The following is a 435,205-nucleotide window of genomic DNA, read 5'->3' on the forward strand; positions in this document are numbered from 1 at the left end:
CACGCCGCCAGCGTTCGTCCTGAGCCAGGATCAAACTCTCCAATAAAGTGTTTGATTAGCTCGTTTTTGCACCTATGGTGCTTGTTTAACTGATTACTCAGTTCAGATTAACGTTGACGTTTTTTGTTCGTTCAGTTTTCAAAGAGCAATTTTATTAATATCATTCGCTCAGAAGCGACTTTATTAATATATCATTTCCACTAACTTTCGTCAAGAAGTTTTTATAAATAAATAATATCTTTAAAACTCTTGATGTCACTAACTTGCTGACTTGAATTATTATAGCAGGGATAGCGGTTGAATTCAATAGTAAAAACAATATATTAAAATAAATATTTTTCAACTTCATATAAAAAGAAAATGCTACGAAAAAAGACTCCTACTATTCAAAGGATGAATGTTTAAGAGTCTTTTCTTATTACTAATAGAGAGTATAGCTCTTTGTTCTGAATAAATTAAAAAGTTTATGTCAAAATAACTTCTTTAATAAATAACTCTCTCTCATTTTTCAATTGAATAATTTCACCTGATGCTTCTAACTTAACCATTGGCCTTGTAGGGGATTGTTCTTCATTAAACAACACTTCAGCAAGGTCCCCATTAGAAAGTTTGACTTTACTGCCAACTGAAAAATTAATAAGTCCACTTTCTAAAGCCTTAATACTGGCAATATCGAATTTCCCAAAACTCTCTCTATGAAATAATTCAAGAACTTTGAAGGGAGATTCCTTTTGGCGATACAATCTTTCAGATGTCATCGCATGAAAAACATCTGCTGTTGAAATAATTCTAGCAAACTTTGAGATTTTCTCACTCTTATATCCTAATGGATATCCACTTCCATCAAGACGTTCATGATGCTGTAAAATCCCAATTTTCGTACTTTCTTTTAAAGAAGCAATGTTTCGAACCATTTCGTAGCTATAGGTAGGATGCTTCTTAACCTCCCTAAATTCTTCAGGGGTTAATGCAGTTTTCTTATTTAGTACCGATGGGCTTACCCTCGCCATACCTGAATCACTCAAACATCCTCCTAATGCAAGCTGCATAACTTCACCTTGATCAAGTTGTAGCTTCTTTGCAATAAATGCTGAAAACAGTCCAACTGCAACTGGATGGTGATACATATATTCATCGGTTGTTGATAGATGGTATAACGAAAAAAGTTCAGATGTCTGTTTTCTATCTAAATAATCCACTAAAGGAACAATGGTTTCTCGCACTTCTTTAATATCAATAGGTGCTCCTGATTGCCATGATTGAAATTGTTTTTTATACTTAGCTACACTTTGTAAAAATAATTGAAAAAAGAAGGTGGATCGATTTTCTTTTACGAATACAGTTTCATCTTCAATCTGTATCGATTCTTTCACATTGATTTTTTCAATATAGACTTCCTTGATTTTGAATTCCTTTAGAATGCTAATAATTTCAAGTGTAACAACTGTATTTTTATTAACGATAGGGTAATTCGTTAAACTATATACATCATCAATAATCATTGAACCTTCTTTAAGTTGCTCGACTAAGACCTTCACCATCTACACCACCAGATTCTTCTATAATTTTTCAGTATTCTTATTTTACCTTAATTTACTAAAGAAGAGGACTACTATTTTGTAGTCCTCCTCAATTTACTCATTCTATAGAGTCATCTTCAGTTGTTTCAAGCATTTCTTCTGTTGCCTCTTCTAAAGGCTTTGCTGTTTCTTCCTCTTTATCTTCATCTTTTTCAACTTTCGCAACCGTCGCAACTGCTTCTTCTGCTGCTTCGTCGATACGAATAAGTCGGACACCTTGTGTGTTTCTTCCCATAGTTGAAATATCATTAACAGCCATCCGGATCAGAACACCACCAGTTGTGATTAACATGATATCTTCTTCTCCTGTTACAGCTTTCATCGAAACTAGAGAACCATTTTTATCCGTAACGTTACATGTTTTAATTCCTTTACCGCCACGACCTTGGATACGATATTCTTCCGCTGGTGTACGCTTACCATAACCTTTTTTCGTTACAATTAGGATTTGTGTATCTTCTTCAAGCACTTCCATCCCAACCACATGGTCTTGTTCACTTAAAGTGATACCTTTCACACCAGTTGCTGTTCTTCCCATTGAACGCACATCTGTCTCAGGGAAGCGAATCAACATCCCGTTTTGTGTTCCAATGATGATTTCTTTTGTTCCATCTGTTAATCGAACAGATATCAGCTCATCATCTTCTTTTAAGTTCAATGCGATCAAGCCGTTGTTTCGAATATGTGCAAAGGAAGAAAGAGGAGAACGTTTTGAAACTCCTTGTTTCGTCGTAAAGAATAGGAACCAATCATCTACGAATGATTCTACTGGTATAATCGCATTAATCCACTCGTCCTTTTCAATTCCAAGCATATTAATGATCGGAATTCCTTTAGCAGTACGGCTAAACTCAGGAACTTCATACCCCTTCGCTCGGTATACTTTTCCTTTGTTCGAGAAGAAAAGAACTGTATCGTGAGTTGAAGTTGTTACTAAATGTTCAACGAAGTCATCTTCATTCGTTCCCATCCCTTGAATGCCTCGACCACCACGTTTTTGAGAACGATAAGTGGATACTGGCAATCGCTTAATATATCCTTTATGGGTAAGTGTGATGACAATGTTTTCTCTCGGAATAAGATCTTCATCCTCAATCATTTCTAGGCCAGCGGATACAATTTCAGTTCTACGCTTATCGTTAAAACGCTCTTTTAGTTCAGTTAATTCTTCACGAATAATATTTAGTAGTTTTTCTTCATTCGCTAAAATCTCTTTTAATTCTCCGATTAAAGCAAGAAGATTCGCATACTCTTCTTCAATTTTCTCTCTTTCCAAACCTGTTAAGCGCTGCAGTCGCATATCTAAAATAGCTTGTGCTTGTTTTTCTGATAATTGGAATTTAGTCATTAACCCTTCGCGAGCGATATCAGCAGTTTGTGAGCTACGAATAAGGGCAATTACCTCGTCTAAATGATCCAAGGCAATTCGTAATCCCTCTAAAATATGCGCTCTAGCCTCTGCTTTACGAAGTTCAAATTCTGTTCTTCTTCTAATTACTACTTTTTGATGATCAAGATAATATTGTAAGCATTGCTTTAAGTTCAACACTTTCGGTTGCCCATCAACAAGTGCTAATAAATTAACCCCAAAGCTTGTTTGTAGAGCTGTTTGCTTGTACAAATTATTCAGTAATACATTTGCATTCGCATCTTTTCGAACTTCCATAACAATACGCATTCCGTTACGGTCAGACTCATCGCGCAAATCTGTAATGCCATCAATTTTCTTATCACGTACAAGCTCAGCAATCTTTTCGATTAATCGTGCCTTATTTACTTGATAAGGAATTTCATGCACAATAATAACTTCCTTACCGCTTGCTTTTTGCTCAATTTCAACCTTTGCACGAAGCATGATCGATCCACGGCCAGTCTCGTACGCTTTACGAATCCCACTTCTACCAAGAATTAATCCAGCAGTAGGGAAGTCCGGACCAGGAATGATATCCATTAACTCTTGAATGGTCATTTCTGGATCATGGCTAATTGCAAGTACACCATCAATGACCTCACCTAGTTGATGTGGAGGAATATTTGTTGCCATACCAACTGCAATCCCTGATGTACCATTGACTAATAAGTTCGGGAAACGAGCTGGTAAAACCTTCGGCTCTTTCTCTTCTCCGTCATAGTTCGGTTGATAGTCAATTGTATCTTTGTTAATATCACGTAAAAGTTCCATTGAAATCTTAGACATTCTTGCTTCTGTATAACGCATCGCTGCTGCAGAGTCTCCATCAACCGAACCAAAATTCCCATGACCGTCTACAAGCATATAGCGGTAGTTAAAATCTTGCGCCATTCGAACCATTGTTTCATAAACTGCCGAGTCACCATGTGGGTGGTACTTACCAATTACATCCCCGACGATACGAGCAGACTTCTTATAAGGCTTATCTGAATGCATACCTAAATCATGCATCGCGTATAATATTCTTCGATGAACAGGTTTTAAACCATCACGTACGTCTGGCAAGGCACGCGATACAATAACACTCATAGCATAATCAAGAAATGATTCTCTCATTTCCTCACTAATATTTCTATCTTTAATTTGGGACTTTGGCGTTTCAGCCATTTTCATTACCTCCCTCGTTTAAGGAATCACTTCAGCACATGATCCTTAAATGGTTTCATCGACCTTTAAAGGTTCGACTCCTTATGTACCTTTTTATAAAATAACGCTAAACAGGTTCGGAATACACATATACGTTCAATCAATACAAAATACCCGAAGGCTCCCCAGTAAAACACAGGGGAGCAGGTATCGCTTTAAATATCTAAATTTTTCACATATTGAGCATTTTCTTCAATAAAGTTTCGACGTGGTTCAACTTTATCACCCATTAAAATTTCAAATGTTTCATCAGCTTCTATCGCATCTTCTAAACTTACTTGTAGCAGAGTTCGTGTTTCAGGATTCATCGTTGTTTCCCATAGCTGATCTGGATTCATCTCTCCAAGACCTTTGTAGCGCTGAACATTTGGCTTTGGTTGAGCTGAGAAATTCTCTAAAACCTCGTCCAATTGACGATCATTGTATGCATACTCAATCTTTTTCCCTTGTTTCACTGCATAAAGTGGTGGTTGAGCTATATAAATATAGCCAGCCTCTAGAATTTGTCTCATGTAACGGTAGAAGAATGTCAGAAGGAGCGTACGAATATGTGCCCCATCAACATCCGCATCGGTCATGATAACAATCTTATGATAACGAGCTTTTGAAATATCAAAATCATCTCCGATTCCGGTACCAGCTGCCGTGATCATCGCTCGTACTTCATTGTTGGAAAGAATACGATCGAGTCTTGCTTTTTCTACGTTTAATATCTTCCCACGTAAAGGCAAAATCGCTTGGAAATGACGGTCACGACCTTGCTTTGCTGAACCACCAGCAGAGTCACCCTCTACGATATATAGTTCCGAAATAGCTGCATCTCTTGAAGAACAATCGGCAAGTTTCCCTGGCAAACTTGATACTTCGAGTGCACTCTTTCTTCTTGTTAATTCACGAGCTTTCTTAGCAGCTAACCGCGCACGGGCAGCCATTAGCCCTTTATCAACAATTTTCCGAGCAACAGATGGATTTTCTAGCAGGAAGGTTTCGAGTGCTTCCGAAAAAATTGTATCCGTTGCTGTTCGAGCTTCCGAGTTACCTAGTTTTGTTTTCGTTTGCCCTTCAAATTGAGGATCCGGATGCTTTATTGAAATGATCGCTGTTAAACCTTCACGAACATCCTCACCTGAAAGATTGCTATCGTTATCTTTGAAAATTCCATTTTTACGTGCATAATCGTTAATTACTCGTGTGAGAGCCGTTTTAAACCCAGATTCATGGGTCCCACCTTCATACGTATTGATGTTATTCGCAAATGAATAAATGTTACTCATATAGCTATCATTGTATTGCATTGAAACTTCAACAGTAATTCCATCACGTTCACCTTCAATGTAAATTGGTTCCTCGTGTAGAACTTCTTTCGAACGATTCAAATGCTCAACATATGAACGAATTCCACCTTCATAAAGGTATTCATTCATTTTATTCTCAACTCGTTGATCTTCAATCGTGATTTTAAGTCCACGATTTAAAAATGCAAGTTCACGAATACGATTAGCTAATGTTTCAAAATCATATTCTAATGTTTCAGTGAAGATTTCCCCATCAGGTTTGAACTTTGTTGTCGTACCTGTACGTTCTGTATCTCCAATAATCTCCAAATCAGCTTGAGGCACGCCTCGTTGAAATTTCTGATAGTGGATTTTACCATCACGATGGACATAGACCTCTAGCTCAGTCGAAAGAGCATTAACAACGGATGCACCAACACCGTGTAGACCACCAGATACTTTGTAGCCCCCGCCACCGAACTTACCTCCGGCGTGAAGTACGGTCATGATAACCTCAACAGCTGGACGGCCCATTTTTTCATGGATTCCTACTGGAATACCACGTCCATTATCAATGACAGTTACGCTGTTGTCTTCTCCAATTTGAATGTTAATCTCTGTACAATAACCAGCTAAAGCCTCATCAATACTGTTGTCGACAATTTCCCATACAAGATGATGTAAACCCTTTGCACTCGTTGAACCAATGTACATACCTGGTCTTTTTCGAACAGCTTCAAGGCCTTCTAAAACTTGTATTTGATTCTCATCATAGGATTGTTGCATTGCCTCTTGCTCCATTGTCACATCGATCACCTACACTTTCCAATATCCATTTGGGTTACTCTATTATTTGATGAAAGTATTCACTAGTTAGAAATCATATACTTTCGTTTGTAAAGCTCGCTTCTTCAGTGTGCTAGACGAAAGGGGAGAATAGTATACAATTTTCGTTGTCACAACAACTGATTTATAGTTTCCTTTTGCTAAATCGACACTTGATTGTCCTTGTTCAGTCATAAAATCACCTGATGATGGGTTTGCAACACTTTCTTTATCAATTATGGCGACAATTTCTTTCGTTCTCACGAGGACATCTTCACCGACATGGATATACAAGCTCTCACCTCATTCAATCAGATTCATACTTCCGCTATCTACTCGAAATGTAGCTGCTTCTTTTAATGTTTGATGATCAATACCATCTACATTAGTCGTTGTCACAAAGGTTTGTACCTTCCCTTGGATCGTATTCAATAAATGAGATTGACGATAATCATCTAGTTCTGATAATACATCGTCCAATAACAGGATTGGGTATTCCCCAATTTCGGATTTTATTAACTCAATTTCAGCTAACTTCACTGAAAGAGCTGTCGTTCGTTGTTGCCCTTGTGAACCGTATGTTTGAACATCTCGATCATTGACATAAAAAATCAAGTCATCTCGATGCGGACCAAACAAGGACACACCACGTTCAATTTCCTTCTTTTGGACCTTCATTGCCTTTTCTTCGTATATCTCTATCATTTTTGTCAAATCATGGTCTTCTGATACGTCTACTGAAGGTTTATAGTGGATTTTTAATGTTTCTAGGCCTCTAGAAATGCCTTTATGGATTGGAATCGCCCATTGCTCTAGTAAATTCAAAAACTCAAATCGTTTTACAATGATTTTAATCGCGCTTTCAATATATTGCTCGGTCAAAATTTCAAGCATTGTATAGTCTGATTGCTTTTTTGTTTGTAAAAGCTTTAAATAATGATTCCGCTGTTGAAGGATTTTTTGATATTGAGCAATATCATGAAGATAAAGAGCAGAAACTTGGCCAATTTCCATATCAATAAAACGACGCCTAATTTGAGGGCTCCCTTTAACTAGATGGAGATCTTCAGGCGCAAACATGACAACGTTCATATTTCCAACATATTGGCTTAACTTTTGTTGCTCAATATGATTACATTTTGCTTTCTTTCCTTTTTTTGAAATAACAAGCTGCATTGGCAATGGACCGTATTTTTTTTGTACTCTACCATCTATTTTAGCATATTCCTCGTCCCAGCGAATGAGTTCTTTATCATTTGACGTTCTATGAGATTTAGCCATTGCTAGAACATAGATGGATTCCATCACATTTGTCTTTCCTTGTGCATTTTCACCTAAGATGACATTGACTTTATTTTCAAATCGAGTTTCAAGCTCTTCATAATTCCGATAATTTTTTAATTGAAGCTGCTCAATGTGCATAATGCTTACATCCTTAATGATTCTTTATTATAAATGAACCGTGCTCTTGTATTTCTACTTGATCGCCGTCTCGTAGTTTTCTTCCTCTGCGTTGGTCTTGTTCACCATTTACTAAAACTTCATATTCTCCTAGAAACCACTTAGCCATTCCTCCAGATTGGATGAGATCAGCTGCTTTTAAAAATTGTCCTAATGTAATATATTCCGTTTCAATTTGTATTTTCGTCATATTCTCACCCATTCCTATTTATTGGAATATCCATACTTTCTTCACGAGTCTATTTATACTATCTAATATTTTATTGTACTAAATATTTGAAAGTTACACAAAGGGTTTTCCATTCGATTTCATTTTTCAACAAAGAGATAAGGTGCATAGGGGAGGTATAGAGAGTTATCAACTGTGGATATTTTTTTCATACTCAGAAAAAGATTAAAAATGAAAAGCCAAGTAGAATCTTTCTACTTGGCTCTTAATATAGATTAATACGTTCGTACTGGAAGTATCAATTGTAAAATCGATTCATCATGAAGAGGTTTAATAATGAACGGTCGCATTGCTCCCGTGAATTGAATCATAATATCTGTTGCTTCAATCGTTTTTAATGCATCAATCATAAATTTTGCGCTAAATGAAATTTTTAATTCTTCGCCATCTATTGATTGACTTTGAACTTCTTCGACTACTTTCCCGATTTCAGGAGTGTTTGAACTAATTTCAACAATTCCACCGGTTATTGTTGAGAATTTGACAACATTATTTCTGCCTTCTCTTGCTAAAAGGGAGGCACGATCAATTGCATGTAAAAAGTCTTTCGTATTTACAACAACATCGGTTTTTGACTCATTTGGAATCAATCGAGATGTATCAGGATAATTTCCTTCTAATAAACGAGAGAAGAATAGCAGATTTTCAGCTTTGAACAATACTTGATTATCAGTTATGACAATTTCTACGTTGTCATTATGATCATCGAGAATTTTGCTTAATTCACTTAAGCTTTTCCCTGGAATGACAACATTGTATGTTTCTTCATCGTTCATTTCAATGGCTGCTTTACGTAAAGCAAGACGGTGACTATCTGTAGAAACACAAGTTAACATGCCATTTTCTACTTTCCAATTCACGCCTGTTAGAATTGGTCTAGTTTCAGACGTTGATACTGCAAATACAGTTTGTCGGATCATTGCTTTTAATAGATCTGTTGGTATTTTAACAGAATTATTCTCTTCAATTTGTGGCAAATGCGGATATTCTTCAGCATCTAATCCATTTAAATTAAACTCAGATTTTCCTGATGTGATAACTGTTTGTAAGTGATTTTCCACTCGAATTTCTACAGTATCTGTAGGGAGTTTCTTTACAATTTCACTGAAAAATTTTGCTTGTAAAACAATCGCTCCAGTTTGTTGTACTTCAGCAATTATTTTGTCTTCTTCAACACTTGGGATAAAGGATTCAATTGAAATATCTGAATCGCTACCTGTTAATGTTACACCTTCATCTGTTGCAACAATCTTTATTCCCGTTAAGATCGGAATCGTTGTTCGACTTGTTACAGCTTTCATAACATCTTGAACAGCTTGTACTAATCGATCTCGTTGGATGATAAATTTCATTTTTCAATCCTCCGCAAATTATGGCTTATAATATATATTTTTTTATTTAAAAAACAGTAGAAGTAATAATAGGGCCTGTGAATATGTGGATAACTTAAACAAAGAATGGAAACACAGCCTATCCACATGTGGACAGACTGTGTGTAGTTCAGATGAAGTTATTCACATTATCCCTTTAATATTTCATTTAGTTCATTCAATTGTTTTTGAAATTGAGTATCACTTGATTGCAATTTAGAGATTTTTTCATGTGCATGAATCACTGTTGTATGATCACGTCCACCAAATTCTTCACCGATTTTAGGAAGGGAGAAATCCGTTAATTCACGCGATAAATACATTGCAATTTGCCTCGGAAAGGCTACTGATTTTGTGCGTTTTTTTGCTGTAAAATCTTCTAATTTTACACTATAGTAGTCACCAACGACTCGTTGAATCTCATGAATCGTAATGACTTTAGGTTTTGAGCTTGGAATAATATCCTTCAAAGCTTCTGCTGCAAGATCAGCATTGATATCTTTATTAATGAGAGAAGAATAGGCAACAACACGAATAAGTGCTCCCTCAAGCTCTCGAATATTTGAATCAATTTGATTCGCTATATAAAGCATCACTTCATTTGGTATATCTAAACCTTCTGCTTTTGCCTTTTTTCGTAAAATTGCTATTCTTGTTTCTAAATCAGGAGGAGTAATATCTGTAATTAATCCCCATTCAAAGCGAGAACGTAAACGGTCTTCAAGTGTAGGAATTTCTTTTGGTGGTCGATCACTTGAAATGACAATTTGCTTACTTTCTTCATGCAATGTATTAAATGTATGGAAAAATTCTTCTTGTGTTGATTCTTTTCCAGCTAAAAATTGAATATCATCAATTAGTAGAACATCGACTTTTCGATATTTGTTTCGAAATTCAATGGTTTTATTGTCACGAATAGAATTAATAAATTCATTTGTAAATTTTTCTGATGATAAATACACGACTTTTGCCGACGGATTATGCTCTAACACATAGTGACCAATGGCATGCATTAAGTGGGTTTTCCCAAGACCTACTCCTCCGTAAATAAAGAGAGGGTTATAAGCTTTAGCAGGGGCTTCTGCAACAGCTAAAGACGCTGCATGTGCAAATCGATTTCCTGAACCAATAACGAATGTATCGAAAGTATTCTTTGTATTTAACATGTTTAAGGGCATGTCTACTTGTTCTTCTGCAGGAACTCCTTTTTTATCTGGGAGTGGCATGTCTTGAAACTCTTCGTGTTGGTTTTGGGGAATAATAAATTTCACATTTAATTTTTCACCAGTTAGTTCGTCTAATAAATTTGAAATAAGTTCAGAATATCTTTCTTCAAGCCAATCACGGGCGAATTCATTCGGAGCTTTAATGACTAATGTATCCCCTTGGAGTGTATGTGCTTTCGTTGATTTCAACCAAGTATCAAAACTAGGCTTGCTAATTTTTTTTTCAATTTTAGCCAAAGTTTGATTCCAAAGATCCTCGATATTCTCCAATGTGTTCCCTCCTTTTCAAATTTTTATGTGTGAACGGTAGCTATATAAATGCCTATCTGTGGAAAAGTATATAATAAGGAAGTTTAGTCTTATTTCGACAGTATCCACTACTTGTGGACAACCTTTTGCAGAGTGGTGGAATAACCTGTCCACAAGTTATCCACATTGTGTGGATAATCAAGATATTCACAGTAAGTTATTAAGTGTTAAAACACAAATATGATAACAGATAATACTAGAGCTTGCAATGGTTTTTGCATTGTTATCCACAAGTGAAAATTGATGTGAATGTTTTTTGTCCACAGGTAGTGATTGTGTGAAAAACTTGTCTATATGTTGTGTGGATAGAAGGTTTTTATGTCGAATTATATCCACAAACGTTTATACGTACTTCCGAGCACTTTATTTCTATATATAAATGACGGGTTTCTTTTATAGAGATCTGTTCTAGTTAACTTTTTAAAGCATGGGCATAATTGGATGAGACTCAACGAATAAATATAGAAATACAAAAAAAATTAGGAAGATAAAAATTACCTAATGACATTTGCATAAATAAAGTGTAAAATTTTGTAGTGTTACTTTGATCATTCCATTTGTCATGTTGACAATTGTTTAGGTACATCTTTATAATTAGAAAGACTGTCTTTAATAGTTATTCCTCAGGGAGGTGTCATATAATGAAAAGAACTTTTCAACCAAACAATCGTAAAAGAAGTAAAGTTCATGGATTCCGTAGCCGTATGAGCAGTGCAAACGGACGTAATGTTCTAGCACGTCGTCGTCGTAAAGGAAGAAAAGTATTATCTGCTTAGGCCACTGAAAAGTCAGTGGTCTTTTTTTCAGATATAAAACATTATTTTGCTTATATTTCGTTCCGAAAAAGGGGATGAATGTTTAAAGGGAAATGTGTATGTTAAATCTGAACTTTTAGATAGGCTTTTTAATAAGTACCGCGAAAAAGCGTACGCATTTCGCTTTTCTTTTAGTAAAGAGGTGTAAATGACGAGTGAAAAAAGAATTTAGAGTGAAAAAAAATAAAGATTTTCAAAAGGCCTTTGAAAAAGGAAAGTCATTTGCCAATCGTCAGTTTGTTGTTTATTTGTTAAAAAAAGAAGATCAAGAGCACTTTAGAATTGGATTATCAGTGAGTAAAAAGCTTGGAAATGCTGTAGTTCGTAACCAAATCAAACGATATATACGCCAAGCGTTTCATGAAATAGAGAAGCATGTTAAACATGAGTACGATTTTATTGTCATTGCAAGGAAACCTGTAGCAACGATGGATTTTCATGAGGTTCAAAAAAGCCTGATTCATGTTTTAAAAGTTTCCAGAGTGCTCGACCGTAACTTTTCAATAGAGAAGCTAGAAAAAAACAATAGCACTTTATGAAATTAGTAGGTATTTGATTAGTAAGATGTTAAAATACAATACATATGGATGAATAATCTCTATTAAAATGTTTGTTAGAGATTTGAGCTTATATGCATTTCATTTTAAGCATATATTGACTTTCTTGGCATTAAGGAGGAAAAAGTAGTTGAAAAAGAGAATACCATTAATAATCGGTTTGGTTTTCTTAACATTGCTTTTAACTGGATGTACTGAATTCGATCAACCGATTACGAATGAAAGTGAAGGTTTTTGGAACGAGTACATCGTGTATCCGCTTTCTTTATTAATTATTAAAATTGCAGAATGGACGGGTGATGATTTCGGTCTGTCCATCATTATTGTTACAATCTTAATTCGTTTGCTCATTTTACCTTTAATGATCAAACAAACGAGAAGCTCTAAGGCTATGCAGGCAATTCAGCCAGAAATGCAAAAGCTAAGAGAGCAATACAGCTCTAAAGATCAGAAAACACAACAAAAACTTCAGCAAGAAACGATGGCATTGTTACAAAAGCATGGGGTGAATCCACTTGCTGGATGTTTCCCATTAATCATTCAAATGCCAATTTTAATTGGATTTTTCCATGCAGTTTCGAGAACGAGAGAGATTGCCGAGCATAATTTCTTATGGTTCGACCTTGGTGATCCAGATCCATTATACTTATTGCCTGTGATTGCAGGGATTACAACATTTATTCAACAAAAAATGATGATGGCTGGAACAGATTCAAGCGCAAACCCAACAATGGCTGCGCAAATGAATATGATGCTTTGGCTAATGCCAATTATGATCGTGATCTTCGCGATTAATTTCCCAGCTGCATTATCTTTATACTGGGTAGTAGGGAATATCTTCATGATCATTCAAACATACTTCATTAAAGGTCCAGATTTAAAAAAAGTAAAAGAGACTGAAAAAGCGGGAGGAGCGAAGAAGTGAGACAAGTAACTGCTACAGGACAAACCGTCAAGGAAGCAGTGGAATCGGCTCTAGCTCAATTAAACACAACAGAAGACCGCACAGAAATTACGATCATTGATGAAGGGAAAAAAGGAATATTAGGTATCTTTGGTTCCCGACCAGCAGTAGTGAAAGTCACAATAAAAGCAGATCCGATCGAAGAGGCAAAACAATTTCTCAAGAATGTAGGCGAGAAAATGGGTGCGCCAATTGACATCGAAGTCACTCAAGACGGTAAAAATGTCCAATTTATTTTAACTGGTGAAAAAATTGCTTTATTGATTGGAAAAAGAGGACAAACCTTAAATTCATTACAATACTTAGCACAGCTAGTCATCAATCGGTCAGCAGATCAATTTTACAATTTAATTATTGATGCTGAAAACTATCGACAAAGACGAAATGATACACTTGTTCAATTAGCTGAAAAGTTAGCTGAAAAAGCGGTTCGAATTGGTAGAGGTGTAACGTTGGAACCAATGCCGTCCTATGAGAGAAAGGTGATTCATACAGCATTAGCGAATCATCACCAGGTAAAAACATTTTCAGACGGCAATGATCCATATCGTCATATTGTGATCTCCCCGGTCGTGAAAAGAAAATACGACCGAAAATCTCAAGGGCATACATCTAAATAGCAATCAATTTTAAAAATAGTCCAGGTTCCTGGGCTATTTTTTTTAACTACTGGATGTGGATAAGGTTTTGTAGTGAAATGTTTCGTTTTATTGTTATTCACATGTGGATAAGTTAAAATGATGTCTAGTAATCCTTATAAATGTGGATAAAAACAAAAAGAAAAGTCGATAACTTTAAATAAACCTTAAGATTATGCTATTCTAATGTTTTGGGAAATAATTTTTGATTTTATATAAAATCGATTTAATAGATAAAGTACAAAATAAGAGAGGTGAAGGTAAATGGAGATGGATACAATTGCTGCGATCTCAACCCCGATGGGAGAGGGAGCAATCGCAATCGTTCGTTTAAGCGGAGACGAAGCATTTACAATTGCAGATCGTATTTTTAAAGGAATAGGTGGCAAACGGATCAAAAACGTTAACAGTCATACGATTCATTATGGACATATTGTTGATCCAAAGACTGAGCAAATTGTAGAAGAAGTCATGGTATCTGTCATGAAAGGACCTAAGACGTTTACAAAAGAAGATGTAATTGAAATTAACTGCCATGGAGGACTAGTATCTGTAAACCGTGTTCTCCAGCTTTTATTAAATAATGGTGCTAGGCTTGCTGAGCCAGGAGAATTCACTAAGAGAGCATTTTTAAACGGTCGCATCGATTTATCACAAGCCGAGGCTGTCATGGACTTAATCCGTGCAAAAACAGACCGAGCAATGAATGTAGCACTTGGACAAATGGAAGGAAGACTGTCGAAGCTTATTCAGAAGCTCCGACAAGAAATATTAGAGACACTTGCACAAGTCGAAGTAAATATTGACTATCCAGAATATGATGATGTAGAGGAAATGACGCATGCGCTCATGCTTGAAAAATCCTCTTATGTGAGAAAAGAGATTGAAATGCTTCTACGTACGTCAGAACAAGGAAAAATTTTAAGAGAGGGTCTTTCAACAGTCATTGTTGGCCGACCAAATGTAGGGAAATCTTCTCTTTTAAATAGTTTAGTACAGGAAAATAAAGCGATTGTTACGGATATACCAGGTACGACAAGAGATGTCATTGAAGAATATGTTAATGTTCGAGGAGTTCCATTACGTCTAGTTGATACAGCTGGTATTCGTGAAACCGAAGATATCGTAGAACGAATCGGTGTTGAAAAATCACGACAAGTACTAAAAGAGGCGGATTTACTGCTCCTTGTTTTAAATTACTCAGAGTCGTTTTCAGAAGAAGATCAAAACTTGTTTAAAGCGGTTGAAGGAATGAATGTGATTGTCATCATCAATAAAACCGATCTACCACAAGTAATTGACCTTGATGAAGTGAAGCAAAAAGCAGCTGATCATCCAATCGTTACAACTTCACTATTAGAAGACCGTGGTGTAGATGAATTAGAAGAGGCAATTGCTTCATTATTCTTTTCAGGTACGATTGATTCAGGAGACATCACCTATGTGTCAAATACTAGGCATATTGCACTTCTTAATCAGTCATTACAAGCGATCAATGAGGCAATACAAGGAGTTGAAGCTGGAACCCCGATTGATATTGTCCAAATCGACTTAACGAGAACATGGGAATTGCTTGGAGAAATTATTGGAGAAAGTGTTCATGAAAGCTTAATCGATCAACTATTCTCCCAATTTTGCTTAGGGAAATAGGAGCGTTAGCATAGATTTTAAAGGAGGAAAAAATGATGACCTATGAAGCTGGTCAATATGATGTAATCGTCATTGGTGCTGGGCATGCTGGTGTAGAAGCTGGACTCGCGGCTGCTCGACTAGGTGCAAAAACATTGATGGTTACGATTAATTTAGATATGGTCGCATTCATGCCTTGTAACCCATCCGTTGGGGGACCTGCCAAAGGAATCGTTGTACGAGAAATTGATGCCTTAGGTGGGGAAATGGGCAAAAACATAGATAAAACACATATTCAAATGCGAATGCTTAATACAGGGAAAGGTCCTGCTGTTCGAGCATTAAGGGCGCAAGCGGATAAATTTGCGTACCAGCATGAAATGAAGAAAACATTAGAAAATGAAAGAAACTTGACGCTGATTCAAGGCATGGTTGAGAATCTAATCATTGAAGATAATGAGTGCAAAGGAGTTGTAACCCAAACGGGTGCAATATACCGCTCGAAAACCGTTGTTATAACAACAGGAACATTTTTACGTGGGGAAATTATTTTAGGCGAACTTAAATATTCAAGTGGTCCTAATAATCAGCAACCGTCAATTAAGCTCTCTGAGCATTTGCAGGAGTTAGGCTTTGATTTAGTACGGTTCAAAACAGGCACACCGCCTCGAGTGAATAGTCACTCGATTGATTACAGCAAGACGGAGATTCAACCTGGTGATGATACGCCACGAGCATTTTCATATGAAACGACTAAATTCATTACAGATCAATTGCCATGCTGGTTGACGTACACGAATGAACAAACACATCAAATCATAGATGATAATCTCCATCGCTCTCCGATGTATTCGGGAATGATTAAAGGTACGGGACCGCGTTATTGTCCATCTATTGAAGATAAAGTGGTGCGTTTCAATGATAAGCCAAGGCATCAAATTTTCTTAGAGCCAGAAGGACGAAATACACAGGAAGTCTATGTACAAGGCTTATCAACAAGCTTACCTGAGGATGTACAACATAAAATTCTCCAAACGATTCCTGGTCTAGAGAAGGTGCAGATGATGCGTGCTGGTTATGCGATTGAATATGATGCAGTCGTCCCAACGCAACTTTGGCCGACTCTTGAAACGAAAAGGATTAAGGGATTGTATACAGCGGGACAAATTAATGGAACATCTGGCTATGAAGAAGCTGCTGGTCAAGGGTTAATGGCTGGAATGAATGCAGGATTACATGCATTAGGTAAGGAACAAGTGATTCTTAGCCGCTCTGATGCGTATATTGGTGTTCTAATCGATGATTTAGTCACAAAAGGAACGAATGAACCATACCGATTGCTAACATCAAGAGCAGAGTATCGTCTATTGCTACGTCATGATAATGCAGACTTACGTTTAACTGATTTAGGCTATAAGGTTGGTCTTGTTAAAGAAGAACGCTATCATAACTTCTTAGCGAAGAAGGCAGCGGTTGAAACTGAAAAAGAGCGATTACGTAGCATTATTCTAAAACCATCAGAAAAAGTTCAAGAGTTGATTCAGTCTTTAGGTGGAAGCGAACTAAAAGATGGCATAAGAGCCGCTGATCTGTTAAAACGTCCTGAAATGAATTATCTCCATATTGAACAATTGGCTCCCGCTGAAGCTGACTTAGATGCGGATGTAAAGGAACAAGTTGAAATTCAAGTGAAGTATGAAGGGTATATCGAAAAGTCACTTCAGCAAGTTGAACGATTAAAGAAAATGGAAAACAAAAAAATTCCTGATAACATTGACTATGATGCAATCAATGGCCTGGCTTCAGAAGCGAGGCAGAAGCTTAAGGAAGTCCGTCCGCTATCTTTAGCTCAAGCGACACGCATCTCGGGAGTCAACCCTGCTGACATCTCAATTTTACTCGTGTATTTAGAGCAAGGCAGAATTGCAAAAATCTCGAATCCATAATTAGTGGAGGAAGGTAAAAAATAATGAACACAGCACAATTTAAAAAGCTACTAGAGGAAAAGGGGATTGCTCTTTCCTCTGAGCAGCTTTCCCAATATGAAACATATTATCATACATTGGTTGAGTGGAATGAAAAAATGAACTTAACCGCAATTACTGAAAAAGAGGAAGTGTATTTAAAGCACTTTTTTGACTCATTAACTGCATCCTTTTATTATGATTTCACAAAACCACTTCATCTTTGTGATGTTGGTGCGGGTGCGGGTTTTCCTAGTATTCCAATTAAAATTGCTTTTCCGAACTTGAAAGTGACCATTGTAGATTCATTAAACAAAAGAATTGGATTTTTAAATCATCTTGCTAAAACTCTTGGATTAGAAGATGTGCAATTCATACATGATCGTGCAGAAACTTTTGGTCAAAATAAAGAATACCGAGAAACTTATGACGTCGTAACGGCAAGAGCGGTAGCAAGATTGTCTGTATTAAGCGAACTTTGCTTACCACTTGTAAAAGTTGGCGGTACTTTTGTTGCCTTAAAAGGTTCTAGTGCACAAGAAGAATTGGATGCTGGGAAGAAAGCCGTAACGACTTTAGGCGGGAAACTAAAAGAGACGTATACCTTTACACTCCCAGAGGAAGAGAGCGAAAGAAATTTATTAATTATTGATAAATTAAAACCGACACCTAAGAAATATCCAAGAAAGCCAGGGACACCTAATAAAACACCAATCGAATAAGTGTTAGTTATGGTATGATAGATATGACACTCATGTTTTGAAACCTATAATACGGGCAGGAATTGTCGTTTATATAGAGAATAAGTAATAGGAGTTTCGTAAAGGTGGTGCAGGGTGATGAAGCATTCTTTTTCACGCCTTTTTGGCCTAGGAGAAAAGGGAGATCAGGAGCAAGCACAGGAACAAGAACAAGATTTACAATTGGAGGACATAACTGAAAACGAGGAGATTAGGAAGATTCCAATCGATTCTATTATTCCAAACCGTTTTCAACCTCGAACCGTTTTTGATGATGAGAAGATTGAGGAGCTATCAAGAACGATTCATATACACGGTGTGATTCAACCGATTGTTGTAAGAGATTTCGAGCATAATCAATATGAGATTATTGCTGGGGAACGTCGTTGGCGTGCCATGAGAAAGCTAGGATGGACAGAGGTACCTGCTATTGTCAAAAACATGACAGATACAGAAACCGCTTCTGTTGCACTAATAGAAAACCTTCAGCGTGAAGAACTTTCACCAATAGAAGAAGCAATGGCATATGGAAAACTTCTAGAATTACATAATTTGACGCAAGAGGCACTTGCCCAGCGCCTTGGAAAAGGCCAATCAACCGTTGCTAATAAACTGCGATTATTGAAGCTTCCACAGGAAGTACAGGATGCACTTTTAAATAAATTAATTACTGAAAGACATGCTCGGTCGTTAATTCCATTGAAAAACCCTGAATTACAAGTAAAATTGCTTGTAGAGGTAATTGAAAAGGGGTTAAATGTGAAGCAAACTGAGGAAAGAGTTGTTAGGCTTTTAGAGGACAAGCAAGAAAAGAAAAAGCCACAGCGTAAAGCTTTTAGCAAGGATATGCGTATTGCGGTTAACACGATTCGTCAATCGCTAACGATGGTTGAAGATAGTGGAATTAAACTAGACTCTCAAGAAGAAGAGTTCGATGAATTTTATCAAATTACGATAAAAATACCAAAGAAAAAGTAGAAAGTATATGAACTCATAGATTAAAAGAGGTTCGGGAGAAAATTCCGAGCCTTTTTCTAATAAAAAAATGATGATTCATTTCAATTCATGATAAAATAGATTACGTGATTTGAATTTTATGAGAATGAATAGAGAGTAAATAGATTCATGAAATGTTGCCGTTTTTTTGCTAGAGAATCGTTTTCGCATACATAAAAAGGGCTTCAAAATAAGATTCCATACATGAAAGTAGGTGACGTCTTTGGGTAAAATTCTTTCCATTGCTAACCAAAAAGGTGGAGTAGGAAAAACAACAACCAGCGTGAATTTAGGTGCTTGTTTAGCCCATATGGGAAATAAAGTGTTGCTAGTCGATGTTGATCCTCAAGGGAATTGCACAAGTGGATTAGGAATTGAAAAAGCAGATGTTGATCAGTGTATTTATGATGTTCTTGTTGAGGATGTAGAGGCTAAAAAAGTGATTCAACCAACGTCGGTTGAAAATCTTTATGCAATTCCAGCAACTATTCAATTGGCAGGTGCTGAAATCGAATTGGTTCCGACTATTTCTCGTGAAGTTCGCTTGAAAAGAGCGTTAGAAGAAATAAAGGATGATTATGACTATATTATTATTGACTGTCCTCCTTCTCTTGGCTTGTTAACGATTAATTCTCTTACGGCTTCAGATGCGGTCATTATCCCTGTTCAGTGTGAATACTACGCTCTTGAAGGGTTAAGTCAGCTTTTAAACACAGTTCGACTCGTTCAAAAACACTTAAACCAAGAGTTGCGTATTGAAGGAGTCCTGTTAACAATGCTTGATGCAAGGACAAACCTAGGTATACAAGTAATTGAAGAAGTAAAAAAATATTTTCAAGATAAAGTATATAAGACGATTATTCCAAGAAATGTTCGGTTAAGTGAAGCACCTAGTCATGGAGAACCGATTATTAATTATGATGCGAAATCACGTGGAGCTGAAGTGTACTTAGATTTAGCAAAGGAAGTGGTTTCACATGGCTAAAGGACTAGGTAAAGGATTGAATGCATTCTTTAGCAATATCGATCAAAAAGAAGAAGAAGTAGTAACAGAAATCAATATAAAAGAGATTCGTCCAAACCCGTATCAGCCTCGAAAAACGTTTGATGACGTTGCGATTGAAGAATTAAAGCAATCGATCGTTGAGCATGGGATTCTACAGCCAATCATAGTTCGTAAAAGTATTAAAGGCTATGAGATTGTTGTGGGAGAAAGACGTTTCCGTGCGGCAAAGGCAGCAAAACTCACAAGTATTCCAGCTGTAGTACGTACTTTGTCAGAGCAACAAATGATGGAGTTGGCAGTGCTCGAAAACCTCCAACGGGAAGACCTGACCCCAATAGAAGAGGGTGCGGCATATGAGCTTTTGCTAACAAAATTAAAGCTTACACAAGAGGAGCTTGCGAAAAGGTTAGGGAAGAGTCGTCCGCATATTGCAAACCATATTCGTCTCCTTTCTTTGCCAAGAGATATTCAGGAATTGATTGGTGACAAGAAGCTAACGATGGGACATGGCCGAGCGTTGTTAGGGCTTCGTAAAAAGGATCAGCTTCCTGCCGTAGTAAAAAAGACGATTAAAGAGGGGTTAAATGTTCGACAACTAGAGCAATTAATTCAGCAACTCAACGAAAATGTTTCACGTGAAACAAAGAAGAAAAAGCAGAAAAAAGATGTTTTTATTAAAAAATATGAATCATCTCTTCGTGAGCGATTTGGAACTACTGTAAATATAAAGCAAACAAAAAACAAAGGGAAAATTGAAATAGAATTTTTCTCTAAAGATGATCTCGACCGAATCATTGAGTTGATTTCAACAGAAGCAACTGAAGATTGACCATCATTTGATGGTTATTTTTTTGCTTAGATCAAAGAAAGTAGGTGATTAAATATGATCTTACTCGGTGCAATTGTAAATGGTGCTTTAATTATTTTAGGGACATTATTAGGAAGATTATTTCAAAATATACCTGAGAAAATGAAAAATACGGTGATGTATGGGATTGGGCTAGCAGTGATGGTTCTAGGCTTGCAAATGGGGTTGAAAAGTGACAACTTTCTAATCGTCATTCTAAGCTTAGTGTTTGGTGCCATGCTTGGTGAATGGTGGGATTTAGATGATAAATTAAACCGAGTTGGTAAATGGCTTGAGCGAAAATTTTCAAAAAAACAACAAAAAGGGAGTTTCTCTCAAGGGTTTGTAACCGCAACATTGATTTTTGTTATTGGTGCGATGGCAATCATCGGATCTTTAGATAGTGGTATTCGTGGTGACCATTCTGTTTTATATACAAAATCGATCATAGATGGATTTACTGCACTTATTTTGGCGACAACTTTAGGAATCGGAGTAGCATTTTCAGCGGTCCCAGTTGTTCTTTATGAAGGCTTCATTACTCTATTTGCAGCAAATATTGACCGTTTTATCCCGAGTTTATGGATGGATCAATTTATTGTTGAAATGACAGCAACTGGAGGTATTATGATTTTTGCAATCGGGTTAAATTTAATCGGTTTAACAAAGATTCGAGTAGCAAACTTATTACCAGGAATCCTTATAACCGCAACAATTGTGACGATTCTATACCTTTACCCACTTTAAAAAACAGCTGCTCTGTTAACTATTTAAGATTCTAACTTTGCTTTTAATGGTTGCAATTGAATAGAGGATGGAAGCTGATTATATGTATAATTTGCTTTGTAAATGCCGTCAGCAATGACCTTAGCTATATTTAATACAAGATTGAGTCGCGTGTTTTGTAATACAAAGAATTCCATAAATCCACTCACATTCACAATGCCGGTAATATGCATATGTCCAACCTCAGGAAGTTCTTTGTTTACTCCTGCACCTGGCTTAACTGGGCCATTTGAAGACTGAATTTGGCCAACACTTTTTATTCGACCAAGGCAAGCATCAATGCCGATAATAAATGGGTTTTTATACATTTGCTTAATTTCGTTAAGTTTCTCATTTAAATTCACTGCGTGAATTGGATCTTCGAGTGTTCCGTAAACATGAAAAGCAGAGATTTTTTTGTCTTTAAGAAAAGTGCCAACAAGTGGTCCTAATGCGTCCCCAGTGGATCGATCTGTACCAATACAAATGACAATAATTGGACGTCCTTCACTTTGTTCTGGAAGCCGCCTTTGCATGTCAATTGCTAAAAGCGTAGCTGCATCGTTTTCTTCATGAGAAACTTTAAATGATGCAACGTCTAATTGCTTCAAAAAACTTGGCTTTAAACCCATACTATCTCTCTCCTTTTACAATGCATAAGTGTATTTTGTGACGAATTTATATCATGTTAAACTATGCGGAAGATTTTTAAGAAGCCTTTAATCGGACATAATAGGCTTATCATGTTTGTAACAGTATACGGAAAATTTCAAAAATCTATACGTATCTTTTATAATGAAACAAGAGTTAAATTTAATTTCTCGGAATATCTAAGAAAAAGGAGGCTAAAATCATTGGAAAAAACATTTGATTTACATGATGTCGTGGAGATGAAGAAGGCTCACCCTTGTGGAACAAATCGCTGGCAAGTGATTCGTCTTGGCGCAGATATTCGGATTAAATGTGAAGGGTGTGGACATAGTGTCATGCTTCCACGCAAAGAATTTGTGAAAAAGATGAAAAAAGTGCTTCCGACAAGCGAGTAGGCCATTCGCTTGTTTTTATATTGAAAAGTGATTTCATTGAGGCATTATCGTTGTTGTTTAGGCAAAAAAGCATGCCTACAATGTACACGTGTTTGATGATGATACTCGGTCGTCTTGCGCTTTTCTTGTATACTCACTATAATTGTGAGAGGTTATGACGAAAAATAAGTGACTTATATATAGAGTAAGAGGAGTGGAAGAAGGATGGCTTTAACAGCTGGTATAGTTGGTTTACCAAACGTAGGTAAGTCAACATTGTTTAATGCAATTACACAAGCAGGTGCAGAATCTGCGAACTATCCGTTCTGTACGATTGACCCTAATGTAGGAATTGTTGAAGTTCCAGATGAACGTTTACAAAAATTAACGGAACTTGTTCAACCGAAAAAAACTGTTCCAACTGCATTTGAATTTACAGACATTGCTGGGATCGTAAAAGGAGCAAGCAAAGGAGAAGGACTTGGGAATAAATTTCTTTCTCACATCCGTGAAGTAGACGCTATTTGTCAGGTTGTTCGTTGCTTTGCTGATGATAATATTACGCATGTATCTGGAAAAGTAGATCCTATTGATGATATCGAAACCATTAATTTAGAGCTAATTTTGGCAGATCTAGAGTCTGTAGATAAGCGAATTGCTCGTGTAGGCAAGCTTGCAAAGCAAAAAGACAAAGATTCTGTTTTTGAATTAGAGATACTTGAAAAGTTAAAAGATGCGTTTGAATCGGACAAGCCAGCTCGTTCTGTTGAATTTACTGATGAACAAATGAAAGTTGTAAAAGGAATGCATTTGTTAACGGTAAAACCGATGTTGTATGTAGCAAATGTAAGTGAAGATGAGGTTGCAGACCCTTCAGACAATGAGTACGTGCAAAAAGTACGAGAATTTGCGAAAAATGAAGGCGCAGAAGTCATAGTTATTTGTGCGAAAATTGAATCAGAAATTGCTGAATTAGAAGGCGAAGAAAAAGAAATGTTTTTACAAGAATTAGGAATCGCAGAATCAGGATTAGACCAATTAATTAAGGCATCTTACAGCCTTTTAGGTTTAGCTACTTACTTCACAGCTGGAGTTCAAGAGGTTCGTGCTTGGACGTTTAGAAAAGGCATGAAGGCTCCACAATGTGCAGGTGTCATTCATAGTGATTTTGAAAAAGGATTTATCCGTGCTGAGACGGTTTCCTATGATGATTTAGTTGCTGCTGGCAATATGAACGTGGCGAAAGAAGCAGGCAAGGTCCGTTTAGAAGGAAAAGAGTACATCGTTCAAGATGGAGATGTTATGCACTTCCGCTTTAATGTATAAAAAATTGTGAGAAGCTATTACACTGCATGATAGCTTCAGATTGGAAAAGGTCTCGTGGATTGTTCTACGAGACCTTTTGTTCTCTAAAATAGCTTTGTTGTATAAGCGCTGTCACATAGTGTGACAGCATTTTTTAATACACAAGGAAATTTATTTTAAATATCTGAAATTAAATTGAAATTATTTGAAATATTTGTTATATTCAAACAAAATAAAAAGGAGGGGGTTTTTTCAATTGCTAATCTATTTTTGAAACAGTTGTTTTTTTATTTGTTCATTATTTTAAGTCTTTGTTTAATTGCATTTTATCCTAGAGGTACCTATGTTGGATATGGCTTCTCAATTGATGATTATAAATTCAATCTAGCATATTATTTAATAACTATATGGCAAGAGAAGAGTTTAGGTACTTCTTTATATACTGGTGTGCCTTATATAACAGAAATATCAAATGGAATCTCTGAAACCCTTACCGTATTATTGCCTGCTTTTTTCATTTGTGTTTTATTAGGTATTCTTAAGGGAGTGTTTGATTATCGAAATCGCTCGAATAAGAAAAACATCTTGGGCAATGGTACAACAGCATTTTTTCAATCTGTGCCAGATTTCTTTTTAGTCGTATGTGTTATTTGGGGAAGCACGCTTCTTTTCCCAGAACTACGATTATTAAGTCAAAATACGAGCTATCATTATGTTTTACCAATCATACTCGTGTCCCTATATCCTTTGCTATATACAGCAAGGATAACAAGTTCGGCGTTAGCGAATGAAGATGGACAATATTATATTTTGGTTGCTCGTGCCAAAGGATTTAATGAAAGAAAAGTTGTTTATCGACATATTTTAAGAAATGCACTCAATACGGTATTGACTCATATGCCCACTATCATGGTTCATTTATTAACAGGGCTATTCATTGTTGAATATTTATTGGCGAGGAATGGGCTAACTTATCGTATGTTTAGTTCCATTGGATTTACGAATCATCCTACACTTGGCCTTCAAATAGGGCATTCCGAGCCAATTATTATTATAGGAATTGGAATTATTTTCATCGGATTTGTTGTGTTTGCACAATTATTTGGACTATTGATTAAGAGAGTACTACGGATTGGACAAGGAGGTTAATGATGAAAAAAAATTATGCATTAATCCTCGGTTTGGTCATGTTTTTTGTACTGGTAATCACTTTAATTGCTGGTCCAACCCTGCCATTTGTAGATGAGGAATTGAATGGTGAGAGAATTTTATTTCTAGAAGGCGGTGGCTTTGATGTTGCGCCTTTTCCGCCTTCAAATGAATACCCGCTTGGCTCAGACCATGAAGGAAGGGATTTATTAAGCCTGATTATTCTTGGAACGAAGGATACGTTGAAGCTTGTATTTTTAATCGTTTTAATTCGCTATATTGTTGCAATTCCACTAGGAGTCTTGGCAGCAAGACAAAAAGGTTTCTTTTATTGGCTTGTATCATGGTGGAAGCAATTATTTGCAAGTTTTCCTGTTATACTCGCAGCTGCTCTTCTCTTATGCTTGCCTCCTATTTTAATGCATGAAAATCGACTATGGATTGCTATTATTACAATTGGGCTTATTGAGGTAGGACGAGTCTCCTTCGCTATTGCTGAACAAGCAAATGCAATTTCTAAACGCACATTTTTTGATGCAGGAATAACCATTGGTGTAAAACCCAAAACACTATTCACGAGCTATTATCTGCCAAATTTATTACCGGATTTAGTGGTTCAATTTTTTAGTGATGCTTCACGAGTGATCATATTAATTGGTCAACTATCGATTCTTTCAATCTTTGTTTCACATGTGTTTGTTGAATTAGAAGTGGGCTTTCGATTTGATGTGACGAGTAATGATTGGGGAACATTAATTAGTGGTGCGCGAAGAGATTTGGCCTTAGCAACTTGGATTCCATTTTTCCCAATGCTTGCAATCTTTTTTACTGCACTAATGTTTAATTATTTAGGGGAAGGCTTTAGGCGATTCTTCAACCGTCATATTCAAACATATTAAACCTACTTAGAGCATTGCAACATTGTAAGAATTATGGTATACTTTCAACTTGTGAGTAATGTTAATTGCTCCTTGCCCAAATGGGCCGTTTAGACCAAAAGGAGGTGAAAGTGATGAAAAAGTACGAAGTTATGTACATCATCCGTCCAAATATTGAAGATGAAGCAAAAAAAGCACTTATCGAGCGTTTTGATTCAATCCTAACTGACAATGGTGCAGAAGTGATCGAATCTAAAGAGTGGGGTAAGCGTCGTTTAGCTTATGAAATCAATGATTTCCGCGATGGCTACTACCAACTAATTCATATTAATGCTGAAGCAGCAGCAGTTGATGAGTTTACTCGTCTTGCTAAAATTAGCGAAGATATCATTCGTTTCATCGTTGTTAAAGACGAAAAATAATTTTTATATATACTAAATTGCTGAAAGGAGTTGATTCTGATGATGAACCGTGTCGTTCTTGTCGGACGTTTGACAAAGGATCCTGAGTTACGCTATACGCCTAATGGTGTGGCTGTCGCTACTTTTACACTTGCAGTGAATCGTACGTTTACGAATCAACAAGGAGACCGCGAAGCAGACTTTATTAATTGCGTGATCTGGAGAAAACCAGCTGAAAACGTTGCGAACTTCTTAAAAAAGGGAAGCTTAGCTGGCGTTGATGGTCGCATTCAGACTCGTAATTATGAAGGTCAGGATGGCAAGCGTGTCTATGTAACAGAAGTACAAGCTGAAAGTGTTCAATTTCTAGAGCCTAGAAATAGCAATGCTGGTGGTGGAAACCGCAATGACCAGTACGGATATGGTGGACAAGGTCAGGAATCTCCGTTTGGAAACAATCAGAATCAGCGTCAGCAAGAAAACCGTAACAACCAAGGATATACAAGGGTAGATAATGATCCATTCTCAAATGACGGTCAAATCGACATTTCAGATGACGATCTACCATTCTAAATTCTTTTAAGTTGTTATGATATAAATGTACATGAAGGAGGGAAATGACCATGGCTGGAGGACGTAGAGGCGGACGCGCGAAGCGCCGTAAAGTTTGCTATTTCACAGCAAACGGAATCACACACATCGATTATAAAGATGTAGATCTTCTAAAAAAATTCATCTCTGAACGCGGTAAGATTTTACCACGTCGTGTAACTGGTACAAACGCTAAATACCAACGTAAATTAACTGTTGCTATTAAGCGTTCACGTACAATGGCATTGCTGCCATTCGTTGCAGGAGAATAACTGTTTAGCTAGTTATCCTTTTATATAATGTTACATCATTGATATAAGAGGATTTAATAAGGATAGGTATGCAAGAATGAACTCCTGCTTCCTATCCTTTTTTGTGTACATTTCTAGAGAAAGGTCATTCTTTTAAAATGGGTCTTTTGTGGTGGAATAGTTTTTAAATCATAGTACTCAATTTTATCCTTATTCTTTTTGCATTCTTCCGACTCCCCATCCACGCTCCGATGGATTTAGTACCTATAATAATAAATAAGAGAAAAGATGATTCACACTGCGTCTTTTTCAACACTTTCTTCCACTCTCTTCTATCATGAAAAGAGGGTGATGGATATTTCTCTGGATGAGTGTGCCATTCTCCCACATAATTACAGGTACCATCACTTTCTTCCCAGATTTTATCCACGAGTTCCTGATGGGTTTCCAAATGCTTTTTAAAAAAGAATCTTTCACGCATGTCTTTTTTCGATGGCTCGGTAATTAAATCAATGATGATATCACCAGAGCCTTCTATGAATCTTCCAATTAAAACTCCGCCCGCTTCCTTATCATGGTTTTCAATTTGACGATAAGTACGAAATCTTTCCAAAACATCATCATTTATTTTTTATTTTGAGGTTGGTCCTAAGTAGAAAATCATGGCGTTTCACCCGCCTGACATATCACACAATTTTCATTCTTATATAGGTAACGGGTATCAAATAACACTTCGGAAGTAAATCCATACCGCTGACTTAACTGATATCCTTGACTGAGGAGTTCCGTGGAATCCCCTTTCCAAGACATAAGCGGATTTCCTTTTTCCTCACCTGTCAAGGCCCTTAAAGCCAACCTTGTTGCCATAACCGCTGTCTCAAGGGCGTCTATTGAACCATACGGAGTGAAAACGGATTGACATCCTGCTAAGGACTTTCGAAAGTTCTGACCAGGACCTGCAAATGACGCCTGATTAGCAATTAATCGACTTGGAGCATCCGATTGCGTAAACAAACACTGAAAGCAACCTGTTGCTTCTTTTTTCGTCAATAACGCATGTCCTCCTACTCCAAGAGGGTCAAGCCATATGAAAAGGATAGGTGGCGAACCAGCTATCTTGCGCATTATTTCATTTACGTATAACTCTTCAGTAGGGGAGCCGAGAGCTATGATGACTAGAGCAGATTCAAGCAGTAGTACTGGTTCTTCATGAATGATATCCAAAATATCAGAGGACTCATATTCAACCTGAATGAACGGAAACTTATTCTCCATTGCTCTTTTAATCGCCTCTGTCTTAGGAAAATGATAATATCTTTCAGGGCCTTAAAATAAACATCATTTATTCCCAATTCATGCCTATAAACGTTATCGATATCCAAGACATCCTTGTCAATCAAAGTAAATTTTTCAACACCCGCACGTGCTAATTCAAAGCATATCCTGCTTCCCAATGAACCAAGCCCAATAACAGTCACTTTCTTATCAGAGGTTTTAATGTACCCCTGAGTTCTGTTTAACAAATACTCCTTATCATGTCGTTTGATATACAGTGGAGTCATTTCAAATACAGCCTGGTTTTTCCTCAAAGGATGAAGAAAGGGAAAATGCTTTCCTTGTCCATGTTCTGTACGAAAATCAGAAAGCTTTAATCCTATAAGAGCTCTTTGACTCTTGGGGATGGAATTCTAAGAACAATAAACTCTTCATCCCCCTTTTGTATGAACTTCTTTTTTAAATATTGATTCAACTTTCTCTTTGTTGACGCCGTAACGTTGTTGTTAATAAGTTGACGATAATCCCTGATACCCCATGTCTCCCAAAAAGGAGGTGGTTTCAAGGTGGAAGATTTCCTCAGAGGAATATAGATACCATATCCCTTTTTAAACTCTTCTAACACGTTGCTGCTATATAAATGGTTCATATATTGAACGGTGCTTTCATTAATGCAGACCATTAAAATGGATTTTCCACGCTTATCATTTTGAAAAACCAATAATTTTTTAAACGTTCTTCGGGAGTGATGATAGCATCCATACGGTCAATCCCTTCCTGCCTTGACCACAGAGCTTCAAACTCCACCAAAAAGTCCTCTGAATTTAATTTGAAAATGTTCATGTCCCATCCATTGATAAAACACTTTTAAGTCATCTAAATAACCCTTTACTGTATTGGGAGACATGCCACGTTTTTCTAAAGTGCTTGTGAAATCCAAAACCTCAGGAATAATCCTCATATTTGAATCAACAAGTACAAATGAAGTTAATGTTTTTTCCACCTTCAAAGAGACTTCACCTCCAAAATATATTTTCAGAAAATTATAACACCTATTCTCTTTAATAATCTAGTATTACACAGCCAAAACACCAAACCTTATCTTAAAGATAATATGCGATATAGCAAGATCTTTACTATATTCTCTTAAGAACCTAATGCTGATGTGTAGTCCGTGTCACCATATCATTGATACTAATGTTAAAAAATATCCCCCTCAATATTTATTTGATATGAAAGAAAAACATGAAGGTTGGGTAGGCGAACAACTTTCCAAGAAAAATAAGGCGATCGTGGTGGTACATAAGAGAAAGAACCTCATGCCTGTCGATTCAATTATATTATCGAAGGAAACGAACTGTTTATTATTGGATGCAGTCTCTTTACAAGAGGAATTCACTGATTTCACAGAAGAAGGTTGGAGAGCTGCTAAGAAAGAAAATGAGGATTTCTTCCGAAAAGTAGTGAATTCAAAGAGGGAAAATGAAGGTTCTTATCTTTTTGTTTTTCCTTTGTCTCCAATCCCGTTATTAATTCATTTAGTAAATCTGATATCTGATACAACAGCTGCTGTCGTTCATCAATTTGATAGGGACACACAAAAGTGGTGTCATGAAAATGTAAACCCTAATACAAATGTCGTGATACCAGAAGTAAAGATTTCGAAAAAAGTTTATGATCAGTTGGTAGTCAGGGTACAGGTTAGCGGAACAATACATGAACGGGATATAACAGCTGCAGTAGAGGTCCGTTTCCAAAGCTTGGATATCATAATTGATGGTCCAAAATTAAATTCCATATTAAATGAGGATTATGTTAATGTTCTGAAAAGTGTGTTTCGCAAAGAAGTATATCGATTACAAAATGAAAATATATATTCAGAAATTCATTTGTTCTATTTCGGACCAGCAGGACTGGCTGTGGAACTTGGTCGTTGCATTAACCAAAACATGTTACCTCTAGTTCACCTATATGAATATAATAATAGGTCTACTAAGGCAAAATATCAAAGAGCCATTACTATTTGATAAGAATAAAAGTTCTTCTTGGAGCTATATCGGAAAAGAGAACCCGTTGCAATCGATTAGGATGTAACGGGAATTTTAATTTGAAAAACTGTAATAGAGGTACCATCTATTACAGTAAACCCATAAAGTTCGTACCAGATGTATGCAAACAATATGGTAATGAGAAAATTATCATGGATAAACTCAAATGTCTACTATTTATAATTTTCAAAAAATAATATAATTTGACAAGTAGATGTTCGATATATATATTTTATATACTAATAAAAAATCAAATAACCAAAGGATGATTTTTCTTGGACAATAAACGGGATCTTATTATTAATTCTGCTATGAAAGAATTTAGTAGGAATGGGATCGAACAAACTAAGATAGCTGATATCGCTAAAGATGCTGGTATCGGGCAAGGAACATTTTATATATACTTCCCATCAAAGTTATCTATAATGCCTGCAATTGCTGAGACTATGGTAAATAAGGTTTTTAATACATTAAGAAATGAAATTGATATTAATAAAGGAATTAGTGTACAAATCAAGCAGTTGATAGAAATAATTTTTAATAATATTAAAGAGAATAAAGAAATGAAAGCACTAATTTATGGAGGACTTACTAAAGCAGGTCACATTAATAAGTGGGAAAAAATTTATCAACCATATTATCTATGGCTAGAGAACTTATTAACACAAGCTAAAAATAATAATGAAATAAAAACCACGATGGACCTAAGCGTTGCTTCTAAATTAATAATAAATCTAGTAGAATCCTCTGCAGAACAGGTATACTTGTTCGATAATGCAAATGATGAAACTGTAAAATTGCAAAAGTCGGGAACGTTGTTATTTATTGAAAATGCAATTAATATTAATTGACAATAAAAGCGTAATTAGAGTAATATGATGATGTGTGAATGAAATTCATTCAAATTGATTGAAATTCATTCATGCTTTTTATATGTACTACTATGAATGAAATTCATTCATCTTTTAATACTCTTTTGAATGAAATTCATTCAATAGTAAGGATTTATTTTCCTTTTTTTATGGAGGAGGGATTGTAATTGAAAAGACTTGAAGAAAGAATACTAGTGTGTATTCAACCAAACCAAAATGTTAAGTATTTAATTAATCGGTCCAGCTACTTATCAAAAAAGTTAAAGGCAAAGTTTTATATTTTGTTTTTAAACCCAGATGATAATAAAAATAAAAGCTATAATCATCAATTGAATGATTTACAAATGAAATTGCTTTCAATAAAACACAATTCTACTGTTGTTGTGAAAAATAGTGGGATTAGTGATCTAAATAAGGTGCTAATTAAAACCGCAGAAGAATTACTAATCACACAAATTTATATGGAACATCCACAAGAAAGTTTATGGAGAAGATTATTTAAGGGCTCTATTATTAACGATTTAATAAGTAAAATCCCTCATATTGAGGTGCATCTAATACCCCCATTAAAAGCATTAGAAGAGTGGGACTACGAACCAGGAATCAAAGGGTATTTAATTAAGTCTAAGTATGTTAACCAATATGAGCTTACTTTTAAGTGCGAAAATTATCATCAATATAAAGGTTTCTTTTTTAAATCTATACACACTGATTTTAATAGTGGTGTCTTTATATGTATATCAAATGGAAGGATAAAAAAGTTTCATATCACTGATGGTTTTACTCACGAATAATTGAACAGGAGTTAATTTAAGGAGTATTATTGCAAATTGATTCAATATTTAACAAAGTATGTGGAGAGGATGGAGAGGATGAAAAAAGGTGTACAAGATGGAGTTGTAGTTGATGCAATAGTATGTGTTCGTTGTAAAACAATCAATTTATTAAAGTGTATTCCAATTCACAGATGCAGCAATTGTTTTAAACAGGAGAAAGAAATTGAACATTAAAAGAGAACGAATAATTCTTCTGAATAAGCTAGATGCAACCATTAAAAATAAGTGTATGAAATGTAATAATAAGGGGGTTTTATTTCCTAAAATGTACTGTGACCAGAACTGTTATGAGTACCATAGAAATTTATTTCATATAAGAAGGGGGTTGCTAAGATTAACACATATTCATAGGGCATTAAAAATGATAAAACATAAATGCGAAAATTAGTACTTTTTTAGAGCGGATGAATATTAAATATGCCAATATACAGGTCTTTACAAAGAAAAGATTTAATAAGAGTGAGGGAATTTAAAATGAGACTTCTATCAGACGATGAATTGAAAAAGCTCTATAAAAAGGCATTAATATATAACTTAAACTTAGAATTTATCAAACTTATTTTAGAGGAGCTTAAAAGAAGAAAAATTAATGTTTAGTACTTTTATTAAATAGGAGGTTGAATAATGTCGAGGTATTGGAGGGAACAACCACTCATACTTGAATTAGAAGAAGTACTTATTTGCGAAGAATGTAATATTTGGATGAGGTTAAATTTCGCAACAGAAGATCATAAATGCCCATTATGTAAGTCGGAAATGGAATATCGATCAAAAAATGTTCCTAAATTAGATTCAATTTGATCTGTATTATTATAATGAAGTTTGTCTATTTGAATCTAAATGAATGAACTTCATTCTAGTGTTTTTATAAAAATCATAAAATTTTGAGGTACTTAATATGAAGACTCATTCTGACACTCAAAAAAATGTACTTATTATTTTTTTTGATTTGCAACTTGATAGCGAACTTCTAGTGGAGAAGGGTATTGAAGTAGCTTCATCAAGTAATGGGGGAATGATTATAGTATTTGAAATTAAATTAGAAATAACTAATCAACACGAAGAATACTACAATCTCTTAAATAATTATTTTCCTGACATCTATATCATTAAAAAAGTAACTAGTCTAAGGGGATTAAAACGATGTCTTTCAGAGATTATGATTGAATATGAGATCACTGATGTTGTTTGTAATGATGATATATTTTTTTTAAGAGAAAGAGTTTCTAAATTAATAGACGGTACTTCGTTTCATTATAGTTTAAATATGATTAATAACTACCTAAAGTATTTATGGTACTCGATTCTTTTATTTATTAGTATTACTCTTGCAAAACCATATAAGAAAAATGTAGATGAAAGGATAATTTATACTAAAATAAACAAAAACTTATTTCATTATACGTACCAATTTGGAGACATAAAGAAACAATCCTATGTCGTAACATCTAATACCATGTAATTTAAACATACTCATGATTGACAGGGGCGCTTTGGATCAAGGTCTTGAGTTAATTACTCCTTTAAGAATGATATTGAAGTAAAGTAATATCTATTGTTGACAGCATTCCCTGATCAACCATTAATTGCTCTTGTTCTTATTATCGGCCCTTTAATTGAATTATCTGTATTAACAATAGCGGCTCAAGGATTATAGAAAATTAGACGACGTAAAAACAAGGAACAGTAAAAGGTTCCTTGTTTTTGCTATATTGTTCAATTAACCTGCCTTCTTAGTAAATAAGAAGATGTTGTCTCAATGACTGCTGGATCTTTTATATAAGCACCAAGTTGTTTAAATGTATTTGTTTACATCATTTAAAAACAGAATGTCTCCCATCAGAAAAATGGACAAACATTCTTTTCTTAGGAAGTTAGTAATGTTTTTATAAATCACTCCACGATTAAAAATCAGTATCTCAATATAGAGCCGCATTATTCCTAAAACTAATAAAACAACATTTTATCATATCCAATGCCTTGTAATAGTTTTTATCAGCCGAATTCTTATTCTTGCAATTTTGATAAAGGGAATATTCAATAAATTATTCGTATTCTCCTAGCACGGAATTAACAATATGAAGAGAATCCCATTCACCTGATGAAAAACGAATTATAGGATATTTTTTAGGGAAAAGAGCGTCATTAATTTGCTTTGGTGTCTTACCCTCATCATACATCTTAAAGATTTCCCCCTGCAGATTCAGAAGATACTCTAGCTTTCGCTTTAAAGCAGAACGGCCGTTTCCCAAGTAACCGGCATGGCAACAAAATACATCATTAAAATCATGAGTTAGTACTGTTTGCAATGATTCGATAATATCAGAAATACTTTCTTCCCGCAAGATTACCTTTGTTTTCTCTTGGCAATATAGATCACCAGTAAAAAGCTGACCGGTTTCATTGTTTAAAAATGATAAGTGATCCTGAGAGTGCCCTGGTGTTTTGATCACACTCCATAAAGCATTTGCAGAAGAAAACGAATCTCCGATTGGTTCTGCCCGAAATGGTCGGCGCCTTCCCCAAAACATTTTACGATACAATGGATAATCCGGCTTTTTTGTGCAATATTCAATCATTTCCTCATTCATCGAAATCGGTACTAGTTCTTTCTGAAAATAATCAGCACAACCGGTATGATCCTCATGATAATGCGTAATTACAACTTGCTGAGTTTTTAATTCTTTAAAGAATGAGATAAACTCTTTTTCCAATGACTTTGCCCCTGTATCAATCAATACACCGTCGATGTGAAAACAGTAAACATTTAATTTTACACCCTGAAATGAGATTGATCCGTTGCCCATTTGCACTCCGTTCACCGAATTTCGGGTAAATCCTTTTTTAAAAAGCATAAGTTCATCTCCTTAGAATCATTCTTATCATATGATTGTGAAAAAAACGAATAGTAATTCATTTTTCAATTATAACAAGGTACTATTTAATGTATTAAGCTCCATGTACAACTTGGGCATAACACATGTAGTGAAAAAACGTATAAATCGATTAAACCAATCTAGTCTATTCGATATATATTTAGTAAACGACATCTACAGCCAACTGAATGTACTTTAAGTTTTTGATGTAGATTTGAAATAGTTTCGTTTAAGGGCGGTATATTCGAACATCACTTGACAACGAAATTGGATATTTATGTTGGTATAACCAGAGATTGTGAAACGATGTACTTTAAAAGGGTATCGTTTGTATATCCTGAATAATTTATAACGGAAATTAGGCTGTTTAATGAAAATTAGAAAGGAAATTTTAAAACAATATGAGCCTCTTTAGGGCTCATATTGTAATAGTCGTATATTTACGCCATTAATTTTTCTAATAACTAATCTTTAGAATACATTAAGATTGGATTCTTTTTAGATTAACGTTCCCTTTTAGAACCATACAAGTACTTGTTGAATGGGCAACAATACTTTGTTTTTGGTCGTATACATAACATTCGAGTAAACCAATAGATGAACCTTTTTTTATTAACCTCCCCTCAGCTCGTAGCTTTGACTTAAAAATAGGTTTTAAGAAATTCAGTTTAATCTCAACTGTAGAAAAGAGCTCATCCTCAGCTAATGTAGTAGCAAAAGCGTACCCCATAGCAGCATCAGCAATATCACATAATACCCCCCCGTGGAGGGTCCCCATTGGATTGTGCAATCTTTCAGTAGCATCCAGTTCAATTACTACTCTTCCTTTTTCTACTTCAGTTACTATAAAACCTAAGACTTGTGCAGCAGGAGACCCTGGTATTTCACCTGTAGCCATCTTCTTTAATCCCTCTAAATGATTCATTAATTTCACCAACCTTAATAATTATTATTTCTAGAATGAACATTCTAAAAATATTAATCCAATACAGCTAAAGTTGAATCAATGATGTTCTTAAGTTTTTCTTTATCATCCGTTGTTTTAGATAAAACTCTTAAGCCTATTAATGAATTATGAATAAATTGAGATGTAATTTTTAAGTCAAGTTGGTCAGATAATTCCCTATTCATTTGTGCTTGTAATAGTATTTCGTATATAAACGATTCTGTCTTTTCAAAGTTTGTATTAATTCTGTTTGCAATTTCTTGATTATGCAATGTTAATTCCACTGCCGTATTGACTAATAAACATCCTGGGGGCATGCTTTCATTTGAGAAAACTATAATTTCAAATAGTCTTTTTAGCGCTATTTTAAATGAATTTATAGGTTTTAATTGTTCTTTAATATTTTTCTCAGTAATTTCTTCAAATAGTTTTAAAGATCTAAGGAATAATGTCTGCTTATCACCAAATGTATCATAAATACTTCTACGGTGTATGTTCATATTGTCAACTAAGTCTTGCATAGACGTTTTTTCATATCCATTCCTCCAGAAAAGCATCATTGCTTTTAGCAAGACTTGTCTTTCATCAAACTCCTTATGTCTAGCCATTTTCCACCTCCTTTGTAACATATTATCATTATTAGAACAATTGATAAAGAATTCATAACATTAAAACTTATATTTCGATTAAAAGAATTATCTTAAACAATGACCAAGTAATCCTACTAAAAAATGAACGTTATGAATGGGAATTGCCTAGTGCTAGGTTAGAGCAGTTTTAACGAAATATAAATGTTGTTGATAATGATAGCATCTAAAAATTATTAATAATTTTAAAATTTGGCAAACTATTATTTACATTATTTTTCATATATTGTTATATAATTATAAAAAAGGAGATGAGTTACATTGAAGGAAAAATTATTGATAGGGGTTTTAATTTTAGCATGTTCATTTTTAATTACTTCAAATGCTTTTGCGGAAACAGATGATTTGGGATATGAATATACAACAAAGAAAGCTAGTGAAATTGATTTTGAAGTAGATAAAAATATAACATTAATTTCTGGTGAACTTGGAGATCCAAATTCTATTTATGCTATTTATGAAGATGAAGAGATAGAGAGATATGAACAAGAATATGGAAAAGTAGAATTCGAAACAGAAATAAATTCAATTGTTCCAGGTAATTTGTTAGCATTTGCAACAATCGCTTCGGTTCCAACTACATTTTCTGATTTCTATTCTAGTGCTGTTTGGATAACTCGTAGTACGGGAATTAGTTTATCGATTTCACCTAAATTAGCTGCTTGGCGAACTTATCCGAATGCACTACAAAATGCAGCTGCAAATAAAAATTGAAAGCAGGAACAAATCCCTGCTTTCTATCCTTTTTTGTTTAACTGTTTAGAGAAGGTTCATTCCTTCTTGAAGGTTTTTTGTCGTCGAAATCGTATTCACAGCATAGTACACCCTTATTAGTATTCGCTTCGTAAATTATAGTGTTTGTTATGCTATTTAAGTTAATATTTAATTAGGAATTAATTAAACGATACATATTGTATCCTTTATAAAATAAAATATATAATTTTTATATATTTTATTTTATGAAAGAACTGTAAAGGGTGTTATTAATGGATAAGAATAAGGGAAATTCTGTGCGAACTTTAATGGAGGAAATGTTTAATATTCAAGTTAAATCCAACCGTTTTATGAAATTACTTACTCATGACGAAGATATCTCTGAGAATTTGGTGCTTTTGTTATTAAAACTAAAATTGTCTGGTTATCTTAAGGTAACGGAAATATCGGATCTATTCCTTTTAACACCTGGTGCTGCGACAAATATGTGTGATAAGCTTGAGCAACTGAATTTCATTGAAAGAATTAGGTTAAAAGAAGACCGTAGAGTCGTAAGAGTTATTTTAACGAAAAAAGGAGAAGAAAAGGTTGATGGAATATTTTTAAAGTTCTCCGTTGAACAGTTAGAAACGATAGCCACGTCCTTATCAGAGGTAAATCGCTTGTTTAATAAGATTGAAGAAAACATTTAAAACAGATCATATTTAGATCTGTTGAGATTTCGACTTTGTTTACATTTTTTTCGTAGTACTTTTTGATAATAAGAGAAACCCTCAGAATGTCCTGGAAATGATTGTCAGACTAGGCGTGCGGTCGAATGAAGACCCGAATAGAACACACGGTTCATGAGGGGACTTTGATGCCAAACAACGACGTATGCGAGCGTTTGTCAACAGTCTGAACAGATCATATTTAGATCTGTTTTTTTTTGTTGACGAAAGAATATATTTTATATATATTTTAATTATTAAATATTTTAGTTACTAAAATATATTTTTTAAAAAAGAAATGGGCTGTTCAAATGAAAAGAAAAATGTATTTATTAGGAGGGATTATTTTTATGACATTAATAGTTTTAGGTTTATTAAACAACTCCAAGAGCAACTTTGAATACCAATCCAACATAAAAAAAGTCAATGGAATCATCCTTCATTCGGATTATTCCAACATTAAGGTAGTTAGCAATCATCCAGATTTATATATTGATTTCCAAGGTCAAAAGACCATATTTGGAACGCCACACATTGATATTAATTATGCTAATGACAAAGCCATTATTCAGTTACTTACATTTGATAAAGGTTGGAAGAAAATATTACCTGGTAAAAGGAACAGAAGTGAAATACTTTTAAACATTCCGCCTGGGCTATTAGATGAAATTCACTTGGAAACAAATAATGGAAATATTGATATTGATCAAATTTCTGAAGTTAGTCGTCTATCTCTTATTTCTGATGTAGGTTTTGTCAAGATGAATCGCTTTCAAGGCGAATTTCTAAATGTCGAATCTGGAAATGGTTCTGTTAATTTAGGGGAAGTAGATGGACAAATCAATATTAAAATTAATGTAGGCAACTTAAAGGGTCTAGTCCTCAGAAATTTTATAGGAGAAAATAACATTAAAATTTCTAATGGCCATGTAAAAGTTCAGTTACCTAAAGAGACAAAACCTGATGATATAGGGTTACATCTCTCAACTAAGAACGGGAAGATTGTATCTAAAGAGCATAAGTTGAACATTAATAATAAAGGGCCAGGGAAAGAAGTACTTTTTAATACACCAAATAATGAGACAAGACTAAATATCTCTGTTTCAGTAGGAAACATAGAAATTAATTAAACCTTTAAAACATACTAGTTGTTGGATTGATTTATATAAATTCATATCATTTTATTAAAGATATCCTAAATGGCATAAGAACATTAAAGGTCTAGCTACCAAGTTTGGTAGCTTTTTTTGTTTTACAAATGAGGGTATAAAAAGCATCTTTAAACTATTTTTTAATCTCCAATATAAATAGAAGTTCTAGAAGGTGTGTAAGACTCAAGTACAAGTAAATACTCTTTTAAAATTATAATTTATAATCCTTCGTCTTAAGTTGCTGCTAAAAGACGAGTTCCTAGTGCTTGTCTTATAGAAAAATACTTGTAAATAGTAATCGTTCTGTTTTATAATGAGAAAGTCATAAATCAAAATGATTACGATTTATTTTGGAAGGAGGAGCAAAAATGCGTGTGAAGATTACGTTAGCTTGTACAGAGACAGGAGATAAAAATTACATTACTACGAAAAATAAACGAAATCAGCCAGACCGATTGGAGTTAATGAAATATAGCCCAAGATTAAAGAGGAAGACATTGCATAAAGAGACGAAGTAATAAAAATTGCACTTTAATAATCTTAATGATTATGTTTATCAATAAAGTAAGAGGGAGAGGGGAAAAAATTGAGAAAAGGTGTGCTTGTATTATTAATGACCATTGCTACGCTTTTAGCAGGGTGCCAACCAGCATCAGTAGAAGAGAAAGGCGACAATGATTCTTTATCGATTTATACGTCCATATACGCTTTAGCGGACTTTACAGAAAAAATTGGAGGGGAGTTTGTAGAAGTAGAAAGTATTTATCCACCGAACGCAGATGCCCATACTTATGAGCCAACTTTGGCAGATATACAGAAAATATCTGACGGAGATGTTTTTATTTTCTCCGGAGTTGGGCTAGAACCATTTGGAGATAAAGTTGATGACCTTTTTGCGAATCAAGATGTACATATTCTTCCAGCTGGTAAGGGTTTGACTTCAGGCCATTCTCATGAAGAGACAGATGATCATCATCATGAACAGAAAGATGGGTCTCATTCTAACCTGAAAATTGATGGTATAAAGGATCACTATCATACAGGGGATGAAATTGAATTAAATGCGTTAATTGATGAAGATGGTGGTAATGCCCATTGGCATTGGTATACGAAAGACCCTGGACAGGAAGAATGGGTCGTTGTTTCAGGGCAAGGTGGATCTCATTATCATGGAGAAGCTACTGTAGATGGCCAGGAGATAAAAGTAATTTTATATGATCATGATCATGAAGTGTATGCACAATCTGAATCAATTAAAATAGTCATTGATGATCACGGTCATGCTCATCATGAAGAAGGTCATGAACATGATGAACATGAGGGAGAACATGCACATGGAGAAGGTCATGAAGAAGAGGTTCAAGAATCAGTTGAAGTAGAAGGATTGGCTCATCATTATCATACAGGTGATGAGATCAATTTAACCGCTACAATTGATGAGGATGAAGGAAATAACCATTGGCATTGGTATATGCGTGAGTCAGATCACGATGATTGGGAAGTAATTGGAGAAAATCATAGTCCACAATTTAGTGGTATTGCTGAAATAGATGGATTGCAACTTAAAGTTGTTCTGTTTGGAGAAGACCATGAGCCACTTGCGCAGTCAACGCCATTAACCATCCACATTGATGATCATGATGGGCATAGTGGTGAAGATGATCCACATGTGTTTTTAGATCCTGTGATGAGCGTTGAAATTGCCCAGAATATTAAGAACATGCTTAGCGAAAAAATGCCGGAGCAGAAGTCTTATTTCGAAGAGAATTTTAAGAAGTTAAAAGCGAGTTTAGAAGAATTAGACCAAGAATTGCATCAGGTCATTTCAGAAGCAAACCATAAACAAATCATTGTTTCTCATGCTGCTTATGGTTATTGGGAAAGAAGGTATGGACTAGAACAGTTGAGTATTTTAGGATTGTCACCTACTCAAGAACCGTCACAAGCAAAGTTAGTAGAGTTGGTGAATGTGGCAAAAGAAAACAATCTAAAATTTGTTGTATTTGAAAACAATGTAAGTTCAAGAATTGCAGATGTAATTCAATCAGAAATTGGAGCGGAAAGTTTGGTTTTACGTAATATGGAATCTGTTTCCCAAGAGGATTTAGATAATGGGGAAGACTATTTTAGCATGATGAAAATGAATATAGATACGCTGAAAAAGGCATTGAATAATTAATAATCTATTTTTAAAAATGATTACGATAAATAAAATGGAGTGCAATTGATGGTGAAAAAAATCCCTGTAACAGTATTAAGTGGTTATTTAGGTGCTGGAAAAACAACTTTATTGAATTATATATTGTCTAATCGTGAAAATAAAAAAATTGCTGTGATCGTAAATGATATGAGTGAGGTAAATATAGATGCTTCCCTAGTAAAACAGGGTGGTTTTACACGAACTGATGAGAAGCTAGTAGAGTTACAGAATGGTTGTATTTGTTGTACTTTAAGAGAGGATCTAATGATTGAAGTAGAAAGACTTGTACAATCAGGAAACATTGATTACATTGTTATTGAATCATCTGGCATTTCTGAACCTATTCCAGTTGCACAAACTTTTACGTATATGGATGAACATTTAGGTATTCATTTAGGTGAAATGTGTAAGCTTGATACAATGGTGACGGTAGTTGATGCAAATCGATTTTGGCATGACTATGCTTCAGGTGAGAGCTTGTTGGAGCGCAAACAAGCAACTGATGAATACGATACTCGAGAAGTAGTCGATTTACTAATTGATCAGATTGAATTTGCTGATGTATTAGTATTAAATAAAGTCGATCTTGTCAACAAGGAGAGTGCGAAGGAACTAGAGTCGTTAATCTCTAAGTTAAATCCACAAGCAAGAGTCTTACAAACCTCTCAAGGAAAAGTGCCATTAGATATGATTTTAAATACTGGTTTGTTTGATTTTGATGAGGCTAGCCAGAGTGCTGGATGGATTAAAGAGTTAAATGAAGAGCATGTGCCAGAAACTGAGGAATATGGAATCTCTTCTTTTGTTTACAAGAGAAGAAGGCCTTTCCATCCCGAACGTCTATATCATTGGTTAGAGAATTGGCCAGTCGATGTTGTACGATCAAAAGGCTTCTTTTGGCTTGCTTCTCGCAATGAGATGATGGGCTTGTTGTCACAAGCTGGTCCATCGATTATCTTTCAAGGAGCTGGCAATTGGATTGATACTTATTCAGAAGCAGAAAAACAACTACTATTTAGTGAAGACCCAGACTTGTTAAAGAGATGGGACCCTACTTATGGAGATCGTTTAACTGAATTGGTGTTTATTGGTATAGAGATGAAAGACAATGAACTAATTGAATCGTTAGATCTTTGCTTATTAACAGATGACGAGATGATAATGAATTGGTCAGAATTCCTTGATCAATTCCCACCATTTTAAATGACAAAAGCGACCGCATTTTTAGCAGTCGCTTCAGACTGTTGACAAACGCTCGCATACGTCGTTGTTTGGCATCAAAGTCCCCCCATGAACCATGTGTTCTATTCGGCTTTCATTCGACCGCAAGCCTAGTCTGACAAGCGTTTTCAAGACACTCTGAGGGTTTCTCTTATTATCAAAAAGTACTACGAAAAAAATGTAGACAAAGTCGATTTTGACTTTGTCTACAATCTCAAGCGACTGCATTTTTAGCAGTCGCTTTTGAATTATGCTTTTAATAATTTTAATGCTTCACGATTAAAGGCAGGTAGATCATCTGGTGTACGACTTGTCACGATGTTGTGGTCAACGATGACTTCTGCATCTTCAAAAGTTGCTCCAGCATTCATTAAGTCTTTTTTTACTGATGTAAAGCTTGTCATTTTTACACCTTCAATTAAATCTGTATCAATTAAGAACTGCGGGCCATGACAGATGGCGAAAACAGGCTTTTCGCCTTTAATAAAGTGAGCGGCGAATTCTGCATTTTTAGGATTAATTCTTAAAAGATCTGGTGAGAATCCACCTGGGACTAATAGTGCTTCATAATCACTAGGCGAGACTTCATCTAGACCTTTTTCAACTTTGAACTTTCCACCATTTTTCCCTGTAATTTCGGCAGGACCATCAGCATTTAGCAAATCTACGGTGTATCCGGCTTCCTCATATTTCTCTACTGGATCAGTTAATTCAATTTCTTCAACCATATTTGTAACCAATACTGCAATTTTCTTTGCCATGTTTCAACATTCCTTTCTAATACAAGCTCAAATAGTGGGTAATACTTACATCATTTATTTACCCAATTTTTAGTTTGTTATGCATAAAGAAAAAAATGGAATGTTTCACGTGGAACATTTTGTATGTTCTAAAAAATACCCCATGCAATAAATAATGCTTGTAGAGCATCCTCTAGTTTGTCTTCTTCAATTCCTGCAAAACCAAGAATGATCTTAGGATATGGCTCATGCTTTTCTATAATCGAATAGTGAGATAGGGGATAGATTTTAATGCTACATGCATGAGCTTTTTGCACAAGTTCATCCTCAGAATGTCCAGTTTTTACAACGAGCATCAAGTGCAATCCAGAGCTTTCACCTATGACAGTCAATTGATTTTCAAATGGCTTCACATAATTTAACACTACTTCAACTTTTCTTCGATATATTTTTCTCATCCGGTTCAAATGCCTCTCAAACTCTCTTTCTTTCATAAATTCAGTTAGAGCAATTTGATCAATTCTTGAGACAGTGCAGTGGTACGCAGAAAAGTATTCATGATATTTATCCATTAAAGCCAGTGGTAATACCATGTAACTAATTCTAAGTGAAGGAATAAACGATTTGGAAAAGGAACCTAAGTAGATGACCTTTCCAGTACGATCCATGCTTTGAAGAGAGGGGATCGTTTTTCCATTGTAACGAAACTCACTATCGTAATCATCCTCAATAATATAGCGTTGCTGACTTTCAGCCGCCCAATTTAACAGCTTTTGCCTACGAGAGATAGGTAGGACTGTCCCGTATGGAAAGTGATGGGATGGTGTCGTATATAAAATATCGATAGGTGTTTGTAGGATAGCATCAATATCAACGCCTTGTTCGTCGACAACTAGAGGGTAAACGTTATTCGGATGACGCTTCAAAATTTTTAACATGAGGTGATAACCCGGATCTTCAACTCCGTATGTCGTGTTCTGCCCAAATAATAGAATGAGATGTTGAAGAAGAACCTCAACACCAGCACCAACGACAATTTGTTCCGGTTGACATTTAACCCCTCGCGAATGATACAAATAATGAGAGATCTCTTCCCGGAATCTGAATTCGCCTTGGTAGTTTCCAAGTAAGAGTAATTCTTTCTGAAGGACATCAATGGCTAGTTTCATTGACTTACGCCATTTATCAAAAGGGAAATGAGCCGTATCAATTTGACTTGGATGAAAGTCATATTGATAGGCCTTTTCTTGAGAACGAGCATGATTTCGGCTCGGTTCATTTAGATCAACATATTCTAGTTCATCGTAGGCAAGGACGAAGTATCCTTTCCGTGCCTTCACCTCAATATATCCTTCTGCATCTAATTGTTCGTACGCAGTCTGGATCGTGTTCTGACTAATCGTTAAGAAAGAAGCTAGTTTTCTCTTAGAAGGTAACTTTGTACCAGATGCAAGTCGACCAGCGATAATTTCTTCTTTGATAAACTGGTAGAGTTGTTCGTAAATAGGAACGGAACTTTCACGATTTAATTCACAAGAAAGCATGTTCATAGTCAATCTCCTTAAACTGAACCCTTTGTTTTTGTTAAAACTGATTCTTTTAATCATATCAGTTTCTTTCTATACTAATAAACAAATCAGAGCTTTTCAAGAGGAGGATGTACATATGAACAAAGTATTAGGAACGGAAACAGTAAAGCGTGGCATGGCACAAATGCAAAAGGGTGGCGTCATTATGGACGTTGTCAATGCAGAACAAGCACGTGTAGCAGAAGCAGCTGGAGCTGTAGCTGTAATGGCGTTAGAAAGGGTACCATCAGATATTCGTGCTGCAGGTGGAGTTGCGCGTATGGCAGACCCACGTATTGTTGAAGAAGTGATGGGTGCTGTATCGATTCCTGTTATGGCGAAGGCAAGAATAGGGCATATCGTTGAAGCACGCGTACTCGAAGCTATGGGTGTGGATTATATTGATGAAAGCGAAGTTTTAACTCCAGCTGATGAAGAATACCATATTTTAAAAAGTGACTTTACTGTCCCATTTGTATGCGGCTGCCGCGATTTAGGAGAGGCGACACGACGTATTGGTGAAGGTGCTTCCATGCTCCGTACGAAGGGAGAGCCTGGTACTGGAAATATTGTAGAAGCGGTTCGTCATATGCGTAAAGTGCAAGCACAAATTCGCAAGCTGACATTAATGAGCGAAGATGAAATTATGACAGAAGCAAAGAATATTGGTGCACCTTATGAATTATTACGTGAAATTAAGAAAAACGGCAAGCTGCCTGTTGTAAACTTCGCTGCAGGTGGAATTGCAACACCTGCTGATGCAGCGCTTATGATGGAGTTAGGAGCAGATGGCGTGTTCGTTGGTTCAGGTATTTTTAAATCAGAGAACCCGGAAAAGTTTGCTCAAGCGATCGTGCAAGCAACAACTCATTATAAAGACTATGACTTAATCGGCAAGCTTTCTCAAGAGCTAGGAGCAGCAATGAAAGGCATTGACATTTCGAAACTATCACTAGAGGAAAGAATGCAGGAGCGTGGGTGGTAATGAAAGTTGGTGTTTTATCCTTACAGGGAGCAGTAACAGAGCATCTAGCACAGATTGAAAGCTGTGGTGCAATGGGTGTTTCGATTAAAACACCAAAGCAATTAGATGATGTAGATGGTTTGGTTGTCCCCGGTGGTGAAAGCACAGCCATTCGCAAATTAATGGATACTCTAGGGTTTATTGAACCCATCCAACAATTTGCTAAGCAAGGAAAGCCGCTATTTGGCACATGTGCTGGGCTCGTATTAATGGCAAAACAATTAGAAGGAGATGCCAATCCGCATTTATCTTTGCTTGACATCACAGTTCGTCGTAACGCCTCTGGAAGGCAAAAAGAAAGCTTTGAAGCTGCACTAATAGTAGATGGGTTTGAACAGCCCTTTCCTGCGGTTTTTATCCGTGCTCCTTTCATTTCTGGAGTAGGAGCAGGGGTGGAAGTGTTAGCAACGGTTGAAGAACATATTGTTGCTGTAAAACAGGGATCATTACTGGCAACTTCTTTCCACCCTGAATTGACGAATAATCCAGCATTTATGCACTATTTTGTGAAAATGGTCAAGGAATGTAGAGTGAAAGCTATCGTGTAATAAAAAAGAGGATCGATTTATGATCCTTCAGAGAATGTAGACAAGGTCGATTTTTGACTTTGTCTACATGTTTTATAAAAGACTTCAATATTGATTAATTTCGGTGCAATTTCATGAGGGTGAGCGTCATTTGTTCAACGTCTCCGTCATTTTGTAGACGTTCAATCAAGTTTCCATCTTGAAGAAATAAGATTTCATTGCCCGTTTCAGCAGCAACGTCCATCATATGAGTCGAGAAGACAACAATCGTACCCTCAGATTTTAATTGTTCGATGATTTGTACAAATTGATTAATCCAATAAGGATCAAGACCATTCGTTGGTTCATCAAGAATGAGGACGGTTGGTTTTGAGAGAATTGCCTGTCCAAATATAAGTCTTTGTCTCATCCCTTTTGATAAGCTTTTAACGAGCTTTTTTCTTTTGTCCTCAAGACCGATTTGGATGAGCACTTCATCAATCCTTTGTTTCTCAACTTTTCGTAGTGCTCCATAAAACTGAAGAAATTCTTCTACTGTCATTAGAGCTTGTGCTTGAAAATCATCAGGCATAAAGCCAATTTCCCTTAGATAGCTCGTACGATCAAGATGCATTTCCCTCCCATTAATGGCCGTTGTGCCGGTTGTAGGCTGAAGAATGCCAGCTATGCACTGCAGCAATGTGCTTTTTCCCGCTCCATTCCCACCACAGAGAACGATGCATTCTCCTGATGACGCTTCAATTGAGCAAGGAAACAGGGCTGTATGTTGCTTATATGTTTTAGAAATTTGTGTCACTTGTAATGTCATCGGCGTTTCCTCCATTCTAAAAAGCTCATTGAAGCAATTAAAGTAAAGGTTAGGAACATAATGTTGTATAAAAACTGTACAAGAAACCCTGAAGCTGAATGCAATAAAGTCATTAAGGAATCATAGGACTGTCCAAACACAGACCCTGCATCCATGGAGACAACAAAAGAAACACGGACAAACTCCGCCGGGTTTATAAACGTTAAGACGGTTAAAGTAGGTGCAATTAAATTATATGGTAGAAATCCTAAAATGCTGATTAGTGCAATGGGCCAAATCATAATAAAGAAGAACCATACTATTACTGATATTGATAAAGCCTGCCATCTTGAAGCACATGCAGATCCAATGACAAACCCGATAATAAGGAAATAAAAAATAAGCGAAATCGAAAATAAATAAATCGCCCATAACCAACTACTTAAAAACTCCACGCCGAAAAGAAGCCCAATGGCAAGACTAACCCCAAAGCTAAAGGTGAAAACAATAATTTGAGCAACTAGTTGACCAGCTATTTTTCCTACTAAATAGGCTAAGGAGCTAATTGGATAAGTATTCAACAACTTCCATTGCCCACTTTCAATTTCATTTGCAATTGAAAAAGAACCAATGATGAGCATAAATAAGGGCAGAATATACAGAGCGATATTGGCAATCGTACCTGTCATATTTGTATAACCAGAAACAGACGGTGCATTATGCTGCAATAAAAACAGCAAGAGGAGGACGGTTACCCATAGGATAAGAAAAGAGTAATAGGAATTTTGTCGAATTGTCATCCGAATTTCGGATCGTAAAATATTCCACATCGTATTTCCTCCTTTCAATCAAAATTTAAAAAATCAAGGGCTACCCTTTAAGAGGAAAGCCCTTATTTACTACTTAATGTGTATCTCCATGATCATGGTGTTCTTCTTCGTGATGGTCACCGTGTTCTTCTCCATGATTTTCTCCATGATGATGATCATGATCATGGGAATGTTCCATATCAGGGTTTTGTGGCCAATCATGATTGTTTAACTCTTCATAGGACATGATTGTACCTTTTCCGTGATCCTCCACAAACCTTTTAGCTGAAGCGTCGTCTTTAAATGAGACCACATTGTAAGCCATTGGAGTTTTAATGTCTTCGTCATAAACATATGATGCATTCTCTACTAGAATCCATTCTTTGTCATTATAATCACGTACAAATGAGCCAGCAATTTCATCGTCGCTTGTGGCAAACCAATCATACATGCATCCTACATCATCAAAAACGAGTGAGCGGCCGTTATCAAGTACAACCTGAGTGGCAAATTCATTGTCTAACACTTGCATGTTGCATACTTCACACGTATCTGTTGCTTCATTAATAGCAACTGGCTGTACCTCTTCCTTTCCACATGCAGCTAAGAAGAGCATGGCAATCATGAATCCAACTATGGTTTTCATTTTTTTCGTCATTTTATCTTTTCCTCCCTAAATAATATATACTTCCACTGATAATCAACATTGTGATACTCATTGCCCATAGTATACCTTTTGAGGATGATTCTTTTTCAACGAGTAAAGATGTTTCCATTAAAGGCTCCGTGTCATGAAGAATCAGCTCCGGTGGACTAGTGAGCATATTTTGCAGTATGAGCATTCCTGGTGCTTGGAAAAAAAGTTGATATGGCGGGACTTTCTCAGTAATTGATAGGAAATAAGGATCTGTTGCATAAACAATATTGCTTATACCATCACCATCAATGTCAACTTTGTCTGCCATATCCCAATAGTTTTGCTGTAATTCGTTGTCTGCACTCTCAATTGCTTGTACATCATTTACATTCCCAGCAAAATTGTTACGCTTCACTTCGTTTTGACTTGATCGCATAAACTGCATCCCCATAAAGTTATTGATGATGGAGTTTGTATGTACGATGTTGTGATTGGCGTCTTCAATATAAATTCCGATACGATTGGAAAAGAACTCATTTTCGGTTATTTCATTACGTTCTGCAAGAAACAATAAGAGCCCCTGTGCATTAACATTACGAGCATTTGCTAAAAACTGATTTTGATGCACGATCGTTTGGTTTGATTGCATAATCATCGCACCTGTTACATTTGCTTCAGAAGTGTTTTGAATTAATTGGTTTTCATTTGAAAACATGAGATGCATCCCATATCGTGAACGTATCATTTGATTAGAAAGTAAGGTGTTCTGGTTGCTCTGTTCTAAATAAATCGCATCTGACACATTAGCAATGCGATTGGTTTTCATTTCGTTTTTACTAGATTTCCACAAATCTACGCCGTTTCCACGTCTTCTCCCGATCAAATCATTTTCAAGTAAGACGACTTCATGGGCATCATTCAAACGTATACCATATCTTCTGAATTCAAGTGAGAGATTGATAAGCTGATGCAAATTTCCAGTGACGTAAATAGCTGTTGATTCATCCACTTCGCTACAATGCTCAATCTTTAGATTTTCAATTGTAACAGAGCTACCAGAAATCGAAAGAACAGGCTTTTCAAGGCATGATCTAATGAGCACATCACCTTCACCACGAAGATGGATTGGTCGCTCAATTGAGAGGTTTTCCTCGTATTCTCCTTCATTTATCACTATGGTTGCTCCACTTTCGGCTTGATCAATTTTTTCTTGAATCGATTCAGCAAAAATAGAATGTGGTGAAAACATTATAAATGCAAGTAGAGTCATCCAAAATAACATCGCTTTCATACTCTTCACCCCTTCCACGTCCAAGTTTTACTATATAGGAAAAATGTGAAGGATGTTTGAAGACTTTTTATACATTTTTTGATGAGGTTAATGATAGAAAAGGCGGAGAATTAAGACTTTTAATAAAATGTAAAAAACACCTCACTTTTTACTTTTAATACCATAATTATAGTAAATTATTCCCTCGTGAGAAAAAAATAATCGTGATAAGTTAATACTATTAATTTTGAAAGGATAGGATTATTGAATGGTGTTTAAATCTATTAAAGGAAAGTTGATGTTGTTTTTTGCAACGTTGATTTTTATCATTCTTGTTGCAGTTAGTTATTTTGTCATTTTTCAAGTAAAACAACAAATAACAGAAGATGTTAAAGATGATTCGGCAAGTATTGTTTCTCAAATGAACCATACACTGCAATTGTATTTAGAAAAGTATGGGATGAGTATGAAGTTTTTTTCTAAAAGTAATGGAATAGTCGATTCTATTGCTGCCTCAAATGCTGGAGAGGAATTTGATCGTGACGCACTTAGTAGAGAGTTAGATACCTTTCTAGAAGTAAATGCTTCAGTAACATCTGTTTATTCTGTAGCAGCAATCAGTGAAGAGCTATTGATTAAACCAGAATTTGATACCTCGAACTTTGACCCAACTTCCAGGGAGTGGTACCAAGCAGCGATCGCTTCTCCTGGTGAATTTATTTTCAGTGAACCGTATGAAGATGCCTCTACGAATGAATTAGTCGTTACTGCTTCAATTACGATTGAAGATGAATCTGACGTCATTGGTGTAATGGGAATCGACTTCTTATTAACGGACTTAGCAAACATGATAAAAGATGTGAACATTTCTTATGAAGGTACTCCTCTAGTCATTTCAGCACAAGGACTACCAATTGTTGATGAGTTAGAAGGTGAACATAGCTATGAGAACATTCTATCTCAAGAGGAAGGAACAGTCATTGATGGTGACTTATCGATTATGTTTGAGACAGTTCCGACAGCAGGATGGAAAGTAGGCGCAATCTATCAAGAAGAAAATTTAATGGAAAGTGCAAACAAAACACGAAATATTATTATATTCACATCATTTATTGCTCTTATTGTTGCGATGGCTGCTACATATGTAATTTCATCAAGAATGACGAAGCCAATTAAGCAATTACAGGAAGGAGTGAACCTCGTTTCAAATGGAGATTTACGTGCAACCGTAAATGTACATACAAAGGATGAAATAGGCCAGCTGGCGGAAGGTTTTAATAAAATGGTGGCGAGTATGCGCTCAGCCTTGACCGTTGTTGACGGTTCTGTAAAAGATGTGAAAGAATCTGCGGAAAGTTTAAGTGCTGTTTCTGAAGAAACTAATGCTTCAAGTGAAGAGGTAGCAGCTGCAATCAGCCAGATTGCTAAAGGTGCGATGCAATCAGCTGAAGAGGCAGAGCTTGTGAATAAGCAATCGGGGCAATTAAGTGCTCAAATTAATGAAATCACTGAGAAGACAATTGAAATGACTGAGAAGACAAAGCAGGCAAGCGAAATGAATCATGCCGGCATGCTACAAGTAGGACAATTAAAAAGTTCATTCACCATATCACAAGAATACATGGATTCAACAGAAAAGGTGTTCTCTACGCTTGATCAAAACATCAATCAAATTGAAAATATCATGACAACGATTACTGAAATTAGTGCGCAAACGAATTTATTAGCATTAAATGCAAGCATTGAAGCTGCTCGGGCAGGAGAGCATGGAAAAGGTTTTGCCGTTGTTGCAGAGGAAGTGCGCAAACTTGCAGAACAATCTGTTGTGGCGACTGATGAGGTTAAAGGAACGATTTTAGATATCCAAAACAGTTCGAATCAAGCGATGGAGTCTATGGATAAAACAAAACATACATTCAAACAGCAGGAAGAAGCAGTTACACATACAGAAGTTACGTTTACTAAAATTGCTCAGTTTGTGGAAGAAATGCAAGCATCCATTAAACAAATTTCAACTGACATTTTGGTAGTCGCACATAGTAAAGATGACGTGATGAATACCATTCACAGTATGGCATCTATGGCTCAGGAGGCTGCAGCAGCAAGTGAAGAAGTCAGTGCATCAACAGATGAGCAATTGATTGCTATTCAAGCAGTGGCAAACTCGGCAGAACAATTAACGAACTTAAGTCAAGATTTACAAGAAATAGTTGATCAATTTAAGATAAATGATTAACAGAAAGAGCTCCTAGTTATAGGGGCTTTTTTTTGAAGAATGGATGTTGTGGTAAGGTAAATGGAGTGATTGTATGATCAAGCATCGTTTTAATCGATTGGATTGTAACGAAGAGACTCTTGCTCTAAAAAGAGACAACTGAAAGCGGTTATTTTTCCGTCTAGCTAGCCACTTGTGGCCATATGCTAAAGACAGATAGATAGTAGAATTCCCTGCGGTCTTGTTTTAGGTTTGAGGTCTACAGGACGTGGGTCATGCCAATATTGCCACACGATGCTTTTTCTTAATTCTATGTAAAAACGTATAAGGAAAGGTGATGAAGGTTGAATACGGCTGATGAACTAGCTACAATAGTATGTATTAAAAACTATGTATTAAAAACTGCTTTTTTTGAAAACCTCCTCTGAAGGGAAGACACATATGAATCAAACAAGAAAGATAACAGAGGGAGCCGTTACATTAGCCATATTTCTCGTCATGTTGATGATGACGCTATATGTACCACTTCTATCGATTGTTGTTCAATTCTTTTTAGCGATGCCATTTATGGTCTATACTGCTCGTCATTCGAGAAAGGATGGCGCTCTTTTTCTTGTAGCAGCATTGCTCTTATCGATGATGATTGGCTCATTTCTTGGATTAGTAATGGGGCTCTTATATGGAGTAGTTGGATTTATTACAGGTGAATTTATTCGTGCTAAAAAATCTAAGCTAGAAATTTATATGGCTAGTTCTATTGCTTTTCTGCTAATCCTCGTGTTAAGCTATGCAGCTATGTCCTTGTTATTCCAAATTAATTTTATTGACGATATGATGAATGTAATGAAGGAATCTCTTTCAACCTCCCGCAATATGTTAGAGTCAATGGGGCAGGATGTAACAGGTGCTGTTCAAATGTTTGAAGGCGGGATCGAAATGGTTGCAATCCTAATGCCTAGCTTGATGATTATGATATCGTTTGTCAATGTATTCCTAGTCCAACTTATTTCTTTCCCATTGATGAGACGTTTGCAAATCGATATACCGAAATGGCCACCATTTCACAGTGTAAGCTTACCTAAAAGCATTATATGGTATTATTTACTTGTCTTGCTTGGTCAATTGCTCTTACAGCCTGAGCAGGGGACGATGCTGTTTACAGCCATTTTCAACGCATCCTTTTTGCTGCAAATGATCTTAGTTGTGCAAGGGTTTGCATGTATCGCTTACATAAGTCATATAAAAGGAATGACGAAGGCTATACCGATTACACTCTTTGTGTTTTCGTTTTTATTCCCGTTTCTCCTTTATATTGTAAGTTTATTAGGTATAATTGATTTAGGTTTCGATTTAAGAAAAAGAATGAAAAAATAACACTGCTGATTAGGAGCTGAAAAAATGCCTTCTTATTTAGAAAAGCGATCCATTCGTTTTCCAATATACGGGCTATTGGCAATTACAATTGTGCTTCTGATTATTCTAGCCTTTTATCAATGGATCATCTCTCTAGTTGGCTTGCTATTGATTACGATTCCTTTTGTTTATTTCATTAAGCTTGATCGTGCATTTCGCATAGAAACTGAAGAGTATATCTCCACCTTATCGTATCGTGTGAAAAAGGTTGGAGAAGAAGCCTTAATGGAAATGCCAATTGGAATTATGCTTATTAATGATGATTATTATGTTGAATGGACGAATCCTTTTCTAGTGTCCTGTTTTAATGAGGACTCTATAGTAGGTCGTTCGTTGTATGATGTCGCAGATTCATTGATTCCAATTATTAAACAAGAAGTGGAGACAGAAGTCATAACGTTACATGATCGCAAGTTTCGCGTTATACATAAAACGGAAGAGCGATTGTTGTACTTTTTTGATGTCACTGAACAAACAGAGATTGAAAAATTATATGAAGAAGAGCGTACGGTAATCGCATTTATCTTTTTAGATAACTATGATGATATGACGCAAGGGATGGACGATCAACAACGAAGCAGCCTGAATAGCCTCGTGACATCACTGTTGAATAAATGGGCTGTTGAGAATGGTTTATTTTTCAAACGCGTTTCGTCCGACCGATTTATTGCAGTATTTAATGAGCAAATCTTGCTTCAGTTGGAAAAAGATAAATTTACAATTTTAGATGAAGTAAGGGAAAAAACATCAAAAGAAAACGTCCCCCTTACACTAAGTATTGGTGTAGGTACAGGTGTATCTGCATTGCCAGAACTAGGTACGCTTGCTCAATCAAGCCTTGATCTTGCATTAGGAAGAGGAGGAGATCAAGTCGCGATTAAGCAAACGAATGGAAAAGTTAAGTTTTACGGTGGTAAGACGAACCCAGTAGAAAAGCGAACCCGTGTCCGTGCTCGTGTCATTTCTCACGCATTGAGAGAACTTGTCATTGAAAGTGACAAAGTTATTATTATGGGTCATAAACGCCCGGATATGGATGCAGTAGGTGCCGCGATTGGTATTCAAAAAGTTGCACAAATGAATCATCGAGAAGGGTATATTGTCATGAACTTTGATGATTTAGATATAAGTGTCCAACGCTTAATGGAGGAAATCTCTAAGAATGAGAAACTCTATTCGAAATTCATTACACCAGAACAAGCTCTGGATATGGCATCTGAGGATACATTATTAGTCATTGTTGACACACACAAGCCTTCAATGGTGATCGAGGAAAGATTGTTAAATAAAATTCATAACGTAGTTGTCATTGACCATCATCGTCGTGGGGAAGACTTTATTAAAAACCCTCTCCTTGTCTATATGGAGCCATATGCTTCCTCGACTGCCGAGCTCGTGACGGAATTGTTGGAATATCAGCCGAAAACGAGTAAAATTGAAATGTTAGAAGCAACAGCGTTACTAGCAGGAATCATTGTTGACACGAAGAGCTTCTCCTTAAGGACAGGGGCAAGAACGTTTGATGCAGCTTCGTATTTACGAGGTCAAGGTGCGGATACGGTCCTTGTACAGAAGTTCTTAAAGGAAGATGTTGAAACCTATATTCAACGTTCAAAAATTATTGAAACGGTTGCGTTTTATCGCAATGGTGTTGCGATTGCAAAGGGAGATCCGAGTCAAGTGTATGATCAAGTCGTCATCGCACAAGCTGCAGATACATTGCTATCAATGGACGGTGTTGTTGCCTCCTTTGTTATCTCTTATCGTTCGGAAAATTTGATCGGTGTCAGCGCGCGTTCGCTTGGTGATATTAACGTACAAATCATTATGGAAAACCTTGAAGGTGGAGGGCATTTAACGAATGCAGCAACTCAGCTTGAAGACCTTTCCATTGAAGATGTTGAAATAAGACTAAAAGAAACACTTGATGATTACTTTGAAGGGAGAAAGAAAGAATGAAAGTCATTTTCTTAAAAGATGTTAAAGGAAAAGGAAAAAAAGGCGAAGTAAAAAATGTAGCAGATGGGTATGCACAAAACTTTCTCATTAAACAAGGTTTGGCGGTAGAAGCCAATCAAGCAAGTGTTAGCCAATTAAATGCACAAAAGAAAAAGCAAGAAAAGCTGGCTGAAGAAGAGCTAGAAGACGCAAAAAAACTAAAAGAAACGATGGAGAAGCTTACGGTTGAATTTGCAACAAAAGCGGGAGATGCAGGTCGCTTATTCGGCTCTATTACGAGCAAGCAAATTGCTGAAGAACTTCACAAAACACATAAAATTAAAATTGATAAACGTAAAATTGAAATGGACGATGCAATTCGTACATTAGGCTATACAAAAGTACCTGTTAAACTTCATACAGAAGTGACAGCGACAATTAATGTTCATGTAAAAGAAGCAAACTAATAAATAAAATGTGATCGGTTAGAAGCTGATCACATTTTTTCTACTAGCGGTCTAAGAATGTCCCTACTGAATGGGATGATTAAAGGGGGGATCGTCATGAGTGATTTATTTGCAGATCGCCTTCCTCCACAAAATCAGGAGGCAGAGCAGGCGGTAATAGGTGCAATTTTTCTTGAGCCTTCTGCATTAACATTAGCATCAGAAATTTTAATACCAGAGGACTTTTACCGAGGGGCACACCAAAAAATCTTTAATGTGATGCTAAAGCTAAATGACCAAGGGAAAGCGGTCGATTTAGTTACTGTCATGGAAGAACTCAACGCTGCAAAGCTACTTGAAGACACAGGCGGTGTGAGTTATTTAAGTGAGCTGGCTAGTTCTGTTCCGACAGCAGCAAATATTGAATATTATGCAAAAATTGTTGAAGAGAAATCTCTGCTTAGAAGATTGATTCGTACAGCAACAAACATTGCTCAGGATGGATATAGCCGCGAGGATGAAGTCGAGTCTCTTCTAGGTGAAGCCGAGAAAAGCATACTTGAAGTTTCGCAACGGAAAAATGCCGGTGCCTTCCACAATATTAAAGATGTACTCGTACGTACTTATGACAATATTGAAGTGATGCATAATCGCAAAGGCGACATTACAGGAATCGCAACAGGGTTCTCTGAGCTTGATAAGATGACAGCAGGCTTCCAGCGAAATGATTTGATCATCGTTGGAGCACGTCCATCTGTTGGTAAAACAGCATTTGCCTTAAATATTGCACAAAATGTCGCTGTGAAAACGGAGGAAAATGTGGCGATCTTCAGTCTTGAGATGGGTGCGGAGCAGCTTGTCATGCGGATGCTTTGTGCAGAAGGAAATATTGATGCACAGCGCCTTCGTACAGGTTCTTTAACAGACGATGATTGGGGAAAGCTTACAATGGCAATGGGGAGCCTTTCAAATGCTGGGATTTTTATTGATGATACACCTGGCGTTCGTATTACCGAAATTCGCTCTAAGTGCCGTCGTTTAAAGCAGGAGCACGGTCTAGGGATGATCTTAATTGATTATCTACAATTAATTTTAGGAAGTGGTCGTACTGGCGAAAACCGCCAGCAAGAGGTTTCGGAAATCTCTCGTTCCTTAAAAGCATTGGCACGTGAATTACAAGTGCCAGTCATTGCCTTAAGTCAGCTTTCCCGTGGAGTGGAGCAAAGGCAGGACAAGCGTCCAATGATGTCTGACATTCGTGAATCAGGGAGTATCGAGCAAGATGCTGACATCGTAGCCTTTCTATACAGGGATGATTATTACGACAAAGAATCAGAAGACAAAAATATTATCGAAATCATCATTGCTAAGCAAAGGAATGGGCCTGTTGGTACCGTTCAACTCGCATTCGTGAAAGAATACAATAAATTCGTCAACCTTGAGAAAAGGTTCGATGACTCATATGCCCCACCAGGAGCGTAATGAACAATGAACCCGCAGCAAAAATTTGCTGCGGGTTTTTTATTGATGGGATCTGTAAGGTAATAGTACAGGTTCGTAAATACACTGATTTTCTCTGAATAAATACACATACTAATACGAGTATAAGATTGTTCGTGTTTAATTGTGGCAAGAAACACTATCTATAAACCTATATTACGAACATCTAATTTATTTTTTTATAAAATCGTTCGTGTTTTATTGACTTTTATGCAATAAAACTGTTAGAATTAGGTTGTTTGAAAATGGTTTACGTAAAAACCTCGGAGGTGCTTTTATAAATGTCATCAGTAGTGGTTGTTGGAACACAGTGGGGAGACGAAGGAAAAGGGAAGATTACAGATTTTCTTTCGGAAAACGCAGAGGTAATTGCTCGCTATCAAGGCGGTAATAATGCAGGACATACAATAAAATTTAACGGTGAAACGTATAAACTACACTTAATTCCATCAGGAATATTTTATTCAGATAAAACATGTGTAATTGGCAATGGAATGGTTGTTGATCCAAAAGCACTTGTAAAAGAGCTAGCTTATTTACATGATAAGAACGTAACGACAGATAATCTACGCATTAGCAATCGTGCCCATGTTATTCTTCCGTATCATTTGAAATTGGATGAAGTCGAAGAAGAACGAAAAGGTGCGAACAAAATTGGTACTACGAAAAAGGGAATTGGCCCAGCTTACATGGATAAAGCAGCACGTTGTGGCATTCGGATTGCAGATTTATTAGACTTTGATGTTTTTAAAGAAAAGCTAGAGCGCAACTTAGAAGATAAAAACCGTGTGTTAGAGCGTATTTATGAAACCGATGGCTTTAGTCTAGGAGATATTTTAGAAGAATACTATGAATACGGACAGCAAATTAAAAAATACGTTTGTGATACTTCTGTTGTATTAAATGATTCATTAGATGAAGGTAAACGTGTTCTATTCGAAGGTGCTCAAGGGGTTATGCTTGATATTGATCAAGGTACATACCCATTTGTTACGTCTTCAAATCCAGTTGCTGGAGGAGTAGCGATAGGATCTGGAGTTGGCCCAACAAAAATTAAACATGTTGTAGGTGTTTCAAAAGCATATACGACACGAGTTGGAGATGGTCCATTTCCAACAGAACTAAATAATGAAATTGGAGACCAAATCCGTGAGGTTGGCCGAGAGTATGGAACGACTACTGGGCGTCCTCGCCGTGTAGGTTGGTTTGATAGTGTTGTTGTTCGTCATGCACGTCGTGTAAGTGGTATTACTGATCTTTCATTAAACTCAATCGATGTCCTAACAGGCATTGAGAAATTAAAGATTTGTACAGCTTACAAATACGAAGGGAAAGTAATTGAAGAATTCCCTGCAAGTTTGAACATTCTTTCAAAATGTGAGCCTGTTTATGAAGAACTACCTGGCTGGACAGAGGACATTACTGGTTGTCAGTCACTAGGTGAGTTACCAGCAAACGCGCGCCACTATTTAGAGAGAATCGCACAATTAACAGGAATTCCACTATCGATTTTCTCTGTTGGCCCGGATCGTAAGCAAACAAACATTGTAAGAAGTCCTTGGAGAAACTAACCTTCATTTAATCGCTCTTTTCGAAAGAAAAGAGCGATTTTCTTAAGTATATAGAGAGAATATGAAAACGGTTTAATTTTTTTCACGAAAAGTATTGTGCAATACTTTCTTCTGTGATATTATAAAAAACGTCGCTGAGATAAGAACTTAAAAACGAAGCGAATCATCCATTTTCTTTATAGATGGCCCCTTGGTCAAGCGGTTAAGACACCGCCCTTTCACGGCGGTAACACGGGTTCGAATCCCGTAGGGGTCACCATTTACATAGATAGAATAAAAAGTGGTCCGGTAGTTCAGTTGGTTAGAATGCCTGCCTGTCACGCAGGAGGTCGCGGGTTCGAGTCCCGTCCGGACCGCCATTTTTTATTTTCAGAGATTTTTTAATAGAAGCTCTTTTAAATAAATTAGATCTATTTAGGAAACACTTATAGTGATATATGGCTCAGTAGCTCAGTCGGTAGAGCACGATGAATTTGCATCAATGAAAAGGCATCCAGCACACCGGTTGACGAAAGCAACTTCGAAAAGCTTCAAGAGAGAGGCAATCGGGGTGAAGGTAATGGGCAAGCAAGAAGTTTAGGAAAACAATATTATATATGGCTCAGTAGCTCAGTCGGTAGAGCACGATGAATTTGCATCAATGAAAAGGCATCCAGCACACCGGTTGACGAAAGCAACTTCGAAAAGCTTCAAGAGAGAGGCAATCGGGGTGAAGGTAATGGGCAAGCAAGAAGTTTAGGAAAACAATATTATATATGGCTCAGTAGCTCAGTCGGTAGAGCACGATGAATTTGCATCAATGAAAAGGCATCCAGCACACCGGTTGACGAAAGCAACTTCGAAAAGCTTCAAGAGAGAGGCAATCGGGGTGAAGGTAATAGACAAGCATGAAGTTTAGGAAAACAATATCATATATGGCTCAGTAGCTCAGTCGGTAGAGCAAAGGACTGAAAATCCTTGTGTCGGCGGTTCGATTCCGTCCTGAGCCATCTTGAAAGCTGTCGATCGAATTTTCGATCGACAGCTTTTTTAATTACATTAAGAATGCCTAAAAATAGTGATGATCTATTATTCTTTTGAAAAATGAATTCTTAATATTACAAAAAATATAAAGTTTGTAATGAAGGATGTCGAAGAGGTTGTGATTATTTATTTGGATTTAAGGCTAAAAAAACTTGTCATGAAGCCATTTATAGTAGGTTTCATCGGTTGCTTTGATAGAATGTAAAGTCACTATTAAAGTAATATAATGTCAGTTATTATACAATTTTGTTACATTGTTGGGTCTAATTGTCCATTTTTTATTCCCGTATGATACATTAAAGAAGTGTGAAAAGAACCAATAGATAAATAGAATCAAAAAAATAGATTTGTATGTAAAGTAGTATAGGGGGCTTTAGAAATGAGAAGCGAGAGAAAGACACTAACTACTAATACAGGACAAACATCGATGATGCATCACCTAACAAAAGTCATTTTTACTGTATTAGCCGTTCTGGTACTAACTGTAACAAGCGGAGGATCTGCACTTGCAGCAGATGATAAATTTACAACAGTTTTTCATGTATACATGGATAAAGAATACATAGGCACGGTCTCTGATAAAGAAGTCATAGATGACTATGTCAAGAATGAAATAAAAGCACTAAACTCCTCATATGATGGAGTCAAATTAGCGTTAGGATCGAATCTAGCATACATACCTGAGCATGTATTTAACTTTCAGTCGTCAGTCATGAATGAAGCAGCTTTATCGAAAGTGAAGAATGAATTATCCATTAAAGCCGATGCAGCTACTTTGTTAGTGAATGGCGATCCTGTTGTGTTCTTGAAAGATACGGAAGCAGCAAATCAAGTGATGAAACATCTAAAGTTAAAATATGTTTCTGAGGAAGTTTATAATCAGGTACAACAGAGAAAAACGGACACTACGAGTCTATTACCCGAAATAGAAAAAAATGAAACTCGTATATTAGACGTTTTATTCGAGGAAGAAGTTTCTATTTCTTTTAAAAAAGTTCACCCAAATGAAATACTAGCAGTTGAAGATGCTATCACCTTATTAGAAAAAGGAACATTAGAAGAAAAAAAATATGAAGTTCAAGAAGGAGATGTACTTGGCAGCATCGCTGTTGATCATAACTTAAAAACGAAAGAGCTACTCCAGTTAAACCCATCTCTTAAAGAAGATTCATTGCTTAAAATCGGACAAGAACTAAATGTCACCTATTTAAACCCAGCTGTCCAAGTTGTGATTCATAAAGAAGCGAATGCAACAGAAGAAGTCGCATATGAAAATGAAGTGGTAGAAAACGCTTCAATGTTAAAAGGCGATACAAAAGTGAAGCAGCAAGGTCAAAACGGAGAACGTAATGTAACGTATCGAATTGTCGAAAAAAATGGCGTAGTAGCTAATAAAGAAGTTATTTCAGAATCGACTCTTAAAGAGCCTGTTGCGCATATCGTTGAAAAAGGTACGAAGGTTGTCCCATCACGTGGGGATGGAACGTTTGCTTGGCCAACAAATGGAGGTTATGTTTCTAGCCATGTAGGGTATAGATGGGGAAGCATGCATAAAGGAATTGACATTGCACGACCAAGCAACCGAACAATTAAGGCCGCAGATAATGGAAAAGTTGTTTCAGCTGGATGGGATGGTGGTTATGGCAATAAAATCATTATCGACCACCAAAATGGATTTAGAACAGTCTATGCACATTTAGCATCTATGTCTGTAAGCGTTGGACAAACCGTATCAAAAGGTTCGGCAATTGGTGTTATGGGATCAACAGGTCACTCAACAGGCGTCCACCTACATTTTGAAATGTACAAAAATGGACAATTGCAAAATCCATTAAACTATCTTCGATAAATGAAGCGTAATAAGTAGAGGAGTCTCTAGTAAACCTAGAGGCTTTTCTTATTTGAAAACCTAGTACTGTTTGATAATGGACCGGTTTCTTGCACATTTCATAGTTGAGAATCATTTCCTGTCTTCTGCAAAAAGATGATTTCTATTATACAAAATGGTAAAGTAAAGAAGATACCATTAAATGCAATGCAATTTTTACTATACATGTTAATAAAGTTGATTAAGAAAGAGGAGAGAGCCATGGATAAGAAAATACTAGTAGTAGACGATGAAAAACCAATTGCAGATATTCTGCAATTTAATTTATCAAAAGAAGGCTTTGACGTTCATTGTGTATACGATGGCAACTCTGCCATTGAAAAAGTAGAAGAAATCAAGCCTGACATGATTTTATTAGATATAATGCTTCCACAAAAGGATGGCATTGAAGTATGTCGCGAAGTTCGTAAAAAGTATGACATGCCAATTATTATGCTTACCGCAAAAGATTCAGAAATAGATAAGGTACTTGGATTAGAGCTTGGGGCAGATGACTATGTAACAAAACCTTTTAGCACGCGTGAATTGATTGCCCGTGTAAAAGCGAATTTGCGTAGACATCAGCAAATTGCCGAAAAAGCAGGAGAAGAACCTGAAACGAATGAAATTGAAATTGGCTCATTGGTCATCCACCCTGATGCATACATCGTTTCGAAGCGCGGTGAAACAATTGAATTGACCCATCGTGAATTTGAGCTGCTTCACTATTTAGCGAAGCATATCGGTCAAGTCATGACGAGAGAGCATTTATTGCAAACCGTATGGGGTTATGACTATTACGGAGATGTACGTACAGTAGACGTAACCGTAAGAAGATTAAGAGAAAAAATTGAAGACAACCCTAGTCATCCAACATGGATTGTAACAAGACGTGGGGTAGGTTATTATCTACGCAACCCTGAACAGGAGTAACGTTTTTCATGAATAAAAAGGTTGGTTTCTTTCGTTCCATTCATTTAAAGTTTGTGATCATCTATGTACTATTAATTTTAATCGCTGTACAAACCATTGGTGTGTACTTTATGAGGCAGCTAGAACATACACTAAAGGATAATTTTAGGACGACCATCGATGATCGAGTGTCTTTGCTTTCATTTTATATGGTAGAACAAATGACAAGAGAGAGATCTACAGAGCAAGATGGTGAATTGACATTAGAGCAAGAGGTCGATCGCTTATTGCAAGACTTTGGAACTGAGGACATCATCGAAGTTCGTGTAATTGAAGCAGAAAACTCAAGAATTCTAGGGACCTCAAGCGATGATAACGAGGGGTATGTAGGTCAACGGAACAATGAACTTCTAGTTCGACGTACATTGGCTACGCAACAAGAGGAAAGCGATGATTTTATTAATCCACAAACCGGTAATCGACTTTGGGTCTTATCTACACCGATTAAGGATAACAATGATGAGGTTATCGGTGCGATTTATGTAGAAGCGAATATCGAAAATGTGTATGAGCAAATGAAAGAAATTAACAATATTTTCATCTCTGGGACCGGCATCGCTTTACTTGGAACGGTCATTTTAGGAATCCTTTTATCACAAACGATTTCCCGACCGATTTCTGATATGAGAAAGCAGGCTCTTGCGATGGCGAAAGGGAATTTCTCAAGGAAGGTAAAGGTATACGGAGATGACGAAATTGGGCAGCTTGCCAATACGTTTAACAACTTAACGAAAAAACTCCAGGATGCACAAGCAACGACAGAAGGTGAACGGAGAAAGCTCTCATCTGTCCTCTCTTATATGACAGATGGTGTCATTGCAACGGATCGAAAGGGTCGTGTCATCCTTATTAACGAACCAGCGCTAAAGATGTTAAATGTTTCACGTGAAACAGTGCTTTCAACCTCGATTGTCACGCTTTTAGAGATAGAGAATGAATATACATTTGAAGAGCTTTTGGTTGAGCAAGATTCAATCATATTGGATATTGACCATCATACGAGCTCATCCTTGATCTTAAGGGCGAACTTTTCTGTCATACAAAAGGAAACAGGATTTGTGAACGGTTTGATCACTGTTCTTCATGATATTACTGAGCAGGAAAAGATCGATATGGAACGACGAGAGTTTGTTGCAAATGTTTCGCATGAGCTGCGTACACCACTAACAACGATGCGTAGCTATTTAGAAGCATTAGCAGAAGGAGCTTGGCAGGATAAGGAAATTGCTCCACGCTTTTTAAATGTAACACAGACAGAAACGGAAAGAATGATTCGCTTAGTCAATGACTTGCTGCAACTTTCAAAAATGGACAGCAAGGACTATCGCCTAACGAGAGAAATTGTGGACTTTATCTTTTTCTATAACCGCATCATCGACCGATTTGAATTTACAAAAGAGCAAAATGTAACATTTAATCGTCGTTTACCAAATAAGGCAATATTTGTTGAGATGGATACAGATAAGCTTACACAAGTGATTGATAACATTATTTCCAATGCGATGAAATATTCCCCTGAAGGTGGAACGATTACTTTTGAAGTGGAAGAAAAAGAGACAGAAATGATCATACGGGTTTCTGACGAAGGTGTCGGCATACCGAAGGAGAATATTGAACATATATTTGACCGTTTTTATCGAGTGGATAAAGCAAGAACAAGAAAGCTAGGTGGCACAGGTCTCGGTTTAGCCATTGCCAAGGAAATGGTAGAAGCGCATGGTGGCGAAATATGGGCGAGCAGTACTGAAGGAAAAGGGACAACAATCTCCTTTAGTCTTCCATTTGTGCCTACAGTAGAGGATGATTGGGAATGACATATGAAAATATTAAATCAATCATATTAGTCATTTTAGTAGGGTTTAGTGTTGTAATGACATGGACACTCTGGACGTATCAAGGAAACTTTGAAGCTGTTGATGAAAAGCCAGCTGTTCAGGTTGACCCAATTGCAAAGGTTGAGGAAAACCTAAAACGGATCATTCGTCCACAGCAAGTGATTTTCCATATAGAAAACGATCGCCATTTTGCGACGATGAATACAGGTGAAATTGAAAAACTAATCAAAGACATCTCATCATGGTCATTCGATGAATTTGAAAATGTAACCCATACAGTAGAGAATTTATACGCATTCATGGAACGTGAAGGGAATACGGCGATTATGTATCCAGACTCTGTTCCATTTGGTTATTTTAAGAACATTATACCTGTTGCGGATAAAAATCTAGATCAGTATATGTTCGATGCAATTGTGATCGACACAAATACAGTTCAACAACAAGATGGCATAGTATACTTTATATCTACTAATTCTGAGGAAGTTTATCAGACGAGAGTGCGGTCATCTCTTATCCAAGCATTTAGAAATAAATTTTATAACGCAGCCTCATTCAATGAAAATTTTACGGAGCAATATTCCTATGAATTAAATAATGGAAAAAAACTGTTTCTACCAACTGAAGAAGTACAAATGAGCTCTTATAAATATGTTTCCCAACAGCTTGATGGAGATCTTTATAAAGGTGCATTATTTGAGGATCCTAATGTTGTGCAAAAATCTCAAACTCTTTCGGAAGAAAGATTTACAGATGAGAAGAGTATATTAAACGTTTATAAAAACATTGGTAGAATCTCATTCGTGAACTTAGCAGCTACAAACGATGGACCAGTTGATCAAACAACTCTTTTAAGAAGAAGCATTGATTATATAAACAACCATGGTGGCTGGACCAACCAATATTCTTATGCAGGAATGGGACCGGATTATATTACATTTCGGATGAGTGATTCAAAGGGATTCCCAATCTTTGATAATCGTCAGTTATCAGAAATAGAAGTGCGATGGGGTATGAACACAATTGCTGGGTATGAACGTAGCAATTTTACAATGAACCGACTTTTAGAATCGTTTAAGAGTGATCCTTTGCCGAGCGGATATGAAATCATTGAATACCTAGAAAGCAAGGATGAACTTGACATGAATTTGGTTGAAGAGATCATTCCTGGTTATAAAATGATACGTAATCCGCGTTTAATTGATCTTGAGCCATCTTGGTATTACAAATACAATGGCCAATGGGAGAATCTTGATTTAGAGGAAGAGGAGGGTGTCCAAGATGGATTGGAGTAAAATAAAAACCATCTTTATTATCGCCTTTCTTCTTTTAGATGTGTATTTGCTTTATGAATTCACTCAACTTCGTGGGGAGAATCAAATGGAACCAGCTGTAGTCGCTTCCATTGAAAACCGACTCCGAAATGATGAAATTACGTATCCTGAAATGCCAAAAACACCAGAAATAAGCATTTCGTTAAGAGCGAAACCGAAGCAGTTTACAGAGGAAGATGTTGCAAATCCAAAGCTCTCCAATCAAGATGTCAATATATTGGACGGCAAAAGGATTACTTCTGAGCTGAAACAGCCTTATGAATTAAAGGATGGATCACAAGAAGAGCTGTTAAATTTCATCCTAAATTACACGTTGTTTGGCAATGAATATAAATTTCTACGACAAAATGACAATATTATTTATTTCTATCAGCATTATGAAAACCAACTTCTGTACAATAATGCAAATGCGGAGCTGACGCTCATTTTAAACGAAGAGCAGGATAGCATCATTTCATACCGCCAATCATATCTAGAGGATATCGAAGGCAGTGAAGATTCTGAAAAGCTTATTCAGCCATTGAACGCGATAGAGGCTCTTTATAATAATAAAGCGTTGGAACCAAAGAGTACGATTACAGATGTTGAATTGATCTACTATACGTACGTAACAGGAGAGACGGCCCAAGTATTATCGCAAGCTTGGAGATTCGTTTTAGACGATGAATCTGAATTGTTCGTACACGGAGTTGAAGGTGGCGTTCTGGACTTAAATAGCAGCAGTTCGACAAACAATGAATAGTGGAGTGAGAGAGAATGGCATTGAGATTAAGCGTTCTCGCTAGTGGAAGCACTGGGAATGCAATCTATATAGAGAATGGGGAACATTCATTTTTAGTGGATGCTGGTTTAAGTGGCAAACAAATGGAGGGCTTGTTTCAACAAATTGATCGAGACATTAACAAGCTCTCTGGCATTTTTGTTACGCATGAGCATAGTGATCATATTAAAGGTGTCGGTATTTTAGCACGTAAATATAAACTACCAGTATATGCGAATGAAAAGACATGGGGTGCAATGGATTCGCTCATTGGACAAGTTCCAGTCGAGCAGAAATTCACATTTGATATGGAATCGGTGAAAACATTCGGATCCGTCGATATTGAATCTTTTGGTGTGTCTCATGATGCTGCAGATCCGATGTTCTATGTGTTTCACCAAGATGGTAAAAAAATTGTCCTTATAACGGATACTGGCTATGTTAGCGATCGTATGAAGGGCTTGATTTCCAATGCCGATGCGTATGTATTTGAGAGCAATCATGATGTGCAAATGCTACGGATGGGCCGTTATCCATGGAACATTAAACGTCGTATTTTGAGCGATGTTGGTCACGTTTCAAATGAAGACGCTGCAGTCGCAATGAGTGAGGTTGCTGGTGATAATACGAAGCGTATATATCTTGCACACTTAAGTCAAGACAACAATATCAAGGACTTAGCAAGGATGTCTGTTACACAAACGTTAGAATCAAAAGGTGTCGTTGTTGGTGAGCAATTCGAGTTATACGACACCGATCCGCGTGTGCCAACATTCTTAACAGAGGTTTAATTGATAACAATTAGAAAAAAATGTAACAAGATTTTTATATATGAAACATGAAATTTGTGCCTTACTACTTTTTTGAGTAGTAGGGCTTTTTTCTTGTATGCGTATAAGGTTCTCTGAACGCCTTCATCGTTTTCTACTTTCTATTGAATCATTAGTTCTACTACTTACATCATGTTGTTTTTTTCATTTACGTTGACTGCTCCAAATGCCGTAGTTCCAAGGGTGGGAGTAAACTAGCAATCTAAATATTACAAATATTAACATTACATTATAAGTAAATTATTGGTATTTACTTGAAGGTCTTCCGCCCTTATGATAACAATGAAACTTTGAAAATTCTGAATTATTGAGAGGAGGAAGGGAAATTGGCAAAATGGAAAAGATGGGGAAAGAGTTTGCTTTTTGTTGGCTTGAGCGTAGGTCTATTCGGATTTGGTGGGCAAGTCGGTGCAGAGGATTATACGAGCAAGGATGAAACATTCCGAGTCATCATCAAGGGTGACCAAGACGTGTTAACAGAATCTAAAAGGTCGTATAAACTCAATCGAGATTTTGGTAAGGAAGGATACACAGCTGAAGTTACACAGGAGCAATATGAGAAGCTAGTAAAGAATCTTGAACTAGAGATTGAAAAGGTAGCAACTTTCTCAATTCAAAACACTGCAGTTATGTCATCAGCTGATGTGTCAGCATATCCTTCAACGAGAGTACCTTGGGGAATGAAAGCAATCTATAATGATCAAGCACTATCTAGCACATCTGGTGGGAACGGCATAAAAGTAGCTGTTCTGGACACAGGAACAACAAGAAATCATATCGACTTATCTACGAATATTGAACAATGCAAAGATTTTACGACAAGCTCTTCTTTTGTTAATAATTCTTGTACAGATCGCAATGGGCATGGAACACATGTATCTGGAACTGTAGCAGCCAATGGTGGCTCTGATGGTCAAGGAATTTATGGGGTCGCTCCTCAAGCAAAAATTTGGGCATATAAAGTTTTAGGTGATGGTGGAAATGGATATTCAGATGATATTGCGGCTGCAATCCGTCATGCAGCGGATCAAGGGGTTAGTACTGGATCAAAAGTCATCATTAACATGTCTTTAGGTTCGGCAGGCAAAGATTCATTGATCACAAGCGCTGTTGATTACGCAACAAGTAGAGGTGCATTAGTTATTGCAGCTGCTGGAAATACAGGCTCAGCTTCTAATACAATTAACTATCCGGCTGCACTAACGAATGCAGTAGCTGTTGCTGCATTAGAAAATGTACAGCAAAACAGCACGTATCGTGTAGCAAATTTCTCATCTAGAGGAAACCCTGCGACAGCTGGAGATTTTATTATTCAAGAGCGGGATATCGAAATTTCATCTCCTGGAGCAGCGGTCGAATCAACATGGATCAATAATAACTATAATACAATCAGTGGAACTTCAATGGCAACACCACATGTTGCCGGTCTTGCAGCAAAAATGTGGGCAACAAACACATCTTTATCAAATACTCAATTAAGAAGTCAGCTTCAAACGAAGGCAAGGCAATACGATATTCGTGGCGGAATTGGAGCAGGGGTTGGCGATGACTATGCTTCCGGTTTTGGATTTGCACGAGTGAGATAAATAATGAGATTGGCCCCTTACCTTTAAGGTAAGGGGTTTTTACATTCTTTACTCCAAAACATGCTATTTAGACTTCATTTCATTCTGGTTTATTACTAAACAAAAACGAAAGTATGACGGAATTCGTAAGATTGCTTTGGAGCAGTAGTTTTCACTCGTTTTTTCATTTTAGGTGAGTATAATTATGGGTATATAGAAACAATAGAAGATAGCATTCATCTGTATGGATACTGTCACAAGTTTTAGCAAAAAGAAAGGGTTTGATGAACATGGGTTATTATGATGAGCATTCGACAAGTCGTACTGACCGGAGTAAGGGTCGTAAAGGCGGGTATTTTCTATCAAGCTTTGCTGGTGTCATATTAGGTGCACTCCTAGTCATTCTAGCGATGCCAACTTTAGTCGAAAATAATTTACTACCAAATGTGGCAGATCAGCAATCAGCAACATACTCCAATAACAACAATCAAGCGGGTTTAACACAAATCTCAGCGGATGTTACCAACAATGTTACGGGTGCGGTTGATAAGGCTGCCGACGCTGTTGTTAGTATTTCAAATATTCAACAGGCGAGTGGCGGTTTTTGGGCACAGCCTGAAGGAAGGGCAGCAGGAACTGGTTCGGGTGTCATTTATAAAAAAGATGGGAATACAGCTTTTATTATGACAAATCATCATGTCATCGCAGGCGCGGATCAAATTGAGGTAACGTTAGCAAACGGAACGAAGCTTCCAGCAACACTAGTGGGAAGTGATGATTTAACAGATCTAGCGGTTCTTGAAGTGGAAGCTGATGAAATCGACACAATCATTGAACTCGGTGATTCCGATACATTAAAACTTGGTGAACCAGTAATAGCGATTGGGAATCCACTAGGGAACTTTGAAGGTTCGGTAACTCAAGGAATCATTTCAGGTTTAGAGCGAACGGTGCCGATTGATATTAACCAAGATGGCCAGGTCGATTGGCAAGCAGAGGTTCTACAAACCGATGCGGCAATCAATCCAGGAAATAGCGGTGGTGCACTTGTAAACATTAATGGTCAATTAATTGGCATTAACTCAATGAAGATTGCGGAGTCTGCTGTAGAAGGAATCGGTTTGGCAATCCCAGTGAATTCAGCACTACCAGTCATTCAGGATTTAGAGCAATTTGGCGAAGTAAAGCGTCCATACTTAGGCATACAACTTGGCAACGTTTCGGACGTACCAAGCTATCATCAACAGGAAACATTGAAGCTTCCAAATGATGTACGTCAAGGCGTAGCAGTATTCGGAGTAGAAACTGGTTCACCTGCGGCTGAAGCAGGGCTACAAGATTTTGACGTAATTGTTGAAATGGACGGAGAAGAAATCAACGATGTGCTCGAATTAAGAAAGCACTTATATACTCAAAAGCAAATTGGGGAAGACATGCATGTGAAGTTTTACCGTGAAGGGCAACTACAAGAAGCAACAGTAGAACTTTCTGGTCAAACGTTCTAAAGGGAAGGAATCCGCTCGAAGTGACTCGAGCGGATTTTTCATTGATTAAGAAATCAAAAACAATTTTATCGAAAATTCTAATAACAAAAGGGTTTGTTTAAAATAATATGATACAATGACCGATAAGGGATTGTTTTCCATTTAAAAGATAAGTTGAAATAAGGGTGAGATATTGGAATGACAAGAGCATTAGAATTGATGTTTATTATTCTCGGTCTAGTATGTTTTGTGTATCTTGGTCTTTTAGCTGGGCTATTTACATCTGTGCAAAATGATCCATTTGGTTATACACGTTTTATGGTCGATAAATTTGGTATAAGTTTTGATCATAAATTATTTGAACTCCATTTAGAAGATATTAATGAAGCTTCTGTTGGTGGCTGGCTGAGTGTATCATTAATCGCAACAATTATTGGGGTCGCAGCGATTGTATGTATGGTCATAAATAAGTGGGCAAAGGTTGCTGGCTCCGTATTAATCGCTCTTGCAATCATTGCGATTATTTTAACGAATGGTGATGGATTATATGGTGCAGTGTTCTATATGATTGCTGGGCTATTTGCACTGATAAGAAGACCTAAAAATTGTATACTCAAAAACGTTCATTGAGGCGTAAATGAATTGAAATTGGAGAGGGATACCTCTCAGAATGTTGACAAACGCTCGCATACGTCGTTGTTTGTCTCATTTTGTCATCTCATGAACTATTTGTTCTATTCGGGGTTTCTCTCGAATGCACGTCTTGTCTGACAAGCGTTTTCAAGACATTCTGAGGTTTCTTTTTCCAAGGAGGGAGATCCCTCTCTTTTTTATGTCTGAATTGGCATTTATGCTATGATGAGTTGTGGATAATACTAAGAATAGAATACATTATCCACAAAACATAATATGAAAATCGAATGTACGATAGAAAAGGAGCATATAATGAAAATCTATAGCTGTGAAGAACATATAGATCTAGCAATGGATGTACTAGTTGATGAGTGCGAAACGTTCCCTCATCTTTCAACCATTTCAGAGGAAGAAAAGTTATCAACAACCTGTGAATATTGTCAAATGCATGCAATATATCTTGTGGCGAACAAGTGATTCCATACAAGATGTGGATAGAAAATGTGGATATGTGGATAAATTCTGTGGATATTCTGTACATTGTCTGAGGATTGCTGTGAATATCTCTAAATAACTGAAGGTCACAACTCCTAGATGGGGAAAAATGATAGGCAATCAGAATCATTTTTAGATTTTTCTGACTATTATAGCGGTATATCCCGTTATAATGTAGGAAATAAAGAAAAGGGTGTGATCATATGAAAATTCGTCAATCAATGAGACGAAGGGGACTTTTCCTTTGTTTATCTGCTATTCTGTTTCTCCCATTTGTACTGAGTGGGAATGTTAGTGCGACAAACGAAGTGCATCACACATCCAATGAATCGACAGAAGCCATACATGTACAATCTACCTCATTAGAGGAGAAGTTAAACACAACCTTAGAAAATCCTGTCTTAGATGGAGCGATTACAGGAGTAAGTGTACGAAAAGCGAGCAATGGAGAGCTGCTTTATGAAAGCAATGGAGACATTCGCCTCCATCCAGCGTCGAATGAGAAGCTGTTAACGGGTGCTGCTGCACTCGAAATTCTCGGTTCGGATTATCGTTTTGGTACAGAGGTGTATACAGACGGACAAGTACGAGGTCCTGTTCTCCAAGGGAATTTATACATAAAAGGTAAAGGTGATCCAACCTTAATGAAGAAGGATTTGGATCAATTTGCAAAAGATTTAAAGGCAAAGGGGATCACAAAGTTCAATGGTGATTTAATCGGTGATGACATATGGTATGATGACGTTCGTCTTTCTACCGATTTAAACTGGGACGATGAATCCAACTATACCGCTGCGCAAGTCTCAGCGTTAACGCTATCACCAAATGAAGATTACGATATGGGGACGGTGATTGTCGAGGTCCTTCCAGGGAAAAAAGCTGGTGACAAGCCAAGTGTCACGGTGACACCACAAACGGATTATGTGAAGATTGTCAATGAAGCTAGTACTGGAGCAACAGGAACTGCACGCAACATCTCAATCGCGCGCAATCATGGAACGAACGATATTGTCATTAAAGGCAATATGCCTCTTAGTGGAACTGTTTCCCGTGCGTGGGTAGCGGTTTGGGAGCCAACGGGATATGTTCTTGATGTCTTTAAAAAATCTTTAAACGAACAAGGCATCACGCAAATTGGCAATGGCAAGGTGAAAACTGGAGAAACTCCAGCAAAAGCCACTTTGCTAACTTCAAGGGAGTCCATGCCGCTCAATGAGCTTTTCATCCCATTCATGAAGCTGAGCAACAACGGCCATGCGGAAATGATGGTAAAGGCAATGGGCAAGGAGGTTCATGATGAAGGAAGCTGGAGCAAAGGCTTGCAAGTCGTGAAAGACTATCTTGAGGACAAAGGATTGAACATGAATACAATCCTCGTCCGTGACGGGTCAGGAATGTCACATAAAAACTTAATTCCAGCTAACGAATTAACGAAGCTTCTATACGAGGTGCAGGCAGAGGAATGGTTTACGGACTTTGAATACTCACTGCCAGTTGCTGGTGAGCCTGATCGTTTCATCGGTGGAACGCTACGCAATCGCCTCGGTGGTGAAGATACAAAGGGCAATGTCCTTGCGAAAACCGGTTCATTAACAGGTGTAAACACACTATCTGGCTACGTTACATCTAAGGATGGCGAGAAACTCATCTTCGCGATCATGATGAACAATTACATCACTGGATCTGTAACCGCCATCCAAGATGAAATCGCGACAGCCCTTGCAAGGCATGAATTTTAAGTCGTAAGTAAAATAATCTCAAGAAATATGCGAGTAGGTAAACACACTAATTGTTTACTTACTCGTTTTTTATAAAAAGAAAGATTGATTTTCGCCTTGCGGACGCTTTCCGCGGGCGGACCTGGAGCCTCCTCCTTCGAGCGGGGTCTCCCTTGGCCACGCTTTTCCCGCAGGAGTCGCCGCAATCTGCTCAAATCGTAGAAGAACTGACGAGATCAATCAAATAAAATGACTTAAAAACCATTTTATGAATCGTATTTGAACTATATGAGTAATGCAGTGCTCTCGCTGAAACATTGCTAGGGCGTTTTTCTATTTTGTAGTGAGTTTGCTACAATAGAGGAAAAGCGAAAGACGCCTGCTTATCGGCGACAAGCATAAGCCAAAGACCATAAGAAATCCTGATTTCTGGAGGGCTTTGGCTATGGCCTCGAGCTGATGGCGTCTGGAGACTAGACAGTGTTCAATACATCTACTTTAATAAAAAAGTCCAAACTATTATAAAAAATGAGTTTAGCTCTATATTATTTATGAAAACGAACGAAAAGGAAGTCAGCATATGAAAATCACAATTATTTCTGTTGGAAAGCTAAAAGAAAAATACTTAAAGCAAGGCATTGACGAATACTTAAAACGGCTATCAGTGTACGCCAATGTCAATATCATCGAAGTCCCAGACGAAAAAGCACCAGAAAACATGAGCAAAGCTGAAGAAGAAGAAGTCAAACGAAAAGAAGGCCAAAAAATCCTAAACCACATCGCCCCCGACACCTACGTCATCACCCTAGAAATCGGCGGCAAAATGCTCACAAGCGAACAACTGGCTGAAAAACTAGACTCCCTCGCAACATATGGCAATAGCAAAATCGCCTTCATTATTGGTGGATCACTCGGTTTGAGTGACGAAGTAAGAGGAACGAGCAAATACGCCCTATCCTTCTCAAAAATGACCTTCCCACACCAACTCATGAGACTCGTCTTGGTTGAACAAGTGTACAGGAGCTTTAGGATTAATCGGGGTGAACCGTATCATAAGTAAATGAGGTTTTTACATTTTATAGTACCGAATAAAGAACCTACCATTCACGAGTTTTGTAAGAGATATTTTTAATCAAGAGATACTTATTTGATTTTACAATTTTCTCTAGAAGCAAAGCTACTTGGTAGGTTCTTTGCTATTTTAAATACAGTTCTTTTAAAAAAGCTCTAGCTAGCTACACCCTGTACATATATATTTCCAAAATTAGGAGGAATGACTAACCCTTGCGTAGAAATAGTTAAAAAGACTTATTTAATATATAGGGGTGAATGTCATTGTCATTAGTTGCCTATATCAGAATAGCGAAAAGCATTAAAGATGCACTTGATTGTTCAAATGAAGAAGCAGTGAGCAGCTCTTCAATTCCAGAAGAATATAAGCTGCAGGTTTTGACAGAGTTACAATCAGAGGATGTAATGGATGTTCGAGACGTACACATGGTTGAGGATAGGCAAAGAGATCATGTGGAATGGTTGTCTAGGGTTGATAGAGCAGAGTGGTATTACTGGCCGAGACTTAGAAATTATTTAATAGATCAAAAAAATTGGCCACTAGCTACTGTACGATCAATAGATAGATCTACTGATAGGATCTTGGGGGCCATGGAAAATCCAATAGAAAGAAACGAATTTAACACAAGGGCTTTAGGTGTAGGTTTTGTACAAAGTGGAAAAACAGCAAATTATTCGTCTCTAATAGCAAAAGCAGCTGATACTGGATATAGACTAATTATTGTTTTGGCAGGAATGCACAACTCTCTTCGATATCAAACACAAGTTAGACTTGATAAAGAACTAGTTGGATTAATCAACGGTCAAACGGTTGGTGTAGGTTATCCGAGACCAGATAAACTTTGGCATACTTTTACAAAAGCAGATCTACTAAATGGTGAATTCAACCCAGGAAATGCTAGCTATGCTGCATTAAATGGGAGTAACCCTGTCTTAGTAGTAATTAAAAAGAATGGACCTGTATTAAGAAGGTTAATTGAGTGGTTAGAAGGTTCTCAAGAGTCTACAAAACGTAATTTACCTTGTTTAATTATTGACGATGAAGCAGATCAAGCATCAGTTAATACAGGAGGTAATAGACCACATGACTGGGATCCTGAGGAACAAAATGATGTAGATGAGAACCCAAGTACAATAAACGAACTTATTCGACAACTGTTAAATTTATTCAGTAAAAAAGCATATATTGCATATACAGCAACTCCTTTTGCAAATGTACTAATTGATCACGAGGCTCAGGATGTGATAGCAGGTAGAGATTTATATCCTCATTCTTTTATAATGGCACTTCCTCGTCCACATGGGTATTATGGTGCTGAAGAGATTTTTGGCTCTTTAGAAAACAATACCGATGGAATAAATATTATTCGTAATGTACCTAGAAGGGATGTTTCTCAGCTAGTGCCTGCAAGCAGAAGAGAAGTCGAAACATTTCAACCTACTTTAGCAGAGACATTAAAACAAGCAATAATTGATTTTATTCTTACCGGTGCAGCTAGATTGAAAAGAGGCCAAGGGGATCAACCTACCTCAATGCTAATTCATACTAGTTATAGAACACAAATACAGGAAAGGTTAGCTGAATTAGTGCGGGCTTATCTTGATAATATGAGAGATGAATGGAGATATAACAGGGATGAAAATCCTTTCACCCAAGAATTATCTGGAAGATGGGATAGTGAATTCAGACCGCTTACAAGATCAATTAATATTGATTACGATTTTTCATTTGACGAAATATTTGATGAGATTTCTACATTCTTAGAACAAGTCACTGTAAAAGAACTTCACGGTAATTCTAATGATGAGGTTAATTACGAAGTCGAGCCTAGCCTTAAAGCAATTGTTATAGGAGGAAACCGCTTGTCGAGGGGGCTTACTTTAGAAGGGCTTCTAATAAGTTACTTTGTACGAAATAGCCAACAATACTCTTTCGATACATTAATGCAAATGGGTAGATGGTTCGGGTTTAGAGAAGGCTATTTTGATTTAACTAGAATTTATACTACTCGTCAATTAGCTAGGTGGTTCAGTGACTTATCAATTATAGAAGCTGACTTACACCGAGATATTTCCCGTTATGAAAATGAAGGTTTAACACCTTTACAAGTTGGGGTTAGAATACGTCAGCATCCAGCAATGTTAGTTACTAGTCGCTTGAAAAGTAGATCTTCACAAGTGGTTAATGCTTCTTTTAAAGATAAATTGGTTCAAACAATAACATTCCCGTTTTCTGATTCTGAATGGTTGTTCGAAAATATTGAAATTACAAGAGGGTTTTTATCTTCATTAGGAACGCCTCATATTATGGATAATTCTAATAAACCATTGTGGTCTAATGTTGATTCAAGCTCTATCATTGAATTCCTAGAAAATTATAAGACTGATCCTGATGCTACGATTGTCAGAGCAGAAATGTTAAAAGAATATATTATTAGACAAAATGAATGCGGAGAATTAACTAATTGGACAGTAGGGGTCCTTGGAAGAAACACTTTAGATCCAGAAATGGATAGAATTGATTTAAATATAAGTGGAATGGATGCCATTAATTTAATTAAAAGATCAAAGTTAATTGGTTTCGATTCTCTTGGTGCAATTGTCTCAAATCAAGACCATGAAATTGGATTGACACAAGATGAAATAGCACAAGCTGATATCATTAAAAGAGAATTGAATGTAACTAAGAATGAAGCACTTAGACACATTCGTTCTTACCAAGAAGGTGTGCTACTAATATATCCAATTAGCAAGTATTCATCAGTAGACGAACATGATGATCTGGAAGGGAGTAATCTAAATAGAGAGGCAATTTTCAGTAATCCGGAAGAAGGCGAACATATTATTGGTGTTGCATTAATTTTCCCTAACTCTAATACAGCAGCAACTGTAGAATATGTAGTGGGTACTGTGGGAGCTGAGATATAATGAGAGTAGATGTCACAGAGGGAAGTTGGAAAAGTATTGAAAATACAACCCCACAATTCGGTAGACTTAAAGCAAAAAGACTAAGTACTGAAATTGATGTATTAATTGGGATAGATCATAATATGTTGCGACATATACTAGTACCAATAACCAATCAAAACGAATCTTTTACTGACCAAAGAAGCCGAGGTATATCAGTACAAAATCGTCGCTTAATTGTTGAAGATTTTCCTGAATCTCTCTATCTAGATGTAACTTGCAATTATAAAGATGCAAACGAAACATTTAATTTAGTTATATCAGATATAATAGAGTTACTCCATACAGGATTGTCTCCTAACGAGTCAGTAGTTAGAACTCTTAATAAATGGAGACAATTCTGGTCTGGTGGACAAAGAAGAATACTCACTGAAGAACAAATTAAAGGTTTGTTTGGAGAGATGTGGTTTCTACTATTCTGGTTATTACCAAAAGGAACTAATATGATTGACCTATGGTCTGGACCTTCTGGATCAATACATGATTTTGAAAATGAATCTTATTCGGTTGAAGTTAAGACAACTTCTTCAATTAGAGGTCATATTCATAAAATAAATGGATTAGATCAGTTAGACCCACCAGAGAGTAATCAATTATTTTTTTACAGCCTTCGTCTAAGAAGGGAACAAACGGCCTCTAATTCATTACCTACTCTTGCAGAAAGAATAAATAACATTTTAAGGAATGATCCAGTGATGATTAACCAGTTTGAAAGTAAGTTAATCCAAGCAGGGTATTTCCATGAATTAAGAGAAGAATATGTCCAGTATCGATATAGGGTTGTTGATGAACGGATGTATAATGTAAATAAAAATTTTCCTAAGCTAACTTCGAGTATTTTTCAAGAGGGCGTCCTAAATGGTATAGAGAGAATTGAATATGACATTAATCTTGAGGTTTGTCCAGATTTAGTAGTGAGTACCTCTCCTCAAGGTTGGGCTCATAAATAATTTTAAATAAAAGGGGGATACTCAGTTTCTCCCTTTTATGGTCTTAAATAAACTACTTTTGCATCGTTTATTAGCTTCTGAGTTATAGACAGGTTCAAGGCTCTAACTCTACTATGCCACTTTCTGTATTTTAAAAACTGACTCCAATTTAATTCAATGATTTTATCCAACAAATAGTTTTCATTAAATATTACAATTATTACATACTCAAACTTTTGTGGTTCAGGCATAATTGAATTTGGTTCATTTAAGCCATAAAAAACACCAGTAGTCTTGCCAGTTGTTGACTTGATACTATACCTTTCCCCATTAATACTAATAGCGTCAATGTTTTGAGTACCAACAGGAGCAAATTGTAACTTAGGTAGTCCTACAGTCCTGCTGTAGTAATTAATAGCATAATATTCACCAAGATCACCTAAGAAGTTTTTACTTCTAATTATCTTTCTTTTTTTTAATTGGTTTATTACGAACCCATACGCCTCTATTAATTTTTCATCTGTTAGTTGTTCTATTTCCATCATAAGTAATTACCCCATCCCTAATTCCGTTTTGAAAATATTTTAGCCTGAAAAGGAATTTTTTTCTATTTTAAAATCAATTGAATAAATATTGGTGTTTTTTTTAAAAAGCATCTTAATTGTATAGGTGAACAACTTAAACTGGATTACCTTATAAAAAAATAATAAAATTTAAAAAAATATTGACATAAAACAGCTTTAATTAGTATAATCATAATTAACAGCTGTTTTAATTCTTTTTTTTTATGTGTTCAATGATGTGAGGAGGCGCTTTATATGGTATCTGTCAAAGAAAGCTTGCTACTAATAACTGAAGTTACTGATTTTTATAACATTTCAAAGAACCAACTATCCAAGGTTCTTGAGATTGACCTTGAAAAAGAAGAGGACCTTACTGATAGTCATTTGAAGTTGAAGGAAATTATGAATCCAAGCAAATTCATTGGACTCTTAGAAAAAAAGGGTCACCTTCTAACACCAAGTGCTAGAGAAAAGGTGTATCAAAATGTGAAGGATAAACATGAAAAGCTAAAAATGAAAGAGAGTGGGTTAGTTTTTGGAAAAGTACTACAATCTAATGAATTGGGTATTCGTCCCAATGGTGAAAGAGCAGGTTCTTTTGCATTAATAGCTCAACAAATTGCCAAAGATTTTTTCGGAGAATTAACCACATCTGAACTAAATCCGAAGAAGAAATTTACTGTTAAAGAAAGTAATAGCGGGGAGGTTCACAATTTTAATTATGATTACCATAACAGTAAAATTGTTGAATCAAAACCTAATGGCCGAAATGAATATCGCATGTATTCTGGCTACATCAAGGATTTAGATCCTGATGATATTATTCTAATGATTGAATCCCCTGATGCAAGTGAGGACTATATAGTTGGGTGTATTCATCCTGAAAGTCCAAATTATCATGAGATCATGGATTTGATCAAAAAATATAAAGTAGGAAGAAGCTTATCTGCTTTGATTCCATCATTAGAGCTTATTTCCAAAGGCGTAACATTCACTGAAATGTTTGAGGGGACTGAATTGCCAAGTTTAGAATCCAGTTCATTAGATGGTGGAGAGGAAATAGATGAAAGATTGGGTGTAGAGCTCCCAACAACATTGTCTCCGGAAGCATTAGCTGAACTATTAAAGCAAAGTTTGGAAACGGATGGTGTAGATCGCACTGTAACCATACTTAAGAAAATAAAAAGAGATCGCCGATTTCGTAAAGCAGTGTTGGAGGCCTACAATTTCAAGTGTGCTGTGACAGGGCATTCTATTGTTTATGGGGATACACTAAATGTTCAAGCTGCTCACATTAAAGGGAAAGAATATGGAGGATCAGATAATCCTACTAACGGACTCTCACTTTCCTTAGATCTTCATTGGGCGTTTGACCGTGGTTTTTTTGCAATAAATGATGATTTTACTATTCAGGTACATGAAAAGATGCAAGGGAATAAGGTTTTACAGGAAATTGATCGAAAAAAACTACTTTTGCCACAAGATAAGACTTTATGGCCCAATTTAGACATGATTAAATACCACAGAGATCATATTTATGGGAAATTTATAAAGTAAAGTAGTGGAAAAGACCATAGGTTGGTTTACAACTTGTGGTCTTTTTTATGCGCGATACAATTTAATACTCTTTATAGATATATATTATATGAATGATCTCATTTCCAACTATACCCCATTGTTATAGCTGGAATGGAAAGTTAGTATAAGAGAGGTGATAGCATGCAGAAATTCAATCAACAGCTTGAAGAATTGATAATAACAATGAGAACTTTGAGTAAAGAGTGGGAAAAGAATGAAGTTGAATTTTCGGATATACTTTCAAAGGACTACCCTTTTAATAAGGTTTTCAGGAAGTTTTTGTCGATCTGGTTGAGAGGAAGAAAAGTATTAATCAAGAAATTCTAAGTGGAAAAGATTAATACCTCAAATTACTGTCGAAAAATGTTATTATAGAGTTTTAGTAATTGCATATTCGAGAAAATATATTTAAAATAAAAGAGAATACATGTTCGTAATAACGAGAATGGAGGATAGATCTATGGGTGAAACACAATTAAATGTATTAGATCTATTTTGTGGCTGTGGAGGTCTATCACAAGGATTTTTAGATGCGGGTTATAATGTAATTCTTGGTGTTGATTTTGAAGAAGCAGCGTTAAAAACCTTTAAATATAATCATGAATCGTCAGATGTTTTATTGGCAGATCTCTCTAAAGATGAAGCTATACAAGAAATTGCTGACAAAGTTGGGGACCAAAAAGTGGACATAGTTATCGGAGGACCACCTTGTCAAGGATTTTCATTAACAGGATCACGAGATATAAATGATACACGAAATACCCTTTACTTAGCAGTCGTTAAAGCTGTAAGGAGATTTAAACCTAAAGCATTTTTGATTGAAAATGTCCCGGGGATCGCAACATTATATAATGGTACTGTTAAGCAACAAATAGTAAATACTTTTGAGGATATGGGGTATAATGTATCAGTTTCACCTAAACCTTTATTAGCAGCTGATTACGGCGTACCACAAATGAGAAAAAGAATGTTTTTTGTGGGAATAGAAAAGGGATATGGATCTTTTGAATTTCCAGAACCAACTCATACACCAGAAAGATATGTAACTTGTAGTGAAGCAATTAGTGATTTGCCGAGTAGAGAGGAAGACTTTGGACAAGAAGTTGATAACTATGAAAAGGAACCTCAATCGTTATATCAAGAATTCATGAGACAAAACAGTAAAAAGCTTCATAATCATGTTGCTACTAATCATACGGAGCATGTTAAATGGGTTATAAGTCAAGTTCCTGAAGGTGGTAATCATAAGGATTTACCTCCTGGAGTTGGTGATAGTAGAAAGTTCAATGAAGCTTGGACTCGATATCATAGTAAAAAGCCTTCTCGAACAATTGATACTGGTCACAGAAATCACTTTCACTACAAGTATAATAGAGTGCCAACAGTTAGAGAAAATGCAAGATTACAATCCTTTAGAGACGATTTTGTTTTTATAGGTACGAAAACTCAACAAAATAGACAGGTAGGAAATGCAGTACCACCTCTCTTATCCCTTAATTTGGCCAAAGCCATACTTCAACATTTTGATGATGTGAAAAGTGGGCGTAGAAAAGTAAAAGATTTAGAACAATTGAACTTGGAATTGAATCTATAAAGGTGATATTATGAGTAAACTAAATACGTTAGAGTTATTTGTTGGTTGTGGAGGACTCTTAGACGGCTTTGAAAAAACGAGGCAATACTACACAGTTGCTAGTGTTGAATGGCAAAAGTATGCATGTGATACGCTAATTAATAGATTAAAAAAGACATATAATTATAAGGATGCTGAAAAAAGAGTTCTTCATTTTGATATTCAACGAACAGGAGAATTAATAAAGGGTTGGAAAGATGATGAGGTTTATGGATCACATGTTGGTCTTGACTCTATAGTAAATAATAGGGACATAGATTTAATTGTTGGTGGCCCTCCTTGCCAAGCATATTCAGTAGCGGGTAGGATACAAGATAAAGATGGTATGAGAAATGATTACAGGAACTATCTTTTCGAAAGCTACTTAAAAGTTGTTAAAGTCTATAACCCTAAATTAATTGTATTTGAAAATGTTGAAGGTATGCTGTCGGCAGCTCCAGATGGGGAAAATATTGTTGATAAAATAAAACGAGGATTTAATGATTATGGCTTTGATATTATTGATGATATTAAAGGCCAAGCTTTACTTGATTTAACTCAATTTGGTGTTCCGCAAAAAAGGAAAAGGGTAATACTAATTGGTTTAAATAGAAGATATTTCGGTGAGAATAAGGCAGAAAACCAAAAAACTCTTCAGTTCTTTTACAACGACATTCTAACTAGGTATAAATCGGAAAAAATTTATACAGTTCGTGATGCAATAGGAAAGCTTCCTAAATTAGTACCTTCACCAGAAGATTACAAATTGGGACGCCGGAAATATTCGCATGTTCCACATGAAACAAATTATAATTGGCATTATCCAAGATACCATAATAGAAGAGATATAGATATATTCAGGATATTGGCAGAAGATATTAATAGTGGCTATAATCAATACCTGTCTACTGAAAATTTAAAGAGGCTTTATACTGAGAAAACAGGAAAAACTTCAAATATTCATAAATATTATGTTCTTAGATGGGATCAGCCAAGTAATACTATACCAGCTCACTTGAAAAAAGATGGACTTAGACATATTCACCCAGACCCTATTCAGTCTAGATCAATAACCGTTAGGGAAGCAGCAAGACTACAAACTTTTGATGACAACTTTGAATTCATAGGTAGTATGGTTCAAAATTACGAAATGATTGGGAATGCAGTTCCACCCGAGTTCAGTAAGAGATTAGCTAGTGCGATATACGATCTATTTAAAGAAAAAGGAATGATGTAATTTACATCATCCCTTTTTTACCACTATTCTATTTTCTTTGCAATGTTTAAGTTGCTACCATCATCGAATGGTTGCGAATATCGAACCTTTCCACATTTAACACATTCAACATCACACAAACGGGAGTATGAGAGCTTTTCGTTAGCCGGTAAATTAGGTGGGATTTCTTCAATCCGTTTCACTAAAAAAACACCCCCACAAGAACAAATCATAAAATTACAGCTCCTAAGATTTAATTTCTGTTTAGAAGATTGCATATCAATAGTTTAGTCGATAGTCTTAGTAGTCGTAGGCTATATAAAATAAATATACCACACTTAAACTGAAATATACTTGAAATTTAAAGATAGTTAAACCTGTATCTTTGAAGTAATATAAATATATATTATTTATTAGATTTTAAAAGAGGACGTTTCAAAGACAAAATTGTCTTGAAACGTCCTCTCTTTTATTTACAAAAGGAGAGGTGTTAAATGAAAACAACATCAGTAAAGCGAGTGAATATAGTTTCGGTAAAGTTAGTTAGAGAGAGAAGTATTCTTTATGATAGAAGAAATATTCGTTCTCCACAAGACGCATATGAACTATTGAAAGGTTTCTTAGAAGATAAAGATAGAGAGCACTTTATTGTTGTAACTCTAGATACAAAGAATCAACCAGTATCAATTAACATATGTCACATTGGTAGCCTGAATGCAAGTATCGTCAGTCCTCGTGAAGTAATGAAATCTGCAATTCTGTCTTCAGCTGCGAGTATTATGGTAGCTCATAACCACCCTTCAGGTGAAACCACTCCATCAAGAGAAGATGTTGATGTCACAAAACGTCTTGTTGAAGCAGGAAAGTTAATGGGAATTGAGCTTTTGGATCATCTAATAATTGGCGACGGAGAATTTACTTCTTTAAAAGAAAAAGGGTATATTTAAGGGAGGAAAGATATATGTGTTCTTATAACGCTGAACATTTTGCTATCTTTATGTCATCACAATTTGGCATTGAGGTTGATGAAGAACAAGTTGGAGAAGAGTCAGTTCTTTTGTATAAAGAGGAACTCGATGGAAGCTATGTGACAGAGGAATTGCTTAGTATTTCTCCTAAAATGGTATTAGTTCATTCTTGTGTTTACAATAAAGAGGAACAAGAGTGGTTGGTCTGTGTAGCATCTGATGCTGATATGAACCAACCACTCTTTTTAGTTTGTCTTAAAAACGAGGAGAAGGTTTACGAAGAAATACTATTGAGGGAAGAGAATCAAGGAAAATAGGTTCTAACATAATTTATGATATGAAATAATAATGAGCTTATCTATTTTTGAAATTTAAAGTTTCACTTCAATAGGTGATAAAATTGCGATAGATGGTGTTGTAATGCACCATTTATTTTTTTGGGGGATGGTGATTAATAAATGGAAAGAAAATATTCTACACATACTATTTATATCTGTTCATTGATAAGTACGTATAATGAGAACGCTAATGTAGAAAATATTCTTGAGAAGAAAATAATTCAAAGTTTGGATTTACTCTCAATCGTAATAAAAAAAGTTCAAGCAGATAGCAAGCTGTCGCCGAAGGCTCTTGAAAAACTTCAGGATTTTGATCGGATCAGTAATTATGAAAAAAATGGTTTACCTTCTATTCATGAGGAATACTGGACCATAGAAGAAGTAACAATTTTAATTATTATGATACGAACAAGTACACACAAGAGATATGATTCAATGAGAAAAACGATATTGGAATTTATTGAATCTGGGAAGGTCCCAACACAAAAGGTTTTACAATCAAACCTAGAATGGCTGCTAAAGGCGTATAAAAGTTTAGGAATGTTGAAGTATAAAAAATGGAGTTCAGAAGTTAAGGAAGATAATTTAAGAATTATCACACCAAATCCTATTGTAGAAGTATCGATAAATAATATGAAAAATGTGGAAAATAAAATTAATGAATTAAACTTACTAGAAGGTGAATTTGATTCTGTGATTGGTCAGATTCTTTCAAAATGTGCCTATCCTGAATTATTTAAAGTGGATAAGGAAGGTTATGATGTACAACTTGTGAGGGTTATAAGTGATATTATCTTTGAGTTAGAAAAAATTGATGGCTCCATCCCACAAATGATTGCAATCAATGAGTCTATAAAGAAACTAGAAAAGATTAATGAAGATATAAAATTCAGCTTTAACACGAGCAAGTATTATACTGATGAGTATTGGAGAAAAGTCATTAAAGAAATGCAGGAGGATAAGTTAATTATAGAAATTGAAAAAGTAATAAAAGAAAAATTCCAAGTTGAATTGGATACAATAAAGAAAAATACATTCTAAAAGTAAATGGGTGAATCAGATTTTTTAAATCCGATTCACCCATTTTTTGTGTCTACTAATAGTTATATATTATATACATCAAGAAAGGAGGGAAAAAAATCATACTAGCCCAGTAGTAACAAAGAAAATTGAGGGTTAACAAAAAGTGGAGCATTTTGAAAAGTTGGTTACATCATTTTTTTTGACACAGTATATGCCGGATTACGTTTAATTTGCAAATTAAATTTTTGTACTCGATTCAAAATGCTTTGGTGCTTATGAAAATGAAGAAATTAAAGCAATACTTGAAACTTTTAGTGGGGTGAGAACTAATGACTAAATTTGAACAAACTCAAAAATACTATTCCAGTACATTAACGTTAATTAGTGATGGAGAAAAAGAAGATCCAAAAGAAATTTTGAAAAAAGAAAAAAGATTAATGGATTTGGATTTAGAACTCTTTGAAGAAGATGTTCTAGAGGAAGGAAATAATAGAGTGATGCTAGATAATGTATGTACATTAAAAAATTTAACGGCATTTGCCGAGATAACTCGTTACAAAGAAACACTTCTTTCTGATATGACTAAAGAAGCAAGAGATGAAGTTACGCAAAAAATTATAAATAATCTTGATGAATTTGAAGTAAAGCCTATTGGCTATGAAATAAAGAAAAATTCTATTGTTTTAGCCTGGCACATCAATTCAGTAATAGGTACTTCCATATTTTCTTGCCAAGTTACTGGATTAGTTGATTAAAAAACAGATGGGATGGGATGGATATGTATACACATAACGATTGTTATATTGAAAAAGATTACTTTAGAAAGGACCATTATGATGGGGAAAATGCTTTATATAGGTTATCTGCAAAAATAGAAACAGTGCCAAAAGAAATGAAAATAAATCAGTTGATTACAAAGTTGAGTAATTTGTCTGTTGTTCCAAATGAAATAGTTGTTTTCCCAGAAAAAATTGAATTACATTGGTACCCTAAAGGGTACCAAATGATCCTAGGTTATGGACAATATTTAGCATTAATACAGGAATATATCGCCTTTATTGAAAGAATAAAGGAACTAAAAATATGCTTCCTTAAACGATGCCTACTGGAAGACCCGGACAGAACAGTTTTGGGTGTACCTAATGAATTGATTAATTTCGCACCTACTTTTAGTCCAGATTGCTTTGGACTAGTAGGCGCTGAATTTAACATTGTGTATATGCGAGAAAGATTGGAGTATATAGCCTGATGCCGATAAAAAAAGTAAAATTTTCTGATTCTAAGGGAAAATTGAAAAACATAAATACAACTGAACGTACTTGTAATAAAAATTATAAAGGGAAATCAGAAAAGATTTTTGACTTGGACTTATATCCATTTAAACTCAAAGAACAAGACTTGCTTGTATGGGATGACCAAAGGGAAAAATACATCCCAGTGTCTAAAGCAGTAAAAATTATTTCAATAACAAGATGTTTAGAAACAAGAGATATAGAGGTTGAACTTGTATTTTGGGCATTCGATCGTTGTGAAACTGTAGTAATTAGTAGAGGTGATTTATCTAAGCGTGAATTAAAGAAACTGGCTTCTAAAGGTTTGGATGTCTTGCAAGACAAGCAAGCTTCTGCAGTTGTCAACTTTTTAAATAAACAAGAAAAAACTATAAACCCAACAAATGTTCATAAAGGAATGGGATGGGATTTTCAGGAAGGTGAATTGGTATATAAACATTATGAATTGATAGCTCACACTTCTAATTCAACCAAATCAAATTATATTGGGGATTATGATATTGAACCAAGGGGAGATTATTATGATTATCTCAATCTTTTAGCTAGGGAAGTTATGGGAAAAACAACGCTTCAATTAATGCTGTGCCTAACGATGTCTTCTTTAATAATAGGCATGTTAAACCGTACAAATCTATTAAACTTAGATACCTTGCTAGTACATATTTACGGAGCATCGACTACTGGTAAGACAACTGCTGCAATGCTTGGAGTATCTGCAGCTGGAGCTCCAACAGCTAGAGGCCTGCTTCAGTCTTACAATGGCACAAGGAATGCAATAGCAAAGAAATTGGCAGGTAATTATGGTGTACCTATTGTACTTGATGAATCAACAATGAATCTTATGGATATGCAGAATTTTAGTTCATTTATATATGAAATTGCTCAAAACACCGAAAAAACTAGACTTACAAAGGAATCAGAATTAAAGGATAGTCAATCCTGGAGCACTACCATTATTTCTACTGGAGAGTCTTCTATCCTTGCAAAATCAAATAAAAATGAAGGTTTAAGAGTCAGATTATTTGAATTTTCACTGGATAAATGGACGAAAGACGGAAAAAATGCAGAAAACTTGAAGAAGGGTATTCTTAATAGTTATGGTCATATAGCTCCTAAAATTGCTAAGAAAATGTTAGAACTTGGACCACAGAAAGTTGCATTTATGTTGGAAGAAAACAAGATGCTTCTATTAAAAAGATTACCTGAGAGTAAATTTAAAGATAGAATTGCAACAAAGTTAGCGTTGGTTATTACTGCAGGAGAATTAATAGAATTAACATTAGACTTGGAGCTTGAAGGTGAAGAAATTATTGGAATGCTCATCGATCAAGAATTAAAAGCAATGTCTGAACGAGAAATGGCCCCTAAATTCTATCGTGAATTGAAGCAGCACATTATTAGATTTAAAAGAAACTTCAAAATAAATAAAGAAGCTGTAGCAAGTCATCAGGAAATATGGGGGAAAATTGAAACGAGTTCTAACCAGACTCAATGTTATATCTTGCCCGTTATTTTTGACCAAATAGCAAGAGACTACGGCTATTCAGATTCTAAAGTTCTAATTGATGCACTGAAAAAAGAAGGTCTGATTCTTCACGATAAAAATAAAAACCAAAAGAGAAAGTTTATTTTTTCAAAAGGTGAAATTGATCAACGTGAAGAGTTGCTTGGACAATCTGGTTATCCTCAAAAAGGAGACTACACATATTGCATTTGCTATGAAGGAAACATCTTAGAGGAGGGCTTTTAATAGCTAGTCTCCCTTATCCCCCTCATCTCTCTTATGGATTCATAATATTATGAATGCATGTAGGTGAAACACATTTAAATAGTTTTCTAAGGGAGAAAAGGGAGACTAGGGAGAGTGAAATCTTATCTAAATATATATTATTAATACGATGAGGAGAGCTTGCGATGAACGAAAAAGAAGGTTCTATCTACGAATATCAAAATCTTTTAGACATGTTAGCAGAAATGGTCACAGAATATCTTACAAAACACCCCAAAGGAGGAGGTTCCAATGATTAGTAAGGATGAAATTGCACAGCAGAACCAAGACAAGATAGTAATTTACACAAGAAATACATCGTGGACCCAACCTGAGGGGTACAGAATTCATCGAGACGTCCAGGTCTTAAAAGACAAGTGTGAGCGGGTTGGATATCTAGTCAGTAGAGTCTACCGGGAACCAAGCTCGGAATCTCATGAGGAAAGAAGAAAAGAATTGAAGCAAATGTTGAAGGATGCTGCTGAAGGCTTGTTTGGAGTAGTCGTTGTTTGGGATGTATTTACGCTTTCTCCTGATGGGGAGGAGCTTCTACGAATAGAAAGAGAGCTTGCAAGATATGGTGTGGAAATTTGCTCAATAATGGAACCTTTCGACACTTCTGTAGAAGAAGGATTGATAGTGTTTGAATCCATGTGCAAATTACTCAATACGAGACATTTAAGGCTAGCAGCCATGCAAGGGATTCCGATATCACTGGTAGCACGTTGGTTAATTGAAGATGAAAACAAGAAAGGGGGTGAACTTGATGCCGAACTATGCGAGACAGCTGGACGACCAGCTTGACCAATTCAGCCGAACTGGAACACAGAAAAGAGCAGCTATCTATGCTCGAGTCTCCACATTGGAACAGGCAGAAGAAGGCTACAGTATTGATGAACAGGTCCGAGTACTAAGGGAAATGTGCGAGCGAGAAGGTTACGTTGTCCATAAGGAATACGTGGACAGAGGTAAAAGCGGAAAAAATATTAAAGGTAGACCTGCTTTACAACAACTACTGCATAATGCAAAAAGTAAAGACTTTGAATTAGTGCTTGTTTGGAAGGTGAATCGCTTTTCTCGAAAGACGAAAGATTTGCTTAATATTGTTGAAGAACTTGAAGGGAAAAATATTGTTTTTCGCTCATATACTGAAAACTATGAAACAGCAACTCCTGCTGGAAAAATGCAGTTTCGTATGTTAGCAGTCATTGCTGAATTTGAACGAGATAATATCGCTCAAAACGTAAAAATGGGGATGTTGGCACGAGCAAAAGAAGGTTCCTGGAATGGTGGTCAGGTGCTTGGTTATGATGTCGTAAGCGTTCCAGGAGAGAATCGTAAAAGAAAGCTATCTACCCTTGTGATTAATCCAACAGAAGCTCAAACGGTTCGAAAGGTATTTGACCTTTATGTTGAGGGGAATGGCTACAAATCCATCGCAAACAAACTCAACAATGAAGGACACCGGACAAAAAAGAACAAAGACTTCTCCATCAATGGGGTAAAAACGATTCTAAGCAATCCCCTTTATGCAGGATTTATTCGCTACAATGTCCGGAGAGATTGGAACGAGAAGAGAAGAAACAATATTAATCCTCACCCTGTAATTGAAAAGGGGCAGCACGAAGCTATCATTTCAGAAGAAACATGGGAAAAAGCAAAAAATATCATGGCGAGTAGAAGCGGCAAGCCTAATCGAATACATGACGGCGAGTTCCCTCTCACTGGTATCATGAAGTGTCCTGCATGTGGGGCAGGAATGGTGATTGGAAGGACAACGAATACACTCAAAGACGGAACAAAAAAGGTTCTGGAGTATTATGTATGTGGAGCTTGGAAGAATAAAGGTTCAGCAGTTTGTCGGTCGAATGGAGTAAGGACGGATTATGCAGACCCTCATGTACTTGAAAAGCTATCAAACATAGCCACCAGTGATGTGCTTATAGAGCAAATTGTTGAACGTATTAATAACAAGAAAGAACGAGATTCATCTCCGCTTCAACACGAATATGAGACCTTGAAAAAGGCACTAGAATCCAATCAACAAAAGAAAGAGAAAGTCCTTGGTTTGTACGAAGATGATTTGATTCAAAAAGCAGACCTTGTGCAGCGGCTATCCACTTTGAATGAAGAAAAGGAAAGACTTGAAGAAAGACTATCTCCAATTGAATTGCAAATGGGGGAAGGTGGTACACAACTCATAAACTTTTCAATGGTCAAACAGGTCATGCAGAACTTCAAAAGTGCCTATCAAGAGTCATTGACCAGAGAGCAGAGGAAAAGGCTAATGCACCTTCTCATCCGTCAAATCACCATCAATGAGAACCGAAAGATTGATACGATACAAATACAACTCAATAAAGAAGTTGCAAAACACTTCACCTTTAAAGGGGGAGAGGATTCATCTATTACGGATGAGTTCTCTCCCCCTTTTTCTATTTTAATCAACCTATGAAAAGGAGCAAATTACTTATGAGCATTATTAATGTATTCAGGAATTACATGGAGGAGCATCACCCACATTTAGCTTGGAAGGACTGGAAAGCGGATGTTAGAACTCTTTCAGTAGATGACATAAAAAACGAAAAGGTTAAGGCTACTATTCCAGATGAAAACAAACCAGAACTAACATGCTGGGTATTCTTCTACGATGGTGGTACATCGAACGTTGTGTACTTATTACAGGATAAGCATGGTTTGAAGGATATCGGAATTGGTTTGCTGAGAGATGGTAAACTTGTTAAGCCTATAAGCTTCGTATGAAGAACTGGCAGTCGGAAAGGTAGAACAATCAATACGCTTACAAGTCAGAGAGGTTTGCTCTATAAGAGTTTTCGTCTCTTTTTTCGTGTTTGATTTTCCGGTAAAGGAGGTGAGTTCATGCCACCAATTGACCTATTCAAAGCAGGCGTGGCGTTTGGCGTATCTATTTACGTATATGTGAAGAAGAACACTAATCTGAAAAAATAAAGGGGGAATAATAATGCAATATTTTTTAATGGGAGCAGTCGTTGGAATCGTAGCTTGTTTAGTATCAGAGATTACACAGAGTCCTTCAAGGAGTTATCTGTAATGAAAATGATTTATTGCTTAAAGGACCTTAATAACCTTGCAGGAGATTTACCAAATGAAATGGTAAACTACTTACGCAGTGAGTTTTCCAGTCTATTCGAGTATCTAAGTAATGGAGAAGAGATTCAAGAATTTAAGTTACCATCGTATCAAGCCATGGTGGTTATTGAAAATGAAAAGGAGCTCGATATGTTATTTAAAAAAACATCAGAAATAGAGTTGGAGTTTATTGATAGAATACATTTAGAAAACATCTATATTAAGAGAATTGGAATACAGATTTTTCATGAAATCCAACTCCATTATGCATTGAATTTGTAAATTCAAGAGCCTTAGTTTAAAGAAGATTGTGATAAAATAGTAAATATGAATCACTAAACTACTTTGAACGAGGTTATTGTATGGAAACTAACTTTAAGGTTTTACAAGATATTTTCGTTAATTGTACTGGAAACTATTCAATTAATGGTTTGTCAGCATTTCTACTTTCAGATGAAGAGGAACCTTTTAAATTATATAAGCTGAATATGTCCACCCATGAAGATTTAAGAACAATAATTTGTAGGAATCTAGAAAATGCTATTGATGCTCAATTGTTCGAATATCACAATAATACATCACCAGATGGTAATGAAAGTGTCTCATGTTTGAAGAAAGTTGAAGTACCGAACTTTCTAGATATTGAGCAACTCATCATAGAGGATAACTCCACTGGACTTACTAAGAAGATTTTCGAAGAGTCTTCAAGCTCTATGAAGGGATACGTTATTGATGTGATTGTAACAAATAATAACACAGCAAAAGAATTCCATGTTCAAATATTCTCGACACTTTCAAAATCTAACTTCTATAAGCCGAAAAAAAGCTTATATAGTTTTGGCAATGAAGATGGTGACCTGCTTCAAAAAGTAGAAGTATCACACCTAGAGTTAAATGAAAAATGTTGTGCATTTAGTATTGATGATGAGATTTTTGTAACGCATGGCTTTTTCTTTGAACGCTTATTTAAGTACGAAGAACATATAAACATGCACTCCGAGGCTATCTTAGGAAGTATTAATGGGAGCGGCTTAATAGATAACTTTCTTGTTTTAGAGTCTCATTGTAACAGGAATAAGAACTTTAAGAAGAAGCTCTTTACGATAAGTTCTGCGAGTAAGTTTGAGAATGTTACTTTTGAGACTTTTAAGAAGGTCAAGGAAGCAATACATGAAGGTCTATTTTTTAGTTTGGATTCAGAAAAGGAAACAATTAGCATCGATGAAGAAAATAGTTATAAGTCAGTAGACCAAATAATAAGGATTATTAATGATGAGGCAGCAGAAACATTAGTAAGTGAGACAAGGATATTTGCTAACCAAAGAATAAACATAGGCTAACTTATGGGGAGAGAGGATAATATCATGGGGGATAAAGTAGAATTTATGATTAATAGAGTATTTAGGTATATGCTTTTCTTAAGTTCTTACTTGCCTCTATTTATTATCTTGTTCCTAATGAACATAAATAACCTTGTATTGTGTCTTTTTATTTGGTTGACTATGTCAATCACTCTTTTAACTTTAAAATTATATTTAGAGAAACCAATAAAGGCAAGTCCTAATTTTCCAATTAAATTAGTCATGATAAATAGTAAGGGCAGTGAAGCTTTAAATTATATAGTAACTTATATAATTCCTTTTATTTCATTTAACTCAAATATTACTAACAGCGACGGAGACTTTAATATCCCAACGATATTTGCATTTTTAGTGCTTTTTCTAGTAATAGGATATCTTTATATGCATAATAACCTTTACCATATCAATCCGATATTAAGTTTATTCTATGATATTAATATTGCAAAAGGTGAAAATGGTGAAAGTCTAATTGTAGTATCAGAAAAAGGAAAAGATGTCCCACTAAATTCCACCATATATACGAGAAATCTATCTCCTGGTGCTGTAATGTTTGTGGATGATTACAAAAGCCGGCTTTCATATAAAAAGGTTGTAATTTTTCTAGGAAGTTTCTTGGTATTCTTAGCTCTATGGAATGAGCAAATGAATGATTACTTATTTAAGGTTATAGAATTTATTAATACAAAGATAAAAAACCTCATATAGATACATCACGGAGAACCGTATCATAAGTAGGACGAAACATTGTTGTGGAATTTTGCTTAAGTAGGATCCAATCTTCTATAGTATGCTTTAAAATGTATTGAAAAAATTTAGAAAAATACATAAACTTATTATATAAGAAAAAAGTGGAATATACTATAACGCTTATTTTTTATAAAAAAATGTAAAGGGGGGTGAAAAATGCGTAAGTTTATATTTTTAATAGCTATAATATGTATTATCTTTTTCCTATCACCAGCAATTGAGAATAAGATTTTTGCAAATAGTATTGAAGATGATTTTATATATGTGGACATCAACCAAACGTTATACCGTATTATCCAGGTGGAGTAACTCTTATTGGGGATTCAAATCCTGTCCGGAAAGATTTGGTTATTCCGGATGTACTAGGTGGAAAGCCTGTCACTACAATAGGGGTAAACTCATTTATAAATAAACAACTGACCAGTATAGTAATGTCGAATAATATAAAAGTCGTGGGTTACGGGGCATTTCAGAATAATCCACATTTGTCATCTGTAATTCTTTCGAATCAGTTAGAATGGATCGGAAATTCTGCTTTCATTAATAATAATCTATCAAGCATAACGATACCAAGTAGTGTAAAGGTAATAGGAGAAAACGCTTTTAATGGTAATGATTTGAAAACAATAACGATTGTTGGTTCGGATACAGAACTAATGGAAAATTCTATCCCCAATAACACAAAGATATTAGGTGCTAACCCATCAAAGGCAAAAGAATACGCTGAAGCAAATGGGATTGTATTTGAAGAAACAGCATATAAAATCACATATGATGGGAATGGACAAACGAGTGGAGAAGTTTCAGAGGATTACACAGGAAAGGATTCTCATACATTTATTGTAAAAGACCAAGGATCATTAAAGAAAATAGGTTTTACATTTATGGGATGGAATACTGAGCAGGACGGTAGCGGTACGGAATATAGTGTAGATGAAGTAAAAACAATCTCTGGGGATTTAATTCTCTATGCCAACTGGAAAATAGAGCAGTATGAATTGGTGTATAACACTAATGGAGGAAGTACAATTCCATCTCAGACGGTAGACTACAATACAAAGGTAACAGAACCACCTGCTTCAATCAAACTGGGTTATACTTTTGAAGGCTGGTATAAAGAGGATACGCTGACGAACCAGTGGGATTTCACGAATGATGTAGTAAGTCAGCCAACAACATTGTATGCCAATTGGAAAATAGAGCAGTATGAACTGACGTATAGCACTAATGGAGGAAGTGCAATTCCATCACAGATGGTAGACTACAATACAAAGGCAACAGAACCACCTGTTCCAACCAAGCTGGGTTATACATTTCAAGGCTGGTATAAAGAAGATACGCTGACGAACCTGTGGGATTTTACATTCGAGGTAGTAAATGAGAATAAGACACTATACGCGAAGTGGGTTGTAAACAGTAGTGGTGGAGGCTCATTACCGCAAAATGTAATGGTGTATTTTGAAACGAATGGTGGGGTCTTTATTGAGAATCTACCGGTAGCATATAATACAAAGCTATCAGATTTGGAAATCCCTATAAAGAGTGGTTATGCTTTTGACGGGTGGTATAAAGAGGCGGAATTGATCAATGTGTGGGATATAGCAACAGACCGTGTGACAAAAGATACGATACTGTATGCGAAGTGGATTGAAGAACTGGAAACTGAACAGTCCTTTAATGACATTCTCAATCATTGGGCAAGAGAAATGATAGAGGAACTAACTAGCAAAGGCATTATAAAAGGGTATTCAGATGGTTCATTCCGTCCAAATGAATATATACAACGTCAGCATATGGCACTTTTATTCTATCGTGTTTTTGATTTCAAGCCTAAACGAAATGCAACTGATTTTTTAGATGTAGATCCCAACCATCAGTACTTTGAAGTCATTAAGACATTACAACAAGCAGGGATTGTCGATGGTTCAAATGGAAAGTTTAATCCAAATGCTTTTTTAACTCGTGCACAGATGGCTAAAATCGTGGCATTAACTCTTGAGTTAGAACCAGTTGAGACAAGTACTTTTCAAGATGTGCCTATAACACATTGGGGTTATCCTTACATTGCTGCATTATCACAAATCGGGGTTGTGATTGGGTACAACGACAAATTTAGACCGAATGAACCAGTGACAAGAGCAGAGTTTGTGACAATATTGTACAGAGTGTTGAATCTGATATAGGGGAACTGTTTCTCCTAAAAATATGAATACTCATCCGTGTAAAAAATTACTAATTATTCATAATGTTAATAAATGAATTACAGGAAGATTCGAACGATATTCTCAAAAAATCTGAGACGTAATGATCTCATATTTTTTGCTTTGTGAACCGTATCCTAAGTGAAGAAGGTGTATTTATAATAAATCTAAAATTGCCGTTATATTCGGGCGTTTGATTACTCCGAACAATAAAGTGATTTTAATAATGATATCAGGCAGAACTTCATATAAAAAAGGCAGAAATCCCATTTGATTTCTGCCTTTTACTATTTTTATAGAAATTTGAAAAGAAGACATGCCTCTATCTACATCTTACCAAAAACTGAATTATAAGTCTATTTTTAATTATGTAAAGATGAAATAATTAATTTGCGCACATACTTCATAACGTTATGGGAAATGAGGAAAAAATGAAACAAAATATATATGATAACAATACGTTTTTTGAAAAATATCAAGAAATAAGAGCACGAGAAAATAATTATAACAACTTGTTAGAACAGCCGAATTTTCTCACTCTAATTCCAAGCCTTAAAAAAAAAAGTAGTATTAGATATTGGCTGTGGGATGGGCGATTTTGCAGCGTACTGTATTAGCCAAGGGGCAAAACATGTAACTGGAATTGATATTTCTTCAAACATGATAGCGAATGCAAAAAAACGTCATATTCATGAGGGTCTAACTTTTGAACAGATTGCATTTGAAGATATGACATTGCCAAATGCATCAATTGACTTTGTTAGTAGTTCATTAGCTTTTCATTATATTGCAGATTTTCAAGTGCTTATAAAGAAGATCAGTACTGGATTATGTGAAGGAGGGACTTTACTCTTTTCCGTTGAGCACCCTATTGTCACTGCAAATAAGGGAAAGGAAAGTTGGATGACAAATCAAGAAGGTAACTTAATTCATTTTGCAGTAGATCATTATCAAGATGAAGGACTGCGTACCCAAAACTGGCTCGTTAACAATGTGGTGATGTATCACCGTACGATGTCTACCATTTTAAATACGCTTATTGAAAGTGGGTTACAAATTGAAAAGGTGATTGAGCCAATACCTACTGAAGAAGCAGTATGTAATTTACCTAGTCTTAATAGGGAATTTCGCCGACCTTCGTTTTTAATTGTTAGAGCAAAAAAACGATCATTTTAAACGACAAAGAAATGAAGTTCAAATCCACACTTACAGATCCGATCAATGGGTTCTGTTCCAAATTATAACTATAGAAAGTAGCTATCAAATTGTACATGAATTTGATAGCTATTTTATTTATGAAAGCTACCAGCACCATGTTTAACATATTACGTTGTTTTGTAAAGGCCTCAATGATAGGGGTTTGATTCTGCTTTTCTCGTGATAAAAATTTTACTTCTTCTTCAACAGGAGTCCTGAATGGCATGAGCAACTTTTTCTAAAACGTTTTTTGGAGCTTGAAATGTGCAATTTATAATTTCGATACTAAGATCTATCATCTTTAATAAGTGACACGTGTCATATGTATTAATTGACGCCTGTGAATGTTTTTCCAAATGCCTCCAATGTATGATAAATATACGGAAGTGGAGGGTCATCAATATGAAACGTATTGCTTTTATCGATATTTTAAGAGGAATAGCCATTTTGGGAACACTGGGAACAAATATATGGATTTTTGCCTATTTAGGTGATCTTAAGTACATAACAACAATGGATTTTACCAGTTGGTCGAGTATGGATGATCTGATTCGCATCTTTGTCTTGTTTATGGTGAACGGTAAGTTATTGGGCTTGTTAACCATCATGTTTGGAGTAGGCATGGAGATTAAATACCAGCAGTCTATTCGGAACAATAAACCTTGGGTCGGGATGTATAAATGGGTGATCGTATTTCTAATGGTGGAAGGTCTTCTACACTATGTACTTGTAATGGAATATGATGTGCTCATGAGCTATGCAATCACTGCTGGAATAATCGCTGTCATTCTTAAGCGCGGGGAACGGGCAATGACACGATCGTTATGGATTGCAGGGGCTATACATTTAGGAATGGTTGCCTTGATTTTTACTTCGATGCTGTTAGGACCATCGTTTTCATTATCGAGTTCTCCACAATTAATTGCGATTTATGCAGAGGGATCATGGTTGGAGCAGGTCCAGAATCGTCTCACGAATTTTCTCTTCTTTAGAACCGAGGCAATCTTTATTATCCCTTTCAATATATGCTTATTCATTATTGGGATAAAGCTTATGCGCAACGGTGCTTTTTCCTTTTCGGAACAAGGTGTTGCCATTCAACGGAAACTGCTGTTTTGGGGGTTAGGTCTAGGATTGCCTTTGAATGCCTTGATTTTTGTACCAGGAGGTCTATTTGATTTACCTGTCCGTTATATGTTCGCCCCAATCCTGTCTTTAGGTTATTTAGGTCTGATTGCTTATATTGTTCGAACATACAACACATGGCGTATATGGAAATGGCTTGAGAAAACAGGTCGTATGTCTTTAAGTTGTTATATGCTGCAAAACATAACCTCTACAGCTATTTTTTACGGGTGGGGTTTAGGACTCGGTGGCAAATTGAATAGTGTGGAAATTATAGGTGTTTTTTGCATGATCGTAATAGGGCAAATTTTTCTGGCAAATGTGTGGTTAGCTAAATTTCCGTATGGGCCGGTTGAATGGTTTCGCAAAGCAATGCTGCAGAGGTTGGAAAGAACATGATATGAAAAAGTTATACCTCAAAAGTAGCTTTTTCACTTGATTAAGCAATATTGAAAATAATGATTTACAGCTACCACTATATATAATACAATGAAAAATAGTAAAATACCTGAGTTGTTCAGGAGAGGTTCATAGCTGATACCCTCTATAAAAAACTATGGATACATGTAAATGATGCCATGTCCATATCGGATGTGGCTTTTTTTATGCCTCTATTAGTTTATTTATAGTCGTTATGTCTGCCCTCCTTGGAATACTACGGTATTAGTTTAAGGAGGTTTTTTTATGTCTGGCCGTCATAAAACAGAAGGATTAGAGGATTTAACATTATTAGGGAATAAAAATGTGCGTTATTCATTTGAGTATGCACCAGAAGTGTTAGAGTCTGTTGACAATTTACATGTAGGTAATGATTATTTTGTGAAATTTAATTGTCCGGAGTTTACAAGTCTTTGTCCGATTACGCAGCAGCCGGATTTTGCAACGATGTATATTTCTTATATTCCTGATAAAAAAATTGTGGAAAGTAAGTCGTTAAAATTGTATTTATTTAGTTTCCGCAACCACGGAGATTTCCACGAAGATTGTGTAAATATCATTATGAATGATTTAATTAAACTTTTAGATCCTCGCTATATTGAAGTATGGGGGAAGTTTACGCCACGTGGAGGGATTTCAATCGATCCATGGTGTAACTATGGTCGTCCAGGTACGAAATATGAGGAAATAGCAAACTATCGTTTAATGAATCATGATTTATATCCAGAAAAAATTGATAATCGCTAAATGATAAATTTAATAAACTTTGCACGCAAAGAGAGGTTATTAGCGACCCTCTATAAAAAACTAAGATCAAACAGCACGGTATCTTAGTGCTGTTTTTGTTTTTTAAAGGAGTGGAGAAAAAAATAATGAAAAACGATAAAGCCGTTGTTGTATTTAGTGGCGGGCAAGATAGTACAACATGTTTGTTTTGGGCTTTAAAAAACTTTAAAGAGGTAGAGGTCGTAACGTTTGATTATGGGCAACGGCATGCACTTGAAATTGAGTGCGCTAAACATATTGCACAGGAGTTGAACGTACGACATCATCTTTTAAATATGTCTCTCTTGAATCAATTAGCCCCAAATGCCTTAACACGTGATGATATCGAAATAAAAGAAGGAGAGGAAGGGGAGCTCCCATCTACGTTTGTGCCAGGTCGTAATTTAGTTTTTTTATCATTCGCAGGGATTTTAGCAAGCCAAATTGGCGCGAAGCATATTGTGACAGGCGTATGTGAAACCGATTTTAGTGGCTATCCAGATTGTCGCGATGTCTTTGTAAAATCATTAAATGTCACATTAAATTTATCGATGGATACACCATTTGTTATCCATACGCCACTCATGTGGATGAATAAAGCAGAGGCATGGGCATTAGCGGATCAACTAGGTGCTTTTGAATTTGTACGTCAAAAAACATTGACATGTTATAACGGAATCATTGCGGATGGATGCGGGGAGTGCCCAGCATGTAAGCTTCGTCTGCAAGGAATGAAAGCTTATATACAATCGTTAAAATAGGAGGATTTTATGATTAGAGTTTTGCTTTATTTAGCATCAATTGTTACGGCAAATGTCGTAACAGCGAGATTTATGCCACTTGAATTTGGGATGTTTATCGTACCGATGGGCTCATTCCTTATTGGTGCGACCTTTATTTTCCGCGACTTAGTTCAAAATAAATATGGTCGCAAAAAGACATATGCCTTTATTTTTGTAGCGTTAGTCTTATCAGCAGTGGTGTCCTTTTTATTAGGAGATACATTAGTCATCGTTGCAGCTTCCGCCTTGGCATTTATAGTAGCAGAAACGACAGATACAGAGATCTATACACGATTAAAGCTACCGATGGCGTGGCGCGTGTTTTATAGTGGCATTGTCGGTGGCTTGTTAGATTCGGTTATTTTTGTAATTGTAGGTTTAAGTCCAATTGGTGCAGGCTATGTCCCATGGGCAGCCGTCCCTGCAGCTATAATTGGTCAAGTGATTGTAAAAACAGTCATGCAAATGATTGGTGCGATGCTTTTAGCTCAAGGCTTAGCGCATAGGGAAAAACGTCTGACTAAAATGTCTGTCTAATCAATGTAATCTGCATTTAAAATAGCTGCTTTTTCATAAGTACACAAGGTTTATTAAAAAAAATAACAGCACTTTCTAATCGGATGAAGGTGCTGTTATATTATTTCAATGACGTATATATACTGGAGCCAGAATCTCAATCTTTGAGGTAACAGGATGTATCTCAATATCCAGTCTTCAACTATAGATCCAGAGAATTCGAATATAGTTCTTTCAAATAATCTTTATCCCTCTAGTTTTAATTTCACAGCCTTGTTCAATTTTCTTGCTAAATCATTGGATGCATTATTCATATATTGGGATACAAGGTTATACACATCTGATGAAATGGTTGTTAATCCTTGTGCCATATTTTCGATTAAATCATTTTGTTGCTCCTCGGAAAGAGACTCATAAAAAAGTCCAGCCTGTGTAAAATCATCCTGTTTTTCAAGGTCAGATCGTTGAAGTATGCCTTCAACATAACGACCATTACCGCTAGTAACTAAATCACCTGGCCACCAATCTGCCTGGTTGTTTACAGGTACGTTTCGAAAATCAGTTCCAATCCGATTACGTTGAGAATCCCAGTAAACATTGGCACGGCCTTGTAACATTTTATCATCCGATAATTCAGCACCATTCAGTAAATTCGATGGTGAAAAGGCTGCTTTTTCAACTTGTTCCATGTAGTTATCTGGATTTTTGTTTAACACCATGCGTCCGACAGGATGAAATGGAAATTGTTGCTGATCCCAAATCTTCGTATCATCTAATGGATCGTATGGTAGTTCCATTGCTTTATCTGGGTCTATCACTTGGATAAACAACCCATATTCCACGTGTTCTCCTTTTTCAATCGCATTATATAAATCCTGCCCAGCAATATCAGGATTTTCTGCTGCTAATTTCACTGCTTCATCATTCCGAATGTACTGCTGACCTGCCAGGGGTGACCAAGTATACTTAACATAATGTCGCTTTCCGTCAGCATTTTTCCAAACATACGTATTGACACTATAACCAGGTAAATGACGTAGACTCTTAACCGTACCAAAATTAGAGTAAACAAGAAGTGTAAATAATAACGATTCAGGTGCTCTTGCAACAAAATTCCAGTAACGGCTTGGATCTATTAAATTGTTTTTTGGTGAGGGAAGAAATGCCTTAATGGCTTCAGGGAAACGAATGGGATCACGTATAGAAAATACTGGAATGTGGTTGCAAATAAGATCAAAAATACCTTCTTCTGTATAAAATTTTGTGGAAAAACCCCGTACATTTCTTGATGTATCAGGTGTTCCTTTAGTACTGACGGCAAGTGAGAATCGTACAAATACTGGTACTTTTGTTCCTGGTTGTTGTAAAAATGATAGGGAAGTATAATTTGACATCGAATATAATGTTTCAAAGTAACCAAAAGCACCCCATCCCTTAACGTGTACAGGTCTTTCTTTAATTTTTTCGTGAATAAATGTTTGCATTGTTTCATGTTCAATATTATCTTGTTTTAAAATTGGGCCTCGTTTACCTACAGTTTGAGAGTGGAGCTTAGCTGGAAGGTCTATGTTCCATTTATAAGTGCTTCCTGGCGCTTTTTCGTGCAGAGGTTGACTCCGCGGATTTGTTTTACGATGATGCATAAATTCTCCTCCTATCATTTTAGTCTAATTTCAATGAATTATATGGGGAAATTTCGGTGCTTAGACCAATGAACATTAAGGGGCGCGGTCGCTCAATTTGTGCTTCACCTGGCTTTATTTTGGATATCTACCAGTCACTTTTAAAACTTAATCATGTATATCGGAATAAAATAAACGCTATTATTTTGATAGGGCATACGAGAAATAGTAATACAACGTTATCAAAGGTCGTAAAACGCGTGTTTTCGGTTTGTTATTATAGTAGAATTATTATTGAAAATTAATTAATAATTCAAATTTTAATTGACATTTTGTTTGATACACCAATATGATTAGTTTATTCCATAGGACAATTTTCTCTAAATTATTTATTTTGTTTTAAAAAACTGCGGAATCCCTGACAAATGGAGATGCGATTTTATTTACTTCTTTGTGAAATTAGTTCAGTCACTTTAATAATAATTTGGAATATCGGCTGAAATAGTTTTGACTTCCTTTTGATTTTACTCATTTGCAGGTAGATGGATATTATTAGAGAATAGGTTATCAGGCTGCTTCGATTTATATAATTACTAAATTGGGAGGAGATGTTTGAAATGATAGAAAGATTTAATGTTGACAAATTGGATGGTGCTTACCGATCTCAGATAGTAGCGACGGATGAGTTGATTTTCTTCTCAGGTATCCAACCTGACTCTAGAGACGGAGATATTAAAGAGCAAGTTCGATCAGCATTAGCTCGTCTCAACACGCTGTTGGAGGAGGTTGGAGAAGATCAATCCTCCATATTAATGGTTCATGTATGGATAAAAGATACACGTTATTTTGGGGCTATGAATGCTGTATGGAATGAGTGGGCTGATCCAAACAATCCTCCAGCACGTACTTGTGTTTCAGGAGAACTCTCTCGTCCTGATTTATTGGTAGAATTTGTAGTTACTGCTTGTCGTACTAGAAAGGAGCCTGTATGAACATAACCAAAATTGGCCGAGTTATTGGACCACCATCACCTAATATATTTCTAGGATCGGCATGTCTGTCTATGACCTCGGTATGTTTGACGGCCCCTGATAAATCAGGTAACACAGAACAGCAAACAAAGCAGATATTAGATATTATAGAAGAGCATTTGATAAGTTTAGGTTCTGCAAAAACACAAATATTGATGGCACAAGTTTGGTTAGCTCATATTGAGGAATTTTCAGAATTTAAAAATGCCTGGAACGATTGGATAAATATGCAGCATATCCCCGCTCTTTCTGTCGTTCAAGCCGCTGCAAGTACCCGTGATTCTCTTGTGGAAATTAGGGTTTATGCAGCAGGAATAAAAGTTCCTAATTTGTAAATGAATTAAGGTATTTAATTTCTTTCTAAAAGAAGGGTATATATAGTTATTACTTTATTAAGATGGCTTGGATGATGCTTATATAATACAATGAAAAATAGTAAAATACCTGAGTTGTTCAGGAGAGGTTCATAGCTGATACCCTCTATAAAAAACTATGGATACATGTAGATCACGCCATGTCCATATCGGATATGGCTTTTTTTATGCCTGGTCGTCACAAAACAGAAGGATTAGAGGATTTAACTTTATTAGGGAATAAAAATGTGAGTTATTCATTTGAGTATGCACCAGAAGTGTTAGAGTCTGTTGACAACTTACATGTAGACAATGATTATTTTGTGAAATTTAATTGTCCCGAGTTTACAAGTCTTTGTTCGATTACGCAGAAGCGGGATTTTTCAACGATGTATATTTCTTATATTCCGGATAAAAAAATTGTGGAAAGTAAGTCGTTAAAATGATATTTATTTAGTTTCCGCAACCACGCTGATTTCCACGAAGACTGTGTAAATATTATATAGAATGAATTGTCATTCATTCTATATAATCCTATTCTTAAACATAAAGCTGTGGTATCAGTATAACTGGTGTTACAGCTTTTTTGAAAGTTAAACCAGTTGTTAAGATTAATAGTAAATTTAAGAGATGAATTATTTATACATTTTAGTAATAAAATAATTTCAATCCTTATCTGATTAGTGACTATTTAATACCTCACAGGCTTATATACTTCATATCATTAGAGAAAAGCAGTACAATAATGATTGAAGTATAGATAGGATCTTACATAAGGAAATGAGGGACAGATTATGGGACAAATAATTAAAGGAAAAACAGCCTTAATTACTGGTAGTGGTAAAGGAATTGGAAAGGCTACTGCAATCGCTCTTGCTAAGGAAGGCGTAAATATCGGACTACTTGCTCGAACAGAAGCTGACTTACAGAGTGTTCTGGCAGAAATTGAACAGACTGGAGTGAAAGTAGCTTATGCTACAGCTGATGTCTCTTCACTAGAGCAAGTGGAAAAGGCTGTCGAATCACTTACGAAGGAATTAGGTTCATTCGATATCCTTATTAACAATGCGGGCATTGGGAAATTCGGTGGTTTCCTTGATCTTTCTCCAGAAGAGTGGAAAGCGATCATTGATGTGAATCTAATGGGGACATACTATGTTACAAGAGCCGTTCTTCCTCAGCTTATTGAAAAAAGTGGTGGAGACATTATCAACATCTCTTCAACTGCTGGACAAAAGGGTGCACCTCTTACAAGTGCCTATAGCTCCTCTAAATTTGGAGTACTTGGCTTAACGGAATCACTTGCACTAGAGGTGCGCAAGCATAACATCCGTGTAACAGCGCTAACACCAAGTACTGTCGCTACCGAACTTGCTATTGAAGCAAAGCTAACAGATGGCAACCCAGAAAAGGTTATGCAGCCGGAAGACTTAGCTGAATTTATCGTTTCTCAGCTAAAACTTCATCCACGTATTTTTCTAAAATCAGCTGGATTATGGTCTACGAATCCTTAAAAAATTCAAGAGCTAGAAACACTTACCGTATAAGTAATTGTTTCTAGCTCTTCTCGTTTAATTAAGTGTATATTCTAATAGAAATTTTGAAAATTATTCCATTTAAATTGAATAAAGAACTGATAAAAATTAAACTAAATCATCCATAATATGCGTACGGGAAACGTTAAGGGTAGCCCCCGCAAGCTGTAAAATATTCGCTTAAAAAAGTAGAAAATACTTAAATAAACAAAGACAGAACTCCATTTTTATTTATTCTTCAACAGAGGGCGGTCCTGTAAGTACAGTGGTAAATCTGGACTTTCTCCCTCCACAATTTCTTGTACGATCATCTTCGACAATAATTGGCTATAAACGGTGCCGTTATCACCAAAGGCAAATAAAAAATAGCTATTTGGATAGTCATCGTATTTCCCTACCATCGGAATTCCGTCTGATATGCCTCCATAAAAGGCTGCAACATAGTATTCTGGCTTTACTTTTATCGAAGGAAACAGAAGATTAAATTCCTCTATCAACTTATCTTTTTTGCTAATGAGCTTACTATCGCGGTCTTCTGGATAGGTTGCATTATCATCAAGCCCCCCAATGATAATGCGATTATCTTTCGTAGTGCGCATAAATAAATAGGGGCGAGCAGTTTCCCATAGAAGAGTCCTGTTATACCAAGCAGAAAGATCTTCGACACGGTTTGTAGTCACTGTATAGGTACTAACATAGCTTGCTTTTTTATCTTTTTTGATTTCCATCCCATCATACCCAGCAGCAAAAATCACATGGCGAGCTTTAATCGTATGTTTCGTTCTAGTGGAAACGATCATCTTTTCATGTTCTTTATCGTAATGATGGCCATTCATTTCTGTGTTCTCATATACACGGACTTCTTTTTTTGCCGCGTACTCCAATAACGCATGCGTATAACGAAATGGATTGATTTCTGCATCATTAATAGAATAGATAGCGGCATCCCTGCTAAAAGGATATTTTGCTTCTATTTGTTTCTTTGATAAAAAACTGAGATCGCAGTTCTGCTGCTTTAAAAATTCATATTCCTTTTTTAGGTGTTCAACGTCCTCAGGACAGCTAGCGGAATAAAGTGTATCTCTTCTTTCGAATTCAACATCAGTTGTGAAGGTTTTGGAGGCTAATTCTATCTCGTCTATTGCGCCTTTTAATAGCTGTAGGTGTCTACTTATGTAATCTGCTCCAAAGGTATTGATCAAGTCTGTAAACATTTTTTCACCAGAATATTGAAGGAGGGCAGTATTCGTACAGGTACTCCCGCTACCTATTGTTTCTTTTTCTATTACAACAACATCTAAATCAGCTTCAGCTAGATAATAGGCACACTGTGCTCCTGAGCTTCCGCCCCCAATGATTAACACATCACAAGAAATATCCTCTTCCAATGCAGGGTAAGATGGAGCGTCAGGATAGGTAATGGGCCAATAATAGGTTCCAGCATGTAATTTCATATACATCCTCCTATGTTATAAAAGATAATCTTACTATCTCCAAACTTGTATTCGTGTATGTGATTACTACGTAGAAAACAAAAGACCCCTTCACTACCTTTTCTGTAGTGAGGGGTTTTTCGGGAGGCTGTCTATTTAGTTAAGAGCCATTTGATTGATTCTGTACATGGACTTTTCTTTATACATTTCCTTGTCCGCCCGCTCAAGAATTTCTTCTGGACTTAAGTCAATTCCGGGTTTACATTGATACAAACCATGGCTCGCTGAGATTGGATAAAGCTTATGACCTGCCTTAGCCATTTCCTGAAACTCACTTTGAATGTTAGTCCAGATCGTTTGTGCGATCTCCAGTTGTTGATCGAAGATGAGAATAATAAATTCATCACCGCCAAGACGGAAGAGAACGTCCTTTTCTCTAATATGACGTTTGATTGTTTCACAGCAAGAAAGGATCAGGTCATCACCTGCAGAATGCCCGTACTTGTCATTAACCATTTTTAAATTGTTTATATCAATATAGCAGACGATAAAATCTGATGCAGATTCTCTGAGGTGTTGAGAAAGTATTTCCATTCCGCGCCTTCTGTTGAGAATCCCTGTAAGCGGGTCAAGCGATGCATGATGATAAAGGACTTTTTCTGTTTCCTTTAAATCAGTAATATCTGTGCTTCCAATGAGGACACAGCTCTCTCCCAAGTAATTGACTCGTTCAAAATTAAGGATTAACCATTTGTGATTATGTTTAACCATAAAGTTTTTTAGACTCTGATGTTCCTCGAGTTCTTTTACGATTCGATGTTTTTCCTCAGGAGTATTCAGCATGAACCATCCATCAAGATTTGTTTTATCATTTTTTAAATGGAAGTATTCGATAGCCTGCTGATTCATGAGCAAAATGTTGCCGGTTTTAAGGTTGAAAAGAATCAATGGATTAGGGTTCATGTGAAATAATCTGCGAAAGCTTTCTTCATTCTTCTTTAGTTTCCATTCGTTTGTAAAATTATTTTTGCGAAATGAATAGAAGGTATACGCGATCGTAAATGAAATGACAGCTGCACCTGTTGAATTCACAAGCTTGAATAGGAATGAAAAGTGATCTTTTTCGAGCAGGAACAACCCTGATACGAAAAAAAGATGAATTCCTGCGATAAGAAAAGCCTGCTGTCTTGGTCGAACAGGAAAGATAACAGCAGCGGCTAAGAGAATAATAATATATGCATAGATGTTTCCGTTATTAAGCTGGCTGTTGATTGAAGAGACGGCACCTATAAACAAATAAAGAAATAAATAGGTGAGAATAATGGCCCCTTTGGCGTTGTCCTTGCTACGGCGGTAAAGGATCAAAAAGACTAGGGAGATTATCAGGACGATTATGTGAAAGGTAGAAAGGATTAATTTATAGATCGGGTTGTTCAATTCATCCAATAGGATAAAGTCAACAATGTAAAACAAAGGATATGTGAAGATGAGCATATAGGAAACGTACTTAATTCGCTCGAATAATAGATTATTATTACTTTCGATGAATTGTTGCTCTATATCATTGCCACTCGTTTCGTTTCTTGCTAATAGCTCCATCAGAACAACCATCCTTTGTAATAAATTCACATTTGTATTTTATCATTGAAAACGGTGACCTGCCACTGAAACTTGGAAAGGTTCTTTTGTCTCGTTCTTGAAGTTGAATTACAATGAAATAGTAAATTATAACCACTTTACAACATGGTTCTTTTTGCCGATATAAACACGATACTTAAGTTAAGGAGATTGTTTTTATGAATTCTACAATTCAGGCAGTAGTTAATATTGCCCCGATAATAAAAGATACACTAGGACCGACAGCCGCAATGGCTGTGTTGGATACGGAGAAAGTTGTCTATTTCGCTCCATCAACACTCTTGAATTTACACCTTGAAGTAGGAAAAGCAAGACTGGATGAACATGATGTTTATTTGCGTGCACTTGAAGGAGAACAATTTGTTTTTAAAACAGAAGATCCTACCTTGTTCGGTGCACCTGTTGTAACATCGGTAACACCAATTCGAGATATAGAAACAAAAGAAATTGTTGGCATATTGTCTTTGTCTAGAACATTGGAGCATCAAGAGAAGTTAGATAAAGAGCTTACAAAATTAAATGAGATTATCGATGCATTACAAGGTAAGGTACAGCATGTAGCAGCACAAGCAGAAGAACTTTCCGCTACGAGCAGTGACATTAATGAACAAGCTAAAAGTGCAAACCAAAACTCACGTCAAATAGGCGAAGTGGTTCAATTAATTGAAAAAATTTCTACACAGACAAACCTTCTTGGGTTAAATGCAGCAATTGAAGCAGCACGTTCTGGAGAGGCAGGAAGAGGATTTGGGGTAGTGGCAGATGAAATTAGAAAACTATCTAATAATACTCAGGAAGCTGTAAAAACAATCGATAAATCCTTAGCCGAAATCAGATCTAGTATTGAAAATGTGACACTAAGCATTAATGAAGTTTCAACTTCAGCGGATGAGCAGTCTATCACAATGGCTCAATTCATGGAGGATATTCAGGATTTGGATGAAAAAAGCAAACAAATCTTCGAAAAAATGAAGAAAGTAACGAACCAGGAATAGGAGATTATATGATGCATCTAACACTACAAGCAGTTGTCAACTTAGCTCCTGAAATCAAAAAAAATTCCGGTGAAAACTGTGCTGTTATTGTTACCGACACTGAGAATTTTATCTTTTTTTCCCCGTCAAAAGATTTCAATTATAAAGTAAAAGTTGGCGACTTTGCATTTTCTGAAGAAAATGATATTCTTCGTCAAGCAATTAAAGGGAAAAAAGTACAAGAGCATATTCCGAAAGAGAGGTATGGTGTTGGTATGCACAACACTGCCAATCCTATTCGTGATGAAAAAGGTGAGGTTATCGGTGTATTCCAAATCACCAAAACATTGAAAGATGAAGAACTATTAGATGCTGATCTAGATGAATTACGCTCAATTGTCAGTAGTCTGCAAGAGAAGGTCGAGCAAGTTGCAGCTCAAGCTGAGGAACTTTCCGCTACGAGCACGGATATAAATGGTCAAGCAGCCTATGCATATGAGAGTTCTCAGGATATTAGTAAGGTAGTAAAGTTAATTGAAGATATTTCTGCACAGACGAATTTATTAGGCCTGAATGCCGCAATTGAAGCTGCTCGCTCTGGTGAAGCAGGAAGAGGTTTTGGTGTTGTCGCAGATGAAATACGCAAGCTTTCCATCGGCACGAAGGAGGCTGTAGGCACAATCTCTCAATCACTTCAAGAAATACGAACAAATATGGAGAGCTTGAAAGTGAGTATTGATGAAGTATCTACTGCTTCAGAAGAGCAATCCCGTGTAATGGTTGAGTTTATGAAGGATATACAAGATCTTAACGAACAAAGCAATGATATCGGACAATACATTAAAGATATTACTACTTAAAAAAGAGTCTTAGATATTAAGAGTTCAGACTGCTGACGAACGCTCGCATACGTCGTTGTTTGGCATCAAAGTCCCCTCATGAACCGTGTGTTCTATTCGGGTCTTCATTCGACCGCATGCCTAGTCTGACAAGCGTTTTCAAGACATTCTGAGGGTTTCTCTTATTATCAAAAGTACTACGAAAAAAATGTAGACAAAGTCGGAAATCGACTTTGTCTACAATCTCGAGTCCTAGATACTAAGAGTTGATTGATGTACTGTAAGGTAATAAGAAGGATGACAACTATATAGCTACTACACTAGAAAAGAAGTGCCTATGTCAAACTCTATCTTTGATTTGAATAGGCGCCCTTTTTAGTAAGTTTGTTTTTAAGTGTCAAAAATCAACAATTAAGATATATTTAGGTCTAAATATTTTAAAACCATGAATAATTAAGAGTAAGCAAACTCGTTCTCAGGTTTACTTATATCATAACGTCTTTTAAAGCTCTTCTCGGACTAGGATGAACATTGGAGAGAGGATATCCGATGCGAAACAAGAAAATAGCTTCCTCTGAGTTCGTAGGTACTAAATTCCGAAGCAATTCAGAAAATGGAGCAGGCTTACGTTTCAGCTGATATTCACGGTCCCGCATTTCCATAGGCTGGTTCAATGGATGCATTGCTAGCCCTTCCATAGTTCCTTTCAGATGGATTCTCTGCCATATTCGCCCCGCCTTTACTCGGTCAGTCAAGTTATGTAGATCACGAATCGTAATCAAACCATATGCCGCTGCTGTTTGGGTGTGGGTCTGCCTGGTTGATTTTAGCCAAAACTGGTTAGCGCTTTCATGTGATACATTTGGAAGTATTTTTCCTGCTGCGCGAAGCCATGCGGCCCCGCCTTGAGCATCCAATGTGAGTCCATCGCGATGCTTTTGAAGATCGTCCCAATCCCCGCGGTACCAGTGATTACTATCATCACTCATCTCGTCATCGCTAATAATGGCTTCTGTTGAGGAGTTCACCAATTCCATTGCACGTTGAGTATCTTCTTCCGAATCCAACCAAAGCAAGTCCAATGAGTCCCCATTTTCAAGGCTGAAGTCTTTAATTTTCATCAGTAACTCGGAAGGAATGCTTTGTTCGGTGTCATAAGGCCCACGATGGGTACGCCGCTTAGAGATATACGGATACAGAGAAGAGTCATTGTCTTTATCAGTTTGCGGAAGCAACTGTACTCTTGCGATATAGGTTGTATCTGATGCTTCAGGGAAATAGTGAATGTTCGTCTTGTATCCTTTGGCGGAAGCAGCAACGACCATATTTTCTATCGCACAACCAAGTCCCATATGCATTTCTCTAAAGAGGGGATCCATAGTTCCAAGATGTCTTGAGTGATCGGCATATAGATCGATAGATTCTTCTGTTACGCTAAACAACCACGGTTGACTATTATGGGGATTAGAGGCAAGTGTCGCTGCTTGCACGATCGCCATGGGGTCGGTTAAAATCGTATCCTCTTCCATTAACCACGGCTCGTATGCGGGACCTTTCCCTGTACTAAATACACCTTGGTCTGCTGCTCTCCATAATAACCCTCCAAACGACACTGCAAGTATCGAAGCACTGGATTTTTTAAGAAAATCTCTTCTACTTGTTTTCTTCTCCACGACCGCTCTCTCCTTTCAATATGAATTATGAAGTTTTAAGATATGGCTGAAGAACCGACATGATCAGCTCAATTCCTTGTTCAATTTGATCTTCATCCTTGGATATGCCGCTACTTTCCAAAAAGGAGAGCCAATAATTGCTAATGATCCAACATGTCGTTACTAAATTCTGCATTTCTTGCCGAGACATGTGCCTAAGGATCCCCTCATCTACGAATCTCTGAATAAACATACGCTGTTGTAGCATTCGTTCTTGTTGAATGCGTTGATGTCTTTGTTGTAGCTCTAGATCTGTCCGAATTAGAATGCTGAGTTCCCTGTAGAAGAAACTGTATTTTCTCTGCAATTGAAGGTTGGCACGGATAATGGCTTTTACGTCCTCAAAGCCGGGTTGCCAATCCTCTTTTGGAGGAAGCCATATGGAACCCCAATCTTGAACCATGACATCAAAAATAGATCGAATAATATCTTCCTTGTTCTGAAAATGATAATAAAGGTTGCCGGGGCTGATTTTTGCCTCGCTGGCAATTTTATTTGTGGAAACGGCTCCTGTTCCAAACTCATTAAAGAGAAGAATCGCTGTTTGAATAATCTGATCTCTCTTTTCGCTAGTTCCCATTTCTTAAGTCACCTCACATTAGAGTTTTTACTCTAAAAATAATAATAGAGTAAAAACTCTAAATTATCAAGATAATTATTCGAAGTACATCTTGATCTTTTTTTCAATCAGAGTAGAGAAATTATAAAGGAAAATATACTATTTGAAGGCATGACAGGGAATGGAGAGGTATTTGGCAAATTCATAAGCAATGGAAAGGTTATAGTGAAAATGGAGTATCGCAAAACATTTTCTATGTTTAGAATGGTTGAAGAGGGCAGGGGGATTACATATGTTCATACAAAAAAAGAGACCAGCGGTGCATACTAGAAAAGCAGCATTTAACACTGGTCTCATCCTGGACTTCTTTTTAATAACAACTTCGGCATTAATCAACAACAATGTTATCAGATATTAAGATCACCGTTTGGTGAGGAAGGTCCGGTCCTAGTACATATCCTTCTGAGTAAAGTTCCAAAACGCGACTGCAAGACAGACAGCAGCCCAAACGGCCAGTATTGTTAAGGAAAATGGTAGTGTCATCCCTTCAATCGGCGGTGCTCTGCCTTCTAGATAGCCGATTAAATCAAAGTTTAAGTTTACTAAGTACTTGGAGCTCGTCCAGCTTGAACCGATGGAAGAGAGAAGTGTACCTGCGATTAACACCGCCATCATCGCTCCAATTCCAGTTGCTGTATTTTTGACTAAGACCGAAATCATCAGACTTATCGTTCCAACGACTGCTGTTACGAACCAAGCAAGACCAACTGACATGAGCAAGTATTCCCACATCGTCAATGTATGAATGAATTCAGTTGAAAATTCTCCTGTTGCAGAAGTTTGAAAACCTGTTAAGACAGGGGCAGTCCAGCCATCATATCCAAGCACGATGCCTGACACCCCATAACAGACTAAGACAGTTGCCGCCATTAAGATGGAGGTATACAGCAAAACGGTCAGCCATTTAGCCATCAGAATTTTCCACCGTTTGACCGGCCGCGACAGCAATGTTTTGATGGTGCCTTCATTATATTCTCCGCTCACAATATCAGCCATTAATATAATAATGAATAATGGCAGGACAAGTGTGATACCCTGAGAGAAGAAGATGCGAATAAACGTAGGGGCACCAGGGTAGTTCGGATTGATATCGTTATCAAGATAATACTGCTTTTGGTTCAGGTCAAACTCAAGAACCTGTCTAAAGTCTTCTTGGATGCCACTCGATGCCAGCCGGTTTTGTCGATCGACAATCTCTTGCTGAAGCTCTACTCTCCAATCAAGAATCCCTTGCTTTTCGATTTGTTCTTGGATCTGGCGGTATTGTGCGTATGTAAACATGGATACTAAAATAACGAGAATACCGATGACAACGGCTAATCGCTTTTTGGAGGCGATTTTTACAAATTCATTCCGAATTAGGCCAATCATATTTGGATTAGACAATATGATCGCCTCCTGTCAACGTGATGAATAGGTCTTCCAGTGTCTGCACTTTTCTTTCGATTGTCCATACATCGATACCTGCCTTTAATAACTCTTCATTCAGAATGGATGTTTTATTTTCATCCATAACGGTGTGGATCGTATGGTCATCGAATTGTTCAGCAGAATGAACATATGGAGATGCATTGAAAATTTCGAGCGCATGGAAGGAATCGCTGACTCTCCAATCAACACCAGAAGATAATGTGTCAACTAGATCGCTTACGTTGCCGACTCTGACAATCTTTCCATGGCTCATAATTGCCACTCGATCTGCTAGCATTTCGATTTCACTTAAAATATGGCTGGATACGAGGACAGAAAGTCCTGTTTCATCGACAAGCTTCCTAATGAATAGACGAAGGTCTTTTATCCCCATGGGATCTAGTCCATTTGTTGGCTCATCCAATATAAGCACTTCTGGACGACCTAACAAAGCTTGTGCTATACCGAGACGCTGTCGCATTCCTAAAGAGTAGGTTCGAACTTGATCGTCTACCCGTGCAGTCAAATCAACCAAATCAATGACTTCTTGAATTCGCTGCTCATCCACTCCAGGCAGCATCCGGGCAAATATCCGCAGGTTCTCACGGCCACTCAAATACTTATACAGCTCTGGATTTTCTACGATTGAGCCGAGGCGCTGCATCGCTTGAACAAAATGCTTTCTGACATCAAAACCGCAAATTTTCACCTTTCCGGAAGTGGGCTTAATCAGCCCAACAAGCATTCGGATCGTAGTCGTTTTTCCGGCACCATTTGGACCTAGGAATCCAAACACCTCTCCAGGATAGATCTCAAATGATATATGATCAATAATCGTTTTCTTCCCTATTACCTTTGTTACATTTTCCAATTCAACTGTTGGCTTTAAGTCCATAACATCACCCTATTTCTATTTTAACTAAAATAGTAGAAAATGACTCTTATAAATACTCATTTTAAGAAAAGATTGATACAATCACCATAGAAGGAGAGGTGCAATCATGAAAAAATGGTTGTTTTTTATCACAATATCCCTCGCGCTAACCGTTCTGTTTGGATATGGTCTTGTTCGTGCCTATATGGATGTTACGAATCCTCCCCAAGGGCAAATTATAGCAACTTCAGAAGAAGAGGTACCTGTTACCCCAGGTGATACGTATATTGCACTTGGAGATTCATTAACGAGGGGCGTAGGCTCAGCAAAGGGCGAAGGGTTTGTTTCACTAACTGGACAAGAACTTAAAGAAAAAAACATGATTGAACGTTTCCAGAACCTTGGTGTAAGAGGTGCAAGAATTGAAGATTTACTAGAGCAAATCAACCAAAAAGAAGTCCAAAGATCCCTTAGAGATGCCAAGATCATTACCATCACCATCGGTGGAAATAATCTATTCAATCGCGGCGAAAGTTTGGAAGATTATTCAGAAGAAGCTGCGCTTGGCATTCTTGAGGCAGAAATTCCTAACTTAGAAGAGACGTTTAAAATCGTTCGGGAACATAATCCGCATGCAGTGATCCTCTATATGGGGCTATATAATCCATTCAAGCAATCGGAGGACTCAGATTCAATGGATTCTATCATCCAAAAATGGAACGAGTCTGCTCGGACATTAGGATTAACATACAATATTCAAGTTATTGATACCTTCAACCTCGTCACTGATGCGAAACGTGATCTCTCAAGTGATGTCTTTCACCCAAATGATGAAACGTATCAGCAAATAGCTAATAGTATGTCACTTGTCATTGAAAAAACTCTCATTCAATAAGGAAAAAGTGAGCCTGCAGTTTAACAAAGGGTCTAAACAGCAGGTTTATTTTCTATGGTCAGGTTTGTTTATGAAAGGAATTGGAGGAATTATTGATGGAGTGGTCACAATGGTTGGAAGGTGGTCCTTTCCATCAAGTTAGCTTCTTGTTGGAACTTAAGGAAGAGAAAGTAAAAACAATAAAAGGTATAGTAAATAAGTTATCAAAAATCAAAAATAAAGTTGAAATCGTTGATGATGAAAACATTAATGAAATGATTGATTATTTTCATAAAGGTTACCCCTATGATGAAGAAGACCCGCAATCCATACACTTACACTCTATAAGATTAAGATTGTATGTCTATTTCTCAAGAAAGAGAAAATCGACATTGCAGATAGAAATCGTTTCTGCTAATGCAATAATAGTTGATTTTTGGTTTTATGGAGATGAATTTGATGCACCAGAATGGGACCAAATTGGCATAAAAAAAGAGGAATATACGGACTTTACAACTTTTCTTAAAGAGCTGTATTCCGTTTATGAGTTTAGAATCGGTGGACTTGCAATCGAAGAAAATGTTCTTGATTTATTTGGGTTCAATAAAACATACCCAAACGATTGTTATCGTTACGAAAACGCTACTCCTGACAATTTTATTAAAAAACCATCACCATTTTTACATATAATTTGGAATGAAAAATACAAAAAATTAAGCACTATTCCATACAAGTATGAACAGCTTGATAAGCAAGGCATCCTTATTCAAACGGGTAGATAAAGTGATTAACTTTATTTATTACCGATTGCTGATACTGAAGATTTAGCTGTCGATAGGGTAGTTTCTCTTGAGGGACTTTAACAGGCGATATGTAGATTGTTAGAAAAGTAATCCTTTTTCTTCTTCAATTAACTTATGCATATGTTCAAAATCAAAAGGTGATTTAATTTGGAATATATAGTAAAAATATCATAGTTAAAGGGGCCAGGTATGAGAGAAAAAATTGAAACTAAAATAGGAAAATTAGTAGATTTAAAATTACAGTATGTAGGACGGGCATCCAACCTCTTTTGGCTTGGTTTTGGAGATATGGTTCAAATAATTCGAAGAGGCAGAAGCGAGGAAACGGCAGAGTATGCTCTACATATCCAATGTTCATGGAGAATTACTTTGAGCGGCAAAATTTTTGTTGCTTCAAAGGATTTATATTCTCCAAGCTCACAATGGGATGGAAAAAATGAGGATTTCGACTGGGATATACAAGGGAATAATAGATTTGACGAACGTATGAAAACTTTTATAAAAGACAATGGACAATTAAAAGTATTAAAAATTGATTCTGATGAAGTTGGTGGATTAAATGTCACTTTATCTGGGGGTTACACGTTAGAAGTTTTCCCAGATAGTTCCGAAGTCGATGAACAAGGTGAACACTGGAGATTCATTAATCGAAAAGAAAACAATCCTCACTTTATTGTCACTGGAAATAGTATTGAAGAAGTTTGAATTTCAACTATCTGTGTGAAAGAACGGCTCCCATTACAGCTGTTCTGTTTATTTCTATTATTGGGGCAAGAAGAATAAGAACAGTTTTTTAAATAGATAGAATTATTGAAGTTTAAACATTTTTACTACTAAAATAACAGAAGATCTTCATATAAGGACGCTCCCAAAATGAAACCTTTCAATTATTTACTCGTATAAATTTAAAAAATGTAACCGAAGGAGTGTTTACATGTCAGGTCAATTCTTTACGGGTGATCCAATGTTTCAAATTGTCCCTATTTTTATTGGAATTATTTTTTCATAGTTATAGGTAGTATTTTATTATCAGTTACCAAAGGAGTTAACCATTGGCATAAAAATGAGCAATCTCCTACACTTAGTGTGCCGGCTATAGTTAAATCAAAACGAGCAGATGCTTTCGGAAGGTCAAATTTGCATCATCTACAAGACAACCATCACCACCATTCTTCAAGCACAAATACAAGATACTTTGTTACGTTCGAGTTCGAAGATGGTGATCGTTCTGAGTTTCATGTTTCTGGAAAAGAGTATGGTTTACTTTCGAAAGATGATATTGGAATATTAAATTTTCAAGGGACTCGATATTTAGGGTTTGCAAGGAACAAGTTGAAGAAAGAGTATACATGAACCCAGAACGAACCTCTTAAAAGGTCACGAATGTTATTCGATTTTGTGTATTTAAACTACGCTTTTGTTGAAGATCACTGAGCTGTTCTGCAGCTCTATTTTTTATATAAAAAGGGATAGGTTAGTTTAGTAAGTAGAATGGAAATAAAGGTGTTTTTGTGTTGTAACTAGAAGTAAATCTTATTCTAATAAAAAGGGAGCTCACGATTTGAATAGTCTAAAAAACAATGGCTTTCAATTTCTCGATTATATTATTACAGAAGAAACATTCATAAATGAATATCAACCTTTAGCCGGATCTTTTGCAGTTTTGAAGTGTGAAGGGAACTACCTTCTTTGCTATAACGACTTACGTAGACAATGGGAACTACCATCTGGAGCTAGAGAAAATAACGAAACACCAAAGGATTGTGCCATTAGAGAACTTAATGAGGAAACAGGACAACATGTAACTAATCTAGAGTTCAAAGGTTTATTAAAGGTGAAAAATACTGCGAGTGGAAACATAAAGTATAATCCAGTTTACTTTACTACAATTGAAAGACTGCAACCATTTAAGAAGAATGATGAAACTTCAGAAATAAAGCTATGGGACCTTAATGAAGAAATTGGTTACATTGATTCGGTAGATATGAAAATTTTTGACTATCTTTAAGTTCGATTTGAAAGAACTAAAAATTAAAGAGCACTCGGTGTAAACAATCTGCTTATTTTGAACCAGCTGCCATTGAGGCAGCTTTTTCTAATTAACTAAAGGTGCAGTTTAGTTAAAGAAGAAATGATTGTAACTGAACAAGTCAAACTAAACCTAAATGTAATTTTTAGGTGATGAAAATGGATAAAAGTCCATGGGAAGCATATACCCCCGTTGAGATAGTTACAAAATAAAGAATTTTAGTTAACAATTACAAAGATGTGAATGAATGTACAGAAACAAACGGGCTCTATGTTCAAGATCAGTAGCTAATTTAGGCAGGTTTGATGAAGAATGATATTTGAAAAAGTAAAATGATTTGAGTGATATTTCAAAAAATCTGATGTTAGGGAATTGTTTTAATTGATTAATTTTTGTTTTAGAGTTAAAATTACTTTGAAATAAAGATAACTTAATTAAAAATTTTAGGGGGTAAAAATATGGAGAACTACATTAAAGATAAAGTAATAGTTATTACTGGTGCAGGCAGCGGTTTTGGAAAAATAATTTCTGAAATGACTGCTGAACTAGGGGGAAAAGTAGTTGCCGCAGATATTAATGAAGATGCTTTAAAAACAGTTGTAGAAAATCTTAAATCAAAAGGGCAAACAGCAGAATATGTTGTAACAGATGTTACACAAAAAGAGCAAGTGGACAATATGGCGAAATTTGCAGTTGAAACTTTTGGTCGTATAGATGTATTAGTTAATAACGCTGGGATTATGCCTTTATCGTTCTTTGCTGATCACAAAAAAGCAGCAGGTGCTTGGGATAAAGTAATTGACATTAATCTTAAAGGTGTTGTTTACGGCATTAGTGCAGTCTATGACCAAATGATGGAACAAGAACAGGGACAAATAGTTAATATTTCTTCTATTTATGGAAATTATGGTATTTATGGTTCTGGTGTTTATTCTGCAACAAAAGCTGCAGTTAAAGTCATCTCTGACTCTTTACGTGTTGAAGCAAATGGGAAAATTAAAGTATCTACTGTAAAACCAACTGGTGTTGCTGGTACAAATCTAGGTAATTCCGTTATAAATCCTGAAGCACAGATTGGTTTAGCTGGTCACAATGGAAATGAATATTTAAATAAACTAGAAAAATTTGTAAATGGAGATATATCAGAAGAAGAATTAGATAAAAACAGCACAAAGCTATTCTTTATCTCTCCTGAAGACTTAGCTAGAAATGTTGTCTTTACAATCAACCAGCCTTGGGGTGTAAATATTAGTGATATTACAGTACGTGCTACTGGAGAAAAATATGTTTTTTAGAAGATAAAGGCGACGTGTGAGAATTTCTTTTCACACGTCTTTTTTATTATGTTTTACATTTATAAAAACCTTTCCAGAATCTTGGTTGTGATTAATTAATACAAAAAAGGTCCTTGCACTTGACGTAACGTCAAGTGATAAAGTTCAAAAGGAAAGGGAGTGAGATGAATGACAATGGAAAAAAATTATGCCATTGGAGAATTTTCGAAACTGACAGGAATAACTGAACGCACACTGCGTCACTATGATCAAATTGGCCTATTGAAACCTTCGGAATACACAGAACAGGGGCATCGGAAGTATAACAATACATCCATTGCGCAACTTCAAAAAATATTAGTCTTAAAATTTTTGGATTTGTCACTAGAGGAGATCTCCGAATATCTTAAGCAGCCTGAGCAGGATTTTTCAAAGACACTGATCACTCAGGCAAAAATGCTAGAAGAAAAACGAAAACAGATTGATGTAGTTTTACAGGCCATTGCCTCTGTACAAAGAACCATATCAGAATCAGAAGTCGTCGATCATGATACACTGCTTGTGCTTATTCATGCTTTGAAAAATGAAGAAGCACGAAACCGCTGGATCAATGAGCATGGGGCGGACTCGATTTATCATAAGTTACAATCGTACACTGCTCGACTTGACTTGGATAAGGAAATGACCATGTGGACTAGTAAAATGAAGCGATTCATTCAAGAAGGAAAAAAACCTAATGATCCTGAGGTGCTAAATCATACCGAAGCCATGATATCCAATATGAAGGCGACAGTCAAACCTCTTATAGACGATGAAATGATAAAACAGCTCGAGAATAATGAAGATTCTTATGAAAACCCTAATCCTTATTTATTTCCTAGTGCTTTTAACAAAGAAGAGGAAACGTTTATGGAAATGGTTATTGAGGAACTGATTAGCAGGAAAATAGCCCTTCATCAGGACGGAAAGAAAGATTTGTAAAGATAACAAAGGTGCTTCTTCAAAATAGGACGCTCTTCTTTATTAAGAAAGCGTCTATTTGTATAAAATTAAGTTTAATGAGGTTTTATGGAAGGAAGGGGCAGCATGCCTGCAGTAAAAAGAAATAGCAAATACAAGCATGTAAAGATGTAAGCCCCCTTTCTATGATTAGGAGGGCTTATTTACTAACGGGGCAGGGTTTGTTGAAGAAGGAATAATGAAAGGGCGTGACGAATACTGATTCAACAACGAGGAATTTTATGGGAAGTAATCTTTTCATTTTTCTTGCTGTATTGGGTATTGTGTTTATTATGTTTACACCTGTTATTTCCAAATAAAATAAACGAATTTCCAACATAGAGAGAAGGTAAATCAAAGAAAAGACATACCTTTTAAAACTAACAATGCTTAGTTCAAAGTACATCTGCCAAACTATGCAGTTGTTCTTATTACTTAAAAGGGCAGATTAGTTGAATAGACCTGTGGTAATAATGATCCGGAGGTTGGGATATGAACAAGAAAGAAATAGTTAGTATCATTGTTCTTATTATTATTATAGTAGGCAACTTTTTATATGAACAATCAAAGAAAACCACATATGAAGAAGTGATGGCAAATTTAATTGAAGAGGGTGAAGAGGTTGAGCAAATAACGGTTTATAGCCAAATACCACTTGTTACGAAAACGGCTTCAACTACAATAGATGACCAAAAATTAATAAATAATATTTTTAACCAACAAATTAAACTAAAAAAGATTGATCCACTAAAACTCCCAGTAATATTGACTACTTTAGTAATTAAAACTAATAAAGACTCATATGTAATTGGGTTTGATGGGAATAGCATTATGATTGGCTCTACAAGATACATAACAACGAATCCGCAGGTCAATCCGATAGTAATGATGTTAGTAAAGGAAGATTTAGAATGGGAAATAATAGAGTATACACCATTCAGTTGGAAATAACAGATATGTAATTAAATATGACGGTGTAATAGTTACTTTTCTTCAATGGGTGCTTATATTCAAGACAGCTGCCAATTCAGGTGACTTTTCTTTTTTCAATAAAGAGGCAGGTTAATGTAATAACAATTGCGAATCATCTTATGAATCCGAATGAGTATTTAATTGTCTTGGAGGTTTAATATGGAGTTTTATCAATTTAATAAGGAAAGTGGTAAGAAGATCTCAAAATTTAATTCAGACTTTGTAATGTCTAGTATTGTTCAAACTGTAAAGGCAACTCATGTAGGTTGCATGTACTTACAAGAAAACGGAGTTATTGGCTATCATCAAGCAGTAGTACCTCAACTTCTTTTAGTCATGAATGGAGAAGGTTTTGTTCGAGGTGATAAAGAAGAATACACGAAAGATCAATCAGGAGATGCTGTTTTTTGGGAAAAAGATGAATGGCATGAAACTAAAACTGAAACAGGATTAATTGCTATTGTTATTGAAAGTGAAGAACTAATTCCCTCATCATTTATGCCTTTAAATAAAGCAAAAAATAAATTTTAAACTATAAATTCTTTAGGAGAGGATAATTTGAATTGGAAACTTCCAATTTCGGTTAAAGGAATTATCTTCAGCAATGACCAAGTAATCTTACTAAAAAATGAACGTAATGAATGGGAATTGCCTGGTGGTAGGTTAGAGCAAGGAGAAACACCAGAGGAATGTGTCATTAGGGAAATTCGAGAAGAATTAGGACTTTCATGTTTAATAAACAACTTAATTGATATATGGGTTTATGAAGTAATAGAAGGAAAGCATGTACTGATTGTTACTTACTTGTGTAACTGCACGGAGATATGGAATGTTAAAATTAGTGATGAACATTCAATGTTTGATTGGATTTCAATTGAGGAGATTAATACCGTTAATTTGCCCAAAGGTTACGTGAACTCGATTAGAAAGGCAAATTACTTAATAAACATGTGACGTTGCTCTTTCCAAAACACTAGCCCCTCTCTATGATTAGGAGGGCTTTTTTCACTAACGGGGGCAGTCCTCAAATAAGGAAGTCCTTTTTCTTATGGAACAAACGGGATAGCTTAGCTGATAGGTATAACTAAAAAGTACTCCAACGGATATTAATGGTTGAAGCACTTTAATACATTAATTATTGTGCACTTGCCTCTTCATTTGAGCGTTTATTTCCTTTATAAATAAAATAAAGAGCAATAATCATAAACAATAATGCAAACCAACGTTTAGTATCAAGGGAGAGAACTAAACTATTAAACCAACCAAAATGATCAATTGCGATTCCACTGACCAATTGTCCGAAGATAACAGTAATACTGGTTGCAATAACACCAATTTTCGGAACTGCAAAGACGTTAAAAAGTAAAAAAATCACCCCTAAAAATACCGCACTTAATTGCCAAACGGGCACTTCAAAGATAGCGAATATATCTCCATGACCAAAGAAGAGAATCATTATAGCTAAAATCATAGTACCGGTGACAAAGGTTAACAATGTGGTTTCAATAGTCCCTGCCTTACGACTAAATGTACCATTAATGGCTGATTGTGCACTCAATGTAATTCCACCAAGTAGAGTGAAAAGAATCATAATTATACCCATGTTTTACCTCCTAATTAACTAAAATAAGAGCTATTATCATTGAAATAACAGCAAATATCTTCTCTTTATTAATTGATGATTTCATATTTCCGAGCCATCCGTAGTGTTCTATGACCATACTCATTATTAATTGACCAATAATAACAGCGACCATTGTTATACCAACACCAACAAATGGAACACTAATTACAATTGCTGTTAAATAAACAACTCCTAATGCACCTCCAAGGAGTGTCCATTTTGGTGCTTCAACTACATACGAAATCTTGCCTTTACCAAAAAACAACCACAGTAGTCCAACTATAATTGCACCTACAAAAAAATTATAAAAACTTGTTTCGAGCTTACCTATTGTTTTACCTAGTTCGCCGTAAATAGCTCCTTCGAAGCTAAGGGCTACCCCCGCGAATAAAGCAAAAATATATGCAATGTACCGCATTATTAAAATCCTCCCAATAAATATATCTATATATTTAAATATCCAGAATTGTCGATGTGTTAATTAAAAAATAACGAAGTTCTAATTAGATCTCCGTTTTAAAATATTCAGCTAACTTACGAATAGTTTCCTCATCTCTTCTATAATAAGTCCACTTTCCATAACGAACAGATTCGAGTAAACCTGCTTGCTGCATCATATTTAGGTAGTGAGATACCGTAGATTGAGAAATTTTAGCTTTTTCTTGGATGTCCCCAACACATACTCCGCCTTTATAACTAACCTCCTTTGGAAGATGAGCCCCTTGTTTGGGGAAGTGCTTCTCCGGTTCTTTTAACCACTGTAAGATATTAAGTCGAGTGTCGTTAGATAGAGCTTTAAATACATCGATAGTATTCATAAACCTTATTATATCTATTTATCTCGATATGTCAAATTGAAAAATCAACAAACAAAAGAATTTATCACACTTAAATGTTATTAGGTTTTTGAATGAATACAGTTATCTTTGCTAATCGAGTAGTGAAGGAAATTAACAGAGATCCTATTTCATTATTTTTTGGTTTAGCCTATCCTATTATTTTACTTATACTTTTATCAGTGATTAACAGCAGCATCCATGTGGACTTATTTAATATTTCTTCATTAGCACCGGGTATTGCAGTATTTGGCGTTTCCTTTATGTAGAGCTGCCAAACCAGGTGGCTTTTTCATATTGAATATAAGAGGCAGGTTAGTTGAATAGAGAAAGCAAAAACATCCCCTAAATCACAAATTAATTCAGGGGTATTTCTATACTAAGTGAAATACTTCTCTTAGTAGATTTTTCACTTATTTCCTAGTTAATTCTGATCTAATCAAGTCCTTATGGGCATTTTTTCCATTCGATCCTTTTTTAAAATTTACAATTAAAGAGATTTGGGTGTTGCTATTGTTCCATTTCAAGTAGGCTGAGATCAAATGATATCTTTTTCGACCATTGTCAAAACAATCTGGACTGAATTCCAAGCAGCCCCTTTTAATAAATTATCTGATACGATCCAGAGGTGGAAACCATATGGATTGTCAGGGTCTTTCCGAACCCTTCCAACAAACGTTTCTGTTTTTCCGGCTGTGTAAATAGGCATTGGATATAGTTGTTCACTTGGAGAATCCTGCAAAATAACGCCTGGTGCAGAAGATAATACATTTCTTATTTCATCAACAGTTGCTACTCGTTCCAATTCAATATAAACAGATTCAGAGTGGCTACTTACAACTGGCACTCTGACACAAGTGGCAGCCATTTTCAGGTTAGAATCTTCGAATATCTTCTTGGTTTCTTGAATTATCTTTACCTCTTCAAAGGTGTAATCATTTTCAGTAAATACATCTACTTGCGGAATTACATTAAAAGCAATTGGATAATGTTTTTTATCTTTTTTTGCAGGCATTATAGAAGCGGTTGCCTCTTCACCCGCGAGTAATTTCATTGATTGATCTTTTAACTCATTAATTGCATGTATTCCAGTTCCTGATACAGCTTGATATGTAGAGACAATGATTCTTTCTAAACCAAATAATCTTCTAATCGGCTGAAGCGCTGTCACCATTTGTAAAGCAGCACAATTTGGTACTGCAATAATACCCTTGTGTTTAATAAGAGTATGTGCATTCACTTCTGGAACAACAAGTGGAACATCAGTTGACATACGATATTCGCTAGTATTATCAATTACAACTGCGCCACTATCGACAGCGAATCTTACTAAATGTCTAGAAACTTCTCCGCCAGCACTAAAAAATGCAATATCAACACCCTTAAAGCTTGTTTCCTCCGCTTCCTTAATTATGATTTCTCGACCTTTAAAAGAGATTTTCTTACCAGCAGATCGCTTCGATGAAAGAAGAGTGACTTCGTTTATATCAAATTGAGTTATATGCTCCAGCAAGTTAATAATTTTCTGGCCAACTGCACCAGTAGCACCTACAACAGCGATATGATAGCTCTTTTTCCTCATATTATTCTCCTCCGATAATCAATTTTTAGAAGTGGAATAGATCAATTTTTAATTCCTACTTTTACTATAATGGAAGAGTTGTTATTTGATAAATTGAATTATATGATATAGTCATTCATAAATTATGATACTAAAAAGAGGTTTAGCTATGGAAATGAGACATGTTAAGACTTTCTGTGCTGTCGTTAAATATGGTGGATTCTCAAAAGCAGCACGCGAATTAGATTATGCACAATCCACTGTAACAACGCATATTAAGGCTTTGGAGAACGACTTACAATCTCCACTTTTCGATCGGTTAGGAAAAAAAGTACTTTTAACAAAATCTGGGCATCATTTTCATCCGTATGCGTTAGAATTACTTGCGATTTACAAAAAAGCACAAGAAATCCCACAAGATAGCAATCATCCTGAAGGTACGCTTACTATTACTGCGAATGAATCTTTAGCTGTCTATCGATTACCAAATATCTTACAAAAATATAAACTGATAAATCCTAAAGTGAATATTATTCTTGAGACGGGAACAAATGAACAAGCAATTAAGAAGCTGAGAGATGGAGAAACAGATATAATTTTTTTGATTGGACAATCAATGGAATACGATGAGCTCATTACGACTACTTTGTTTGATGAGACCTTAGGTTGGGTTTTACCGACTGACTTAGCTTCATGTGATAATCCATTAAAGATATTAAAGGATTATCAGTTTATCTATACAGAGAGAAATTGTGGGTACAGAACCATGGTGGATAATTACATACGTATGAGTGGACAGTTGCCTGACAGAACATTTGAAAGTTCAAGTATTGAAGTTATTAAACAATCAGTTTTGTGCGGGTTGGGCCTTGCTATTCTTCCTTATATTGTTGTGAAAGAAAATTGTAACAATAACGAATTAATCTTTAAGCCAATTGAAGCATCACAACTTATTAAAAGTAATGTGATCTATCATAAATCCAGGTGGATATCTCCAGTACTACAATCTTTTCTTAGTATATTAGAAGAAAGAGCAATATAATTTATGATTGAATAACAGTAATTTTTATAGATTACTCAGTTCGTTCGATGTAATTTGAAACGATTTTAAAGAGCCTTGCTACGTATAAAATGTAGCAAGGCTCTTGCTTAAAATAGTTAAATAAAAAATTAAGCGAAATTAAACAACTTCATTATTTCTATATGGGGTAGCGTCAGTAAAATGCTGATTTACAACGTTAAGGAAAATACCAGATTAAAAAACCCAAAATCAAATTTTTTTATATCAAATTTTGCTTTCGTTTTTTCCGCGTTTTACTACCGGGACCCCGTTATGAAGTAGTTGGTGTAATAGAAGAACATCCTAATAAAGATAACCAGCAGTATTACCTTTCAAAGAAACTTACTTATTAAGATATCTTATTCAACTTACTAGCGCATTTCTTCAAGATCAGCTGCCAAATATGGCGGCTTTTCTTATGTAACAAGCGGGGCAGGATAGTGAAACAAGAATATGGAATTATTTTTATAGAATATAGAATTAGATTTAGGTGAAGAATTTGCTAGGCTATCTTTAGAAGAGACTATGAAGAATATAGTAGGGAAGATTACAATGGACATACCAATGTATAAGAATTGATAGCTGCATATTCATTTAAATAAGATCTCTATTATATTTTCGGACTTACTGAAAATATGAAATTTCAACTATTAAAGATAAAGGAGAGTACCATGTATACAATCGGACAAGTGGCTAAATTTTTGGATGTATCTAGAGATACCCTGAAATTCTATGAGGAAAAGGAGTTAGTCAAGCCTAAGCAAAATAGTGAGAATGGTTACAGAAAATATAATCATTTTGATATATATGATATTACATCCGTCAACTTCTACAGAGAAATTGATATTGAAATAAAGAAAATACAAGAATTAAAAAGAAGTAAGAGTATAGAGGGAATACAATCGGTTATAGAAGAGAAAGAACAAGAGGTTTTGGAAATAATAGAATATAACAAACTGCTGTTAAAAAAGCTTCAGAGTGTAAAAGAAGATTGTGAAAACATCAGGAATTTTTTAAATACATACACAATAAAGGCAATGAATCCTTTAGAAATTAAAGGCGAAATGAAGCATTATACCTCATATGAGGAATATGACACCCTAAAAGAAGGCACAGACAATTTTAAAAAAGCAGTTATTCTCACATCTTTAAGAAGAGTAATAAGTTTCAATGAAGAAGGTATTCTTGAAGATAAATTTGTCATTGTAAAAAAAGTAAAAGATGGTGACAAAGCAATAGAAGGTGAAATACTATCTCATCCAAAATGTATTTATACAGTTGTTGAAGATGGAAGATGGTCAACAGGTGGGAAAAACACTGACCATAAAGTTGAAGCAAGTTTAAGAAAAGCAGCAAAAGAAAAAGGGTATGAACTATTGGGGCTTGCTTATATAAATCTATTGCTTACCACATATGAAGATGGACTTGAACGTATTTTTTTGGAAATGTATGTACCAATAAAGTGAATCTAGATTTTGAATATACTTCACCTAACTCTTAGATAGAGGAACAAATAAAGTCTAAACATTCTATGATTACAGGTAGAGTCTTATTGTCCACTTATCGAAAAAATAATACAGAAATTGTATTGACCTGTGTCTAACCCCTAGGTTTAAGCTGAAGGTATTCGTTAATATAAGCGGTATGGTATTGGCGAGATACTTCGTTATAAGCGGGTGATCTGTATGAGCATAGAAAAGAAATTAAAAAATCCGGTAGCAAGTTTTATTCTGCTAACCAATATCATTTTTTTACCACTTTTTTGTCTGGTAGGGGCCATAAAGCTATTGGGATTTCCTACATGGGTTTTTGATTTAGCAAAATGTATATCTGCTTGGTCTTCCACATTTGCTTTTGCAATATTATTTAAAAAAATCTTTCCTGGGCAGAGCTTTATAGGTTTTGTTAAAAATAAATTCAAGACTAAAATTAAATTAACTGTAATCCTTTCTGTTTGTATGATTCAATTGGCAATATTTATAATCATTTTGGTTCTCATAATGAATAAAAGGGAAGTTGACTACATTTTTACTATATCTTCATGGGGAATGCTGTTCTATTACTTTTTTAGAAACCTACTGTCTGGACCACTAGGTGAAGAGTTAGGGTGGAGAGGTTTTGCTCAAGTTGAGCTTCAAAAGAGGTATTCGCCATTAAAAGCTTCAATTATCATCGGCTTTTGGTGGGGATTGTGGCATCTGCCTATGTGGCTGACTACAGGGTTTTGGGGCATGGGTTTGATTATTTATATCTTATCCTTTATGATCTCAATCATATCTACTTCAATTATCATGACAGCATTTTATAATTTAAATCGGAATTTAATCATTCCTATCATCATCCATCAATTCTTTAATTTTTATATTGGCTTAATAAACGGAAACTTAATTGATTTGATTATGTATAACGCAATTTTTTACTTAACAACAGCAACTTTAATTATCATTATCAACCCCAAAAAAGTATTGTATGGCATGAAGGTTCCTAACATAAATAATGAAGAGAAATACAGTATTTAGTGATCTTATGTTCAGTTATATCCTTTGACTATTTTAAGCTAATAATTTAAGATCAGGCTGCTACTGGAACAATTTTTTATAGTAAATAAATAATTTTATTTTAAACTATTGGGTAGTAATACTCAAAACCAGCTTTCTTTTTCTATAATATGACAATTTTTTGAAGGAACGTACTTAACAGGAGTGCTGTTCTTCAAGGTAAGCTGCCAAATTAGGCAGCTTATCTTATCTGACTAACGGGGCAGTTTTTGTTAAAGAAGAAAGGAAGCGAAACTATTTGCTTTTACTTCCGTAATACTTACCACAGAAGAAAATCAAAGAGAGGATGATTCCTTTGAGCATGGATGACCAAGAAAAAACGCGGAAAAAAGAGTTGGAAAACAATCCTATGGGCAATTTTTCTGACGCAGTAAACCGTGCGATGTTTGGTGATCCTTCAGCATTAGTAAAAGGTTGTTGTCTTACAAAAATTTTTACGACTCTGATAATCATCTTAGGGTTTGTCATACTGTCACAATGTTCTTATTAAAGTAAAGGTGGCAGGATAGTTCAATATGGATTGTAGGGGAACATAAAAAAAACACCATTAGTCTATTGTTTATATACAATTGTTTTATCTCCCAACTATAATTCGAAAAATATCCTATATTTGGTATACTGTTAATTAGAATGACTACTACCCATTTATTAAGTACAATGTTTCAAGTAATGAAAAAATAATAATCAATTAACAAAATAATACCGTTGAAGAGGATGGTTCGAATGACAAAAACATCAGTAACAATACTTAATATGAAACGAAAATTTGATGTTCCTGCAGAAAAAGTGTTTGAAGCATGGACTTTCGCAGAAATAAACAAAAAATGGATGTTCACCATGGAACATACGAATAAAGTAGCAAAGAGTGATCTTCGTGTCGGTGGAACATGGGAAATTGTTGATCACCGAAATGGGAAAGATTACCGAGCTATTGGAGAATATAAAGTTGTGGAACCACCAACAAAGCTTGTTTTCACATTCAAAATGCCTCAATTTAGTGATTTAGAAGACGACATTACAGTAGAGATCGAACCGCATGTAACAGGCTGTGAAATGAGCTTCACACAAGAAATCAACGTAATCCATGAAGAAGGTTGGACCACAGAAGATATTGAAAAAGCACATGAAGATTGGAAAAAAGAGACCGAGCAAGGTTGGCATTACATGTTTTTAGGTTTGAAGGAATTATTAGAAACAGGAAAAATTACATACCCTTCATTTTAATATAAATTAAAGGTAACAGAGTTTTTACTTAATATGGATAAGCCTTTCATATGAAAAGATGTTGGGAATAACATAACTTTTCTTAAATAAGAAGGGCTTTTTATATTCATACCAAATATTGTATTGAAACTCTTTAGAAGAGAGTGTGAAGTTTTCTACTTACACTAACGGGTGCTTATATTCATCATCAGCTGCCAAAACAGGTGGCTTTTTCTTATTCTATAACAGGGGCAGGTAGGATTCCAAAGTATTACTATGTTTTTAGGTCTGGACTCTAAATTCCACTATTGACCTTAGAGCCTCCTCCAATGTTAATGTTGTATTTGAGGAGTGGTGAACATGCAAATTAAAGACTTTGCTGAGAAATATCAATTGCAGGCTGATACAATTCGTTATTATGAGAAAGAGAATATATTAATGCCAAAAAGACGCTCAAATGGGTATCGAGAATATGATGAAGAATGTGAAAGACAGATTCAGCTGATCATCGTGTTAAAAGAATTAGGATTTTCTTTAAAAGAAATACAACAAGTACTTACTCTTAGAAAAGAAGCCGTATCAACTAGTTGCAACAATTCAACAGTTTTGTTATTAGATGAAAAAATAATTAAAATTGAAGATAAAATCCAGTTTTATCAGCAATCTTTGAAAATAGTACAAACACTTAAAGAACTAGTAAGTGATGAGAAATATTTACAAAATAAAAAGGTTATTGAAGAATTGATAGACCTGTTTTTTAAGATGGTTCAAGAGAGGGGATGACATGAATATGAAACAAGTGGTGCGTATTGAAAACGGAATTGCCTTTGCCCTTTCATTTTATATTTATACACAGTTAGACCTTCCAATCTGGTTGTTTTTTGTCTTATTATTCATACCTGATATCACAATGATTGGATATGTAATTAACAATAAAATAGGTGCAATTGTTTATAATTTGGGGCATAGCTTAGTGTTACCTCTTCTTTTAGTCATAGGTTACTTCTTATTCTTTTTAAATGATTATCTGCTTCTCATCACCATCATTTGGCTTGCGCATATTTTTATGGATAGATTATTAGGTTTTGGATTGAAATATGGAAATTCTTTTAAGGATACACATATTCATAAGCTTTAATAAAGATAAGTTAAGAAAGAATATATTTAATAAAAGAAACCGATTTGTGAAGATATCTACCTAAACTAACGGGTGCAGAACCTTTCAAAAAAATCGTACATATTTAGTAATCGCAATCCCATTCTGATCAATTTTTCAGAATGGATTTTTTAGTTCCATATGCTATGGCCTCTTTTTTTCGAACTTTATTTCAAAGCTACATCTGGCTCCTGGTTGCCCAATGTAACATCCCTTTTGCTTTTCTACGTTATCTTTAAGATTTTAAATGGTTACTTCAAATTACTTCAAATATTGAAGCCTCTTATAAGAGTTGTTTCGAACATGCTATTTTAGTTAGTGATCCGGTTTTATCACGCAAGAAATTAGTTTGCATTTATATGGAGAGTTTAATTACATTCCTTAATGTTCAAATATTCCCTTTGATCAATAGGAATAGGAGTCCACTTAAACACGGTGTTTGCAAAAAGAAGATAAGATTATCGAGAGCATCATTATAACTTTCTAGCATTTTTGGTCTACCCCTTAATAAAAAATATCTTGACAGTTGTTATCAGTAAGTGTTAGTTTATAAAACGTAACAATTACGATTTATATAAGGGTGAGGAGAGGTAAAATGAAGAAGCTTTTGTTTAGCATTTTGTTCCTAAGTGTATTCCTAGTGGCATGCCAAGGAACAACGAATGAAGTATCACAAGAAGGAAACGCAGAATCAGAAGAACATGAAAAAGAAGGACATAATCATGATCATGATGGAGAGGCTCCAGAGGGTGTGACAATTGAAGGGCTAGCTGATCATTATCATACCGGTGATGAAATTAAATTAACAGCTGTGTTGGATGAAGAAACAGAACATGATCATTGGCACTGGTATAGTCGAGAATCTGCTGATGAAGAATGGAGTAGTGTTGAAGGACAGCTAACTGAAATCTTTACAGGTAAAGCAGAGATTAACGGATTAGAAATCAAAGCTGTTTTATTTGATGATGAGCATAATCAAATTGTGCAATCACATCCTGTGAAAATTACCATTGATGACCATCATGGGCATGATGAAGCTAGCAAGCAAATTTATCAAGGCTATTTCGAAGATAACCAGGTAAAAGACCGAGAGTTGTCAGATTGGGAAGGTGATTGGCAGTCTGTCTATCCATACCTACTATCAGGTGATTTGGATGTAGTATTCGAACATAAGGCAGAAAATGGAGAGATGACTGCTGAAGCTTACAAAGAGTATTATACTCATGGTTATGTAACAGACGTTGGTCGCATCCTTATTGAAGATAATGTTGTCACTTTTTTTGAAAATGGCGAAGAAAATTCAGGAGAATATGTTGCAGATGGGTACGAAATCCTTCAGTATGAAAAAGGGAATAGAGGAGTGCGCTTTATCTTTAAATTAGCAAATGGTGCAGAGAATATGCCTCAATACATTCAATTTAGTGATCATAATATATTCCCAGTTGAGTCTCACCATTATCACTTATATTGGGGCGATGATCGTGAAGCATTGTTAGAAGAAGTAGAACATTGGCCAACATACTATCCTTCTGAATTAGATGCTGCTGGATTAGTGCGGGATATGCTAGCACATTAATTATTTTTTAAAAGATTGAGATTTTATAAACTTTAAATCGTAATAATTTCGTTTTGGATACTGTTCATCGGTATGATTACATAGAAAAAAGAGAGGGCTTGTTGCACCCTTCTTCATATCTTGTACAATTTAAATGTAAGAATATCGATCATCATGATCATTACGATTAAACAAAAGCGGAGGATTTTTTTTGCGATATTAATCGTAATGATTATGATTTATTTTAAGGTTCAAATCATTCACTCCTACAGATGAAGTCTTGAGTGAAAGCAGTAAGTGAGTATTTGTCATCTCGTTAACGACTTTACTTGACCATATAGTACTAATGGGAACATCCATAGATCACATAATTACAAAATCGATATCTAGAATCGGTGAACCCTAAAGAAGCCCTAATTATGTTGGGTATTTCATTGTAATAAAAATGCGAAAATGATTAGTTCCTATAATCCTTGTATGACCATTGGGTAATGGTTAAGTAAGGAGGGTGTGACATAATCATTTTGAGTCACAGAGTATGCTTAGCATTCACCTTTTACTTTGTTTTATAAAAAACATGCTTTCCATATCTTCAGCTGTAATAGGACGGCTGAAGTAATAGCCTTGTGCTTCGTTACAGTGTCTTTGTTGTAAGAACTGTAGCTGTTCTCCTGTCTCTACGCCTTCTGCAATGACTTTTAAATTCAAGTTATGGGCCATTGTAATGATTGTTTCTACGAGAGAGGCATCTTTTGGATCGGTGTAAATGTTTCTGGTAAAGCTCTGATCAATTTTTAAAGTGTGAATGGGCATTGACTTCAAATAATTAAGAGATGAATAACCAGTACCAAAATCATCGATTGATAAATAGACGCCCATGTCCTGCAATTTTTGCATTTTATCTAGTGCATTCTTGGAATCTTGAATAATACTTTCAGTGAGCTCTAGTTCAAGGTATTGCGGTTCTAGTCCAGTTTCCTTTAAGATGTTATTCACTCTGTGGACAAGGTCACTTTGCTGGAACTGACGGGAGGAAATATTCACAGACATCCGAAGTTTTGGATAGCCTTGCTCTTGCCATTTTTTATTTTGCTTGCATGCTTCATGTAGAACCCATTCTCCCATTTGTAAGATTAGTCCAGTCTCTTCTGCAACTGGAATGAACTCAACGGGTGAGATTGCACCTAATTCCGGATGATTCCAGCGAAGAAGTGCTTCTGTACCAATGATTTCACCTGAGGTTACATCGATTTGTGGCTGATATACGACCTTGAACTGACTATGCTCTAGGGCCTTACGTAAGCCAACCTCTAACATCATTCTCCGTGTAACAGCTTCGTTCATTTGCGGTGTGTAAAATTGAAAATGATTTTTTCCGAGTTCCTTGACTTGATACATGGCTGTATCAGCATTTTTGATAAGAGTCTCTATATCTGTTCCGTCTGTTGGGTACATGGCAATGCCAATAGATGGTGTAATATAAAGTTCTTGGTCTTTTAGAATAAAAGAAGTATTAAGTGCTTCAACAATCGCTTTTGCCACCATTGTCACTTCAACTACTGTCGCTTGCGGGAGTAAGACAATGAATTCATCGCCACCTTGTCTTGCTACTGTGTCTTGATTTCCTAAAAACGACTGAATCCGCTGGGCGACCTCTATTAACAATTTATCCCCTACAGCGTGTCCAAGCGTATCGTTAATGTATTTAAAGCGATCAAGATCAATAAACATAATACTTAGTGATTGCATGTTTTGATTAGCTTGCTCCATAGCTAATGTTAAGCGGTCATTTAATAATCGCCTGTTTGGAAGTCCAGTAAGAGGGTCTAAGTACACCATCTGATTAATACGCTTTTCATTTTTCTTTCTACCAGTAATATCACGAATGATGCTACTGAAAAAAACCTTTTCCTCTTCCTTCCACGCGGCTAGCGATAATTCAATTGGAATTTCGGTACCATCTTTTTTGACGCCTTCTAATTCTACTGTTTTCCCAATGAATCTTTGCTCTTCAGCTGATAAGTAATTATCCATTCTTTGTTGCAGTTCTTGCTGGTATCTCTTGGGAAGAATGGTTTGTAAACTCTCGCCAACTATTTCCGCTTTGCTAAAGCCAAAGGTCGATTCAGCAGCAGAGTTCCAGGAAATAATGGACCCTGTATGATCACATAGAATGATCGCATCATTAGCAGATTCAATGACGGATAAAAATCGTCTCTCAGAAAAAATTGCCTGTTTTTCAAACCGACGATCAAACATCGTACTTAAAAAGACAAATCCTAATAAGAGAAGAATGACAATTCCAATTCCATAAGCTAAATAAGTATTTTTGAGTGGTTCAACACCTTCAAAGTGATGATGATGTGCTTCATAACTCGCTCCGGCCATCCCTGTGTAATGCATACCAGCTATTGCAATACCCATAATGAGCGAGCAAAGTATTTTTCGCCACCATATATTTTTTGCTCTCTGGTTGTTAATGACAAATGAAATAAGATGAATCGCAACTATTGATGCAACAAATGCAATGAGGAGAGAGGCTGCATAGAGGATAGGGTTATAGACGATTGTGGCGTCCATAATCATCGCTTCCATCCCAATATAATGCATAGAACCAATTCCTACGGCCATAAAGAATCCACCAATTAACACATGAATTTTCTTTAGATCAGTTCTACTAATAATATATAAAGCTACTCCAGACGAAAGAATTGCTGGGATGATGGAGATGATCACAATTCGATAATCATAGTGAACGGGTATATTTAGGTGAAACGCCAGCATCGCAACAAAGTACATGGCCCATATTCCCATTCCCATCGCTAATGCACCTGCACTTCCCCAAGCTAAACGTAAATGCGATTCTGCTTTACGAACTTGTACACCTAGATCTAGCGCGGCATAGGATGCTAAAACGGCAATTAAAATGGAGAGCATGATCAGTGAAAGATTGTAAGTACTTGTTATTAATTCCATAGGTTTAAAGATTTCCTTTATTAATGTTTTGGGTATATTTTATCACTTATTAATTGTGTTTATAGTAATTAATTCGGATAAAGTCTAAATAGATTTAGAGGTTAAAAGTGGCAATTGTTACAAAACAAAAAACTGTACGTAAGGTCACTCCTGTTTTGTTACGCTCTAGTATCTTGCAAGTAGCTCTATAAAAATCAACGTTTCCCCCATTTTAAGAGTAGATAAGGGGAAGTGAAAGGTTAAATCAGACGGTGACGAATCTGGTCAGCTTTTAAATGCACATCCGTATCACGATGAAAACATTTATGGAACCAATTTCTTATTTTAAGGCTCCAGAGAGTGAGCTCAACATTTCTTTTTTCGAATCATTGAGTAAATGCTATAAGCCAAAACCTGCAATAATTTTACAGACTTTGGCTTATGCTTGAATGTAAATAAGCTAAAAGAGTAATGCTCTATTCTATTGTTTCTTCGCAATAAAAAATAGCCGTTTGAAGGTGAAGATGATCTCCCCGTTTTTCTGCTTTGGATAAGCTTCAGCAAACTTATCTAGCAACTCGGATAGGAATGCTTGCTTTTTTTGCTCATCTGAATTTAGCGCTTTTAAATATGGAAGTAGCTTTGTGCCTTTTACCCACTCTAAAATTTCGCTATGCTTTTTCATTCGGTGGTAATATGTCGTTTCCCAGATGGAGAACTGATCTGTAAGTTGTGATAGGATGTCAAAATAATCTTGGCTAGGAAGTTTATTCGTTTGAGCATATTCGTTATCTGTGAATCCCCACTTACGGTTATTGACAACTTCGTCAATTGCTAGAAAGGCTGGAGCTTCTTCATTAATCGGCATCTGAACTGCAAGTGACCCACCGGCTTTTAAGAGTGCGAACATGTCTGATAACAGTTTTTGATGATTTGGAATCCACTGAATAACGGCATTTGAAAACACAAGATCATAATCGTTGTCTAAGTCGGATAAATCTGTGGCAGCATCATATTGATCGAAGCGCAATTTAGGGTATTTTTTTCTTGCTGCTTCAACCATATTAGATGAGTAATCAATGCCATAAACACTAGCATTAGGGTAACGATTGTATAGCTGCTCTGTGCTATTTCCTGGACCACAGCCTATATCAATAATCTTATTCGGATTCTCCAATTCAAGTCGATGAACTAAGTCAATTGACGGCTGTGTACGCTCATCCCCGAATAACATATATTGCTTTGAATTCCAATGATTACTCATTAAAACCCCTCCCAATGAATAATAATTTCTATCTTAAACTATAGCAAAGCAGGGGGTATAAAAAAATTCGATTATAATAATGATAATCCATAAGTAAAACTTATGTTAGTCTGTTGATAAACGCTCGCATACGTTGTTGTTTGTTTCGTTCGTCCTTCATGAACCGTGTATTCTATTCGGGTCTTCACTAAGGCCGTACGTTTTAAGACATTTTAAAAATTACAAACAACAAAAAAGTGGTCAATCCTTAGATCAACACACCCGTACAAGTACATATTGCTTTTCTTTAACTAAATCGCTTAAAAGCGAACTTATTTTAAAAAGAACTATCCATCCGTTTTTTTCACTTGCATCTTTGATCTAATATTTAAGAAAAAATCGTATCCGAAAGCTATGATTAATCCCGCCCAAAAAATAATAGATGAAGAAATAGGCTCTCTTTCAAATAGTAAAGAATAAGAATAATTGATAAATAAGAGAATCATATAAGTATAGAAACCAAGTATAGCTCCTTTTCGCCAATTATCTTTCTCTATTTTGGACATGCTTCTAAATAATTTCATGTTCCCTCCATATTTTGCACTTTTACTACTCTAGTGATGCACTTTATTCATCATCTGTATATAATACCATTATTTTCTCCATAAGGATGATGACCTTGCACTAAACTCATCATTTGATTGAAGAATGTTCGATAGGTTCAATCCAGTTTCCCCCTATTTTGCAGTCCTATGTTGCACTTTTGAGAGTATAGGAAATAGGTCTCGTATTATCAACGACACCTTCAAAAATGGTCATAATCTATTTGTTGAAAGATGGATATCAATTTTTCAGTAAATATATGAAATCTAGTCAGCGGTTACGAAACCTATTCATGTAGCTACAGTTTCCACGATTGTATATCAGCTAATTTTTATGTAGGTAGCAAGCACAAAATTTACACCAGTCAACGATGACAATTTTTTTTCCTGATATTTCGATCATGCCTTCTTTTTTTAGCTTTGAGAACACACGGCTTACGCTTTCCCGTGAATTACCAATTAAAGTAGAGAACTCTTGAACCGTAATAGGAAGTTCAATGTACATTCGATTACAATGGTTTGCACCAAATTTTTCTGCGAGTCTTTCAAGGGCGTTAATGGTCTTCATGTAAACATCAAGTAAGGCAATGTCTCGTAGCATCGATGTCATATCCCTTAACGATTCGCTCATGTCGCGAATAATTTGAACAGCCAACTCTGGTGTGTACATGAGCTCCAATTCTAGATCATCTGTATTCAAAAAATACACTTCCCCATCCTTAATCATAGTGCCAGTAGCCGGATAAGTCTGTCCTGCTTGACTAAAAAGGTTTGCTTCTGCAAAAATTTCCCCTGCTTTTTTCATACAGACAATAATTTCATTCCCTTGTTCATCCTGCTTTGTTAGCTTCACAATCCCTGAATGAACAAAGAATACACCTTGTGCTTCTTCGAACTCAGAAATAATTCTTTCTCCTTTATTGTAAGCTCTTTTGATTATTCGTTTATCTACAAGCTGTAAGACCTCTTTAGGGAGATTTTTAAAAATTTCTATTTTCGTTAGAAAATCCTCATGGGAGGGGTTCTTGTAGTGCGTAACCTTCGGTTCAATGATCTCACTCTTCATCCTTTTTCACCTGCTTACATGTAGTTTGGTTTTATTTTAACGAAGTGCATCGAACGATTATGTGACTTATTTCACACAGCATTTGTTAAATGAGAGGTCTAATTTTATCTTTCACCTATTCGTCACAATAACAATGGGGGTTGTGATGGTGATCACAATTACCGTTCTTTTTTATGTTTATTCTAAAAATGAAATCTTACGAGGGGGGAATAAGGTGGAAAAATCGATTGTTTATTTCATCATCAGTGCTCTTATAGGATTAGGGCTAGGTTATTTATTATTCGAGGTTTATCTTTCAGATGAAAAGGCATCAAATATGGTAGGTTATCAGACAAACCCAATCCAATCCGATGAACTTGATTCTAATGAGCAAGAAACTGAAGTCCCAATTACGCCGGTTGAAGACAGTCTACTGCAAACAAAGGGCTGTTTGGGATGTCATGCTGTAGAAGGCTTGAATCTCTCTGGTGGTATTACTGGACCAGATTTATCGAAATCGTATGAACAAATTGAAGGAAAGCATGGGAAGTCGTTGGAAGAATTTTTAAAGGAACCAACATCAGCTGTGATGTCGAGCGTCATTGCGGGAGACCCTCTATCCGAAGAGGAGATCAATCAAATTGTAGAGCTTCTTAAACAAGCATCTGAACAATAAAAAGAGACGAAAATTAGATTAAGGTGGTGCAATAAGAATGAAAAAATGGATGCCTGCTATTTTCGGTTTAGTTACTGGCCTGGTGATGTCGACCGTATTTTTTGCAGACTTTTCTCCAGGGCAAAGCAGTGATGCAGCCAATAATTCAAATAAATCGAATGCTGAAAAGGTATATGTCCCTTATGGAGAACTGGACGACTATTATATGCTTTCGTCAGGTGGACATTCGGGGCAGCTTTTTGTATACGGTTTGCCATCAATGAGAAAAATCAGAACAGTACCAGTGTTTACGCCTGACCCTGCGACAGGATATGGATTTGATGCAAAGTCTAAAGAAATGCTTGGGGGCTATACGTGGGGAGATTTCCATCACCCTGCCGTTTCAGAAACAGATGGTGATTATGATGGAAAATTCTTATTTGCAAATGATGTTGCTAATAATCGAATCGCTGCGGTTGACCTTAGCTCCTTCCATACAGTGGACATCATGGAAATGCCTAATATGGGAGGGCCTCATGCAGGAACCTTTGTAACGGAGAATACAGAATACATTGTTATGCCAACAAGATTCTCTGTACCAATTGGAAAAGAGTATGCCCCTTTAGATGATTTTGAAGAGGAGTATAAAGGGGTTACCTCAATGGTGAAGTTTGATCAAGATGCGAAAGAGTTTGAACTAGCTTACCAAATTATGCTTCCACCTTGGTCTTATGATTTATCAGATGCTGGGAAGAAAATGTCTGGTGATTGGATTGTCATGACAACATATAATACAGAATTCGCCACGACCAATATGGAAATTAATGCTTCTCAAAATGATCGTGATTATATTGTATTAATCAACTGGAGAGAGCTTGAGCAAAAGGTGGCAGATGGCCAATTCGATGAAATAAATGGAGCGAAAGTAATTGATCCTCGTAAGCATAGTGGCTCTATATACGCTGTACCTGTTGCAAAGTCACCACATGGAGTTGATGTTACCCCAGATGGAACTCGATTTGTAGCATCTGGAAAGCTTGCTCCGTTAATCACAGTTTTCTCTTTTGAGAAGGCTTTCACATTAATAGAAGAAGGAAATTTTGCTGAAGAGAAATTCGGAATTCCGATTTTACCTTACGATGAGGTTGTAGAGCGTGAAGTAGATCCTCCGGGTGCGCTAGGGCCTCTTCATACGCAATTCGATGACAAAGGATTCGCCTATAATACGATGTTTATTTCTTCTGAAGTCGTGAAGTGGAATGTAGATTCGGGAGAAGTGGTTGATCGAGTTTCTGTTCATTACTCTCCGGGACATAGTACTGCTGCTGAAGGAGATACAGCTTCACCTGATGGAAAGTGGCTCGTTTCATTGAATAAAATTGCGAAGGATAACTTCTTACCAGTCGGACCGTCACACCCAGAATCAATGCAGCTAATCGACATATCAGGAGACAAGATGGAGCTAGTTTATACAGCTCCAGTCGACCCAGAACCGCATTATGCTCAAATAGTTCATCGCGATAAAATAAATCCTATTTACATTTATGAAAAGGATGAGAATCGAGAAAACGCCGTGTGGACACAAGAAGACACGTATATTGAACGAATCGGAAATGAAGTTCATGTCTATGGAATAGCTATGCGTTCAAAATTTATTTTTGATGCAAAAGCGGAACGTCCCGATGAACTCGTAGTCAAAGAGGGCGATAAAGTTATCATCCATCTAACAAACATCGATCTTGACCAAGATATTACACATGGATTTGGGATTATGGATTATGATCTTAATTTTGAAGTCCAGCCAGGTCAAACAAGTACTCTTGAGTTCATTGCAGATAAAGCAGGAACCTTCCCAGTTTATTGTACAAACTTCTGCTCCGCATTACATCAGGAAATGAGCGGTTATTTGTTAGTAGAGCCAAATTAGGTCCTAAGAAAAATATGGAGCTAGTGTAACGATTCAGGATGGCACAAATAGAGGAAATTGAACAGTTGAAGAAGGGTATTGAATTTACATATCCTTCTTCAATGTAGAGGGGAGATGACCAACTTGGCAAAAAAGTTATCGAATCGTTCTATGTACTGTCTAATTGGAGCGGGCTTCCTTCTCGTTGTCTCTATCTTTTTTCCGTGGTGGGGAATGAAGTTCTATGCACCACAATATCCAGAAGGATTAGATATTATTGTCTACCCAAGCAAGCTAGCGGGAAATATCGATATCGTTAACGGGTTGAACCATTATATCGGTATGGCTGAATTCAGTAATGAAACCTTTCCCGAACTACAATATTTACCTTATCTACTTATTGTTATGGCACTATTGGCTGTTGCGACCGCTGTTTTGAGAAGAAGGAGCCTTCTCTATGGATTTATTAGCCTTTTCATGATCGGAGGCGTATGGGGCATTTATGATATGAAACGCTGGTTAACAAAATTTGGGACTGAATTAGATCCAATGGCACCGATTGAAATAGAGCCTTTTATCCCACCTATCATCGGAGAAAATACAATAGCTAATTTTGTTACAGATAGCTATTTTACAACAGGAGTCTTCATTTTAGGCTTGGCATTCCTTCTATCGATTATGCCTCTATACTTGGAGAGATTGAAATGAAAAAACGAATGATGTTATTGGTAGGACTAGTCTCTTGGATGGTAACAGCTCCTATTGCGCAAGCAAGCGTACAATTGCAACAGCTCATTGATGAAACACCAGTTGAAGGCGTATTAGTGCTAAACGACTCGATTTATGAGGGGAATATTTCAATCACAAAACCTATTACAATCATAGGTAAGAAAAACACTGTCATACATGGAGATGCAACAGAAAATGTGGTAACCATTGATGCTTCAAATGTAACGTTAGAAAATCTTGTTATTCGCAATGGTGGTCTTACGCGTAGTTCCGATGAGGAATATTCCGGAATTCGTGCAACAGGAGATCATCATCAGTTCCGCAATTTAGTGATTCAAGACGTTTTCCATGGTCTCTATTTAAACAATGTCAATCATAATACGGTTGAAAATGTGACTGTGATCGGGCAAGGAGAAAGTAAACTCGGTAGTCAGGGAAACGGTATTCAGTTAATTCGAGCCTATAATACCCGAATTGAAGGCAGCACCATCTCTAAGACGCGTGACGGCATCTTTGTAGAGTATTCAGACCACAATGAAATAAATAATAACTATGTGAGCGAAACGAGATATGGGCTTCACTATATGTATTCTAATGATAATAGCTTCTATCATAATCGCTTTATTAAGAATACAGGTGGCGCAGCAATTATGCAGTCACAAGGGATAGTGTTAAAGGATAATCAGTTTTCATTTAACCAAGGCTCCCGATCGTTTGGATTAATTATTCAAACGAGTAACAATAATATAGTGGACAATAATGAGTTTTATTCTAATCAACGCGGTATTTACTTGGAACAGTCAACACAAAATCACATTCAAGGAAATCGATTTTTTTATAATGACATTGGGATTGAACTATGGACAACCTCCAATGCTCAAGTGTTTACAGAAAACCATTTTAAGAAAAATGTAGCCAATGTTCTTACAATCGGCGCGCAATCAAATAATGAATGGAGTAAGAATGGGAGAGGGAATTATTGGGGAGATGAACATCCAGTGTTTGATTTAGATCAAAATTCAGTTGGTGATCACCCAGTTGAGTATCAATCTTCGCTCTATAGGTTGATAGAGGAGAATGAGCTAGCCTATTTGTTTTTGAAAAGCCCAGCTATAAATATATATGAGAAGGTCAATCAATTAGTAAATAAACAAAGAGTAGCAGCAAAGGATGACTTTCCTTTAATAGATCATGATGTTGATAAAAGCGCTACTAGTAAGTTTATTATTCTCGCGATCCTTATTCTATTAATAGGTGGCGTAATCTATTATAAGCACAAGCGGAGAGGGGGAACCATGAAATGAATTATATCTGGAAGGAATGGATGGAGCAATCACGTGGAAGAGGTTTATGGGTAGGACTCTCAATGGTCATCATAACCTCTTTATTTTTATTATGGCAAGCAAACTCATATCCAATTGACTTAGGGTTTGATGTCTTTCTTCTCTCGCTTTACGATATGAACATTTACTTAATACCGATCTTAGCGATGTTTCTTTCTTCTTTTTCCATCTATCAAGAAAAAGAACTAAAAACAGCTATGATGCTCTTAACAAAAAAAGAATCACCTAGAAGTTTTTTGTTTAAAAAAAGTATCGCCATACAAGTCGTAATTCTAGCCATTTTTGTTGCTTGGTATTTTATATTGGCGATTCCGATGAAGTGGATGCTTCAGTTTGAGCTTTTGGGCTTTATCGTTTTTTTAGTAACGGTCGTAACGAAATTAGTTGTTTTTAATCAAATTGGTATATTTCTCGGTACAATCTCTCATACCAAAATGCAGTTAATTGGTTCAGTGGTATTCTCGTGGTTTTTCTTCATATTCCTATTAGATTTGCTGTTTATTCAATATATCCCATCTGTTTCCTTTGAAAATATTAAACTATTTTCTTTTCTTTACTTTTTGGATCCGATGCATACCATTCGTTTGTTTTTTGAAACATCGTTAGGGTTGTTTTCCTTAAACAATATGTCTTTCCTAATGGAAAAAATGATCTGGATGGCTCCATGGAAGTTTTTGATCATCGTCGTCATTTTCTGGGTGGCACTTTTGTTTGAAGCTGCTATTATGAGCAAAAGGAAGGGGCGAAACATATGATTGAGATCAAAGGTCTGCATCAATCTTATCATAGTAAAAAGGTCTTGCAAGATATTAATCTTGTCATAGAAAAGGATGAAAAATGCGCGCTTGTAGGGCGAAATGGGGCAGGGAAATCAACATTAATCCATTCTATACTTGGCCTGCTTCCAGTAAAAAAAGGAGAGGTTATTCTTGGTGGCAGTTCAATTAAGAAGGAGTCATGGAAAAGGATGGTTTCCTATTTGCCAGAGAAGTTTCATCTTTATCCACATTTGACTGGATTAGAAAATCTACAATTTTTTGCTTCACTCGTTTCCAGTAAAGTTGATGACAAGCGGATTGAAGAGAAGTTGAAGCTTGTTTCATTATGGGATGATCGCAATGGGTTAATTATGGGCTATTCAAAGGGGATGCTGCAACGGCTTGGTCTATGTGTCATGCTTTATTACGATACAGAAATCTTTATTCTAGATGAACCTACAAGTGGCCTTGACCCACTCGGTCGTGAAGAAATCCTTGGTATTCTAAAATCATTGACAAATAAGACAATTTTTATGGCTTCCCACCATATGGAAGAAATTGAGCAGACGTGCACCCATGTCGCGTTTTTAGAAAATGGGATGATGACAAAATATACGGTCAACGATTTTTTAGAAACCCACTTTAAAGGAGTGAGAGCAAAATGAAAAATCGCTTTTTCTTACTTGTGCTAATAACCATCATACTGGGAGCATGCGGACTAAAAAATAATTATGAAGTGATGATTGAAGAAGCACCTAAGTATAAAGCTGGGACTGCTTCTCAATTTACATTAAGAGTAACTGAGGGTGGAAATCCTGTGGAAAACTTGAACATTGTTGCTCTCCTAGAAATGGAAAAAATGGATCATGGTACAATTATGGCAAATTTTGAAGATAGAGGAAATGGGTTGTATGAATCAACTGTAGAGTTTCCAATGGGTGGAGAGTGGCTTGCAAATCTCGAAGCAGAGAAGGCAGGTACAGAATTTGTGAAGGTTCTTTCATTTGAAGTGAAAGAGAGTTGATCTTTGATGATGAGAAAACTACTTATCCTAGGAGTCCTTCTCTTATTAGGTAATGTTCTAAGTGGCTGTCTGCCATCTACTGAAACAATAGAATCTCTCATCAATGAACCTGAGAATAGAAGTGATGAAGTAGTTACGATTCATGATAAGACATTTACACTAAAAGACTTTAATAAATTCAAGCTAATGAAAAAGATTGAGGTCGAGTTGCATAGAGAGGAAGACAGACTTCGTTTGCACGGGAAAGAGCTTGAAGAGCAAATGAACTACTGGGATGAACAAATTAGATATAACGACAAATACAATGTAAGTCTCTCACAAATGATCGAGCGCTATTCTATGTTTTTACTAGCCGAAGAGAAAGGGCTAACCGTAGATGAAGATGTAGTCCAAAAGACAATAGAGTCTACTATGAGCAAAATAGAAGAAGGTTACTCTACAAAAAAACTTGTAGAGAAGATTGACACGATTATTCTTCAGAATGGGCTCAATGAATATTATACACAGAGCCATCTATTAGAAAAAATAAATCATCAGCTGAGACAAGATGTGTTGAAGGAAAGTCCTAATGCAACAAAAAGAGAAATTGCCTTCAATTCAGCAAAAAAATACGAGGAGTTGTATCAATCTCAAATTGCGTCACTCGAAGTAATTATTCATATAAAATAAAGAGGCGAAGGACAACCGAGCCTCTTTATTTTTTGATGATAATAACATAATAAAAGAATTTCTACCAACACCATTAGTATTTGAGGTGACTGACATAAACGATAAAATACAATATGTAGTTTTCTTACCTTAATTTAATTCATATAATGTATAGCAGAGAGGAGAGAAATAAATGTGAAAAAAACGTTAGAAAACAGGTTGGCTTATTTATACTCTGGGGAATTATTTTCTATAATTACTTTTGTACCTGTTAGTTATTTAGTAGATTACGCATTTCCAAATCTACAATTGTATTCTCTCTATTCATTTTGGGTTTCATTTATCCTTTTAGAGTTTCTTTTAATCCAAGGAACGATCTATTGGCATGTAAAACTTAAAAGACTAAGAAATGAGAATAATGCTAGAACCCAGATTAAGGTTGTTCGACAGTTTCATAGTTTAAAAACAGTGAATATGGTTATAATTTTGACCGTAATGATAGTATTTGCTTATGATATCATCAAATGGTATCCATCTTTGCCATTAGGAGGTTTAGCTATCGCCTTCTTCATATATGTTTTTGCAATTTTAGAGTTTATTAACTACTTTTACATTCAGCTCTCCTACAATGTCTATGAAATAAAAGATTTGTTAAAAAGTAAAAAATTGAAGAATTCCTGTATGAATAAGGATTTTAGACGAATGAAGAAATTGGAACTCTAAAAATCGAGTTCCAATTATCATATAATCAGCAATAAAGTGTAACAGAGCCTTTTTTAAAAAAAGAAGGTTAAACCTACTAATGTTTAGAGTCCTAATATTCACACACTTCTAGGCAATTTCCATCGTGGTCATAAAAGGCAAAGTAGCGTGCTCCGTATTTTTGTAAATCTTTAACTTTGACTCCATGTTTCTTTAAATAATTGTATGCTGTCTCTGCATCAGACACATAAAAATTTAACGAGCTACGACGGGGCTGGAAGTGTACCTGATCATCAGTAAGAAACAATGTTAGTGATGTTTCCCCAAACTCTATACACTGGTACTCACCTTTTTCGCTCTTCCATCCTGGAGTACCACCTAAAACTTCAGTATACCAGCTAAGCGAAGTATCAATATTTCGTGTTGGAACAAAAACAGTATCAATTTTTTGAAACATTTTTGACATTGTGAGAACACTTCCTTTCTATTAGAATGATTAATCCACTGATTCATAGTGAGTCCTTATCGTAGAGCTACAATATTTAATTTTTATTCACTTTTTTGTTTCTTTAACAACCTCAATGATGTATTTCTCTATTTCTTTTGCGTCCTTAGGGTGAAACATATGCGAGGAGTTTTCATACCAAATCATTTCTTTGCCATAAGGCGAATCTAATTCTTTCACGAAGTTTTCTACGGATGTCCCGTCAAGATGAAGATCCTGTTTACCATGTAAAAAGAAAACGGGTATATCTACCTTACGTATAGTTTGAAGGTTTATTTTCGCAAAATCTTCGATTAGAGCTTGTGTATATGTTAAGTCGTAGGCACTCCTAAACGAGTGGTAAATATCTTTTAAAGAGTAATCACGGGCACATAAAAATATGGTTATTCCCCCGATTATCCCTGGATGCTTTATGGTTTCATTTTCATAAACCATGGATTTATATTTCATTAATAAACCACGAAAATCGATCCAAGGTTTAACAGTTTTATAAGGTGGCCCACCAAGAACTTCTAACTTTTTGAGCGTCTTTTTATCATTTGCGTCTATTGCTTTCACCTTTAGCCAATAATAACAGTATTGGTCATTTTCAGCCCAATTCAAAAGCTGAGAGATGCCTACATAAGAATGGAGCTTTTTAGGATAACTTGAGGCAATCGATAAACCTATTACAGTTCCCCAAGAATGAGCTGCAAGATAAATCTTTTCTTGATCAAATCTCTCTCTTAAATAATCAATTAATTCGTTGCAGTCGTGAATATATTGTTCAACTCTTATTGATTCAGATGGAATCGATTTATCATATGATTTCCCCTCACCTCTTTGATCCCAAAACACTAATACGAAATGCTTAACGAGCTCTTTAGTCGCAATTGCGATCGCATAATCTTGACCACGCGATGCTACACCGGGAACTGGCATACATGGTCCTCCATGAATAAATAATAAAATTGGGTTTTTAGGGTTCTCTGCTTGAATAAGAATGGACTGATTCACACCACCTAATAAAACATTTTCAACCGAATCGAGCCCTGTATCCGCAATCATAAAATCTCTTTTTCTCATGAAAAATACCATTCTTCACTCCCCCAAAAGCTTCATCCACTTTTACTCTATTATTCAACTAGTAACAAACTTATGCATATTTTTTCGAAAAGAGTTATTAGTATTTTGTGTATCACAAAAAAAGTCATCTATTTTTTCGCACATAGTCATTGGAAAAATGACATGTTCATTGCTCATTGGGAAGCTTTGATAGAATATGAATCAGTTTAAACATGAACATAATTCCCTTTCGGTGATAGCGGAACTGATTTAAGCTTCCAATGATGTAAGTGTCTAGTTCAGGATGGTAAAACATAAAGGAGCCAGTCATTCCTGCATTTCCCCAAACATTGTATTTTTTTGGCATGAACAATGGTACGGTTTTAAAATTCATGATTCCGTATCCGTAATCAATACCAAGCGAAAACTTTGCCCAGTTCTTCATTTGTTCCATTGTCTCTTGATTCAAAATCTCCTGCTTGACCAGTGCTTTCATAAATTTCAACAAATCTTCTGCCGTAGCGACAATTCCTCCACCTGCATAATCAATACTCAAGCTGCGATAGTGAGTTAATTCTGTTCGACCTTTATAAAAATTTGCGATAGGATAGATGCTTTTTTCAAGTGGTTCAGAATGTTGTAGTAGATAGGAGTGTTTCATATCAATCGGTGTAAAAATGTAGTGTTGAAGTGCTTTGTGAAAAGGCATAGTTGTAATATTCTCAATGATTAATCCTAGTAGCTGATAACCAGTATCTGAATAATGAAACCTTTCCCCAGGTGGGAAATGTGAAGCAAGATTTTCTTTGCTCCATTGAATTACTTGCTGTGGTGACCAAAACGTGGTTGGTTCTTCTAGAATCCTATTAATCATTGTTCTTCCCTGTTTTGGCTTATCCTCGAAGTAGTCAGGAAGACCTGATGTATGATTGAGTAAATGTTTGATTTTGATAGCCTTTGTATAATCTGTTTTTTTATATACATGTAAATTGTTCAGTAAATCAGGATTTAAAAAGGATGCAATATAATCTTCATAAGTTAATTTTCCTTGTTCTTTCAATATGCCAATTAACACAGAGGTAAACAACTTTCCGACACTTGCAATAAAGAAAGGTTGTTCAGGTTGAGCAGGAATACTCCCTGTTGAGCCTCCAGCAATATTAATGTGGATTCCTAATTTTTCTGAGTGCACTAATAAATGGGCATTGCGTATGTTGTCATCTTTCCGTATTGTTTTTCTAAAGCGATTTTCAATGGACATTCTAATTTCTTCTATCTGAATAATACTCACTTCCCCTCATTTTGTCTAAGGCGCGCTGCAGCAATGATATCTGTTGCTGTACGATCTAAAAGCTCGATCGCTTTTTTTTCTTCACACAAATCCTCTGGCAGTAATCGATTAGCTACCATAGTTGAAAGTCCGACTGAAAAGATTCTCATCTTTAATAAGATCATCATCAACTCCTCATCTGTAAAGCCCTTAAGTTTAGGATCACCCTTCATATGCAATATTAAATCATATCCCATTTCTTCGTCGTAATTTTCAAGATAGTCATTATGTTTCATGATCAAATCACGAAATAGGACACTGTACTCTTTAGCAAAGCGCAGGCTTGCTACTCCTATATCATGAAATGGATCTCCAGAATCTTGGTCTGTTAACAGTTGTTTACTTAGTTCATATATTTTTTTTAAGACATTTCGTTTTAGTTCATCAACATCGTTAAAATTGACGTAAATGGGTGCAATTGAGCTTCCTAATCGATCAGCTACTTTTCTAATTGTAATGTTATCAATTCCTTCCATCGTTGCAATTTCAAAAGCGGCGTCAATGATTTGCTGCTTGGAATATTTATTCTTAGGTGCCATGATAGGATCTCCATTTCTGAGTCTGAATTATATAGATCAAACGATATATATTAAATATTATATATCATGTTTAAGGTTTGCAAAACTTTATTTTCAAAAAAATCAAAACACTTTAAAAGTATAAAGAAACCTGAACAAGAAATTAGATGTGACGGGGGAAGATTATTTGTTTGTATAAATCATGTACCCTAGAACTCACATGTTGCAATGACCGTAGTTAACAAATTTTCGAAAGATCTAGTTGTATGTCTAGAATGGATATGTGAAAATAGCGATGAAATTGTCCTTGAAATTGGAGTGGTAATGTTGAAATATACTTGTCCTTGCTGTGGTTATAAAACATTAGATGAAGAACCCCCTGGAACTTATGAAATTTGCAGTATTTGTTTTTGGGAAGATGATGGTATTCAATATGATGACCCTGATTACGATGGTGGAGCAAACATCCCGTCATTAAGACAAGCACAAAAAAACTTTCTTGAACTTGGAGCTTGCGAAGAGAGATGTTTAGAATTTGTGAGGAAACCGAATAAGCTTGATGAAAGAGATCTCAATTGGAAGCCCTTAGAAAGCGCTGTTGATGGATAAAAGCAACAGCCTTTTATATTGAATGATTTGTGAAATACTGCAAGATCATTAAGGAGAATCAAACTGCTTCTTTACTTGTTTGCCATTTAAAACGGAGTGCGTAGGACAAAATCCAGGCTCTACATTTTATTAACAATTACGAGACGGTAGTGGGTTGTGTTTTTTTGTTTATAATTATGTAAATTTACTTCTTATTTAATCATCTACAAGGAAAGGCAATGATATAATATCGGTAAAATATGTTTTTTAAGGGGATTGGGTGGATGAAGCTAAGTAGGCAAGAGAAATCATGGATATTATATGATTGCGGTAACTCAGCGTATTCTATGGCCATTTCGACAGCTTTGTTTCCGATTGTGTTCGGGATGTTTAAAGGCACAAATAGTATGGATTTGGGGTATTTTAATTCATTAGCTAGTATTCTAGTAGCAGTACTTAGCCCGATTTTAGGGACCATCGCAGATTATAAGGATAAGAAGAAACGCTTCTTTATCTTTTTTGCCTTACTCGGTATTTTAGCAACGTTTTCGTTTGCATTTATTTCTCCTGAGAGTGGTCAATGGCAGCTTCTAATCATTTTGTACGTGTTATCAGCAATTGGCTTTGCAGGCGCAAATGTTTTCTATGATGCCTTCTTAGTCGATGTGACAAGCGATGACAGAATGGATAAGGTGTCAACGAGCGGGTATGCATACGGATATATTAGCAGTGTTATTCCTTTTGGAATAAGTCTTGCTGTTATCTTCTTCATGGGGATGGATCAAGCAATTGGGTATCAAATTGGTTTTATTATTACAGCACTTTGGTGGGGGCTACTAACCTTCCCGATGCTTAGAGATGTTAGGCAGCGCTACTATATTGAGCCAGAACCTAAGCCTGTCGTGAATAGCTTTAAGCGACTAGGTAAAACATTATTACACATTAAAAGCTATAAAGTAGTGTTTGTGTTTTTAATTGCGTATTTCTTTTATATTGATGGTGTCGATACGATTATTAAAATGGTCGTTCCTTATGCACAAAGTGTTCTAGGAAGCGATGCCTTAGATATGTTTACTCTACTTGGAATCCTATTAATCATCCAGCTTGTTGCCTTTCCATTTGCACTTTTATATGGGAGCTTAGCAAAAAAATATTCAGCAAGGAAAATGATAGTCTTTGGGATTAGTACGTATATCGTCGCTTGTATTGCTGCATTTTTCATTTCGTCAGTATGGCATATTTTCCTTCTCGGTATATTGATTGGCTCCGCACAGGGTGGTATTCAAGCACTGAGCAGGTCGTACTATGGAAAGATCATTCCAAAGCAAATGTCGAATGAATTTTTTGGCTTCTATAATATTTTTGGAAAGTTCGCAGCAATCATCGGGCCATTCTTAATGTCCATAACAAACACTTTAACTGGCAATCCACAATATAGCATTCTATCTATTATTCCATTGTTCATTATTGGACTGATCGTGTTTTTAACATTACCAAAGGAAGAAAACATTGATGCTAAAGTGATAGGGTGAGAGTAATGAACTCAGAATCAAAGAATAAAAAACATGTAATCGTTATTTCCTACGATGCCTTTTCTAAGGATAACTGGGAAATGGCTAGTAAATTGCCTAACCTATCTAAGCTTATTCAGAATGGTGCATGGTCTACGAAGGTGAAAAGTGTGTATCCTACACTTACGTATGTCATTCATGCATCTTATGTAACAGGTGTTTATCCGAACAAGCACGGTGTTTATCATAATAACCCATTTCAGCCTTTTGTTGCTGAAGACGATCAGGAGTGGCATTGGTTTAGGAAAGATGTCAAAGCAAAGACTATTTATGATGAAGCAAAAGAACAAGGGTTGACAGTAGCCGGCATTTTATGGCCGGTTACTGGTCATGCCTCAATTAAATACAATCTTCCAGAAATAAAAGCGATTAGAAATGAAAATCAAGCATTGAAAGTATTAAAAAATGGAAGTCCGCTTTTTAGCATGCGCATGGAATTAAAGTACGGTCGATATCGTAAGGGTATTGAACAGCCGTATCTGGATGATTTCTCAACAATGTGTGCGGTCGATACAATCAAGCGGAAAAAGCCTGACCTTTTCCTTCTGCATTTAATTGAACTAGATGAAGTGAAGCATGCGTTCGGAACAGAGGGTCCTCATATTGAGGAGGCGATCGTCCAGATGGATGAACGAATTGGTGATCTGATGAAGGCTGTTGAAGAAGCAGGGATTAAGGATGATACAACCTTTATCGTTGTAGGAGATCACGGACAGTTAGATGTAAGGTACAAAGTATACTTGAATCGACTGCTGTATAATCAAGGGTTAATATTTGAAGAGAATGGTGAAATGCATTGGCGAGCGTATGTGCAAGGAGCTGGTGGCGCTGCGTATGTACATATAAGAGAAGACGATCAAGAAGCAGAAAAGCGAGTGCTAGAAATACTCCAACAAGCTCTAGGTGAGGGTCGCTATGGCATTGAAAGCATCCTTACTAGAGAAGACCTCGATCCTATGCATGTAGATCCTATCTTTCCCTACATGATTGAAGCCAGGGAAGGTTATGCCTTTGAAGATGAATACGATAAGCCCGTTCTCATTGACTTGCATGAACTCGGGATCAAATACGCAACACACGGCTATTCTCCAAACAAACCAAATTACACAAGCACGATTGTCATATCGGGACAAGCAATAAAAAGCGAATATGAACTTGGCGAAGTTGAAGTCATCGATCTTGCACCAACAATCGCTAACTTACTAGGTATAAACTTTCCCACATGTGACGGGAGAGTGCTGGGGGAAGTATTTAAAGAGAGGTATGTACTGAAATAAGGTCATTACCCGTCACCATTCAACTTAAAATACAATAAAAATCACCCATATTGAGTATTCAACAAATTTTCTCTGGAAACATGAAAACCTTAGGGGAATTATCATGTTTTAGTTTCATTTACAGCAACCCTCTTAAAGCTTGTACAAACCGTTCTGCAGGCTTTGAGAGATTATGGTTTTTTAACCAGATTAAGCCGACTGGTGATGTGAAGCTTTCTTCATCGACAATTTGTAAGGCTTTTATATGTTGATGCTGGTTTTGCTTCACATATGCTTCAGGGACAATGGCATTTGTCATGCCTAGAGCAATCATTTGTGTAAGTAAGTGAATATCGGAACATTCACCGATAAGCGAATGATCAATGCCTTTTTTAGCAAGGCGCTCGCGTATGAGCGAGTAGACTCCTAACCCTTCTGTGCTAGGTAACATCATAGGGTATTCACTTATTTTTTGCCACGTGATGGTGTGCTTCATTGGGGTTTGTTTGGATGTGACAAAATAAAAAGGCTCATCTTTTAAATGAAGAACATCAAATGCACCTAAATCTAAAGGAAGTCTTATTATTGCTAGCTCAATCGTTCTTTTTTTAACTAACTGACATAATTGACTCGATTCGTTTTGTTGAATCTTAAGGTGTACGTTAGGATAGAGTTGATAAAATGTTTGGATACTCGTGAGTAATTCGGTAGATGAAAAAGTGTTAATGCCAATGCTTAACGTACCCTTTAAGCCAGATCCTATATCTTTCACATTTTGTTTTGCTTCTTCTGTAAGTTGGATGATTTCTAACGCATATTGATACAGGGATCGACCAGCTTCCGTTAATTCAAGCTTTCTTCCATTTCGATCAAACAAGGCAGTATCCAATTCCTCTTCTAAGGAGCGCAGTTGTTGACTAAGTGGGGGTTGTGACATATATAATTTTTCGGCTGCTGCGGAAATATTTCCTTGTTCCACAATCTCTTTAAAGTAGCGCAATTGCTTAATATCCATTCGTTTTCATCCTCTACATTTATTACTATATAAAAAACCTTATCCTAATCCATATTATTCATATAATGAATTTTCATTAAATTGTGCTACCATCTTATAAAGTTTCATTATAGGAGGGAATAGATGGATACGTCTACATATTGGATTTCTAATGTTGTACTTGAAACAGGCTTTACGTACCAGAATGAAGAAATAGTTGGGACTGACACAAAGCGTTACTTCCTAAAAATAGAATCAGGCTATATCGTAAAAATTCAGGAAGAAAAGCCAGAAGAAAATGGGCCATTTATTGATGCAAAGGGTTTATTAGTCATGCCAGCGTTTCGAGATATGCATATTCATTTAGATAAGACCTTTTACGGTGGCCCTTGGAAAGCACCGACAATAGCGAAAGAGGGCATTTATACCCGTTTGCGAGAAGAAGAAGTATTGCTTCCGGAACTTCGGCCTTATACAAGGCAACGAGCAGAAAAACTCATTGATTTATTAATTGAATCAGGAACAACGAAGATTCGTACACATTGCAATGTCGGTCACATTGAAGGACTGCATCAACTAGAAGCAACGAATGAAGCGAGGGATAAGTATAAAGAGAAAGTAGAGATAGAAATTGTTGCTTTCCCACAACAAGGACTTCTTCGTGGACAAGCGAGTGCTTACGTACAGGAAGCCTTGAGAAACGGTGCGACATTAGTTGGTGGGGTTGACCCAGCCACTATTGATGGTGACATAGAAAAATCTTTGCATACGATGATGGACTTAGCTGTAAAGGAAGATGCAGGAATAGATATACATCTTCATGATGGCGGCCATCTAGGCTTGTTCACAATGAAACGTCTTGCAGCTCTAACTGAAGAAGCAAAGTGGCAAGGACGTGTAACAATTAGTCATGCTCTTGCTTTAGCAGATATTAGCGAGGAAGAGCTAATGGATGTTGGACATCGTTTGAAGGATCAAAATATAGATATTACTTCTACTGTATCACCTAGTAAAACAATTCCAATCCCTAGTCTTCAGAAACTTGGCGTGCCAATTTCTTTCGGCGCAGATAGCATTACGGATCACTGGTCTCCGTTTGGAAACGGAGATAGTCTAGATAAAGCTGCGGTCTATGCAGAAAGGTTTGGCAAAAAGGATGAATATGCCCTTCACCATGCAGTTTCTTTTATTACGGGAAATACAACTTCACTAGATCATAAAGGAAATAGAGTATGGCCAACACCTGGCACACCAGCTAACTTTGTATTAGTTGATGCACAATGTAGTGCGCAAGCTGTTGACAGACGTTCAGAGAGAAGAGCGGTATTCTTCCAAGGGAAGCTAATTGTCAATAAGATTTAATAGAGGAGAAAATCAAATGATAAATCAACGTTATTGGCTTAAAAACGTTGCAGTAGAAACAGGTTATATTCAAGATGAAGGTCATTATGTTGGAACGAAAACAAAACGCATCGATGTGAAAATTGTAAATGGTTACATTGATGACATTATCCCGAGTGACGATAATGTCGATTATGAGGAGACACATATTGACGGAAAAGGGCTTCTTTTATTGCCTTCCTTGGTTGAAAAACATTGTCATCTTGATAAAACATTACTCGGAGAAGCATGGCGGCCAGTAAAGAAGGTAAAGTCAATTTTTGAAAGGTTTGAAATGGAGAAGAACATCCTTCCTCATCTTCGCACAACAACAAAAGAAAGAGCAGAAAAGCTTATTCAGACCTATATCCAAAATGGTGTCACTCACATGAGGACACATGTTGATATTTACCCAGAAGTAGGGCTGAAGAATTTAGAGGAAGTCATTGAAGCGATACAAACTTATCAGGATAAATTAGATGTTGAGATTGTTGCGTTCCCACAACATGGTCTACTAAATGATGAAACGATCCAGCTTTTAAGAGAAGCATTAACGTATGAACAGGTGAAATACATTGGGGGAGTAGATCCAGCTTCAGTTGACGGTGATATTGAAACATCTCTCCAAACGATGGTAGGCTTAGCTGCTGAATTCGAAGTAGGGATCGATTTGCATTTACATGATGCAGATTATTTGGGTACTTTTACGATGAAACGATTAGCGCAACTGTCAATAGAAGCTGGCCTTAAGCAGAATGTATATATTAGCCATGCCTTTGGCTTAGCTGATGTACAATTAAATCCTCTTGAAGAGACAGCTAAATGGTTGGCAAGGGCTGGAATCACAATCATTACGAGTGTACCTATTAGCAGATCTTTTCCACCTGTACAATTTTTAGAAGAAAGAGGAGTAAAGGTAGCAGTTGGTTGCGATAACATTTTTGACTTATGGTCTCCATTTGGAAATGGTGATTTAATTGAGAGGGTGAGCCGCTTAGCGGAAGCATCAAGATGGAGCGATGAGTTAGAATTATCCCAAAGCTTGAAATATATTACAGATCGCAAAGTGCCTCTAACAAGAGAAGGAAATCAACAATGGCCAATAGTAGGTGAAGAAGCTAACTTTATACTAGCTAATGCCCATTCCTCTGCAGAAGTTGTGGCAAGACGCGTTATACCAGAACTGACAATGTATCAAGGGAGAATAACAGCAAGTAAAAATAAGTAAATCTACAAAAATAAAACCAGAAATGTATACCGTTCTATTCAATGTCCAGTTTATGGTACGACCTAAAACTGGACATTGATTTATGAATGGCTTACATTTTATTTAGTTGAAAAAAAAAAAAGGAGAGAATAAGAATAGATTTGCTTCACTTAAAAACAACTCAGTTAAACGAATATGGAGAGTACATGGAGAATGAAAACAAAAAAGTTATCAATTTTTAAGAAGATATTATTGGCAGTAGTTGCGATCATCCTTTTAAGCGTAATTGGATTTGTCGTTTGGACACAGATGACGTATAAAGCAAGTCCAGAAGTGAATGAGTATATTCAAGTGGATGAGAATAAAATGGAAGAGGGTTGGCTTATTTTTGGGGAGGAAGTTCCCGAAAATCAAAAAGGGATTATTATTTATCCTGGTGCAAAAGTAGAGCCTGAAGCATATAGTTATTTAGGAAACAAACTTGCAGAAAAAGGCTATCTAGTAGCTATCCCTAGTGTTACCTTGAATTTAAGTCTTTTAGATGTGAATAAAGCGATGAAAATCATTGATCAATATCCTCAGTTACAGTGGTATATTGGAGGACATTCAATGGGAGGAGTAGCTGCCTCAATGTTTACAGAAAAGAATCTTGAGCACATTGAAGGACTATTTTTCCTCGGTTCGTATCCTGGAGGTGGGGTTGATTTCTCTCAAGAACAGTTAGCGGTGCTATCTATTTACGGAGACCTTGATGGACTTAGCACACCTGAAAAAGTTGAAGCAGCGGATACTTTGTTGCCTGACGATACAGTTTACGTAGAAGTAACAGGTGGAAACCATGCTCAATTTGGATGGTATGGAGAGCAAAAGGGAGATAATCCAGCTCAGATTTCAACAATTGAACAACAAGATCAAATCGTAGAAGCCATTCTTTCTTGGTTACAATAGCAACACTCTGATGCTTTAATAATATGTTACACGATATCCTTTTTTACTAAAGTTCGATGATCCGTATATGATCGTCGAACTTTTTAAGTGGAGTCACATTTCATTTGCATTTATCAGCTTTTTCATTCCGCACTGTTTTCATCCACACGATTACATAACCTTCCGAAACTAATCTATCGATATACCTTAAGTGTTAAAAAAGAGAAAGCGATTTGGTCATGACTCTGCTCTCATTAAATGCAACCCTTTTAAAGAGAGGATTTCTCGAATCTATAAATATATTTTTCCCTGCTGCACGAAAAGATGAAAATCAATCGTATTATGAATTGAAGGAGGTTGAATATGAAAACGTTCGCCGGCTTACGTGTTCATGAGATCGTTCAAACTTATAGTGACACCTTAATACGAATCTCTGTGCAGCAGACAAAAAATATGTCTGAAGCAGAGGATATTGTTCAAGATGTTTATATGACACTTATGAGACAGAAACAGTCCTTTGATAATGAAGAACATCTAAAGGCTTGGCTCATTAAAGTGACGTTTAATAAATGCAAGGATTACTTTAAGTCTTCTCGTTTTAAAAGGACAGTACCAATAACAGAAGAAATGATGTTTATTGCTAAAGAGGAGCAAGGTGTTCTCCCTGAAATATTTGAGCTTGATCAAAAGGAGAGAACCATTGTTTATCTACATTATTATGAAGGCTATACGAGTTCAGAGATTGCAAGTCTATTAGAAATGAACGCAAATACAGTAGGCTCTAAGCTAAGGAGAGTACGAATGAAACTTAAAGACATTTTAGAAGAAGGGAGTTAAGCTGATGAGTGCTTATAAGAAGGTTATGAAGGAAATCCATGCTTCTGAAGATTTTAAGAGCAAAATGCAAAAAGAAATGATGGAATATGATCATAAAGAAAAGAGGCTATATATGAAAAAGATAAAGCTGATGGTTGGAAGTTTAGTAGCGTGTGCGGCAATTGCTGTCATTGTTTTAACAAATACAAATGGTGAAACAGCGTTAGATTTAACCGAGAGAATTGAAGTGAACCATTCAGCTCCGGCTGCAAGTGTAATGCTTAACATAGAAGGAGTCATAACAGAGGTTGGAGAGGATGGACTTAGCTTTACATTGGATAATGGAATGGAAGTAGTAGTTGTTGATGATACGAAGATAGGGATAGATGGTCCTACAGCAGCACCTAAAGAGGAGCAACTTTTTGAACCTACATTTAGAGTAGGAAACTTAGTAGGAGGATTTACGGAAGATACAACTACAGACCCTGTAATTGCAGGAGCCATTTTTACGAACTGGAACTTTGAAGATCCGATTAGATAACAGTTAATGCATTAATAATCCTTTAACGATTGAATCAGAGGGGACATAACCTGTTTAAATAGGGAGGGGTGAATTTTAGAAAGACTAAAATTCACCCCTCTCTTTTTTTATAAAAATGAACGTTAGGATAAAAGCTCATGTTGATTTTCTTTTAGTACTTTTTCTCTTCTTAATCTAGGAGGTCGCTCAATTCTAATTGAAAAGAATTATCATTCTCATTATAATGAGTTTTAAAGATAATCATAAATATAGAAATTAGTAATGAAGGGAATCAGACTAAAATGAGGCGGATATTGTTTATAGAGGATGAACAGCATCTATCTCGATTCGTTGAGATGGAGTTAGGGCGAGAGGGAAATGAAGTAATTATGGCTAATAATGGGGAGACTGGTCTCCATCTCGCATTATCGGAAGACTGGAATTTAATACTGCTTGATTTAATGTTGCCAAAGTTGAATGGAATGGAAGTATGCCGACAACTTCGTAAAACAAAACAAACGCCAATTATTATGCTAACAGCTAGAGATAGTATTAAGGATCGAGTAGAGGGGTTGGATTGTGGAGCGGATGATTATATGCCGAAGCCTTTCTCTATTGCGGAATTGAAAGCTCGTATGAGAGTGATTTTTAGAAGGGAGCACGCTGAGTTTTCACAATCTATTTTAACATTTAAAAACTTGTCTTTAAATGTAGACTTGAGAGAAGTTAAAAGAGGAAACAATGAGATTGGTTTGACTAAACGGGAGTTTGATTTGTTGGCTGTCCTTATGGAACACTCGAATCGAGTCATGGATAGAGAGCTGCTATTAGATAAAGTATGGGGTTTTGAAGCAATAGTTGATAAGAATGTAGTCGATGTATACATACGATATTTACGCAATAAAATTGATGAGCCTGGAAAAGAAAGCTACATTCAGACTGTCCGTGGGATTGGCTATATGATGAAGTCATGAATCAATTAAGGCTGTATTGGTCTCGTGTACCAATAAAATGGATCTTAACTTTATGGTCAGCTTTCTTCATTTTTATATTATTTATTGTCTACAACGCCATACAATATGTGTTTGTAGAGAACTGGATCATTAACCAGGAAAAAAAACAGGTTGAACATAAAATGAACGATATTTTAAATGGAATCCTGGAGATGGAAGCGGGCTTCACTCAAGAAGATTTGCCAAGGGTACGTAGATATTTAACGAAGAAAAATCAGCCTGACCAAATGATTCGAATTGTTGATCAAAGCGGGTCTAAAGTGATTACAGTATCTGAAGGTATCCCTGAAGAATGGGTGCCTTTCGTGCAAAAATGGAAGACCGAGACAGATCTAATTGAACAATCAGGATATAGCTTATTTGTAATGAGGAGTCCAATCATGATTCACTCATTCAATGGAACCATTGAAATCGTTAAAAAAATGGATCAATTCCAAAAGATGACAAAAGCCATGTTTTATGTGTTCATTTTGTCTGCAATTGGTGCAGCCCTTATAAGTGGGATTGGCGGTGGCATACTAGCGAAACAATTGTTGAAGCCCCTTCAGTCAATGGCTGAGACGATGAATAATGTGAAGAGTAAAGGACTGAAAGAGAGGATGGATATTCCTGAAAAGGTAGATGAAATGACCGCTTTGATGAAAATTTTTAATGATATGATGAATCAGGTTGAGGATTCATTTTCAAGGCAAAGTAGATTCGTAGAAGATGCATCGCATGAATTAAGGACACCCATTGCTATTATGGATGGACATATGTCTCTTTTGCTCCGTTGGGGAAAGGACGACCCTGAAGTAATGCAGGAGTCTCTGCAAATTTCTTATCATGAATTGAACAGGCTAAAATCATTAGTACAAGACCTACTTGTCCTTACAAATATGGAAAATGAAATGGGTCAATTTAATGAGGGAACGATACGCGCTGATCGGACGATTCTCCATGTAATTGGACAATTAGAGCAATTACATCCACAGTTTATGTTTGAAACAAATTTCTTAGGATTCGAGGATAAGGAAATTTTAATTCGTGAAAAGCATTTAGAGCAACTAATGTTGATCTTGTTAGATAATGCGGTGAAATATTCTAAAGAGTACTCATCTGTCCGAGTGACGGGTTTAATTCATGATCAGAACGCAATTTTTGAAATTAGTGATTATGGAGTGGGGATTCCTAAAAAAGACTTACCAAATGTAATGGATCGGTTTTACCGGGTCGAAAAGAATCGTAGTCGGGAGCAGGGAGGAACTGGTCTTGGATTGTCTATTGCTAAAAGGCTAGTTGATCGCTACAACGGAGCAATGACGATTCGAAGCGAAGAGGGTGTAGGAACGAATGTGACCATATCGTTCGCATGGCGCTATCATATTAAAGAGAAGGAGGAATGATGATCGTGCGAAAGTGGAATAAGTGGAGATTCTTATTCATTATTTCATTAGCAATGCTCATATTCTTTTCTTTATTCTTCACGTTGAAATGGGGAGCAAATTCAGAGGACAGTGAGCAAGTAGTTTCAGTATATACTTCAAGACATTATCAAATAGACAATGAGATTTTTGAGGAATTTACTAAGAGAACGGGTATCCATGTGATTGAAGTGAAGGGAACTGCAGAGGAGCTTATCGATCGGATGAAGCAGGAAGGCAAGTCCTCAACTGCTGATCTATTCCTTGCAGTTGATGCAGGTGTTCTTGATTTTGCGAAACAAAAGGGGGTACTCCAGCCAATCAATTCAGATGTTTTAGTACAGAATGTGCCTACAAAGTGGCGTGATCCTGATCATTATTGGACAGGGATCGCGACTCGTTCAAGAGTCATTGTTTATGCAAAAGATCGTGTAGATCCCGTAGGCTTGAGCACTTATGAGGATCTGACACATGAACAATGGAAAGGAAAAGTTCTTGTTCGCTCTTCGTCTAGCTTATACAATCAGTCATTATTAGCTTCATTTATTGACATTGAAGGAGAGCGAGAAGCACAAATGTGGGCGAATGGTATTGTATCAAATTTTGCTCAGGAGCCAGAAGGAGGAGATAAGGCACAAGCAAAGGCAATTGCCTTGAATATTGGCGATGTAGCACTTATGAATACGTATTATATTGGACAAATGCTAACATCAAGTGATATTGAGGAGCGGGAAATTGCAGAACGACTCGGCGTTTTATTTCCAAATCAGTTGACTACAGGCGCTCATATGAATATAAGTGGAATTGGAGTGGCGAAATATGCTCCAAATAAGGATCATGCGCTTAAGCTAGTAGAATTTTTAACAAGTGAGGAAGGTCAATCTATGCTCGCATACGGCAGTTACGAGTTTCCAGTGAATGATGAAGCCGATGTGCCTGACCTTTTGCAAAGCTGGAAAAGGTTTAAGTTTCAACAATTGGATATTCGTAATCTTGGAAAATATCAAAAGCAGGCGGTAGACATTTTTGCAAAAGCAGGATGGAAGTAAGAAAATTTTTAAAAAAATTATTTCATTTTCACAGTGTTTTCTCATTTTTCGTTGTTAGAATACTTTATAGGCGACCAAGATAATGATTCTCATTATCATTAAGTTTTAGAATGTCCCTATATTCGTTCTAGGAGGAAAAAAGAAACATGTGGAACAATAAAAGTTTTAGCTTTCTTACTGTCTTATTTATCTTGTTTATAGCGGTTTTGGTAGGATGTAGTTCTGGATCCTCAAGCAATACAGATAATACGAAAAATAATGATTCTAATCATACATCAGGCTCTGAATCTACTGAATCCAGTGGAGAGGTTAATATTTATACTGCTCGACATTATGATGTAGATCAAGAGCTATACAATACTTTTACAAAGGAAACTGGTATTAAGGTAAATGTAGTTGAAGGAAAAGCTCCTGAATTGATTGAGCGCATGAAGCGTGAAGGTGAAAGTACACCTGCTGACCTTTTCATTACAGTGGATGGTGGAATTCTAAACTCAGCCAAGGAAGAAGATATTTTACAACCAATCGTATCAGAAGTTATAGAAGCTCAAGTTCCTGCTGAACTTCGTGATAAAGAAAACAATTGGATTGGATTATCTACACGAGCAAGGGTAATTGTATATGCAAAGGAACGTGTGAATCCTAGTGAACTATCTACATATGAAGATTTGACGACAGATAAGTGGAAAGAAAGAGTAGTTGTAAGGTCATCAACCAATCTATACAATCAGTCGCTATTAGCATCTTTCATCGACATCATGGGCGAGGAAGAGGCAGAGTCTTGGGCGGAAGGATTAGTTGCAAACCTTGCACGTGAGCCTGAGGGCGGAGATCGTGATCAAGCGAAAGCAGTTGTCGCAGGTGTAGGCGATATCGCTCTTATGAATACGTATTATGTAGGGCAAATGGCAGCTTCTGAAGATGCAGAAGAAGCGAAGGTTGCAGAAGAGATTGGAGTATTCTTCCCGAATCAGGAAACAAGCGGAACTCATATAAATATTAGCGGAGCTGGACTTGTTAAATATAGCAAAAATAAAGAGAATGCCATTAAACTAATAGAGTTCTTAACAGCTGCAGAAGCTCAAACGAAAATTTCTCATGCAAATTTTGAATTCCCAGTGAATGATGAGGCAACTATTCCGGAACTTCTTGAAAGTTGGGGATCGTTTAAAAGCCAAAATATTGATTTTGCTAAGTACGGAGAATACAATCCAAAGGCAGTAGAAATTTCAAACAAAGTAGGCTGGAAATAGAGAATGAGGATCAATCTGGTTTCGAGATTAGCCAGAAGATCTATTAATGGATGGACAGTATCAAGTGTAGTTGGGGCAGTTGTAATATTGCTGCCCATCTTTTATGTTATGTCTGGATTGTTTCATCCAGCGACAGATAATTGGGCTAATGTTAAACAGTATCTACTAGCTGATTATATTTTAGGATCAGCAAAGTTGGTTTTAATAACAAGTTTTTTAGCTGGAATAATTGGAGTGCTTCTCGCTTGGCTAATCGCTTTTTATAATTTTCCTTTACGGAATTTTTATAGGTGGGCACTTGTACTTCCACTAGCGATCCCTCCTTATATTGCAGCATATACGTATAGTTCAATGACTGGCTATACTGGGGTTATTCAAGCAAATTTGCGCAACCAATTCGGTATACAGTTACCTGCTGGTACCATCGAAATTATGTCGAATCGGGGTGCAATATTCGTCCTGACTTTATTTCTATTCCCTTATGTATTCATGATTACAAGAGTCTTTCTAGAGAACCAAAGTGCTACATTTTTTGAGAATGCAAGACTTCTTGGTCACAAGCCTCTATCGGTATTTTTTAGAGTCATTCTCCCTCTTGCAAGGCCAGCAATTATCGCTGGAGTTATGTTAGTTGTGTTCGAGGTACTTAGCGATTATGGGGTGGCGAATTACTTTGGAGTGCAAACGATTTCTACAGCGATCTTTCAAACATGGTTTGGAATGTATGATGTACAATCGGCAATGAAATTAGCAGCATGGCTTATGCTTGGTGTAATAGGACTCTTTATACTCGAACGTCTACTAAGAAGAAACAGAAGGTATGGACGTGCAGTAAAAAGTAGTAATTTACTTAAGCCTAAGGAACTTAAAGGGTTCGGACGCTGGGGAGCATTTCTGTTTTGTACAATCATTTTCTTCCTAGCATTCCTAGCCCCGATCATTCAATTGATCATATGGTCAATACAACATGGTAAAAATGTTTTACATGCTGATTTTTACGATTTAATTGTGAATACATTAATGGGAGCAAGCATTGGAACAATCATCATCCTAACAATTGCATTACTTTCTTCTCGTGCAGCTAGATTGTTTGATTCTCCTTTTATGCAAGGAGTAACTCGACTTTTATCATCAGGTTATTCGATTCCAGGAGCAATTGTTGCAATTGGAGTCTTGTCTGTATTTCTCTCATTAGATGACTTTCTATCTCCTTTTTACATGAAGGTCGGCATGCATGATGGGGCATTGGTGCTTAGCATGTCTTTAGCAATGTTAATAACAGGCTATGTCATTCGTTTTATGGCAACAGGCCTTCATGCACTGGAATCAGGTTACGAGAAAGTACCATTAGTCTATTCAGAGGCATCAAAGACGCTCGGAAGGAGCAGTATTGTTACTTTTTTTCGTATAGAGATTCCGCTAATTAAAGGATCGCTCTTTACTGGGTTTGTCTTAACTTTTGTAGAAATTATTAAAGAATTACCGCTAACACTCTTACTTAGACCTTTTAACTACAACACCTTATCCACTAAAGCATATCAGTATGCAACCGATGAACGAGTGTTTGATGCTGCATTGCCATCGTTGTTGCTTATATTAATTGGACTTGTATCTGTATTATTTATACTGAGTCCAGAAAGGAAGTGAGACGATGACGTATGTTAACGTTGAACAGGTAACTTTCCGATTCAAAAAACGTCAGCCAGTAGTGTTAGATCAGCTATCTTTGACGATGTCACGCGGCGAGATTGTGGGTGCATTAGGGGCAAGTGGGAGTGGCAAGAGTACGTTATTAAGGTTGATTGCCGGTCTTGAAATCCCTGAAAGTGGAAGAATTGAAGTGAACAATCGCGTTTTGATGGATGAAAGTACATTTGTAGAACCTGAAGAACGTGGAATAGGAATGATTTTTCAAGATTATGCGTTATTTCCAAACATGACTGTCGCTGAAAATATCGTTTTTGGACTCCATAAATATAAAAGGCCACTTCGCCAGAAGCGATTGCAACAAATGCTAGCATTGGTTCAACTAGAAGGGTATGAAAAACGGTATCCGCATGAATTAAGTGGTGGGCAACAACAAAGGGTAGCACTGGCTAGGGCACTAGCTCCAGAACCTTCGGTGCTTCTAATGGATGAGCCATTTAGTAGTTTAGATGCTCACTTGAAAATGGAAATTCGTAATGAGCTAAGACATATTTTACGTAAAGCGAATATAACATGCTTACTCGTTTCACATGACCAGGAGGATATTCATGCAATATGTGATCGTGTTGTCTTAATAGACGGTAATCAGAAGGAGCGTTCTATGAAGAAACAAAAGATAAGGTCAAAATCTCAAGAATATGCATCTCTATCAAACGGATAGGTAAACGAAGACTTTGTGATCAGTCTTCGTTTATTCCGTTATGATCGTTGTTTTTTAAGCTTTTTCCGCTACTGCTCTTTCGTATTCTTTCTTCACTTGATGGAGCAGTTCGAAGTCTGTTAGCAAGCGATACCCTGTTGATGCAAGAGCTTTGGCGCCTGTGATGAGGGCAATGTTTCCCTGCTCCGATTTGGCTGCTTCTCGGAATTCGACGGTGTGGCCGATGAGGTCGTCAGGTCCGATTTTGATGTAACCATGAGCTGTTGGAACTTCGTAGCTGATGTTACCAGCGTCGGTTGACCCTTTGCCTTTTCTCTTTTCTATATGCACGATTTCTCCGAGTGCAGTTAGCTCTTCACCAAGTGCTTCATCTAATATTGGGTTTAGAACAAAGTCTTTTACTTCGTTTTGGAAGCGTTCGATTTTGACTGTCGCACCAGTTGCGATGGCAGCACCTTCGGCGATGGCTTTTACTTTTGTTGACGCTTCAACCGTTTTGCTCCACGTTTCGGCACGAATGAAAAAGCGCGCCGATGCGTATTCTGGTATGATGTTTGGGGCATCGCCACCATGTGTGATGATTCCATGAATGCGCACATCAGATGGCAGCTGTTGACGCAATGCATTTATGCCGTTGAACAACAAGATAACAGCATCTAGTGCATTGATCCCTTTTTCAGGTGAGCCTGATGCATGCGCTGGTTTTCCATAAAAGTGAAAGTCTAACGGGTCAACGGCTAGTGTTTCACCTGTTAAGCCTGTTCTTCCAGATGGATGGAGCATTAAGGCTACATCAATATCTTCTAGGAAGCCGTGTTTAACGAAGCTACCTTTGGCACTACCGTTCGGTCCACCTTCCTCAGCTGGAGTGCCAAGAATAACGACACGACCTCCTGTTTCAGGGAGTGCTTCAGCAAGCGCGATACCGGCTGCAACGCTTGTTGTACCAATGATGTTGTGGCCGCACGCATGGCCGATTCCAGGCAATGCATCATATTCTGCAAGGTAGGCAATTGTAGGGCCTTCTTTTCCACTATCCTTTATTGCATAGAATGATGTTTCATGACCAGCAACAGCAGTTTGAACGTCAAAGCCTGCATCACGGAGGATATCAACATGCTTCCCGCATGCATACACCTCTTGATTGCCGATTTCAGGATTCGCATGGATATCCTGACTCGTTTGAATGTAAAGCTTTCGGTTTTGCTCAATAGACTGAAACAATCCTTCTTTCACATCGTTTTTAACACTCATTGTCATACCTCCGAAAAAATTAATTTTTTAATTCTGCAAACGCTCCATCCAATTGGTCTTGAGATAATTTCACTAAGAAGGAACCACCATTTGTATCATCTGTAATTGCTTTTTCGATATCTGCTTCTTGATAAAGCTCAACGATTCGTTTAAACGTTTTGTTTTCTTTATTTTCACCGCTTGCTGCAATGACGTTCACATAAGGGTGTATGCTTTCATTGTTTTCATCTTCTTTTAGAATCGGATCATCTACTGGATGAAATCCTGCTTGACCTGCAACACCGTTATTGATAACAGAGCCAGCAACATCCGGTAGAACACGTGGTGTTTGTTGTGCAACCATTGGGATGATTTCTAGATTTAATCTATTTTCCTTTATTTTTGAAGGGTCTCCGAACAATCCAAAATCATCTGCAAGCTTGATTAGGCCGGCGCTTTCAAGTAGACGTAGTGCACGTGCCTGGTTAGAAGGATCATCAGGAATCGCGATTTTGTCACCTTCTTTTAGTTCTGAAACATCCTTAACCTTTTCGGAATACAGACCCATTGGTGCAAACACAGTCGAACCAATAGGGAGGATATCCTCGCCACTTTCCTTCACGTACTGGCTTAAGAATGCGATATGCTGGAAAGCATTCAGATCAATGTCTCCATTTGCTAGCGCATTGTTAGGTAATGTGTAGTCTGCAAACTCAATTAGTTCAATTTCAATGCCTTCTTTCTCTGCCTTTTCTTTTAGAATGGGCCATTGGGCACCATCTGCACCGTTCACTCCAATTTTGACTGTTACCGTCTCACCGTCTGCGCTGCCGCTACCCGCCTCACTTCCGCAAGCTGCAAGAACAAAGATAGATAGAAGTGTAAAGCTTAGAAGCCATAATTTTTTCATCGTAAAATATCTCCTTTTTCGTAAAGATTTTATAAGAACATTTATATAGTGTTACTAAATTTTTTACGCTTTTCTAATAAGCATTAGCGACGCATAATTAGTTTTGAAAGGCTATTGCCAATCCATTGAGCTACCTGCACCATCGCAATTAGTATGAGAACAGTGACCAACATGACGCTGCCATCAAATCGTTGGTAACCATAGGTCATCGCAATATGTCCGAGTCCGCCTCCACCGACGGTTCCAGCTACAGCTGAGAAATCAATGAGCATGACAGTGACGAATGTTAGTCCTAAAATAAGTGGACCGAGTGCTTCCGGAATTAACACTGTGAAGATAATCCGAAGCGGGCTTGCACCCATTGCCTGAGCAGCTTCAATTACACCAGGGTCAATTGAAACCAAATTGTTTTCCACGACTCGTGCGATTGAGAAGCTTGCGACAATTGTCATCGGAAAAATTGCAGCTGCCGTCCCAATCGTCGTTCCGATAACCAATCTAGTAAGTTCAGAAATTGCTACTAGGAAAATAATAAATGGAATTGGACGGATAATATTAATAATGATATTTACTACCTGAAAAATGAGTTTATTTTCAAGGATGTTGTTTTCTCTCGTCACAAAGAGCAGGAGTCCCATCGTTATTCCTATTATTGAACCGAAAACGAGAGTTGCGATGACCATGATGATCGTTTCCCCAGTGCCTTCAACGATTCGGGGCCAAAATGTAGACCAATCAACGTTCATTATCTGTTACCTCCTCAATGTCCACGATCGATGTTAAAGTCTGGATAGCATCTTCAACCGACTTTTCATCTCCGATAAACGAGATGATCAAGTTTCCGAATAATCTTTCTTGAATCTCTCGAACAGAACCGTACACGATGTTAAAGTCGATACCATGCTTTCTTGTAACAGTCGATAAAACAGGATCATTGGAAATCGCTCCTTTGAAAATGACACGATAAAGCTTGCCGCCGCCGCCTTCACGCCAATGTTCAAGAATCGACTTAGATGGTAGATCCTGATGTACCGATTGAATGAAACGCTGTGTGGTTGGATGCTGTGGATTAGTGAAAGTATCAAACACACTTCCAGACTCAATCACTTCACCGTTTTCCATAATGGCTACTTTGTCGCAAATCGATTGAATGACGTGCATCTCATGTGTAATGAGTAGAATTGTAATCCCAAAATCGCGATTGACTTTTTTTAATAGTTTTAAGATATCAGCTGTCGTTTCCGGATCTAGAGCGGAGGTTGCTTCATCACAGATTAATATATCTGGTGATGTAGCAAGCGCTCTTGCAATTCCGACACGCTGCTTTTGCCCTCCTGATAGCTGATCAGGGAAATTCTTCGCTTTATCGGATAGGCCTACGAAGTTTAATAATTCGTCAACTCGGCTTTTCACTTCTGCTTTTGATGATCCAGCTAATTTCAGCGGATAGGCGATATTTCCAGCAACCGTCCGTGAATTGAATAAGTTAAAGTTTTGAAAAATCATCCCAATACTGCGACGACGCGTTCGTAAGTCTTTTGCAGCAAGCTTACTCACATCAACATCTTGAATCGTGACAGATCCGTCCGTTGGTCGCTCTAGCATATTGACTAATCGAAGCAGTGTACTTTTCCCTGCACCACTGAACCCGATAATGCCATAGATTTCACCTTTATTTATCAATAATGAAACATCTTTTACTGCGTGTACTTTCCGTTTTCCAACTTCAAATGTCTTGGAAACATTCTTAAATTCAATCATTTACTGCCCTCCTGAAGCGTTCTACAATTCTATCTGTCATTGAAGCTTTCATCTGAATTTTCTAGAGTGCAATAAATGAATTTAAGTAAAATTAGACAACAAAAAAATCCCTCCTTTTCTTAAAACATAAGAAAAAGAAGGATTCTATAAAAGAAACGATCTTTTTCTCATCTGTCAAACACATAAGTGTTTGTAGGAATTGGCACAGTTTTCCGAAATGGAACCTGTTGCCGAGATGTCATAGGGCCTATCCCTCAATCTCTCTTGATAAGAAAATGATGTAGCTATTCAATTTGGAAAAGAATTAATTTCAATCTTAGTAGGTGTTTTGGGAAAAGTCAACAAAAATTTAAAATTATACTGATGAGTATAATTTGAATTAGATTATTCATTCACTTGCAAGTATAGAAGCAAGATAGTCATTTTTTTCACCATCTAAATGTGTCAAAATTTTGATAAGAAAATAAATAAGTGAAGGTAGTAGGGCGAAAAAAGTCCATGTGATTAAAATGCCGCAGCCTATTTCTTTTGTTCGAGTGAAAGAGATATATGAGGATTTATTTAATAGTTACATTTACAGTTAATTCTTGTAAATCTACAATTTAAATAATGTATATCTCTAAACTCTATCATTTAAAGTGCATGATAACTTGTGAAATAGTGCATTAAGTACGTCGAAGATTCAAAGTGTTTATGCTCTTCTATAGGGTTGAAGTGTTGTCCGCGAATAAGTGCAGTCTAAAAAGGTATCAGAAACTTTTCTTAACTTGAGTAAAATTGTTAATTAAATGGAAGATAAAAATCCATGCTTTCATACGCAAATATCTATTCAATTACATAAAGCTGTTTGATAGGATAATGTTTGTAATGAGAATGAATATCATTCGTAATTGGAGGGTTAATTATGAAAAATTATTGGAAAATCGGTGCAGCCACGCTCTTAGCTTTAACGTTAGCTGCATGTAATACATCAGAAGAAGGCAATTCTTCATCGGAAGAGGATAGTCCAGCGGAAGAAGAAAAAATGGATGAAGCAGAGCAAGAGAGAGGTCTTACGATTACATACTTAGGGGAAGAGTATACATTTGAACACCCAGTAGATAACATCGTAGCTGCAAGCTTTGAATCAATGGAAGATGCAGTTGCTCTTGGAATCAAGCCAGTTGGAGTATTAGAAATTGGGGGAGAAATCCCAGAGCATTTAAGTGAGCTCAAAGGAGCGGCTTTGGTTGGGAATAAGCGTTCACCAAATGCTGAAGCAATTCTAGCATTAGAGCCTGACGCGATTATCGGAACGTCGAAATGGCAAGCAGATGTGATGTCACAAATGAATAAATTAGCAACAACGATTCCATATTCACATATCTCTTCAAATTGGAAAGACAACTTAATGGCTTTGGCAGAAATCACAAGTAAAACAGAAGAAGCAGAAAAGTTAATCAAAGAATATGAGAGTAAGGTTGAAGCAACAAAATCTGAAATTGCAGATTCAGATGTTAGTGAAAAATCAGTTTTAATGATACGTATTCGCGGGGGATTAATGTATGTGTATCCTCAAGATGTTTACTTTAACCCAATTCTTTATAAAGAATTAGGATTACAAGTTCCTGAGGTTGTTGATAAAGCCGAAGCACAAGCGGAATTATCATTAGAAACGTTATCAAGTGTAGATCCAGATGTGATCTTTTTACAATTTGATGGTTCTGAAAATGCCGATGCACCGAAAGCGTTAGAAGAAATACAACAAAATCCAATTTTTCAAAGCTTATTAGCTTCGCAAAATGACGAAGTGTATATAAATACAATTTCACCACTGGCTGAAGGTGGTACAGCTTGGTCGAAAACGAGGTTTATAGATGTTGTAGAAAGTACTCTATTGAAATAATAGAAATGTTGAATTGGCAGCAAGGCAACACCTTGTTTGCCAATTTTCACGTTAGAAGATAGGTGTAGTCTATTGATACAGACAGCAAAAATTCCAAAGTTCATTTTATTTAGTACACCATTTTTAATCATCGGTGTCTCTATTATCTCTGTTTTGTACGGCACTAAGGAGATTAGCTTACATACTATTTGGCAAGCAATCGTCAATTTTGATAAGACCAACATTGACCACCAAATTATCGTTACAAGCAGGATCCCTCGTGCGATTGCTGTGTTATTTGTTGGTGCCTTTTTGGCAGTTGCTGGAGCGATTATGCAGGGAATTACCCGCAACTATCTAGCATCTCCATCTTTAATGGGAGTTAATGATGGATCTGCATTTGTGATTACGCTGGCGGTCATCTTTTTTCCAGGTCTTTCGAATTATCAAATGATTCTTCTATCGATTGTCGGTTCAGCTTTGGGAGCAGCATTAGTATTTGGTTTTGGAGCGGCAATCCGAAACGGGCTTTCTCCTATACGTCTAGCAATTATTGGTACAGTTATCGGAACTTTTCTTAGTAGTCTCGCATCAGCAATAGCGATGTATTTTCAAGTTTCGCAAACCATTGCAGCTTGGTATAATACAAAGCTTCACACTGTTGACATTGACATGCTGCTATTATCGATCCCATTTGGTGCTGTAGGATTAGCGATTGCCCTATTCTGTGCGCGCGGAATTACGATTACTTCTTTAGGAGAAGATGTTGCAACAGGATTAGGACAAAAGACGAAGCTTATTCGGTATTTATCTATGTTTTCAGTCGTCCTGTTAACAGGAACAGCGGTTGCACTTGTTGGGAAAATTGCGTTTGTCGGACTCGTTATTCCACATATTGTCCGCTTTTTAGTAGGGGTAGACTATCGACATATTATTCCGTGTTCGATCTTAATAGGAGCTTTATTCTTAAGTATATGTGATTTAATTAGTCGTTATATTAACTTTCCGTTTGAAACCCCAATTGGAGTCGTTACGGCAATCGTCGGTATTCCTTTCTTCCTATACTTAATTCGATCTCGCGGAGGTGAACGACATGCCTAAACCGAAGGGGAATCGAACGTTTTCAAAGGTATTTGCAATTGGTTTATTTCTATTATTAGGCTTCTATTTGCACATCACTAACGGCATGTTTGATATGAGTGTTTGGGATGTTATAAAAACTATCATCGGTCTTGAAACGAATAACAGCATGCAATTGGTTATCTTTGACCTCCGCCTTCCGCGTATCGTCATCGCAATTTTAGTAGGAGTCGGTTTAGCACTTGCAGGCTGTGTTTTACAGGGAATTACGAAGAATGATCTCGCTGATCCAGGTATTCTTGGCATCAACGCTGGGGCAGGGGCAGCGGTCGTCATTTTTATGTACTTCTTTCAATTTAATGCCGTTCGCATTGATGGTTCCGAATGGCTCCAGGTAATGATGATGCCATTGTTTGGTCTTGTTGGAGGTTTAATAGCGGCTACAATCATTTTTCTTATTTCCTATAAATATGGAAGAATGGATGCTCAGCGCCTGCTTTTAACGGGGATTGCAATTAATAGTGGCTTCGGTGCTTTATCCTTGTATTTGTCTTTAAAAATGAATGAAAAAGACTTCGAATCGGCTGCCCTATGGCAAGCAGGTTCCATTTATAACGCGAACTGGACTTTCATTTTATCGATGCTGCCATGGATCCTTATTCTTGGCTGGTATGTCTACCGAAAATCTTATTTACTAGACTATTTTCAACTAGAAGAAAATACGATCGTTAGTCTTGGTATTCGTTTAGAAAAAGAAAAGGTTGTCCTTTTACTAGCAAGTGTTGGTTTAGTAAGTGCCTGTGTGTCTGTTTCAGGAAGCATCGGATTTATTGGGCTGATGGCACCACATATTGCTCGACAATTGTTTGGGGTAAGTCATCGCTATGTTGTCCCTGTTAGTGCACTAATTGGAGCATCACTCCTTGTTTTCTCTGATTTTATTGGGAAAACATTATTTGCACCGTCAGAACTTGCGGTAGGTATTGTTGTTTCAATTATTGGGATTCCCTATTTCTTATATTTATTAGTTAAGTCACGTTAAAAGGAGGGGGGCTGGAATGAAGACTGCCTTTCGCATAGAGGATTTATCAGCGGGTTATGAGCGAAATATTATATTCAAGAACCTAAATACGAAAATCAAACATGGAAAAATCACGACAATTATTGGTCCTAACGGCTGTGGGAAATCCACATTATTGAAAACGATCGGGCGAATCTTAAAGAAGGAAAACGGGAAGGTTCTTCTTCAAGACCAAGATATGCAAGCGTTGTCTACAAAAGAGATTGCCAAGCGACTTGCGATTCTTTCGCAAGCCCCCTCGGCGCCAGCTCAATTGCGAGTAGAAGATTTAATTGCGTATGGCAGATATCCTCACCGGAAGAATGTGAATCGCCTTTCAAAGGAGGACGTAGAAGTAATCAACTGGGCGATGGAGGTGACGCATACGTCTGAGTTCAAATTGCGAGAGCTATCACAGCTTTCTGGAGGACAAAGGCAACGCGTCTGGCTAGCGATGGCGTTAGCGCAAAAAACAGAAATTCTCTTGCTTGATGAGCCAACAACTTACTTAGATATGGCCCACCAAATGGAAGTGTTGAACATCGTAAAAACACTAAATGCGGAGCATGGTTGTACGATTGTGATGGTACTCCACGATATAAATCAAGCTGCGCGTTTTTCAGATGAAATCATTGCAATGAGAAATGGCAAGATTATAGAGACCGGAAACCCTAAGGAGATTATGACGATGTCTGTACTAAACGATGTATTTCAAATTAACGCCAAAATCATTGAGGATGAAGGAATTCCTGTTTGTCTATCTTATGACATACGGTAAAAAAGGAGAATTGATATGCCTTTAAAAATAGGGATGACTCTTTCACCAACATTGTGATAATTGCTGCAAAAACGAGAAGTAATTGGCTCAGCCAATTGGGGTGTCATCGGAACATCAGAAGATGTCATTGCTGACATCTCAGCTTGGTATAACGAGAAAGCAATCGATAAGCATGATCGTATTACCGGGTGGATCCTATGTTTTTCTTCTATGATCGGTCATTCCGTTGCTAGTCAAGACCGGACTTTTAGACAAGAGTATAGAGGAAATATGCTACAAGAGCATTAGAATGAGTAAGGAGAGCTGCCCACTTTAGGCAGCTTTTTCTTAAAGGTTTATTTAATCGGAATCCAAATTTCTGAATAAAATTTAGTTTTATTTGACCCATCTTCAGGGTAAACTTCCATTTCTGGAGTACCTGCGTGTTCATATCCACTGCTCGGAAGCCAATCGGTGAAGATTTGTTTCCATGTATTTTGCATTGCTTCAGGCATTTCTCCTTTGACTTCGAATACAGCCCATTTTGAAGCAGGTATTTCAATAGATTCGAACTTACTACTTTCAACAGCTGTAGAATCTACGGCGATCCAGTATTCAATCTCATCTTTATCTGTTGAATCTATACAGACACCTAAGACACCTTTGATTGTTCCATCATTATATTGACAGAGTTTATTTACAGTACCATCGCTGTTCACTTGCCCCCACAACTTAGGAATTTCAATCAAATTCTCATTATTTACACACGAGTAATTTCTTTTTATGCCGATTACCTTAAAACTACTTTTTTCTATGATCGTAAATTTCATAGGAACTGCTCCTTTTAAAATGACATGGATTGATAAAGGCTGGTACATCTTTAACTTTGCTCTATATTTACTTGCGTGAGAAGGTGGAATAGAATGCTGTTTGCGAAAAGCTTTCGTGAATGATTCTGGCGTTTCATATCCATATTTTAAAGCGATATCAATAACCTTTACATGTAATTGTGCTAACTCTGTCGCCGCTAATGTTAAACGTCGTCGTCGTATATACTCAGAAATCGAACAATCTGTCAAAAGCGTAAATGTCCGTTGAAAATGAAAAGGAGAGATATTCGCTTGTTTCGCCACCTCCTCAATTTGAATATCCTCAAGTAAACGTTGCTCCATATAATCAATCGCTTTTTGAATATTGTACAACCAGCTCATCTAAAACATCTCCTCTGATTGAAATCATAATCTATCTCTCCATGATCATCCTGTCAAATCATGCTTTGTTTGGATAGCTTTTTTTATCCGAACCGAAATTGAATAAAGCTGTCAAAAGAGTTCGTTTTTACTCTCAGGACAGCTCCTTTCTTACAATTTATGCGTTTGGCGATATTCTGTTGGCGACATGTTTGTCTGCTTTTTAAATACGCGACTAAAGTAAAAGCAATCTTGGTAGCCGACAGCAGTTGAAACTTCTGAGATTGCTAACTCGCTAATGGTGAGCAGCTCTTTTGCTTTTGAAATACGGTAACTTGTTAAATATTGAATCGGTGTTAACCCAGTTATTTTTTCAAATAAGTATGAGATTCTTCTTCGATCAATCTCGAATAAATCGGCAACCTCACTAATTAGTACTTCTTCTTCGTAATGGGCTTGAAAATAACCGATGATCTGTGTAACTTGCTGTAGAGTAAAGTTGTATTCACTGTTTCTAGCTCCGTTCAAAATAGCCTGAAGCAAATTCATAAAAACAACTTTTATTTCAAATTGTGAAAAATAGTCAGGGTTCATATTTTTACTGAGCAGTTGGTTTGTGACAGCAAGAATTTCGTCCATACGGTCAATCTCGATCGAGAAATGTTTGTTTTGGAGAGAGGAAACATCGTCTTTCGTATGAAGTACATCGTAGTGGATAACAACGTAAGACCACTCTTCTTCAAATGTTTTAATTTCGATATCCATCCCTGCCCCAGCATGCACAATTGTTTTTTTATTAATAGAATACGGAACCCCATTCAAAGAAAACCTTGCTTCACCCTGCAACGGAATAATAATTCCAGACGACTGTAAATCCGTCTTTCGATTGGAGTCAAGCTTTCCTGAAGGTAGTGTGCTTTTAAAGGCATTCTTAAATTGAATCGAGGACGTTGCTAAATACTCGATTAATTCATTCGTCTTGATCGTCAAAATCCTCATCTCCCATTCTCAATGATTCATTGAAAATGAATATCATTACTAGTGATTATATCAATATTTCATACAGTAAAAAAGAGTCCGTTTTTAGGGTTGTATGCAGCCACCTGTTGGTTATTTACTTGTTCTTTAATCAATTCATTCAGTTCTCCGATTTATAAAATTGAACGAGAATAATAAGAGTATGTTTTTAGTCAAAATTCAGCCTAATTTTTAAATTTTTTGTAAGAAAGAATCTTTTCTAACAAAAATATTAAAAAAACCCATTTATTACAATTATAAATGATTCTAAAGTCACGTGTTATAGCAGTCTCCAACCATTAGAATAGTTCTTACGTCATGAGAAAAAAGATATATAAAATTTGGAGGAACTAATGAAGGTATTTAATCATTTAACAATTGCGAAGAAGATCAATTTAATTGTAATTACCATTTTTGTTTTGTTTTCAATGGTTTTATTCATTGTGATGCGGATGTTTGTTTCAAATGGTATTGAGGAGATTATTGTAGAAAAGACAATGTCTGATTTAGAACTATCTTACATTGCTTTAGATGGGATGTATCCAGGGGAATGGGAAGCTCGTGATGGAAAGTTATATAAAGGTGATCTCTTAGTCAATGAAAACTTTGACATGGTAGATAGCATTAATAAGATCACAGGAGGCAGAGCGACAATCTTCATGGGTGATACGAGGATATCTTCAAATGTAATGATTGATGGTGAGCGGTCTGTTGGATCTCAAGTTTCTGACCATATTAAAAAACGAGTACTAGATGAAGGGGAAATATATACAGGACATGCTGATGTTATGGGTGTTTCATACCAAACAGCTTATCGACCTATTACCAATGTCGATGGACAAATTATAGGCATTTGGTTTGTTGGAGTTCCAAATGATGAGGTAGGAGAAACCATTTCTTCCATTGTTCAAGTATTTTTGATCGTGTTGATTGCTGGATTGTTGTTGGCAGGTGCTATGATTGCCTTCTTTGCCAACCATATTAAAAAGCGTTTAAGCCTTGTTTCGCAGGTGTTAGACAGAGCGGGTAATGGTGACTTTTCTGAAGAGTTGAAAGACACTTCAAAGGATGAAATTGGGCAGCTATCACTAAGCTATAACAACATGAGAGAAAGTCTAAAGGGTTTAATTGAAAAGGTTGTTAAAACAGCTCAACAAGTGTCTGTATCTTCCCAACAACTTTCAGCAGGGGCGGAAGAAATGAGTCAAGCAACAGAACAAATTTCTGAATCGATCCAAGGAGTTGCATCAGGTGCGGAAGAGACGGTTTCAGGAACGACGAAAGCAAATGCATCGACACATGATGTCTCACAAATGATGAGAAGTGCGATGGACAATGCAAAACAAATGACACAATCGGCGCATGACACAAGAAGCAAGTCCGTGCAAGGAATGGATGTTATTAAACAAAGTGTTTCACAAATGGAAACAATTCATAATAAAACAGATGAAATTACGGTAATGATCAATGGTTTAGGCCAAAAGTCAAATGAAATCAATCAGTTTGTCACGTTCATAACTGGAGTTGCTGATCAAACGAACCTATTAGCCTTGAATGCGGCAATTGAAGCAGCTCGTGCTGGAGAGAACGGCAAGGGATTTGCCGTTGTCGCTGGCGAGGTAAAGAAATTAGCAGAACAATCGAGTAAGTCAGCTGAACAAATTAAAGAATTGGTGAATTCAATACTAGTCGAAATCAATCATTCCATCATAAATATGGACGATACAAAGCAGGTTGTCCAAAGTGGAATGGAAACTGTTAGGGATGCTGGTAAGGAGTTTGAAGGCATTTCAGCTTCAATTATTGATGTTACAAAACACGTTGAAGGAATATCAGGCATGATCGCTCGTATGGCCCAGCAAATCGAGTCAACAAATTCAATCATACATAATGTGACGTCAAAGGCAGAGGCTTCCTCAAGCTATTCACAAGAAGTGGCGGCTTCAGTTGAAGAGCAAAATGCAACGATGGAAGAAATGGCTGCAGCTGCCACCTCTCTCATGCATATGGCGGAAACATTACAGCAATCTGTCGAGAAGTTTAGATTGTAAGTTTGATTGTATAAGAGTAAAAACCATGATACGATTAAAAGGAATTTAATAGGACATCCACTAGGGGCGCCATTTTGGCTGAGACAGTTTGTACTGAACCCTTAGAACCTGATCTGGTTTGTACCAGCGGAGGAAAGTGGAGCACGAATGATTTCATGTTTGTGATATTTACATATACACAAGATGATTTGTTGCTCCTCTCCCAATTTCGGTAGAGGAGCTTTTTGTTTTCGTGTCGATCATTTCCTGCAGGGTAGGTGTCCTCCAAAATGAAAAGGAGGAAGGAAGTATGCGTTTTTCAGAACAAGTAAGGCAGGAAGCAGATTTTATTTTTGAGGCAATATTTAATCATCCGTTTATTCGTGGGATTGCAAATGGGAATGTACCAAAAGAGAGCTTGATTCATTACGTACAACAGGATTATGAGTATTTAACAACGTTTTGCCGCATTTATGGTTTAGCGGTTTCGAAATGTACGGAACGAAGTGAAATGGTGTTCTTCCAACAACAGATTGGATTTGTTTTAAATGAGGAGGTTCATCCGCATAATAATTTTTGTAGGGTTGCAGGTGTGGTTTACGAAGAACTTCAGCACGCCCCATTAGCACCAACAGCTCATCATTATACACGCCATATGCTTGAAGTCGCACAAGGTGGAACATTAGGGGAGACTTTAGCTGCACTCGCACCTTGTCCATGGACGTACTATGAAATTGGAATGCGCCTAGTTGAAGAAATGAATCCGAGTCCAGATCATCCTTTTTATGATTGGATTACGTTTTATGCGAATGAACGAGTAGAGTCAATTGTACAAATATTTAAAGATAAAATGGATGCGTGGGCTGAGAAAGTCGGCCAACAAGAAAGAGACAAAATGGTTGACCACTTTATCAAGAGCTGTCAGCTTGAACATCAATTCTGGACGATGGCTTATGAATGTGAAGACTGGTCGGTAAGTATGAAATAGCGAAGGTCGTAGGCTGTCGTTTTGCTAGATAAAACTCAAGTTTTGCTAGATAAATCTAGAATTTTGCAAGATAAAACTCAAGTTTTGCAAGATAAATCCGGGTTTTTGCTAGATAAAATGAATGCCCGAAAAAAGAGAAGCCTTGCTTTCAGGGCTTCTCTATAATCTTATTCATGTAATGAAATGCTATTCCCTATTCCTTGATCAACAGCTTTTTTATAAACGGCGACCGCAACAGCTGTATCAAGATAGGCAACACCAACGGACTTATAAAACGTGATTTCTTCAGCGTTCTCACGTCCTACTTTTTCCTTCGTAAGAATTGGTGCGATTTCGCTATAGAGCTTATCGAAGGACCACTCGTTGTTCGCGATTGGAATGAGGAGGTCGCCAGCTTCATGCTCTGCGCCTTCCTTCGTGTCGACAACAATTTTGCTGCTGCGATGTAATGTTTCAACATCGACTTCCTGCATATCCTCTTGGAAAGAACCAATGCCGTTAATATGTGTGCCTGGCTTTAAGTCTTTTCCAGAAAATACAGGTGTTTTTGACTTTGTGCTACATACAAGTACATCAGCTGACTCGACGGCTTCTTTGGCAGTAGAAACAACCGTTATGCTTCCATTCCAGTTTCCTAGCTTCCTAAGTAAGCTCTTAGCAAAAGTCTCCGCTTTATCTTTTGTTCGATTGAAAAGGATGATGTTTTCAATAGAGCGTACTGCTAGTACTGCTAAAATTTGTCCGAGTGCTTGTGCACCTGTACCAATGACGCTAAGTGTTTTCGCATCCTCTCTAGCTAAATGCTTAGTTGCTACTCCACTACTAGCACCCGTACGAAGAACGGTTAAATACGAAGCATCCATTAAGGCAACATGCTCTCCTGTTTTTGCATCTGTTAAGAGAATCATACCATGTAACGAAGGACGACCTTCTTTTGGGTTATCAGGAAAAACCGTTACAACCTTAATTGAACTATGCTCTAACGCCTCACTAAAAGCAGGCATATAAAGGCTAGTTCCATTCGTTGTTGGATGGTCTAAGGCTATCCTTACAGGTGTAGAAGATCTTTGATTATCAATAAAAGATTGTTCAATATCTCTTAAACACTCATCCATAGTATATAAGTTTTCAATCATTGATTTAGTTAAAATTAACATGTAAATCCCTCTTTTGTTAGTCTAGGTCTTTATCCTTTGTTTCTTTCGCTAAAACAACAGCAATAATGGAGATAATACCTGCTAGAACGATATAAATAGCAATTGGTATAGTAGAGTTAAATTCATTTAGTAAATACGTAGCGAGTAAGGGTGCTGTACCACCTGCAACTGCTGCTCCTATTTGATAACCAACTGTTACTCCGGTATAACGTACATTTGCGCTGAAGATTTCAGAGAACATTGTCCCTAGGACAGCCGTTACTGGAGCCCATACAAGTGCCAGTGCTAGGATCGTTGCGACGAATAACCAGAATGTAGATTCAAGCTGTAAGAGGTAGAAGTATGGGAATGCAAAGACTACAATCCCGATGGCTCCAGCTAGAAAGACTGGTTTACGTCCAAACTTATCTGATAGCATCCCCATGACTGGAATCATTAATGTTGCTGCAAGTGTTCCTAATGTGACTGCGTTTAATGCCGTGAGTCGATCAAAACTTAAACTCGTTGTGGCGTACGCAATAATAAAGGTTGAAAAGATGTAGAATGGACCTGTTTCAACAACCTTTGCACCAACTGCGATTAAAACGGAGCGCCAGTGGTAACGGAATGTATCAAAAAGAGGCACTTTCGCGATGTTTCCTGATTCTTTAGCTTCTTTGAATGATGGTGTTTCATCTAATGACTTACGAATCCATAACCCTAAAAAGACTAAAAATGCACTAAAAACGAACGGAACACGCCAGCCCCAGGCCATGAAGTGCTCTTCTGGCAATAAGCTCATTAAGGAGATTGCTAATGTACCAAGTAGCATCCCAATGGTAACGCCCATTTGTGGTACACTTCCAAAGAATCCACGTTTCTTCTTTGGTGCATATTCTACGGCTAATAGTAAAGCGCCTCCCCATTCTCCCCCGATTCCAAGACCTTGCACACAACGTAACAAGATTAATAGAATTGGTGCCCAAACCCCAATCATTTCATAAGTAGGTAAGAGACCAATTAATACGGTTGCTCCTCCCATAAGGGACAGAGTGATGACAAGTGTTTTTTTACGTCCAATTTTATCACCGATATGACTGAAGATGATACCGCCTAATGGTCGAATGAAAAATGGCAATGCAAACGTAACATATGCAAGCATGACACCTACAAGAGGATCATAAGAAGGGAAGAAAAGTTTGTTTAAAACAATTGCTGCAACAGTTCCATATAAGAAATAGTCAAACCATTCGATTGAACTTCCAATTAAACTAGCAATGAGTGCTTTTCTAGAATCTTTTTTAGATGGCACTGGCCTAGATGATTTTACTTCAATGGCTTCATTCATCAAAATCCCTCCAATTTTCAGAAATTACAGTGTCACTTCAATTTTCCTGTAAAAAAAAAGAATCATTCCATTGCGCGCAGGTACATGATTTTTTATTATTATACATAGATATACGAAAATTGACTAGAAGAAAATTTAGAATATTAATTTCCTTCGGAGGATTCTATGAATACAATTGGCCATAAAATTAAACAAATTCGCAAGAAAAAAAAGCTTACTCTAAAAGAAGTTTCTGCAAAAACAGGACTTTCGATCTCTTTTTTATCCCAAATCGAACGCTCGAAATCTTCAATGACTTTAGAATCCTTGAATAAAGTATCTGACGCGCTAGATGTTAGTCCTAGTGATTTCTTTGAAAGGTCTGAATATGTTGAACTTACACAGGTAAAGCGTAAGGAGCAGCTCGTTCAACTTCCGAACGACACATTCTTTCATTATCATTCCTTGATGGGCGACTTAGAGACTCCTTATTTTGAGCCAAGAATTGTGACCTTGCTTCCAACGAAGCAAGAGATCTCGCCATATATACATGAAGGCCAAGAATTTATTTATGTGCTTGAAGGAACATTAACTCTCTTGTACAAAGGGCAACTTTATGAAATGCAAGTTGGTGATAATTTTCACTTTGACTCAAGCACGCCACATAACTGGATCAATTACTCAGAGGGAGTCGTAAAACTCCTGCAAGTAGCGGCGAAGAGGGGGTAAAGAAGCCTGAATGGGAGATGATTTAGGAAACCATTTTGCAAGAACAAAATCTATGTTTAGCTCAAGCTGGAATCAGCCACTAGAGCTTTTCTTTTTTCTTGATATTGAGAATCATTTTCATTTAAAATAAAAATATAATATTACTAGATTGAGGAAAGAGATGAGTGAGATGTCTAGCAATGGTTATGCAGTTGTTTCTTGTAAAAGGCATGAGGTTCAAACTGGTAAGTGGCTGAGAGGCAGAAAGATTAAGGCTCCATCTCATTTTATTTGCTTTGTAATCTCGGGCGGAGTGACAGTTAGTGTCGATGGGGTTAAATGGGAATTACAAAAAGGAATGTGCTTGTATGTATCCCCCGCAAATACAATTGAGGTTGAGGTGTTAAGCCGGCTTGAATGTTACGTTCTCCAATATTCTCGATCAATAGTTGGTGACAAGGAGACTACTTTAAAAAGTACATTCAACGTTCATTCGATTGCTAAGGTTTCCTCCCTTTTTAATAAACTTTCTACATATAGTAAAGCGGATCGCACGCATTTATCATGGTTAAAGTACCAATCTCAATTCTTTGATTTGTTGTGGGTTCTTCATTCTGACTCTGAAAAGACAAAACAATCAATGGATCAAGGAATGGAACGAGTCCTGGCATACTTACATGCTCATTATGAAGATGATTTAGCCATTGGTTCCCTTCACCAACAAGCAGGGTTAACCAAGCAGTCATTTTGTCGTGCTTTTAAGCGTCATACAGGCAGTACTCCGACTCAGTATTTGCACCAATTAAGGGTGAAGAAGGCAAAGGAATTACTCATGTACCCAGATCATACGGTGAAAGATGTCGCCTGGAAAGTTGGCTATGATGATGAACTATACTTCAGTCGTTTATTTAAGAAGAAGGAAGGAGTTTCTCCTTCTCTATATCGCTCGTCAAAAGAGCCGAAGATAGCAGTTATTAGCCGTCTTTTTTTACAGGACCATTTGCTAAGCTTAGGAGTAGAGCCAGTTATCGCTCCTTGCTATCCTACAGAATTCCCGAATAATTACGGGCTACCAAATTATTTAAAACATAACTTCAACAAAGCTAAACTAATCAATCTCGAAAATTCAATTCAATCTACCGGTGTTGTTGATGCAGATCCTCACTATATTTTAACGACGACACATCATTCAGTTGAAGATCGAAAAAAGATTAATGCATTCAATCATCAAGTCATTCAATTAGATCGATTGCTTTCTTGGAAGGACTATCAGCGCAAAATTGGCAAGCTCGTCCATAAGGAAGAGGAGGCAGAATCGATTATTGAAAGAGTTAACCGTATAGAACAGCAAGGAAGAGACAGGCTAAAGAGTCTATCAAGGAGTGGAGAATGGGCGATCATCCGGGTTCAACAAAATCAACTATTAGTTCATGGGATTACAGGGCATGCGGTAAACGATTTATTTTTTGAAGGATTAGGATTTCAGGTAGCAGATGGCTGTACGCATCGCTCTTGCTTACCGTATTCAATGGAAGAATTTCTAGCATTAGATCCGGAAAACATCCTTATCCTTTGGAGCAGAGAAGCAGATTATTTACGAATGAAGGAACACGTTTTATGGAAGCAGTTAAAAGCTGTTAGAGAAGGGACTGTTCATCTACCAAATAGCTACGGATGGGATCCATGGGGACCATCAGGAAGAGAGTATATGGTCAAGGAGCTGCTTACTTATTTCGAAAAATGAGGGTAACTTTGTCTATTTAAGATTGGATAACCATGTCCATGGTGGTCAACTAAATAAAAACGTAAACTATCAATTGAGAGTGATTATCAAAATCAATCATTAGTTACATAAAAGGAGCGTTTTATAGATGAGTAGACGGAGAAGCATTTCATTTTTATTTGCAGCGATCATGGCATTCATGATGGTTCTTGCCGGCTGTGGGAACAGTGCAGATTCAAGCAATGCGACAACGAAGGATAAGGAGCCGGAAGATAAGCAAGAGCCGAAGACTGAAGAAATTCGTAAGATTGAACATGCGATGGGTGTTACAGAGATTACAGGCACACCGGAGCGCATTGTGGTCCTTACGAATGAAGGAACTGAAGCTTTATTAGGTTTAGGTGTAAAGCCTGTCGGAGCGGTTCAATCATGGAGTGGAGAGCCTTGGCATGATCATATTAAAGATGAAATGGAAGGCGTCAAAGATTTAGGCTTTGAAAATGAACCAAATCTTGAAGCAATTATTGAATTGAAACCTGACTTAATCATTGGAAACAAAATACGTCATGAAAAAGTATACGACCAGCTAGCTAAAATCGCTCCAACAGTGTTCTCAGCAGATTTATCGGGGCAATGGAAGGTGAACTTTGCTCTTTATGCTGAAACATTAAACATTGTTGAAGAAGGCGAGAAGGTAATGGCTGAATTCGATGAGCGTGTAGCTGCTGCAAAGCAGGAATTAGCGGATCAATTAGATACAAAAGTATCTGTGGCTCGCTTTTCATTCAAAGGCGTTCAAATTTATCAAAAAGATACATTTAGTGGGGTTCTTCTTGAACAATTAGGACTTGCAAGACCAGAATCACAGGATGTAGATGAGTTTGCTCAAGTAGTATCAGAAGAAGGAATGGAGGCTATGGATGGGGACATTCTCTTCTACTGGCTCACTCAGGAAAAAGGCGAGACAGCTGTAACTGATATGGCCAATGAATGGATGGAAAGCCAAGTATTCCAAAGCTTAAATGTTGCCAAAAATGATAGAGTATTTGAGGTCAATGAAACAATCTGGAACTCAGCTGGTGGGATTAAAGCAGCAGAACTGTTATTAGAAGATCTTGTGAAAAGCTTAAAATAGAAATGAAAAAGGGGGGTGTGAGCAGAGCGGTGTTCACAGCTCCTCTTTTTCGTATGAAATGATTGGAGTATGGCTATGACTGCTTTAGAAAAAGAGACGATACAAAAATATAATAACATCCGACCTTTTCGATCGATCATTGTGATTTTCGGGGCCTTTGTAGCGCTTCTTGTGACAATGATAGCATCCTTATCATTTGGTGTAGCAGATGTTGATTGGAAAACTGTTTGGGCAGCGGTCTTTCAGTACAACGCGGACGATTACGCACACCATATTATTCATGAAGTACGACTTCCGAGAGTACTCGGAGCTACAGTGGTTGGAGCCGCATTCGCCGTTTCTGGAGCGATGATGCAAGGGATGACAAGAAATCCACTGGCAGACTCAGGCCTTCTTGGTCTTAATGCAGGTGCTGCGTTTATGCTTGCGGTCTGCTTTGCGTTTTTCCCTGGCTTATCCTATATGTATATCATTCTTTTCTCATTTGTAGGTGCTGCATTTGGTGCTCTACTTGTCTATGGAATCGGTTCCTTATCAAGGCATGGATTGACCCCGATGCGACTTGTTTTAGCAGGAGCAGCTGTGAGTGCTCTTTTGGCTGCTTTAAGTGAGGGAATCGCTATTTACTTTCGAATTGGACAAGATTTAGCGTTTTGGTATGCTGGAGGCGTTGCAGGGACGAAATGGCTGCATCTTCAAATCTTATCTCCATGGGTGATTGTTGCCATCATTGGTGCACTCCTTCTTTCAAGGTCTATTACAGTCTTGAGCTTAGGAGAGGAGATGGCTACAGGTCTTGGTCAACGTACAGGTATCGTTCGTTTATTCGGAGCGATTATTGTGCTTGTTCTAGCAGGAGCAGCCGTTTCGGTGGTCGGTGCGGTCGGCTTCGTAGGGCTAATGATTCCACATTTCTCCCGTTATTTAATCGGAAATGATTACCGGTGGGTCATCCCATGCTCGGCGTTATTGGGGAGTTTACTTATGGTTGGAGCGGATTTTGCTGCTCGAATGATCAATCCTCCATACGAGACCCCGGTTGGAGCCTTGATTGCATTAATTGGTGTACCATTCTTTCTTTACTTGTCTAGAAAAGGGGGGAGAGAATTGTGAATCCATTACAATCAACTCAGCAATTTGATCGAAGAAAACGGAGCAGAAACTTAAGCATTATGATCATTATAGTTATCTGTATTTTCGTGGCATTTGTATTTAGTATGAATACAGGATATGTTCGTTTATCTGCTTCTGAAGTAATCAAGACGTTATTCGGAATGGGTTCAGAGGAACAGCGACTCATTCTTTATGAACTTAGGTTGCCAAGAATTGTCCTTGCGATCTTAGTTGGATTTGCTTTAGCTGTTTCCGGGACAATTTTACAAGGGGTGTCACGGAATGCCCTTGCTGATCCTGGGATATTGGGAATTAATGCAGGTGCCGGCTTAGGTGTCATGCTCTATATCTCATTCTTCGCATCTGCAGTGTCAGCCCCAGTCTTTATTCTTCCATTTGTTGCCTTCGTAGGAGCGATCTTAACGGCACTTCTCATCTATAGTCTATCTTATAAAAAAGGAGAAGGGCTATCACCAGTGCGGTTGCTGTTAACAGGTGTAGCTGTAGCAGCAGGAATTAGTGCGGCTATGATTGTATTAACGATGAAGCTATCACCAACTAACTATCAATTCGTGGCTACTTGGCTTGCCGGAAGCATCTGGGGATCTAATTGGAACTTCGTGTTCGCACTCTTGCCGTGGCTATTCATCTTGCTTCCGATTGCCTTCGTCAAAATGCGGGTACTTAACGTACTTTCACTAGGAGAAGGCGTTTCGAAAGGTCTCGGTGTTTCAATTGAAAAAGAACGATTGATCTTATTATCAATAGCCGTTGGGTTAGCCGGAGCTAGTGTATCTGTATCTGGAGCGATTGGGTTTGTCGGGTTAATCACGCCACATTTAGCTCGGCAGATTGTTGGTTCAAAGCATCAATATGTGCTTCCGACAGCTGGCTTACTCGGAGGCTTGTTGCTGTTAGTTGCTGATATGGTAGGTCGTTGGGTCGTGCAACCATCTGAAATGGCCGCGGGTATTGTTGTGGCGATCATTGGAGCTCCGTATTTTATTTATCTACTAGCGAGAGCGAGAGTATAAATTAAGAGAGCCTCCTGTAAATAGGAGGCTTTAGATAGTATCTAGAGAATTTAATCTGTTAATTGGACAATGATTTTTGTACCAACGCCGACCTTACTATCAAGATGAACCGTTCCATTATGTGCCTCGATAATGTCCCGGGAAATAGCTAAACCTAGTCCAGTTCCTTGTATCGTTGTTGTATTTGTTCCGCGATAGTATCGTTCAAAGATTTGTTCAATGTCTGATGGTGCAATTCCTTTACCACAGTCTTCTATGATAATACAGCTCGATTCAATCCGAACAGTGATTTCAACTGTTGGATCATTGTGTACAAGCGCATTATAAATAAAGTTCAATAATGCTCTCTTTATCAAATGTTGATCAATATTCCAATACAGTTTTGAGGCTTCACTCTCGAAGGAAATCTGTGCATCACTAAATTGAGGGTCGTTCAAAACATCTATAACAATCTCTTTTGTGAACGATTCCATTTGTGTGCGCTTTAAATTAAGAGGCATTTCTTTGTTACGAAGCCGCATAGTGAGATTAAAGTCATCAATTAAGTCTTTTAAGTAAATTGATTGTCTTTCAATTACCTCGGAATAATTTTTTCGTTCAGCCTCGTTTATTTCATCACTTTGTAACAGCTCAGCATAGCCCTGAATTGACGCAAGTGGTGTCTTTAAATCATGTGACACATTGCCAATCCATTCGTTTCGCATTTTTTCAAGTTTCTGACGGTTTTCTTCTTGAGAACGTAGTGTTTCAGATACTTCATTTAAGTTATGAAAAACCGATTTATAAATGCCGGTCCGGCTTACCTTCTGATGAAGGAAATTCCCAGTTTTTAATTGGCTAATGCGGCTAATAATTCGTTGTACTGGTTTGGTTAAAAAAGTACTAAATAATAATCCAACAAGAGCAGCGATAAAGAGGTCCACTACTAAAATGATAAGAAAGAATTTAACGGCAGTTTCAAAAGCTGACCTTGGGTTTATCGTCAGTACAACTCGACGTTCTTCTTTTGAAAAAGGTACACCAATAATATAGCTGTAGCCATCGAACTCACTAACAAAATACGTATTAAAATCATCATCCATATATTTATATTTATGGACAAGATCGAATGGGCTGTAATGAGAGCTTACATAATCAGGTGTTAAATAACTGTCGACTACATAGCCCTGATCATCTAAAATTTGCAACCATCCCCCGAATTCTTCAAGCGACTTTATCCCTGCTTCTGAAGCTTGAGGTTGTCCGTCATTGATAGATAGAAATTGTCTGAAATCTCGTGTGAATGTTTCTGATGAATAACTAATGACTTCATCATAATCCTGACGTTCGAAGGTGAGTATAACTATAAAAATGACCGTATTCACAATAATGACGACGAAAACAATGCTAAGAATGGAAAATAAATAACGAGCCGTTAACTTCCATTTCATTGTTTCACCACAAAGCGATATCCAAGTCCTTTGACGTTTGTAATGTAGCTTGGCTTTGATGGGTTATCTTCAATTTTTTCCCGAAGCCTACGAATATGAACCATAATCGTATTATCCGCTCCATAAAACTCTTCTCCCCAAACGGCTTCAAACAGCGTCTCTTTACTTAAGATTCGATTTGGATTACGTAGAAAGCAAGCCATCATACCTACTTCTTTCGCCGTTAATTCTAGTGTTCTTCCATCTTTCATGACCTCAGTTTCACCATCATTGATTGAAAAGGGGCCGATGTTTTTAATGGCTTCTTCTCCCTTTGATTGTGACTCATTTGCATAAACGCCGGCTCTTCTTAGCTGAGCTTTTACACGAAAGGCGACTTCCTTTGGGCTGAAAGGTTTTGTAATGTAATCATCTCCACCAATCGCTAGGCCGAGAATTTTATCGACTTCATCAGATTTTGCTGATAAAAACAAAATGGGGATACGTGACTTCTCACGAATTTTTTTACACAGATCGTATCCTTCTCCATCTGGGAGCATCACATCTAAAATCGCAATGTCTGGGGTAAAGTGGTGATAGACCTCCCAGCCTTCCTCAATTGAATGAGCCAATGCAATCTCAGTGAAACCTTCCTTCATGAGCGCTGCCTTTATTAGTTGGCAAAGATCTGCTTCATCATCAACGATTAAAATACGTGGCTTGTCCAAGTGCTGTCCACCTTTCTGTACGTTTTATATGTTCATCTTAACAAGAAATGATAATTAGTATGTGTTATTTAAGTATTTTGTAAGCTTGTTGTGATTTTTCGTTAAGAGTCGCTAGGTATAGTAAACGTATATGAAAGAGGTGTTGTAGAAATGGAATCATTAGTACAAGTGAAAAATGTAGAAAAAATCTATGGAAAAGGAAAGCAAAGCTTTCATGCTTTAAAAGATATTTCTTTTGAAATAGACCACGGAGAATTTGTTGGTATTATGGGACCATCAGGAGCAGGGAAATCTACATTATTAAATGTATTAGCGACGATTGATCAACCGACGAACGGAGACATTTTAATCGAAAATGATAACTTAGCGATAATGAGTGAAGAGAAGCTATCTGATTTTAGAAGAGATCACCTTGGGTTTATTTTTCAAGATTATCATTTAATTGATTCATTAACTGTTCGAGAGAATATCATTTTGCCATTGGCAATTGCCAAAAAGCCTGTAAAGGAAATGAAGCAACAGGTTGAGGTGCTTGCAAAAAAATTTGGGATTGTATCAGTGCTGGATCAATATCCTTATCAGTTGTCAGGTGGACAAAAACAGAGGACTGCAGCGAGCCGTGCGTTAATATCAAATCCGAAGCTTATCTTTGCTGATGAACCTACTGGAGCATTAGATTCAAAGTCAGCTACTGACCTATTAGTAAGCATGAGAAAGTTAAATGAAGAGTTAGGCGCAACGATTATGATGGTCACGCATGATGCATATGCAGCAAGCTTTTGCAGACGTATTTTATTCATACAAGATGGGAAGTTGTCTAAGGAATTGATTAAAGGTTCAAAAACGAGAAAAGAATTCTTCCAAATGGTCTTAAATGAGCTTGCAACCATGGGTGGTGACAGCCATGACCATATTTGATCTTGCTATTAAAAATATACGACAAAACTTTAAGAGCTACGCTCTATACATTGGTTCCGCAATCTTTTCAATGATCATTTATTTTACTTTTGTCACAATGAAATACAATGATGACCTAAGCAATAGGATCGAATCAAGTGATATGTTAAGCAGTTTGATGGGGGCATCTGCTTTTATACTGATGATTTTTTCAGCGATCTTCATTTTCTATTCCAATTCATTCTTTTTAAAGAAAAGGAAAAAGGAAGTTGCATTATATTCTTTGTTAGGAGTTCGAAAGCGCACAATTGGTTTTATGCTCTTTTTTGAAAATATAGTAATTGGCATCATTTCTTTAGTAATTGGGATGACTCTCGGCTTCTTCTTATCACAGTTGCTGCTCATTGTTTTAAATAAACTGATGGGGTTAGGGTTTGTATATAGCTTTACGTTTTCAAAGTCAGCATTGGTTGATACAGCGATTGTGTTTTTTTTGATTTTCCTACTAACGTCATTACAAGGATATCGCGTCATCTATCAATTCAAGCTAGTTGATTTGTTTCATGCTGAGAAAAAGGGAGAGGAACCTCCTAAGACTCGCATCTTGTCAGTCGTTCTCGGGATCGCTTCAATCGGTGCGGCATATTGGTTTGCTCTACAAGATTTGATGAATTCACAAGTATGGCGAATGCTTGGTTTATCTACACCACTCGTCATTATTGCTTTTACAATCATTGGTTCTTATCTCATTTTTAATAGTGTATTTGTGTTTATTCTCTCTGCTATGAGAAGGAACAAACAACGGGCTTGGAGTGGGTTAAACTTATTCACTACTTCTCAGTTGTTTTATCGTCTTAGAGGAAATGCCAAAACATTAACAATGATTGCGACATTAAGTGCAACAACGATTACGGCCGGTGGTGCAGTCTTTGGGATTTACTATAATACAGAACAGAATGTTAAATCGTACACGCCTTATACGTATATGTGGGAAGGACAGCCCAAACATATATCTTCGGACCTCATTGAGTTCGAACAATCCATTGTGGCAAAATCGCTCGTGGTACAGGGTGCAAGCTTTGATCGAGAATATACTGTCTTAAATGAATCTGCTTTTCAACAATTGGCATACCAATTATCGTGGGACATTGAATCAATTCCTAGAGGCGAAGTTGCAGTGATAGATGCTTATTATGACGAGCGGTTTGGTGAAAAGCCCGAAACGATTGTCTTAGATGAAGAAGAGTTTTCTGTAGGAGCATTTTATTCAGAAGCGTTGCTCAATCAGGGAACGATTCCTGGAAGTGTCATCATCATGCCTAATGAGCTATACGGTAAGGTCTCAGGGGAAGAAAGACTTTATCAAGCCGTACAAGTAAAAGATTATAAAAACCAACATGTATTATCAGACATGCTTGCGGTTCAAGCTGAACATTTTTCAAGTGCTACACATGAGTATAAGACATCCATTGCTTCATTTGGCTCGCTTTTATTTGTTGGTAGTTTCTTAGGGCTTGTGTTTTTAGTAGCTACAGGCAGTATTATTTTCTTTAAAGTATTAACAGAAGCTGAAGATGATAAGAAAACCTTTGATATCCTCTCAAAAATAGGAGGCTCAAAGCAGGAAATGAAGAAAACAATTCGTCATCAGGTTGGCGTTATCTTTGGGGCACCATTGATTTTAGGGCTGGCACATGCTGGTGTGGCTCTTGTAGCATTTTCAAACTTAATGATGATGGATATTCTTATCCCCGTTATTCTTTGGATGGTTGCATACACGCTTATTTATGCTATCTATTATGTGGCAACAGTTCACCAATTTAACAAAATCGTTCAGCAAAGAGGAGTGGTCTAAATGAAAAAAGGGGCATGGATAATAGGAGGAGGCATCGTATTATTATTTCTCGGTGTGTTCGCACTAGCAACAATCGATTTTAATCGGATAGGCAAAGATAATGTATATGTTGTAGTATCAGATCAGCCTTTAGTTGAAGAAACCAGGTTGGATTCCGGAGACATTATAAAGCGTTATTGGTATACGCTACCGGCTTATGACGAAAATGGAAAGGAAATCGAAGTGGAATTTTCTGCTGGAAAAGAGCTAAGACAAGATGCTTACCTTATGCTATATGTTAAAAATGGAACAGAAGTAACGTCTTATGATGAAATTGATTTGAGTGAGGCTCCAAAAGAGGTACAACATAAATTTCAATAGTAAATATCCAAGAGAAGCCTACTTAGGCTTCTCTTTTCTTAGGAGCAATCGTTGCAGTTTTGCGAATTTTTGTATATATTAAAATGAAGGAGTGAATCATGATTCATTTTGTTTAAGTTGTTCTAGGAATTTAATGAACCCCCTAGTCACAAGGATAAATGAAGCGATTCAACTTCTATTGAAAAGCAATTAGGGGAGTCCCAGCGTTGATGTTTCTCTTCACGTTAAAGAGTGTTCTCATAAAAGGGTATCTTCCTAAAGGGGATATTTATCCTAATTTTATAAAGTAGATAAGTGATTTAACGCAATGAAGCGTGGATTTCTTCTTTTTTATCACTCATAAATCATATATAATTATTAGATAATAAAGCGTTTTCTAAAAAAATACAGATATAAGGATGGAAGAAATGGGCAACAGTGAAACTAAATCAGATGTTATCTTAATTGGTGCTGGAGTCATGAGTGCAACTTTGGGAACTTTACTAAAAGAGTTAGTACCAAGTTGGAAAATTAAAGTATTTGAAAAGCTTGGAAGTGCAGGGGAAGAAAGCTCGAACGAATGGAATAATGCAGGTACAGGGCACTCAGCTCTGTGCGAGCTAAATTATACGGCTGAAATGCCTGATGGATCTATTGAAACAACGAAGGCGACAAAAGTAAATGAACAGTTTCAGCTTTCACGTCAATTTTGGTCTTATCTAGTCAAAAAGAAATTGATTCAAAACCCAGAAGAATTTATTCGTCCAATTCCACATATTAGCTTGGTTCAGGGAGAAGGGAATGTCGACTTTTTAAGAAGACGTATGGAAGCGCTTAAGGATAATCCATTATTTGAAGGCATGGAGTACACTGAAGACGCTAAGGAATTAGCGAATTGGATGCCGCTTGTAATGGATGGCCGTACATCAAATGAGCCAATGGCTGCAACAAAAATTGATTATGGTACAGACGTTAATTTTGGGGCATTAACAAGAATGTTATTCCGTCACCTCGAAAGAAACAATGTTGAAATAAACTATAAGCATAGTGTAAAAGATATAAAACGTACGAGTGACGGCATGTGGCAATTAAAGGTGCAGGATTTGAATTCAGGAAAAGTAAGTCGACACACTGCTAAGTTTGTCTTTATTGGAGCAGGTGGTGGAAGCTTGCCGTTGTTACAGAAAACAGGAATTCCTGAATCTAAGCAGATTGGCGGGTTCCCTGTTAGCGGATTGTTTTTAGTCTGTAAAAATCAAGAAGTCGTTGAGAAGCACCATGCAAAGGTGTATGGAAAAGCAAAGGTGGGAGCACCTCCAATGTCTGTTCCACACTTAGACACCCGTTATATTGATAATAAAAAATCATTATTATTTGGTCCGTTCGCCGGATTTTCACCAAAGTTTCTAAAAACAGGTTCGAACTTTGATTTGATCGGCTCTGTGAAGCCCAATAACTTGTTCACAATGCTTGCTGCAGGAATGAAGGAAATGTCCCTTACAAAATATTTGATTCAGCAAGTGCTTCTTTCGAATGAAAAGCGTATTGAAGAATTACGGGAGTTTATTCCAAATGCAAAAAGCGAAGATTGGGATGTTGTTGTTGCAGGTCAGCGTGTTCAAGTGATTAAGGATACTGAAGCAGGCGGCAAAGGGACATTACAATTCGGGACAGAAGTTGTCACTGCAGCAGACGGGTCTGTTGCGGCCTTGCTTGGTGCTTCACCAGGTGCATCGACGGCTGTTCATGTGATGATCGAAGTTATGGGACGATGTTTCCAAGATGAAATGCCTGGTTGGGAGTCTAAATTGAAAGAAATGATTCCATCTTACGGTGTGAAGCTTACTGACAAACCAGAGTTATTCAAGGAAATTCTTGATTCTACAGCCAAAGATTTAAAACTAATGGATGAAAAGCCTGTATATAGCTAATCGTAATAGGACCGCTAAAAATGCGGTCTTTTTTTGATTAGTTTTCTGTTTGCTTAGTTTGCTTCTTATCGAAAAAGCGGATGGCTCCTATTGAAGCACGCACAAGCCAAAAGGTAAAAGTAAGAACGGTAAACGAGTAGAACCCGTTCCAACCTTTACGATATTTAACAAGATTTGTTTTCTTTTCTAGCCATTCTTCAATCAATGTCATCGTCCCACTGAACAGAAAGACGCTAAGGATGGTCTTGAGTGGCTTCATTTTATAGGTGAATTGATTATACAAGACACATAACAATGGAAAAATAACGTAAAGGAATACAATATTAGTATCATAAAATTTTGGAAAATAGCGGTATGGATAGATGACGTATTTATTTTTAATAACTGGTACATCAATTAAAGTCGAAACAAGAGATTTAATAAAGTAAATAAGAAACCATTCCTTTAAATCCCCTTTTCTTCTAAAGATTACCCCTAAGCCACAAAGGCTTATAATCGTAATTGCTCGTAAGAGTTTCTTGTCATTCATCGTAAATCACCTCAAATTTAGTATGAAAAAACGAAAGGACATTTATGTAATAGAGATCAATAAATTATTCATTTCAAATTTGAATTTTAGGAAAGTTTAGAAATTAATATAATAATGTGACTTACAGTGACAATGATTGTCAAATAGTCTATAATTAGTGCGTTGTGATCACCTTTCAAAGAGAGAAAGGGGTTTTTTTATGATTGAAATGGTTCAAGTGAGTAAGCAATTTGATCAATTCGAGGCCATTAAATCGGTGTCTTTGCTTATTAAGGAAAGAGAAATACATGGAATGATTGGAGCAAGTGGTGCAGGTAAATCTACTTTACTGCGACTTATAAACCTTCTAGAAACTCCTAATGAAGGTAAGGTTATTGTTGATGGAAAGGATATGACTTCTCTTAGTGGCAAGGATCTCCGAGAAGCTCGTAAGTCTATCGGAATGATTTTTCAACATTTTAATCTTATTGCAAATAAGACGGTCTATGAAAATGTACTTGTTCCCTTGGAGTTAGCGCATTACCCGCGGAAAGAACGAAAACAGCGAGTGGAGGAATGCTTGCGTTTTGTTGGACTAGAACATTTAAAGAAACAATATCCAGCAAAGTTAAGCGGTGGACAAAAGCAGCGAGTTGCCATTGCAAGGGCGTTAGCGAATAAGCCATCTGTACTTTTATGTGATGAACCAACATCAGCGCTTGATCCGAATACAACGGCAGAAATTTTAATGGTTTTGGAAGAAATCAATAAAACACTCGGGGTAACAATCGTGATTGTCAGCCATGAGATGGAAGTCATCCGCAGTATTTGTGAACGAGCAACGGTTTTGACCGATGGAAAGGTGTTCGAGACGGTTGAAATGAAGCCAAAAGGCATCCAAGAGATCGACCGCAGCCCTACATATTTTGTCCAGCAATTACAGAGGGATGGTGGTGAAAGCCATGCCTGAGCTCTTGGTTCGTTACGAAGCTGAAATCATCTTGGCGATTCAGCAGACATTTATAATGGTCGGTGTATCTGTCCTTGCAGCCATTTTAGTTGGTTTACCAGTTGGAACATTGCTGTTCTTATGTCGGAAAGAACAAATATTAGAAAATCGGTTTGTGTTTTCAATACTCAATACTTTAGTGAACGTCATTCGTTCTTTTCCATTTTTATTGCTCGTAGTTGTTCTTATTCCATTTACAAGGCTCATTATTGGCACAGCAATTGGCACAGCAGCCGCAACTGTACCGCTCTGTATTATTGCAATTGCCCATTACTCACGTTTAGTTGAACAGTCACTATTAGATGTTCCAAAAGGAGTTCTAGAGGCAGCGGTCTCAATGGGAGCTTCCGTATGGGAGATTATCTATAAATTCTTATACGTTGAAGCAAGATCAAGTCTCGTACTAGGTTTAACGACTTCAACAATTAGTTTTGTCTCTTACTCTACAATTATGGGTGTAGTTGGAGGGGGAGGAGTTGGTGACTTTGCGATTCGCTATGGCTACCAACAATTTGAGACGGAATTAATGATATACATGATTATCATCATGGCCATACTGGTACAAGCCATTCAGTTTACAGGAACAACTGTAGCTCGAATGATTGATAATAGATAAACAATGGAGGTTTAAACAATGAAAAAAATACTTTTCTTAGTAGCAGCACTTATACTTTTCATTGCGGGCTGTAGCCAAAACAATGATCAGGAGGAAGCAAATGACCAAGATACAAATGGTGCTAGTGAAGAAGTAACATTAAAAGTCGCTTCTTTAATCCCACCAATGACAGAGATTTTGGAACTTGTGAAGCCAAAATTAGCTGAAGAAGGCATTAATCTTGAAATGATCGTTTTAAGTGATAATGTACAACCGAATGCAGCATTAGCTGCAAATGAAGTAGATGCAAACTTCTTTCAACACGTTCCTTACATGGAAGAGTTTAATCGCAACAATGATTCAAACTTAGTGCCAATCACACCTATTTACTTTGCAAACTATGGTGTCTATGCAAAGGAATATGATTCAATCGATGAACTTCCTGAAGGTGCAACAATTGCAATTGCGAATGACATTTCAAATATTGACCGTTCGTTATCTCTACTTGCACAGCATGGAGTAATTGAACTACAAGAAAAAACAGGTCCATACCATACGCAAGCGGATATCACTGAAAATCCGAAAAACTATGTGTTCCAAGAAGTTGATTTATTAATGCTTGCAAGAACATACGACGACGCAGATGCTGTTGTAATGACTCCAGCATACGCATCTCCACTAGGTTTAACACCGAAATCAGATGCGCTATTAACAGAAGGCACAGACAACGAATTTGCTATTACGCTAGTAGCTCGTGAAGATAACAAAGACTCAGAAGCGATTCAAAAGCTTGCTGAAGTAATGACAAGCGACGAAGTACGAAATTTCCTAGAAGAAAACTATGATGAAACAGCCATTCCTGCATTTTAAGGAAAAAAAGATCACCTCGTTGTATCAGAGGTGATCTTTTACGTGATATCGCCCTTTTGGAATAATGAGTGGCGTTCCGGATACAGGGTCAGGAATAATGACGCTATTTAAATCAAAAATATCTCTTACTAGTGTACTTGTTAGTACTTCAGTCGGTTTACCTTCAGCTAATAGCTTACCTTCTTTAACTGCAAAGAGATGATCGGCATAGCGTGCCGACAAGTTAATATCATGTAAAACCATGACAATGGTTGTTCCGTACTTACGATTAAGATTTGTTAGTAAATCTAATATTTCAACCTGATAAGTAATATCCAAAAATGTTGTTGGTTCGTCAAGGAATAAAATATCTGTTTGCTGTGCAAGTGCCATCGCAATCCATACTCGTTGTCGTTGTCCTCCTGAAAGCTCATCAATATCATGGTTGGCAAATTCAGTAATGTTCATAAACTCCATTGCTTCTTCCACTGCCTCGTAATCCTTCTGAGACCATCCACTGAATAAGGATTGATGTGGAAACCTTCCGCGACCTACTAAATCAGCAACTGTAATGCCATCAGGGACGACTGGTGACTGTGGGAGAAGCCCTAATGTTCGTGCGAGTTGCTTAGGGGGATACTTATGGATTGCTTTGCCATCAAGCGTAATCTCACCTTTAGAAGGCTTAATGAGCTTAGCCATCGTTTTTAAAAGTGTTGATTTTCCACAACCGTTCGCACCTATGATGACGCTAATTTTATTTTTGGGAATTTCCATATCAATCCCATGAATAATAGTTTTATCCTCATAACCAGAAACTAACTCGTCCACTATAAAATCATGTGTGTTGCTCATTACAATTCTCCTTTTCGGTTCATTCGGATAAGTAAATATATTAAGTATGGTGCACCGAGTATTCCTGTGATAACCCCTACCGGGAATCGATATTCGAATGCGAATTGTCCAATTAGATCTGCAAGTAATACAAGATTTGCACCAACTAAACCTGCTGGGAGAATGTTTGATGCATGAACACCAACTAGTCGATTCGCAATCGGCCCTGCCAAGAACGATACAAAGGCAATAGGACCTGTTGTAGCTGTTGCAATTGCGATGATGAGCACAGAGCTCACCATAAGGATGACCCGTGTTTTATCAGTGGAAACTCCAAGCGATGTAGCCGTTTGTTCTCCTAATTCTAGCATGCTTAACTGCTTGCTAAGCAGTAACATGATCGGTGTTAGTAAAACAACCATAATAATTAATGGAGGTAAGTCATCCATTCTTGAACCATTTAAACTCCCACTTAACCATCTTAAAGCTGTAGCAATATCTTGTTGAGAGCTTTTTAAAATTAAATATGAAATAAAAGCATCTAACATAGCTTGAATCCCAATGCCGATAATAATTAAGCGACCGATCGAAAAAGAACGGCCACGTGCCAAAAAATACATAAGAATAGCAGTTAAAAGACCTGCAATAATAGCAGCAATCGATACGATTGTATTACTTGTTTGGAGAACTGTAATACAAAAGACAGCAGCGGCACTAGAGCCTGAAGTGATCCCTAATATATTCGGATTTGCTAATGGGTTACGCAACATCGTTTGAAAGACATATCCAGCTACTCCAAAAGCAAATCCAGCAAATAAACCAGCAATCATGCGCGGCAATCGAATCGTATTGATTGCAAAGTTTGCTCCAGCGATTTCCTCACCCATTAGTGAACGAATGACCACATCTACTGGATAAATTGTATTACCTAAGAGGAGCATAGCGCAGCAAAGAGCAATTGCTAAAATTGTTAAGAGAAACGTAACAATTAGCCAACGTCTTCTTCTATTGCGCATACCCTTTAAAATGAAGGATTGATGAATTGATTGACTTTTCATAATGACCTCACCTTCGTTTTCTTAGCTAGCAAGATGAGGATGGGTGCACCGATAAATGCTGTGATAATTCCAACTTCAAGTTCACCTGGACTCCCAAGCAATCTCCCCGCCACATCGGAAAAGGTTAAAATAATTGCACCCGCTAATGCGGACATAGGGATTAAAAAGCGCAAATCTGGCCCAACGACTAATCGCATCGCATGAGTTGCTAATAACCCGATAAAGGCGATCGGTCCAGCTAGGGCAGTAGTGACTCCACATAAAATGACCCCAGAGCAGATGGCAAAAAAACGAAGCACTCCGGGTCTTACACCAAGCCCAGTAGCGACATCGTCACCTAATGCTAATGCATTTAATGCAGGAGCTGATATGATTGCAATGATGATACCAGATAATAAGAATGGGATGAAGATAGTAATGGAGCTCCATGAACCAGAACCGACACTTCCAACTTGCCAAAACCTAAACTGATCCATTGCATATGAACTTGGAATCATAATTGCAGTTACAAGTGAAGAAAGAGCTGCACTAGTTGCAGCTCCTGCTAAGACTAATTTAATGGGCGTGGCGCCACCGCGCCCCATAGAACCTATTCCAAAAACGAATACCGCAGTAATAGCAGCTCCGATCAATGCGAGCCAAATGTATTGACCTGCAGTTGTAATATTAAAGAACGCAATGCCAATTACAACAAACAGGGCGGCACCTGTATTTACACCTAATATACTAGGGTCAGCCAATGGGTTGCGTGTTACACTCTGCATAAGCACACCTGCGATTCCTAAGGCTGCACCACAGCACAGGCTAAAAACTGTACGTGAAATCCGTTTTTGCACGACATTTGCTCCATAGGAATCAAAGTTTTGATAAAACAGCCCATCCATTAATTCATGAAAGCTAACCACTCTAGCACCTAATACAAGAGAAGCGATGATTGTAAGGATTAATAGAACCAACCCTGTTGTTAAAATCAATGAAAAATGCTTCGGAGCATGTATATCAAGCTGCTTCGTTTTGGTGGCTGAGGGATTATTCTTCAATTTTATCGAGTGCCCCGCCAATTAATTCTAAATATTCATCAATTGTATATGCGATTGAAAGTGGGTTAGGAGTACCAGCTGCTACTAAAGGCGTCTCACTTGTAATAAACGCCACAGAACCTCTTTCAACTGCAGGAATCTTCCCAAGCAATGGGTCGTTTTTGATTGTTTCGTAAAGTGCATCGTCACCATAACCTACGATAAGATCTGCATCAAATAGTGCTTCAACATTTTCAGAGCTTAAAGTTAAAGAATAACTCTTTGGATCTGTAATTAGAGAAGATACACTCTCTGGATGAGTCAAACCCAACTCTTCTAAAAATGCTACGCGTGAATCCATTGGAGTGTAGATGTGTAATTGAGATAAGTCATTCGCTGAGAAATTTACCCATACTACTTTTTTTCCTTCAATCTGTGGGTATGCACTTACTTTATCAGCAATTAACTTTTCAGTATCCTTAATTAGTTGTTCGCCTTCTTCTTTCATACCCATTCCAGTAGCGTTGAATTCAACTTGCTCACGCCATGTAGTCGTCCATGGAGAAGTTGGATAAGCAACTACAGGGGCAATTTGAGTTAACAAATCGTAATCCTCTGGAGTAATACCAGAATAAGCTGCAAGAATAACGTCTGGATTTGCGTCGGAAATAGCTTCAAAATCTAGACCATCTGTATCTTGGAATACGTTTGGATCTGTGACACCAAGCTCATCTAATTTTTCTTTAGTCCATGGCAATAAACCGCTATCATCTTGAACACCAAAGTTGGCAGCTGAAAAACCTACTGGCACAACACCTAAAGCAAGTGCAATATCGTGATTTGCCCATTGAATCGTAACGATTCGCTCCGGTTTGCTTTCAATAACTGCTTCACCTAGTGCGTGCTCAATTGTAATTGGGTATTGTGAATCCGTTTCTGTTTCACCTTGAGTTGCTGGCTCTTTGTCATTATCTTCGTTCGTTGAACTTTGACTAGAACAACCAGCTAATGCAAAAGCACCAATAAAAGCAAAGATTAGTACAAGTAAAAGTGATTTTTTCTTATTCATCTGTGAACCTACCTATCTATTAGTTTGATGTATATAAGCTAGATTGAAATTGATTCTCAATCCAATTGATAATGGTTATCAACAACACATAATTTATATCATTTAAACCATGCTGTCAATTGAAATTTAAACTTTTCGATTAATTGTCACTATTCGTAAATATATACTCCTAAAATTTCTCTATTATCTAAAACAGATTTTAAAGAATATTGTTATATTGAAATTTTGTTTTTCGGAATGAAAAAAGAAACCCTTCACCCGAGAGGACTTCTATTAAACGATAAGATTTTTACATTGATCGGGATTTTACTTCTTTATATGACGAAAAGCAAAAATACCAGTAATCCAAAATCCTGCAAGCAAAACCGTCATAACAATCAGTACTGGCAACGCGCCGAATTGAATGATGAAAGGTACGGAGGCTGAAGTAACTAGTCCTCCACCAACAAGAGGCTCGAACAGGATTTGTTTATATCCAAATCCATTTAGTGCAGGTGACTTTTTCTCAGAATCAACAATTTGGATAAGCAGAATGCCTGTTGCAGCAACACCTGATGCTTGACCAAAATCACCTATCCCACGCTCAAACCAATATTCCGGAATCATCCTAGGAGCTAGATAAAGGAAAAGAACTAAATTAATTACAATTCCTGCAACTGCAAGGATGATAAATGGTACTAGATTTTCACCAATGGCCTGCAAACTCAAGGATGCCATTGCACTAATAATTAAAAAATCAAGGGCGACACCTTGAATGCGGTTAATGGTTTTGCGGTCAATGAGTTTATATTTATCGAAGTGGTTAAATGCAAATTGCAACAGAATGCCTCCGACCATTGCAAATGGGAACAATGGAATGTATTCAAATAAATATAGATCATATGCACTTCCATATGTTAGATCCTCTAGCCAAACGAGTGTTTCTAGTAGAATAAATCCTATAAAAATTGCGATAGCAATTAGCCCTATATGAAGAGAAAAAGATTCAATGGAAATAGAGGAAGTCGTCGTTGTTGCTGCTGACGAACGATCTTCATCCTTTACAATTCCAGTTCGTTGTTCGATCGAGATATCATCCGGATGACTTAATGTTTCAGATTTCCCTTTTCTCGCTGCCCAATTAATGAGAATCATACCAATAATGACACCAGATAATATTCCGACAGTGGCTAAACCAATAGCTAAATCATAGCCTTCTTCAAAACCTAAATCGGTAAAGGTATTTTGTAATCCAGCTGCTGTGCCGTGTCCCCCGACAAAGCTAATTTCGATTAATGCACCAGCGGCGGGATTTAAGTCGAAGAAAGGCGTTAAAATGGTCATCGTTAGTAAGATCCCAACTACATAATAGGCCCAAGTTATGGTATAGCCTAGCATAGTCTGAGGCCCACCATGTTCCCAAATCTTCTTTAGATTTGGAAGTACGAATCCAATAAATAAACATGCGAAAACAATATTAATCAGTAGACCTGGGAGATCGGCCCAAACTTCCACCATTTCTTTAGTAAAAATACCAGTTGCAAGTCTGCTATCTTCATCGAAAAACAGGCCGAAAATTTCTGGTCCTAGAAGGAGAGCAAGAAAGCCCCCGATTAATGAAGTAGGTAGAAATAATTTTTGTAGAAAAGTAAATTGTAGTCGAATCCATTTGCCGATTACAAGTAAGATCGCAAGAATAAGGATTGAAAATCCTATAGACTCCAATGACAAAAAGAAGACCCCCTTATTTTTTTGCTATTATTTACATACCTTCTTTTCCCCTCATAAAACACTTTTTCTAAAAAGTATAAGTAGTTTCATACGTTGTGATAACGGGCATTTAAGTGTATAAGCTTCCTCCCTGCGGGAACGCTATGTAGAGCAAAGAATCGGAAGAAAAAGAGGAGTTAATGAGGATGAAAGAAATAGAAAAACAAAAATTCGGAGCCGTATTTTATTGGTCTGTAGGCATCCTATGTCTATTAATCGTGTTTGGAGTAGTTGCTCCAGATGCAATGGAGCAGTTTACTTCTGAAATCCAATCATTCGTTACGTCTAGCTTTGGCTGGTACTATCTCATTATTGTTACAGTTTTTGTTTGTGTATGTTTGTTCTTAATTGTTAGTCCGTATGGGAGATTAAGACTAGGAAAAGCCGATGAGAAACCTGAATACAGCTACCCAACATGGTTTGCACTTCTATTTAGTGCAGGAATGGGGACAGGGTTGTTGTTTTGGGGTACAGCTGAGCCAATTAATCATTTTGCTATATCATCTCCTACAGGAGAAACAGGCACAAATCAAGCCGCTATGGATGCGTTAAGGTATGTATTTTTCCACTGGGGCATACATGGATGGAGTATTTATGTCATCATTGCTTTATGTATAGCTTTTTTTAATTATCGCAGAAATGGAGACGGTTCGATTAGTTCGACGTTGTCTCCACTAATGAATACAAACGGCTTTAGAGGAAAAGTTATTGATATTATCGGGATTCTAGCAACAATCACAGGAATTGCTACAACGCTAGGATTTGGTGCTTCACAAATAAATGGCGGGATCTCCTACGTTTGGGGTGTCCCTAATAGTTTTCTTATCCAATTGATCATTATTGCAGTTATTACAGTAATCTATCTTCTATCTGCCACAACAGGCATTAATAAAGGAATCAGAATTTTAAGCAATGTGAATATGATTCTCGCGCTTATATTGCTAATGTTTTTTATCATATTTGGTTCGACACTATATTCACTCAATTTATTTACTGACACAATCGGAAAGTATATTCAACGATTACCTGAAATGAGCTTTCGAATTGCACCTAAGGGTGAAGAAAGTAGACAATGGATTAATGATTGGACAATCTTTTATTGGGCATGGTGGATGGCGTGGTCTCCCTATGTTGGAAGCTTTATCGCCAGAGTATCTAGAGGTAGGACAATCCGAGAATTTACAGTAGGTGTTCTCATTGTCCCTACCTTAGTGACCTTCATTTGGTTTGCGTTTCTTGGCGGTACAGCCATTGATTTAGAAATGCAAGGAGTCGCAAATTTAGCAGTATTAGAAACGGAGAAAATGCTTTTTGGTGTTTTGGAAGTATTGCCACTAAGCTTATTTACATCCATTTTAGCGATCATTTTAATCACGATTTTCTTTATCACATCAGGTGATTCAGCAACGGTCGTACTTGGAATGCAAGCTGTTAAAGGTGTTATGAATCCCTCTGTTCGTAATAAGCTTATTTGGGGATTTTTATTGTCAGCAACTGCAACTGTTCTACTGTATTCAGGAGGCCTTCAGGCACTTCAAAATACGATGATTATTGCTGCATTCCCATTTTCCTTTGTCATGGTTTTGATGACAATTTCATTAATCAAGGAGCTGCGTCAAGTTCGGTTAGAAATGGAGCTCGCAGGAGCAACAAAAGAGAAACTACTATCAAAGCGAATGCAAAAGCAATTGATTAAGCTAGAGTTAAAAGAAGAAAAACGTTGGATTGATGAAAAACGAAAAGAGGAAAAGAAGCAGGCAGAGAAAGAGAAAAAAGAAAAGCTTCGAAAACTAAAAAAAGAAGAGTGAAAAATCTTTATTATTCGACTGTAGACAAACACTGTTTCTTGTCTATGGTCTTTTTCTTGTGTAGGAATAATGACAATTCAATGCTGAAAAAGTAAAAAGTATGATACCCTTCAAAAACGAAAAATAGGATTTTGGTACTATACTTAGGCATAAGTTACTAATTTCTTATTTGTTATTTTTAAACTAATATTAACAATAAATAGATATTTATTAGAGAGAGGGGTTTAATTATGAGGCATCACGATCCGTATGATACACAGAGAGTACATAAAGTGAACGTTGTATTAACAATAGCACTCGTTTTTTTAGTAATTGTTCCAATTGTAATTGAAAGAGGCTTTATGGACACAATTTATAACGTGATCGCAGGGGCGACGGTTTTAATCTTAGCAGTCATCAATTATTTCTTGCGAATTAATCCATATGTAAAAGGATTTATTTTTGCGTTGTTGCCTAACCTAATTGTTACAGTGTTATTTTATATAGAAGGGTTTGCGTTAAATAAGCATTATTTACTTATTTTTACAATTGCAATGGTAGGGCTATATTTTAAAAAAGAAGTTATTATATCGTTCGCAGTATTAGTTAACTTATTACTTATTGGCACGTTTTTTATAATTCCACAGAATTTGCTAGGAGTTTCTGCAGATAACTGGAGTCAATTTATTACAGTCATCTTTGTCATCAATAGTGTGTTCCTTGTATTATTCTTTTTAGCAAAATGGGGTAGAGCAATCATAGAAGAAGCGTATGAGAAAGAGCTTCAAACAGAAACGCTATTAAATCAATTAAAACAAACTTTTAACTCTGTGGAGGAAGGGTCTGTTTCATTAGAAGGTAATTCTAATCATCTAAAGGTAAATATTGAAACAATTCATGATTCTAGCAAGCATATTTTAGACGCCGTTCAGCAAATGTCAGACAGTATACAAGAAGAGGCAAATAGCTTAGGTATTGTGAATGAAGCGATGTCAGCATCGGTGCAGAAGACTAGAGAAACGACTGAAATCTCAAGAAGAATTATCGATCAATCACAGGTCATGAATGACAAGGTTCAAGAAGGTTGGGAAAAGGTTAAGCTTGCAAATGGGCATATATCAACTGTCCAATCAGCAATTACGACAACAAATGAAACAGTGACCGACTTACAGGATAGTTTAGAAAGAGTGAATCAATTATTAGCAGGCATTCGTCAAATTGCTGAACAAACAAATTTACTCGCATTGAATGCTGCAATTGAATCTGCGCGTGCGGGTGAGCACGGTAAAGGATTTGCTGTAGTTGCTGATGAAGTGAGAAAACTGGCTGAGCAAAGTGCAAATATTACGATTACAATAACTGAAGTAACAGAAACGTTGTTTAATAAATCCAAAGAAGCAAAGATCAGGGCTGTGGAAGGTGAAAAGTCAGCAACAGAGGGGCAAGTTCTACTAAATGAAGTGGCTGCGTATTTTACAGATTTACGCCAATCTTATGAAGGAACAACAGTTGAGTTAACAAAGGGGATGAAGGAAATCTCTGCCGCTGCTGAGCAATATGAATCGATCCAAGAGCAAATCGAAAATATTGCCAATATTTCTGAAGAAAACGCAGCATCAACTGAAGAAATTGTTGCCACATTAGATGAAGAGCATGAATTAATTTCATCCATAAATGAAGCTGTTTACGAAATGAATGACTTAAGTAAGAAGCTAAAGAATTTAATCCAAAGAGAAGAGTAAAGGAGAGAGCTACCAAACAATAGGTAGCTCTCTTTTTGGTATAATGAAGGAAGTGTATAGTTGAACTGAGGGATTTTCATGGAGATTTTCTTGTTTATGCTTATTGTCTTCTTTGCATCTGCATTGCAGGCGAGTACAGGCTTTGGCTTCTCTATTGTGGCAACACCGTTTTTATTGCTTCTTTTCATGCCGATTGAGGCCATTCAAGTTAACATGATTTTGTCCTTTGTAATCTCAATTGTTTTTGTTCGAGCATTGAGGGAGGATTTGGATCTAGCTTTGCTAAAAAAATTAACGTTCGGGAGTATAGTAGGATTACCTCTTGGGTTGTATGTTTTTCTCGTTATGGATGCGAATCAAATAAAATTTGCCCTTGGTGTGTTTTTAATTATGCTCACTGTCCTGTTACTCTTTAACATTACTGTGAAACGTTCAAAAGCTGGAGATTATATTGTTGGTAGCCTAGCAGGTGGATTAACCACAAGCATCGGCATGCCAGGGCCACCACTTTTGCTCTATTTTGCAGGAGCGAAATTGTCAAAGCAAACCGTAAGGAGCACAACGCTTGTTTTTTATTTATTTGTTTACCCTTTTAGCTTATTAATTCAAATAGTATCAGCTGGAACAAGTGTGTTCATTTGGACTCATGCAATCCTAGCGTTACCAGTATTGCTGTCAGGTATATACGCAGGAAAGCTATTATTTGTAAAAATGAATCAAACAGTATTTCAGTGGGTTACATATATTATTTTACTTGTTACAGGAGTATATCTTCTCATTGATGCACTTATTTAAGGATAAGTACACTTAGAAGTTTTGTTACTCTTATGCACTTCCAGTTCACAGGTGCTATTGCCTTTACCCAATAACCCGTGATGAAAACCGTATTAGCCATCTTGGCATTTTCGACGTCGATAAGCAGGAACTATTTACCTTAGTTACTCTGAGTGGAGCTGACGTGTTGCCTGCTAGAAGGTATTCGGTTGAATAGATAAATTGAAGGTTTTCAGGCTGTTGACAAGCTTTCGCAGTATCACAGAGAAACCCTTTCCCCAACCATGTGTTCTATTCAGATCTTCACTCGATTAAACTTAGTCTGACAAGCGTTTTCAAGACATTATGAGTTTTTTTCATTTGTAAAAAACACCTTGAAATATATGAAAGACAAAGACGAAGATCGACTTTGTCTTTCATATTTTTGACTAATCGAAACATTACTTTTCTTAATGATGAACTTTAAAATGCCCCACCGCCAATTTTAACTGCTGAGCCATCTCTGATAAAGATGAAGAAGCAATGGAGATTTCTTCAATTGAAGATAGTTGTTCGTTAGTTGCAAATGATACTTGTTGTGAATTGGCTGCAGCTGTTTGTCCGATCTCATAGATATATTTCATTGCAAGAACGACTTCATCTGCACCCGCTGACATTTGCTGCACTTCTGAAGAGACGAGATAAATTTGTTTATTCACCTTTTCAACCGTTTCTTCTATCGATTCAAATGAATACCCAGCATTTTTAATTACAGATATTCCTGTTGTTACTTCTTGTGTTGCCGCTTTCATAAACTTCGTTGAATGTGCAGTTTCGGTTTGAATATCAGTCACCAGTGTTTGTATTTCTTTTGCAGAATCAGCTGTTTGTTCTGATAGTTTCCGTACTTCATCAGCAACTACGGCAAACCCTTTTCCATGCTCCCCTGCTCGAGCCGCTTCGATGGATGCATTTAATGCTAAGAGGTTCGTTCGTGATGAAATATCAGTAATCAAATGGATAATGTCATTGATTTGTTGTGAGCGCTCATGTAGATGATGAATGGTTTTACTTAATTGTTGAACAGTCCTATCAATTGACTTCATTTGGAATACGGCTGATTCAATTTTTGATCTCCCATCTGCTGTTTTCTGAGAGGCGTCAATTGCAGAGCTGGAAACATTTTGTGAATGATCTGCAATCGTTTGGATGCCTTTAGCCATATCATCGATCGTCATCGAAATAGTCTCTACGCTTTTAAACTGCTCATCAACTCCCGCAGCAACTTCTTGAATAGAAGCGGTGATTTTCCTAGATGATTCACTAGATTCGTTCGAGTTAGATGATAAGGCATCTGCAGTATGCAAAACAGTCCTTGCATTATCATCAACATGATGTATGATTTCTCGTAAATGCTTTGTCATCATGTTAAATGCCTTTGTCAGTTCCATTAATTCATCCTTTGATTTAGTATGAAGTACCTCCCCAGTTAGATCTCCATTCGCAATTTGTTTAGCAGCTGTTGTAATTTTAATTATCGGTTTTGAAATGACCTCTCCCATATAAAAAGTGATAATGATTCCTAATAGTATAGAGAAGATACTGAGACCAAGAACAATGGATTTGATCGTTTCTACTTTCTCATTTGTTTCAATTGATGCAGCGTCAAAAATGGACTGCTGATAGTCGCTTAATTCAGCAGCTTTAGCGCTAAAGCGTTCAACAATATCACGTCCTTCACCAGCAATTAAGTTGGAGTAAAGTTCAACATGATCGCCCTCTTGAAGATTAATCGCTTCATTTGTAAACACCATATGCTCCATTTCAATTGCATCGAGCTCATGTAAGAGTTTTAGTCCTACTGGATCTTCGATTAATTCTGAAAGTGTACGACTTAACAGGTGATAGCTAGAAACTGCTTCTTTATAATTCTGTAAGGCATCATCTTGATGCAATAACAAATATTCTCTAAAATAGGATTGCTCCGTTTTTGCAATGATCTCTAATTCCTTCATCATCGCTAATTCGTTAGCATGCTTGTGGTTGAGCTCTTGGTAGGTTTCATTGATCTTTGTAATTTGGCTATTAGAAATGACAGCAATTAAGATTAAAATAAGAAAAAATGTAGCAAAACTACCAAATAATTTCTTACGAATGGTTACTCTCATATTTCATCCATCCCCTTTTAGATAGTTAGTCATAGATAATGGGTTTAATTGGGATTAATCATATACTTTGCACTATAAAGATATACTATATAAGGGTATATGTATGTGACATTTATCACTATCTTGTCAATATATTGTTAATTAAAGGAAATTAATAAAGGGGCTTATAAAGCTTTTTCTATAGATTTAATAGGATGAATGAACTAGATTGACAGAGAATGAATGTTATTGTAGTCTAATAATAGAATTGATAATTGAATAATGCCTCACTTTTTCTTAGTGGGGTAGAGGTGCGGTTTTTATTAGTTCTAAGTTGAACGTTGAGGCGTGATGAGGCTTAGGAGAAGGAAAAATCGCCGAAGTGTGTGTATCCCTCAAGATATACATGCTGGGTCTGCATTGAATAGTTGCAGGACTGTCTCAGGAGACAATTTGTTTACCTGAGTTGTGCTATCTCATTTATTGGGAAAAGTAGAGGATTTAGGCTAACTATAATAATAGAGACCTGAGTTCATCTCAGGTCTCTTTTGTTATAGTTGTTTTCTTATTATTCGATCAATTCGGTGTATTTATTGTATGAAATGATCATAACAAACATAATATGTAATGAAACTAAGGGGGAGAAAAAAAGATGAAAAAGAATGTACGAGCATTTCTCATGTTAGCGCTTGCGTCACTATTATTTTTAGCAGCTTGTGGTTCGAATGATGCTGGTAATGGTGGTTCTGGAGATGAAAAAGATACGTTTGTAGTAGGACTTGAAGCAGCTTATGCTCCTTTTAACTGGACACAAATGGATGATGCTAATGGAGCGGTAAAGATTGACGGTACTCCAGAATTCGCTGGTGGGTATGATGTTGAAATTGCAAAGAAAATTGCCGATGGGCTAGGAAAAGAGCTAGTTGTTAAGAAAATTGAATGGGACGGGTTGCTGCCAGCATTACAATCTGGAACGATAGATGCGATCATTGCTGGAATGTCACCGACCGAAGAGCGTAAAGAATCAATTGATTTTACGACAAACTATTACAATTCTGATCTAGTGATGGTCGTGAAAAAAGGTGGAGACTATGAAGGTGCAACAACTTTAGCTGATTTCAACGGTGCAAAAGTTACCGCTCAATTAAACACTTTCCACTATTCGGTTATCGATCAAGTTGAAGGAGTCACTAAACAGCCAGCGATGGATAACTTTCCAGCGATGCGTGTTGCTTTAGAGTCTGGTGTCATTGATGGTTATGTATCGGAGCGCCCAGAAGGAGTAAGCGCATCGTCAGCAAATGATAACTTCGCGATGATTGAGTTTACAGATGGATTTGAAGCGTCAGAGGAAGATACAGCGATTGCAGTTGGGGTTGTGAAAGACTATGACCTCACAGAAAAAATCAATGAAATTATTGATGGCATTCCACAAGAAGAGCGCATAAAGCTTATGGATGATGCCATTATAAATCAACCAGCTACAAACTAATAAATAATAAAGCCGACTGCATCATATGATGCAGTCGGCTTTCAAACCAATTAATAGAAGCTCCTGCTATAATAGCAGGGATCGCTTGGAGGATTTAACATGACATTAGAAGTGATACTTCGAATCATTGAAACCTACTGGCCAATGTTTTTACGAGGTGCCGGAATAACATTATTACTTGCTATAGTTGGTACGCTGATTGGTGCACTAATAGGACTTGCAGCTGGAGTGATTCGTACAATTCCAATGCCAGAACAAGGACCTAAGAAATGGCTATTAAAAGTAACAAACTTTTTCTTGTCCATTTATATAGAGTTTTTCAGAGGTACACCAATGATCGTACAAGCTATGGTCATTTTCTATGGAACAGCCGCATTATTTGGTTACCAGATGAACTTTATATTCGCGGGGATTTTAATTGTTTCCATTAATACAGGTGCCTATATGGCTGAGATCGTCCGTGGGGGAATCATCTCTGTTGATAATGGTCAATATGAAGCTGCACAGGCAATAGGGATGAACCATATGAAAACGATGACCAACATCGTACTGCCTCAGGTTGTCAGAAATATATTACCTGCCACTGGGAACCAATTCATTATTAATATTAAAGATACCGCCGTCCTAAGTGTCATTTCTGTATCCGAATTATTCTATTCAGCGAGAACAGTTGCTGGGGCAAACTTCGTCTTTTTTGAGGTGTTCTTTATCGTCAGCATCATTTATCTCGTTATGACTTATTCTGTGACATTATTGTTACGCCATTTAGAGAAGCGTTTAGATGGACCTGATCATTATCAGAAGGTCGGCCACCATCCACAACAAGTGGAAATAACACCTAAAAACTAGAAAGGAGAAGTGAAGATGAAGGGCTTAATTGAGATTCAAAACTTACGAAAATCATTTGGAGACCATGAAGTGTTAAAAGATATTCACTTTTCCGTGCAAAAAGGTGAAGTAGTAACAATCATCGGTTCGTCTGGGTCAGGAAAGTCGACGTTATTGCGTTGTATTAATCTATTAGAAAAACCGTCTGGTGGGAAGATTATTTATAAAGATGAGAACATACTAGACAACAAGCATGATATACATTCGTACCGCACTCATTTAGGAATGGTGTTTCAACAATTTAACTTATTTAATAATTTAAATGTGTTAGGCAATTGTGTTGTCGGGCAAATGAAGGTTTTAAAGCGCTCTAAGGAAGAGGCTGAAAAGACAGCGTTGAATTATTTAAAGGTTGTTGGGATGGATGCGTATATTCATGCAAAACCTCGCCAATTATCAGGTGGCCAGAAGCAGCGTGTTGCGATTGCTCGAGCACTTTCAATGGAGCCAGATGTGCTTCTTTTTGACGAACCAACGTCAGCGCTTGACCCTGAAATGGTAGGGGAAGTATTAAAAGTTATGAAAGAGCTAGCAGGCTCTGGCTTAACGATGTTAATTGTAACGCATGAAATGGAATTCGCCCGTGAAGTATCTGATCGTGTTGTGTTTATGGATAAGGGTGTCATTGCAGAGGAAGGTCCACCAGAACAAATCTTTAAAGCACCGAAGCAAGAACGTACGAAAGAGTTTCTAAAGCGTACGCTAAAAGACCCAATACAACTATAAAAACAAGGCACTCCTAATCAGTGGAGTGCCTTTTAATTGAAATAAATAGACTAGTGAACAATATATGATCTAGCAAAATAAATGTGCAAATTCTACTTTTATTTGGGTTATTCTATCTTATCAATAAGCTAACCGTACCTTATGAATGATAAACTAAATAGTATGACAAAGACAAAGAAGGATGATTACAAATGGAGAAATTGATTGAGGAAAGAAGGGGCGGTTATTTAGAAAATATCCATATTGGCATGATTTGTGGGGTAGACGATCACTTAACTGTCACACATCAAGTAGGAGATGCGGATCATTCAACGTTTTACCGGTCAGCGGCAAAGCCAATTCAAGCTATTCCATTGTTCATGACGAGTGTTATAGAGAAGTATGGTCTTACGACAAAGGAGGCTGCCCTTTCTTGTGCCTCTCATCGTGGAGAAGAAGAGCACATCGATGCATTGCATTCTTTAATTTTAAAATTAAAGCTAGACGAGTCAGCCTTGTTTTGTTCAGAGGCGTATCCACTAAACCAACAACCACGTGAGGAAATGATTCGAAAAGGTTTATCGAAACGGAAGCTCTATCACAACTGCTCAGGCAAGCATTTAGGGTTTTTAGCAGTTTGTCGTGAAAAGGGTTACCCAACTGAAGGCTATTGGGAAATGAATCATCCTTTACAGCAAGAGATATTGCGAGTGCTTTCCATTCTATCAGATGTCCCTATTGAAGATATAAAAATAGGAATTGATGGATGTGGTGTACCAGTGCACTCCATTCCATTAAAAAATATGGCGATTTCCTATTTGCGATTGGCTTGTCCTGAACTAATTGAAGATGAATCTATTCGTAATGCTGTGATTAAGCTATCAAAAACGATGAATGATGCGAACACTATAATCGCTTCTGAGCACTTCATCTGCTCTGTCCTATTGGAGGATGAAAATATTGTTGCAAAAGGGGGAGCGCAAGGAGTATATGGTTTTGGGTTAAGAAAGGAGCGTCAAGCATTTGTCTTAAAGGTTCTGAATGGATCAGAAGATGTTTGGCCACAAATTGTTGCTTCTATCTTAGAACAAATCAACTATGAAAACAAAGGGACAATTGAAAAATTACGTGCTTTAAGACCATCAATTGTTAAAAATGATGCTGGAATCATCGTTGGCAAAATTCATGAGGTCTTTGACATTAAAAGGAGCAAAGGCCAATGATCCTTGAAGTGATAGCGGACACGTTAGAGGATGCGATTAAAGCTGAACGAGCTGGAGCAAATCGTATTGAGTTAATAAGCGCTGTTCATGAGGGCGGCCTTACCCCAAGTTATGGGTTAATTGAAGCCGTGTGTAGCGCGATTAACATTCCTGTCCATGTTATGATTCGTCCGCATAGTAGAACCTTTCATTACTCAGTGTCTGAGTTGGAAATGATGACTAAAGATATTAGGATATGTAAACAACTCGGAGCTAGTGGTGTTGTTTGGGGAGCGTTAAATGAGGAAAACGAAGTTGACCAAGGCGCAGTTGAAAAGTTATTAAATGCATCATCGAATCTAGCTGTTACATTTCATCGTGCCTTTGATGAGGTGGAGAATCAACTTAATGCGCTTCGAACTTTAGATGGAATTGTTGAGATTCAAACGATTTTAACCTCAGGTGGAAAGAGAACGGCGGTAGAAGGAAAAGGGAATATTCTTCAATTTATACAAGCTTCTTTACAAACAACAATCATGCCTGGAGCTGGTTTAACTCTCGATAACCTTGAGGGTTTCCTAGCAGGCTTACAGGTGAATGCCCTACATATTGGCTCAGCCATTCGGGAAGGTAATAACCTTTCAAATTCTATTGACCCTCGAAAATTAAAGAAAGTATTAGCACTCATAAAGTGCGATTGAAAGTTCAAAACGAAGAGCCTTGCAACATTAAACGCTGCATGGCTCTTTAGAAAATGTAAGTAAATGTTAGAACGATATTCTTTGTAATGATTCGGATTGAATGCTATAGGCGATCATTTGCGTATTCTTTGTGCCACAGGTAAGTTAGGTAAAAAAGAACCTGCCTCTATATATCTGTTCCAACTAGGAATTCTCTTTTTTGTAATTCCCCATATATCCTTACTAATGGTCGTTCCACTTCCCTGGCTTCGCTGTATAAGTCCATTCGATTCTAGTTCGTCATAAGCTGCTACGACAGTACTTCTATTCACATTAAGTTCTTTAGCTAGTCCCCTCTCAGAGGGTAGTTTTTTATCCGAAGGGAATGTACCATCAGCAATTCCGTTATCAATATAATCAGCAATTTGTTTGTAATCTGGTTTTTTTGATTTACGATCAATTTTCCAAGCCATTTGCTCCAATTCTTTTCATTTAAATTCAATTTATAATCTGGTGCTTGAGTAAGAATCATCACATAGGTTATGTAAAGAAGTTTATTTTACCATAGATAAATAGTGAATGATTTTCCAATCATTATAAAAAAGAACACCTCCAATTATTAGATGTGTCTAACAATTGGGGTGCAGTTCAAATAGAAAGGTGTACTTTCTTTTTATTGTGCAAATCCTTTTACTAGATTTTTTTCTTTCCAAACAAGTGTGATGCCTAGTCCTATTAGGAGAACAATGCCTGCAAAGATATATGGATAATGAATATTCACGTCAAATAGGATGCCTCCGACAGCAGGTCCGACAATGTTCCCTAAACTCGTGTACGTGGAGTTCATTCCAGCGACAAATCCTTGTTCCTTGCCAGCTGCCCTCGACAAGAATGTTGTGAGCGCTGGTCTTAGTAAGTCAAATGCTAGGAAGATAAGACAGGTGACTGCAAGAATCATCAAGTACCCAGACATAACCGTAGATGCAAACGCCATAAGCGCACCAACAATCAAGCAAAGTTGAATGAGGCGTTTTTCTCCAAAAAGATCAACGAGCTTTCCAAATAAGAATACTTGAAAAACAACACCAAAGATGGAGCTTATCGTAATGATCCAAGCAATGTCTCTATGTGTGAAGCCGAACTTATCGTCAGCGAACAAACTAAATACTGTTTCATATGCGGCTAAACCGAACGCAAGAACGAAAACGATAAAAAAGGCGATAAAAAACACGGGATTGAGCGAGCGTTTTAGGTCCATAAAGAAATTTGATTTTGCCTTGCTGACAGAGAGTTCCTGTAGTTCTTCTTTTGATAGCGGTTCTTTTAAGACGAATATAGAGAAAATACATGCGATAAAGGCAATGATGGCAGCGAAGAAAAATGGAGCGCGTACGCCAAGTTCCGCTACAAATCCACCAATCCCTGGACCAATAATGAAGCCTGTGCTAATCGCTGCAGAAACATACCCCATCGCTCTTGGGCGGTCCTCCATTGTTGTGATATCTGCAACATATGCGGTAACCCCTGGCATGATAAAGGCAGCGCTAATTCCACCTAAAATACGAGACAAGTAAAGCATATATACATTTGTACCAAGGCCGAAAATCAATTCAGATAAACCGAATAAGAATAGCCCAGTAATGATGATTTTCTTTCTTCCAAATTGGTCAACCCATCTACCTGAAATCGGAGACATGATTAATTGAGAAACGGCAAAAGCCGCAACTAAATATCCCATGGTGCTTCCCGATAGGTCCATCAAATGCATGAAGGATGGCATGATAGGAATAATGAGGCCAATTCCTAAAAAAGCAATAAAAATATTGCTTAATAAAATCAGAATAACACCTTTTTGTTGATTTAATGGTTTTTTCATTTTCTTTCCCTCTCTATTCTGACATTCTAATGATGTGAAATTCCTCTCCAATAGACAGCCCATGAAGCTTCAAGCTTATCTGACAGGCGCTTTTCGTCATTTCCATAAACGAGCTCGAGCATAATTGTATCTACAATTCCTGAAAAAGCCAGCGTAGGAATCGATGGATCTTCTCCGACAATGGCATCTGATTCTATCCAGTTGCTGAATTGCTCCTCTAGTACAGATTGAACTTTTCCTTCAATTTCTAGTACATCCTTCTCGATTTCCTTTACCATATGTGCTGGTGGGAAGAAGGACATACGCAACCAAAACTTCATTAGCTCATTTGTTTGAAATAAGCTCACAACCATTAATAAAAAGCCATATAGGCTTTCTTTAGGATCGTCATTGGCTAGTTGTTTGAAGTAGTCTATTTTTGCAGTGAGCTCTTGCTCTCTAGCGTCCTTTAAAACTTGTAAAAACAAATCATCTTTACCTTTGAAATGTGCATACAAAGACTGTTTCTTCATGCCAACGTCTTCTGCTATTTGGGAAAGAGACGCACCTTCGTAGCCGTGAATCGTAAAATACTTTAGGGCGGCGTCTTTAATTTCTGTGCTCTTCATTCCATCACTCCATTTTTTAACGAACGTTCGTCAGTTATTGTAGCAGAAGAGGATTCAAAAAAGCAAGATGTAAGTTTCAGGAATATCCCAATAAAAAAGGATTGACGGGCAAGAAGTAAACTTGCTATTATTGTCTCGAAAAGCATATGACCAAACTCACAATCTGTGAGAGGTGAAATTTTGTAGAGCGTGACTCTGTTTCATTCACCCATTGCCTATATATATGGCGATGGGTGTTTTATATTTTATAGAGATAAAAAAGAGGTGTTTTTATGAATAAATTAAAATTTTCATTGCTTGTCTTACTTGGAGGGATTAGCTACGGGCTACTTTCAACAGTAATGAAACTTGGTTTTATAGATGGATATACAGTTGCCCAGTTGTTAGGTGGCCAGTATGTATTTGGTTGGATTGGGTTATTAATCGTCGTCCTTTTGTTTTCACGTAAGAAGGTTGGATTTAAATCTGTTGGAATACTTATGCTTGTAGGAACAACGATGAGCATGACAGGAGTCACGTATACAATCGCGGTTGCAGAAATGTCAGCATCCGTTGCCGTCGTGTTTTTATTCCAATTTGCTTGGATCGGAATTATCATTGAAGCGATAGCGAACCGGACGATGCCATCAAGAGAGAAAATCATTTCTGGTGTGATTCTCTTTGCAGGATCGCTTTTAGCTGGTGGTGTATTTGAAGGGGTATTGAGTGATTTTTCACTAAAAGGGATTATATTCGGTTTGTTAGCGGCCTTTTTCTTTGCGCTTTATATTTTTGTGAGTAGCCGAGTTGCGACAGAGTTACCAGCCTTTACAAGAAGTTTTCTCCTAACGTCGGGTGCGCTCATAGTTGCAAGCTTCGTATATCCACCAGTTTTCTTATTTGATGGTTCACTAGCAAGCGGATTATGGCCATATGCGCTATTTTTAGGGCTCTTCGGAGTCGTAATCCCAACGATTTGCTTTACAGTAGGTACACCGAAGATTGGAGCAGGAATAAGCACAATCTTAAGTTCAGTCGAATTACCAACAGCGATGATCGCATCGATCCTCCTATTGCAAGAGAAAGTGACCATTGGACAATGGGTTGGTGTCATAATTGTTGTCATTGGTATCTGTTTACCGCAGGTTTTAAGAGTGCGAAAAGAAAAGCGGATGTATGGGCAAAGTGTTGCATAAAAAAAGGAGAAAGCGATTTGCTTTCTCCTTTTTGACTGCCCGACAAAAACTCTCATACGTTGTATTTCATGTCTAGCTAAAGGGAGCCATTGTCTTGAAGTTACACAAGCCAAAGCATTACAAAAATCAAGATTGCCTACAGTCAACTTGTGCTTAAGCCACACACGACTTGGGTTATACCGATGTCGCCACATGAATGTGGCACTATCTTCGTTCCTTTATGACGGGAACCTCGCTTTTCTTATAGTGATTCTCGTATGATTCTCTTGTAGTAGAGAACAGAAAGAATCCCGAAGGTTGAATAGAGCAATGTATAAAAGACCATAACAATAATTAGCGGTGTCCAAAGCTCTGTACCAAAGAAGAACCACCCTGATTTCACGGCAAAATAGCTATGCAACAGTCCGATGAGGAGCGGGATACCAAAATTGAAAAGCTGCTTTTTCTGGACTCCTTTTAACAGGTCCCATTCTGAATAGCCTAGTTTTCGTAAAATCGTGTAGTTTGGCTTTTCATCTTCCGCTTCATCCATTTGTTTGAAGTAAAGAATGCACCCTGAGGTTATAAGGAATGTAAGGCCAAGAAAGCCAACAGCAAACATTGTTAATCCCATCATCTTTTTCATTGAATCAACAAGGTCAAAACGTGAATGGTTAATACTCTTCTCATAAAAAGGCATTTCATGAAATAAGATGTTCGCTTCTTTATAATCCCGCTCATGTAAGATATCAATGCCTATAAAAGAATCAGAAGGTTGTCCAGCATCTTTCATCTGATTAAAAAGTTCCTCATGGATAATCAAAATTGGGAACTGTCCACCCATCATTGATGGGAGAATCGCTTCGTTTACTTCCCCAATAAAGGACAATTCATATTCACTCTTTGATCCATTTACTTTAAATGCTTTTGGCTTATTAGTAAAAGAGATTACTTGTGAAAAAGCCCGATTAGGCTTATTAAACTTCGCTTCATTCACGCCCAGTTCCAAGCCATCAACAGCAGTATGGGGAACGACCGGTGTATCAATATCACTAATGTCTTCATAGAAAAACTCGGAATCCGTATTTAACACATTTGTTAAATCTACCTTTACATATAAGAGGTCTTTTTGGATCTTTTCATATTCAATTCCGTTTTCGTCTAGTGCTTGATGAAATTGATCTGCATTCTCCTCCGTGCTCAATAGAAAGTGCGTCGGATAAGACTGAACGCTATCCTTTTCAATTGAATAATATGAGATATAGCTAAGTGAGAGAAACCCAATTGCTAGTGCAGAAGCCGTTGTAATGATCGTTAAAAGAATAGAATTCGTTTTCATTCTAAACATAATTGATGATAAAGATACAACATCACTGACATGTAAATAGCCATTCTTCTGTTTGCGAATCAAATTGAATATAAACCGAACTGATCCTTTATAGAATAGGTAGGTTCCGATAATGACGCTACCTAAAATGAGGAGCATATTCGCCAATAATGCGCCTGCCTCTGAAATATCTCCACTAAATAATCGGGTCGATAAATAATATCCATATGCGATTAAACAGATTCCAAGTATACCGATTAAAACTTCTAAAAAGGTAATATCTCGCGCACGACTATCTGTACTTGAATTAGCACGGAACAAGTTTAAGATGGTTTGTTTTTTAATGTAAAACAGATTTGCTGCCATCATTAATGCAAAAAAGACAACGAACACAATAATTGTTTGAATGAAAGCCTCTTTTGAGAAGTTTAATGAAGCAACTTCATCTACCTCAGTGACTTTAATTAAAATCATCATCAGTAGCTTAGAGAAGGAAAAACCAGCAAATACGCCTACTAATAATGACCCAAAGTAAAGAAGGGCATTTTCAATCATGTAAATCCGAAAGATATGACCCTTGGTCATTCCGATCAATTGATAAAGACCAATCTCTTTACTTCTCCTTTTAATGAACAAACTGTTTGCGTATAAAAGAAACACGGACACGATGGCAACAAGTAAAACGGATGCGGCCTTTAATCCAGCCTCTCCTTTGATCGATCCTTCAACCATATCCATTGAAGGATCATACTGCAAGGTAACAAAAGAAAAATAAAGAGCAGCACTAAACGTTAGTGCAAAAATGTATAAATAATAGTTCTTGATGTTCTTCTTTAAGCTTTGATAAATGAGGCGGTGGATGCTCATTCCGTAACGCCTCCTAAAACCCCTTGAGTGCGCATGATGTCTTTGAAGAATGCTTGCCTTTCCTGCTCGCCTTTCGTTAGCTGTGTATAGATTCTGCCATCTTTAATGAAGATGACACGATTGGAGTAGCTAGCAGCAACCGGGTCATGTGTGACCATGACAATCGTTGCCTTTCTTTTTACATTTAAATCACTAAGTTTCTTCAAAAGATCTGCCGCTGTTTTCGAATCAAGTGCTCCTGTCGGCTCATCTGCGAAAATGATGCTCGGCTCATGAATGAAGGCACGTGCTGCTGAAGTCCGTTGCTTTTGCCCACCAGAAATCTCATTCGGGTACTTATCTTGTATGTCAAGAATGCCTAGCTCGTTTGCCACCATTTGAAAGAGGTGCTGTGCGGCTTTCTTTGTCACACCCGAAATTGAGAGTGGCAAGAGAATATTTTCTTTTACCGTTAATGTATCAAGTAAGTTATAATCTTGAAAAATAAAGCCAAGATTTGTTTTGCGGAACTGAGCTAATTCCTTGTTCTTTAGATTGGTGATTTCGTTTTCATTTATTTGAATAGATCCAGAAGTCACATGGTCAATCGATGATAAGCAATTTAATAACGTTGTTTTTCCTGATCCTGATGCCCCCATAATACTGACGAATTCAGCTTTTTCTATTTGTAAATCGATGCCCTTTAATACTTCCTGACGATTAAATTTATTTCCATAACTTTTATGGAGTTTTTGTGCGACTAAGATGGTCATTGTATTCACATCCCTATTTTATGATTTGAAAAGCTTCTAGTTCAATTATAGGAGGGTCGTTTTTGGATTGCCTTCCATTGAACGAACAAAACGAAAAGAACATGTGACACTTTTGTCACATGCTTGTGGCGAACTCATCAAAATCGTTTTTTTCTGGAAAAGTTAGTTCAATCGTGGTACCTTCTCCATAAGTAGAATGAAGTTCTAGTTGAATATGGAGTGGTGCCAATGCTTTCTTGACCAAATATAATCCCATTCCTGTTGAAGCTTCATTCGCATGTGTGCTAGTTGACGTAAACCCTTTATCAAAGATTCTCGGTAAGTCTTGTCTAGTAATTCCAATTCCAAAATCACGTATAATCAGACATACTTTCCCATTTCGAAGCTCACTTCGAATAAGGATCTCACTATCATGGCTATATTTAATCGCATTTGAAAGAATCTGCCGCAAAATAAAGGAAAGCCATTTGGCGTCTGTCAGGACATGATATGCTGATAATTCAAAACCAAAACCTATCCCTTTTTGAACGCACCAGCCACGCAATCCTTTTATTTCTTGGATAAGAATGGTTTCTACATTCGTTTCTTCTATGTATAAGTCATTTTCTATAAAGGACATACGCTTCTGATGGAGTTGTTGATCAAGCAATAAGTGAATGCGAAGCCATTCATATGAGAAAGCTTCACGTTGTTCACGGTTTAATTGTTCAATCATTAATTTCATTGTTGTCAAAGGTGTCTTCACTTCATGAATCCATGCTAGCATTTCATCTTTTTCTTGTTCAATTGTTCTTTGATGGAAGTTGATTCTTTTCTTATAGTAATCATTTTGTAAAAGAATGGCATCTTTAATGATCTTTTCATATGGTCGAGTAGCTAGAATTGATGGCATTTCGTCAAGGTCATTTTCTCTATTCTTAAGCTGAGCATAAAAAGTCGCTTCTTTATGATATCGATAAAATAAAAACAAAAAGAATAAGATTGAGTTCAGTAAAATAACGTACAATACTGAACTAACAGAAAGGTTTGGGTCCAGAAAGCCGATAAAGAGAAGGTTGGTATGACAGAAGATAAAAAAGAAAATCCAACTGCCTTTTTCGATTAAGTATGACAGCATATCCTATTCACCATCATCTTTCAATACATATCCATGACCAATTTTTGTTTCAATTCGTTTATCGAGGTCGATTTCTTCTAGCTTTTTCCGTAACCTATTTACATTCACTGTCAACGTGTTGTCGCTTATGAAACGCTCATCATCCCAAAGCCGATTGATTAAAGTGTCTCTCGTTACAATTTTATTTTTATGTTGTAGTAAAATCTTTAAAATATACAGTTCATTTTTCGTTAATTCAATCGCTTTTCCTTGTCTGTTGACGATGCCTTTATCGTAATCGATCGTTGCGTTCATCCATGCTTTGAATGAGGCTTCCTCCATGCTGTAATTATAGACACGTCTAAGAATCGCTTGTATCTTCGCAATGAGAACATCAAAGTGAAACGGTTTCTGGACGAAGTCATCTGCACCTAATTGCATCGACATCACCATGTCAGTTGGATGGTCACGGGAGGAAAGAAAGATGATCGGTACGTTTGAGTGGGTACGAATCATCCTACACCAGTGAAAGCCATCGTATTTAGGGAGCTGGATATCAATGATGACAAGAGATGGTTTTATACTAGAAAAGGTAGACATCACATTTGAAAAATCTTGTACACCGTGTACTTCATAATCCCATTGTTCTAATCGAGATTTAATTTCTTGAAAGAGTGTTACGTCATCCTCGATGAAAAGAATTTTAAACATTTATTTTCCCTTCCCCTACATTGATCACTTGTCCTTATTGTAAAGGAAATTGTTTCTATTTGCGAATCAACGATTCAATTGAACAATGTTTACATCAGCATTTCTTTTATTGAGGATGAGGTCTGTTACAATCTTTGAACCAACCATATTGAAGATCGTTCCGTTACCGCCATAACCGAGCATATAGTATACATTATGCTCAGTAGGGCTTTTTCCAAAGTAGGGAAGACCATCAATCGATTCTCCAAAGATGCCACTCCAGCTATATTCAATCTCGATTTGTATGTCAGGAAAAAGCTGCTCAATCATTTGCCTCAGCTTCTCGGCTCTCATTTCAATAAATTCAGGCTGATGATCGAGCATGGGTGATTCTTCATCAAGTCCTCCAACGATGATCCGATGATCCATTGTTGTTCTGGCATAGAGATATGGTCGTTTTGTTTCCCAAATTAACATCCTTTTATGCCAGGTCGTTAAATCAGTAACTGGTTTCGTCACAATAGCAAAGGAGCGATTGCGGTTAAATCGTTTTCCTGTTAAGTAAGGTGAGCTCGTATATCCGGTAGCAAATACAAGATGTTTTGCGTGTATCACTCCTTGCGAGGTTGTAATATCTATGATGTCATTCCTTTGTTTTAATTCAATAAAGGTTGTGAAATTGAATAAGTGAACATTCTCCAGTCCACTCAACTGATGAAAGATACCGGTATTCAATAAATAAGGGTTCACTTCAGCATCGCCTGAAATAATTAGGGCAGCTTCTTTTGAAAAAGGAAACATGCTTTCAATGGTGTTTTTATGTAAAAAAGTGACATCAAAACCATTGTTGGTCAAAGCAGAATATTCTCTTTTTAGCCTTTTGACATGTGAAGGTTCACTTGCAAAATAAAAACTATCACGATTCGTAAATTGTGTATCAACTTCTAATGTATCTGCAATTTGTTCTAGTTGCGAGATGGCTTCCTTACATAACTTATAGAAGCGCACTGCTTTCTTTTTACCAATCTGTTTAATTAGTTCACAGAGCATAATATCATTCGAATATTGAAGCAATCCCGTACTTGCCATGGTGCTTCCGCTTCCAAAGGATTGTTGTTCAATAACGGCGATTGACACTCCTTCTTTTGCTAGTGCATAAGAGAGTAGTGCTCCAGACATACCTCCCCCAACAATGACTACATCGTAATGATGATGAGTCTTCCATTTACTCACATGAATAGGTACTTCTCCTGTAGTTCTCCAATAGAGATTGCCTTTATGTAAATGCATCGTTGGAATCCTCCAAGCATTCTTTTTCATTATCGTTTCCACAAGTCTTTAAAAAGAAACAATCGATAGTAAAAAGTACGGGAGACAAGTATAAGAAGGGAACCTCAAGAAATCCTGAAAGCTGTAGTTCTTTGGCTTAAGGCGCCTGAATCTGGACATAGAATAAGGTTCAGTATTGTCGAATGAAACAAAAAAGCACTGGCTATGCCGTGCTTTTTTTAAGCTTTAAACTGAACGGTTTGTTTTTTAATACTGTTTCGATAGAAGTGGAATAATGCAAAGATAATGAAGCACAATACGATTCCAGATATGTATGGTAGGCCAGCGTAAAGTGTGAATAAATAACCGCCAAGTGGTGGCCCTATGATTCTGCCAAGTGAATCGAAGGAGGATAACAATCCAGTTGTGCTTCCATGTCCAGCGGTCGATGTCTTTGTAAGTAATGAAGAAACACTTGGGCGTATCAGTCCATTGCCAATGCCAAAAATAGAAAGGAAAATGGCAGCCGTTAGAAAGCTATCAATTGTTAAAATTAATGCGAAACCAATGGCAGAAATAATGATTCCAAGCTGAATGACAGTACCTTCCCCGAACTTCTTCGTTAGTCTACCAACAAGTCCTCCTTGAACAAGAGCACCAGCAAATCCCATAATCATAAAGATATACCCTAGTTCTACAGTAGTTAGCCCCGCTTTTTCTGCTGAGAAGTAAGCAAATGTTGCTTCAAGACCTGCTAATGATAATGTCACAAACCATTGTAAAACAAAGAGAATGGCTGCTGGTCCTGTAAAAGCTGCAAACCTAGAAGTTTTAGTTGTTCTTGCATCATTTCTTTGCTCTTTCGAGAGAGATTCCTTTAAGACAAGTGTTACAAAAACGAAAGTAATCAAAGAGAAAAAGCCTGCTATAAAGAAAGGCGTACTTAAACTGCCACGTGAGAAGATACCACCGATTGCTGGTCCGAAGACAAATCCCATACCGACTGCCGCCCCAACAATTCCCATTCCTTTTCCACGTTCTTCATCAGATGTGATATCTGCAACGTAAGCCATTACGGTGGGCATGTTTGCTGCAGATAAGATGCCACCAACAATTCTTGCAACAAAAAGCATCCATAATTCTGTGGAAAAGCCAAGTAGGAAAAACGATAAGCTAAGTCCTAATATCCCAATCATCATGACGGGCTTTCGTCCGATGCGATCTGAGACCTTCCCCCAAATAGGGGCGAAGATAAACTGCATGACAGAGTATGTAGCCATTAACAGTCCAAGCTGAGTTGGTGTAGCACCAACACTTTCAGCATAAAAAGGCATAACAGGTATAATTATTCCAAATCCTACCATAACAAGAAACATGATGGCAAATAGAATAGGTAATGCTTTTTTTGGATTCAAGAGCTCCTCACTCCATTTTGTTTATGTATCGGGTACTAACTATAATGATAAGGAAAATTGTGAAAAAAAGAAAGTAACCAATCTTGATTATATAGAACGAAAAAACAAAACACAATTTACAGCAGAATGAAATGATTATACAATGAGTTATTGAAATACACAGAAAATGGGGTGTTAATATGTATTTACCATCTTTTCGTTTAGACGGCAAGGTTGCTCTTATAACTGGAGCTGGGAGAGGAATAGGTCAAGCAATTGCGATTGGAATGGCAGAAGCGGGAGCAGATGTAGCAATCGTTGCAAGGACAAAGTCGGACCTAGTGAAGACAGCAAAGATTATTAATGAGTTAGGTAAGAAAGCATACATCTTATGCTGTGATGTAACGAATCGCGTTGAAGTACAAGCATCGATGACGACTCTCATTGAACAGGCCGGGAAAATTGACATTTTAGTGAATAATGCCGGTATGAATATTCGTTCTAATGCGTTAGAAGCAACAGATGAAGAATGGCAGATAATCATGGATACAAATTTAAAAGCATCGTTTATGTTTGCCCAAGAAGCTGGAAAGTATATGAAAGGGCAGGGGGGTGGAAAAATCATCAATATCTCCTCTGTTGCTGGACATGTAGCCTTACGAACAGGTGTGGTGTATGCAGCAACGAAAGCAGCACTTATTCAGATGACAAAAGTTCTTGCTTTAGAGTGGGGTAAATACAATATAAATGTTAATTCGATTGGTCCTTGGTACTTTAAGACTCCACTAACAGAGAAGTTGCTACAAGATGAACAATATGTAAAAGAAATTTTAGATGTAACACCACTAAAGAGAATTGGGGAACTCGAAGAGCTTGTTGGTCCTGCTATTTTTCTATCGTCTGATGCTGGAAATTACGTAACAGGACAAACACTTTTCGTAGATGGTGGCATGACCATTCAAGGTTTCTAAATGCAGCAGATTCAGTTTTTTAAAATATAAGTGCCTTACTACATTAAATACGTAGTAAGGCTTTTAAAAGTAAAGCAATTGGTTGAAAATCACAGATTTTTATGAAATAATATAATGACCATTCTATCTAAAGGTGATGAAAAATGAGTAAAAAGAGACAAGATTTAATAGATCATGCAGAGCGGTTATTTTATGATTACGGTTTTCATTCTGTAGGTCTTAAAAGGGTGATAGATGAAGCAAATGTGGCTTTAATGACTATGTATAACCATTTTAATTCTAAAGAAGAATTAATATTAGAAGTATTAAAGTATCGGGAAGAAAGGTATTTTACCCTTTTGCAGGAAGTAGTCATACAACAGGAAGATTCAAAAACGAATGCATTGTCATTAGCTGAAGCACACCTCCATTGGATCCGTATTCATAAAAAGGGGTGTATGTTTTTAAGAGCAAAAGAAGAGTACCCATCTGAGGAAAATGAGATTAATCGATATGTAATCACACATAAAAAGTCAGTAATAAGCTTTCTAGAGAAGCTAAATTTTAGTAACCAACAAGCTATCCGATTAACGATGTTATTAGAAGGTGCAACTTCACTTTCAGAAGTAGAAGATTTTGAAGAAGTTTCTAAGGAATTACGATACTCAGTGAGCAAATTGTTCTAAAAGTAAATTTAATTACAAGTTTACTTTTTTTTAAATAAATAATATAATGATCGTTCTATCTAAAAGGAGATGAGAAAATGTGGAGAATTTTATTACCTGGTATTGCTATGATTGGTATAACTTATGCATTCGCAAGATTTAGTTTTGGTTTGTTTTTACCACAAATTTCTTCATCTATTGGTATTACAGAAAGTGAAGCTGGTATGGCAAGTTCAGCTGCTTATATAGCCTATACATTTGCCTTACTAACCTCATCCTATTTAGTTAGTAAATTTGGGGAAAAGAGAGTGGTTCAATTTGCTGGGTTAAGTGCTATTGTCGGTTTGCTGGGAATTGCAGCCTCTCAAGAACTCTATCTTCTAGTGTGTAGTACATTTGTTGCAGGGCTAGGCAGTGGTTGGGCATCTCCAGCATTAAGTCAAGTTGTCACTACCGCTTTAAGAAAGGAAGATAGTAACAAGGGCAATACTTGGATTAACAGCGGATCAAGTTTCGGACTAATTTTATCAGGTCCCATTGCTCTTTTGTTTGCTGAACAGTGGAGAGTAGCTTTTCTTCTGTTTGCTTTTATAGCAGTAATTGTACTTATATGGAACACTTTTAGTATTCCGTTAGAAGAAACCTCCACTTCAGGAAAAATTATTTTCAAAATCTCCGTATTTAAGAAAGCCAAGTTTCTCCTATTCTCATCCTTAATCATTGGATTTGGTTCATCTATTTATTGGACATTTTCTCGAACTTATTTATCAGTCAATTACAAGATGAGCAGTGAAGAAAGTGTCTCCTTTTGGATCCTTATGGGTGTATCAGGGATTTTAGGAGGAATTGCTGGTGGAATGATTAATAAGTTCGGTATCGTTTTGTCTTATCGTATAACCCTGATAGTAATGTCAATTGGTATTGCTATCATTACAATTCCTCATTTCATGACTATTTATCTTTCACCCATTTTATTTGGTATGTCGTATATATTTATGACAGGCATATTACTTATTTGGGGGACACGTCTCTTCAAGGTAATGCCATCAATGGGAGTTAGCTTAGCCTTTTTAGCGTTAGGCATTGGGCAATCCCTAGGATCCGCAATGGGTGGAGAATTGCTTCGTTTTATTTCGTATGCTTTTAGCTTTATTTTATATTCATCTGTTTGCTTGTCTGGACTGTTAGTACCTATTAAAGAACAGGATAATTAATATTCTATTTCCTAGGGCTTTTCTTTAAGTACAACTCTTCGCAATATTGTAAGAGATTAATAAAAATCGAGTTGCCACTGCAGCTCGATTTTTATTTGAAATGTTTTATTAATCGAGATTCTTTAACCTTTACGGTGAATTAGTTTATCGTTTATTACCGCCTGTAAGATGTGCGTCAAACATATCAATGATTTCAAGGAACCTATCGGCTTCCCGGAAAACATGGTCTGCTAATAGAGGATGAATGATGCTCTTTATTTTACATTGTTCAATTAAATCACGGGCTGTTTTCTTAAAGTCTCTAAGCGATGTGACTGAAACCCGATTTTGATCAAGGAATTGATCTAAAAGTGGTTCTGTTTGAGATTGTGGCTTCATAGATTCTAAGTCCTTGGCTTGGTACAGTAATTGATCAAAATCATTGCTGAAATCCCGTGCTACATCAACTAGCTTTCTTTCAGACGGATCAAGAAGATGACCAATAAACTTGGCATGGTCTGCCATAATTCTTAAGAAGAAGACATTTTCTTTAATAATCGCATCAGGTAACGATTGTAATTTCCCTTCATTTAATTCAATTAATCTTTTTCTAAAATAATTCGCTTCCCTGCTTGTGTGATCAACTAAAAGAGGAAAATTATTTGCCCCTGGCAATTTGCATGTGAGAATCAATCCTAGTACCTTTCTTTTGAATGCATAAATATTCGTTGCAGCTTGTTGTACCTCTGAATTAAACCTTCTTATTTGTTCAGGGTCTGTTTGATTGTTGAAAGAATGTGCAGTTTGTTCGATGTGTTCAAATAAGCGATAAAACTGATTAGCTTCTTGAATTAATTGAGTATCTTCTGCTCTAAAACCTAATCGAAGAAATAAAGAATGTTCTTTCATGATCCTCGCCCAAAAACGAATTTCATTTAAAGAGCGCTCAACAAATAATACAGATGTTACACCTGTATCTGGATGTAGAGTTATATCATCCCCATTCATTTAAAAACCTCCCCCGGAAAAACACTTTTACTCTATATATACTTATGCCTTCATTCGAATATGCCATAAAGCAAAATTACTGATTTATGAATAGACGTTATTGATACGTAAAGCAATCAATGTTCCTAAGTAGTAGACATCTGTCTTTGTCGAAAAATGATAGAGATATTGGTCTATACATCTATACCTAATGGGTGTTAATCTTTTCCTAAAGGAGTTGTCAATTTAGATGAAGATTTATCTGAACGGAATGACTATTTATCATGAAAATGGGATTAAAGAGAATGGAACAGTCTATATACAAGACGGTACAATTACGGAAGTAGGTCATGATCAGCATATACCAATAGATGCGTTGACCTATACATTTCCTTCAAGTTATAAGGCGATTCCTGGATTTATCGATCTCCATATTCACGGGGCAAATGGCTATGATGTAATGGACGGTAGTGAAAAATCCATCCGTGAAATGGCTCTGTATTTACCGCGGGAAGGTACGACTAGCTTTCTTGCTACGACGATGACTCAATCACCTCATGCAATTGAAGCTGCAATATCCGCTGTCAACTCTTTTAAGAAACAAAAGACAACAGGGGCGCAAGTGTTAGGTATCCATTTGGAAGGGCCTTTTATTAACCCATCAAAAAGTGGTGCTCAGCCACTCCAATCAATTATCGAACCAGATGTAAGCTTAATTGAAAGATGGGTAAATGCTGCACAGGGTGAAGTAAAATTAGTTACACTGGCTCCAGAACTCATGAATAGTGATGACCTAATACGTTTCTTACATCGAGAGAACATCGTTGTTTCCGCAGGGCATACTGATGCAACTTTAAAAGAAATGAAAAAAGCAAAGCAGCTTGGGCTTTCACATGCCACTCATTTGTATAATCAAATGCGAGGCATGCATCATCGTGAACCAGGTACAGTAGGGATGGTTTTAATGGACCAAGACATAACGGCAGAAATTATTACAGACGGTATACATGTACATGAGGATATGGTTCGCTTGGCTTATCAAATGAAAGGGAAAGGCGGACTTATTGCTATCACAGATGGAATTCAGGCGAAAGGATTACCTGTAGGAAGGTACACATTAGGAGGTCAAGAGATCAATGTGGATGGCAGAAAAGCAATGCTTAAAAATGGTACATTGGCAGGAAGTATCCTCCCTTTTGATGGAGCATTTCGCCAACTCATGCAAATGACTAGCTGCTCTATTGAGGAGGCCATTCAAATGACATCAACTAATGCGGCAAAACGATTGAAAATTGAAAGCAGAAAAGGAAGTTTAGCTGTTGGAAAAGATGCAGATCTAGTCATATTAGATGAGAATTATCATGTAGTGATGACTTTATGTGAAGGAGAAATCGCCTATATTAGGGAGGGAAGAAGGTGAATCTTATAAGAGTTAAGGACTACGCTGAGTTAAGTGATCGTGCAGCTAAAATTGTGTGTAACCAACTGCAAAACAATCAAAAGCTAGTTTTAGGGTTAGCCACTGGAAGTACGCCAGAAGGCATGTATCAACAGTTGATTGAAGATCATAACAAAAATGGCACAAGCTATCGCTTTGTAAAGACCTTTAATTTGGATGAATACGTTGGAGTATCTTTACATCATCGATCTAGCTATCGTTATTACATGAAGCACCATTTCCTCCATCATATAGATATCCCGCTTGAATCAACTTTTATCCCACAAGGTGATGCCCTTTCCATTGAAGCAGAGTGTAAGAAATATGAAACGATGATTGAAGCCTGCGGCGGGATTGATTTGCAAATATTAGGGATTGGCCGCAACGGCCATATTGGTTTTAATGAGCCAGGAACTTCTTTTAACTCGACAACGCATGTTGTCACGCTAGCAGATACAACAAGAAAGGCGAATGCGCGCCTCTTCAATAGCTATGAAGAAGTTCCAGAGAAAGCAATCACGATGGGCATTAAGACGATCATGAGAAGCCGGAGAATCTTGCTCTTAGTTTCAGGGAAAGAAAAGCAGGATGCTCTATATAGATTACTAAATGGAGAGATGGATGAATGTTTTCCCGCATCCGTATTGCGTACTCATCCAGATGTAACAATCATCTCAGATGATTCCGCGATTGGAAGTAATGTATATACGAGTAAGACGAAAGGGTTTGATGACTATGCAAATTGATAAAAAATCACCTATACCCATTTATCATCAATTAGCTGAAGCGATTAAGAAGGAGATTGAAGATGGGACTCTTAAAGCGGGAGATGCGCTTTTGCCTGAAAGAGTATATGCTAAAAAATTTCAAATGAGCAGGATGACTGTTAGACAGGCCTTCACAACGCTTGTACACGAAGGCTATATTACACGCCTACAAGGAAAGGGAACTTTTGTTGCGAATAAGAAGCTTGAACAATCCTTGCATCAGTTAACAAGTTTTACTGAGGATATGAAACGAAGAGGGCTACATCCAGAAAGCAAGCTTTTATCTTTTAAAACTACTTACGCAAGTGAAAAAATCGCGAAGGCATTAAAAGTTAAAAATGGGGCAAGTGTTTTTGAGATAAAAAGAGTGCGCTTAGCGGATGGTTCGCCGATTGCTTACGAAACATCTTACGTCCCTGATATTTTTGATCCTCCTTTAACAAAAGATTTAGTGAAAAAATCTTTGTATGAATATGCTGGAAAACTGCTTGGAAAGAAGATCGTGCATGCAAAACAAACGATAGAAGCTGCAATCGTAATCGATATGGAGGCACAGTTGTTGCAAGTTGAAAAGGGAGCACCTGTTTTGCTCGTTGAACGACAAGGGCTTTTTCAAGACGGAACACCATTTGAGTTTGTAAAATCGGTTTATCGTGGTGATCGATATAAGTTCATAATTGAAATCGATGATGAATGAGGAATTTCATTATTTTCGTGGATATAAATGTAGATGTTTGAGACGCTAATGCATATAGAATAGGAGGGTCTATATGTATGACTGTGTCATTATTGGTGGTGGAATTGCTGGGTTACAAGCTTCGATTATGTTAGGAAGATATATGCATCAAGTGCTAGTCATTGATCGTGCGGATGGTCGTTCAACGATTTGTCATAGCTACCATAATTTATTGGGCTATCCTGAAGGAGTTAGCGGCCAATATTTAAGAGAAAAGGGTGAGAAACAAGCACTTCAAGTTGGGGTTCACTTTAAGCGTGACAAAGCTGTGAAAGTCGAAAAGCTTCAGAAATGTTTTCAAGTGACAACTGAACAAAATCATGTTTATGAAGGGAAAAGATTATTATTAGCTACAGGGGTGATGGACCGCATTCCACCTTTTGCAAACTTAAAACCTTGCCTTGGGATCACTGTGTACATTTGTCCAGACTGTGATGGATATGAAGTTCATCAAAAAAGAACGATTATCATGGGATCAGGAGATGTCGGAGCAAAAATGGCGTTAACGCTGTCTTCATGGACGAATGAGCTGATCTATGTGAATCATGAGCAAAAGGAAATATCTCTAAAATATATGGAACAATTACAGCAAAAAGGCATTTCAACAATAGTAGAACCAATTGTACACATCTTAGCGGATGGAAGTTGTTTTCGAGGGGTGAAGCTTGCTTCAGAAGCAGACATAGAAGCAGACCGAGGGTTTCTCGCTTTTGGTGGAAATAAAGTGAAATCAGATTTAGCCCAGCAGATTGGTGTGGAACGATTGGAAAACAATCATATTCTCGTCGATCCACGAACGAAGATGACGAATGTAGAGCATGTTTGGGCGGCTGGAGATGTTCTTGCTCATTCGGAGCAAGTGTCAATTGCGATGGGGGACGGCACACAGGCAGCAATCTGGATTCACAAATCTCTTCTTTCGTAAGCTTAAAAGGGATTTTGTACATGATGACAGAATGTATGATGAAAGTTGACAAAGAGTGTGGGTGGGGTGCGGCTATGAAGCGGGTGTGGTGGAAGGAAGCAATTGGATATCAAATTTATCCTCGTAGTTTCCAAGATTCGAATGGAGATGGCATTGGAGATATTCAAGGAATCATAAGCAGGTTAGATTACTTAAAGGAGCTAGGTGTTGACATTATATGGATTTGTCCTATGTATGAATCACCAAATGACGATAATGGATACGATATCTCTGATTATACGTCTGTGAAGTCTGATTTCGGAACGATGGAAGACTTTGATCAGCTCCTAAAAGAAATACATGCACGAGATATGAAGTTGATATTAGATTTAGTTCTAAACCACACAAGTGATGAGCATCCTTGGTTTATTGAATCGAGAAGCGCTAAGGACAGTCCAAAACGAGATTGGTATATTTGGCGCGATGGAAAAGAGGGCAAAGAGCCGAATAATTGGGAAAGCATATTTGGTGGCTCTGCGTGGGCGTATGATGACAATTCGGGCCAATATTATTTGCATCTATTCTCGAAAAAACAGCCAGATTTGAATTGGGGAATTAAAGAAGTACGACAAGCCTTATATAAAACGGTAAATTGGTGGTTAGAAAAAGGCATTGATGGATTCCGTATCGATGCTATTAGTCATATAAAAAAGCGTAAAGGATTGCCTGATTTACCAAACCCAGATGGACTCCCCTATGTCTCATCTTTTCCAATGCATATGAATCAAGAAGGTATCCACCTTTTATTGCATGAACTGAAGGAGAATACGTATGGTCGGTACGATGTTGTGACAGTTGGTGAAGCAAATGGTGTTGATGTAAAAGATGCCGAGCGATGGGTTGGCAAGAAGAATGGAAAAATGAATATGATCTTTCAGTTTGAGCATTTAGGGTTATGGGATGTCGAGAAGCGCCCTGTCCTAGATATAGTTGAATTGAAGAGGGTTTTATCGCGGTGGCAAGTAGGCTTAAAGGATAAAGGCTGGAATGCTTTATTTCTCGAAAATCATGATAAACCCCGTATTGTCTCAACATGGGGTGATGATGGTGATTATTGGTTAAAAAGTGCAACTGCTTTAGCAACGATGTATTTCTTCATGCAAGGTACCCCGTTTATTTATCAAGGGCAAGAAATTGGGATGACGAATGCGGCTTTTGCGAATATTGACGATTACGATGATATTGCGAGTAAAAATGTATATGAAGAAAGAAAAAATGCAGGGCTAGACCATCAGGAGATTATGAAGATTATCTGGGCTTCTTCTCGTGATAATAGTCGCACACCGATGCAATGGTCAAATGATATGCATGGAGGGTTTACCACTGGCGCGCCGTGGATGAAGGTTAACTTCAATCATTCTCATATTAATGTTCAAAATCAGCTCAAAAAAGATGATTCGATTCTTGCATTCTATAAAAAGATGATTCGATTAAGGAAAGAAGCTCCTGAAGTGTTCGTTTACGGTGATTACCAGCTGATCCTTCCAGACCACCCACAATTATACGCATATACACGAACGACAACACAGAATGCGGCGTTAATTGTAGCGAATTTATCAGGTTATGAGGCTTCTTGCGAAACATATCACTTAATGGAAAAAGGAAAGTTAGTATTGCAGAATGGGAAAAAAGTTGGCCCAACTAAGGGAAATGTAACCACTTTTACACCTTATGAGGCTCGTGTTTACGTATTAGAAACATGATACAATAAACAAAAATGTCTGCATAGGAGAGCAATTATGGCAAGTAAAACAAATGCAATGCGCATATTGGATTCAAACAAAATCGACTATGAATTTATCACATATGATTCGATGGATGGAAAAGTCGATGGTGTATCCGTCGCGGGAAAAATTGGAAAGTCCGTTGAATCAGTCTATAAAACACTTGTAGCAAAAGGAAATGGACAGCATTACTATGTGTTTATGATTCCTGTTGACGCAGAATTGGATTTGAAAAAAGGGGCAAAAGCGGTTGGTGAAAAAAAGATCGAGATGATTCCTGTAAAGGACTTACAAAAAATCACAGGATACATCCGCGGTGGATGCTCTCCAATCGGTATGAAAAAGCTGTTTCCATCTGTTCTTGCCAGTGAGGCAGAGCAAAAGAAGAAGATCATCGTAAGTGCGGGGCGCATTGGCGCACAGATTGAATTGGAAGTTGCCGACTTGCTTCATGTGATCAAAGGGGAATTGGCCGATCTCACCCTTTAAGAAGAAGCTAGAAAACCGTTAATTGAGGTGACTCGAATAACGGATCTCTAGCTTAATTTCTATTTAAGGGAACCAAAGAAGGCATCCTTCTTTACGTTTCCTTTTGTAATCCCATTGCCTAACAAATGGTCAGTTACGAACTTTACAAAAGGTTTTGACCCTGCAATGTAGTAGTTACCATTGTTGTTATAAATCTTTGTGAAGTGATCTATTTCCTCTAATAACCTCGATTTGTCATTTATAAACTCTACTTCAATACGGTCTTTATTTAAAGCAAGAAATTCATCCTTAAAGATAAAGTCTCCTTTTCCATCGAGATAAAGAAGCTTTATTTTTTCCTCAGTGGAGAAATCTGTCATTTCGATCTGTTTTAACATTGATCTAAACGGTGTAACTCCAATCCCACCTGCAATGAAAAGCGTTGGACGCTCATCCTTTATATAAAATGAACCGACAGGACCGCTCATCGTCATTTTCATGCCTGCTTCTAATGTTAACAATGCTTGTTTATATTCACTAGGCTGCTCAGTGATAGCTGTCGTTATTGTAATAAAGTTCTCTGCTGGTGAAGAAGCAATCGAAAATGGGCGTATGGCATCTTTAACTTTTTTATGTGTTAGTTTAAATAATCCATGTTGCCCTGCCTTCCAATCGACCTTTTCTGGCTTTTCAAAGTAAAAGGTATAAATGCCATTTGGCCCTTCATTCTTCTCTAATAAGGTTAATTCAGTTTTCTTAAATATTGATAAAGTATCTTTTAAAAAGCTCATTACTTTCTCCTTTATTCTTCCTGATTTCTTTAAATTAATTGAGTAGTTAATGTTTCGATCATACTTGTCCAGCCATATTTCGCACCGAAAAATGCTTGATTCTCTTCTTCAAATCCAGTTTGCTCTAAATGCAGATAAGTGACGTCTCCTTCTTGCTTTAGCGTCCATGTGACGATCGTATCAATCGGTCCACCTACCCATGTGTAAGATAGTTTAGAAGGCTTATCTACGATCAATACTTCACTATTAACAACTAGGCCGATTTTTTTATTATGGAATTGACATTTGTACCCGACAATCGGTTTAAAGTTATTTTCCATTACCCATTTTGCGAGTGTTTCTGAGTGTGTTAAAGCATCCCATACTTTATCAATTGAACTTTTAAATTGAAAATCTAGTGATACATTTGCCATTGTCTATTCCTCCAATATATTTTTAAGTAATAAACCTTTCTCAGTCCAAAATTGCTCATAAAAGGAAATCCAATCAGACACTTCCTGTAAGGGTGCAGCGTTTAATTTGTATCTTGTTTCTCTCCCAATTTTCCGTTTTGTTACTAAGTTTGCCTCGAATAAAATTTGTAAGTGTTTTGTAACAGCCGTTCTTCCCATCTCAAAATGAGGGGATAGTTGATGTAGCGGCAACTCATCAGTAAGTGCTAAAAGCTTAACAATTTGTCTCCGTGTAGGATCAGCAATTGCTACAAATACATCTCGTTCTTGAAGTGCGTTATTTCCGTTATTCATAATTCCTCCTTTTCAAAAGAACAGATAAAAAGACACCGATTAGTGTCTTAATTATGTGACACTGATCGGTGTCTTGTCAACCGTGTTTTTTTAAACTTCTACATTGAATCTTATCTTAGACAATCACATCTCTAGGCGGTTTGCATACATTACATAGAAAGCCTAGATGAGAGGAGTAATATGTATGAATAATCACGAATATCCTTTCCCTTTTTATAATGCATTTGATAATAGTCGATCATTTCCAGGAGGAGGAGGAGGGTTTCCGCCTTTCGGCCCACCATTTGGCCCACCTCCAGGAGAAGGTCCAGGACACGGTGGACCGGGTGCACCAGGAAATCCACCAGGCCCAGGAAGTGACGGCCCACCATCTTCACCTCCACCGTCTTTTACCCCACAAATGCAACAGCAGTTTAGCGGATCTGGAGCATCTACTTTTGCAGTTGACTCTGGGGCAATTCGAAGATGTTTGTTTAGAAATACGTATATTTGGTTGAATAATGGCAATAGCTTCTGGTTCTACCCTACTTTTGTTGGTAGACATTCAGTGGCTGGTTGGCGCTGGAGACGTTTTCGCTGGACGTATTATGGTACGGACTTGAATCGCATCCGTTCTTTCCAATGTTTCTAATTGCATCAAAAAACGCTTAGAGGGAAAATTCCTCTAAGCATTTTTTTAAAAGATCATGCAGAGTATCTTTGCTTTTTAGAAAATAATATGTGCACATAGTACAATGATTGGCAATGTAATGATTGTACGTAATAGGAAAATAAAGATAAGGTCTTTTACATTGACTGGTATTTTCGAACCTAATAACACGGCCCCAACCTCAGACATATAAATCAATTGCGTGATTGATAATGCTGCAACAATGAAACGTGTCATTTCACTTTCAATACCACTACCGATAATCGATGGTAAAAACATATCGGCAAACCCAACAAGTACAGTTTCAGAAGCCGCTCGAGCTTCCGGTACTTGCATGATTTCTAATAAAGGAATAAACGGCATTCCAATAATTTTAAAGAATGAAGTATATTCAGCGATAATCAATGCGATCGTACCTAGTGCCATAACAATCGGTGCAACACCCATCCACATATCTAGAATGTTCTTAACGCCATCTTTGATAAACTCTGAGACACTGGTATTCTTTTTTGCTCTTTCTACAGCCTGCGTGTATCCCCAGCTGATTGGTGTATATCCGCTTGGTGTTGATTCATCCTTAACTGCTGGCCTTCCATCAATATACGTATCCGGCTTTCTTGATAACGGTGGGATTCTTGGCATAATAATCGCAGCAATTAGACCTGCTGCAGTTATTGTTAAATAAAACGGGACGAACATGTTTTGTAGCCCAACTTGAGCGATGATGACGAGAGTGAATGTAATGGAAACAATTGAAAAGCTTGTGCCTACAATCGCCGCTTCTTTTTTGGTGTAAAATCCATCTTCGTATTGCTTGCTTGTTAAGAGAACAGCAATCGTACCATCACCTAGCCATGATGCAGTTGCATCAATAGACGAGCGTCCAGGTAATTTAAATAATGGACGCATAATCTTTGATAATAATGCACTAAAAAATTCAAGCAAACCAAAATTCAATAGCAATGGCAGGAATAACCCTGCAAATAAAAAAACAGAGAATAGAACGGGCAGTAGATCATATAAAAGTAGCCCACCAGTGTCTTCAGAATGAATATGGACTGGTCCAATTTTGAAAAAAACCATAACTGCAAAAATACCAGCAAAAATTCGTGTCACAAACCAAAAAGGTGTCACATTGAATAAGTTTGTGAAAAATGGACTGCTTCTAATAACAGTTGGGCGCAAGAACTTTGTCACGATCGTCCCTATCAATGTGAGCAGGATAATTACCATCATAATTGCTGGCAAGAAGTCCTCTAATAAGGCTTGTATCCAATTAGAGAGTATAGCGATTGGAATAGTGATAACATCGTTGTATTTGAACGGAATCATAAATAGTCCCATTCCTATTAGAGAAGGAATAATAAACTTTAGGATATCCGTTGATTTAAATTGATTCGATTGCATTGTAAACTTCACCTTCAACCTTACATATTTATTAACAAAAATTAATTTTAATGCATACTCCTTGTTTTGCCAACTCTTTTCTCCTAATTTCCACTGTTTACCGTCACATTAAACCTAAAATTACGATTTCCAATAAATGTTTAATAGTTATGTTATTATAAACGTAATTAGAAAAAGGGAGAGCGGGTGTTTCCTTATTAAAAAGGGATCTTGAAATCAATTAACTTTTAGGGGGAGTTTGCATGATCTTAGTTAGTTCATGTTTAGCGGGAATGAAGGTGAGATATGACGGACAAGACTGTTTAACGGATGACTTGCAGGCATGGTTACAAAACCAAGAAGTAAGAACAGCTTGCCCTGAAATGTTAGGAGGGCTATTAACACCTAGAGAACCAGCTGAAATCATCGGTGGTACAGGGGATGATGTTTTAGATGGAACGGCTTTTGTCATAAATAAAGCTGGTGAAAATGTTAGTTTGCAATTCATTAAAGGTGCTGAAGAAACGTTAAAGATTGTCCAAAAATTAGGTGCGACTACTGTCGTACTGAAAGAGAATAGTCCATCTTGTGGAAGTGCATTTATTTATAATGGAAAATTTACTGGGGAAAAAGTGAAGGGGCATGGCGTAACAGCAGCTTTGCTACGGAGAAATGGTATTCGTGTGTTGTCCGATTTAGACATCATAAAAGGTGTAGAAATAGATGATTGAAGCCTTAAAAAAGTGCATGAGTCAACATTCGAATGAAGAAAACAGAATTAGTATGGAGAAATACATGAAAAATCAGTTTGCTTTTCTCGGGATTAGGACACCAGAGAGAAGAGAGCTTTTAAAACAATTTTATAAAGAAACGGGTTTTTTAAAAAGAGAACTTGATCGATCTTTTGTTGAAGAGTTGTGGTTTCAATCTGAAAGGGAATATCAATACGCAGCAATCGGTTATCTTTCTAGGAAGCAGGGAGAGCTCGTAAAAACTGATATACACTTATTAAAGAAGTTGCTTACGACAAAGTCCTGGTGGGATACTATTGATTCTATCTCACCGAACTCATTAGCATTTCTTGTAAACAAGAATCCAGAGTTGATCACTGAAGAGCTTGATGATTGGGCTATTCATGATAACATGTGGCTAAGACGATCTGCGATTCTTGTCCAGCTAAAGGAGAAAGATCAAACAGATGAAGAACGACTTTATCGTTGGATTGAGCAGAATAAAGATGATAAAGAGTTCTTTATCCAAAAAGCAATTGGTTGGGCACTTCGTGAATATTCAAAAACAAACCCAGCATCAGTTAAAGCTTTTATCAACAGGACGCCACTTGCAAAGCTAAGCATTAGAGAAGGAAGCAAATATGTTTGATGCCTGCTGTGAAGGGAAAAGTTGTTGAATGAGGAGGGTGCACTATGAAGAAGTATTTATTTTTGATTTTAGTGTTGTTTCTGTTAACAGGGTGCTCTGACGAACCGGAGCAAGTGGAAGATACCAACAATGATGTAAATAGGGAAGTGCTTGCTGAAGGATTACAAGCGCCTTGGTCAATTGCAAAGATCGACGATGTTTTTTACATTTCTGAACGTGAAGGAAGCATTGTGAAGATTGAAGACGGAGTGAAGACGCGTTATGAAGTGCAGCTAGAAAAAACGCTATCCACCGCATCTGAAGCAGGGTTATTAGGGTTTGTTCTTTCACCTGATTTTGCAACAACTCAGAAAGCATATGCGTATTATACATATGAAGATCAAGGGCGATATAATCGGGTGGTAACACTTTATTTTGATGGCGAGATGTGGGAAGAGGATGGACTACTATTGGACGAGATCCCTAGTGGAAATGTTCATCACGGGGGGCGCCTTGCATTAGGCGATGAGATGCTTTATGTGACAACAGGCGATGCGGCCGACCCTGATATTGCTCAGGATCTAGATTCACTAGGAGGAAAGATTCTACGAATGAATTTAGATGGTAGCATTCCAGCTGACAATCCATACTCTGACTCGTACGTTTACAGTAGTGGACATCGTAATCCACAAGGTCTCATATGGACAGAAACCGGAGAGATGTATGCGAGTGAGCATGGCCCGTCAGCCAATGATGAGGTTAATCGAATTGAGGCAGGAGAGAACTATGGTTGGCCAGTAATTGTTGGAGATGAGGAACAAAGCGGCATGCATAGTCCACTCTTTACTTCTGGAACGGATGAGACGTGGGCGCCTTCAGGAATAGCCTATGCGAATGGGCATTTGTATGTTGCCGCATTAAGAGGTGAGGCAGTATTGCAGGTTAACCTTGCGGAGCAAACTGTTACCCCATTTATTACTGATGTTGGACGTGTGAGGGATGTTCTTATTGATGATGGAACGCTTTACTTTATTTCAAACAACACAGACGGCAGAGGCTCACCAGCGGATGAAGATGATCGTTTATATAAGGTGAGCTTATCTGATTAAAAGACTTTGCTTTTTTCTCCTATACCAATAAGCTATAATGGTTCTAATAATATGTGTTAGAGGTGGACCATGGCTGATTTTCATACGAGTGTAGTGATAGATAAACCGATAGAAGAAATATTTCAATATGTAATTTCAATGGAAAATGTTCACGAGATTATGCCAAACGTTTTGAAGCGAGAAAAGTTAACTGCAGGCGAAATTAGAAAAGGGACAGAGTTTTTAGAGACGAGACGAATTGCGGGTAGAGAAGTAGAAGCGGTTATTGAAATTGCAGACTTTGAAGCTGGAAAGACATTTACGACAAGCACAACCTCTAACGGGATGACGACGGAATATAAGTATATATTTTCCGAGGTCGAAGAAGGCACGCAAGTCGAGCTAGAAGCATCACTAAAAACAACTGGACTTAAAATGCGGTTAACAAAGCCGATCTTAGTCAAAATGATAAAACGTGAAGATGGCAACCAGCTCACATATTTGAAAGAAATGTTCGAGCCAAAAGAAGAAGAGGAATCAGAAAAAAAATGAAAACGAGCGATTAAGCATCGCTCGTTTGAGATTGTGGACAAAGTCGACCTCCGACTTTGTCTACATTTGTTTAGAGGACTTATTAATAGTTGAAACCCCCAGACTGTTCTTGAGAGTGGAAGTTGTTATATGGTTGTTGGGAAACCCTAAAAAGTTGTCGGAAAGAGCTCGAAGTTATCGGAAACCCTAAATAGTTGTCGGAAAGCGCTCGAAGTTATCGGAAAAACCTTAAAAGTTGTCGGAAAGAGCCCAATAATTTCAGAATCCACCTCATAATCAGAGGTGGATTCTTCGGTTTCAAAAATTATTCAAAAGTATATGTCCAAAAGCGTTCGTTGTTGATTCTCGCCATGACTTGAGGGTCTTGGTTTTTTAAGCTTTCTTCCATTTCCTGCGCCATGAGTTGAGTTTGAGATTTATGTGCTTTTATGGCTGCGATTTTAATATGTGCAGTCGCACTTACGTCGTGTATGACGTCAGCTTGACCGATTTCTTCTTCACAATTGTTTGCAAAGGCAACACAGTGTACTTTTGGTCGTTTCGCTGGCACTAATTGTGAAACGGCAGAAAGTACAGCAGCACCTGTAGCATCATGGTCAGGATGTACAGCATATCCTGGGTAGAAAGTGATGATCAGAGAGGGCTGTACCTCTTCGATAATCTCCTTCATATGATTGGCAAGCGTTTCTTCATCTTCAAACTCGATCGTTTTGTCTCGGTAGCCGAGCATACGTAAATCTTGAATCCCCATGACATCAGCAGCATCTTGAAGTTCTTTTTTACGAATAAGAGGCAACGTTTCCCGGTTTGCAAAAGGTGGGTTGCCCATGTTTCTGCCCATTTCACCTAAAGTTAAGCAAGCGTAAGTAACAGGCGTCCCATTTTGAACATGTTGTGCAATGGTGCCGGATACGCCAAATGCTTCATCGTCTGGATGTGGGAAAATCACAAGTACATGTTTTTCGTGTTCCATTAGTTGTTCCCCCTATTCGAATGGCGTTTCACTAATTTGTAGTGAGACAGCCAGCTTTCCATTGAAATCATGTCCAGCTAGTAACAAGCGATTACGATCATCTTTTTCAAAATGGGTAATGCCTTCTGCGTAAATCCAGCCGATCTTTGTTTTTATGCCTACTCGGAAAGGTCCTTTTCCGGTAATTTTACCATGTTCATAAGAAAGTTCTGCGTTTCGTAGATATGCCCCAGAAGAAAAAAAGGTTTCATCAAAGTGAGATGCGTAGGCACCGTTAGTAGTCTCTAAATGTATGTAAACGTCTTTATGAGCAAGGCTGTTAATTTCTTTCTGTACTTCTTCAATTATTACAGGCTTCATGGCCATCCTCCTCGAATCTCGAAAATCCATACATATATATTACTAAAAACAGTGATGAAAAGCTAAATTCATGCCTAACGTATTACATGCTAAAATAGAAAACAGCAGTGGCTTATGCCCCTGCTGTTTAACATTGTTCACTATTTATTATTTTGCTCAAGTCTGTAAGCACCATGCATCGTAGGACCAACATATTCGTTTAATCTGAATCCTTTGCTTATCGCAGCAGTAATGAATGCCTTCGCAGTCGTCACAGCTTCAAGAACAGATGCGCCTTTGGCTAGCTCTGCCGTAATGGCTGAAGAGTATGTGCAGCCAGCTCCATGAGTGTAAGTTGTCTCAATTCTTTCGCTTTCAAAGATTGTAAACTCTGAACCATCATATAAAAGGTCGATTGCTTTTTCATGCTTAAGCTTGCTGCCGCCTTTAATAAGTACAAACTTTGGTCCTAAAGCGTGAATTTTTACAGCCGCTTCTTTCATTTCTTCTACTGTTTTAATTGCTGGAGTTTTTGCTAGTTGTGATGCTTCAAAAAGGTTAGGCGTAACAACTGTTGCGATTGGAACAAGTACCTCTCTTAGAGCATCAGCCGTTTCAGGATGCAACACCTCATCCTCTCCCTTACATACCATTACAGGATCGATGACAATATGCTCAATTGGGTTTTCCTTCGCCGTCTTTGCAGCAAGTTCAATAATTTCCACTGAACCAAGCATACCTGTTTTCATTGCATCCACACCAACGGAAAGAATGGTTTCTAATTGTGTTTCTAAAGTGCTGTGTGCAATTGGAAACACATTATGATGCCAACCATTTTTAGGATCCATCGTAACAACCGTTGTTAAAGCGGTCATTCCATAAACCCCTAATTCTTGAAATGTTTTTAAATCTGCTTGAATACCTGCTCCACCACTTGTATCTGAACCAGCAATTGTTAATACTTTTTTCATCGTCATCTGACAGATCCTCCTAGGAATATAAAGTCCTCTTTATATAAGGATTTTTACTTATTAGTATAACAATATCTCAACTATGGTGGAAGTATAAACATAATTTCTTACAAGAATTTCAAGCATTCCAAGTAAATCATCATATACTAAAAAGAAAAATTTACAAGCAAGGAGGCTATCAGGATGCATCGAATTTATCCGTATTACCCGCTAACATATCAGCCACAAGGATATTGGGTTCCGTTGCATGGAAGTCATATTCATACCCATGGAACGGGGATCAGTGACCAATCAGCTTATACTTCCTATACTGGTCATTTAGGTGGATTTACAACACCTCATATGGTTGCGCCGATTATGCCTTTTGTCCATGTACCAGCTATACGAAAATAAAGAAATTATCTTATGAAAAGTCTAGTTGAGCCAAGATCGTTGTTTGTTGCCTTAAAGAGTTAGCAATCTCTTTAGGGCTTTTTTGATAGATCAGAAGTTATACTTTCCTTTGATCATTATGAGCAAATGGGTATATTTACTTAATCTTTTATGATGGATAGGCATTTGAAAATGCCAAATCATCCTGAATTATGGCGGAAATGTGAATAACCTTGATTGAGGTTGAGGGTGGACATAGCTGTTTGTGACAACTTTTTGAATAAATGTAATTAAAGCAATTTTTACTATAGAAAAGTGATAAAAGTTACATTTGCCTGAAAAATGACCGTGTACCATATACATATAGACACAAATGGAGAACAAGGGGGGAAATCTGTGAATCAAAAGGGAAGTCCAGAAGAGTTTCCGATTACTTTGATTATCGATGGTTATGAAATCGCAGTCTTTCAAATGACCAATCAAGATTTAGAAGATTGGGCTTATGGCTATTTGTTTTCTGAAGGACTCATAGATTCGAATAAAGATATTCATTCTATTGTTGTTGATGATGACAGGAACATCCTTCAAGTGAAACTTATGACTCCATTTGATGGAGAAAAGCTTTTCTCAAAGACAAAACATTATACTGCTGGATGTGGACGAGGCGTTACTTTTTTTTCGATGACTGATATTAAAGCGTTTTCAAAAGTAGAAAGTGAAGCAAGTTATCCGCTTAGTTATCTACTAAAAAAACGGTCGGAATTTGCAAAGCAAACTCCATTATATATGGAAACAGGTGGAATGCACGCTGCTTGCATTGTTCATAAGAACGGAGCAGTAACTGTTAGGGAGGACATTGGAAGGCATAATGCAGTGGATAAAATCATTGGATTCGCGCTTCGAGAACAGCTGGATCCGCAATCGCTTATTTTGCTAACAACTGGAAGAGTTTCATATGAGATGTTATCAAAAGCTGCCAAGTATGGCTTTCCAATTATCGGATCAAGGACAGCTGCAACGAAGCAGGCGGTGCAGTTAGCGAAGTATTTAAACATTGAATTGGTCGGTTATCTAAGAGGGAAGATGGCGGTTTCATACACTTCATTTGACCGTGTCAAGAATGATCTTCAAGACCGGATAGTGGGGATTCATCCAAATTAATTGGATTTTTATATAGATTATCAGGCTTATTACAGTTTGATTGGAATTCATGCTTACAAGAGGGGGGACAATAATGGAAATGAATGTAACGAGAAGGCAATTCTTGAAGATTTCGGGAGCTGTTGCTGCGACTTTAGCTGTTGTAGAATTGGGTTTTGATGCTAAGAAAGCAAAGGCAGAAGCTGGTAAATTGAAGATTGCTGAGCTTAAACCAACACCGACAATTTGTCCATACTGTTCGGTTGGTTGCGGGATTTTGGTTTACTCAGATGGTGAGGATGTTGTATATACAGAAGGTGATCCAGACCATCCAATCAATGAAGGCTCATTATGTAGTAAGGGTACGACACTACGTCAAGTTTACACTTCAGAAAAGCGGATGACACAGCCATTGTATCGTGCACCAGGAAGTGATAAATGGGAAGAGGTAGATTGGGACTTTGCGTTAGACAAAGTTGCACAAAATATTAAGGAAACACGTGACTCTACATTTGTACACAAAGAAAAAGGCAAGGTTGTTAACAAAACAGAAGCGATCGCATATATGGGTGGAGCAGCGCTAGATAATGAAGAAACCTATTTGCTTTCTAAGTTATTTAGAGCAGGTCTTGGGCTTACCTATATTGAACACCAGGCCAGGATATGACATAGTTCAACGGTTGCCGGTCTGGCACCTACATTTGGTCGTGGAGCAATGACGAATCATTGGAATGATATGCAGTTTGCCAATGTGTTTTTGATTATTGGTGCAAACCCTGCTGAGAATCATCCAATCAGTTTTAAATGGATTACTAAAGCAAAATTAAATGGAGCAAAGATCATTTCAGTAGATCCTCGCTACACGCGAACATCGCAAATGGCAGATGTATATGGACAATTGCGTTCAGGTACTGACATTGCCTTTATTGGTGGAATGATTAACTATCTTCTAGAGAACAATTTGTTCCATAAGGAATATGTAGACGCATATACAAATGCTTCCTATATTGTTGATGACGGGTACTCATTTACAGATGGAATTTTTAGTGGATATGATGAATCCACACGCAACTATGATAGAAGCAAGTGGGCATTTAAGCTAGATGATGAAGGAAACATTATGAAGGACCCAACTTTATCTGATCCTAATTCTGTTTTCCAGCTAATGAAAAAACATTATGCTCGCTACGATGTAGATACGGTTGTAAATACAACGGGTACTGATAAGGAAACTTATTTAGAAATTTGTAAGCTATTCGCAAGTACATCTGAAGTAGGCAAAGCAGGTTCCTTATTGTATGCAATGGGTGGAACACAGCATACTGTTGGAACACAAAATATTCGATCTTATGCAATCCTACAATTATTACTAGGGAATATAGGGATTTCTGGTGGGGGAGTAAACGCCCTTCGTGGTGAGTCCAATGTACAAGGATCGACAGACTTTGGATTGCTGTATCAGAATGTGACAGGTTATATGGAAGTGCCGAATGATTCAGAAGGAGATTCCACTTATAACGGATTTCTAGAAAGAATCACACCTGCCTCTGGTTATTGGGTGAATAAGCCTAAATTTTATACAAGTCTATTAAAAGCCTACTATGGTGATCAAGCGACAAAGAGCAATGAATTTGGCTATCACTATATGCCGAAGCTTACAAATGGAAAAGACTATTCTCATATGCGTATTTTCGACGCGATGTATCGTAAGGAAATTGAAGGATTGATCATGTTTGGAACAAACCCAGCTGTAGGTGGACCAAATGCTGGAAGAGAGATTGAGTCGTTAAGCAACTTAAAATGGATGGTAGCAGTTGATCTTTTTGAAACCGAAACAGCAAGCTTCTGGCAAAAGGAAGCAGGTCAAGATCCATCTTCCATTCAAACAGAAGTTATTTTCTTACCGGCATGTAGTTCTTTTGAAAAAGAAGGCTCTGTTACGAACTCAGGGCGTTGGATGCAATATCGCTGGCAAGCAATCGACCCTAAAGGTGAGTCAAGAGCAGATTTAGAGATTACTCATATGCTCGCTCGGAAATTAAAAGATTTATATAAAAATAGTTCTAAGCCACAAGATTTGCCAATGCAATCACTCTTCTGGGAATACGGGGAGTCTGATCATCCAGATATTGATCTCGTTTGTAGAGAGATTAATGGCTATTATATGGACACAAAACAGCAAGTCAAGATTTTTGGAGATCTACAAGACGATGGCTCAACATGTAGTGGAAACTGGATTTATACCGGATTCTATCCGGAAAACGATAACCTATCGAAACGTCGTGACAACACAGATGAGGGTATGAGCAACTTCTTAAATTGGTCGTATGCATGGCCAGCAAACCGCCGTATTCTTTATAACCGTGCAAGTTCTGATCAGAATGGGAAAGCATGGAGTAAGGACCGTATAGGAATTGAATGGAATGCACTTGAAGGAAAATGGCTAGGATTCGATGTTCCAGACTTTGTTCCGACTAAAGGGCCAGATGACCCTACATTTAGTGATCCGTTCATCATGGTTGCAGGCGGAAAAGGAATGCTCTTTAGCTCAGGGTTAAATGAAGGGCCGTTCCCAGAGCACTATGAGCCATATGATCACCCTGTAATGAATGTTTTCTCAAATGTTCAATTGAACCCAGCTGTTAAGTTCGGAGAAGAAGACATGAATCGAAAAGGGGATGTAACAGACTTTCCGATTATTGCAACGACCTATCGATTGTCAGAGCATTGGCAATCAGGTGCAATGACTCGTAATGTACCTTGGCTAGCAGAATTAGTTCCACATATGTTCATCGAAATTAGTGAGGAGCTAGCAAGGGAAAAAGGAATCTCTAATAAAGAGAAGGTTATTGTTTCTTCTGCTCGTGGAGAGGTAGAAGCATATGCAATGGTGACAAAACGATTTAAGCCATACACCATTCATGGCAAACAATATCATCATATCGGAATGCCATGGCATTTTGGCTATAAAGGAATTGCAACAGGTGCTACTGCGAATCGCTTGACTCCTCATATTGGAGATGCAAATACAACAATTCCAGAGTATAAAGCATTCCTCTGTGATGTAAGGAGGGCTTAGAGAATGACGGATTATATAAAATTTGTTGATGTAACTAAATGTGATGGATGCCGAGCATGCATGGTAGCGTGTAAAAACTGGAATGATCTACCGGCTGAACCTGAAGAATTTCAAGGAAGTTATCAATCTCATGAAAAACTAACTGCTAATACGTGGAACGTGATTACCTTTAATGAACAAGAAACATCGAGTGGGAATTTTGAATGGTTGTTCCGTCATATGTCTTGCTTACATTGCAACGAAGCTTCTTGTGAAAAGGCATGCCCAGAAAGTGCCATTAGCTATACAAAGCATAATTCAGTTGTTATCGATCCTGAGAAGTGCGTTGGTTGTGGCTATTGCGTACAAAACTGTCAATTCGATGTCATTCAGCTTGCCACTTATCAAGATGAACGAGGCAAAGAATATAGAAAAGCTCAAAAATGTACGTTATGTACGGATCGTCTAGATAGTGGTTTAAAACCAGCTTGTGTTGTGGCTTGTCATACCGATTGCTTAATTTATGATGAGAAGGATGCGGTTCTAAGAGAAGCGGAAGAGCGCTTAGCACTTATGAAAAACCGTTTCCCAAATGCGAATATCTATAATCCACAAGGTATTAGTGGTGTAAATACAGTTTATTTATTGGCTGATAAACCAGAAGTATACGGTTTGCCAAACAATCCAAAAGTCCCGTTATCTCAAATCGTATGGAAAGACTACGCACAGCCAATTGGAAAAGCAATGCTTGGTGTAACAACAATGGCTGTTATCGGAGCAGCAATTTCTAACGCTAGAAACAAAGATCATGCGCATTCAGGAGGAGAAGACCATGGCGAACAATAATAAAAAAATGGTCAAACGCTTTTCGAAACATGTTATCTTTGCGCACTGGTTAAATGCAGCAGCATTCTTAGTTCTTTATATATCAGGTTTACCGCTGTATACAGATTTCTTTAACTGGCTTTTCGTTGTCTTTGGTGGACCAGAGAATGCGAGACTAATTCATAGAATAGCTGGAGTATGTTTTATCCTGCCAGTATTCTACGTACTGCTTGTAGATCCAAAAAGTTTCTTGCATTGGATGAAGCAAATCGTTTCTTGGAAAAAGCATGACTTCCTATTTTTTAAAGAATTTCCGAAAGAGTTTTTTGGTGGGCATGCTAAGATTCCGAAGCAGGACTTCTATAACGCAGGAGAAAAGATCAACTCAATCTTAACGATTTTAACTGCAACGATGCTGATTTTTTCAGGAATCGTGATGTGGATGCCACATCTTTTCCCACAAACAATTGTAATGTGGTCATATCCAATTCATAATATCGGTTTTGGATTAGCGGCAGCTGTAGTGATTGGTCATATTTACTTGTCTGTTGGTCATCCTGGCTCAAGAGCATCTATGCATGGTATGACAAAAGGAGATGTACCGGAGGATTATGCGAAGGATCATCATGGGCGCTGGTATGATGAACTGAAAGACGAAGAAGAAAAGGAAAAGAAAAAGGGAAATAAGAAAGCACAATAACTAATAGGGAGGATGCTACCTGAGCAAAATCGGGTAGCTCTTCCCGCTTATAACCAGAGGAAGCGAGGCGACTTTAATGAGAACGAAAACGAATGTAATCGACAGTCATTATGAGAATTTACAAATAGAATTAGCCGGAAAAAATCAACAGTGGGTCGATTCTTTAGGGAATCTTTCTGTTATTCGCCCTTTAGATACTATGACAACTGCTCCGATCCTTCAACAAGTTGAGTGGACAATTGACGTTTCAATGTATCACAAGCATGTTCATGAGCTTTTAGAAATGGTTGGTTCCAAGTTTCCACAACTAAGTGAGGCAACTATTGATGCAAAAGAAATAGTAACAGCAGATGAATGCGAAAATTGGTTTATGCATGCTCTAACTGCAAACCTCGCTTACTTTGCCCAATACGCCCAAGAAAATAGCCTTCCAGAATGGTTACCAGCCTTTCTTGCTGAACAAGCAATTCGTCCTTTTTTACAAAAAGCAACAACTGAAATTGCACCTTTTTTAAAAGAAGTTCAAGATCATACATGTTGCCCATCCTGCGGTGAACCAAGTAGAGTGGCGATTGTTGGGAAAAAGGGAAAAAAAGAAATGGCTTGCCCTAGATGTTTTCATAACTGGAATGTGAAAAAGGTCAGTTGTGCTCATTGTGGGACAGATCAGCATGATAAACTAGTAGTATTAAAGGTTGAAGGCGACGAATCAGCTGAAATACATGCGTGTAATGAGTGCAAAGGATACACAAAGGTAATTGATACTCGCAAGTTAACGGACAAACATTCAACAACAGTGATGGATGTAAAGACCATTCATTTAGATTACATTGCACAAGAAAGAGGCTTTGGCTCAATCGTATACAAGGACGTTCATTAACTGTTTGAAAAGGTGAGGACATTGAAGGCAACTGGAATCATATTAGCAGGTGGAAGATCATCAAGAATGGGTAAAAATAAGGCCCTTTTACAAATCAATGGAACAAGTGTAATTGAACGTATCGTCGATGAGCTAACAAAAGTGACGGATGAGCAATTGATTGTTACAAATGATTTTGCACAATACGAATATTTACAACTTCCAATGTTCGAGGACAAGTGGAAAGGGCTCGGTCCATTAGCTGGAATTCATGCAGGACTAAGTGCAACGAAAACCGATAATAATTTGGTCGTTGCCTGTGATATGCCTTTTGTTTCCGCGGAACTTGGAAAACTATTATTAGAGCATCTGGGATCGTACCGAGCTGTCGTTCCAAAGGTGGAGCATCAATTGCATCCACTCTTTGCTGCTTACCATCGTTCGTTACATGTGGAAGCTGATCAAGCCTTGAGAGCTAATACATTAGCAATCAAGACAATTTTAGACCCTAGCTATACGAGAATTCTGCAACAGGAAGAAATCAACTCAATTGATCTAGAAAAACAACGTTATCACCTTTTTAATATGAACTACCCGACTGAGTACGACGAAGCGCAGGCAAGAGCTACAATTGGAATGGATAACAAAATAAAAAGGTCGCGATAAACTATGGAATTTTTTCAAGTGAAATCGGTAAATGAAACGCTAAAGCTGATCGATGAAAAGCTACATCCAATAAATATAGTCGAAACGAGATCAACGTTGGATGCAGGCGGTTATGTACTGGCTGATGATTTAATTGTACGAGAGAATGTACCAGCCTTTTCACGTTCATCTGTTGATGGTTATGCATGTAAGGCGAGTGATACATTTGGAGCATCTGAGAACATGCCAGCTTTCTTAAATCTAGTAGGTGAAGTGGAAATGGGAAAAGAGCCGACTAGTGCAGTGCATGCTGGGGAAGCGATGTACGTACCAACTGGAGGAATGATTCCTGCGGGTACGGACGCAGTAATTATGATAGAGCATTGTGAGGCAATCGGTGGACTATTAAATGTATTTAGACAAGTACACCCCAGTGAGAATGTCATTTCATGTGGTGAGGATTTAAGAGAAGGAGAGAGTTTGCTTCAAAAAGGGGTTGTTCTACGTCCGCAAGAAATTGGTGCAATCCTTTCACAAGGAATCCTTCATGTTTCAGTATTTAAAAAGCCTAAGGTTGGTTATTTGTCGACTGGAGATGAAATTGTGTCTGTAGACACAGAACATCTTACTACTGGTCAAGTTCGTGATATGAATGGGATGACCATTGCAGCGATGGTGAAAGACTGGGGTTGCGACTTTGAATATGGTGGAATTGTAGAAGATAATGAAGAACATCTTTTTTCTGTTATGAAGCAAATGATTGAGAAATGCGATTTTCTCATTATTTCTGGTGGTAGTTCAGTTGGCTCGAAGGACTACTCTAAAGTAGCTATTGATGCATTAGGAAAGCCAGGAGTCTTTGTTCATGGAATTGCAGTGAAACCTGGAAAGCCGACAATTTTGGCATCAGCTGAAGGAAGACCTGTGATGGGATTACCTGGACATCCAGCCTCAGCGATGGTGATCTTTCAACGATTTGGTAAAGCGGTTATTCAACGATTAATGCACCAAACAGATGAGATTGGGATAAAGGTTAGTGCGATCGCAACAAGAAATATTCCTTCAGCACCTGGACGGACAGATTATGTAAGGGTACAGCTTGTGAAAAATGGGGAAGAGCTTTTAGCTGAACCGATTTTCGGGAAATCAGGCTTGATCTCTACGATGGTTAAAAGTGATGGTATTGTTGAGGTTAACGAGCGATTGGAAGGAATTCGCAAAGGGGAACTAATCGAAGTACAATTATTCAAATAAGAAGGTGTAGGCATGACCAAATACGAAAGGACGATTTACCTTTCTGATAAGCCGAGAAAAGAAGCTTTGCAAGAGGTACTAGGGCAATTTAATCCTATACGTAAAGTTGAGTGGATAGATAGCAATGAAGCAATTGGAAGAGTAACGGCTTCTCCAATTTTGTCAAAAAAGTCGATGCCTCATTATCATGCATCTGCAATGGATGGGATTGCTGTAATTGCGGAAAATACATTTGTTGCCCATGAGCAGCACCCTTTGACCTTAACGTTAAATGAGAGTTTTGTATTTGTTGATACGGGTCATGAACTTCCTTCTCCATATAATGCAGTTATTATGATTGAAAATGTTGAAATCATCGACTCTCATACAGTTGAAATTATTGAGCCAGCTGTCCCATGGCAACATATTCGTCCAATTGGTGAAGATATTGTACAAGAAGAAATGCTTTTTCCACAAGGGCATAAAATTCGCCCGGTAGATGTAGGAGCGTTACTGGCCTCTAGAACGTTAAAGATTCCAGTTATGAAAAAGCCTGTTGTTTCAATTCTCCCAACTGGGAATGAATTAATTTCACCATCAGAAGATGCAGAAGCTGGTCAATTAATAGAATTCAATGGCAGTGTATTTGCCCATTATGTTAGAGAATGGGGAGGCGAAGCAAGGTTATCCCCAGTTATTCGTGATGAACCTACTACAATAAAGACGGCGATATTACAAGCAACTGAAACGGCTGATGTTGTTGTTATCAATGCTGGATCATCTGCAGGTTCAAAAGATTATACCGTTCATATTTTAAGAGAATTAGGAAAAGTGTATACACATGGGATTGCGACAAGACCAGGGAAACCAGTCATTCTAGCAAAAGTAAATGGCACGATCGTTGTCGGTATACCAGGATATCCTGTTTCGGCCTATTTGACTTTAGAATGGTTTGTATGTGAACTCATTTGCGCTTATTTGCATGTATCGTCTCCAAAAAGGACTACACTTCAAGTGAAAATTGGAAGAAGAGTTGTAGGAACAATGGGAGCGGAAGACTTCATTCGCATGAATATTGGATACATCAATGGAGAATATATCGCAAATCCGTTATCTCGTGCCGCAGGTGTAACAATGTCTTTAGTTCGAGCAGATGGATTACTCGTAATCCCGCCTGAGAGGCTCGGGTATGAACAAGGGGAATATGCTACGATTGAATTGTATAAAGAGCCAGCCCAAATTAAGAACTCGATTGTGTTTAATGGCAGTCATGATTTAATGATCGATTATTTAGCATCTCATGTGAGAAAGGCAGATGATCGAATGTCGATCCAGTCTTCTCATACGGGTAGCATGGGTGGGATTATGGCGATCAAAAAGGGTGAAGCCCATATAGCAGGTATCCATTTACTCGACCCAGAAACAAAAACATATAACCTTACCTATATTGAACGATTCTTACAAGATCAAGAGATTGTCCTCCTTCCTTTTTTAAAGCGGCAACAAGGGTGGATTTTACCTAACGGCAATCCTTATAAAATTGAGACGATTCTTGATATCGTCAAGCAAAAGGTCCATTTTGTGAATCGTCAAAAAGGAGCTGGCACAAGGATCTTATTTGATTTACTGTTAAAGGAGAATGGTATACACTCAGATGAAATAATCGGTTATGGTCGAGAGATGTATGATCACTTGAGTGTTGCTGCAGAGGTGAAGACTTCGGACAATAATGTTGGCTTAGGTATTTCACCTGCCGCAAGAGCGCTAGGGTTAGGTTTTTCTCCAATTGCAGAAGAGCAATATGATTTGATCATGACAAGATCATTTTTTGAGAGCAACCAAGGGCAGATTCTTATTGAAACAATTCTCTCAGCTGAGTTTAAGAAAGTAGTAGAAAAAATTGCTGGTTATTCACTAGCGGATTGCATTGAACCCCTTTTTATAGGGAAACGGGATGAAGGGAAGTACAAAAATGAACTATGAAATTTCTCATATACCGATAGATATTCAAACAGTCATCAATAAAGTCATTCAACGTGAAGCGGGAGCAGTCACAACCTTTATTGGAACAGTTCGTGAGTTGACACATGGTAAAAAGACGTTATTCCTAGTTTATGAGGCATATGAGCCAATGGCTGTTAAGAAGCTAACGCAAATCGGGAATGAAATAAAAGAGAGATGGAGTGGAGCAGAAGTAGCGATCACACATCGAGTGGGACATTTAGACATCACCGATGTTGCAGTGGTCATTGCTGTGTCGACTCCTCATCGAAATGATGCGTATGAGGCAAATCGTTATGCGATTGAAAGGATTAAAGAAATCGTCCCTATTTGGAAAAAGGAGCATTGGGAGGATGGAAGTGAATGGATCGGCAATCAGCTTGAAACAAAAAGTTATCCCAAAGGAAGGCCGGAGGAGCGTGATTTAAATGAATAAACTATTATTTTTTGCACATTTACAGGATGAAGTTGGCAGTGAATCACTAACGATGGATGTAACAGCCCTTTCTGTCCTAGAAGTAAAAGAACGGATTGCAAAACAATATAATATTTCAAGGCTGGATCAAGCTATGGTTGCTATAAACGAGGAATTCGCGGATGATGACACAATCATTCAACTAAATGACATCGTTGCATTTATTCCACCAGTAAGCGGCGGCTAATCTAGGAGGAAATAGAAATGAGATATTCACGACAGGAATTATTTTCACCGATCGGAAAAGCGGGGCAGCAAAGAATACGTGAGAAGCATGTGGTCATTATAGGGGCAGGTGCGTTAGGTTCTGGCAATGCTGAAATACTGACAAGAGCTGGGGTTGGAAGGATTACAATCATTGATCGTGATTATGTCGATGAAAGCAATCTACAGCGCCAGCAATTGTATACAGAGAGTGATGTTTCAGAAAAGCTGCCAAAAGCAATTGCAGCTAAAAATCGATTAATGAAGATTAATTCAGAAGTTGAGATCGAAGCGATTGTTGCTGACGCTTCGCCTCAACTATTAGAACAATTGGCTCCGCATGCCAACTTATTCATCGATGGTACCGATAATTTTGAAATACGAATGCAAATGAATGATGTCGCAAACAAGTATGGTATCCCTTGGGTTTTTGGTGCACTTGTTGGAAGCTTTGGAATGACTTTTACGATGGTTCCGGGGAAGACTCCGTGTATTCATTGTTTGCTAAAAAAAATACCAATTCAAGGGTTAACCTGTGATACAGGAGGGGTTATTGCTCCTACTGTTCAAATGGTTATAGCGTTTCAAACAGGCGAAGCCTTAAAAATTCTATCAGAAGACTGGGATGCATTACGCCATACACTGACCAGCTTTGACTTGTGGAGAAATCAGTTTTCGAATATTAAAGTTTCAAAGGCAAAGGACCCGAATTGCTTAACATGCGGACATGCTCCTACCTACCCATTTTTGCAACAGGATCAAGTGACAAAAACAGCGATTTTATGTGGAAGAGATACTGTCCAAATTCGCCCCCCTCATATGCAACCGTTAAACCTTGAAGATATGGCGAAAAGATTAATCGAAAGTGGCTATGAAGTAAAGGGAAATCCGTATTTGCTCTCAATCGAAAAGCAAACTACTAGAATCGTATTGTTTCAAGATGGCCGAGCGCTGATACATGGTACAAAAGATGCTCTACAAGCAAAAAATATATATCACCAAGTAGTAGGATAAGGGAGAAGCCCAGGAAGACATTGTGCCTGGGCTATTTGTTTTTGACTTTACTAGAATGTTTAGATAATTCTCGATGATGCGTTATCTTTTCTAAGTTTCTCTTATCCATGAATCATTTAGACTAGAGTGGAAAAACGCTAGCTTAGAAATCGACCTTCAGTAAAAGATATCTAAAAATAAAAAAACGTCGTTTCATCGATTTTAACAGAATGATAAGACATTATAATTTCTGAAAATAAAAATATTTCATTTTGTCGTAGTTTTACTTATAATACAATCAATTGGGAAATAGAAAGGATTGTCTAAATGGATAAAATTGATCGTGAAATTCTCGATTTACTTATTGATAATGGTCGGCTTTCTTATGTTGAGATAGGAAAACAACTCGGCCTATCAAGAGTAGCGGTTCGAGAACGAGTAAATCGGATGGTAGAAGATGGGGTAATCGAACGATTTACTGTAACAATTAATAGTGGAAAAGTAGGAAAAGATGTTTCCGCTTTTTTTGAAATCGATTGTGAACCGAGTTCTTTAGTGAAAGTGGCAGAAGCACTGGCCGAAAACCCAAGTGTAGCAAGTTGCTACCAAATGACCGGACCTTCAACCCTCCATACCCATGTTCTAGTCGATAATTTTCAAGCGCTAGAACGATTTATAAACGAAGAATTGTATGCATTAGATGGAATAACAAGGGTTGAAAGCAATATATTATTGCGCCGATTTAAAAGTAGAATAGGCTTAAAGCTATGAAAAGTATTCCTCTTAACAACCCGTTAAGAGGTTTTTTGTTTTTTAAGAAATGATTTTAGACTGATGCCAAACGCCTGTATACGTAGTTGTTTGGCAAGGAAATTCGCCTATGAAATTAGTAGGCTTCACTAAGGCGGTGCACTGCGTCTGGCAAGTATCTTCAAGACAGTCTAATCTAATTATCCTGAGTAAAATATATAGACAATTTAAGTCTTACTCTTTTGAATTTACTAAATCCCCGCTACATGATTACTCCTGTAACCGTTAAGTTTTTAAATCCGAGTAAGTATAGTCACGAGGTATTTTCCAAAAATGAACATAATAATTACAATATGTGTCTATTTTATCGTGTTAAATTACTAAATGAAATTAGAAATTAAAAAATAGTTTAAAAATGATGAATTTTGTCTAGATTTTTGAAAATTATTGATTTATAATCGGTTTTAAATATTTTAATCAAAAAGTAATCAAAAACGAAAAAATGATTAACAAATGAAAAGGGGGTATAGAGATGCTATCTATGATTGTTCGGAGATTCTTCCAACTAATTATCCTTTTGCTCGGAATATCGTTTCTTGTATTTTCATCAATGTATATTGCTCCAGGCGATCCAGCCTCTATGATTGGTGGACCAACAGCCTCAGAGTCAGATCTAGAAGCAATAAGAGAAAATTTAGGGTTGAATGAGCCATTTCTAAAGCAGTATGGGAGTTATTTAGCAGGAGTCGTTCAAGGTGACTTTGGATATTCTTATCAAACCAGGCAGCCAGTAGCTGAGGCAATCGCCATACGATTCCCGAACACGTTGAAGCTTGCGATTGCGAGTATGATTGTTGCCATTGTTATTGGAATTGCGACAGGATTAATATCTGCATTACGCCATAATAGTTGGCTAGATACTGCCTCTACGACTTTTGCATTAGCGGGAATTTCAATTCCGAACTTTTGGCTAGGGGCATTGCTCATTCTTGTATTTGCAGTAAATCTTCAATGGTTTCCTGTAAGTGGGCTCACTAATCCTTGGTATACCTTTGAAGGGATGAGGGAGCTCGTGCTGCCGGCCATCACACTCGGTACCGGGGCTGCAGCAATGATTGCGAGAATGACCAGGTCTTCGATGTTAGAGGTCGTTAGGGCGGATTATGTTCGAACAGCGAGGGCTAAAGGGGTTAAAGAAACCCATGTAGTATGGATTCACACGTTGAAGAACGCAATGATTCCAGTATTAACGGTCATTGGCTTAAACTTTGGAACACTTCTTGGAGGGACCATTATTACGGAAAAAGTATTTGCAATAAATGGTGTTGGTCGATTAATGATTGATGCAATTGCTGCACGTGATTTCCCGATGGTACAAGGATCTGTACTATTAGTTGCTACATTATTTGTATTTGTAAACTTGATTGTAGATATTGTCTACACCTATGTAGATCCGCGAATTAAATATCAATAAAAGAGAGGAGGAGGACGATGGCACAGACTGCAACGCCCGAAGTGAATGTAAAACCTACTAAAGAAAGAAAAAAAGAGCGACAATTCGTAGTAATTTCAAAAAGAGTACTTAAAAACCGATTAGCCGTCATTGGTCTAATCATCATTGCATTGCAAGTTGGATTGGCTATCTTTGCACCCTTTATTACATTCTATGATCCTACTAAACAAAATTTAGCGATGAGTGAATTGCCTGTGTTTAGTGATAGTCACTGGCTTGGAACAGATAATTACGGCCGAGATGTGTGGAGTAGAGTTGTTTATGGGGCAAGAATCTCTCTTGTAGTCGGAATTGTCGCAGTTTCATTAGGGCTTATTGGAGGAGTCATTCTTGGCTTGCTTGGTGGTTATTACAAAAGATTAGATGGAATTATCATGCGCATTGTGGATTTACTCTTCTCTTTCCCTGGTATCCTTTTAGCAATGTTAATTATTGCGATCTTAGGAACAAGTTTAGTGAATGTCGCAATTGCTATAAGCATTTGGTCGATTCCGTCCTGTGCCAGAATTGTACGAGGATCGGTTTTATCCATAAAAGAAAAGGAATACATTATGGCCATGAAATCGCTAGGTGCGTCAGATATTCGCATCATGTTCAAACATATTTTACCGAACTGTTTTGCACCTATTATTGTTTTCGCAACAATGCGTATGGCAACGGCGATTCTTTCAACGGCTGCCTTAAGCTACTTAGGTTTAGGAGCTCAGCCTCCGCAACCAGAATGGGGAGCGATGATCTCGCAAGGACAAGCTTTTATGTGGAGCTCGCCTCATTTAACAATTATTCCTGGTATTGCCATCATGCTGACTGTATTCGCCTTTAACGTTGTTGGAGACGGATTAAGAGATGCAATTGATCCAAATATGGAAATAAAATAAAAAAATTAGGGGGAAATGAAAATGAAAAAAAGTAAATGGTTTCTTTTAGCGATCGTAGCAATGTTCATTCTATCAGCATGCTCCGGTGGAGGAAGCAATTCGACAGGTGGAGGAAGCGATTCTGATGAACCGATTGAATTAACCTATGCTTCATTAACAGATGCAGTTGGGTTATCACCGATTTTAACAAACGACAGTGCATCAGCAAACGTAACAGACCATGTATTTGAGAAGTTATTCGAAAGAAATGCAGAAACAATGGAGATTGAACCTAAGCTGGCGGAAGGTTATGAAAATCCAGATGAATTAACATGGATCATTACATTAAAAGAGGGAATCAAGTTCCATGACGGAACGGATTTTAATGCAGATGCTGTTAAGTATACGTTCGAAAAATTACGTGATCCAGCAACAGCTGCTCCTCGTGCTTCATTATTAGAGCCAGTAGATACGATTACTGTTTTAGACGATACGACGATTGAAATCAAAACGAAATATCCGTACGGACCATTTCTAGCATCACTATCGCATTCAAATGCTGCTATTGTAAGCCCTGAAGCCGATCAATCACAAGATTTAAACAAAGAACCTGTAGGTACTGGACCATTTAAGTTTGTAAGCTGGGTCCCTGGAGATCAAGTTGTTCTTGAAGCGAATGCAGATTATCACGGTGGAGAACCTGATGTGAAGAAATTAACGTTTAAAGTGATTCCAGATGTATCAACAGCTATTTCTATGTTACAAGCAGGTGAAGTTCAATTTATTGATAAAATTCCAGCTGAACAATTAAGCCGCTTGGAGAGCATGAACGGGGTAGATATCACAAAAGTTGAGGGTACACCTCAATATTACTTTAGCTTTAACCATTCATTAGAAGAAAACCAAGACCCCGAGTTTAGAAAAGCGGTGTTAAGTGCAATTGATCGTGAAAGCTTTATCACAAGAATGAATGGATTAGGTGTTCGTAATGATAGCGTCATTGGACCACAAGTGTTTGGCTATCAGGACGGTGCAGAGTCTAATGCAACAGCGTTTGATATCGACCTTGCAAAAGAATTAGTAGAGAAAAATGGATATGGCGATCGTGAATTAACATTGCTTGCAGCTAACCGCGGCAACTTCATCTTGATGGCTGAGGTTGTTCAAGCACAGTTAGCAGAAGCTGGATTTAATGTGAAGATTGAAACGATGGAATGGGCTGCATTCCTTGATACAGCTAGAGCAGGTGCATATGATTTAACATTCTTGAGTTGGTCTAACTTAACAGCTGATGGATCTGAATTGTTCTATCCAAACTTCCATAGTGATAATGTTGGATCTTCAAACCGTGCACAATATAGCAACGCTGCCTTTGATGAATTAGTAGATGCTTCAAGAACAACAACTGATCAAGATGAGCGTTTCAGATTATTAAATGAAGCAAATGAGCTTTTATTAAAAGAGGATGCGGTCGCAGTGATGTACCATGACGTTACGACAGCAGCTTTAGCGGATCATTTAACAGGCTTAATTTTAGAGCCAACTGGAAAGTGGAACGTATCACAAGTAACAAGAAAGTAGGGAAGAAGTATGGGAGAGACATTGCTGGAAGTCAAAAATATGGTAACAGAGTTTAGTACGGCAAACGGGCAGCTTCAAGCTGTCCGTGATGTCTCCTTCTCGATTAATAAAGGAGAGACGCTTTGTATAGTAGGTGAATCTGGTTGCGGCAAAAGCATTACTTCTCTCTCAGTTATTGGTTTGTTACCTAGTAATGGAAGAATTACGAACGGAGAAGTACTTTTTGAAGGTGATGCGATTCAAGGACTACCACAAGAGGAACTGAGGAAAATGAGAGGAAACAAAATCTCAATGATTTTCCAGGAGCCGATGACTGCACTAAACCCGGTATTAACGATCGGCTATCAAATCCGTGAGCCACTGATGATTCACCAGCGCCTTTCTAAACGAGAAGCAACATTAGCAGGAATTGAATTACTAAAGAAGGTAGGCATTCCATATCCGGAAAAAAGAATCGACCAGTATCCTCATGAATTAAGTGGAGGGATGAGGCAGCGTGTTATGATTGCGATTGCCCTATCATGTAACCCTGGTCTGCTCATTGCTGATGAGCCAACAACAGCGCTCGATGTAACGATACAGGCACAAATACTAGATTTAATGAACGATTTAAAAGAACAATACAATATGGGTGTCATGATGATTACACACGATATGGGTGTAGTTGCTGAAGTAGCTGATCGCGTCATGGTGATGTACGCAGGCAAAAAGGTGGAAGAGGGTACAGTAGAAGAAATCTTTGAATCACCAAGGCATCCATATACGATAGGGCTGTTAAACTCTGTCCCAAATGTCGATGACCCAGATTTTGAATTAGAATCAATTCCAGGCTCATTGCCTAGTCTAGATGAGGAAATTATCGGCTGCCGTTTTCATGAGCGCTGCCAGTTTGCATCAGATATTTGCCGCACGATTGAACCACCAGCATTTAGCCGTACTGCTACGCATCAAGTGAGTTGCTGGCTTGAAGAGGAGGAAAAGACAGATGACAAACACGCTTGAGAAAACACAAGAAAATGTACCAACAAAGTCAAATGTACTCCTAGAGGTTAAAGGTTTAAAAAAGTATTATCCAATTAAAGGTGGAGTATTTCAGCGTCGTCAAGGTGATGTAAAGGCAGTTGAAGATGTTTCACTTCACATTTTTGAAGGTGAATCATTAGGTGTGGTTGGAGAATCCGGCTGTGGGAAGTCTACTTTAGGTAAGGCAATCTTAGGTCTTGAGGACATTACTTCTGGTAAAGTCTTGTTTAAAGGAAATGAAATTCAAAGCTTAACGAGAAGGAAAAAGCTAGAGTTTGTTAAGCAGATGCAAATGATTTTCCAAGATCCTTTTGCATCCTTAAATCCACGTCAAAGAATTGGCCATGCTTTAGAAGAAGTATTTAGTATGCATACGAATATGTCAGCGAAAGAACGCCGGAGCACAGTGCTTGATCTACTTAAAGAAGTAGGGCTAAAAGAAGAGCATTTTGATCGCTATCCGCATGAGTTTAGTGGAGGACAGCGCCAAAGAATTGGAATCGCGCGAGCAATTGCATTAAACCCATCTTTCATCATTTGTGATGAAGCTGTATCAGCTCTTGATGTAAGTGTGCAAGCACAAGTGTTAAAGCTATTAAAAACATTACAAGCAAAGTATGATTTATCGTATTTGTTTATCTCGCATGATTTAGGCGTCGTACGCTATTTTTGTGATCGTGTCCTAGTAATGTATTTAGGGCATACCGTTGAGCTTGCTTCGGTCAAGGATTTATTTGCAAAGCCCCTTCATCCATATACACAAGCGCTATTATCTGCGATTCCAAGACCGACAGTAAATGCAAAGCGAAAAAGGGTACGATTAGAAGGAGATTTACCAAACCCGGCCAACCCTCCAAGTGGATGCCCATTTCATACAAGATGTCCAATCGCTCGCGATGTTTGTAAACAAGAGAAGCCTGAATGGAAAGAGTATGAACAGAATCATTTTGCTGCTTGTCATTTTGCAGGAGAACAGATTGTGTAAGGAAGTTCCTCCTACCTGTTAGGAGGATATTCGTTTTTACCAGAGAAAAAAGATATAATTTACTAGAATGATATAGAGAATATATATTAGAAAGAACATTTTAAGGAGGAGTTTAATATGGATTACTTAAATCACCCTTTTCCATCAAAAAGGCATACTGTTTTTTCAAAAAAAGGGATGGTAGCAACTTCTCAGCCATTAGCGGCTCAAGCAGGTTTAGAGATCTTACAAAAAGGTGGGAACGCCATTGATGCAGCGATTGCCACTGCAGCAGCGTTAACTGTTGTTGAGCCTACTTCTAACGGAATTGGTGGAGATGCCTTCGCTTTAGTATGGGTTAAGGATGAGCTACACGGTTTAAATGCTTCAGGTCCAGCGCCACAAGGGATTTCTGTAGAAGCAGTAAAAGCGAAGGGATATGACAAGATGCCAGTTCATGGAGTTATTCCAGTTACTGTCCCTGGGGTACCAGCAGCATGGGCATCATTGTCAGAACGTTTCGGCAAGTTGTCGTTAGCAGAAGCATTAAAACCTGCGATTCGATATGCGGAGGAAGGATATCCGTTAACTCCGATTCTCGGGAAGTTCTGGAAAAAAGCATATAATCGATTTAAGAAAGATTTTACATCCGAGGAATACAAAGCATGGTTTGATACATTTGCTCCGCAAGGGAAAGCTCCAGGAATAGGGGAATTGTGGAAGTCTGAAGGGCATGCAGCCACGTTAAAGTCAATAGGTGAAACAAATGCGAAAGCTTTTTATGAAGGTCATTTAGCAGATGAAATGGACGAATTCATGAAGAAACATGGTGGATTCTTATCAAAAGAGGATCTATCAAGCTATCAGCCAGAATGGGTAAAACCTGTATCGACGAATTATCGTGGCTACGATGTGTGGGAGATCCCGCCAAATGGTCAAGGAATGGTTGCCCTAATGGCACTTAATATTTTTGCACAGAAAAACTCTGCCCCACAATGGCAAGATGTTCGTACATTACATGAGCAAATAGAATCGATGAAGCTTGCATTTACAGACGGTCAGGCGTTTATTACCGAACCTGAGGATATGCCAATCTCGACAGAAGAATTATTGAGTGAGCGTTATGCGAAAAAGCGCAGTGAAGTGATTGTGGATACAGCATGTCAGCCAGAGCCACTCGACCTTCCAAAGGGTGGAACGGTTTATTTGGCAGCAGCGGATGAGGAAGGCAATATGATTTCGTATATTCAAAGCAATTATATGGGCTTTGGCTCAGGAATTGTCATTCCGAATACAGGAATCAGCCTGCAAAATAGAGGTCATGATTTTTCATTAGATGAAAAGCACCCTAATTACTTAAAGCCAGGGAAGAGAACATACCATACGATTATTCCAGGCTTTTTAACGAAGGATGGAAATGCGGTCGGTCCATTTGGTGTTATGGGAGGATATATGCAACCACAAGGGCATTTTCAAGTAGTTACAAACACAGTGGACTATTTATTGAATCCGCAAGCTGCTCTCGATATGCCTAGATGGCAGTGGATGAAAGGAAAGTCTGTTCATGTAGAACCGGAGTTCCCGAACTATCTTGTACAATCACTTGAACGTAAAGGACATGAAGTTCATGTTGCGACTGACGGAGGCAGCTTTGGGCGTGGACAAATTATTTGGAAGGATTCAAAGACTGGTGTGCTAAGTGGTGGAACTGAATCTAGAACAGATGGAGCGATCGCAGCTTGGTAACGAATCTTGCAACGAAGGATCCATCTCCAAATCCTTCACCTAAACCACAAGTTGGTTTAAAGTTACATGTAGATATTTGGATAGCCTTTTTTAGATCAGGGATGCTGGGCTTCGGTGGAGGTCCTTCTGCCATCCCGCTTGTCCATGCGGAGGTAGTGAAAAAGTATAACTGGATGAACGATGATGAATTTAGTGACATCCTCGCATTAGCAAATACGATGCCCGGTCCCATTGCAACAAAAATGGCAGGGTATATCGGCTATCGTCTTGGCGGGGTTCTTGGCTGTCTGAATGCATTGATTGCAACTGTAGTACCTACCGGGATTTTAATGGTATTACTATTGCAAATCTTACAAGCGTATAAGGATATTCCGTGGGTACAGCATATGTCAGTTTCAGTGATTCCAGTTGTTGCGGTGATGATTGCTGTGATGACATGGGATTTCGTGAAGAAATCAAGCGAGTCTTTTGGGTGGTTGAAGGCGCTCTTAATTTTAGTTGGCTCGTTGTTACTAATTGAAATGCTAGGAATCCATCCTGCCTTCCTAATTATCATAATGATTGCATTGGCCTTTCTACCTGCTAAGCAGAAGGAGGTTTCACGATGATTTATTGGCAGTTGTTTCTTGCCTTCTTTATTCCTGGGATTTTAGGGTACGGTGGTGGCCCGTCTTCTATCCCTCTTATTGAAGAAGAGGTAGTTGGTACTTACGGCTGGATGTCGTCTCAAGAATTTAGTGAGGCTCTAGCAGCAGGCAATGCATTGCCTGGTCCAATTGCGACGAAAATGGCTGCATATATCGGGTTTGCTGAAGGTGGATTTCTCGGTAGTTTTATCGCGTTATTCGCTTCCGTAGCCCCTTCTCTTATTTTAATGATTGCGTTAATGGCAATTTTGATGAAATATAAGGATACCCCACAAGTAAAAAACATCACGAAGAATGTAAGGCCAGTCATTGGTGTTTTACTTGCAGTGCTTGTCTTTGAGTTTACAAAAGAAGCAATCATTGGAATTGGTACACTTTATACAATCATTTTAGTGATTGGAAGTTATATCTTGATGGAAAGGCTAAAGGTGCACCCAGCGCTCGTAATAGTGCTTGCACTTATCGTTGGAGCTGTAACGGGCATCTTTCGCTATGGACTTAGTTAATAAGAAAACCGCAAGTGCGTGCACTTGCGGTTTTACTGTGATACGCATTAGTTCGTATCAATTGTTCCAATAATCACGAGCTTGCCTTGGTCCAGTACCTCTTCGTATTTATTCGCTTCAACTTCTGATAAGCCGAGGGACCTCATCTTAGATCGAAGCTCATCGCCACGCTTATTGAATAAATTCCCCATTGAGTTAAAAAGTCCTTGCTCCTTTAACCCTACGGATGCTGTATTTGTTGCATCAGATAAATTTTCTGATCGACTTTTATCATGTGCGAATATATAGACATGCTCCTTTTCAAACCCTTGATCATGTAATTCATTTAAAACTTCAGTCGCTTGTAATCCATTCTCGGAAACTCTAATTTTATACACTAGCTATCACCTCATATTTTCATTAGGATGTATATTCTTTATCCGTATTAGGAGAGAACAAAACCCTTGTCATCGGATTGTTAATGAAATGAAATGTCCTTGTTTTATATAAAAACACTCTAAAATTGACGATTGATTTGCTATCATAGAAAAAGTAGGGTGAAAAAGGGGTCGTTATGTTTGATAGAGTTGAACAATGATTGGGATGTTATTTTAAAAGAAGAGTTTGAGGCAGACTATTTTAAAAAACTTCTGCTATTTTTGGAAAGAGAGTATAAACAAGAAGTTATTTTCCCTCGGTGCGATGCTGTTTTTAATAGTTTACAAGCCACTTCTTATCGAAAAACGAAGGTTGTCATTTTAGGGCAAGATCCTTATCATGGAGAGGGTCAAGCGCATGGTTTTAGTTTTTCTGTTCCTGTTGGTGTGAAGATTCCACCGTCTTTAAGAAATATATTTAAAGAACTAGCTTCAGATCTCGAGCTATCAATCCCAAACCATGGTTGTTTGGAAAATTGGGCGAATCAAGGGGTGTTATTGTTAAACACGGTGTTAACGGTTCGTGCAGGCAAGGCACATTCTCATAAAAAGCAAGGTTGGGAACAGTTTACAGACGCGGTGATTCGTAGACTCAATGAAAGAGATGAACCGATTATTTTTGTACTATGGGGGAAGCCGGCAGAACAGAAACTAAGACTTATTGACGAGGGGAAGCATCTCATTATTACCTCTCCACATCCAAGCCCACTTTCTGCTAGAAGAGGTTTTTTTGGTAGCCGCCCGTTCTCAAAAATCAATGAGATACTAAGAATGCAAGGCAATAAAGAAATAGATTGGAGTCTCGACTCCATCTGACAACATTCTACATGTTTCACATGAAACGAGTCGATGGAGGTGAGAGTGATGGTCAGTGAACGAATCAACTGTATGAAATGTAAGCATTTTTTTGTGACATGGGACTCGAATTTTCCAAATGGTTGTCGTGCATTTGAATTTAAAACAAGGAAGCTGCCATCAATGGAAGTGTTCCAATCATCAGGCCAAGCCTGCCTGAAGTTTGAAAAGAAACTTAAGGTCAAACTATAATAAGGTGAATAAAAAAATCGCCTGAGGTGGAAGTAGATGCAAATCTCTGTTGAACAGTTATTGAGAAAGATAGAAAATGAATTAAACGAGGCAAAGTCATCTGCAAACGATGGGAAATTACGTGAGAATATTTATGCGATTAAAACGATCTGTGAGTTGATGCTAGATGAGCAGATGTCCTCTAATACGATGAGAACTGTTAAAGTAGAAAGTAAAGTAGGATTGCTAGAGGGCAATACACCAATTGCGAAGCCACAACGATTAGAAGTAGAAGGAGAAGCAAATGGTGAATCGCTGTTTGACTTTTAGTTGTAGAAAACAAGAAAAGAGGAAAGCTAAATGAAGATTTTTATCATTATCGGTGCAATAAGTTCGTTCTTATCTGTTGCTCTTGGAGCGTTTGGGGCACATGGATTAGAAGGAAGAGTCGAACCAAAATATTTAGAAACTTGGAAAACAGGCGTCACGTATCAAATGTTTCATTCTATTGGTCTTGTCATTGTCGGAATATTATTAGGGCAATTCCCAGCGACATCAATATTATCATGGTCAGGTTGGTTAATGCTGATTGGAATCGTTTTATTCTCAGGTAGCCTTTACGTATTAACATTAACAAAAATTAGTATTCTTGGCGCAATTACACCTTTAGGTGGATTAGCATTTCTCGGTGCTTGGGTATTGTTAGTGATTTTCGCGGTGAAGTTTTTATAATGCGCCTAAGATTGTAGACAAAGTCGATTCCCGACTTTGTCTACATGTTTTTTCAGAGTACTGATTACTAACAGAAGTAACCCTCATACTGTTTAGAAAACACTTGTCAGACTAGGCGTGCAGTAGGGTGAAGACCCGAATAGAACAAACGGTTCCTATGGACGAAAAAGAGTTCTCAAAAAGAGATAATTGAATCCTTTCAATAGAAAAGCTCCATACTTAGTCGATAATCCCCGCAGTTTGCAAGAATTCCCTAGCCACTTCTTCTGGGCTACGATTTTCAACATTTACAAGATAATTCATTTCTCTCATTTCATCATCTGTGATCTTACCCACTAATCTATTTAAAGCTGTTTCAATCTCAGGGAATTGCTCCAAAGTGTCTTCTCTCATTAATGGTGCCCCTTGATAGGGAGGGAAGAGGTTTTGGTCATCTTCTAAAACATAGAGATCGTAGACGGTAATTTCACTATCAGTAGAATAAGCATCTACTAAATTGATGTCACCAGACTCTATAGCACTGTAGCGAAGCTTTGGTTCCATTGTTACAACGTTTGGAAATTGTAAGTTGTATAACTTTTGAATACCGAGGTAACCATCCTCACGGTCAGAGAATTCGAGTGTGAATCCAGCACGAATGCTTTGTTCTACTCTAATGAGGTCAGAAATAGACCTCAGGCTGTTCTCATCAGCATAATCATTAGGAACAGCGAGTGAATATGTGTTATTAAAGTCCATAGGTTCAAGAAGAACAAGTCCGAATTCATCGTAAATTCCTTCTTTAGCCTGAGTGTACACGTCTTCACGATCTGTACTATTTGCCGTCTCATTCAAAAATTCTGAGATAACGGTACCTGTAAATTCTGGATAGATATCAATGCTATTAGAGCGTAATGCTTCGAATAAAAACGAAGTTCTTCCTAGGCCTGGTCGTAAGTCAACCTGCAAATCTGTTTCATCCTCGATTAGAATTTTGTACATATTAATTAATATCTCTGGTTCAGCCCCTAGCTTTCCAGCTATTACAATTCGTTTGTTTTGGTCATTCATTATATACGGTATAACAATGATTGCGAGTAGCAGCACCATTACTGCTGATAATGATAGTATCGACTTCTTGAAAGACAGCTTTTCAAATTTACGAAGGACCAAATCGAACAGAAGTGCGAGCATGGCAGCAGGAATCGCGCCAAGAATGATTAATGATGTATTATTACGATCAATTCCAAGGAGTATAATATCCCCTAGTCCACCAGCGCCAATCAAAGCAGCAAGTGTAGCTGTTCCAACAATCAGTACCATTGCCGTTCTAATTCCGGCCATAATAACAGGCATAGCAAGGGGCAGCTCGACTTTCATTAGTCGTTGGCGGGTATTCATTCCCATTCCTTCAGCAGCCTCAATTAATGAATGGTCAACCTCTTTAATCCCTGTATATGTATTACGTAAAATCGGTAAAAGTGCATACACAACCAACGCTATGATTGCAGGGACTTTTCCTATTCCAAGCAGTGGTATCAATAGTCCTAGAAGAGCGAGGGAAGGAATTGTTTGCAATACGGCGGTTACTCCGATAATGGATTCTGCTAGCCTCTCTTTTCGAGAAAAAAAGATTCCAAGTGGTACCGCAATCAATACGGCAAAAAAAAGTGAGATAAATGAAATCTGAATATGCTCGATTAATGCTGTAATGAGCTGGTCTTGTCGATCGATGAGGGCATTATAAAGCTGATTCATTTATCTTATCCTCCTTTTTTAATGTATCTCCTAGTTGATTTAATAAACTAGTGGCATGAATGGCGCCAATTATTGTTCCATCGTTTTCCACAAGTATGGTTGAATGAGCGGCAAGCTCCTTCATTAATTCTGCTAGTGACGTTGTAATCGGAATTGTAGGATAATCTTTTTCTATTTCTGCGAATGGTGTGACAAATTGTTCAATTGGCAGTTGTTCAAGTGAGTCATTATTCGAAATTCCAATAAAGTTTTTAACAAATTCATTTTTTGGATTTTCTATAATTTCTTTTGGAGTGCCGATCTGGATAACTTTCCCTTCATTCATAATACAAATGCGATCAGCTAGCTTAATGGCCTCTTGCATATCATGGGTAACAAAAATGGTTGTTTTTTGGATATTCTGTTGTAATTCTTTCAATTCATCCTGAAGCTTTTCCCTGCTTAAAGGATCGAGTGCGCTAAAAGGTTCATCCATTAAGATGATTTCAGGGTCTGCAGCAAGTGCGCGGATTACACCGATTCTTTGTTGCTGTCCACCTGAAAGTTCATGAGGCTTTTTATAAAGGTAAAGTTTCGGATCTAAGCCGACCATAGTGAGCAATTCATTCACTCTATTTTTAATTTTTGATTTCTCCCATTTTTTTAATTCTGGAACAATCGATATATTTTCTTCAATTGTCATATGAGGGAAAAGGGCAATTTGCTGCAATACATAGCCGATTTTCCACCTTAATTCGTTCACATCATAGTCATTGATATTATGGTCATGCAAATAAATAGCGCCTTCAGTAATCGGAATGAGCCGATTTACCATCTTGAGAGTAGTTGTTTTTCCACACCCGCTTGGCCCGATTATGACAAAAAATTCGCCTTTTTTGATTGAAAATTGGATGGAGTCAACAGCTGTTTGACCATCTTCGTATTTTTTTGTTACATGATCGAATGTAATCATTCTTATCCCCCTTTTCTACTTATATATATTTCTACTTCTTTTATGAAAATACCGCATTCTTTTACCCTTAAAAAAAGTAAATTAAACATGCATGTGTTAGATCTGTCTTCCAATTAAAAAAGAATATGATAAACTATGTGTAAGTGAATAGTTCTATGTAGAGATTGGTGCTGATTAATCAGCTTAATAAGGGAATTCGGTGTAAGTCCGAAGCTGTTTCCGCAACTGTAAATGCTGACGAAATAAGAGGATAAACCACTGTTCAAAGGTGAACGGGAAGGTTCTTAGAGTAGAATGAAGCATAAGCCAGGATATCTGCCAACTCTTAAACGTATGATGCTCTTCGGAAGTTAAGGGGATTTTACGGTGGCGTATTTTTCTACTTACATATGTAATGGACAATCGTAACCGACCCGTTTATGGTCGGTTTTTTCTATGTAAAAGACTACTTTGTGCATACCTATGTTTTCATTCCCCCGTGATTTATTCCCATTAAGCTCTCTCTACATACATTCACCATAGAATCAAAATGAATAGAGGTGAAAGATTGAAAAAAGATGCACGATATTTATGCTACCCGTATATGCGTGAATCTGCTTCTACGGTCGATTTTGAAATCCGAACAGATTCGATGACTGTTCGAATTGGAGAAGCGATGGCCCTAACAATGGATGTACCTAAAGTATATGATCATTTAAGGGAACTACTCCCATTTGCTTATCATGTGAACGGGTCTGTAAGAGGGAAGCTGGCTATTTCAGATGAAGACCTTGCCCGTTTGAGCGCGATTTATGATGAATATGTTGCTGAAGTTGCAGAATCCATTCAAACATTTGTGCTCCCGCAAGGAACACACGGTGCATGTGTATTACATACTTGTCGTAGTGAAGCGAAAAAATCAGTACGAGCCTTGCATAAAGTTAGCTTAGAAAGAGAAGTACCATCTATTCTATTTGATTACACTCATCTTTTAGCGAATGTGTTTTTTGTAATGGCTGTTTATGTGAATAAAGTAGCCGGAGTTGAAGAGATACCATTCGTGAGTAAATCCTATCCAGTCAGAACCTTAAAAAAGAAAGGAAAGAATGCAGAATGAAACATAATTACCGTTGGTTACTATCGATAATTTTAGTTGTATTTTTAGCCGCTTGTCAAAGCAATGATCAATCTGAACCTGCTCCAAACACATCACCATCTGAAGAGGAAGTTACAAGCTATACCGTTACAGATGATCGCGGAGAAGACATTACATTTGAAGAAGTACCTGAATCAATTGTCTCATTGCAACCGAGTAATACAGAAATTCTGTTTGCATTAGGTGTAGGTGATCTAATTATCGGTGCAACAGACTATGATAATTATCCAGAGGAAGCTCTAGAAATCGAGAGAGTTTCAGATTCATTTAATATCAATGTTGAACAAATCATTGCGCTAAATCCAGATGTGGTTTTTGCTTATACTATTGGGGATGAGAACGCCCTTAAACCTCTTGAGGATGCGGGAATTAACGTATTTGTCATCGGTTCTGCTTTGAATTTTGAAGATGTATATGGAGACATCATTCAAATGGCTGAAGTAATGAATGTGAAGGAGAAAGGGGAAGAAATAGTCACTGGAATTAAAGACCAAGTTGCAGAAGTACAAGAAAAAGTAGCTAGTGTTGAAGAGAAACGCCAAGTTTATTTTGAAATTAGTCCAGCTCCTGAAATCTACACAGCTGGTCAAAATACATTCCAGCAAGTGATAATGGATCTAGCAGGCGTTGAGAACGTATTCGCAGATCAACAAGGCTGGCCAGCCATTTCTGAAGAAGAGATTATTAATCGAAATCCTAATATGATAGCGACTACAGTAATGTACGTTGAAGATCCAATTGGTGAGATCAAATCTCGAGCAGGCTGGGATGTTCTAGAAGCGGTTCATTCGAATGAAGTTTACTATCTTGATAGCGACGTAATGTCTCGCCCAGGACCACGTATCGGTGAAGCGGTTGAGTTATTCGCAAAAACTGCGTATCCAGACCTATTTCAATAAAATGAAAAGCATGCCTGAAAATGTCTACAGTTTTTTAAGAGGTACTTTATTCATTTGAGAAATTGTTAGAATGTCGTGAGAACGCTTGTCAAATTAAGCGCAGTTAAATGAAGACCCGAATAGAAAAAGCAATTAGTGCAGGGAAGAGTGAGACAACCAACTATGTATGCGGGCGTTTGTAAACAGTATGAAGCCAGGGGAAATCCCTGGCTTTTTAATCATCACTTTGTGAGGAATTCTTTGTCCGATGTTTATGCCTTTCATCTTCAGCCTCTTTTTTTATTTCTTTCAATGGAAGCTCATCTACAGGCATTGCGAGCTGATCAACTTCTTCTTGATGATTCTTGTCCTTCTTAAACTTTTGATCATCATATTTATTGTTCATGAGATCCCTCCTTATAGTTGTTATATGAATACCCTTAATTGACCTTGGGAAACGTCAATTTCCTTTATAGGTAAATTGTTGGAAGACGGTTTCTTCAGGAACTTTGAAGATTTCTTTCCCCGCTATTTCGTTAATGATTCGTTGGTTCCTTTGGACGCTAAGGCCTAAATTAGTCGCACTCGCTCCGTGTGAATGCTCGATGTTTGTTAGTGTGAAAATTTGCTCCTTGCGTTTATGTTTAAATTCGATCGCATAGTTGCGGCTCACTTTAAATCGTTTTTCATCTTCCCAAACGATCTCGCCATGGAACCGCTCTAGCCATTTTGGCAGATGCGGCTTATAGCCGGTTGCCAATATCACCTTTTCTGTTGGGTAGGAAAACGTTTTTTTATCATGTCTTTGTTCAAAAGTTAATTCATGGCCACTTTGTTTTTTTGTTATATCTTTTAGAGCAGTCGATGTTTGTATCGTCGTTCTCGGTGGATGGAGAATCGAACGGTTGTACAGGAGATTGTAAATTTCCTTAAGAAGCTTAGGATCAACCCCATTTCGCAAATTATCCAGTGTTTCTAAGCTTTCAAGCCTCTCTTCAAAAGAAAGCTGATGAAAATAGCTTTCATATTCTGGAGAGAACAGTTCCTTTCCTAACTTTGCATCTTCTTTTTGGAAGATTCCTGAGGAGCGTGTGAACCATGACAAGTGGTAATTATAATCCTGTTGTTCTCTTAGAAGATCATAAAACACCTCTGTTGCACTTTGTCCAGAACCGACGATGGTAATGGAAGAGCTATTTAATAGCTTCTGCTTATGCTCCATATATGCGCTTGTGTGAAGCACGTCTTCACTTTCTAAATCACTTGTATCTATAGGAATACTTGGGATGCTTCCTGTTCCTAATACGATGTTTCTCGTAAAGTACTTTTCTTCAGTATTGTTTTTCATATCGAGAATAATCATTTCATAGTATGAATTCTCACTAGGGTGCCAAAGTACATCCACAACTTTTTTATTAAATTGACAGCTAGCAAGCTGGGAAACAACCCATTTGCAATATTCATTATATTCCTGTCTAGGAATATCGAAGCGATTAAAGAAGTAAAACGGATATAAGCGGTTATGTTGATGCAAAAAGTTAATAAAGGAAAAGGGGCTGGTCGGGTTAGCAAATGTGACTAGGTCAGCTAAAAAAGGAGTTTGGAGATCCATTCCTTCGATCAGCATGCCGGGGTGCCAATCGAATGCTTCATTCTGGTCAAAGAACCGCGCGTCCACTTCTTGCACTTCATCAAGTAGTGCAGCTAAGCTTAAATTAAATGGCCCAATTCCAATACCAATAACATCGTAGATTTTCTTATTTTTCATCTTTAGGAGTCCTTCCGTTATAAACTTTCTATTATTTTCCCAAATGATTGAAAGGATAAACGAAAAAACAAGGCCTTTGTAAAGACCTTGTTTTTGGAAGGGTGCCATTATCTTGGGTTGTATTGAGTTAGCCCTGGACCTGAGCCAAATTGAGGATAATCGTATTCGATTTCTTCATCAAAAGTGACGTAGTCTAAATAAATCATAGGGATTAAATACCGAGTACCTGTTTCAGGATCGCTGAGGATGACGTGATCACGTCCAGCTGCTTCAATTATTCCTTTAAAGATTCGTGCATTCCATTCTGAGTTGTTTTCAAAAGTAGTGTAAATGGTAGCCAGTTTCCCTGCATTTAATCTTAGGATGTTCTCAATAAAGGATTGTTCCATTGGCAGCATTCCATGGCCAAGTGTTGCCAGTGTTTGTGGAGGAACACCTCCAGATTGTTGTGGTGGTTGAGTAGGTTGGTATACTGGCTGCTGCATTTGTTGAGTTGGATAGACAGGCTGTTGCCTTGGGGCGGTAAATGCTTGTTGCTGGTACCCGTAATAAGGGTTTTGATTATTGTTATTATAATTCGATTGAGTCACTATTCTTCCCTCCTAAATACGCTCTTCATTAGAATACAGTCGGACAATCAGCTTGAGTAGGTTGATAAAAACAATGTGATTTAAATCTGCCAGTGTTCCATTGGCCATACCATTGTGCAGGGCAGGCTCCTTCTGGCCTAAAAAACCAAAGTGAATTGCTTGCTGGATGCTCTCTTCGACCTTTCAAAGCTCTTCTAGCCAAGTCTATTTCGCCTTGCCTTGCCGCTTGATAAAAGTACCCTTTCTGTGTTGCCTCAAATCCACCTGGACTTTGAAAAACCATTTGTCGGATAGAGCGGACATCACGGAAGTCTAAGCAATCTCCCAACACTCTATTCACACCGACGTTCCCAACCATTAACATTCCAAGATTTCCTTCTCCTTCTGCTTCGGCTCTAATCAATCTTGCTAAAAGTTTTACATCTTCCTCTGTATATGGGATCACTCCCATGTATTCACCTCCTAGTATGCTGACTCCGTTGTAAGGTGAAAGATGAAACGAATCTTATGGGATTGATATCTAGTTCCACTATTTCATTTTTATGAAGGGGCTGTATCCTTTATGACAGAAACTAGCAGTGAAGCAATAAAAAAAGCTCTCAAAATTTGAGAACAAGGTTTTTGACAAACATTTTAAGACATTTTGAAGCGTTTAGTGATAATATTTTCCCTAAAAGACAGTAGACAAAATCGGAATCGATTTTGTCTACTTCATTGTTAAGAGCATTCAATTTTTAAACATGAAGGAAGTGAGCAACGCGGTCTTCTTCTAGAATATTACCAACGAAGAATGTTCCGAATTCCCCATAGCGAGCACTAACTTCATCAAAGCGCATTTCATATACAAGCTTTTTAAACTGAAGTACATCATCTGAGAACAGTGTAACGCCCCATTCGTAGTCATCAAAACCAACAGAACCACTAATGATTTGTTTTACCTTCCCAGCATATTGACGCCCGATCATTCCGTGGCTACGCATCATATTTCTACGATCCTCCATCGGAAGCATATACCAGTTATCATCGCCTTGACGACGCTTATCCATTGGGTAGAAACATACATACTTCGATTTTGGTAATGTTGGATACAAGCGTGCAAGGATTTCTGGACTTTGATATGGATCTTGACCTGAAGGTAAGTAATTACTTAATTCAACAACTGAGACATAAGAATGTGCAGGAATTGTATATTCTGCTAGTTTCGTTTTGTTGAACTCTGTTTCAATCTCGTTTAACTCTTCCATTGTAGGGCGTAAGATCATCATCATAAAATCCGCTTTTTGCCCAACTACTGTATAAAGAGCGTGGCTGCCTTGTTTGTCTGCTTGCGTTGTATTCCATTTATCTACTAAAGATAAAAATTCATGAATGGCTGCTTGGCGCTCATCGCTTGAGAGCATCTTCCAAATTGTCCAATCTACTGTACGGAAATCATGAAGGACGTACCATCCATCAAGTGTTTGTGCTGCTTCACTCATTCAAACCACTCCCTATGTAAGTTATACAAATACACCAATACTATAACATAGTTTGTCCTTAAAAAATGTGTATAAAACTTGAATACATTGTTTAAATGGTAAGGAAAAATTCTAGAAAATACTGAAAAGAAAGACATTTTTGGTTTGGTAAGTAATTGTTGTTGTTTTATTTGAAAAAGGTGTTGGGTAGAGTATTCTAATAGTGAGAGGATTAATGAACGTTTATAAATGACAAGGAGGGTATATATGGATTTATTTAATGGGTTAAAGGAAAAGGTTAAAGGTCATCAGTTGAAGGTCGTCTTTCCGGAAGGAACGGATGAAAGGATACTACGTGCGGCAAGCCGTCTAGCAGGAGAAAAGCTAATTACTCCAATTTTGATTGGAGATATTTTGGAGATTGAACATAGGGCGGAAGAGTTTAATCTCTCGCTTGAACATGCGGAGATCATCGACCCGAAGAATTACATTTTGATGGATTCATTAGTAGAATCTTTTGTAGAAAGAAGAAATGGGAAAGCAACAGAAGAACAAGCGCGTCAGCAATTGCTTGATGAAAACTACTTTGGAACGATGCTTGTCCATATGAATATGGCTCATGGTCTCGTAAGTGGAGCTGTCCATTCAACAGCTGATACGGTTCGTCCTGCGCTGCAAATAATTAAAACAAAAGAGGGTGTACGTAAAACTTCTGGAGTTTTTATCATGGTTAGAGAAAGTGAAAAGTACGTGTTCGCCGATTGCGCAATAAACATTGCTCCAGACGCAAACGATTTAGCGGAGATCGCAATTGAAAGTGCAAAAACTGCTGGAATGTTTGATGTTGAACCAAAGGTTGCGCTGTTAAGCTTTTCAACGAAAGGGTCTGCTCAATCTGAAGAAACGGTTAAAGTCGCAACCGCCTTGCAACTCGTACAAGAACGAGATCCACTATTAATTGTAGACGGTGAAATGCAATTTGATGCTGCATTTGTTCCATCCGTTGCAGCGAATAAAGCACCAGATTCTCCTTTGCAAGGTAATGCAAATGTATTCGTATTCCCAAGTCTTGAAGCGGGAAATATCGGCTATAAAATTGCTCAACGACTTGGCAACTTTGAAGCTGTAGGTCCTATTCTTCAAGGATTAAATAAACCAGTGAATGATTTATCTAGAGGTTGTAATGAAGAAGATGTATACAAGCTCGCACTCATCACAGCTGCTCAGGCTTTGGTTAAATAGAAAGACGACTTTTACAAAGAATGTAGGCAAACTTCTTTCGTTTTCCTACATTCTATTTTAAAGAAATTAATAAATGGAAGAATCATCGTAATTTTCCGATCGCTAACGACCCAATTAAAATAAACCACATTGGAATCATATATACGACTAACCAGCTAGTCTCGATTTGTTCGATGCCTAAAAACATCAAAGTTATTGCGGCAATGCTACTAATGTATAATATGATGACACAAGCCCATAACATCGCATCTTTCATATTATTTATCGTTCTCTCGTCCATATCTGGGATATTGTCTTTTTTTCGCTGAGCTTTGCGCCAGCTATAGAAAAATGAACTACCAAATGTCAATATAATCCCCAATGCTAATGCGAGTACAACAACCCAGAAATTCCAACCCTCGGCTTCGATCTTTGGCCTAGAAATAAAGACACCAATGAGCATACATGATCCTAATAGAAGATAAGTAAAAATCTCTACTTTTAATTGCTTTTTCATGATTCATCTCTCCTTAGTTCAAATAATTGATCAATCGGGACATCAAAATATTCGATAAGCTTTAAAGCAAGCTCAAGGCTAGGATTGTATTTATGATTTTCAATCGCTGTAATCGTTTGACGGGTAATCTGTAAATCTTCCGCCATTCTAATTTGAGTAATCCCTTTTTGATTCCTAATTTCACGTATATGATTGATCACCTTCATGGTTTTCTCCTTTGGGTGTAAAGATATATTTACATGCATTATACAATAATCATGTTTAGTATGTAAATATATCTTTACATTGACTTCCCAGTTGAGAAATGATTCCCTTTCATGGGCAGAATTTTGATGTTACCATGAATCTTGCTATAATATGTGTGGTTTACATAAGAATTCTATGAAGGGGCATGACATATGGAACAAGTTGAAAACTTATTGATGCAAAGAGAATGGCGTATGATTGATGAATCAACGAAGGGGTTGTATTTAAGTGCGCTTCATTCCTTTGGCATGGATGATACGTTATGTGCATCTGTCGGTGGTGGAATCGCCCCTGCTACCGCTAGGAGCTGGGTTCATGATCGCACGATCGTATTAGGTATTCAGGATACGAGATTGCCATATTTAAACGATGGGATTGACTATCTACAAAGCGAAGGGTATGACGTTATCGTTCGTAATTCTGGAGGGCTAGCAGTCGTATTAGATGAAGAAGTGTTGAATGTATCACTCATTTTCCGCGAAACTGAAAAGGGCATTGATATTAATCGAGGTTATGATGCGATGTGGGAATTAGTAAAGGAAATGTTTGCTGATTTTCCTGTCGATATTGAGGCGAAAGAAATTACACGTTCTTATTGTCCGGGTAGTTATGATCTTAGCATTAATGATCAGAAATTTGCTGGAATCTCACAGCGTAGATTGCGTGGAGGTGTTGCCGTTCAGATTTATTTATGTGTTCGAGGAAGTGGTGGAGAGCGGGCAAAATTAATTCAAACCTTTTACGAATTAGGTAGAAATGGGGAAGAAACGAAGTTTGACTATCCTGATATTGATCCGGCTGTAATGGCCTCATTATCAGAGCTGCTTGAGACAGAGCTGACAGTACAAGATGTGATGTTTCGCTTGCTGCAGGCTATGAAAAATAGAGGAGAAACGCTATTTAGTGGTGAGCTGAATGAAGAAGAGCAAGGGTTGTACGAAGGATATGTCAAGCGGATTATCGATAGAAATGAAAAGATCATGAATGATTATTAAAAGCCGAAAACGATAATGTCTTCGGCTTTTATAACGAATGGCTGCTGCCACCCTCTCCTATATAAACTTCTCTTTATTCTGCAACTTTTTCTAGGTTTCCATTGCGGTCCATTTTAAACTTCGTTGCAGGTCGTTCTTCTTCATCAAGTATAGCTAGTTTTCTTGCACGGTTCATAATGTTCATCAGTGTCTCGTAATCTTCTTGAATCGTTACACTGTTTTGCTCTAGTTTATGAATCTTTTCCTCTAAATGCTCATTTTTACGGCGCAACTCATCTGCTTCACGCTTTAACCTTTCATTCTCGCTTTTATAAAGATCGGATCTCATGCTTGAGTGTTTTAGAGTTTGCAAGTAGCCAATAACAGTGTCTAAATTGATGTTCTGAGGCTGATAATTGGTACTAATCGGATTGCTTACGTAGGTTAATTCATTGCTAGCTTCAACATTTGTGCTCATGACAGGCTCAGGTGTGTATTCATGTTGAGTTGATTGAGCATACATATCCTCGGTTTCACCTAATATAGGCTCTGGTGGTGAATAGAGTAGCTTCTTCTTCCCACCTTGGTCTTTGCCTAGGATTCTCTGCCTTTGCTTTCGTTGTTTTTTTGCTAGTTGTAGCGCTTTTTCATAGTTGTGACGTACAACAGCATTCCATCTGAAGCCACATGCGGCTGATGTTCTGTTTAACTGATCTCCAACTTCCTCAAAAGCGTTTAATTGAGTACTTCCTTCTCTAACATGCCTTAAAACTGTTTCAGCTAGTAATAAATCATTCTCATCTGTCCATGCATCTTGACGTACTTTCATCTACCTCAACTCCCTATATTTCATCGTTCTTTTGTTTAAAGGATTGACAGTTTAAGGAATCTTTATACATCTTGGATTAAAAGGATAGTAGAATTTTATTATCTTTAATTTTGAAAGGCAGTCTAGTAATTACGCAATATGGTAGAGTGAATGTATAACGTTTCTCCCTTTACATGTTAAAGATTGCACCTTGCAAATAGGTTGAAATAGCGGTAAAATACCTCTTAGCGAATAAACGGGAATGATATATTGGGAAGGAAAGGTTGAATGGGAATGGCAAACGAGTTTCGTGTTTGCGATGATTGTCAGGCTGTAAATTTAAAAACGTTAATCCCACGATTAAAAGAAGTAGATTGTGACGCTAAGATTGATATTGGCTGCCAATCCTACTGTGGACCAGGACGTAAAAAGACTTTCGCATTTGTCAATAATCGCCCTCTAGCAGCTTTAACAGAAGAGGATCTAATGGAAAAAATAAACAAGAAATTAAAATAAATCACCTTATGACAACGTCATGCGCTAGGTGATTTTTCTTTTTGTAATAGACACTGTTCTTTAATAACTAGAGAAGCTAATCTCTTTTTTTGCTTTTAAACAAATAGTGACATGATTCTGGAAAAATCGATATAATACTTCTATATATAGCCATGAAAGAATGGAGGGAAAGAATGTCTTACGCAAAAGAAAAATTAAGTGAAGAAAAGGTATTCAAAGACCCAGTCCATCGATATATTCACGTTCGGGATCGCTTAATATGGGACTTAATTGGCACAAGGGAGTTTCAACGATTAAGACGAATCAAGCAGCTCGGAACGACTTATTTAACGTTTCACGGAGCAGAGCATAGTCGATTTAATCACTCGCTCGGTGTGTACGAAATTGTACGTCGTATTGCGGATGATGTTTTCGTTAATCGCCCCGAGTGGAATGAAGACGATCGCATTCTAGCACTATGTGCAGCCCTTTTACATGATTTAGGACATGGACCGTTCTCTCATTCCTTTGAAAAAGTATTTGATTTTGATCATGAATATTTTACAAAAGCGATTATTTTAGGTGATACAGAGGTAAATGCCGTTTTAAGGAGAGTTGGTGGCAACTTTCCCAAAAAAGTAGAAGAAGTCATTGCGAAAACGTCAAAGAACAAGCTCGTTGTAAGTTTGATTTCGAGTCAGATTGATGCGGATCGTATGGATTATTTGCAGAGAGATGCTTATTTTACAGGTGTAAGTTATGGTCATTTTGATATGGAGCGTATTTTACGTGTGATGCGACCTAGAGAGGATCAGGTTGTGATAAAGCATAGTGGAATGCATGCAGTAGAAGATTACATAATGAGCCGATATCAAATGTATTGGCAAGTTTATTTTCACCCTGTTACGAGAAGCGCTGAGGTAATCTTAACGAAAATACTCCATCGAGCCAAAGACTTATATCATCAAAATTATTCATTCAAGCAAGAGCCCCATCATTTTTATTCATTTTTTGATGGCAACTTGACGATTAAGGATTATATACAATTAGATGAAGCAATCGTAATGTATTATTTTCAAATGTGGCAGTTAGAAGAGGACGGAATTTTAAAGGATTTATGTACGAGATTTCTTGACCGTAAGCTATTTAAATACGTAGAGTTCGATCCTGCTAAAGAGTATAAGAAACTTGCAAAGCTATCTGTCTTGTTTCAGCAGGCTGGTCTTGATCCGGAGTATTATTTAGTCGTTGATTCCTCCTCTGACCTCCCATATGATTTTTATCGACCTGGAGAAGAGGAAGAGAGATTGCCGATTCATCTCCAACTAAAGAATGGCGAAATAAAGGAATTATCAAGAGAGTCAGACATTGTTGACGCGATATCTGGTAAACGTAGAACGGATCATAAGCTTTATTATCCTCATGAGGTTTTACAACAAGAAAGTGACCTGATCAACAAAATTCGCAACCTATTAGAACTCAATTAAAGAATAGATTAGAAATGGATGAGGAGATGACTTAGTCTTGTTAAAGGATCACGCTAAATTATTGCATGCCATTGCAGCATCAGAAGAGGTTATCGGAAGAAAAAAGTTGCAAAAAATGATCTATATTGCTAAAAAAATTACTTTCCCTTTTCAAGAAAAATTCCAGTTTCATTTTTACGGACCTTATTCTGAAGAATTAACTCTCCGTGTGGAGGAATTATGTAATATGGGCTTCTTAAATGAAATAAAGGAAAAAAAGGGGGGGTATTATCAATATAAATATTCTCTTACTGATTCGGGAAAAGAGTTTTTATCAATAAATGAAGTGAAAATGCCGTTTTTAGAAGAGTGTTTAACAGATATGAATGGTCAAAATGCCCGTTTCTTAGAGCTTGTATCGACGGTTTTATATTTTGATAACTTATCAAAGTCTGAAGTTGTAGAAAAAGTTCAAACGTTAAAAAGTAAGCAAAAATACAGTGATGAAGAAATAGAAGAAGCATACACCTATATTCAAGCTTTACATCATAAGGTTAATCATTAATAAAAGAGGATTCAACATCATAGGATGCTGAATCCTTTTTAGTGAATGTTATTCGTCGCTTAGACGCTTTCCAGCAACAGCATAGTGGTTTTTAGGCATTTCCTCAATGAAAACTACAACTTTATCTTTTGAAGCACCTGTAGTCTCTGTCACTGCATCTGTCACCTTTTCAACGAGTGCTTTTTTTTGCTCTTCAGAACGACCTTCTAGCATTTTTACAGTAATATAAGGCATGAGATTTCTCCTAACATTATTTTTATTTGTAGTTTTCCATAAAAGAAAAGAAAGCGCAAGAAGTGTTTGTTCATTTTCACATTCATTATGCTTTCATGTATACTTTACAGTATATAATATCACTTAAGTTTCAAGAAATAGATAACCTGTTGAGAGAGCATAGGAGGCGGCGACATGACAGAAAAGAAAAAAACAAATATCGAGTTCAATATTATTAAAAACGATCCTACAGATGGCCACGGAGGCTTCGGAGTTGGATCACTTAGTCTTGATCATGTATCTCCTGTAATTATCGATGTCGAAGCTCGAGAAGCTTCCATTGAAATCGGAGCAATGCATGCGAGAAGTCCGGTTGAGAGAGGGATCAAGTTTTTAAAAACAAAAGAAGAGGTTCCAAATGGAAAGCCGTATTGGCTGATTTGGGTGACTATTGACCAAGGTAAAGAAGGACCATACTACGCAGGAGTTACAGCTTGTGAAATGACGGTTGACCGTTCAATACGAAGAGGCTATAAATCTTTACCAGAGCATGTAAATCGTATGGATAAATCAATCAAAAAGCATATTATTGTTGATCATATGGATCAGCCTTCAAAAGAAGTGCTACAAAACTTCTTGCAATCACATGATAATGGAATGTGGGAGAGATCACCTGAGCAGTTGAAGCAAGGATTGCAATAATAAAAGGTAAAACATCCCAATATATTGACGGTTTTGTGACAGTTTGCTGACGGACTTTTCTAACCACTTGCCCAATTCTGATAAAAAAAGTAAACTTATTTACAGTGCGAAGGCACTGTATAGTACTAGGACACGAAAAACCTCGGGAAACTTCCCGAGGTTTTTCATTTTACGGAGATATGGATTGTGTGGAAGCGCCACCAATAATTCGCTAATTGTTGAAGATTCGATGTTATGAACCTCACAGTAACTTCACTTTTAAGAACCCCAACGGAATAGCTTTTTATACCACGGTGTGGAAGGCTCCGTGTGCTCATGATGCTCATCTAGTGCTGGTGGTGCTTCTTCATGATTTGGTAAGTGAAGCATGCAATATTCAGTCGGTTCTGTTCCTGCAACAAAATAAGTTAATCTTTTATTTGGACAATCCTCAGTTGCTAGTAACCCACTTTCGGGTTCTATGTGCACACCAATCGTTCCTTTTGGTGGAGAGAAGTCCCTCTTCGGTAGACCCATATGTGCTTCTTCCATGAAATGAATCCACACATCTTTTGCAATCCTTTTGTCTACTGCACGTTCAATCTTTTGCTCACGATCATATCCAGTCCAAACGGTTGTAACGAGTTGAGGTGAAAACCCAATCATCCAATTATCGGTTTGCGTTGTTCCTGATTTTCCCGCATATACTCTTGTTTTCTTGTTTGCGATTGTGCTACCAGTTACACTTGCGTAGCCGTTTAAAGACGAATCAAATACTCCAGTCATCATATGTGCTGTAACGAAAGCATTTTTTTTGTCTAATACTTGTTTTGGTTCTTGTTCTACGGAGTATAGGAGATCGCCTTTATGGTTTTCAACTTTTGTGATAAAGACTGGTTTTACTTCTGTTCCTCCATTTGCAAACATACTATAGGCAGATGTTAATTCAATCGCTCGAACACCAGATGTCCCAAGTGCTAACGACGGGGCATTTGCCATGTTTGAGGTGATACCAAATCTTTTTGCTGTTTCAATCAGTACATCTTCTCCTAAAAACAAATGTGTCTTAACTGCATAAATATTATCTGAGAGAGCGAGTGCTTGAACCATAGGGATGTCCTTATTTGCATATTTGCTATTAAAATTCCTCGGAGTATAACTGGCGCGGCCGTCATCGTACATAAAAGTCGTAGGCTCGCTTCGTATCATTGTTGTTGGTGTAAAACCTTGTTCTAAGGCAGCATAATACAACAGTGGTTTGATTGTTGATCCAGGCTGACGTTCAGCTTGCGTAACTCGATTAAATGAGCTTTTATCATAATCACGCCCACCGATCAAAGCTTCGACAAAACCTGTAGTTGGATTCATTGCTACTAAACTAGCTTGAATTTCATTGTCCTCTGCAATAAATGCTTCAAAAGTTGCTTCAGCCGCACGTTGCTTTTCTAAATCCAGGGAGGTATAAACCCTCAATCCACCTAAAGCTATAACTGCATCCTCTAATTGAACGACATTTTTAAGTGCTTGCCTAACTGCATCTTGAAAATAAGGAGCCACCTCATCTCGAGTGTATAGATGCTTGCCTACATAGACTAATTTTTCTGCTAGAGTGGATTGAGCAGTTTCTTGATCAATATATCCTTGCTCTGCCATCATTGAAAGAATGATTCGTTGCCTACTCTTTGCTTTTTCTTCTGAAGCTAGTGGGGAATAAATGCCTGGACCTTTTGGAATGCCAGCAAGCATCGATGCTTCTGCTAATGTAAGCTCGCTTGCATCCTTTCCAAAATAAAATTGACTTGCTGCTTGTACACCGTATGCGCCACTTCCATAGTAAATGGTGTTTAAATACCCTTCTAAGATTTCTTTCTTCGTATAAAAAAGTTCAATTCTAATTGCATAGAATGCTTCCTTTATTTTTCTTTTCCATGACTTTTCATGCTCTAAAAATACGTTTCTTGCATACTGTTGTGTGATCGTACTTGCTCCTTGTACTTTTGCCATTGCCTTAAGGTCTGCCAGAGCTGCACCTGCAATGCGTTTATAATCTAAACCGTTATGCTCGTAGAAGTTTTGGTCCTCAATCGCAACAGTGGCATCTATTAAATCTTCACTTATGTCTTCAATATTCAACCAATACCTCTTTTGACCATTATGAGTTTCACCCACAACCGTGCCATCTGCTGCTAGAAAAAGAGTCGACTGAGGAACGGCTAATGGAGGCGCCCCAAGAGATTTTGCATAAATATAGGTGCCAATAAATAGAGAAATTGCAAACGAAAAAGCTAGAATGGCCATAATTACAAGTGCTCGAAAGATTTTTATTGTTTTATTAAAAACGGGTTTATTGGATAACTCCACTTGCCCACCTACTTTCTATAGAAGAATAAAGTAAAAACGTAAGAAGATACTGATGTATTGGTGCGATTTGATGGTATTTCGCCAATGATTACCGCTACACCTAGAGACATCAATTTTTTTAGTTTTTAATAGTATTTAATTTTCGGATCGTTTTTAAACATAAAATAAGAATAGAGGTATACGAAGTTTTCTTTACTTTTATAAGAGAATCCACTATACTTTTTTCGAGTTTGAAAAAGTTAGGCAAATTCTTGATTGGAAGGATTGATATAAATGGGTCTTTGGTTTACTGAAAAACAAACAGATCATTTTGGTATCACAATGAAAGTGAAACGCACTTTACATACAGAGCAAACAGATTTTCAAAAGCTAGATATGGTTGAGACGGAAGAATGGGGAAATATGCTTTTATTAGATGATATGGTCATGACATCGGTAAAAGATGAGTTCGTTTATCATGAAATGGTTGCGCATATTCCATTATTTACACATCCTAACCCGGAGAATGTTCTAGTCGTAGGTGGCGGAGACGGTGGGGTTATTCGTGAAGTATTGAAGCACCCTAGTGTTAAGAAAGCAACACTTGTGGATATTGATGGGAAGGTCATTGAGTATTCGAAGAAATATCTTCCAGAAATCGCAGGGAAATTAGACGATCCACGTGTGGACGTTCGAGTAGATGATGGATTTATGCATATTGCAAAGAGTGAGAATGAATATGATGTAATCATGGTTGACTCAACAGAGCCAGTTGGGCCAGCAGTAAATTTATTTTCTAAAGGATTCTATGCAGGAATTGCAAAAGCATTAAAAGAAGATGGACTATTCGTTGCTCAGTCTGACAACCCTTGGTTTAAAGCAGACTTAATTCGTACGGTTCAAAAAGACGTGAAGGAAATCTTCCCGATTACTCGTCTTTATACAGCTAATATTCCAACATATCCAAGCGGTATGTGGGCGTTTACAATTGGTTCGAAAAAACATGATCCTCTGGAAGTTGCAGAAGAGAGATTCCATGAAATCGAAACGAAGTATTACACAAAAGAGCTGCACAAGGCTGCCTTTGTTTTACCGAAATTTGTACAAGATTTAGTGAAATAAGAGAAGTTCGATAGAGTGAGGGATGTTCGATGCGTTTTGATGAAGCGTACTCAGGAAATGTATTTATAAAAAGTCATCCAAACTATGAGGAAGCTAAAGCCGTATTATACGGTATGCCGATGGATTGGACGGTAAGTTATCGCCCAGGATCTCGTTTTGGTCCAACTAGAATTCGTGAAGTGTCCATTGGATTAGAAGAGTATAGCCCGTATTTAGATAAGGAGCTAGGTGATATCCCTTATTTTGATGCTGGAGATATTCCACTGCCATTTGGAAATGCACAGCGCAGCTTAAATATGATCGAAGATTATATTGATCAGCTTCTTGCCGACAACAAATTCCCGTTAGGAATGGGTGGAGAGCATCTTGTTTCATGGCCAGTGATGAAGGCGATGTATAAGAAGTATCCGGATCTTGCTATTATCCATATGGATGCACACACCGACTTAAGAGACGAGTTTGAGGGAGAGCCTCTATCTCATTCGACGCCTATCAAAAAAGTGGCTAACTTAATCGGACCAAGCAATGTCTATTCATTTGGCATTCGCTCTGGGATGAAGGAAGAATTCGAATGGGCAAAAGAAGTGGGAATGCAAATTTCTAAATTTGAAGTGTTAGAGCCTTTAAAAAAAATACTTCCAACTTTAGCTGGGCGTCCAGTATATGTCACAATTGATATCGACGTCCTTGATCCTGCACACGCACCTGGAACAGGCACTGTTGACGCTGGAGGCATTACATCGAAGGAATTGCTTGCATCGATTCATGAAATCGCACATTCAGATGTTCAAGTAGTTGGAGCGGACTTAGTAGAGGTTGCACCAATTTATGATCCATCTGAACAAACTGCGAATACAGCAAGCAAGCTGATTCGTGAAATGATTTTAGGCTGGGTAAAAGAATAATAGCATGTAGCGGAGGCGATTTTAGCCTCCGTTTTTGTGTATCCTAATGTGGAAACGTGCGTCTAGATGTTTTATAATAGAAAGGTTATCGTATGTATAAAGGAAGTGCTACGAATGTCTGAACATATGCCTGTTAAGCTAAAGGTGAAAACGGCAATAAGGGACGGAAAAGAAAAACAAACTTTTGAGTTAACAGCTTTTGGACGATACTATCAAAAAGGTGACCAGCATTATCTTCAATATGAAGAAGTGATGGAAGAGGGAACAGCAAAAACGATTATAAAAATCGCTGAACAAGAGGCGCTGATTATGCGTAGTGGAGCGGTGAAGATGCGTCTTCCTTTCCGTTTAAATAAAACGTTAAGAGGGAGCTATGAGCTACCTTATGGTGTGTTTTCGCTCAGTACGCAGGCGAAGCGTATCGATCACCAATTTAACACTATAAAAGGCAACGGCTCAATTGAGCTTTTATATGAAATGAAAATGGATGGTTCCTTTACAGGCACTTATCATTTGTTGATTACAATGGAGGAGGATGTAACGTGAATATCGTTGAACAAGTGCAAGCAAAACTAAAAGAAGAAATTAAACAAGCAGTTATAAAGGCGAATCTTGCAACCGAAGAGCAAATCCCAGCAGTTGTTTTGGAAACACCGAAAGATAAAAGTCATGGGGACTACTCGACAAATATGGCGATGCAGTTGGCGAGAGTTGCAAAAAAAGCACCTAGAGCGATCGCTGAACAATTAATTGCAAACTTTGATCAATCTAAAGCTTCAATCGAAAAGATTGAAATTGCTGGACCAGGATTTATTAACTTTTATATGGACAATCGCTATTTAGTAGACTTAATCCCAGTTGTACTTGAAGCAGGAGATCAATACGGAGAGTCTAATTTTGGTGGAGGAGAGAAAGTTCAAGTTGAGTTTGTTTCAGCTAATCCTACTGGAGATCTTCATTTAGGACATGCACGTGGAGCGGCAGTTGGTGATTCATTATGCAATATTTTAGCGAAGGCTGGCTACGATGTATCTCGTGAATATTACATCAATGATGCAGGAAATCAAATCAATAACTTAGCTTACTCTGTGGAAGCACGGTATTTTCAAGCGTTAAATTTAGAAAAAGAGATGCCTGCCGACGGGTATCATGGCGAAGACATCATCGGGATTGGGAAGAAGCTGGCGGATGAATTCGGCGATCGTTTTGTTCATGAAGATGAGCAAAGCCGTTTTGAATTTTTCCGTGAGTATGGCTTAAAAGTAGAAATGGCAAAGCTAAAGAAAGATTTAGAAGAATTCCGCGTTCCGTTTGATGTATGGTATTCTGAAACCTCTCTATATGAAAATGGCAAAATCGATGTTGCTTTAGACACTTTAAAAGAAAACGGCCATATCTATGAAGAAGATGGAGCTACATGGTTCCGTTCAACAACTTTTGGTGATGACAAGGATCGTGTGATGATTAAGAATGATGGTTCTTACACTTATTTAACACCTGATATTGCGTACCATAAAGACAAGTTTGCCCGTGGATTTACGACATTAATTAACATTTGGGGTGCGGATCATCACGGCTACATTCCAAGAATGCAAGCTGCGATTGAAGCGCTTGGCTTTAAGCGTGAATCGTTGGAGGTTGAAATTATCCAACTTGTTCATCTTTATAAAGATGGAGAAAAAATGAAAATGAGCAAGCGTACTGGTAAAGCTGTGACGTTGCGTGATTTAGTGGAAGAAGTAGGCTTAGATGCAACACGCTATTTCTTTGCGATGAGAAGTGCAGATACACATCTAGACTTTGATCTTGACTTAGCAGTTTCGCAATCGAACGAAAATCCAGTTTACTACGCACAATATGCACATGCACGTATTAGCAGTATTTTACGCCAAGCAGCGGAACTAGGCATAACTCCAATGGCAAACGATGATTTCTCGTATATTTCAGCGGACAAAGAAATCGAAGTTTTGAAGAAGCTTGGTGAATTCCCGTTAGCGATTGCAGAAGCGGCAGAAAAAAGGATGCCACATCGCATGACAAACTACATCTTCGACTTAGCATCTACTTTCCATAGCTTCTACAATGCTGAGAAAGTAATCGATGCAGAGCAAGCAGATAAAACAGCTGCAAAACTAGCATTAGTAAAAGCTGTTCAAATTACATTGAAAAATGCATTAGCCCTAGTAGGAGTATCTGCTCCAGAAAAAATGTAAGAGAAAAGACACCCGTTTTGGGTGTCTTTAATTTTTTTTGTGATAAACTCGTGAACTTGCTAGATAAGTTTGAAAAATTGCTAGATAAAACTGGATTCTTGCTAGATAAACTCGAACATCTGCTAGATAAAACCGGATTCTTACAAGATAAATTCGAAAACCTGCTAGATAAACTAGAATTTGTGTTAGATATACCTTCACTTTCAAAATATCCGTCCAACCCTTTCGAAATTGAGTGGATTTCATTCATTAGGGCAAGCTAACTTCAAAAGTAAAACATTGAGGAGTGGAATTTTGAAGATTATCTTGCTTTCAATCATTACTGGATTTTTAGTAGGCTTTCTGTTTGCTGCATTAAAATTACCGATTCCAGCACCAAATGCTTTGCCAGGAATTATGGGGATTGTCGGCATTTACTTAGGGTTTAGAGCGTTTGTTGCATTAGCACCGATGATTGAATGGTTCACCAAATAAATTAAAATGCACCTAATCAATATAGTGTACCCTTATAGAAAAGACACTTTAGTGATTAGGTGACTACTTTATAATAAAGGCGATAGAAGGCGCGCGATGATTTCTTTGATCGTACGCAAGATGTTCGGTCTATTTATCTCTTCTAAGGACAATTGTGTGGAATCGTTTTGATCTTTCTCTATTACTTTGTTGATGATTTCAATCATTTCTTTGTCGTAAATAAAGCAATTGATTTCATCGTTAAGAAAAAAGCTGCGGCGATCAAAATTAGCTGTGCCAATATCTGTGACGACCTCATCAATTTTAATGACTTTTGCATGATAGAATCCATTTGTAAATTGATACACTGTCGCCCCATTTTTTAATAAAGGGCGTAAATAGCGATACGATGCTTCCTTTACAAGCACGTGGTCACTTTCTTTTGGTACGATGATTTCAAGCTTTATTCCTTTAGATAATGCGGTTAACAATGCATCTTGCATGTTTATGCTCGGTATAAAGTATGGGGTACCAATGATAATTTTATTTTTAGCTCTAGTGATTAGCTCTATAAATTTTTCTTCTAACCCAACCCCTTCAAACGCTTGTATATCATGTGACATGGCTCCAGATTTTAACGAAGGGTAGTACGCGCTATTTCGAGTTAAATCTGTTTTTGTTGCATGGTCCCAATCAAGGAGAAATATACTTTGAAGATCTTGTACCCCTTCGTGATAAAGCTTTAAATGATAATCTCTCCAAGGGGAAAGCTTAGGGTCTTGATTGACGTATTCCTTGCCGATATTAAAGCCACCCATATACCCAATCTCACCATCAATTACTGCAATTTTTCTGTGATTCCTAGTTTGTGTTCGATAAAGCAAATAAGGGAAGCCAAGCTTGCGACTATAAGCAAATTCAACACCATAGCTTTTTAACATTTTGATGGTATTTTTTTTTATTGTAAAGCTGCCAATCCAGTCAAGTAAAACCCTTACTTCTACACCATCTCTTGCCTTATGCGATAAGATACTTAAAAACTCTTTGCTTATTGCATCTTCCTCAACAATATAAAACTGAATATGAATATGCTGCTTTGCTTGCTTTAATTCTGCAAAAAGATCTTGGAACAGTTCGGGGCCTTTATCAAAAAAATGAAGCTCGCTTTTACGTTGTGGGAAGGCAGCAATTTCCGCATGCTTTTCTTTATGCTTTCTTCCAAAATAAAAATCAAGATATACTGCAAAGAACAGAATTGCTAGGAATAGAATGACGAGAATGAAGTACAAAAGAGATCGCTCCTAAAGTTGTTTTTATAAGTATCTCCAATTTTATGAAAAATTAATAGAAGAAACAACGTTATATAATGTTTGAATTTTTAAAAAATATATGGTTAGATGGTAGAAATAAGTTCTTTTCTAATCTATTTATTCATATAAGATAGTAGGCGGAAAAAACGGAAAATTACTAATAATCTATTGACTGAATGCTCATTCATTATATAATATGGTACTAAGAAAAATATTATTTCAGAAAATTTTATTGTTTTTAGAAATTTTCATGAAAAGCACTTGAACTAAAATAGGAAGGGAGCTTGAAGATGGGACCGTTATTATGGATTAACTTAATCGCTTTTCTTCTTGTAACCGCTTACGCTACTACCCTTTTTGTCTATTTAATTAGAACGCGCCTTGCGTACATCCGTCTTGGAAAAAAGGTTGAGTTTGATAGCAGTGTAAAAGAGCGATTATACAAAATTTGGGTTTATGTTTTCGGTCAGAAAAAATTATTAAAAGATAAGAAAAGTGGAATTATCCATGTGCTGTTATTCTATGGATTCTTACTCGTACAGTTTGGAGCAATAGATTTTATCATAAAAGGAATTGTTCCAGATACACACTTGCCACTTGGGCCATTGTATCCATTCTTTACATTCTTCCAAGAGATTGTAACTGTGACGATTCTATTTGCCATCATTTGGGCGTTCTATCGTCGTTATATTGAAAAACTAGTTCGACTAAAAAGAGATTTCAAAGCCGCGATCGTTCTAATTTTTATTGGGGGCTTAATGTTTACCGTATTACTAGGAAACGGGATGAGCTTAGTGTGGCATGGACATGAATTATCTTGGACAGAGCCAGTCGCATCATTGTTTGCCCTAGCATTAGGGTGGATGGGTGAAACAGCGACCATTGTTGTTTTTTATGTTGCATGGTGGATTCACTTATTGTTCTTGCTAGCATTCTTAGTGTATATTCCACAATCAAAGCATGCTCACTTAATTGCAGGACCAGCGAATGTTTACTACCACCGCCTTGACGCTCCGGCTAAGCTGAAGAAAATCGATTTTGAAGACGAGTCTCAAGAATCGTTCGGTGTAGGGAAAATTGAAGACTTTACACAGCATCAAATGATCGATTTTTATGCTTGTGTTGAGTGTGGACGTTGTACGAATATGTGTCCAGCAACTGGTACAGGAAAAATGCTCTCACCAATGGACTTAATTGTGAAGTTGCGTGACCATTTAACAAACCACGGAGCATCAGTTACTTCGATGCAGCCATGGGTGCCAACATTTGCTTTTTCTAATACTCAAGGGAATCAATTAGCTCTTGCAGGTGCTACTCAAGGTGCTGAAGAAGCGGCAGCATCATTGGCTTACAGCCCTAGTTTAATTGGGGATGTCATTACAGAAGAAGAAATCTGGGCGTGTACGACTTGCCGTAACTGTGAAGACCAATGCCCAGTAATGAATGAGCATGTTGATAAAATCATTGACCTTCGCCGTTATTTAGTTTTAACAGAAGGAAAAATGGATGCAGATGCTCAGCGTGCGATGACGAATATTGAGAGACAAGGAAATCCATGGGGTCTTAACCGAAAAGAACGTGAAGACTGGCGTGATGCACGTGAGGATGTTCATGTTCCAACGGTAAAAGAAATGAAAAAAGCAGGAGAAGAGTTCGAATATTTATTCTGGGTTGGTTCTATGGGGTCATATGATAACCGTAGCCAAAAGATTGCTCTTTCATTTGCAAAACTTCTAAATGAAGCCGGCGTTAAGTTTGCGATTCTTGGGAATAAAGAGAAGAACTCTGGCGATACGCCTCGCCGACTTGGAAATGAGTTTTTGTTCCAAGAGCTCGCATCAAAAAATGTTGAAGAATTCGAGAAAAATGAAGTGAAGAAAATCGTCACGATAGATCCTCATGCTTATAATATTTTCAAGAATGAGTATCCAGATTTCGGTCTTGAAGCACAAGTGTATCACCATACTGAAGTCTTGGCTGAGCTTGTAAAAGAAGGGAAGCTACGCCCACAATTTGAAGTTCAGGAAACGATTACTTTCCATGATTCATGTTATTTAGGTCGATACAATGAAGTGTACGATCCACCACGTGAAATCTTAAAATCAATCAAAGGTGTAACCCTTGTTGAGATGGAGAGAAGCCGTGACAATGGTATGTGCTGTGGAGCTGGCGGAGGATTAATGTGGATGGAAGAAGAAACAGGCCACCGTGTCAATGTTTCACGTACAGAGCAAGCGTTAGCTGTCAATCCTTCTGTCATCAGTTCAGGATGTCCTTATTGCTTAACGATGATATCGGATGGAACGAAAGCAAAAGAAGTTGAAGATCAGGTACAAACATATGATGTTGCAGAAATCTTAGAAAAAGCTGTTGTTGGCACAACGGAATCACTGGCCTCTTAAAAATGAAATCTCAATTAGTGGAGAGGCGTTTATGTGACCACTGATTAAAAGTTGTATCCGTGTTTTTAGAAAATGAGAAGCAAGAGTTGAAAGCTTTAAGGGTATTCATAAGAGAATTATTTTATGAATTTTTAGTAAAGTGTTTCAATTCTTGCTTTTTTTCATGTAAAATAAGGGAATAAAGCGCTTACATTTTAAATGTGTATAGAGGATAACAAGAACGAAACACCGATTAGGATACTCTACCGAACGAGCGTTCAGTCGATAATGAATCTGAAATTCTCAGAAAGGAAGTGGAATCATGACAAAAAAGACAGTCATATTAGCTGGAGCAAGAACACCATTTGGTAAATTCTCAGGAGGATTAAGTGGGTTTACAGCTTCTGATTTAGGAGGAATTGCTGTAAAAGAAGCATTAGATAGAGCTAAGGTTGATCTTGAAGAAGTAGATGAAGTGATTCTAGGAACAGTTTTGCAGGCAGGGCAAGGCCAAATCCCTTCTAGACAAGCAGCAAGTAAAGCTGGACTTTCTTGGGAGGTAAAAACAGAAACGATTAATAAAGTTTGTGCTTCAGGAATGAGGAGTGTCACAATCGCAGATCAAATCATCCGAGCAGGAGATGAGGAAGTAATTGTTGCGGGTGGTATGGAATCGATGAGTCAAGCACCTTATGCATTGCCTAAGGCGCGCACAGGCTTCCGTATGGGCGATGCGAAAGTCGTCGATTTAATGGTCCATGATGGGTTAAGCTGTAGCTTTACAGGTGTTCATATGGGTACATATGGAAATAGCACCGCTGAAGAGTTGAACCTAAGCCGTGAGGAACAAGATCAATGGGCATATAGAAGTCATGTAAAAGCGATCGAAGCAATCGAAGCAGGAAAATTTGCTGAAGAGATCATAGCAGTAGAAGTGCAACAAAGAAGGGGAGAGGTGCTCATCGTGTCTAATGATGAGTCACCAAGAAAAGATACTACGATTGAGAAGCTTGCAAAATTAGGTTCAGCATTCGGAGCAGGTGGCACGATTACAGCAGGGAATGCACCGGGCGTCAACGATGGAGCTTGTGCGCTTGTATTGATGAGTGAGGAAAGAGCGAAGCAGGAGGGAAAGGAAATCGGGGCATATATTTTAGGTCATACTGAGATTGCTGTTGCGCCAAAGGACTTCCCACAAACACCTGGAATTGTTATCAATGAATTATTAAAAAGGACAAATAAAACAGTAGAGGACATCGATTTGTTTGAAATTAATGAAGCCTTTTCTGCTGTCGCGTTAGCGAGTAAACAGATTGCTCAGTTGGATGAAAGCAAGGTAAATGTGAACGGTGGAGCAGTTGCCTTAGGGCATCCGATTGGAGCTAGTGGAGCTAGAATTATTTTAACGTTAATGCATGAGTTAAAACGTAGAGGTGGCGGGATTGGAATTGCTGCGATTTGCAGTGGTGGTGGTCAAGGGGATGCGATCATGATTGAAGTGCCAAAGCAATAATGAGATCAAGAGGAGGAACAAGACATGGCAATTGAAAAAGTAATGGTTGTTGGAGCAGGACAAATGGGCGGTGGCATTGCTCAAGTGTGTGCTCAAGCAGGTTATCAAGTTGTATTGAATGATTTAAAAGATGAATATTTGCAAAAAGGGATAGGAATCATTAAGAAAAACCTAGAGCGTCAAGTTGAAAAAGCGAGAATGACAGCTGAAGAGATGGAGACAATTCTTGAAAGAATTACACCATCAACTGCGTTATCAGATGCAGCAACGGTCGATCTTGTCATTGAAGCTGCTGTAGAAAACATGGAAGTAAAGGCGAAGGTTTTTAAGCAATTGGATGAAATCACTCCTTCTCATGTTATTTTGGCAAGCAATACATCTTCATTACCAATTACAGAAATTGCTGCTGCGACGAATCGTCCTGAAAAAGTAATTGGCATGCATTTCATGAATCCAGTACCTGTTATGAAACTAGTAGAAATTATACGAGGGTTGGCGACAGCTGATGAGGTGTATCAAGCTATTGAAAATATGACCGAACGGTTGAAAAAGGTACCTGTTGAAGTCAATGATTTTCCTGGTTTTGTTTCAAACCGTATCTTAATGCCAATGATCAATGAAGCAATCTATACACTATATGAAGGTGTAGCGACGAAAGAGGCAATTGATGAGGTCATGAAGCTTGGCATGAACCACCCAATGGGACCACTTACATTAGCTGATTTTATTGGCTTAGATACTTGTCTATATATTATGGAAACATTGCATGAAGGGTTCGGGGATGACAAGTACCGCCCATGCCCACTGTTAAGAAAATATGTGAAGGCTGGATGGTTGGGTAAGAAAACGGGCAGAGGATTTTACGAGTACGCATAAGGCAGACAGCAGGGGGAAGAGACATGAATTTACACTTTACAGAAGAACAAGAAATGATGCGGAAGATGGTAAGAGACTTTGCCAAAACGGAAGTTGCACCATTTATAGAAAGAATGGAAAAAGGCGAGTTTCCTAGAGAAGTTATAAAGAAAATGGGTGAACTTGGATTGATGGGGGTTCCAATCCCTAGTAAATATGGTGGCTCTGATATGGACTTCACGTCATATATCATTGCGATTCATGAATTATCAAAGGTAAGTGCAACGATAGGTGTCATTCTTTCTGTTCATACGTCAGTAGGAACGAATCCAATTCTTTATTTCGGAACTGAAGAGCAAAAATTAAAATACGTTCCGAAGCTTGCTTCAGGTGAATACTTAGGGGCATTTTGCTTAACAGAGCCAAGTGCAGGGTCCGATGCGGCTAGCCTTAAGTCAAAAGCAATAAAAGATGGAGACTATTATGTTTTGAACGGTTCGAAGGTGTTCATTACAAATGGTGGTGAAGCAGACGTTTATATCGTATTTGCACAAACTCAACCGGAATTAGGAAGTAAAGGGATTTCTGCCTTCATCGTCGAAAAAGATACTCCAGGTTTTATTGTCGGAAAAGATGAGCATAAAATGGGGCTGCACGGTTCAAGGACGGTTCAAATAAGCTTCGAAGATATGAAAGTACACGCTGATAATCTATTAGGTAAAGAAGGAGAAGGCTTAAAGATTGCTCTTGGCAACCTAGATGTTGGGCGCATTGGTATCGCATCACAAGCATTAGGCATAGCAGAAGCAGCCTTCGAGGCAGCAGCAGCTTATGCAACGGACCGTTATCAATTTGGGAAACCGATCGCTGCACAACAAGGAATCGGCTTTAAATTGGCAGATATGGCAACTTCGATTGAAGCTGCAAAACTACTAATCTATCGTGCTGCGAACTTGCGTCAGAACGGTGATAAATGTGGGAAAGAAGCTTCAATGGCAAAGCTCTTTGCGTCAAAAACTGCGGTTGACGTGACAACAGAAGCGATTCAAGTATTCGGCGGATATGGATATACAGAGGACTACCCAGTAGAACGGTACTTCAGAGATGCAAAAATTACAGAAATCTATGAAGGCACAAGTGAAATTCAACGACTCGTCATTAGTAAGCAAATATAAAGAAAAGCGAGGATGGAACGATGAACTTTCGATTAACAGAAGAACATGAAATGATTAGAAAGATGGTTCGAGATTTTGCGAAAAATGAAGTGGCTCCTACGGCTGCTGAGCGCGATGAAGAGGAGCGATTTGATCGTGAAATCTTTGATAAAATGGCTGAGCTTGGCTTAACAGGAATTCCATGGCCAGAAGAGTATGGTGGAATTGGTAGCGACTACTTAGCGTATTGTATTGCTGTTGAAGAACTATCAAGAGTATGTGCGTCAACTGGAGTCACATTATCTGCTCATACCTCACTTGCAGGTTGGCCAATCTACACTTTTGGTTCAGAGGAACATAAGCAAAAGTACTTAAAGCCAATGGCACAAGGAGAAAAAATTGGTGCTTACGGTTTAACAGAGCCAGGAAGTGGTTCTGATGCGGGTGGAATGAGAACGACAGCTGTTTTACAGGATGATCATTATGTATTAAACGGATCAAAAATCTTTATTACAAACGGTGGCATTGCAGACATTTATGTTGTGTTCGCATTAACGAGCCCAGAAGATAAACAACGAGGAACAACAGCATTTATAGTTGAATCTGACTTTGAAGGCTTTTCAGTCGGGAAAAAAGAAAAGAAACTAGGCATTCGTTCTTCACCTACAACAGAAATCATTTTCGAAGATTGCAAAGTGCCGGTTGAGAATGTGCTTGGAAAAGTTGGTGAAGGATTTAAGATTGCCATGATGACACTTGATGGTGGCCGTAATGGAATTGCTGCTCAAGCGGTAGGAATCGCACAAGGTGCACTCGATGCTGCATCAGAGTATGCGAAGGAGCGTCATCAATTTGGCAAGCCGATTGCAGCGCAGCAAGGAATTGGCTTTAAATTAGCTGATATGGCAACAGGTGTGGAAGCATCTCGTCTATTAACTTATCAAGCTGCATGGCTGGAATCAGAGGGATTACCATATGGAAAAGAGTCTGCGATGTCGAAACTTTTTGCTGGGGACACAGCAATGAAAGTAACAACAGAAGCTGTTCAAGTCTTTGGGGGATACGGTTATACGAAGGATTATCCAGTAGAGCGATATATGAGAGACGCGAAAATAACTCAAATCTATGAAGGTACACAAGAAATTCAGCGACTTGTTATTTCACGAATGGTTACAAAATAATACATCATTCAATTAATTGTAGGAGAGTTAAGCTCTCCTACAATTGGTTGTCTATTGAAGGTGGTTGGAATGAAGAGATGAGCAAGAGAGAGGTAAAAGCATCTGTTAAGGATGAAAAGCTTGTGAAGAAAAGACGGGACGAAATGATTAAAGGCGCTGTCACTCTTTTTATCCAAAAAGGATTCCACCGAACGACAACGAGAGAGATTGCAAGAGCAGCAGGTTTTAGTATCGGTACATTATATGAATATATACGAACAAAAGAGGATGTCCTTTATTTAGTATGTGACAGCATTTATGATCAAGTAAGTGAAAGATTGCAGGAAGGGTTAGACACGAAAAAAGGCACATTAGAAAGTTTAACACAAGGGATTGCTGATTATTTTAAAGTTGTTGATGAAATGCAGGATGAAGTACTTGTCATGTATCAAGAGGTAAAATCTCTATCGAAAGACGCACTTCCCTATGTATTAAAAAAGGAAATAGAAATGGTAGGCATGTTCGAATACGTCATCCAGCAATGTGTCGAAAATGGTGAATTAACATTATCGGAGGAAGAAGTGAAAATGATCTCTCACAATATTTTTGTGCAAGGGCAGATGTGGGCATTTCGTAGGTGGTCTCTCCATAAGATGTATACAATCGATGAATATATACAATTGCAAACAGAATTGCTTTTACAAGGCATTAAAGGAGAAGGACGAATTGTTTATTCTGAAAATTGAGATGTTTTAGAATTATCCATTAGAGGAGGAGCAAAATGACAGAAATCTATAAGCCAAAAAACCACATTCGCTTTGTAACAGCTTCAAGTTTATTCGATGGCCATGATGCTTCAATCAATATTATGCGCAGAATCTTGCAATCAAGCGGAGCAGAAGTTATTCACCTTGGTCATAATCGTTCTGTAGAGGAAGTTGTAACTGCTGCCATTCAGGAAGATGTACAGGGAATTGCTATTTCCTCTTATCAAGGTGGGCATGTAGAGTATTTTAAATATATGCATGATTTACTTCAAGAAAAAAACGCGCCGCATATTCGGATATATGGTGGAGGTGGAGGTGTCATCATTCCAAAGGAGATTAAGGAACTCCATGAATATGGCATTGCTCGCATTTTTTCACCAGAGGATGGCAGAGTGAATGGTCTCCAAGGCATGATCAATAGAATGCTAAAGGAATGTGATTTTCCTACTTTTTCTGAGAATACAAAAGCACAACTTGACCTTTTACCAACAGGTGATATTAACGCGATAGCCCGTTTGATTACTGTTGCTGAGCATCATGTAAATACAACCGCAGAAGTGAGTGCATCCATTGAATCAGTCCTTGATCAAGTGAAGGCGTTAGAGCAAAATGTACCTGTGCTTGGGATTACGGGAACAGGAGGTGCAGGAAAAAGCTCATTAACAGACGAATTGATTCGCAGATTTATCCATGAGATTCCAGAGAAGCGAGTGGCGGTTTTATCTGTAGATCCAACTAAGCAGAAAACGGGTGGTGCTTTACTAGGGGATCGAATTCGAATGAATGCGATTTTTAATAGAAGAGTTTATATGCGTAGTTTAGCAACTAGACGGTCAAGAAGCGAGCTTTCGTTAGCAATACAAGATGCTATCTCAGTTGTAAAAGCAGCTGGATTTGATTTAATTGTTGTTGAAACAAGCGGAATTGGCCAAGGTGATGCAGGAATCACCGATATTTGTGACGCATCAATGTATGTGATGACAAGTGAGTTCGGGGCACCTTCGCAGTTAGAAAAAATAGACATGATTGATTATGCTGACCTGATTGTCATTAACAAGTATGAACGTAAAGGCTCTGAAGATGCAAAACGCCAAGTCCAAAAGCAATACCAGAGGAGCAGAATGTTATTTGAGAAAGAGCTTGACGAAATGCCTGTGTTTGGAACAATAGCAAGTCAATTTAATGATCCAGGTACAAATGCTGTATTTGCTGCACTAATCGAATTATTAAATGAGAGAACTCGCCATACATGGATCACCCGCTTTTCCAAGGACGAGGTGGTCAAAAAACAAAACGTTATTATCCCCAACGATCAGCGCTATTACCTAAGGGAAGTATCTGAAGCTGTTCGCTCCTATCATAAAAAGGCAGAAGACCAAGCAAATCTAGCCCGTAAAATATTTCAATTAGAGGGTGCAATCGAAGCGTTAAAAGAAGTTGAGAATGGAAACCCTGCTTTGGACACTTTGGAGCGATTAAAAGCAAATACAGAAGAGAAGCTTACGGTTGAATCTAGAAAAATCATGACTGATTGGCCACAACTTGTGCAGAAATATAGTGGAGATCAGTACGTAACTCGTATTCGTGATAAAGAAATTGTAACCGCTTTAAAAACGACAAGTCTCTCGGGGTTAGCGATTCCGAAAGTGGCTCTACCGAAGTATAAGGACTATGGAGAGATTATCCGTTGGGTATATCGTGAAAATGTACCAGGTTCTTTTCCATACACGGCTGGAGTATTTCCATTTAAGCGTGAGGGTGAAGATCCAAAACGTCAATTTGCTGGAGAGGGAACTCCTGAAAGAACAAATCGGAGATTTCACTATTTATCAAAGGATGATACAGCTAAGCGCTTGAGTACAGCATTTGACTCCGTTACTTTATATGGGGAGGATCCTGATTATCGACCTGATATATATGGGAAAGTCGGAGAAAGCGGAGTAAATATATGTACATTGGAGGATATGAAGACATTATATAAAGGCTTTGACTTATGTCATCCAACGACATCTGTTTCAATGACGATCAATGGCCCAGCACCAATCATTTTAGCGATGTTTATGAATACAGCAATTCAGCAGCAACTTGAGGTTAAACAAAATGAGCTCGGAAGAGAGCTGACGAATGAAGAAGTTAGAAGTGTGAGCGCGTACACATTACAGACAGTACGAGGCACCGTTCAAGCGGACATTTTAAAAGAGGATCAAGGGCAAAATACTTGTATCTTCTCAACCGAATTTGCGCTGCGAATGATGGGAGACATTCAACAATATTTTATCGATCAAAAGGTGCGCAACTACTACTCTGTATCGATTTCTGGCTACCATATCGCAGAAGCAGGAGCCAATCCTATTTCCCAGTTAGCCTTTACATTATCGAATGGTTTTACGTATGTAGAGTATTATTTAAGTAGAGGTATGAATATTGATGACTTTGCACCTAATCTCTCTTTCTTCTTTTCAAATGGTTTAGATCCAGAATATACAGTGCTCGGAAGGGTAGCAAGAAGGATTTGGGCCACAGTAATGCGAGATAAATACGGTGCCAATGAGCGAAGCCAAAAGCTCAAATACCATGTTCAAACATCAGGCCGTTCACTCCACGCTCAGGAGATTGACTTTAATGACATAAGGACAACATTGCAAGCGCTTATGGCGTTGCAGGATAATTGTAATTCACTTCATACAAATGCTTATGACGAGGCGATTACAACTCCTACGGAAGAATCCGTGCGACGAGCAATGGCAATTCAAATGATCATTACGAAGGAGCATGGCTTATCAAAAAATGAAAATCCACTGCAAGGTGCATTTATTATTGATGAGCTTACGGATTTGGTAGAGGAAGAGGTGTTACGTGAATTTGAACGCATCGATGATCGCGGTGGTGTACTTGGCGCAATGGAAACACAGTACCAACGAGGGAAAATTCAAGATGAATCAATGTATTATGAAATGAAAAAACATACAGGTGAATTACCTATCATCGGTGTAAACACGTATTTAAACCCGAATCCCCCATCAGAGGATGACTTAGATAACATGGAGCTGGCACGTGCGACAAAAGAGGAAAAAGAATTGCAGATATCAAACCTTCGTAAATTTCATGAGGTTAATAAAGAAAAAAGTGATGTAGCGCTGCAAAAATTAAAAGAAACAGCTGTAACAAATGGAAACATCTTTGCGGAATTAATGGAAACTGTAAAGTATGCCAGCTTAGGGCAGATCACTACAGCACTCTATGAAGTGGGCGGACAATACCGAAGAAATATGTAACCTTTACACATAAGCCAATGGAGAAATAAAGACCGTCCTCCATTGGCTTCATTTTGTAAAAGGATTATGAATGGATTAATATTTCTAAAATGAATAAATGCATGCTATTTATTCACAACTTAAGTGATATCAGGTACATTATAAGTGTGACTATTGTCAGAGAAAAAAACGGTTGTTCATTCATCCGTTTTCAAATGTACATCGGATATGGGGAAGTGAGGGTTTGAAAAAGGTTTTACTCGTTTTATGGATTCCTTTGTTTTTTGTGCTTTCATATTTTTTGTATCAGTTCCAACTTGGGGCGATTCCTTTTTTTCTGTTAGCTGTAGTCTTCATTATTATGTTTTTAAAACTATTTAAATGACCTCTTTCTTTAATAAGAAATTTACACAATTAATATTCAATAAGCATGCAGCAAGCAATCAGTGATAGAAAAAAGTGGGATTTGTAGAGATATTGGTAGCATAAAGCCGAATAAATTGTTTATAATGAAGAATATGTGTGAAAAATGAAGTTGTTCATTTTATAATGAAATCATTCTATTATAAACAGTAAAATCGATTGGATCGGTACATAGGGAAAGGAAGTGCTTTTGTTGTTAAAAGAATACTCAAAAGAGCAATTACAAGAAATGTCATTGATTGAAGTGGCATATGAATTATTAAAGGCGAAAAAGGAGCCGGCACCTTTTCATGTAATCATGGAAGAAGTGAAGAGTTTATTAGATTTATCTGATGAAGAAGTAAAAACGAGAATCGCTCAGTTTTACACAGATATTAATATTGATGGGCGCTTCATTGGGCTAGGAGACAACCGTTGGGGTCTACGTACATGGTACCCTGTAGATCAGTATGAAGAAGAGATCGTAACAGTGATCAAGCCAAAGAAGAAAAAGACGAAGAGATCAGAAGAAGATATGGATGACTTCGAAGAACTAGATGAAGAGGATTTAGAATTCGATGATCTAGATGATTACGAAGACGATGACTTAGACGAGGACGATGAAGATCTTCTAGAAGATGATGAAGATGTCGAAGACTTTGAAGAGGACGACGACGAGATCATTGACGACCTTGATGACGAGGAACTTGATGATGAAGATGAGGACCTAGACGAGGACGATGAAGAGAATTTATAACCTTGACATTTAGGTAGAACGAATGTAGAATCTTTTTTGGGCTCCTTAAAAAAGGAACGGATTAAATGATAAGAAATTAGCGCTCCCTTACTTATGTAAAGTAAGTGGGGCGTTTTTGTTTTTTCTGCAAGCAAAATTGAGCAATCGTTTGCATTTAAAACACCATCATTCCATTACTATGCTTCTTATTTCTTACTATATCTTTATTTTTTGGTTCATCATATGATCGATGTAATTGAAAAAATACACTAGTCATTCTAGGACAAATTGCACAAACTATCTTTCAAGGAGGAATTGACATGACAAAGTATATTTTTGTAACGGGCGGCGTAGTATCGTCATTAGGTAAGGGGATTGTCGCGGCTTCACTTGGTCGTTTACTAAAAAACAGAGGATTAACGGTGACAATCCAAAAATTCGACCCGTACATTAATGTTGACCCTGGTACGATGAGTCCATATCAACATGGGGAAGTATACGTTACTGGTGATGGAGCGGAAACGGATTTAGACTTAGGTCATTATGAGCGTTTTGTTGATATCAACTTAACGAAATATAGCAGTGTAACTACTGGAAAAATTTACTCAACGGTTTTGAAAAAAGAGCGTCGAGGAGATTACAACGGTGGAACAGTTCAAGTTATTCCACATGTTACGAACGAAATTAAAGACAAAGTATTTCGTGCTGGACACGAGACGAACTCAGATGTTGTCATTACCGAAATCGGAGGTACGGTAGGAGATATTGAATCACTTCCATTCCTTGAAGCAATTCGTCAAATCAAGAGCGATGTAGGTCGTGACAATGTGATGTACATTCATTGTACGCTAGTTCCATATATTAAAGCTGCTGGAGAAATGAAAACGAAACCGACTCAACATAGTGTGAAAGAGCTTAGAAGTTTAGGTATTCAGCCAAATGTTGTTGTTGTTCGTACTGAAATGCCAATTTCTCAAGAAATGAAAGATAAACTAGCATTATTCTGTGATATTGATAAAGAAGCTGTTATTGAGTGTCGCGATGCGGATACTTTATATACGATCCCATTAGCACTGCAAGATCAAGGTTTAGATCGAATTGTTTGTGATCATATGAATCTTAATTGCAAAGAAGCAGATATGACAGAATGGAAGCAGTTAGTAGATCAAGTATTAAATCTTACAAAGAAAACGAAAATCGCTCTCGTTGGTAAGTATGTTGAACTTCAAGATGCTTATATTTCAGTTGTTGAAGCATTAAAACATGCAGGTTATGCACATGATGCAGATGTTGAAGTTAAATGGATTAATGCAGAGAATGTAACAAAAGAAAACGTGAGCGCTTTACTAGAAGAAGTTGATGGTGTTCTAGTTCCAGGTGGATTTGGTGATCGAGGGATCGAAGGGAAAATTGAAGCAATTCGCTATGCACGTGAAAACAAAAAGCCTTTCTTAGGAATTTGCTTAGGCATGCAGCTAGCTTCAATTGAATTCGCTCGACATGTCGTTGGATTAGAGGGTGCGAACTCAGCTGAAATTCAGCCGGAAACGCCACATCCAATTATCGACTTATTACCAGAACAAAAAGACATCGAGGACCTAGGCGGTACACTTCGTTTAGGATTACAACCATGTAAGCTTGAAGAAGGAACCGTTGCATATCAAGCGTATAAAGATGAAGTGGTTTATGAGCGTCATCGTCATCGTTATGAGTTCAACAATCACTACCGTCAAGATATGGAAAAGGCAGGTTTTGTTTTCTCTGGAACAAGTCCAGATGGTCGCTTAGTTGAAATCATTGAATTAAAAGATCATCCTTGGTTTGTTGCATCGCAATTCCACCCAGAGTTTATCTCAAGACCAACGCGTCCACAACCATTGTTCCGTGATTTTGTTGGTGCTTCGGTATTACAAGGGGAATAAGAAATTAGTTGTTATAATATAATGGAAAGCTCCTAATTCTATTAGAGAATTAGGAGCTTTAAACTGTAACTTATTGATAATCAGTAAGAATTTCATCAATTGTGAACTTAATTCCATGATAGACAAATAGCGCCGCCATACCTGAAGGGTAGCCGTAGCGATTACCAAGGTCATCAGGTAGCAATCCTTTCTTCATCCCAAGGTCGATGTGGATATCAGCTAACTGAGCGATATCAAAGTCATCTTTTGCGTCAGAGGCACTTATTGTAACAAAAGGAATATACTTGTCTGCTAAATGGTGTGCTAATTCATAAGCTTTTTCATCAGTTTGACTTCTAATGATGATCAAAAAACGATCAGCTGAAGTGATGGAGCTTTTATCTGAATGATCGTTCCACTCATAAGCGTTATCTAGAGGCTCATGTCCAAATATTGCTTCATTCGTTACTGCTTTCATTTCTTCTGTTGCATATAAATAAATTTTACCTGCTCCAGCAGTGGCCTGTGCAAGCAAGCGTGCGCTATCTTCTATTTCTATACTAGCATTTGATTGAATGCGCGTGAAAAGTCCAGTTAATTGGGTTGAAAACATTTTTAACATCATGCATTCCTCCTTAAGCTTAAGGGTAATCTTTTATCAATGTGGAGCTACTGTCATATTTCGGTTCTGATCATAAAGAATGATGAATTGAACACAATGTATATTATCATATTTATTGAAGACAAGGAACTTATGATTCCTTATCAACATTTGTCTAAGTGAAAACATAGGACCCGGCCACTTTTTCTTTTAAGTGAATGCAGGAATTAACAGTGACAGTAGAGAACATACAGTGTATATATTGCCAAATATAAGCATTCGGATAAAAGTAAAAAATCCACTGTGAAGAGGTGCTATAAATGAAGGGGAAAATACTTATTGTTGATGATCAATTTGGAATCCGGATTTTGTTAAATGAGGTATTGCAAAAGGAAGGGTATGAAACGTATCAAGCAGCAAATGGTGTACAGGCTTTAGAGATTGTTGATAAGCATATACCAGATTTAGTCCTTCTTGATATGAAAATACCTGGAATGGATGGAATTGAAATTTTAAAACGAATGCGCGTAAATCATAAAGATATTTGTGTCATTATTATGACTGCTTACGGAGAACTAGACATGATTCAAGAAGCTAAGGACTTGGGAGCACTCACTCATTTTGCAAAGCCTTTTGATATTGATGACATTCGTGCAGCAGTGAAAAAGTATATACCTGTACCAAAATAAGGAATGGATTATCTGTATGTCTGTGATATGCGGGCTCCTTGCGCTTTCCTTATTTATTTTGGTATGATACAGATGAATTCTAATGGTCAAGATAGACAGATCATTACATATACAATTTTGTAAAAGTTTTCGAGAGATAGAATGCTGATCATCTTAAGGAGGAAACCATTATGCCTTTAGTATCAATGACTGATATGCTCATCAAAGGAAAAGCAGAAGGTTATGCAATAGGTCAATTTAACTTAAATAATTTGGAGTTTACTCAGGCGATTCTTCAAGCTGCTGAAGAGGAGAAATCACCTGTAATTTTGGGTGTATCTGAAGGTGCTGGCCGCTATATGGGTGGCTTTAAAACTGTAGTGAAAATGGTAGAAGGTTTGCTAGAAGATTATAAGATCACTGTACCAGTTGCTATTCACTTAGACCACGGCTCTAGCTATGAGAAATGTGTAGAGGCAATTGAAGCTGGCTTCACATCTGTTATGATTGATGCTTCACATGACCCTTTTGAAACGAATGTAGAAGTAACTACAAAGGTAGTGGAATATGCTCATGCAAAAGGTGTATCAGTAGAAGCTGAATTAGGAACAGTTGGTGGACAAGAAGATGACGTGATTGCAGACGGAGTCATTTATGCGGATGCAAAAGAATGTGACGAGCTTGTAAAGCGCACTGGAATTGATTGTCTAGCTCCAGCGTTAGGATCTGTTCATGGTCCTTATAAAGGGGAACCAAATCTTGGATTTGCTGAGATGGAGGAGATTGGCCAACTAGCAAATGTTCCTCTAGTCTTACATGGTGGAACGGGTATTCCAACGAAAGATATTCAAAAAGCCATTTCTTTAGGAACGGCTAAAATAAATGTAAATACAGAGAATCAAATCGCTTCTACTAAGAAGATTCGTGAAGTACTTGCTGCAGATACAGAAGTATACGATCCACGAAAGTTTTTAGGACCGGCTAGAGAAGCAATTAAAGAAACAGTCATTGGCAAAATGCGCGAATTCGGTTCATCTGGTAAAGCGTAAAAAGTTTGAGCCGCCACAAGTTGGCGGTTCACTTATGTATAAAACCACATTAGGAGGGAAAAGCATCATGAAATTTTTCATTGATACAGCTAATTTAGAAGAAATTAAGGAAGCACATGCATTAGGTCTTTTATCTGGGGTAACGACAAACCCATCCCTAGTTGCAAAAGAGAAGAATGTGTCATTCCCAGATCGCCTGCGTGAAATCACGGAGCTTGTTGACGGGTCAGTAAGTGCAGAGGTCATTGCATTAGATGCAGAAGGCATGATCAAAGAGGGGAAGGAACTTGCTGCAATTGCTCCTAATATCACGATAAAAGTCCCAATGACGCCAGACGGCTTAAAAGCTGTACATGCTTTTTCGAAGGAAGGCATAAAAACGAATGTCACACTAATATTTAGTGCGAACCAAGCGTTGCTGGCTGCTAGAGCAGGAGCAACTTATGTTTCTCCATTCTTAGGCCGCTTAGATGATATCGGACATAACGGCATGGATTTAATTGCAACAATTGCTGATATCTTTGCAATTCATGAGATCGATTCAGAAATCATTGCCGCATCTATTAGACATCCACAGCATGTCACTGATGCAGCATTGCACGGTGCGCATATTGCGACTGTTCCGCTGAAAGTTATTAACCAATTGTTCAATCATCCGTTAACAGATAAAGGAATCGAAGCGTTTTTAGCGGATTGGAATAATCGCGGTTAACCTCCATATTTGTTAACTTTAGCATCATAGAGTGTCATCACTCTATGATGTCTCTTTAACCCATCCCCTAAAAGTTGTACTTTTCTAAACATAACGATTTTTTCAATTTTGGTATATGAACTAGGAAGATTCGTATAAACTAAAATACGAAAAGGTCTATCTTTAGTCGCTATTCATTTTGAGCTATACGATGTAAGATGGTACGTAATTGTAAGACATATGTTAACATAGAGTCATGGAATAAAGACGGCGAGAAGGGAGATCACAATGGAAAAGCTAATGATTGCAGGTGGAGATTCTTTAACGGGTACTGTTCGGGTTAGTGGAGCAAAAAATAGCGCAGTAGCCTTAATACCTGCTACAATTCTTGCAGAATCGCCTGTAACAATCGAAGGATTACCAGACATTTCTGACGTTCAGATTTTGAAAGGGTTGCTTGAGGAAATCGGAGGAACCGTGTCATTTGATGATCAAAATATGACGGTTGATCCATCCAATATGATTTCGATGCCCCTGCCAAATGGAAAAGTAAAGCTATTAAGAGCTTCCTATTATTTAATGGGGGCAATGCTCGGTCGATTTAAGAAAGCAGTGATTGGTTTGCCTGGTGGCTGTCATCTAGGACCGAGGCCAATTGATCAACATATAAAAGGTTTTGAAGCACTTGGAGCTGAGGTTACGAATGAACAAGGTGCGATTTATTTGCGTGCAGAGGAACTACGTGGTGCACGAATCTATTTAGACGTAGTCAGCGTTGGAGCAACGATTAATATTATGCTTGCAGCCGTTCGTGCTAAAGGAAGAACGATTATTGAAAATGCCGCAAAAGAACCTGAAATTATTGATGTTGCGACTCTATTAACAAATATGGGTGCAAAAATCAAAGGAGCAGGGACGGATGTAATTCGCATTGATGGTGTTGACGAACTTCATGGTTGTCAGCATACAATTATTCCTGATCGAATTGAAGCAGGAACATATATGATTCTTGCAGCAGCAGTAGGAAAAGGAATTGTTATAGACAATGTTATTCCTCATCATATGGAATCATTGACAGCTAAGTTAAGAGAAATGGGTGTTCAAATAGAGGCACAAGATGAGCAAATCTTTGTCGGCAGTGCAGATAAAATGAAAGCTGTAGACATTAAGACTCTCGTATATCCTGGCTTTCCAACCGATTTACAACAGCCATTCACTTCTTTATTAACAAGAGCTGAGGGTACTAGTATGGTAACAGATACTATATATGGTGCTAGATTTAAACATATCGATGAACTGCGACGCATGAATGCAAACATTAAAGTAGAAGGTCGCTCTGCAATTGTGAACGGTCCAGTACTTTTGCAAGGAGCAAAGGTAAAAGCGAGTGACCTACGTGCAGGAGCAGCTCTTGTTATTGCAGGTCTAATGGCTGATGGGGTTACAGAAGTTACAGGTTTAGAGCATATTGATCGCGGCTACAGCCATTTAGTAGAAAAGCTCGAAGGATTAGGAGCGACAATATGGCGTGAAAAACTCTCGCCGGCTGAAGTTGAGCAAATGAAAAATGCTTAAGTAATCGTGGGGATAGAACGATAAATGAGAGCGATTTACGCTTTTTGGAATATAGGGAGGATTATTCAATGGAAAGAAGTTTGTCAATGGAATTGGTGCGTGTTACAGAAGGAGCAGCTTTAGCGTCAGCACGCTGGATGGGACGCGGAATGAAGGATGAAGCAGATGGAGCTGCAACTAGTGCAATGAGAGACATCTTTGACACAATCCCTATGAAGGGAACGGTTGTCATTGGTGAAGGTGAAATGGATGAAGCACCAATGCTATACATTGGTGAAAAGCTAGGTACCGGATATGGACCACGTGTTGACGTAGCTGTAGATCCAGTTGAAGGGACAAGCATCGTTGCATCTGGTGGGTGGAATGCATTAGCTGTACTAGCCATTGCTGACCATGGAAATCTTCTTCATGCTCCGGATATGTACATGGATAAAATCGCGGTTGGACCAGAAGCTGTTGGGAAAATCGATATCAATGCAAGCGTCATTGACAATCTAAAAGCTGTTGCAAAAGCAAAAAACAAAGAAATTGAAGATGTAGTAGCGACTGTACTTGATCGTCCACGTCATGATCACATCATTAAACAGCTTCGTGAAGCAGGAGCAAGAATTAAGCTGATTAATGAAGGTGATGTAGCAGCTGCTATTAATACAGCATTTGATCACACAGGTGTTGATATTCTGTTCGGATCAGGTGGAGCTCCAGAAGGAGTTCTAGCTGCTGTAGCCTTGAAGTGTTTAGGCGGTGAGATCCAAGGAAAGTTGATGCCTCAAAATGATGCAGAGCTTGAAAGATGCAAAAAAATGGGACTAGATGTAAATAAGGTACTATTAATGGAAGACCTTGTGAAGGGTGATGATGCCATTTTTGCAGCAACAGGGGTTACAGATGGAGAATTATTAAGAGGGGTTCAGTTTAAGGGCTCTTATGGATCAACACATTCCATTGTAATGCGTGCAAAATCTGGTACTGTTCGCTTTGTTGAAGGGCGCCATAGCTTTAAGAAAAAGCCAAATTTAGTCATTAAATAAACTGTTTTCATTTGACTACAACAAGCCAAAATAGGCTTGTTGTAGTCAAATATTGGCATAATTTTAAAGTCATTTAAAATTCCAGTTGATTAATTTTTCATAAGAAGGGTAAAATAGTAATTGTTTTACGAAAGTAATCCTCAAAAGTTATATCGAATGTACAGCCCTCAAAATGCTTCTTATCTTCATTGAATTGGATGCTATACCAAATGATTCGCATAGAAAATAGATATCGTATTGAAAGATGTTCTTCTTATTCGTAAAGTTCTTCTCAAACTTCGGAAGTCCCCAAGGAACGAATTCTTTTCATTATCACTTCTAATCAATGGTTGCATACGGAGGGAATTAAAGATTGAAAATTCAAAAGAGTGGTGTAGAAATGAGCTTAAATATATCTAGTTTAGAGAATATGAAATTAAAAGAACTATATGAACATGCAAAGGAATATAAAGTATCTTACTATAGCAAGCTTTCGAAAAAGGAATTGATTTTTGCAATTCTTAAAGCAAGAGCGGAACAAGAAGGGTACTTCTTCATGGAAGGCGTATTGGAGATTATACAGTCGGAAGGCTTCGGCTTTTTAAGACCGATTAATTATTCTCCAAGTTCAGAAGATATTTACATTTCAGCGTCACAAATCCGTCGTTTTGATTTAAGAAATGGTGACAAAGTTTCTGGAAAAGTACGACCTCCTAAAGAGAATGAACGTTACTTCGGGTTGCTGCAAGTGGAAGCAGTCAATGGAGATGACCCAGATTCTTCAAAAGAGCGTGTCCACTTCCCTGGTTTGACACCTTTATACCCTAATCGCCAAATGAATTTAGAAACGACATCAAGACATATTTCCACAAGAATCATGGACTTAATTGCTCCAGTGGGATTTGGACAGCGTGGATTGATTGTAGCTCCCCCAAAGGCAGGGAAAACAATGCTACTAAAAGAAATTGCCAATAGCGTAACGACAAATCATCCAGAAGCTGAACTAATTGTACTTTTAATAGACGAGCGTCCTGAGGAAGTGACGGATATCGAGCGTTCGGTAGCGGGGGATGTAGTAAGTTCTACATTTGATGAAGTGCCAGAAAATCATATTAAAGTAGCTGAGCTCGTTCTAGAGCGTGCAATGCGTCTTGTCGAGCACAAGCGAGATGTTGTCATTTTAATGGACAGTATTACTCGTTTAGCACGTGCTTATAACTTAGTTATTCCTCCAAGTGGAAGAACGTTATCTGGAGGGATTGATCCTGCTGCTTTTCATCGTCCAAAGCGCTTTTTTGGTGCAGCCAGAAATATTGAAGAGGGCGGAAGCTTAACGATTTTAGCAACTGCTTTAGTTGATACAGGTTCTCGTATGGATGATGTGATTTATGAAGAGTTTAAAGGGACAGGAAATATGGAACTACACTTAGATCGATCATTAGCTGAGCGTCGAATTTTCCCTGCAATTGACATTCGTCGATCTGGAACGCGAAAAGAAGAGTTGCTTGTTAAGAAAGATCGCTTAGATATGCTTTGGGCTATTCGAAAATCGATGACGGATACTCCAGATTTCGTCGAAAAGTTTATGAGAAAAATGAAACAAACGAAATCAAATGAAGATTTTTTTGCTCAATTATCTGAGGAAATGAAAGCAAAGCGTAATCAAAGCGGATCGTAAATCATCGCTTGCAAAAAATGAATCAAGTTGTTATAATAACGTCAGTGTGTTTTTTCAATACGGTTCAACCGTATATATAACTCTGTTTCGAGAGATTCAGGGCATAAAGGAGATGAAAAGAATGAAATCAGGAATTCATCCTAACTATTCAAAAGCATTGGTGAAATGTGCATGTGGAAACGAGTTTGAAACAGGTTCTGTACAACAAGAAATCCGTGTTGAAACTTGCTCTGAGTGCCACCCATTCTATACAGGACGTCAAAAATTCGCTGAAGCTGGCGGACGTGTTGATCGTTTCAACAAAAAATACGGCCTTAAAAAGTAATCATTTGTATAAACATCAAAAACAGGCAAGTGCTTTTCTTGCCTGTTTTTTTCTTTCATAATATAGACTTATAAACGTACTTAATGATGTGATTGTGTACAAGTGTGGTGGAAAGGAGTGGTGTATTCGTGTATGTAATGAAGCACCATGGTTGGATAGAAGTTATTTGCGGAAGCATGTTTTCTGGAAAATCCGAGGAACTAATTAGAAGAGTAAAAAGAGCGGAATTCGCAAAGCAAACTATTGAGGTATTTAAGCCGCAAATTGATAATCGTTATAAAAGTGATGCAGTCGTCTCGCATGATGGTTCTTCTTTTATCGCAAGACCTATCTCGCATTCAACAGAAATCTTTAAATTCATCTCTACTGATACTGATGTCGTCGCCATTGATGAAGCACAGTTTTTTGACGATGAAATCTTTGATGTAGTTCAGCACTTGGCGAATAGTGGTTATCGTGTCGTTGTAGCGGGTCTTGACCAAGATTTCAGAGGGGTGCCATTTGGAAAAATGCCAGAGATCATGGCAATTGCAGAATTGGTTACAAAATTACAAGCTGTATGTGCAGTATGTGGTTCTCCAGCTAGTCGAACGCAGCGATTAATAAATGGGGAACCAGCTTCTTATGATGATCCGGTTATTTTAGTCGGTGCATCTGAAGCTTATGAAGCGCGTTGTCGTCATCATCATGTCGTTCGTTCTGCTCCAGAAGTGGTACAGAACGCCACTATAAAAAATCAATAAGTTACGTGAAGGGTTCGGAAGTCTATTTCTGAACTCTTTTTTGTGTTTTAAATACGTTTCTATACATAAAGTATTGTATAAAACGAAGTTGTGGACATCCTATTGTATAGGAGGTGAGCAGATGAAAAAGTTGTTCATTGTATTCCTGTTCATTATATTCCTAGCTAGTTGTCAGGCGAATGGCACTCAGATTGAAAGTAGAGAGCAGAATAATCAGTACGGAGATGGAGTAGGCTCACTCTTGCAATACCGTGATGAAAAGGTAAATGATTATCGAAAACGAACGACGGTTGAGCGCAATCCGAGTTTCATTAGTCTTAATGACAGTAGTGATGTTACTAACGATAACGACTATGTCACAAATGCTCGCGCAGTCATCAAACAAGCTGGGTACGAACCAGGATCTGTATGGGTAAATGGTCGTCAATTATGGGTAACGGCATATACTGAGGATATAAAAACAGAAGAACACAAGCTTTACTTGCAAGCAAGATTGCATGAGCTGCTCGTAAAGGCATTCCCAACTCTAGAAGTTGAAGTAAAGATGGAAGAGAAATAAGCATGTAGACAAAGTCTAAAGCCGACTTTGTCTACATGTATTTCATGACATTATTAATTATCAGATAAAAGCTCAGATTGTCTTGAAAACGTTTGTCAACAGTCTGAGTGGGATCGTTAACGATCCGCTTCAGTCATCCTGGGTGTGCGAATGGCCTTTGTAGAAATATAGCTATGTAGCATCATGCCTACAATGACGAGTGCCATTCCTGATAGGGCTATAGGAGAAGGTAATGGACTGGAAAGTAGCAGCATTTCTCCAATGAGTGCAAAGAGCACCTCCATTGACTGAGTTGCTTCCACAGCACCAAGCTTTTGCATGTCATGCTTCACTAGATTAGTGGCAGCAAAAAATAATACAGTTGCAAACACACCAGAAAACAGGGCGACAAAGGCTGACTGGATGATTTGACTGTTTTTTGGCAAGCCTACAGTCGATAAGGCAATAGCGCTAAAAATGAACCAGAGCGGAAGACTGGCAATCGTCATCCCCAATACACGTTGATACGCATCAAGGCGATCTTCAACAATAGCCATCATCTTCCGATTGCCAAGTGGATAGGCAAATGATGCAATGATTATTGGCACAACACATAGTAATGTGTCCTTTAAAGAAATTCCTGTTGCGTGGTCCCATTGCATGATGGCAACACCCAATAAGATGATCATGCTCATCAGTAACCCTCGAAGTGGAACCTGCCCTTTAATCTTTAATTTCTCTCCATTTTTAGATGTGTACGTTTCATAGAAAAGTGGAGCGAGCAATGAACCTGAAATGATTGTTATTTGCCAGGTACTAGCAATAAGCCAGCCTGGACCATATGCAGCGGCAAAGCAGAGCGGCGCATAGAATAGCCCGAACCCTACAAAACTCCACAAAATCCACTCAAGTGGTTTCTTCTTCATTTCGAGCCATAATTGCTTCGTGTTTTTCCTCCAAAGTACGATGATGAATAAAAGTGGAATCATAAAGAAATAGCGTAGAGAGGCACTCCAAAGCCAGCTACCACCATCTAACTCCATTGAATGATTGAATACAAACGTAAATGCAAAAAAGAATGCAGATAAAACACCTAGTAGAATGGCTCTCATCTTGAAAATCCTCACTTTGTTAAAAGGTCATATGCTCAATATTATACAAGTTAGAAGCTGATATCAATAAATTGTTTTAATAATCAGAATTTTATACGTAGCAGATCGTGCTCTATTCATTTTGACTACCTTTCATTGCTATACTATAATTAGACTGTTATGGGTGAAAATTAGAAATTGTAATTGTCTATATAGATGTAAGACCGCTTTTATGAAAAAATGAGGTGAGTAATTATGTTTGATCGTCTACAAGCAGTTGAAGATCGTTATGAAAGATTAAATGAGTTATTGAGTGACCCTGAAATTGTTAATGATCCAAAAAAATTACGTGAGTTTTCAAAGGAACAATCGGATATCCAAGAAACAGTCGATGCATACCGTGAATACAAAGTGGTGAAAGAACAGCACCAAGATGCAAAAGCGATGCTGGAAGAAAAATTAGATAATGACATGCGTGAAATGGTGAAAGAGGAGCTGGCAGAATTAGATGATCGAGTAGAAGAATTGCAAGCTCGTCTAAAAATCTTGCTCATCCCTAAAGATCCTAATGATGATAAAAACGTAATTTTGGAGATACGTGGTGCAGCCGGTGGTGATGAAGCCGCATTATTTGCGGGAGACTTATATCGAATGTATAGTCGTTTTGCTGAGGTGCAAAATTGGAAGATTGATGTCATTGAAGCAAGCACGACAGGAGTCGGTGGCTACAAAGAGATTATTTTTATGATCAATGGTAATGGCGCTTATTCAAAGCTAAAATTTGAAAATGGCGCCCATCGGGTTCAACGTGTGCCAGAGACGGAATCTGGTGGTCGTATTCATACGTCTACTGCTACGGTTGCGGTATTACCTGAAGCGGAAGAGGTTGAAATCCAAATCAATGATAAAGACATACGTGTCGATACATTTGCTTCGAGTGGACCGGGGGGACAAAGTGTTAACACGACGATGTCCGCTGTGCGTTTAACGCATTTACCAACAGGTGTTGTTGTTTCTTGCCAAGATGAAAAATCACAAATTAAAAACAAAGAAAAGGCGATGAAGGTTTTACGTGCTCGAGTTTATGATAAATTCCAGCAGGAAGCACGTGCTGAATATGATCAACAACGTAAGTCTGCTGTAGGGACTGGAGATCGTTCAGAGCGAATTAGAACGTATAACTTTCCTCAGAACCGCGTGACTGACCACCGTATCGGATTAACAATTCAAAAGCTTGATCAAATCCTTCAAGGAAAGCTTGATGAAGTCATTGATGCATTAATCTTAGAAGAACAATCTGCAAAACTTGAAAGTGCTTCAAATGAGTAAGCAACCGATCACTGTATTTGAGGCCCTTAAATGGGCTTCTTCTCGTTTAAAGGAAGCGAATCGAGATGAAAACGCGGGGGAATTATTGCTTAGACATTTTACGAAAATGAGCCGAGCCCAACTGTTTGCTTCATTACATGATCCGTTAACTGTTGATGTTTCAACATCATTTGAGGAAGCAGTAGAAGAACATGTAAATGGTGTGCCGATTCAATATATGATGGGATATGAAGAGTTTTATGGTCGGAAATTTCTAGTAAACGAACATACGTTAATTCCACGACCTGAAACGGAAGAGCTCGTATTTGAGACAATTAAACGAATAGAGCAACTGTTTCCAGATGAAAAGCAACTTTCAGTAGTTGATATCGGAACTGGGAGTGGTGCCATTGCAGTCACAATGAAGTGTGAAATTCCAAATCTTACCGTTACGGCAACGGATATTAATGGTGATACATTGAAAGCAGCAGTAAAAAATGCTAATGAGCATGGAGTGGGAGAAATCCGTTTTATGAATGGAGATTTACTGAGTCCATTTGTCGATGCTGGTGAGAGATTTGATATCATTCTTTCAAACCCACCTTATATTCCATTGAAAGATCAAGAATGGATGTCTGATGTCGTTTTAGAACACGAACCACATCGTGCTTTATTTGCAGGGGAAGATGGATTGGATCTCTACCGCAAGATGATGAATGAGCTACCACATGTTGTCAATGAAAAGTGTTTAATTGGATTTGAAGTTGGTGTTAACCAAGGTGAAGAAGTTGCCGAGCTATTACGCACAACTTTTCCGCAAGCAAAAGTTGAAGTAGTTTTTGATCTAAATAAAAAGGATCGAATGGTATTTGCTGAACTGAGTTGTTGATTAGATAGAGTACTGCCTAAGCGCAGTACTCTTTTTTTGAGGGAGGGGATATCGGAGCATAGTTGTTGATATAGGCTTGAAAGTTGTTGAAATGCCTTCATAGTTGTTAATGTAAGAACAAAAGTTGTTGAAATACCCTCATAGTTGTTGAAATACCCTCATAGTTGTTGAAATACCCTCGTAGTTGTTGATATAGATATGAAAGTTGTTGAAATGCCTTCATAGTTGTTAATGTAAGAACAAAAGTTGTTAATGGTTAATTTCCTAGAAAACCGAAAAAGTTATCGGAAACATCCTAAGTTTGTTGGAAAACTCCTAAAAGTTTCCGGAAACGTCTCAAGGTTATCGGAAAACCCCAAAACTTCTCGGAAACATCACAAGGTTCTGAAAATCGTAAAATCCCCCTAACATCCAAAAGAATAAATATAATTTTATAAATTGCTAGTTTAAGAAGCCGCGATATTGTCCACAATGGGGATATCGAAAGGGCGGTGTCACACAATGAAGATAAAACAGTTTTCTGCGGCATTATATATTATTCTACTTTCTATTTCTACAATTATTAGTTACTATGCACCACAAATTGAAGCAACTGCGGATGAGCCACTTGTCATTCCAAGTGAAGCGATTCGTTTACGTATATTAGCAAATAGTGACGGGAGCAAAGATCAAGAGATTAAAAGAGAAGTTCGTGATGCGGTAAATGAGCAAATTACTGAATGGGTGTCTAAATTAACTTCTTTAGATGAAGCGCGCTCGCTTTTAAAAGAGAATTTGGGTGAGCTTCAACAAATTGCAGAAGAAGTCGTTCGAAGTCACCAGTCAACGGATGACGTAAATCTTGATTTTTCAAGGGTCAGTTTCCCGACAAAGCTTTATGGTCAGTTTTTATATCCGGCTGGTGAGTATGAGGCGATTTTGATTACGATTGGAGAGGGAAGTGGAGCGAATTGGTGGTGTGTCTTATTTCCTCCATTATGTTTTTTAGACTTTTCCAATGGAGTTGCAGTGAGTGAAGGGTTTGAGGAAGAGGCTGAAAACAATGAGGAAGAACCATTGGAAGAGCCTGTTTATACAGGAGAGGATGAGGAGCCGGTAAAGGTGAAGTTTTTCTTATTCGAGCTTTTTGATCGTATCTTCGGATGATTTAGTAGAGTGAAACCTATTAGTTGTTCTATTCTAGTATTTCCTTTCATATAAATGAACCATATTATGTTGGAAGGTGAGGAATAGAAATGGCAATTGATATTGTAAGAAAAGCACAAGAGCAAGATATACAAAAGGTCGTTTCGTTTTTGCTAGAGGCGAATTTGGGGATAGAAGGTGTAGAAGAATATGTGGATTACTTTTTAATTGGGGAGAATACGGATGGTGAAATGATCGCTACAATCGGAATTGAACCGAATGGCAACTATGGAATACTGCGATCATTAGCAATCCGTACAGAGGCAGGAGAGCAGGATGTTTTGCATTTAATGAATCAAATTCTTTTATTAGCTAAGGAAAAGCAGATCGATTCGTTGTATTTAGCTTCTAACAAACAAGCGACAATGCCTTTTTTCTCTTTACTAGGATTTAAGAGCGTGAAGAAAGAGGAGTTGCCACAGTCGTTAGAGCATTCGTTTCATTGGCAATCTGTATTTAATGTGGATAATTGCTATTTCTTGAAAATCTCGCTTAATAATGTGGATAAGTAAGTAAAGTTATTCACATAATTACGGTAATTATGCACAAATTGTGGATAAGGGCTTGAGTAATCAACCATCTTCTTTTATACTTTCAAAAGTATGTGATTAAAAATGAAGAAAACATAAGTGATACAATAATTACAATGATTGATTTTTGAAGGTGAAAAGATATGGAAACAATTCGATGGTCCGTGGATAAAAATGTGGATAATATAGTTGGTTATCCACAAATTACACAGGCAGCAGAAAAACTATTAAATAATGAACTAGTTGCTTTTCCAACTGAAACTGTATATGGCTTAGGCGGAAATGCAAGAGCGGATGAAGCGGTGGCAAAAATCTTTGCTGCTAAAGGAAGACCGAGCGATAATCCTTTAATTGTCCACATTGCAGATCAAGCACAATTACATGAATTCGTAGAGCGTGTTCCAGAATCGGCCATAAAATTAATGGATGCTTTTTGGCCAGGACCATTAACAATTATCTTTGATAAGAAGGAAAATTGTTTATCGACGAAGGTGTCACCTGGGTTGTCTACTGTGTCAGTTCGCATACCGGATCACCCAGTTGCATTAGCTTTATTAAGGGCTTCAGGCTTGCCGGTTGCAGCTCCAAGTGCTAATCGATCTGGACGTCCAAGCCCGACAACTGCTCAACATGTATTAGATGATTTGCAGGGCAGAATCTCAGGTGTTGTCGACAGTGGGCCAACAGGTGTTGGAGTCGAATCTACAGTCATTGACTGTACGGTAGAAATTCCGACGATTTTACGCCCAGGAGGAATTACGAAAGAACAAATTATTGAAGTGATTGGTGATGTGGCTATGGACCCAGCGTTAAAAAGTGAACTTCATGCCCCGAAATCTCCAGGAATGAAGTACAAGCATTACGCTCCAATTGCCCCTTGTATCCTAGTAGATGGAACAGTTGAACAAATTCAACAGTTGATCGATGAGCGACAAAGTGAAGGATTAAAAGTAGGTGTACTAGCCACCAATGAAACAAAGGATGCTTACAAAGCGAATGCGGTTTTAGCATGTGGATCTCGAGGTAATTTATCGAGTGTGGCAGAATCTTTGTACGATTGTTTACGTCAATTCGATGCCTTACAGGTAGATATTATATATAGTGAAATGTTTCCTACAGAAGGAGTAGGAGATGCGATTATGAATCGGCTAATGAAAGCAGCTAATCATCAGGTCATCTCATATAAATAATAACTAAAAAGGTATATCGCCTTCTAAATCGCTGTGGACTTGCATATGTTGGAATAGCAAGTCCAAGGGGGCGGGGGTATTTGCCAGAGTTATTAGGAGAGTTGATTACAATTACATTAATGGCGGTTGCTTTGGGGATGGACGCCTTCTCTATTGGGTTAGGGATGGGAATGTTTAGGCTAAGGCTGCGCCAAGTTTTTAAGATTGGCATAACAGTTGGACTATTTCATGTGATTATGCCGTTGATTGGAATGGTAGCAGGTCGGTTTTTATCCGAACAGCTTGGTAGTGTGGCTACATATGTGGGCGGGGGATTGCTCTTAATTTTAGGGCTGCAAATGCTCATTTCCGGCTTTCGCAAAGAGGCGGGCAGCTTAATTTCACCTGTAGGTTTTGGGTTGATCTTGTTTGCCGTTAGCGTAAGTTTAGATAGCTTTTCTGTCGGTCTTTCCTTAGGGATTTTTGGAGCACGCTCAGCAGTCGTTTTAACTATCTTTGGAATAGTGGCTACGATGCTCACATGGGTTGGTTTATTAATAGGAAGAAGGTTTCAAGGGGTGCTTGGTTCTTATAGCGAGTCTCTAGGAGGAAGTATTCTGTTACTCTTTGGCTTAAAACTATTATTTTTCTAACAGACTAGTAAGGTCTAACTTACATAAATAGACTTTTAACAAAAAATAGACCGATGTATAAGGAATTGACGAAGCTCAGTTCCTTTTTTATTTTTATTAAGATATTTACAATGTATAATTCTTCCTTTAACTGTTTTCTAGAAGAGAACGAATTTTAATGTTCACTCTACAGGCGACACTGGTTCTTTAGTCTAGCACACAAGGCGTAGTAATTCTTAATGGAGGCTTATAAGGGTGAGACTATCGATAGTGCCACATAGGTTTCGCTAATTATTTCTTCCATTAATTGACGCTCGCCTTTTCGCGTTTTTTATAAAGGTATTCAAAATATGTACGATATAGGAAGTAATACGTACGTGGTTCTCTCTTCATTATTCGACATTTTTTCTTTTTATAACTATGGAAACTAGGAGTTTTGGCTTATAATGTAAAAGAAGGGGGCTACGAAATGATTAGGGTTTTATTTGTTTGTACAGGTAATACGTGTAGAAGTCCAATGGCTGAAGCTCTATTAAAAGCTAAATCGCTTCAAGATGTCGAGGTTGCATCAGCCGGTGTTTTTGCTACGGATGGTGCGGATGCATCACAGCATTCTAAATCGGTATTAAAAGATGCAAATATCGATATCCAACATCAGTCTAAGCGACTTACGAAAGAGTTAGTGGACTGGGCAACACATATTATTACAATGACATCTAGTCATAAGTATGCTGTCATTCAGCAGTTTGTTGAGGCGAGCTCAAAAACATCAACATTAAGAGAGTGGATTGGAGAAACGTCTAAGGGGGATGTAGCAGATCCTTTTGGTGGCTCAATTGATGATTACAGACAGACGTTTCATGAGCTGAATAAGGATATAGACACGCTTGTACGAAAGTTAGGAAAGTAACAAGGGATCAAGTCAGCCATACGATGAAGGCTTCTTTGATAAGGACGAGTGCTGACCAATTTGAAAAAGCAAGACTTAGAAAAAAGACGCCATTCAGGGGGAAGCACATGAAACAGAGAAAAACATTTAAATTCGGATTGAGGAAAAAACTCGTATTATTTATTGTGATTTTAGCAACGATTACATATACAACGACAGCGTTTTTCCTTTATGCGCTCTATCCATTGATTGAAGAGATGTTACCGTTTGAACAGATGGAATTTACAATTATCACCTTATGTTTAGGGGCAGCTTGGTCAGGGATTCTCGCCTTTTTTGCTGCAGGTTTTATTATCAAGCCTTTGCAAATGCTTGAACAATCAGCACTGCGTGCAGCCGAAGGGGATATCGATACAGATGTAGAAATATCAAAATCCGATGATGAAATTCGATCATTAGGGATTGCATTTTCATATATGCTCAATAATCTAAAGGATATGGTCACGCAAATTAATGAGAACTTTGAAGAAACGAATAAAAAGGTAGTAGCTATATCAAAAGAATCAAGTGTAGCTGCAGAGCAGGCTGAAGCGATTTCAAGAACGATTTCTGAAATCTCATTAGGGGCAGACAATTCTGCAGCATCGATTCAAGTAACGGCTGAATCGGTAGAGGATGTAATCGTCATTGCGCGTGAGGTTCAAGAAAAAGCGAATAAATCTGAGCAAGTTTCAAATGAATTAGTAGAAGATTTAAGTGATTCGCAAAAAGTCATTCATTCTCTTATCCAAGGCATCGAAAAATTATCGCATGACTCAGAGAATTCTCTACATACAGTTAAACGCCTCGAGGATCACGCAACAAAAGTTGAACAAATCATTCAGCTTGTTGGGGACATTGCAGCGCAAACGAACCTTCTAGCTTTAAATGCTTCGATTGAAGCGGCAAGAGCTGGTGAGCATGGAAAAGGTTTTGCTGTGGTAGCAGAGGAAGTACGAAAGTTAGCGGATGAGAGTGGCAAAGCCGTTCAAGGTATCTCAGAGCTTATTCAAAACATCCAAAGTGAAGTGAAAAGTGTAGTCGAGCAAATTTCAACTCAAGTAGAATCTGCGAAGGTCGAAATGAACAAAGGCTCTGAAACAAATCAAGTGATGGTTGAAATGGCAAAGACAGTAAATGAAATGGCTTCTTCTGTCGCAGCAATTACTGTATTGGTGGAGCAACAAATGCAAAGTGTCCAGCAAACATCAGCACAATCAGAGGAAGTTGCAGCAATTGCAGAAGAGACATCAGCAGGGGCTGAGGAAGTCGCAGCGGCAACAGAGCAACAAACGGCAGTGATAGAAAATGTGGAGCTGCTTGCTGGGGAATTAAAGGTTCAAGCAGAAAAGTTAAAAGGAACGATTACAAAATTCCATATTTCATAAGTAAATCTAGGTTTGGACAGGCTATGTCCGAACCTTTTTTTCTGATACTCTTTCCAGAAACAGTACTTCCTTTATTATTTTTAATGAATATGTCAAAATAAGTGCAGACGAATCTTAGGAGGAAGAGAATATGAGAGTAGCTATTGCATCAGACCATGGTGGTATGAATATTCGTGAAGAGATTAAATCGTTAATGAAAGAAATGAATATTGAGTTTGAAGACTTTGGGTGCGAGTGCCAGACATCTGTTGATTATCCGGATTATGCATTGCCAGTTGCTCAGAAAGTAGCAAATGGTGAATTTGATAAAGGAATTTTAATATGTGGAACTGGAATTGGCATGAGCATTGCTGCAAATAAAGTGAAAGGCATTCGCTGTGCACTTGTTCACGATACATTTAGTGCTAAAGCAACACGTGAACATAATGACAGCAATATGCTAGCGATGGGTGAAAGAGTCATCGGTCCAGGATTGGCGAGAGATATTGCGAAAATTTGGTTAATGACTGAATTTGAAGGTGGACGCCATGAAAACCGTGTTGCCAAAATCAAAAATTATGAAAACAACTAAGGAGAGAGATCATGGATACAGTTGAATCTAAATGGAAAAAAGAGGTTCAGAACATCCTTGACGAATTTTCTGAGAAAGTTTCTTTAAAAGGCAAAGTTGTTGTAATAGGTTGTAGCACTAGCGAAGTTGTTGGCAATGAGATCGGGACAGCGGGATCTGAGGAAGTAGCAGAGATGCTATTCGATGAACTGACAGCCTTTAGCGATATGCACGGGTGCGAGATTGTTTTCCAATGCTGTGAGCATTTAAATCGTGCACTAGTAATGAGTCGTAGACTTGCGGAATCAAAGGGATATGATGAGGTTAGCGTCGTTCCTGTGCGAAAAGCAGGAGGAGCGATGGCTACATACGCTTACAGCAAGCTAAGCGATGCCGTCGTTGTCGAATTCATACGAGCAGATGCTGGAATTGACATCGGCAATACATTGATTGGGATGCATTTAAAGCATGTTGCCGTACCGATCAGAACGAAGCAAAAAATGATCGGTAGCGCTCACGTCGTTCTTGCTACAACTAGACCAAAGTTAATTGGTGGAGGAAGAGCGTGTTATAAATAACAAAAAAGCTATTTACGTCATGTTATTGACAGTAAATAGCTTTTTTTGTGGAGAGTGACTTAATGAATCGATTAGAGTGTAAAGAACGGAATAATGTAAGTAGCGCAAATAATTATGGTAAAAACGTATATTTATCAATGTTTTTAACATGATTGTTCGGAAATTAATCGAAATAAATTTGTCAGAACAGTGCCGAAAAGGATGTGGACATGGTAAAATGAAATTGTTGTTTTTCGTATAATGGATCGATCAAAGGGAGGATTTAGAATGAAGCACTTAGCACAGCAAGATGAGCAAGTTTTTCAATCAATGCAAGATGAATTAAGTCGTCAACGTACTAAAATCGAATTGATCGCTTCTGAGAACTTCGTTAGTGAAGCGGTGATGGAAGCACAAGGATCTGTATTAACAAATAAATATGCTGAAGGCTACCCAGGTCGTCGTTATTATGGTGGCTGTGAGCATGTTGATGTTGTAGAAAACCTTGCTCGTGAGCGCGCAAAAGAAATCTTTGGTGCAGAGCATGTAAATGTTCAGCCGCATTCAGGTGCCCAAGCAAATATGGCTGTATATTTCACGATTCTTGAACAAGGCGATACCGTGCTTGGAATGAACCTTTCCCACGGAGGGCACTTAACACATGGAAGTCCAGTTAACTTCAGTGGAATTCAATACAATTTCGTAGAATATGGTGTAGATGAAACGACGCATCGTATCAATTATGAGGATGTTCGTGAAAAAGCGCTTCAGCATAAGCCTAAATTAATTGTTGCTGGTGCAAGTGCCTACCCACGTGCAATTGATTTCAAGAAATTCCGTGAAATTGCTGATGAAGTTGGTGCTTATTTAATGGTCGACATGGCGCATATTGCTGGGCTTGTTGCTGCTGGTTTGCATCAAAACCCTGTCCCATTTGCTGACTTTGTAACAACAACTACACATAAAACATTACGTGGCCCTCGTGGTGGAATGATTTTATGTAAAGAAGAATTCGCCAAGAAGATTGATAAATCAATTTTCCCTGGAATTCAAGGTGGCCCACTTATGCATGTGATCGCAGCAAAAGCTGTAGCATTTGGTGAAGCATTACAAAGTTCATTTAATGATTATGCAGCGAGCATCATTGAAAATGCAAAGCATTTAGCAGAGTCGTTAAAGAAAGAGGGCATTGAGTTAGTTTCAGATGGTACAGATAACCACCTATTACTTGTAGATTTACGCTCTTTAAACTTAACAGGTAAAGTTGCTGAGAAAGTATTAGATGAAATTGGTATTACTGTGAACAAAAACACAATTCCTTTCGATCCAGAAAGTCCATTTGTAACAAGTGGAATTCGAATTGGTACGGCTGCAGTTACATCCCGTGGGTTTATAAAAGAAGATATGGAAGAGATTGCTTCGATTATTGCTTTCACATTAAAGAACCATGAAGATGAGGCGAAGCTTAAAGAAGCGAGCGAACGTGTTGAACTTCTTACAAGCAAATTTATACTATATCCAGAAATATAAAGCATAGATCCAGCCCTAACAATGGGCTGGTTTTTGTATGACTTTTACCTTTTTGTAAGAGAATACATTTGAGTTGGATCGCAATCGTCGGAAGATTTAAAAATGATGATTTTATTACAATTATTTTATGCAGTTGCCCACCTCAATGTTTTTCTGTAAAATTAGACGAAGTGAAATCGAATAAACGTAGAAGGAGTGATCGAAAATGGGCAAGGTATATGTTTTTGACCATCCATTAATTCAACATAAGCTTACATACATTAGAGAAACAAAGACAGGAACGAAGGAATTTAGAGAGCTTGTTGATGAAGTTGCAACATTAATGGCATTTGAAATCACACGTGATTTGCCATTAGAGGAAATCGAAATAGAAACACCAGTATGCTTAACTAAATCAAATGTACTATCAGGGAAAAAACTTGGAATCATCCCAATTCTTCGTGCTGGAATTGGAATGGTTGATGGTATCTTAAAATTAATTCCAGCTGCAAAGGTTGGTCACGTAGGTTTATACCGTGATCCTGAAACGTTAAAGCCAGTTGAGTATTATGTAAAGCTTCCTAGCGATGTAGAAGAAAGAGATTTTATCGTTGTAGATCCAATGCTAGCAACAGGTGGTTCAGCAATTGAAGCGATTAATTCCTTGAAGAAACGCGGCGGGAAAAATATTAAATTTATGTGTTTAATTGCAGCACCTGAAGGGGTAGATGCAGTGAAGGAAGCACACCCAGATGTTGATATTTATATTGCAGCACTTGATGAGAAGTTAAATGACCATGGATATATCGTTCCAGGACTAGGGGATGCAGGAGACCGTCTATTTGGAACAAAATAAGAGTGGAGGTTGTTCGTAAGTGAAACATCCGATTAAAGTAATGACGATCTTTGGTACGAGGCCAGAAGCAATTAAGATGGCACCGCTTGTACTTGAATTGCAAAAGCGCTCGGATCAATTTGAATCGATTGTTACAGTTACAGCTCAGCATAGAGAAATGCTTGATCAAGTACTATCCATTTTTAATATTAAGCCAGATCATGATTTAAATATTATGAAGGATCGCCAAACGTTGATCGATGTAACGACTCGTGGATTAGAAGGTTTAGATCGTATTATGAAAGAAGTTAAACCAGACATTGTCCTTGTGCATGGTGACACAACTACGACATTTATTGCTAGTTTAGCAGCATTTTATAACCAAATCCCGGTTGGGCATGTAGAAGCAGGCTTGCGTACATGGAATAAGTATTCGCCATTCCCAGAAGAAATGAACCGTCAGCTAACAGGGGTCATTGCTGATTTACATTTTGCACCAACGATGCAGGCAGGACAAAATTTACTGAATGAAGGCAAGAATGGTGAGCGTATCTTTACCACAGGTAATACTGCTATTGATGCTTTAAAAACAACAGTAAAAGAAAAGTATGAGCATGATGTTTTAGAGCGCCTTGGAAACGATCGCCTTGTGCTATTAACTGCACATCGACGTGAGAACCTAGGTGAACCTATGCGTAATATGTTCAAAGCGATTAAGCGAATGGTGGAAGAGCAAGGGGATATTCAAGTTGTCTATCCTGTTCATTTAAACCCTGTTGTTCGTGAGACTGCAGCTGAAATTCTAGGTAATGATCCGAGAATCCATTTGATTGAACCTTTAGACGTCATTGATTTTCATAACTTTGCTTCTAGAGCCCATTTGATTTTAACGGATTCCGGTGGAGTACAAGAGGAAGCACCTTCTCTAGGTGTTCCAGTGCTTGTCCTGAGAGATACAACGGAGCGTCCAGAAGGAATTCAAGCAGGCACATTAAAACTTGCAGGTGTCGAAGAGGAGACAATTTATCATCTAGCAACTGAGCTTTTAACGAATAGTGCTGAATATGAAAAAATGGCAAAGTCAGTGAATCCGTATGGTGATGGCCATGCTTCTGCTCGAATTTGTGAAGCAATTCGTTATCACTTTAATCAAACAGCCGAACGACCAGAAGAATTTAACCCAATGTAAACAAAGGGGATCGAGAAAACACTCTCGATCTCTTTTTTTGATACATCAGAAAGTATAAAATCTCTTCATGAAAGGAAGAAATATTATTTTCTTGGCTGTTTTGTATGAAAGTATTGATTCTTCAACTAGGACGAGACAACGATTCCGTGGCAAAAGCATCATAGCAAATCCCCAGGAAGTTGAAGAGTTACTTACAAAGAAGCGCCCCTTAGAAAGGATACTTGAAGATATTTGTAGTGAAAACCCCATTTTAATGCATCAGCAAGTAATTCATCTAATTCCCAAAGGTATAATTGCTCCAACTATAAGAATCTTTCCCGAAATCCAACGTTCTATTTAAACGATGAGCATCCAATGAATATCAAAAGATTTAATAGAAGATGATAAGAAAAATGCAATTTCTGACGGTAGAGGGGGCAATGAGTTGAAGCAGCTTTTGAATAAAGTTTTAATGGTGTCGGTATTCTTTTTTATACAGAATACAGCAGTTGTGGCGAATGGGGGTGGAATGCCACCACTTCCAGATGAAACAATTACTGCGATTATTGTATTGAAAGATACAAGCTCTATAGAAGAAGTTAAAGAAGCGCTCATTGACGGTTCAGTGAAGATTCGTCATCAGTTTCAGCATATATTTAAAGGATTTTCAGTAGAAGGAAAGCATTCTCATATTAGCAAATTAACCAATATAGCCGATGTCGAAGAAGTTTCACCTATACAAACGTATCAAGTGCAAAGTTCAGATAATATTGCTTTGATCGGTGGGGAGGCAATTAGAGGCTATTTTGATCCTAATAATAAGAGGTTGACTGGTAAAGGAGTGAAGGTTGGAATTATCGATACTGGAATCGATTACAATCATCCAGACCTTAGGAGAAATTATCAAAGAGGCAAGGATTTAGTAGACTTGGATGATGATCCAATGGAAACGAGGTCGACAGCGACAGGTAATACACTTCATGGTACACATGTTGCTGGAATCATTGCAGCAAACGGTAAAGTAACGGGAGTTGCACCTGAAGCAGATCTCATTGCCTATCGAGCGCTAGGACCTGGTGGAAGCGGGACGACGGAGCAAGTCATTGCCGCTATAGAAGCAGCAATAGAAGATAGAGTGGATGTGTTGAACTTATCGCTAGGAAACAATGTTAATGGACCTGATTTACCGATTAGTTTAGCTTTGAATAAAGCGGTTGATCATGGAATTGTAGCAGTTGTTTCATCAGGAAATGCCGGACCGGATATATGGACTGTTGGCTCACCTGGAACAGCAAGTAAAGCTATTTCTGTTGGTGCCTCAACGCCTATTTTACATATTCCCACAATTGAAGTGAACGGAACGAGTTTTCGATTAAAGCTAATGCAAGGATCGGTAGATTGGAACTTATCGAAATCCTTTCAATTAGTAGATGGTAAAAGTGGTTATGAAGGCGATGTTACACAGGTTGATCGCAAAATTGTCCTAATTGAAAGAGGGGACATCACTTTCACAGAAAAAGCGTTTAATGCAGAGAAGAATGGGGCTGTGGGTGTAATCATCTATAATAATAGCCCTGGTCCATATGAAGGAAACTTGGATGTTGAATTAAAAATCCCTGTTGCTTCAATCTCAAAAGAAGACGGAGAAAAGCTGAAAACGTTCTTACAAAAAAAGAGCCCATTTGTTGCATCAAATATAATAGAAGAAAAGGATCTCATTGCAGATTTCAGTTCAAGAGGACCGGTGACAGGCACTTGGGAAATCAAACCTGATGTTGTAGCGCCGGGTGTTGCCATAAATAGTACAGTACCAGGTGGCTATATTGCTTTACAAGGCACATCAATGGCGGCTCCACATGTTGCCGGGGCGTGTGCGCTATTAAAGCAAGCGCATCCCGAATGGATACCAGGGCAAATAAAGGCGGCTTTGATGAATACGGCAACCACCTTATTAAATGATCAAGGGGAATTATACCGAACATATGAGCAAGGAGCAGGTAGGATTAATGTGAAAGATGCATTGATCACAAAATCTTTAATCTACCCAGCTAGTCTTCATTTCGGTCGTTTTCAATTAAAGGAAGATCACCATCAACATGAAGCAACGATTACCGTAGAAAATATAGGAGATAAAGATAAGAAGTATACGATACAAATGCCAAAAGCCATTGATGGCATCAAGTGGAAAATACCGATGTCCTTTTACGTAAAACAAGGCGAGAAGAAAAAAGTTAAGCTATCAGTGACAGTGGAACCATCCTTAATGAAGGATAAAGTGAAAGATGGAATCTTGACAGTCATTGCAGATGGTCGAGAGATTCATATTCCTTATTTATTTGTTTTAGAAGAACCAAATTATCCTAGAGTTATGGGGTTTTCGATTCAAAAGGGAGATTCCCCTGATAAGATACGTTATGAGGCGTATCTACCTGGTGGTGCAGATGAATTTGGAATAGCTCTATTTGATTATGAAAGTTTGGAATTCATTAGCTATCTTGATTGGCAAAGAAATGTACGTAAAGGACAGCTGAAAAAAGAAGTGGATCGGAGTCGCCTACCTGACACAGGATTTTACATTTTGAAGGTGTTTTCAAGAAAAGGTTCTCAGGAAGATATCATTGAGTCACATTTGTTGTTGACACCATCTGGAGAGTTGTCAGCTGAACGGAAGAAAAACGAATGATGCACCTTGTAACAGAAAATCCCATGCGTTTCAATGACTAGAATTATTTTAATTATGAAAACTTTGTGAACTTGGGAAATAGGAAGATTTGGTTGTGAACTTTTTAACACTAAACGCATTGACATTGACATGGTGCTATTGTATGCTTACAAAGGATATAATTGATAGGGTTTACAAAAAAATGTGCAAACATTTTTTCCACTTCTGCACAATGCTAAAGTGATCTATCACTGCCCCGAAATCCACCTACCAATCTCAATGGAGATTGTCTAATTTGCGAAAAAAGACCATCGTTTTTTATGGACGATTGGCTCTAAAGTACACGCAGTTTTCACCTTATTATTGATTTATAAACTGTCAAGGAAATTAGTAATCGTTTCCATTTTCGCATTTTTCACTCATTTAGGATTACGGGTGGTCTATTTTCGGTATCACTTCAAAACAGGAGATCAGTTATAATGCCTGAGTTCTATGCAATGTTTGCAAGACAACGTAAGTATATGTTCTACCTGTTAGCGATTTATGTGCTTGGCTGGGGATTTACTCCGTACCAATCTGTCTTTTTAGGATTAGTCATTGGGACAAGCTTAAGTATGTTCAATTTATGGCTGTATATTCGAAAGATTGACCAGTTTGGAGAAGCGATCGTAAAAGGTAGGAGAATGGGCTCCCTTGGGATGCTATCCCGAATGGCTACAGCAGTACTAGCTGTTGTCATCGCTACTAAATACCCAGAACATGTGCACTTAATTAGCATAATAGTGGGATTAATGACAGTTTATATTGTCATTATGATAGATTTTATGTTCCAGACTATTTTTAAACGCAATTAGCAAGGGAGAGAGGTGAAAACTTTTGAATCATGAAGCTCCTATGATAAAAATTATGGGTCTTTGGTTTAATATGTCCAATGTACTCATGATCACTGTGGCAGCAGCAATTACGCTACTAATTGCCGTCATATGTACTCGTAACCTTTCTATGAAACCTACTGGTAAACAGAACTTTATCGAATGGGTTATGGACTTTGTGAAAAATATTATTGGCAGCTCAATGGATTGGAAGACAGGTGGAAGATTCCATGTCCTTGGACTAACCCTAATTATGTTTATCTTTGTATCCAACATGTTAGGTCTACCATTTGCCGTTGTCATTGGACACGATTTATGGTGGAAGTCACCAACAGCAGACCCAACCGTTACGTTAACCCTTGCGGCGATGGTAATCGGTTTATCTCATTACTACGGTATTAAGATGAAAGGGTTTAAAGGTTATGGTGCCGATTTCTTCAAACCGAAGAAATTTATGTTCCCACTTAAAGTGGTTGAAGAATTCTCTAACACATTAACGTTAGGTCTTCGTCTCTACGGGAATATCTACGCAGGGGAAATTCTATTAACTCTGTTAGCAGGATTAGGTACAACTTGGTTTTTTGGAACGATATTAGCCATTCCATTAGCCGTTGTATGGCAAGGATTCTCCGTGTTTATCGGTTCGATCCAAGCGTTCATCTTTACTCTTTTAGCAATGGTCTACATTTCACATAAAGTGAGTGACGATCATTAATATATTTCATGTTCAAATCTTTGGACAACTAAAATAAAAAACTATTCAATTTCAAGGAGGAAATACAAATGGGTGCAATAGCAGCAGCAATCGCAATTGGTTTAGCAGCATTAGGTGCAGGTTTAGGTAACGGATTAATCGTTTCTCGTACAGTGGAAGGGATCGCTCGTCAACCAGAAGCTCGTGGTATGCTTCAATCTACAATGTTTATCGGGGTAGCTTTCGTTGAGGCGATTCCAATCATGGCGGTTGTTATCGCGTTCATGGTAATGGGTTCTTAATTGCTATAAGAATAAAAAATGGCGAAGATTATCGAAAGGAAAGCTTCGCCATTCCTTTATGTCAAAATTTGCAACAATTTAGTCATTTCCTTGTGAAAGACTCTTGATAGATTAAGTTATAGTGGACGATAACTGAAGGGAGTGAATCCGTCGTGCTGATCAATTTAGATAGTTTTGTATTAGGTGCATCTCAAGAAGCATTTAATGGTGGTGACATCCTATTTACAATCTTTACATTCTCACTTTTAATGTTTTTGATTTATAAGCTAGCATGGGGTCCATTAATGGGCATGATGCAAAAGCGTGAAGAGCATATTGCAAATGAGATTGATGAGGCAGAAAAAAGTAACACTGAAGCGATGAAGTATTTAGAAGAGCAACGTGCACTTTTAAAAGAAGCTCGTACAGAAGCGCAAAGTCTGATTGAAAATGCGAAAAAGCAAGCTGAAGTTCAGCGTCAAGAAATTGCTGCACAAGCTCAAGAGGAAGCAAACCGTATGAAGCAATCTGCATTGCTTGAAATCGAGCAGCAGAAAGAGCAAGCGGTTGCAGCCATTCGTGAGCAAGTGGCATCACTTTCAGTACTTATTGCTTCTAAAGTTATTGAAAAAGAATTAAATGAAAATGATCAAGAACAACTTATTAACGAATACATTCAAGAGGCAGGAGAAAGACGATGACGGGTTCTATGGTAGCAAAACGCTACGCGTTAGCTCTTTTCCAGCTTGCGAATGAGCGTCAGCTTCTAGACCAAATGGAAGATGAGCTTCGTGCAGTTAAAGTTGTAGTAACAGAAAGCGAGGAGCTTTCATTAGTATTGAAGTCTCCTAAAATCTCTGTGCAAAAGAAGAAAGAAATGGTCAAGGATGCGTTTGCATCATTGAATGAATATGTTTTAAACACATTATTAATCTTAGTTGAACGCCATCGTGAAAATGAAATTGCTAGTGTTGTCGATTCATTTGTAGAATTAGCGAATGAAGCAAGAGGAGTTGCTGATGCTAAAGTATACAGCGTCCGTCCTTTAACAGACGTTGAACGCAGTACTCTTTCAACTACATTTGCACAAAAAGTAGGCAAACAAGCACTGCATATTGAGAATATCGTAGATTCGAACTTACTTGGCGGAGTGAAGATCCGAATTGGTAACACAATTTTCGATGGAACACTACGTGGTAAATTAGATCGATTAGAGCGTCAATTGTTAAGCTAAAGATTCGTAGATAGGGGTGAAACTCATGAGCATCAAAGCTGAAGAAATCAGTGCACTGATAAAAAAGCAAATTGAGAACTATCAGTCAGAAATTCAAGTAAGTGATGTTGGTACAGTTATCTCTGTAGGTGACGGTATCGCACGTGTTCATGGCCTCGACAATGTCATGGCTGGAGAACTTGTTGAATTTAAAAATGGCGTTATGGGTATGGCACAAAACCTTGAAGAGAATAACGTCGGTATCATTATTTTAGGACCTTTCACAGAAATCCGTGAAGGTGACGAAGTTCGTCGTACAGGTCGCATCATGGAAGTTCCAGTTGGGGAAGAGTTAATCGGTCGTGTTGTTAACCCACTAGGACAACCAGTAGATGGTATGGGCCCACTTAATACAACAAAATCACGTCCAATCGAGAGCGCAGCTCCAGGAGTAATGGATCGTAAATCCGTTCATGAGCCGTTGCAAACTGGTATTAAAGCGATTGATGCACTTGTACCAATCGGACGTGGTCAACGTGAATTAATCATTGGAGACCGTCAAACGGGTAAAACATCTGTTGCAATCGATACAATCTTGAATCAAAGAGATCAAGATATGATCTGTATTTACGTTGCAATCGGTCAAAAAGAATCAACTGTACGAAATGCAGTTGAAACATTACGTAAAACTGGTGCTCTAGATTACACAATCGTTGTAACAGCATCTGCATCTCAACCTGCTCCATTACTATACTTAGCTCCTTATGCTGGTGTAACAATGGGTGAAGAATTCATGTACAACGGTAAACACGTATTAGTTGTATACGATGATTTAACGAAGCAAGCAGCAGCTTATCGTGAATTATCATTACTATTACGTCGTCCTCCAGGTCGTGAAGCATATCCAGGGGATGTATTCTACTTGCACAGCCGCCTATTAGAGCGTGCAGCAAAACTTAGCGATGCAAAAGGTGCTGGTTCAATTACAGCATTACCGTTCATTGAAACACAAGCTGGGGACGTATCTGCATACATTCCTACAAACGTTATTTCAATCACTGACGGGCAAATTTTCTTACAGTCTGATCTATTCTTCTCTGGCGTACGTCCAGCGATTAACCCAGGTCTTTCTGTATCACGTGTTGGTGGATCTGCGCAAATTAAAGCAATGAAAAAAGTTGCTGGTACGTTGCGTCTTGACCTAGCTTCATTCCGTGAATTAGAATCATTTGCTCAGTTCGGTTCAGATCTTGATAAAGCAACTCAAGCGAAACTTAACCGTGGTGCTCGTACAGTTGAAGTATTAAAACAAGACTTAAACAAGCCGTTAAAAGTAGAAAAGCAAGTTGCTATTCTATACGCTTTAACTCGTGGATTCTTAGATGATGTCCCAGTTCAAGATATTACGCGCTTTGAGTCTGAGTACTTAAGCTGGTTAGATCACAACCGTAAAGATTTGTTAGACCATATTGCGACGACGAAAGAACTTCCTGCAGATGACGATTTCGCAGCTGCAATCAATGAGTTCAAAAAATCGTTCGTTCCATCTGAGTAATACAGTTGGTTTTCCTTGGATTAACAAATATTTATAAGGGTGGTGAGAAACTGTGGCATCATTACGCGACATAAAAAATCGTATAAATTCTACAAAGAAAACGAGTCAGATCACAAAGGCGATGCAGATGGTATCTGCTGCGAAGCTTAACCGTGCGGAGTTAAATGCAAAAGCATTTGTTCCTTACATGGAGAAGATTCAAGAAGTTACTGCGTCTATTGCTAGTGGTAGCAATGACATAACGCATCCAATGCTATTAAATCGTCCCGTTAAGAAAACAGGCTATTTAGTTATCACATCTGATCGTGGCCTTTGTGGTGCATACAATAGTAACGTTTTACGTAAAGTTCAACAAACAATTGATCGTCGTCATAAGTCATCTGATGAATATGCTATCATTGCAATTGGACGTAAAGGACGCGATTTCTTTAAAAAGCGTGGTATGAACGTCATTCTAGATATCATTGGAATTGCCGATCAACCATCTTTTACAGAAATTAAAGACATTACAAGCAAAACAGTTGGCATGTTTGCAGACGAAACTTTCGATGAGCTTTACCTCTACTACAGTCACTATGTAAGTGCTATGACTCAAGAAGTAACAGAGCAGAAGCTATTGCCACTTTCTGAAATTGAATCACAGACTACGGTCACTTCTTATGAATTCGAACCGAACGCTGAGGAGATTTTGGAAGTATTATTACCGCAATATGCTGAGAGCTTAATTTACGGTGCTTTATTAGATAGTAAAGCAAGCGAGCATGCTGCAGTTATGACTGCAATGAAGAGTGCAACTGATAATGCAAATGACCTTATCAGCTCACTTAGTCTTAGTTATAACCGTGCTCGTCAGGCAGCCATCACACAAGAAATTACTGAAATTGTTGGTGGAGCAGCAGCATTAGAATAGAATCTATTGATCGAAATATATACAGTATAAAGCGTCGTTTTGTCGTGAACGATCTGGTGACGCTTTATACAATTGGAATTTAGGAGGGAAAAAGATGAGCAAAGGACGCGTTCTACAGGTTATGGGTCCGGTTGTTGACGTAAAGTTCGAGAGCGGTCATCTTCCAGCGATCTATAACGCTTTACAGATTAAGAACGAAGCGCGTAATGAATCCGAAGTTGACATCAACTTAACCCTTGAAGTTGCCCTTCATTTAGGTGATGATACTGTACGTGCTATCGCGATGTCTACTACTGACGGTTTAACTCGTGGTAGTGAAGTTGTTGACTTAGGTACAGCTATTTCTGTACCAGTTGGTGACGTTACACTTGGTCGTGTATTCAATGTTCTAGGTGAAACAATTGACCTTGATCCAAAAATCGAAGGTGATGTACGCCGCGACGCGATTCATAGAGAAGCGCCAAAGTTTGAACAGTTATCTACAGAAGTTGAAATCCTTGAAACAGGTATTAAAGTTGTTGACTTACTTGCACCTTACATCAAAGGTGGAAAAATCGGATTATTCGGTGGTGCCGGTGTAGGTAAAACAGTATTAATCCAAGAGTTAATCAATAACATCGCTCAAGAGCACGGCGGTATCTCTGTATTCGCTGGTGTTGGAGAGCGTACTCGTGAAGGAAACGACTTATACCATGAGATGACTGACTCAGGTGTAATTAAGAAAACAGCAATGGTATTCGGACAAATGAACGAGCCACCTGGAGCACGTATGCGTGTTGCCTTAACTGGTTTAACAATGTCAGAGTACTTCCGTGATGAGCAAGGACAAGACGTTCTTTTCTTCATGGATAACATCTTCCGTTTCACACAAGCAGGTTCTGAGGTTTCTGCCCTTTTAGGTCGTATGCCTTCAGCCGTTGGTTACCAGCCAACTCTTGCTACAGAAATGGGTAAATTACAAGAGCGTATCACGTCTACGAATGTTGGTTCTGTTACATCGATCCAAGCGATCTATGTACCTGCCGATGACTATACGGATCCAGCTCCTGCAACAACTTTCGCTCACTTAGATGCAACAACAAACTTAGAGCGTAAGCTTTCTGAAATGGGTATCTACCCTGCGGTTGACCCATTAGCTTCTACATCTCGTGCACTTTCTCCTGAAGTAGTTGGAGAAGAGCATTATGCAGTAGCTCGTCAAGTACAACAAACGTTACAACGTTATAGAGAATTACAAGATATCATCGCGATCCTTGGTATGGACGAACTAAGTGATGAGGACAAGCTAGTCGTAGCACGTGCTCGTCGTGTTCAATTCTACTTATCGCAAAACTTCCACGTTGCTGAACAATTCACTGGTCAGCCAGGTTCATATGTACCTGTAAAAGAAACAGTTAGCGGCTTCAAGGAAATCCTTGAAGGTAAATACGATCATCTTCCAGAAGATGCGTTCCGTTTAGTTGGTCGCATTGAAGAAGTAATCGAAAATGCGAAGAAAATGGGCGTAGAGGTCTAATTTTAAGACCAGGAGGGTAAAAAATGAAGACGTTTAAAGTCAGTGTTGTTACTCCTGATGGCCCGGTGTATGAATCAGATGTGGAAATGGTAAGTACGAAAGCCGGGAGTGGTGAGCTTGGTATTTTAGCTGGTCACATTCCAATGGTTGCTCCATTACAAATTGGTGCTGTACGTTTAAAGAAGGAAGGAACGACTGAATATGTCGCTGTTAGCGGTGGTTTTCTAGAAGTTCGCCCTGACAAAGTAACGATCCTAGCTCAATCAGCTGAAGCTGCTGAGCAAATCGATATCGAACGTGCAAAAAATGCAAGACAACGAGCGGAACAGCGCTTGAACGACTCAAAACGAGAAAATGTTGATTTTCGTCGTGCTGAGCTATCACTTCAACGTGCAGTAAACCGTATTAACGTTCACGAACGTAATTTTTAATAAAAAGCCTTCCGCTGATATGGCGGAAGGCTTTTTTGTATGCTGAATACAGATGAAAGTCGACGGAAGTATGGTGAAGCTATCGGAAACAACATTTTATTTTACATAAAAAACAATAAATTAAAAAATTTGAAATAAAGTTGTTGAAATGAGCCTGAAGTTATTGATATAACTCCTAAAGTTGTTGAAATGAGCCTAAAGTATTTGATATAAGTACTCACTAATTAGTTCCGATTTCCATTTATTATTGGAAGAGAGTAAAATAGTGTATTTCGTTAATCTATTTTACCGAAATAATAATACCACATGCAGAATTTGTAGAATTGTTGACATTAATCACTGACAAATTTGTAGGAATGAGTTTGAATAAAGGTAAGTGGAATGCAAATTTTTTTCTATGATTGAAAAAGAAAATGTATATCATTCTCTTTAAAATGAAATGTTTAGGAGAATTTCCACTAATAACCGATGGTTTATCGACACTCGTTTCTATCAATGTTATAATGAATACGGTTACAAGTTTTAATATTTTGATTTTTTCGCCATAGGGGGGTCTGCATGGATCTGTGGAATGTATATCAAAATAGTTATTTAATTGTGTTTATCTTCTTGTGTTTAGGAATTTTATTACCAATTGTAGCTTTGTTTTTAGGGAAATTATTGCGTCCTTACAAACCTTCTCAAGCAAAGTATACAACGTATGAAAGTGGAATTGAGCCTTTCCATGATTCAAGGGTTCAATTCAATGTGAGGTATTACATTTTTGCATTATTGTTTGTTATTTTTGATGTTGAAACCGTATTTCTTTATCCGTGGGCAGTTGCCTATGAAAAACTCGGAATATTCGCATTGATTGAAATGTTGATATTCGTATTTATGCTTATTATTGGGCTAGTATATGCATGGAAAAAGAAGGTGCTGAAATGGATTTAAAAGTAGAAAATATTTCACCACAAGAGTTAGAAGAACTGCAAAGAAATGTATTTACTGCAACATTAGAACAGATAAAAGCTTGGGCACGGAGTAATTCATTATGGCCAATGACCTTCGGGCTTGCTTGTTGTGCCATTGAAATGATGGGTGTTGGATCTGCACATTATGATTTAGATCGGTCAGGCTCATTTTTTCGTACATCCCCACGTCATTCAGATGTGATGATTGTGTCTGGTACAGTGACAAAGAAAATGGCACCGATTGTTCGTCGATTGTATGATCAAATGCCAGAACCAAAGTGGGTAATTGCGATGGGATCGTGCGCAACAGCTGGTGGTCCATATGTAAAATCGTATTCGGTAGTTAAGGGTGTTGATCAAGTTGTTCCTGTTGATGTTTACATACCTGGATGCCCTCCGAACCCGGCAGCATTAATTTATGGCATCAACAAGTTGAAAGAAAAAATACGATACGAGGCGAAGACTGGGAAGAAGGTGATCTAACCAATGAGTGGGGAGAAGGACCTTGATCAAATAAAGAAAGAGGCAGCGGCAAAAGCCAAGGCGGCAGCTCTAGCAAAAATGAAGGCGAAAGAATCTGAGGCATCAGCTGAGGAAGAGCCATTAGATATCGCAAAGCAAAAAGCGGCAGCAGCGGCAAAAGCCAAGGCGGCAGCTCTAGCAAAAATGAAGGCGAAAGAATCTGAGGCATCAGCTGAGAAAGAGCCATTAGATATCGCAAAGCAAAAAGCGGCAGCAGCGGCAAAAGCCAAGGCGGCAGCTTTAGCAAAAATGAAGGCGAAGGAATCCGAGGCATCATCCGAGGAAGAGCCATTAGAAATCGCAAAGCAAAAAACAGCAGCAGCGGCAAAAGCCAAGGCGGCAGCTCTAGCAAAAATGAAGGCGAAGCAATCTGAAGCATCGACTGAGGAAGAGCCATTAGATATCGCAAAGCAAAAAGCGGCAGCAGCGGCAAAAGCCAAGGCAGCAGCGCTAGCAAAAATGAAGTCGAAGCAATCTGAAGCATCGACTGAGGAAGAGCCATTAGATATCGCAAAGCAAAAAGCAGCAGCAGCGGCAAAAGCCAAGGCAGCAGCGCTAGCAAAAATGAAGTCGAAGGAATCGGAAGCATCAGCTGAGAAAGAGCCATTAGATATCGCAAAGCAAAAAGCGGCAGCGGCGGCAAAAGCCAAGGCAGCAGCAGCGGCGAAAGCAAAAGCTGGAGCAACCGGTGCAACAGACGAAGAGAAGGCAAAGGCAATCGCAGCGGCAAAGGCCAAAGCAGCAGCTGCGGCGAAAGCAAAAGCTGGAGAAACCGGTACAACAGACGAAGAGAAAGCTAAGGCAATTGCAGCAGCAAAAGCGAAGGCAGCAGCGGCGGCAAATGCAAAATTAGGTGGAGCAAAGCAACCTGAGTCTACCCCCGAAGAAATCTCATCTAAAAACCAACCATTGCTTGATAAATATGTGAAGTGTATTAAGGAAAATCTCGGTGAAGATTCTTTAGAAGACTTCTATATTAATAGATTATCAAAAGATGTTCCTACCTTAGTAACAACACCTGAGACTTATTACAAAGTAGCGGAGTTTTTGAAATACAACGAGCAATTAGGATTCGACTACTTGTCAGAACTACATGCTACAGATTTTGAAACCCATATGGAAGTATACAGTCATCTTTATTCTTACAAAAACAACCAACCGGTCGCGCTAAAGGTAAAGATTTCTCGTGAAAAACCGCGAATCTCTTCATTGCAACCGTTATGGCAGGGTGCGAATTGGCCAGAATGTGAAGCTTATGATCTGTTAGGCGTTCATTTCGAAGGGCATCCAGACCTTTACAGGATATTCCTCGGTGAAAAATGGGTCGGATACCCTCTGAGGAAAGATTATGAGCCATACGATGTGGAGGTGTAGCAGTTGATTAGAACGGAAGAGATGCTATTAAATGTTGGGCCTCAGCATCCAAGTACACATGGCGTGTTCCGCCTAGTTGTCAAAATTGATGGAGAAATCATAACGGAGGCTAAGCCTGTAATTGGGTACTTGCATCGTGGTACAGAAAAGATTGCTGAAGATCTTCAATTTACACAGATTATTCCTTATACTGATCGTCTCGATTACTTGGCGGCTATGACAAATAACTATGTTCTCTGCCATGCAGTAGAAACGATGATGAATATTGAAATCCCTGAAAGAGCTGAGTATATCCGGATTATCACGATGGAATTAGGCAGAATAGCGAGCCATCTTGTATGGTGGGGAACGTATTTACTAGACTTAGGTGCGACGAGTCCATTTCTATATGCATTTAGAGAAAGAGAAATGATCATAAATCTATTAAATGAGATTTCTGGTGGGAGGCTTACCTTTAACTATATGCGTGTAGGTGGAGTGAAATGGGATGCCCCAGAAGGCTGGATTGAAAAAGTAGAAGAGTTTATCCCATATATGAGAGAACAGTTAAAAGGCTATCACCAATTGGTAACTGGGAATGAAATCTTTATGAATCGCGTGAAAGGTGTGGGGGCGTATACACGAGAAGATGCACTCCAATACTCTTTAAGTGGTGCAAACTTGCGTTGTACTGGCGTGAAATGGGATTTAAGAAAAGATGAACCCTATTCAATCTATGATCGATTTGATTTTGACGTCCCAGTGGAAGAAGGCGGCGACGCGTGGGCAAGGTATCATGTTCGAACTCGAGAAATTGAAGAGTCGCTAAAAATTTTAGATCAAGCAACACAGCAATTTCCTAAAGAAGGACCATTCATGGCGAAGGTTCCAAAAATCATTAAACCACCAAAGGGAGAAGCGTTTGTCAGAATTGAATCTCCACGTGGAGAAATCGGCTGTTACATTGCAAGTGATGGAAAAAAAGAACCTTATCGACTAAAGTTTCGAAGACCTTCTTTTTATAATTTGCAAATATTACCGAAGTTATTGAAAGGCCAAAACATGGCAAACCTCATTGCGATCTTAGGAGCAATTGATATTGTTCTTGGGGAGGTGGATGGCTAATGATTCAAAACCTTTTGAATGCAGAGGCTGGCCTTGTAAACTTTTTAGTATTTTTCTTACTAGCAACTGTGCTTTTACTAGTTGTTTTAGGATTTGTTACATATGCCATTTTAGCTGAACGTAAAGTAATGGGATTTATGCAGCTTCGCCACGGACCTAGCCAAGTTGGTGGACGCTGGGGACTGTTGCAAACAGTAGCGGATGTTTTAAAGCTACTTATTAAAGAGGATACGATTCCTAAAGTGGCAGATCGACCGCTCTTTATTTTGGCTCCGGTGATTGCATTTACTCCAGCCTTTATGGTGCTGGCGGTAATACCTTTTACTGATAAATTTCAGTTTGCTGATATTGGCGTAGGCTTGCTTTATTATATTGCAGTATCAGGATTAACGACTTTAGGTGTAGTGACAGCTGCATGGGCATCGAATAATAAATATTCATTGCTTGGAGGTATGCGTGCAGCAGCGCAAATGATCTCATATGAAATTCCCCTTGTTATGTCAGTTGTTGGGGTTGTCCTTTTAACGGGTAGTTTGAACCTTAACGACATAGTGGCAGCACAAGAGAACGTATGGTTTATCGTCTTGCAGCCTATAGCCTTTGTAGTGTTTTTTATCGCAGCAATTGCAGAGTTAAACCGTGTTCCATTTGACTTAGCCGAATCTGAATCAGAATTAGTTGCTGGATTTCATGTCGAATATTCAGGTTTCCGATGGGCATTCTTTATGCTCGCTGAATATGTTTATCTCTTTGCGATGTCGGCATTGATTACAGTCATATTCCTAGGTGGATGGCTACCATTACCGTTCTTAGGATTTATTCCATCCGCAGTATGGTTTGCGCTAAAGTTCTCAGTCGTGATCTTTGTGCTCGTTTGGTTCCGCGTCACGTTCCCTAGGCTTCGAGCGGACCAGCTAATGGAATTTGGATGGAAGGTATTATTACCAGTAGCATTAGCAAATATTTTCTTAACCGCGATTGCAAAAGAGATTTTTTCTCTATTCTAAAAGGAAAACCTGCTCTTTTCTTATACGTACATCCTCAAATAATTAGGGGGGAATGATATGCTCGGATTAACGAAAGGTTTAGCATATACGTTAAAAAACTTAACTCGTAAAAAGGTAACCTATGATTATCCAAATGAGCCGATACCTCTTCCAGACCGTTTTAGAGGGATCCAAAAGTTCTATCCTGAAAAATGCATCGTATGCAACCAATGTTCAAATATATGTCCGACTGATTGCATTCAATTAACAGGAAGAAAACATCCTGATCCAACGAAAAAAGGAAAAATCATAGAAACGTATGATATTAACTTTGAAATTTGTATTTTATGTGATCTTTGTACAGAGGTTTGTCCGACAGAGGCGATCATTATGACAAACAACTTTGAACTTGCAGAATATAGTAGGGATGAACTATTTAAAAATCTTCAGTGGCTTGATGAGAATGATGAGAACATACGGAAGGTGAATAAGCCATGATGACAGGTGAATTTTTAGCCTTTGTGGGCCTTGGTATTGTCGCGATCATTGGAGGCGTTCTATTAATCCACTTAAAGAAAGTCGTCCATATGGTCGTGGCGCTTGTTTTTACATTTATCAGCATCGCAGGCATTTATGTCCTTCTATCTGCTGAATTTATTGCGGTTGTTCAAATCCTCATTTATTCTGGTGCGATTACGATCATCATGCTGTTTGGCATCATGCTCACGAATCATAATGATCAAAGTGAACCGAAGGTGAGTATTTGGAGAAGGTTGTTTTTGATTATGGGAATAGCAGGCTTTGGAATTGCCATTTATGCAGGTATATATAATTTAGAATTCCCTGCCGCAGATGCAAATTTACATGTGAACAATACCGAACAAATAGGAATAGCGATTTATTCAAAGTACATCATCCCGTTTGAATTAACATCGGTCATTCTATTGGTTGCCTTGATCGGAGCCATTGTTCTTGCGAAACGAGACGATAAGGAGGCGGATCAAGAATGAGCTCAATCCCTTTATCCGCATACTTAGCACTCGCACTTATTCTTTTTTGCATCGGACTATACGGGTCTTTAACAAAACGGAATATCGTGATCGTGTTAATTTCAATTGAGCTAATGCTCAATGCTGTAAATATAAATCTAGTTGCATTTAGTAAGCACGGAATGATGCCATCAATTGATGGTCAAGTGTTTGCCTTGTTTGCGATTGCTGTAGCAGCAGCTGAAGCAGCTGTTGGGCTGGCAATCTTAATAGCGCTCTATCGAAATCGAAAAACGGTTAATGTAGACGAAATGAATGTATTGAAGAATTAATTGTTCAAGGTGAAGATGTTCGTCTCAATCTATCACGTATAAGTTGATCATTACGTGATTAAAAAGGGGATTGTGATAATGATGGAAAATGCATGGATCATACCGCTTTTCCCGCTTATCTCGTTTATACTCCTTCTGTTCTTTGGGAAACGTTTGAAGGAAAAGAGCGCATACGTTGCGATTACTCTCGTGTTTGTTTCCTTGGCGTTATCAATGTGGACCTTGTTTCAACGGTTTTCATTACCAAATTACAAAGCTGAATTCATATGGCTTAATATTGGAGATTTACAACTGACAGCGGGGTTTGAAGTCAACCAATTAAATGCTTTAATGTTAGGAATTGTCTCACTCGTTAGCTTACTCGTACATATTTATTCAATGGGCTACATGAAGGGAGATCAACGCTACCATATTTTTTATGGATACTTAGGGTTATTTACATTTGCAATGCTCGGTTTAGTCATTTCACCAAACCTTTTGCAAACGTATGTGTTTTGGGAGTTAGTTGGATTAGGGTCATTCCTATTAATTGGCTTTTACTACTATAAAAATGAAGCAAGAGCAGCTGCGAAGAAAGCGTTCATAATGACTAGAATTGGAGATGTTGGTCTCTTCATCGGGATGATTCTCTTATTCTGGCAAGTTGGCAGCTTTGAATATGATGAGATTTTTGCTGCTGTTTCTGCAGGGGCAATCTCAACAGAAATGATTACTTTGACAGCAATTTTAATCTTTGTTGGTGCCATTGGTAAGTCAGGTCAATTCCCACTGCACACATGGCTACCTGATGCGATGGAAGGACCAACGCCTGTTTCCGCTTTGATTCACGCAGCAACAATGGTCGCAGCAGGTGTTTATCTAGTCGCAGCGATGTTCCCGTTATTTGCTGCGAGCGAGACCGCACTTATGACCGTCGCGGTGATCGGCGCTTTTACAGCGATCTTTGCTGCAAGCATTGGTCTTGTCCAAAAGGATATTAAACGGGTATTAGCCTATTCTACGGTCAGCCAACTTGGCTACATGATGCTAGCATTAGGATCAGCAGGTTATGTGGCAGGTGTCTTTCACTTAATGACCCATGCATTCTTCAAGGCATTGCTCTTCTTAGCAGCGGGAAGCGTTATTCACGCAGTTCACACACAAGACATTGAAAAAATGGGTGGATTATGGAAGAAGCTTAAAGTGACTGGTCCGCTATTCTTAATTGGAACATTAGCAATTAGTGGTGTTCCGCTGTTTTCAGGCTTTTTCAGTAAAGATGAAATCTTAATTGCAACATGGGAGCAAGGCAATATCGTCTTATTTTTCCTAGCAGTCATTGCCGCATTCTTTACAGCATTTTATATGTTCCGCTTATTCTTTATGGTTTTTACCGGCTCGCCACGTAGTGAGGTGAAAGGGGTTCATGAATCCCCGAACGTCATGATATGGCCGATGGTTATTTTAGCATTTCTCGCCGTGACAGCAGGATATGTGAATACGCCTTGGTTTGGTGCGTTTTTAGGAGAATGGCTAACAGCGGGAACAGACCAGCTTGGGCCTGCTCATATACATGGTCCGGCATGGATTATGATCGTTGCTACTCTTGTTTCTGTAGCAGGAATAGTCCTTGCCTACTTCATTTACGGGAAAGGTTCCATTGAAAGAGATTGGTTATCGAGTGGAACTTCTGGCATCTATTCAGCTTTGTCTAATAAATATTGGATGGATGAGCTATATGAGGCAACGATTGTAAGAGGAGTAAAATGGATTAGTGCATTTTTAAGAATTATTGAGAGATTTATTGTGGAGGGGATTGTTAAGCTGACAAAGGCTACGGTTGTATCCCTTGCAAAGATAGGATCATCTGTTCAAAATGGGCAAGTTCAAACGTATGGAACAATCGGATTTGTTGGATTAGGGATTATCCTATTCATCTATGCCATAACAGGGGGGTACTTAAGATGAATGTAGCTTACTTATTGCCGATTCTTGTATTCTCTCCTTTGTTAGGGATTGTTGTTTTAGCCTGCTTGCCACGTGGGAACCGAAAACTGATTACAACGGTAGGTGTAATCGCAACATTACCTGCACTTGCATTATCGTTAGTTTCCTTCTTTCAACATAGGAGCGGAGCGGATCTTACGGAGTATATGTTTTATAAAGAGTGGATTTCCTTTGATGTACCAGGCCGATTCGGCGGGATGTTTGCAATTGATTTTGAACTAGGGCTGAATGGGTTCTCACTTGTAATGATTGTACTTACAGCAATATTAACGACATTAGCAGCCATCGCGTCGGCAAAAATACAGTCAGAAATCAAAGGGTATTTTATGCTTTTCTTATTGCTACAAGTCGGAATGCTAGGCGTTTTTGCAGCAGAGAATTTAATTTTGTTCTTTATCTTTTTTGAAATCACCTTAGTCCCTGCCTTCTTTCTCATCGGGAAATGGGGATATTTTGAAAAGGAAAAAGCTGCATACAGTTTCTTAATATACAACGGTGTTGGTTCAGCGATTTTATTAGTGGCAATTATGTCGCTGTTTGCTCGTATTGGAACAACGAATATTGAACTGCTGAGGACCATTGTAGCAACTGATACTCAAGTGCTTTCAGAAAACTTTAAATTAGGTGTGCTCATTGCTTTTTTACTCGCTTTTGCAATAAAGCTGCCAATTTTTCCACTACATAGCTGGATGGTGAAGGTTCATGTTCAGGCACCGCCAGCGGTCGTAATGCTTCATGCAGGTGTATTATTAAAGATTGGTGCTTATGGAATGATACGCTTTGGGATGGGGATTTTCCCAGATCAATTCGAAAGTTTAGCGCTTATTCTTGCCATTCTTGGTGTAGTGAATTTGTTGTATGGTGCATTTCTGGCTTTTATTCAAACAGACTTCAAGATGGTTCTTGCCTATTCATCGATATCGCATATGGGGATCGTGCTAATCGGGTTAGCGGCGTTAAATGAAGCTGGTTTACAAGGAGCCATATTCCAGGTGGTTTCACATGGTCTTATTGCAGCCTTTTTATTCTTCTTAGTCGGAGTGTTGTATGAGCGCTTTGATACATCTGATATTCGTAAACTCGGTGGTTTAGCGAAGGGAATACCGATCATTTCTGGGCTCCTATTAGTTGGAGCAATGGCTTCATTAGGTTTGCCAGGAATGTCGGGATTTGTAAGTGAATTCATGGCGTTTTTAGGATTATTCCAAGAGATGCCAATACTTGCTGCAATCGGGTGTATCGGAATTATTATGACTGCAGCATACTTGTTGCGTGCCGTACTCGCAATGACTTTTGGAAAAACAGAGAGAGAATTTACTGCAACGAAGGATTTAAACCGAATGGAAGTTGTTCCAACTGTAGTATTAGTAGGATTAATCATTTTGATAGGTGTTTATCCATCTATCTTAAGCATACCGCTTTCCCCATCGATCGAAACTATACTGCTCGGGATAGGACGGTGATGACAGATGGATTTAGAAACTTTATTATCCTATAGCTGGAGCTTTATGATGCCTGAATTTATCATTCTTGGTGTCGCTACAGCATTATCTATTGCAGATTTGTTTATGCCTAAATCGATTAATCGCAAGGTGCTTGGGTGGGTAGGATTTGCTGGGATAGTTGCAGCGCTCGTATACTTGCTCACTCTTTTAGGGAATGAACCTGTTTCCATTCTATTCGATACATTTAGATTAGATTCATTTGCGATTGCGTTTAAGCTTCTTTTATTAATTGGCGCAGCACTCGTCATGTTACTAGCGATCAGCTATGAAACAGATGAAGGGTTGCATGAGTATCGTGGTGAGTTTTATTACTTATTTTTAGCCGCATTGCTAGGAACGATGTTCATGGCGTCAAGCGGCGATTTAATTACATTATTTATCGGATTAGAGCTTCTTGCCCTTTCATCCTATATATTAGCAGGTATGAGAAAAACAGAGCTTGCTTCCAATGAGTCAGCAATGAAATATGTGATCAATGGAGGAATCTCAACAGCGGTGACCTTGTTTGGAATGAGTTATTTATATGGAGTTACTGGAACGACCAACCTCCATGAGATGGCATTCATCCTTGCAGAAGGTCAAATGGCTCAGTATACGTATATTTTAGGAATTGCGTTTTTTATGATATTTATTGGCTTATCATTCAAAATTGCAACTGCACCTTTTCACATGTGGGCTCCAGATGTATACAATGGAGCACCGACACCGGTTGCAGCGTTCTTGAGCGTTGTATCAAAAACAGCTGGATTCATCATCATATTACGCTTAATTGTTGCTGTATTCTTCAACGCAAGTGACATAACGGGAGCAGAGCCATTTATTTTAAGTGTTCAAATTTTTATCGCAGTCTTAGCAGGAATTACAATGATTGTAGGGAATATCATTGCACTTAGACAAAGAAATATTAAAAGGATGTTTGCTTATTCTAGTATTGCACAGGCAGGATATTTACTCGTTGCGCTAGCTGCTCTATCTGTTTTCATGCTTGAAACAATCTGGTTTTACTTAGCAGCATACTTATTTATGAATATTGGAGCATTCGCTGTCATTCAATATGTGACTGAAAAAGAGAAATCAGAGGATATCACCGTATTTGCAGGCTTGTATAAGAGAGCGCCGATGCTAGCTGTCGCACTATCAATATTCCTCTTATCATTGGCAGGGATTCCAGGAACAGCAGGTTTTATCGGAAAGCTACAAATCTTTATGGGAGCGCTAGCTACTAATCCGGCACATTATGTTCTAGCGTCTATCCTAATTGCTATGACTATCGTTTCTTACGTGTATTACTTTGGTGTGATGACACAAATGTTTTTCAGGCCAATGCATTCAAAGGCGGTTATGAGAGGAAGCGCTCCACTGTTTCTAATCATAGGTATTTGTATTGTCGGTACGATCGGATTAGGAATCTTCCCAAATATTGCGTTTGATTTCTTGCATGGACAATTCGAACAATTCAGCGACTTCTTTGATTAATTGGAATCGACTGTAGGGGGAACCCTACAGTCTTTTTATTGTGTATTATGGGCATGAATTAGGAGCATGTCTATTCATATGTAAAGGAAGATTTTACATGAAAAAAAGTTGTGTTTTTTATGAAACATTCTAGTATATTATCTCGTCAAATGATAAGATAAATGTGGACTGTACAAATGTCTAATCTTGGCTAGAAATGTTGAATATTGGAATTTGAAATTCTGAAATTTCACAAACTGAAATGGAGAGAAAAACATGATTGGTTTTGGTCAACAAGCATTGCTGGGTATTGTTACTCATTTGCTGTTTATTACACTTACCTGGTACGCTTTGCAATCGATTCGATTGGACCAATTGTTAAAGCCAAATAAGGTTTTCCAAGCAAGACTTCTCTACATATTGTTGTCTATTGCTATTGGCTCAGCAGTAAGTAATTTCTTCCTAGATTATTTAATATGGTCACAGCAGCTTCCACAGTTATTGTTCGTTTTCTAAAGACAAATATTAGGTCTTCATACATGTTTTCTTTTTCACAATTTTTCAGTACAATGCATAGTGTTGTGTGTTTTCTCTCATTGTGAATATGAACACAATTTGTGCCTTAATGGACAGTGAAATGTCAAAAAGTGACGATGAAATTCAAGTATGCTTCAATCTTTCCTTGTTAAGACTGATTAGTAAGGGAGATGAGAGCGTAATGAAAAAAATAAGTATCTTTTTGGCGGTTGCAATAGGTTTGATTGTAGCGGTCACTGGGAATAAGACAACAGTAGCATCTGATCAAGTGGATATATCATTATTGACTAACATTTTTGAAGACGAGAATATTATGATTAATGAATGGTCTTTATATACAAGGGAAAAGATGGAAGGAGTTCAAAACTTTCAAGACGTGATCAAGGTACAATCACAATTGGAAAAGCAATTTTCATCTTTTAACTGGGAAAAGCATGCTTTAAGTGAAGGTCACTTTGTGGCTGAAGCCGTTTTGGTTACTCACTACGGAACTGAAACGATTCAAGTGCTTTCAACAGAAGGGGCAAATGGGGTTCAATCATTTGTCACGTATCAAGTAACTGGGCAAAAATGGGATGAAGATACAGAAAAGACCGTTTTGCATAAAGTGAACGAACGAAGGCACCAGTTATTTCATGATCAGACCATGTTCTTCTCTTGTATCAAAGGCGAATTCATGAATCAAATGAATGAACCGCTAAATGAAATAGCTTTACGTCTATTGGAAGATTTGCAAGCTAAGGAACTAGAAGGATCAAATGAAGACAATTTTGTATCCATGACAGCTTATTCACCGATGATTGATAACACGCTTGATGTTGGTGATCAATCAATGAATGTACAAATAGGAGTAAGGAACGACGGGTTGGGCTCAAGGACAACTATAGTTATTGGCACACCCATCATTACGATTGAATATTAATATAGAGAAAATGGACGCGGAGGGGAATACACTTTGGAAAAAATCATCGTCCGCGGCGGAAATCGGCTATCTGGAACTGTAAGAGTTGAAGGCGCAAAAAATGCTGTCTTACCGGTTATCGCTGCTACACTATTAGCAAGTGATGGAAAAAGCGTAATTCGTAATGTCCCAACTCTCTCCGATGTATACACAATTAATGAAGTATTAAGATATTTAAATGCTGAAGTGGCATTTGATAATAATACAGTAATCGTTGATGCATCTCGGGAGTTGAAGGAAGAGGCACCATTCGAATATGTACGAAAAATGCGAGCTTCCGTTTTAGTAATGGGATCGCTATTAGCAAGAAATGGTCGCGCACGTGTTGCTTTACCTGGAGGTTGTGCAATTGGATCACGTCCAATTGATCAGCATTTAAAAGGATTTGAAGCAATGGGTGCAACTGTAAAGGTTGGAAATGGCTTTATTGAAGCGGAGGCGTCTGGTGGACGTTTGCGTGGGGCAAAAATATATTTGGATTTCCCTAGTGTCGGAGCTACCGAAAATATCATGATGGCTGCTACCCTTGCAAAAGGAACAACAATTATTGAAAACGTAGCAAAAGAACCTGAAATCGTTGATTTAGCAAACTTCTTAAACAGCATGGGAGCGAAAGTTCGTGGTGCTGGTACAGGTACAATCCGTATCGAAGGTGTCGATGTATTATTCGGTGCCGAACATTCAATCATTCCAGATCGAATTGAAGCTGGTACATTCATGGTTGCAGCTGCCATCACTGGTGGAGATGTTTTAATTGAAGGCGCAGTTCCAGAACATTCAACATCTCTAATTGCAAAAATGGAAGAGATGGGTGTCGTCTTTATTGAAGAGCAAGAAGGCGTTCGCGTATTGGGCCCTGAGAATTTAAAAGCAGTTGATATTAAAACAATGCCACATCCAGGATTTCCAACGGATATGCAATCACAAATGATGGCATTGCTCCTACATGCACAAGGTACGAGTGTGATCACTGAAACGGTCTTTGAGAACCGCTTCATGCATGTAGAGGAATTCCGTCGTATGAATGCTTCCGTTAAAATTGAAGGACGTTCAGTGATTATGAATGGTCCATCTAATTTACAAGGTGCAGAAGTAGCAGCAACCGATTTACGAGCAGCTGCTGCATTAATTTTAACTGGTTTAGTTGCTGACGGTGTAACTCGTGTTACTGAATTAAAGCATCTAGACCGCGGGTATGTTAATTTCCACAACAAACTAGCAGCACTTGGTGCAGATATCGAACGCATCACAGAGCAGAATGAAGTGGACGTTACAGAAGAAACCTATATTTCAGATATGAACGCATAAACACCACAACTTGTGGTGTTTTTTGTTTGGTTTATTTCTTCATAGGTTATGTATAAAACGCTGGGAGTTGACGATATCACACATTAAAGTTGTTGATAAAAGTCTGAAAGTTATTGAAAAAGCATTGAAAGTTGTAGATATCGCATCAAAGTTGTTGATAAAAGGCCGAAAGTTATTGAAAAGTTGTCGGAAACGCCTCAGAATTGTCGGAAAGTCCCCGAAAGTTGTCGGAAACGCCTCAGAATTGTCGGAAAGTCCCCAAAAGTTGTCGGAAACGCCTCAGAATTGTCGGAAAGTCCCCGAAAGTTGACGGAAACGCCTCAGAATTGTCGGAAAGTCCCCGAAAGTTGCCGGAATCCCTTCAGAATTGTCGGAAAACACCCAAAAGTTGTCGGAAACACCTCAGATTTGTCGGAAAGACTCCAAAAGCTATTCAAATCGCCTCCCAGTTTTTCAAAAATCCTTAATATTTCTCGATACCTGCTCGGAGTGATTGAGATAACTAAATGAATTAATATATGTAATATATATTTTACATAATGTAATTTATATGTTACATTCAAATTAAGAGGTGCTGTGATGAAAAACCATGTGAAGGTTGCACGTGTGAAGACTGGGCTTACCCAGCTAGAGCTTGCTCATGCTGTAGGAATTACAAGACAAACGATCAGCTTAATTGAAAAAGGGAAGTATAATCCGTCTTTGAAGCTTTGTTTGCAAATTTGTTATGCGGTTGGAGCAAGTTTAGATGAAATTTTTTGGGTAGAGGAGGAAGAGTATGAAAAAGATTAAGGATGAGCGGTTAAAATTAAGGAATTTACAAAACTTAAGAATTGCGTTTATCGTCCAAACTATTGGTGTCTTAGCGATTCTTGCCTATGAATTTTCTCAAGGCGGGATGGAAGGAATGCGAAATAACCCGTTATGGCTTGTTTTTATGGTCACCGCGATTGTGCTCGCTTATTTGTCGATGTCGATAAGCGTTGAGCATGAAAAGCCTGTAAAAAATGCAAAGAAGTCATTGTATATTGGTATTGCTGTGACCACGCTTATTTCAATAGCAGTAGCAATTTTGGTGTATCTCACTCCAGAGTCGGATACGTTTGTAGCGATATTAATTGGATTCGTTGTCTTTGTTTGTTTTATTATCCCATGTGCTTACATATATCGCATTCGTAAAAATCTTGAAAATGAATGGGAGGATGAATAAGTAGATTGTTGTCATAAAGGCTTGTCCACATCCATATGAATGAAATGTAGACTTAACAGATGTGGAGGCTGAAATGATGTCTAATGTTAAACCAATCGTAGTACTACTTGCCGTAATTTTTGCAGTAATAATGATCGTTCCCGCATTACTAGTCTTGCCGTTTTCGAAAGACAATCCGCCTATTGAAAAAGAAAAGGCGAATGGAGAAGAGCTCGAGCGAAACACAGAATTACATGAACCACCAGTGGAAATAACGGTTTATCGGACAAATAAGGAAGCAGTAGAAACGTATTCTCTTGAGGATTACTTGATCGGTGTTGTTGCATCGGAAATGCCTGCTGATTTTGAGATGGAGGCTTTGAAAGCTCAGGCTCTGGCTGCTCGCACCTATCTAGTTAGGCAAATGATGAATCGAGATACGTCAATTCCACAAGGCGCTATGGTGACTGATACAGTATCTCATCAGGTGTTTAAGGATTCAGAGGAATTAAAGGCAATCTGGGAAGCTGATTATGATCAAAAATTAAAGCGAATAAAAGCTGCGATTAGAGAAACTGGTGGCCAAATTGTTACATATGATGGAATGCCAATCCAAGCCCAATTCTTTTCAACGAGCAATGGGTACACTGAAAACTCCGAATTCGTTTGGACAAATGCTGTACCGTATTTAAAAAGTGTAGAAAGTCCATGGGATGTAAACACACCGAAGTTTGGTGGAGAAAAGACAATTCCAATCACACAGTTTGAAGCGATCCTTGGTGTGAAGGTACCGAATGGAAATGAAGTTGGGAGAGTCGTAGAATGGACTGCTGGAAAACGCGTTGGTAAATTTGATATTAATGGAAAAGTAATTTCTGGTACCGATCTACGCGATGCATTGGAATTAAAATCGACTGACTTTACGATCGAAAAAAGTGGCAATGATGTTGTCATAAAAACGAAAGGATATGGTCATGGAGTAGGAATGAGCCAGTATGGAGCGAATGGAATGGCTGCTGAAGGGAAATCTTATAAAGAAATTATCGCCTATTACTATCAAGGAGTAGAAGTTGAAAGTTCTACACCGCTTCTAGCAGAGGTGATTGCAAAAAAATAAGGCTACAGCGCTGTAGCTTTATTTTTTTACTCTAAAATAATTGTGATAAATGAAATGATAAAAATGAGTGCAAGTATAATAATCCCGACTAGAGAGGAGATTTTTGTGTACTTAATCGATTCCTCGGAATATTCGGGCTCTTCTTTGTATTTCCATCGATCCCCAAAAAGCATCGACTCTTCAGGCTCAAAATAAGCCCAAATTAAGTAAGCGAAAAGAGGTATCGATAATATAAAAAAAACAATCCAACCTGCCATAAAATTCCCTCCTAATAAGATTATATACGGATTGGAGCTTCATAAGTTTCGCTTCTCATAAATTGTAGATATAATTAAACATAGAGAATTAGTCGGAATAAGGAGGGGAATACAAGATGAGCTTTCACAGCTTACATTCATTCGAAGAAATGCTCAATGAAATGAGTGCGTTAGCAAAGCAGTTTCACGAGCGGGCGAGACAAAATGATGAAGAGGGCCGCTTTCCATTTCAAAACATTGAAGATTTAAAGGCAGCAGGGTATCCTTCACTAACTGTACCAAAGGAATATGGAGGAGAAGGGCTACAGCTATCCCCATTTCTCAAGCTTCAAGAACGCCTTGCACAAGGAGACGGATCGACGGCGCTCGCAATAGGATGGCATATGGGGATCATGTATGATCTAGGAGAAAAACGAACATGGGATGAAAAAGTCTATGCAGATGTTTGTAAAAGAGTTGTTCAACACGGTGCACTGATCAATGCTTGTGCGAGTGAGGCGCAAACAGGCAGTCCTACAAGAGGTGGCAAGCCAACGACTACTGCAGTCGGTCAAGGGGATTACTGGCTCATCAACGGTCGGAAAACATTTGCAACGATGTCCCCGGTTCTAGACTATTTTAATGTGAGCGCATCGATCCAAGGAACAGACGAAGTAGCGTTCTTTTTAGTTGAACGAAACGATGGGGTTGAAATAGAGGAAACATGGGATAGTGTCGCAATGCGAGCAACAGGAAGTCATGACCTGATCTTAACTGATGTAAAAGTGCCGAAGAATAACCTCGTTGAATATGTGCAAAAAAGAAAACAAGAAGCTTCAGGGTGGTTACTGCATATTCCTGCCTGTTATTTAGGAATTGCACAAGCAGCCCAATCCTACGCGCTTGAATTTGCCAATAATTACTCTCCTAATAGCATTGAAGGGACGATAGCAGACTTGCCAACCGTACAGCAAAAAATTGGAGAGATGGAACTAGAGCTACGTAAAAGCAGAAGATTCCTCTATAGTGTTGCTGATGAATGGGATCGACTTTCTAAAGAAGACCGAATGGCGTTAAAGTCGGATTTGGCAGCCGTAAAATTAGTTGTCACGAACTCGGCAATTAAAGTTGTGGATTTAGCCATGCGTGTTGTTGGTGCAAAGAGTTTATCGCAAACCAGTCCGTTGCAACGTTATTATCGGGACGTTAGAGCGGGGCTCCATAATCCACCGATGGATGATATGACGATAGCTGCACTCGCACAGGAGGCATTAAAACGCTAGAGTGGCTCTGCCCAAACCAAACGCTGGCATCTCACCTAAAACTCTAAGGGTGTCCCTTTGTGACGCCCTTAGAGTTTTTCAATAGTTGCCAGCCACTTACGGATTTTCGGGAATTTTCCATTAAAATATGAGTGATGAATAAAATGTGAGGCAACTGCCACCCCAATCCAGTCTTTAATAACGTCAAATACCGATGCAGAACGCTCTGGCACAAAATATTGGTGAACCTCATCAATAACTCCATATAGTGCGGCAATCCCCATAAAGAGAAAGTTTACTTTCATTGTAAAGCTGTATTTAGTCGTTAAAAATGCGAGAACGAAAAAGAGGTAAAGTAGCCCAAATTCAACTAAATGAAGAGATTCCTTCAAAGAGCGATCAATATTCGTTGCGGGCAACTCCACAATTTTATCAGTAGGGTGACTTGATAAATACCAGATAATACCCATGTAAACAAAAGGAAGAATACGTAATAACCATTTCAATATTTTTCTCCTACTTTCATAAAAAAAGATGTATAAGATTGAATACGATAACAAAAGATAAGCGTAAAAAATATTTTTCTTTAATAGTGTATATTATCCTTGCAATCTGTTCAAACTGATTGCTGAGGTGATGATAATGAGAGAGGAAGAAAAGAAACGATCTTCTCAAGATTCCAGCTTTAAGCGCTTTATGAAGAAGCGTTGGGCGCTCCCAGCAATTTATATTGCAACTGCAGCATTACTTTTAACAGCCGTATTGTGGTATCAAAACATTGGTGACAATTCAGCAACTCCAGGTAATATTGATGATTCAGCAACGGATCTAACTGGCAAAGATTCAGCTATTGAGGTGAATCGATCTTTAGAAAACTTTGTAATTCCTGTTAAGGAAGCGGATGATGTTCTCGTTCAAAAAGGATTCTACAATGTGAATGATGATCTCGAAAAGCAAGAGGCTGCATTAGTATTCTATAATAATAAGTTCGAGCCAAATAGAGGAATTGATTACGTCCAAAAAGATGGAGATGTATTTGACGTATTAGCCGCACTTGGTGGAACTGTCACAAAAGTAGATTCTAATGATGCGTTGCTAGGTAATGTAATTGAAGTGGAGCATGCAGAAGGAATTGTAACAGTGTATCAATCTGTTACAGAGATTGAAGTTGAGGTTGGCGACGAAGTGAAACAAGGAGATGTTCTTGCGAAAGCTGGAGTTAGTCAGCTAAATGAAGATGCGGGTGTGCATGTACACTTTGAAATTAGAAAAGATGGCATTGCAGTAAACCCAATTGATTTCTTTGAAAAGCCATTAAGTGCCTTAATGCAATATGATGCTGCTGGTGAAGTTGGCGAAATGAGTCAAGATGATTCTTCTGATAAAGAAGAAAATGCGAATGACGATGAGGAAGGCTCAACAGATTCAGAAGAAGATGAAGAGCATGATCATGTAGAAGAAGACACAACTGAATCACAAAATTCATAATTAAAGTACGAAAAGCATTCATCCAAATGAAGATGAGTGCTTTTTTTCTGTCGGCCATCGTTTTATCGTAGTTTTACTTCAATATTAATGACAGATCCGTTCTTATAGGTGATTTTTGCTAACTTTCCAGATAAACGCTGGTATTCCTGTGCAGTGCCATAAGGGACCTTCAAAGTAAAAGTCTCTTTACCATCCGTAAATTCAACAGTGAAATTATCAGCTGCTCCAACAATTTTAGCTTCTCTCATAAGGATATCTTCTAATATAATTAAACGTTGACCGATGATGACGAGATCACTTTTCAAGTGATTTAATGTTTTTAATTGTTCCACCGAAGTGTTGTATCGCTCTGAAATTCCCCATAACGTGTCTCCGGGAACAACTGTATAAATCGCTGCATGTTGTAAGAAAGTTTCTGTTGTATGATGTTCTGTTGGTACGATTAATGACTCTCCAGCATAAATCCGATCTGAGGTTAACTCATTTACTTCCATTAGTTCCTCAACGGTTGTAGCATATTCCCTTGATAAGCTATACAATGTGTCGCCCGGCTGAATTATATACATTCCGGACTCTGCATGTGTATGACTGCTGCCGAATGTTGTAGTTGCAATTGTTGCAGCCATTGTAACACCAGCAATTTTGAGTGTACCTTTTCTTCTGTTGCGTTTTTTTACTTCATTTAAACGTTCTCTTCTAGTTTTTACTATTGGCTGGTTCATGTATGGACCTCCCCTACTATATTTTTGGATGAAAATGGACTTATAGGCATATATATGTACTGTGCACACGACTTAGTGTAGGTGAAGACCTATATATGAACAATAGGGATGATGACATAGTGGTTATCTAGTGAAAAAAGAGGATGAATGTCTTTTTTTAGATCATTAGTATGAAGCTTAAAATGAAAGAAAGTGTGAAACATAAGAAATTTATGGGATGAAAGATCGGATATTTTAGTTTTTTTATTAAGAATGATGTTTTCGTTATGAAGAATATCGTCGAAAGAAAGGGAATAGGTCCTATGTAAAAAGGTCGAAATATGTAGAAATAGACAATCTTTTTTCATATGTTAAAAGTCATGGGTAGTCCTTAAAAACAGAAAAGTTTGCGAAATCAAAAAATATTTGAACATACCTTGTCCGTATTGGTTAAATTGTGCATATATCTTTACACAAGCTAATAAACTGTTACAAACCTTATAAAGAGAATGTTTGAGGTGGGTATCGTTTATTTCTAACAGTGAATAAGCCTCCGGACATGTTTAACTGCAGCAGTCAAAAGGAAAGCTTCGTTTCGCCGCATAACGAAAGTGAAGTACATAGATTATGCGGAAAATAGTATAAGTCAAAGTTACGAGCGAGTCTCATTTCACACTTCTCACATCCAATTTAGGGAGGCGAGTGGTGTGCACGATTACATCAAAGAGAGAACAATCAAGATAGGAAAGTATATCGTGGAGACGAGGAAAACAGTTCGCGTAATTGCGAAGGAGTTTGGCGTATCCAAAAGTACAGTCCATAAAGATTTGACAGAAAGGCTTCCTGAAATTAATCCTGAACTAGCTAATGAAGTAAAGGAAATATTAGATTATCATAAATCAATTCGACATTTACGTGGTGGCGAAGCGACGAAGATGAAGTACAAAAAAGAAGAGTTTGAAGAGGAAGCAATAAAAAATTAACGAGGGTACAAAAATTCAAATGACGTAGAACATTCCGAGTGGGTTCTACGTTTTTTTTTATGTCTGCAAACAAACGAGGTTCGACTTATTCTATCACGAATTGATTTATAAAATTGTTGCAGAAAATTTGACAAATTATTATATATTTAGCGATGCTTATGTTAAAATATACAATTAGGATAATAGGTTTTATATGTAGATTATATGTGTGATGAAATTTGGCTAATACGATCGTGAAACTGTATACGTTGCCATGGAAACATGGGCAGCGTCATTTGCTTGTTTTCAATCAATAAAAATAAAAAAGATATGTAAAAAGTAATTGATGTGAGATGCGCTTGAACGATAGCGTTTACTAATAGAAGGAGGAAGAGGAATGTTTGCTAGGGATATAGGGATCGATTTAGGGACAGCTAATGTATTGATACATGTGAAGGGAAGAGGCATTGTCTTAAATGAACCTTCTGTTGTAGCCATTGATAAGAACACGAATAGAGTTTTGGCAGTGGGAGAGGAAGCACGCCGCATGGTTGGTCGTACACCAGGGAACATAATTGCGATTCGCCCATTAAAAGATGGTGTCATAGCTGACTTTGATGTAACTGAAGCAATGCTTAAACATTTTATTAATAAATTGAATGTTAAAGGGTTTTTATCAAAGCCTCGCATTTTAATTTGCTGCCCAACAAATGTTACAAGTGTTGAACAGAAAGCAATTAAAGAAGCCGCAGAAAAAAGTGGTGGGAAAAAGGTGTATTTAGAAGAAGAGCCTAAAGTAGCAGCAATTGGGGCCGGCATGGATATTTTTCAGCCGAGCGGAAACATGGTTGTTGATATCGGTGGTGGAACGACAGATGTTGCTGTTCTATCGATGGGTGATATCGTTACATCTTCTTCGATAAAAATGGCTGGGGATAAATTTGATGCAGAAATCCTTCAATACATTAAGCGTGAGTACAAGTTGCTAATTGGTGAGAGAACGGCTGAAGATATTAAGACAACAATCGCTACTGTCTTCCCTGGATCAAGAAAAGAGCAAATGGATATTCGAGGACGAGATATGGTATCCGGACTTCCAAGAACAATTACCGTTCATTCTGAAGAAATTGAACAAGCTCTAAGAGAGTCTGTATCAGTCATTGTTCAAGCTGCAAAAAGTGTGTTAGAGAGAACTCCGCCAGAACTTTCAGCTGACATCATTGACCGTGGAGTCATCCTTACAGGTGGTGGGGCATTGCTCCATGGTATTGATCTATTATTAGCAGAGGAACTAAAGGTACCAATCTTAGTTGCTGAAAATCCAATGGATTGTGTTGCAATTGGGACAGGCATTATGCTCGATAATATCGATCGTTTACCAAAACGTAAATTAAGCTAAATTATTTAGTGAGGCATTGGGGTTCCCGATGCCTTTTCGATTTATATTCCCTAGTAGAACACCATATAAACAATATGACGATAGAAAAGGAAGAAAGACCTAATGTTTCTGCACCATATACCGTTTATATAGGTCAAAATATGCGGTAAGATGGAATGGACTCTATGTAGGGCGCAAGCGAATTGCAAATATTTTGACAAAATATTGATTTTTTTGCTGAAACAATCGTTCATTTTACTTATAATAGAATTATCAAAAATGATCGGCTTAATTTCAAAATTGAGGTGATAGGAATGTTTAAAGGGTTTTATACCGTTGCGTCAGGAATGTTAACACAACAAAGAAGAACAGAAATGTTATCTAATAACTTAGCTAATGCCCAAACACCGGGCTTTAAGGCAGAGCAATCTTCGATACGTAGTTTTCCAGAGATGCTTTTGCAACGATACGATCGTGACCAAATCCCTACTCAAAACCGCCTCAATACGTTAACAGGCAATCCAATTGGGAGCCTTAGTACAGGTGTGTATATGCAAGAAGCAATCCCATCGTTTATCCAAGGGGATATTCGTGAAACAGGTTTACATACAGATGTTGCATTAATTGATGTGTTTATGCCGATAAATGAGGAAAACGGTCAGCCAGGTTCTGTATTCTTTACTGTGGAGGGACCAGATGGAGATCTTCGTTATACGAGAAATGGGAACTTTACAATGGACGGAGAAGGTTATTTAACAACGGCTAGTGGCCTTTACGTTTTAGATGATCAAGGTGGACGGATTCAGTTAGAAAGCGATTCTTTCCAACTTTCTGAAGAAGGATACTTGATTGGCGATAACGGAGAAACAGCGCGTATTGGTGTCGCATTTACTGAAAACCCATTGAGAATGCTTAAAGAGGGAGACGGACTGTTTAGAACGGAGGATGGAGGACAATTAGCCTCAGCCTACGTGATGGACAATGTTCAATTCAGTACACAGCAGCGCTTTTTAGAAAGATCCAATGTAGATGTTAGCCGTACAATGACAGATATGATGACTGCATATCGCGCATTTGAAGCAAATCAAAAGGTTTTACAAGCATATGATCGAAGCATGGAAAAAGCGGTGAATGAAATTGGTCGAATTGGTTAATAGAGTTAGTAGGAGAAAAGGGGATCGTTATGAATAGAACAATGATTACTGCAACAAATACATTGGCTCAGCTACAAAAGCAAATGGACATTGTAAGTAATAACATTGCGAATGTTGGGACGACGGGTTTTAAAAGGCGAGAAGCAACCTTTACCGACCTTTTATACCAACAATTCAATAATCAGCCGAATGCAAATGTTGAACAAAACCGTTTGACACCAATGGGAATTAGACAAGGTGTAGGTGCGAAGCTTGCACAGTCGAAAATGATTGGATCCATTGGGAATATGCAAACAACTGATCGCCCTCTTGACATGGCCCTTACAGTTGGGGGACAATATTTCCGTGTATTAGAACAAACGGAAAATGGTTCTGAGATTCGTTATACACGTGACGGTGCCTTCTACTTGACACCAACGTCAGACAATGAAGTCATGCTTGTCACTGGAAAGGGTTATCCTGTCCTTGATGAAAACAATAATCCGATCGTATTGAATGGAGATACAACTGGAATTAGTGTATCATCAGAGGGGAGGATTGTAGGAACACTAGCCAATGGTGCGACAACTTCCTATAATCTTGGAATCACTTATATGAATAAGCCTCAGTTTTTAGAACAAAAAGGGGAAAACCTACTTGGACTTCCAGTCAATATGGCAGATCTTGAGGTTGGAGTAGATGAAATCTTAACCGACCTTAATGGTGGACTGCGTAATGAAATCCAAATGGCTCAAGGGGTTTTAGAGCAATCCAATGTCAATTTAACGACTGAAATGACTGAGCTTATTAACGTTCAAAGAGCTTATCAATTTCAATCGAGAACGATTTCTATTGCAGACCAAATGATGGGACTTGTAAATGGAATTCGTTAAAAGGAGTAATACCATGACCGTCGATCAACATAATCAAGAAGCACCGAAAACAAGAGAGCAAATAAAAGGTGAAAAAAAGCAAAAAGAAAAGCCTACTAAAAGACGTATTCGTGTCCGTCTTATTCCTATTTGGCTACGTGTCATTCTTGTGCTTTTATTTACAGTTTTAAGCGCGATTGTAGGAGCAGCAATTGGCTACGGAGTGATCGGTGAAGGCAACCCAACGGATATCTTTGAAAAGACGACATGGACGCATATTTTGGATTTAATCGAAAAAGAATAGATGATAGCTTATACCTAATGAAGCATCCAAACTCGGGTTTGGATGCTTGAGAATGTAGACAAAGTCTAAAGTCGACTTTGTCTACATGTTTTTCAGAGTGATTTTTAAAATTAGATAAACCATCAGTTTGAAGCATCCAAACTCGGATTTGGATGCTTGTTTTTTTATTTATTTTAAAGCAAACATTAATTCTGCTTCACAAACTAATTCTCCATCAACAGTAGCAAGAGCTTTTCCTTTTCCAATCGGCCCTTTTACACGTGTCATTACAACCTCTAAACGCAATTGATCACCTGGCTTCACCTGTCTTTTAAAACGACAGCCATCAATCCCAGTGAAAAATGCAAGCTTCCCTCGGTTTTCTTCTTTTTTAAGCATTGCAACTCCTCCAACTTGAGCCAATGCTTCAACGATCAAAACCCCTGGCATAACTGGATAATCGGGGAAATGCCCGTTGAAAAACTCTTCATTTGCAGACACATTCTTAATGCCAACCGCACTTTTTCCTTCTTCAACTTCTAAAATTCGATCAACTAATAAAAATGGATAACGATGTGGAATGATCTTTTTAATCTCATCAATGTCTAACATTTAGTACCTCCTAATAATAATAGGTTTTAATTTATTGTACTAAAAAATTCACCTGTTGGAAAGCAAACAATTAAACGTTCTTAAAATTATGGATCAATTTACCAATAAATTAAACGTTTATTTTTTTGTGTACCGTGTAAACAAGAAACAAGCCATGGTGAAAGAGAAAGTTTCTGGAAGGTGCAAGAAGTATCTCTAATTGGGAACGATAAAAAAGACCGATGATAGGTCAAGATTCTAAAAGGAGGAAAAATCATGAAAAATCATAAATTACTTAAAATCGTTGGTGGAACATTACTATCGGCGGCTTTACTTGCAGGCTGTGGAGCGGATGATCAAAATCCACCACCAGAGGATGACATGATTGAAGATGGTAACAATCTAGAGAATGATGGCAACATGGATTTAGAGAATGATGGTAATAACTTCGAAAATGATAACAATCTCGACAATGATTTAAATGAAGAGAACGACATGATGGAAGAAGAGAATGACAGAATGAATGATGAAAATAATCAATAATCATTAAGAAAGAGGCAGGCGAATGAATCGCCTGTCTTTCTTTTAGAATATAATGAAGCATTTATATTTAAATAAAAAAAGGGAGTTCCTATAGGATAACTGATAACATTTTCTCAAATATTTTTGTTAAAATGCAACCACTTAAAGGTCGATCGTATATTTCCTATCGTGTCGACAAATTTCCACTTTTTTATATTTTTTTCAGTATTCTTACCATATTTTACATCGTATTTAACTGAATTTTGTCATATTATTAGTACTTGTGTTAATGTATATATGATATGATAAAAAAGCCAATGAAAAATTTGGTTACTGGATTTAGAATGGAGGTACCTTACGAGAATGGCTTTAAAAGAACTTTCACAAGGTATTAAGATAAGTATTTCTCGTTCCATCGCAACATCTTTTGAGCGATATATGAAAGAAATTGAATGGAATGAAAAAAAATACGATGTAGCAAATTTCGTCTCAGAATGGCAAAAATATATTCATACTCAGTCCTCTTGGTATGCACAGGTGAGTGAGGATGTTAAAACAGATCCTACCTTCCATGAAGAGTTAGCCGTAAAAATCAATGAAACGATTGAAAAAACCTTTTCAGATGAACCGACTGCAGAGCAAGTTATAGAAATTGAGCAACTTCAAAAGGAATCGGGAATTGAAATGGATTATTCGTGCAAAATGGAAGCGAAATTTGTCATTGAACAATTGAAGGATGTAATAAAAAAAAAGCAAACCAATTAACATTAGCAAGCCAAAGTGAAATTGATTATGCGTCAATACTATATACAAAAGCATACGCGAAGGAAATGCCGCGCTATACATACACAAAGCAGGACATTGACTATATTGTTGAGAAGCTGACCGAAAAATTAGCTACTGGCTATGATGCATTTGAATCAATTATTATTCACTGATATATAAACAAAGTACCAAAGAATGAACTTTCGGTACTTTTCATTATGGAAAAAAGGTGCCGGATCAATGGGCACCTTTTTTCGTCTATTCAACTATTCTTCGCTGGAAGTTTTGGTTTGTTTCTTAATTGCTTTTTGAATGTTTGAAGCAATTCGTCTCCTGAGTAACCCTTCTTAAGCAAGCTTTCTAATAATACTTCAGCAAAGTCATTTTTATTACGCATCAGTTTACCGATAAACAAAATGCTAATTGAGTTTTCAATTTCTTTGATCGTCGCCATTCTTGTAATAAATGATGCAGGGTCGTTTTCCTTTTTTGTAATTACAACTTGTAGAATCAACTCTTTATCTTTCTCAAAATAGGCTTGAAATAACTCTCTATAGCGATTATCAGCATAGACTTCCAAAATCCACGTGCTTTGTTCATCTTCTTTATTAATAATCAGTCCGTCTTCAATCTCAACATCAATGAGGTTTTCTTCTTCAACTATTTGCATCGAAACCAATTTAAAAGTTTTCATATGAACCCCCTTTTGCCGATTAGTTTGTTTGTGTGCATTATATCATACAGCATGTTGATTGCGCATATTCTGAACGATTCAAAGGATTTTTAAAAAATAAATGAAATCAATATATCGCTCAGAAAGAGGTCTCGAAAAATAAATTTTCTCTGAGGAGAAATTGAATTTTCCCCTTTTATAACACATTTTTAGCGTTTTTACATTTGTGGGTGGACTAGGTAAGATGAAAAAAAGAAAGGAGAGCTTAAAATGATTAATCAGGTCATTCTAGTTGGAAGGCTAGCTAGAGAACCAGAAATTAGCCGGACTGCAGATGGAAAGCCAGTCATGAGCATTGCCCTTGCAGTAAATCGTCCTTATAAAAATACGAAAGGAGAGAACGACGCAGATTTTGTTCAATGCACATTTTGGAATAAAGCTGCAGAGAACACCGCTTTATATTGCCAGAAGGGATCATTAGTTGGAATCACTGGACGTATTCAAACACGCTTTTTTGAAAACCAAGAAAAAAAACGAGTTTATGTTACAGAAGTGATCGTAGAGAATGTACGATTTTTAGATCGAAAAAAAGAAGTTCAATTCACATCTTCAGGAAGTGAACCATTTTGATGCAGAAAGAATTAACATTAGAGTGTATGCTTGAAAGCTTAATTAAACTTATAGGAAAAACGAATGAGCGGGTATGCCAATTAGAAGCGCGCATTCATCAGCTAGAAGAACATACAAAGGACATAGACTCCTAAAACATTTCCCTTCTTAATTTTCCCCGTATAAAAAATCAATGGTCACCTCATACCTCCTTCACGATTCGGGCATTTGCCCGGATTTTTTTAACTAATTTATTCAAATTATTTTGAAAATTAAGTAGATAATCCTACGACATTTTTCCCTTTATCTATCTTTAGTCTCTTATATTGACACTTTTCGATATGATACGGTTATATAGAAACAAAATTCTGAAAATTCCGGAAGGGGAGAAGTCGAAAAATGAAAAAAAGGTTTAAAGGACTAGCAATTATTACAATGCTATTTCTGCTTTTTTCAAACTCTGTTGCAGCAGCAGTTCCAGAAAAGGTGCAGAGTACAAAAGGAAAAGATAATCAATCCTCTATTACTGAGCTCTCAAAACAGCAGGTAGAAGAAGAGCAGTATAAGTCTACAGATATTGTTCGTGTCATTGTCGAATTAAAAACAGAACCATCGATTCTTTATGCACAAAAGCAAAAGAAGAGATTTAAAGAATTGCCTGCGATCACGAAACAAAAATTGAAAAATGATCGATTAACTGAACATGAACAAGTAAAACGACAAGTTCGTCAAAATCGTGTTAAGCTTGTTGAGCACGAAAGCTTTACAACAGTTGTGAACGGCTTTAGTGCGGATGTTATGTATGGAGACATTGATAAAGTAAAAGAAGTTTCAAATGTCCAATCTGTCCAAATCGTTCATGAATATGAAGCGCCAGAAGAAACACCTGACATGGTATATAGCAAAGAACTCGTACAAGCTCAAGAAGCTTGGAGAGAGTATGGCTTTAAAGGAGAAGGAATGATTGTTGGTGTCATTGATACCGGGATTGACCCGAATCACCGAGATATGATTCTTTCAGATGAAACAGAAGTTGCTTTAACAAGCGCAACTGTTCAACAGTTTAAAAATCAATATGGACTAGTTGGTAAATATTATACAGATAAAGTCCCTTATGCATACAACTACATGGATGAAAACGACATAATTGGTGACATTGGGCCAGGTGCAAATATGCACGGAATGCACGTTTCTGGTACAGTCGGAGCAAATGGTAGTGAAGAGAATGGCGGAATCAAGGGAGTTGCACCAGAAGCACAAATTTTGGGCTTAAAAGTATTTGGTAATGACCCTAATATGCGCTCTACATACAGTGATATTTACGTAAAAGCAATTGATGATGCGATTATTTTAGGTGCCGATGTATTAAATATGAGTTTAGGTTCAGTTGCTGGGTTCGTTGCACCTGAAGATGCTGAGCAGGTGGCAGTAGAACGTGCAGTAAACAATGGAATCTTAATGGCGATTTCTGGTGGGAACTCTGCGCATTTTGGAAACGGATGGGCAAACCCTACACCATCTAATCCTGATATCGGGGTTTCTGGTTCACCAGGTGTATCTTATCATTCATTACAAGTATCATCGATTGAAAACAATTTCATGGATTTAGATGCAGTAAGTTTTGAAATTGGCGATGAAACTGGAGTTGCACCATTCTTATCTGCAAGCAGTGTCCACCCAAATGATGTGAGTGAAAAAACCTTTGAGCTTGCTTATGGCGGAGTCGGACATCCTGAACAATTGACAGATGTTGAAGGGAAATATGCATTAATTATTCGTGGAGAGCTTGCATTTACCGATAAGGTAATAAACGCTCAGCAAGCTGGAGCTGTTGGTGCGATCATCTACAACAATGCAGATGGTTATGTAAACATGGCTACAGATCCAAGTATTACAATTCCACAATTATTTATGTTAAAAAATGATGGAGATCACTTAGCAGATGCACTTCAATCTGGTGAAACAGTAACAATTACTTTCACTGGAGACAAAACAACAGCACCAAACCCAGAAGGTGGTAAGATGAGTGCTTTCACTTCATGGGGACTTACACCAAACCTAGATTTCAAGCCAGAGATTACAGCTCCAGGTGGACAAATCTATTCAACTCTTGAAAATAATGAATACGGAATGATGAGTGGTACTTCTATGGCAGCTCCGCATGTAGCAGGTGGAGCGGCACTAGTATTAGAAAGAGTGGATCAAGAATTTGGCGTCACTGATTTTGAACGTGTCAACGTTGCCAAAAATCTAATGATGAATACTGCGAAACAGGTCATAGACCAGGGAACAGTTAACTCATCATTTGCTTGGGAGCTTCCTTATTCACCACGCCGTCAAGGCTCTGGTATTATGCAGTTGCACTCTGCATTATCGACTCCTGTCATCGTAACTGAATCATCAACTGCTGAAGCAAAAGTTGCGTTAAAAGAAGTTGGAAATGAATTCTCATTTGAATTAAAGGCTAAAAACTATAGTGATGAAGCAGTCACGTATGATGTTGCAGCGAATCTACAAACAGATTTTGCAGCATATGAAGAATTAGGTTGGGCTGCAGATGAATTAGAAGCTCAAGAAATTTTAAATACGACGATTACAATCAATGGTGAATCAACTTCAGAAGTAACAGTGCCAGCGAACGGCGAGGCAACAATTACAGTTGCAGTCGATGTAAGTAATGCGCAAGTTGTTGATCCTAGTCTAACAGGCAGCTGGACGACACCAGTTGCAATCGAAGAAGTTTTCCCAAATGGATACTTTGTTGAAGGGTTTGTAACATTAACAGACGTAAGCGATGTAAATCCAGAGCTTTCTGTTCCATATGTTGGTTTTAAAGGTGAGTGGGACGCTGCACCAATTTTAGACGGTATGAAATACGACGACCATTCATTCTATGGAATGGGTGGAGCTGTTTATGATGCTGGAGATGCTTATAATTACTTAGGCTACGATCCAATTACAGGCGAGTTCCGTTCAGATACAATTGCGATTTCACCAAATGGCGATGGCGTTCAAGAAGAGTTAATCCCTGTGCTGTCGTTCTTGCGTAATGCGAAGCAAGTCGCATTTAATGTATTAGACGAGGATGGCAAGCAATTAAGAACAATTCGTACAGAAAATACAATCCGTAAGCATTATTATGACGGTGGCCGCGGTGCTTACTATACATTAAACCCGAACTGGAAATGGGATGGTAAAGTACGAAATCGTGTTGTCGCAGATGGAGAGTATTTCTTTGAAATTAAATCTATTGTTGACTTCCCAGGAGCAGAATGGCAAAGTGTGAAAATCCCTGTCATTGTTGATACAGTAGCTCCAACAGTTCAACTTGCGCTTGTCGAAGGAAATACTGCACTATCAATTGATGCACAAGATGAAGGCTCTGGTGTCGCATACCTAGAAGTACTAATCGATGGTGAGTCAATTGTAGATGGACCAGTTGACCCGCAAGAAACAACTTTCACTTTACCAGAAGGATTAGAGGATGGACAGGTTGTAACTGTTGTAGCGTATGACTATGCAGGTAACGCGACGGAAGAAGAAGTGGAAGTACAGCAAGATACTACGATACCTTATGTGTATTTAGATGAGCCAGATGCACTTGGAGTCTTTAATTCGAATACTGTCAATGTAAGTGGTCGTATTATTGAAGAATCAGGCTTGAAAGAATTTAAAATTGCCGGTCAGGATATTGAGGTTACTTTTAATGAAGAAACAAAAGAATACGAGTTCTCTTCAAACTTAACATTTGAAGATGGTGTTCATACATTTGCAGTTAAGGCCGTTGATATTTTTGACAATGAAATCTCTTTCAACCGTACAATCATTGTCGATTCAACTGGTCCCGAAATTGAAATAAGTGGACTACCTTCTATTAAATACATTGCACATGATGCCGAAGATCCGATTATTGATGCAACAGTTACCGATAATTTTGATGAGCTTCGCTTCTATGTAGATGGAGACGAATGGTTCTATCAACAATTTAAAGCACCTTACGAAATGAGGGGCATTGAAGAAACATTCACTGGAATTGACCTTCCGTTAATTGATGGTTTGAATGTGTTTCAACTTGAAGCAGTAGATATAGCGGGGAACAAAACAGTGAAGACAATTGAGCTGTACAAGCTGAAGGAAGGAGAAACACCACCAGAACAAGGTGAAACTCCGGACAAAGGCTCAATTGTTGACAAAGTAAAAGAAAAAGTGAAGGAAACGGTAAAAAAAGCCGTTTCTAAAGCAGAAAATGTCTTATCGTTCATTTGGGGCATTTTTAAGAAATAAACCTATAGAAAATCCCCAATCGTAAAAGATTGGGGATTTCTATATGGTTGGGAACATTACCCTTTCAAGTTTATCTTATAAGGGTTCGGATTTATCTAGCACAAATTAAGATTTATCTAGCAAGTTTCCGGATTTATCTAGCACAAACTAAGGTTTATCTAGCAAGTTTCCGAATTTATCTAACACAAATTAAGATTTATCTAGCAAATGCCGTATCGAATCATTTCTCAAAAACGGTCTTATCAAACTGGCTTGCTCAAACATCACGTGACCGCTAGTTCAACATCACGAGTTCATGCAGTTCATCGTTTGACAGTTCCGTGACCCAGCTATCACTTTGGATGATTTCATCATTTAGTGATTGTTTTTTCTCAAGCATTTGGTCAATTTTTTCTTCAAGTGTTCCTGTTGCAATTAGTTTATGGACATGGACGAATCGTTTTTGTCCAATGCGATATGCACGGTCTGTTGCTTGGTTTTCAACTGCAGGGTTCCACCATCGATCGTAGTGAATGACGTGGTTAGCTGCTGTTAAGTTCAACCCTGTGCCTCCGGCTTTTAATGACAGGATAAATACAGGGAATTCCCCATTTTGAAAGCGCTGGATCATATCGTCTCGATTTGCCTTCGACACACTGCCATTTAAAAATGGAACCTCGACTTCAAGCTGCTTTCCAATCATGGATTTCATCATCATCCCCATCTCGATGTATTGAGTAAAGATTAGGCAGCTTTCTCCTTGCTCATGAATGGAAATAACCATCTCCTGAAGCTTTTCGAGTTTTGACGAGCGAGTTACAATGCTCTTAGGCTTTTCCTCTTTCAAATAGAGTGCAGGATGATTGCACAATTGCTTCAATCGACTTAAAAGCTGTAGAACCTTTCCGCGGCGTTCGAATGTAGACAGCTGTTCGATTTCTGCAAACGTATCTTTGACGAGTTGTTCATATAAAGAGGCTTGTTCTACGGTCAATGGACAATATTCCTTTTGTTCTTGTTTATCTGGTAAATTCAACTGCACCTCAGGATCTTTCTTTGTTCGTCTTAATAGAAATGGTCGAATGTAAGATTGGAGCTGTTTTACTTTCTCCTTGTCATCGTCCTTTTCAATTGGTACAACAAATCGCTTCTGAAATTGCCCGAGACTTCCTAAGTAGCCCTTGTTCGTAAAATCAAAAATGGACCATAGTTCTGATAGACGATTTTCCATAGGTGTTCCAGTCAAGGCAATATGATGTCGCCCTTTTAGCTTCCTGACAGCACGGGATTGCTTGGTTTGCGCATTTTTAATATTTTGCGCCTCATCAATGGCAATCGTGCTCCACTCGATTTCGGTAAAATCGTCTTGATCCATCTGTGTGAGACCATAAGAAGTAAGAACGATATCAGCCTTTGCTGTCGCAGCTATGAAGGCATCACCCTTCAGTCGATTACCGCCATAATGCAAATACACATTCATGGAAGGAGCAAACCGTTCAATCTCCCTTTGCCAATTCCCAAGTACTGAAGTTGGACAAATGATAAGCGAGCTCCCATTTTCAGTTTCCTTCACCTTTAATAAATACGTTAGCAATTGAACTGTTTTACCAAGACCCATATCATCTGCTAAGACGGCACCAAAATAATAGTTGCGCAAAAACAAAAGCCAGCTGTATCCTTGTTGTTGATAAGGGCGAAGCTCTCCTTTGAAGCTTGCAGGAGGTGCAGCTAAGGGTATTTCATCTGTATTGCGTAATTGATGAAGCATGCGTTTCCATTGGGCATTCAATTCTAGTTGAATCTTCGTCAAGTGCATCGGATCCTCACGGTCACTTGCTTCTTCTTCTCTGCGCAACATTTCTTGTTCAATCATATCTCTAACATGAATTCCTTCGCGATCCGCTTGCTTCATTAACTCCTGAATTTGTTTAATAAACTGAGGATCAAGTTTAATCCATTTGCCCCGAATAAAAACGAGTCGCCGCTTTTCATCGACTAATTGTTGAAATTCACCCTCAGATAGTTCCACACCGTTCATTGAAAATCGCCAATCATAGTCAAGCATTGCCTGAAGGCCAACAAAAGATTGGCGGTGATTCGAAGTTCCTTTTACATGCGCCTTTACCTTCATATTTGCATCCTTCATCGCCTGCCACCAAGAAGGGAGGAGAATTTCAACCCCGAGGATGAGCAATACTTCACTTGCATCCGTTAAGAAGAGCCATGCTTCTTCCTCTGTGAGCTGTGTAGCTAGTGTACCCGGCTTGCCTTGTAACCAAGGAAATAGTGATAGCCATTTTTGAATCTCTTCTTGTACATCACTTTGTAAGTTATGCCAGATGGGAGGGAAATCGCCCCATTTGGTCACATCAAACACTAGATCGGGATTCGATTTGTCCCGTAAAAATAAGATGATGCTCCATGGCTCATGGATTTCAGCGGGTTCTTCAAGTCGGAGTCCAATTGAAAAAGGGCGATTTTCTTCAATCAGTCCGATCCATCTTTGAAATGTTCTTTCATCGAAATACGTGGAGAGCATCTTCCCAGAGAGATGATCGCTTTTTAACACTTCAAGCTTTTCGGTGAACGCATCCTTCGCAGAGTCATGTATATGTAAATAGTTATTTAATGCTTCATCAAATAAATCATGTGTAATAGCTAAAAATGTTCGCTCCTGAATGTCATGCTCCCAAAAGGTCGGATCAAAATCATCTCTTACAGACTGTGGAAGCTTCCAACGAAACGCCTCCTCTTGCCATGCAGAGAAGTCAGGTACCCATTCTTTATCCAAAATTGCTTCATATAAAGAAGGAGCAACCGCCAGGAGTGATTGAGAGAGCTCATCCCAATCCCACTCGACCAAGCGATTAAACTGTTCTGCAGCGAAGAGTGACACAACTTCCCACCCGCTTAAGCGGTAGCCTTCAATGTCCTCTTGCTTCATCGTTGTTAAGAACGTACCATAAAAGCTTTCCTTGTGCCGTCCAAAAAGCTGATCTTTCCATAATAAGCGTGGCAATGGCTTGTTCTTCGTCGCATACAGAAAAAAGAGTCCTTCTTCAATTGGATTGATATGAACTTTTATATACGTAGCACTAACCATGGATTAGTTTTCCCCTTTTACATTCTTCATGAAAAGCTCGCAGACGTTTCGTTTTATCAAGCAGCCTAGATAAGAAATAACTCCATTCGTCTTCTCGCTCTAGTTCACGATAGAGTTTTTTCAACCGCTTCAATTCAATCACCGCCTGCCGATATTGCTCGCGGTTTTTTAATTCAATATGATCTTGTATGGAATGATGATAGAGCGGAAGAAGGAGCTCAGGGTCCTTTTCTGCAACAGCCGAGAGCTTCGTTGAATAAATGGAATTTAATTTCATCCCTATCATGAATTGTAGATCAACCCACTTCTCGTACTGCTCACGTTCAAAAAAGAAATCTTCTAATTGTCGGTAACTATATGGCAATGACTCAATCAGCGCTTTTTCGAATAAATCGATTTTTCCTGTTTCAAAGCAGTAGGCTGTAATTGATTTAATGAACAATCGAGTGAAATCTCTTCCAGCAGGCACATAATCATAATTGCTTAGGTGATCCCGAAGTTTTGACAAGAGCGGTGGAACGATTTGATTCATTCGTTGCCATTCCTTTTTCTGTGACAATTGTTCAAGCCAGAAGAGAGAGTATGGAAGAAAATCCTCCTCAGGTGCAGTAAGAATTTCAATCACTTTGTCATCGTCTTGAAGAAGAAAGTACAAATGACAAAGTCCCATCACCATGGCAATCGAGCTATCTTGATGGAGCTGGAATTCATTCTTAATACGGGCAATCTCTGCTTCACGCCATTCCTTCTTTTTAAAGAAATATGTCCATAACAACCTATACAACTGAAGGCGATCGTAATCTAGCGGGAACGATTTTGCAATCAACCCGATCGTATCGACACGTAAATGCTCAATAATTGAGTCAAAAACGAATGGAAAGGCTTGCGTCGATAATCGGTGAATGAAGTATTCCATTTCCTCAATTAACTCGTCAAAGCAATTCTTTACATGTCGATCAATCTCTTCTTCTGAATAGCCATATTCATTACATACATCCATTAATTTTCGATACGTATAATGGTAACCGCAGAGAGAGTACATTAATCGCCATTCTTGCTCCATCGGTGCCTCAGCGATCAGTTTTTTTTGATAAACCTTAAATAATTCGGAGATTACATAAGGCTTATTTAAACGATCTTCTTGGAAGATGGAATGAAAGCTTTCCTCAAAGCGTTTCGTCCATTCTTCATAGTTCGTTACAATAGGCTTTTTATTTTTTAATAAATCACGCGCACGCTGCATGCTTGAGAGCTGAATCTCTTTCTTTTCACGAAGCGGCTGTCTCCATGCATCGACCCAATTTGTCACGCTCTTTCCCTTGGACAAAATATAAAAAAACAGCGCGAGTTGATGACGGCAAAATGCGTCAGCAGGACAAGAGCAAGTACTGCTTTCAATCGGAAAGTTGAGGTCCAATTTTACCTGTGCTGGCGTAACATCTTGAATCGTCCCTTTAATAAAATCGCGATTAAAGGATACATGTCTAACAAGCCCCTGACGAAAAAGCATGAGGCCTTTTTGAACGAGCTTCACATCTCCTTCATTCTCTATATGCAATTGACTTTGTATTTTCTGTGCCATTTCCTCAAGCGAATCATGCATATACTCAGGAATCATCGACATGGAGTTCTCTCCCTTATCAAATCTGTTTAATTTTTTGGTGGGTATTTTAAAGTGGCATGAGCATCATGCTGCATACGTTCATGTTCGACTCGAAGCTGCCACCATTCGTTTTACGTGTAACGTAGGCATATAATTTGCCATGAAATAGTTACTTTAAGAGCTATGATCATAATGAGCCCAGCCTTCTGCTTCACCGACGTCTTGTCAGGAAAGCCGGTACTAGCACAGCCTGTGAGTCATGCAAACAGAGTAACACAAAATAATGCGCTGTTGTTGGCGTGCCAATAGGCTTAGCGCCATCCGATTTCTAATAGTGCATTCCTTCATTATACCATTTAAAGGGTGTTCAATGAAGGGCAGGGGGGATGAGTAAGAAATCGTCAAAGTGCAAACTCAGAAATTTTTACAGATTATGGCGAAAAATGTCTTTATAACTATGTAATTTGACATGAAATATTGTAAAATAGAGAAGTAAAGAATTTCTAGGGGGTCTATAATGGGTTATCGTTTTCCCGTTTTTAGAGGATTAAAAAATATACAGGTTATTTCTCATTACATAAAAAAAGAAGAAAGACTCTCTTGGGTTTGGAGAAAGTCTTTCATTTTATTATTCTCTAGTATCATCATTTATATGCTAGCGGGCTATATTGGAATGGGCACAAGTCCTATTTCGAATGAACTGACGTCTTTGTCACCACATGATTTTGAAACATATAAGCTTCTCTATATTGTTGGTCAAATTGTCCAAGGCTTGATTTTAACGGCTTGCTTTCTATATCTCCCTACGTTGTTTTATTGGGCATTGTTAGATATTGAGTATAGGCGAATTCTAGCTGTCCAGGTCATGACAGCATGTATTTTTTTACTAGAGAGATTGATTCATATTCCACTATTTTATTATTTTGCAATTGGTACTGAGTCGAATCCATTTTCACTAGGGATTATCGCTGGGCTAGTTACGGAACACAATATAATTGTGTATTTCTTTGCGACAATTACATTGTTTAAAGTTTGGATGATCATCTTTCAATACAGATATTTTAAAGAAATTACGACAATGAGAAGACGAAATATCCTCTTTATGCTCATGGGGTTCCAACTATTTGTTTCAATTTTAGCCGCATTGTTTATGTATATTGACTTCAATTCAATGTTTATGTGAGAAAGGATGTTGAACCAATGAATAAGAAAAAGCTAATTGTGTCAATTATCATCGTCTTATTTATCGCATGCAACATCTTTCTTCTTTCTAAACAAGACGTGAAACGGACATTCTTGGTCGAGGAATGGACGGAGCTAGATCGAGAAGATTTAATTGTTGCGATACCGAAAACAGGAATCTATATGCCATTGTCAAAAGAACATGTGTACTTTGATTCATCAGATGGTCGATTTAATGGATTTCAAGTACAGCTTGGAGATGTTATTGATCGTGGAACAACTCTATTCGAATATTCACCAGAAAGTATATCTGATAGTAGGAGTCGGTTCGAATCGGAAAAATCACGTTTAGAACAAGAATTACGTGGACTACAAACGCAAATTCGTGAATTAGAAAGCATGCAACGAGCACAGAGAAGAAACCAATCCGATGAAGAGCCGCTAACGGACTATATGCTACAGACCATTGAACGTGATTTATTAGAAAAGGAATATCAAGAAGCACGAATTGAGAGTGAAATTTCTAAATATACGAGCTTAATCAATTCCTCCAATAGTCAATTAAGAAACTTATCAATTGAGAATGAAGTGGCAGGAACGATTGTAGAGATTAACCATTCATTGGCGAACCCAGTCATCACGATTGCTTCAAATGAGCAGAGAATTGAAGGGTCCTTCACTGAGCAGGAAATGCAATCAATTGAAGAAGGCATGAAAGTCATCGTCTCATCTGAAGGGTTAGAAGAGCCAATTGAGGGTACGATTGATCAATTATTTATGCACCCAGAAGAAACACCTGCAGTTGGCGAAGAGCATACATACGCCTTTACTGTTTTGCTAAACGATACAGAGATGGAGCAGCAGTTAATCGGGCAGCATGCTAGCTTGTCTATTGTTACAGAGGAAGTGTTTGATGTAATAACAATGCCTGAAGAGGCTGTTCAGTACAAAGGCAAGGAACCGGTGGCAATCGCATTACGTGGCGGTGTACTAGAGCAACTTCCTCTAGAAACTGGCTTAATTGTAGAGAAACAAGTTGAAATCATTGAAGGAGCAGATCAAGATGAAGTCGTTCTCTTGGAAAAACCTCGCTACTTCCAAGACAAAAGCCCATTTGTAACCAAACTTGATGTAACGAAGCTTAGCAGAACAAGTTTAAATAAGCTTGAACGAAAAGAACAATTCCAATACATTGGGAGAGGATTACTGCAATTTAAACATTAAAAATAAAAAGGAGCTCTGACATAGAGCTCCTACGAAGAAGCTGCAATTAGAGGAGTGAACTGCTAATTGTAGCTTCTTTTCTAATCTAAGAAATACTTAATTCTGTTTCAGGCGCTTTTTCTTTAAAAACACAGGTTTGAATCCCAATAATCTTGAGAAAGTTCATTATCTTCTCATGTGACAAAGTTTTGAAATCTTCAATGATCGTCATTTCAAGGATATAGGCAATCTTCTTACTTGTGCAATGTACTTGTGTGAGCTCTTTTGAATAAGGAAAATCAGTTTTTAGGTTGGGCTTTTGTCCCTCTTCACAAGTGTAAATAATCGCTTCTCCAACTTTTCTTGATGACTCATTGAAATAAAAGGAAAAAACAATGGCACTCACGTCTTCAACAAATATTGGTTGCACTTTCATGTCGAGATCTAAGCTCATTCATTTCACCCTTCCTTGGAACTTTGTCTTATTAGTACTATAACAAATATAAAAAAAAAGAAGATTGCCCGTATTTAACAAAAAATTCGTTATAACATCTTCTTTGTTTGTTCAATACACCATTTTTCCTATAAAATATAACTATAAGAATATTCCTGGGATATTTATTAACAGAAGGGAGGACAGAGATAAAAAAAGAGCACTCCGTTATGGAGTGCTAAAGCGAGAGAAAAGATTCAATACTGTTTAGAATAAAGTTGGAAGTTCTAAAATGACAATTTCACCTACACCTGAAGCAAGGGTAAAGCTTGCAGCTCCAAACAATACAGTACAAACAGCCATTGCTACTAAGAAACCTTTTTTCATCATGAACTCCTCCTAATTAAAAAATAGTATGTTGAAATTTCTTATACTTATTAAATCATACTTTTAAAATTAGTACTTAGGCAATTACATCTTGTCTCTGCGGAAAAAGAGACATGTATCCTCAATTTTCTTATGTATTTTCATAAAAATATAATTCTAGGAATATTTCATGATAAGAAAATTGAATGTATAATAAAAAAACAGGTTTTTATGCCTATTAAAAAATAGTCGAGTGGTATTAAGTGATTAGTGTTTTTCATATATATTACATTTAAAGATGACTCTAACAGAGAAAAGGAGGCGTCGTTAATGGATTTTACTGCAATTGGTATAAGGATTAAGGAATTACGGAAGTTATTAAATTTATCACAGAAAGATTTAGCAGAAGGAATCTGTACTCAAGCTCAAATAAGTAAGATAGAGAAAGGAGATGTATACCCATATGCTTCGACCATCTATCTAATTTCTCAAAGGCTAGGCGTCGATGTTAATTATTTTTTTGATATTGGAACGACACCACGTTTGGATTACGTTCAAGAGGTTAATAGACAGTTAATGATCACAAGAAGAAACTCTGATTATAAAGAAATGGAAACGATTGTGAAGGCAGAAGAGAAAAATCCACTGTTTACACAAAATAAAAAAAATTTACAGCTATTATTGTGGCATAAAGGAATATGTCAATATGTATTAAAAAAGGATGTTCAATCATCTCTTTCAAATTTAGAGTATGCAATTGAGCTCACACATGTTTTAGAGAAGGTTTGGTCTGAGAGAGAGATTGAGGTGCTACTAAGCATTGGGTCAGTTTATTTTGAAGAAGGCGATTATAAAAAAGCATTAAAAGTATATCTTAATGCGAGAGAAAACTTGTTACATATACCATTTATACATGACCATACAACTCTAAGTAGATTAAATTATGCTATTGCTAGAACATATACAAGATTGGGGAAGTATAAAGAGTCTCACCATTATTGTAAAGAAGGAATAAAATGGTGTATAGAAAAGGATAATTTATATTTATTGGCGGAATTGCATTATCATATTGGTTATAATTATGAAATACAAGGAAATATCAATAAAGCACGTTTTTATATGGAGAAATCTTTAATATTTTTTGATTTACAGGGTGATGAAAAGTATATTAATCATGTAAAAGAAAAAATATTAGAATTTTCTAAAATATATAAATGATGAATTGAATGAGGCATCCGATTGGGATGCCTCATTTTTAGTAAAACCTCTTAAACCCATCAAAGCGCTGTTGGTAATAGGGGTTGTTTAAACTTGTAATTGTTACCCCTAATGTACCATCTGCATGAATAAACTCGTTATTTCCTAAGTAGATCCCCATATGTGAAATGCCTTGGCGATATGTATTCACAAAGAATATGAGGTCACCAGGCTGTGGATTATTCACATAATGGCTTCTCCCGTAATAACCATCTGTTGAATATCTACCAATGCTGATGCCAGATTGATTTAAAACATAATGAATAAACCCGCTGCAATCAAAACCTGAAGGAGAGCTACCAGCCCAAAGATACGGAGTGCCGAGTAACGATTTCGCATTCTCAATTACTGAATTTACCGGCTGTGGAGCAGGTGTCGGGCTTGGTGCTGGAGCACTTTGTGAGCTGACAATCAACTTTTGACCAACAAAAATTAAATCAGATGATAATTGGTTCCATGTTTTTAATTGCTGAACAGTTGTTCCACTTATAGCAGCGATTTTACTTAATGTATCTCCAGCCTTAACAATGTAATCTGAAGCTGAAGTTGGTGGTGCTGGTACTACTGGAGCAGGCTTTGGCGTTTCAGTAGGTTGATTTGTACCTAGACTAATTTTTAGTGTTTGTCCTGGAAAAATTAAGTGGGTTGTTAAGTTATTCCACTTCATCAAATCTTGTACGGTAACCTTATGCTGTAGAGCGATTCTAGAGAGTGTGTCTCCGCTTTCAATGACATATGTACTAGTGGCTGGAGCCGTCACAGCAGGTGTTGGAGCTGGAGCTGGTTTTTCCACTGTAGGTAGTGAAGCTATTTTTAAGCTTTGATTAATATAAAGCGTATCAGATTGTAAGTTGTTTGCTTTCTTTAAATCTGCAACTGACATATTGTATTTTTGAGCTAAGTTCCATAAGGTATCTCCTTGTTGAACTGTATGTGAGTTCGCGAATGCTTGTGAAGCAAAAGAAGTAGACAATATGGCAACAGTCGCGAGGGAAACAACCTTTTTATTCATTTTTATAGTTCTCCTTTCGTGAATAAAAACAGGATTTTCTATTTATATCGACATAAAAACCTATAGTTGTATGATGGAAATAGGTATAATTGCATGTAAGTTTTACCACATAACCAAAATGGAAATATTGAAATCTAGAAATCGACATTTACTTTTTGTTATACTATTGAACGTAAGAGATTTGTTTTATAACCTATTGAATCAAATATATCTTGCAAATATACAATTGATAGGTGGAAGGAAAAATGACGAAAAAACCATACAGAGTATTGCTTTACTACATGTATGTCCAGATTGAAAATGGAGAGGAATATGCAAAAGGGCATTTGCAATTTTGCAAGGACTTCAACTTAAAAGGGCGAATCTTAATTGCTGATGAGGGCATTAATGGAACGCTGTCTGGGACATACGAAGATACAGAAGCTTATATGCAAATGATGAAGGCAGACCCTCGCTTTGTTGATATGATCTATAAAATAGATGAAGAAGAAGAACATGCATTTAAAAAGATGAAGGTTCGTTATCGTCCAGAGCTTGTAACGTTAAGACTTGAAGATGATGTGAACCCGAATGAAGTAACTGGAACGTACCTAGAACCAGAAGAATTCTATAAGCGCCTACAAGATGAAGACACTATAGTACTAGATGCACGAAATGATTATGAATTTGACTTAGGGCACTTCCGCGGTGCAATTCGTCCTGATATTCGTAATTTCCGCGATCTTCCACAATGGGTACGAGACAATAAAGAGCTTCTAGCAGATAAGAAAATCGTAACGTATTGTACGGGAGGCATTCGCTGTGAAAAGTTCTCAGGCTGGCTGTTAAAAGAAGGTTATGAGGATGTTGCTCAGCTTCACGGCGGGATTGTCACATACGGAAAAGACCCGAAAGTTCAAGGTGAACTATGGGATGGGCAGCTTTATGTATTTGATGAAAGGATTGCAGTTCCTGTTAATCAAAAGGAGCATGTGGTTGTAGGAAAAGATTATTTCTCAGGAGAGCCATGTGAGCGTTATGTAAACTGTGCAAATCCTGAGTGCAATAAAAAGATCCTTTGTTCAGAAGAAAATGAGCATAAATACATGCGTAGCTGCTCAGACGAATGCCGTTCACATGAACGAAACCGTTATATCGCCGAGCATGGCTTATCAGAAGAAGAAGTAGCTGAAAGATTAAATAATATATTGGTGTAAGAAAAAAAGCCCAACTCAAGCAATTATATTTTGCTTGTTGTTGGGCTTTTTTGAAAGATAAGAAAGTGTCATGAAAAACATAAACTTGGCTGTTTGCTAGATAAATTGAGAATGTTGCAAGATAAATCAGGTTTTTTGCTAGATAAATTGATAACCTTGCTAGATAAATCAGGTTTTTTGCTAGATAAATTGATAACCTTGCTAGATAAACTTGGCTTTTTACTAGATAAAATCGAAATATTGCAAGATAAAACTAGAATAGCTCTCAGAGAAAACCAATATTCCACCAGAAGGAATAATTTTAGCTTTTCTTATATAAAGATATGGCCAATCCAACCATATACGACAAAAACGTGAAGTGAAGAACCCAACCTTGTTGCATGGTGTTAAAACTAAAGTAAGTGACGAGTGTATTTGACGCGAACCGATACAAGATCACGGTCATGTAAGAGATAACGAGACCGAGCACTGTTGAGTATAACGCCCACTGTACATTTATTCTCAAATCAATCTTTTTAAACATTAGTAAAAGATAAATGATAATAAATAAGATTGGGAACCCTACCGCAATGAATAGATTTAGATAAATGAATTCTCCTAAATAAAGCCAAGTTGTTAATTGAATCCATACGAGTGGAATCGAAAAAAACACCATAGTCTTCACTCTTAATTTGTTGTATAAAAAAATGAAGATCAGAAAGCTAATGAGCATAACTAAAGGAGCTAAGTAAACAACTGCAATGAAAACTGTGAGCATATTCATGTTCATGCCATTAGGAGGTGCATATTGATAAATGGTGTAATAATATGTTCCGGCATATGAAATGAAAAAGATTGCAAAGACTCCTATCAAGATAGCTAGGAAACTAGAATTAAAAAAGCGTTCAACATACTTCATTTGTGTTCTCCTGAGGTTGATTTTTAAAGAATATTACTATTTACACTTTTAATATAAAAAGATTATAAGGTGAGAAAGTTATTTTTGAAATAGTATAAAAGTCTATAACCTGTAATTAGACTGGTAGATTAAATCAATCTTCAGGTGATTAAAAATCAGCTTTATAAGGGGCGCCTTTTTAAAGATTTTAACAAAAGTTAATAGGTTTATATGCCTATAAAATTATTCTTTATAAGAAAATAGTCCAATTAAACTATCGTTTTTCACTAGTTATCTTTGTAAATTTTTGATAAATTAATAGAATAAACGTATAAAGGAGTAGTGATATGAAACGGTTATTTATGGCTGTGATTGCCTTGTTTGTTATGTTAGTTAATGTACCACAGTCCTTGGCAGCTGATGACATTACAGGTCATCAATTTGAAAGAGAAATGCGAGAGCTCATTAATAAAGGTTACATGAAAGGTTACGGGGCAGGTGAATATCGACCAGACGCTTCCGTTACCAGAGCAGAGTTTGCAGCTCTGATTGTTCGTACCTTGCATTTAGACGGTGCAGAGGTGGCAGAGTTTTCAGTAGCATCATTAGCGGAATCTCAGTTTTCGGATGTTCTTCCTGGCGAATGGTACTACAATGATATTAATCTTGCAGTAAACGCTGGAATTGTAAATGGTTATCCAGACGGCACGTTTAAGCCAACTGCCCATATAACACGTGAAGAAATGGCGACAATGGCTGTGCGTGCTGCAGAGTCAAAAGGAGTTCTTGCAGAAACAGGAACGATTGCCTTTAAAGATGCGAGTAAGATTCATAGTTACCATTTAGAGTTTGTTCAAAAGGCAGTAAAGCTAGGGCTGATGAATGGTCATGCTAATGGAAACTTCGGTCCAAAAGAATTAACAACTAGAGGTCAAACAGCAGCAGTTCTTACGCGATTAATGAGAGCTGTTGATCCACCAGCATCTTTAGACTACAGAGTAGCGACAGTGAGCAAGACAGCTCCTCCTACAATCATTAGAGAATATGAAACTTTTGAAGCAGCAAAAGCAAACGTATCTGGTAACCAGGTTGTATTACATGGGAATACTATTGTTTATATGAACGCTGGAATTGCTGCAACAAATAAATTTACGATTATTCATGCAAGAGAGAATTTATCGGATGCGAATGGTATTACATATGTAGCAACAGGCACTGAGCTTAAATTTATTAATGCTACTTCAACGAGTGTAAGAGTTCAGGCTGGTCAAGTGACAGGATATGTTGCTCCAGGAAATGTGAATCTAATTCCAAATGCCTTATCTGAGGGAAGATCATATTATTATAAAGAAGGAACAGATCTCTATCATCGAGTATTTAACCCAATTACAAATCAATATTCTCCTGCCACTTTATTAGGGTTAGCACCATCTTTTATGCAGCAGGGACAAAATTATTATAGTTGGGATGGAATTAATTATACAAATGCTTCTGGTACAACAGTAGGTGGCCCGGAGTATGTGTACTTTTCATACTTGCCTCTTCATGCCTCTTCTAGCTATACAGCAGCAGAGTTAGAGAGATTTATCACTGAGGGTTATACACCACGAAATGGCTTTGCTACAAGTCCGTTGGCTGGTACAGCAAAAGATTTTAAAGATGCGGAACAAAAATATAGTGTAAATGCTCTTTACCTTTTAGCGAATGCTATTCATGAAAGCAACTGGGGAACGAGTCGTTTAGCACAGGAGAAGAAGAACTTATTTGGGATGGGTGCAAGTGATGGAAGCGGAGATCCATTCGAAAATGCTTTCAGTTATGCCTCATTTAAAGAATCTATCGAAGCAGCAGCTAACCGTATCGCGAATAGTTACTTATCTCCAACTGGAAGTTTTTATAATGGAGCAGTATTAGGTACAAAGAGTGTTGGGATGAATATGAAGTACGCTTCTGATCCATACTGGGGAGAAAGAATTGCTGGTCATATGTATCGAGCAGATAAAATTCTTGGTGGTAAAGATAATAATCGTCTTCAGCTGGGAGTTAGTAATACTGAAGGATTAAATGTTCGAAACAATTATGGCACAAGTGGTACTAGTATCCTCTATAGTATGAATAGAATCGGTTCACCATTTGTTATCTTAAATTCATCTAGACAAAGTGATGGATCTACTTGGTACCAAATTCGTTCTGATCTTGCAACAAATCGTAATGGCTATGTATATGGTAATGGTTCACTAGGACAATATGTAATAGAAATCAACGTAACAAGATAATTCACTTTTAAAAAAGAAGAAACGGCAGGATGCTGTTTCTTCTTTTTTTATAGTGAACAAAATGAATATTATGGAACGATCTTGTTTAAATAAGGTATTTTTTGAATAATAAAAACAATAGCTATGGATGAAACAAATACAACAATAGAGTAAATGGTGATACCAAACAAAAGATAATCTTCTATAGGTAGATAGTTTTTCCATACATCCAGAAAAAAAGGATGGACAAGAAAAACCCCAAAACTAGTATTACTTAGTAGCTGTATGGTGGTGTTCGTATGGGATGAATTTTTAAACAATTGTTTAAATAAAACAAACACAGCTATAGACATAGCAATTACATTCAATGTGGTGTAACTGTAAAAATAGCTGATAAAGGATTCGGATTGAACGGTATAGTATTGAGTTCCAAGGAATGTAATAACAAACCCAATAAAGCCAACTGCATAGATACCCATTCTTTGCTTTTTAGTAAATGTGCTAGTAGATAAATAATAGCCTAGTATGAAAAAACCAATAAAGGTGCTAATCGGGTGATAGAGCTGGATATCTAAGTCAAATGAAAAGTTAAGCAAACCAACAACAGAGACCAATAAAATCCATATACCGATAAAGTATTTTAGTAGGTGATTTTCTCCATATTGAACAACAACCTTAAAAATAGGAAGAACAAGATAGATACCGATAATGGCATAAAAAAACCAGAGATGAAAATAGATATCGTTATTTAGCAATTCTGGAATGAAATGAGACCATGTAAAGCTAGATGAACCAATAATTCCTTTGTATAGATAAAAAGCAAGGCTCCAAATTAAAAACGGTACAAGGATCTTATTCATTCGCTTTTTATAAAAAGTTATCAATGAATCATTTTTCTTAGGGTTTAACAAAAGTGCACCGCTTATCATTAAGAAAAGAGGGACACACCATCTAACGATTGAATCGTAAAAGTTAACGATTGCCCATCGCTCATTAGTGATTTCTCCGTATAAAGGAATAAAGATTGCAGCACAGTGTAAGAGGACAACTCCAAATATAGCCAGTGCCCTTAAATAATTCAGATAATGTATATTCATCATTTTAGCTCCTGTAAATATTCATACTAAGTATATCATGATTACTTATTTTTACTTCTCCTATTTCTTAATAAGTTTTTTCGTAATAATAGAATGTTACAGCTCAATGAAAAATGTATGAAACTAGTAACAACTATTTGTTCAATGTTTTTTTATGTTATATTAGAAGGAAAAGTGATTATTTTTGAATGTTATACAAAGGATATTAAGAGATCGTATACCTATATATTGATTTGAAGTTAGGAGAACGTTATGGATATTAGAGTTGTGGAAATATTAAATGTCCCATTTGTGAATGTTAGTAGAAAACAATTTGTTGAAGTGTTGAATCAACATATAAAAGAAAAACAAAAGACGTTTGTCGTTACTGCCAATCCAGAAATTGTGATGAAGGCAAATGATGAGCCTGATTATATGAGTACTATTAAAAAATCAACGTATATTACAGCGGATGGAATTGGTATTGTAAAGGCGGCACAATTACAGAAGACACCATTGCCTGGAAGGGTAACAGGATATGATACAATGGTTGATTTATTAGCCTTATCAAATGAAGAGAACTACAGCATCTACCTCTTAGGTGCTACAGAAGATACGTTAGCAAAGACAAAGAAAGAAATTCACAGTAAGTACCCGAATGTAAACATTGTCGGCAGTCATAACGGATTCTTTGACTGGGAATCAGATGCAATCCATTCAGAAATCAAAGAGTTAAAGCCTAATCTTGTGTTTGTAGCACTTGGAGTGCCTCGTCAGGAGAATTGGATTGCAACACATCTCCACCATTTCGATGAAGGAGTATTTATCGGGGTAGGTGGAAGCTTTGATGTAATTGCAGGTACTGTAAAGCGAGCACCTGTCATCTGGCAAAAAGCAAATTTGGAATGGCTTTATCGTTTACTTAAACAACCAAGTCGATTTGGGAGAATGATGTCACTACCTAAATTTGCATTAAAAGTTATGATGTCTAAAGGTAAAACAGGAAAATGAGCCAGACATTTATTAAAAGCACATTAATTCTTTCAGTTGCAACATTACTTTCAAAAATATTAGGCAGTGTATTCCGGGTTCCATTACAAAATATTGCGGGTGATGAGGTACTTGGAATATTTAGCCTCGTCTATCCAGTATATATGGTTGCGTTGATTTTATCGGTAGCAGGAATCCCAATTGCGATTTCACAATTGATATCTGAAGCATCTGTCGAAAAAGCTGATGAGAAGATTTATAAGATTTATCGTACCGCAACGATACTCGCTTTATTATTCGGTGTGATCAGTTTTAGTTTGATCTTTAGCTTTTCTAATCAAATCGCGTATATCCTAGGTGGAGAAAATATAAGACTAGCCTTAATTATTGTTGGGGCAACATTACTTGTTGCTCCATATATGGCCGTATATAGAGGATATTTTCAAGGGTTTCATGATATGCGGCCAACGGCTATCTCGCAAGTGTTGGAACAGCTAATAAGAGTTGTGTTTATTTTGGTCATTGCTTATATATTGGTCGGCAGAGATTCAAGTAGTGAAGTTGTCTCTGGCGGCGTTATGTTTGGATCGATTCTGGGAGCGTTGGCATCTGCTGTTTATTTGAAATGGTTATTCTCTAGATCGAATTTAAAACCTAAAAAATATGCCTATACGTTCACCGACTTCAAACAAGTAGGGAAGAAGATTCTTTATATCTCTATTCCTATTTGTATAGGTGCAATCACAATGGCTCTATTAAACTTCGTTGATTCCATTACGATCCCTTATAGTTTACGTTCAGCTGGGGTCGGAGAAGATATTACGTATCAATATGGAATCTATGGTCGAGGTTTAGCCATTGTTCAAATCGCGACGGTCTTTTCTACATCAATTGTACTGCCTTTAATTCCTTTGTTAACAAAAACGTTAGCAGAAGGGAATTCATTAAAAGCAAAAGGTATCGTGGAGCGAACACATTATTTAACTCATTTAATTTCTTGGCCAGCTGCCTTTGGACTATTGGCTTTAACGCTTCCAATGAACTTAGCTCTCTTCACAAATCTTGAAGGAAGCAATATGCTTGCTGTCATCGGGTTTAGTTCTGTCTTTACAGCGTTTGCTGTACTGGGGACTGGAATTTTACAAGGAATGAATAAAGCAAGAGAAGCAGCATGGATTATTTTGCTTGCTGTTGTCATAAAGGGAGCATTGAACCTACTATTTGTGCATTCCTTTGGGTTAATAGGTGCAGCGTATGTGACATTACTTGTTTACGTATTAATTGTCATCGCAAATACCTACGTTATTCATCGTGAAATTCCATTTAGAGCTTTCAAATGGAAGATGACCTCGATTATTGGATCATCTATTAGTATGGCGATTGTGATTGGTCTACCAACATTGTATCTATCCTTTGACGGGGTTAGACGGCTTTTTGCGATTGGTTATGTTGGAATTGCAATTATTTTAGGAGCTATTATATATGTTATTTTAGCATATATAACGAAGGGGATTACAATCAAGGACTTAGACGGTTTGCCGCTTGTAAATCGCTTTACAAATAAAAAGAATCAAGAGACGCCACCGCCATCGGGAGGTAAGGTAAATAAAAAGGAGTGTACTAGATTGAAGAAAGCGTTAATTGGAATATTGATCGTATCCCTTCTTCTCTCAATCCCGGGATTGTACCAAAGGATAGCAGCTGAACTGGATAATCGTGACTATGAGATGGTTATGCCGTTTATGGATGTTGAGGAGATTGTGGCACTAAACCCACTCATGACAAAAGAGGGTGTACTATCCGAATTAAAAGAAGCGGGCTTAAATACGATCAGTCTTGAGCCAGAGACGATGGAAAGCTTATCTAAAAAAGGGTATATTACAACGCTGACTGGCGAAGAAATCAAAGCGATGTCAATCTTTAACGAGGATCTTGAAGAAATTGCTCAAGGGGTTTCGACTGAAGGAATCTATGTATATATTCAAGAAGAGAATGAATTAACAGATAATCTTTCTGCTATCTTTTCAGAGGCTGAAGCAGAATCAATTATGATTAATAATAAGGAATTTATCTATTACCCTGCAACAACTGCTGATATGGATGAGATTGCTGTTGGGTTTTTAGACGAATCCCTAGAACTAATTAATAATCAGGGGTTTAACTTGATATTAAGAATGTGGAACACGGATTCGGGAAAAGAAGACCCAATCGTGTTTAAACAATTCTTAGATATCGCAGATAGGCAATCAGTTCACTTGCTTATGTCAGGTACAGAAGTGATCGGTTTTCCAAATGTTGACTATATGAGAAGCTATGCAAATGAATTGAATGAAAGAGATATACCTATTTATCAAATCGAGTTTACTGATCAGAAGGGGCTTCATTCTCTTAGCTATTTAACAGACACAAATATCATCAGACTTCATAGTCTTGACTTGAACAAAGTTTCTAGTATTCAAGAAGCAGTCGATCGATCCGTTCGTGCGGTAAAAGAAAGAAATATACGTTCGGTCTTTATTCGAATGATTGACGATCAAGATGGTCAAAAGGCGTTGGAAGATACAACGACATTTATTTCAAATGTCCAAACGTCTATGCCAAGTGCGTTTACCCTTTCTGACCCTAAGCCATTTAATGATATAAATATTGCAAAATGGAGTTACTTGGCTGCGTTTGTCGCAGCGATATCGTTTGTCGCTCTAGCTGCATTATCTGTGTTTAAAGATCGAAGACTCGTTTACCTTTCATTAGTTGGTGTAACGATTGTCAGCTTAGCAGCGTTTGTGCTAAATAAATTGCTATTAATTCAGCTATTAGCATTATTGGTTGCTGTAGTAGCCCCAATCTATGCGATATTACCGATGCCAGCTTCAAAAGGGTTCAAGACGATTCTAGTGCGCTACGGGCGAGCTGCAGCCATTAGTTTGATTGGTGTTGTCATCATTTCAGCTTTATTAAATGGAAATGAGTTTTTAGTCAAAGTCAGTGAGTTCCGTGGAGTAAAACTTGTTTATATTATCCCAATTGCGTTCATTACAATTTATGCTTTATGGGATGATGTGAAGCGACTAGCAATGATGAGTGTACGCTATTGGCATCTCGCAGTAATTGCCGTGATTGCCGTTGTTGCATTGTACTATATCAGTAGAACAGGTAACCAGGGGTCTGTTTCAAGCATTGAATTAACAATTCGACAATGGTTAGAGGAAATCATGTATGTACGTCCAAGAACAAAAGAGTTTCTTATTGGGTTCCCGTTCTTTGTACTTGCACTCTACGTTATGCCAATGTTTAAAAGGTTAGCTAAGTATATGCTTATCCCAAGTGTTATTGGTTATCTTTCGGTTATTAATACGTTTACACATTTCCATATCCCGTTCCACTTATCGATGCTTCGTACATTCTATAGCTTACTGCTAGGGTTATTGATTGGCTTTGTATTTATTTACATCTTTAAATTGATTCTTAAGATGTATGAAGAGAAAATAAAACCAAGGTGGTTATCATGAAGGTCGTAATTTCAGGTTATTATGGATTCGAGAATGTTGGCGATGAGGCAATTCTTTACTCAATCATCCAAGCATTAAGAGGACAGGATGCTAACATTGAGATTACTGTACTCTCTAATCATCCGAAACATACAGAAGCAACTTATGGTGTTCGTTCAGTTAATCGGTGGAAAACTAAAGAGGTATTCCAAACAATTAAGAGATCAGATGGATTAATTAGTGGAGGGGGTAGCCTGTTGCAAGATGAGACAGGCCCTCGTTCAATCCCTTATTATACAGGGATTATGTTAATGGCTGCTTTTGCCAAGAAACCAGTCTTTGTTTATGCACAAGGGATGGGGCCGATTCATAAGAAGCTCAATCAATGGTTAACGAAGTTTACGTTGAATAAAGCAAAAGTGACAGTAAGGGATCAAGGTTCTAAAGAATTGCTAGAAAGACTAGGTGTAACAAGAGAGATTTCTATTGTTCCAGACCCTGTAATCGGCATGAGAAGGGAAATGACATTTAGCGGTTGGTATAGCGAGCAGAATATTACTGGTCAAGCTATTGCGGTTTCAGTAAGAGATTGGGACAGTCCAATTGAATTCAAAGCCGAGCTTGCTAAAGCTCTTGATCGTTTAGTTCAAGATGGAAATACAATTGTATTTATCCCGATGCATGGACAGCATGATGAGAAGTCGTCTCTCGATGTGATTGCCTTAATGAAGGAAAAAAGCTTACTTGCACCTTTTGACGCATCAATAGAAGAGAAGGTAGCTATTATTGGGTTATGTGATTTACTAGTTGGGATGAGGCTTCATGCGTTGATTTTCTCTGCTATTACGTATACTCCTTTTATTGCTTTGTCCTATGATCCAAAAATTGATGCATTTGCTGAAATTGCAAAACAGCCAGTTGTTGGTCATGTGATGGAATCAAATTGGTCAGACGAATCTCTCTATTCATTAGCTACTGCTAGGCTAGCTGATGATAAAGGAAGTACATCGCTTGAAGTATCAATGAAGGAAATGAAGGAAAAAGCAATTGGAACAGCTAAGGAAGCAATCAAACACTTTCAACAAACGACATGAAGCATTTGATTCATGTCGTTTGTAGTTTAATAGTTCTATTCTTTAAAAAATCCAAAAAGTTGACAAATTGTTTGTAGAATTATGCTACAATATGACAGAAACGCAAATGAAAATCAGGAGGAAATGTAGCAGCAATGTGTAAAAGAATGACTAGAACTTTATCAATCCTTTTCGTCGCTTTTGTCTTTGTGATTAGTGCAGGTTCAGAAACGCAGGCAGCGGGACTAAAGGATATCCCGGCGGGCTTTGCAACTGAGATTAATTATCTTCTTGACCGTGGTGTTGTGACTGGACATCCAGACAATACATTCCGCCCCAATGATCCTGTTACGAGAGAACAAGCTGCTGCAATGATTGGACGTGCCCTTGGTTTAGATGGAACGCAACGAGCAACAAGCTTTACGGATGTTCCTGCTTCTTCCTACGCTTCAGGCTACATACAATCAGCAGTAAACCGTGGTGTCATTACAGGGTATGGAGATGGAACCTATAGGCCAAAAGGTAACATTACAAGAGGCGAAATGGCATTTTTAATGCAAAGAGCCTTTGGATTCCAATCTACGAGTCTCGTATTCTTTAAAGATGTTCCTGCAACTGGTAGTCAATACAATGCGATTAATCGTATTGTTACAGCCGGCATTGCAAACGGTTATACAGATGGTACATACAGACCACAAACAGCGATTAACCGTGCTGAATTCGCGGTGATTGTTGCAAGGGGCATGAACCCAAGTTTTCGAGTTCAGTATGAAATGCAATCATTAGGTGAACGAGTAGTAACTGCTACTTCTCTAAATGTTCGTTCTGGACCTGGTACAAACTACAGTGCTGTAGGATTCTTTACTAAGGGAACAACAGTTACACTGTACCATTTAGATGGAAACTGGGCTTATGTATCAAATGGAGCAACGTCAGGATTTGTACATCGAGATTACTTATCAATGCCATCTAATAAGCGCATTATTGCCATTGATCCAGGTCATGGCGGTTCAGATCCTGGAGCGATTGGAAATGGACTACAAGAAAAAGAAGTGAATCTTTCTGTAGCACTTAAAGTAAAAGCAATCCTAGAAAGCAAAGGGATTGAAGTGTTTATGACAAGATCAAATGATACATATTTAACGTTAACAGAGCGGGTTGAAGTATCCGTTCGGGCAAATGCGGACACGTTTGTAAGCATCCATGCGAATAGCTTCTCACAAGAGAGTGCCAATGGATCTGAAACCTATTATTATGCAGCAAGTGTTAATTCTCGCTCTGAAAATAGTAAACAACTTGCTACATTTATTCAAAATCGATTATATAAATCGTTAGATACGAATAATAGAGGAGTTAAGCAAGCGGGATTCTCAGTTATTAAGAATAATCCATTACCAGCAGCATTGGTTGAATTAGGTTTTATTTCCAACAAGTCTGATGCTCAGAAGCTAGCTTCTGAGGCTTACCGTAATAAAGCAGCACAGGCAATTGCTGATGGAATTGTTGAATACTACAATTGGAGAGATAAGTAAGAAAAGCGGACATTTAGTCCGCTTTTTTACAAGCTAAGGGATAATAGTAGATTATCTTTTTTACTAGTTAAATAAATTCGAAGTGCAAGAGAATGATAATACAAGGGAGTGAGGTAGTTGGCAAAAAGAATTACGATTCTATTGGGCTTTTTGTTCCTATTGATCCCGTTCCAAGCGAATGCAGATGATCATCAAAGAATATTGGTAACGTTTAAGGACCAAATTGAATTAAATTTACTAGAAGAATACGATGCTGAGGTTCACCATGTTTTTGAAGAATATTTATCAGCAGCTGTTACGATTGAATCGTCTAAATTAGATCGATTAAAAGTGGAGAATACAATTAAGCGAGTTGAAGTGGATCATCCGATAGAAATCGAAAATCAACGTATGAGCTGGGGGTATGATGCTGTTCGAGCACACGAATCCTATGCAAGTGGCCTTGATGGACATGGAGTGAAGATTGGCATTATTGATACTGGAATAAGGTCAACACATCCTGATTTACAGGTTGCTGGAGGAATCTCTTTTATCAGTGGAAACCCATCCTATGAAGATGATCAAGGACATGGTACACATGTGGCGGGAATAATCGCTGCAAAGGATAATAGTATCGGTACACGAGGCGTAGCTCCAATGGCAGAGATTTATGCAATTAAAGCGTTGGATGAGACCGGTTATGGCAACCAGTCCAATATTATTGCTGCCATCGAGTGGGGAATACACCAAGAGCTTGATATCCTTAATTTAAGTGTGACTGCACAGCAAGGGTCACAATTATTAGAAGAAGTGATAAGAGAAGCATATCGTGAAGGAATTGTCATTGTTGCAGCATCTGGAAATGCATTACAAAGTTTCTCGAGTCAGGATGTTCTCTACCCTGCAAGGTATCCTGAAGTGCTTGCAGTCGGTTCAATCAATGCACGTTACGAGAAATCACCCTTTAGCTATTTTGGTCCTTCATTAGACTTTGTAGCAAATGGGGAAAATGTGTATAGTACCTATGCAGGTTACCATCATGGTGTATATCAAGAATATGCTTCTCTAACAGGTACTTCGATGGCTGCCCCTTATGTATCAGCTATAGCCGCATTGTATATGCAAGCATATCCAGAGTATGATACTTCCCAGATAAGAGAGCTTATGAAGGAGACCGCTCTGGATTTAGGAGAATTGGGAAAGGACCCTCTTTACGGATATGGTTTAATTCAAGCGCCTAATGTATCACCGTTATCTAGCTTCCCTGATGTTCGTCCTTCAGAATGGTACCATGAAGCAATTGAATATCTATATGATTTAGATATTATTACAGGATATTCGAATGGCTTGTTTTACCCAAATCAGACGGTGACAAGAGCAGAGGCAATCACTATGATTGGAAGAGCGAAGGGGCTAGATGAGTCTACTCAATCGATTTTCCATGATGTTCCGAATGGTCACTTTGCATATGGATATATCGGCACTGCCTACGACAAAGGATATATATACGGGTTTCCTGATGAATCGTTTCGCCCGAATGCCTCTATTATCCGAGGAGATGCAGCGATTATGATTTCGAATGTGTTTGCGCTCACGAGCAGTGGGGGAGATGAATTTTCTGATGTTCATTCATCGGATTATTTTTATAATGAAATCCTAGCATTAAATGAAAATCGGATCGTCCAAGGGTATCTTGATGGAACATTTAAACCTAGACAAACGATTACAAGAGCGGAGTTCTCACTTATGATGGCAAAGGCATTAAACGAGGACTTCAGGTGACGAGATTATTTTTATTTACAACAAACCCCTGAGAAATGTCTCAGGGGTTTCTATTAATAGATCAGAAAGTATAAATTTCAGTAATGAAAGGATAAGGTGTTAATTCTTCGATTAGAACGTAGGCGCCGGCTCCTTCGGGAGTAGTAACAGCTGAAAACCGCGAAGGAAATTGTTTTCTTCCTAGCAAGTTGAAGCATTGCCCGAGGAAAGCGTCCACAAGAAGAGATAATTAAAGATTATCTTTTCTTAATTCCACTCATAATACGTACTGCCCTCTTTATATCCGCCCTCATCATCCGCTAATTTTTCATGTAAAGATAGGATTAATTCAGATCCTTCTTGATAGAAAACGAGGTTCATAGTCCGTTTTGGCTGGCTAGACGTCCATTCATACTTAAATTGCTTGCCCAAAATTGTTTGTGAAACAAGTGTTCCTTCGCTACCAATCAGCTCGACAACTTCCTCATACGTCATCTTTTCCTGTAAAGAATCAAATGTTTGCCTTGAGACATTTGGTACGGATACAGCATGTTCATTATTAGAATACCATTTTGCATTAATTACACCATTTTGATCTGTTTTTAAACCAACATGATCGTATCTCCATGAATAATTATAGTACGCAAATTCATAATCAAAGGGTGCCTCTTGGGCGAATAGGTAATTGATTTCTTCGATAGTGTGTTTGCCAAGCTCGATTGCTAGAAATTTCTCATGAGTGATTAAAGGGTGCCCAAACTTGTCTACTTCTTTTAGAGAAGGGTCTACGTTGATTTCTGGAATCTCATCAGGAGGAATATTCATAAAAATGTAATCTGTAATGTAAACAGTATACTCAGGATGGTACCATTTTACTTGTGCTGAACCGCTTTCTGATATCGCTCTTAACGGTAAATATACTCTGCCATTCTTTAATTGACTAGGAACATCAATCGATACGGCATCGCCGTTTTTATAAATGGTTTTGCTGTTCAATGGAACGACTATGGTTTGAAAGTTCATCGTAATGGTCGTTTCTTTTTTTGTATCATCCCAATGCACCTTTCCACTCATTTGCTCAAATATACCACGGAGAGGGACGAGTGTTCTCCCTTTTTCAATAAAAGGAGCATCATTTAACTTCAGTTCTTCATAGTTGTATAAGATTTTAACCGGTTTTGTTTGAGCTGCTCCTATGTTGGGTGTCAAGCTGAAGAGCAAGACGAAACTAAATGCAAAAATGAATAGTCCTTTCCATTGTTTATTCAATATTTTCCCACCTTTCTCATAATAGCTCTATTATATATGGTGACTGGAGGATGTGAATGGTTAAATTATACTAATATTGGTAATCTATCATTTAGTTGGCTTTGTCTATTGCATTCTTTAGTAGTTTTGCAAACTCAGCTCTAGATGTGTTTCCACTAGGTTTAAACGTACCATTAGGATAGCCGGTGACGATTTGATAATAGGTTAGGTTTTGGATTGCAGCATATGCCCAGTGTTCTGTTGGTAAATCTGTAAACATGATCGGATGTTGAATGATTGGTAATGGGAAGGAGCGATTGATCAAGATCGCTACTTCTGCTCGTGTAATAGGATCATCTGGTTTAAACAAGTTGCCGTCATATCCCGTGAATAATCCGTAATGTGTTGCAGTTGCAATATATGGATTAGCCCAATGGGTTGGGGGGATATCCTCATAATTCAATTCATACCGTAAAGGTAGATTAAGTGTTGCAACGATCATTTTTGCTGCTTCAGCTCTGTTGATACTGCGGCTAGGATAGAACAGATTTCCATCATAGCCGTTAATAATTTGCTTTTCTGATAAGTATTGAATTTCATAATTCGCCCAGTGATCGAATGGAACATCTTTGTAATGAATTTGCCCATGCTGTGGTATGTCAGCGACACGTCGTGCGGTTACGTAGCGGGCTTTCCAATAATACGGATCATCCAATGAGTCAATTCGAACACCGTTAGAGGTAGTTGCTGAGACAAAGGATCGATTGCCGATGTAGATCCCAGAGTGAGAAATACCAATTCCATCTGTGTTGAAGAACACAATATCTCCTATTTGCCATTCATTTTCTTTTACTTCGATTCCAGCAGTAGTTTGTTCCTTTGTTGTACGTGGTAGATCTATTCCGAATTGGTTGTATACAAAGCGCACATAGCCAGAGCAATCAAATCCGTTTGGTGTAGATCCTCCATATAAATAAGGAACACCAAGATACCTGAGTGAGAATTCTATGAAAGAATCAGGAGTTAGTGTGTAAGATAGTGCTTTTTCCTTATGTATTGCCAGGTTTAAGGTTAATAAAAGAAATAATATCCAAACCATTTTTTTCATGTATTTCCACCTCTATATATTTTATCGACAAAATACAGAGGCGTTGTAACTAAAATTGTGGAATAAAATTCATTTTCTTATTACATACGTCAGGATGTGTCGAAAAAATAGCATTCTTTTAAAAAATGATAAAAAAATCAAAAAATTCAAGGTTGATGCTTGCATTGAAAGGTTAATTATACTAAACTATGTACAGATATACCGTAATTGGTAATAGTTTCTTGTTGAAAAAACAAGAATGTAGTCTAATATTATTACTACAAAGTTAAATAATTCCTCCACAATAAGCAATTGGTATTAGAGAAAATAGTTGACTGCAAAACCAAATTCTCATATACTATTGTTTGTATGTTTGGTATTAATTAACTTGATTAGTATTTTACCGGTTACATAGGTAATATTAGACACACATTGTTGAAGCAAGGAGGCTATTGCCTCATTTGCCTACATAACAACCTAGAAAACTGGTATGAATAAGATCCAATAAAGGGAGGAAATGAAATTAATGGCACAATCTAAGAAATACCGCAAATTTGTAGCAACTGCTGCAACAGCAACTTTAGTTGCATCTGCAGTCGCACCAACAGCATTCGCTGCTGAAGTAACTAAGAAATTCCCTGATGTAGCAGATAACCACTGGGCACTTAAACACATCAACTATTTAGTTGGTAAAGGTGTAATTGAAGGAAATCCTGATGGAACTTTCAATCCGAATGGAAACATTAAAAGAGGGGAAGCTGCAAAGATTCTTGCTGTAACATTAGGACTTGAAGTTGATAAGAATGCTAAAACAAACTTTGCTGATGCAAAAGATCACTGGGCATCTTCTTACATCGCTGCTCTTCAAGCTCAAAAGCCTGGAGTAATTAATGGTTATGATACAGGTGATTTCAAGCCAGAGGCTGACATTTCTCGTCAAGAAATGGCAAAAATGATCGCAACTGCTTATGGATTTGAAAAAGATGAAGCTGCAATCATTGATTTCACTGATAACACTAGCTGGGGTAGTGACGAAGTTGAAATTCTTGCTAGCTTAGGTATCGTAGTAGGTGTTTCTGCTGGTAAATTTGATCCTGAGGCAAAGGTAAAACGTGATCAAACAACAGCATTCATACACCGTTCCGAAGTACCTGCAGAGCGTGAAGAAGTTGCTAAGAAAGAAGCTGTAGTTGTTTCTGTAAATGCGATTAACGCTTATGAAGTTCTTATCAAGACAAACAGTGTTCTTAGCGAAGAATCTGCTGAAAACGTAGCTAACTATGAAGTATTATTAGATGGAGCAACAACAACTGATATTATTAAGTCTGCTAAGCTTCAATCTGATAAAAAATCTGTATTAGTACGTTTTTCTACTCCTGCTGTAACAAATAAAACAATCAAAGTTAAAACGAAGGATTCTTTATTAACTAGTTCATATGTAAAAATTCCTGCGTTCGATACTGGTGTTGAATTATTTAGCGATACTAAAGCACCAACTTTGACGAAAGTTGAATATAATGGTTCTGATGTAGTTGCTACATTCTCTGAGCCTATTTCTTCTGTAGCAAATGTACGTGTTAATGGAGTTACTGGAACTATTTCTCCTGTACAAACATCATCTAACGATGTAGCTGGAAACTATAATTATGTTATTGCTGGAGCTCCTACAACTGCTGGGACACACAGCGTAGTAGTTTCTCAAGTTAAAGATGCTAATGATAATGAAACAGGTACACAAACTGCTTCTTATACAATTGTAGAGAACGCAAAAGCTCCAGCAGTTTCTAAAATTGAAGGAGTAACTTCTACATCATTTAAAGTAACTTTTGATAAAGCTCTTGCTGGTACTGCTGCTGCAGATGCTGTAGCTAACTTAAAAGTTCAAAAAGGCGGATATACTCTAGATGGAAGCCGTATTAATGGTGTGTTAGCAACAGACAAGAAGTCTATTACTTATACTGTAACTACTGCTACTACAGATGAAGTAAAATTATATAATGGTACTGAGACTTCAGCAGCTCTAACTGTATCTTTTGACGGGTACAAAGACGCTAATGGTCTACTAGGTTCTGCATATACTGGAACTGTTATTCTTACTAAGGATTCAAAAGCTCCAGCTATCTTATCTAAAAACTTAGTGACTCTTGATTCAACTAAGCAAGTTGTAACAGTTACATTTGATGAAGCTGTAGATGCTGTAGCTGCAAAAGCTACGGATATTGTAATCAAAAAGGATAACATCATTCAATCTGCAACAGCAATTGCAAAACCAGCTGTTAATGATGTTCCGGGAGATACAACAGAGCGTACAGTTACTTTAACGTTTACAGCTCCTCTTGCTGATGGTGTTTATGAACTTGTATTACCAAAAGGATTGGTAAAAGATAAGGAACTAAATGAGAATGAACAAGATACAATTTCATTTACAGTTTCATCTACTGCTAAGTTCTTTGTACCAACAGTAACTGCTGCAACAACTGGAACTAAGAACGTTATTACTTTAACTTCTGCAACTGACTTTGCTGATTCTGCATTATTAGCATCTAATTATACTCTAGATGATGTAGCTCTTTCTGGAGCATCAATTAGCTTTGTTGATGATAAGACGAAAGTCCAAATTACATTACCAGATACTTATCAAGTACCTGCAGGTGCAAATTATAAATTTGGTATCAGTCCAAATGTTAAAGATGTAAATGGTTCTTCTGTAGCAGCTAGCACTACTACTGGTGGAGCATTCTATCAACAATTAGCGTTATTAGATAACGTAGCACCAACACTTTCTGAAGCTAAAATAGTTGAGGTATCTACTGGACAATTTAACACATTAAAATTAACATTCTCAGAAGAGCTTGGAGCACTAGGTAATGTTGATTTACTAGCTGATTTTAACGTTACTGTAAATGGAAGTTCAGTAGCTGTGAATGCTGTTACAGCTGATGCTACTGATACAACTGGTAAAACATTACTAGTTACAATTGGTAATGGTACTGCAACATATTCTTCAAATCAAACAACTGTAATCACTGTTGCACCAATTTCTACTACAAACACAGTTGTAGATATTGCTGATGTTCAAGGTAATAAATTAACTATTGGAACATCAAGAACTGCAACTAAATAATTATTTTACAGTAGCATAACATATTTTCCACCTTATAGAATAATTAAGAGTGGTTAGAGGATATAGCTATAAAATAGGAAGGCCCGTAGAGAATTATCTCTATGGGTCTTTCTTTTTATGTACATGGCTATGGAGTGCCAAGAGGACAAGTACCTCGAGCCGCTGAACTATTCGTTCCCTCCAAAGTTACAACTATGGGACAAGGGGACAGGTTCCTCGATTCAGCACGGAAGTGCTGTGTTTAAAAGCAAAGTCTTGTGGAGACAAATCTCAGCAATTCTTTTTTTATAAAAGAAGCTAATTATGGTTATTCAGTAATAATTTAGGTGAAAATATGATAAAAGGAATAGGATTTTGGATGTGTTTTTTCTATGTATCTAGTTCTATGAATCGAAGTAAATAGAGAATATAGAACTTTGTCGAAAAAGAGAATATTTTTTCATATAATTACATTAAGTTGTTGAAAAATTATGAAAAAAGTCATATGATAATAGTAATAGAATAAAGGCAAACTTATCGAAAGGTAAGGACGCAAAGCCACGAGTCTAAGGGATTAGACCTATGATCGTCGGGCTGCCAGCAGGAATTTTACATCATAAAGAATCATGTTGAAACTTGCTGTAAAGGAGCGGGAAAGATGGAGGATATGTTTGGATCAGTAGAGTACTTTGTTAATGAAATAACCAATGAAATGGTCGTGAAAGACTACTCTGAAAAAGGAATCAATGAAATAGTGGAACGAATGAGGAAGGAATTGTTGCATGAGTATGTTTGTCATGACTACTTCCGTAAGCAATGCATCCAGAACCTATTAGATGCTTCCGACCACTTCTTAAATAAAAGACTGCAATCAATCTCATAAATGTACCGACTATATTAATATAGTCGGTTTTTTTATTGTAGGACTTTTGGTTTGTTTTAATTGACAATTAGATGACGAGTAATGCAATTGGATGACAGAGTACTACCAAACAAGTTAAAATGATGGATAAGGAGGGGAATCATGAGAAAATTCACGCTTATTTTAACTTCTTTCCTAGTTTTAGTGATTTTATCAGCATGTAATAAAGAAGCAGCACCTGAGGATGCATTCAAAGAGTATGTAGAAAAATGGAATGAACTTGATTTTTCAGCAATGTATGAAATGTTATCCGATGATGCACAAGCATCGGTGTCCAAAGAAGATTTTGTAAGTCGTTATGAAAAAGTCTATAGTGATTTAGGCATAGAAGAAGTCGACATCACATTTGAAGCCGATGAGGAAAAGAGAGACAAAGATATTGAACAAGTGGCTCTGCCTTTTTCAGCCTCATTAAATAGTGTGGCAGGCAGCATAGATTTTACCCATGAAGCATCGTTAATAAAAGAAGAAGTTGAGAATGAGGTCATATGGAGAGTTGATTGGGACACAACATATATTTTCCCTGAGTTAGGAGAAGAGGATCGAATCACATACTCAAGCATTCCTGCCCAGCGTGGTGAAATTGTCGACCGAACTGGTGATCCTCTGGCTTTCAATGGAACACTATATGAAATCGGCGTCGTTCCGGAGAAAATGAATGATGAAACGGCTACTGTTTCTGGGCTAGCTCGGTTACTAGGCTTGACCGAAGATCACATTCGCCAAGCAGTTACTGCGAGCTGGGTTCAACCCGACCATTTTGTTCCTCTGAAAAGAGTCTCAACTAACAATGAAGCGGTTGTCAATCAAGCTTTGTCCTATAGTGGAGTTCTCAGGCAAGAGGTGAGAGGGAGAGTGTATCCTGCAGGGGAAGCAGCTGCACACTTAATTGGTTATGTGGGCTCAATAACCGCAGAAGAGTTAGAGAACCTGCAAGGAAAAGGTTATTCGAGCAATGATATTATTGGAAAACGAGGATTAGAGCAGATCTTTGATGAGCGTCTAAAAGGCTTAAATGGTGTGAAAATCGGTATTGCTAAAGAGGATGGCACTGAAGTTGTTTTAGCAGAAAGAGAAGTAAAGAATGGAGAAACTGTTCAACTAACAATTGATCTAACCGTACAAGAAGATTTATTTGCGGAATTAGGCAATCAGCCTGGGACTGCATCAGCCATTGATCCAACAACAGGCGAAACACTTGCACTTGTGAGCAGCCCAAGCTTTGATCCAAATGCAGCGTCACTAGGTTGGAGCATAGATGAAAGAACGGCATTAGAAGGAGATGCGAGTCAGCCTTTATTGAATCGCTTTCGTTATGCGTATGTTCCTGGATCTGTTATGAAGCCAATCACTGGTGCGGTAGCGATCGAATCGGGAGATCTAAGCTTTGATACGACGTTAAATGTTAGTGGTCTACGTTGGCAAAAGGATGATAGCTGGGGAGGGTTTGGCGTAACGAGAGTTCGGGATCCTCAAGGTCCAATTCAATTCGATCAGGCGATGATGTACTCAGACAATATCTATTTCGCCCAAACCTCTTTAGCAATGGGTGAAGAAGCGTTCTTAGAAGGATTGTCCAAGTTTGGCTTTGATGAGGAACTCCCATTTCTCTATCCGGTTGACTCATCAAAAGCTGGAAATGTTGATACGGAAATGAAACGTGCAGATGCCGGATTTGGCCAAGGTGAGGTAGAGATGAATATTCTACATCTTGCGGTTGCCTATACTCCATTTATAAACAACGGTGACTTAATCAAGCCTATATTATTAACAGAAGAAGAGAAGTCACAAGTATGGAAGGAAGGCATTATTTCTGAAGAGGTTGCTAATGGAATTCAACAGTCAATGATCAAGGTAGTTCATGAAACAGGTGGTACAGCAAGCTCAGCAAGAATCGATGATTACCCATTAGCAGGAAAAACGGGTACAGCGGAACTTAAGCTTGACCTTGATATGGAAGGACAAGAAAACGGCTTATTCGTCGCATACAATCATGAATCTCCAAAGCTACTTATCGCGATGATGATTGAAGGAGTCGAGTCATTAGGTGGCTCTGGCATTGTTGTTAACAAAGTAACAAATGTATTTGAGAAAAATAAACAAAGATTTTAACAAAAAATCCGATTTCGGACAGTGATAGTGTGAACATGTACCAAAGTGAATTCAAGACTTTGGCTACATGTTTTTTTTAGATAAGAACTAATGAATTTCCTTCATAAAATCATGAAGCGTTGTTTTCTTGATTTCAGTGTTTAATTAGCTAATTCTTCGATTAGAAAGGTAACTGGGGAGGAAGAAACAGCTAAAAATCCCGCCGATAGTAGTTTTCTTCCGAAGAAGTCGAAGTGCTAGAAGGGGTATAAAAGAAAGAGGTTATCTTTCTAATAGTGGATTAAATAACAGGAAAAACCATGATAGTTATTTCTGAACTTTTCTGACAAAAACCTTGCTCGTGTTCTTTCTACGTGAAATACTTGTTTTAAGGAAAGAGAGGAGAGAAATATGAAAACCATTTTACTTACTGGCTTTGAGCCATTTTTATCGTTTTCAATCAATCCAACGATGAAAATTGTTGAAGAATTACAGAACGAGAGAATTGGAGAATACAAAATCCATGGAGTGATCTTGCCTGTAGATTTTAAACGAGCAGGAGATAAATTGATAACACATATTGATGAAGTTAAGCCTGATGCTGTCGTTTCATTAGGACTAGCTGGTGGCCGCTATAAGATCACGCCAGAACGAATCGCGATCAATGTTAGTGATGGTGAACCAGATAATGAAGGGAACACGCCGATCGATGAACGCATTTATTCAGAAGGAGAGGATGGCTATTTTTCAACACTGCCTATTCGTCGAATGGTTGATGAGTTAAAAAAGAGCGGCTTGCCAGCCGAGGTGTCAAACACAGCAGGCACCTATTTATGCAATCATGTCATGTATCGAGCACTTCATGATGCAAGTCAAAAGAGTAAGAAGGTTCCTAGCGGTTTTATACATATTCCTGCTTCGCATGAGCTAGCAATTGAGCATGGAAGAATACCGAGCTGGTCTCATGAAGATTTGAAGAGAGGAATCCTAACTTGCCTGACTGTATTGGCAGCTGAAATGCAATGAACTTTTTCCGTACAGGAGAGAAAACACTTGTCGTTCAATTAGGAAAGAATTTATCTGAGGAAACGTACGAACGCGTACAACAATTTAATCACATGTTCCAGAATGATCTTCATTTAGGAATTGATGAGCTTGTGCCAGCCTACCAATCGGTGACGATTTTTTTCAAAAGCGAGATTAAGAATGAAGCAGCTCATATCGCATATATCCAGAAGAAATGGGAATCAACAGATATCCGTCACGCTGAATTCGAGCCAAGATTATGGGACATTCCTGTTTGCTATGAGGATGCATTTGCGTTAGATCAAAATCTTGTACAGCAGCATACAGACCTGACAATGAAAGAAATCATTACAATACATACTTCCGTCACTTACAAAGTGCACTTTCTAGGCTTTCTCCCTGGTTTTCCTTATTTAGGTGGAATGGACAAGCGTTTGCAAACTCCTAGACTTTCAACACCTAGACGAAGGCTAGAAGTGGGATCAGTTGGAATCGGGGATGCACAAACGGGGATCTATCCTCTAGAATCGCCAGGTGGGTGGAATATTATCGGAAGAACACCCGTCAGGATTTATGACCCGCAAAAAGAGCACCCCTTTCTGTTTCAAGCAGGTGACTTGTTACGCTTTTATCCGATTACAAAAAAGGAATATGCAAAGATAAAGGAGGAGAGGGAATGATTAGAATCGATCTGAATGCTGATGTTGGTGAGAGCTTTGGAGCATACAATATTGGGGATGATGCTTCCCTTTTTCCACATATTACTTCAGCGAATATCGCTTGTGGGATGCATGCAGGTGATTACAATGTGATGAATGAAACGGTTCTTTTAGCAAAAAAGCACGGGGTAGCCGTCGGTGTCCATCCTGGATTTCCAGATCTACAAGGGTTTGGACGCCGTGAGTGGAAGATGGCTCCTAAGGAAATCTATCATTGTCTCATCTATCAAATCGGTGCGTTAAAAGCCTTTTGTGATTTGCACGGTGTATCGATTTCACATGTGAAGCCGCATGGTGCTCTATACAATCAAGCAAATCGTGAAGTGGACGTTGCGAAAGCAATTGCTGAAGCTGTTCGTGCTGCACTGCCTCATGTGTATTTGTTTGCGCTATTTGGTAGTCTCCTTCAAGAAGAAGGAGAAAAAATCGGGTTGAAGGTTGCAAAGGAGGCTTTCGCAGATCGCGCGTATACTGCTGAAGGTCAACTAGCAGACAGGTTACTTCCGAATGCTGTTTTGCATGAACCTGAACGAATAGAAGCGCAGGTGAAATCAATTGTATTTGAACAGAAAGTAACGGCTATTTCTGGAGAAGTCATCCCGCTGCAAGCAGATACCATTTGCTTTCATGGCGATGGACTTGAGGTTGTAAAGAGAGTTGCCTCGATGAAATCGATGCTCGAGAGTTATGACATTGTCGTGAAGGCAGTTGGTGCAGAATGAATCCTGTCTTAAAATGCATAAAGCCAGGATTGTATGCAACGTTTCAAGATGAGGGAAGAAGAGGCTATCGTCGTTTTGGTGTTCCTGTATCAGGTGCGATGGATCAAAAAGCCTACCATCTAGGTCATCACTTATTAAATAATGCTCATCATTGTGCAGCTATTGAAATCCTTTATGGGGGAACAGTATTTGAAGTTCTCAATGATTGCCGTTTAGCTATTACTGGTGCGCAAATAAAGGTTACACTTGATAGTGAAATCATTCCGGTTTGGAAAACGTTTAGAGCTTATAAAGGACAAATGCTTCATTTTCAGCAGGCAGTGAATGGAAGCATTGTGTATTTACATATTGAAGGTGGATGGAAAGCTCCACATGTAATGGGAAGTGCTTCTGTTTACTCAAAGGGGGAAATAGGAGCCCCCTTAGTAAAAGGAGATGTGCTTTGTGGACAGCTTCTCACTGAAAGAGGCTATGAAGCTAGGTTAAGTAGAAAGATGAACTATCGTGATGAAATCATTGTAGGCGTTTGGCCATCACAGCATCTCGATCTTTTTACAGAAGAATCCCTACATCGATTTTGGCACACGCCGTATCAATTGCAAACAGGTGATCGGATGGCCTATTTATTCAAGGGACCAGAGCTTTTGTTTAATACGACAGGTGATATTGTGTCCGAGGCTACACAACCAGGTACAATCCAAGTAGCGAATAGCGGACTGCCGATCATTCTCATGGCAGATGCACAAACCGTTGGCGGCTATGCCACGATTGGAAAGATTGCCGATGACGATCTGTGTAAAGTGGCGCAGATGAAACCGGGAAATAAACTGAGTTTTTCTTTGTGGAATGAGAAAGTATAGAAATTTATTGATAATTTGATGATACGATTAGATTACCGATTTTTTCACTAAAAAGGCGTTCATACGTCACCGAGGTCTAAAGGAATAACTAATACATTATATAAGAATTAGGGAATGTTATATCGTTCATAACATTCCCTAGAAAGCTATTCTTTCAATTTTAAAAACAGCGATAACACTTTTGCTGCTTCTTCTCTTGATGTAGAGCTCATAGGTCTGAACGTATGATCCTCATATCCCTCCATTAACTCATTTTGATGAACAAAGAAAATGGCATCAATAAAAGATTCGTGTTCTGGTCTTAAATCTGGATACGATAATGTTTCATCATAAGGAACGTATGGGCCGTAAAGAAGTTCATATGTTCTGTGCATCATTAAAGCCATTTCGTACCTTTTGATCGGTTGATTAGGGTAGAACTTTGTAGAGCTAACCCCTTGAATAATCCCACTATCGTAAGCGGCATGAACCTCATTTTGGATATCTATCGGTAGTCTAGATAGATCTGTAAAAGGTGATTGTTCTTTTGTAGTTAGATTAAACGCTCTAGTTAAAAGGGAAGCAAATTGAACTCTTGTTAGGTCTTGTTTAGGTGAGAATGTCATATTCGTCGTACCCTTGAGTAGGTTTTTGCTATATAAATCAACAATGTATGGATAAGACCATCTCTCTTTACTTACATCATTAAACTGAACATGGTTCGTAATACGCTGTACAATAGATGATTGATCAATTGGTGTGTTTTCCTCTATATAGTTTGTAACGATGTCGTAGATTGATCCATGTTGTGCAACTTGTTGTGTATTTGCAAACATATCAAATCCATACTTCCCATTTGCAATAGCTTGCGTCGTAGCAACTGTATAAATCCCTGAAAGATTAATTGGGGTACCATCCACTCTAATTAAGATCGCTCTTTTTTCTTTATGTGGGTTTAAATCAACAGAAAAGACAAATCCAGCAATATGTGGGAAGTTGCCGCTTTCGGTTGGATAATGCTCTACACTATGTTCTAGTGCTGCGACAATTTGGGATCCTCTTGCTTGGAACGTTACGATCTCATCATCAATGATGGCATTTTGTATACCTGATTCATAAATTTCGCCTTTTTCGATGGAACCTTTAATTGTGTCTGCGCGGATTAAACTAATATGGGCATTGGTTTCTTCGAGTAAAGCGTCAGCAATCAATTGACCGAGATTCGTTTCTTTCGTTCTTACATCATCTGAATCTCCATTTAAAAGGGTCGTAGTCGATCCAATCAACCGATCTGCTAATGCCGTATTTGCAAACAAAAAGATGCTACATACAACTGTAAAAAGAGAGAGCCATTTTTTCTTCATTGATACCACTCCTACGTATTTTATAGAATTTATCTATTATTCTAATGTGAACGATTTGTGAATCATCGTTACATATAATAGATATATAAATCATTCTCTTCTTTATATATAGTGAATAAATCGTATTCATCATTACTAATCGTGACTTTAATGTCGTTATGCATGACTAAGTCGATATTATGGGGCATTTGTTTATAAAGCTCATAAGTGCTATTTCCAAAAAGATGTTTAGCAAAATTAACTGCTTCAGGTGACAGTCTCATTGAACCGACCGTAATATTCCCAACTACTTCTCCATCCTTTACTAGTATAAAAACATCACTGTATGGAATCGCGTAGAGTGACAGGTTATTGGCGGAAGCTGAATTGATTAAATGTGCTAGGTTTGAGTATTTTTCTAAATCATTAATGAGCCAATATTCTTTACCTCCATAGATGAATGTTTCTTCCTCGCCAGCCACCGCTTCGTTAGTGGCTTTGTCTTCGTTTTCTTGAACAGGTTGATCATTATCCGGTTGAGCTAAATCTGGAGTTTCTTTAGAGACTTCCGTGATTCGATCTTCGATTTGTTTTGTTTCATGTTCTGTTGCTGTTACTAACTTTGGAGCCCCTTCGTAATAAAAAGCCCCGATTACAGAAAGAAATAATGCTGCAGCAAATGAAATCATTAGTTTTCTTTTCAAAGTAATCACGCTCCTTTCTTTTTCAATACATTAGACGATACCGAGTATAAAAATGTTTTTTATTTTTAATATTTTTGTAAAAATAGTCATAAAGTTGGAAGTATCATACAAAAATAGACGCTATTCTACATAAATTACTTTCTATCTTTAAAAAAAGCTAAAGAATTAAATTGCTTCTTTAGCTCGACAATTATTTTGCTTTTCTAAAATCCCTATAATAGGATTTACTCATCCCGTGAAAGCAATTGCGCATGTAGTTTCTTACGTGCGTTTGCTCGCCAAAGCTTGACTGTGGAAGTAGCTACCCTTTCTTGAACAGCAATTTGTTTGACGGTAAGGTCAAAGAGGTACGTGTGCTTTAGCCAAAGTTGTTCGCGTTCATTTAATAGAGTAAGAGCCTCGTCATAAAGTACGTTTTGTAATGGCTCAAAGACATATTCATCGACGATCATCTCCCACATAAGCTCATCGATGAAACAATCCTGACTTTCTTTTCTTGAACGTCTTGCTAGTTCGTTCATCAGCTTCCCGCGCACAAACGGAAACGCATAGCTTATGAACTTTCCTTTAGAAGAATCATAGTTCTTCCATGCCTCCCATAAACCAATTAATGCGATTTGATAGAATTCCTCTTCATCTTTAAAAATGTGTAAGGAACGGATTGCTTTATGCAGCATTGCTTCATATTGACTTGCTACCCTTTCGAATTCTTCCAATGTTTAAGTCCCTTCGAAAGGCGCGCCACTTCTTTATTCCCGGGTAACTTAAACATAATGGATATAAACAGAACAGCCTAATGAACGAATTTTCCATAAAAGTCACTTTAACCCCTCTTATCTCCCAAAAAGGTACCCAAAACTGGTCGTTTAGAGGTCATAACTTGTCAAAGACGCGTCAAAGCCAACAATTTAATCAAACGATTGATTAAATGGCGAAAAGGTGAACAAAACACATTTCCTGTGTCCGGTTCACCTTTTGATTGAGGTCTATTCGATTTCGATATGTGTTCTTAGCTCATTTTGAACCTCTTGGAGCTGTTCATCGTCTGGAATCCAATAGTAGATCGAGGATATCATTTTCCCTTCTCCCGCTAGTTGTACAGTTTCAATAGATTGTGCAGCATCTCGATAGTTCTTCTGTATATCAACCATTTCTTCAAGTGTTAAGTTCGTGCGAATATGGTCACTGAGTGAATCAAAAATACGGTTAAAGTGAAGAAGTGATGAAGGACTTGCTCCACTACGGATGACCGCTTGAATGACTTCTCGTTGCCGAAGCTGTCGGCCAAAATCTCCTCTAGGATCATCATAGCGCATACGAGAGAAGTGCAACGCTTCTTCACCATTTAGAGTAAGTTCCCCTTCAGGAAAATTGATCCCATCAACGGAAAAGGATAAATCATTTGAAACAGTAACACCACCAACTGCATCGACAATATCAATGAATCCATCCATATTCACTTTCACAAAGAAATCGATGGGAATATCAAGGAACTCTTCAACTGTTGCAATTGACATTTCAATTCCACCAAATGCAAATGCATGGTTGATTTTATCTTCAAATGCCTTTCCTATAATTGTAGTCCGAGTGTCTCTGGGGATACTAATTAGCTTTGTTGATTGTTTCTGAGGATTTACAGACATGACGATCATCGTATCTGACCTGCCTGCTTCTCCACTCTCTGCATCTACACCAAGTAAGAGCACAGAAAAAGGTTTTTTATCATCAAACGACAGTTGTTGTATCCTTTTATCAGATTGTGTACGCTCGATTGGCTCATGCATGGAAGAGATAGAGCTTGAAAATGATGTGTAGAAAATAGCTATATATAAAGCTAGACAAAGTAGGATAAAGGTTATAATCGCAATAAAGATGGTTGCCTTCTTGTTTCTGAATAGTCGCAATGAAATCCCTCGCAATCAATGGAATATAATTCTAGGAAATAAAAACTAGCATAATGAGTTTCGTAGGATGATTTTCTTAATAGAAGCAACTTGGTTATATTACCTAATTACTATTTTATGAAAATATAGAAAATACTGAAAAATAAAGAAAACAATAGATAATGCAAGAGAATCACATTTTCAAAAGAAGAATTGAAGATTTTTCGAGTTTTTGATTTGTAATACTCTGGTTCTATACTAAGTTTAATCGTTCAGAATCAAGAACAGTAAAAGACACTTATCATGTGAACGACCGTCTAAGGGGAGGTGTATACATAGAATCTGATTATTTTTGAAAGGATGTATCGAATGAAGAAATTGTTCTTTATAACGATCGTGTTATTTTTATTATTCACGACTACTCAAGTTTTTTCAACTATAAGTTTTTCACTTTCCCAAATTGACATAGAACAATATGCACAAAATATTGCTCAAGAAGTCATTTATGAGTTTCTAGAAGAACGAGAAGAAGAGGATTCCTCTGTCGTTTTTAGCAAGATAAAAGAAAGCCTGTCGAGCTATGTATTTGCAACCTTCCTCCAACATGACCCACAAATAAAGGAATACCAACAACAATATCACTTAGAACTACAACAATTCCAAATGCACCTTGATGCAAACTTAAAGGATTATGAACTTGAAAAATGGACTCAACTGGAACAACAAATTGAAGCTGATGCTGAAGAGATTTTAAAGAATCTACTAAAATATGAATAATAAAGGGGAAATGAATGTGAAGAAGAAAATAATCGTAGGAACATTGACTGTTGCAATTATTGGTGGAGCAGGCTTTTCATTAGCAAACACAGATGCAGGTGGAGCTTTAAAAAGCTGGTATGATCGCATGTTCAATGAAAGAAGCGAGACAATTCTTGCAGACTCAAACGCGAACTTTACCGAGCTGTTAGCAGGCTTAGCAGATGAAAACGACCGACTTAAAGACGATGCAACTACATCTATTAATGAAACGAAAGATGGGGAAACGACACGTGTTGGCTCAGAAATTACAAGTGCATTGGATCGGCATATGATTGCGCTTGATGGCCAGAGGAATTCTATATTAGAAGCGATCGATTATCAATTTTATAACGTTTTTTTAGATGGATATTTTGAAATTCAAAGGCTGGGAAATGAGGCACAGTCGGGAGCAATCGCTGATTTCACAGCCTATACAGGAGAAGTGGGTGAAGAAGCTGTTCAATCTCTTACAACCGATTTAAATACTGCTAGAGATCAAGCCGTAAGTAGTTTAGAGGAAGCGATCCAGAGGGCTAAGCAAGAGATCACAGCCGAGCTAGATAATCAAACAGAGATTTCAGCTAGAAACTTGAGAAATCAAGCAGGCTGGAAGATTGCTGATATTCAACGAGCTCTGAGTGCTGCGATTGAAGGTTTAGTGACAGAGCAGCAAGCTATTATTTCTGCCAAAGCTACAGAGCTAGAGCTAGCAGCTAAGCAAAGCTTGGATGAAGTTGTTGCAGGCATTGATAATGAATAAAGGGTGAATGTCAGGGGGAGTGCCTCCCTGACAATTTTCAACTGAAAGGTGTGGGAAGGTGAATAAAAAAATTGGCATATTACTTACAGCTGCTATACTATCACTTCTATTCTCTCTTCAATTTACCTTTGCCAATCAAGACATGCATGGCATGCTCTCGCACTGGTTTGAGCGTAAGGAAACGGATGCAATAAATCGAATTGAAGCAGCTCTTACCACTGAAACGGAACAAGAGAAACTGCGTTTGCAAACAGCGATAGCGGAGAAAATTCAGCTCGCTGAAGAGCAGTTATTACACTATGAAATTAATGAGAGAGAAAGAGTAATCCGAGCACTTCGAGATCATACAAATCAACTAATAGATTCTATGGACTTTACGGATGTGGAGTCAAGAAATTCATATACGAGTGCATTAGATGAAATTTTGAATCGTACAATTGATGAACTAAATGCAGTTACTCATACAAGTGAAAAAGAGGAGGAAGAAGAGAAAGAGAAAGAGAAAGAATCGAATATTGATGGAGGCGGAGCAGAATCGATTGACGAGCATGGTATTGGTGAGCATGATGAGAACGAAGAATGAAATACAACCAAATACAAAGAAGAAAGAGGCGTTAGGTTGGATAATTACCATTCTTCTTGTGATAATTATCTTGTTTCTATTCAAGTTTGTCATTGGCTTTACATATATTAGTGGTAATTCGATGCAGCCAACGATAAAAGATAAGGATATTTTATTTGTGCAAAAACAATGGACGACAATTGAACATGGGGATTTAGTTGTGTTTGAAGATAAATATGGATTTAGCCTCATAAAACGAGTAATCGGAAAAGAGAATGATTCAATAGCAATTGTTGATGGAGAGGTTATTCTTAATAATGAGAAGCTCGATGAACCTTATACGTTAGGAAGAGCGAATGACTACGATGAAGTGGTAATTAATGAAGGGTCTTACTATTTACTAGGCGACCATCGCACACCAGGAGAAAGCTTAGATAGTCGCAATGAAGAGATTGGTTTTATACCGAAAGAAGCGATCACAGGGAAAGTGATCTTCTCTGTTAAACCATTTAAGAAAATAAAGTAGCAGTGAATTGGTCCTGAACCATTCACTGCTACTTGTTGTTTGAAACGAAGCACTCTTCTAGGCGCTCCTTATCAAGCTATTATTGTACAGAAATGTCTACAATACGTCCTTCTACTACAGGGTTTACTTCACCAACATTGACTAAGTGTTCTCTGAAGTTCTCCCAATCAGAAAGGCCAAGATCTGTTACGCGTCCTTCTTTATAAATCTTTTCAAGGACATCAAAACCGTCTCCACCTTTTGCTGTGAATGCGTTTGTTGCAATAACATATGTTTCATTGTCTTCAATGGCTACATACTCACCTTCTGCATTTAAGTACTCAATGGAAACAACACGCTCGCCTACTGCTTTAGTAGAATCAAATGCTACCTTTGCTCCAGATACTTGCAAGAAGCCACCGTTTTCACCAGGATAAGATCTAAAGCTTGTTTCGAATGTAGCTTTTAATTCTGCACCAGTAATCGAAACAGTCGCTAATGTATTACCGAATGGCAACACAGTGATAACCTCACCTACTGTGATTGGACCTTCGTCAATTGCAGCACGGATTCCGCCGCCGTTTTGCATTGCAAGGATGACGTTTTCATTGTATTCTTTTGCTTTTGCAAGCATTCCATCTGTAATGATGTTTCCAAGTGGCGTTTCATTGCGACGTACACTGTTCTCATTGCCACGAGGATTTTCTAAAGCAGTGATTGCTACAGCACCAGTTTCTTCATTAGAAATTTCGTCAATTCGATCTTTATAAGGTTTTAAAGCTGCAAGAGCTTCAGCATCAGCCTTGTAATCAGCTACCTTAAGAAGTTCTCCTGCGTATCCAACAATGACTCCATCCTCATCAAAATCTACATCAAGTGTTCCTAAAAACTCACTGTATTGATAAGCTTGAACAATTAATGTAGGGTCTTTCACTTCCCCAGCCGCATTTTTGTTGATTACTGCAGGTTTATCCAGTTCAGTGTGGCTATGGCCACCTACGATAATATCGATTCCGTCAACATGTGCAGCTAATTCAAGATCATTATCAACGGCTGGATTGTCATCATATCCGATATGAGTTATTGCAACAATCTTGTTGACTCCTAACTCTTCAAATGCTGCAACTGATTTCTTTGCTGCCTCGATATAATTTTCAAACTCAACTTCTCCAGGGCTTGCGATATCAGCCGTTTCTTCAGTTGTTAAACCGAAGAAGCCAACCTTTTCTCCGTTTACTTCTTTCACAATTCCGTTATAAATTATGCCATTTTCAGGATCACTTGAATTTAGATCTGAGAATAAGCCTTGTAGATTTTCATCTTTACTAAAGTCTATATTTGAACTAACAAACGGGAAGTCAGCTCCTTTAATGAAGTCTGCAAGAGCTTTATGTCCTTCGGGACTAGAACCCAAGTCAAATTCATGATTTCCTAATGTCATCATGTCATATTTCATTAAATTCATGAATGTAAGATCTGCTTGTCCTTCAAACTCGTTAAAATATAAAGTACCGCTAAAAACATCACCAGCATCTAGTAAAAGAGCATCTGGTTTTTTCTCTCTAACATCATTTACTGCCGTCACACGTTGTGGTGCCATCTCAACACGAGCATGAGTGTCATTTGTGTGCATGATCGATAATTCAAACGTTTGGTTTTCTTCTTTCAGTTCGATAGTTCTATGTAAGAATATTGCAAAGCTTTGTCTGTCTACTGAGAGCTTTGGTGCAAATTTATTATTACCAACACCTTCTGAAACACCATTTTTTGCTAGGATTGTTACATCCTCCTGATGCGATACATTAACAGTGTCGATATCTACAAAGCTTGCATCTTCAAAAGTATGTTTTAAATTGAATGCACGTACGATTACAGATGCCATCTGCTCTCTCGTTAGAGTATCATTAGGGCCAAATTTCCCGCTGTATCCTTCAAAAATACCTGCTTCTTTCGTAGCGGCAATTGCCTCTTTATATTCTTTATTTAAGTTTCCAATGTCTGAAAATGAATCTAAGTTACTAGGAACATTTAAATCTAGAATACGAGTAAATAAAAGAGCTGCATCCGATCTTTTAATCGATTGTTCTGGTTTGAATGATCCATCAGGAAAGCCTTTAATATAGCCTTTTTCTACTAAGCTATAAATGGCTTCTTCTGCCCAATGTCCATCTTTCACATCTGGAAATTTGTTTATTTCATCGGCACTTACAACAGGTGCAAATGCTGTAGCTACTAATGAAGCTGTAGCTGCTGTTGCAATGAATTTACGACTTGTTTTCTTCATTTTAAAATCCTCCTAATATTGTAAAGATTTGATGTAAAATAGGGAAAAAAGTCTAACTGTATTTATTCTATCATACTATTTTTTTACTAACTATAAATTCAAGGTAAATTATGCGTTTTATTTGTAAAATCAAACACACTATTTAACTATTAAATGCATTTTCTTATTCAAAAATCTGAAACTTTTTTAGATTTCATTCGTCTATTAATTGTCCAAAATTTACCTCTATTAACCTATTTATGTAATTAGGTGATATAATAGTAATGGGTTGAATGGAGTGTCAACACTAATGATTAGGGGGAAAATATGAAAAAGTATTTGAGGAAATCAGCAGCATTACTATTTTCAACAACATTAGTCGTTTCTGCATTATTGCCAGCAACAGCTGGAGCGACAATCACTGACGTAGGTGAGAGGAGCTATCCGCAACTTGAGAGATTCGCACAACAAAAAGATGAGTTTAAGATTAACGCAATTACAAAAGAAGAGAAAGAAAGGTTTATTGATAATCAGCTTGTTATTAAGTACGATACTCCACTATCAGATAGAGAGCATCGAGCAGTTGGCGGGAAGTTGGTAAAACGATATGCAGCGCTAGGTTATGATGTAATTGAATTGTTACCTGGAAAGAAATTAGAAGAGGCTGTAAAAGGTTATAGCCAAAACAGCAAAGTAAAAAATATCTCTAAAAGCGCATATATAACGCAATACAATAGCGCTGATCCAAAAGTAAATGATATGTTCCACCTTAAAAATCTGAATGTTTCAAAAGCTCACTCGCTAGCAGGGAAGCACAAGGTTAAAGTTGGTGTTATTGACACTGGATTGGATCATAATCATCCAGAGTTGAAAAATAGAGTAGTTATTAATAAAAATGTAATGGATCCGTTAAAGAGAGGGTTACCAGATGTTCATGGTACACATGTAGCTGGAATCATTGCAAGTGAGAAAAACAATGGAATTGGTGGATATGGTATTGCACCTCAAGCAGACATAGTATCAATTGATGTCTTCAATCGCTCTTTTTCTACGAGTGATTATACAGTAGCAGAAGGGGTATTAGAAGCTATTAATCAAAAAGTAGATGTCATTAACATGAGCTTAGGTTCTTCTTATCCTTCGCCAATATTAAACGATGCGGTGCAAAAAGCAATTGAAAGTGGAATTGTTGTTGTCGCTGCTGCAGGAAACTCTGGAGCAAGTACAATGGACTATCCCGCATCTTTTGAAGGTGTCATTTCGGTTGGGGCAGTAGATTCAAAAAATGAATTAGCTTTCTTCTCCAATTTTGGTCCATCCGTTGATGTGGTTGCACCGGGTCACAATGTGTATGCCCCAGTATATGATATTGATAAGGGCTCGTCATTTAGTAAGTTAAGCGGGACATCGATGGCATCACCAATTGTAGCAGGTGGGGTTGCTTTATTATTGTCTAAATATCCTGATTTAACTCCATATCAAGTACAGTACATTTTGACAAAAACAGCGAAGGATTTAGGAAATAAAGGGTATGACCTTACCTTTGGATATGGGTTAATTGATTTAGAAAAGATGCTTGCATTTGATCCGAAGAAAATCCCGTCAGATCAAAAGCTAAAAGAGCAAGAACTATTGAAGAAATCGAAGGATGTTAGTGAAGTTGCATCAGGAGAAGTTTATGGTTCTTTATTCAATTTAAATCAAACGGATGCTTATCGCTTGCCTGTAAAAGCTGGTGAGCATGTGCAATTAGAATTAATCGGTACTTCAATGTTTGATTTAAAAATGGATTTGCATTTCTTTAAGAATGAGAAAGTGACGAAGCATGTAGCGGTAAACGAAGCGAGAGAAGGGCAAGTAGAAGGAATGCTCTTCACAGCTGATGAAGATGGAATTCTTGTTGTATCGGTAAAAGATGCTTATGGTAAATATAGTGATGAGGGTAAGAACACTTATAAACTGAACATGAAGAAGCACCTTGAACTGGCTACTGATGAGAGTTCTTCCTTTGAAGATGCAATTGAACTTTCACTTCCATATAAATCACCTTATATGTATTATTTTACAGATGAGAGATTGCAATCTTATGAAGATGATTTTTCTGTTGCTTCATTAGAAGAGATTCCAGGAGATTCTGACTTCTTTAAATTCATGGTTCCTGAAAATGATGAACCAATGCAAATGGTAAAAGTAGATGTATCTGGTATCCCATCTATGGATGTAGGAATCAGAGTATATATGGTTGAGAAGTATGAAGATGAGGAATATATGTATGAATATGGCTACTTTTCTAATTTTGGGAGTGGAAAAGGGGAAGAGGCAAGGTTCAGTGCCTATTCAGGGCAAGAAATTTATATAGAAGTGACGAATAAGCCGAATATGGACAGTTATTGGTATGGTGAAGACATTTCGATTGATTTAGATAAGAACTATTCATCGATGCTGCCATATAAATTATCAGTAGATGCAAAAGTATTGCCACCTGATGAGGATGGAGTTCCATTCGATTATTCTTATGAAGAAGATCCGATGGATGACCTTATGAACGGGGAAATAGAATCTTACGTAAATAAGAGAAAACAATTTGAAAAGAAAATGTATGATCCATTTGATCAAACCTATGAAGACTATATTAATCTTTTGAAAGAAGCAGCAATTGAGATAGATGAAGATGTTGCTGTTGAAGGCTATTTCCAAACAGATTGGGACGAAGATTGGTATAAATTCACACCAGATAACGGCTCAATTTTTGAATTTAAAATGCAGCATAGTCATTCGTACACTGCTCCAATGATTGATGTGCTTGTATACAATGAAACGTATAAAGATTTTTCCTATGTATATTCTAATTTAATGATTGATTTCGTAACAGGTACAATAGAGGTAGAAAAAGACTTCACAATTGGATTACAAGAAGGAGTTACTTATTACTTGCGTTTGCAAGATAAAGATTATAGCGCTTCCTTTAATCCTTATAAATTAAATATTTCTACAAAAATTAAAGATGTGAATGATGCATATGAAGTGAATGACGATTATGATCAGGCGAAAGTGATTTCAACTAAAGAAATTCAAGGTAATTTCGCATCTGTTAATGACATGGATTTCTATTATTTTAAACCGAATAAAGACGGAATCTTTAGCGTACGAGTAACGCCTGGTGAACTTCCGGCTAAGTACAGAAATGTACCAGCTAAACAAAAATCAGAAATCGATCCTGTCATTGCAATAGTTGAAGATACAAATGGAAATGGGAAGCTCGATAAAGAAGAAGAAGGAAATATGATCATTGTCGATCGTACCCTCTATAATGAAGAGGAGCGCAGTGGATTTAAGACAAAAAAAGGAGCTGGTTACTTCATTATTACGTTTGATTATTTTGGTACGAACTCATCGCTTATTCCATACACATTAAAAATAGATGAGGCAAATCGAACAGATGAAGACCGCGGCTCTACTGTCAAAAACAACATCCCATCGAAGCCATTATCGTTAAAACGTGAGGGGAATCAATTCGTTGGAACAGCCTACCTGAATGTAACGGATAACAAGGGAGATGTGGACTACTTTAAATTTAACGCTTCTAAAGGTGGTCGATACACAATGACAATGCAAGTACCAACGGATATCGATGGCAAACTAACTGTGTTTGATTCCAAAGGAAAGCTAGTTAAGGTAATCGATTATTATGGACTAGGTGACGATGAACTTTATACACTTTCATTGAAAAAAGGAGATTATTATTTGAAGGTGGAAGATGTATTAGGCAATGCAAGTGCAGAGCCTTACAAAATCATCGTTAAATAAAGATATTAAAAGAGAGCGAGATAATCGCTCTCTGAGATTGTAGACAAAGTCGATTTCTGACTTTGTCTACATTTTTTTTAGGACTTATTAATAATAGATGAAACTCACAGACTGTCTTGAAAACGCTTGTCAGACTAGGCGTGCAGTCAAGTGAAGACCCGAATAGAACATTTGGTTCATGAGAGGACTTTGATGCCAAACAACGACGTATGCATGCGTTTGTCAACAGTCTGAGAGAGCGAGATGATCGCTCTCTTTTTTCTTCATTATTTCAATATTTCAATCTGCATAAAATTTCCTGAAAGGACGAAGTGTTATCTTCTTGATATTTTAGTATTGATTAGCTAATTCTTCGAATTGAACGGTGACCGTGACTTCTTTGGAAAAGCGTGACTAAGAGGAAGAGTCTTCCATAAGGAATTCGAGGATTCTCTCTCATTACTTCCTTAAGTCACTCTGCTTCTTTTTCATTCATACTTTCGGTCTCAGCATTCTCATTATTAAGTAAATCAACTTCTTCGTTTTCTTCAGGTTGATCAACCTCTTCAATTTCCTCAATAGCTTTATTGGCTTGTTCCTGGGCCATTTTTATTGCTCGAACTAAAATCGAAGCAAATTCAGCTCGTGTTATTGGCAAGTTAGGACGGAAAGTACCATCAGGATATCCGGTTGTTAATCCGTTTTCAAATAATAGTGCTATGTCTCTTGTTGCCCAATGCGTGCTCCCAACATCAGAAAAGCTCTCAGTTGCATCGCCAGTTAGTTCGAACGCATTGACGATCAATTTGGCCATCTCTGCACGAGTTAGTGTATCGTTTGGAGCGAAGCGGTTATTAGGTAAACCATTCATAATCTTAGCATTCGTAACAGCTGAGATGTAAGGATAATAGAATGACTGATTCTGTACATCAATATACTCAACATTAGAGTTTTCTTCAGTTGATAAGTTTAATGCTCGCGTAACAAATGTTGCAGACTCAGCTCTACTTATCGGATTGCTAATACCAAAGCGACCATTTGACTGCCCTGTAGTGATGTTCTGATCCTTTAAATAGGAAATAGAATCTTGTGCCCAATGCCCTATCGAGTCAATAAAATGACTTGTATAAGTCACAGCAATGTTACTAGGATTGCTACTGTTTTTTGCTAAGTCTTCTGCAATAATCGATAGCTGACTTCCGGAAGGTTGAACAGGAATCGAAACGGTAAATTTGCCTCCAAGTTCTGCTCTGCCTTGTCCGAGAATGCGATTGCCATTCTTGACTGTGATCAAAGCATTTGTCTCACTTACACCTGTAACACGCTCCGTGATATCATTTATATCTGTAGCTTCAGGTGGCATAGGAGGGGAGGTATCTTTAGGTGGTGATGTAATATGGGCAGTGAATGTACTTGATTCCCATCTCACAGATGCACCAATTAGATCTGTCGTAACCCTTAATGGTACCATCATACTCCCATTATATATTTTCGGGGCTTCTGCTAATGTGATAGGTGTCCCATCCTTGAGCGCCGTTTTCTTACCGCTAGTAAGCTCGAATATAGATGTACCGCTTCGAATGATCGCAGCGTTTTTAGTAGAGCTCCATTCGACAATAGCACCTGTCTGTTCTAACACTCCCCGTAAAGGAATGAATGTTTGACCATCGAAAAGCAATGCGGGCTGCGTGGATTGCAATGGTGAACCGTCCAAGGTTACCCCAACTTCTTGAGGCTTAGGTTGACCTCCACGAGCAAGATATAATTTATAGCCTTCAACCGCAGTATAAAGACCGATATAGCGGTTCTGATTCCAAATAGCATCGTATTGGGAGAGTGGTACATGTGTGTTTCCAACATAAGTACCTAGCTCAGGAGTAAATCCAGGTCGACCATACTTTTCAATGAACCAGTCGGTATATCCACCACCACTTGGGTTCGTTGTCGGTTGAATAAGACTATAGCCAGTGAGTCTTCCAATAGCTTGTGCCATTGCACGGTCTCTGCTTAATTTTTGTCCGGTCTGATTAAAGTACCAATAGAGAACTTGACCGCTAGAATGGTAGGCAATGGTAACCTCTGGATCAATTTCTTTTGTGAATTTAACAATGGCTTTTGCTTCTGAAGCTTGTTCAGGCCTAGATCCTTTGTGATTGCTCCATCTTGGAGAAGTAAAGTTATTACTTATGTTTCTCCAATCTGCATCGTATTGACGGTTTAAGTCAACACCTTTTCCATTTGCTTTCCATCGTCTAAAGTCTGTACTTCCACTATTCATCCGAATTAATGCACTATGATCCTTAGATGGAAATTTGCTTAATCCGAACTGTTGGAGCGTAACTCCGTCAGGGTTTACCATGGGAACGAACCAAATGGTTGTTTCATCTAATACTTTTTTCACTTCGTACCCGCCAAACTTTTGATTGGAGGTGTACATTTTTGCATATTGCTCTATCATATGCATGTTCAAATTCGTTGTAATCCATTCTCTTCCATGATGAGAGCCATTAATAAAAGTTGTCGCGTACCCTGTTCCTAGTGCCACGGCATAAATTTCACGGCCGTATTCACTTTTACCGATTGATTTGTATGTAATAAGATTCGGGTAGCGATTAGCCAATCTTTTAATATCAGCTTCCATCATCTCGTATGTATACTTCTGCTTTGGATTTACAAGATCAGCCGCTTGCGTTTGGTTGCTAGGCCAAATCATTATGGCGAATACAATTGCTAGTACGTATAAATGAATGTTTAGTCGTTTCATCATTCAGCCCCCACTTGTTCCTTTTTCATTTGTCATTATACTTTATTGAGACTCTATGAATTTCATTTATTTATATTTAATTCGATATTCCTGTAGTTTTTTGTGGAAAAACACTCCTATTACACTATTAATATGGTATATTCGACAAGGATAACCAATTATTAGGATAGGAAGTGTGAAAATTGTTGAAAAAGGCAAGTAAAATATTTGTTTCCCTTGCTATAATACAGCTAGCAATGAGCAATCCAACTATTAGTGCAAACTCTTTAGGCCAAAAGACATCGGAAAAGAAGGTGAGCGTTTCTTCTGGAGTCGATCATCGTTTCCTTACATATAGATCTGGGAATTTACGACAAGCTATAAATATATTAGATGTAGATTTAAATCATTCTAGTGCTTCTATTGATGTTGGGCTTCCAAATCCCCTTCATTCTTTGAGGACGACTTCTGCTATATCTAAAGGAAATAGCGTAAAGGGGAATAGGGTTGTTGGTGCAACAAATGCATCATTCTTCCTGGGGAATGGAATGCCAGCCAATTTGTTAGCAATGAATAATAAAATTGTGAATTATGGAATTCTTGGTGAAAATTACGATAGCCCTACTCAGCAACCAGTTGCATTCGGAATAACAAAGGATGGAAAAGCGATAGCAGACCATTATCGTGTAGATTTATCGTTTTCAATCAATGGCGAGAAGTTCCCGATTGATCGTATTAATGGAGAGCGATCAATTGGAGATACAGTAATATATGGATCTGAAAAAAATAGTACAGGAACAAACCAATGGGGAATGGAAATAATCGTTGATCAATCAACCATTGCGACGAAAGAGTTGAAGTTTGGAGATTCATTTTCAGGTGTGATAAAGAGTATAACCGATTATGGAAAGGGAGGAAATGCAACCATTCCACGACAAGGCTTTGTTCTATCTGTACAAGATCGTGCTACGGCAGAGCTGTTAAAATCAAAATTAGTTGTTGGTGAAAGTGTTAATGTTCATTTGGGAATTGAATCGAAGTGGCAGGATGCGCAATTCATATTGGCTGCAGGCCCGTTGCTCGTTAAAGATGGAAAAGTGAATCTATCAATGCCTAGTAATTCGTCCTTTGTTACGACAAGAAGTCCGAGAACAGCAATCGCAGTGAATACAAAAACAAATAAGGTCTTTATGGTTACTGTGGATGGAAGACTATCAGGATATAGTAATGGTCTCGGCTTAAGGGATTTAGCGACATACTTAATTTCTTTAGGTGCAACTCATGCGATCAACCTTGATGGGGGAGGCTCTACTTCGATGGTTGTAAGACAGTCTGGGGCAATCTTTCCTAAGCTAGTAAATCGACCATCGGATGGTTATGAGAGAAGAGTCTCTGCTACATTGCAAGTCCGAACGAAAGATGCATTTAATGATCTAACAACAAAACACTGGGCCTATCAGTCAATTAATCACATCTATGAAAAAAAGTTAATCAATGGCTATCCTGACGAATCCTTTAGACCAGATCAGACTATATCTCGTGCAGAGGCAGCAAAAATCATTGCAAGTGAATTGGGAATTACATCAACGAAAGCCAACCCGTTCCAAGATGTTCCTAGCACAAATTTTGCATATAAGGAAATTGCAGCTATTGCAGAAAGTGGGATCATTATTGGTAGAGAAAAGGGCAAGTTTGTTCCGAACGGAAACTTATCTCGAGCGGAGATGACGGCCATTTTAACAAGGGCTTATCAATTAACTGGTAGTAAGAATGTGAATTTCCCGGATTTGACAACCAAGCATTGGGCATATAGTTATATTCAAACAATCATGGCTAATGACCTAATTAAAGGTTTTGATGATGGAACTTTTAGAGCGGATCAACCCATAACGCGAGCAGAGTTTTCAACATTCCTTGATAGACTTCTGAAGAAATAGTAATGTTATGTATGTAAAATGAAACTGACTATTTTGGAGGAATAAAATGAAGAGAGTTTTACTAGGTGTATTTTCGGTTGTACTAGTTGCAGCAATTGTCATATTATCAATTCGTGCATTTTCAATAAATGAAACTAAACCAGAAATAGAACAAGAGTATGATGTAGTAGTAGTTGGAGGAGAACCTGAAGGGGTAGCTGCTGCGGTCTCTGCTGCTCGAAATGGAGCAAAAACCTTATTGATTGAAAGCAGAGATGGCCTCGGTGGACTCTTTACCTATGGAATGCTAAATTTTTTAGATATTCCTCAGGGTGAATCTGGTGAGTCAGTAAGTCAAGGTATCTTTGAAGAATGGCATCAATTAGTAGGTGGACGGAGCACATTTGGCATTGAAAAGGCTAAGAATGCTTTTAATCAATTAACAGACAATGAGCCAAACCTCACTGTATTGCTTCAGACAACAGTAAGTGATGTAACGGTAAAAGAGGACATGCTACAATCAATCAAGATCAACTATAATAATGAAACTCATATAGTTAAAGGAAGCCGATTTATTGATGCTACACAAGACGCGGATTTAGCAGTAATGTCGGGCACTCCATACTTTACTGGTGGTGAAGATGTTGGTGTTAAAGATAAAAAAATGTCTGTAACATTAATGATGCATTTAGAAGGAGTAAACTGGGACGGTGTAAAGGAAACAGCAGCTTCTGAGAAGTTTGGAGAAGCGTACGTAACTGATAGTGCTGCTTGGGGGTTTGGTGATTTACATCATGTTTATGAACCTAAGGAAGAGAATGTGCGTTTGCGAGGATTGAATTTAGCAAAAGTAGAAGATGACTATTATATTAATGCAATTCAAATTTTTGGGGTCGATGGTTTGAATGATGAATCAATTAATGATGGGGTTGAAAGAGGGAAGAGAGAAACGGATCATATCTTAACTTATTTAAGTGAAGAGTTTCCTGGTTTTGAGAATGCAAAAGTAGCCAGTTATCCAACAGAGCTATACATTCGTGAAACAAGGCATATCTTAACAGAATATCAATTGCCAATGTCAGATGTATGGAAGAATTACTACCATTGGGATACGATTGCTTATGGGGCATATCCAGTTGATATTCAAGCTCAAACTCCACAAGATTATGGATTTATCGTATCTGATCCTAAGCAATATGGAATCCCGTTCCGTTCATTAGTGCCACATGAGGTTGATGGTCTATTAGTAGTAGGTAGATCTTCTGGTTATTCATCCATTGCAGCTGGTAGTGCACGAGTAGTTCCTACTGGTATGTCTACTGCTGAAGCAGCAGGAGTTGCCGCTGTAATCTCAATTGAAGAAGATTTATCTTTTAGAGAGATGACGATGAATGAAGAGATGATTCAAGAAATGAAAGAAAAGCTAGAGAGTCAAGGAGCATTTGTGCAGGAGCTTCAATCAGATTATCCCTATAGTGGGGAATGGTATGATGAATCAATTCAAACTTTGTTGGATTATGGAATCATTTTTGGTCGTTATAATAACGATTTAAAAGTTGACGATCCAATTATGCAAATAGAATTTATCGATTTGTTAGAGGAAGCGGCTCTACGAGTTAACTCAGATTTCTATAATGATTTGCAAGTGAAGATTGGCGAGTTAAAACAAGTGTATTCCGTCGATCAGGAGTTAACGAAGAATGAAGTAGTCTCCATCTTGACAGATCTTTTTAACAATTCCGAAGGAACTTGGGGTTCATTACATGCTACGGGAATTTTGAACGAGAATGCGATGAATCACATAAGAGAGAATGAACTGTCAAAGAAACATATGTACGCTCTAGTTGAATCAATAATGGACTATATGAAAAGTAAAAAAGAGGCGGAATGATCCGTCTCTTTTTTACGAATGTTTTAAGTTGAAATCATACATTGCAGGGTAAATGGTTAGGCCATTATAAAGAATAATAATCATATCGAAATCATTATCTGCAATAAAATCATATAGTGAACGATCTGTATTGTAACGAAGATCAAAATAGGTTGTTTCATAGAAATTTTGTGCCATGAGGATGGTCAAAGGATTCGCATATGAATCTTTCACGATTAATACATTTGTATCGTCCATTGATTTGTTATTATTTATTATTTTTAGTTCTCGATAATCTCCGGTGAACAATCGACCATACTCAATTTTACTTGCTCCTTTTTTGAAGTCTCTCCCAAACACAGCCTCAATAGGTGTTTTAGTTTCACTTATAAAAATGTCCATTTGACTTTGATCAAATTCTGTATCAAATAAGAGACAGGGTTCATCCGTTGTATAAATATATTCATATAGTTGTTTGTTGTAGCTTCCTAAAAAGCTTGATTTCTCATCACAAGAGAAGATAACTGTATCTGAATCATTAAGTGGATTGTCCAGAATAGTTGAATGATCGCTTAAATAATTTTTTATTTCTTTATACCCTTCAGCGGCCCCAATCATATTCCAATGATGGTCCGTCTGATAATAAAGTGCTTTGAGTTCATTTTGTGTAAATGATTCTTCGAACTTCTTAGAAAGGTTCGAAACCTGGATAAACTCATGTTGGATAGAGTCAATTAAATAATCTGCATTAACTCTAGACATACTTTTTGGTACATAACTAGGAAAAGGTGCATCTAATAAAATTGATCTTTCTGGTAATGAGATGTAATGCATTTCTTTTACGCCTTGAATTTGAGCATAATCAGCTAATTCATGTAAGTAAGTTACGGATGTATCAATACTTCCGCCAGCAAAATAGGTAATTGGTTTAGGGTACACCCATCCATCATCATGTACATAATAATTAAATAAATAAGTTTGGTTCGTTAGTATTTGCCATTTCAGATAACTTTCTACCCAAAAATCTCTAACGAAAAACTGGTCAGTGAAATAGGTTTCATATTCCTTCATATATTCACCAGAAACAAGCTCGTTCAGTTCTAGTTTGGGGAGTTGAGCGAGAGATCTGTTTTCATTGAATGACACATCTTTATCCGGAAGAACTGTTACAAATATGCCGATTCCAAATATAATAATAATGAATAAAGTAATAAACAAAATGTTTCCTGTTTTTTTCATATATAATGTCCTTTCAACCTTAAAATCTAAAATAGATAAATGGGTTATATGTGGAATTTACTAGAAACATTGTGACTAAAAGTAAAAGCAGTATATAGATGAATGGACCAACTAGATAAGACGTATTTTTAATTGGTGTTTTTTGCTTTTCTAGTTTACGTGTTACCCATGGATAGATCGGTATACTAAAAATAATTCCCAAGATAATTAAATAGGTTTGATCAGCCAAGTAGCCTAATGCTGTTGAATCAATGAACGGAGATGCGGTGACTGCAAACATTGCCTTTAAATATTCAAATGAATAGCTGAAGCTGTCTGCTCTAAAGAATACCCATCCAATCATGACGATTAAAATCACATAAAGATGTTGGAATGGTTTCCACAGCTTTTCAAGTAAACGGCCAAGGAATGCTCTTTCTAACGCGATCAATACACCGTAATAAAATCCCCAAGCCATAAATGTCCAACTCGCTCCATGCCAAAATCCAGTGATTGTCCATACAATTAAAATATTCCTATATAGCTTCCATTTTCCTTTTCGATTGCCTCCTAAAGGAATATAGACATAATCACGAAACCATTGCCCTAATGACATATGCCATCTTCTCCAGAACTCTGAAACACTTTTTGAGATATAAGGATAATTAAAGTTAGGTAGAAATTCAAACCCAAACATTTTACCTAATCCAATTGCCATATCACTGTAACCGGAGAAATCAAAATAAATTTGTAATGTATAAGTTGCAATTCCAATCCAAGCGGTTGCTGTACTCATGTCGCCAGGATTGCTAGCAAAGATTTGATCAGCCACTTCGCCTAATGGGTTGGCTATAATTACTTTTTTGGCAAGACCCAGTATGAATTGCTTTACTCCTGCTGAAAATAACTCCACAGTATGAATTCTCTTAACAATTTGTCCAGCAACCGTGTTATAGCGTACGATTGGACCTGCTACAAGCTGTGGGAAAAGAGATATAAATAGTGCGAGGTTCCAAAAGTTCTTCTGTACTTTTGCATCATTCCTATAAACGTCAACGAGATAGCTGATAGCTTGAAATGTAAAGAATGATATACCTATAGGTAGTGGTAAAGGTTCATTTGAAATGCTTAAACTAAATATAGAATTAATATTGTCAATTAAAAATCCACTGTATTTATAAAATCCTAATATAAATAAATTTCCTATGATAGCAATTGTTAAAATTGTTTTTTTGATCGATATCGTTTCGTTAAATCGATCAATTAATAAGCCGAAAATATAGTTCATGAAGATAGAGAATATCATTAGAAAAACGTATTTAGGCTCTCCCCATGCATAGAAAATAAGACTAACAATTAACAAGATAAAGTTTTTGGATTGTTTAGGGCTAATAAAATAGATAAGTAGAACAATTGGTAGAAACAAATATAAAAAGACTAGATTACTAAATACCACGATTGCACCTCATTAGTAATAATATACACGAATATATTGATAATAGCAGAAATTTACAAGACAAGATAGAGGGAAAGTGAGAGTAGTGACTCTCACTTTCATAATGTTAACAAACACTAATATACGTCGTTGTTTGTCTCCTCCAACCCCTCATGAACCATGTGCTATGTCCAGGTATTCTACTAAGGTGCAAGGGTAGTTTGATAAACGTTTTTAAGACAATCCGTAAGTTATCCTGTTAGCAAAAAGCCCTCTGAAAAACAAGTAGACAAAGTCGAATATCGACTTTGTCTACAATCTCAATAAGATGTACCAGCTCTCATTTTAGTTATTTTTTATAAAGTACTGTCTTTGGTGTCGATCCGAATAGTACCCATGAGTATGGAACATACTTAGTTGTTAAACCTACAATTATCCACGAAGCAAAGAGTGAGACAAAAAATCCAGAGACGGAATTCATATGATACAGAAGCGAAATTCCTGAGTTAGTAATATTATCGTGGAAAATATTCAATGGGAACAAATGAATGAGATAAACGCCAAATGAAACTGTACCTAAATGCAATAAGGGATTGATAATAAATTTAGAGCATTTTCTGTAAAGAAAAAATGAGACTTGTGTTACAACAATCGCAGCAAACAATGTATGGAGATTCCATAATAATTCATATATTAATGCATGGGACCAAACACCTTCTACCCTCGCTGTTTGCCAAAGCGCAACATGAACTAAAGATGCAGCAATCCACCCGCTCCATATAAATAGTGTGAATATACCATAAGCAGAGCTTATTAATTTATCTTTTGTCATGTAGAAAAAGTCTTTCAGTTTATCAAAGTATACACCGATAAAGATACCCATAAAATAATAGCTAAAGTAAGAGATAGCTAGACTACCTTTATTATCGGTAAGTTGATATTTGGAATTCAAAAGTACAAAAATCCATTGCAATACTAATCCCATCCATATTGTGTGTTTTACAAATGTTGGATACCGTTTTAGGAAAATAAGCAATAAGGGGAATAAAATATAAAACTGTATACTTATAAAGACAAAGTATAGATGAGAATATACTTCCCCTCTTAGTAGTTTATGAGTAAAGTCTTGTAACATCTCTCTATTTGTCATATAGGAAGAATAGATATCTATATGAAATAAATAATAAAGAGCAGAAAATATGGTATATGGAAGTATGATATACAACAGTCTTTTCTTATAAAAACCAGTGATTAAGGATTTAGTTACTGGTCGATTATAATAAGAATAAAATAGTACAAAGCTGCTTAAGAAAATAAACGTTGGGGTACCAAATCGAAAAAATGTATTTAGGAAGTTATAAATTGGGTAAACAGATGAAGCAGGATCGTATTGAGATACAGGAAAAGACATGGCGTGTACGATTAAGACTGCTAGGATTGCAATTGCCCTTGAAATATTAATTTCATTAATTTGGTTCTTTTTCATTACGTTTCACCTCTCTATTTATCTCTCCAAAAGTTAATGGTAGAATAAAACGTGGTATGTGTCAAAATAATAAATGAGAGGATGTATGTTTTGAAGAAAGGTTATTTGATTGTAATACTAGTAGTTATCTTAATCATCGGTGGAATTGTTTACTTTATGTCCACTAATAATCAAGATAAACCAAACGAAACAACAAAATCAAATTCATTAGTTAAAATAGAGGATTATGAAAAACCAACTGCATTAGATCAATTTGATTCAGAATATGATGTGATCGTAATTGGTGGAGAACCTGAAGGTGTAGCAGCTGCAGTTTCGGCTGCGAAAAATGGGGCAAAAACTTTATTAATTGAAGAAAGAGAAGAGCTTGGTGGCTTATTCACATATGGGATGTTGAACTTCTTAGATATTCCTCAAAATGCTGAAGGGGAGCCTGTTAGTAGAGGAGTCTATAAGGAATGGCATACATTAGTTGGATCAGGCAACTCATTTGGAATTACTGAGGCCAAAGCAGCGTTCAAGCAACTTGTAGATGCTGAAGAAAATCTAACGCTTTCTAGTCAGACAACAGTAACAGACTTTTCAAAAGAGGGAAGCAAAGTAACAGCTGTCCAATTAGAAAACGAACATGGTAGCTTCGAAGTAACTGCAAACTCGTTTATTGATGCAACTCAAGATGCAGAGTTTGCAGCAACCGTAGGAGCGCCTTACTTTGTAGGTGGAGAGGACATTGGTATTCAAGATAAAAAAATGGCTGTTACTCTTATGATTTATTTAGAAGACGTAGATTGGGACGGTGTTCGTGAAACAGCTGCTTCAGAGAAGTTTGGTGAGGCATTTGTTACGGATACAGTTGCATGGGGATTCACCGAACTACATTATGATTATGAAGCAGTAGAAGAGAATACACGTTTAAGAGGGCTGAACTTAGCGAGGGTCAACGAAGATGAATACTTTATCAATGCCTTGCAAATTTTCGATATCGATGGCTTAGATGAATCATCTAAACAGGAAGCAATCGAAAAAGGAAAAAGAGAAACAGAGCATATTCTGGAATATTTAAGAGCGGAGTTTCCTGGTTTTGAAGAGGCAAAGGTAGTGGAGTATCCAACGGAACTATATGTGAGAGAAACGAGGCATATTTGGTCTGAATATCAATTGCCTATGTCTGATGTCTGGATGAATAGAGATCATTGGGATAGTGTAGCTTTAGGGGCGTACCCTGTAGATGTACAAGCTCAGACGCCTCAAGATTATGGGTATGTCATTTCAGATCCAAAATCATATGCAATTCCTTTTAGATCTCTTGTTCCATTGGAAGTTGATGGGGTTTTAGTTGTCAGTCGTTCTGCTGGTTATTCATCATTAGCTGCAGGAAGTGCTAGAATTGTACCTACGGGTATGGCAGTTGGAGAAGCAGCGGGTGTAGCTGCGGTTCTTGCAAATGACAACGAGATTTCATTTAGAGAAATGACGCAGATGGAAGAATTAATCGCTGACTTGCAAGATAAGCTAAACGACCAAGGTGCATACGTTGTTGAGCTTAACTACGATTACCCTTATAAGGATGAATGGTTTGATTTACCGATTCAATCGTTAATGGATTATGGGCTAGTTGTTGCTGGTTATACAAATGATTTACGAGTTGAAGAAGAGACAACAATCCATAGCTTCATGAATTTACTTCGTGGTGCAGTACAAAGAACAAAGAATGATTCAATGGATGAAGATTTATTAGCACGATTGAATGAAGAGCATAGCAGGATTTTTAATAATGAGAACGGACCAATAAATGGACAAGATGCTATATCGATTATTGGTTATATAGTGCTAGGTGAACGTGACGTAGCAAGAGAGCGATTAGTTAGTGAAGGAGTTATTACTCAAGAAGTGATTGAGAATATTCCAGGTGAAGAAGCATTGCTATTTAAACATAGCTATTCACTTTCAGGAAACGTAATTGATTATTATATTGAGTAGTAAAAAAGGAAAAGCCGTAAATTAAAGTGTACCCTTTGTAAAGGACATTTTAAAAAAGCCTATGCTGTTTCTAAAAGATGATCTCTGTATTGAACAGGGGTCATCTTTTTTCGATTCCATTGATATCTATGGTGGTTATAGTAAG

At 37.6% G+C, this 435,205-nt stretch carries 405 protein-coding genes, 3 tRNA genes, 4 pseudogenes and 7 riboswitches; of the genes and pseudogenes, 298 read left to right on the forward strand and 114 right to left on the reverse strand.

The annotated features are described in order from the left end of the window. Window positions 1-464: 464 nt before the first annotated feature. The 8 genes from AC6F34_RS06325 to dnaA form a co-directional block, all read right to left on the reverse strand. Window positions 465-1,541: an HD-GYP domain-containing protein gene (locus tag AC6F34_RS06325; protein ID WP_500770181.1), complete on the reverse strand. Its 1,077-nt coding sequence runs from the start codon at window positions 1,539-1,541 to the stop codon at window positions 465-467. 97 nt (window positions 1,542-1,638) lie between these two features. Next, window positions 1,639-4,158: a DNA gyrase subunit A gene (gene gyrA, locus AC6F34_RS06330; RefSeq protein ID WP_500770183.1), complete on the reverse strand. Its 2,520-nt coding sequence runs from the start codon at window positions 4,156-4,158 to the stop codon at window positions 1,639-1,641. A gap of 194 nt (window positions 4,159-4,352) precedes the next feature. Then, the gene (gyrB, locus tag AC6F34_RS06335) at window positions 4,353-6,272 is read right to left on the reverse strand and encodes a DNA topoisomerase (ATP-hydrolyzing) subunit B (RefSeq protein WP_500770949.1); all 1,920 of its coding nucleotides are present in this window, start codon (window positions 6,270-6,272) and stop codon (window positions 4,353-4,355) included. Window positions 6,273-6,344: 72 nt separating this feature from the next. Further along, complete coding sequence (gene remB, locus AC6F34_RS06340; protein WP_500770185.1) at window positions 6,345-6,590, reverse strand: extracellular matrix regulator RemB; 246 nt, start codon at window positions 6,588-6,590, stop codon at window positions 6,345-6,347. Between the two features lie 9 nt (window positions 6,591-6,599). Then, complete coding sequence (gene recF, locus AC6F34_RS06345) at window positions 6,600-7,718, reverse strand: DNA replication/repair protein RecF (protein WP_500770187.1); 1,119 nt, start codon at window positions 7,716-7,718, stop codon at window positions 6,600-6,602. Between the two features lie 13 nt (window positions 7,719-7,731). Further along, window positions 7,732-7,947 carry a ribosome maturation protein RlbA gene (gene rlbA / locus AC6F34_RS06350; RefSeq protein WP_500770189.1) on the reverse strand — a complete coding sequence of 72 codons (216 nt, stop codon included), beginning with the start codon at window positions 7,945-7,947 and terminating at the stop codon, window positions 7,732-7,734. Between the two features lie 254 nt (window positions 7,948-8,201). After that, window positions 8,202-9,338: a DNA polymerase III subunit beta gene (dnaN, locus tag AC6F34_RS06355; RefSeq protein ID WP_500770191.1), complete on the reverse strand. Its 1,137-nt coding sequence runs from the start codon at window positions 9,336-9,338 to the stop codon at window positions 8,202-8,204. Between the two features lie 167 nt (window positions 9,339-9,505). Further along, a complete protein-coding gene (gene dnaA / locus AC6F34_RS06360) occupies window positions 9,506-10,852 on the reverse strand; it encodes a chromosomal replication initiator protein DnaA (protein ID WP_500770193.1) in 1,347 nt (448 codons plus the stop codon). A gap of 680 nt (window positions 10,853-11,532) precedes the next feature. Here dnaA and rpmH point away from each other — a divergent pair. The 11 genes from rpmH to AC6F34_RS06415 all read left to right on the forward strand — a co-directional run bounded on the left by rpmH (window position 11,533) and on the right by AC6F34_RS06415 (window position 21,794). After that, on the forward strand, window positions 11,533-11,667 hold the full coding sequence (rpmH, locus tag AC6F34_RS06365) for a 50S ribosomal protein L34 (RefSeq protein ID WP_500770195.1): 135 nt from the start codon (window positions 11,533-11,535) through the stop codon (window positions 11,665-11,667). A 194-nt stretch (window positions 11,668-11,861) separates the two neighbouring features. Continuing rightward, on the forward strand, window positions 11,862-12,245 hold the full coding sequence (gene rnpA / locus AC6F34_RS06370; RefSeq protein ID WP_500770197.1) for a ribonuclease P protein component: 384 nt from the start codon (window positions 11,862-11,864) through the stop codon (window positions 12,243-12,245). A gap of 148 nt (window positions 12,246-12,393) precedes the next feature. After that, entirely contained in the window at window positions 12,394-13,188 is a 795-nt protein-coding gene (gene spoIIIJ / locus AC6F34_RS06375; protein WP_500770199.1) for a YidC family membrane integrase SpoIIIJ, read from the forward strand. Beyond that, complete coding sequence (gene jag, locus AC6F34_RS06380; protein WP_500770201.1) at window positions 13,185-13,847, forward strand: RNA-binding cell elongation regulator Jag/EloR; 663 nt, start codon at window positions 13,185-13,187, stop codon at window positions 13,845-13,847. Before spoIIIJ ends, jag begins: the two co-directional genes overlap by 4 nt. Before the next feature lie 282 nt (window positions 13,848-14,129). Next, complete coding sequence (mnmE, locus tag AC6F34_RS06385; RefSeq protein WP_500770203.1) at window positions 14,130-15,515, forward strand: tRNA uridine-5-carboxymethylaminomethyl(34) synthesis GTPase MnmE; 1,386 nt, start codon at window positions 14,130-14,132, stop codon at window positions 15,513-15,515. Between the two features lie 35 nt (window positions 15,516-15,550). Then, a complete protein-coding gene (mnmG, locus tag AC6F34_RS06390; protein ID WP_500770951.1) occupies window positions 15,551-17,440 on the forward strand; it encodes a tRNA uridine-5-carboxymethylaminomethyl(34) synthesis enzyme MnmG in 1,890 nt (629 codons plus the stop codon). A 23-nt stretch (window positions 17,441-17,463) separates the two neighbouring features. After that, window positions 17,464-18,180, forward strand: a complete 717-nt coding sequence (rsmG, locus tag AC6F34_RS06395) for a 16S rRNA (guanine(527)-N(7))-methyltransferase RsmG (RefSeq protein WP_500770205.1) — start codon at window positions 17,464-17,466, stop codon at window positions 18,178-18,180. A gap of 117 nt (window positions 18,181-18,297) precedes the next feature. Next, entirely contained in the window at window positions 18,298-19,176 is an 879-nt protein-coding gene (gene noc, locus AC6F34_RS06400) for a nucleoid occlusion protein (RefSeq protein WP_500770207.1), read from the forward strand. A 241-nt stretch (window positions 19,177-19,417) separates the two neighbouring features. Next, window positions 19,418-20,179, forward strand: a complete 762-nt coding sequence (locus AC6F34_RS06405; RefSeq protein ID WP_500770209.1) for a ParA family protein — start codon at window positions 19,418-19,420, stop codon at window positions 20,177-20,179. Beyond that, complete coding sequence (locus AC6F34_RS06410; protein WP_500770211.1) at window positions 20,172-21,029, forward strand: ParB/RepB/Spo0J family partition protein; 858 nt, start codon at window positions 20,172-20,174, stop codon at window positions 21,027-21,029. Before AC6F34_RS06405 ends, AC6F34_RS06410 begins: the two co-directional genes overlap by 8 nt. 54 nt (window positions 21,030-21,083) lie before the next feature. Continuing rightward, entirely contained in the window at window positions 21,084-21,794 is a 711-nt protein-coding gene (locus AC6F34_RS06415) for a DUF554 domain-containing protein (protein WP_500770213.1), read from the forward strand. 23 nt (window positions 21,795-21,817) lie between these two features. Here the strand turns inward: AC6F34_RS06415 and yyaC are convergent, their stop codons facing one another. Then, window positions 21,818-22,444, reverse strand: coding sequence for a spore protease YyaC (gene yyaC, locus AC6F34_RS06420; protein WP_500770215.1), 627 nt, complete (start codon window positions 22,442-22,444; stop codon window positions 21,818-21,820). Between the two features lie 222 nt (window positions 22,445-22,666). On the opposite strand from yyaC, the gene AC6F34_RS06425 reads away from it, so the two are divergent. From AC6F34_RS06425 to rpsR, 7 genes are all read left to right on the forward strand, one after another. Next, window positions 22,667-22,858 carry a DUF951 domain-containing protein gene (locus AC6F34_RS06425; RefSeq protein ID WP_500770217.1) on the forward strand — a complete coding sequence of 64 codons (192 nt, stop codon included), beginning with the start codon at window positions 22,667-22,669 and terminating at the stop codon, window positions 22,856-22,858. Window positions 22,859-23,062: 204 nt separating this feature from the next. Then, window positions 23,063-24,163, forward strand: coding sequence for a redox-regulated ATPase YchF (ychF, locus tag AC6F34_RS06430; RefSeq protein WP_500770219.1), 1,101 nt, complete (start codon window positions 23,063-23,065; stop codon window positions 24,161-24,163). Window positions 24,164-24,433: 270 nt separating this feature from the next. Further along, window positions 24,434-25,291 carry an ABC transporter permease subunit gene (locus AC6F34_RS06435; protein ID WP_500770221.1) on the forward strand — a complete coding sequence of 286 codons (858 nt, stop codon included), beginning with the start codon at window positions 24,434-24,436 and terminating at the stop codon, window positions 25,289-25,291. Window positions 25,292-25,293: 2 nt separating this feature from the next. Beyond that, window positions 25,294-26,190: an ABC transporter permease gene (locus AC6F34_RS06440; protein ID WP_500770223.1), complete on the forward strand. Its 897-nt coding sequence runs from the start codon at window positions 25,294-25,296 to the stop codon at window positions 26,188-26,190. A 113-nt stretch (window positions 26,191-26,303) separates the two neighbouring features. Further along, window positions 26,304-26,591 (forward strand): 30S ribosomal protein S6, encoded by a 288-nt coding sequence (gene rpsF / locus AC6F34_RS06445; protein WP_500770225.1) that lies wholly within the window; start codon window positions 26,304-26,306, stop codon window positions 26,589-26,591. A 39-nt stretch (window positions 26,592-26,630) separates the two neighbouring features. Continuing rightward, window positions 26,631-27,143, forward strand: a complete 513-nt coding sequence (gene ssb, locus AC6F34_RS06450; RefSeq protein WP_500770227.1) for a single-stranded DNA-binding protein — start codon at window positions 26,631-26,633, stop codon at window positions 27,141-27,143. Between the two features lie 50 nt (window positions 27,144-27,193). Further along, window positions 27,194-27,433 (forward strand): 30S ribosomal protein S18, encoded by a 240-nt coding sequence (rpsR, locus tag AC6F34_RS06455; protein ID WP_500770229.1) that lies wholly within the window; start codon window positions 27,194-27,196, stop codon window positions 27,431-27,433. Window positions 27,434-27,596: 163 nt separating this feature from the next. Here the strand turns inward: rpsR and AC6F34_RS06460 are convergent, their stop codons facing one another. The 4 genes from AC6F34_RS06460 to AC6F34_RS06475 all read right to left on the reverse strand — a co-directional run bounded on the left by AC6F34_RS06460 (window position 27,597) and on the right by AC6F34_RS06475 (window position 29,690). After that, window positions 27,597-28,025, reverse strand: coding sequence for a Mov34/MPN/PAD-1 family protein (locus AC6F34_RS06460; RefSeq protein WP_500770231.1), 429 nt, complete (start codon window positions 28,023-28,025; stop codon window positions 27,597-27,599). 47 nt (window positions 28,026-28,072) lie between these two features. After that, the gene (locus AC6F34_RS06465; RefSeq protein ID WP_500770233.1) at window positions 28,073-28,687 is read right to left on the reverse strand and encodes a hypothetical protein; all 615 of its coding nucleotides are present in this window, start codon (window positions 28,685-28,687) and stop codon (window positions 28,073-28,075) included. After that, window positions 28,588-28,974 (reverse strand): ThiF family adenylyltransferase, encoded by a 387-nt coding sequence (locus tag AC6F34_RS06470; RefSeq protein ID WP_500770235.1) that lies wholly within the window; start codon window positions 28,972-28,974, stop codon window positions 28,588-28,590. The genes AC6F34_RS06465 and AC6F34_RS06470 overlap by 100 nt, the downstream gene beginning before the upstream one ends. Before the next feature lie 509 nt (window positions 28,975-29,483). Continuing rightward, complete coding sequence (locus AC6F34_RS06475) at window positions 29,484-29,690, reverse strand: site-specific integrase (protein ID WP_500770953.1); 207 nt, start codon at window positions 29,688-29,690, stop codon at window positions 29,484-29,486. A gap of 316 nt (window positions 29,691-30,006) precedes the next feature. On the opposite strand from AC6F34_RS06475, the gene AC6F34_RS06480 reads away from it, so the two are divergent. The 6 genes from AC6F34_RS06480 (at window position 30,007) to AC6F34_RS06505 (ending at window position 33,905) form a co-directional block, all read left to right on the forward strand. Then, complete coding sequence (locus tag AC6F34_RS06480) at window positions 30,007-30,714, forward strand: SAVED domain-containing protein (RefSeq protein ID WP_500770237.1); 708 nt, start codon at window positions 30,007-30,009, stop codon at window positions 30,712-30,714. 296 nt (window positions 30,715-31,010) lie between these two features. Then, window positions 31,011-31,586, forward strand: coding sequence for a TetR/AcrR family transcriptional regulator (locus AC6F34_RS06485; RefSeq protein ID WP_500770239.1), 576 nt, complete (start codon window positions 31,011-31,013; stop codon window positions 31,584-31,586). 188 nt (window positions 31,587-31,774) lie between these two features. Then, entirely contained in the window at window positions 31,775-32,401 is a 627-nt protein-coding gene (locus AC6F34_RS06490; RefSeq protein ID WP_500770241.1) for an adenine nucleotide alpha hydrolase family protein, read from the forward strand. A gap of 516 nt (window positions 32,402-32,917) precedes the next feature. Further along, window positions 32,918-33,040 (forward strand): sporulation histidine kinase inhibitor Sda, encoded by a 123-nt coding sequence (sda, locus tag AC6F34_RS06495; RefSeq protein ID WP_500770243.1) that lies wholly within the window; start codon window positions 32,918-32,920, stop codon window positions 33,038-33,040. Window positions 33,041-33,067: 27 nt separating this feature from the next. Next, entirely contained in the window at window positions 33,068-33,244 is a 177-nt protein-coding gene (locus AC6F34_RS06500; RefSeq protein ID WP_500770245.1) for a cold-inducible protein YdjO-related protein, read from the forward strand. A gap of 97 nt (window positions 33,245-33,341) precedes the next feature. Next, window positions 33,342-33,905, forward strand: a complete 564-nt coding sequence (locus AC6F34_RS06505) for a hypothetical protein (protein WP_500770247.1) — start codon at window positions 33,342-33,344, stop codon at window positions 33,903-33,905. Between the two features lie 583 nt (window positions 33,906-34,488). On the opposite strand, the gene AC6F34_RS06510 is transcribed toward AC6F34_RS06505, so the two are convergent. The 3 genes from AC6F34_RS06510 to AC6F34_RS06520 form a co-directional block, all read right to left on the reverse strand. Beyond that, window positions 34,489-35,298 (reverse strand): MBL fold metallo-hydrolase, encoded by an 810-nt coding sequence (locus tag AC6F34_RS06510; protein WP_500770249.1) that lies wholly within the window; start codon window positions 35,296-35,298, stop codon window positions 34,489-34,491. A gap of 502 nt (window positions 35,299-35,800) precedes the next feature. Beyond that, complete coding sequence (locus tag AC6F34_RS06515) at window positions 35,801-36,244, reverse strand: PaaI family thioesterase (protein WP_500770251.1); 444 nt, start codon at window positions 36,242-36,244, stop codon at window positions 35,801-35,803. Between the two features lie 53 nt (window positions 36,245-36,297). Further along, on the reverse strand, window positions 36,298-36,873 hold the full coding sequence (locus AC6F34_RS06520; protein WP_500770253.1) for a TetR/AcrR family transcriptional regulator: 576 nt from the start codon (window positions 36,871-36,873) through the stop codon (window positions 36,298-36,300). 300 nt (window positions 36,874-37,173) lie between these two features. On the opposite strand from AC6F34_RS06520, the gene AC6F34_RS06525 reads away from it, so the two are divergent. From AC6F34_RS06525 to AC6F34_RS06550, 6 genes are all read left to right on the forward strand, one after another. Beyond that, complete coding sequence (locus AC6F34_RS06525; RefSeq protein WP_500770255.1) at window positions 37,174-37,626, forward strand: hypothetical protein; 453 nt, start codon at window positions 37,174-37,176, stop codon at window positions 37,624-37,626. A gap of 272 nt (window positions 37,627-37,898) precedes the next feature. Beyond that, complete coding sequence (locus AC6F34_RS06530; protein ID WP_500770257.1) at window positions 37,899-38,318, forward strand: MarR family winged helix-turn-helix transcriptional regulator; 420 nt, start codon at window positions 37,899-37,901, stop codon at window positions 38,316-38,318. A gap of 368 nt (window positions 38,319-38,686) precedes the next feature. Continuing rightward, a complete protein-coding gene (locus AC6F34_RS06535; protein ID WP_500770259.1) occupies window positions 38,687-39,466 on the forward strand; it encodes a DUF4097 family beta strand repeat-containing protein in 780 nt (259 codons plus the stop codon). A gap of 389 nt (window positions 39,467-39,855) precedes the next feature. Beyond that, the gene (gene rpmG, locus AC6F34_RS06540; protein ID WP_500770261.1) at window positions 39,856-40,005 is read left to right on the forward strand and encodes a 50S ribosomal protein L33; all 150 of its coding nucleotides are present in this window, start codon (window positions 39,856-39,858) and stop codon (window positions 40,003-40,005) included. 68 nt (window positions 40,006-40,073) lie between these two features. Further along, window positions 40,074-41,666 (forward strand): metal ABC transporter solute-binding protein, Zn/Mn family, encoded by a 1,593-nt coding sequence (locus tag AC6F34_RS06545; RefSeq protein WP_500770263.1) that lies wholly within the window; start codon window positions 40,074-40,076, stop codon window positions 41,664-41,666. Between the two features lie 48 nt (window positions 41,667-41,714). Continuing rightward, window positions 41,715-42,890 (forward strand): GTP-binding protein, encoded by a 1,176-nt coding sequence (locus tag AC6F34_RS06550; protein ID WP_500770265.1) that lies wholly within the window; start codon window positions 41,715-41,717, stop codon window positions 42,888-42,890. A gap of 266 nt (window positions 42,891-43,156) precedes the next feature. Here the strand turns inward: AC6F34_RS06550 and AC6F34_RS06555 are convergent, their stop codons facing one another. Continuing rightward, window positions 43,157-43,669 (reverse strand): type 1 glutamine amidotransferase domain-containing protein, encoded by a 513-nt coding sequence (locus AC6F34_RS06555; RefSeq protein WP_500770268.1) that lies wholly within the window; start codon window positions 43,667-43,669, stop codon window positions 43,157-43,159. A 128-nt stretch (window positions 43,670-43,797) separates the two neighbouring features. Beyond that, window positions 43,798-45,198, reverse strand: a complete 1,401-nt coding sequence (gene pdxR, locus AC6F34_RS06560; protein WP_500770270.1) for a MocR-like pyridoxine biosynthesis transcription factor PdxR — start codon at window positions 45,196-45,198, stop codon at window positions 43,798-43,800. Between the two features lie 115 nt (window positions 45,199-45,313). Here pdxR and pdxS point away from each other — a divergent pair, with 115 nt between their 5' ends. Both pdxS and pdxT read left to right on the forward strand, forming a co-directional pair. Then, on the forward strand, window positions 45,314-46,201 hold the full coding sequence (gene pdxS / locus AC6F34_RS06565; RefSeq protein WP_500770272.1) for a pyridoxal 5'-phosphate synthase lyase subunit PdxS: 888 nt from the start codon (window positions 45,314-45,316) through the stop codon (window positions 46,199-46,201). Next, complete coding sequence (gene pdxT / locus AC6F34_RS06570; RefSeq protein ID WP_500770274.1) at window positions 46,201-46,788, forward strand: pyridoxal 5'-phosphate synthase glutaminase subunit PdxT; 588 nt, start codon at window positions 46,201-46,203, stop codon at window positions 46,786-46,788. The genes pdxS and pdxT overlap by 1 nt, the downstream gene beginning before the upstream one ends. A gap of 94 nt (window positions 46,789-46,882) precedes the next feature. Here the strand turns inward: pdxT and AC6F34_RS06575 are convergent, their stop codons facing one another. The 4 genes from AC6F34_RS06575 to AC6F34_RS06590 form a co-directional block, all read right to left on the reverse strand. Beyond that, window positions 46,883-47,575: an ABC transporter ATP-binding protein gene (locus tag AC6F34_RS06575; RefSeq protein ID WP_500770276.1), complete on the reverse strand. Its 693-nt coding sequence runs from the start codon at window positions 47,573-47,575 to the stop codon at window positions 46,883-46,885. Continuing rightward, entirely contained in the window at window positions 47,572-48,384 is an 813-nt protein-coding gene (locus AC6F34_RS06580; RefSeq protein ID WP_500770278.1) for an ABC transporter permease, read from the reverse strand. Before AC6F34_RS06580 ends, AC6F34_RS06575 begins: the two co-directional genes overlap by 4 nt. Before the next feature lie 73 nt (window positions 48,385-48,457). Then, a complete protein-coding gene (locus tag AC6F34_RS06585; protein ID WP_500770280.1) occupies window positions 48,458-49,021 on the reverse strand; it encodes a nitrous oxide reductase accessory protein NosL in 564 nt (187 codons plus the stop codon). 1 nt (window position 49,022) lies between these two features. After that, window positions 49,023-50,291 (reverse strand): right-handed parallel beta-helix repeat-containing protein, encoded by a 1,269-nt coding sequence (locus AC6F34_RS06590; RefSeq protein WP_500770282.1) that lies wholly within the window; start codon window positions 50,289-50,291, stop codon window positions 49,023-49,025. A gap of 247 nt (window positions 50,292-50,538) precedes the next feature. Here AC6F34_RS06590 and AC6F34_RS06595 point away from each other — a divergent pair, with 247 nt between their 5' ends. The 24 genes from AC6F34_RS06595 to AC6F34_RS06710 all read left to right on the forward strand — a co-directional run bounded on the left by AC6F34_RS06595 (window position 50,539) and on the right by AC6F34_RS06710 (window position 78,857). Further along, window positions 50,539-52,506: a methyl-accepting chemotaxis protein gene (locus AC6F34_RS06595; protein WP_500770284.1), complete on the forward strand. Its 1,968-nt coding sequence runs from the start codon at window positions 50,539-50,541 to the stop codon at window positions 52,504-52,506. Between the two features lie 420 nt (window positions 52,507-52,926). Further along, window positions 52,927-53,859, forward strand: a complete 933-nt coding sequence (locus AC6F34_RS06600; RefSeq protein WP_500770286.1) for a YybS family protein — start codon at window positions 52,927-52,929, stop codon at window positions 53,857-53,859. A 24-nt stretch (window positions 53,860-53,883) separates the two neighbouring features. Beyond that, a complete protein-coding gene (locus AC6F34_RS06605; RefSeq protein WP_500770288.1) occupies window positions 53,884-55,857 on the forward strand; it encodes a DHH family phosphoesterase in 1,974 nt (657 codons plus the stop codon). Beyond that, window positions 55,854-56,303, forward strand: a complete 450-nt coding sequence (rplI, locus tag AC6F34_RS06610) for a 50S ribosomal protein L9 (protein WP_500770290.1) — start codon at window positions 55,854-55,856, stop codon at window positions 56,301-56,303. Before AC6F34_RS06605 ends, rplI begins: the two co-directional genes overlap by 4 nt. A 96-nt stretch (window positions 56,304-56,399) precedes the next feature. After that, on the forward strand, window positions 56,400-57,764 hold the full coding sequence (dnaB, locus tag AC6F34_RS06615) for a replicative DNA helicase (RefSeq protein WP_500770292.1): 1,365 nt from the start codon (window positions 56,400-56,402) through the stop codon (window positions 57,762-57,764). Between the two features lie 299 nt (window positions 57,765-58,063). Next, window positions 58,064-59,353, forward strand: coding sequence for an adenylosuccinate synthase (locus AC6F34_RS06620; RefSeq protein WP_500770294.1), 1,290 nt, complete (start codon window positions 58,064-58,066; stop codon window positions 59,351-59,353). A 184-nt stretch (window positions 59,354-59,537) separates the two neighbouring features. Next, window positions 59,538-59,612 (forward strand) — tRNA-Glu (locus AC6F34_RS06625). Window positions 59,613-59,635: 23 nt separating this feature from the next. After that, window positions 59,636-59,712, forward strand: a tRNA-Asp gene (locus AC6F34_RS06630). A 71-nt stretch (window positions 59,713-59,783) separates the two neighbouring features. After that, window positions 59,784-59,933 carry a hypothetical protein gene (locus tag AC6F34_RS06635; RefSeq protein ID WP_500770296.1) on the forward strand — a complete coding sequence of 50 codons (150 nt, stop codon included), beginning with the start codon at window positions 59,784-59,786 and terminating at the stop codon, window positions 59,931-59,933. 336 nt (window positions 59,934-60,269) lie between these two features. Beyond that, window positions 60,270-60,342: transfer RNA gene (locus AC6F34_RS06640), tRNA-Phe, on the forward strand. Window positions 60,343-60,755: 413 nt separating this feature from the next. Next, the gene (locus AC6F34_RS06645) at window positions 60,756-62,225 is read left to right on the forward strand and encodes a peptidoglycan DD-metalloendopeptidase family protein (protein ID WP_500770298.1); all 1,470 of its coding nucleotides are present in this window, start codon (window positions 60,756-60,758) and stop codon (window positions 62,223-62,225) included. A 240-nt stretch (window positions 62,226-62,465) separates the two neighbouring features. Then, window positions 62,466-63,176 (forward strand): response regulator YycF, encoded by a 711-nt coding sequence (gene yycF, locus AC6F34_RS06650; protein ID WP_500770300.1) that lies wholly within the window; start codon window positions 62,466-62,468, stop codon window positions 63,174-63,176. 8 nt (window positions 63,177-63,184) lie between these two features. After that, window positions 63,185-65,029: a cell wall metabolism sensor histidine kinase WalK gene (gene walK / locus AC6F34_RS06655; RefSeq protein ID WP_500770302.1), complete on the forward strand. Its 1,845-nt coding sequence runs from the start codon at window positions 63,185-63,187 to the stop codon at window positions 65,027-65,029. Then, on the forward strand, window positions 65,026-66,345 hold the full coding sequence (locus tag AC6F34_RS06660; protein ID WP_500770304.1) for a YycH family regulatory protein: 1,320 nt from the start codon (window positions 65,026-65,028) through the stop codon (window positions 66,343-66,345). Before walK ends, AC6F34_RS06660 begins: the two co-directional genes overlap by 4 nt. Next, a complete protein-coding gene (locus AC6F34_RS06665; protein ID WP_500770306.1) occupies window positions 66,332-67,126 on the forward strand; it encodes a two-component system regulatory protein YycI in 795 nt (264 codons plus the stop codon). The genes AC6F34_RS06660 and AC6F34_RS06665 overlap by 14 nt, the downstream gene beginning before the upstream one ends. A 14-nt stretch (window positions 67,127-67,140) precedes the next feature. Next, window positions 67,141-67,935: an MBL fold metallo-hydrolase gene (locus AC6F34_RS06670; protein ID WP_500770308.1), complete on the forward strand. Its 795-nt coding sequence runs from the start codon at window positions 67,141-67,143 to the stop codon at window positions 67,933-67,935. A 365-nt stretch (window positions 67,936-68,300) separates the two neighbouring features. Beyond that, window positions 68,301-69,560 (forward strand): S8 family peptidase, encoded by a 1,260-nt coding sequence (locus tag AC6F34_RS06675; protein ID WP_500770310.1) that lies wholly within the window; start codon window positions 68,301-68,303, stop codon window positions 69,558-69,560. Between the two features lie 269 nt (window positions 69,561-69,829). Then, entirely contained in the window at window positions 69,830-71,044 is a 1,215-nt protein-coding gene (locus tag AC6F34_RS06680; protein ID WP_500770312.1) for a S1C family serine protease, read from the forward strand. A gap of 177 nt (window positions 71,045-71,221) precedes the next feature. Beyond that, window positions 71,222-71,653, forward strand: a complete 432-nt coding sequence (locus AC6F34_RS06685) for a hypothetical protein (protein WP_500770314.1) — start codon at window positions 71,222-71,224, stop codon at window positions 71,651-71,653. A 315-nt stretch (window positions 71,654-71,968) separates the two neighbouring features. Beyond that, on the forward strand, window positions 71,969-72,133 hold the full coding sequence (locus AC6F34_RS06690; protein WP_500770316.1) for a CxxH/CxxC protein: 165 nt from the start codon (window positions 71,969-71,971) through the stop codon (window positions 72,131-72,133). Window positions 72,134-72,354: 221 nt separating this feature from the next. Beyond that, a complete protein-coding gene (gene dacB, locus AC6F34_RS06695) occupies window positions 72,355-73,890 on the forward strand; it encodes a D-alanyl-D-alanine carboxypeptidase/D-alanyl-D-alanine endopeptidase (RefSeq protein WP_500770318.1) in 1,536 nt (511 codons plus the stop codon). Between the two features lie 559 nt (window positions 73,891-74,449). Next, entirely contained in the window at window positions 74,450-74,929 is a 480-nt protein-coding gene (gene rlmH / locus AC6F34_RS06700; RefSeq protein WP_500770320.1) for a 23S rRNA (pseudouridine(1915)-N(3))-methyltransferase RlmH, read from the forward strand. Window positions 74,930-75,204: 275 nt separating this feature from the next. Beyond that, window positions 75,205-77,868: a Z1 domain-containing protein gene (locus tag AC6F34_RS06705; protein ID WP_500770322.1), complete on the forward strand. Its 2,664-nt coding sequence runs from the start codon at window positions 75,205-75,207 to the stop codon at window positions 77,866-77,868. Continuing rightward, window positions 77,868-78,857, forward strand: a complete 990-nt coding sequence (locus AC6F34_RS06710) for a PD-(D/E)XK motif protein (protein WP_500770324.1) — start codon at window positions 77,868-77,870, stop codon at window positions 78,855-78,857. Before AC6F34_RS06705 ends, AC6F34_RS06710 begins: the two co-directional genes overlap by 1 nt. A gap of 35 nt (window positions 78,858-78,892) precedes the next feature. Here AC6F34_RS06710 and AC6F34_RS06715 read toward each other — a convergent pair whose 3' ends face one another. Beyond that, window positions 78,893-79,381 carry a hypothetical protein gene (locus tag AC6F34_RS06715; protein WP_500770326.1) on the reverse strand — a complete coding sequence of 163 codons (489 nt, stop codon included), beginning with the start codon at window positions 79,379-79,381 and terminating at the stop codon, window positions 78,893-78,895. 273 nt (window positions 79,382-79,654) lie between these two features. Here AC6F34_RS06715 and AC6F34_RS06720 point away from each other — a divergent pair, with 273 nt between their 5' ends. From AC6F34_RS06720 to AC6F34_RS06820, 21 genes are all read left to right on the forward strand, one after another. Then, window positions 79,655-80,956, forward strand: a complete 1,302-nt coding sequence (locus tag AC6F34_RS06720; RefSeq protein ID WP_500770328.1) for an HNH endonuclease — start codon at window positions 79,655-79,657, stop codon at window positions 80,954-80,956. A 481-nt stretch (window positions 80,957-81,437) separates the two neighbouring features. Next, a complete protein-coding gene (locus AC6F34_RS06725; RefSeq protein ID WP_500770330.1) occupies window positions 81,438-82,571 on the forward strand; it encodes a DNA cytosine methyltransferase in 1,134 nt (377 codons plus the stop codon). 10 nt (window positions 82,572-82,581) lie between these two features. Then, a complete protein-coding gene (locus AC6F34_RS06730) occupies window positions 82,582-83,826 on the forward strand; it encodes a DNA cytosine methyltransferase (protein ID WP_500770332.1) in 1,245 nt (414 codons plus the stop codon). A 473-nt stretch (window positions 83,827-84,299) separates the two neighbouring features. Beyond that, complete coding sequence (gene radC / locus AC6F34_RS06735; RefSeq protein ID WP_500770334.1) at window positions 84,300-84,752, forward strand: RadC family protein; 453 nt, start codon at window positions 84,300-84,302, stop codon at window positions 84,750-84,752. A gap of 14 nt (window positions 84,753-84,766) precedes the next feature. Continuing rightward, window positions 84,767-85,090, forward strand: coding sequence for a hypothetical protein (locus AC6F34_RS06740; protein ID WP_500770336.1), 324 nt, complete (start codon window positions 84,767-84,769; stop codon window positions 85,088-85,090). Between the two features lie 141 nt (window positions 85,091-85,231). Then, entirely contained in the window at window positions 85,232-86,152 is a 921-nt protein-coding gene (locus tag AC6F34_RS06745; protein ID WP_500770338.1) for a hypothetical protein, read from the forward strand. 311 nt (window positions 86,153-86,463) lie between these two features. Beyond that, complete coding sequence (locus tag AC6F34_RS06750; protein WP_500770340.1) at window positions 86,464-86,889, forward strand: hypothetical protein; 426 nt, start codon at window positions 86,464-86,466, stop codon at window positions 86,887-86,889. A gap of 17 nt (window positions 86,890-86,906) precedes the next feature. Beyond that, window positions 86,907-87,383 (forward strand): hypothetical protein, encoded by a 477-nt coding sequence (locus AC6F34_RS06755; protein ID WP_500770342.1) that lies wholly within the window; start codon window positions 86,907-86,909, stop codon window positions 87,381-87,383. Further along, the gene (locus AC6F34_RS06760) at window positions 87,383-89,176 is read left to right on the forward strand and encodes a DUF927 domain-containing protein (protein ID WP_500770344.1); all 1,794 of its coding nucleotides are present in this window, start codon (window positions 87,383-87,385) and stop codon (window positions 89,174-89,176) included. Before AC6F34_RS06755 ends, AC6F34_RS06760 begins: the two co-directional genes overlap by 1 nt. A gap of 270 nt (window positions 89,177-89,446) precedes the next feature. Further along, the gene (locus tag AC6F34_RS06765; protein WP_500770346.1) at window positions 89,447-89,998 is read left to right on the forward strand and encodes a recombinase family protein; all 552 of its coding nucleotides are present in this window, start codon (window positions 89,447-89,449) and stop codon (window positions 89,996-89,998) included. After that, window positions 89,961-91,649: a recombinase family protein gene (locus tag AC6F34_RS06770; RefSeq protein ID WP_500770348.1), complete on the forward strand. Its 1,689-nt coding sequence runs from the start codon at window positions 89,961-89,963 to the stop codon at window positions 91,647-91,649. The genes AC6F34_RS06765 and AC6F34_RS06770 overlap by 38 nt, the downstream gene beginning before the upstream one ends. A 17-nt stretch (window positions 91,650-91,666) precedes the next feature. Next, a complete protein-coding gene (locus AC6F34_RS06775) occupies window positions 91,667-91,957 on the forward strand; it encodes a hypothetical protein (protein ID WP_500770350.1) in 291 nt (96 codons plus the stop codon). 309 nt (window positions 91,958-92,266) lie between these two features. Then, window positions 92,267-92,587: a hypothetical protein gene (locus AC6F34_RS06780; RefSeq protein ID WP_500770351.1), complete on the forward strand. Its 321-nt coding sequence runs from the start codon at window positions 92,267-92,269 to the stop codon at window positions 92,585-92,587. Between the two features lie 80 nt (window positions 92,588-92,667). Further along, window positions 92,668-93,645, forward strand: a complete 978-nt coding sequence (locus tag AC6F34_RS06785; RefSeq protein ID WP_500770353.1) for a Kiwa anti-phage protein KwaB-like domain-containing protein — start codon at window positions 92,668-92,670, stop codon at window positions 93,643-93,645. Window positions 93,646-93,669: 24 nt separating this feature from the next. Beyond that, complete coding sequence (locus AC6F34_RS06790) at window positions 93,670-94,371, forward strand: KwaA family protein (RefSeq protein ID WP_500770355.1); 702 nt, start codon at window positions 93,670-93,672, stop codon at window positions 94,369-94,371. A gap of 386 nt (window positions 94,372-94,757) precedes the next feature. After that, window positions 94,758-96,596 (forward strand): InlB B-repeat-containing protein, encoded by a 1,839-nt coding sequence (locus AC6F34_RS06795; protein ID WP_500770357.1) that lies wholly within the window; start codon window positions 94,758-94,760, stop codon window positions 96,594-96,596. A gap of 606 nt (window positions 96,597-97,202) precedes the next feature. After that, window positions 97,203-97,790: a class I SAM-dependent methyltransferase gene (locus AC6F34_RS06800; RefSeq protein ID WP_500770359.1), complete on the forward strand. Its 588-nt coding sequence runs from the start codon at window positions 97,203-97,205 to the stop codon at window positions 97,788-97,790. Window positions 97,791-98,213: 423 nt separating this feature from the next. Continuing rightward, window positions 98,214-99,335, forward strand: a complete 1,122-nt coding sequence (locus tag AC6F34_RS06805; protein WP_500770361.1) for a DUF418 domain-containing protein — start codon at window positions 98,214-98,216, stop codon at window positions 99,333-99,335. 118 nt (window positions 99,336-99,453) lie between these two features. After that, window positions 99,454-99,500: riboswitch (PreQ1 riboswitch) on the forward strand. Window positions 99,501-99,620: 120 nt separating this feature from the next. After that, window positions 99,621-100,121 carry a preQ(1) synthase gene (gene queF, locus AC6F34_RS06810; RefSeq protein WP_500770363.1) on the forward strand — a complete coding sequence of 167 codons (501 nt, stop codon included), beginning with the start codon at window positions 99,621-99,623 and terminating at the stop codon, window positions 100,119-100,121. A gap of 122 nt (window positions 100,122-100,243) precedes the next feature. Continuing rightward, window positions 100,244-100,900, forward strand: a complete 657-nt coding sequence (queC, locus tag AC6F34_RS06815; protein WP_500770955.1) for a 7-cyano-7-deazaguanine synthase QueC — start codon at window positions 100,244-100,246, stop codon at window positions 100,898-100,900. Window positions 100,901-100,912: 12 nt separating this feature from the next. Next, window positions 100,913-101,458 (forward strand): VUT family protein, encoded by a 546-nt coding sequence (locus AC6F34_RS06820; protein WP_500770957.1) that lies wholly within the window; start codon window positions 100,913-100,915, stop codon window positions 101,456-101,458. A gap of 224 nt (window positions 101,459-101,682) precedes the next feature. On the opposite strand, the gene AC6F34_RS06825 is transcribed toward AC6F34_RS06820, so the two are convergent. Continuing rightward, on the reverse strand, window positions 101,683-103,080 hold the full coding sequence (locus tag AC6F34_RS06825) for a catalase (RefSeq protein ID WP_500770365.1): 1,398 nt from the start codon (window positions 103,078-103,080) through the stop codon (window positions 101,683-101,685). Between the two features lie 596 nt (window positions 103,081-103,676). Here AC6F34_RS06825 and AC6F34_RS06830 point away from each other — a divergent pair. The 4 genes and pseudogenes from AC6F34_RS06830 to AC6F34_RS06845 all read left to right on the forward strand — a co-directional run bounded on the left by AC6F34_RS06830 (window position 103,677) and on the right by AC6F34_RS06845 (window position 105,957). After that, complete coding sequence (locus AC6F34_RS06830) at window positions 103,677-104,051, forward strand: RidA family protein (RefSeq protein WP_500770367.1); 375 nt, start codon at window positions 103,677-103,679, stop codon at window positions 104,049-104,051. Beyond that, the gene (locus AC6F34_RS06835) at window positions 104,048-104,425 is read left to right on the forward strand and encodes a Rid family hydrolase (protein ID WP_500770369.1); all 378 of its coding nucleotides are present in this window, start codon (window positions 104,048-104,050) and stop codon (window positions 104,423-104,425) included. Before AC6F34_RS06830 ends, AC6F34_RS06835 begins: the two co-directional genes overlap by 4 nt. A 118-nt stretch (window positions 104,426-104,543) precedes the next feature. Continuing rightward, a riboswitch (PreQ1 riboswitch) is annotated at window positions 104,544-104,590 on the forward strand. Window positions 104,591-104,631: 41 nt separating this feature from the next. Next, window positions 104,632-104,886 (forward strand): annotated as a pseudogene (locus AC6F34_RS06840) (preQ(1) synthase); the annotation flags it as partial. A gap of 351 nt (window positions 104,887-105,237) precedes the next feature. Then, window positions 105,238-105,957, forward strand: a complete 720-nt coding sequence (locus AC6F34_RS06845; RefSeq protein WP_500770371.1) for a 3-ketoacyl-ACP reductase — start codon at window positions 105,238-105,240, stop codon at window positions 105,955-105,957. A gap of 248 nt (window positions 105,958-106,205) precedes the next feature. On the opposite strand, the gene AC6F34_RS06850 is transcribed toward AC6F34_RS06845, so the two are convergent. Continuing rightward, a complete protein-coding gene (locus AC6F34_RS06850; RefSeq protein ID WP_500770373.1) occupies window positions 106,206-107,432 on the reverse strand; it encodes an NAD(P)/FAD-dependent oxidoreductase in 1,227 nt (408 codons plus the stop codon). Window positions 107,433-107,567: 135 nt separating this feature from the next. After that, window positions 107,568-109,010 (reverse strand): GGDEF domain-containing protein, encoded by a 1,443-nt coding sequence (locus AC6F34_RS06855; protein ID WP_500770375.1) that lies wholly within the window; start codon window positions 109,008-109,010, stop codon window positions 107,568-107,570. 710 nt (window positions 109,011-109,720) lie between these two features. Between AC6F34_RS06855 and AC6F34_RS06860 the strand changes: the two are divergent. Both AC6F34_RS06860 and AC6F34_RS06865 read left to right on the forward strand, forming a co-directional pair. Further along, window positions 109,721-110,044: pseudogene (locus AC6F34_RS06860) on the forward strand (methyl-accepting chemotaxis protein); the annotation flags it as partial. Window positions 110,045-110,055: 11 nt separating this feature from the next. Beyond that, entirely contained in the window at window positions 110,056-110,883 is an 828-nt protein-coding gene (locus AC6F34_RS06865) for a methyl-accepting chemotaxis protein (protein ID WP_500770377.1), read from the forward strand. A 464-nt stretch (window positions 110,884-111,347) separates the two neighbouring features. Here the strand turns inward: AC6F34_RS06865 and AC6F34_RS06870 are convergent, their stop codons facing one another. The 4 genes from AC6F34_RS06870 to AC6F34_RS06885 form a co-directional block, all read right to left on the reverse strand. After that, window positions 111,348-112,535: an Acg family FMN-binding oxidoreductase gene (locus tag AC6F34_RS06870; protein ID WP_500770379.1), complete on the reverse strand. Its 1,188-nt coding sequence runs from the start codon at window positions 112,533-112,535 to the stop codon at window positions 111,348-111,350. A 25-nt stretch (window positions 112,536-112,560) separates the two neighbouring features. After that, window positions 112,561-113,154, reverse strand: a complete 594-nt coding sequence (locus AC6F34_RS06875) for a TetR/AcrR family transcriptional regulator (protein WP_500770381.1) — start codon at window positions 113,152-113,154, stop codon at window positions 112,561-112,563. 426 nt (window positions 113,155-113,580) lie between these two features. Beyond that, entirely contained in the window at window positions 113,581-114,564 is a 984-nt protein-coding gene (locus AC6F34_RS06880; RefSeq protein WP_500770959.1) for an ABC transporter permease, read from the reverse strand. Window positions 114,565-114,571: 7 nt separating this feature from the next. Further along, a complete protein-coding gene (locus tag AC6F34_RS06885; RefSeq protein ID WP_500770383.1) occupies window positions 114,572-115,498 on the reverse strand; it encodes an ABC transporter ATP-binding protein in 927 nt (308 codons plus the stop codon). 106 nt (window positions 115,499-115,604) lie between these two features. Here AC6F34_RS06885 and AC6F34_RS06890 point away from each other — a divergent pair, with 106 nt between their 5' ends. The 10 genes from AC6F34_RS06890 (at window position 115,605) to AC6F34_RS06935 (ending at window position 123,382) form a co-directional block, all read left to right on the forward strand. Beyond that, entirely contained in the window at window positions 115,605-116,372 is a 768-nt protein-coding gene (locus AC6F34_RS06890; RefSeq protein ID WP_500770385.1) for an SGNH/GDSL hydrolase family protein, read from the forward strand. A 95-nt stretch (window positions 116,373-116,467) separates the two neighbouring features. Then, complete coding sequence (locus AC6F34_RS06895; protein ID WP_500770387.1) at window positions 116,468-117,133, forward strand: hypothetical protein; 666 nt, start codon at window positions 116,468-116,470, stop codon at window positions 117,131-117,133. A gap of 210 nt (window positions 117,134-117,343) precedes the next feature. Continuing rightward, window positions 117,344-117,859: a hypothetical protein gene (locus AC6F34_RS06900; protein WP_500770389.1), complete on the forward strand. Its 516-nt coding sequence runs from the start codon at window positions 117,344-117,346 to the stop codon at window positions 117,857-117,859. A 315-nt stretch (window positions 117,860-118,174) separates the two neighbouring features. Then, window positions 118,175-118,507: a DUF2500 domain-containing protein gene (locus AC6F34_RS06905; RefSeq protein ID WP_500770961.1), complete on the forward strand. Its 333-nt coding sequence runs from the start codon at window positions 118,175-118,177 to the stop codon at window positions 118,505-118,507. A 208-nt stretch (window positions 118,508-118,715) separates the two neighbouring features. Next, window positions 118,716-119,162 (forward strand): NUDIX domain-containing protein, encoded by a 447-nt coding sequence (locus tag AC6F34_RS06910; RefSeq protein WP_500770391.1) that lies wholly within the window; start codon window positions 118,716-118,718, stop codon window positions 119,160-119,162. A gap of 479 nt (window positions 119,163-119,641) precedes the next feature. Then, entirely contained in the window at window positions 119,642-120,478 is an 837-nt protein-coding gene (locus AC6F34_RS06915) for an SDR family oxidoreductase (RefSeq protein ID WP_500770393.1), read from the forward strand. A gap of 168 nt (window positions 120,479-120,646) precedes the next feature. Continuing rightward, on the forward strand, window positions 120,647-121,438 hold the full coding sequence (locus tag AC6F34_RS06920; protein WP_500770395.1) for a MerR family transcriptional regulator: 792 nt from the start codon (window positions 120,647-120,649) through the stop codon (window positions 121,436-121,438). Between the two features lie 510 nt (window positions 121,439-121,948). Next, the gene (locus tag AC6F34_RS06925; protein ID WP_500770397.1) at window positions 121,949-122,407 is read left to right on the forward strand and encodes a hypothetical protein; all 459 of its coding nucleotides are present in this window, start codon (window positions 121,949-121,951) and stop codon (window positions 122,405-122,407) included. Between the two features lie 180 nt (window positions 122,408-122,587). Beyond that, window positions 122,588-122,959: a cupin gene (locus AC6F34_RS06930; protein ID WP_500770399.1), complete on the forward strand. Its 372-nt coding sequence runs from the start codon at window positions 122,588-122,590 to the stop codon at window positions 122,957-122,959. 27 nt (window positions 122,960-122,986) lie between these two features. Continuing rightward, entirely contained in the window at window positions 122,987-123,382 is a 396-nt protein-coding gene (locus AC6F34_RS06935) for an NUDIX hydrolase (RefSeq protein ID WP_500770401.1), read from the forward strand. Window positions 123,383-123,563: 181 nt separating this feature from the next. On the opposite strand, the gene AC6F34_RS06940 is transcribed toward AC6F34_RS06935, so the two are convergent. From AC6F34_RS06940 to AC6F34_RS06955, 4 genes are all read right to left on the reverse strand, one after another. Beyond that, window positions 123,564-124,031: a DMT family transporter gene (locus AC6F34_RS06940; protein ID WP_500770403.1), complete on the reverse strand. Its 468-nt coding sequence runs from the start codon at window positions 124,029-124,031 to the stop codon at window positions 123,564-123,566. A 10-nt stretch (window positions 124,032-124,041) separates the two neighbouring features. Next, entirely contained in the window at window positions 124,042-124,470 is a 429-nt protein-coding gene (locus AC6F34_RS06945) for a DMT family transporter (RefSeq protein WP_500770405.1), read from the reverse strand. Window positions 124,471-124,555: 85 nt separating this feature from the next. Further along, entirely contained in the window at window positions 124,556-124,870 is a 315-nt protein-coding gene (locus AC6F34_RS06950) for an ArsR/SmtB family transcription factor (protein ID WP_500770407.1), read from the reverse strand. 556 nt (window positions 124,871-125,426) lie between these two features. After that, on the reverse strand, window positions 125,427-126,470 hold the full coding sequence (locus AC6F34_RS06955) for an aspartate-semialdehyde dehydrogenase (protein WP_500770409.1): 1,044 nt from the start codon (window positions 126,468-126,470) through the stop codon (window positions 125,427-125,429). Between the two features lie 148 nt (window positions 126,471-126,618). On the opposite strand from AC6F34_RS06955, the gene AC6F34_RS06960 reads away from it, so the two are divergent. From AC6F34_RS06960 to AC6F34_RS06995, 8 genes are all read left to right on the forward strand, one after another. Beyond that, window positions 126,619-127,491, forward strand: a complete 873-nt coding sequence (locus AC6F34_RS06960) for a LysR family transcriptional regulator (protein ID WP_500770411.1) — start codon at window positions 126,619-126,621, stop codon at window positions 127,489-127,491. Window positions 127,492-128,180: 689 nt separating this feature from the next. Then, complete coding sequence (locus AC6F34_RS06965; protein ID WP_500770413.1) at window positions 128,181-128,975, forward strand: MerR family transcriptional regulator; 795 nt, start codon at window positions 128,181-128,183, stop codon at window positions 128,973-128,975. A 219-nt stretch (window positions 128,976-129,194) separates the two neighbouring features. Then, window positions 129,195-130,028, forward strand: coding sequence for a CPBP family intramembrane glutamic endopeptidase (locus AC6F34_RS06970; RefSeq protein ID WP_500770415.1), 834 nt, complete (start codon window positions 129,195-129,197; stop codon window positions 130,026-130,028). Between the two features lie 340 nt (window positions 130,029-130,368). Then, a complete protein-coding gene (locus tag AC6F34_RS06975) occupies window positions 130,369-130,557 on the forward strand; it encodes a DUF6366 family protein (RefSeq protein ID WP_500770963.1) in 189 nt (62 codons plus the stop codon). 233 nt (window positions 130,558-130,790) lie between these two features. Next, a complete protein-coding gene (locus AC6F34_RS06980) occupies window positions 130,791-131,291 on the forward strand; it encodes an SRPBCC family protein (RefSeq protein WP_500770417.1) in 501 nt (166 codons plus the stop codon). Between the two features lie 339 nt (window positions 131,292-131,630). Then, on the forward strand, window positions 131,631-132,053 hold the full coding sequence (locus tag AC6F34_RS06985) for a MerR family transcriptional regulator (protein ID WP_500770419.1): 423 nt from the start codon (window positions 131,631-131,633) through the stop codon (window positions 132,051-132,053). A gap of 1 nt (window position 132,054) precedes the next feature. Further along, the gene (locus tag AC6F34_RS06990) at window positions 132,055-132,408 is read left to right on the forward strand and encodes a DUF4260 domain-containing protein (RefSeq protein WP_500770421.1); all 354 of its coding nucleotides are present in this window, start codon (window positions 132,055-132,057) and stop codon (window positions 132,406-132,408) included. Between the two features lie 613 nt (window positions 132,409-133,021). After that, window positions 133,022-134,002, forward strand: a complete 981-nt coding sequence (locus AC6F34_RS06995) for a metal-binding protein ZinT (protein WP_500770423.1) — start codon at window positions 133,022-133,024, stop codon at window positions 134,000-134,002. Window positions 134,003-134,530: 528 nt separating this feature from the next. Here AC6F34_RS06995 and AC6F34_RS07000 read toward each other — a convergent pair. The 3 genes from AC6F34_RS07000 to AC6F34_RS07010 all read right to left on the reverse strand — a co-directional run bounded on the left by AC6F34_RS07000 (window position 134,531) and on the right by AC6F34_RS07010 (window position 139,847). Beyond that, the gene (locus tag AC6F34_RS07000; RefSeq protein ID WP_500770425.1) at window positions 134,531-136,957 is read right to left on the reverse strand and encodes a bifunctional diguanylate cyclase/phosphodiesterase; all 2,427 of its coding nucleotides are present in this window, start codon (window positions 136,955-136,957) and stop codon (window positions 134,531-134,533) included. A gap of 460 nt (window positions 136,958-137,417) precedes the next feature. Continuing rightward, window positions 137,418-138,200, reverse strand: a complete 783-nt coding sequence (locus tag AC6F34_RS07005; protein WP_500770427.1) for a methyltransferase domain-containing protein — start codon at window positions 138,198-138,200, stop codon at window positions 137,418-137,420. A 906-nt stretch (window positions 138,201-139,106) separates the two neighbouring features. Next, window positions 139,107-139,847 (reverse strand): Crp/Fnr family transcriptional regulator, encoded by a 741-nt coding sequence (locus tag AC6F34_RS07010; protein WP_500770429.1) that lies wholly within the window; start codon window positions 139,845-139,847, stop codon window positions 139,107-139,109. Between the two features lie 214 nt (window positions 139,848-140,061). Here AC6F34_RS07010 and AC6F34_RS07015 point away from each other — a divergent pair, with 214 nt between their 5' ends. From AC6F34_RS07015 to AC6F34_RS07055, 9 genes are all read left to right on the forward strand, one after another. After that, window positions 140,062-140,502: a c-type cytochrome gene (locus AC6F34_RS07015; protein ID WP_500770431.1), complete on the forward strand. Its 441-nt coding sequence runs from the start codon at window positions 140,062-140,064 to the stop codon at window positions 140,500-140,502. A 37-nt stretch (window positions 140,503-140,539) separates the two neighbouring features. Beyond that, complete coding sequence (gene nosZ, locus AC6F34_RS07020) at window positions 140,540-142,408, forward strand: Sec-dependent nitrous-oxide reductase (protein ID WP_500770433.1); 1,869 nt, start codon at window positions 140,540-140,542, stop codon at window positions 142,406-142,408. Window positions 142,409-142,522: 114 nt separating this feature from the next. Next, window positions 142,523-143,095 carry a hypothetical protein gene (locus tag AC6F34_RS07025; protein ID WP_500770435.1) on the forward strand — a complete coding sequence of 191 codons (573 nt, stop codon included), beginning with the start codon at window positions 142,523-142,525 and terminating at the stop codon, window positions 143,093-143,095. Then, complete coding sequence (gene nosD / locus AC6F34_RS07030; protein WP_500770437.1) at window positions 143,092-144,420, forward strand: nitrous oxide reductase family maturation protein NosD; 1,329 nt, start codon at window positions 143,092-143,094, stop codon at window positions 144,418-144,420. The genes AC6F34_RS07025 and nosD overlap by 4 nt, the downstream gene beginning before the upstream one ends. Continuing rightward, on the forward strand, window positions 144,417-145,214 hold the full coding sequence (locus AC6F34_RS07035; protein ID WP_500770439.1) for a copper ABC transporter permease: 798 nt from the start codon (window positions 144,417-144,419) through the stop codon (window positions 145,212-145,214). Before nosD ends, AC6F34_RS07035 begins: the two co-directional genes overlap by 4 nt. Next, window positions 145,211-145,882 carry an ABC transporter ATP-binding protein gene (locus tag AC6F34_RS07040; protein ID WP_500770441.1) on the forward strand — a complete coding sequence of 224 codons (672 nt, stop codon included), beginning with the start codon at window positions 145,211-145,213 and terminating at the stop codon, window positions 145,880-145,882. The genes AC6F34_RS07035 and AC6F34_RS07040 overlap by 4 nt, the downstream gene beginning before the upstream one ends. Continuing rightward, entirely contained in the window at window positions 145,879-146,241 is a 363-nt protein-coding gene (locus tag AC6F34_RS07045; RefSeq protein WP_500770443.1) for a FixH family protein, read from the forward strand. The genes AC6F34_RS07040 and AC6F34_RS07045 overlap by 4 nt, the downstream gene beginning before the upstream one ends. Before the next feature lie 6 nt (window positions 146,242-146,247). Beyond that, window positions 146,248-146,910 carry a hypothetical protein gene (locus AC6F34_RS07050; protein WP_500770445.1) on the forward strand — a complete coding sequence of 221 codons (663 nt, stop codon included), beginning with the start codon at window positions 146,248-146,250 and terminating at the stop codon, window positions 146,908-146,910. 174 nt (window positions 146,911-147,084) lie between these two features. After that, complete coding sequence (locus tag AC6F34_RS07055; protein WP_500770447.1) at window positions 147,085-147,612, forward strand: general stress protein; 528 nt, start codon at window positions 147,085-147,087, stop codon at window positions 147,610-147,612. Between the two features lie 91 nt (window positions 147,613-147,703). Here AC6F34_RS07055 and AC6F34_RS07060 read toward each other — a convergent pair whose 3' ends face one another. The 4 genes from AC6F34_RS07060 to AC6F34_RS07075 form a co-directional block, all read right to left on the reverse strand. Further along, complete coding sequence (locus AC6F34_RS07060) at window positions 147,704-148,057, reverse strand: VOC family protein (RefSeq protein WP_500770449.1); 354 nt, start codon at window positions 148,055-148,057, stop codon at window positions 147,704-147,706. Between the two features lie 87 nt (window positions 148,058-148,144). Continuing rightward, window positions 148,145-149,173, reverse strand: coding sequence for an alpha/beta fold hydrolase (locus AC6F34_RS07065; protein WP_500770451.1), 1,029 nt, complete (start codon window positions 149,171-149,173; stop codon window positions 148,145-148,147). Between the two features lie 154 nt (window positions 149,174-149,327). After that, the gene (locus tag AC6F34_RS07070; RefSeq protein ID WP_500770453.1) at window positions 149,328-150,431 is read right to left on the reverse strand and encodes a serine hydrolase domain-containing protein; all 1,104 of its coding nucleotides are present in this window, start codon (window positions 150,429-150,431) and stop codon (window positions 149,328-149,330) included. Further along, entirely contained in the window at window positions 150,428-151,009 is a 582-nt protein-coding gene (locus AC6F34_RS07075) for a TetR/AcrR family transcriptional regulator (protein WP_500770455.1), read from the reverse strand. The genes AC6F34_RS07070 and AC6F34_RS07075 overlap by 4 nt, the downstream gene beginning before the upstream one ends. Window positions 151,010-151,315: 306 nt before the next feature. Between AC6F34_RS07075 and AC6F34_RS07080 the strand changes: the two genes are divergently transcribed. The 3 genes from AC6F34_RS07080 (at window position 151,316) to AC6F34_RS07090 (ending at window position 154,424) form a co-directional block, all read left to right on the forward strand. Beyond that, window positions 151,316-151,597, forward strand: coding sequence for a CPCC family cysteine-rich protein (locus AC6F34_RS07080; protein ID WP_500770457.1), 282 nt, complete (start codon window positions 151,316-151,318; stop codon window positions 151,595-151,597). Window positions 151,598-151,860: 263 nt separating this feature from the next. Further along, window positions 151,861-153,108 (forward strand): MFS transporter, encoded by a 1,248-nt coding sequence (locus tag AC6F34_RS07085; RefSeq protein WP_500770459.1) that lies wholly within the window; start codon window positions 151,861-151,863, stop codon window positions 153,106-153,108. Between the two features lie 5 nt (window positions 153,109-153,113). Beyond that, complete coding sequence (locus tag AC6F34_RS07090; RefSeq protein WP_500770461.1) at window positions 153,114-154,424, forward strand: alkaline phosphatase family protein; 1,311 nt, start codon at window positions 153,114-153,116, stop codon at window positions 154,422-154,424. A 118-nt stretch (window positions 154,425-154,542) separates the two neighbouring features. Here the strand turns inward: AC6F34_RS07090 and AC6F34_RS07095 are convergent, their stop codons facing one another. Then, window positions 154,543-155,418, reverse strand: a complete 876-nt coding sequence (locus AC6F34_RS07095; protein ID WP_500770463.1) for a LysR family transcriptional regulator — start codon at window positions 155,416-155,418, stop codon at window positions 154,543-154,545. Window positions 155,419-155,541: 123 nt separating this feature from the next. On the opposite strand from AC6F34_RS07095, the gene AC6F34_RS07100 reads away from it, so the two are divergent. The 11 genes from AC6F34_RS07100 (at window position 155,542) to AC6F34_RS07150 (ending at window position 167,333) form a co-directional block, all read left to right on the forward strand. Further along, a complete protein-coding gene (locus AC6F34_RS07100) occupies window positions 155,542-156,759 on the forward strand; it encodes an amidohydrolase (RefSeq protein WP_500770465.1) in 1,218 nt (405 codons plus the stop codon). A gap of 16 nt (window positions 156,760-156,775) precedes the next feature. Continuing rightward, window positions 156,776-158,005, forward strand: coding sequence for an amidohydrolase (locus AC6F34_RS07105; RefSeq protein WP_500770467.1), 1,230 nt, complete (start codon window positions 156,776-156,778; stop codon window positions 158,003-158,005). Between the two features lie 192 nt (window positions 158,006-158,197). Then, window positions 158,198-158,932, forward strand: a complete 735-nt coding sequence (locus AC6F34_RS07110; protein ID WP_500770469.1) for an alpha/beta hydrolase — start codon at window positions 158,198-158,200, stop codon at window positions 158,930-158,932. 342 nt (window positions 158,933-159,274) lie between these two features. Further along, on the forward strand, window positions 159,275-159,748 hold the full coding sequence (locus tag AC6F34_RS07115) for an RNA polymerase sigma factor (protein ID WP_500770471.1): 474 nt from the start codon (window positions 159,275-159,277) through the stop codon (window positions 159,746-159,748). A 4-nt stretch (window positions 159,749-159,752) separates the two neighbouring features. Next, window positions 159,753-160,268 (forward strand): hypothetical protein, encoded by a 516-nt coding sequence (locus tag AC6F34_RS07120; protein WP_500770473.1) that lies wholly within the window; start codon window positions 159,753-159,755, stop codon window positions 160,266-160,268. Window positions 160,269-160,549: 281 nt separating this feature from the next. Continuing rightward, entirely contained in the window at window positions 160,550-161,221 is a 672-nt protein-coding gene (locus AC6F34_RS07125) for a response regulator transcription factor (RefSeq protein WP_500770475.1), read from the forward strand. Then, window positions 161,218-162,645 (forward strand): HAMP domain-containing sensor histidine kinase, encoded by a 1,428-nt coding sequence (locus AC6F34_RS07130; protein ID WP_500770477.1) that lies wholly within the window; start codon window positions 161,218-161,220, stop codon window positions 162,643-162,645. The genes AC6F34_RS07125 and AC6F34_RS07130 overlap by 4 nt, the downstream gene beginning before the upstream one ends. Window positions 162,646-162,650: 5 nt before the next feature. Next, a complete protein-coding gene (locus AC6F34_RS07135; RefSeq protein ID WP_500770479.1) occupies window positions 162,651-163,712 on the forward strand; it encodes an extracellular solute-binding protein in 1,062 nt (353 codons plus the stop codon). Between the two features lie 146 nt (window positions 163,713-163,858). Then, window positions 163,859-164,965 carry a Fe(3+) ABC transporter substrate-binding protein gene (locus AC6F34_RS07140; RefSeq protein WP_500770481.1) on the forward strand — a complete coding sequence of 369 codons (1,107 nt, stop codon included), beginning with the start codon at window positions 163,859-163,861 and terminating at the stop codon, window positions 164,963-164,965. 3 nt (window positions 164,966-164,968) lie between these two features. Beyond that, window positions 164,969-166,612 carry an ABC transporter permease gene (locus AC6F34_RS07145; protein WP_500770483.1) on the forward strand — a complete coding sequence of 548 codons (1,644 nt, stop codon included), beginning with the start codon at window positions 164,969-164,971 and terminating at the stop codon, window positions 166,610-166,612. 4 nt (window positions 166,613-166,616) lie between these two features. Continuing rightward, window positions 166,617-167,333: an ABC transporter ATP-binding protein gene (locus tag AC6F34_RS07150; RefSeq protein WP_500770485.1), complete on the forward strand. Its 717-nt coding sequence runs from the start codon at window positions 166,617-166,619 to the stop codon at window positions 167,331-167,333. A 54-nt stretch (window positions 167,334-167,387) separates the two neighbouring features. On the opposite strand, the gene AC6F34_RS07155 is transcribed toward AC6F34_RS07150, so the two are convergent. The 4 genes from AC6F34_RS07155 to AC6F34_RS07170 form a co-directional block, all read right to left on the reverse strand. Further along, complete coding sequence (locus tag AC6F34_RS07155) at window positions 167,388-168,587, reverse strand: M20 family metallopeptidase (RefSeq protein ID WP_500770487.1); 1,200 nt, start codon at window positions 168,585-168,587, stop codon at window positions 167,388-167,390. A 19-nt stretch (window positions 168,588-168,606) separates the two neighbouring features. Continuing rightward, complete coding sequence (locus tag AC6F34_RS07160) at window positions 168,607-169,476, reverse strand: MetQ/NlpA family ABC transporter substrate-binding protein (RefSeq protein WP_500770489.1); 870 nt, start codon at window positions 169,474-169,476, stop codon at window positions 168,607-168,609. An 83-nt stretch (window positions 169,477-169,559) separates the two neighbouring features. Next, a complete protein-coding gene (locus AC6F34_RS07165) occupies window positions 169,560-170,222 on the reverse strand; it encodes a methionine ABC transporter permease (RefSeq protein WP_500770491.1) in 663 nt (220 codons plus the stop codon). Beyond that, window positions 170,212-171,237: a methionine ABC transporter ATP-binding protein gene (locus tag AC6F34_RS07170; RefSeq protein ID WP_500770493.1), complete on the reverse strand. Its 1,026-nt coding sequence runs from the start codon at window positions 171,235-171,237 to the stop codon at window positions 170,212-170,214. The genes AC6F34_RS07165 and AC6F34_RS07170 overlap by 11 nt, the downstream gene beginning before the upstream one ends. A gap of 164 nt (window positions 171,238-171,401) precedes the next feature. Next, window positions 171,402-171,511, reverse strand: a riboswitch (SAM riboswitch). Between the two features lie 630 nt (window positions 171,512-172,141). Here AC6F34_RS07170 and AC6F34_RS07175 point away from each other — a divergent pair. From AC6F34_RS07175 to AC6F34_RS07195, 5 genes are all read left to right on the forward strand, one after another. Beyond that, window positions 172,142-173,122 carry an ABC transporter substrate-binding protein gene (locus AC6F34_RS07175; protein ID WP_500770495.1) on the forward strand — a complete coding sequence of 327 codons (981 nt, stop codon included), beginning with the start codon at window positions 172,142-172,144 and terminating at the stop codon, window positions 173,120-173,122. A 72-nt stretch (window positions 173,123-173,194) separates the two neighbouring features. Continuing rightward, window positions 173,195-174,202: a FecCD family ABC transporter permease gene (locus AC6F34_RS07180; protein ID WP_500770497.1), complete on the forward strand. Its 1,008-nt coding sequence runs from the start codon at window positions 173,195-173,197 to the stop codon at window positions 174,200-174,202. Beyond that, window positions 174,195-175,223, forward strand: a complete 1,029-nt coding sequence (locus tag AC6F34_RS07185) for a FecCD family ABC transporter permease (protein ID WP_500770499.1) — start codon at window positions 174,195-174,197, stop codon at window positions 175,221-175,223. The genes AC6F34_RS07180 and AC6F34_RS07185 overlap by 8 nt, the downstream gene beginning before the upstream one ends. A gap of 16 nt (window positions 175,224-175,239) precedes the next feature. Next, window positions 175,240-176,019 (forward strand): ABC transporter ATP-binding protein, encoded by a 780-nt coding sequence (locus AC6F34_RS07190; RefSeq protein ID WP_500770501.1) that lies wholly within the window; start codon window positions 175,240-175,242, stop codon window positions 176,017-176,019. A gap of 60 nt (window positions 176,020-176,079) precedes the next feature. Further along, window positions 176,080-176,307: a hypothetical protein gene (locus AC6F34_RS07195; protein WP_500770503.1), complete on the forward strand. Its 228-nt coding sequence runs from the start codon at window positions 176,080-176,082 to the stop codon at window positions 176,305-176,307. Between the two features lie 47 nt (window positions 176,308-176,354). On the opposite strand, the gene AC6F34_RS07200 is transcribed toward AC6F34_RS07195, so the two are convergent. Both AC6F34_RS07200 and AC6F34_RS07205 read right to left on the reverse strand, forming a co-directional pair. Beyond that, window positions 176,355-177,209 (reverse strand): AraC family transcriptional regulator, encoded by an 855-nt coding sequence (locus AC6F34_RS07200; RefSeq protein ID WP_500770505.1) that lies wholly within the window; start codon window positions 177,207-177,209, stop codon window positions 176,355-176,357. Between the two features lie 150 nt (window positions 177,210-177,359). Continuing rightward, window positions 177,360-178,178, reverse strand: coding sequence for a helix-turn-helix domain-containing protein (locus tag AC6F34_RS07205; RefSeq protein WP_500770507.1), 819 nt, complete (start codon window positions 178,176-178,178; stop codon window positions 177,360-177,362). Between the two features lie 380 nt (window positions 178,179-178,558). Here AC6F34_RS07205 and AC6F34_RS07210 point away from each other — a divergent pair, with 380 nt between their 5' ends. Continuing rightward, window positions 178,559-180,256: a methyl-accepting chemotaxis protein gene (locus tag AC6F34_RS07210; protein WP_500770509.1), complete on the forward strand. Its 1,698-nt coding sequence runs from the start codon at window positions 178,559-178,561 to the stop codon at window positions 180,254-180,256. Between the two features lie 52 nt (window positions 180,257-180,308). Beyond that, window positions 180,309-180,408: riboswitch (TPP riboswitch) on the forward strand. Between the two features lie 137 nt (window positions 180,409-180,545). After that, a complete protein-coding gene (gene tenA, locus AC6F34_RS07215; protein ID WP_500770511.1) occupies window positions 180,546-181,223 on the forward strand; it encodes a thiaminase II in 678 nt (225 codons plus the stop codon). A 167-nt stretch (window positions 181,224-181,390) separates the two neighbouring features. Here the strand turns inward: tenA and AC6F34_RS07220 are convergent, their stop codons facing one another. Further along, window positions 181,391-182,380 carry an ornithine cyclodeaminase family protein gene (locus tag AC6F34_RS07220; protein WP_500770513.1) on the reverse strand — a complete coding sequence of 330 codons (990 nt, stop codon included), beginning with the start codon at window positions 182,378-182,380 and terminating at the stop codon, window positions 181,391-181,393. A 16-nt stretch (window positions 182,381-182,396) separates the two neighbouring features. Then, window positions 182,397-183,707 (reverse strand): MFS transporter, encoded by a 1,311-nt coding sequence (locus AC6F34_RS07225; protein ID WP_500770515.1) that lies wholly within the window; start codon window positions 183,705-183,707, stop codon window positions 182,397-182,399. A 165-nt stretch (window positions 183,708-183,872) separates the two neighbouring features. Here AC6F34_RS07225 and AC6F34_RS07230 point away from each other — a divergent pair, with 165 nt between their 5' ends. The 5 genes from AC6F34_RS07230 to AC6F34_RS07250 all read left to right on the forward strand — a co-directional run bounded on the left by AC6F34_RS07230 (window position 183,873) and on the right by AC6F34_RS07250 (window position 189,399). Then, window positions 183,873-184,415 carry a helix-turn-helix domain-containing protein gene (locus AC6F34_RS07230; RefSeq protein WP_500770517.1) on the forward strand — a complete coding sequence of 181 codons (543 nt, stop codon included), beginning with the start codon at window positions 183,873-183,875 and terminating at the stop codon, window positions 184,413-184,415. Between the two features lie 160 nt (window positions 184,416-184,575). Further along, window positions 184,576-186,138, forward strand: a complete 1,563-nt coding sequence (locus AC6F34_RS07235) for a helix-turn-helix domain-containing protein (protein WP_500770519.1) — start codon at window positions 184,576-184,578, stop codon at window positions 186,136-186,138. A gap of 127 nt (window positions 186,139-186,265) precedes the next feature. After that, window positions 186,266-187,252 (forward strand): ABC transporter substrate-binding protein, encoded by a 987-nt coding sequence (locus tag AC6F34_RS07240; protein WP_500770521.1) that lies wholly within the window; start codon window positions 186,266-186,268, stop codon window positions 187,250-187,252. Window positions 187,253-187,327: 75 nt separating this feature from the next. Next, entirely contained in the window at window positions 187,328-188,365 is a 1,038-nt protein-coding gene (locus tag AC6F34_RS07245) for a FecCD family ABC transporter permease (RefSeq protein WP_500770523.1), read from the forward strand. A 59-nt stretch (window positions 188,366-188,424) separates the two neighbouring features. Continuing rightward, complete coding sequence (locus AC6F34_RS07250; RefSeq protein WP_500770965.1) at window positions 188,425-189,399, forward strand: FecCD family ABC transporter permease; 975 nt, start codon at window positions 188,425-188,427, stop codon at window positions 189,397-189,399. Between the two features lie 50 nt (window positions 189,400-189,449). Here AC6F34_RS07250 and AC6F34_RS07255 read toward each other — a convergent pair whose 3' ends face one another. Together AC6F34_RS07255 and AC6F34_RS07260 are read right to left on the reverse strand one after the other, a co-directional pair. Next, window positions 189,450-190,829 (reverse strand): sensor histidine kinase, encoded by a 1,380-nt coding sequence (locus tag AC6F34_RS07255; RefSeq protein ID WP_500770525.1) that lies wholly within the window; start codon window positions 190,827-190,829, stop codon window positions 189,450-189,452. Continuing rightward, entirely contained in the window at window positions 190,826-191,536 is a 711-nt protein-coding gene (locus AC6F34_RS07260; RefSeq protein WP_500770527.1) for a response regulator transcription factor, read from the reverse strand. The genes AC6F34_RS07255 and AC6F34_RS07260 overlap by 4 nt, the downstream gene beginning before the upstream one ends. A gap of 150 nt (window positions 191,537-191,686) precedes the next feature. Here AC6F34_RS07260 and AC6F34_RS07265 point away from each other — a divergent pair, with 150 nt between their 5' ends. The 4 genes from AC6F34_RS07265 (at window position 191,687) to AC6F34_RS07280 (ending at window position 196,558) form a co-directional block, all read left to right on the forward strand. Further along, window positions 191,687-192,454 (forward strand): ABC transporter ATP-binding protein, encoded by a 768-nt coding sequence (locus tag AC6F34_RS07265; RefSeq protein WP_500770529.1) that lies wholly within the window; start codon window positions 191,687-191,689, stop codon window positions 192,452-192,454. Beyond that, window positions 192,441-194,288 (forward strand): FtsX-like permease family protein, encoded by a 1,848-nt coding sequence (locus AC6F34_RS07270; protein WP_500770531.1) that lies wholly within the window; start codon window positions 192,441-192,443, stop codon window positions 194,286-194,288. Before AC6F34_RS07265 ends, AC6F34_RS07270 begins: the two co-directional genes overlap by 14 nt. Next, window positions 194,289-194,648: a YxeA family protein gene (locus tag AC6F34_RS07275; protein ID WP_500770533.1), complete on the forward strand. Its 360-nt coding sequence runs from the start codon at window positions 194,289-194,291 to the stop codon at window positions 194,646-194,648. 407 nt (window positions 194,649-195,055) lie between these two features. Next, on the forward strand, window positions 195,056-196,558 hold the full coding sequence (locus AC6F34_RS07280) for a malate:quinone oxidoreductase (RefSeq protein ID WP_500770535.1): 1,503 nt from the start codon (window positions 195,056-195,058) through the stop codon (window positions 196,556-196,558). 37 nt (window positions 196,559-196,595) lie between these two features. On the opposite strand, the gene AC6F34_RS07285 is transcribed toward AC6F34_RS07280, so the two are convergent. Next, window positions 196,596-197,087 carry a CBO0543 family protein gene (locus AC6F34_RS07285; protein WP_500770537.1) on the reverse strand — a complete coding sequence of 164 codons (492 nt, stop codon included), beginning with the start codon at window positions 197,085-197,087 and terminating at the stop codon, window positions 196,596-196,598. 199 nt (window positions 197,088-197,286) lie between these two features. Here AC6F34_RS07285 and AC6F34_RS07290 point away from each other — a divergent pair, with 199 nt between their 5' ends. Genes AC6F34_RS07290 through AC6F34_RS07300 form a run of 3 tightly spaced genes read left to right on the forward strand, consistent with a single transcriptional unit; the run spans window position 197,287 to window position 199,540 of the window. Further along, a complete protein-coding gene (locus AC6F34_RS07290) occupies window positions 197,287-198,036 on the forward strand; it encodes a methionine ABC transporter ATP-binding protein (RefSeq protein WP_500770539.1) in 750 nt (249 codons plus the stop codon). Further along, the gene (locus tag AC6F34_RS07295; protein ID WP_500770541.1) at window positions 198,029-198,691 is read left to right on the forward strand and encodes a methionine ABC transporter permease; all 663 of its coding nucleotides are present in this window, start codon (window positions 198,029-198,031) and stop codon (window positions 198,689-198,691) included. The genes AC6F34_RS07290 and AC6F34_RS07295 overlap by 8 nt, the downstream gene beginning before the upstream one ends. A gap of 18 nt (window positions 198,692-198,709) precedes the next feature. After that, window positions 198,710-199,540, forward strand: a complete 831-nt coding sequence (locus tag AC6F34_RS07300) for a MetQ/NlpA family ABC transporter substrate-binding protein (RefSeq protein WP_500770543.1) — start codon at window positions 198,710-198,712, stop codon at window positions 199,538-199,540. A 24-nt stretch (window positions 199,541-199,564) separates the two neighbouring features. Here AC6F34_RS07300 and AC6F34_RS07305 read toward each other — a convergent pair whose 3' ends face one another. From AC6F34_RS07305 to AC6F34_RS07325, 5 genes are all read right to left on the reverse strand, one after another. Next, window positions 199,565-200,374, reverse strand: coding sequence for an ABC transporter ATP-binding protein (locus AC6F34_RS07305; RefSeq protein WP_500770545.1), 810 nt, complete (start codon window positions 200,372-200,374; stop codon window positions 199,565-199,567). After that, complete coding sequence (locus AC6F34_RS07310; RefSeq protein WP_500770547.1) at window positions 200,374-201,411, reverse strand: FecCD family ABC transporter permease; 1,038 nt, start codon at window positions 201,409-201,411, stop codon at window positions 200,374-200,376. The genes AC6F34_RS07305 and AC6F34_RS07310 overlap by 1 nt, the downstream gene beginning before the upstream one ends. Continuing rightward, complete coding sequence (locus tag AC6F34_RS07315; protein WP_500770549.1) at window positions 201,408-202,451, reverse strand: FecCD family ABC transporter permease; 1,044 nt, start codon at window positions 202,449-202,451, stop codon at window positions 201,408-201,410. Before AC6F34_RS07315 ends, AC6F34_RS07310 begins: the two co-directional genes overlap by 4 nt. Continuing rightward, window positions 202,441-203,499 carry an iron-siderophore ABC transporter substrate-binding protein gene (locus AC6F34_RS07320; RefSeq protein ID WP_500770551.1) on the reverse strand — a complete coding sequence of 353 codons (1,059 nt, stop codon included), beginning with the start codon at window positions 203,497-203,499 and terminating at the stop codon, window positions 202,441-202,443. The genes AC6F34_RS07315 and AC6F34_RS07320 overlap by 11 nt, the downstream gene beginning before the upstream one ends. A gap of 306 nt (window positions 203,500-203,805) precedes the next feature. Beyond that, the gene (locus AC6F34_RS07325; RefSeq protein ID WP_500770553.1) at window positions 203,806-205,209 is read right to left on the reverse strand and encodes a sodium/glutamate symporter; all 1,404 of its coding nucleotides are present in this window, start codon (window positions 205,207-205,209) and stop codon (window positions 203,806-203,808) included. Window positions 205,210-205,394: 185 nt separating this feature from the next. Between AC6F34_RS07325 and AC6F34_RS07330 the strand changes: the two genes are divergently transcribed. The 3 genes from AC6F34_RS07330 to AC6F34_RS07340 all read left to right on the forward strand — a co-directional run bounded on the left by AC6F34_RS07330 (window position 205,395) and on the right by AC6F34_RS07340 (window position 209,572). Then, window positions 205,395-207,056, forward strand: coding sequence for a BCCT family transporter (locus AC6F34_RS07330; protein ID WP_500770555.1), 1,662 nt, complete (start codon window positions 205,395-205,397; stop codon window positions 207,054-207,056). A gap of 230 nt (window positions 207,057-207,286) precedes the next feature. Beyond that, window positions 207,287-208,777, forward strand: coding sequence for a methyl-accepting chemotaxis protein (locus AC6F34_RS07335; protein ID WP_500770557.1), 1,491 nt, complete (start codon window positions 207,287-207,289; stop codon window positions 208,775-208,777). Between the two features lie 78 nt (window positions 208,778-208,855). Further along, the gene (locus tag AC6F34_RS07340) at window positions 208,856-209,572 is read left to right on the forward strand and encodes a sulfite exporter TauE/SafE family protein (protein ID WP_500770559.1); all 717 of its coding nucleotides are present in this window, start codon (window positions 208,856-208,858) and stop codon (window positions 209,570-209,572) included. A gap of 428 nt (window positions 209,573-210,000) precedes the next feature. On the opposite strand, the gene AC6F34_RS07345 is transcribed toward AC6F34_RS07340, so the two are convergent. Beyond that, a complete protein-coding gene (locus tag AC6F34_RS07345; RefSeq protein ID WP_500770561.1) occupies window positions 210,001-211,698 on the reverse strand; it encodes a methyl-accepting chemotaxis protein in 1,698 nt (565 codons plus the stop codon). 277 nt (window positions 211,699-211,975) lie between these two features. Continuing rightward, window positions 211,976-212,159: riboswitch (Lysine riboswitch) on the forward strand. Between the two features lie 170 nt (window positions 212,160-212,329). Between AC6F34_RS07345 and AC6F34_RS07350 the strand changes: the two genes are divergently transcribed. The 5 genes from AC6F34_RS07350 to AC6F34_RS07370 all read left to right on the forward strand — a co-directional run bounded on the left by AC6F34_RS07350 (window position 212,330) and on the right by AC6F34_RS07370 (window position 216,665). After that, window positions 212,330-213,169, forward strand: a complete 840-nt coding sequence (locus AC6F34_RS07350; RefSeq protein ID WP_500770563.1) for a transporter substrate-binding domain-containing protein — start codon at window positions 212,330-212,332, stop codon at window positions 213,167-213,169. A 99-nt stretch (window positions 213,170-213,268) separates the two neighbouring features. Continuing rightward, window positions 213,269-214,018 (forward strand): amino acid ABC transporter permease, encoded by a 750-nt coding sequence (locus AC6F34_RS07355; RefSeq protein WP_500770565.1) that lies wholly within the window; start codon window positions 213,269-213,271, stop codon window positions 214,016-214,018. A 15-nt stretch (window positions 214,019-214,033) separates the two neighbouring features. Further along, entirely contained in the window at window positions 214,034-214,783 is a 750-nt protein-coding gene (locus AC6F34_RS07360; RefSeq protein WP_500770567.1) for an amino acid ABC transporter ATP-binding protein, read from the forward strand. 191 nt (window positions 214,784-214,974) lie between these two features. Then, window positions 214,975-215,985 (forward strand): asparaginase, encoded by a 1,011-nt coding sequence (locus AC6F34_RS07365; protein ID WP_500770569.1) that lies wholly within the window; start codon window positions 214,975-214,977, stop codon window positions 215,983-215,985. Further along, on the forward strand, window positions 215,982-216,665 hold the full coding sequence (locus AC6F34_RS07370) for a copper homeostasis protein CutC (RefSeq protein WP_500770571.1): 684 nt from the start codon (window positions 215,982-215,984) through the stop codon (window positions 216,663-216,665). Before AC6F34_RS07365 ends, AC6F34_RS07370 begins: the two co-directional genes overlap by 4 nt. 119 nt (window positions 216,666-216,784) lie before the next feature. On the opposite strand, the pseudogene AC6F34_RS07375 reads toward AC6F34_RS07370, so the two are convergent. The 3 genes and pseudogenes from AC6F34_RS07375 to AC6F34_RS07385 all read right to left on the reverse strand — a co-directional run. Beyond that, a pseudogene (locus tag AC6F34_RS07375) lies at window positions 216,785-217,117 on the reverse strand (GntR family transcriptional regulator); the annotation flags it as partial. 200 nt (window positions 217,118-217,317) lie between these two features. Continuing rightward, window positions 217,318-218,520, reverse strand: coding sequence for an MFS transporter (locus tag AC6F34_RS07380; RefSeq protein WP_500770573.1), 1,203 nt, complete (start codon window positions 218,518-218,520; stop codon window positions 217,318-217,320). A gap of 26 nt (window positions 218,521-218,546) precedes the next feature. Beyond that, complete coding sequence (locus AC6F34_RS07385; protein ID WP_500770575.1) at window positions 218,547-219,128, reverse strand: TetR/AcrR family transcriptional regulator; 582 nt, start codon at window positions 219,126-219,128, stop codon at window positions 218,547-218,549. Window positions 219,129-219,400: 272 nt separating this feature from the next. Between AC6F34_RS07385 and AC6F34_RS07390 the strand changes: the two genes are divergently transcribed. Further along, window positions 219,401-220,303, forward strand: a complete 903-nt coding sequence (locus AC6F34_RS07390) for an EamA family transporter (RefSeq protein ID WP_500770577.1) — start codon at window positions 219,401-219,403, stop codon at window positions 220,301-220,303. A 241-nt stretch (window positions 220,304-220,544) separates the two neighbouring features. Here AC6F34_RS07390 and AC6F34_RS07395 read toward each other — a convergent pair whose 3' ends face one another. The 6 genes from AC6F34_RS07395 to AC6F34_RS07420 all read right to left on the reverse strand — a co-directional run bounded on the left by AC6F34_RS07395 (window position 220,545) and on the right by AC6F34_RS07420 (window position 227,698). Beyond that, complete coding sequence (locus tag AC6F34_RS07395; RefSeq protein WP_500770579.1) at window positions 220,545-222,476, reverse strand: FtsX-like permease family protein; 1,932 nt, start codon at window positions 222,474-222,476, stop codon at window positions 220,545-220,547. After that, a complete protein-coding gene (locus AC6F34_RS07400; protein ID WP_500770581.1) occupies window positions 222,473-223,228 on the reverse strand; it encodes an ABC transporter ATP-binding protein in 756 nt (251 codons plus the stop codon). The genes AC6F34_RS07395 and AC6F34_RS07400 overlap by 4 nt, the downstream gene beginning before the upstream one ends. 115 nt (window positions 223,229-223,343) lie before the next feature. Next, window positions 223,344-224,345 carry a sensor histidine kinase gene (locus AC6F34_RS07405; protein WP_500770583.1) on the reverse strand — a complete coding sequence of 334 codons (1,002 nt, stop codon included), beginning with the start codon at window positions 224,343-224,345 and terminating at the stop codon, window positions 223,344-223,346. A 3-nt stretch (window positions 224,346-224,348) separates the two neighbouring features. Further along, on the reverse strand, window positions 224,349-225,035 hold the full coding sequence (locus AC6F34_RS07410; RefSeq protein ID WP_500770585.1) for a response regulator transcription factor: 687 nt from the start codon (window positions 225,033-225,035) through the stop codon (window positions 224,349-224,351). Between the two features lie 66 nt (window positions 225,036-225,101). After that, window positions 225,102-226,304 (reverse strand): NAD(P)/FAD-dependent oxidoreductase, encoded by a 1,203-nt coding sequence (locus AC6F34_RS07415; RefSeq protein WP_500770587.1) that lies wholly within the window; start codon window positions 226,302-226,304, stop codon window positions 225,102-225,104. A 218-nt stretch (window positions 226,305-226,522) separates the two neighbouring features. Next, window positions 226,523-227,698: an MFS transporter gene (locus AC6F34_RS07420; protein WP_500770589.1), complete on the reverse strand. Its 1,176-nt coding sequence runs from the start codon at window positions 227,696-227,698 to the stop codon at window positions 226,523-226,525. Window positions 227,699-227,877: 179 nt separating this feature from the next. On the opposite strand from AC6F34_RS07420, the gene AC6F34_RS07425 reads away from it, so the two are divergent. The 3 genes from AC6F34_RS07425 to AC6F34_RS07435 all read left to right on the forward strand — a co-directional run bounded on the left by AC6F34_RS07425 (window position 227,878) and on the right by AC6F34_RS07435 (window position 230,506). After that, window positions 227,878-228,648 carry an SDR family NAD(P)-dependent oxidoreductase gene (locus tag AC6F34_RS07425; protein WP_500770591.1) on the forward strand — a complete coding sequence of 257 codons (771 nt, stop codon included), beginning with the start codon at window positions 227,878-227,880 and terminating at the stop codon, window positions 228,646-228,648. Between the two features lie 143 nt (window positions 228,649-228,791). Next, window positions 228,792-229,313 carry a TetR/AcrR family transcriptional regulator gene (locus tag AC6F34_RS07430; RefSeq protein WP_500770593.1) on the forward strand — a complete coding sequence of 174 codons (522 nt, stop codon included), beginning with the start codon at window positions 228,792-228,794 and terminating at the stop codon, window positions 229,311-229,313. 77 nt (window positions 229,314-229,390) lie between these two features. Further along, window positions 229,391-230,506 (forward strand): MFS transporter, encoded by a 1,116-nt coding sequence (locus AC6F34_RS07435; RefSeq protein ID WP_500770595.1) that lies wholly within the window; start codon window positions 229,391-229,393, stop codon window positions 230,504-230,506. A gap of 144 nt (window positions 230,507-230,650) precedes the next feature. Here AC6F34_RS07435 and AC6F34_RS07440 read toward each other — a convergent pair whose 3' ends face one another. Next, window positions 230,651-231,493, reverse strand: coding sequence for a DUF2935 domain-containing protein (locus AC6F34_RS07440; protein ID WP_500770597.1), 843 nt, complete (start codon window positions 231,491-231,493; stop codon window positions 230,651-230,653). A gap of 229 nt (window positions 231,494-231,722) precedes the next feature. Here AC6F34_RS07440 and nagA point away from each other — a divergent pair, with 229 nt between their 5' ends. The 6 genes from nagA to ybaK all read left to right on the forward strand — a co-directional run bounded on the left by nagA (window position 231,723) and on the right by ybaK (window position 237,590). Beyond that, the gene (nagA, locus tag AC6F34_RS07445) at window positions 231,723-232,892 is read left to right on the forward strand and encodes an N-acetylglucosamine-6-phosphate deacetylase (RefSeq protein ID WP_500770599.1); all 1,170 of its coding nucleotides are present in this window, start codon (window positions 231,723-231,725) and stop codon (window positions 232,890-232,892) included. Beyond that, window positions 232,889-233,656 carry a glucosamine-6-phosphate deaminase gene (nagB, locus tag AC6F34_RS07450; protein WP_500770601.1) on the forward strand — a complete coding sequence of 256 codons (768 nt, stop codon included), beginning with the start codon at window positions 232,889-232,891 and terminating at the stop codon, window positions 233,654-233,656. Before nagA ends, nagB begins: the two co-directional genes overlap by 4 nt. Beyond that, the gene (locus AC6F34_RS07455; RefSeq protein WP_500770603.1) at window positions 233,646-234,374 is read left to right on the forward strand and encodes a GntR family transcriptional regulator; all 729 of its coding nucleotides are present in this window, start codon (window positions 233,646-233,648) and stop codon (window positions 234,372-234,374) included. Before nagB ends, AC6F34_RS07455 begins: the two co-directional genes overlap by 11 nt. A 73-nt stretch (window positions 234,375-234,447) precedes the next feature. Next, the gene (locus AC6F34_RS07460; RefSeq protein ID WP_500770605.1) at window positions 234,448-235,338 is read left to right on the forward strand and encodes an NAD(P)/FAD-dependent oxidoreductase; all 891 of its coding nucleotides are present in this window, start codon (window positions 234,448-234,450) and stop codon (window positions 235,336-235,338) included. 74 nt (window positions 235,339-235,412) lie between these two features. After that, a complete protein-coding gene (locus tag AC6F34_RS07465) occupies window positions 235,413-237,080 on the forward strand; it encodes a glycoside hydrolase family 13 protein (RefSeq protein ID WP_500770607.1) in 1,668 nt (555 codons plus the stop codon). Window positions 237,081-237,113: 33 nt separating this feature from the next. Then, window positions 237,114-237,590, forward strand: a complete 477-nt coding sequence (ybaK, locus tag AC6F34_RS07470) for a Cys-tRNA(Pro) deacylase (RefSeq protein ID WP_500770967.1) — start codon at window positions 237,114-237,116, stop codon at window positions 237,588-237,590. Between the two features lie 59 nt (window positions 237,591-237,649). On the opposite strand, the gene AC6F34_RS07475 is transcribed toward ybaK, so the two are convergent. The 3 genes from AC6F34_RS07475 to AC6F34_RS07485 are packed head-to-tail and all read right to left on the reverse strand — an operon-like array spanning window position 237,650 to window position 239,106. Next, window positions 237,650-238,360 (reverse strand): FAD-dependent oxidoreductase, encoded by a 711-nt coding sequence (locus AC6F34_RS07475; RefSeq protein ID WP_500770609.1) that lies wholly within the window; start codon window positions 238,358-238,360, stop codon window positions 237,650-237,652. A 29-nt stretch (window positions 238,361-238,389) separates the two neighbouring features. Then, window positions 238,390-238,773 (reverse strand): SRPBCC family protein, encoded by a 384-nt coding sequence (locus tag AC6F34_RS07480; RefSeq protein WP_500770611.1) that lies wholly within the window; start codon window positions 238,771-238,773, stop codon window positions 238,390-238,392. Window positions 238,774-238,776: 3 nt separating this feature from the next. Then, entirely contained in the window at window positions 238,777-239,106 is a 330-nt protein-coding gene (locus AC6F34_RS07485; RefSeq protein ID WP_500770613.1) for an ArsR/SmtB family transcription factor, read from the reverse strand. A gap of 184 nt (window positions 239,107-239,290) precedes the next feature. On the opposite strand from AC6F34_RS07485, the gene AC6F34_RS07490 reads away from it, so the two are divergent. Further along, complete coding sequence (locus AC6F34_RS07490; RefSeq protein ID WP_500770615.1) at window positions 239,291-239,737, forward strand: hypothetical protein; 447 nt, start codon at window positions 239,291-239,293, stop codon at window positions 239,735-239,737. Between the two features lie 75 nt (window positions 239,738-239,812). On the opposite strand, the gene AC6F34_RS07495 is transcribed toward AC6F34_RS07490, so the two are convergent. Beyond that, window positions 239,813-241,162, reverse strand: a complete 1,350-nt coding sequence (locus AC6F34_RS07495) for a YjiH family protein (RefSeq protein WP_500770617.1) — start codon at window positions 241,160-241,162, stop codon at window positions 239,813-239,815. A 242-nt stretch (window positions 241,163-241,404) separates the two neighbouring features. Here AC6F34_RS07495 and AC6F34_RS07500 point away from each other — a divergent pair, with 242 nt between their 5' ends. The 4 genes from AC6F34_RS07500 (at window position 241,405) to AC6F34_RS07515 (ending at window position 244,140) form a co-directional block, all read left to right on the forward strand. Continuing rightward, complete coding sequence (locus AC6F34_RS07500; protein ID WP_500770619.1) at window positions 241,405-241,872, forward strand: 2-thiouracil desulfurase family protein; 468 nt, start codon at window positions 241,405-241,407, stop codon at window positions 241,870-241,872. Next, complete coding sequence (locus AC6F34_RS07505; protein WP_500770621.1) at window positions 241,865-242,521, forward strand: DNA alkylation repair protein; 657 nt, start codon at window positions 241,865-241,867, stop codon at window positions 242,519-242,521. Before AC6F34_RS07500 ends, AC6F34_RS07505 begins: the two co-directional genes overlap by 8 nt. Before the next feature lie 44 nt (window positions 242,522-242,565). Continuing rightward, a complete protein-coding gene (locus AC6F34_RS07510; RefSeq protein WP_500770623.1) occupies window positions 242,566-243,609 on the forward strand; it encodes a PQQ-dependent sugar dehydrogenase in 1,044 nt (347 codons plus the stop codon). Between the two features lie 69 nt (window positions 243,610-243,678). Continuing rightward, window positions 243,679-244,140, forward strand: a complete 462-nt coding sequence (locus AC6F34_RS07515) for an SRPBCC family protein (RefSeq protein ID WP_500770625.1) — start codon at window positions 243,679-243,681, stop codon at window positions 244,138-244,140. A 304-nt stretch (window positions 244,141-244,444) separates the two neighbouring features. On the opposite strand, the gene bshB2 is transcribed toward AC6F34_RS07515, so the two are convergent. The 3 genes from bshB2 to pdxK form a co-directional block, all read right to left on the reverse strand. Continuing rightward, complete coding sequence (gene bshB2 / locus AC6F34_RS07520) at window positions 244,445-245,113, reverse strand: bacillithiol biosynthesis deacetylase BshB2 (RefSeq protein ID WP_500770627.1); 669 nt, start codon at window positions 245,111-245,113, stop codon at window positions 244,445-244,447. 12 nt (window positions 245,114-245,125) lie between these two features. Beyond that, window positions 245,126-245,473, reverse strand: a complete 348-nt coding sequence (locus tag AC6F34_RS07525; RefSeq protein WP_500770629.1) for a YojF family protein — start codon at window positions 245,471-245,473, stop codon at window positions 245,126-245,128. 140 nt (window positions 245,474-245,613) lie between these two features. Then, window positions 245,614-246,429 carry a pyridoxine/pyridoxal/pyridoxamine kinase gene (gene pdxK, locus AC6F34_RS07530; RefSeq protein ID WP_500770631.1) on the reverse strand — a complete coding sequence of 272 codons (816 nt, stop codon included), beginning with the start codon at window positions 246,427-246,429 and terminating at the stop codon, window positions 245,614-245,616. Window positions 246,430-246,606: 177 nt separating this feature from the next. Between pdxK and AC6F34_RS07535 the strand changes: the two genes are divergently transcribed. The 21 genes from AC6F34_RS07535 to AC6F34_RS07635 all read left to right on the forward strand — a co-directional run bounded on the left by AC6F34_RS07535 (window position 246,607) and on the right by AC6F34_RS07635 (window position 268,515). Continuing rightward, the gene (locus AC6F34_RS07535) at window positions 246,607-246,816 is read left to right on the forward strand and encodes a hypothetical protein (protein WP_500770633.1); all 210 of its coding nucleotides are present in this window, start codon (window positions 246,607-246,609) and stop codon (window positions 246,814-246,816) included. A 375-nt stretch (window positions 246,817-247,191) separates the two neighbouring features. Further along, window positions 247,192-247,956, forward strand: a complete 765-nt coding sequence (gene fdhD, locus AC6F34_RS07540; RefSeq protein WP_500770635.1) for a formate dehydrogenase accessory sulfurtransferase FdhD — start codon at window positions 247,192-247,194, stop codon at window positions 247,954-247,956. A gap of 79 nt (window positions 247,957-248,035) precedes the next feature. Continuing rightward, on the forward strand, window positions 248,036-251,014 hold the full coding sequence (gene fdnG / locus AC6F34_RS07545; RefSeq protein ID WP_500770969.1) for a formate dehydrogenase-N subunit alpha: 2,979 nt from the start codon (window positions 248,036-248,038) through the stop codon (window positions 251,012-251,014). Between the two features lie 3 nt (window positions 251,015-251,017). Then, window positions 251,018-251,839 carry a 4Fe-4S dicluster domain-containing protein gene (locus AC6F34_RS07550; RefSeq protein WP_500770637.1) on the forward strand — a complete coding sequence of 274 codons (822 nt, stop codon included), beginning with the start codon at window positions 251,018-251,020 and terminating at the stop codon, window positions 251,837-251,839. Next, window positions 251,826-252,518 carry a formate dehydrogenase subunit gamma gene (locus AC6F34_RS07555; protein ID WP_500770639.1) on the forward strand — a complete coding sequence of 231 codons (693 nt, stop codon included), beginning with the start codon at window positions 251,826-251,828 and terminating at the stop codon, window positions 252,516-252,518. Before AC6F34_RS07550 ends, AC6F34_RS07555 begins: the two co-directional genes overlap by 14 nt. Window positions 252,519-252,594: 76 nt before the next feature. Next, window positions 252,595-253,398, forward strand: a complete 804-nt coding sequence (locus tag AC6F34_RS07560) for a formate dehydrogenase accessory protein FdhE (protein WP_500770641.1) — start codon at window positions 252,595-252,597, stop codon at window positions 253,396-253,398. Between the two features lie 21 nt (window positions 253,399-253,419). Beyond that, window positions 253,420-254,043: a molybdenum cofactor guanylyltransferase gene (gene mobA, locus AC6F34_RS07565; protein ID WP_500770643.1), complete on the forward strand. Its 624-nt coding sequence runs from the start codon at window positions 253,420-253,422 to the stop codon at window positions 254,041-254,043. A gap of 3 nt (window positions 254,044-254,046) precedes the next feature. After that, window positions 254,047-255,276 (forward strand): molybdopterin molybdotransferase MoeA, encoded by a 1,230-nt coding sequence (locus AC6F34_RS07570; protein ID WP_500770645.1) that lies wholly within the window; start codon window positions 254,047-254,049, stop codon window positions 255,274-255,276. Window positions 255,277-255,288: 12 nt separating this feature from the next. Beyond that, window positions 255,289-257,238 (forward strand): molybdopterin biosynthesis protein, encoded by a 1,950-nt coding sequence (locus AC6F34_RS07575; protein WP_500770647.1) that lies wholly within the window; start codon window positions 255,289-255,291, stop codon window positions 257,236-257,238. Continuing rightward, a complete protein-coding gene (locus tag AC6F34_RS07580) occupies window positions 257,228-257,692 on the forward strand; it encodes a molybdenum cofactor biosynthesis protein MoaE (RefSeq protein ID WP_500770649.1) in 465 nt (154 codons plus the stop codon). The genes AC6F34_RS07575 and AC6F34_RS07580 overlap by 11 nt, the downstream gene beginning before the upstream one ends. Next, a complete protein-coding gene (gene moaD, locus AC6F34_RS07585) occupies window positions 257,685-257,918 on the forward strand; it encodes a molybdopterin converting factor subunit 1 (RefSeq protein ID WP_500770651.1) in 234 nt (77 codons plus the stop codon). Before AC6F34_RS07580 ends, moaD begins: the two co-directional genes overlap by 8 nt. A gap of 11 nt (window positions 257,919-257,929) precedes the next feature. Next, window positions 257,930-258,949, forward strand: coding sequence for a ThiF family adenylyltransferase (locus tag AC6F34_RS07590; RefSeq protein WP_500770971.1), 1,020 nt, complete (start codon window positions 257,930-257,932; stop codon window positions 258,947-258,949). Window positions 258,950-259,255: 306 nt separating this feature from the next. Continuing rightward, window positions 259,256-259,699, forward strand: a complete 444-nt coding sequence (locus AC6F34_RS07595; protein ID WP_500770653.1) for an Lrp/AsnC family transcriptional regulator — start codon at window positions 259,256-259,258, stop codon at window positions 259,697-259,699. A gap of 511 nt (window positions 259,700-260,210) precedes the next feature. Next, on the forward strand, window positions 260,211-261,152 hold the full coding sequence (gene nikB, locus AC6F34_RS07600) for a nickel ABC transporter permease (RefSeq protein ID WP_500770655.1): 942 nt from the start codon (window positions 260,211-260,213) through the stop codon (window positions 261,150-261,152). A gap of 17 nt (window positions 261,153-261,169) precedes the next feature. Next, window positions 261,170-262,069 carry an ABC transporter permease gene (locus tag AC6F34_RS07605; protein WP_500770657.1) on the forward strand — a complete coding sequence of 300 codons (900 nt, stop codon included), beginning with the start codon at window positions 261,170-261,172 and terminating at the stop codon, window positions 262,067-262,069. Window positions 262,070-262,090: 21 nt separating this feature from the next. Beyond that, window positions 262,091-263,629: an ABC transporter substrate-binding protein gene (locus tag AC6F34_RS07610; protein WP_500770659.1), complete on the forward strand. Its 1,539-nt coding sequence runs from the start codon at window positions 262,091-262,093 to the stop codon at window positions 263,627-263,629. 9 nt (window positions 263,630-263,638) lie between these two features. Continuing rightward, the gene (locus AC6F34_RS07615) at window positions 263,639-264,631 is read left to right on the forward strand and encodes an ABC transporter ATP-binding protein (protein WP_500770661.1); all 993 of its coding nucleotides are present in this window, start codon (window positions 263,639-263,641) and stop codon (window positions 264,629-264,631) included. Then, window positions 264,615-265,637, forward strand: coding sequence for an ABC transporter ATP-binding protein (locus AC6F34_RS07620; RefSeq protein ID WP_500770663.1), 1,023 nt, complete (start codon window positions 264,615-264,617; stop codon window positions 265,635-265,637). Before AC6F34_RS07615 ends, AC6F34_RS07620 begins: the two co-directional genes overlap by 17 nt. 117 nt (window positions 265,638-265,754) lie before the next feature. Continuing rightward, window positions 265,755-267,362, forward strand: coding sequence for a gamma-glutamyltransferase family protein (locus tag AC6F34_RS07625; RefSeq protein ID WP_500770665.1), 1,608 nt, complete (start codon window positions 265,755-265,757; stop codon window positions 267,360-267,362). Window positions 267,363-267,436: 74 nt separating this feature from the next. Beyond that, window positions 267,437-267,970, forward strand: a complete 534-nt coding sequence (locus AC6F34_RS07630) for a chromate transporter (protein ID WP_500770973.1) — start codon at window positions 267,437-267,439, stop codon at window positions 267,968-267,970. Then, window positions 267,967-268,515 carry a chromate transporter gene (locus AC6F34_RS07635; RefSeq protein WP_500770667.1) on the forward strand — a complete coding sequence of 183 codons (549 nt, stop codon included), beginning with the start codon at window positions 267,967-267,969 and terminating at the stop codon, window positions 268,513-268,515. Before AC6F34_RS07630 ends, AC6F34_RS07635 begins: the two co-directional genes overlap by 4 nt. 47 nt (window positions 268,516-268,562) lie before the next feature. Here AC6F34_RS07635 and AC6F34_RS07640 read toward each other — a convergent pair whose 3' ends face one another. After that, entirely contained in the window at window positions 268,563-268,892 is a 330-nt protein-coding gene (locus tag AC6F34_RS07640) for a YflT domain-containing protein (protein ID WP_500770669.1), read from the reverse strand. 180 nt (window positions 268,893-269,072) lie between these two features. On the opposite strand from AC6F34_RS07640, the gene AC6F34_RS07645 reads away from it, so the two are divergent. From AC6F34_RS07645 to AC6F34_RS07655, 3 genes are all read left to right on the forward strand, one after another. After that, entirely contained in the window at window positions 269,073-269,747 is a 675-nt protein-coding gene (locus tag AC6F34_RS07645) for a uracil-DNA glycosylase (RefSeq protein WP_500770671.1), read from the forward strand. 267 nt (window positions 269,748-270,014) lie between these two features. Continuing rightward, the gene (locus tag AC6F34_RS07650; RefSeq protein WP_500770673.1) at window positions 270,015-270,287 is read left to right on the forward strand and encodes a YwdI family protein; all 273 of its coding nucleotides are present in this window, start codon (window positions 270,015-270,017) and stop codon (window positions 270,285-270,287) included. A gap of 30 nt (window positions 270,288-270,317) precedes the next feature. Next, on the forward strand, window positions 270,318-270,689 hold the full coding sequence (locus AC6F34_RS07655) for a DUF423 domain-containing protein (RefSeq protein WP_500770674.1): 372 nt from the start codon (window positions 270,318-270,320) through the stop codon (window positions 270,687-270,689). A 219-nt stretch (window positions 270,690-270,908) separates the two neighbouring features. On the opposite strand, the gene opuFB is transcribed toward AC6F34_RS07655, so the two are convergent. Next, window positions 270,909-272,426, reverse strand: a complete 1,518-nt coding sequence (gene opuFB / locus AC6F34_RS07660) for an osmoprotectant update ABC transporter permease/substrate-binding subunit OpuFB (RefSeq protein ID WP_500770676.1) — start codon at window positions 272,424-272,426, stop codon at window positions 270,909-270,911. Next, window positions 272,410-273,378, reverse strand: a complete 969-nt coding sequence (locus AC6F34_RS07665; RefSeq protein WP_500770678.1) for an ABC transporter ATP-binding protein — start codon at window positions 273,376-273,378, stop codon at window positions 272,410-272,412. The genes opuFB and AC6F34_RS07665 overlap by 17 nt, the downstream gene beginning before the upstream one ends. Window positions 273,379-273,526: 148 nt before the next feature. Further along, window positions 273,527-273,715, forward strand: a riboswitch (cobalamin riboswitch). A 210-nt stretch (window positions 273,716-273,925) separates the two neighbouring features. On the opposite strand from AC6F34_RS07665, the gene AC6F34_RS07670 reads away from it, so the two are divergent. Further along, on the forward strand, window positions 273,926-274,474 hold the full coding sequence (locus tag AC6F34_RS07670) for a cobalamin adenosyltransferase family protein (protein ID WP_500770680.1): 549 nt from the start codon (window positions 273,926-273,928) through the stop codon (window positions 274,472-274,474). Then, window positions 274,471-275,412: an ABC transporter substrate-binding protein gene (locus tag AC6F34_RS07675; RefSeq protein WP_500770682.1), complete on the forward strand. Its 942-nt coding sequence runs from the start codon at window positions 274,471-274,473 to the stop codon at window positions 275,410-275,412. The genes AC6F34_RS07670 and AC6F34_RS07675 overlap by 4 nt, the downstream gene beginning before the upstream one ends. A 214-nt stretch (window positions 275,413-275,626) precedes the next feature. Here AC6F34_RS07675 and AC6F34_RS07680 read toward each other — a convergent pair whose 3' ends face one another. The 5 genes from AC6F34_RS07680 to hemQ all read right to left on the reverse strand — a co-directional run bounded on the left by AC6F34_RS07680 (window position 275,627) and on the right by hemQ (window position 279,227). Then, entirely contained in the window at window positions 275,627-275,797 is a 171-nt protein-coding gene (locus tag AC6F34_RS07680; protein WP_500770684.1) for a YczO family protein, read from the reverse strand. A gap of 54 nt (window positions 275,798-275,851) precedes the next feature. Continuing rightward, window positions 275,852-277,159, reverse strand: coding sequence for a lysine N(6)-hydroxylase/L-ornithine N(5)-oxygenase family protein (locus tag AC6F34_RS07685; protein WP_500770686.1), 1,308 nt, complete (start codon window positions 277,157-277,159; stop codon window positions 275,852-275,854). A 107-nt stretch (window positions 277,160-277,266) separates the two neighbouring features. Then, on the reverse strand, window positions 277,267-277,749 hold the full coding sequence (gerQ, locus tag AC6F34_RS07690) for a spore coat protein GerQ (RefSeq protein ID WP_500770688.1): 483 nt from the start codon (window positions 277,747-277,749) through the stop codon (window positions 277,267-277,269). Between the two features lie 28 nt (window positions 277,750-277,777). Beyond that, complete coding sequence (locus AC6F34_RS07695; protein WP_500770690.1) at window positions 277,778-278,200, reverse strand: cell wall hydrolase; 423 nt, start codon at window positions 278,198-278,200, stop codon at window positions 277,778-277,780. Between the two features lie 283 nt (window positions 278,201-278,483). After that, a complete protein-coding gene (gene hemQ, locus AC6F34_RS07700) occupies window positions 278,484-279,227 on the reverse strand; it encodes a hydrogen peroxide-dependent heme synthase (RefSeq protein ID WP_500770692.1) in 744 nt (247 codons plus the stop codon). A gap of 246 nt (window positions 279,228-279,473) precedes the next feature. On the opposite strand from hemQ, the gene pta reads away from it, so the two are divergent. Then, window positions 279,474-280,448 (forward strand): phosphate acetyltransferase, encoded by a 975-nt coding sequence (gene pta, locus AC6F34_RS07705; protein WP_500770694.1) that lies wholly within the window; start codon window positions 279,474-279,476, stop codon window positions 280,446-280,448. An 82-nt stretch (window positions 280,449-280,530) separates the two neighbouring features. Here pta and AC6F34_RS07710 read toward each other — a convergent pair whose 3' ends face one another. Beyond that, the gene (locus AC6F34_RS07710; RefSeq protein ID WP_500770696.1) at window positions 280,531-280,944 is read right to left on the reverse strand and encodes a hypothetical protein; all 414 of its coding nucleotides are present in this window, start codon (window positions 280,942-280,944) and stop codon (window positions 280,531-280,533) included. Then, complete coding sequence (locus AC6F34_RS07715; protein WP_500770698.1) at window positions 280,941-281,150, reverse strand: helix-turn-helix transcriptional regulator; 210 nt, start codon at window positions 281,148-281,150, stop codon at window positions 280,941-280,943. Before AC6F34_RS07715 ends, AC6F34_RS07710 begins: the two co-directional genes overlap by 4 nt. 192 nt (window positions 281,151-281,342) lie before the next feature. Between AC6F34_RS07715 and lipL the strand changes: the two genes are divergently transcribed. Then, window positions 281,343-282,185 (forward strand): octanoyl-[GcvH]:protein N-octanoyltransferase, encoded by an 843-nt coding sequence (gene lipL / locus AC6F34_RS07720; RefSeq protein WP_500770700.1) that lies wholly within the window; start codon window positions 281,343-281,345, stop codon window positions 282,183-282,185. A gap of 73 nt (window positions 282,186-282,258) precedes the next feature. Here lipL and AC6F34_RS07725 read toward each other — a convergent pair whose 3' ends face one another. Next, window positions 282,259-282,993, reverse strand: a complete 735-nt coding sequence (locus AC6F34_RS07725) for an RsfA family transcriptional regulator (protein WP_500770701.1) — start codon at window positions 282,991-282,993, stop codon at window positions 282,259-282,261. A gap of 273 nt (window positions 282,994-283,266) precedes the next feature. Here AC6F34_RS07725 and AC6F34_RS07730 point away from each other — a divergent pair, with 273 nt between their 5' ends. The 3 genes from AC6F34_RS07730 (at window position 283,267) to AC6F34_RS07740 (ending at window position 285,498) form a co-directional block, all read left to right on the forward strand. After that, a complete protein-coding gene (locus AC6F34_RS07730) occupies window positions 283,267-283,488 on the forward strand; it encodes a YuzB family protein (RefSeq protein ID WP_500770703.1) in 222 nt (73 codons plus the stop codon). Between the two features lie 173 nt (window positions 283,489-283,661). Continuing rightward, window positions 283,662-284,954, forward strand: a complete 1,293-nt coding sequence (locus tag AC6F34_RS07735; protein WP_500770705.1) for an HD domain-containing protein — start codon at window positions 283,662-283,664, stop codon at window positions 284,952-284,954. Between the two features lie 37 nt (window positions 284,955-284,991). After that, window positions 284,992-285,498, forward strand: a complete 507-nt coding sequence (locus AC6F34_RS07740) for a YwgA family protein (protein ID WP_500770707.1) — start codon at window positions 284,992-284,994, stop codon at window positions 285,496-285,498. Between the two features lie 48 nt (window positions 285,499-285,546). Here AC6F34_RS07740 and thmT read toward each other — a convergent pair. Beyond that, window positions 285,547-285,735: pseudogene (gene thmT, locus AC6F34_RS07745) on the reverse strand (2-hydroxymuconate tautomerase); the annotation flags it as partial. A 171-nt stretch (window positions 285,736-285,906) separates the two neighbouring features. On the opposite strand from thmT, the gene AC6F34_RS07750 reads away from it, so the two are divergent. Beyond that, window positions 285,907-286,413 carry a YwhD family protein gene (locus AC6F34_RS07750; protein WP_500770709.1) on the forward strand — a complete coding sequence of 169 codons (507 nt, stop codon included), beginning with the start codon at window positions 285,907-285,909 and terminating at the stop codon, window positions 286,411-286,413. Between the two features lie 258 nt (window positions 286,414-286,671). Here the strand turns inward: AC6F34_RS07750 and AC6F34_RS07755 are convergent, their stop codons facing one another. After that, complete coding sequence (locus AC6F34_RS07755) at window positions 286,672-288,753, reverse strand: transglycosylase domain-containing protein (protein ID WP_500770711.1); 2,082 nt, start codon at window positions 288,751-288,753, stop codon at window positions 286,672-286,674. Window positions 288,754-289,026: 273 nt separating this feature from the next. On the opposite strand from AC6F34_RS07755, the gene speE reads away from it, so the two are divergent. The 5 genes from speE (at window position 289,027) to AC6F34_RS07780 (ending at window position 293,446) form a co-directional block, all read left to right on the forward strand. Further along, window positions 289,027-289,854, forward strand: coding sequence for a spermidine synthase (speE, locus tag AC6F34_RS07760; protein WP_500770713.1), 828 nt, complete (start codon window positions 289,027-289,029; stop codon window positions 289,852-289,854). Between the two features lie 29 nt (window positions 289,855-289,883). Further along, complete coding sequence (speB, locus tag AC6F34_RS07765; RefSeq protein WP_500770715.1) at window positions 289,884-290,759, forward strand: agmatinase; 876 nt, start codon at window positions 289,884-289,886, stop codon at window positions 290,757-290,759. A gap of 114 nt (window positions 290,760-290,873) precedes the next feature. Further along, the gene (locus AC6F34_RS07770) at window positions 290,874-291,305 is read left to right on the forward strand and encodes a YwiB family protein (RefSeq protein WP_500770717.1); all 432 of its coding nucleotides are present in this window, start codon (window positions 290,874-290,876) and stop codon (window positions 291,303-291,305) included. Beyond that, window positions 291,302-292,972 carry an arginine--tRNA ligase gene (gene argS / locus AC6F34_RS07775; protein ID WP_500770719.1) on the forward strand — a complete coding sequence of 557 codons (1,671 nt, stop codon included), beginning with the start codon at window positions 291,302-291,304 and terminating at the stop codon, window positions 292,970-292,972. Before AC6F34_RS07770 ends, argS begins: the two co-directional genes overlap by 4 nt. 294 nt (window positions 292,973-293,266) lie before the next feature. Further along, entirely contained in the window at window positions 293,267-293,446 is a 180-nt protein-coding gene (locus tag AC6F34_RS07780; protein WP_500770721.1) for a XapX domain-containing protein, read from the forward strand. A gap of 68 nt (window positions 293,447-293,514) precedes the next feature. Here AC6F34_RS07780 and cls read toward each other — a convergent pair whose 3' ends face one another. Beyond that, entirely contained in the window at window positions 293,515-294,714 is a 1,200-nt protein-coding gene (gene cls, locus AC6F34_RS07785) for a cardiolipin synthase (RefSeq protein ID WP_500770723.1), read from the reverse strand. 311 nt (window positions 294,715-295,025) lie between these two features. Here cls and AC6F34_RS07790 point away from each other — a divergent pair, with 311 nt between their 5' ends. The 9 genes from AC6F34_RS07790 (at window position 295,026) to pyrG (ending at window position 308,879) form a co-directional block, all read left to right on the forward strand. Next, window positions 295,026-297,137: a heterodisulfide reductase-related iron-sulfur binding cluster gene (locus AC6F34_RS07790; protein ID WP_500770725.1), complete on the forward strand. Its 2,112-nt coding sequence runs from the start codon at window positions 295,026-295,028 to the stop codon at window positions 297,135-297,137. A 301-nt stretch (window positions 297,138-297,438) separates the two neighbouring features. Beyond that, window positions 297,439-298,629 (forward strand): acetyl-CoA C-acetyltransferase, encoded by a 1,191-nt coding sequence (locus AC6F34_RS07795; protein ID WP_500770727.1) that lies wholly within the window; start codon window positions 297,439-297,441, stop codon window positions 298,627-298,629. 24 nt (window positions 298,630-298,653) lie between these two features. Beyond that, a complete protein-coding gene (locus AC6F34_RS07800; RefSeq protein ID WP_500770729.1) occupies window positions 298,654-299,505 on the forward strand; it encodes a 3-hydroxybutyryl-CoA dehydrogenase in 852 nt (283 codons plus the stop codon). 23 nt (window positions 299,506-299,528) lie between these two features. Then, complete coding sequence (locus tag AC6F34_RS07805) at window positions 299,529-300,659, forward strand: acyl-CoA dehydrogenase (RefSeq protein WP_500770731.1); 1,131 nt, start codon at window positions 299,529-299,531, stop codon at window positions 300,657-300,659. A gap of 20 nt (window positions 300,660-300,679) precedes the next feature. Next, complete coding sequence (locus AC6F34_RS07810) at window positions 300,680-301,819, forward strand: acyl-CoA dehydrogenase (protein ID WP_500770733.1); 1,140 nt, start codon at window positions 300,680-300,682, stop codon at window positions 301,817-301,819. A gap of 77 nt (window positions 301,820-301,896) precedes the next feature. Beyond that, window positions 301,897-302,544 carry a TetR/AcrR family transcriptional regulator gene (locus tag AC6F34_RS07815; protein WP_500770735.1) on the forward strand — a complete coding sequence of 216 codons (648 nt, stop codon included), beginning with the start codon at window positions 301,897-301,899 and terminating at the stop codon, window positions 302,542-302,544. A gap of 35 nt (window positions 302,545-302,579) precedes the next feature. After that, entirely contained in the window at window positions 302,580-305,840 is a 3,261-nt protein-coding gene (gene icmF, locus AC6F34_RS07820; protein WP_500770737.1) for a fused isobutyryl-CoA mutase/GTPase IcmF, read from the forward strand. A 592-nt stretch (window positions 305,841-306,432) separates the two neighbouring features. Next, window positions 306,433-306,978, forward strand: a complete 546-nt coding sequence (rpoE, locus tag AC6F34_RS07825; protein ID WP_500770739.1) for a DNA-directed RNA polymerase subunit delta — start codon at window positions 306,433-306,435, stop codon at window positions 306,976-306,978. Between the two features lie 299 nt (window positions 306,979-307,277). Continuing rightward, window positions 307,278-308,879: a CTP synthase gene (gene pyrG / locus AC6F34_RS07830; RefSeq protein WP_500770741.1), complete on the forward strand. Its 1,602-nt coding sequence runs from the start codon at window positions 307,278-307,280 to the stop codon at window positions 308,877-308,879. Window positions 308,880-308,949: 70 nt separating this feature from the next. Here the strand turns inward: pyrG and AC6F34_RS07835 are convergent, their stop codons facing one another. Continuing rightward, entirely contained in the window at window positions 308,950-309,480 is a 531-nt protein-coding gene (locus tag AC6F34_RS07835; RefSeq protein ID WP_500770743.1) for a DUF2529 family protein, read from the reverse strand. Window positions 309,481-309,779: 299 nt separating this feature from the next. Here AC6F34_RS07835 and AC6F34_RS07840 point away from each other — a divergent pair, with 299 nt between their 5' ends. From AC6F34_RS07840 to AC6F34_RS07880, 9 genes are all read left to right on the forward strand, one after another. After that, on the forward strand, window positions 309,780-310,148 hold the full coding sequence (locus AC6F34_RS07840) for a response regulator (protein ID WP_500770744.1): 369 nt from the start codon (window positions 309,780-309,782) through the stop codon (window positions 310,146-310,148). A 170-nt stretch (window positions 310,149-310,318) separates the two neighbouring features. Then, entirely contained in the window at window positions 310,319-311,176 is an 858-nt protein-coding gene (locus AC6F34_RS07845) for a class II fructose-bisphosphate aldolase (protein ID WP_500770746.1), read from the forward strand. 67 nt (window positions 311,177-311,243) lie between these two features. Then, on the forward strand, window positions 311,244-311,888 hold the full coding sequence (gene fsa, locus AC6F34_RS07850; protein WP_500770748.1) for a fructose-6-phosphate aldolase: 645 nt from the start codon (window positions 311,244-311,246) through the stop codon (window positions 311,886-311,888). 267 nt (window positions 311,889-312,155) lie between these two features. Beyond that, window positions 312,156-313,442 (forward strand): UDP-N-acetylglucosamine 1-carboxyvinyltransferase, encoded by a 1,287-nt coding sequence (gene murA, locus AC6F34_RS07855; RefSeq protein WP_500770750.1) that lies wholly within the window; start codon window positions 312,156-312,158, stop codon window positions 313,440-313,442. 68 nt (window positions 313,443-313,510) lie between these two features. Beyond that, complete coding sequence (gene glpX, locus AC6F34_RS07860; protein WP_500770752.1) at window positions 313,511-314,473, forward strand: class II fructose-bisphosphatase; 963 nt, start codon at window positions 313,511-313,513, stop codon at window positions 314,471-314,473. Between the two features lie 379 nt (window positions 314,474-314,852). Continuing rightward, window positions 314,853-316,130: a transcription termination factor Rho gene (rho, locus tag AC6F34_RS07865; RefSeq protein WP_500770975.1), complete on the forward strand. Its 1,278-nt coding sequence runs from the start codon at window positions 314,853-314,855 to the stop codon at window positions 316,128-316,130. Window positions 316,131-316,251: 121 nt separating this feature from the next. Beyond that, the gene (rpmE, locus tag AC6F34_RS07870; protein ID WP_500770753.1) at window positions 316,252-316,455 is read left to right on the forward strand and encodes a 50S ribosomal protein L31; all 204 of its coding nucleotides are present in this window, start codon (window positions 316,252-316,254) and stop codon (window positions 316,453-316,455) included. A 128-nt stretch (window positions 316,456-316,583) separates the two neighbouring features. Continuing rightward, window positions 316,584-317,198: a thymidine kinase gene (locus tag AC6F34_RS07875; RefSeq protein ID WP_500770755.1), complete on the forward strand. Its 615-nt coding sequence runs from the start codon at window positions 316,584-316,586 to the stop codon at window positions 317,196-317,198. 121 nt (window positions 317,199-317,319) lie between these two features. Further along, window positions 317,320-317,757 carry a hypothetical protein gene (locus tag AC6F34_RS07880; protein WP_500770757.1) on the forward strand — a complete coding sequence of 146 codons (438 nt, stop codon included), beginning with the start codon at window positions 317,320-317,322 and terminating at the stop codon, window positions 317,755-317,757. Between the two features lie 116 nt (window positions 317,758-317,873). Here the strand turns inward: AC6F34_RS07880 and AC6F34_RS07885 are convergent, their stop codons facing one another. Next, window positions 317,874-318,848 (reverse strand): DMT family transporter, encoded by a 975-nt coding sequence (locus AC6F34_RS07885; RefSeq protein WP_500770759.1) that lies wholly within the window; start codon window positions 318,846-318,848, stop codon window positions 317,874-317,876. 234 nt (window positions 318,849-319,082) lie between these two features. Between AC6F34_RS07885 and prfA the strand changes: the two genes are divergently transcribed. The 40 genes from prfA (at window position 319,083) to spoIID (ending at window position 357,927) form a co-directional block, all read left to right on the forward strand. After that, window positions 319,083-320,156, forward strand: a complete 1,074-nt coding sequence (gene prfA, locus AC6F34_RS07890) for a peptide chain release factor 1 (protein ID WP_500770761.1) — start codon at window positions 319,083-319,085, stop codon at window positions 320,154-320,156. Between the two features lie 7 nt (window positions 320,157-320,163). After that, complete coding sequence (prmC, locus tag AC6F34_RS07895) at window positions 320,164-321,024, forward strand: peptide chain release factor N(5)-glutamine methyltransferase (RefSeq protein ID WP_500770977.1); 861 nt, start codon at window positions 320,164-320,166, stop codon at window positions 321,022-321,024. A gap of 501 nt (window positions 321,025-321,525) precedes the next feature. Further along, a complete protein-coding gene (gene spoIIR, locus AC6F34_RS07900) occupies window positions 321,526-322,170 on the forward strand; it encodes a stage II sporulation protein R (RefSeq protein WP_500770763.1) in 645 nt (214 codons plus the stop codon). A gap of 89 nt (window positions 322,171-322,259) precedes the next feature. Beyond that, window positions 322,260-322,721: a GNAT family N-acetyltransferase gene (locus tag AC6F34_RS07905; protein ID WP_500770765.1), complete on the forward strand. Its 462-nt coding sequence runs from the start codon at window positions 322,260-322,262 to the stop codon at window positions 322,719-322,721. 161 nt (window positions 322,722-322,882) lie between these two features. Further along, window positions 322,883-323,929, forward strand: coding sequence for an L-threonylcarbamoyladenylate synthase (locus AC6F34_RS07910; RefSeq protein ID WP_500770767.1), 1,047 nt, complete (start codon window positions 322,883-322,885; stop codon window positions 323,927-323,929). A 119-nt stretch (window positions 323,930-324,048) separates the two neighbouring features. Then, window positions 324,049-324,561 (forward strand): manganese efflux pump MntP, encoded by a 513-nt coding sequence (locus AC6F34_RS07915; protein ID WP_500770979.1) that lies wholly within the window; start codon window positions 324,049-324,051, stop codon window positions 324,559-324,561. Between the two features lie 448 nt (window positions 324,562-325,009). Next, window positions 325,010-325,450: a low molecular weight protein arginine phosphatase gene (locus AC6F34_RS07920; RefSeq protein ID WP_500770769.1), complete on the forward strand. Its 441-nt coding sequence runs from the start codon at window positions 325,010-325,012 to the stop codon at window positions 325,448-325,450. A gap of 107 nt (window positions 325,451-325,557) precedes the next feature. Continuing rightward, window positions 325,558-326,856, forward strand: a complete 1,299-nt coding sequence (locus AC6F34_RS07925; protein ID WP_500770771.1) for a methyl-accepting chemotaxis protein — start codon at window positions 325,558-325,560, stop codon at window positions 326,854-326,856. Window positions 326,857-326,986: 130 nt separating this feature from the next. Continuing rightward, window positions 326,987-327,427 carry a ribose 5-phosphate isomerase B gene (gene rpiB / locus AC6F34_RS07930; RefSeq protein WP_500770773.1) on the forward strand — a complete coding sequence of 147 codons (441 nt, stop codon included), beginning with the start codon at window positions 326,987-326,989 and terminating at the stop codon, window positions 327,425-327,427. A gap of 11 nt (window positions 327,428-327,438) precedes the next feature. Continuing rightward, entirely contained in the window at window positions 327,439-327,984 is a 546-nt protein-coding gene (locus AC6F34_RS07935; protein ID WP_500770775.1) for a TIGR01440 family protein, read from the forward strand. A 267-nt stretch (window positions 327,985-328,251) separates the two neighbouring features. Continuing rightward, entirely contained in the window at window positions 328,252-329,493 is a 1,242-nt protein-coding gene (glyA, locus tag AC6F34_RS07940; protein ID WP_500770777.1) for a serine hydroxymethyltransferase, read from the forward strand. Between the two features lie 205 nt (window positions 329,494-329,698). Next, window positions 329,699-330,328 (forward strand): uracil phosphoribosyltransferase, encoded by a 630-nt coding sequence (upp, locus tag AC6F34_RS07945; protein WP_500770779.1) that lies wholly within the window; start codon window positions 329,699-329,701, stop codon window positions 330,326-330,328. A gap of 19 nt (window positions 330,329-330,347) precedes the next feature. Then, entirely contained in the window at window positions 330,348-331,496 is a 1,149-nt protein-coding gene (gene wecB, locus AC6F34_RS07950; RefSeq protein WP_500770781.1) for a non-hydrolyzing UDP-N-acetylglucosamine 2-epimerase, read from the forward strand. A gap of 424 nt (window positions 331,497-331,920) precedes the next feature. After that, window positions 331,921-334,158: a S8 family serine peptidase gene (locus AC6F34_RS07955; RefSeq protein ID WP_500770783.1), complete on the forward strand. Its 2,238-nt coding sequence runs from the start codon at window positions 331,921-331,923 to the stop codon at window positions 334,156-334,158. A gap of 458 nt (window positions 334,159-334,616) precedes the next feature. After that, window positions 334,617-334,991 (forward strand): ATP synthase subunit I, encoded by a 375-nt coding sequence (locus tag AC6F34_RS07960; RefSeq protein ID WP_500770785.1) that lies wholly within the window; start codon window positions 334,617-334,619, stop codon window positions 334,989-334,991. 22 nt (window positions 334,992-335,013) lie between these two features. Beyond that, window positions 335,014-335,724 (forward strand): F0F1 ATP synthase subunit A, encoded by a 711-nt coding sequence (atpB, locus tag AC6F34_RS07965; protein ID WP_500770787.1) that lies wholly within the window; start codon window positions 335,014-335,016, stop codon window positions 335,722-335,724. A 68-nt stretch (window positions 335,725-335,792) separates the two neighbouring features. Beyond that, on the forward strand, window positions 335,793-336,005 hold the full coding sequence (atpE, locus tag AC6F34_RS07970; RefSeq protein ID WP_500770789.1) for a F0F1 ATP synthase subunit C: 213 nt from the start codon (window positions 335,793-335,795) through the stop codon (window positions 336,003-336,005). A 158-nt stretch (window positions 336,006-336,163) separates the two neighbouring features. Beyond that, window positions 336,164-336,685, forward strand: a complete 522-nt coding sequence (gene atpF, locus AC6F34_RS07975; protein WP_500770981.1) for a F0F1 ATP synthase subunit B — start codon at window positions 336,164-336,166, stop codon at window positions 336,683-336,685. Then, window positions 336,682-337,218: a F0F1 ATP synthase subunit delta gene (locus AC6F34_RS07980; protein WP_500770791.1), complete on the forward strand. Its 537-nt coding sequence runs from the start codon at window positions 336,682-336,684 to the stop codon at window positions 337,216-337,218. The genes atpF and AC6F34_RS07980 overlap by 4 nt, the downstream gene beginning before the upstream one ends. Before the next feature lie 25 nt (window positions 337,219-337,243). Then, window positions 337,244-338,752 (forward strand): F0F1 ATP synthase subunit alpha, encoded by a 1,509-nt coding sequence (atpA, locus tag AC6F34_RS07985; protein WP_500770793.1) that lies wholly within the window; start codon window positions 337,244-337,246, stop codon window positions 338,750-338,752. A 52-nt stretch (window positions 338,753-338,804) separates the two neighbouring features. Continuing rightward, a complete protein-coding gene (locus AC6F34_RS07990; RefSeq protein ID WP_500770795.1) occupies window positions 338,805-339,662 on the forward strand; it encodes a F0F1 ATP synthase subunit gamma in 858 nt (285 codons plus the stop codon). Between the two features lie 94 nt (window positions 339,663-339,756). After that, a complete protein-coding gene (atpD, locus tag AC6F34_RS07995; protein ID WP_500770797.1) occupies window positions 339,757-341,178 on the forward strand; it encodes a F0F1 ATP synthase subunit beta in 1,422 nt (473 codons plus the stop codon). 23 nt (window positions 341,179-341,201) lie between these two features. Continuing rightward, window positions 341,202-341,609 carry a F0F1 ATP synthase subunit epsilon gene (locus AC6F34_RS08000; RefSeq protein WP_500770799.1) on the forward strand — a complete coding sequence of 136 codons (408 nt, stop codon included), beginning with the start codon at window positions 341,202-341,204 and terminating at the stop codon, window positions 341,607-341,609. A gap of 558 nt (window positions 341,610-342,167) precedes the next feature. After that, window positions 342,168-342,542 (forward strand): NADH-quinone oxidoreductase subunit A, encoded by a 375-nt coding sequence (locus AC6F34_RS08005; RefSeq protein WP_500770801.1) that lies wholly within the window; start codon window positions 342,168-342,170, stop codon window positions 342,540-342,542. Next, window positions 342,533-343,045 carry a NuoB/complex I 20 kDa subunit family protein gene (locus tag AC6F34_RS08010; protein ID WP_500770803.1) on the forward strand — a complete coding sequence of 171 codons (513 nt, stop codon included), beginning with the start codon at window positions 342,533-342,535 and terminating at the stop codon, window positions 343,043-343,045. The genes AC6F34_RS08005 and AC6F34_RS08010 overlap by 10 nt, the downstream gene beginning before the upstream one ends. Before the next feature lie 3 nt (window positions 343,046-343,048). Next, window positions 343,049-344,458, forward strand: a complete 1,410-nt coding sequence (locus AC6F34_RS08015) for an NADH-quinone oxidoreductase subunit C (RefSeq protein ID WP_500770805.1) — start codon at window positions 343,049-343,051, stop codon at window positions 344,456-344,458. A gap of 3 nt (window positions 344,459-344,461) precedes the next feature. Beyond that, window positions 344,462-345,562, forward strand: a complete 1,101-nt coding sequence (locus tag AC6F34_RS08020; RefSeq protein WP_500770807.1) for an NADH-quinone oxidoreductase subunit D — start codon at window positions 344,462-344,464, stop codon at window positions 345,560-345,562. Beyond that, on the forward strand, window positions 345,562-346,569 hold the full coding sequence (gene nuoH, locus AC6F34_RS08025; protein ID WP_500770809.1) for an NADH-quinone oxidoreductase subunit NuoH: 1,008 nt from the start codon (window positions 345,562-345,564) through the stop codon (window positions 346,567-346,569). The genes AC6F34_RS08020 and nuoH overlap by 1 nt, the downstream gene beginning before the upstream one ends. Window positions 346,570-346,626: 57 nt before the next feature. Further along, entirely contained in the window at window positions 346,627-347,046 is a 420-nt protein-coding gene (nuoI, locus tag AC6F34_RS08030; RefSeq protein ID WP_500770811.1) for an NADH-quinone oxidoreductase subunit NuoI, read from the forward strand. Beyond that, window positions 347,046-347,558: an NADH-quinone oxidoreductase subunit J gene (locus AC6F34_RS08035; protein WP_500770983.1), complete on the forward strand. Its 513-nt coding sequence runs from the start codon at window positions 347,046-347,048 to the stop codon at window positions 347,556-347,558. Before nuoI ends, AC6F34_RS08035 begins: the two co-directional genes overlap by 1 nt. Then, window positions 347,555-347,869, forward strand: a complete 315-nt coding sequence (gene nuoK / locus AC6F34_RS08040) for an NADH-quinone oxidoreductase subunit NuoK (protein ID WP_500770813.1) — start codon at window positions 347,555-347,557, stop codon at window positions 347,867-347,869. Before AC6F34_RS08035 ends, nuoK begins: the two co-directional genes overlap by 4 nt. 78 nt (window positions 347,870-347,947) lie before the next feature. Then, window positions 347,948-349,816 (forward strand): NADH-quinone oxidoreductase subunit L, encoded by a 1,869-nt coding sequence (gene nuoL, locus AC6F34_RS08045; RefSeq protein WP_500770815.1) that lies wholly within the window; start codon window positions 347,948-347,950, stop codon window positions 349,814-349,816. Beyond that, window positions 349,813-351,318: an NADH-quinone oxidoreductase subunit M gene (locus AC6F34_RS08050; RefSeq protein ID WP_500770817.1), complete on the forward strand. Its 1,506-nt coding sequence runs from the start codon at window positions 349,813-349,815 to the stop codon at window positions 351,316-351,318. The genes nuoL and AC6F34_RS08050 overlap by 4 nt, the downstream gene beginning before the upstream one ends. A 6-nt stretch (window positions 351,319-351,324) precedes the next feature. Beyond that, window positions 351,325-352,836, forward strand: a complete 1,512-nt coding sequence (gene nuoN, locus AC6F34_RS08055; protein WP_500770819.1) for an NADH-quinone oxidoreductase subunit NuoN — start codon at window positions 351,325-351,327, stop codon at window positions 352,834-352,836. Between the two features lie 255 nt (window positions 352,837-353,091). Next, on the forward strand, window positions 353,092-353,331 hold the full coding sequence (locus AC6F34_RS08060; RefSeq protein WP_500770821.1) for a DUF1146 family protein: 240 nt from the start codon (window positions 353,092-353,094) through the stop codon (window positions 353,329-353,331). Window positions 353,332-353,533: 202 nt separating this feature from the next. After that, window positions 353,534-354,274, forward strand: a complete 741-nt coding sequence (locus AC6F34_RS08065) for a YwmB family TATA-box binding protein (protein WP_500770823.1) — start codon at window positions 353,534-353,536, stop codon at window positions 354,272-354,274. A gap of 33 nt (window positions 354,275-354,307) precedes the next feature. After that, window positions 354,308-355,621: a UDP-N-acetylglucosamine 1-carboxyvinyltransferase gene (gene murA / locus AC6F34_RS08070; RefSeq protein ID WP_500770825.1), complete on the forward strand. Its 1,314-nt coding sequence runs from the start codon at window positions 354,308-354,310 to the stop codon at window positions 355,619-355,621. 579 nt (window positions 355,622-356,200) lie between these two features. Continuing rightward, complete coding sequence (locus AC6F34_RS08075; protein WP_500770827.1) at window positions 356,201-356,413, forward strand: helix-turn-helix transcriptional regulator; 213 nt, start codon at window positions 356,201-356,203, stop codon at window positions 356,411-356,413. Continuing rightward, window positions 356,400-356,831 (forward strand): hypothetical protein, encoded by a 432-nt coding sequence (locus AC6F34_RS08080; protein ID WP_500770829.1) that lies wholly within the window; start codon window positions 356,400-356,402, stop codon window positions 356,829-356,831. Before AC6F34_RS08075 ends, AC6F34_RS08080 begins: the two co-directional genes overlap by 14 nt. A gap of 76 nt (window positions 356,832-356,907) precedes the next feature. After that, window positions 356,908-357,927: a stage II sporulation protein D gene (gene spoIID, locus AC6F34_RS08085; protein WP_500770831.1), complete on the forward strand. Its 1,020-nt coding sequence runs from the start codon at window positions 356,908-356,910 to the stop codon at window positions 357,925-357,927. A 26-nt stretch (window positions 357,928-357,953) separates the two neighbouring features. Here spoIID and AC6F34_RS08090 read toward each other — a convergent pair whose 3' ends face one another. After that, the gene (locus AC6F34_RS08090) at window positions 357,954-358,184 is read right to left on the reverse strand and encodes a DUF6199 family natural product biosynthesis protein (RefSeq protein WP_500770833.1); all 231 of its coding nucleotides are present in this window, start codon (window positions 358,182-358,184) and stop codon (window positions 357,954-357,956) included. Window positions 358,185-358,300: 116 nt separating this feature from the next. Between AC6F34_RS08090 and AC6F34_RS08095 the strand changes: the two genes are divergently transcribed. Next, window positions 358,301-359,446, forward strand: coding sequence for an acyl-CoA dehydrogenase family protein (locus AC6F34_RS08095; protein ID WP_500770835.1), 1,146 nt, complete (start codon window positions 358,301-358,303; stop codon window positions 359,444-359,446). Window positions 359,447-359,514: 68 nt separating this feature from the next. On the opposite strand, the gene AC6F34_RS08100 is transcribed toward AC6F34_RS08095, so the two are convergent. After that, complete coding sequence (locus AC6F34_RS08100) at window positions 359,515-359,985, reverse strand: VanZ family protein (RefSeq protein ID WP_500770837.1); 471 nt, start codon at window positions 359,983-359,985, stop codon at window positions 359,515-359,517. 82 nt (window positions 359,986-360,067) lie between these two features. Here AC6F34_RS08100 and spoIIQ point away from each other — a divergent pair, with 82 nt between their 5' ends. Next, window positions 360,068-360,913, forward strand: coding sequence for a stage II sporulation protein SpoIIQ (spoIIQ, locus tag AC6F34_RS08105; RefSeq protein WP_500770839.1), 846 nt, complete (start codon window positions 360,068-360,070; stop codon window positions 360,911-360,913). 62 nt (window positions 360,914-360,975) lie between these two features. Here the strand turns inward: spoIIQ and AC6F34_RS08110 are convergent, their stop codons facing one another. Beyond that, entirely contained in the window at window positions 360,976-361,635 is a 660-nt protein-coding gene (locus AC6F34_RS08110; protein WP_500770841.1) for a LysM peptidoglycan-binding domain-containing protein, read from the reverse strand. 686 nt (window positions 361,636-362,321) lie between these two features. Between AC6F34_RS08110 and spoIIID the strand changes: the two genes are divergently transcribed. The 5 genes from spoIIID to AC6F34_RS08135 all read left to right on the forward strand — a co-directional run bounded on the left by spoIIID (window position 362,322) and on the right by AC6F34_RS08135 (window position 366,263). Next, window positions 362,322-362,597, forward strand: a complete 276-nt coding sequence (gene spoIIID, locus AC6F34_RS08115) for a sporulation transcriptional regulator SpoIIID (protein ID WP_500770843.1) — start codon at window positions 362,322-362,324, stop codon at window positions 362,595-362,597. Between the two features lie 376 nt (window positions 362,598-362,973). Next, window positions 362,974-363,975: a rod shape-determining protein gene (locus AC6F34_RS08120; RefSeq protein WP_500770845.1), complete on the forward strand. Its 1,002-nt coding sequence runs from the start codon at window positions 362,974-362,976 to the stop codon at window positions 363,973-363,975. Between the two features lie 293 nt (window positions 363,976-364,268). Next, complete coding sequence (locus tag AC6F34_RS08125; protein ID WP_500770847.1) at window positions 364,269-365,108, forward strand: flagellar hook-basal body protein; 840 nt, start codon at window positions 364,269-364,271, stop codon at window positions 365,106-365,108. 29 nt (window positions 365,109-365,137) lie between these two features. Further along, on the forward strand, window positions 365,138-365,980 hold the full coding sequence (locus tag AC6F34_RS08130) for a flagellar hook-basal body protein (RefSeq protein WP_500770849.1): 843 nt from the start codon (window positions 365,138-365,140) through the stop codon (window positions 365,978-365,980). A gap of 13 nt (window positions 365,981-365,993) precedes the next feature. Then, a complete protein-coding gene (locus AC6F34_RS08135; RefSeq protein ID WP_500770851.1) occupies window positions 365,994-366,263 on the forward strand; it encodes a DNA-directed RNA polymerase subunit beta in 270 nt (89 codons plus the stop codon). Window positions 366,264-366,431: 168 nt separating this feature from the next. On the opposite strand, the gene fabZ is transcribed toward AC6F34_RS08135, so the two are convergent. After that, a complete protein-coding gene (gene fabZ / locus AC6F34_RS08140; protein WP_500770853.1) occupies window positions 366,432-366,854 on the reverse strand; it encodes a 3-hydroxyacyl-ACP dehydratase FabZ in 423 nt (140 codons plus the stop codon). A gap of 255 nt (window positions 366,855-367,109) precedes the next feature. Between fabZ and AC6F34_RS08145 the strand changes: the two genes are divergently transcribed. Both AC6F34_RS08145 and AC6F34_RS08150 read left to right on the forward strand, forming a co-directional pair. Then, entirely contained in the window at window positions 367,110-367,376 is a 267-nt protein-coding gene (locus AC6F34_RS08145; protein ID WP_500770855.1) for a hypothetical protein, read from the forward strand. 342 nt (window positions 367,377-367,718) lie between these two features. Beyond that, the gene (locus AC6F34_RS08150) at window positions 367,719-368,120 is read left to right on the forward strand and encodes a hypothetical protein (protein ID WP_500770857.1); all 402 of its coding nucleotides are present in this window, start codon (window positions 367,719-367,721) and stop codon (window positions 368,118-368,120) included. A gap of 262 nt (window positions 368,121-368,382) precedes the next feature. Here AC6F34_RS08150 and AC6F34_RS08155 read toward each other — a convergent pair whose 3' ends face one another. Beyond that, window positions 368,383-368,814: a YwpF-like family protein gene (locus AC6F34_RS08155; protein WP_500770859.1), complete on the reverse strand. Its 432-nt coding sequence runs from the start codon at window positions 368,812-368,814 to the stop codon at window positions 368,383-368,385. Window positions 368,815-369,063: 249 nt separating this feature from the next. Here AC6F34_RS08155 and AC6F34_RS08160 point away from each other — a divergent pair, with 249 nt between their 5' ends. The 3 genes from AC6F34_RS08160 to AC6F34_RS08170 all read left to right on the forward strand — a co-directional run bounded on the left by AC6F34_RS08160 (window position 369,064) and on the right by AC6F34_RS08170 (window position 373,686). Beyond that, complete coding sequence (locus AC6F34_RS08160; protein ID WP_500770861.1) at window positions 369,064-369,423, forward strand: single-stranded DNA-binding protein; 360 nt, start codon at window positions 369,064-369,066, stop codon at window positions 369,421-369,423. Then, window positions 369,420-369,557 carry a hypothetical protein gene (locus AC6F34_RS08165; RefSeq protein WP_500770863.1) on the forward strand — a complete coding sequence of 46 codons (138 nt, stop codon included), beginning with the start codon at window positions 369,420-369,422 and terminating at the stop codon, window positions 369,555-369,557. Before AC6F34_RS08160 ends, AC6F34_RS08165 begins: the two co-directional genes overlap by 4 nt. A 244-nt stretch (window positions 369,558-369,801) precedes the next feature. Then, a complete protein-coding gene (locus AC6F34_RS08170; RefSeq protein ID WP_500770865.1) occupies window positions 369,802-373,686 on the forward strand; it encodes a S8 family serine peptidase in 3,885 nt (1,294 codons plus the stop codon). 274 nt (window positions 373,687-373,960) lie between these two features. Here the strand turns inward: AC6F34_RS08170 and AC6F34_RS08175 are convergent, their stop codons facing one another. Both AC6F34_RS08175 and AC6F34_RS08180 read right to left on the reverse strand, forming a co-directional pair. Further along, window positions 373,961-376,768: a DEAD/DEAH box helicase gene (locus AC6F34_RS08175; RefSeq protein WP_500770867.1), complete on the reverse strand. Its 2,808-nt coding sequence runs from the start codon at window positions 376,766-376,768 to the stop codon at window positions 373,961-373,963. Next, on the reverse strand, window positions 376,761-378,392 hold the full coding sequence (locus tag AC6F34_RS08180; RefSeq protein ID WP_500770869.1) for an SWIM zinc finger family protein: 1,632 nt from the start codon (window positions 378,390-378,392) through the stop codon (window positions 376,761-376,763). Before AC6F34_RS08180 ends, AC6F34_RS08175 begins: the two co-directional genes overlap by 8 nt. A 496-nt stretch (window positions 378,393-378,888) precedes the next feature. On the opposite strand from AC6F34_RS08180, the gene AC6F34_RS08185 reads away from it, so the two are divergent. Beyond that, on the forward strand, window positions 378,889-379,554 hold the full coding sequence (locus AC6F34_RS08185; protein WP_500770871.1) for a hypothetical protein: 666 nt from the start codon (window positions 378,889-378,891) through the stop codon (window positions 379,552-379,554). 17 nt (window positions 379,555-379,571) lie between these two features. Beyond that, window positions 379,572-380,777, forward strand: a complete 1,206-nt coding sequence (locus tag AC6F34_RS08190; protein ID WP_500770873.1) for an efflux RND transporter periplasmic adaptor subunit — start codon at window positions 379,572-379,574, stop codon at window positions 380,775-380,777. 85 nt (window positions 380,778-380,862) lie between these two features. On the opposite strand, the gene AC6F34_RS08195 is transcribed toward AC6F34_RS08190, so the two are convergent. Then, entirely contained in the window at window positions 380,863-381,210 is a 348-nt protein-coding gene (locus AC6F34_RS08195) for a hypothetical protein (RefSeq protein WP_500770875.1), read from the reverse strand. Window positions 381,211-381,885: 675 nt separating this feature from the next. On the opposite strand from AC6F34_RS08195, the gene AC6F34_RS08200 reads away from it, so the two are divergent. After that, window positions 381,886-382,773 (forward strand): helix-turn-helix domain-containing protein, encoded by an 888-nt coding sequence (locus tag AC6F34_RS08200; protein WP_500770877.1) that lies wholly within the window; start codon window positions 381,886-381,888, stop codon window positions 382,771-382,773. Between the two features lie 37 nt (window positions 382,774-382,810). Here the strand turns inward: AC6F34_RS08200 and AC6F34_RS08205 are convergent, their stop codons facing one another. Then, window positions 382,811-383,824 (reverse strand): C40 family peptidase, encoded by a 1,014-nt coding sequence (locus AC6F34_RS08205; RefSeq protein WP_500770879.1) that lies wholly within the window; start codon window positions 383,822-383,824, stop codon window positions 382,811-382,813. A 245-nt stretch (window positions 383,825-384,069) separates the two neighbouring features. Here AC6F34_RS08205 and trhO point away from each other — a divergent pair, with 245 nt between their 5' ends. Beyond that, window positions 384,070-385,020, forward strand: a complete 951-nt coding sequence (trhO, locus tag AC6F34_RS08210; RefSeq protein ID WP_500770880.1) for an oxygen-dependent tRNA uridine(34) hydroxylase TrhO — start codon at window positions 384,070-384,072, stop codon at window positions 385,018-385,020. Between the two features lie 301 nt (window positions 385,021-385,321). Here the strand turns inward: trhO and AC6F34_RS08215 are convergent, their stop codons facing one another. Continuing rightward, a complete protein-coding gene (locus AC6F34_RS08215; protein WP_500770882.1) occupies window positions 385,322-385,918 on the reverse strand; it encodes a hypothetical protein in 597 nt (198 codons plus the stop codon). A 326-nt stretch (window positions 385,919-386,244) separates the two neighbouring features. Between AC6F34_RS08215 and AC6F34_RS08220 the strand changes: the two genes are divergently transcribed. Then, window positions 386,245-388,173, forward strand: coding sequence for an S-layer homology domain-containing protein (locus AC6F34_RS08220; protein ID WP_500770884.1), 1,929 nt, complete (start codon window positions 386,245-386,247; stop codon window positions 388,171-388,173). 68 nt (window positions 388,174-388,241) lie between these two features. Here AC6F34_RS08220 and AC6F34_RS08225 read toward each other — a convergent pair whose 3' ends face one another. Continuing rightward, window positions 388,242-389,249 carry an acyltransferase gene (locus AC6F34_RS08225; RefSeq protein WP_500770886.1) on the reverse strand — a complete coding sequence of 336 codons (1,008 nt, stop codon included), beginning with the start codon at window positions 389,247-389,249 and terminating at the stop codon, window positions 388,242-388,244. A 252-nt stretch (window positions 389,250-389,501) separates the two neighbouring features. On the opposite strand from AC6F34_RS08225, the gene AC6F34_RS08230 reads away from it, so the two are divergent. The 5 genes from AC6F34_RS08230 to AC6F34_RS08250 all read left to right on the forward strand — a co-directional run bounded on the left by AC6F34_RS08230 (window position 389,502) and on the right by AC6F34_RS08250 (window position 398,072). Continuing rightward, complete coding sequence (locus tag AC6F34_RS08230; protein WP_500770888.1) at window positions 389,502-390,239, forward strand: WecB/TagA/CpsF family glycosyltransferase; 738 nt, start codon at window positions 389,502-389,504, stop codon at window positions 390,237-390,239. After that, window positions 390,236-393,727: a DUF5693 family protein gene (locus AC6F34_RS08235; protein WP_500770890.1), complete on the forward strand. Its 3,492-nt coding sequence runs from the start codon at window positions 390,236-390,238 to the stop codon at window positions 393,725-393,727. Before AC6F34_RS08230 ends, AC6F34_RS08235 begins: the two co-directional genes overlap by 4 nt. Beyond that, on the forward strand, window positions 393,724-394,800 hold the full coding sequence (gene csaB / locus AC6F34_RS08240; protein ID WP_500770892.1) for a polysaccharide pyruvyl transferase CsaB: 1,077 nt from the start codon (window positions 393,724-393,726) through the stop codon (window positions 394,798-394,800). The genes AC6F34_RS08235 and csaB overlap by 4 nt, the downstream gene beginning before the upstream one ends. A 134-nt stretch (window positions 394,801-394,934) precedes the next feature. After that, entirely contained in the window at window positions 394,935-396,311 is a 1,377-nt protein-coding gene (locus AC6F34_RS08245; RefSeq protein ID WP_500770894.1) for an N-acetylmuramoyl-L-alanine amidase, read from the forward strand. A gap of 117 nt (window positions 396,312-396,428) precedes the next feature. Beyond that, window positions 396,429-398,072: a S8 family peptidase gene (locus AC6F34_RS08250; protein ID WP_500770896.1), complete on the forward strand. Its 1,644-nt coding sequence runs from the start codon at window positions 396,429-396,431 to the stop codon at window positions 398,070-398,072. A 246-nt stretch (window positions 398,073-398,318) separates the two neighbouring features. On the opposite strand, the gene AC6F34_RS08255 is transcribed toward AC6F34_RS08250, so the two are convergent. Together AC6F34_RS08255 and AC6F34_RS08260 are read right to left on the reverse strand one after the other, a co-directional pair. Continuing rightward, complete coding sequence (locus AC6F34_RS08255; RefSeq protein WP_500770898.1) at window positions 398,319-399,320, reverse strand: copper amine oxidase N-terminal domain-containing protein; 1,002 nt, start codon at window positions 399,318-399,320, stop codon at window positions 398,319-398,321. 91 nt (window positions 399,321-399,411) lie between these two features. Further along, window positions 399,412-400,407 carry a C40 family peptidase gene (locus AC6F34_RS08260; protein WP_500770900.1) on the reverse strand — a complete coding sequence of 332 codons (996 nt, stop codon included), beginning with the start codon at window positions 400,405-400,407 and terminating at the stop codon, window positions 399,412-399,414. 505 nt (window positions 400,408-400,912) lie between these two features. Between AC6F34_RS08260 and AC6F34_RS08265 the strand changes: the two genes are divergently transcribed. From AC6F34_RS08265 to AC6F34_RS08295, 7 genes are all read left to right on the forward strand, one after another. Further along, entirely contained in the window at window positions 400,913-403,510 is a 2,598-nt protein-coding gene (locus AC6F34_RS08265) for an S-layer homology domain-containing protein (RefSeq protein WP_500770902.1), read from the forward strand. A gap of 496 nt (window positions 403,511-404,006) precedes the next feature. Further along, window positions 404,007-404,091, forward strand: a riboswitch (cyclic di-GMP riboswitch). 56 nt (window positions 404,092-404,147) lie between these two features. Beyond that, window positions 404,148-404,372 carry a hypothetical protein gene (locus AC6F34_RS08270; RefSeq protein WP_500770904.1) on the forward strand — a complete coding sequence of 75 codons (225 nt, stop codon included), beginning with the start codon at window positions 404,148-404,150 and terminating at the stop codon, window positions 404,370-404,372. Between the two features lie 141 nt (window positions 404,373-404,513). Beyond that, window positions 404,514-406,523 (forward strand): penicillin-binding transpeptidase domain-containing protein, encoded by a 2,010-nt coding sequence (locus AC6F34_RS08275; protein ID WP_500770906.1) that lies wholly within the window; start codon window positions 404,514-404,516, stop codon window positions 406,521-406,523. A gap of 390 nt (window positions 406,524-406,913) precedes the next feature. After that, on the forward strand, window positions 406,914-407,528 hold the full coding sequence (pcp, locus tag AC6F34_RS08280; RefSeq protein WP_500770908.1) for a pyroglutamyl-peptidase I: 615 nt from the start codon (window positions 406,914-406,916) through the stop codon (window positions 407,526-407,528). Then, window positions 407,525-408,208 carry a 5-oxoprolinase subunit PxpB gene (gene pxpB / locus AC6F34_RS08285; RefSeq protein ID WP_500770910.1) on the forward strand — a complete coding sequence of 228 codons (684 nt, stop codon included), beginning with the start codon at window positions 407,525-407,527 and terminating at the stop codon, window positions 408,206-408,208. The genes pcp and pxpB overlap by 4 nt, the downstream gene beginning before the upstream one ends. Further along, window positions 408,205-408,969: a 5-oxoprolinase subunit PxpA gene (locus tag AC6F34_RS08290; protein WP_500770912.1), complete on the forward strand. Its 765-nt coding sequence runs from the start codon at window positions 408,205-408,207 to the stop codon at window positions 408,967-408,969. The genes pxpB and AC6F34_RS08290 overlap by 4 nt, the downstream gene beginning before the upstream one ends. After that, a complete protein-coding gene (locus AC6F34_RS08295; protein ID WP_500770914.1) occupies window positions 408,966-409,829 on the forward strand; it encodes a 5-oxoprolinase subunit C family protein in 864 nt (287 codons plus the stop codon). The genes AC6F34_RS08290 and AC6F34_RS08295 overlap by 4 nt, the downstream gene beginning before the upstream one ends. A gap of 146 nt (window positions 409,830-409,975) precedes the next feature. Here AC6F34_RS08295 and AC6F34_RS08300 read toward each other — a convergent pair whose 3' ends face one another. From AC6F34_RS08300 to AC6F34_RS08315, 4 genes are all read right to left on the reverse strand, one after another. Then, window positions 409,976-411,172 (reverse strand): 5'-nucleotidase C-terminal domain-containing protein, encoded by a 1,197-nt coding sequence (locus AC6F34_RS08300; RefSeq protein WP_500770916.1) that lies wholly within the window; start codon window positions 411,170-411,172, stop codon window positions 409,976-409,978. 68 nt (window positions 411,173-411,240) lie between these two features. Further along, the gene (locus tag AC6F34_RS08305; RefSeq protein WP_500770918.1) at window positions 411,241-411,855 is read right to left on the reverse strand and encodes a hypothetical protein; all 615 of its coding nucleotides are present in this window, start codon (window positions 411,853-411,855) and stop codon (window positions 411,241-411,243) included. 224 nt (window positions 411,856-412,079) lie between these two features. Then, window positions 412,080-412,571: a sigma-70 family RNA polymerase sigma factor gene (locus AC6F34_RS08310; protein ID WP_500770920.1), complete on the reverse strand. Its 492-nt coding sequence runs from the start codon at window positions 412,569-412,571 to the stop codon at window positions 412,080-412,082. A 270-nt stretch (window positions 412,572-412,841) separates the two neighbouring features. Next, window positions 412,842-413,759: an LCP family glycopolymer transferase gene (locus AC6F34_RS08315; protein ID WP_500770922.1), complete on the reverse strand. Its 918-nt coding sequence runs from the start codon at window positions 413,757-413,759 to the stop codon at window positions 412,842-412,844. Window positions 413,760-414,107: 348 nt separating this feature from the next. Between AC6F34_RS08315 and AC6F34_RS08320 the strand changes: the two genes are divergently transcribed. The 4 genes from AC6F34_RS08320 to lepB are packed head-to-tail and all read left to right on the forward strand — an operon-like array spanning window position 414,108 to window position 416,384. Then, window positions 414,108-414,515, forward strand: coding sequence for a hypothetical protein (locus AC6F34_RS08320; RefSeq protein WP_500770924.1), 408 nt, complete (start codon window positions 414,108-414,110; stop codon window positions 414,513-414,515). Between the two features lie 16 nt (window positions 414,516-414,531). Further along, window positions 414,532-415,296 (forward strand): hypothetical protein, encoded by a 765-nt coding sequence (locus tag AC6F34_RS08325; RefSeq protein WP_500770926.1) that lies wholly within the window; start codon window positions 414,532-414,534, stop codon window positions 415,294-415,296. 58 nt (window positions 415,297-415,354) lie between these two features. Then, window positions 415,355-415,879 carry a hypothetical protein gene (locus tag AC6F34_RS08330; protein WP_500770928.1) on the forward strand — a complete coding sequence of 175 codons (525 nt, stop codon included), beginning with the start codon at window positions 415,355-415,357 and terminating at the stop codon, window positions 415,877-415,879. Next, complete coding sequence (gene lepB, locus AC6F34_RS08335) at window positions 415,863-416,384, forward strand: signal peptidase I (protein ID WP_500770930.1); 522 nt, start codon at window positions 415,863-415,865, stop codon at window positions 416,382-416,384. Before AC6F34_RS08330 ends, lepB begins: the two co-directional genes overlap by 17 nt. 79 nt (window positions 416,385-416,463) lie before the next feature. On the opposite strand, the gene AC6F34_RS08340 is transcribed toward lepB, so the two are convergent. After that, window positions 416,464-418,647: a 5'-nucleotidase C-terminal domain-containing protein gene (locus tag AC6F34_RS08340; RefSeq protein ID WP_500770932.1), complete on the reverse strand. Its 2,184-nt coding sequence runs from the start codon at window positions 418,645-418,647 to the stop codon at window positions 416,464-416,466. 306 nt (window positions 418,648-418,953) lie between these two features. On the opposite strand from AC6F34_RS08340, the gene AC6F34_RS08345 reads away from it, so the two are divergent. Then, complete coding sequence (locus tag AC6F34_RS08345; protein ID WP_500770934.1) at window positions 418,954-422,433, forward strand: S8 family serine peptidase; 3,480 nt, start codon at window positions 418,954-418,956, stop codon at window positions 422,431-422,433. A gap of 451 nt (window positions 422,434-422,884) precedes the next feature. Here the strand turns inward: AC6F34_RS08345 and AC6F34_RS08350 are convergent, their stop codons facing one another. Beyond that, window positions 422,885-425,176, reverse strand: a complete 2,292-nt coding sequence (locus tag AC6F34_RS08350) for a M14 family zinc carboxypeptidase (RefSeq protein WP_500770936.1) — start codon at window positions 425,174-425,176, stop codon at window positions 422,885-422,887. A 182-nt stretch (window positions 425,177-425,358) separates the two neighbouring features. Between AC6F34_RS08350 and AC6F34_RS08355 the strand changes: the two genes are divergently transcribed. Both AC6F34_RS08355 and AC6F34_RS08360 read left to right on the forward strand, forming a co-directional pair. Further along, complete coding sequence (locus tag AC6F34_RS08355; protein WP_500770938.1) at window positions 425,359-427,092, forward strand: S-layer homology domain-containing protein; 1,734 nt, start codon at window positions 425,359-425,361, stop codon at window positions 427,090-427,092. A 46-nt stretch (window positions 427,093-427,138) separates the two neighbouring features. Then, entirely contained in the window at window positions 427,139-428,962 is a 1,824-nt protein-coding gene (locus tag AC6F34_RS08360; RefSeq protein WP_500770940.1) for an FAD-dependent oxidoreductase, read from the forward strand. Between the two features lie 12 nt (window positions 428,963-428,974). Here the strand turns inward: AC6F34_RS08360 and AC6F34_RS08365 are convergent, their stop codons facing one another. The 3 genes from AC6F34_RS08365 to AC6F34_RS08375 form a co-directional block, all read right to left on the reverse strand. After that, window positions 428,975-430,180, reverse strand: a complete 1,206-nt coding sequence (locus AC6F34_RS08365; protein ID WP_500770942.1) for a DHHW family protein — start codon at window positions 430,178-430,180, stop codon at window positions 428,975-428,977. A 19-nt stretch (window positions 430,181-430,199) separates the two neighbouring features. Continuing rightward, window positions 430,200-431,615, reverse strand: a complete 1,416-nt coding sequence (locus tag AC6F34_RS08370) for an MBOAT family O-acyltransferase (protein WP_500770944.1) — start codon at window positions 431,613-431,615, stop codon at window positions 430,200-430,202. Between the two features lie 328 nt (window positions 431,616-431,943). Continuing rightward, window positions 431,944-433,080, reverse strand: coding sequence for an acyltransferase (locus tag AC6F34_RS08375; protein ID WP_500770946.1), 1,137 nt, complete (start codon window positions 433,078-433,080; stop codon window positions 431,944-431,946). A 90-nt stretch (window positions 433,081-433,170) separates the two neighbouring features. Here AC6F34_RS08375 and AC6F34_RS08380 point away from each other — a divergent pair, with 90 nt between their 5' ends. After that, on the forward strand, window positions 433,171-435,060 hold the full coding sequence (locus AC6F34_RS08380; RefSeq protein ID WP_500770947.1) for an FAD-dependent oxidoreductase: 1,890 nt from the start codon (window positions 433,171-433,173) through the stop codon (window positions 435,058-435,060). The last annotated feature ends 145 nt before the right edge of the window (window positions 435,061-435,205 follow it).

The organism is Niallia sp. CD-39 (genome assembly GCF_059874745.1).

What these genes read in the sequence shown, in the direction of transcription:
- AC6F34_RS07150 (WP_500770485.1), top strand. Translation starts at nt 166,617, where the DNA reads ATGACGTATGTTAACGTTGAACAGGTAACTTTCCGATTCAAAAAACGT.
- AC6F34_RS08000 (WP_500770799.1), top strand. Translation starts at nt 341,202, where the DNA reads ATGAAGACGTTTAAAGTCAGTGTTGTTACTCCTGATGGCCCGGTGTAT.
- AC6F34_RS07160 (WP_500770489.1), bottom strand. Translation starts at nt 169,476, where the DNA reads ATGAAAAAATTATGGCTTCTAAGCTTTACACTTCTATCTATCTTTGTT.
- AC6F34_RS08350 (WP_500770936.1), bottom strand. Translation starts at nt 425,176, where the DNA reads ATGAAACGACTAAACATTCATTTATACGTACTAGCAATTGTATTCGCC.
- AC6F34_RS06480 (WP_500770237.1), top strand. Translation starts at nt 30,007, where the DNA reads ATGCCTGTCGATTCAATTATATTATCGAAGGAAACGAACTGTTTATTA.
- AC6F34_RS07105 (WP_500770467.1), top strand. Translation starts at nt 156,776, where the DNA reads ATGATAAATCAACGTTATTGGCTTAAAAACGTTGCAGTAGAAACAGGT.
- AC6F34_RS06990 (WP_500770421.1), top strand. Translation starts at nt 132,055, where the DNA reads ATGAATATGAAACAAGTGGTGCGTATTGAAAACGGAATTGCCTTTGCC.
- pdxS (WP_500770272.1), top strand. Translation starts at nt 45,314, where the DNA reads ATGAACAAAGTATTAGGAACGGAAACAGTAAAGCGTGGCATGGCACAA.
- AC6F34_RS07465 (WP_500770607.1), top strand. Translation starts at nt 235,413, where the DNA reads ATGAAGCGGGTGTGGTGGAAGGAAGCAATTGGATATCAAATTTATCCT.
- AC6F34_RS06850 (WP_500770373.1), bottom strand. Translation starts at nt 107,432, where the DNA reads ATGAAATTACATGCTGGAACCTATTATTGGCCCATTACCTATCCTGAC.
- AC6F34_RS07835 (WP_500770743.1), bottom strand. Translation starts at nt 309,480, where the DNA reads ATGTTAAAAATGTTTTCAACCCAATTAACTGGACTTTTCACGCGCATT.
- AC6F34_RS07505 (WP_500770621.1), top strand. Translation starts at nt 241,865, where the DNA reads ATGATTGAAGCCTTAAAAAAGTGCATGAGTCAACATTCGAATGAAGAA.
- AC6F34_RS07330 (WP_500770555.1), top strand. Translation starts at nt 205,395, where the DNA reads ATGAAAGAAATAGAAAAACAAAAATTCGGAGCCGTATTTTATTGGTCT.
- nosD (WP_500770437.1), top strand. Translation starts at nt 143,092, where the DNA reads ATGAAAAAACGAATGATGTTATTGGTAGGACTAGTCTCTTGGATGGTA.
- AC6F34_RS06830 (WP_500770367.1), top strand. Translation starts at nt 103,677, where the DNA reads ATGATAGAAAGATTTAATGTTGACAAATTGGATGGTGCTTACCGATCT.
- moaD (WP_500770651.1), top strand. Translation starts at nt 257,685, where the DNA reads ATGAATAAACTATTATTTTTTGCACATTTACAGGATGAAGTTGGCAGT.
- tenA (WP_500770511.1), top strand. Translation starts at nt 180,546, where the DNA reads ATGCGTTTTTCAGAACAAGTAAGGCAGGAAGCAGATTTTATTTTTGAG.
- AC6F34_RS06800 (WP_500770359.1), top strand. Translation starts at nt 97,203, where the DNA reads ATGGGCGATTTTGCAGCGTACTGTATTAGCCAAGGGGCAAAACATGTA.
- AC6F34_RS08010 (WP_500770803.1), top strand. Translation starts at nt 342,533, where the DNA reads ATGGATTTAAAAGTAGAAAATATTTCACCACAAGAGTTAGAAGAACTG.
- AC6F34_RS07570 (WP_500770645.1), top strand. Translation starts at nt 254,047, where the DNA reads ATGGAATTTTTTCAAGTGAAATCGGTAAATGAAACGCTAAAGCTGATC.
- AC6F34_RS06535 (WP_500770259.1), top strand. Translation starts at nt 38,687, where the DNA reads ATGACATTAATAGTTTTAGGTTTATTAAACAACTCCAAGAGCAACTTT.
- AC6F34_RS06530 (WP_500770257.1), top strand. Translation starts at nt 37,899, where the DNA reads ATGGATAAGAATAAGGGAAATTCTGTGCGAACTTTAATGGAGGAAATG.
- AC6F34_RS07300 (WP_500770543.1), top strand. Translation starts at nt 198,710, where the DNA reads ATGAAAAAAATACTTTTCTTAGTAGCAGCACTTATACTTTTCATTGCG.
- rpsR (WP_500770229.1), top strand. Translation starts at nt 27,194, where the DNA reads ATGGCTGGAGGACGTAGAGGCGGACGCGCGAAGCGCCGTAAAGTTTGC.
- AC6F34_RS07355 (WP_500770565.1), top strand. Translation starts at nt 213,269, where the DNA reads ATGACATTAGAAGTGATACTTCGAATCATTGAAACCTACTGGCCAATG.
- AC6F34_RS08180 (WP_500770869.1), bottom strand. Translation starts at nt 378,392, where the DNA reads ATGTCGATGATTCCTGAGTATATGCATGATTCGCTTGAGGAAATGGCA.
- AC6F34_RS08300 (WP_500770916.1), bottom strand. Translation starts at nt 411,172, where the DNA reads ATGAAGAAAAAATGGCTCTCTCTTTTTACAGTTGTATGTAGCATCTTT.
- AC6F34_RS06835 (WP_500770369.1), top strand. Translation starts at nt 104,048, where the DNA reads ATGAACATAACCAAAATTGGCCGAGTTATTGGACCACCATCACCTAAT.
- AC6F34_RS06895 (WP_500770387.1), top strand. Translation starts at nt 116,468, where the DNA reads ATGGAGTGGTCACAATGGTTGGAAGGTGGTCCTTTCCATCAAGTTAGC.
- AC6F34_RS06755 (WP_500770342.1), top strand. Translation starts at nt 86,907, where the DNA reads ATGGATATGTATACACATAACGATTGTTATATTGAAAAAGATTACTTT.
- AC6F34_RS08145 (WP_500770855.1), top strand. Translation starts at nt 367,110, where the DNA reads ATGAAAAATCATAAATTACTTAAAATCGTTGGTGGAACATTACTATCG.
- AC6F34_RS07385 (WP_500770575.1), bottom strand. Translation starts at nt 219,128, where the DNA reads ATGAAGAGCACAGAAATTAAAGACGCCGCCCTAAAGTATTTTACGATT.
- lipL (WP_500770700.1), top strand. Translation starts at nt 281,343, where the DNA reads ATGGAACAAGTTGAAAACTTATTGATGCAAAGAGAATGGCGTATGATT.
- rpmE (WP_500770753.1), top strand. Translation starts at nt 316,252, where the DNA reads ATGAAATCAGGAATTCATCCTAACTATTCAAAAGCATTGGTGAAATGT.
- AC6F34_RS08090 (WP_500770833.1), bottom strand. Translation starts at nt 358,184, where the DNA reads ATGGCAGGTTGGATTGTTTTTTTTATATTATCGATACCTCTTTTCGCT.
- AC6F34_RS07485 (WP_500770613.1), bottom strand. Translation starts at nt 239,106, where the DNA reads ATGAATAACGGAAATAACGCACTTCAAGAACGAGATGTATTTGTAGCA.
- AC6F34_RS06740 (WP_500770336.1), top strand. Translation starts at nt 84,767, where the DNA reads ATGTGTTCTTATAACGCTGAACATTTTGCTATCTTTATGTCATCACAA.
- AC6F34_RS07360 (WP_500770567.1), top strand. Translation starts at nt 214,034, where the DNA reads ATGAAGGGCTTAATTGAGATTCAAAACTTACGAAAATCATTTGGAGAC.
- AC6F34_RS06690 (WP_500770316.1), top strand. Translation starts at nt 71,969, where the DNA reads ATGAAAATCTATAGCTGTGAAGAACATATAGATCTAGCAATGGATGTA.
- AC6F34_RS06925 (WP_500770397.1), top strand. Translation starts at nt 121,949, where the DNA reads ATGAACAAGAAAGAAATAGTTAGTATCATTGTTCTTATTATTATTATA.
- AC6F34_RS08095 (WP_500770835.1), top strand. Translation starts at nt 358,301, where the DNA reads ATGAGCTTTCACAGCTTACATTCATTCGAAGAAATGCTCAATGAAATG.
- AC6F34_RS07510 (WP_500770623.1), top strand. Translation starts at nt 242,566, where the DNA reads ATGAAGAAGTATTTATTTTTGATTTTAGTGTTGTTTCTGTTAACAGGG.
- AC6F34_RS06555 (WP_500770268.1), bottom strand. Translation starts at nt 43,669, where the DNA reads ATGGCAAAGAAAATTGCAGTATTGGTTACAAATATGGTTGAAGAAATT.
- pcp (WP_500770908.1), top strand. Translation starts at nt 406,914, where the DNA reads ATGAAAACCATTTTACTTACTGGCTTTGAGCCATTTTTATCGTTTTCA.
- AC6F34_RS07610 (WP_500770659.1), top strand. Translation starts at nt 262,091, where the DNA reads ATGAAAAAAAGTAAATGGTTTCTTTTAGCGATCGTAGCAATGTTCATT.
- AC6F34_RS07090 (WP_500770461.1), top strand. Translation starts at nt 153,114, where the DNA reads ATGAACTCAGAATCAAAGAATAAAAAACATGTAATCGTTATTTCCTAC.
- AC6F34_RS06970 (WP_500770415.1), top strand. Translation starts at nt 129,195, where the DNA reads ATGAGCATAGAAAAGAAATTAAAAAATCCGGTAGCAAGTTTTATTCTG.
- AC6F34_RS07500 (WP_500770619.1), top strand. Translation starts at nt 241,405, where the DNA reads ATGATCTTAGTTAGTTCATGTTTAGCGGGAATGAAGGTGAGATATGAC.
- AC6F34_RS06685 (WP_500770314.1), top strand. Translation starts at nt 71,222, where the DNA reads ATGACAAGAGCATTAGAATTGATGTTTATTATTCTCGGTCTAGTATGT.
- speB (WP_500770715.1), top strand. Translation starts at nt 289,884, where the DNA reads ATGCGTTTTGATGAAGCGTACTCAGGAAATGTATTTATAAAAAGTCAT.
- radC (WP_500770334.1), top strand. Translation starts at nt 84,300, where the DNA reads ATGAAAACAACATCAGTAAAGCGAGTGAATATAGTTTCGGTAAAGTTA.
- AC6F34_RS06500 (WP_500770245.1), top strand. Translation starts at nt 33,068, where the DNA reads ATGTCGAGGTATTGGAGGGAACAACCACTCATACTTGAATTAGAAGAA.
- gyrA (WP_500770183.1), bottom strand. Translation starts at nt 4,158, where the DNA reads ATGGCTGAAACGCCAAAGTCCCAAATTAAAGATAGAAATATTAGTGAG.
- AC6F34_RS06995 (WP_500770423.1), top strand. Translation starts at nt 133,022, where the DNA reads ATGAAGAAGCTTTTGTTTAGCATTTTGTTCCTAAGTGTATTCCTAGTG.
- AC6F34_RS07025 (WP_500770435.1), top strand. Translation starts at nt 142,523, where the DNA reads ATGACCAACTTGGCAAAAAAGTTATCGAATCGTTCTATGTACTGTCTA.
- AC6F34_RS07575 (WP_500770647.1), top strand. Translation starts at nt 255,289, where the DNA reads ATGACCAAATACGAAAGGACGATTTACCTTTCTGATAAGCCGAGAAAA.
- atpD (WP_500770797.1), top strand. Translation starts at nt 339,757, where the DNA reads ATGAGCAAAGGACGCGTTCTACAGGTTATGGGTCCGGTTGTTGACGTA.
- AC6F34_RS08075 (WP_500770827.1), top strand. Translation starts at nt 356,201, where the DNA reads ATGAAAAACCATGTGAAGGTTGCACGTGTGAAGACTGGGCTTACCCAG.
- AC6F34_RS06845 (WP_500770371.1), top strand. Translation starts at nt 105,238, where the DNA reads ATGGGACAAATAATTAAAGGAAAAACAGCCTTAATTACTGGTAGTGGT.
- AC6F34_RS07810 (WP_500770733.1), top strand. Translation starts at nt 300,680, where the DNA reads ATGAACTTTCGATTAACAGAAGAACATGAAATGATTAGAAAGATGGTT.
- AC6F34_RS07200 (WP_500770505.1), bottom strand. Translation starts at nt 177,209, where the DNA reads ATGAGCTGGTTGTACAATATTCAAAAAGCGATTGATTATATGGAGCAA.
- AC6F34_RS07390 (WP_500770577.1), top strand. Translation starts at nt 219,401, where the DNA reads ATGAATAAATTAAAATTTTCATTGCTTGTCTTACTTGGAGGGATTAGC.
- AC6F34_RS06985 (WP_500770419.1), top strand. Translation starts at nt 131,631, where the DNA reads ATGCAAATTAAAGACTTTGCTGAGAAATATCAATTGCAGGCTGATACA.
- AC6F34_RS08150 (WP_500770857.1), top strand. Translation starts at nt 367,719, where the DNA reads ATGGCTTTAAAAGAACTTTCACAAGGTATTAAGATAAGTATTTCTCGT.
- AC6F34_RS07920 (WP_500770769.1), top strand. Translation starts at nt 325,010, where the DNA reads ATGATTAGGGTTTTATTTGTTTGTACAGGTAATACGTGTAGAAGTCCA.
- AC6F34_RS08340 (WP_500770932.1), bottom strand. Translation starts at nt 418,647, where the DNA reads ATGAAGAAAACAAGTCGTAAATTCATTGCAACAGCAGCTACAGCTTCA.
- AC6F34_RS07440 (WP_500770597.1), bottom strand. Translation starts at nt 231,493, where the DNA reads ATGAATGGGGATGATATAACTCTACATCCAGATACAGGTGTAACATCT.
- AC6F34_RS06520 (WP_500770253.1), bottom strand. Translation starts at nt 36,873, where the DNA reads ATGGCTAGACATAAGGAGTTTGATGAAAGACAAGTCTTGCTAAAAGCA.
- AC6F34_RS07695 (WP_500770690.1), bottom strand. Translation starts at nt 278,200, where the DNA reads ATGGGAGTGATCCCATATACAGAGGAAGATGTAAAACTTTTAGCAAGA.
- AC6F34_RS07415 (WP_500770587.1), bottom strand. Translation starts at nt 226,304, where the DNA reads ATGCATTTACATAAAGGCAATCTCTATTGGAGAACTACAGGAGAAGTA.
- AC6F34_RS08035 (WP_500770983.1), top strand. Translation starts at nt 347,046, where the DNA reads ATGACAGGTGAATTTTTAGCCTTTGTGGGCCTTGGTATTGTCGCGATC.
- AC6F34_RS06720 (WP_500770328.1), top strand. Translation starts at nt 79,655, where the DNA reads ATGGTATCTGTCAAAGAAAGCTTGCTACTAATAACTGAAGTTACTGAT.
- AC6F34_RS07295 (WP_500770541.1), top strand. Translation starts at nt 198,029, where the DNA reads ATGCCTGAGCTCTTGGTTCGTTACGAAGCTGAAATCATCTTGGCGATT.
- AC6F34_RS07905 (WP_500770765.1), top strand. Translation starts at nt 322,260, where the DNA reads ATGGCAATTGATATTGTAAGAAAAGCACAAGAGCAAGATATACAAAAG.
- AC6F34_RS08225 (WP_500770886.1), bottom strand. Translation starts at nt 389,249, where the DNA reads ATGAATATACATTATCTGAATTATTTAAGGGCACTGGCTATATTTGGA.
- AC6F34_RS06805 (WP_500770361.1), top strand. Translation starts at nt 98,214, where the DNA reads ATGAAACGTATTGCTTTTATCGATATTTTAAGAGGAATAGCCATTTTG.
- AC6F34_RS06620 (WP_500770294.1), top strand. Translation starts at nt 58,064, where the DNA reads ATGTCATCAGTAGTGGTTGTTGGAACACAGTGGGGAGACGAAGGAAAA.
- rlbA (WP_500770189.1), bottom strand. Translation starts at nt 7,947, where the DNA reads ATGACGAAAATACAAATTGAAACGGAATATATTACATTAGGACAATTT.
- spoIID (WP_500770831.1), top strand. Translation starts at nt 356,908, where the DNA reads ATGTCTAATGTTAAACCAATCGTAGTACTACTTGCCGTAATTTTTGCA.
- AC6F34_RS07615 (WP_500770661.1), top strand. Translation starts at nt 263,639, where the DNA reads ATGGGAGAGACATTGCTGGAAGTCAAAAATATGGTAACAGAGTTTAGT.
- AC6F34_RS06930 (WP_500770399.1), top strand. Translation starts at nt 122,588, where the DNA reads ATGGAGTTTTATCAATTTAATAAGGAAAGTGGTAAGAAGATCTCAAAA.
- pta (WP_500770694.1), top strand. Translation starts at nt 279,474, where the DNA reads ATGGATTTATTTAATGGGTTAAAGGAAAAGGTTAAAGGTCATCAGTTG.
- AC6F34_RS07370 (WP_500770571.1), top strand. Translation starts at nt 215,982, where the DNA reads ATGATCCTTGAAGTGATAGCGGACACGTTAGAGGATGCGATTAAAGCT.
- ychF (WP_500770219.1), top strand. Translation starts at nt 23,063, where the DNA reads ATGGCTTTAACAGCTGGTATAGTTGGTTTACCAAACGTAGGTAAGTCA.
- AC6F34_RS07730 (WP_500770703.1), top strand. Translation starts at nt 283,267, where the DNA reads ATGGCAAACGAGTTTCGTGTTTGCGATGATTGTCAGGCTGTAAATTTA.
- AC6F34_RS06775 (WP_500770350.1), top strand. Translation starts at nt 91,667, where the DNA reads ATGAGCATTATTAATGTATTCAGGAATTACATGGAGGAGCATCACCCA.
- AC6F34_RS08125 (WP_500770847.1), top strand. Translation starts at nt 364,269, where the DNA reads ATGTTTAAAGGGTTTTATACCGTTGCGTCAGGAATGTTAACACAACAA.
- AC6F34_RS07550 (WP_500770637.1), top strand. Translation starts at nt 251,018, where the DNA reads ATGACGGATTATATAAAATTTGTTGATGTAACTAAATGTGATGGATGC.
- AC6F34_RS06325 (WP_500770181.1), bottom strand. Translation starts at nt 1,541, where the DNA reads ATGGTGAAGGTCTTAGTCGAGCAACTTAAAGAAGGTTCAATGATTATT.
- AC6F34_RS06590 (WP_500770282.1), bottom strand. Translation starts at nt 50,291, where the DNA reads ATGAAAGCGATGTTATTTTGGATGACTCTACTTGCATTTATAATGTTT.
- AC6F34_RS08205 (WP_500770879.1), bottom strand. Translation starts at nt 383,824, where the DNA reads ATGAATAAAAAGGTTGTTTCCCTCGCGACTGTTGCCATATTGTCTACT.
- AC6F34_RS07110 (WP_500770469.1), top strand. Translation starts at nt 158,198, where the DNA reads ATGAAAACAAAAAAGTTATCAATTTTTAAGAAGATATTATTGGCAGTA.
- AC6F34_RS07885 (WP_500770759.1), bottom strand. Translation starts at nt 318,848, where the DNA reads ATGAGAGCCATTCTACTAGGTGTTTTATCTGCATTCTTTTTTGCATTT.
- glpX (WP_500770752.1), top strand. Translation starts at nt 313,511, where the DNA reads ATGGAAAGAAGTTTGTCAATGGAATTGGTGCGTGTTACAGAAGGAGCA.
- AC6F34_RS07240 (WP_500770521.1), top strand. Translation starts at nt 186,266, where the DNA reads ATGAGTAGACGGAGAAGCATTTCATTTTTATTTGCAGCGATCATGGCA.
- AC6F34_RS07655 (WP_500770674.1), top strand. Translation starts at nt 270,318, where the DNA reads ATGAAGATTTTTATCATTATCGGTGCAATAAGTTCGTTCTTATCTGTT.
- AC6F34_RS07250 (WP_500770965.1), top strand. Translation starts at nt 188,425, where the DNA reads ATGATCATTATAGTTATCTGTATTTTCGTGGCATTTGTATTTAGTATG.
- bshB2 (WP_500770627.1), bottom strand. Translation starts at nt 245,113, where the DNA reads ATGGAACACGAAAAACATGTACTTGTGATTTTCCCACATCCAGACGAT.
- icmF (WP_500770737.1), top strand. Translation starts at nt 302,580, where the DNA reads ATGACAGAAATCTATAAGCCAAAAAACCACATTCGCTTTGTAACAGCT.
- AC6F34_RS06410 (WP_500770211.1), top strand. Translation starts at nt 20,172, where the DNA reads ATGGCTAAAGGACTAGGTAAAGGATTGAATGCATTCTTTAGCAATATC.
- upp (WP_500770779.1), top strand. Translation starts at nt 329,699, where the DNA reads ATGGGCAAGGTATATGTTTTTGACCATCCATTAATTCAACATAAGCTT.
- AC6F34_RS07005 (WP_500770427.1), bottom strand. Translation starts at nt 138,200, where the DNA reads ATGAGTAATCATTGGAATTCAAAGCAATATATGTTATTCGGGGATGAG.
- AC6F34_RS07980 (WP_500770791.1), top strand. Translation starts at nt 336,682, where the DNA reads ATGACGGGTTCTATGGTAGCAAAACGCTACGCGTTAGCTCTTTTCCAG.
- AC6F34_RS07045 (WP_500770443.1), top strand. Translation starts at nt 145,879, where the DNA reads ATGAAAAATCGCTTTTTCTTACTTGTGCTAATAACCATCATACTGGGA.
- pyrG (WP_500770741.1), top strand. Translation starts at nt 307,278, where the DNA reads ATGACAAAGTATATTTTTGTAACGGGCGGCGTAGTATCGTCATTAGGT.
- AC6F34_RS07285 (WP_500770537.1), bottom strand. Translation starts at nt 197,087, where the DNA reads ATGAATGACAAGAAACTCTTACGAGCAATTACGATTATAAGCCTTTGT.
- AC6F34_RS07555 (WP_500770639.1), top strand. Translation starts at nt 251,826, where the DNA reads ATGGCGAACAATAATAAAAAAATGGTCAAACGCTTTTCGAAACATGTT.
- AC6F34_RS07400 (WP_500770581.1), bottom strand. Translation starts at nt 223,228, where the DNA reads ATGACCATCTTAGTCGCACAAAAACTCCATAAAAGTTATGGAAATAAA.
- pdxK (WP_500770631.1), bottom strand. Translation starts at nt 246,429, where the DNA reads ATGACGATGAAAAAAGTATTAACAATTGCTGGTTCAGATACAAGTGGT.
- AC6F34_RS07310 (WP_500770547.1), bottom strand. Translation starts at nt 201,411, where the DNA reads ATGAAAAGTCAATCAATTCATCAATCCTTCATTTTAAAGGGTATGCGC.
- dnaN (WP_500770191.1), bottom strand. Translation starts at nt 9,338, where the DNA reads ATGAAATTTATCATCCAACGAGATCGATTAGTACAAGCTGTTCAAGAT.
- AC6F34_RS07120 (WP_500770473.1), top strand. Translation starts at nt 159,753, where the DNA reads ATGAGTGCTTATAAGAAGGTTATGAAGGAAATCCATGCTTCTGAAGAT.
- AC6F34_RS07210 (WP_500770509.1), top strand. Translation starts at nt 178,559, where the DNA reads ATGAAGGTATTTAATCATTTAACAATTGCGAAGAAGATCAATTTAATT.
- AC6F34_RS06900 (WP_500770389.1), top strand. Translation starts at nt 117,344, where the DNA reads ATGAGAGAAAAAATTGAAACTAAAATAGGAAAATTAGTAGATTTAAAA.
- walK (WP_500770302.1), top strand. Translation starts at nt 63,185, where the DNA reads ATGAATAAAAAGGTTGGTTTCTTTCGTTCCATTCATTTAAAGTTTGTG.
- rplI (WP_500770290.1), top strand. Translation starts at nt 55,854, where the DNA reads ATGAAAGTCATTTTCTTAAAAGATGTTAAAGGAAAAGGAAAAAAAGGC.
- AC6F34_RS08290 (WP_500770912.1), top strand. Translation starts at nt 408,205, where the DNA reads ATGATTAGAATCGATCTGAATGCTGATGTTGGTGAGAGCTTTGGAGCA.
- AC6F34_RS07035 (WP_500770439.1), top strand. Translation starts at nt 144,417, where the DNA reads ATGAATTATATCTGGAAGGAATGGATGGAGCAATCACGTGGAAGAGGT.
- AC6F34_RS08110 (WP_500770841.1), bottom strand. Translation starts at nt 361,635, where the DNA reads ATGAACCAGCCAATAGTAAAAACTAGAAGAGAACGTTTAAATGAAGTA.
- AC6F34_RS07075 (WP_500770455.1), bottom strand. Translation starts at nt 151,009, where the DNA reads ATGGCACCTAAGAATAAATATTCCAAGCAGCAAATCATTGACGCCGCT.
- AC6F34_RS07535 (WP_500770633.1), top strand. Translation starts at nt 246,607, where the DNA reads ATGCATCGAATTTATCCGTATTACCCGCTAACATATCAGCCACAAGGA.
- trhO (WP_500770880.1), top strand. Translation starts at nt 384,070, where the DNA reads ATGACGAAAAAACCATACAGAGTATTGCTTTACTACATGTATGTCCAG.
- AC6F34_RS06960 (WP_500770411.1), top strand. Translation starts at nt 126,619, where the DNA reads ATGGAAATGAGACATGTTAAGACTTTCTGTGCTGTCGTTAAATATGGT.
- nuoN (WP_500770819.1), top strand. Translation starts at nt 351,325, where the DNA reads ATGGATTTAGAAACTTTATTATCCTATAGCTGGAGCTTTATGATGCCT.
- AC6F34_RS07910 (WP_500770767.1), top strand. Translation starts at nt 322,883, where the DNA reads ATGGAAACAATTCGATGGTCCGTGGATAAAAATGTGGATAATATAGTT.
- glyA (WP_500770777.1), top strand. Translation starts at nt 328,252, where the DNA reads ATGAAGCACTTAGCACAGCAAGATGAGCAAGTTTTTCAATCAATGCAA.
- AC6F34_RS06945 (WP_500770405.1), bottom strand. Translation starts at nt 124,470, where the DNA reads ATGCGGTACATTGCATATATTTTTGCTTTATTCGCGGGGGTAGCCCTT.
- AC6F34_RS08275 (WP_500770906.1), top strand. Translation starts at nt 404,514, where the DNA reads ATGAGAAAATTCACGCTTATTTTAACTTCTTTCCTAGTTTTAGTGATT.
- AC6F34_RS08065 (WP_500770823.1), top strand. Translation starts at nt 353,534, where the DNA reads ATGAAAAAAATAAGTATCTTTTTGGCGGTTGCAATAGGTTTGATTGTA.
- AC6F34_RS08190 (WP_500770873.1), top strand. Translation starts at nt 379,572, where the DNA reads ATGAATAAGAAAAAGCTAATTGTGTCAATTATCATCGTCTTATTTATC.
- AC6F34_RS07230 (WP_500770517.1), top strand. Translation starts at nt 183,873, where the DNA reads ATGAATACAATTGGCCATAAAATTAAACAAATTCGCAAGAAAAAAAAG.
- AC6F34_RS07935 (WP_500770775.1), top strand. Translation starts at nt 327,439, where the DNA reads ATGGATACAGTTGAATCTAAATGGAAAAAAGAGGTTCAGAACATCCTT.
- rsmG (WP_500770205.1), top strand. Translation starts at nt 17,464, where the DNA reads ATGAACACAGCACAATTTAAAAAGCTACTAGAGGAAAAGGGGATTGCT.
- AC6F34_RS06510 (WP_500770249.1), bottom strand. Translation starts at nt 35,298, where the DNA reads ATGCTTTTTAAAAAAGGATTTACCCGAAATTCGGTGAACGGAGTGCAA.
- AC6F34_RS07000 (WP_500770425.1), bottom strand. Translation starts at nt 136,957, where the DNA reads ATGGAATTAATAACAAGTACTTACAATCTTTCACTGATCATGCTCTCC.
- AC6F34_RS06730 (WP_500770332.1), top strand. Translation starts at nt 82,582, where the DNA reads ATGAGTAAACTAAATACGTTAGAGTTATTTGTTGGTTGTGGAGGACTC.
- AC6F34_RS07320 (WP_500770551.1), bottom strand. Translation starts at nt 203,499, where the DNA reads ATGAATAAGAAAAAATCACTTTTACTTGTACTAATCTTTGCTTTTATT.
- nikB (WP_500770655.1), top strand. Translation starts at nt 260,211, where the DNA reads ATGCTATCTATGATTGTTCGGAGATTCTTCCAACTAATTATCCTTTTG.
- AC6F34_RS07245 (WP_500770523.1), top strand. Translation starts at nt 187,328, where the DNA reads ATGACTGCTTTAGAAAAAGAGACGATACAAAAATATAATAACATCCGA.
- AC6F34_RS06975 (WP_500770963.1), top strand. Translation starts at nt 130,369, where the DNA reads ATGGATGACCAAGAAAAAACGCGGAAAAAAGAGTTGGAAAACAATCCT.
- AC6F34_RS06515 (WP_500770251.1), bottom strand. Translation starts at nt 36,244, where the DNA reads ATGAATCATTTAGAGGGATTAAAGAAGATGGCTACAGGTGAAATACCA.
- AC6F34_RS07525 (WP_500770629.1), bottom strand. Translation starts at nt 245,473, where the DNA reads ATGAAGCCTGTAATAATTGAAGAAGTACAGAAAGAAATTAACAGCCTT.
- AC6F34_RS07040 (WP_500770441.1), top strand. Translation starts at nt 145,211, where the DNA reads ATGATTGAGATCAAAGGTCTGCATCAATCTTATCATAGTAAAAAGGTC.
- AC6F34_RS06890 (WP_500770385.1), top strand. Translation starts at nt 115,605, where the DNA reads ATGAAAAAATGGTTGTTTTTTATCACAATATCCCTCGCGCTAACCGTT.
- AC6F34_RS06550 (WP_500770265.1), top strand. Translation starts at nt 41,715, where the DNA reads ATGGTGAAAAAAATCCCTGTAACAGTATTAAGTGGTTATTTAGGTGCT.
- AC6F34_RS08345 (WP_500770934.1), top strand. Translation starts at nt 418,954, where the DNA reads ATGAAAAAGTATTTGAGGAAATCAGCAGCATTACTATTTTCAACAACA.
- AC6F34_RS07580 (WP_500770649.1), top strand. Translation starts at nt 257,228, where the DNA reads ATGAACTATGAAATTTCTCATATACCGATAGATATTCAAACAGTCATC.
- dacB (WP_500770318.1), top strand. Translation starts at nt 72,355, where the DNA reads ATGAAAATTCGTCAATCAATGAGACGAAGGGGACTTTTCCTTTGTTTA.
- murA (WP_500770750.1), top strand. Translation starts at nt 312,156, where the DNA reads ATGGAAAAGCTAATGATTGCAGGTGGAGATTCTTTAACGGGTACTGTT.
- AC6F34_RS07340 (WP_500770559.1), top strand. Translation starts at nt 208,856, where the DNA reads ATGGAGATTTTCTTGTTTATGCTTATTGTCTTCTTTGCATCTGCATTG.
- AC6F34_RS07050 (WP_500770445.1), top strand. Translation starts at nt 146,248, where the DNA reads ATGATGAGAAAACTACTTATCCTAGGAGTCCTTCTCTTATTAGGTAAT.
- nuoH (WP_500770809.1), top strand. Translation starts at nt 345,562, where the DNA reads ATGATTCAAAACCTTTTGAATGCAGAGGCTGGCCTTGTAAACTTTTTA.
- AC6F34_RS07715 (WP_500770698.1), bottom strand. Translation starts at nt 281,150, where the DNA reads ATGAAGGTGATCAATCATATACGTGAAATTAGGAATCAAAAAGGGATT.
- AC6F34_RS07175 (WP_500770495.1), top strand. Translation starts at nt 172,142, where the DNA reads ATGAAAAATTATTGGAAAATCGGTGCAGCCACGCTCTTAGCTTTAACG.
- nuoL (WP_500770815.1), top strand. Translation starts at nt 347,948, where the DNA reads ATGATGGAAAATGCATGGATCATACCGCTTTTCCCGCTTATCTCGTTT.
- AC6F34_RS06965 (WP_500770413.1), top strand. Translation starts at nt 128,181, where the DNA reads ATGTATACAATCGGACAAGTGGCTAAATTTTTGGATGTATCTAGAGAT.
- AC6F34_RS08265 (WP_500770902.1), top strand. Translation starts at nt 400,913, where the DNA reads ATGGCACAATCTAAGAAATACCGCAAATTTGTAGCAACTGCTGCAACA.
- AC6F34_RS07495 (WP_500770617.1), bottom strand. Translation starts at nt 241,162, where the DNA reads ATGCAATCGAATCAATTTAAATCAACGGATATCCTAAAGTTTATTATT.
- AC6F34_RS08175 (WP_500770867.1), bottom strand. Translation starts at nt 376,768, where the DNA reads ATGGTTAGTGCTACGTATATAAAAGTTCATATCAATCCAATTGAAGAA.
- AC6F34_RS06920 (WP_500770395.1), top strand. Translation starts at nt 120,647, where the DNA reads ATGACAATGGAAAAAAATTATGCCATTGGAGAATTTTCGAAACTGACA.
- AC6F34_RS07435 (WP_500770595.1), top strand. Translation starts at nt 229,391, where the DNA reads ATGTGGAGAATTTTATTACCTGGTATTGCTATGATTGGTATAACTTAT.
- prfA (WP_500770761.1), top strand. Translation starts at nt 319,083, where the DNA reads ATGTTTGATCGTCTACAAGCAGTTGAAGATCGTTATGAAAGATTAAAT.
- AC6F34_RS07170 (WP_500770493.1), bottom strand. Translation starts at nt 171,237, where the DNA reads ATGATTGAATTTAAGAATGTTTCCAAGACATTTGAAGTTGGAAAACGG.
- AC6F34_RS06465 (WP_500770233.1), bottom strand. Translation starts at nt 28,687, where the DNA reads ATGGAGAATAAGTTTCCGTTCATTCAGGTTGAATATGAGTCCTCTGAT.
- AC6F34_RS07925 (WP_500770771.1), top strand. Translation starts at nt 325,558, where the DNA reads ATGAAACAGAGAAAAACATTTAAATTCGGATTGAGGAAAAAACTCGTA.
- AC6F34_RS06785 (WP_500770353.1), top strand. Translation starts at nt 92,668, where the DNA reads ATGGAAACTAACTTTAAGGTTTTACAAGATATTTTCGTTAATTGTACT.
- AC6F34_RS08375 (WP_500770946.1), bottom strand. Translation starts at nt 433,080, where the DNA reads ATGAAAAAGAACCAAATTAATGAAATTAATATTTCAAGGGCAATTGCA.
- noc (WP_500770207.1), top strand. Translation starts at nt 18,298, where the DNA reads ATGAAGCATTCTTTTTCACGCCTTTTTGGCCTAGGAGAAAAGGGAGAT.
- AC6F34_RS07305 (WP_500770545.1), bottom strand. Translation starts at nt 200,374, where the DNA reads ATGAGCAACACACATGATTTTATAGTGGACGAGTTAGTTTCTGGTTAT.
- AC6F34_RS07460 (WP_500770605.1), top strand. Translation starts at nt 234,448, where the DNA reads ATGTATGACTGTGTCATTATTGGTGGTGGAATTGCTGGGTTACAAGCT.
- AC6F34_RS07475 (WP_500770609.1), bottom strand. Translation starts at nt 238,360, where the DNA reads ATGAGCTTTTTAAAAGATACTTTATCAATATTTAAGAAAACTGAATTA.
- spoIIR (WP_500770763.1), top strand. Translation starts at nt 321,526, where the DNA reads ATGAAGATAAAACAGTTTTCTGCGGCATTATATATTATTCTACTTTCT.
- AC6F34_RS07480 (WP_500770611.1), bottom strand. Translation starts at nt 238,773, where the DNA reads ATGGCAAATGTATCACTAGATTTTCAATTTAAAAGTTCAATTGATAAA.
- AC6F34_RS07410 (WP_500770585.1), bottom strand. Translation starts at nt 225,035, where the DNA reads ATGTTTAAAATTCTTTTCATCGAGGATGACGTAACACTCTTTCAAGAA.
- AC6F34_RS06710 (WP_500770324.1), top strand. Translation starts at nt 77,868, where the DNA reads ATGAGAGTAGATGTCACAGAGGGAAGTTGGAAAAGTATTGAAAATACA.
- AC6F34_RS06715 (WP_500770326.1), bottom strand. Translation starts at nt 79,381, where the DNA reads ATGATGGAAATAGAACAACTAACAGATGAAAAATTAATAGAGGCGTAT.
- AC6F34_RS06790 (WP_500770355.1), top strand. Translation starts at nt 93,670, where the DNA reads ATGGGGGATAAAGTAGAATTTATGATTAATAGAGTATTTAGGTATATG.
- AC6F34_RS07805 (WP_500770731.1), top strand. Translation starts at nt 299,529, where the DNA reads ATGAATTTACACTTTACAGAAGAACAAGAAATGATGCGGAAGATGGTA.
- AC6F34_RS08235 (WP_500770890.1), top strand. Translation starts at nt 390,236, where the DNA reads ATGAGCCAGACATTTATTAAAAGCACATTAATTCTTTCAGTTGCAACA.
- rlmH (WP_500770320.1), top strand. Translation starts at nt 74,450, where the DNA reads ATGAAAATCACAATTATTTCTGTTGGAAAGCTAAAAGAAAAATACTTA.
- AC6F34_RS08185 (WP_500770871.1), top strand. Translation starts at nt 378,889, where the DNA reads ATGGGTTATCGTTTTCCCGTTTTTAGAGGATTAAAAAATATACAGGTT.
- AC6F34_RS07725 (WP_500770701.1), bottom strand. Translation starts at nt 282,993, where the DNA reads ATGAAAGTACGTCAAGATGCATGGACAGATGAGAATGATTTATTACTA.
- AC6F34_RS07010 (WP_500770429.1), bottom strand. Translation starts at nt 139,847, where the DNA reads ATGAAGAGTGAGATCATTGAACCGAAGGTTACGCACTACAAGAACCCC.
- AC6F34_RS06750 (WP_500770340.1), top strand. Translation starts at nt 86,464, where the DNA reads ATGACTAAATTTGAACAAACTCAAAAATACTATTCCAGTACATTAACG.
- gyrB (WP_500770949.1), bottom strand. Translation starts at nt 6,272, where the DNA reads ATGGAGCAAGAGGCAATGCAACAATCCTATGATGAGAATCAAATACAA.
- AC6F34_RS06660 (WP_500770304.1), top strand. Translation starts at nt 65,026, where the DNA reads ATGACATATGAAAATATTAAATCAATCATATTAGTCATTTTAGTAGGG.
- AC6F34_RS08170 (WP_500770865.1), top strand. Translation starts at nt 369,802, where the DNA reads ATGAAAAAAAGGTTTAAAGGACTAGCAATTATTACAATGCTATTTCTG.
- rpmH (WP_500770195.1), top strand. Translation starts at nt 11,533, where the DNA reads ATGAAAAGAACTTTTCAACCAAACAATCGTAAAAGAAGTAAAGTTCAT.
- AC6F34_RS07290 (WP_500770539.1), top strand. Translation starts at nt 197,287, where the DNA reads ATGATTGAAATGGTTCAAGTGAGTAAGCAATTTGATCAATTCGAGGCC.
- mnmE (WP_500770203.1), top strand. Translation starts at nt 14,130, where the DNA reads ATGGAGATGGATACAATTGCTGCGATCTCAACCCCGATGGGAGAGGGA.
- AC6F34_RS08220 (WP_500770884.1), top strand. Translation starts at nt 386,245, where the DNA reads ATGAAACGGTTATTTATGGCTGTGATTGCCTTGTTTGTTATGTTAGTT.
- AC6F34_RS06605 (WP_500770288.1), top strand. Translation starts at nt 53,884, where the DNA reads ATGCCTTCTTATTTAGAAAAGCGATCCATTCGTTTTCCAATATACGGG.
- AC6F34_RS06955 (WP_500770409.1), bottom strand. Translation starts at nt 126,470, where the DNA reads ATGAGGAAAAAGAGCTATCATATCGCTGTTGTAGGTGCTACTGGTGCA.
- AC6F34_RS06580 (WP_500770278.1), bottom strand. Translation starts at nt 48,384, where the DNA reads ATGTGGAATATTTTACGATCCGAAATTCGGATGACAATTCGACAAAAT.
- rpiB (WP_500770773.1), top strand. Translation starts at nt 326,987, where the DNA reads ATGAGAGTAGCTATTGCATCAGACCATGGTGGTATGAATATTCGTGAA.
- AC6F34_RS07815 (WP_500770735.1), top strand. Translation starts at nt 301,897, where the DNA reads ATGAGCAAGAGAGAGGTAAAAGCATCTGTTAAGGATGAAAAGCTTGTG.
- AC6F34_RS07280 (WP_500770535.1), top strand. Translation starts at nt 195,056, where the DNA reads ATGGGCAACAGTGAAACTAAATCAGATGTTATCTTAATTGGTGCTGGA.
- AC6F34_RS06915 (WP_500770393.1), top strand. Translation starts at nt 119,642, where the DNA reads ATGGAGAACTACATTAAAGATAAAGTAATAGTTATTACTGGTGCAGGC.
- AC6F34_RS07620 (WP_500770663.1), top strand. Translation starts at nt 264,615, where the DNA reads ATGACAAACACGCTTGAGAAAACACAAGAAAATGTACCAACAAAGTCA.
- AC6F34_RS08365 (WP_500770942.1), bottom strand. Translation starts at nt 430,180, where the DNA reads ATGAAAAAAACAGGAAACATTTTGTTTATTACTTTATTCATTATTATT.
- spoIIQ (WP_500770839.1), top strand. Translation starts at nt 360,068, where the DNA reads ATGAGAGAGGAAGAAAAGAAACGATCTTCTCAAGATTCCAGCTTTAAG.
- AC6F34_RS07455 (WP_500770603.1), top strand. Translation starts at nt 233,646, where the DNA reads ATGCAAATTGATAAAAAATCACCTATACCCATTTATCATCAATTAGCT.
- AC6F34_RS07255 (WP_500770525.1), bottom strand. Translation starts at nt 190,829, where the DNA reads ATGAAATGGAAGTTAACGGCTCGTTATTTATTTTCCATTCTTAGCATT.
- AC6F34_RS07710 (WP_500770696.1), bottom strand. Translation starts at nt 280,944, where the DNA reads ATGAAAAAGCAATTAAAAGTAGAGATTTTTACTTATCTTCTATTAGGA.
- AC6F34_RS06595 (WP_500770284.1), top strand. Translation starts at nt 50,539, where the DNA reads ATGGTGTTTAAATCTATTAAAGGAAAGTTGATGTTGTTTTTTGCAACG.
- AC6F34_RS07490 (WP_500770615.1), top strand. Translation starts at nt 239,291, where the DNA reads ATGAATAATCACGAATATCCTTTCCCTTTTTATAATGCATTTGATAAT.
- AC6F34_RS08160 (WP_500770861.1), top strand. Translation starts at nt 369,064, where the DNA reads ATGATTAATCAGGTCATTCTAGTTGGAAGGCTAGCTAGAGAACCAGAA.
- AC6F34_RS06885 (WP_500770383.1), bottom strand. Translation starts at nt 115,498, where the DNA reads ATGGACTTAAAGCCAACAGTTGAATTGGAAAATGTAACAAAGGTAATA.
- AC6F34_RS06645 (WP_500770298.1), top strand. Translation starts at nt 60,756, where the DNA reads ATGAGAAGCGAGAGAAAGACACTAACTACTAATACAGGACAAACATCG.
- AC6F34_RS06765 (WP_500770346.1), top strand. Translation starts at nt 89,447, where the DNA reads ATGATTAGTAAGGATGAAATTGCACAGCAGAACCAAGACAAGATAGTA.
- AC6F34_RS07915 (WP_500770979.1), top strand. Translation starts at nt 324,049, where the DNA reads ATGGCGGTTGCTTTGGGGATGGACGCCTTCTCTATTGGGTTAGGGATG.
- AC6F34_RS07060 (WP_500770449.1), bottom strand. Translation starts at nt 148,057, where the DNA reads ATGTCAAAAATGTTTCAAAAAATTGATACTGTTTTTGTTCCAACACGA.
- csaB (WP_500770892.1), top strand. Translation starts at nt 393,724, where the DNA reads ATGAAGGTCGTAATTTCAGGTTATTATGGATTCGAGAATGTTGGCGAT.
- AC6F34_RS06440 (WP_500770223.1), top strand. Translation starts at nt 25,294, where the DNA reads ATGAAAAAAAATTATGCATTAATCCTCGGTTTGGTCATGTTTTTTGTA.
- AC6F34_RS08060 (WP_500770821.1), top strand. Translation starts at nt 353,092, where the DNA reads ATGATTGGTTTTGGTCAACAAGCATTGCTGGGTATTGTTACTCATTTG.
- AC6F34_RS06600 (WP_500770286.1), top strand. Translation starts at nt 52,927, where the DNA reads ATGAATCAAACAAGAAAGATAACAGAGGGAGCCGTTACATTAGCCATA.
- AC6F34_RS07235 (WP_500770519.1), top strand. Translation starts at nt 184,576, where the DNA reads ATGAGTGAGATGTCTAGCAATGGTTATGCAGTTGTTTCTTGTAAAAGG.
- AC6F34_RS07635 (WP_500770667.1), top strand. Translation starts at nt 267,967, where the DNA reads ATGATTTATTGGCAGTTGTTTCTTGCCTTCTTTATTCCTGGGATTTTA.
- AC6F34_RS06855 (WP_500770375.1), bottom strand. Translation starts at nt 109,010, where the DNA reads ATGGAGCTATTAGCAAGAAACGAAACGAGTGGCAATGATATAGAGCAA.
- AC6F34_RS07795 (WP_500770727.1), top strand. Translation starts at nt 297,439, where the DNA reads ATGACAAAAAAGACAGTCATATTAGCTGGAGCAAGAACACCATTTGGT.
- AC6F34_RS07800 (WP_500770729.1), top strand. Translation starts at nt 298,654, where the DNA reads ATGGCAATTGAAAAAGTAATGGTTGTTGGAGCAGGACAAATGGGCGGT.
- AC6F34_RS07680 (WP_500770684.1), bottom strand. Translation starts at nt 275,797, where the DNA reads ATGAACAATAAATATGATGATCAAAAGTTTAAGAAGGACAAGAATCAT.
- AC6F34_RS07665 (WP_500770678.1), bottom strand. Translation starts at nt 273,378, where the DNA reads ATGATTACATTCGATCATGTAACAAAAAAATACGAAGATGGTCAAACA.
- AC6F34_RS07100 (WP_500770465.1), top strand. Translation starts at nt 155,542, where the DNA reads ATGGATACGTCTACATATTGGATTTCTAATGTTGTACTTGAAACAGGC.
- pxpB (WP_500770910.1), top strand. Translation starts at nt 407,525, where the DNA reads ATGAACTTTTTCCGTACAGGAGAGAAAACACTTGTCGTTCAATTAGGA.
- AC6F34_RS07770 (WP_500770717.1), top strand. Translation starts at nt 290,874, where the DNA reads ATGTCTGAACATATGCCTGTTAAGCTAAAGGTGAAAACGGCAATAAGG.
- AC6F34_RS06725 (WP_500770330.1), top strand. Translation starts at nt 81,438, where the DNA reads ATGGGTGAAACACAATTAAATGTATTAGATCTATTTTGTGGCTGTGGA.
- AC6F34_RS08015 (WP_500770805.1), top strand. Translation starts at nt 343,049, where the DNA reads ATGAGTGGGGAGAAGGACCTTGATCAAATAAAGAAAGAGGCAGCGGCA.
- AC6F34_RS07750 (WP_500770709.1), top strand. Translation starts at nt 285,907, where the DNA reads ATGACAGAAAAGAAAAAAACAAATATCGAGTTCAATATTATTAAAAAC.
- AC6F34_RS07220 (WP_500770513.1), bottom strand. Translation starts at nt 182,380, where the DNA reads ATGTTAATTTTAACTAAATCAATGATTGAAAACTTATATACTATGGAT.
- AC6F34_RS07275 (WP_500770533.1), top strand. Translation starts at nt 194,289, where the DNA reads ATGAAAAAAGGGGCATGGATAATAGGAGGAGGCATCGTATTATTATTT.
- AC6F34_RS06665 (WP_500770306.1), top strand. Translation starts at nt 66,332, where the DNA reads ATGGATTGGAGTAAAATAAAAACCATCTTTATTATCGCCTTTCTTCTT.
- AC6F34_RS07560 (WP_500770641.1), top strand. Translation starts at nt 252,595, where the DNA reads ATGAGAACGAAAACGAATGTAATCGACAGTCATTATGAGAATTTACAA.
- AC6F34_RS08135 (WP_500770851.1), top strand. Translation starts at nt 365,994, where the DNA reads ATGACCGTCGATCAACATAATCAAGAAGCACCGAAAACAAGAGAGCAA.
- AC6F34_RS06505 (WP_500770247.1), top strand. Translation starts at nt 33,342, where the DNA reads ATGAAGACTCATTCTGACACTCAAAAAAATGTACTTATTATTTTTTTT.
- AC6F34_RS06670 (WP_500770308.1), top strand. Translation starts at nt 67,141, where the DNA reads ATGGCATTGAGATTAAGCGTTCTCGCTAGTGGAAGCACTGGGAATGCA.
- ssb (WP_500770227.1), top strand. Translation starts at nt 26,631, where the DNA reads ATGATGAACCGTGTCGTTCTTGTCGGACGTTTGACAAAGGATCCTGAG.
- AC6F34_RS07515 (WP_500770625.1), top strand. Translation starts at nt 243,679, where the DNA reads ATGGCTGATTTTCATACGAGTGTAGTGATAGATAAACCGATAGAAGAA.
- AC6F34_RS07380 (WP_500770573.1), bottom strand. Translation starts at nt 218,520, where the DNA reads ATGAAAAAACCATTAAATCAACAAAAAGGTGTTATTCTGATTTTATTA.
- AC6F34_RS07425 (WP_500770591.1), top strand. Translation starts at nt 227,878, where the DNA reads ATGTATTTACCATCTTTTCGTTTAGACGGCAAGGTTGCTCTTATAACT.
- opuFB (WP_500770676.1), bottom strand. Translation starts at nt 272,426, where the DNA reads ATGAATCAGCTTTATAATGCCCTCATCGATCGACAAGACCAGCTCATT.
- AC6F34_RS06880 (WP_500770959.1), bottom strand. Translation starts at nt 114,564, where the DNA reads ATGATTGGCCTAATTCGGAATGAATTTGTAAAAATCGCCTCCAAAAAG.
- AC6F34_RS07155 (WP_500770487.1), bottom strand. Translation starts at nt 168,587, where the DNA reads ATGAGTGTTAAAAACGATGTGAAAGAAGGATTGTTTCAGTCTATTGAG.
- AC6F34_RS06470 (WP_500770235.1), bottom strand. Translation starts at nt 28,974, where the DNA reads ATGACTCCACTGTATATCAAACGACATGATAAGGAGTATTTGTTAAAC.
- AC6F34_RS08080 (WP_500770829.1), top strand. Translation starts at nt 356,400, where the DNA reads ATGAAAAAGATTAAGGATGAGCGGTTAAAATTAAGGAATTTACAAAAC.
- AC6F34_RS08320 (WP_500770924.1), top strand. Translation starts at nt 414,108, where the DNA reads ATGAAGAAATTGTTCTTTATAACGATCGTGTTATTTTTATTATTCACG.
- AC6F34_RS07140 (WP_500770481.1), top strand. Translation starts at nt 163,859, where the DNA reads ATGTGGAACAATAAAAGTTTTAGCTTTCTTACTGTCTTATTTATCTTG.
- rpsF (WP_500770225.1), top strand. Translation starts at nt 26,304, where the DNA reads ATGAAAAAGTACGAAGTTATGTACATCATCCGTCCAAATATTGAAGAT.
- fabZ (WP_500770853.1), bottom strand. Translation starts at nt 366,854, where the DNA reads ATGTTAGACATTGATGAGATTAAAAAGATCATTCCACATCGTTATCCA.
- yycF (WP_500770300.1), top strand. Translation starts at nt 62,466, where the DNA reads ATGGATAAGAAAATACTAGTAGTAGACGATGAAAAACCAATTGCAGAT.
- AC6F34_RS08200 (WP_500770877.1), top strand. Translation starts at nt 381,886, where the DNA reads ATGGATTTTACTGCAATTGGTATAAGGATTAAGGAATTACGGAAGTTA.
- AC6F34_RS06875 (WP_500770381.1), bottom strand. Translation starts at nt 113,154, where the DNA reads ATGGGAACTAGCGAAAAGAGAGATCAGATTATTCAAACAGCGATTCTT.
- AC6F34_RS06415 (WP_500770213.1), top strand. Translation starts at nt 21,084, where the DNA reads ATGATCTTACTCGGTGCAATTGTAAATGGTGCTTTAATTATTTTAGGG.
- AC6F34_RS07185 (WP_500770499.1), top strand. Translation starts at nt 174,195, where the DNA reads ATGCCTAAACCGAAGGGGAATCGAACGTTTTCAAAGGTATTTGCAATT.
- AC6F34_RS06865 (WP_500770377.1), top strand. Translation starts at nt 110,056, where the DNA reads ATGCATCTAACACTACAAGCAGTTGTCAACTTAGCTCCTGAAATCAAA.
- nuoK (WP_500770813.1), top strand. Translation starts at nt 347,555, where the DNA reads ATGAGCTCAATCCCTTTATCCGCATACTTAGCACTCGCACTTATTCTT.
- AC6F34_RS06760 (WP_500770344.1), top strand. Translation starts at nt 87,383, where the DNA reads ATGCCGATAAAAAAAGTAAAATTTTCTGATTCTAAGGGAAAATTGAAA.
- AC6F34_RS07605 (WP_500770657.1), top strand. Translation starts at nt 261,170, where the DNA reads ATGGCACAGACTGCAACGCCCGAAGTGAATGTAAAACCTACTAAAGAA.
- AC6F34_RS08120 (WP_500770845.1), top strand. Translation starts at nt 362,974, where the DNA reads ATGTTTGCTAGGGATATAGGGATCGATTTAGGGACAGCTAATGTATTG.
- AC6F34_RS08295 (WP_500770914.1), top strand. Translation starts at nt 408,966, where the DNA reads ATGAATCCTGTCTTAAAATGCATAAAGCCAGGATTGTATGCAACGTTT.
- AC6F34_RS07115 (WP_500770471.1), top strand. Translation starts at nt 159,275, where the DNA reads ATGAAAACGTTCGCCGGCTTACGTGTTCATGAGATCGTTCAAACTTAT.
- pdxR (WP_500770270.1), bottom strand. Translation starts at nt 45,198, where the DNA reads ATGAACATGCTTTCTTGTGAATTAAATCGTGAAAGTTCCGTTCCTATT.
- AC6F34_RS07125 (WP_500770475.1), top strand. Translation starts at nt 160,550, where the DNA reads ATGAGGCGGATATTGTTTATAGAGGATGAACAGCATCTATCTCGATTC.
- lepB (WP_500770930.1), top strand. Translation starts at nt 415,863, where the DNA reads ATGAGAACGAAGAATGAAATACAACCAAATACAAAGAAGAAAGAGGCG.
- AC6F34_RS06575 (WP_500770276.1), bottom strand. Translation starts at nt 47,575, where the DNA reads ATGACATTACAAGTGACACAAATTTCTAAAACATATAAGCAACATACA.
- AC6F34_RS07735 (WP_500770705.1), top strand. Translation starts at nt 283,662, where the DNA reads ATGTCTTACGCAAAAGAAAAATTAAGTGAAGAAAAGGTATTCAAAGAC.
- AC6F34_RS06680 (WP_500770312.1), top strand. Translation starts at nt 69,830, where the DNA reads ATGGGTTATTATGATGAGCATTCGACAAGTCGTACTGACCGGAGTAAG.
- AC6F34_RS06950 (WP_500770407.1), bottom strand. Translation starts at nt 124,870, where the DNA reads ATGAATACTATCGATGTATTTAAAGCTCTATCTAACGACACTCGACTT.
- AC6F34_RS06825 (WP_500770365.1), bottom strand. Translation starts at nt 103,080, where the DNA reads ATGCATCATCGTAAAACAAATCCGCGGAGTCAACCTCTGCACGAAAAA.
- AC6F34_RS07595 (WP_500770653.1), top strand. Translation starts at nt 259,256, where the DNA reads ATGGATAAAATTGATCGTGAAATTCTCGATTTACTTATTGATAATGGT.
- recF (WP_500770187.1), bottom strand. Translation starts at nt 7,718, where the DNA reads ATGCACATTGAGCAGCTTCAATTAAAAAATTATCGGAATTATGAAGAG.
- AC6F34_RS08195 (WP_500770875.1), bottom strand. Translation starts at nt 381,210, where the DNA reads ATGAGCTTAGATCTCGACATGAAAGTGCAACCAATATTTGTTGAAGAC.
- AC6F34_RS07085 (WP_500770459.1), top strand. Translation starts at nt 151,861, where the DNA reads ATGAAGCTAAGTAGGCAAGAGAAATCATGGATATTATATGATTGCGGT.
- mnmG (WP_500770951.1), top strand. Translation starts at nt 15,551, where the DNA reads ATGACCTATGAAGCTGGTCAATATGATGTAATCGTCATTGGTGCTGGG.
- AC6F34_RS08130 (WP_500770849.1), top strand. Translation starts at nt 365,138, where the DNA reads ATGAATAGAACAATGATTACTGCAACAAATACATTGGCTCAGCTACAA.
- AC6F34_RS07270 (WP_500770531.1), top strand. Translation starts at nt 192,441, where the DNA reads ATGACCATATTTGATCTTGCTATTAAAAATATACGACAAAACTTTAAG.
- AC6F34_RS06745 (WP_500770338.1), top strand. Translation starts at nt 85,232, where the DNA reads ATGGAAAGAAAATATTCTACACATACTATTTATATCTGTTCATTGATA.
- AC6F34_RS08245 (WP_500770894.1), top strand. Translation starts at nt 394,935, where the DNA reads ATGTGTAAAAGAATGACTAGAACTTTATCAATCCTTTTCGTCGCTTTT.
- AC6F34_RS07790 (WP_500770725.1), top strand. Translation starts at nt 295,026, where the DNA reads ATGGGACCGTTATTATGGATTAACTTAATCGCTTTTCTTCTTGTAACC.
- AC6F34_RS07345 (WP_500770561.1), bottom strand. Translation starts at nt 211,698, where the DNA reads ATGAGAGTAACCATTCGTAAGAAATTATTTGGTAGTTTTGCTACATTT.
- AC6F34_RS07880 (WP_500770757.1), top strand. Translation starts at nt 317,320, where the DNA reads ATGAAAAAGTTGTTCATTGTATTCCTGTTCATTATATTCCTAGCTAGT.
- AC6F34_RS07095 (WP_500770463.1), bottom strand. Translation starts at nt 155,418, where the DNA reads ATGGATATTAAGCAATTGCGCTACTTTAAAGAGATTGTGGAACAAGGA.
- AC6F34_RS07225 (WP_500770515.1), bottom strand. Translation starts at nt 183,707, where the DNA reads ATGAATGAAGCCATTGAAGTAAAATCATCTAGGCCAGTGCCATCTAAA.
- AC6F34_RS08050 (WP_500770817.1), top strand. Translation starts at nt 349,813, where the DNA reads ATGAATGTAGCTTACTTATTGCCGATTCTTGTATTCTCTCCTTTGTTA.
- AC6F34_RS07405 (WP_500770583.1), bottom strand. Translation starts at nt 224,345, where the DNA reads ATGCTGTCATACTTAATCGAAAAAGGCAGTTGGATTTTCTTTTTTATC.
- AC6F34_RS07145 (WP_500770483.1), top strand. Translation starts at nt 164,969, where the DNA reads ATGAGGATCAATCTGGTTTCGAGATTAGCCAGAAGATCTATTAATGGA.
- AC6F34_RS08005 (WP_500770801.1), top strand. Translation starts at nt 342,168, where the DNA reads ATGGATCTGTGGAATGTATATCAAAATAGTTATTTAATTGTGTTTATC.
- fsa (WP_500770748.1), top strand. Translation starts at nt 311,244, where the DNA reads ATGAAATTTTTCATTGATACAGCTAATTTAGAAGAAATTAAGGAAGCA.
- AC6F34_RS07365 (WP_500770569.1), top strand. Translation starts at nt 214,975, where the DNA reads ATGGAGAAATTGATTGAGGAAAGAAGGGGCGGTTATTTAGAAAATATC.
- AC6F34_RS07430 (WP_500770593.1), top strand. Translation starts at nt 228,792, where the DNA reads ATGAGTAAAAAGAGACAAGATTTAATAGATCATGCAGAGCGGTTATTT.
- AC6F34_RS08260 (WP_500770900.1), bottom strand. Translation starts at nt 400,407, where the DNA reads ATGAAAAAAATGGTTTGGATATTATTTCTTTTATTAACCTTAAACCTG.
- AC6F34_RS07165 (WP_500770491.1), bottom strand. Translation starts at nt 170,222, where the DNA reads ATGAACGTTGATTGGTCTACATTTTGGCCCCGAATCGTTGAAGGCACT.
- rpmG (WP_500770261.1), top strand. Translation starts at nt 39,856, where the DNA reads ATGCGTGTGAAGATTACGTTAGCTTGTACAGAGACAGGAGATAAAAAT.
- nosZ (WP_500770433.1), top strand. Translation starts at nt 140,540, where the DNA reads ATGAAAAAATGGATGCCTGCTATTTTCGGTTTAGTTACTGGCCTGGTG.
- AC6F34_RS06980 (WP_500770417.1), top strand. Translation starts at nt 130,791, where the DNA reads ATGACAAAAACATCAGTAACAATACTTAATATGAAACGAAAATTTGAT.
- AC6F34_RS07190 (WP_500770501.1), top strand. Translation starts at nt 175,240, where the DNA reads ATGAAGACTGCCTTTCGCATAGAGGATTTATCAGCGGGTTATGAGCGA.
- atpA (WP_500770793.1), top strand. Translation starts at nt 337,244, where the DNA reads ATGAGCATCAAAGCTGAAGAAATCAGTGCACTGATAAAAAAGCAAATT.
- AC6F34_RS08230 (WP_500770888.1), top strand. Translation starts at nt 389,502, where the DNA reads ATGGATATTAGAGTTGTGGAAATATTAAATGTCCCATTTGTGAATGTT.
- atpE (WP_500770789.1), top strand. Translation starts at nt 335,793, where the DNA reads ATGGGTGCAATAGCAGCAGCAATCGCAATTGGTTTAGCAGCATTAGGT.
- AC6F34_RS07265 (WP_500770529.1), top strand. Translation starts at nt 191,687, where the DNA reads ATGGAATCATTAGTACAAGTGAAAAATGTAGAAAAAATCTATGGAAAA.
- dnaB (WP_500770292.1), top strand. Translation starts at nt 56,400, where the DNA reads ATGAGTGATTTATTTGCAGATCGCCTTCCTCCACAAAATCAGGAGGCA.
- rho (WP_500770975.1), top strand. Translation starts at nt 314,853, where the DNA reads ATGAGCTTAAATATATCTAGTTTAGAGAATATGAAATTAAAAGAACTA.
- yyaC (WP_500770215.1), bottom strand. Translation starts at nt 22,444, where the DNA reads ATGGGTTTAAAGCCAAGTTTTTTGAAGCAATTAGACGTTGCATCATTT.
- AC6F34_RS07130 (WP_500770477.1), top strand. Translation starts at nt 161,218, where the DNA reads ATGAATCAATTAAGGCTGTATTGGTCTCGTGTACCAATAAAATGGATC.
- AC6F34_RS08360 (WP_500770940.1), top strand. Translation starts at nt 427,139, where the DNA reads ATGAAGAGAGTTTTACTAGGTGTATTTTCGGTTGTACTAGTTGCAGCA.
- AC6F34_RS07675 (WP_500770682.1), top strand. Translation starts at nt 274,471, where the DNA reads ATGAAACATAATTACCGTTGGTTACTATCGATAATTTTAGTTGTATTT.
- speE (WP_500770713.1), top strand. Translation starts at nt 289,027, where the DNA reads ATGGGTCTTTGGTTTACTGAAAAACAAACAGATCATTTTGGTATCACA.
- AC6F34_RS06585 (WP_500770280.1), bottom strand. Translation starts at nt 49,021, where the DNA reads ATGACGAAAAAAATGAAAACCATAGTTGGATTCATGATTGCCATGCTC.
- AC6F34_RS07395 (WP_500770579.1), bottom strand. Translation starts at nt 222,476, where the DNA reads ATGAGCATCCACCGCCTCATTTATCAAAGCTTAAAGAAGAACATCAAG.
- AC6F34_RS07625 (WP_500770665.1), top strand. Translation starts at nt 265,755, where the DNA reads ATGGATTACTTAAATCACCCTTTTCCATCAAAAAGGCATACTGTTTTT.
- AC6F34_RS07840 (WP_500770744.1), top strand. Translation starts at nt 309,780, where the DNA reads ATGAAGGGGAAAATACTTATTGTTGATGATCAATTTGGAATCCGGATT.
- AC6F34_RS08270 (WP_500770904.1), top strand. Translation starts at nt 404,148, where the DNA reads ATGGAGGATATGTTTGGATCAGTAGAGTACTTTGTTAATGAAATAACC.
- nuoI (WP_500770811.1), top strand. Translation starts at nt 346,627, where the DNA reads ATGCTCGGATTAACGAAAGGTTTAGCATATACGTTAAAAAACTTAACT.
- hemQ (WP_500770692.1), bottom strand. Translation starts at nt 279,227, where the DNA reads ATGAGTGAAGCAGCACAAACACTTGATGGATGGTACGTCCTTCATGAT.
- pdxT (WP_500770274.1), top strand. Translation starts at nt 46,201, where the DNA reads ATGAAAGTTGGTGTTTTATCCTTACAGGGAGCAGTAACAGAGCATCTA.
- AC6F34_RS06770 (WP_500770348.1), top strand. Translation starts at nt 89,961, where the DNA reads ATGCCGAACTATGCGAGACAGCTGGACGACCAGCTTGACCAATTCAGC.
- AC6F34_RS07960 (WP_500770785.1), top strand. Translation starts at nt 334,617, where the DNA reads ATGCCTGAGTTCTATGCAATGTTTGCAAGACAACGTAAGTATATGTTC.
- AC6F34_RS07845 (WP_500770746.1), top strand. Translation starts at nt 310,319, where the DNA reads ATGCCTTTAGTATCAATGACTGATATGCTCATCAAAGGAAAAGCAGAA.
- AC6F34_RS07065 (WP_500770451.1), bottom strand. Translation starts at nt 149,173, where the DNA reads ATGGTATTTTTCATGAGAAAAAGAGATTTTATGATTGCGGATACAGGG.
- AC6F34_RS07685 (WP_500770686.1), bottom strand. Translation starts at nt 277,159, where the DNA reads ATGAAAAATAAGAAAATCTACGATGTTATTGGTATTGGAATTGGGCCA.
- AC6F34_RS08155 (WP_500770859.1), bottom strand. Translation starts at nt 368,814, where the DNA reads ATGAAAACTTTTAAATTGGTTTCGATGCAAATAGTTGAAGAAGAAAAC.
- nagA (WP_500770599.1), top strand. Translation starts at nt 231,723, where the DNA reads ATGAAGATTTATCTGAACGGAATGACTATTTATCATGAAAATGGGATT.
- sda (WP_500770243.1), top strand. Translation starts at nt 32,918, where the DNA reads ATGAGACTTCTATCAGACGATGAATTGAAAAAGCTCTATAAAAAGGCA.
- AC6F34_RS07350 (WP_500770563.1), top strand. Translation starts at nt 212,330, where the DNA reads ATGAAAAAGAATGTACGAGCATTTCTCATGTTAGCGCTTGCGTCACTA.
- AC6F34_RS06780 (WP_500770351.1), top strand. Translation starts at nt 92,267, where the DNA reads ATGAAAATGATTTATTGCTTAAAGGACCTTAATAACCTTGCAGGAGAT.
- AC6F34_RS07335 (WP_500770557.1), top strand. Translation starts at nt 207,287, where the DNA reads ATGAGGCATCACGATCCGTATGATACACAGAGAGTACATAAAGTGAAC.
- AC6F34_RS06940 (WP_500770403.1), bottom strand. Translation starts at nt 124,031, where the DNA reads ATGGGTATAATTATGATTCTTTTCACTCTACTTGGTGGAATTACATTG.
- AC6F34_RS08215 (WP_500770882.1), bottom strand. Translation starts at nt 385,918, where the DNA reads ATGAAGTATGTTGAACGCTTTTTTAATTCTAGTTTCCTAGCTATCTTG.
- AC6F34_RS07650 (WP_500770673.1), top strand. Translation starts at nt 270,015, where the DNA reads ATGCAAATCTCTGTTGAACAGTTATTGAGAAAGATAGAAAATGAATTA.
- queF (WP_500770363.1), top strand. Translation starts at nt 99,621, where the DNA reads ATGTCTGGCCGTCATAAAACAGAAGGATTAGAGGATTTAACATTATTA.